Below are 461,373 nucleotides of genomic sequence, written 5' to 3' on the forward strand. Positions count from 1 at the left end.
TGCAGCAATACGATCCTCGGCAGCAGAAGCTTATCGGTCCTGTTAAGACCATCTACAAAGGGACTGATATCGGCGTCACGGAAGGGCCGCAGCTATTCCAGCGCGATGGCTACTACTACTTGCTCGTAGCCGAAGGCGGTACAGGAGCAAATCATGCGGCAACCCTTGCACGCTCGCGCCATATCGAAGGTCCCTATGAGACGGATCCTGAGTATCCGATCATGACAACGAGAAGCAATCCGGACTTCCCGCTGCAAAATGCGGGCCACGGGTCGCTCGTCGAGACGCATACGGGCGAGTGGTATATGGCCCATATTTGCAGTCGTCCATTCGAAGGGACGAAGCTTAATCCGCTTGGCAGGGAGACGTCGATCCAGCGCTGCCGCTGGACGGAGGACGGCTGGCTGCGCCTCGACCACGAAGGTCGGCTTCCGGCCTTGACCGTGCCTGCGCCGCAGTTTGCTTCCGAAGCGGCACCAGCCATTCAGGCGATAACGGACAAGGACGACTTCGATGCGGCTGAGCTTCATCGCGTCTTTCAGACGCTTCGGGTGCCTGCCGATCCGTCGTGGCTCACTTTGACGGAGCGTCCGGGTTATTTGCGTTTGCGCGGGAGAGAGTCGCTGTTATCGTGGCACCGGCAGAGTATGGCCGCGCGCAGGCTCCAGCATTTTAGATGCACGGTTGAGACCCGGATGGAATATAATCCAGATCATTTTATGCAGATGGCCGGTCTTGTCTTTTATTATGATGAAGCGGATTATTATTATTTGCGAGTGACGCAGGACAGCGTGAAGGGTCGTGTATTAGGCGTCGTGATGAGCAAGACAGGCAAGTATGAGGAGTGCAGAGGGCAGGAAATCAACGTGGATACATGGGACAGCTTCTATTTGCGAGCTGTCGTTCGGGATAGGGAGCTTCGCTTCTTCGCTTCGCCTGACGGGGATCTTTGGCAGGCGGTCAGCGACACGCTCGACATCGGCAGTTTATCCGATGAATATGGCGGCAAGCTTGGCTTCACGGGCACGATGATAGGCTTATGCGCGCAAGATTTGAACGGAGAGCTAAAGCATGCAGACTTTGATTATTTTAGTTATCGCCCCTTTTTGCATTAGCCGAGCCTATGCGGGCATGGTAAAGTTATGAAGGGGAGGGATGCCGATGTTCAGCGTGTGGCAGCAAAAGCGGCGAAGCATGTTCGTCAAGTTTTCGGCAGCTTTCATACTCGTTGGTTTGATTCCGTTGCTTGCGCTCAGCTATTATTCCGTCCAGACGTTTACGGGCCATGTGGAGCGGTATACGTCTAACAATTTGAATCAAATGATGCTTTACATGAGCTATAACCTCAATTCGGTGTTCAAAGATTACGACGATGTGTCTCAGCTCATGTATACAGGGAGATATGACGGTTTCTACGAAGGCTCGAACGACAATCAGAGCTATAACGTCAATGAGCTGGAGCAAATCAATTCCATGCCGATCGACGGTTTTTTGAAGACGATCATCTTTAGCGATTCCTATATCCGGACAGCCTATTTCGTAAGGTCCTCGGATAACAAGCTTTTTTACCAGTACAAAGAAAATCAAGTATTTCAGCCCGAGCTGCTTCCGATCGAAGAATGGGGCAAAAGCTTCGACGAGAAGAAAAACAAAATCGCGATATTTCCGATGCACAAAGAAAGCTACTATAAAAATTCGGATGTGAACGTAATAACGGTCGGCCGTAATTTGATCGACGTATCGGGCACGCTTACAAGCGAGCCGAAGGTGCTCGGGACGCTTTACTTCGATGTCGATATCGCCGTGTTCGATCAGTTTTTCAAAGAGCTGAGCATCGGGAAGGACGACGAGCTTTATGTGCTGGACAGTGAAAACAGCGTGTTCTTCAGCAATATGGACATCATGGGCAAGAAAGACGAGCTGCTGCGGACTTCTAACGATGACACGCTTGTGTTAACGGAGACCATTCCGTATTTGAAAGGGCAAGTGACCGCCTTATTCGTGAAAAAGGACCTGTACGAGCAGTTGGTGACCACGCGTCTTGCCGTCTATATCGCGATCTTCGTCAGCGCGGTCGTACTTATCGTCATGGGCGCATGGTTCTCGCGCAGGTTGGCCGCTCCGATCAGCAGTCTGATCAAGCAGATGATCAAGGTCGAGTCGGGCAACTTGGATGCCCAGGTCGAAATCAAAGGCAATGATGAAATGGGCAGGCTCGGCCATGGCTTCAATCGGATGGTCGAACGCTTGGGGATTTTTATCAACGATGCCTATGTTGCGGAAATCAAGCAGAAGCAGGCGGAGCTTAATGCGCTGAAGAGCCAAATCCGGCCGCATTATTTATACAACACGCTGGAGGTTATCCGCATGAACGCGGTTCATAATGACGCTGACGAGGTGGGCGATATGATTTTATCGTTGTCCAATCAGCTGAAGTACGTCATTGATTACGGTGAGGATTGGGTATCGCTACAGCAAGAGCTTGATCATCTTCGGGACTATTTTTATATCATCCAAGTGCGTTATGAGAACCGCTTCGAGCTGCGCGTTCATCTTTCCGAGCAGGTAGATCCTAACTGGCCCGTGCTGAAGCTGTCGCTGCAACCGATCGTGGAGAATGCGATCCAGCATGGCGTGCGGCCCAAAGGCAAAGGGACTGTCGGCATATCCGTCGAAGCGGCGGATGGACAACTTGCGATTACGGTGTACGACGACGGCGTCGGCATGGAGAAGGAGCAGCTTCAGCGCTTGAACGAAATGTTATCCGATCCGAGCACCCCCTCTAAGCATGTCGGTATCAAAAACGTCCATGAACGAATCAAAACGGTATGCGGCAGCGAGTACGGGCTAACCATCAGCAGCCGCCAGCATGTCGGTACATCGGTTCATTTGGCTATGCCGATCAAGGAGGGCGATGGACATGATTAAGGTTATACTTGCCGACGATGAGCCGCTTATTATCAAAGGGTTGCGCAAGCTCATCAATTGGGAGTCGATGGGCCTCGACATTGTAGGCCAAGCCTACGACGGCAATGAGCTGCTCGAATTAATCGAAACCAGCCAACCGGACATTATCATCAGCGATATTAGCATGCCGCATCGAACGGGAATCGAGATCATCAAAGAACTGAAGCGAAGAAACCATCCCGCCAAGGTGATATTCATTAGCGCTTATCAAGAGTTTTCCTACGCGAGAGATGCCGTTACGTACGGCGCTGCCGACTATTTGGTCAAACCCGTCGTGAAGCAGCAGTTGGAAGACGTGCTGCTTGGCGTGCTGTCGTCTATTACAGAGCAGCAGGAAGAGTTAAAGCGGAAGAACAAGCTTCAGCACTTGGAGAAGAAGAACAGGCATGAAGAGCTGCAGGAGTGGCTGCTTCAATTGACGGACGGCACGCTAACGCCGCATTCGGAGGCTTACCGGCTGCTGGCTGCGGAACTGCCCGGTCCCCTATATTCCGTTGCCATTATCGAGATCGATCAGTTCAAGGACGGTTCGGACCGTTGGGCGGAGAAGGAAGGACGGCTCATTGAATTTGCGATTGGCAACATCGTGCAGGAAATCGTCGTTGCCTCGCATAACGGGTTCGCTTTTCTAAAGGATCATAAATTCGTAGCCGTTATCAGCCACACGGATCGTAATGGGGCTGCTGCGATAGCGGACAACATCGTACACAATATCATGGTTTATTTGAAATTGAGCGTTTCTGCGGGAGTGAGCGAGCCCGTCGACGGAACGGATCGACTGGAGCACGCTTATCGATATGCGGAGCAGGCGTTGCAGATGAACTATTTTCTCGGGCGCGGCAAGGTCATCGCTTATGAGGCTCAAGAATCCAAGCAGCCGTTCGATAAAGAGCTATACGGCATGCAAATGGAGGTTGTACGCGGCCTGACGGCGAATGCGTGGCCGGATGCCGTTCAAGCTCTGATCAAGCTGCTAGCGATCGTTAGATCGGGCGCTTACGGCAACCGTACGCTCGCCGTATCGACGAGTCTTTCTTCCGTGCTATTTATTTTGCAGGAAATGAGCAAAAATGGCGTTCAACTGCCTGACGGCGCGATCGACATGCATGAGCTGCAGAGCAGGCTCGGCTCCTGCGGGACGTTCGAGCAATTGCAGGATGAAACGATCCGCGCGATCGAGCAAATACACTCCATGGTGGACGTCGATGCCGGGAATAAGGACAAAATATTGTTAGCCAAAATCAAGCAATATATCGAGATGAACTATGCGCAAGAAATTACGCTCGAATCCGTCGCCGGCATTGCGTTCATGAACCCTTATTACTTCAGCAGCTTCTTCAAAAAACATACGAAGCAGAACTTCAAGCAATACGTTACCGAGGTTAGAATGAAGCATGCGATCAGGCTGCTCCTTCATACGGATGGGATGGTATACGAAATAGCGGAGCAGGTCGGGTACAACAACGCCCGGCATTTCAGCGATATGTTCAAGAAGCAATTCGGCCAGCTGCCGAACGATTACCGCCAGGAACGGAAAAAAAGCGAATGACCGGGCTTCCGGTCATTTTCGTTTTAAGGGAAGCGTCAGAACGTGTCAACGATCTTAAATTAACCGCATACGCGGCTTAAAAAAGTTCATTCTAACGGATTTCGAACGATGTTACTCTATGTACAGGGAAAGCGTATACACTCGATGCTGCGCACATCGACGACCCAATCCCGGAACACACATATCAAAGGGGAGGCTTATACACATATGAACAAAAAATCATGGACTCAGCTTGCATCAGTAGCCATTGCTACTTCACTCGTATTGACGGCATGCGGGGGAAACAATAACGGCGGAAATACGAACAACACCGGCGGGACGAATGAAGGGACGGCAACGAACGCGCCGGGCAAGGAAGAGGCGAAAGAGGTCACCTTCTCGATCGGATACGCAACCGGCGATCCTGCCAATAAAAAGGCAATCGGCGATGCAATTAATGCTTTCACGGATGCGAATCCGAATGTCAAAATCGTCGATATCAGCGAAGGCACAACTTCCTCTTACTTAGATTGGCTCAAAACGAAGGATGCAGTCGGCGAATTCCCTGATCTCGTAGAAATGCGTGATACGGAGATATTCGCAAACGCTGGCAAAATTGCCGAGCTGCCGACGGATCTACTTGACCTATTTGGTGAAGTGCCGAAGGTTGACGGCAAAGTCTATAACGCGCCTTTGACGCTGAATGCACCGCAAGGCATCATTTATAGCAAAAAAGCTTATACGGACGCAGGCATTACCGAGCTTCCGAAAACATACGACGAATTTCTTGCCGCGCAAGAAAAGTTGAAAGCGACAGGCATTACGCCGATCGTCGTTGGCGGCAAAGATATTTTCCATATGGGCTTCTGGCTTAACAAGTTCCTGATTGACGATGTCTATTCCAAGGATGCGGACTGGAACTCCAAGCGCACAGCGAAAACGGTTAGCTTCACCGACGAAGGTCCCGTGCAAGCAATGACGGATTACAAAGAGCTGTTCTCGAAATACGTCGACAAAGGCTGGCTCAGCACGGCCGACAACCAAACGGCATCGATTCTCGTATCGGGCAAAGCGGCGCAGCTGTTCTCCGGTCCGTGGATGTTCACGCAGATCGCGGAAGCCGATCCGAACTTCGATTTTGGCTACTATCCGTTGCCGGACAGAGAAGGCGGCATCAACGTCATTGGTTTGCCGTCGCCAGCCGGCTGGACATTGTCCGCTGAAGCGGCTAAAGACGCGGACAAAGCGGAAGCGATCAAATCGTTCATCAAGTTCTTCTTCACTAAAGAGCAATACTCGAAGTTCTTGAAAGCGGCTAACGGCATTCCTTCGACGAAAGAAGAAGTATCGTATGAATCGACGCCGCAAATGCAAGATGTATTGAAACTGATGACTAATCAAGACGTGAAAAAATCGCTAGCGATCAATAACTGGTGGGGCGAGAACCAAATTCCTCCGCAATTCCGCAACTGGTTCTACAAGCTGATGCAGGATCTAGTGCTTAAGGATGCGGACGTAAAAGAGTACATGTCCAAAGCGGACGCGGAGTACGATACGCAGGTTAAGGCAAACCAGCAGTAATAGAATGAAGTCGGATGGAGCCGGGGCCTTTGCACACTGCAAGGGCCTCCGTTAATCCGGCGTTTAATTGGAGGAGGAGAGCACCATGGCCATGCCGCGTGCAAACAAAAAGAAAAAGAAAAAATGGCAGATCTATGCGGTTTTGTTCATCTTGCCGTCTTTCTTATTGTATACGCTGTTCGTTATCGTACCGACGATCAGCAGCATGTACTTAAGCTTAACGTCATGGGATGGCGTTAGCAGCGATATCCGGTTTATCGGACTAAGCAACTTCGTTGAAATATGGAATAGCGAACGGGTTCATAACGCGCTGAAAAATACGCTGCTTATGGCGGTAGTGTTGGTTTTGTTGGAAAATATAGTCGCCATGGCGCTTGCGATTTTCGTCGATCAAGTGAGATGGTTCCGAAATTTGTTCCGCAGCGTGTTCTACTTCCCGGTGCTGCTAAGCGGCATCGTTATGGGTTTCGTATGGACGATTATCCTAAATTACAACTTCGGCGTATTGAATCAACTGCTGGAAGTCATTGGACTGGGCCAGCTTAAGGCGGATTGGCTCGGGAATCCCGATTATGCCCTTATTTCGATCATTCTGTCGACGGTTTGGAAATCGGCGGGCTACTACATGATTATTTATTTGGCCGGATTGCAGAGCATTCCGCAGGATCTGTCGGAAGCGGCAGGCATCGACGGAGCGAACAGATGGCAGCAGTTCCGCCATATTACGTTCCCGCTGCTTGCGGGTGCTATGACGGTGTGTATCGTGCTCTCCATGATCAGCGCGCTCAAAATTTTCGACCAAATCGCGGTCATGACCGACGGCGGCCCTGGATTCGAGACCGAGACATTGACGTATATCATTTACAAAGTAGGCTTCGGCGAGCTGCGTCAAGGCTTCGGTACGGCGCTTGCGCAAGTGCTTTTCGTGCTCATCATGATCGTAACGGTTATTCAGGTGAAATTTTTGCGGAAGCGGGAGGTGCAGCTCTAAGATGCAGAAGAGAAGAAAGCTTAACGACATCCTGTTGTTTGCAGGGACGCTGCTGCTCGCTCTCGTGTTTTTCTTCCCGATTTTGTTCAATATCATGTCGGCGTTCAAGAGCAATGCGGAAATTATGAAAGACGCCATCGCTTTTCCGAAAGGCTTGTATCTGGACAGCTTCAAATATTTGCTGATGGAGACGGAGTATCCTCGGGCGATCTTGAACAGCTTGATCCTAACGGCTATCTCGATTTTGTTCATGATATTGCTCATCCCGATGGCGGGTTATGCCATTGAGCGTCATGACAAGAGATGGACGCGCGCCGTATTCGTCTTCTTTCTTGCAGGCATGATGATTCCGTTCCAGGCGTACATGATACCTTTGTTCAAGGAATTAAAAATGCTGGGGCTGTACGGTAATCTGGCGGGACCTGTTATGATCTATATTTCCGGGTCAGTCGGCTTTGGCAGCTTACTGTATACGAGCTTCCTGAAGGGCATTCCGAAGGAGATCGAGGAATCCGCTGAAATCGACGGCTGCTCGAAGTACGGGATATTCTGGCGCATCGTCTTTCCGCTGCTCGGACCGTGTACGGCTACACTGGTTGTACTGAACGGCCTTGGGATATGGAACGATTTCCTTATGCCGATGCTTGTCCTGCCTTCGGGCCAAACGAAGACGATGATCGTCGAGATCTTCTACTATGTCGGCGAGTTTTCGTCCCGTTGGGACATGATCTTCGCTGGAACGACGATGTCGATCATCCCGATTCTGATCGTATTCCTGTCGCTGCAGAAATACTTCGTCAAGGGTATCGCTTCGGGTGCTATTAAAGGGTAAATTATAGGTAAGTAGAGAGACAGCGCTTAAAGGTGAGTTCTTCGCCTTTAAGCGCTGTCTCTTTGCAATGTGCGGAGTCGGACGTTAGTTATTTGCACGTATACCTTAGTTTCATCCAATGTTATGGGGTGTAATCGTTTTTATAATAGTAGTGAACAATGGAATCCCTTATGGCTTGTGATGAGGCGCAGCGCGGTACTCGGTAGGCGAAAGGCTCGTTTCTTTGCGGAAAAACTTCGTAAAATGGCTTGTGTCCTGGAAGCCTATCTGGTCGGCTATTTCCTTGATGCTCAGCGGTGTTGTGGTCAGCAGAAGCTTGGCGCGCTCGACGCGCTTAAGGCCTACGTATTTCATTGGCGGTACGCCAAGGTGCTTCTTGAAATAGGCGATAAAGTAGTTAGGGTGCAGATGGACAGCCTCGGCCATTTGCTCAACGGTGATGCTTGTGTTCAGATGTGAGGCCACATATTGCTGAATCACGGCAAGCCGGCTTATCTCATCCGAACGATGCTGCAATACACGTACTTTCACGTCATCGAGGTAATGCGCGACAAGCTCTAGCAGCATCGCTTTCTCCCGTAGGCGAGCGGCTATCGTATGCTGCCATTTGGCATCCACCATAGCTTGGAAAAGCGTCGTTATGCGGTTCGAATCTTGCACATCGATACATAGCGGCATGCCGATCCATTGAAACAGATCGAACGGTCCGGCCGTAATCGAGAAATGGCACCAATATTTCAAGAAGGGACGACGGCCGTTAACGGTGCCGAAGGATATCGGAGCATGTGCTGGCGCAATGAACAGCTGACCAGCCTTCGGGGTATATTCGGTATCGCCGACCCGTATCCAGCCTTCGCCTTCGCATATGTAATACAGTTTATTGTAAGGTGGATGAGTGACATCTTCGCCCCACTCATTGGATACTTGCGTGTAATCGGCAGCATGAATTTGCAACTGAATCGATTGCAGCAGATCGGACAAAGTCTGTTGTTCGTCAAGAAATAACATAAGTTCACCTGCAGTCGGCATGAATGGTCGTACAAATTCTATAGTAAAGCAATCTTAGCGTAATTCATAGAACCATTCCAAACGGAGGTTATTAAATGACGAATCAGCTTGAAAAACGTATCTGGTACAAACAGCCAGCTGGCGCATGGGAAGAAGCGCTGCCGATCGGCAACGGAAAGTTAGGAGGCATGGTGTTCGGCGATCCGAAGCGCGAACGAATCGCGCTTAATGAGGACAGCGTATGGTACGGAGGCCCGCGGGATCGGAACAATCCAAGTGCGCTGCCTAACCTTCCTAAGATTCGCAGTCTGCTTAGTGAAGGCAAGCTTCGCGAAGCAGAGGAGCTCAGTGTGATGGCGCTGTCCGGCGTCCCCGAATCGCAACGCCACTACTTGCCGCTAGGCGATCTTGCTTTGCAATTCCGGTACGAGAATAACGATGTATCGGAGTATACGCGCGAGCTGGATGTCTTCAGCGGCATTGCCGCCGTATCGTATCAGATGGGAAGCGTTAAGTATTTAAGAGAAAGCTTCGCAAGTTTTCCGGACGAGTCGATCGTTACGCGTATAACGGCTGACCAGCCGGGAAGCATTAGCTTCACCGCGAGGCTGCTTCGCGGTCCCGGCAACCGTTTTTATGATGAGCTGGTGAATGCCAATGATGCAGGGAATACGCTGCTTATGCGGGGCAACTGCGGCGGGGCTGGAGGCATGGAGTTCCGCATGGCGCTGAAGGCTGTCGCCGAAGGCGGCAGCGTTAAGATTATAGGCGAGCATCTTATCGTCGACAAGGCTGACAGCGTTACGTTATTGCTAACCGCTGCAACCGAGTTTCGGCATGAAGATCCAGAATCGTATGTGCTGCATTCGGCTGACACGGCAGGGACATACTCCTATGAGGAGCTTCGAGCAAGACATGTGCAGGATATTAGCCGTCTTACCGAGCGTGTGACACTGAAGCTTGGCGGAGAAGAGCTATTCGACCAATTAACAACGGATGAGCGGCTCAAGTGGGTACAGCAGGGCGAAGAGGATAGCGGTCTTATGGCGCTTTATTATCATTTTGGACGTTATTTGTTATGTGCCAGCAGCCGTCCCGGCTCTTTGCCGGCGAATCTGCAGGGGATCTGGAACGATAAGATGCTTCCGCCTTGGGACAGCAAATATACGATTAACATCAATGCGCAAATGAACTATTGGCCAGCGGAATCGGGCAATTTGGCAGAATGCCATGAGCCGTTGTTCGACCTGATCGAGCGGATGCGCGAACCGGGCCGTCATACGGCTCGCGTGATGTATAATTGCGGCGGCTTCGTTGCTCATCATAATACCGATATATGGGGCGATACGGCGCCGCAGGATCTTTATTTGCCGGCGACCTATTGGCAGATGGGCGCCGCTTGGCTTTGCTTGCATCTATGGGAGCATTATGAATACAGCTTAGACAGAAGCTTCTTGGAGAAGGCCTATCCGACGCTGAAGGAAGCAGCTCAGTTCTTCGTTGAATTTTTGATCGAGACAGACAACGGCTTGCTCGTTGCGTCGCCGTCGGTATCGCCGGAAAATACGTATATTTTGCCGAGTGGACAATCAGGTGTTCTATGCGTTGGCTCGTCGATGGACAGCCAAATTTTATATGAGCTGTTTGGTGCCTGTATCGAAGCGTCGCGAACGCTTGCGGTAGACGAGACGGAGAGGGCGCAATGGCAGGGAATCGTGGAGCGCTTGCCGCAGCCTAAGATCGGCAAGCATGGACAAATCCAGGAATGGCTGGAAGATTACGAGGAGGCCGAGCCGGGACATCGGCATATTTCGCATTTGTTCGCCCTTCATCCTGGCAAGCGATTCACCGTACGCGGAACGCCGGAATGGGCGGAAGCGGCCAAGGTAACGCTGGAGCGCCGATTGGCGAGCGGAGGCGGTCATACCGGCTGGAGCAGAGCGTGGATCATCAACTTCTGGGCTAGACTTGAGGAAGGCGAGAAAGCTTATGACAATGTTCATGCGCTTCTCAGCCATTCGACGCTGCCGAATTTGTTCGACAATCATCCGCCGTTCCAAATCGACGGCAACTTCGGCGGTTCGGCAGGCATCGCCGAAATGCTTGTGCAAAGCCATGAAGGCGAGATTCATCTTCTTCCTGCGCTGCCAAAGGCATGGGCCAACAATGGAGAGTTAGCAGGTATTCGTGCTAGAGGCGGTTATTCGGTCGACCTTCGTTGGGCAGACGGCCGGTTAACGGATGCAACCATTCGCTCGCAAGCAGGAGGAAGTTGCATTGTCCGGGCTGCTGGACTAACAGGCGTAGAGGAAGAGGGCGAATCATCAGTTGCTTATCGTATATCGGAAAACGGCGTTGGGAGCTGGGAAGCTGCGGCTGGCCGCAGCTACCGCTTGAAATTTAACCATTAAAATATGCATTCATATATAAATTGGTTGTTCCAAAAGTGTTCGCACGACATGGTATGTCCTAATTAACTCACGAAGGGCCTCTAAATTCCACTATAAAGTGGAGCTTGGAGGCCCTTTTTTCATGTCAGGGGGATAGATGGATTTCATCCAGGCTAATCAATATTTATACGATAAATCATATAAACTAAACTTACGGATATGCCAAATCAAGGTTTTTGATCGAAAAATCGTACAAAATCATAAACTTCGTGGATGAATTAGCCACTTTTGTATGACAAATCGTATAAGTTCTGACTAGTTACATCGTGTGTATCAGATATTGTGTGAGAAATCATATAAATTGAGATCATATCTAATTGGTTAATTGTTAATAAGCTTTTTACGATAGTTATACGATAGCCGACAACACGAAATAACGTCACAAAAAACTCAGCATTATCGCCTAATATAAGTGCATGGTATAGTATAATCTATAGGAGCTTGGATTACTTGCGAAGGAGGAGTTAGAATGGGTGTACCGGTTGGCGTGTGGATAGCCGCAGCTATTATCGTTGTTTTATTATGCTGGATGACGTTCTGGGTAACTAACAAGGCGTACTCCAAGAAGTGGGATGACCAAGAGGAAGACAAAATATAAAGCGTGGGATGCTTAGGCGCGCTGTCTGGAGTTATAAATATGGATGAGCTTGAACAGGTGCAGGAGACGGTTCGTCCAAGCACGCATAAAAAATGCTCGCACTGCGGGCAGAGCAAGCCAATTGCGGAGTTTCTGCGAAGGACGGGCAGGCGCTCCGGTCCCGGATCTAGACGCGGCGCATGCAAAGATTGCCGCAAGCTTCGAGCATCTGCTGCCGAACCTTCAGGGACGGCTGCCCGCGCCTCGACGGGCAAAGCTCGGACAACATTAGAGCAAGCATTGCCTGTAACAACAGCACCTGCACCAGCGCCAGTAACACCTGAAGTTTCTGCCAAAGGCGAAATTGTTCTTAGACCAACGCGCAAAGGGTTCATATGGATGCGAGGTTTGACGGATAAAGGCCGGAGATGGCATCAGGAGATCGAGCTGGCGCTGGCGAATTTGCTTGTGAAGGAAGGGATGGCTGTTATTGTCAACCGCCATACGATACGCCGGCTCTACAGCAACAAGTCTTTCCGTCAATATATACTTGCCAGAGACCAACATACCTGTTATTTCTGTGGGGAATATGGCGATACGATCGACCATAAGCTTCCGCGCGCGAAGGGCGGCCACACGACACCTGTCAACTGTGTATGCGCTTGCAATTCTTGCAATCAATCGAAGGCTGACCAAGACATTGAGTCGTTTATGAACCTATAATTCAGACGGTTTCAGCCGATTTCTCCGAAAAACCAGCCCTTTATCGAGAAGGGCAACCCCTTATTTCTCCACAAAAGGAGCCAAATCCTTGACCAGGCTGCTGCGGAATTGCCGCGGAGATAAGCCTTTCGTTTTTTTGAAAATTTTCGAAAACAATAGCGGATCATCATATCCGACGGACCTGGAAACGTCGCCGATCGACAGCTCGCTATGCTCGATGAGCTCGCAAGCCTTATTAATGCGATACAGGATCAAATAATCCTGTATGCTGAAGTGAACGTTCGCCTTGAATATCGAGCATAGATAGCTGCGATCCAGCCCGATCATCGAGGCAATGCGGGATACGCTTATTTTGCTGGCGTAATTGTGCTCGATGAAGTCGATCACTTGCTTAACGTATTGCTTCTTGCGGTTCTCCCTCTTATCGGTTGCCTGTTCAGCCGTCCCCGTTTCGACGAGCAGCGAGAGCAGCATATACAGCAGTCCGGTTAATCTCAGATCTCGCGAGCGGCTTAAATCCTTGGAATGGATAATCTGCTCCATATAGCGATAAAGCAAGTCGTCCTTATCATAGGTGAAGATGGGGGAGGCCGATGTCAGGTTGGCCTGAATGAGAAATGATTCCGCCTGTGCTCCCTGAAAGCCAAGCCAGCAATAATGCCATGGCTTGACTGAATCTGCCTCATAGTAACTAATCTGATCCGGATAGATCAGGAAACCTTGTCCTCTTTGGAGTCTATACGTATGCCCTCCCGATTCGAAGATTCCCTCGCCATCAAGCACATAATGAAGCAAGTAATGATCGCGCGCAGCCGGGCCGTGATAATGTCCCGGCATGCATTGCTCAATGCCGTACTGATTCAACTGAAGATCGGTATGCTTCACGTTTCGAGAAAGATATTCAATGATAGCGCATCACCTCGCAAGGACTCAGTCGTTAATGATGACCTCGGCTTGTATCAAAATTTTCTCATAGTTCGTTTTTGGATTCAGAATACGCCAAAGCAATTGGTCTACTGCGCGCTTGCCCAGCAGCTCTTTGTCAATATTGACGGTAGCCCAGATCGGAAGATCGGGATGCGTGTTGTCGAAGCCGGTCAAGATTAGGTTATCCGGCGGTGTTATATTCATTTGTTTAAATTGGAAAAGGCAGTTGTCCACGAGAATGTCATTGACGCAAATGAATGCTTCAGGCAAACCGTGCTGTCTGATTGCGATCGGGAACGTTTCATGGAATAAGTCAATCTCCGGTCCAATAAGCGAAGGAATCTGCTTGAGAGGTATATCGTGATCCTCAAGCGTAGCGCGAAAGCTCAGATAACGTTCATAGAAGCTAGGCGCATCCTTAATGTTGCCGACGAATTGAAAGTTGCGATAGCCTTTGCGAATTACAGCCGTCATTATTTCGCGCATGCTGGACAAGTTGTCCGTGAAAATCGAATCACTCTTGAAAGCAGGGTCGTAATGGTCCACCATCATGACGGGAATGCCTAACCGCTTGATTTCAAGCAGGATAGGCGTCGATATGGAGCCGACGGTAATAATGCCCATGATCGCATCTGGATTGAGCAGGGAAAACACGGAATCGTCCTTTGGTTCTGTCAGCGTAAGAATATTAATGCCCTTCTGATCAAGGTGAGTAGAGATCCCGTTTATTATCGGACCCCAATATAGCGATTCCGTATTCTGATAGCGAACGTTCGGGAACAACACAAGTACGGTACCCGACCATTCACGCGTAGTTAGATCGGTTAGTTCGTTCGATACAGGCGCATTCGGAGATTCCTTGAAATAGCCGAGTTGCGCGGCAGCTTTCAATATACTTTCGCGAGTCTGGGGACTGACTCCGGATTTGCCGGATAATCCGCGGGAAACGGCGAATTTGGATAACCCTGTATAGTCAGCTATAGCTTGAATAGTTACTTTACCTTTCACGATATCATCCTACTTTGGCCAGTTTAGTGGGTAGCTTTTGGCATATTAACCTTAATATTAACTGATTGGACGAGCGAGTAAAACCTTTCTTTTCATACATCGTGTGACTTTGTTCCTATGTTTGGTTGATGGAGCTAGTAAACGAAAAACGTTAGCCTCATTAACAAAAAACAAACATAATAACTTTCAATTTGTTATTTTTGTTATGTTATTAAAGATAGCATCATTTGGCATAACGCACAAGGGGGTAAATGCTATAAGAATAAGTATATTAGGCGCTTTTTCATATAGAACCAATAAAATAACATAAAAAACAATTGACCGATTTGGAAAACGATGCTAGAGTTTGTTATGTGATACAAAACGTTTTACATAACAAAAGAAAGGTTGATGCCCTAACAATAAATAACCATATTCGCGTTTTATTTTTTTAGATCAGCCTTGCAAGCGCTTTATTTCTAAGGATTTCGCTTGTTCGAACGCTGGTGAGTACCAACTGATGAACAATAAAATTGGGAGGTTCTGCTATGAGAAAGATGAAAGGGTTTACAATTTTGGTGTTGGGTCTAATGCTTCTATTAACGGCTTGCGGCGGAGGAAATAACGGCAACAACGAGGCGACAACGCCTCCCGCAAACGATGCGACGAACGCTCCAGCAGTGGAAGCTACGGAAGCTCCGACAGCTGAACCGATTGATATGGGCGGACGCGTCATTAAGGCAGCGGCTTGGTGGGACTTGAAGCCAGCGGGCAACACGGCCTCGGAGAAAGCTCGCCTCGACAAAATCGCGGAAGTCGAGAAAAAATACAATGTCAAATTCGAATTCGTAAACGTACCTTTTGAAGAATATATGCCTAAATTCACAGCATCCGTGCTGGGCGGCGAACCGTTCGCCGACATCGTCCAAATGGAGTACAAATCTGCACTGCCTGCCATTCTGAAAGGCCAGCTGCTTAAAGTGAGCGAGTTCACGACGGCAGCTAACAATATTAACAATGAAGCGAACCTGCTCTGGAAAACAGCGCCAATTGCTGGCGAAGAGTACGGCTTCGACAATCCGAACACGGGCGGCGTAGGCTTGCACTACAACCGCGACCTGTTCCAAAAGCTTGGCCTTCCTGATCCGAAAGAGCTGTATGAAAGCGGTCAATGGAACTGGGATAAATTCCTGGAAGTTGCGAAGCAAGCGACAAAAGACAATGACAATGACGGCAAAATCGACACTTACGGCTTCTCCGGTTGGGCGCTGGACGTGTTCCGCAACTTCACTTACGCGAACGGCGGATTCGTCGTTGACGAAAGCGCTAAGACGCAAGGGTTCACGGATCCAAAAACGATCGAAGCGGCTGAGTTCGTTAACCGCATGTATAACGTAGATAAAGTCGTTCGAATCAAGGGCAGCAACAAAACGGCATGGGATGAATACAACACGTTCAAAGACGGCGACGTTGCTATGTTCATCACGGCTGCATGGAACCTTGGCGGCTTGACGTTCGACCTTGGCGTTGTACCGATGCCAACAGGACCGCAAGGCGATCCTTCCATTACATTCGCCGACAATGCTGCATCAGGCAAATTTATTCCAAAAGGCGTCAAAGATGCGCAATTGGTATACCAAGCTTGGGAAGAAACGTTCGACATCCCGCAAACGGAAGATTTCCCAAGCCAAGAATGGCTTGAAGGCATCTATACGCATGAGGATGACATCTTGATCACGCGCGATCATATTAACGGAACTGGCAGAGTGCTGCTTGACGATTCGTTCCCTGAATTCCCTACTGGCTTGTTCGTAGAGGACATTATCGTGGGCAATCAATCGGTTACGGCGACTGCCGAGAAGGTTAAGCCTCTCGCGGAAGCCTCCATCGGGAAGCTCGGACAATAATAGAAGCAATTAATAGGGCATAACGGTTGGGGGATGTCGGGTGCGACCTCCCCCAACTTCATGAATAAAGCCTAAGGAGGACCTCTGGTGATAAGCAATATGCGGCTTACTCATTTAGCTGGAAAGATAGTGCTCGCTGTAATGGCATTAATCATCGTGCTGCCGATCGGAACAACCTTGCACGCGGATGCAAGCCCAGACGCCGCATCATCAGATGAACAGCAAGGCAGCAGCGCAGCCAAACAGTCGGCTTACAACGAACAAAGATATGCGCAATATTTGTCCGAATTCGAAGGAGAGGCTAGGCCTGAGCAAGAGATTGTGTTGGAAGCGGCTGATCATAGCCGCATCGAAGGGGAAGGCTTCCAGAAGCTGGAGCAATATGAGGGGATGGATGGAACCTCGCTGCTGACAGGTGAATCAGGCAGCGTAGAGTGGACGTTCCAAGTTGCCGAAGCGGGGCTGTACAACCTGTCGCTGCTCTATTATCCGGTAGAAGGGAAGAGCTCGGCGATTGAAAGATCGCTAACGATCGACGGCGAGCGCCCGTTCCGCGAAGCGGCATTCCTGCAGTTCGACCGCATCTGGAGCAATCAGAAGGAAGAAGTAGTAAGGGATAATCAAGGCAATGAGCTGCGTCCGAAGCAGATCGAGAAGCCAAGATGGAGCGAGAAGCTGTTCCAAGACTCCGACGGCTATGAGAACGAGCCCTTTTTATTTTACTTATCGCAAGGAACGCATACGATTGCCCTGGAATCGACTCGCGAGCCGATGGTCGTAAAGCAGTTGAAAATTTTGCAGCAGCGGACGCCTTTATCTTATGAAGATAGGGTTAAGCAGTATGACACAGAAGGTGTTAAACCGACTACTGGCAAGCTGATAACAATTGAAGGGGAAGCGTCGACTGCCAAATCTTCGCCTACCTTGTATCCTTTGAGCGAACGTTCAAGTGCTGCGGTGTATCCATACAGTGCTTCAAAAATAAAAATCAACACAATCGGCGGCTTCAACTGGCGACTGCCCGGTCAATGGATGGAATGGGAAGTCGAGGTGCCGGAGACGGGCCTCTATAAGATTGCCTTTAAGTCGCAGCAAAACTTCGTCAGAGGTATTTACTCTACTCGCAGGCTGACCATTGACGGCGAGGTGCCGTTCAAAGAGATGGAGAAAGTAGCCTTCCGTTATAAAGGCGGCTATCGAATGGATGTTATGGGCGGCGACGAGCCTTACCTGTACAGCCTGGAGAAGGGCAAGCATACGATTCGGATGGAAGTCAGCTTGGGCGAATTCGCCCCGCTTATCCGCGAGGTGGAAGAAAGTCTTTATAGCCTGAACGACATGTATCGCAAAATATTGATGATTACGGGCACGAAGCCGGATGAATTCCGCGACTATCAGCTCGATAAGAAAATTCCTGATCTGTTAGAAGTGTTCGGTGCTGAAAGCGACCGACTGAAGCGCATATCGAAGCAATTAGTAACGTTGTCTGGTCAATCGAGCGATCAGGAGGCGCTGCTTAAAACGATGGCGCTGCAGCTCGACGAGATGATCGACAAGCCTGAGAGCGTATCGAAGCGACTGTCCGCTTATAAGACGAATACAGGCGGTCTCGGCACTTGGGTTCAGCAGGCTAGACAACAGCCGCTCGAATTCGACGCGATCTATATCGCTTCGCCGGACAAAAAGTTTCCGAAGAAGGGCATGAGCTTCTTCTCGAAGATGAAGCATGAGGCATCGACCTTCATGTATTCCTTCTTCACCGATTACAATCAGATCGGCAACGTAACGGACAAGGCGGATCAACGTTCCGTAACGGTATGGATCGGAAGCGGCCGCGACCAAGCGAATACGATCAAAGCGATGATCGACGAGACGTTCACTTCGGCAACCGGCATTAACGTGAATCTGAAGCTCGTCAATATGGGTACGCTGCTCCCGGCGACATTGGCCGGTCAAGGTCCTGACGTAGCGATGCAGATCGAGAACGATATTCCGGTCAACTACGCGATGAGGAATGCGTCGGTCGACTTGTCGCAATTCGCAGACTTTAATGAAGTGAAGGAACGGTTCCGCTCAAGCGCACTCGTACCGTACAGCTACCAAAGCGGTGTGTATGCGCTGCCGGAGACACAGACGTTCAACATGCTCTTCTACCGCAAGGACGTGCTTGAGGAGCTGGAGCTTGAAGTTCCGGAGACATGGGATGATGTATCCAATCTTCTAGCAGTTCTTAGCAAAAACCATATGCAATTCGGCTTGCCGGTCGTTGCCCAAGCAGCCGTTCAAGGACAGAACATCCCGCCGAACTCGATGTACGCGACACTGCTCTATCAGAATGGCGGCCAGTTCTATCGCAACGATGGCAAAGAGTCGGATCTGGATTCGCGAGTCGGCATCGAGACATTCAAGCAATGGACCGAGTTCTATACCGACTATAAGCTGGAACGAGAATACGACTTTGCCAACCGCTTCCGTACCGGTCAGATGCCGATCGGCATTGCCGACTATACGACGTATAACCAGCTCTCCGTATTTGCTCCGGAAATCCGCGGCATGTGGGGCTTCGCTCCAGTTCCGGGAACGGTTAAAGAGGACGGCACGCTCGATCGTACCGTGCCAAGCGGAGGCAGCGGCGTCGTCATGATGAATGCGGCGGAAGACAAGGAATCGGCGTGGGAATTCATGAAATGGTGGACGGACGAAGCGACGCAGACGACGTTCGGCCGCGAGATGGAAGGTCTTATGGGCGCGGCGGCGCGTTATCCGACTGCTAATATTAAGGCGCTCGACAGCCTGCCATGGCCGGTTGCCGACTATGAGAACTTGAAAGAGCAGTTCGATGCCGTGAAAGGCGTGCCGGAGGTGCCTGGCGGTTACTTCACAGGCCGTCATTTGTTCAACGCATTCTACAAGTCGGTCGTTGGCGCCGTTGAAGCGCGCGAGTCGATTATGGACTACGTCCAATACATGCAAGATGAGATTCGAACGAAACGAAAAGAGTTCGGATTACCGCAATAATGGGGGGGTTAAGCGTGCAAAACTGGTTGAGCCTGAAGTTGCGGGAAGCGAAAGCGGCTAAGCATTCGTACATTTTGCTGGCTCCGTACATGCTGTTGTTCACCGTATTTACGGTATTGCCGGTGTTGATATCGATTGTACTGAGCTTTACGTACTTTAATATGTTGGAATTTCCGAAATTTATCGGCTGGCAGAACTATACGCGGCTGTTTCTAGAAGATGACGTCTTCTTGATCGCGATCAAAAATACGATTTTGTTCGCCGTTATTACCGGGCCGATCAGTTATATCGCCTGCTTCGTGTTTGCCTGGATTATCAATGAGCTGTCGCCGAAGCTGAGAGCCGTAATGACGCTCGTCTTCTACGCGCCGTCGATCTCCGGCAACGTGTTCTTCATTTGGCTGATGATCTTCTCCGGCGACCGTTACGGAATCGCGAACGGCTTGCTTATCAAGCTCGGTATTATTCTCGAGCCGCTCCAATGGCTGAAGACCGAAGCTTATGTATTGCCGATCATTATTCTTGTACAGCTGTGGCTCAGTCTCGGTACAGGCTTCCTGGCTTTCATCGCCGGCTTGCAGACGGTTGACGGCACGCTTTATGAGGCCGGTGCGGTTGACGGAATTAAGAACCGTTGGCAGGAGCTATGGTATATAACGCTGCCTTCGATGCGTCCGCAGCTCATGTTCGGTGCGGTTATTCAGTTGACCTCGGCGTTCGCCGTTGCCGACGTATCCATCGCGCTCGCGGGATTCCCGAGCGTCAACTATGCGGCAGAGACGATCGTTACGCATCTAATCGATTACGGCACGACAAGGTTCGAGATGGGCTACGCTTCTTCCATCGCGACGGTGCTGTTCATGATTATGGTGGGAACGAACATCCTTGTACAAAAACTTCTTCGTAAGGTAGGTGAATGAGCTGATGACGTTCTCGTTTCGACTTCGCAAGAAGCGGGTCAACCGCTCGTTCTGGGGCAGCTTCTCGCTATTTGCACTGTTGACCTTATTCGGCGCATTCATGATTCTGCCGCTTATCTATGCGATCAACAACGCATTCAAGCCGCTGGATGAAATTTTTATGTTCCCGCCGACGCTGTTCGTCCGCAATCCGACGATGAACAACTTCGTGGACTTAATCAACCTGCTCGGCAATTCCTGGGTACCTTTCTCCAGGTATATTTTTAACACCGTATTTATTACGGGCATGGGCATTATCGGCCATGTTCTGCTGGCGTCGGCAGCCGCTTACCCGCTTGCCAAGCATCGGTTCCCGGGCAAAGGCTTCATGTTCACAATTGTCGTCCTGTCGCTGATGTTCACGCCGGCCGTTACGGCCATTCCGACTTATATGATTATGTCGTGGATCGGACTTATCGACACGTATTGGGCGGTTATTATACCGGCGTTCTCGTATTCGCTTGGCTTATATCTAATGAAGCAATTCATGGAGCAAATTCCGGATGTGCTGCTGGAAGCGGCCAAGATCGACGGCGCGAGCGAGTACCGCATTTTCTGGACTATCGTTATGCCGAACGTGAAGCCCGCATGGTTAACGCTCATTATTTTGCTATTCCAGATTTTGTGGGGCAGCGACGGCAACGGCTTCATCTACAGCGAGCAGCTCAAATCGCTGCACTTCGCGGCGAATCAGATCGTGCAGGGTGGTATCGCCCGTGCCGGCGCGGCGGCGGCAGTGGCGCTCATTCTCATGAGCGTGCCGATTACGCTGTTCGTATTCTCGCAGAGCCGCATTATCGAGACTATGGCTACTTCAGGAATGAAGGATTAAGGAGGGACAGCACTTGACAGCGAAAAAATGGTTTCTCGTAGTCGCGGCGGCTTCCCTACTGTTCATTAATGCAGCGCCGGCGCCGGCGTACGCTTCATCTACGCCTTATGAGAGCTACAACTACAATTACTGGGAAGAAGCCGTTCCCGCACCTGCGTCCTACGTGCCGGGTCGAGTCGTCTCCGGCAAGGACCTCGGCGTAGGCGACTTCATCGAGCCGGCCGATATGGTCGTAGACGATAAAGGTCTCATCTATGTGGTCGACAGCGGCAACAACCGAATCGTACGCATCGACGAGGGGTGGCGCGTGCAAGACATCATAACGAGCTTCGTGAAAGACGGCAAGGAGGACGGCTTCAAGAATCCGTCCGGCATGTACGTCGACGGTGACGGCATGATGTACATTGCCGATACGGACAATGGTCGCGTCGTCGTCCTAGATACGGACGGCAGCTTCATTCGCTTGATCGAGCAGCCGAAGTCCGATATATTGGCGAGCGACTTCAAGTTCGCGCCGATCAAGGTAACGGTTGACAAAGCGAAGCGAATATTCGTCATCGCACAAGGGATGTTCGAGGGGATTATGCAATTCGATCCGGATGGCGAGTTCATCGGCTTCGTAGGCACGAATAAAGTGCAGCGCGATTACACGGAGTTTTTCTGGAGACTGTTCTCCACGAAAGCTCAGAAGGCGCAGATGATGTTATTCATCCCGACCGAATTTTCCAATATTGACATCGATGCCAAAGGGTTCGTATATGCCACCAATATTGACCCTGGTTCTCAGGAGCCCGTGAAGCGGCTTAATCCTTCGGGCGAGGACGTGCTGAAGCGATACGGCTACTTCGATGTCAAAGGAGACATTCGGTACCGGCTGTCGGTTGGACCTTCGAAGCTGATCGACGTGAAGGTGCAAGAGGGCGGCATGTACAGCGTGCTTGATTCCAATCAAGGTCGAATATTCACGTACAACGACGAAGGCGATCTGCTCTACGTCTACGGCGGCAAGAGCAACCAGGCAGGCACGTTCAAGACGCCGGTTGCGATCGAGAGCATCGGCGACGATCGGCTCGTGCTCGACAGGGGCAAAAGCAATATTATCGTCTTTAAACCGACGAAGTTCGGATTGAAGATTAATGAGGCGGTCGCGCTTCACCATAACGGCGATGACAAGCTGGCTGTTCCGGTGTGGGAAGAGGTGCTGCGTCTGAATTCCAACTACGATATTGCTTATATCGGCATCGGCAAGTCGCTGCTCATGGAGAAGCGGAACCAAGAAGCGATTAAATATTTCAAGCTCGGCATGGATCGTGACGGTTATTCGGTCGCCTACAAGCGTTATCGCCGAGAATATATGAAGGAACATTTCGGAACGTTATTGTCGGTCATCGTCGCGCTTGCGGCAGTATGGCTAGCGTTCAAGCTTTACCGCGTCATCAGCCGCTATCGCAAGGTTAAGCTGAAGTTGAATCAATCGACAGGGGAGGGCAAAGCGCTATGAAGCAAGATTTCATTAAATTTCCGCTGCATCTGATCGTACATCCGTTCGACGGTTTCTGGGATATGAAATATGACGGCAAAGGCAAGGTGCGCGTCGCTTTGTTCATTCTGGCTTTGGTCGTCCTGTCGGTTATTCTGCAAAATCAGTTCGCGGGATTCCTCGTCAACTATAACGATCCGCGCTATCTGAACAGCTTGACGCAGCTTATAACAATCGTATTCCCGTTTTTCTTATGGTGCGTATCGAACTGGGCGATTACGACGCTTATGGACGGCGAAGGCAAGTTCAAGGAAATCGTTATGGCCACGGGTTATGCGCTTCTGCCGCTCGTGCTCATCTATGTACCGTTTACGATTGCCAGCCGCTTCATGGTGCAGGAAGAAACGGCTTTCTACTATTTGTTTAATTCAATCTCGACGATATGGTTCATCGGCTTGCTGTTCGTCGGCACGATGACCGTACACCAATATTCGGCGATGAAGACGATTGTAACGATGATCCTTACGGTGATCGTTATGGGCATTATCGTGTTTCTTGGCACGCTTGTCATGAGTATGATGCAGCAAATCTATGAATTCATCGTCAACATTTATCGGGAACTTATTTTCCGTACGTAAAGGAGGCCGCATCAAGTGAAAAACAGAAAGATTCTCGTTGCGGCGCTTTCTTGTGTCGCAGCAATTATCGTCATTGCCGCCGTGCTTATACTCGTTATTGACCGCGGCGTGAAGGCTGTGGACACAGCCTCTTACACGGAGACGACTGCGGAGCTTGCGGCCGGAAGCGAATTGAAGGCGCTGCCGGATTCGTCGCAAGGCGTACCGGGGATGAAGCTCGTAGCGGATAATGAAGAGATGTCGCTGTATTTCAATCCGGAGACGACGGAAGTCGCCGTTAAGGATAAACGAGAGAACCGGATATGGTACAGCAATCCGGAGAAGCGCGCTGAAGATACGATCGCATCGCCATACGAGAAAGAAGTTATGTCGTCGCAGGTGTCCGTCAGCTATCGCGATTCGGTAGGGACGCTGAATACGTTCACGAACTTCGCGAAGAGCATCAGCTCGAAGCAGTTCACGGTGGAGAGCATCGCCAGCGGCGTGCGCATTACTTATACGCTTGGCGATATGTCGCTGGGCGTCGATGCACTGCCGAAGTATATTAGCAAAGCGCGAATGGAAGAAAAGCTGATCTCGAAGCTCGATGCATCGCAAGCGAGATATGTCTCGACGCGATATTATCCGAAGGAAGGCAGCGACGAAATATTGGAACGTCTCGACGAGCAAGTATCGAAGCAGCTCGTCCTTAACAAGATGATCGCCGCTTTCCAGGCGGCCGGTTATACCGAAGAGGATCTTGCCTTCGACAACGCAGAGAACGGCGTCTCGGGCGGCGGCGCCAGCGACAAGCCGACCTTCACGATCCCGCTGGAATATCGTCTGGACGGGGGCGAGCTGCTCGTATCCGTTCCAGTCAGCCAGATCAAGGAAAGCGGTCCCTTCAAAATCGGCACGATCGAACTGCTTAACTTCTTCGGCGCGGCGGACATGGGCACGGACGGCTACATCTTCGTGCCTGACGGTTCAGGCAGTCTTATTAATCTGAACAACGGCAAAGTGAAGGAAGAGCAGTACGTCCAGAAGGTGTACGGCTTCGACCCGAATGATAACAGCTGGCGGCGCGGACAAGTGACGGAAAGCGCTAGAATGCCGGTATTCGGTATGAAGGCGGGGGAAGCGGCTTGGTTCGCGGTTATTGAGAAAGGCGACGCGATCGCAAGCATTGCGGCCGATATTAGCGGGCGCAAAAATTCCTACAACTACGCTTATACGACTTTCGCGCTTCGCGGAGAAGATGAGCTGGAGCTGTATACGGGAGCTAACATTCAAGAAATTCAATTGCTCGGCGAGCAAATCTATACCGGCGATATTCAGATTCGATACAGCTTTCTCCCAAGCGAGCAAGCAAGCTATTCCGGTATGGCCGAGCTATATAGAGAGAAGCTTGTGAAGGAGCAATCGCTTCAGCCGCTTAGCGGCGATAAGCAATTGCCGTTCTATCTGACGATTACGGGTTCCGTTGACAAAAGAAAATCGATGCTTGGCGTGCCTTATGACGCCGTCGTCTCGATGACTAGCTTCAAGGAGGCATCGCAGATTGCATCGGAGCTGAAGCAGGACGGCGTTGACCGGCTGATGATGCGTTACTCCGGTTGGTTCGGCAAAGGCGTCAACCACAAGACGCCGGTTAAGCTTAAGACGGACGGCGTGCTTGGCAGCAAGAAAGAGCTGAGCGCTCTGGCGAAGCAGCTCGAGGAAGCGGGAGGCATGCTTTTCCCGGATGTGGCATTCCAACAAATGTACCATGACGACAGCGCATTCTCTCCTTCATCCGATGCGTCGAGGTTCGTCACTCGCGAGGAAGCGGAGCTGTATCCATACAACCGGGCTTTAAACCGAATGGATATGACACTGGGCACTTATTATTTGTTGTCGCCGGCAAAGCTGCCGTATTACGTCGACAAGTTCATTAATCAATACGACAAGCTTGGCATGAAGGGTCTATCCTTGCGTGATCTTGGCGGGATGCTGACGTCTGACTATCGGGTTAGCCGGGTCGTACAGCGCGAGACAGCGAAGGAAATCGTCAAGGAGCAGCTCGGCAAGCTTGACGAGAGCATCGGCGAGACGATGATCGCCGGCGGCAATTCGTACGCACTCCCGTACGCCGATCATTTGATTGATGTGCCGACTGCTTCCAGCGGCTTCCTAATTACGGATGCAGAGGTGCCGTTCTACGAAATGGTCGTGCACGGATTCATCGATTATGCAGGCAAAGCGATCAACCTTAGCGACGAGCAAGATACGAAGCAGCAATTGCTGAAGGCGATCGAGCTAGGCGCGGCTCCTTACTTCTCATGGACGTATGAACCGTCCTCGAAGCTGAAGTTCACGCATTTTGACACAAGCTTCTCTACTTATTACAAGGATTGGTATGATGAAGCGTTAGGTTTGTACAAAGAAACGAATGCCGCGCTTGCACCTCTTCGAAACGAGAAGATGGTGGAGCATGTCCGCCATCAAGAAGGTGTCGTAGAAGTGAAATACAGCAATGGCAGCTCGATCATTGTCAATTATACGGATCAAGCGGTGACCGTTGGCGGCGTTACGGTTAAACCACAACATTATTCGATAGGCGGTGAACAGCCATGAATGGAACGAAGCTTACACTAGCCCACAAACGCTCATTGCTCGGAATCGCCTTCATCCTGCCTTGGTTGATCGGTTTCATTCTGCTGTTCGCGGCGCCGCTCTTCCAATCGCTGCAATTCAGCTTCAGCAAGCTGACTGTCGGCATTAACGGCTTCGAGCTGGAGGGCGCCGGCTGGAGCAACTTCAATAACGCTTTGTTCGTCGATGCGACGTTCAATCGGATATTGACCCAGTCGGTATCGGAGATGCTTCTTAACGTACCCATGATCTTGTTTTTCAGCTTATTCTCCGCAACGCTGCTGAACCAGAAGTTCCGGGGAAGAACGCTCGCGCGGGCGATCTTCTTCCTGCCGGTCATTCTGGCGTCGAACGCGATTGCTTCGGCCGAGTCGGCAGGTCTTATCAACCTTGTCGGCGACGCCAGCGTCGTGAATGAAATGGGCGGCTCGACGTCGCAATACAACATCATGTCGATGGTTATGATCTTAAGCGATATCGGCCTTCCGATCTCGTTCGTCGACTATATTGTCAGCGCGATTATGCGCATTTACGAGATTATTACGAGCTCCGGGGTTCAAATACTGATCTTCCTGGCGGCGCTGCAATCCGTGCCCGGCTCGATGTATGAAGTGGCTAAGATGGAAGGCGCAACGGCTTACGAGTCGTTCTGGAAAATTACGTTTCCGATGGTTAGCCCGCTCATCTTAACGAATATCATCTATACGGTTATCGATTCGTTCGCGGGAAGCGCGGTTACCGACATCATCTTCACGACCGCATTCAAAACGCAAAATTTCGGGCTTAGCTCAGCCATGTCATGGATTTATACGCTTATCGTCAGCTTGATACTCGTCATTATCGGATGGGTGCTGGCTAAGAGAATCCATTACAACTAAGCGCCAGCCCTAGCGAAGGAGGAAACAAGATGGAAGCTCAAGCTTCTGAGGCGGTCCGCAGTGAAGCGAACAAATACAAGCTCCAAAAGGCGAAAAATAAAACGGTTGATATTCTATTCTCGATCTTCCGTTATCTGCTCGTCATCGGTATATCGTTCATTATCATTTATCCGCTGCTGATGAAGTTCTCGACCGCATTCAAGGACAAAGTCGATATTTACAATCCGACGATCTATATGGTCCCTGTCCACTTTACGCTCGACAACCTGAAGCTGGCGATGGAAATATTGGATTACTTCCCGCTGCTTAGCAACACGATGCTGTTCGTCGTCATTACGACGCTGCTGACAGCCGCGTCTTGCGCGCTCGCCGGCTACGGATTCGCCCGGTTCAACTTCCCGGGCAGCAATATTTTGTTCGCGCTCGTTATTTTAACGATTCTTGTGCCGACCAGCACGCTGCTCGTCCCGATGTACCTGCACTTTAGAAGCTTCGATGTGCTTGGGCTGGTCTCCTTATTCACCGGCAAGGAAGGCGTTAACCTGCTGAATACGTATTGGCCGTCGATAATTACGTCGGCTACGGCAATGGGGCTGAAGGCCGGGCTGTTCATCTACATTTTCCGCCAGTTTTTCAAAGGGATGCCGAAGGAGATCGAAGAAGCGGCGCTTATCGACGGCGCTGGCGGCGTTAAGACGTTTTTGCGCATTATGCTGCCTAACGCAATTCCGCCAATCATTACCGTCATCTTGTTCTGCTTCGTTTGGCAATACAACGATACGATCTATACGTCGCTGTTCATGAGCGAGACATCGCTTATGCCGATCAAGATCGCTTCGCTGCCGGCTCAGGCGAACGCGCTTATTCCTCTATTGACGGGCGTAGGAAGCGGAACGAACGTGAAGGCCGACCCGAACCATGTCGCGCTCATTATCGATACGGGAATTTTGCTAGCTATTATTCCGCTCATTATCCTGTACTTGATCGTGCAGCGATATTTCGTAGAGAGCGTTGAGCGTTCCGGTATTATCGGTTAATAGATGAAAAAGTCATGAATAGGAGAAGCCGCTAATGATAAATACGAACGATCAAGCCCCATTTCAAGTAGAGCCGACGCTAGTTAATCCGAATGCGGAAGATAATGCGAAGCGGCTCATGACCTACTTATGCGACATGTATGGAAAGCGGATATTGACGGGACAGCAGATTGGCGTCGTTACTTCTCCGGAGGTAGAAATCATTTACGAAACGACTGGCAAATATCCAGCGGTGTACGGTTTCGACTTCATGAACTACTCGCCGTCGCGAACGGAGCGAGGTTCCACATGCAGCGATACCGACATTGCGATCGACTGGTGGAATAAGGGCGGAATCGTCACTTTTTGCTGGCATTGGAACGCGCCGAAAGACCTGATCGACGAGTTGCCGGATCGGAACTGGGACAGAGGCTTCTATACGAACGCGACGACGTTCGACATCGAGAAAGCGATAGCCGACGAGACGTCCGACGAATATTTGCTGCTCATTCGGGACATCGACGCGATTGCGATTCAATTGAAGCGGCTGCAGGAGGCGGGCGTTCCCGTACTTTGGAGACCGCTGCATGAAGCGTCCGGCGGTTGGTTCTGGTGGGGGGCGAAAGGCGCCGAGCCTTGCGTGAAGCTATGGAAGCTGATGTACGAGCGGATGACGAATATTCACAAGCTGAATCATCTCATCTGGGTATGGAACGGGCAGCATGCCGATTGGTATCCGGGCGACGAGTACGTCGATATTATCGGTGAAGATATTTATCCGCCTGCGCAGACGTATGAGTCGCAGTCCGAGCGGTTCCAAAAAGCTCGTTCTTACACGAAAGCGAGCAAAATTATCGCTTTGTCGGAGAACGGCCCGATTCCGGATCCGGATCTTATGCTTCGCGATCAAGCACCGTGGGCATGGAATTGTACGTGGTATGGCAACTTTGTCTTTACGGAGAAGGATGGCAATAGGGAGTATTCAGGCGAGTATACGGAGCTTCAGCAGCTGCTCAAGTTCTATCATCATCCATTCTCGGTGACAAGAGACGAGATTCCCGATCTGAAGAGCTATCCATTGCGCTAACTTGTTAGGTAAAGTAGGATGAACAGAGAGATATAATAATAACTAAAAGTGTGGTAGGACGACAGAAGTTACAGTGGATACACACAACAGGAGGATATGATGAGAGAAACATTTACGCTAACAAACAATTGGAAGTTTAAGTCCGTCGAGGAGGAGAAGTGGCTCCCGGCCGTCGTACCAGGCTGCGTTCATACCGATTTACTGAAAAATGGTGTCATCAAAGATCCGTTCTATGCGACGAATGAGCATGATTTGCAATGGATCGACAAAATAGACTGGGAATACGAATCTACCTTCGACGTGCCGCTCAGCTTATTGGCTTTATCGTCCATCGAGCTCGTATTCGACGGACTTGACACGTATGCCGAAGTCTATGTGAATGGCGCACATGTATTGTCTGCAAACAATATGTTCCGTTCATGGCGCGCGGATGTGAAGGCTTATGTGAAAGAGCAAGGCAACAGCCTTCATATTGTGTTCCGCTCGCCGATACGCGAGGATCTGCCTAAGATCAAGGCGCTTGGTTATAATCTGCCGGCTTCGAACGACCAGTCCGAGCTTGGCGGGTTATGCGATGATAAAGTCAGTATCTTTGCGCGCAAAGCGCCTTATCATTATGGCTGGGACTGGGGTCCGCGATTCGTTACGAGCGGGATATGGAGAGAGGCTCGGCTGGAAGGCTGGTCCGAAAGCGTCATCTCGGATCTGTATGTAGAGCAGAACGAGGTGTCCGCTTCCGAAGCCAAGCTTACCGTTCATGTCGAGCTGGAATCCGAACAGGATTGGAGCGGGACGCTTCACCTTTCCGCAGATGGCTTGACTTGGGAAAGCGAAGTAAGCGTGAAGGCGGGCAAACAAACGCTTGCCGTTCCGGTTGTCATCGAGGCTCCGAAGTTATGGTGGAGCAGAGGTCTGGGCGAAGCTTATCTGTACAGCTTCTCGGCTAAGCTGCTTGCGGGCGATAAGGTTGTTGCTGACAGGTCGGTACGTACCGGCTTGCGCAAGGTAAAGCTTGTAAGGGAAAAGGATGCCGTCGGCGCAAGTTTCTACTTCGAGCTGAACGGCGTGCCCGTATTCGCGAAAGGCGCGAACCATATTCCGAATGACAGCTTCATTACGGAAGTGACGGCTGAGCGATACAGACATGAGATCGCATCGGCTGCGGAGTCGAACATGAACATGCTGCGCATTTGGGGCGGCGGCATTTATGAGCAGTCGGTCTTCTATGAGCTGTGCGACGAATACGGCATTCTCGTTTGGCAGGACTTCATGTTCGCATGCAGCATGTATCCGGGCGATGAGGCGTTCCTTGCCAATGTGAGAGCGGAAGCGGAACAGAACGTGAAGCGTCTGCGCAATCATCCGTCCGTCGTATTATGGTGCGGTAACAATGAGATTGATTCCGCTTGGGCGCAATACGACGAGACCGGCGGCTGGGGCTGGAAGAAGAATTATACGGCCGAACAGCGCGAGAAGATCTGGGCGGACTATGAAGCGATCTTCCACCGCATCTTGCCTGAAGTAGTGGCGAGCTATGCTCCAGGCATCGATTATTGGCCGTCTTCGCCGATCGTATCGGTATCCGGCGACATTAACCAGCACGCGCATCCGCTCACGACGGAAGGCGACGTCCATTATTGGGGCGTATGGCATGCGGTTGAGCCTTTCGAGAACTACAATGTGAAGATTGGCCGCTTCATGAGCGAATACGGCTTCCAGTCGTTCCCTGAGTACGATACGGTCATGACGTTCGCGACCGAGCAGGATCTGGCGCTGGACTCGAAGGTCATGCGCGCCCATCAGAAAAATGGCGACGGCAATCGTCTCATCAAGCAGTATATGGACATCTATATGAACGAGCCCAAAGATTTCCCGTCGTTCCTGTATATGAGCCAGGTGCTGCAAGCGGAAGCGATGAAGATGGCTATCGAAGCGCATCGCCGCCGGATGCCATATTGCATGGGCACGCTTTATTGGCAGATGAATGATTGCTGGCCGGTCGCTTCATGGGCGGGCATTGATTATTACGGCAAGTGGAAAGCGATGCAATATTACGCGAAGCATAGCTTCGAAGATACGATCCTTTCGTTCGACCGTTCGGAAGACGGACATGTACGCGTTCACTTGGTTACGGATAAGCTTGAAGCGGCCGAAGGTAACCTGACGCTGAAACTGTACGATTTCTCAGGTAGGCTGGTAAGAGAAGCGACTGCCCCGGTAGCTATGCAAGGCAATAGCGCTGCGGTCATCTATTCGCTGAACGAAAGCGAATGGCTTGGCGGACGCGAAGCGGGTTCCATTGTGCTGCATGCGGAGTTCGCTGCTGCCGGGGGTAGTGAAGCATCTGCGATCAGCAAGCTATTCTACTTCGCTAGCGCGAAGGAGCTTCAGCTAGAGACGGCGACGATTACAGTGAAGGAAGTAGCGGGCAGCGATGGAACGGCTTATGAGCTTTCGACGGATAAGCTGGCGAAGCAAGTATGGCTGAAGACGGAGCGCGCGGGCCGCTTCACCGATAACTTCTTCGATCTGATCCCAGGCGTAACGAAGGTCGTTCAATTCGTGAATCGCGAGGAAGGCGAAGCAGTAAGCAAGCCAACCGCAACCAACGCAATTACAGTAAGCTCGATGATCGATTACTTGGCTGAAAGTCAGGTTATAGTCGTATAAAAAGATTTGAACAAAGGCTGGGGACGGGCAAGAAGGTTCTCCAGCCTTTTGTTCGAAATTCAGCAATGAATATAGCGCGTTTGTTTCGTCTGTAGACACTGTTTGGCTGTACAATATCCACTCAAATCTGGACAGGAATTGAAATAGAGAACGTTCGTAGTAGGGGGCCGATATGTTAAAAAGAAAACAGTGGTTCATGGTTGGTGCGTCACTCTTCGTCATCATTTTGGCGGTAGTCGTTGTATGGCAGATTAACGATAAAGGCAATTCTGACTCTGTTCAAGCGCCAATCCTTGTTTTGCAAGACCCGGACGGTGATGCAGGGCCTGTGATTACTTCAATTGATGCTAAAGCAGGAAATGAAGCTGGAGAAGAGGGAGAAAATCCGAGACCGGTCACGCTGTTCACCTATGACAAGCTTGAACTTGCGCTGGACATGAAAGCCGAATACGTTAATCCGTACGATCCGGAGGAGATCGACGTTCGGGCCGTTTTCCTTGCGCCTAGCGGCAGGGAGTGGCGGATCAACGGCTTCTATAACGGAGCAGCATGGCGGCTGCGGTTCGCGCCTAATGAGAATGGGACATGGCGGTATAATGTCGCTGTGACGGATAAGTCGGGAACTTCGGTTAGCGAGGAAGCGGAGTTCGTTGCGGAGCAAGGCGCGAATAAAGGCTGGATACGCGTGTCCGATACGAATAAACGTTTCTTCGAATACGACGATGGTTCTTCCTTCTATGGGGTTGGAGTCGCGTACCCATGGGGAATAACAGAGAGCAACTTGACGAAGATCGCAGACAACGGCGGCAATCTCGTTACGTATTGGAATGGCAACTACGACAACGCGGGCATGGGCGGCGGCAAGGAGCAGCTGGAATCAACTCCTTCCGGAATCGGCAGCTACGATATGCTGAAGGGCTTCCGAATAGATGAGCTGGTCGATTGGTTCGGTACGCGCGATCTTCATATGAATTTTGTTATTTGGCCGCATGATTCCTTGGCTGATGAAATCGAGAACTGGCCGGCGACCTGGAAACGCAGCGCTTACTCTTCGCTCGGATCGGCGGAAGACTTCTATAGCAGCGAAGAAATGTGGAAATACCAGGAGAAGCTGTACCGCTATATAATCGCTCGGTGGGGGTATAGCTCCTCTATCGGCATATGGAACTTGATTACCGAGATTAACGGAACGGACGGCTGGGCGTTCGGCCGCCAAGACGAGGCGAACGCTTGGGTAACGAAGGTGCATAACTATTTCAAGGCGAACGATCCTTACGGACATCCAACGATGGGTTCAATGGCCGGCGGAGGAGAGGACTACTGGGATCATGGTTACAAGACGCTCGATATTGCCGATCGCGAGAACTATTACGATCTGAACTTTAGCGCGTACGCGGAAGATATCGGGTTGAGATGGAAGCAATACGAGAAGCCGGTTATGACCGGAGAGACCGGCAATGTAACGGACGCCGTTGTCCACCATAACTCGATGTGGTCTTCGCTAGCGAACGGCGCAGCATCCGGTCCTATCTGGTGGGCGCTTGAGAGCTATAACGATGAGATGTATAAGCAAATGAACGTCTTCGCTTCATTCGTTCGGAAGATCGACTTCAACGAGCAGCGGCAGCCGGTTACGATGGAGACGCCTAAAGTGAATCAGCAATTAGCGCATGAGGCGCTGCTTGAAGATGGATCCGATGCGTCGGATTGGTTGATGCCAGACTGGCCGGAAGCGAATAAGGATGCGACAGGTTCGCTGTTTAAACCAGAGGCGGTCGAAGGAACGATACAGACGTCGATGCGGTTCGCAACGGGAAGCTTCGCGCAAGGTTTCCTGCAGCAAGCTGGCGGTAAGTCGGACTGGCAAGGTTATGATGAGCTACTAATAGACGTATTTGCCGAATATGAAGGGGCAGAGCCGCTTAACGCTAGACCGGTGCTGATGCCTAACGGTAATTGGACAGAAGGTGACGAAGCCAGCGACGTCGTATTGCAGAGCGGAGAATGGACGACGCTGCGTGTTCCGCTAACGGATGTTGCGGCCGGCTATTGGCGAGAAGGCAAGCAGATTACAGACGAGCAGCTTAACCAAATTAGCGGCTGGGGCGTTAAAGTCTATGCGTCTAGCACGGATAAGGCAGCGGAAGCGGCCGTAGTGAAACTGCGCAATCCGCGACTTAGCGCTGCCGAACCGCCATCCATAGAGTTGCGGGATAGCGAAGGCTGGACGATGGTCGGAGCGAAAACGTCCTATGGTTGGCTTGTCAGCGAGCATGGCCCAATCGGAGGAAAAACGGCAACGATTAACGGGTTCGGGGAAGGCGAGGCTAAGGTGACATGGTTTGATGCGTGGACGGGAGAAGAGGCCGGAACGTCCGTTGTCCTACCGGAGAATGGCGCGCTTAAGCTGACGGCTCCAGCAAGCGAAAGATCGGATATGGCATTTCTCATAACACGTTAAGGCAAGCTGCTCTTATTCGTATTCAGGAAAGGGGACAGGTGGGATGAGGAAACTCAACTTGTCTACGACTGCGATTGCTATTGTATGCGTTGCCATTGTGGTGGCAGGGATAGCACTGCCAGTACAGCCGCTATACGCGGATAAGAAGAAGGAGGGGAATGAAATGAATATGCAGGCTTACGTAGATGCGATGCAGCCAGGCTGGAATTTGGGCAATACATTCGATGCTACCGGCTCGGAGACGTCATGGGGCAATCCGGCTACATCGAAGGAATTAATTGAGAGTCTGGCCGGTCAAGGCTATCGAAGCATTCGTATTCCGATTACGTGGAAGCACAGAATGGGCGATGCGCCCGATTACCGTATTGACGATGCGTTCATGGAGCGCATTCAGGAGGTGGTGGATTGGTCGCTTGATGCGGGACTGTACGTCATGATTAACCTCCATCACGATTCGCATTGGATATTCGATATGGAATCGAATCATGACGACGTATTAGGCAGATACAAGTCGGCATGGGTGCAAATTGCGGACCGCTTCAAGGATTATCCGATGGAGCTGATGTTCGAGGGCATTAATGAGCCCCGTTTCTCGGAAGATTGGGGCAGAGACACGGAGACTTACTTTGTTATGCTGGATGAATTGAACACTTCCTTCCATACGATTGTTCGCGGCTCGGGCGGCTCGAATAAGCTTAGGCCGATCGTGCTTTCAACGCTGACGGCATCGTCCTCGCAGAAACGATTGAATGAGTTGGATAAAACAATCGCCAAGCTGGATGACAAACGGATTATTGCCACGGTTCATTATTACGGCTTCTATCCGTTCAGCGTTAATCTAGGCGGCGTTACGACGTTTAACGAAGAGGCGCGCAATGATCTTGTACAAACGTTCGATCGCGTTCATGAGACGTTCGTAGCCAAGGGCATTCCGGTCATAGTCGGGGAATTCGGTCTGCTTGGCTTCGATAAGTCGGTCGACACGATCGAGCAAGGCGAGAAGCTCAAATATTTCGAGTATTTGGGTTATTACGCGAAGCAGAAGCAGCTCACTACGATGCTGTGGGACAACGGGCAGCACTTTGATAGACGAGCTCTCGAATGGAAGGATCCTGAGCTGTTCGCCGTTATGAAAGCTTCTGCTAATGGGCGATCATCGACTGCGTCTACCGATCAGCTATTCGTGAAGAAGGATGCAGAAGCAACGGATCAGAACGTTACGCTTCAGTTGAACGGCAATACGTTAACCGAGCTTCGGCAAGGAGACAAAGTGCTTGCCCGGGGAGTCGATTACGAGCTGACCGGGGATACGCTCACGATCAGGACTAATTTGATTAAGTCGTTGCTAACGGATGATTACGGCATACAGGCCGTTCTAACTGCCGTATTCTCCGCAGGCGCGGATTGGCATATCCATATTATTCATTACAATACCCCGATTCTTAAAAATACGGAAGGAACTAGCGGCGGATTGTCTATTCCGACGGCTTTCAAAGGCGATCGGCTTGCTACGATGGAGGCGGTGTACGCAAACGGACGAAACACGGGCCCCAATGATTGGACGCCATTTAAAGAAATGGCGCACTCCTATAAGCCGGCGTATGACCTCAGCGCGATTGCATTGACGAAAGAATTTCTAGAACAACTGAATGATGGCGACATTAAGCTGCGGATGCATTTCTGGAGCGGTGAGGTCATTGACTATAAGCTTGCGAAGTCGGGTACTGCGATCGTAGGCGTTTCGTCTAATGATCCGGAGGCAACGGCAGAGCAGGTTCAACCGGAAGCAGACGGAGACGAGCCATCGCAGGCGGACGGCTCAACTGTTGCGATAGAAGGAGATCCATCACAGGAGGTTGCCGCTGCTGCGGAGGACGACGGAGATTCTGATTCTGCAAATGGAAGGATGGCTGCAGGCGCAATTGGTCTCGTAGCGGTAATAGCAGCGGGAGCACTAGCGGGCATTCTGATGCATAACCGCAGTCGGAGAAAACATAAATAAGCGGAGGGGCGAGCAAACAATGACGCTACAGGTGTGGAAGCATCGAGGCTCTTTGAAGCATACGAAGGCAAAAATCATAGAGGGAAAATTGACCGTCGGCTTTATAGGCGGTTCGATTACGGATGCCAGACCAAGGCATAACTGGCCAGAGCCGGTTATTGGCTGGCTGGCGGAGCAATTCCCGCATACCCGTATCGCTGTGGAAAACGCGGCGATCGGGGCGACGGGCAGCGATTTGGCAGCGTTCCGCGCGAAGCGGGACTTGATCGAACGCGGCTGTGATCTCGTATTCGTCGAATATGCGGTTAACGACGAAGGCACAGCGTCTGAGCAGCGGGGGCGTTCTCGCGAAGGGTTAATCCGTCAACTGCTTGCGGACGGAGAGCGGGATGTCGTTCTTGTATATACGTATTCCTCCGGCATGTATGAAGCGATGTCAAGCGGCGAAGTACCGGACACGATCGGTGAATTCGATCGTATTGCCGATCATTACGGCATCAGCTGCGTATGGATGGGCCTGCATGCATTCGAGGAAGTGAAACGGGGACTCATGCGCTTCGAGGAGTGGCTGCCTGACGGCTTGCATCCAACAAGCAGAGGGAGTCTAAGCTACGGGGCGAGCGTCATCCACTATTTGCGCCATCAGCTTGATAAGGCGGCTTCGGTCGATTCAGACAGCTGCTTAGATGAAGCTTCTGAGCATGCAGCACCCAAGGAGCTGCCGGCGCCGCTCGATGCGAAATGCTGGGACGATGTGTATGAGCTGCCATTGGAGAGCATTCATACGACTGGACCATGGACGATTCGCAGATGGCCTTATTATGAATGGATTGATCGTGTATTGGAGACGGCAGCGATAGGCGCCCGGCTTTCTTTCGAATTCGATGGGAGAGGGCTGGCGCTTGGCTTCGACTTTGGCAAGACTTCCGCGGAATTCCGTTATCGCATCGATGGGGGAGAGTGGCAGACGGAGAAGCGCGATCGGCCTGACTGGGTAGGTGCAGACGGCTGGTATCGCTTGAGCTATTATGGAGACGACTGGCTGCCTGGCAAACATCGTTTCGAGGCTGAGGTCATTCATGGCAATCGGCCGGACTGCACAGGAACGAACTTTAGGCTGGCTAAAGTAGGGATCATTCGCTAATGTCGCGATACAAAAGAAGCGCTGGAGCCTCTGTTGGGCTCCAGCGCTTCTTTTGTATATTGCAGACTAACGAAGGTTCGGAATATCTACTTCCGGATTCGTATCCGCTTCGTAATCGATGCCGTCGGTTTCAAAGCCGAACAGCTGGAAGAACTCGCGGCGGTAGCCGGCCAGATCGGACAGATCGTATACGTTCTCCGTCGTCAATTGCTCCCATACGGTTGCAACGGCAGCTTGAATTTCTGGCGTCATCTCGAGATCGTCGACGCGGATAAGCCCTTTCTCGTCAACGGCCGTCTCTCCCGGTCCGTAGAGACGCTCGGAGAACAGACGGTACATTTGCTCGATGCAGCCTTCATGCGTGCCGTTTTCCTTCATAATCTTGTAAAGGGCGGAGATGTACAGAGGAACAACGGGAATGGCAGAGCTGGATTGCGTTACAAGCGCTTTGTTGACCGAGACGTACGCACGGCCGCCGCTTGTGCTCAACTGCTCATGAAGACGCTTAGCTGTTGCTTCTAGGTCGTTCTTCGCCGCGCCGATCGTTCCATCGCGGTAGACAGCATGTGTAATAGCTGGTCCGATATAAGAGTATGCGACCGTTGTAGCGTCTTCAGCAAGAACGCCGGCAGCTTGAAGCTGGTCGATCCACATTTGCCAATCTTCGCCGCCCATTACGGCGATCGTCTGACGAAGCTCGTCCTCTGTAGCCGGCTCGATCGTCGCTTCCGTCACTTCGCCGTTGTGGAAGTTGACCGTTTTGTTCGTGTACGTGCCGCCCAACGGCTTAATGACCGAGGAGAACGTCTCGCCCGTTACCGGGTGTGTACGGCGCGGCGATGCTACGCTGTAGACGACAAGATCGATCTGGCCAAGCTCCGTACGGATCAGGTCGATGGTTTTGGCTTTAATCTCGTTTGAGAAAGCGTCACCAACAATGCTGTACGACTTTACTCCTGCTTCTGCTGCGGCTTGCTCGAATGCGGCAGAATTGTACCAGCCGGCGGAAGCGGTGCGTGCGCCTTCTGCTGCTTTGTCAAAATAAATGCCAATCGTGTTCGCGCCTGCGCCGAACGAGGAGACGATTCGCGATGCAAGGCCGTAGCCTGTGGAAGCGCCTACGACTAACACATTGCGAGGTCCCTCGATTGTCGGTTTGGACTTTACGTAATCGACTTGACGCTGCACTTGGCTAGCGCAGCCCTCCGGATGTGCAGTGGTGCAAATAAAGCCGCGGGATTTTGGCTGAATAATCATAGTAGGGTATTCCTTTCTCCAAATAAAAATGGCATAGCGTATGTAACGGGACAACTCTATTCTATTTTACCGATAATTCGGGTTAAAGGGAAGTTTGGCTTTCGCTAAAAATAAAAAAGAGAGCGCTATTGGCGCTCTCGGTGTTGCACGGCTCGCATTAGAAGCGTCCAGCGAGCTGCTGTTCGGCGATTTGAACGAGACGGCGTGTTATGTATCCGCCAATGGAGCCCATGTCGCGCGTGGTCATGTTGCCATAATAACCGTCGGCTGGAAGTTGAATGCCCAGCTCTTGCGCAATTTCGTACTTCATTTGCTCAAGCGCTGCCCGAGCTCCCGGTACGACAAGTGTTTGGTTTGCCATTTATTATCAGCCTCCTTCTAGTCAGTATTATGTGAAGGCTTTCAAAGGATTATTCGCTAATTTCACCTTTATTTACCGACTAATTTTTGAATGCTTCCATGCTAATATAGACGTACGGGAGGGGACGGCTATGTTTTTGAAACCGATGCAGATGACGGAGCGCAAGCTGCCGTTTGACGATGATCGTTACTTGTTCGAGCCGTTGATTGACGGACACCGCCTGCAGCTTTCTTTTATTAGAAACACGGCAAAGCTATATACAAGGCATCATAATGATGTATCTAAGCAATATCCTGAGCTGCTTAATGTGCCAGCTGTACAACCGGCCGATTTCGTGTTGGATGGAGAAGTAGCCTATATTAATCCGACGACAGGCGAAGCTGAATTCAAGACGCTGATCGACGAGCGATTCAAGCTGAGAAAAGAGCCGGCCATTCGCGATGCAAAACGATTATTGCCCGTTCATTTTTATGTATTCGATGTGCTCTATTACAACGGTGTCGATATGCGGAATAAGCCGCTTGCTGAACGAAAGCAGCTGCTGAGGCAAATTGTTGAAAATAATGCCTATTACGAACAGCTGCCTTACGTCGATGGTTCAGGCAAAGCGCTGTACGAATTCGTGAAGCAATCAGGGTTGGAAGGGATCGCTTGCAAACGGAAGGATAGCTTGTACGAGGCAGAAGACAGTGGAAGCTGGATCAAAGTAAGGAATCCGTATTACAAAGATTTACATATGTCAGATGCGCCTAAGGATCGAAGCAGCAATGCGTTCGCAGATGGCATATGTCGACAGTTGAGATGCGTTTAGTGTGCTCCATATCGTCCTGTACTATTCGATTATCATCAAATGATCTAAGGCTATGCGTTTTCGCGCAGAGCCTTATTTTTGTTTTTTTGGAATTCATTCAATTAAAAGCAGGAGATCGGATCGGAATCATCGAATATAATCGTTTCCAAATAATCGAAGTCACTTTATTTTTAACAGAAAGAGGAAAATAATGAGTTATTTTCAACAAGGAGATACACGAATTCATTACCAAATTTACGAATCAAACGTTCAAAGCTGCGATACGATCGTTTTATTGCATGGCGTAGGACTTAGCGCAGCCTCATGGAAATGGATTATCCCTTATCTGACGAGCCATTCCCGGGTTGTCGCTCTGGATCTGCGGGGACATGGACAATCGGAGCGCGGCACGAAGCCAATTAGCTGGCGGCTATTCGTCGATGATTTGCGGGCCTTGCTCTTGCACCTGAATTTCGGACGTATTCATCTTATGGGACACGGCTTCGGCGCCAATGTTGCGCTCAAATACAGCATGAATTACATACAAGACGTAAGCAGCTTAATATTAATTGCCATACCGATCATGTACCCGAAGAAGACGGCCCAGAAGCTTCTTTCGAACCGGAAGCAATTAACTGCAGATGGCTCGATGAGCAAGCTTGCCTATCGTATGGCGCAGAGCATTACGTTGCTTGATGAGGGGAGTCCCGTTTTCCAAGCTATCATTGCAGATTACAGCCTCGTTGAGCCGAAGACGTATTTGGATATTATTGAGTTATATGCAAACCATCCGCCTAGAGACGATCTCAAATTTACGCAAAGCCCGATATTGCTGCTTGCTGGCGATCGAGACCCTGTGTATCTCGCTTCGATGCACATTTCATCACAGATGCTGATGAATAAGAGGCTGCTCATCGTACCGGAAGCCTCGAACGCCATCTTCATTGATCAACCGGAAGCAACGGCGAAGTGGGTAAATCAGTTCATAGCGCAACCGATAATGGATAATTACCGGCATGTATTAATGAATGAAGCGAGCGCCGCGGAGGTGTTCGGTGCGTTCGAGGATATGATTGAAGCCGGCGTCAAGCAGGTGGATGAAGAGAATACGCTGCACGTTGACTTTCTTGATTCGTTTCGAGTGCGGGTGAATGGGGCGGAGGTTGTTGAAGGCTGGAACAAAAGGTATGCCAAGAACCTGCTCATATATCTTGTGCTGCATCCGACTTCCACTAGAGAACAGCTATGCGATGCGTTATTCCCCGATCGTCCGCTCCGGCAGGCGCTTAACAATCTGAAGGTCTATCTGCATTATCTGAAAGGGCTATTAACGCCAAGCGAGACAGATAAGCCATTATTGTATATGGATAAGGAATATGTTGCGCTTCAAGGCGCCATAAAGTCAGATGTTCTTTCTCTCATTCAGAAGCTAGTCGATGTTGCGAATGAAACGGAGACGATCGCGAAGCAACAAGCGGCAGGCCGGCTGCTTGCAGCCCTTCCAACCGTGCTTATGCCTGGTGTCTACGACGATTGGATCATCCCGTTAAGAGAGTCTCTTGAGCACCAGACATCCGAGCTTGCGAAGTATGAGTGGCTTTGTGTAACGAAAGTGTAACCGAGCATTTGGTACAATATGGAGCGTGTTGTCAAAACAGTGGAGGAGGATCATGATTTTGAACAGATTATCAAAAATGATGTTGGCTTTAGCGCTCGTATTTACCGTATTCGCATCGGCCGGACAGGTTAATGCCGCGTCTTCGACGACGGCAGTGAATGTTACGATTGACGGGGTGAAACAAAGCTATAAGCAGCCAGCGGTATTATCCAACGGATCGGTGCTTGTGCCGCTCCGCCCGATCTTCGAATCGCTGGGTGCACAACTTCACTGGGATTCGAACGAGAAAGTAGCGACGGCATATAAAGACAATCAAATCGTATCGCTGCGGATCGGCAGCAGCGAAGCAAGAATCGGCGATAGCTATGTAGGGCTTAACCAGCCTGCACAAATCATTAATGGAAATACGCTTGTCCCTGTTCGATTTGTCAGCGAAGGGCTTGGGGCGGAAGTGAAATGGAACAGTGCGACGAAGACGGTAGAAATTAAGAAACGCGATGCGTCGCCGGACAAGCAAGTGTACGGCTATACAATGAACGTTACGCAGGACTTATTGCAATCGATATCCGTATACGGCGTTTCCCATATCGGCAACGTCGCATCGTCTACACCGCTGCTAGCCGGCAGAGAGTTCTATTATTACTTTGACGATCTGGTAGGCGAAGGCGACAAAGTAGACTTCCCGTTCGCTCGCATTCGCACGTTCAATGGAGATGCTGCGGCGTTCGAGCAGGCGGATCATGAGGATTTTACTTATCTAGCTACAGCGAACGGTATAACTTTCGCCTATGACTTGATGTTCGATTCGGCAGATCAGGTAAGAGAGTTGATCTACGAAGATTATAACTATTATGGCGAGGAGCTGTCGGATGCTGGCTATAACCGTGTAGCCAAAGCGTTCGAGCAGTTCCCAACGGCAATTCAATCGTTCCAAATGGTAACGCAAAAGCCTGCGGCAACGACGCTTACGAACTCCCGCAGCTACGAAGGTTTGTGGAAGGGAGCAGATAATGGTTCGATATCCCTTACATTCATTACAGACCAGGAAGCCATTCTGAAGTATAGCGAATATGGCGTCGATACGGTCGTCTCGTTCTTCTCGGACAATACATTGAACTATCACTTCTATGATAAGTTCATCATTGCAGAGGACGGCAAGCTGTCGCTTGAACGACCGATCGTCATCGACGGTATGTTCGACGGCGAATATGAAACGATTGCGTTTGCGAAATAACGAACGATAATGGAGCAGATAAGACAGCCGCGGGCGCAAGCCTGGCTGTCTTTCTTTTTTTGCAGCCTTTTCAAATCGGTCAATTGTTGCCATACTAGAATTTGCAGTCATCGCATCATTATGGACAAGCAGGAGGCGTTATGCACTTTCTATTCGAACCTGTTCGTTTCGACGACAAGCATCTGAGCTGGAGCGGCCGAACACGATCCGATAAGGATTATCCGGGCTTTTATCATTGGCATCAATGTACGGAAATATTGTTTGTCCATCAAGGGGTTGGCTATATCATCGTCAATCAGCGCACCTATGAGCTGCGGCGGGGAATGATGTTCGTATTCCAACCGTTTCAATTGCACAAAATTTTCGCCGATGTCGCGCAGGATAAGCCGTTTGAGCGTACGATTCTGTACGTTGACCCGTCACAAACGGAAGAAGCGCTGCGCCCGTTTCCGAAGCGCCATGCGCTCTTTCATAAACTATGGAAAGATCAAGGAATCCAGACGGTGTTCGATATGCAGGATGAGACAGGGCGATTGGAAGCGATATTTGAGAGCTATGAGTTGCTTGATGCTCGAAGGCGAGAGTATGATCAAGAAGAGATCACCTTGCTGCTGCTGCAATTAATGGGGAGCATTGCATCGGTGCGAGACGAGGAAGAGATGCTGGGGTCTGTGCATAGCCTTGAACGAAAGCCGCGTTATTCGGAGCAAATGATGCAATGGATCGAAGCCCATTACGCGGAGGAAGTAACGTTGGAGCGGCTGGCGGAGCAGCTTCATTTGTCCAAATATTATATTTCACGGGTCTTTCATGAGGAAACAGGAAGCCAGATTACCGAATATTTGACGGCGAGGCGTATTAAGCAGGCGTGCAGGCTGCTGCAGACGACGGTCTACTCGGTCGAGCGAATCGGGATTGATGTCGGCTATCCTAACGTTTCCTATTTCATCAACATGTTCAAGAGAGTTGTCGGAACGACGCCGCTTAAGTACCGCCAGCGCCATATGGGGCTGTAAATGGCCGCTTATAAGAGAAAAGGGCTAACCACTTGTCACCGTAGGTGATTCGTGATAGCCCTTTGTGTTTAAGTATAACTATAGAACGCGACGTGCAGTAACGTAGTACTTCTTCCAGTAGCTGCTGTTCAGATCGGAGAGCGTAACGCCCTGGCTGCTGGAGCTGTGAACGATCTTATTATTGCCGGCATAGATGGCAACGTGGCTGATTGTTTTCCCGTTCGTCTTAAAGAAGACGAGATCGCCCATGCTGAGCGAACCTTTCGCGACTTTCTCGCCTTCGGTTGCTTGCGCTGTCGAGGTGCGAGGCAGGCTGACATCGAATGCTTTGAAGATGAATTGGGTGAAAGACGAGCAATCGAACGCGTATGTAACGCCAGCTGGTGCGCCGTACTTATAAGGTGTTCCGATGAAAGTTTTGCTTTCGGAAATGAGTTTGATTGATTCGGTCGTTGCTGCGTGAGCGTGTTGTGTGTTCGAACCAAAAGTAAATGCCGACAGGACGATGGCGGCGCAAATGCCCGCTTTAGCAACCGTTTTAAATACGTTTGTTTTTCTCATGATGTCAGGATATCCCTTCGTGTTTCGTTTTATGAGTTTACTATAACACACTCAAAAACCGGCTTTTTGCCCGTATGAGAGAGCAAAAGCGCTTATTTCGGGGATTATGAGCATTTATGAGAAAAAGATGAAAAATTATTAATGTTTGCGGCGTATAGTTGCCGCTTAAGGCATTACAGCTCCTCGTGCCGATACATACAGCTCGTTCCATTGCTCTCTAGTCATTCGTTCGGCTTGCTGGATAGCGTCCTTGCAGGCGATGATGCGCTCCGGATTAGCGCTTCCGATAACCGGTTGAATGCGCGACGGATGACGCATAAGCCAACCAAGCGAAATCGCTTCTGGTGTCGTTTCGTTCTGTTTCGCAAGCTTAGCGATCAGCTCGGTTGTAGCAAGCTCTGCCGCGGATGGGTTATCCGAAGGCTTGCCTGTAAATCTGCCGCGGGCGAGCGGACCCCAGGCTTGAATTTGCATATTCTCGGTTTGCATATATTCCATTAATCCATCAGCGAAGTTGGAGGAGAGCCCTGCTTGCTGGTTCACATGGATGCCTTGATTGAGCCAGTCTAGCCGCGCAAAATTCATCTCCAGTTGGTTAACGACAAGCTCGTCTTGAAGCTCGCGCTGGATGAACCGAATTTGTCCGGGGCTCATATTGGAGACGCCGAAGTGACGAACCTTGCCTGCTTGCTTCAAAATATGGAATGCTTCCGCGATTTCCTCGGGTTCCATGAGCGGATCAGGACGATGCAGGAGAAGGACGTCCAAGTATTCGACTCCAAGACGTTCCAATGTGCCGTCGACGGACTTTAGAATATGCTCTTTGGAGAAGTCGAAGCGGGTTAACTTGCCGCCTTCGGCGAGCACGATTCCGCATTTGGATTGAATAACGATTTTGTCGCGAAGGTCGGGCTGCTGCTTCAATACTTGTCCGAAAACAGCTTCGGCTTTGCCCATTGTATAAATGTCTGCATGATCGTACATCGTGATGCCAATCGAAAGAGCTGCTTCGACGGCAGCTTGCCCTTGCTTAATATGTTCAGCTGTATACGGCTCGCGATTCCAGCCTCCACCGAAGCCCATACAGCCAAGCACAAGGCGGCTGTCGGAAATTCCACGTTTCTCTAGCGGCATTTTTCTCATCTTAAACGATACCTCCATTTGGATAATCTATATGACGGAGTCTATTATACCTTCATGCAGGCTTTCGCATAAGCACTGAAAAAAAGTTCACTAACTAAACTTCGAGCGCAGCGTCATCATGTGAGTATGGTAACAGTTGCAACCGCTTTATTTTGCTGATACATTACTAGTGAACTTATGATCGCATTCATGCAGGATTCATATACGGGAGGGATTCGCGTTGGCTTTAATTACTTGTCATTTTTTCTCGGAATCGCTAGGTCTTAGCACATCTATGACCGTCATACTGCCGCAGGAGACCACGGGGCAGATCGGCCTTCGCAATGTCGGCTCGCGCAAAAAGTTTCCGACGCTTTATTTGCTGCACGGCTTGTCGGACGACGATACGATCTGGCTGCGGAGAACTTCGATCGAGCGATATGTTGCGGAGCTCGGCCTTGCAGTCGTGATGCCGAATGTACATCGGAGCTTCTATACCGATATGAAGTATGGCAATCAATATTGGACATTCCTGACGGAGGAGCTGCCAGCCGTAGCGCGCTCGTTCTTCCCGCTGTCGGAGGAGCGTGAAGATAACTTTGTGGCCGGGCTGTCGATGGGCGGTTATGGCGCATTTAAGTGGGCGCTTCGCCATCCGGACCGCTTCGCCGCAGCAGGCAGTCTCTCAGGAGCAGTCGATCTCGTAAAACATATCGAGAGCGGCAAGAGCCCGATTGCCGGCATCGAGCAGCTTTTCGAGCAAATATTCGGCAAGGAGTCGATTCGCGGTACGGATAATGACCTTATACATGTTATGCAGCGGCAATCCGGATCATCGGCAGAGAGGCCGCTCCTTTATCAATGCTGCGGAACGGAGGATTTCCTCTACGAGGATAACTTATCGTTCCGCGAAGCCTGCTTGGAAGCGGGTTATGAGCTGATATACGAGGAAGGCCCGGGCAGTCATGACTGGGGTTATTGGGATGAGCATATTCAACGTTTCTTGAAGCTCCTTCCTTTGAAGTAGATGGCTGAATAAAAAGCAGTAAACGATTTCGTGCTGAGAATCAAGAGCATGAAGCGTTTGCTGTTTTTTTTGTTTTTCCTATAGAATATGGGTTGCAAAATAGAGGTAACCGCTATATCATTTGTTTAGGATTAATAAATTAGTAATAGAAATAATGTTTTTATTAATTCAATGAAAAACATAATCTACATTAACATGAAAAGCGAGGGAAATTCGATGAGCAATCTTATCACAATCAATGCCGATGTGGCAGCAGGCACAATCAACCGCAATATTTACGGACATTTCTCCGAGCATCTCGGTCGTTGTATTTACGAAGGAATTTGGGTTGGAGAGGATTCCCCGATTCCGAATACGAACGGCATTCGCAACGACGTCGTGGAAGCGCTTAAGAAAATCAAAATACCAGTCCTTCGTTGGCCGGGCGGCTGCTTCGCGGACGAATATCACTGGAAGGACGGCATAGGTCCGCGAGAAGGCCGCAAACGGATGATTAACACGCATTGGGGCGGCGTATTGGAGAATAACCATTTCGGCACGCATGAGTTTCTGATGCTGTGCGAAATGTTGGAGTGCGAGCCTTACATTTCCGGCAACGTAGGCAGCGGCACGGTACAGGAAATGTCCGAATGGGTCGAGTATATGACGTTCGACGGCGTGTCTCCGATGGCCGACTTGCGTAAGGAGAACGGACGCGAGAAGCCTTGGAACGTGAAGTACTTCGGCGTAGGCAACGAGAACTGGGGCTGCGGCGGCAACATGCGCCCTGAGTATTATGCCGACCTGTATAGAAGATACCAGACGTTCGTGCGCAATTACGGCGACAACAAAATTTACAAGATCGCATGCGGCCCTAACGTAGATGACTACCGTTGGATGGATGTCGTTATGCGTGAGGCGCACAATCATATGGACGCTATTTCGCTTCATTACTACACCGTTCCGGGTGAGTGGACGAACAAAGGTCCGGCAACAGGATTCACGGAAGACGAATGGTACACGACGATGAAAAAGGCGCTATGGATGGAGGAGCTTATTACTCGTCATGAGACGATTATGGACCGTTACGATCCGAAGAAGCGCGTAGGTATGATCGTCGATGAGTGGGGAACATGGTTCGACGTCGAGCCTGGTACGAACCCAGGCTTCCTCTACCAGCAGAATACGATTCGCGATGCAATCGTGGCAGGACTTACGCTTAACATTTTCCACGATCATTGCGACCGTGTCGTTATGGCGAACATCGCGCAAGTGATTAACGTGCTGCAAGCCGTCATTCTTACGGAAGGCGAGAAAATGGTTCTGACGCCGACATACCACGTATTCGATATGTATAAGGTGCACCAAGACGCGACGGCGCTGACGACTTCGATCAGCGGCGATGAGTACAAACGCGGCAGCCAAGCGATTCCGCAAGTATCCGTGTCCGCTTCCAAGGATGCGGAAGGCCGCATTCACGTCAGCCTGTGCAATCTCGACAACGAGAACGCTGCAGACGTGGACATCGATCTTCGCGGACTAGCCGCTGCAGCTCTTAAGGTCACTGGCACAGAGCTTACCGCATCCGTTAAGGATGCGCACAATACGTTCGAACAGCCGGATACGGTTGCTCCTGCGGCTTACAGCGCGTTCTCGGTCGAAGGTTCGGCTATTCGCGCGAAGCTGTCGCCGATGTCGGTTACGGTGCTTGAAGTTATAGCCGAGTAGGTGCGAGACATGGCCAGCAGCGCGGGGCAGTGCAAAGGCTGCCGAGACGATTACCGTGTAACCGATGCGCAGATAGACCGCATATTGTCTGCGCCGATGTTCCAATCCGACATTTGCGTTCCGGACGATGTGTATGCGGAGCGGCTTGAGGCATGCAGCAAATGTGAGAAGTTCCAATACGGCACGACCTGTGCCGTATGCGGATGCTTCGTACGCATCGCGGCCAAGTACAAGGACCGCGCTTGCCCGAAGGCCGGCGACAGCCGCTGGGCGAAGCATGTGTCCTGAGCATATGCCGCTTATTTCAACGAAAATCCCCTCGAGTTAGCGGGGACTTTTTGTTCTTGTTTAGTAGTTTGGTGGTTAAGTCGACGCTCCGAAAGCCCGCTAATCCGCAATAGTGTCATTCTAGGCAACTAATTAGTCTTGTACCAAGCGATCCACCTGTTTAGTTCGAAATCAGGCAACTAAACGGACGAGTTTGGACAGTTGATGGCGAATCGGCGCAATTAGTTCGATGAAAGGCAACTACTGAGCTCACAACTGAGTGACAACGGAGATTAGTTCGACGAAACGCACCTAATGAGCCAATTACCCGTCGAAAGTAAGCGACTTATAGGCTGTGGCGTCGAAGAAAGAGGCAATGCCGAACAACTCGGCATTGCCTCTTATTTGTATATTACTTATAGCTCGGCAGCCAAGTGCCGTGCGCTTCGATCAGATCGTCGCACAGCGAGACGATGTCGTCCATCGACAGCTCGGCGGACGTATGCGGATCGAGCAGCGCCGCATGGTAGATATGATCGCGCTTGCCGGTGATGGCAGCTTCGATCGTCAGCAATTGAGTGTTGATGTTGGTGCGATTCAGAGCCGCAAGCTGCGGCGGCAAGTCTCCGACGTACGTTGGCGTTACGCCATTCGCATCCACGAGACAAGGTACTTCCACGCAAGCTTCCCTCGGCAAGTTGGTGATAAGTCCCGTATTCATGACGTTGGCACCGATCTTGAACGGTTTGTTCGTCTCAATGGCTTCGAAAATATAGGATGCATACTCATGGCTGCGGCAGTGCTCCAGATTGCTGTCATTAACGAGCGACTCGCGCATCGACTTCCATCCCTCGATTTGATTGACGCAGCGGCGCGGATATTCGTCGAGTGGAATGTTGAAGCGCTCCACAAGCTCTGGATAACTTTTCTTAATGAAGTAAGGGTGATACTCGGCATTATGCTCGGACGATTCGGTAATATAGTAGCCGAACTTAAGCATAAGCTCGAAGCGAACCATATCGTGATGCTTTTCCTTCTGCTTCTCCGCAGCGCGGCGTTTAATTTCCGGATACAGATCGACGCCGTCTTTGCTGGCTTCGAGCAGCCAAGCCATATGGTTGATGCCGGCAATATTCCATTTGACGCCGGTCGGGTCCATATCCAGGTGCTTGAACAGATCGGGCACGCATACTTGCACGCTATGGCATAGACCGACCGTGCGCACGCCGCCGTACGTATTCATGACATTCGTAAGGACGGCCATCGGGTTCGTGTAGTTGAGGAATAAGGCGTCCGGGCATACCTCGTTGATGTCGCGGGCGAAGTCAAGCATAACCGGAATCGTACGAAGGTTGCGGAAAATGCCCCCAATGCCGACCGTATCGGCGATCGTCTGACGCAAGCCGTATTTCTTCGGAATTTCGAAGTCGGTAATCGTACAAGGATCATAGCCGCCGACTTGGATCGCATTCACAACGTACTTCGCGCCGCGAAGAGCTTCCTTGCGATCTGTATACGCTTTCACGACACAGCTGCTTCCACTCGTTTGCTTCAGGTTGAGCAGCATTTTCTCGGAATCGCTAAGACGAACGGCGTCGATATCGAATAACGCGATTTCGAAGCCTTGAAGTGCGGGAGTATGCATAACGTCACCCAAAATGTTTTTGGCGAAGACCGTACTGCCTGCCCCGATAAAAGTAATTTTCGACATAATCAATAATGACCTCCTGGAATCGTATAGTATGGTGTTGCTGAATTTGAAGTTGCTTGAATCGCTGCGTTAATCACAACTTCAGTATAACGAGAAGGCAATGAAATGAATATGGAATTAACGATTTTATATATGGAGTAATGTTGCATCATTTAGTATGATGTAAGCAGTTCGAATTCAGGGGGCAATCAGATGGAAACGCATCATCAATTTGCGGTATCGGTCAATTCGGCGCCTATGAAAGGCGAGATGTCCGTATTATTCAGCGGCCGAGGCAAACCTGTCGGCGGGCATTACATTGGCCCTGCCGTACATGATCATTATTTGATCCATGTCGTGTTGGCAGGTGAGGGCGTATTTGAAACGTTGGGCGAATCTTATTTGTGCAAGGCAGGTGATGCATTCATCATTTTCCCGGACATATTGGTTAGATATGAAGCGGATAAGGGGAATCCGTGGCAATATATGTGGGTAGCTTTTACGGGCGATATTGCAGATGCTTCATTGTCGGCCATCGGGATAACACCTGATCGGGCCGTCATTCGCGATTGCTCGCTGCAGGCGATGAAGAAGCTGTTCCGCAGCGTTAGGAGCAGTATTGAGCGGGAAAGCTTCGCCTCGCTCGGCAATATGGAGGCGTCGGGCTGGCTTAGACTTGTTTTGCATGAAATAGCGAGTAAGGGGGAGGGAGCGGCAGAGCATTCGGAGTCGGCTGCCGGGCAATCACGTTCTTACCGTCAAGTCGATCAGGCGATTCGCTTATTGACACTTCAATATGGACAACCTCTGTCGATCGAGAGCCTCGCTCATCAACTAGGCTACCACCGGGCGCATCTGAATAAGCTGTTCAAGGAGGCGACGGGGCTGTCGCCGATGCAATATTTGCTCAAGGTACGAATGAAGAAGGCTGAGGAGCTGCTGGGTGGCGACTTAACGATTGCCCAGATTGCGTCATCCGTAGGCTACAACGACCCGCTCTTTTTCACGAAGCAGTTCCGAAAGTGGAGCGGGCGCACGCCTACCGATTATAGACGAGGAATTGAAGCTGATAGGCGTCCATAATGACACTCGATTTTCATTAGTTTTCGGCGGCTATCGTCTGTACTGAACGCCGGATGACGAGGTCGGCAGGGAGGACGATTTTTTTCCAAGGAAGAACCGCTTCCTTTTCTTGAATGCGCTCGATGAGCATCTGCGTGCCCATGTAGCCGAACTGATACGCTTGCTGGGCGGCGACGGTCAAGAACGGCTCTGCTTCCGAATAAGGGCCGAGATCGTCGAAACAGACGAGCGATAGATCGTCGGGAACGCGCACCCCGCGCCCGCGCAGCATTCTGAGCGTCTCCACGGCAAGTACGTTATTGCCCGCCACGATAGCGGTCGGTTTCGGATCCAACTGCTGAAACCATTGCTCCATATCGGATAGGTCGCTAACAGGGCCGAAGCTCGTTTCGAACAAATTACTCGCATCATAGTTTAGATCGCTTAGCTTAAGTCCGTCCTGGTAGCCTTGCAGCCGAAGTCGGGCGCTGGACACGGAGGGCGAACCATTGACCATCGCGATATGGCGGTGACCGGCGGCGACGAGATGCGAGACCAGCTGTCTCGCGCCTTCCTTGCTGTCTCCGAGCACAATGTCGCATTCGATGCCGGGCACTTCACGGTCAAGCAGCACGAACGGCACGTTGTGCTTGCGGAGCGTCTCAAGATGCGGCAGCGACGGATCGCCGGCAGGAGCGACTAGCACGCCATCCACGCGCGCGGTCAGTATCGTCGTAATGTAGTCGGCTTCCTTATCGAGGCTCTCATCGCTGTTGCCGAACAGCAGCCGATAGCCGTACTTTTTGGCAGCATCCTCCGCACCGCGCGATAGCGTTGTGTAGAACGGATTCATGATGTCGGTAATAAGCAGGAACAGCAGCTTGGTTTGCTGAAGGACGAGGCTGCGAGCCGTTTGGTTCGGCACATAGTTCATTTCCTCCATCACGCGTTTTACCTTTGCCCGCGTCTTCTCACTGATTTTCCCCGTGTTATTGATAACTCTAGAAACGGTCATTGCCGATACATTTGCTTTGGCCGCTATATCATAGATCGTAACCATCCCATTAACCCCTTAACGTTAGCTTCCGCATGTTCTTTGATTTCTCTTACGTACTATCATAACGAAAACTAGTCGTTGACAGCAACCGTTTTGCTTGTTATTTTAAGGTTATCGGTAACATTATTTTGATCCTATGGAGGTTGTTCTGACATGACAGAAGCAAATAATCGGTTTCAAAGCGGTTTTCCAAAGATCGGCATTCGCCCGACGATTGACGGCAGACGCAAAGGGGTAAGGGAATCGCTGGAGCAGCAGACGATGAACATGGCGATCGCAACGGCCGAGCTTTTGTCGGCTAATCTGCGTTATCCGAACGGCGAGCCAGTGGAATGCGTGATAGCGGATACATGTATCGGGGGAGTTGCAGAGGCGGCTGCTTGCGCGGATAAGTTCCTCAAAGCAGGCGTAGGGGTATCGATAACCGTAACGCCTTGCTGGTGTTATGGAACGGAAACGATGGATATGGATCCGTCCATTCCGAAAGCGGTATGGGGCTTCAACGGAACGGAGCGTCCGGGAGCCGTGTATCTCGCTGCTGTATTATCCGGTTATGCGCAAAAAGGGCTTCCGGCATTCGGCATCTATGGCGAGCATGTGCAAGATGCGGGCGATACATCGATTCCTTATGACGTGAAGGATAAGCTGATCGGCTTCGCCAAAGCGGGTCTTGCTGTTGCTATCATGCGCGGCAAATCGTATTTGTCGATGGGCTCGGTATCGATGGGTATTGCCGGTTCGATCGTTAACGATGCCTTCTTCCAAGAATACCTCGGCATGCGCACGGAATATATCGATATGAGCGAGTTCGTAAGACGTATGGAAGAAAACATATATGACGGCGTGGAATTCGAGAAAGCGCTTACGTGGGTGAAGGAGAATTGTATCGAGGGTAAGGACAACAACCCCGATCATTTGCAGACATCCCGCGAGCGTAAGGATAGAGACTGGGAAACGGTTGTAAAGATGACGCAAATTGCGCGCGACCTTATGGTTGGCAACCCGCGCCTAGCAGAGCTTGGCTTCGGGGAAGAGGCAATGGGACATAATGCGATCGTCTCCGGCTTCCAAGGTCAGCGGCAATGGACGGACCATTTTCCAAACGGCGACTTCATGGAGGCTATGCTGAACTCTTCGTTCGACTGGAATGGCATTCGCGCTCCGTATATGGTGGCGACGGAGAACGACAGTCTGAACGGCGCAGTCATGCTGTTCGGCTATTTGCTTACGAATACGGCGCAAATCTTCGCGGACGTTCGCACCTACTGGAGTCCGGAATCGGTTGAACGCGTTACTGGTTACAAGCTGACAGGGGAAGCGGCAGGGGGCCTGCTGCATCTAATCAACTCCGGACCTGCGGCGCTGGACGGAACGGGCCAACAATCGAAAGATGGCAAGCCGGCGCTGAAGCCATTCTGGGAGATTAGCTCCGAGGAAGCGCAGGCGTGTCTGGACGCGACTTCATGGCGTCCGGCATCGGTCGAATATTTCCGCGGCGGCGGCTATTCCTCCGACTTCCTGACGAAGGGCGGCATGCCGATGACCATGTCCCGCATCAATCTCGTGAAAGGGATCGGACCTGTGCTCCAAATCGCAGAAGGTTATTCTGTCGAGCTGCCGGACCTTGTTCACGATACGCTTGATGTACGAACGGACTCGACATGGCCGACGACTTGGTTCGCTCCGATCGTAACGGGCGAAGGCGCGTTTAAGTCGGTATATGAAGTCATGAATAATTGGGGAGCTAATCACGGCTCGATCAGCTATGGACATATCGGCGGCGATCTCATTACGCTAGCGTCGATGCTGCGTATTCCAGTCAATATGCATAACGTGCCGGAGGATCGTCAATTCCGTCCGCGCGCTTGGGGTCTGTTCGGCACGGCCGATTCGGAAGGCGCCGACTATCGCGCTTGCAACAACTTCGGACCGTTATATAAATAATACAAACGATGTACTGATGGAGGGTATCAAATGAGCAGCTTAGCCATTCGCGAAGAATTATGCAAATATGCCCGCAAGACGGTCACGAATAAGCTCGTTGTCGGACCAGGCGGCAATATTAGCGCAAGGCATGAAGGTAAAATGTATTTGTCCCCAAGCGGCTTCGCTTTGGATGAAGTCGAGCCCGAGCAATGGGTCGAGGTCGATATCGAGTCGGGTGAAATAACGGATATCGGTCTGCGTCCATCCTCGGAGGTGCTCATGCATCTGTATGCGTATCGGGCCAATCCGAATATGGGCGCCATCGTGCATACGCATCCTCCATATTGTATCGCCTTCACGCTTGTCGAGCAGGAGCTGCCGATTATGTTCCCGGACCAAGCTGCATTAGTGGGCAAAACGTTGTACGTCCCTTATGTGTTGCCGACGACCGACAAGCTGGCCGACGCCTACGTTGAGGTCGCGGGTCAAGCAAGCTCGGTATTGCTTGGCAATCACGGTCTCGTGACGTCGGGTCGCAACCTGCGCGAGGCGTATTATCGGACAGAGGTCGTGGAGGAGAGCGCGAAAATTTTCTTAATCGCCAAAGCGATCCGCGAGCCGAAAGTGCTCACGAAAGAAGAGTTCGAAGAAATCGCTTCGCTGGAGAGCGAAGCATACCGCATCCAATTGCTTCAAAAGATGAAATGACGGTCGGGAGGTCGAAAGGATGAATAAGCTGGCATCCGTGCTCGCATTCGACCTTGGCGCGAGCAGCGGCAGAGCGTTGATCGGCGAGCTTATCAAGGGGGACGGCGATGGCGGGCCGAAGCTTAAGGTTACCGAAATTCATCGTTTTCCGAATGATGCGATAGCGGTAGGCGACCATCTGCATTGGGATATATTACGACTGCTGCAAGAGCTGAAGTCGGCGATTCGCCGGGCTTTCCAGGATGGCTTCAAACCGCAAACGTTCGGCATCGACACATGGGGCGTCGACTTTGGGCTGCTGGATTCGAACGGCGAGCTGCTCGGCAATCCCTATCATTACCGTGATCCGCAGACCGAAGGTATCGTAGAAGAGCTCGCAGCTCTCATCGGTAAGGAAAGCCTTTATGAGCAGGGCGGACTGCAATTCATGCCGTTCAATACGATTAATCAGCTTTATGCGATGAAAAAAGCAGGTTCGCCTAAGCTTGAGGCGGCGCACGCGCTGCTGCTTACGCCGGATTTGCTGACGTACTTCCTTACGGGAGCGAAGGTAAACGAGTTCACGATGGCAACGACGACGCAGTTGTTGCTGCCTCAGACGCAGGCTTGGAACGTCGAACTCATGGAGCAATTAGGAATTCCAAGCAGGCTGTTCCAAGCTTTGGTTAAGCCTGGAACGCGTATTGCTCCGCTAACGTCAGCGGTATGCTCCGAGCTAGATGTTCCGCCAATCGAGGCGGTTGCCGTCGGAACGCATGATACAGAGTCTGCCGTTGCGGCCATTCCGGCTACCCAGGATGAACCGTTCGCTTATATTGTAAGCGGCACATGGTCGCTGCTTGGAAGCGAGCTGCAGCATCCGGTTGTGACGCCGGAAGCGATGGCGCTAGATTTCTCGAATGAAGGCGGCGCTTGCGATACCTATCAGTTGATCAAAAATATTATGGGTCTATGGATCGTGCAAGAGTGCAAGCGCGAATGGGAGGAGCAGGGTTCCACGCTCGGCTTCGGCGAGCTTGTTGAGCTAGCTAAGAAAGAGTTGTCTTTCCGCAGCCTGATACAGCCCGATAACCATTTGTTCTATGCGCCCGGCGGCATGATTGCTAGAATTCAAAGCTATTGCGAACATTCCGGTCAGCCTGTCCCGCAGACGAAAGGTCAAATCATGCGCTGCGTCATTGAAAGTCTCGCATTGCGTTATCGGCAAGTGCTTGGACAATTGGAGTCCTTGACGGGTCATACGTTCGGCGGGCTGCATATGGTTGGCGGCGGCATTCAAAATGAGCTGCTTTGCCAATTCACGGCCGATGCGATCGGCAGGCCGGTATGGACCGGCCCGGTCGAAGCGAGCGCGATTGGCAATATGCTCATGCAGCTTGTGTCGCTAGGACATTGTGCCGACTTGAAGGAGGCCCGCACATTGGTCGCCTCATCGTTTCCGGGAGGCATATATATGCCTGCGGCTGAGCCGGCCGATATTACACGTCTGGAGGCGGCATATGAACGGTTCGCTCAATTACGTTAAGAAGGGGAGGAGGCTGCTAAGATGTTAATCGGAATTCCTAGCAATCTTTCACCTGAGCTGCTCAAGGTGCTCATGGAGATGGGGCATAGCGACGAGATTGTGCTTGCGGACGGCAATTTTCCCGCAGCGAGCCATGCTCAGCGGCTCATTCGCGCAGACGGACATAACATACCGGAGCTGTTGGATGCTATTCTTAAGCTGTTTCCGCTCGATCAATATGTGCAGAAGCCGGCGGCGCTTATGGAAGTCGTTGCAGGTGACACGGTGGAGACGCCGATATGGGGAGAGTATGGTTCGATCATTACGAAGCGAACCGGTTTAGAATCGCCGTTCGAGGAAGTGGAGCGATTCGCATTCTACGAACGCGCGAAGAAGGCGTATGCGATTGTTGCGACGGGCGAGAGCGCATTGTACGCGAATATCATTTTGAAGAAGGGCGTCATTGCCGCCGAGAACTGAATTTTTTTAATCGAAGCAATCGCGATTAACGAAAGCCGTGAGCAGGACATGATCCTGCTCACGGCTTTTTGTCATGGATAATTTTGCATGTTCGCGCAAATGCTACTAAATATTGCCCGAACTGCACTAGAGCCCCGGCGGATCAGGAGATGAGCATTTGCCTATTTTTCATGGTACGAAAAAAAAGAAACATGTCTATAAATCGACGGATACGCCACCCAGTCAATTTCTTGCAAGCCATAAGGATGATCTGATCAATGGCAACCTCGAGGACACGATAGTCTTCATTACGAAGCTGATCGGGTCAAACACGGATCTGACGACACGGCGTTTTCGCATCTTCGGTCAGCATGAAGCAGCATTGTTTTATTATACGAACCTCGTTAACCATACGAACATTAACGTAGATATCATGAAACCGCTCATGTATAAGCCGAGCCATTTGTCGGACAAAGCTATCGCGGTAGAACAGCTGCAAGACACTATCATTAATGACACGTTATATCAAAGCGAGGCATTGCTGGAGAACAAAGTCGCTTTGCTTGTGGACGGAATACTGCGCGGAGGTACGGTCGTCGCTATCGAAGGCATTGACCGGGCAATCGTAATCGGAACTCGACAGATCGAGTCGCGGAGCATCGATCAGCCCGCTACAGAGCAAGTTATTCGCGGACCGCGCGAAGGCTTTGTCGAGCTGCTCGGCACGAACATATCGCTCATCCGTTACAGACTGCAATCGCCGGATTTGCGTATCGAGTCGACGGAGATCGGGCAGAGGACCAAATCCAAAGTCGCCATTTGTTATATGGACGGAATTACGAACGCCGATCTAGTTAAGGAAGTGAACAGCCGGCTGTCGAAGATCGATATTGACGGCGTGCTTGATTCCGGTTATTTGGAGCAATTCATAGAAGACAACCATCTGTCCCCGTTTCCGCAAGTTCAATATACGGAGCGGCCGGACAAAATCGTCGCCAACCTGCTTGAGGGAAGAGTCGCCATTCTCGTCGACGGTTCGCCGCTTGCGCTCGTCGTTCCGACGGTGTTCAACCAATTCTATCAGACGGTCGAGGATTATACGGAGCGATATTTGCTGATGAGCGCCATTCGGCTGGCTAGGCTCGTCGCACTTGTTTTCTCGCTTATATTCCCGTCCTTGTACGTGGCGATCATCTCCTTCAACCCGGAGCTGATTCCGACGGAGTTCGCTGTAGCGGTTGCGGGAGGACGGGCAGGAGTCCCGTTTCCGGCAGTGATCGAAGTGCTGATTATCGAAACCTCGATGGAAGTGCTGCGCGAAGCGACGATCAGGCTGCCGCAACAGGTTGGCGGAGCGCTCTCCATAGTGGGCGTGCTTGTAATCGGACAAGCGGCCGTAGCGGCTGGTTTTTCCAGTCCCATCACGGTTGTCACCATTGCGTTAACGACGATCGGTTCATTCGCCACGCCGGCGTACAATGCGGCGCTAGCCTTACGTCTGCTCCGGTTTCCGTTAATATTTATGGCCGGTATATTCGGGCTGTACGGCATCATGATTGGATTAATTCTGATTGCCAATCATCTGCTGTCGCTTCGCTCATTCGGAGTGCCTTACTTAAGTCCGCTTGTACCGGGTAATTTTGATGGCATAAAAGATCTGATCATTCGCGGTCCGCTTTCATGGTTAAAGAAACGGCCGTATTTCCTTCAGACGGTTGAAAGAACGAGATTCAAAGAACAGTCGACGCAGCCGTCGCCCTCCGGACGAGAGCCGGAGCTGCTGAATCCGGCCAAAGAAAATCGCAATGGAGAGTGAGAGCGTTGGATCAATCCCGTCAAATTACGGCCATGCAGGCAGGTGCCATTATGGGCAGTACGGTCATCGGTGTCGGCGTATTGCCGCTGCCCTTGTTTGCCGTCCGTGCTGCGGATTCCGCAGCGCCTCTGATTACATTGATCGGTTTGCTTATTGGATCGATTAGTCTTTCGATTGTCATATGGCTTGGTATCCGGTTTCCTCGGAAGTCGATTATTCAATACAGCGAGGACCTCATAGGCAGGTGGCTGGCTGCGATCGGAAGTTTCGCCATTATCGGATTTTTTGCCGTATTGACGTCTTTGGCGGCACGTGAATTTGGTGAAGTAGTCGTTACCTCGGTCCTCAAAACGACGCCGGTTGAGATAACGGTCATCGTCATGCTGCTGCTTGCGGCGATTGCTACTCGGAATGCGATAACAACATTCGCCTATATGCATTATTTTTATTTTCCGCTTTTGCTCGTACCGGGTCTATTGATCGTTGCTCTCTCTTTGAAAAACGCGGAACCGATCAATCTTCAGCCGATATGGTTTCAGCGTCCTCAAGGCGTCATGAGAGGCGTGCTGACGATTGCGGCTCTTTTTCAGGGCAACTTTATTATGACGATGATTATTCCTTCCATGATTGCGCCGCGCAAAGCGATAAAGTCCGGATTGTGGGGTATGAGTATCGGAGGAGGGCTGTACGTCGTAATCGTGGCGGCAGCCGTCGGCGTATTCGGCGCAGAGGAGATCAAAAACTTGCTTTGGCCGACGCTGGAGCTAGCCAAAGCGACTTCGCTGCCGGCTAACGTACTTGAACGCCTCGACGCTGCTTTTCTGGCTGTATGGGTTACAGCCGTGTTTACGACTTTGCTGACGAGTTACTTTTTGACGATCTATGCGACGCGGCAGTTATTCCGCTTGGCTGATCATCGAATGCTTTCTTTCTTCATGCTTCCGTTCGTATTCGCTATGGCCATGATGCCCCAGAACATCGTGCAGATGTATAACATTGTCGAGTTGGTAGGTCAGATCGGCTTATATTTAACAATCGGTTATCCTGCTTTGCTCACCTTGATTTCGCTTATACGCAAGAAGAGAGGGAAGCCTGTTGCCAACCAATAGGACCATCAAACAAGTTCATACTCTTATATTGATCCTATTCGCTTCAACGCTGCTTACGGGCTGCTGGGATCGGATCGAGATTGATGAGCGTGCCGTCGTATTGGGCGTTTCCATTGATAAGGCGGTTGAAGACGAGGAAGAGTTGGAAAGTGAGGTTACTCATGTCGAGGGGTCATTACCCGCACCGGGCAAAGATATGGTACATGTAGCGATTCAGATCGCTTTACCGGGAAGAATACCGCTTGGACCGGGCGAGAGCGGCGGATCAAGCGGAAATCCAGGACAGACGCTTTGGGTCGTTGACGTCTTCGGACACTCCATCGACGACGCGTTCATGAACTTGCAGCAGCAGGTATCGAGCAAGCTGTTTTTCGGGCATCTGCGCGTCATCGTCATTTCCGAGGAAGTCGCCAAAAGAGGCCTCGAGAATATTAACGATTATTTCCGTCGTAATTCCGAAGTTCGTAGAATGGCATGGCTGATGGTGTCTAAGGGAAAGGCGATTGAGCTTATGAAAGCTTCGCCCAAGCTGGAGCGAATCCCGACGCTTTATTTGATGTCCACCTTGGATGAAGGGATCAAAATGGGGAAGTTCCCGAAAGATTATATCGGAATTTTTTGGAGCAATATTTCCAAGAAGGGGCAAGAAGGCTTTCTTCCGTATATCGAGCTCAAAAAGAGCGATAATGTCGAGATTAAGGGATTGGCCTACTTTAAAGGACAGAAGATGGTAGGGGCAACCAAACCGATCGAAATCGCCGGTTACTTAGGACTCAGAGGAATTAATCCTGCGGGATACCGAGCGGTCGTCAAGTTGGACGATCCATCTAGTACCGTAATCACGAGCACTGCTCACCGCAGCTCGAAGATCAAGGTTCAGATCAAAAACGGCGTGCCTCATTTTGCGATTGACGTCATGCTGGAAACGAACGTGGAGGAAATTATCGGGGGCGAAAGTATATCGATGGACAATCCCGGTTTTTTGACCAAGATCGAACAGAAGCAAGGGGAAGCTTCCGTCAAGTTTTATGAAAATATTATCAAAAAAACGCAGCAAAAGAAATCCGATATATTCGGCTTCGGGGAATATGTCAGGGCCAAAGAGCCTGGATATTGGAAACGGCATATCGGGTCGAAGGAGAAATGGGAGCTGCTCTATCCGGAGACAAGCTTCTATATCCATGTCGTTACGAAAATCCGTCGGATTGGCATGAAGGCGAAATAAATAGCCACGGACGGGCGGGCATGGAGGCGCATTGCGAAGATGATAGGCAGCGGATATACGACGAGTTATCTCATATACGCGATATTTTTGGCTCTGACCTGCGGCGTACTCATTTTGCAGGTTGATGTAAGAGGGTTTACGAAAAACAATATGGTGAAGGAGCGGAAAGTATCTCGCGTGCTCGGGTGGCTGCTGATCGTGGCAGGGGTGACCTTGTACATCGTCGATTTGTTCCTGAAATAAGTATTTCACGTCGCGGGATTTTGTAGTAGCATTTAGATAACCTTGATCTTCCAAGGATTGGACGACGTGATGGAAGGAGCATATATCGGTATGGGAAAACAATTCGATTCCATGCTGCCGCAGCATGAAGCGTTTATCGCGAAGCAGCATATTTTTTTCGTAGGCTCAGCCCCTTTATCGGAGGAGGGGAATGTTAATCTTTCTCCTAAAGGACATGATGCTTTACGCGTGTTATCGCCCAATCGGGTTGCCTATTTGGACATGACGGGAAGCGGCAATGAAACGAGCGCTCATATTATGGAGAACGGAAGAGTTACCATTATGTTCTGTGCGTTCGAGGGGGCACCGCTGATTTTGCGCTTATACGGAAAAGGCACGGTTATATTGCCGGGAACGGAGCAGTGGGAGCAGCTATATCCGTTGTTTACTCCGCTTCCGGGCGCGAGGCAGATCGTGACGATCGATATCCATAAGGTTCAGACGTCTTGCGGCTTTGCCGTACCGTTCATGGAATATTCGAGCGATCGGGATACGCTGAAGCGCTGGGCGGAGCAGAAGGGGCCAGAAGGGATAGAAGATTATTGGCAGGAGAAAAACATGCGAAGTATCGATGGGCTGCCGACGCATTTGGCGCTTCGCGATTAAATGAACAAGGGCAATGCAGAGGACGTAATTCGTCAGCCTGCATTGCCCTTTTTTATGAACTTAGAAGCATGTGAACGACTCTACGAGATTCAGGTCGTAACCTGCATACATCCAGAAAAATCCGTTCCATCTAAAGCCGGCAACCGAATTGCGGCCTACGAAGACCGGGAAATACCAGAACTGATTGCCGTTTCTGAGCCATATATACGTATTGCGGAACAAGCATCTGCGAATGCCTCCCGGATCAACGGCGAACGCAGTCGCTTGCGGCCGCGGCGGAACGAACTGGGGCGGCGGCGCTGAAGGTGCCTGCGATCCCGATGGACCTGAAGGGCCCGGAGGACCTGGCGGAGGCGATGGAGGACCGAATGGCGGAGGCGGCGGCCCCGGCGGTCCGAACGGCGGCAGTCCGCCGCCTTGCGAACCCGGCGGTCCGAATGGCGGCAATCCGCCGCCCTGCGAACCCGGCGGTCCGAATGGAGGAAATATTGACATGTTGATTCACTCCTTATTAGTAGGCGCATTCCATTGTTCTTCATGAGCAAGACAATCGTCTATGCATAAAGCTGGTGTATTGTATGCGAATGCCTTTAATGGAGTGATTCATTCGTAAAGAAGTAGTGCTCATGGTTTCCGGTAGGCGGGAATACGGAGGGAGGAGGTTACCGCTGTTACATTACGTTGCTGATTGTTACGGACTGAGTAGACGCTAAACGGTGGAAAGCAGGTAATTTGCACAAGTTGCGGACATAGCAGGACCTAACGCAGGTATTGGGGCTCCTTTTGTTTGTTTTTGATTAGTTAGAGTCATATAGGTCCGTAACATCACGATTACCCTCTAATTTGGTGCAATATGCACATCTGAGTCCGTAACGGAAGTGTGAGATGCGTTGGAGGTAACTCGCCTTGGTTTTAACACATTTCCTTCACGATGCAGATTGTTGCGGACCGAATGGTCTCTTAATGGTGGAAAGCAAGCCAATTGTACGAGTTACGGACACAGCTGTCCCTAACGGAGGCATTAAGCCTCCGTTTTGTTTGTTTTTGATTAGTTAGAATCATATAGGTCCGCAACTTTACGAATTCCCTCCAATATGTCGCTGTACGCGCATCTGAGTCCGCAACGGAATCAGGGACTACACTTTCAACATAAAAGTTCTTGAACGCCGTTGGCCGTTAGCGATGACGATGAGTTGCAGCTCTAGCAAGGAATTCAGTATACGTCTTGCATGACGATCAGTGATACAGAGGTGAGCGGTAAGCTCGTTAGGTGTGAAGGGTCGCAGCAGACGCCTGGCGAATCGCAATGTTTCCGCTTCTAGCCAGCTCAATCCAGAGATGACGTCCGTTGAAATAAACTTCCCGATAAAGGCGAGGATCAGTTGTTGGCATTGCTGCGGTTCATCCATTATCGATGGATAAGCGATTGAAAGAAATGTCCAGCCATCGAGCGATAACAAGCTGTGCCTTCTGCATAAATCTTTGAACCGCCTGACATCAAGGTCTCTGGCATGCGAGCCATAGCCTTGAATTTCAATCCCTCCCTTTGCCCCTCCCGGCATATAAGCGAGATCGAGATAACGATAGCCGCTGCCGAAGTCGCGAACTTCCCACTCAGGAAGCAAATGATCGAAGTTACCCACCGCTGGAAACCAAACGTATCGCAGAAACTCCACCGTACCGTGCCCGAGCCCTTTACACAACAGTTCTTTCCTTCGAGGATTGCTTTCTGCTTCAATATTTGTTTGCAGCCATTGATCATATTTCAGTTGAAATCTAGTCATCCTTATCACACTCCTCTTGCTTGTATAAAATAAAACACGCCGCTATGATGCAAGCACTCCCATGTGGGGGCTCATATCGTAGCGGCGTGTTCTTCACGACCTATGGTGACAGTATATCTCGTACTTCTTAAATCAGCAAGAGCGTGTCAGTCGGTTGAATGGAAAAAGGTGTTCTTGTGGACTGAAAAGACCTTAATTGGTGTATTTTTGGTTTATTTGAGTGCGTTGCGGACTCAGAAGCACTTAGCTATTAAGTTCCGTACCTATTTAATGCTAAACGATAGGTTATTATTTAATTAGAGTCAACCGTGTCCGCAATGAACCCTAATAATACAAAATAGAGTGATAAGCGGCATCTGTGTCCGTAACGAAATAAATACTTCTTTCCTTAGGTTGCCTGGAAGCCGTATTGACATAGTACTTTGGGACTGCGACAAACTACTTCCGCCGTGTCTGCGACGGGGTTGTCCCTTTGTATTGTTTGTACAGCTTCGTAAAATAGTTCGGGTTGTCGCAGCCGACCTTGCCCGCAATCTCGGTGACGGACAGATCGGTGTCGCGCAGCAGGCGCTCCGCTTCATTCATGCGGCTGACGTTGACGTATTCGATGAAGGTGCGGCCTGTTAATTTCTTGAACAGTTTGCAGAAGTGATACGGATTCAAGTTGACCCTGGCCGCTGCCTGCTCGACCGACAGCTTGGATTCGAAGTTTGTCTCAATAATTCGAATGAGCCCCTTGAACCGATCGCGGTTCGCCGAATACGGTTCGTTCCCTTTTCCCGCAGTTTGCTGCGGGAGGAACATTCGCGAGAGCAGCGTGAACAAAGCATGCAGCTGCGACTTGGCGATTAGCTGGTAGGCTGGACGTTTTGCATTAATTTCATCGATTACCTGCTGCAGCATGGGATAGTAAGCCTGGAACTGTTCGTCGTGCTCGGCAGGCTTTACCGGGAACTGAACTCTTCCTTCCAAATAAGGGGCTACGTACTGTGTATGCACAGGGTCATGCACCCAGTCGTTGAACAATGAGGCGTTGAACACTAAGCAATCAAATATGACCTCTTCGTAGCGCAGCGCATACCCGACATGCAATCCTCCGCCTGGAATAATCAGCACATCTCCGGCATTTGCCACGTACGGACGGCTATCAATATGGAACAGGGCGCTGCCTTGGCGCATGACGATAATTTCGAAGTGTTCATGCCAGTGTAGATAGAGAATACAGTCATTAGGCTTTACGTCGCCGGATCGGTTGCGGAACAGCTGAACCGGGTGCGTTTTATGCTCGATATGCGTATTTTCCCATAGTTCCTTCGGATAGCTCATCATTTACCCTCCAACACAAGATCCGACTAGTAATGCACAAGATTATATAGAGTAATCGAAAAATGACAGCGCTATAATTAGGGTGTTCATTCAACTATAAGCCAATATTGGAGTGGTATTCAAGATGGTAAATAAATTGCGCATTGGAACCTTAGTAGGCGGCGGGGATGCGGTTAGAGTCATTCCGCAAATCGTAGGCCACGGCTTTGAGTCGTTTAGCTTAACTTTCTGGCAATCAACGGGCCAGACGGATCTTGTAGAAACCGCGAAGCGGGTCAGAGAGCTCGCGGAGGAACATGATTTTGTTATATCGACAGTTGGCGTATTCGGGAATCCGCTGACGGGAACGAACGGCAACGAAGATACGCTTGCTAGTTGGGAGAGACTGATCGACCACGCGCATCTATTCGGGGCGGATATCGTTTCCGGCTTCACAGGACGTTTGACGGGCGAGTCTATCGATGCCTCGATTCCGAAGTTCGAGCAAGTATTCGGCGAGTTGTCGCGGAGAGCGGCTGACCGCGGCGTTCGAATCGCTTTCGAGAACTGCGATATGGGCGGCACATGGGCAAGCGGTGATTGGAACATCGCCCATAACCCGACGGCTTGGGAGATGATGTTCAATGCCGTGCCGGCTGACAACCTCGGATTAGAGTGGGAGCCTTGCCACCAAATGGTCAGTTTAATCGATCCGATTCCGCAGTTGCGCAAATGGGTAGATAAAGTGTTCCATGTGCATGGCAAAGATGCGACGATCGCATGGGATGTCGTAAAAGAACACGGTATCCACGGACCGAAGCCATTCGTATGGCATCGCACGCCAGGCTTCGGCGATACGAACTGGGCGGATATTATTACGATTCTTCGCCAAGCGAACTACCAAGGTCAAATCAACATTGAGGGCTGGCATGATCCGGTATACAAAGATGAACTAGAGATGACAGGACAAGTACACGCGTTGAATTATTTGAAACGTTGCCGCGGCGGGGATTTTGTACCGAATCCGGTTTAGATTCGAAAGGCAAACCAATTAGAGGAAGAGAGGTAACGCATAATGACAGTATCCAATGCAATTAAGCATCGAATCGTCGTCGCGGGCTGCGGAGGCATGGCGAATACTTGGGTTTCCTATGCAAAAGAACGCGAGGATGCCGAGATTGTCGGTCTCGTAGATATAAAGCAGGAATTCGCGCAAGCGATGGCGGATCGACATGGGCTTGCTTGTCCAACCTTCACAGATCTACATGAAGCGTTAACGGCTACGGAAGCGAATATGGTTTTCGATGTAACGATTCCCGCAAGCCATTATGCGATTGCGACAACGGCTCTGAAGCACGGCTGCCATGTATTTGGCGAGAAGCCGCTAGCGGAGACGATCTCCGAATGCAGCGATATCGTTGTTCTTAGCGAATCAATGGGACGTACTCATGCCGTTATGCAAAACCGACGTTTTGATCCGCGCATCCGCGCATTCCACGAGATCGTAACCGGCGGTGCGATCGGCAAGCCAGGTTTCGTCGGTGCCGATTTCTTTATCGGCGCACACTTCGGCGGCTTCCGGGATGCAATGGAAAGTCCGCTGCTGCTCGATATGGCAATTCATACGTTCGACCAAGCGCGTTATATTATCGGCGCGAATCCGGTGTCCGTTTATTGCCATGAGTTCAACCCGGCAGGTTCTTGGTATGAGGGCAACTCGAACGCTATTTGTATTTTTGAAATGTCGGATGGCTCGGTATTCAACTACCGCGGCTCGTGGTGCGCGGAAGGCGCGCAAACGTCATGGGAAGCTTCGTGGCGAGTAACCGGCGAGCGAGGTACTGCGATTTGGGACGGAAATGGCGAACCGTATGCGGAAGTTGTAGCGGCAGGCGACCAAACGGGTAAATTCATTCGCGACTTTGAGCGGGTGACGATTGCTTTGCCGGAGATGAACCATACGTTCCATCAGGGCTGCCTTGACGATATGTTCGCATCTCTTGAGGAGAACCGCAAGGCGGAGACGGATTGCAGCGACAATATTTACAGTATGGCCATGGTTCTAGCTTCATTAGAGAGCGCTAAGACAGGTGCAAGAGTGAATATTGCTGATTTCATGAATCGTCCTTCCAATTCATAAAGGTAAGAGTAAGAAGAGGGGTAAACACGGGATTTCATTCTGTGTTTACTCTTTTTTTTACATTAGACTCTTGAAAATTAACTTTAGTTAATCGTATTAACTCGGTTGTTCCTGCTATAATCCATATGAAAAATTGTGAATCAATAGATTATAGAACGAAGGTGGCAACTTTGATGAAACGCATGGGGAGAAAAATAAGGCAACGAACGATCAAACTACTTATTATTGTATCGATGCTGACCGTATACGGCTTTGGGTTTACAGAGGGCAAGGCTAATGCGGAAGCTTCGCTGCTGACGGATATATCCAACTCGTACTCGCAGAAAGAAATAGAGGCATTAGTTGATGCTGGCATTATGTCGGGTTATGGCGATGGGAGCTTCAAGCCTGACAAAATGATAACAAGAGCCGAAATTGCCGCGGTGATTGCCAAGCTGCTCGATTTGCCGATGATGCCGGATAAAGCGGCCGTATTTGCAGACGTAGATCCTTCCGCTTGGTACAGCGGCTATATAGGCGCTCTTGTGAGTACAGGAATAACAAGCGGAACCGCATCAGATCGTTATGATCCGCGGGCATTTATCACAAGGGAGGAAATGGCTGTCATAGTGATTCGGGCTCTAGGTCTTGGTGAAACGGCTCTGAAAATGGATTTGCAAAACGTATTCACCGATTCGGAGCTTGTATCGGATTGGGCAAAACCATACCTTTCTCTCGCGTTCCGTATCGGACTCATCCGCGGAATCGAAGATGCGAACGGAAATGTTGCGATTCAACCAAAATCTAAGGCAGAGCGACAAGCGGCGGCCAGGCTTGCTTACGAGTTAATGAAGAATAAAGAGTTCTATTGGAATGAGGCTCAGCGATTAGTGCTGCCCTCGACAAGTCCGAGCCTAGTACCGTCGGCTGTTTCTTCCGCTACACCGATAAGCGTACCAACACCGACAAACGCGCCGACTACACTGCCAACGGTGTCGCCGACAGCAACACCAACACCAACAGCAACACCAACAGCGACACCAACACCGACACCAACACCAACACCAACACCAACACCGACACCAATTCCAACGCCTGAAACGCCGATCGGTTTGAACGCAGTCGGCGGAGATACCGTTGTTACATTGAACTGGGTAGCTGCGGTGAATGCAGCGTCCTACACGGTGTACCAATCTACCGTGTCGGGAACGGCATTCACGGAAGCTGCAAGCAATACTACGGCAACTAACGCTGCTATAACGGGATTAACAAATGGAACAACGTATTACTTTATTGTTAAGGCGGTCAACGAAAGCGGTGAAAGCGAAGCTTCAGCCGAAGTTTCCGCGACACCACAAGTCGCAGCGCCAGCCGCTCCCGTATTAAATGGAGCAGTATCCGGAGACATGCAAGTCTCTCTCTCGTGGACTTCAGTTCCTAAGGCAACGAGCTACATGATTTATAAGTCGACGACACAAGGTTCGAACTATGTTGAGACAACCAGCGGAATAACGGATACATCTGCGACGATTACGGGACTCGGAAACGGAACAACCTATTATTTTGTTGTTAGAGCCGTTAATGCCGGAGGGGTAAGTTCGGTTTCCAATGAAAGGGCAGCCACGCCTGTTATGCCGCCTCCAAATGCGCCGACCAACATACGGGTAACGAACGGGTATCAACAAACGACTGTGCAGTGGAATGCATCAGCCGGAGCAACGGGCTACAACGTGTATATGACGACCGTTTCCGGAGGTGAATATGATCTTATCGCTTCGAATGTAATGGGATTAAACTACACCGTAAACGGCTTGACGACAGGCGTTCAATATTACGTTGTCATAAAGGCGGTTAACGCTTCGGGAGAGAGCGCGGCCTCTTCCGAAGCGAGCGCTGCGTCGTATCTCCAAACGCCATACGGGTTCTCCCATTATAATTACTCCAGTGATGTTATGTTATATTGGACAAAACCTGTAAATGCAACAAGGGTAAGAATCTTCTGGGCTACATCGAGCGATGGTGTATACACTGAATATTATCCGCAGTTAACATTAACTAGCAGTGTTTCTTTCAGACCGGTAACGAGCGGAACGACTTATTATTTTAGGTATAAAGCGGTTTATCCCGACGGGGAGAGCGACTTCTCAACATATACCGTTACTTTTAACTAAATCTTATACGAATGCCGTGGACGCACTTGTCCGCGGCATTGTTCGTTCAACTAACAGTTGAATGGAGTCACCGCATCACTCTACTACTATTCGATACCAACTAATGGAAGTATGCATTACAATCAAATCAGGTACTAATATTGACATTTGATCGAGGTGGCGGGAATGGGCGTGGATTACTCAAAAAATATTAGCGAGCGGATTAGCAAGCTTCGCAAGCAAAATGGCATGACGCAGGAGCAATTGGCGCAGCGGATGGGGGTTACGTATCAAGCGGTCAGCAAATGGGAGAACGGGTTATCCTGCCCCGATGTCTCGTTGCTGCCGCAGCTCTCAGACGCATTTAAAGTATCGCTTGACGAGTTGTTCGGGCGCAGCTTGCGGAATGCGGATCACCGCAAAGGGTTGATCGCGGAGTATTTGTTCCAAGGCGATGCGAAGGACAGCAGTGGACAAGGTCGGCACGCAAGTGTGATAGGGGCGACATTGTGCGAGGATCGGTTCGGAAGGCCGAATAACGCCTATGCGTTCGACGGCAAGGATGATTATATCGTTGCCCAGCCGGCGCCTCTTTTGAACGAAGAAGGATTCACGCTGTCGGTATGGTGCAGCTTTGGATCAGCCACAAAGTTTGAAGGCTGGCATAGCGCGATCGTCTCGCAGGATGGCCATCGTGCACGGCGGGTATTCCAGCTTAGCACGCTTGATGCGAGCATTACTTTTCACCGCTTCATGTCCTATCCCGAGCCGTATGCGGAAGGTCCGATTCACCGCAACTACTGGTATCATCTTGCCGTAACGTATGACGGCAGCCATTTCAGATTATACCGCAACGGCCAACTTGTCAGCGAAGAGCAGGGCAGGCTGAAGCCGGATGGCGAAGAGCCGTTATACATCGGAAGAAAATCGACCGATGAGCCGTATTTCTTTTTCCAAGGCAAGATCGACGACTTAAGAATGTACGACAGGCCGCTGACACCTGACGAAGTGAATGAGCTATTCTTGGAGAACGGCTGGGAACCGGCAGAGACACCGGAGCTGCGGGATGATGAGATGGAGGAGCAGAGAGTTCTCGAGTACTTGGAAGACATACAGATGATCGTTCAGCGGAATCGTATTCATGAGGCGGCTGAGTGGTATATCAACAACCTTGGATTCAAGCGACATGCAGGCGGTCCTGATGAGAACTTCTATATATTAAGCTTATATAAAGGGCCTGATCTGATTATGTCGGCAGGCGAGGATGATAAGGATTACGCGTGGCAAGCATCGCCGGTATTCTACCGAACCAAAATGGATTTGGAAAAGCTGAAGCAACGCCTTGAGTCTGCCGGCGCTGAGACAGGTGCGGTGCGGGATGAAGGCTTCGCGTTTTTCCTCGACCTGAAGGACCCGTTCGGCAATGCTTTGATCCTTTCCAAGCACAAGCGATAAGAATAGAAGAAGAGCGGCTGCGCTTCCCTGGCGGCCGCTCTTCTTGTGTTCAATTGCGTTTAGAAGTTGAAGTTGTCCGGATCAGGGCCGAAGCGCTGATTGCGGTTCAATTCGTTAATAAGCGCCATATCGTCAGCGGACAGCTCGAAGTCGAAGATAGCCGCGTTCTCTTGCATGCGTACCGGGTTCGTCGATTTCGGGATCGTAACGACTTTGTTCTGAAGATCCCAGCGAAGCACGATTTGCGCAGCCGATTTGCCATGCTTTGCGCCGAGGTCGGCTAGCACGCTTTGATCGAGATTGCCTTGCATAAGCGGGCTCCAAGCTTCAAGCTGAATGCCTTTGCTCTCACAGTAGGCGCGAAGCTCGGTTTGGCTAAGCAGCGGATGGTATTCGACTTGATTGACCATTGGCAAAATGGAGCCCGAAGCTTCGATGTCTTTCAAATGATGAATTTGGAAGTTGCTGACGCCGATTGCGCGAACCGCACCGTCCTTGTATAGCTTCTCAAGCGCGCGCCATGTTTCTGTATATTTGCCTTTAACCGGCCAGTGGATCAGAAGCAGGTCGATGACTTCAAGCCCCAGCTTGCGACGGCTTTCCTCGAAAGCGGCTAACGTCGTGTCATACCCTTGATTAGCGTTCCAAATCTTCGTCGTTACAAAAATTTCATCGCGTGTTATATCGCTGTTGCGAATCGCGGCGCCAACGCCTTCTTCATTATTGTAGGCAGCTGCGGTGTCGATACTTCTGTATCCAAGCTCGAGCGCCGAGGCGACTGTTCTTTCTGCTTCGCCGTCATCCTTAACTTTCCAAACGCCTAAGCCGAGCCATGGCATTGTCACACCGTTGCTAAGCGTTGTTGATTGTGTAAATGGTTGCGTCATTTGTGTTTCCTCCCGTACTTGGAATTATGAAAAGGATAGGTCTAATTAAAGCGACAAGGCCAGAATGGCGCGCACATCGTCTTTGCCAAGCGACTTAAATGAACCGATATTGCCGTATTGTACGGCTTCCTCTGCCATGCGGTCGAGATTTTCTTCGCCGATACCAAAGTCCGCAAGTCTCGACTCCGCGCCGATCTGCGTAAAGAAATTGCGAGTTGCCTGAATACCCGCAAGCGCGATTTCATCCTCGGTCATTCCTTCGCCCGTAATGCCCCAAATGCGCTGAGCGTATTGTACGAAACGGTCGACACGCTGCTTATACACGTACTTCATCCAGTTAGGGAAAATAACCGCAAGCCCAGCGCCATGCGGAATGTCATAGATCGCGCTCACTTCATGCTCGATGCCGTGCGACGCCCAGTCATTCGCCATGCCGACGCTGATCTGCCCGCCGTTAAGCGCCATCGTGCCGCACCACATTAAGTTAGCGCGAGCGGCTGCGTCATCGGGTTTCTCAATAGCGATCTGGACGTTCTCGATAACCGTCTGCAAAATCGATTCGCAGAAGCGCTCTTGGAGAGGCGTGTTCGGAGATAAGCTGAAGTATTGCTCGAATACATGCGACATAATATCAACCGATCCATATACGGTATGATTACGCGGCACGGTATACGTCAGCGTAGGATCAAGGATGGAAAACTTCGGATATGTATGCGGGCTCACGAACGATTGCTTCTGCTTTTCTTCCCAATTGGTCACGACCGTACCGCCGTTCATCTCTGAACCGGTTGCTGCCAATGTTAGAATCGTACCTAGCGGAAGAGCTTGCTGCACGACGGCTTTGCGCGTGTAGAAGTCCCAAACGTCACCTTCGTAAAGCGTGCCTGCTGCAATGGCTTTAGCTGCATCAATGACGCTGCCGCCGCCTACGGCAAGAATGAAGTCAACGCCGTGCTCACGGCAGATGGAGATGCCTTTGTTCACCGTTGTAAGTCGCGGGTTCGGCTCGATATTCGGCAGTTCGTGTACCGTAATGCCTGCTTCGGCCAAGCTCCCTAACGTACGGTCAAGCAAGCCCGTCTTCTTAATGCTGCCAGATCCATACACAAGCAGTACCGTCTTGCCGTAGCGAGCCGTAAGTTCGCCTACACGGTCCGCCGTGCCTTCACCGAAAACGATGTGCGTCGGATTATAAAATTGGAATGCGTTCATGGTTTACCTCCAATAGTCTAATAGATAACTTTAAAAGTAACTAATTATCGTGAAAGTTATGTTTACGCCGTTTATTTTAGTATAGCGCGTGAAACAATGTCAAGTGATCCGAAAGAAGCTATTGATACGTTAACTTTAAAGTTATATAATGAGAGCCGAATACTGCTCGAGCAGCTTAAAGTAAAAAGGGGATCAGCGGCTATGGAAATCGAAGTAAGCAGCCGAAATATGAAGTTTCTTGAATGTTTCTCCTCGCATACGCGAGTAAAAATGATCGAGCTGCTTGGCGTGCAGCCCATGAATATTAAGAGCTTGTCAGAGGCGCTAGACATAAAGTCTCCTATCGTAACGAGACATATTCATATGCTGGAGGAAGCAGGGATCGTTCGCTGCGAGACGGCGGCGGGCAAGCGGGGGATGCAGAAGATTTGTTATTTGCAGCTATCGCATGCGATGCTGCTTTTCCCGGGAGCGCCAGCTCAGCTTCAGCCGGTTCAGAGCAACCGTTATTTTGTATCGCTGCCGGTTGGCCATTATTCTTCCTATCAGATCAAGCCAACCTGCGGACTAGCCTCCGATACGACCATGATTGGAATGTGCGACGACCCGCGTTATTTTGCAGATCCGGAGCATGTGCAGGCGAAAGTGATCTGGTTCGGCTCGGGGTTTGTTGAATATCGCATACCTAATTATATGGTTAATACGGAAACGCCCGAGTCGCTGGAGATCGCGATGGAAATTTGCTCGGAGACTCCGTGCACGGTCAACCACCTGCCGTCGGATATATATTTTACGATTAACGGAATTGGAATCGGAACGTGGACGTATCCGGGCGACTTCGGCAATTCGAGAGGGCTGTACACACCGGAATGGTGGCATAAGAACATTCAGCATGGGCTCATGAAAACGATTCGTATTAATAAGCAAGGGTCGTTCATCGACGGGGTTCAGGTATCGAACGTAACGATCGAGCAACTTGCGCTTGCTTATGATAAGGAAATCTTGTTCCGCATCTCCTGCAGCGAAACGGCCAAAAACTGCGGCGGCGTCACGCTGTTCGGCAAAGGCTTCGGCAATTACAATCAAGACATTGAAGTTACGCTCCGCTGCTAAGGGGGCGTTTTTTTCATTTATAAATAGTTAGGAAAAATATATGGATTGAGACTGTTGACAAATGCATCAAATTAAAGTATCTTTAAATCAAGATAAACGAAATTGAGACATCGAATTGAATGAGGTGAGTAAGATGAGCACAACGAAAAACGAATCTCTTGACCTCTACATTGCTCTTTCAAGAGCGAGCGAGTGGGTGAACGCGCATGCCGACCGTGATATTAGAAGCCACGGATTGAACCGGACGGAGTTCGGCGTTCTGGAGCTGCTGTATCATAAAGGCGCTCAGCCCATTCAGCAGATCGGCACCAAAGTATTAATGAGCAGCGGCAACATCACCTATGTGGTTGATAAGCTCGAGAAGAAGCAGTTCGTGAAGCGCAACCCCTCGCCGAGGGATCGCCGGCTCATTCTTGCGGAAATAACGGATGCGGGCAGAACGTTCATGGAAGATGTTTTTCCTCAGCATACGAAGGTAATCGAGCAAGCGGTAGCCGGTTTGACGGAGGAAGAGAAGAAAGCTGCGGGTCAATTATTGAAGAAGCTAGGGAAGTACGCGCAGGATGGCTTCAAGTAGTCGTTGCTCGTAAGAGAAAGCGATGGCTGCTTTTCTTTCAAAGTAATATCTTAATTTTAAGATATCGAAATTGTAGGCATGAACAAGTTAATTATAATTTTATATAAACCAAGGAGATGGATGACAATGACAAACCAACAAACAGCAGGTATTCACCATGTAACAGCTTTCGTACGCAGCGCGCAAGAAACGGTAGATTTTTATGCGGGTATTCTCGGACTTCGGCTGGTCAAAAAAACGATCAACTTCGATGCGCCGGAAGTGTACCATCTGTACTTCGGCAATGAATCAGGCGGACCGGGCACGATCATTACGTTCTTCCCATCCGAAAACTCGCGCAAAGGACGTGTCGGAGGCGGCCAAGTCGGATTCACGACTTATGCGGTGCCCGTAGGCAGCTTATCCTTTTGGTCGGACCGTCTATCGCAATTCAGCGTACCGTTCGAGACAACGCACCGGTTCGGTGAAACGTACCTCAGATTCGAAGACCGCGACGGTCTGAAAATCGAAATCGTAGAGCGCGCGGAAGGCGCGAAAAGCACTTGGGCTTTCGGCGGCGTGTCCGTGGATAACGCGATCAAAGGCTTCGGCGGTGCCGTCCTCTTCAGTACGGCTCCTGACAAAACCGCACAACTGCTCGAGCAAGTGATGGGGCTTGAGAAAATCGGGCAAGAGGGAGCATATGCTCGGTTCAAATCATATGGCGATATCGGCAACATTATTGATGTGAACGTGACTCCGATGGATTACGGCGCAGGCGGCGCAGGCACGGTTCACCATATCGCATGGCGCGCGAAAGACGACGCCGAGCATGCGGCTTGGAGAAGCCACGTTGAAGCAAGCGGCTACCGTCCAACACCGATCGTCGACCGTCAATACTTCAATGCGATCTACTTCCGCGAAGAAGGCGGCATCTTGTTCGAGATTGCAACGGATCCTCCAGGCTTCGCTCGCGACGAAGCGCCAGAGGCATTAGGCGAAAAAATTATGCTTCCTGAATGGTTCGAAGAGCACCGCGAGCTTATCGAGCAAAATCTGCCTTCAATTCAAGTAAGAGTGTTGGAAACTGATCAACAATAATAATTAGTGCTTGGGCTCTCGTCTATGACGAGGGCTTTTTATTGTTTTTTCTTTATACAGGCAGTGGGTGACGATGGAAACGAAGAAAAGGAGATTTCTGTTTTTGTTTGAAATAGGTGTATTCAAAAACAAACAAATATGATATTATCAAAACAAACAAAAACAAAACATCATTCGGAGGTATATCCATGGTACAAAGTTTGTGGGAATCAGCAGAAGCTTCGAAGTTTGAAAGCGGACTTGATCAACTCGTTTATCGCTCCAACATTATCGGCGCGGATCGCCGCGTATGCAATTATGGCGGCGGCAATACGTCGACGAAAACAATCGTTAAGGACTTCCGCGGACGCGATGTGGAAGTCATGTACGTGAAGGGCAGCGGCTCTGACCTTGCAACGATGAAAGCGGGCAATTTCACGGGTCTTCGCATGGACGATATTCGTCCGTTGTTCGAACGCTCCGAAATGCCGGATGAGGAAATGGTCGCTTATCTCGTTAATTGCATGATCGATTCCAAACATCCGCGCGCTTCGATCGAGACTTTGCTGCACGCATTCCTGCCTTTCAAACATGTCGATCATACGCATCCGGATTCGATAATCAGCTTATGTTGCGCGGATAACGGCAAGGAGCTGGCTAAGGAAATTTTCGGCGACCGTTTCGTGTGGGTTCCGTATGTACGTCCGGGCTTCAACCTGTCGAAAATGATCGCGGAAGGCGTCCTTGCCAACCCGAACGCCGAGCTCGTGCTTATGGAGAAGCATGGTCTGGTTACTTGGGGGGAAACGTCGGAAGAGTGTTACGCACAGACGATCAAGATTGTCTCGGAAGCGGAAGCATTCATTGAAGCACGTGTAAATGAAGCGAAGCTGTTCGGCGGCGCGAAGCATGAAGTGCTAGCAACCGAAGTTCGCCGCAGCGTCGCAGCTAGCGTGATGCCAACGATTCGCGGTGCGGTAAGCGACGCTAAGAAAATGATCCTGTCGTACGACGACGAGGCGGACGTGCTTGCATTCGTAAGCGGCGAAGCTTCGCCGAAGCTGTCCCAAGTGGGCGCGGCATGCCCGGATCACCTTGTTCATACGAAGGTTGTTCCGCTCTTCATTGACTGGACGCCTAGCGCGGACGATGTCGAAGGACTGAAAGCGAAGCTGATAGAAGGCATCGCTTCCTATAAAGAGCAATACCAAGCTTACTTCGAACGGAACAAAAACGAAGGCGACGTTATGTTTGAAGCAGCGCCTCGCGTTATTCTCATTCCAGGTATCGGCATGATCAACACAGGCAAGAGCTGGGCGATGTCCAAAGTCAGCGGTGCTCTTTACCACCGTGCGATTGCGGTTATGCGCGGAGCAACTGCGCTTGGCGACTTCGTATCGCTTAGCGAGAACGAATCGTACAACGTGGAATACTGGCCGCTTGAGCTTTATAAGCTGTCGCTTGCTCCGGCAGAAGCCGAATTCTCCCGCAAGGTTGCTTTCATTACTGGCGGTGCTGGCGGCATCGGCAGCGAGACAGCTCGCCGTCTTGTATCTGAAGGCGCGCATGTGGTGCTTGCCGACCTTAACCTCGAAGGCGCCCAGAAGGTTGCTGACGAGATTAACGCCAAATATGGTGAGAACCGTGCGATTGCGGTTAAAATGGATGTAACGAGCGAGGAGCAGGTTTCTGCGGCTTACGCGGAAACGGCGATTGCTTACGGCGGCGTTGACATTATCGTCAACAATGCAGGTCTTGCAACTTCCAGCCCGTTCGACGAAACGTCGCTTAAGGAATGGAATTTGAATATGAACGTGCTTGGCACGGGCTACTTCCTTGTTGCCCGCGAAGCGTTCAAGCTGATGAAGCAGCAGGCAATCGGCGGCAACATGGTATTCATCGGTTCGAAAAACTCGGTTTACGCAGGCAAAAACGCTACTGCTTACAGCGCGGCTAAAGCACTTGAAGCGCATCTTGCACGCTGCATCGCAGCGGAAGGCGGCGAGTTCGGCATTCGCGTCAACACGATTTTGCCGGATGCGATCCTGCAAGGTTCGGCGATCTGGAACGGAAGCTGGCGCAACGAGCGGGCTGCCGCTTATGGCATCGAGCCTGATCAGTTGGAAGAATACTACCGCAAGCGCACGACATTGCTTGTGAATATCTACCCGCGTGATATTGCGGAAGGCATCGCGTTCTTCGCTTCATCCAAAGCGGACAAAACGACGGGCTGCATGCTGACGATCGACGGCGGCGTACCTGCAGCGTTCACGCGTTAATCCAAATAGGGTAAGCATAAACAGGGCAGCAGAGAAGAGCGTCGCCTTCGGCGGCGGCGCTCTTGCTGTTTGCTGCTTCAAGGAGGGCACTTTAACCATGTATCAAGCGCGTGGAGAGAAGCATTGGTTCATACCTGACGGATTCATTCCGCCGGACAGCACCGGTGCGCTTACGAGCCACGAATCGGTGTGCGTTCTGAATTGCTCCTCGGAGGAGGCGCTTATCCGGTTTACTATATTTTTCGAAGATCGTGATCCGATTGAAGACATATTGGTCGTCGTGCCGGGCAGACGCACGAAGCATATTCGTACGAGCTCGCTAGCGAAAAACGATCAGGTCATCCCTATTGGCGTGCCATACGCGATCGAGGTTCTAAGCGATATTCCAATCATTGTCCAATACAGCAGGCTTGATTCGACGCAAGCGGAGAACACGCTTATGTCGACGATTGCTTATCCTTTGAAATCATAAATCACTATATTTTATATTGAAAGGGTGTTCACCATGTCGGATCGTGCTTATGTATTATTTGAAGAGCAACAGCAAGCTAGAGGTATTAACCTGGAGGATGTAAAGTCCAAATTGAAAGCGCTCAAAATCGAGACGCCATCCTGGGGCTACGGAGATTCGGGCACGCGGTTCAAAAACTTCCAAAAAGTCGGCGTTCCCCGCAATCCGTTCGAGAAGTTCGACGACGCCGCACAGGTTCATAAGCTGACAGGTCTTGCTCCATCGGTTGCGATTCATATTCCTTGGGATAAAGTCGACGATTACAGCAAGCTGAGAAGCCATGCGGAGAGCCTAGGCCTTAAGATTGGCGCGGTTAATCCGAACCTGTTCCAAGAAGACGAATACATGCTAGGCAGCGTAACGAATGCTGACCCGGCTATCCGTCGCAAAGCAACGAACCACTTGCTCGAATGCGTAGATATTGCCAAAGAAACAGGCTCGCGCGATATTAGCCTATGGTTCGCGGACGGCACGAACTACCCAGGTCAAGGCGACATTCGCAAGCGCAAAGGCTGGATGTACGAAGCGCTTGCCGAAATGTACGGCGCAATGACGCCGGAGATGCGCATGCTGATCGAATACAAATGTTTCGAGCCTGCATTCTACCATACCGATCTTGCGGATTGGGGCATGGCGTACAACATGGCGCTTAAGCTTGGACCACAAGCGGAAGTGCTCGTGGATACGGGCCACCATCTGCCGGGAGCGAATATCGAACATATCGTTGCTTACTTGCTGGACGAGAAACGCCTTGGCGGTTTCCACTTCAACAGCCGCAAATACGCGGACGATGATCTGATCGTCGGCTCGGTCAATCCATATGAGTTGTTCTTGATCTTCTATCAAATCTTGAATGCAGCCGGCGACGATGATGCGGCTATTCGCAGCAACGTAGAGAACATCGCGTACATGATCGACCAATCGCATAACATCGAGCAGAAGATCCCTGCTATGCTGCGTTCCGTGCTCAATGTTCAGACGAACTTCGCCAAAGCGCTGCTCATTAACCATGAGGAAGTAGCTGCAGCTGCTAACAGCAACGATGTGCTCGGCGCAGAAGATGCCGTTCGCAAAGCGTTCGAATTCGACGTTACGCCGCTGCTTCACGCGATTCGCGAAGAGCAAGGCTTGCCGCTTGATCCGATGAAAGCCTATCTTTCCAGCAGCTACGGCAAAGACATTCTTGCTAGAGGCAAGGGCGGTGCGAGCTGGTGACCATACTCGCATTCGATCTTGGCGCGAGCAGCGGCAGAGCGCTGCTCGGCCGCTTGCAGGATGGCAAGATCGAGGTCGAAGAACTGCACCGGTTCAGTAATGATCCGGTGCAGGTAGGCGACCGGCTGCAGTGGGATATTTTGCGCCTGCTGCATGAGTTGAAACAAAGCTTGCTGCTTGTGAAGCATCGCGGCATTAAGCTGGACAGTATTGCGATCGATTCGTGGGCGGTCGACTTCGGATTGATCGGCGAGAACGGCGAGCTGCTTGGCAATCCGTATCACTATCGCGATTCGCATACGAACGGCGTGATGGAGAAGGTTCGCGAGGAGTTAAGCGACTCGGAGATATTCGGACGTACAGGCATTCAGTTCCTGCCTTTTAATACGATTTATCAGCTTGCCGCGCATAAGCAAGCCCATTCGCCGTTATTGCGGGAAGCAAAACATTTCTTAATGATCCCGGATCTGCTCCGTTATTTCCTGACTGGCGAAATGTACAATGAGTTTTCCAATGCGACAACGACGCAGTTGTACAACCCGTTAACCGGTAGCTGGGATGAGACGCTTATTCGTGCCATTGGATTGTCGCCTGATCTGTTTGGTGAGGTTGTACAGCCTGGAACAGACGTCGGCATGCTGCGTCCTTCCTTGTGCGAGGAGCTCGGAATTGAACCGGTTCCGGTTATTGCGGTCGCTGAGCACGACACGGGTTCGGCTGTTGCAGCCGTTCCGGCGCTCGATCGCTCATTCGCTTACTTAAGCTGCGGGACATGGTCGCTCATGGGTACGGAAGTGGGAGAGCCGGTCATTAACGAGCTGTCGGAGCAACTGAACTTCACGAACGAAGGCGGCGCGTATGGCACGTATCGTTTGTTGAAGAACATTATGGGCCTATGGATTTTGCAGGAATGCAGAAGGGCGTGGGAACGTGCAGGAAAATCGTTCTCCTTCCCCGAATTAGTTAAGTTGGCCGGCGAAGCAGAACCGTTCGCGGCTTTCGTTGATCCTGACGATCCCGTATTTATGCCTCCTGGCGATATGCCTGCACGCGTCGTTGAATACTGCAAGCGTACGGGGCAGCAAGCGCCTGAAAGCGTAGGCGCGATTACGCGCTGCGTGCTGGAGAGCTTAGCGCTGAAATACCGCTTTGTGCTGGAGCTGACGGAGAAGCTGTCGGGCAATCGATTCGGCGGGCTGCATATGGTTGGCGGCGGCATTCAGAACCAATTGCTTTGCCAATGGACCGCTAACGCGATTGGCAAGCCGGTATGGGCCGGTCCGGTCGAAGGCAGCGCCATCGGCAACATGATCGTACAGTGGATTGCCGGCGGCAAGCTGACCGATATTTGGGAAGCGCGCAAGGCAATTCGCGATTCATTCCCTGTGGATGAATACGGGCCTGAGCAGACGGATGCTTGGGAACGGGCTTATGAAGCTTTTGTTGTGAAGACGGGGGTCGCTTAAACAACGGTTTGGGCAGCCATCAAATATAGGTTAGAAAGAGGTACGGTATGCTGGTCGCGGAACGCTACGATAAAATTGTACAGCTAGTGAATGAAAGAGGAAGCATTCGAGTGACGGAGCTAAGCGAGCTCTGTCAGGTGACGGAAGAAACGATCCGCCGCGACCTTGATCGTTTGGAGCAAGCCGGCAGGCTCCGCCGTTCGCATGGCGGTGCGGTAAGCGTGAAGGATCAGCAGCCGGAGATACCTTTTTTTGAACGTGAGATTACGCATGCCGACGAGAAGCGGCTAATTGCCGAAGCGGCGGTGAAACTTATCCAGCCGAAGGATCGCATATTGCTTGATGCGAGCTCGACCGCTTGGTACATGGCGGCCAGCATGCCGGATATTCCGCTCACGGTATTGACGAATTCGATCAAGGTAGCGATGGAGCTGAGCGGCAAGGAGAAGATCGAGGTCATTTCGACGGGCGGCATCCTTGCCTCCCGCTCGCTTTCTTATGTGGGACCGTTAGCCGAGCGCTCGCTTGATGCATACCATGTGGATAAGGCATTTATTTCGTGCAAGGGCGTCCATCTGGAGCGCGGCGTCAGCGAATCGAATGAGCTGCAGGCTCGGATCAAGCAGAAGATGGTCGGCATGGCCGATCAGGTCATTTTGCTTGCCGACTCTAGCAAGTTCGGCGTCATCGCCTTCACGAATGTCGCCGAGCTGGGCGATATTGACACCATCGTTACCGATAAGCGGTTGTCAGGCGAGCTGCTCAGTCAGCTCGAAGAACGGCAGATCGCTGTAACGATTGTGTAGCAGCGTAGAGTCACGCCGCAACTATTCCATTTGCCGTCTGCGGACGGCTCATTTTTATATTCAACATGTCTGACAACCTGATATAATGACATTATTAGACGTGAAGAGGGGGGTGCCGGAATGAAGGTTTCCTTATTTATTACTTGCTTGAGCGATGCGATTTATCCGCGCGTAGGGGAAGCGATGGTGCGGCTGCTTGCGAAGTACGGCGTATCGCTGCAGTTTCCGACCGTACAGACCTGCTGCGGGCAGCCGGCTTTCAACAGCGGCTATTGGAAGGAAGCGAGAGAATCAGCGAAGACGATTTTGGATGCTTTTGAGGATAGCGACTTCGTTATTTCGCCATCAGGCTCGTGCACAGGCATGATTCATCATTATCCGAAGCTGTTCGAGAATGATCCTGTGATGCTGAAGCGTGCGAAGGCCTTGGAGAGCAAGTCCTATGAATTCACGCAGTTTCTCGTGCAGGTGCTTGGGGTTACGGACGTAGGTGCCGCTTTCCCGCATAAAGTTACGTATCATCCGTCGTGTCACGGCAGCCGGATACTCGGCGTGAAGGATGAGCCCATGGCGCTTATGAAACAAGTGAAGGGCCTTGAGCTTGTGCCGCTTCCATTCGCGGAAGATTGCTGCGGATTCGGCGGAACGTTCGCGGTTAAGATGGCGGACATTTCCGGCGCGATGGTTACGGAGAAGGCTGATCACGTACTCGAGACGGAAGCAGAAGTGCTTGTCGGCCTCGACATGGCATGCCTTATGAACATTGCTGGCAACTTGAGATATCGGAACGAGCCGGTGAGGGTTATGCATCTCGCCGAGCTGCTGTACGAAGGGGTGAAGGAAGCATGAGCGGAGCACATCAAGCGGGGGCAACGGTAAAGGCAAGGGCGGAGCTGGCGCTGAATGACGAGTTTCTGCGCAAAGCGGTGAAGTTCACGACCGAACGACTGCGCAACGGGAAGAAAAAAGCGTCAGAGGAGCATGGCAACTGGGAAGAGTGGCGTGAGCGCGGCAAACAGATTCGGCTGCATACGATCGCGCATCTCGACTATTATTTGAACCTGTTCGTCAACAACGCCCGTGCGAACGGCGTTCATGTACACTTTGCGAATACGACAGAGGAAGCGGTCAAGCTGACACTGGACATCGCCGAGCATGCGAACGCAAAGTCGGTCGTGAAGTCCAAGTCGATGGTTACCGAGGAGCTGCATCTGAACCATGCGTTGGAATCGATCGGCGTCGAAGCGATTGAGACCGACCTTGGCGAATATATTATCCAATTGGCGGGCGAGATGCCGTCGCATATCGTTATTCCGGCGATTCATAAGAATAGATACCAAATTGCCGATCTGCTCTCCAAGGAGGCGGGATATACGCTGCCGCCGGATACGACGGCGCTGGCGGGCTTCGTGCGCAAGAAGCTGCGCGAGAAGTTTCTCGAAGCAGACATCGGCATGACCGGCTGCAACTTCGCCATTGCCGAGACCGGCTCGATGGTTCTGTTCGAGAACGAAGGAAATGCCCGTATGGTAAGTACGGTTCCAAAAACACAAATTACGCTAATGGGCATGGAGCGTATTATTCCATCCTGGGAAGACCTTGAAGTGATGGCGACGCTGCTTCCTCGCTCGGCTACGGGACAGAAGCTGACGATGTACATGTCCGGCATTACGGGCCCGCGCCGCGAAGAAGACGCCGACGGTCCGGATGAAATGCACATTATTATCGTCGATAACGGACGCTCGCTGCAGCTCGGCGACCCTGAGTTCCAAGAGCTGCTGAACTGCATTCGCTGCGGCGCTTGCTTGAACGCTTGTCCCGTGTACCGCCATATCGGCGGACACGCATACGGAAGCACCTACAGCGGGCCGATCGGTGCGGTCCTTACCCCGTCGCTCAACAAAAATATCGCGGAATGGGATGACATCGCGAACGCATCCAGCTTATGCGGCGCTTGCTATGAAGCATGCCCGGTGAAAATTCCGCTGCATGATATGCTCGTCTACCTGCGCCGCCGCAAGGTCGAGAGCGGCAACGGCAGCAAGCTGGAGTCGATCGGGATGCAAGGATTTGCAACCGTCATGGGCAACTCGTCCCGCCTTGGCGGCGTATTGCGCTTAGGAAAGCTGGGGCAGAAGCTTGTCGTTCGCAGCGGCGTCATCAAGACGAAGCTTGGTCCGCTTAAAGGCTGGAACACTTATCGTGTGACGCCGAGCTTGCCGAAGGAATCGTTCCGCGACCGCTTCGATACGCTTGATCAGGAATTGAAGCAAGGCTTGAAGGCGATGGATCCAGCGATGCAGAGCCGTATGGAGCAACTGGTACAGAAGCGCAAGGACAACGAGAAGAACGGAGGAGGACATGGTCATGGCTAATACGGATACATCGGCGCATAAGGAATGGCTCGCCAAGCTGGAAGCGCAATCGAAGACGAAGCAGGAGCAATTCATGAACGGCATTTCGCAGCGGCTCGGACATCCCCGCATGACCGAGAAGCCTCAGCATCCGTTCCGCGGTGCTCCGGACTTCTGGAAGGCGTTCGAGTGGAGCGAAGAAGAGCGTATTAAGGCGTTCACCGATAACTTCGTTTCGGTTGGCGGACATGTAGCGCGATTAGAGACAATGAATGATGCGAAACAGTTCATCGCAGACAAGGCGCAGGAGATGAGCGCGAAGTACGTCATTCGCCAGAACCAGCCGGAGCTCGATGCGCTGGATCTCGAAGGCGCGCTTGCGGATGCGAAGGTGTCGGTATGGAATTCCGATCCTGAACAATATTGGCGGGCACGGGCGGCAGAAGCCGACTTCGGCGTCGTTATCGCCGACCATGCTGTGGCATATACGGGGTCCGTAACCGTATTGTCCGCGCCGAATAAAGGACGTTCCGTCAGCCTGCTGCCGACCGTGCTTATCATTATTATTCCGGTAGAGCGCTTGAAGACGAAGCTGGGCGAGGTGCTAAAGACCTTCGATGAGGAAGGGCGCGAGAAGCTTCCTGCCGGCATTCATTTCATTACCGGTCCTAGCCGATCGTCAGATATCGAGAATGATCTGACGATCGGTGTCCATGGTCCGGGAATCGTCTACGCGCTGTTAGTCGGATAAGAAACAGGAGGTGGGCGCATGTCGTCGCTGGATGTCGTGAAGTTGTCCAAACGCAATCATTACGAGGAAATAACGGAGCAAATCAAGGGGCTCATTATGGACGGAAAGCTGAAGGTTGGCGACAAGCTGCCTTCAACGAAAACGATGTCGGAGCAATTCGGCGTCGGACGCTCGACCACGCGCGAAGCGCTTAGCGCGCTCAAAGCGATGGGCATGATCGAGATTCGGCAAGGGGGCGGCTGCCGCGTCATTCGCAGCGCGCCTGCGGAGGTAGAGCTCCCTGAGCTCCAATCGCTGCGGATGAATCGCGAGACGGTGCTGGAGTTGCTCGAAGCGCGTGAGTCGCTTGAAGTGTCGAATGCAGCCATTGCCGCCAAGAAGCGCACAAATGAAGATCTTGAGGCGTTAGCCGGCATCATTCATCAGATGGAAACGACGGTGGGCAATGACGCGGAAGGTGAGCGGCTTGATCTGCTCTTCCATCTGACGCTTGCGAAGGCTACGCATAATACGATTATGGTTCGGCTGTTCGAATCGATTATGGACCCGATCGAGACCGCGATCCACGATATTCGCCGCGTCGAGCTGTATGCGAACGAGCAGGTCGCAGGAAGGCTGTACGAGGAGCATTCCGCTATCTATGAAGCCGTCAAGGAGCAGCAAGCCGAACTTGCCGCCGAACGGATGGAGCGCCATCTGCAGCATATTGAGTCTATCGTGCTGAAGCATATCGGAGCCTAACCACTTGCAGTTTCACAATCGATAGACAAAGAGAAGAGGCTGCACCTGCATCGTCATGACGCGGGTACAGCCTCTTTCGCATGGATGGTCATACCGTTACTTAACCGTTCCCAAATATTTCTTGATAAATTGCAGCGCCTTGTCCGGGTTCTTCGCATTGACGCGAATGCCGACGATCATATCCTGCTTGTAGAGCGGCAGGTCCGTTACGAGCGAACTTGCGCTTAGATCGATGCCGTAAATCCGTTCGGTAGTATCTTCCTCTGTCTTGAGCTTTTGTGCTAGGCCGTCCTTGAGCAACGGCTTCAGTTCCCCTTCAGCTGCATCGTCAAGCGGCAACAACACCCCTTGAACGCCTACCCATTGGAAAATATTTTTGTCCATCACATAGACATCCGGATTTTCGGTTGCCAGCATAAGAACGGCTTTTTGCATATACGCATATTGGTTCGCTTCGTCCTCAGGCACGGGAGTCAGCATCGTCTTGAAACGCTTCCATTCCGGAAAAGCAGCCAGCAGCGCTTTCTCAAGAGGCTCTTCTTTCTCCGCGGTATCATTCAAATAGTAGTTGCCCATGAACGATACTTCAAGATCGACAGGGGGCAGACTTGCCAGGTAGGCTTTCTCTTCGCGATAGTTAACAAAGCTGATAACACCATAAATAATGAGTGCGACGGCTACGACGGCGCCGAGCGTATGAAACTTATAATACCGCCAAAAATGGTCCATCTTCTGGGCTTTGTCAGCCATGCCCTTGTACTTGCCGTATTCCTGTTCATTGAACGCATCGGTCGTCTTGCGGTCCTCGTATTCGAGGATGAATCGATACGCCCCAGTGATAAGCGCGAAATCATCATTGCCGCTGCTTCCCGTACCGCTATCCTGCTGCTGCGCTCGCGAGCGTTCTCTGCGCATCAATGTCGTGTAGCGCTTCTCTACTTCTTCTCTCGGAGCTAATTCCGGCAACCCCAAGCGTTCATATGCTTGTTTCAAATCGTCCACTTCGTCACCCCAATTAGTAAAATAGCTCTTGTATGCATCCTATCTATAAGTATACGGAATTCCGCGCCCAACGCAAACTTTGGGAGAAGAAAGAGAGTCATGTCGATTATAGGCGTAAATAAAGCTTAACAGCCTAGCTTTGCCGCCACTTTTTGCGGTAGACGAGCGGCGTTTGCTCCACACGGTCTTTGAACAGCGATATAAAATGGCTGACATTGTCGATGCCAATCTGCACGGCGATCTCGGCGATCGGCATATCGGAATATTTGAGCAGCTCCTTCGCTCTCGTAATCCGAGTATTAATGAGGTACTCATTCGGCGAGAAGCCGGTATAACGCTTGAATTGTTTGGCCAGATAATATTTGCTGACCGCATGCTCTGCTGCCAGCTCGGTTAGCGACATCCTTTCCGCGAAATGCTCATCCATCCACTGTGTGATCTCGCCGATGTAGCTTGGGATATCCGCATAAGGTAGCTCAAGCTGTTGAGCGGTCAAGACCAGCTCGGTCAATAGCTCCGTAATCAACTGCGAGCCGACTAGCTCGGTTCGGAAGCTTTTGCGAGTATGCAGCTCTAGCAATTGACGAAGCAGCGCAGGCACTGGTGTGTCAGGCTGGAGCTTCAGTACTGGCTCTGAGCTTAATGCGAATTGCTCGTAGTAGGCACGGACTGCGCTGCCATTGAAGTGCACCCATAACATGTCCCAAGACTGGCCTTGCTCGGTTGCATAGTGCTGATAATCCATACAATCGATGAAGAACAGCTGCTTGGCCATTAACGGGTATGTCGCGCCTCGGTAGGTCAATCGCCCGCTTCCGGCTAGGGTGTATACAAGGAGATACGATTCAAGCTGTTCCCTTTCTGTAAAATAACGTTCGAGCGTCTCGAAATATCCGATCTCCTGCACATAGAACAACGATTCCTTGGCGAAGGCCGACGGTGTAGCGAACAGCCGGACGGAGTTATCCGACCAGGCGGGATAACTTCTTTCGCTATAAGCGCACATGATAGGAATTCACCTCGCAAGATTGTGTTATTTTTGACCAAGATGATCTGATGTTATTGGCATTGAAAGCCGTTACAATGTGGATATAAAGCTATTATTTCATAAAATGACGAGGTGGTAAAGCTGACGTTACTATCTGCTATTAAACCAAGCAAGAGAGCACGGATCGGTCTTTATTCTGTTGGCTTGAGAGCATATTGGGAGCAATTTCCCGGTCTGCGGGAGCGGTTGATTGAATACGGGCAATTCATCGAGAAGCGGATGTCCGCTTGGGGAGACGTATACAACTACGGTCTTGTGGATACGGAAGGGGAAGGACGCAAGGCAGGGGAGTGGCTGAACGAGCAGCAGGTGGATTTGGTGTTCTGCCATGCTGCTACGTATTCGACGAGCTCAACCGTGCTGCCCGTTCATCAGATTAATAAAGCGCCGGTCGTGTTTCTTAATCTGCAGCCGACGGAGCGCATTAGCTATGACCAGACGACAACGGGCGAATGGCTGGCGCATTGCGGAGCTTGTCCGGTCCCCGAATTCGCCAACACGTTCAATCGCGCAGCGATCCCGTTCCGCGTCGTTAACGGGCTGCTCGGCTTGGACTACACGCCGGCTATTTCACTAACGAACGAAATGACAGCCCAGCGCAAGGAAGCGGTGCGCGCTTGGCGGGAGATTGAGGAATGGGTGCGCGCGGCCGCCGTACCGCGCAACCTGCAGCACAGCCGCTTCGGCTTCTTAGGAAATACGTACAGCGGCATGCTGGATATGTACAGCGACTTCACGATGATTGCGGCGCAGACTGGACTTCATGTCGAAGTGCTCGAGATGTGCGATCTCGATCGGCATTTGCGGCAAGTTACGCCCCAGGAAGTGAAGGCGAAGCTGGATGAGGTGCATGAGATGTTCCAGATTAGCGGTGATTCGCCGTCCGATCCGATTGCAAGGAAGCCGACAGAAGAACAGCTCGAATGGTCGTGCAAGGTGGCGGCAGCACAAGAGCGTCTCGTTCGCGAGTATGATTTGGATGCGCTAACCTACTACTATCATGGCGCTCCGGGCGGTGAATACGAGAAGCTGCAATCCGGCTTCATTGTCGGTCATTCCTTGCTGACGGCTCGCGGCATTCCATGCTCGGGCGAAGGCGATCTCAAGACGGCTGTTGCGATGAAAATATGCGATGTGCTTGGAACGGGAGGCAGCTTCTCCGAAATCGTTGTCGTTGATTATGTAGACGATACGATTCTGCTCGGACATGACGGACCGTTCCATATTGCGATCTCGGAAGGCAAGCCTGTACTGAGGGGGATGGGGCTGTATCACGGCAAGCAGGGTACGGGTGTATCCGTCGAGGCGAAGGTTCGCGCGGGGGCCGTAACGACGCTGAACGTCACGCAGACCGGAGACGGAAAGCTGAAGCTGATCGCAAGCGAAGGGGACTCGACGAACGGTCCGATTATGCGCATCGGCAATACGCAGACGCCTATCAAGTTCCGCCTTGCGCCGGATGATTATATGACGAGCTGGTTCGCTGAAGCGCCGACGCATCATTGCGCATTATCCATCGGTCATAACGCCTCGTTGTTCGCTAAGGTTGGCGAGCTGATGAAAGTGAAGCATGTGACGCTATAAGCAGCATCGCAACATATCGGAATATTGAACAAAATGATCCGTTATTTGCTACCTGTATAAGCAGCTATTCTGCTATTCTATCATTAATGAGACTTGATGATAGGATGGTGCAAAGTGGTTACAACATATCGATTCGATTTCGGCATTGGCGATTCGCCGCAGCCAGGTACACAATATATTCAAATCCTGCCGGACACGGCGTATACCGATGAACAGGGTTACGGCTTTGAATCCTGCGAGCGTGTGAGCTCGCGCGATCGCGGTGAAGGCGATCGGCTGCGCAGCGCCTTCTGCATCCCACTAGATTCTGCGTTCATCGTGAAGCTGCCTAATGGTTTGTATACGATTACAGTAACGATGGGCGACGCAATAGCGCCTACCGTAACTAGCTTGAAATACGGGGTCGGCCGAATGGTGCTGAACAAGATCGTGACGTCGGCGGGGCAATACGCGGTGCACAGCTTCACGGTGAAAGTGACGGACGGCAAGCTGCGGCTTGCCTTCTCCGGCGTAGCGCCGCGTATTAATGCGCTTGATATTGTGGAAGCGAAGCAAGCGACGACGATTTTCCTTGCCGGAGATTCCACGGTGACCGATCAGGACGTCTTCCCTTATGCGGGCTGGGGACAGATGCTGCCGCTGTACTTCAAGACCGATGTCGCGATCGACAATCATGCGAAGTCGGGACGCAGCTCGAAGAGCTTCATTTCCGAAGGGCGCTTGAAGCCAATATTGGACGAAATCAAGTCCGGCGATTATTTATGGATTCAGTTCGGCCATAACGACGAGAAGCAGGATGAGGAGCGGGCAACCGAGCCTTTTGGCTCCTACAAGGAGAAGCTGGCAATTTATGTGGAGGAAGCAAGGGCAAGAGGGGCGATTCCCGTCCTCATAACGCCGATGCATCGCCGTAAGTTCGATTCGCAAGGCCGCATTATCGATACGCATGGCGAATACTTGCTGGGCATGAAGGAGCTTGCGAGCGAGCTCGGCGTGCCGCTTATCGATTTGGCAGCGAAGAGCAAGACGCTGTACGAGGGGCTTGGGGATGAGCCTTCCAAAGCGCTGTTCATGTGGGCGTATCCGGGCGAGTTCATTCATTTTCCGGATGGGGCGCAGGACGATACGCATTTCCAGGAACTTGGCGCGATCCGTGTTGCCGGATTGGTAGTCGAAGGGGTGCGAGAGCTGGGTCTTGCGCCGCTGAACTTGTATTTGCGATAAAGGCTGTCGATTAGTTTAGCTTATTGAACTAGAATAGATGGATCAACGTTATAGATCGCGAGGTATGCGGGTGTTTGATCCAACGGTGTTCGAAAATGTAAAAGTCGCGCTCGAGAATCATTTTTACGATTTAGACAATCTGGATCGGCTGATCGATATCGTGGGCCGGAATGACCGGATGGAAATGGCGGTTATGGCACGCGAGTTCGGACTGCGATTCACGCTTGCGGGGCAGTCCGGAGTGTCGGCCGAGGTAAGGCTGGCATCCTCGCTTCGGCAGCTTGCGGCCGAGCTGCTGGACCAAGACGGCGATACGGCGGCGACTGGAGCCGGCTGCTCGTTGTCGTTGCGTTTCCGAGTCGCGATAAGCGAACCGGACGAGCAGTGTCGTCAGATTGAACGCATTATGGGAACGATATGGGGCGATGATATGCCCTTTACTCAGACGGTCAGCTATGTGCATGGGCAGGATGCTCCGCCAGAGGCCGTTTTTTATACGAACAAAATTGAACTAAAGTTCAATCGAACGATCGGCGAGGCGCAAATGGAGGATATTCCCGAGCTGGCGGAACATATGCTGCAGACGTTAAGAGAACTGAAAGTTGTAGCTAAATAGCTGGATCTGGCAGTATTCAATCGGGAACGGCTGTGCTATAGTACTCCTATACAACTGAAGAAGAAATTCCGGCGCCGTTGGCGGCCGGGAGAGGTTCGCGAACTCCCTCTATAAAAAACTATGCAAAACGAAGGCTTCTCACGAGAGCCTCGTCTTTTTGCGTTCGGCGCGAAGCGGCAGTACCCGCTTCGCGCCGTTTCTTTGGAATCGGAACGCAAGCAGCATAAGGATGGAACTAGGGCGATCTCTTTCTTCTCCGATCAATGATCTACAAAGCGAGAGGAAGATGGAGCATGAAGCAAGGTAAAGCAGTCGTCGTATTCAGCGGCGGTCAAGACAGCACGACATGCCTATTCTGGGCAATGGAGCGGTTCAATGAAGTAGAGGCGATTACGTTCGATTACGGACAGCGCCATAAGCTGGAGCTTGAGGTTGCCGCTCAGATTACGAAGGACTTAAACGTGAAGCATCATATTTTGGATATGTCGCTCTTGAATCAATTAGCGCCTAACGCGCTGACCCGCGACGATATCGAGATTGAACATAAAGAAGGCGAGCTGCCTACGACCTTCGTTGACGGCCGCAATATGTTGTTTCTAACGTTCGCTGCTGTGCTTGCGAAGCAGATTGGCGCTGCACATATTGTTACCGGCGTATGCGAGACGGACTTCAGCGGATATCCCGATTGCAGGGATGTATTCGTGAAGTCGCTTAACGTAACGCTTAATTTATCGATGGATTATCCTTTCGTTATCGATACGCCGCTGATGTGGCTGAACAAAGCAGAGACGTGGGCGCTTGCCGACGAGCTTGGAGCCTTCGATTATGTCCGGGAGCGGACGTTGACCTGTTATAACGGCATTCCATCGGACGGCTGCGGACATTGTCCGGCCTGTCTGCTTCGTCAGAAAGGGCTTGATGATTACTTGGAGGCTAAGCGCGACAAGGAGGAGGTTAATTAATGCTTCAACAAATTTATCCTTCGGTCGCGCATGATTATAGCTATGAGCTGAACAAAGACTTTCATTTCGCCGCCGCGCACTTTGTCCCTTCGGAAGATGCAGGCAAGTGCCGCCAAACGCACGGACATACGTATTATGCGAACGTGACGGTAGCGGGCGACGAGCTCGACCAGTCCGGCTTTCTCGTGAATTTCGCAATGATTAAGCGGCTGATCCATGATCGGTTCGATCATACGCTTCTTAATGACGATACGGAGAGCTTCAGCGACGGGCTGCCGGAGCGATATCCGACGACGGAAGTCGTGGCGCGCACGATCGCTGAGCTCGTGCAGAATTATCTGGATGCTACTGCCAATCAGCCGCGCGTCTTGCAGGTGTTTCTTCGCGAGACGCCTACAAGCTATTGCGTATATCGGCCGAAGCGAAAGGCGGCGGCAGTCGATGAGCGCTAATTCGAAGCTTATTCCGGTACTGGAGCTGTTCGGCCCGACTGTTCAAGGCGAGGGAATGGTCATCGGACGCAAGACGATGTTCGTCCGCACAGCCGGCTGCGATTATCGGTGCAGCTGGTGCGACTCCGCCTTCACCTGGGACGGCACCGGCAAGGACGATATCCGAATGCTCGCAGCGGATGAAATTATAGGGAAGCTTTCGGCGCTGGGCGGAGACTGCTTTGATCATGTGACGATCTCAGGCGGCAATCCTGCTCTGCTACCCGCCCTCGGCGAATTAATTGATGGGCTGCACGACCGGGGGATTCGTTCTGCGCTTGAGACGCAGGGTAGCCGATGGCAGGACTGGTTCTTGGACATTGACGATCTGACGCTGTCGCCGAAGCCGCCGAGCTCCGGCATGACGACGGACTGGGCCGTACTTGACGATATTGTGGGCAAGCTTCAGAGCAAGTCGCGCAGCTTCTGCTTGAAAACGGTCGTATTCGATGAGCTGGATTTGGAATATGCGACATTCGTCCATCTCCGTTATCCAGGCGTACCGTTCTACGTACAGGCGGGCAATGCGAATCTGCGAGAGACAGAGCCTGCGCGAATGCTGCCTTATTTGGTAGAGCGCTATGAATGGCTCATCGAGCAAGTAATGCACAATACGGAGCTGCGCAGCGTACATGTGCTGCCGCAATTGCATACATGGGTTTGGGGCAATAAGAAAGGCGTTTAGAGCATGAACGATTTTAGAACAAAGTTGGAGGGTATCGGTTATGGAAGGAAGAAGCAAAGAAGAGCTGAACGGCGTGACGCTGCTTGGCAATCAAGGAACGAACTATATTTTTGAATATGCGCCTCAAATATTAGAGACGTTCGATAATAAGCATCCGAATAGGGACTACTTCGTCAAGTTCAATTGTCCCGAATTCACGAGTTTGTGCCCGATGACGGGGCAGCCGGATTTCGCGACGATCTATATTTCTTATATTCCCGATGTCAAAATGGTAGAGAGCAAGTCGCTAAAGCTGTATTTGTTCAGCTTCCGCAATCATGGCGATTTCCACGAGGATTGCATGAACATCATTATGAACGACTTGATTGCGCTCATGAATCCGCGTTACATTGAAGTATGGGGGAAATTTACGCCAAGAGGCGGCATTTCTATCGATCCGTATTGCAATTGGGGCCAGCCAGGCACCAAATACGAGCAAATGGCAGATTTCCGCCTTATGAATCATGATCTCTATCCGGAGAAAGTAGACAATCGATAGCGATAGATGAATCCGGGGGAGACGAAACCGAATAGGAGATTAAGACGTTGTCTATGAAACACAACAAGCTGCGCGAGGCAGCGAAGGCGGTTACGGTAATTCCGCGCGACTACCTCCTTGTGATGGAGGACAACATCCCTAAGGATGATGCGCGGGAACGCGGTTATATTTGGGAGCATCCAGAGCGTTCTGAAGAGCGCATTGAGATCGCGCTCGATCTGGACACTGCTGCGCTGCTCGAATTGCGAATCGAATCCGCCAGTCAGCCGGCCGGGCCGCGCAAGTGTCCTCTGGAGGATGTAAAGGCGGTTACGGATGCTTTTCTAACGAAACATGCAGTTGATCCTTCTCGACTAACATGGGTGCATGTAGAAGAAGGAGTAAGCTGCACGTATATGACGTTCAGGGAAGAAGTCGGCGGTGTTGCGCTGCCGGATACGGGCTGCGAGCTGACGCTTGACGCTGAGCTGAACGTAATCAGATATCGGAATTGCTATAGCGCTGACAGGCCTGCAAGACCGGAATGGCCGAAGGAAATAGCGACTGCCGATACGATCAAATCACGGCTTCGGCGTGAGCTTCGCATGGAGCTTGCGATAGTTGCCGTGCACCCTGCTGTCCATGAAGGTTATGCCGTCGATGCAGATACGAATGATGATGATGACGCATACAGGCTCGTCTATGTTCCTACTGATGCGTGGCGTATGCTTGATGCGGCGACCGGCCTTGATCTATACGAACCCGATCACTACCGTATGCCGCCTAGCTTCCCTATCTTGAGTAGAGAAGGAGACATGCGGGCTCCCCTTCGGTATGCGGATGCTGACCGAGCCGAGATCGAAACGAAGCTAGGCGTGGATAGCCGGGCGCATAGGCTTGATCGCAGCCGCGACGATGGCGAATTCATTACACTGATTTATAGGCACAAGGATGAGAAACAGCCAAGCACAGAGGCGGAAGCTCTGTCGGTTGACGGTTATATGGAGCGGAGATGGGGCGAGCAACTGCGCAACATGAGTGCTTCGCATAGACTTCGGTTCGAGAAGTCGACCGGACGTCTTATCGAGTACGGCTGTTATAGCCGCCGATTATATGATGCACGTACGGAGGGTTTGAAGACGCCGCTAAGCCGTCCCGAATGCTGGCGCCGTGCGAAGCAATTTATGGAGCTTGTGTTTCCCGAGTACGATCGCTACCTCCAGTTGCAAGAAGCGCACGCCTCTGAGGATGGAGAAGCCGAAGCCGTTGAGCGGGAGTTCTTTTATTTGCCAGTATATATCGATGACGTGCCTCTTCATCTGGAGCGTGTCACGATCAGCGTCAGCACAGCAACCGGAGAGGTGCTGCTCTATAGCGGAGTATCCGCGCATCTGCTCCATAAGCTGGAGCAGCATAAGCTTGAGCCGTCACTTACAGCTGAAGATGCGTTGAAGCCATATTTGGCCTACAATCGGCTGCGATTAAGATGGTACTTAGATCAAAATCAAGATCAAGATAAGCCGCTGTCCGCCTATCGGCTTATTTATGAATCCATAGCCTCCGAGGACGAGCTGCCCTTCGAGGGCAGTCACAGCAGAACTTTACGTTATATCGATGCGGTTAGCGGCGATCTTATTTGGGATAAGGTCACAAAACGCAAATAATTAGCTGAACCGCGCTTCAGCCTGACGTGCATGGAATGCCGGATCGATGGCAAACTAAAGGTTAATAATGGTACTATGTATTCAAATGCAAAGCTAAAGGATCAAATAAGAGCGAGCAGCGAGCCATGTGAGAAGGCGCGGGATGGGTGGCTGGTTAGCTGGCAATCCAAGGTGAAATGAGCGGACGCATATGAACGGAATCGTAGTCGTAATCGGGATCATCTTATTAGTGCTGATCGTGATAGCCGTGCTGGCTGTCATTAGTGTTTACTTCTATAACCTCGCGATCAAGCGCGGGTCCAAAGATTTTCTTAGCAGCAGCGGGGACCTGGTTCAGAACGACGGGGGCGGCGAGGCAGAATCGGCGATCGACCTAGGGTTGCATGAGGAGGATGTGCCTGCCGCGCTCGAGCTGGACGGCGTACAATGGGTAGACAGCCAGAACCCTCAGATCTGGCATATTACGACGAAGGATGGTCTTAAGCTTCAGGGCTATTATTTGCCGGCCAAATCGCCTACCGCGAATACCGTTATTTTGGCGCACGGTTATTCGTCGAAAGGCAAGGATCTAGGGCTTATCGCTCGTTTCTATTACGAGCAGTTCGGTTATAACGTGCTGATGCCGGATGACCGGGGACATGGAGAGAGCGAAGGGAACTACATCGGCTTCGGATGGGTTGATCGGAATGATTATTTGCAGTGGATTCGGAAGACGGTGGATACCGTCGGGGAAGAAGCACGGATCGTCCTGCACGGCATTTCCATGGGCGGAGCGACCGTCATGATGGTTAGCGGAGAACCGCTTCCGAAGCAAGTCAAAGCCATTATCGAGGATTGCGGCTATACGTCGGTGCGCGACCAATTGGCGTACCAGCTAAAGCGGCTGTACAAGCTGCCGGCTTTCCCTATTCTGCAGGCTACCAGCTTATTGACGAAGCTAAAGGCCGGTTACAGCTTCGCGGAAGCGTCGGCGCTGCGCCAATTGGCGCGGAACAAGCTGCCGATGCTGTTCATTCACGGCAGCGACGATACGTTCGTGCCAACGGAGATGGTTTACCGGCTGTATGACGCTTGCCATACGGAGAAGGAGCTGTACGTCGCGGAAGGGGCTGGGCACGGACTCGCTTATAGCACGAATAAAGCTGTCTATGAACGCAAAGTCCATGATTTTATAGCCCGCTACGTCGTATAGCGTTGCTTGCAACGTTGGTCGGAGGTTACCTAATTACGATTAGCCTGTATTTCATACAGTCTAATTGAGCTAATCGCCTGTTAAGTGACTCTTGAGTGGAAAACATACAGTCAAAACCGGCATTTGAGTCCTCGTTGGCCATCCTCCGTCCATTTGACTGTAGAAAATCCAATCAAACTCTCATATCGTCTCGTTTTTAGCCTTTTGACTGCACAAAATCCACTCATGAAGCTCAAAACAAACAAACACCCCTTCAACAGGGGCTGCGATAAGCCGCCTCTAAGAAGGGGTGTTTTTTAATCCAACTGTCCGTAACGTTCAAGCGCCATATTGGCCGTCTTCAGCATCCGGCTCTTTAAGTAATCGCCGTCTACGAGTCTAACCCGCTTGCCTAGAAAGCGAAGCTTGGAGAGCACATATTCCTGCTCTTCGCCGGGGAAGGTCAGGCGGATCGTGTACAGATGGGCAACGGCATCGTATTCGACTTTCTTATCGAAGCAGGAGAAAGCGTAAAGGATACGCGACAGCTCTTCGTTGTATTGCTGTACGACTTCGATCGCCACCGTCATATTGCGTTTGTCAATCAACCGGCGAATAGAAGTTTGAAGCTGTTCATACTGCGAAGTCGGCAGATCCATTTCTTGTATATCGACAATCTTGTTCAGCCTTGTCGTAAGCAGCCTGCGGCGGCTAAGGTGAAACCATAGCAGATACCATTCCCGCTTCACCATCGAGTATTCGAGCTTATAGGGAACAGCGCTCTGGCGAGCGTTAAGGCTGCCGTCCTTCGTGAGGAAGCTGAGCGTGATCCCGCTTCGATTCATAATGGCTCGCCGCAGTTGGCGCAGCAGCGGATGGTACACATGGACGACTTTGCTGCGTGCCTTCTCGCTGAGTCGGTCGTCCGTTCTCAGCACGGGATCAGCCTCCAGCATTGTCAGCAGCTTGCTCAGCGTCTCCGGAGTGAACGCGTGCTGCGAGGCAGCTTCGGACAGCATCGTCTTCAGCCAGCTCCTCTCGTGAGCGGTAGCTAGGAATGTGCCGGAGTCGTCCAGCTTCGAGATGACTTGATAATTGAAAATTTTCTCAAACGGATTCATAATACGACTTCAACTCCTTCCATTCCTCGATCATTTCCCGCCGCAGCTGGGCTGGCTCCAGCACCTCGCAGCTTGAACCGAAGCTTCGAATCCAAGGCTTAATCTCCAACGTGCCGTTCACTTCAATCTCGTATAGAAAGGAGGTTTCATCCTCCTGAAAAATGACTCCCCATTGCCCTTGATGAAGCACGCGCTCCTTCACGAAATTACGCGAGCCGTCGCCGGGATTGAAGAACCGCAGCCGAACCGTAACGCGCCTTCCCGTATCGATGAGCCAGGAATAAGCGATTTTCTCCTCCAGCTCGGCAAGCTTCTGCTCGAACAGCTCGGCAGGAGCAGATACCCCGTGATCCGCCATTTGGGTGACGCCTTCCAACCGGTATTTGCGAATGTTATGCCGCGCATGGTAGGCGAGCAAGTACCAACGGCCGTATTGATGATCGTATACGACCTTCAGCGGCAGCGCCCTCTCCAATACGCCCTCGGAATCTCGTTCGAATAGCGGGTTCGTGTTCTGCGAAGCATAGCTCTTCTTTTTTTTCGGCGAGAAGTAGAGAAACGTAACGTATTTGCGCTGCTCAATGGCGGCTAGCAGGCTGAACAGATGAGCCTCATCCAGCAAGCGGGAGTAATAATGATATTTATATAGAAAAGCGCCTAGCGCCTCTTGCTCCACGTTGCTGCGCAGCAGCTGCTTCTTCAGGCTGTCGCGCAGCAGATAGCCTTGGAGCGATGGAACCTGCGTATTCGCCATAACGTCTACGAAATCATACAGATCCAGCCACTCATCCTCTGTCAGCTCTGTCAGCCAATCGTTATGAAGGCGGTAGCGGGATGGGCGCGGGCCGGGAGCTTTGCGAATGACGCCGACCTGCTCTAAGTACTTCAGGTCGGATCGAATCGTCTTCTCATCGGGCAGAGCCTGCTCCTCCGGTAGGCTTGCGTAACAAATATCGAGCAGCTCCATCGCCGTCCGCGCTTGGTCGCTCATCGCCGCGAGCAGCAGAGATATGCGTTCGCTCTCCGACTCCTTAAGCGACTTGGCGCGGAATAGGAAGAGCAGCATCGGATCGGCCCTGTCGAAGTAATTGAACCGGATCGTCTCCGCCAGCTCCTTGCTCTGCTCCGCGGGAAGCTGCTGGTGAACCGAGCTTACGATTTCTTTAAGCCGCTTCAGCGTTTTATCGAAGGTATGTACCGAAATGCCGAGCCTGTCGGCGAACTGCTGACGGCTGTAAGCGCCGCTCGTTAGCGCCAGCATCCGCAAAAACTGAATTTCCTTATCGAAGCTTTCTCTTGCCATGTTCGTTTTGCTCCTCTCCAGGGGCGTCCTCATTTATCCATTGTATCATCGAATTACTGATTTGATTATGCTTTGTAATACTTTCGCCATGTTCGCAGCTAACGAAATGAGTCAAGATAGAACTCGTAAGACGCCTTAACCTACAACATTCGAATCAGACATTAACGATACACGGACATAGAGTCAGGAGGAATGACACAATGGAGCTTCAATCGAACCATCCTTACAAAAATCACGGCGGCAATCACTACGAGCTAGAGCTTCCGAGCGGCAAGCTTCATCTGTTCGCCAACGAGGAAGTGCTCGCTTCTTTCGAACCGAAGGTGTTCGAGATGGCGAACAACAATCTGCATATTCCGCGCAACGTCTATATGAGCTACACGCCAGACGCGCATGTCGGAGTAGGAACATGCATTGGCACGACGGCGGTATGGAGCATGAAGGACGGCTGCGTATCGCCCTCGATCGTAGGCTCGGATATCGGCTGCGGCATGCGCGTTCATATAACGCCGCTGCATAAGCGCGATATACAAAATAAAGAGATTCGCCGAAGCCTCATTGCGGCAATCGAAAAATACGTCCCGACGAACGAGCGCACGAATACGAATTACAATGACATCGATATTATGAGCGTCGTAAGAAACGGCCTCAAAGGCTTGCCGGACAAATATATTCCGAATGAGCAATGGCTGACCCACGTGGAGCAATCTACGTTCCCATATGATCACGCTTATCTCGAGCAGATGCCTCCCAAGATTCGCAAGCATGCGCATGGCCAATTAGGGTCGCTGGGCAGCGGCAACCATTTTATCGAGATTCAGTACTTGGAAATTAACGAGGAGTACGAGGCTGTAGCGGCAAAATGGGGCTTATTCGACGGGCAAGTCGTCGTCATGATCCACTCCGGTTCCCGTTCTTGGGGAGCAATGGTAGGGCGCGAGCATAACAACGTCATTAAGGAAGCGATGAGTCAATGGGGCGTCAGCAATCCCGACCCGCAGCTGATCTACGCGCCAATCGCGAGCCGCGAAGGGCAGACGTACCTGAATCTGATGTACTCCGCGCTGAACTTTGCGGTAAGCAACCGCCATATGATTGCTTACGGCGTACGCGAAGCGTTCAAGGAAGTGTTCGGCGAGGGGATGGAGCTGCCGGTGCTGTATGACTTGATGCATAATTACGCGCTTAAGGAATTCCACCGCAATCAACCGATGCTCGTTCATCGCAAGGGCGCGACGCGCGCGTTGCCGCCAGGCCATTTCTTGAACACGGCAGCATACAAGGAGACGGGTCATCCTGCGTTAATTCCCGGTTCGATGGGAACGTCCTCCTACATTATGGTTGGCCGCGAGGAAGGAATAAAAAACTTTTATTCCATCTGCCATGGAGCGGGGCGGGCGAGATCGCGCAAAGCGACGAAGCTGCTCGTCACGGTCGACCAATTCGAGCAATCGATGAAGGTCGGTACGGACGATGAGGTGCTCGTGAATCACCGCTCGCTTCAGAGCATTCTCGATGAATGCCCGCAAGCCTACAAGGACGTCGATCAAATTATCGACAGCGTTGTAGGCGCGTCGTTAGCCGGCGTCGTCGCCAAATGCAAGCCGATGGCTGCGATCAAGGGCATCTAGTTTTTTACGCTTACCAATGCGCTATTAAAGATAACATCAATAATAGATGAGGTTAGCGGCAGGGGTGGCATACCTTGGCTGGGATTTCATAGAGTCCCGCAGTGCTCGCGCATGTTATGCGCTTGTATGCTGTATCGCGCATCGCCTCGCTAATCTCCCACATGTAGTATGAAGCAGGGGTTCGATTCCCCACGTGCCTTTCACGCACGCTCATGGTAGAGCACTCGACTTTTAATCGAGAGAACCTAATCCTATTCACGACCAGCCTCGGCAATTTTCACGGAGGGCTTCCATAGACTCCGACTGAAGATGGACTAAGCAGCCGTGCGGATACCGATTAAGGAACGCATGCTCCATCGCTCACGCCTGACATACCGCGGTGCAAGCGGCAAGCGAGCTTGCCGCCGCTTATGGATGGCTGCGCGCATGAGGCACGCCGCCCTTCTTCTTAAGCCCGGTTCCGTCTCATCGACAGGAAAATTGCCGTCCAGGCCAGGTCACCCATCAACCGAAATGAAACCACATGTAAAGAGGTGTTGATATGTTTAATAAAGTAACGATCAAAGACGACGAGCGCGGCTTGCTGTTCAAGAAAGGCAGCTATGTGAAGCATTTGCCGCCAGGCGTCTATCGCTATACGAGGTTTTCCGAGGAGTCGATCGTCGTGCTGAATGCAGCGAAACGATTCGATGTGCCGAATAAAGATTTGAATCTTTTTTTGAATGATGCGGGGCTGCTTGCGGAACTGACCGTCATTGACGTGCAAGACTATGAATACGGGCTCCATTACCGGGACGGCAAGTTCGTCTCGTTGCTAACGGCAGGCACATACGCATACTGGAATATCCTGCATAAGCATACGTTCGTAACCGTTGATTTCCGAATTCCGGAGATAAGCTCCGATGTTAGCTTGATCGCCTTGAATAAGCTGCAGGGCTATTACCAAATGTCGGAGGTCGCAAACCATGAGACGGGCTTGCTGTTCTATAACAATGTGCTTAAACGGGAGCTCCGTCCGGGCAAATATTATTTTTGGAAAAGCCCAACGTCCGTGCTGGTGAAAACATTCGACCTGCGTCAGCAGCAGCTCGACATGACGGGTCAAGAGATTATGACGGAGGATAAGGTAACGCTTAGGCTTAACTTCGTCTGCCAATATAAGATTGTCGATCCGCTTAAGGCGTTCGCGATCAAGTCGTTCGAGGATCAAGTGTATATCCTGCTCCAGCTTATATTGCGAGAGTATGTCGGCACGATGAAGCTTGACGATCTGCTGCGCATGAAGCAGGAAATCGCGGCGTTCGTCCTATCGCGCCTGAACGAGAAGAGCGACAGCTATGGCGTGGAATTCGTATCGGCAGGTCTTAAGGACATCATCTTGCCAGGCGAAATTAAGGACATTCTTAATACGGTGCTGCTCGCGGAGAAGAAGGCGCAAGCCAACATCATTACCCGCCGCGAAGAAACGGCCTCGACACGGAGCCTGCTGAACACGGCGAAGCTGATGGATGAGAACGTTACGCTGTACCGGCTCAAGGAGCTAGAGTTTCTGGAGAAAATATGCGAGAAGATCGGCACGATCTCGCTTACAGGCGGCGGTAACGTGTTGGAGCAGCTAGGCTCGCTGCTTAGCGTGAAGGGCGCAGACAAATGATGAAGCCCAGACGAAGAGGCTGTCTATCGGTGCTGTTGAACCGTTGTGACAGCCTCTTCGCATCGTTCCGCCTCATTATGATATAGTAGGGTAATAGAGAAACAGGCGACATACGAAGAAGGCGTGAATGTATGAAAAACTTGCTAGTAACGGGATACCGGGCGCATGAGCTGCAAATTTTCAACCAGAAGCATAAAGGGATCGGTTATATTCAGAAGGCGCTGACGAACAAGCTTATTCCTATTATTGAGGATGGCCTGGAATGGGTCATTACACCGGGTCAATACGGCGTTGATCTATGGGCGTGCGAAGCCGTTATTGCGCTCAAGGAGACGTATCCGCACCTGAAGCTGTCTATTATTGCAGCGTATAGCAATCCCGAGGAGAACTGGAAGGACGATAAGAAGGAGTACTTTCAGCAGCTGCTGAAGGGCGTCGACTACTATTCCTCCGTCAGCAATCAGCCTTATAACGGCGTATGGCAGCTGACGGCGAGAGATGATCTGTTATTCCGCAAAACCGACGGCATCCTGCTCGTCTATGACGACGATGCGGCCGAGGGAAGTCCGCGCTATATGAAGCAGAAGGCGCTCAAGAAACACGACGCTGACGGATACGGCTATTACACGTTAACCTCCGAGGAAATTCAAGATGCGGCGAATGAAGAGAGCTATTCGCTTATGGACGATGATCGAACCGCTGCAATGGATGAAGATACAGGCGATCCGTATGGACCAAACGATAATGGACGAGGAGAGTTGCCGGAATGGTGAACAAATGCGCCGCGGCGTTTGAGGCTTGGCTGAGAGAGCATGCCGATCCGGAGCAGGCTGCGCCGATGGAGGCGTATATGCGCAATCAGTTTCCGTTTCTAGGCATTCGCAATCCAGAGCGGCAGGCGCTTACACGCGAGTTCTGGAAAGCGAATCCGTTGCCGAAAGGGGACGAGCTGCGCGAGACGGCCCTTCAACTGTGGAGCTTGCCGGAGCGGGAGTTTCATTATACGGCGATGAGTCTGCTGGAGAAATACGGGAAGCATGCAAGCGAGCGGCATATCGATGTGCTGGAAACGCTTGTGACGCAGCATTCCTGGTGGGATACGGTCGATTTCATCGCGTCCCATCTCATCGGATGGCAGCTGTCGGCGTATCCGCAGCTAGTGGCGGACTATCCCGATCGCTGGATAACGGGCGACAATATGTGGCTGCGACGGTCGGCGATATTGTACCAGCTGAAATACAAGCATAGCACCGACTTCGACCGTTTGAAGGACTATATCGAGCGCTGCAAGGACGACAGCGAGTTCTTCATCCGCAAGGCGATCGGCTGGGCGCTTCGCGAATATGCGAAGACGGACGCGGGAGCGGTGAGCCGCTACGTTGCGACAGCCGGTTTATCGCCGCTGAGCGAGAAGGAAGCGATGAAGCATTTGCGGTAGAAAATAGCAGGCAGCCCCGATGGTCGGTGAAGACCTTCGGGGCTGCCTGCTTTTTGTTAGATTAGCGCACGGTGTAGAAGATCGTCTCTACGACGGGCTGCTGGCCGTTCAGATCAAGCAGCGACTCCGCGCCTTGGGCGGAGAACTTAACGCCCACGACCGTACCGACAGAGGTCGTCGGCAGCTTAAGCGTGACAACGTTGCCTTGCAGCGTCGTTGTGCTCGGGCTCAGCTTCTTGCCGCTTGCCGTTACGATCTCGAAGGCGCCGGCAGGGTTGCCTTTGACCGTTTCGCTAAGCGTAATATACAATCCCGTCGACCAACCGTCGACGGCTGTAATATACGGCCTTGCGTTATCGCGATCGGAGCCGCTGAATTGAACGGCGGCATCTTGCTCGATGAGCTTGCCTTGGAGATCGGCGATATCCTCGTCGTCCGCCTCATAGGACAGCTTGTAGCTTCTGTCTTGGCGAAGCGGTCCTGCATTCTCGGCATTCAGATGAACAGTCACTTTCTGCCGGTCAGCTGAGAGCTCGTAGAGCGCATAACCGTCGTCCGTAATGCGGACGTTTGTTTTATCCGATTCGTTGTAGAGCGAATAGACGTCGTTGTCCGCTCCTGTAACGGGCTCGCTGAATATAATTTCGAAATTGTATCGATCCTTCACGGTAACCCCTTGAATCGTGGGCGCTCCGTTCTGCTGGTCGATGCCTTGGAAGGAAACGACATACGGCGAGTCGCCCTGCTTCGTAACGAGGCCGTTCCAGCCGGCCGCATCCGTAACGCCGGAGACGAAGTTCATGCGGTAGGTTTTGCCGTTCGCTAATCGATCGCCTAGGTTCAGCGTTACTTCGGTAACGATTCGATTGCGGTCGTTCAACTGGTCTCCGTTAATGCGCACCGAATCATCTCTGTCGTTCGTCAGACGGAAGCTGTCGGCACTCACGTTTTTGACCGGCTCGCTGAAGTAGACGGTAACGGCAGTTGCGTTGACCGGTACGATTCTTGTCACATAAGGCGCGCCATTAGCCTCATCGACACCTGCGAAGCGCGCGCTGTTCGCGTTGTTTGCCGTTTCGAGACCCGGCAGTCCAGTCACCTTCGCCACGTAGACGTGGCCTTGCTTGAACAAGGAAGGATTGCCGTTATCTCTCGTTGCGAATTGGACGCGGATGATCGTGTCGTCACCTGGCTTTAGCGACGTATAGACGCGCCAGCCGGACATCGATACGGTATTACCGTTATCCGTCACGATGTCGATGTCGATAGAGCTTAACGAAATGCCGGCAAGCGAGCGGGTGAAATCGACTTCAACGGTGTTCTCGTTCAAGGCGATGATCGATTGCAGGCTGACCGCAGGCGATTCGTAGCTGCCTTCTCCGGCGAAGACGAGCTTCGTGTTCGCGGCGATGGCATTGCCCGCCTTATCTTTGACGCCATTGATCGTAAGCGTATATTTTTTGCCTCTCGTCTGATTCGTCGTCGTAAGCGTTACCGTCTTGTCATCTTCGTTGTATGTTGCCCGCGTTGGATTGTCCAGTCCGCCGTCAATATCATAGTTGTCTTCGTCATTCGCGGTTCCGCTATCGAGCGCTTCGCTGAACGTAATAACGATCTTATTGCCCTGCTGCGTGAACTTGGTTACGGCCGGAGCAGTTCTGTCGACTACGGCGCCGAAGTACAGATCGCTGCGGGAATCCATCGTATTTCCGGCAAGGTCTTTAATATTTTTGACCGTCAGCGTATAGACTGTTCCGGACTCCTGTTTCTCGGTCGTAATCGTAACCTTCTTGCGGTCTGAAGACAGGTCGATGCCCGTAATGTCGAGATTGTTGTTAAAACGGTAGTTGGACCAGTTCTCGGCGGAGCTTTCCGTAACCTGTTCGCTGAATACGAGCTCAATCTTCGCCTCGCTCGTGATTTTGCTGGATGTGATGCGCGGTTTAGTCGTATCTCTCGGCGGTTCTGGATCGCTCTCGTACACTTTGTAGCTCCAAGTATCGCCGTCAACGGTAAGCCGGTACGTCTTGCCGCTTGTTTGCTTATCGGTCGTCAAGGTGACGAGCGTTCCGAAATCGCTTAGCGAAGCGCGTTGAATGCGGACATCTCTGCCGTAATCGTCTCTCAGCTTGAATTGGTCAAGCGATATTTCCTTGACGGACTTGCGAAGATCGACGAGCAGCACGTTGTTCGATATGGAGACGATTGAGTTCACCTCGAGCTTCTCGCGCTCCGGATCTTTGTCCGGATTCATATCGATATAGACGGAGTAAGCCGCCTGTACAAGCTGCGAGCGCAGCGCGTTCGTGCGGTAGTCGGATTGCGGCGTGATCCAGCCTTTGTTCAGCGCGACGCCGACATCGCGTTTCGCCCATGCGGAGACGCTGCCGTATACGGTGTTGGAAGCATCGCCGGATGCGCCGTAGCCGCGTACGAGAACAGCTGCCAGCTGCTCGACGGTTACGTTCGACGTTGGCGAGAACTTTCCTTTGCCCACGCCTTGCATAAGGCCTGCTCTGGATACGGCTTGTATTTCGCCATAAGACCATCTTGTCTTAAGTACGTCGGTATAAATCGCTTTGGATGAGTCCTCGGTCAGATCCCACAGTCTTAACAGCACAGTCGCGAATTGCTCACGCGTCATGGTCGTATAGAGCTGCGAGCTTCCGTCTGCAAAGCCGGTGAATATGCCTTCATTGACTAAGAAGCGGTACTTCTCCTCCGTGCTTAAATCATCGGCTGCCGTAGCGGCAGCAGGCATGACTGCAAACAACAAAATGGCGGACAGTAGAACTAACAATAATTTTCGGATAGCTCATTCCTCCTTTAAAATAGCTGCAGCGTACGTTTCCACCTATTGGCTTCAATTCCTTGATTAGTCTCTAAAACGAAGGAATGATACAAAATGTTTCAAGCAATAGATGGCAACGCAAACTTTTTTTTGCATGCCGGCGGACGCCCTCTGCTCCTTGCGCTTGAAACTATATGTATTCATCCTGGAGTCGATTCATTACGGCATCGTTCGCGCTCTTCGCGCCTCTTTCGCAAAATGCGCCGGCAGCATATAATGATAGAGAGCACGTATAATTTAGGCCCGGGAGGCAATGACAATGGCTATAAGCAAAGCAAGGAAAGCTAGAGAAAAGCTAGCTAAGCAAGGACGTATCGCGCCTGATCTGCTAAGAGGAAGCTGGCAGGGGGTTAACCCGTTGACCAAACGAAGCGAGACGCTGAAGGAGAAACAGCATAAGCTGCAAAGCAAACATAAGAGGAATCTCGCCGGGTACAGCGATGATTCCTTTTGTTTTTGGAGGGCTAATACGGATGCTGCAGCGAGCGGCTAGGATGGAAAATACGTCTTATCGCGGGGAAAAGGGAGCAGTGGCAGACGATAGGAGGATAAATCCAGCTTATGCTGAGGAGGTGGGCAGTTTTGGATTTCTGAGAGAGAGTTTGGTGAAAAATAGGATGGAGAGAACGTCTTATCGGGGAGGCGAAGCAGAGTTTGAGAGGAATAGGATGGGAAACGCAGCTTATGCCGCAGGCGGTGGATTGCAGGCGGCAGAGTGGAGTTAGAGCTGAAGAGGCATATTAGAACTTGCTAAAATATGTCTCTTCAGCAGCTATAAACGAGTTTACATCAGGAACGTGCCGATGACGATCGATACGCCGATGATGATCGAGCGCAGCAGCTGCGCGACGGCCATATTGCCCTGAGCAATCTGATCGCACACTTTGAAGCGCGGCGTCAGGAAGTCGAAGATGATATAAACGAGACAAAGAATGACGATGCCGATACCCGACCAAATGAGCATCGATACCCAGGAGTCCGAGCTGAAAGACACCATACCGACGATAATGCAGAGGCCGAGCAGCTTGCTGCCCATATATAAGCCGGCCGCTTCGTTGCCCTTCTCAATTTCCTTGGCATCGTCGTAGCGCGTCAGCTTGCTGAATACGAATGCGCCAACGACGAGAATAACCAAAATAATAACGAGTCCGATGCCGACGTTACCCGCATTTTCCAAAAAATCATTCATCGTTAAAACCTCCTAATCGATATGTAAAACAAATCTGCTTCCAACCGTAACTCCGCTCCGATATCGACCTACTCGTCCTGCTGCACGACGGCGGGGCAGAAGTAAGCCATGTCGCCGGTTATGACGCCGCCGATACGCGGCAACAGGCCCGCGAAGCGTCCGCCTATGACATAAGCGCCTGTAAGCAGATAACCTTCGTATATTCCGGTCTCCGTCTGTACGGAGGTATTCTCCATCGGGACACGCTGCTGGTACACCTTCGGCTGCCCGCTGTAATATTGCTTTGTTTCTTCGGCTTCCTCTGCATCCTCCTGATTGCCCCACTCATCTTGTTCCATCAATCCGTCCGCGCCGTACAGCGCCGTTCCTTTGCCTTCGCGCCCCCAGTAGCCTTTGGCCACGAAGGGAATATGCTCCTGCAAGAAGACGGCGTTCTCAAAATAGGTAGGAAGCAGGTAGGCGCGAATCGCCTCAAGCTCACCGGCGTCAAACAGCGGATGTCCCAGTACGTCGCTCGACAGCTCGTTCCTTTCATGCAAAGCCCAGATCAGTGCCATAAAGCCTTTGCTTTGCGTAATCGCGCTTTGCGGCGGATTGATTAGACCGAGTTTCCCTTCCGCAACGAGCTCAATCAAGGCTTCGCCGACCTCGAAACCGCTGTCTGCGTCGGTATCATGGATTAAATATTCAAGCGGATACAGCCGGTACAAAATACCGATACGTTTGCCGTCGGCGTATAGGCCTTCTCCAGGAATAATCTCAAGCTGATCGAGCGGTACATAGATCGCTTCATGGCCAAGCTCGCGGATGACGTCCACCACATATTCGGTATTGCATTTGTCCTCCAGATGCCAATCATAGCTGCTGCAGGCGATGATGCCGTCCAGTCCCGCTTCACGATAATGGCGGATCAACCCGCCGAAGGCTTCCAGCATGCAATCGCGCATTCCCGTCGCGGCCGAGCGATAAGGCGTATAGCGACCGGCAACGATGTTGCCGAGATAAGCAGCTTCCGGTACGCCCGACGGCGTATCGGTATTGTTCTCGATACATTTCATACCGTCAGCGCTTAGGATCCAATCTTGTCTGGAGAGTCCGTGTGCAGGCGTCTCAATTCTCGCTGCATCGACCAAAGAAGGGTGAATGCCAAGTTGCACCGATAAAAAGGGGTCCGGCAGGCAGCGCTGGGCGAACCGAAGCGCTTTCCAATAAATGCGGTCCACAAGCTCGGAAGCGTTTCGAAGCTCCTCGTATTCATCGCGCGCATACAAGGTTACGGAAGGGAGGCAATATTGCTTGCCGTACATCCGGTGATAAGGAAGGCGATCTGCAAGCTCGCCTTGGAACAGCTCTTCCGCCGTAAGGCCCAGCGGGATAACTCGCTGCATGGCGTTATCCTCCGCTGCTGAAGCCGGAGCTGCCGAACCCTTTGGAGGAGCTGGTGCTGGACTTGATGCTGGACGATTTTTTTATTTTTTTGCCGCTGCTAATAATCGTAGTGCCGTCATCGTCGCAATAATTGTTGTTGTTGAAATCATCGCAATCGTAGCTGCTTGCGGTATTGCAGCCGCTTAACGCGACCGGAACGGTAAGCATGAGGGCGAAGGCGAGCGCCTTCTGGCTGTTCGATCGCCATTTCGCAGGACGGGAAGGCTCGCTGCTCTGCGAGGCCATCTTCATTATGTGCTCGTCTTTCATTTACAGATTGACTCCTTTCAAAAATACGACGATTTTGCTGCGGTCCATATCATAAATGGTATACACCGTTTCGTAGGTGCTCCGCTCTGAGACGATGTAATGGTCGAGCAGCAGCTGTGCGAAGTCTAACGGACTGGCTGGCGGCCTCATTGCGAGCACGCACGGGTTGAACCGATAGCCGTTCCATAGCAGAAACTCGGCTTCCAGATAAGGAGAAACGCTGCAATTTTCGTAGAGAGCGGTTCGTATCGCCGTTCCATAGATGGAATCGTCGAATTCGCTGTACGGCTTCATATAAATAAGATGCTGCTGCCCGTCCTCGGATTCATTGGCCGTGTGCTCATACAAACCGTTGCGCACGGCGGTTGCGTTGACGAGCTTGCGGACGAATAGCTCCCCTTGCGATACGGTTGCTTCGGCAATCGTGCGCAGGACGCGCTGCTCGTATTCGGACCACTCCACATAGGATAGAGGGCTGGACATAGGTTAGGACCGCCTTTCGGATCGGATCTTCTGAATCGTATCTTCGTTGGAAATGACGAACAAGCGAGCGTCTGCCGGAATTGTCGTATCCAGCTTGCGGTTGATGCTCATATCCGTTCGGTCGGCGATAAGCGTCGCTCCTTGGCGAAGAAGCGCGGCGAAAGCGTCGCCATAAGTTTGCCAGGCAGGGTCGGGCTTGATGTCGAATACGTCCTCGCCGTATTGCTTGCTCAGCAGCTGTGTAAACAGATAGACGCTGCCTTCCTTCAGGGCGGAACGTACGGCGAGCCTCGATACGGCATCATGAGATAAAATAAAATCATTTACTTGTACGTGGCGGAAATTGAGAATATGCTTCTCAATCACGATTTCTACCGTCGTATGAACGGCCGGCGCCGCTTGCTCGATGCTGGAGACGATCAAGAGCGACTTGCCGTCGATCAGCGATGCGTCGTCGATGCGCGGATCGGCGAAAATAATAGCGGAGCGGGCCGCATGAATATTCGCCATCGCCAGCACTTCGATCGAGGTTGGATCGCCGCTGACGAATTGCACGTTCGGCCGATCATAAGGATGTTTCTCGGCGTTATCGATAATGACAATATGTATGCCGGGTTCGGAGCTGAGCAGTTCTTCGATGGCTAGCTGCGCTTTTTTGCTCCAATTAATGACGATAATATGATTGCTTTCCTGCACCTTCAATGTGCCGCTCTCCCTTCTCCTATGGAAACTGGCGACCCCGTCGATGATTTTGCCGATCATCAAGCTCAGCAGCCCGATGCCGAATACGTATAGAAACATCGCGAGCACTTTGCCGGGCACCGTCTTCGGAAAATAATCGCCGTAGCCGACGGTCGCGACCGTCGTCATTACCCACCATACCGCATTAAACCACGTCCCGAACGTCTCGGGCTCGATCACATATGCGAGAGCAGAGCTGATTGCCACGAGCGCCAGCGTGAGCGCGGCAATCAAATAATGGTTCAAACGCACGAGCTTGAAGGCAAGTTTCATTATGAGCTGCATCGTAGCCCCTCTTTCCTATTTCCTTCTCTATTAACGCAAAATAGGTTATGCCCGTTTCATAGATAGTAAGGGAATATTTGAGACTTGTCACGGACAACCTTGCGGCCCGAAGCATAGTATATAGCAAATTTATTTGAATTTGGGGTGACAAAATATGCCGTTAGTCTTACTATGCTCAATTTGCGGAATACTAGGGTCGGTCGTTACCTTTGCTTTTGGCTCATGGATTGAATCCCTTACTCTATTAGTAGTGGCGATGGGAGTTGATTATGTTACCGGCGTAACGGCATCGATCAAGGAAGGAAGAGGGCTTAACAGCGCATTCGGCGCTTGGGGGCTTGCACGCAAAGGGTTAATGCTGCTCGTTATTTTGCTTGCGCACCGCATCGATATTTTATTGGATTTGAATGATGTGACGATGGGTGCGGCAATCTACTTTTATATCGCGAACGAGCTCATATCCATAACGGAAAATTACGGACGAATGGGGCTGCCGATGCCTGATCGCCTGCGCGAGCTTATCGAGGTGCTTAAGCGTAAGAAATAAGCGCATTGTCGGATAGGGCCAAGGCTGCGATTGGCAGCAGGAAGTTTTTTCTCTATTGCATGAACAAGCTGTCATTGGATATAATGAGAACAGATGTTCTTATCATGCGGCTGTGCAAGGAGGGAAAGCTATGGCCGTAAGCAAGGAAGAAGGACGCAGCGAGGCGAAGGCGGCTTCGCATCCGCCCGTTCAGACCGACGAGGAGCTGGAGCTGGTGAAGAGATATGAGCTGCTTGGCATCGTCATGCGGATACTGGATCATGACATTCGGGTGATCGGGACGGCTTCGATCAAGCTGCCAAGGCTCTATGAGTCGATGCTGCGCGGGGTGCAGGATCGGGTGTTGCTCGATTTGTCCGCCATTAGGCGGCAATTCCGCGAAACCGGCATTAAAGTATATGAAGAGAAGCAGGAGGCGGACGGATTAAGCGCGCATTACATGTGCCGGGGCTACCATCACCGCTTCTTCATGCTGTGGGGCTTCGTGAAGGCCGAGTCCGAAAGGGTACTCAAGCAGTATTTGTCACGTTAATTCACGAATTGTTCATGGTTTTGTCAAAAAAACAAAAAAACTTTTCCTCTTTGCTCAGTTTAAGGTTGAGAACTTCGGACGATCTTATGTAATATAAGAGGTAGACATTATGATCGCAAAGGGGAGCACGTAGCAATGCACAAATGGATTATGTTCGTACTTTTTACAGCGGCGTCGTTGCTGGGCGTTTATATGCTCACATTCGGCTTGCCGGCCAAGCCTGTTGACGAGGCTGCCTCGTTGCCAGAAGGCGTATCGTTACTGAAGCTTGTGGCATCGAATGACTTCACGTTCGACCAAGAAACGTACACGGTGAAGGTTGGCGACAAAGTTAAGATGAAGCTTGAGAATAAGAGCGGCATTCACGGCGTTCACATTAAAGATCTGCAAGTTGAGCTTGACAACGACCACCCGGAAACAGACCTAGAGTTCGATAAGCCGGGCGAATATTTGATCGAGTGCTCGATCCCTTGCGGACAAGGCCATACGACGATGCATGCCAAGCTGGTAGTAGAAGCTGCATAAGCAGCTAATGCGATAATGAACAATGGAAAAGGAGCCGAAAGGCTCCTTTTTCAAAGTTATTAGCGTGCACTGCGGCGACGGCTGCTTTCCCGGCCCGAGAAGATGATCTTGTCGGCGATAAAGCCGAGCAAAGCCCAAGTCAGCACCGTCAAGACATACATAAGCAGGACGCTCACCTCGTGGATATCGACGAATAAATCGACGACCCATGCCGGTGGGCTGAACATAAAGAAGATCATGTTATGCGGGTCGTAGCCCGTGTAATTGAACAGGCAGATCGCAAGTCCGATCAGCGTTGCCGCTAAAGTAACGGGATAGCGCATTCTAGTATCAAGCTCCTTCGCCGTAAAGTTGCAGAGATTGCCCTTATACGGATGCATAGGGTATGATGTGTCTTAGGTTATTATGCGACAAATGATTCGATGTCATGCGAATGCGAACCCATTCAGAGCAGCAATTAGAGGAGGAACAGCCGATGCTTACACACATCGTTTTTTTCAAACTGAAGGACGGAAGCGCTGAGAACGTAGCAAACACTGCACAGGTGCTAAGAGATATGGAAGGCAAGATCGAGGTGCTTAAGTCGATTGAGGTTGGTATTGACGTCCTTCATTCGGAGAGATCGTACCACATTGCCTTAATTACGAAATTCGACTCCTTGGAGGCGCTTGACGAATACCAGGTGCATCCTGTCCATAAAAAAGTAATCGAGCATATGACGCAAGTGCGCGAAGCTTCCGTCAGCATCGACTTCATAAGCTGAAAGGCGGGCTGTACGTAACATGGAAGAACAGATCAGCATGGGCGATGTATATGAAATTATGACTTATTTGCTCGTTATTATATTGAGCAGCATTATTATGGTGGCATGGCTTAAACGGAAAGCAAAGAAAAAAAAGCAAGGCTGAAGGCAGGCGACGACAATTGTATTATGTAAATCGCGAGCAAATTGAGGTCAGGCTGCAAGCAGTGCCCGAGATCGCAGCGGCATTGCATGACGTTGCATCGAACTGGCAAGCGACATTATTGCAGGGACTTGCGCAGGAGCGCGCGCTGCATCTGGCAATCGAGACGGTAACGGATGTTGGAAGTTATCTGATTGACGGTTTTATAATGCGCGATGCGAGCAGCTATGAGGATATTATAGAGATTACGGGCGAGGAAGGCGTTTTTCCGGCGGACATGCTGGGGACGTTAATTGAATTGGTCAGGCTTCGTCGGCCGCTCGTCCAAGAGTATTTTGTATGGCCGCGCAGCGAGCTGCATCCGTTGTCGGAGCGTATCGCGAAGCTGCTGCCGGAATATAAGTTAGCGGTGGAGCAATATTTGGATCGAGAGCTATAGCGTGTAATTGTTGGCCGTTTGCAATTGTTAACACTTGCAAAACGGCCAATTTGCGTTACAATGACGCTAATAGATGTGCAAGGGCGGTGAAGGTTTGAAGCGCAACGATACGAATCGCGCAGCAAGACGGACAGTAGACAATAACAGTGACACTTCAACGCGACAGCGTCTATTGCTGCTGCTTCGGACGAAGGGACGGATGAGCGCCGGTGAGCTGTCGGAGGAGGTTGGGCTGACGGAAATGGCGATACGCCGCCATATGTACGCCCTGGAGACGGAAGGCAGCATTCATATTGTTTCTGTACGTCAAGCGATGGGCAGGCCGCTGCACGCTTATGAACTGACGAGGCAAGCCGATGAGCTGTTTCCGAAAAATTATCACCTGCTCGCTCTCGACTTGCTCGACGAGCTGGCTAATAACCCGGATACGGCCGGGCTGATTGATGTGATGTTCGAAGGCAGGAAGCAGAAGCTGCTTGAGAGGTATGAGCCGAAGATGGCAGGAAAGAATCTCGAGCATCGGGTTATCGAGCTAGCGGCCATTCAAAGCGCCGGAGGGTATATGGCGGAGCTGGAGCCGCAGGGTAACGGAGCGTATATGCTTAATGAATATAATTGCCCGATTGCGAAGGTGGCAGGCAAGTATCAGCAAGCGTGCAACTGCGAGCTTGCTTTGTTCCAAGCGCTGCTGGATGCGCCTGTCGAACGGACGGAATGTTTAGCTAAGGGCGGCGGCAAGTGCAGTTATAAGATCGGCTAAAGTGAAGTGTGGAATAAGAGGTCGTTCCTTGGAATCGTGTGCGGATTCCGGGGAGCGGCCTTTTTTGCATGCGCCTGTGTCAAGACAAGCCCATGCTGCTTATACTGTCATTACGCAAGTGGGCATTCGTCTATATGGCACTCACAGGGTAAGGAGGAGAGCGGAGCATGATCGTAACATGGAGCGCAGCGGTTGCCGCAGGCGCATTCGTCATTCTGGTAACGGGCTTACTTGTCGGCATGCGAATATTGCTTGGCAGGCTTGCACAGGTACAGCAATCTGCTGAAGCGATGCAGCGCGACGTAGCCCGACTAGGGGAAGAGCTGCGCGGTCTCGTACCGCCGGCCGAGGAGACGATTCGAACCGCGAATCGGCAGCTAACCAACGTAAATCGATTATTCGAGGCGGCTGGCGAGGTCGGAGGCGCGATTAAGCATACGACATCGGCCGTACAGAGCGTAACGGCTGTGCTTGCGGATTCGGCGGCAAGGCATGCCGAACGAGCTGCAACGAAGCGCCAGGTCGGCGAAGCGTTCGAATGGGCGGAGCTGGGCATTGCAGCCTGGCAGCTATGGCAATCGAAGCGCAGCACAGCGGCGTCGGCTGACGAAGCCGGGCATCATGCACATGTTACCGCTGCTTTCTCCGAATCGACAGGCAGAGACGAAGGGCACGCTAAGAACGAAAGGAGCGAATCATGATGACAACTCGTAAAGGGACTAAAGGATTTTTGCTGGGGGCATTGGCTGGAGGTGTCGTTGGTTCTGTGACAGCTTTGTTGCTGGCGCCAAAAGCCGGCAAGGAGCTGCGCCAGGATATTTCGACAGGTGCTCAGAAGGTTGGCCAAACGACGGTTAAGGTTGCCGGTCAAGTTGGCGAATCAACAGGACGTTTTGCTAAGCAAATCGGCGATCAAGCGGTGCAGCTTGCTGACCGTACGAAGCAGGCAGCTGGCAATTTCGTAAGCACGGTAAAGGGCAAAAACTTGATCGACGCTGACGAACCAGCAGCTGCATTGAACGCTGGCGGCGGCGAGCAGCAAGTCGCTATCGCGCTTGAATCGGTGGAAGCAGGCGAGTCCGAAGCCGCAGTAACGAAAGAACTGTAATGCCGCATAAGAAGGCGCCGGCCATGGATTCGATTATGAATCATGAGCCGGCGCCTTCTGCTATGTATGAGGTTACATATGATTAAGTTGCGGCTCGTTTGCCGCAATTTCAGCTTCCTTGTCTTCCTTCACAGACTGAATGAGCTTCATGTTGCGAACGAAGAGCGCCAGCATAGTGCCAATAGCAATGAAGATCAGCCCGACCCAAAAGACGGCGTGCAGCGAATCGATTAGCGTTGACTTCACAACGGGCACCAGCTTGTCGGCAAGCTCCTTCGGCAGCTGAGATAACACTGACGGATCAAGCAAGCTGGAATATACGGCCTGCGGATTCGATTCAATCGTGCTTGCCGTTTGGTCGGCCAGCTGCTTCGCTTCCTCGGGAAGCTGCCCAAGCATAGGCGTCAGCTTTTCCTTGAGCGCGCTGCTTGATTGCAGGTTCATGACCGCTCCCAGCAGCGTCATCCCGAACGTAGCTCCGATTTGTCGGAAGAACGTGCTGGACGAGGTGACAACGCCAAGCTGCGATTTCGGATATGAATCCTGCAGTACGAGCGTGAGCAGCGGCATGACGAGACCGATGCCTGTTCCAAGCACGACCATGTAGCTCGATGCCACGAGCCTTGTCGTAGATCCGTCCAGCAGCGTAAGGAGGAAGAAAGCGGCGGCAATAATAAGCATGCCGATCATTAATTGCGCCCGAACGCCAAGCTTATAGACAATCTGTCCACCAATGATGCTGAACAGCATCATCGATACCATCATCGGAATCATAATTGAGCCGGAAGCCGTAGCGGAGATGCCTACGATCCATTGCATGAAGAGCGGCACGAACATCGTTGCACCGAACATGCCAAGGCTCATGAAGAAGCCAACGCTGTTAATTAAAGTAAAGGTTTTGTCTTTGAACAGCTTGACGGGAAGAACGGGCTCCTCGGCTTTAGCTTCCACGAAGACGAATACGGTCAAGGCCGCGATGGCCAAGACAAGCATGCCGATGATCTGCCAGGACAGCCATTCGAATTCATTGCCGCCCAGCGACATCGCAAGCAACAAGCTGACGACGCCGACGACCATAGTGAAGATGCCGGCCCAGTCGAATTTCACTTTGCCTTCGGACTTTTTGCCGCTTAACGATACGGCGATGAAGATCGTTGCGATTACGCCGACAGGCAAGTTAATATAGAACACCCAGCGCCAATCCCAAGCGTCGACGATCCAGCCGCCGATTTGCGGACCTAGGACGGAGGAAAGGCCGAACACGGCGGCGAATATCCCCTGCCACTTCGCGCGCTGCTTGCCTGTGAAGAGGTCGCCGACAATGATCATGGCCATCGGCATCATGATCCCGCCGCCAAGACCTTGAATCGCGCGGTAAATGATAAGCTGCTCGATGTTGCCTGCAATACCGCAGAGCGCCGAGCCGATTATAAAAATAAGGAGACCCGATACATATACGATTTTGCGTCCGAATAAGTCGGAAAGTTTGCCGGCGATAGGAACAATTGTTGTAGAGGTCAGCATATAGGCGGTTGTCACCCAAGCCATCAGCTCCAAGCCGCCCATCTCAAGAATGATGGTCGGCATCGCCGTACCGACGATCGTGCCGTCAAGCGCCGCGAACAGCATGGCGATGAGCAAGCCGATAATAAGCAAGCCGCGTTTGTTGCCGGAATTAACGTCGTTCTCTTGCGCTGCGGATTTCGTTTGTTCCGTCATAGTAGGGTAACTCCTGTCTATAGATGTATATAACCTAGCCGGGGTTTAGGACGGAATTGTTAAATCAATTAAATATTAAGCGATATATATTTTTACTGTCAATATAAGGTTAGAAGGCCGATTTTCAATGGTTTTCATTTGTTGAAGCTTGTCTGCTTTTGCGATAAGATGTAGGTACGTTTTTTTGCCCGTATTCATATGCTATTGTGTCATTCTATTTGACGATTATGTTCAAGGAAAGCGGTGTGTTCGTGCAGCAACCGATTGCGATACTTGATTCAGGCGTAGGCGGTCTTACCGTTGCCAAAGAAGTGATGCGCCAACTGCCGCGAGAAAAAATCGTTTATTTCGGAGATACGGCCAGGACGCCTTACGGTCCTCGCTCCTCAGAGGAAATCATTCGCTTCACGAGAGAAATTGTGGATTACTTAATTCAATTCAGTCCCAAAATGATTGTTATAGCATGCAACACCGCAACGGCAGCGGCGCTTGGCGATATTCGCGCAAGAGTTGCTGTGCCGGTAGTCGGCGTGATCAACCCCGGTGCAAGAGCTGCTATCGGCCGCTCTGCAACCGGTTGTATTGGTGTTATCGGTACGGAAGGGACGATCAAGAGCCGTGCATACGACAGCGCTTTGCGTGAACTTTCGCCGCATGTGGAGGTCATAAGCGAAGCTTGCCCGTTATTCGTGCCGCTCGTCGAGAAAGGCAATTTCCGATCGCCGGAAACGTATGAGGCTGTACGCAAGTCAATCGGACATTTGCGAATGTATCCGATCGATTGTCTCATTCTTGGCTGCACGCATTATCCGTTTCTGACCGACACGATTGCAGAGGTCATGGGTCAAAGCGTGGCGCTCATTAATTCGGCCGATGAGACGGCGAGAGAGGTAAGCATTATTTTGCAGGTACAAAGAAGACTTGCTCAAAGAGACGCCGTGCCGGTGCACCAGTTTTTTTGCAGCGGAGATCCGCTTCTGTTCAAGTCCATTGCGCAGCAATGGCTGGGCGAGCAGATTGAATTGACGCCAGTCGTTTGGCAGGTTCCGAATATCGTTTGAACCTTGTCCGAAGACGGGCGTAACGAAGAAGCCGAAGAGCTCATCTGCTTGCAGACGGGTATCGGCTTCTTTGTTTTGTAAGTAGGCTGCGGTGAGCTTGATAACATAGGGCAAGCTTGTGCGGCATAGCATGGTCATGGTAGGAATGATAAGGGCTGACGCTCGCTGGAGGCGATATTGCGATGAACGAGAAGGACACATACCGTTATCATGATATGCTGGAGGGCTGCAGACAGCTTGCCAGCCGCTATTCCTTCGTTACCGTCTATGAGATTGGGCGCAGCGTTCTCGGCAAGCCGATTATCGCGCTGCGCTGCGGACGAGGTTCAAGAAAGATTCATATGAACGCTTCATTCCATGCTAATGAGTGGATTACATCGGCACTGTTAATGCGTTTTGTAGGCGACTTGTCCGCCTCGTACGCAAATGATGAGCTGCTGAGGGGACAGGAGGTAGCGGAGCTATGCAGAGAGGTGACGCTCTGGGCTGTCCCGATGGTTAATCCGGACGGCGTCGAGCTAGCCCAATGCGGGGTAACGAAGTCCAATCCCTTATACGAGCAGTTGATTGCCTGGAACGGCGGCTCGAACAGCTTCAGCGGCTGGAAGGCGAATGCGAGAGGCGTTGATCTTAACGATCAGTTCCCGGCGCATTGGGAAGACGAGTGCAAGCGCCGCGGAGTGGATGGACCAGGTCCGCGCGATTACCCCGGGCCGCAGCCGCTAAGCGAGCCCGAAGCGCTTGCAATGGCAAGCCTTACGGAAAACATCGGGTTCGATGCGGTTATTGCCCTTCATACGCAAGGGCGGGAAATTTATTGGAACTATCGCGATTACGAGCCTATCGAGGCTGAGATGCTTGCAAAGCGGCTTGGCCAAGCAAGCGGCTACAAGCCGGTGAAGCTGTCAGGCAGCGATGCGGGATATAAGGACTGGTTCATTCAATCCTATCGCAAGCCGGGCTTCACGGTAGAGGCGGGGTACGGCGAGAATCCGCTCCCGTTCCAAAATTTCGATCACATCTATATGGAATTGCAGCCCCTATTGGTGGAGGCGCTGCAAATCGGCAGACATCGTCCTTCGTAGATGATGTCTGCTTTGTTATTTATGATATACTAGTCGTAAATGCAATCAAGGTGGGACATCCTATGCGTAAATTGTTATCGCTTCGCCATTGGAAAGGGACCTTCGGTCTTATTTTCAAGCTCCTGAAGTCACGGGACGTAGAGGTAAAGGACAAGCTGCTATTCGGCGTGCCCGTATTGCTTTATTGGGTTTTGCCCGATGTGCTGCCGATGATGCCGATCGATGATATTGCGGTAACGATGATTGTTTCAGAATGGTTTGCCCGCAGAATGCAGACGAAGTATAATATAAAATAGTAAAACCTGCCGAAGGGCATAACGATAAGAGGAGCTGGATAACGATGAACTGCAAAATTTCCAAAAACGCCGCTAAAATGTTGAAGGTAGAGCTGGACAAGCCAGAAAATGAAGGCAAGAAGCTTCGCGTATACGTAACACACGCGCACGGCGATCACGCGCATTACGGCATGGCGATTGACGAGCCTACCGATAAGGACGTCGTTGTATCGACGGACAAAGATATTGATGTTATTTTGGAAAATGGCAACGAGTTTCTAGACGGCGTTCGCATTGATTACTTCTACGTGCCGGAGGAAGGCTTTGCCGTTACGAATCCAACTAAAGGCAACCACGGCGACCACTAAGCTTCGCAGGCTGCCGGAGCAAGATAGGAAGATGTTGAATGGCTAACGATATACGCATATGCGACAAATGCAAGCATATGAAGATGAAGACGTCCATTGCCAAGCTGCAGAAGCTGGCCCCTAATGACGAGATCGGCGTAGTAAGCTGCAAGTCTTACTGCGGCCCTTGCGCAAGGTACGCGTTCGTCTTTATTAATGGACGGTATGTGAAGGGCGCTTCCGAGGACGATGCGATCGAGAAGGCTAGCCAATACATTAAGAAATAAATGCCGCCTTCTAACGCTCGATTGAAATTGAACTTCATAGAATACGTACACATCAGGACCCAACGGCAAAGCTTCCGTTGGGTTCTCGCTCGTTGTGGATACATGCGCATAATAAAAACCAAAGAAACAGGAATCTAACGGCGAAGAGGTCTGCTGGATGACAATAAAATCGAGGCTTATAAATAGGAACCATCGAAACTATTATATTATCGGGCTTGTCGTTGCATTAAGTTATTTGATATTTGCCGAATTGATATGGCTTCCTGCTCCGCTTAAGACAGCTGGAGGCATGCAATGGATCGAGATGATCGACTGGCTGCTTATGCTGCTTGCGCTGCCTCCGCTGCTATGGGCGGCAGGAGCGGTGCTTGGCAGCATTAAGCTCCGTAGAGTATACCTAAGCACTGGCACAGACGTACGACGCAGCAAGCTTTCGTATGTTGTGATGCATGTACTGAAGCTGGCAGTAATAGTCGTTAGCCTATATGCTGCTGCTGTTGCTCTAGCTGCTCCAGCTAAGCTGATGCTTATACTTCTGCTTATCGGCGCATCAGCACTGCTTGTTGGCATTGATATGCTCCTTAGCGAGCTAATGGGTTGGGAGGCGGCAAACGGTAAGCTGCGATTCCCGAAACGCACATTGCTGTTATGGATCGGTATTGCGATTGTAATGGCACTGCTTGTTACTCCGACAGGCTATAATGTCACTTATCCGGGAATGACGCTAAATATGAACCGTTATGCGCAAGTGGAGAGCGGAGCGGCGGGAGGATCCATTAACGGTGTACTCGTATTCGAACGGCCGGCTGTGCCGATGGATTGGGTATACGGCAAGCTGTTCCCGGAATACCGCTTCGACCCCATTCCTGAGGACGAGCCTCCGCTTACGGAGTCCTACTCCCAGGTTGTCATGATGAAGACGAATGCCAATCAAGTAGCTGAGGCTGTTGCGATGGAGAAAGCAGGGATCGGCAAGGGCGTCACTGCGGATGGGGTGTTCGTCGTGGCGATTGTTACGGGTAGCCCGGTAGAAGGGCAACTTCAGGCTGGCGACATTATTCGTGGCTTGAACGATCGAGCGGTACAGTCGTTGGAAGATATGACTGGTTATATGGGTGAGGCAATCAAGCCAGGCGACACTGTGTCGCTAACGATTGACAGGGGTAAGGAGTCATTGCGGATCAATGCGCCCACACGCGCTGCGGATGACGATAAAAACCGAGCGGTGTTCGGCATTTCTGTGCGGACGAATCCGAAGCTCGATACTCCGCGAGCGGTGGACTACAAACCGTATATCGCGCATATAGGCGGTCCGTCTCATGGAGCTATGTTGACGCTGGCGATCATCGATCAGCTGACGCCAGGCGGTGTAACAGGGGGCTTGCAGGTTGCGGGTACAGGGACTATTGAGGTCGACGGCAGTGTCGGACTTGTCGGAGGCATTCCGCAGAAGGCTTATGCGGTAAGTCGCACCGATGCGGATGTCTTCTTCGTACCGGCCGCATCCGTAGAAGCTGCTAGATCGGCCGCGCCTTCGCTTAATATTGTGCCTGTCCAGACGATTGACGATGTGCTCGGCTGGTTAGCTGAGCATGGCAAGCAGTAGGCTTCATACTGTCATAAAAAAACAACCCGCTTCCCAATCTGGAGGCGGGTTGTTCGTTATTATTTCGTTCCTGCCGAAGCAACGGCGTCGGCGTCTTCTTCCGTGCTGCCCGCACGTGCTTCGGTAGCGTCTTGCTCCTTGTAATCGGCGATGAGATCGTTCTCGATGATCTGATCGGACATCGCCAGCTCCGTGCTCGCTTCCTCAATGCCTGACAAACAGCCATTGATATCGCCGACAGCATTATCGGCTATATTCCAGCACTTGCCGTTCTCCGGAATACCGTCAGCGGAAGGCATGAAGAAGACGGTTCCGTCCGTCCAATACCCGTTGCGAAGAACAACCTTGTGACCCGCAACCGGCTGTTCGGTAATGAGAGGCATGCCGATCATATATTTGTCTGCCGTCGAGATACCGAGCAGGTGCATGACCGTTGGCGTAATGTCAATCTGACCTCCAACGTTCGTATACTCACCGGCATGCTCGCCGCGAGGCAAATGGACGATAAGCGGTACCTGCTTCATAATCATCATTTGCTCGACCTCGGACAATGACTTGCCAAGGAACGTTTCAAACAGCTTCATATCCTTGATCGAGTTATCATGATCACCGTACATCAGAAGGATCGTATTGTCCCATAGGCCCTCGGCTTTCATACGTTCAACCAATTCGCCGATTGCGGCATCTACGTAATGGGTTGCTTGCAAATAATCGCCCATAATCGTACCGTCGAGTTCTCCGACATTCAGCGTTTGTACGTCTTCCTTCAACGTATAAGGATGATGGCTGGACAATGTAATCAGGAACGAATAGAAAGGTTGTTTTTGATCCGAAATGACATCGAGCGATTGTCGGAAGAACGACTTGTCGCCTAGCGACCAACCGACTTTTTCGTCCAATGTGAAATGCTTTCGGCTGTAAAATTTATCGTATTCCATATTGTTGTACATCGTATTCCGATTCCAGAAACCGCCCTCATACGCATGGAAGACGTTGGCTGTGTAGCCTTCTTGCTTCAGCGTCTGAGGCATGCATTCAAATTCGTGGTTTGCGAATTGGATAAATACAGAGCCGTTGCCGACAGGCTGCATCGAGCAGTTCGCCGCGAAATCGGCGTCAGACGTACGGCCTTGCGCAGTCTGGTGGTAGAAATCGCTGAAATAGGCGCTTTCTTTGATGAGCTTGTTCATATTCGGCGTTATTTCCTCGCCGCCGATCGATTGGCCGATCATGAAGTTTTGGAAAGCTTCCATCTGGATCATCAGCACGTTGCTGCCTTTGTAGGCGCCGAACAGCGCATCGCTTTCCAATTCCTTGCGATCTTCACCGCGCTCGGCAATCCAAGCTTTCGATTCGGAAGCTTGCTCCGCCGAAACGTTGGACGTGTCGAACCAGTTCTGCTTCGCATAACGGTATATATCGAACCCGTGGAAGCCGATTTCACCGGTTACGTTGTAGATGGACAGATTCCACCATGCCCCGACGAAAATACCTTGCGCCCACGTCCGCTTCGCCTCTTCCACGTTCGTAAAGACGAGGTTCGAGCCCAGCATGAACACGGCGACGCTAATGATGATGCGGGCAACCGTTTTGCGCCACAACGGCGCGGACTTGATGTCGGCTTGTTCGTTCGCTCTGCGAAGATCGCCGCGGCCTTTCCATATGACATACACGAGGAAAGGAACGATAACAATCCAATCAACGAAGAAAACAATGTCATTCCAAGACAAAAGCGTATTAATACTTTCGCCGAGAGAATCGACTTGGTTCATCTGCATAAGCACGGGAACCGTAATTAAATCTTGAAAATAACGATAGTAAATAAGATCGGCATACATGACGAATGATAAAATGAGATTAATAACGATGAGTGCAATAATACGGCCGCGCGGAGGCAGCCATATGGTCCAAAAGACGGTAAGCAATAGCGCTCCCAGCTCGATGAAAAAATCCTCGCCGTTCATTCTCATTTTGGACATGCCGATAACGTCGGAAAAAATATAAAGCTTAGCCATCAAAACGACCGTAAACAGTAAAAAATCTACAGTCTTGAGACGAGTCAGCCATACGAGCACGCTGCTCATGCATCGTCGTACAATATTGTAATTATTCGAATACATAATGAGCTTGTCCTTCCTTTCTTTCTAGTTCCGGCCGCCGCGCGGAGGCAATGGCCCGAAAAACTGATAATAGTTGCATTCGATTCGGCCATTGAACAGCTTGCGTTTTTTGTCTGCCGGGCGGCCGAAATAGGTCTCAATCGTAGTTGACGGACTTATTGCGAAATAGGACCATGTCGGGTAATGAAGCGCCGTAAGTCCGAATTGGCGCAATGCCATTTCGGCTTCGCGATCATCGCCAAGCCGCTCGCCGTAAGGAGGGTTCGTAATGATTACGCCGTATTCGCCCTCAGGCTTCGCCTTAGCGACCGGTAGGACGTTAAGCTTGATTTCTTTGCCGAAGCCGGCTTTCTTGACGGCCGCCTCCGCAATCTCGATCGCGTTCGGATCGATGTCCGAGCCGGCGATTTGTAACGGAATGTCGTCCTTGACGGCATCGTACGCTTCTTCGCGGGCTGCATCCCACAACTCATCGGGCAGGAGCGGCCAGCCTTCACTGTTGAACGATCTGCGAAGTCCTGGCGCAATATTCCAGCCGATCATCGCTGCTTCTATTAAAATAGTGCCTGAACCGCAGAACGGGTCATAGAGCGGGCGATCCGGCTGCCAGCGGCTAAGCTGGATGAGCGCTGCTGCCATCGTTTCGCGAATCGGCGCTTCCGTCGATACTTTGCGATAGCCGCGTTTGTGCAGGCCGGCGCCTGTCGTATCGAGCGTCAGCATCGCTTTGTCGTTAAGCAGCGTCACCTCGATGACGTAGCGGCCGCCATCCTCCGGAAACCATTCCGTGTGATAACGTTCCTTCATTTTCTCGACAACCGCTTTTTTCACGATGCCTTGGCAGGCAGGAACGCTCGTTAATTGCGATTTTTGGGAGCGACCGTCAACCGGGAATTCGCCATCCTCAGGAATCCAAGTTGGCCAGTCAAGCGCTTTCGTACCTTCGAACAGCTCATCGAACGTCGTCGCACGGAACTCGCCCATCTTGATCAAAATTCGGCCTGCGGAACGAAGCCATAGATTCGTCCGGCATATGTCGGCGGGACCGCCCGTAAAGTTGACTCTGCCGTTCTCGACCTGCAAGTCCGTGTAACCGAGGTCTTTAAGCTCTCGGGCAACAACCGCCTCAAGCCCCATCGGCGAGGTTGCGATTAATTGTAGCTTTTCCATCTAACACTCTCTTTTCATTAGTTCTGCGAGTCCTGTCGACTGATGTCCGGAGCTGCGCTTGTATCCCTGCCAAGCGTAAACGGCTGTCGCCGTCCTTGGCAGCATAAGCTTTCGTTTCGCGGTGAAATATAGGCGTAAGGATAAAAGTAAAACTTATCCTTTCCTATATTTGAACAAAAACATACAATCAAGTATAGGACAAACTAGGTTGTTTTTACAAATTGTAAAAATGGAGAGAGATGAATAATGTTTCTGAATGAGCAATATGTGGATGATTTATACGCAAAAGATACCGATCTTGAACATGTGAAAGCGGTGCTTGCGGAACGCGGAATGCCCGATATTTCGGTAGCTGACGGGTATGGAAGGCTATTGACGATGCTCGTGAGGCTGAAGGGAGCAAGCAGCGTTCTGGAGATAGGAGCGCTTGGCGGCTATAGCGGCATCTGTCTCGCTCGGGGCATGGGAGAAGCTGGGAAGCTAGTATCGCTGGAGCTGCTGCAGCATTACGCGGACGTCGCTAAAGCGAATATGGAAGCTGCGGGACTTGGCGATAAAGTGGAGTACGTTGTCGGAGATGCGAAGGCGAGCCTAGCGCAGCTAGCATCCGAAGGAAGAAAGTTCGACTTCTTCTTTATTGATGCGGACAAGGAAGGGTATCCGATCTACTTGGACTTTGCGCTAGAGATGGCCAATCCAGGAGCGCTGATCGTTGGCGACAATATCTTCTTGCGCGGGCGGACGGTCGACGAAACGAAGCAAGGCCCGGCTGTGCGCGCCGTGCGTTCATTTAATGAACGCATCGCGACCGATGAGCGGCTCATGAGCACCGTCATACCGGGTTATGACGGCCTCGCGATTGCTATTGTGAAGTAAGCAGTTTACATGAACTTGTATAGGTATGGAGGACGAATCTCTGCGAACTGAGTGAGGTATTGCGCAATAGTGTCATTCTCGTCAACTAATTAGTCTTGTACGAGGCCCCTCGCCTGTTTAGTTCGATATTGGGCAACTAAACGGACGAGTTTGGTGTTTTGGCGCGTGAATCGGCGAATTAGTTCGATGAACTGCAACTAATGGGCTCATAGCTGCGTGGCAGATGAAATTAGTTCGACGAAAAGCAAATAATTGAGCAATGTCCCCCTGGTGAGTGCCTTGAGGTATGTTGCGTTACGCTCCAAATGCTAGCTAATGCGCTATAGTGTCATTCTCGTCAACTAATTAGTCTTGTACGAGGGAGCCCGCCTGTTTAGTTCGACATTGGGCAACTAAACGGGCGGGTTTGGTGATTTGGGCGTGAATCGGCAAATTAGTTTGATCAAATGCAACTAATGGGCTCATAACTGCGTGGCAGATGAAATTAGTTCGACGAAATGCAACTATTGAGCAATGTCCCCCTGGTGAGCGTCTTGAGGTGTGTTGCGTTACGCTCCAAATGCTGGCTAATGCGCATTAGTGTCATTCTCGTCAACTAATTAGTCTTGTACGAGGAAGCCCGCCTATTTAGTTCGATATTGGGCAACTAAACGGGCGGGTTTGGTGAATTAGGCGTGAATCGGCAAATTAGTTTGATCAAATGCAACTAATGGGCTCATAGCTGCGTGGCAGATGAAATTAGTTCGACGAAACGCAACTAATGAGCAATGTCCCCCTGGTGAGCGTCTTGAGGTGTGTTGCGTTACGCTCCAAATGCTGGCTAATGCGCATTAGTGTCATTCTCGTCAACTAATTGGTCTTGTGAATGGCGCTCTGCCTGTTTAGTTCGATATTGGGCAACTAAACGGACGAGTTTGGTGATTTGGGCGTGAATCGGCGAATTAGTTCGATGAAATGCAACTATTGGGCTCATAACTGCGTGGCAGATGAAATTAGTTCGACGAAATGCAACTATTGAGCAATGTCCCTCTGGTGAGCGCCTTGAGGTATGTTGCTTTTCGCTCCAAATGCTGGCTAATGCGCTATAGTGTCATTCTCGTCAACTAATTAGTCTTGTACGAGGGAGCCCGCCTGTTTAGTTCGACATTGGGCAACTAAACGGGCGGGGTTGGTGTTTTGACGCGTGAATCGGCGAATTAGTTCGATGAAATGCAACTAATGGGCTCATAGCTGCGTGGCAGATGAAATTAGTTCGACGAAACGCAACTAATGAGCAATATGCCCGTTGGTGTCAGTCTGTTAGCATCAAAGCCATACGTGCTTCTGCTACAGCACGTATGGCTTTGATGCTGAAGAGGGGGCCAAACGCCAGGAGTGGATACGTTTGGTTCCGCGGCCTGCGGTTTGCAACCAGCCCTTCTGCTCCAACTCAAGCAGCAGGTTGCGTGCTGTTCTGTAGCCGCATCCAAGTAAATTCCGGACATCGCTCAATTGCACGGGGCGATCAAGATGGCGTACGAGCCGGATAATGTCCCGTTCTTCTGCGATCAGCTCTGCTCTCCATTCAGATTCCCCGAACAATCTTCCCATCATTTGCTGCAAAAGCTGCTGCCATAGCCTGGGGCGCTGTTCAATATCGTCATATGAAATACGGACAATGATCCAGCCGTCGTTCGTAAGATGCATCTGGCGCACCCATTGATCGCTGAACTGCCTTCTCGAGATATTACGCAAATGAGAACCGTAACCATCCACCTCGATCGCAATTCGAACATGATGTTTCACGAATGCAAAGTCTAAGTAGCGAAATCCTTCGTTGAAGTCTTTCACTTCAAACTCGGGATGCAAGTTGGCAAATTGGCCAAAAGTAGGCCACCACACATGACGAACAAACATTTGCTCGGCATGTGCATGTCCTTCTTTAAGTCTGCGCAAACGCTCACCTTTCCTCTGCTTAAAATGTTGCTCAAGCCATTGCATATGTGCTTCCTCGAATAAAGTCATATTCATCAGCAAGATCCTCTCCCTCATTAAAATGAAAAAACGCCGTTTAATCCGGTTCATCCCGGATCAAACGGCGCATGCTTTGCGACGCAGTAAATGAAGTTATGCATCCATATTAGCATGGATGAAGCCATTCAGCCAATCATTTGATAGCCGATCGGCCACGAAGCAAAGAATGCCAAACCCATACCGCATTGAGCATCATCATGACGGCAGACAGTACGAATAAACCTTTAATGCCGATGTAGCCGGACAATGCGCCGCCCGTAATCGGACCGATCATGTTGCCGATGGCAAGCGAGCTTGTATTGAAGCTGTATGAGCGGCTCTCCATACCGTCGGGTGTGTACTTGCGAATCAGCGTATTCACCGCGGGTATAAGGCCGCCGAGAAAAATACCAAGCATGAATCTTGCGAGCAGCAGTTGCCATACCGTTCCCGCGAGAGCTTGCGGGATGAAGGAAATCGCCGCGCCGATTAGAGCGACGCCGAGTATTTTCTCGCCGCCGATCCGATCGGCGAGCTTGCCGAGCAGCGGCGAGGCAACAAGGTTAGAGAGTCCCGTCACAGAGCCGACGAACCCCGCCCAGAATGCCAAGTTAGCCGCAGTTCCATGCAATTCCTGCACATAAAGCGGGATCAGCGTCATCGGGCTCATCATCGCGAACTGGATGAGGAAGGTGACCGCGAACAGCGAAGTCAGCTGCGGAATGCGGGCAAGCTTCTTCAGCCCCTCGACGACGGAAGCCTGCACGCGCGCCGCTGCTTTCGCGCGGTCGAACGGTTCCTTAACGACAATGAGGGCAAGCAGCGATGCGCCGAATAATAATGCGCCGGTCAGATAGAAGATCGGCCGGTAGCCAACCGTATCGGCAAGCAGACCGCCGAACAGTGGCCCGAGAATCGTGCCGGCAATGCCGCCCGATTGAATGGTCCCCATAGCGAAGCCCATACGTTCCTTAGGCGTTGTAGCTGAGATTAGCGCTATAGAGGCCGGATTGAAGCCGGATATTGTTCCGTTCAGCATTCGTAAGAAAAGCAGATGCCATGGATTCGTAGCGAAGCCCATCAGCACCATGACGACGGCCATGCCGAAGCCTGAGCGCAGCAGCATGATTTTGCGGCCATAGCGGTCAGCGAACTTCCCCCATATCGGCTGGAAGATGAAGGAGGTGACGAAGTTGCCTGCGAATATAACGCCCGCCCATACGCCGATCTCATGTGTATCACTAAGGCCAAGATCGAACTGCAAATAAAGCGACAAAAAAGGGATGATCATCGTCATCCCCGCCATCACAAGAAACTGACCAAACCACAGGACGATTAGATTTTTTTTCCACTGTTCCATAGCTATAAGTATAACATAAGAGGGCGGCATGCGATAAATGGGAGGTAAGGGCAAACTTTCATACCTTCTTCATGCAAAGTGACATCGATTGTCATACTATTGTCATAGGAACGCATTTGAGAGCGGTTGTTAGGGTAGAGGAAAAAGGGCATAATGGATACAGATGACACTACATAGAAATGGGGAACGGGAATGTCTTATAACGACCGTTTCATTCGGGCGTGCATGAAGCAAGAAGTAGACCGCGTGCCGGTATGGTACATGAGGCAGGCAGGTCGCTACGATCCGGATTATCGCAAAATAAAAGAGAAATATTCACTGCTTGAAATATGCAAACAGCCGGAGCTTGCTGCGGAAGTGACGATGATGCCGGTGAAAAAGCTCGGCGTCGACGCAGCGATTCTGTATTCGGACATTATGAATCCTGTCGCTTCGATAGGGATTGACTTTGATATTGTCGGCGGCATCGGGCCGGTCATTGCGAACCCGATCAAGACGGCGGCGGACGTAGAACGGCTGAAACCGATTGACGTGGAAGGCGATCTCGGCCATGTGCTGGAGACGATTCGGATATTGAACCGCGAGCTGGATGTGCCGCTAATTACGTTTGCAGGCGCGCCGTTCACGATTGCTAGTTACTTAATAGAAGGAAGACCTTCGAAAAACTATTTGCGCACGAAAGAAATGATGTACAGCCAGCCGAAAGTGTGGCATGAGCTAATGCGTAAGCTTGGCGATATGGTCATCGCTTATTTGCGTGCCCATATGGCGGCAGGCGGCAAAGCGTTCCAGCTGTTCGACAGCTGGGTTGGAGCGCTTGCTCCAGCGGACTTCCGCACGTATGTGTTGCCGACGATTGAACGTATATTCGACGAGCTTAGCGATTTGCCGCAGCCGAAAATTTATTTTCCTGGCGTCAGCTCAGGCGAACTATTGCCAGAGCTTGGCGGCGTGAAAGCAGATGTGTTCGGACTGGATTGGCGCGTGTCGATCCCAGAAGGACGCCGTCGCTTGAATAACGGCGCAGCGGTGCAAGGCAATCTTGATCCGACGGTGCTAACGGCGCCAATCGGCGTCATTGAATCGTATGCGAAGGAAATTATCGATCAAGGGATCGAGCAGGACGGATTCATTTTCAACCTTGGACACGGTTTGTTCCCGGAAGCGTCGCTGGAGAAGCTGGCTGAATTGACGGCGTTCGTGCATGCCTATTCGACCAAAGCGATTCGTGAACGCAAGGGGAAGGAGACTAGCCATGTCTGATCATAATCAAAAGATCGGCGTACTTGTCATGTCTTACGGAACGCCGGAATCCTTAGATGACGTCGAAACGTACTATACGCATATTCGCCGCGGACATGCTCCGACACCGGAGCTGCTTGCCGAGCTGAAGGGTCGTTACGAAGCGATCGTAGGCGGGGTATTCCCGCTTCGCGAGAATACGAATGGGCAAGTGGCAGGCTTGCAGGATAAGCTGGAGCAGCTTGCTCCTGGCAAGTACGCTTGCTACCAGGGTCTCAAGCATGCGAAGCCTTATATCGAGGATGGCGTAGAGCAGATGGCTGCAGACGGAATCAAGCAGGCAGTCGGCATCGTGCTCGCGCCGCATTTCTCAACGATGAGCGTAGGCAGCTATATGAAGCGCGCTCAAGAAAAGGCGGATGAGCTCGGAATTAAACTGGCTGTTGTGGAGCAATACCATATGCATCCGAAGCTGTTGAAGGCCCTTACGGAACGCGTGCAGGACGGCTTGCGACGCCTAGCGGAACAGACGGACGGCGAAGCAGTAAAAGTATTGTTCAGCGCGCACAGCTTGCCGGAGAAGATTCGCGAGCTTGGCGATCCCTACGAGCAGCAACTGCTGGAGACTTCAGCGGCGGTTGCCGAAGCGGCCGGCGTTACGGATTGGCAGTTCACCTGGCAAAGCGCTGGCCGGACGAGAGATCCTTGGCTTGGTCCGGACATTCTCGAGACGCTACCTGTGCTCAGGGAAGAAGGCGTAAAGGCGGTGCTTGTCGCACCGGTAGGCTTCGTGTCCGACCATCTAGAGGTGCTTTATGACCTCGATATTGAGGCGAAGGCAGCGGCCAAAGAGCTGGATATGGCACTTGATCGAATTGCGATGCTAAATCGCGATCCGTTATATATGGAGACATTGGCAGAATCGGTCATACAAGCACTGGCAAGCGAGAGAGAGGAATGAATGAGATGCGGAGAATCGGAGAACCTGATCGAATTGTCGTCATTGGCGGAGGGATCAGCGGACTGAGCTCCGCTTTTTATTTGCAGCGGGAAGCGGAGCGGCTAGGCAAGGAAATCCATCTGACGATTGTTGATGGAGCTCCTGTGCTAGGCGGTAAAATCAATACGCTGCAGCGTGACGGCTTCGTCATTGAGAAAGGGCCGGATTCGTTCCTTGCGCGAAAGCTGGCCATTATCGATTTGGCAACGGAGCTTGGGTTGACGGATGAATTAACGACGACGAACCCAGGGGCGAAGAAAACTTATATTTTGCATCAGAAAAAGCTGCATCCCATGCCGGCCGGACTCGTGCTTGGCGTGCCGACGGAAATGAAGCCGTTTCTTAAAACGGGGCTTGTATCTTGGGGAGGCAAGCTTCGCGCTTTAATGGATTTTGCGCTGCCTGCGCGCAAGGTGAAGGGTGACGAGTCGCTTGGCGGATTCCTGGAGCGCCGTGTCGGGCCGCAAATCATGACGCAGATCGCCGAGCCGCTGCTGGCCGGCATCTATGCGGGAGATCTTAGAAAGCTTAGCATTCAAGCGACTTTCCCGCAGTTCGCGGCATCGGAGCAGAAGCACGGCAGCCTGATCCGCGGCATGCAGCATAACCGCAAAGCGGGATCGGCTGCTCTTCCCGCGGTGGCGAAGGGCGGAACCTTCCTAACGTTCAAGGGCGGATTGACGACTGTCGTAAATGCGCTGGATAAGGCGTTAAGCAGCGCGGAGCGCAGGCTTGGCGTGAAGGTGGCAGAAATTCGCGACGAACAGCGGTCAGCTGCGAAAGAAACAGAACGAGAACGGGAGATCGGACAAGCCCGCTATACCGTTGTATTGGAAAATGGCGAGCAACTGCCTGCGGACCGCATCGTGATGACCGCGCCTGCGTACAACGCGGCCGATCTGCTCGAGCCGCTAACCAACGTGAGCGAGCTTCGAGCGATTCATTACGTATCGGTAGCGAATGTGGTGATGGCTTTCGATAAGGCGACATTCGGACTCGAATTCGATGGCTCCGGCTTCTTAGTTCCGCGTTCGGAAGGACTTAGCATTACGGCATGCACATGGACATCGAGCAAGTGGCTTCATACGAGTCCCGACGATAAAGTGCTGCTTCGCTGCTATGTCGGACGAGCGGGCGACGAGGAGAAGCCGAAGCTGCCGGACGCCGAGCTGATTGCTGCAGTTCGCAGCGACATCAAGACGACGATGGGCATAACGGCAGAGCCTCTTTTTACAGAGATTACAAGATTGTATCGCTCTATGCCGCAATATCCGGTCGGACATCTCGACAATGTGAAGAGGCTGCGCGCAAGGCTGGCGGAAGAGCTTCCAGGCGTATGGATTACAGGCGCGGCCTTCGACGGCGTCGGTCTTCCCGACTGCATACGGCAAGGGAAGGAAGCGGCGAAAGCCATTCTAGCAGAGTCGTAATATTTGTTGACCATGAAGCTCCTATCATTGATATAATGGAAAAGTCTTGATAGACAAACTTCCAATTATATCAACGAAGGAGCTTATTTTCATATGAACGTATCCCGGTCTGAGACGCGTCAGCATGAGAAGAGAATGCGCAAGAGAAGAATGAGGCGGCTTATGATCCTTAATGTGACATTGCTGACCATTATTGCTGCAGTGATTGCCGTCTGGTTAATTGGTTTGAATATGAATGCGGATAAGGAAGCGGGCAGTTCCAATAGGCGCGAGGACAGCGGGGACAATCAGCCGATCGAACAGAAGCAGCCCGATGATTCTAATGGAGCTGAGACTTCTACCGAGGAAGAAACAGCCCCAAATAACAACGAGGGCAATACGGTGGCCGTAGATTCGGGCAGCGCGGATGGCGAAGAAGGAGAAAAGATCAGTCTTTCTTTTGTAGGCGATGTGTTGTTAGCCCCTTATGTGGAAGGCGTCATGAAGAAGAACGGTTACGATTTTCCATATCGGGAATCGTTGCTGTACCTAAGCGAGCCGGATGTAACGGCGGCAAATTTCGAATATCCAGTCACGTTACGCGAAGCTCCTGCAGAAAATAAACAGTATGTGTATAAAGGACCGCCTGATTCGCTGCCTGCATTCCGGGACGCGGGGTTCGATGTCGTTAACCTGGCGAACAACCACACGATGGATCACGGGGTAGAAGGTTTGCTCGATACGATGGACTATTTGGACAAAGCGGGCATTGCGCATATGGGGGCGGGCAACAACGATACGGAGGCTTTTGCCCCAAGTATTCATGAGGTGCGCGGTGTAAAGGTTGCATATGTCGGACTTAGCCGCGTCGTCCCTGAAGTGTCGTGGAAGGCGGACAAAAATACGCCCGGTGTAGCGGAAACGTATGATACGAGACGGGCGGTAGAAGCGATTGCCAAAGCGAAGGATATGGCCGACATTGTAGTCGTCATGGTACATTGGGGAACAGAGCGGACGACGGTTCTGGAAGATTATCAGAAGCAGTTCGCAAGGCAATATATCGATGCAGGCGCGGATCTGGTTATTGGCAGCCATCCGCATGTGCTGCAAGGATTCGAAATGTATAACGGCAAATGGATTGCATACAGTTTAGGGAACTTTATTTTTGGCTTGAACCCGAAGGGTGAAGAGAAGGATACCGGCGTGCTGGACGCGGTATGCTCGAAGAACGGCGATTGTGATCTGACTTTCCATCCGATGGTTTCGGTGAATTCGCAGCCGATTCCGTTAGAAGGGGACGAAGCGAAGACGCTTCTGGATCGAATAACGTTGATTTCTCTCGGAGTTGCCCTGCGGGAAGACGGAAGACTGGAAGCGCAATAGAGCTGGCAGTCCGAAAGGATGAGTGAATAATGAGAAATCCGTGCGTAGCGCATCGAGGCTGGTCGGGCCGCGCGCCGGAAAATACGATGGCTGCGATTCGTTTGGCAATCGCCGAGCCGGACATTGAATGGATTGAAATCGATGTACAGCTTTCGAAGGATTATGTGCCGGTCGTTATCCACGATTATAAGCTAAGACGTACGACGAACGGCAAAGGCGATGTGAAGGATTGGACGGCAGCGGAGCTGGCGCAGCTGGATGCCGGTCATTGGTTCTCGCAAAAATATCAAGGAGAACCGATTCCGACGCTCGATGACGTGCTTCGTGAATCCATCGGACATTGCAAGCTGAATATCGAGCTTAAGACGGACGGTATTCGGTATCCGATGCTGGAGGAGAAGGTGCTCGAGCGTATCTATGCTTTCGACGCGGCAAAAGAGGTTGTACTGACTTCGTTCCATGAAGGTACGTTGTACAATGCGCGAAAGCTTAGCGGCGAGGTTAGGACGGGACTTATTCTAGACGCATGGCGGAATTCGCTTCCGAAGGAGCTGGAGGAGCTTGGCGCTGATTTCTTATCCATCGGCTACTCGCGGCTTAATAAGGAGCGCATGGCGCTATTGAATGAATCAGGTATTCAGACGATGGCATGGACGGCGAATGATGAGCGGACGATCCGCAAGCTGACCGAGCTAGATCCGAATCTGATGATATGCACGAATTATCCGGAAAGGTGGCGCGAGGCGTTGCATCGCAAAACGAGATTGTCCAGCGTTTCGCAGTGGCTGCAATGGTAGGGCTGGTGGATGAATGGTGGTTAAGGCTGCTCGTTGGTTTCCTATGCAGCAGCCTTGCTGCTGCCGCGGCATATAAGGCGCGATCATTATCCCTCTCAGGGGCATGGTCGGCGCTCGTGATGGGGACAGGCTTCGTGACGCTTGGCGAGCCCATATGGTTCGGCGTGCTGATTGCTTTCTTCATATCGTCTTCGGCGCTGTCGAAGTATAAGCGCAAGCATCGGGCGAAAGCGGAGGCGGAAGCGAAGTACGAGAAGACCGGCAGGCGCGACGCCGGACAAGTGTGGGCGAACGGCGGAGCGGGGCTGTTGCTGTGCGCGGCCCATTACATATGGCCGCATGAGGGCTGGCTGTTCGCGTACGTCGGCGTCATGGCCGCCGTGAACGCGGATACGTGGGCGACGGAAATCGGCGCCCTCAGCCGCAGCGCGCCGCGCATGGTCGTGAGCGGCAAGCGCGTAGCGGCTGGCACGAGCGGCGGAGTCACGCCGCTCGGCAGCGCAGCAGCGCTCGCAGGCGCCGTGTTCATCGGCGCCGTTGCCGCGCTGCTGCTGGCGGCCACGCAGCAGCCTGCGCATGCTGCTGCGGGCCTTGGCGCCGCGGCGGCATACATCGCCGCCGCGACCGCCGCAGGCCTGGCAGGGGCCTTCGCCGACTCGCTGCTCGGCGCCACCGGCCAGGCCATGTACCGCTGCCGGACCTGCGGCAGCGTAACCGAACGCGCCGCGCATTGCGGCGGCGCGGCCGAGCTCGTGCGCGGCTTCGCCTGGCTGAACAACGACAGGGTGAACCTCCTGTCGTCCTTGTTCGCCGGCTTGCTCGGCTTCATGCTAGGCGCGGCGCTTCTCTAGCCGGTGCGCCTAGCTCAAAGCAGCCTCAACGGATATGTTGTCCGTTGAGGCTGCTTTTTTTGTGTAAACATGTCGGCTCTACATGGTTAGTATTTGCCGCTTTAAGTTCGCTGGTTGAGTGGTCGTGCTGCGGCAATTCGGAGAGTCTGGCCTCATTGGGGATGAGGCTAGGCTCATAGATTGGTGTGTGCGGGATGGGAAGGCTGGTGCATGGCTCTTCGGTGGCGGTGCGTGACGGGTATGGTGCCAGAGTAACTTTGCTATTGTTGAACGTAGCTGCTACCTACGTCAGCAAGCTGGTGTGTGAAGGAGCTCATTATATAGTGAGCCGAATCTCACTATCTGCCGCCTTATCGGAGCTCCTTGCCAGAGGAGTGAGGTAAACCTCACTTGCCGTGAACGCAGCTTCACGAGGGATGAGGTTTGCCTCACTATTCGCTGGTTGGGTGGTCGTGCTGCGGCAATTCGGTGAGTCTGGCCTCATTGGGGATGAGGCTAGGCTCATAGATTGGTGTGTGCGGAATGGGAAGGCTGATGCAGGGCTCCTCAGCGGTCTAGAAATAGGTAAACTCCCCAATTCCGTTTCCCCATATGCCGTTATTAGTCTATATTCATCCTACGATTACGCAAGGCATAATCGTTACGCAAAAAAGGGAAGATCCATAACCGTCACGGTTAGCGGATCTTCCCTATTCATCTTCAGCCTTCCAAATTAAACTACTTCGTCAACTGCTCCATTTGTCCGATCAGCTCTTCGAACACGCTCATCGCTTGCTCGATCGGCTCTGGCGACGACATGTCTACGCCGGCCTTCTTCAAGATGTTGATCGAGAAGTCGCTGCCCCCGCTCTTCAGGAAGCCGAGGTAACGATCGACGGCAGGTGCGCCTTCTTCGAGAATTTGCTTCGAGAAGCTCGTCGCTGCGGAGAAGCCCGTCGCGTATTTATACACATAGAAGCTGTTGTAGAAATGCGGAATTCGCGCCCATTCCATCTCGATATCTTTGTCAATGACCATTCCCGGTCCGTAATAGTGGACGTTCAGGTCGTAATAGATTTTGTTCAGCTCCTGCGGGGTCAGCGATTCGCCCTGCTCGACGCGCTCGTGAACGATTTTCTCGAACTCGGCGAACATCGTCTGGCGGAACACCGTCGTACGGAATTGATCCGCATAGTACGTAAGCAGGTACATTTTTTCCTTCGGATCGGTCGATTTCTTCAGCATATAGTCCATCAGCAGCGCTTCGTTCAGCGTGGATGCCACTTCTGCAAGGAAGATCGTATATTGCGCATCCCGGTAGTTCTGATTGTTGTCAGAGTAATAGGAATGAAGCGCATGGCCCATCTCATGGGTGAGCGTGAACATGCTGTTCAGGTTGTCGTTATGGTTCAACAGTACGTAAGGATGCGTGCCGAAAGCTCCCCAGCTATAAGCGCCGCTGCGCTTGCCTTCGTTCTCGTACACGTCGATCCAGCCGTTATCGAAGCCGTCTTGCAGCACGTTCAAGTAATCCTCGCCCAGAGGTTTCAAGCTTTCTTTGATCGTTTTCTTCGCTTCTTCATACGTAATGTCCATCTTGAACTCCTCTACGAGCGGAGCAAACAGATCGTACATATGAAGCTCTTCAAGGCCTAACAGCTTTTTGCGAAGGTCCATATAGCGGTGCATCAGCGGGAGATGCTTATGGATCGTATCAATGAGATTCGTATAGACGGACTGCGGGATGTTGTCGCCATAGAGAGACATATCGAGTGCAGAATCGTATTTACGCGCTTTGGCATAAAAAATATTTTTGGTTACGTTAGCGCCCAAAGTAGATGCGAGCGTGTTTTTCAGCTTGCCGTACGTATCGTACATCGCCTTGAACGCATCACGCCTGACGTCTTGATTTTTACTTTCGAGAAACTGTATGTAACGGCCATGCGTCAGCTCGACTTCTTCGCCGTCCTCGTTTTTCACTTTAGGGAATTTTAAGTCCGCATTGTTCAGCATGCCGAAGATCGTGCCGGGTGCGGAGCTGACGTTGCCCACTTGAGCTAGCAGCGCTTCCTCGTTCTTCGATAGCACATGCGCTTTCTGACGGCGCATTTCTTCCAGCGTATGACGGAACTTCGCAAGCGACTCGTTGCCAATCATCGCTTCAAGATCATTATCGGATAAGCCAAGCACCTCAGGTGTAATGTAGGACAGCGCTTCGCCGGTTTCGACGCTAAGCTTCTTCGATTTGTCGGAGAGAGCTTGGTACACAGGCTCTGCCGTATCCTCGTGATGCTTCATATTCGCGTATACGTACAGGCGTTCAACATGCAGCGACAATTCATCCTCTAGCTCGAAGCAAGCTTTGAGCTGAGCAGGGTCGCCAAGCTTGCCTTCGAAAGCGGCTGCTTTCTTGATCAAACTCTTCGCTTCCGCGAACTCGCTATCCCATGCTGCTTGATTCGCGAAGAGATCCTCCAGCTTCCATGTTGTTTCTGGCGCGGATTCGGAACGTTTCGGTACGTGATTCATCGAACTCCTCCTTGGTATCGAAAAAGTAGATTGCGGCTTGGCTTCGGAGTTTGGCTTCGTGCTCGCATATGCGTGAGCTGCTCCGTTGCCGGGTATTAAGCTTAAAGCTACAAGCAATGGGAGCCATTTCACCCGTTAATCACCTCAGGCACAGTTTTCCATTAACATGCCCGGGCGACCCCGTGAATATGTAACAACCGCTTAGATTAAGCAGAGCCCATTGTAAAGAACGCATACACAATAAGGAAAAAAGCGAATGCGATGAAAATGATCGAGAAGATGGCCATGCCGCGGCGCAAACCGGGCGACAATGTATCCTTCTTCAAGACAACAAGGCCCCCAAGGACAAAGGAAGCGATGATGAAAATAATAGTAGCTGTCGGATCCATCTCGAAGCTGCTCCTCCTCTAGTCAAGCGACAAGCATCATGATGCGCAAATCGTAGCTTGCTTGTGCTCTATCGTTACCTATGCGGACGCTTGTAACGTTATGTTCGCCGCATAGGACATTTTTTCCTGCTCTGTTCAATCGTTGTACTTACACTTCTTTGAATGCAGCCATAATAGCCGCGAGCTCGTCTTCTTTGCCGACGAAGTCCGATGGACGGAAGCGGTTCTCTGCCCAATGCAGCATTTCGGGGCGGCTGACGAATGTATGGCAGTCCTCGCCCCATTGGTCGGAAATCTCTCTGACGATCAATGTTTTGCCTTGAACCTCGACGGTCAGCATATTGTATTTGTCTGTTTTGTAAATTTCGTGCTTTTTAAACATAAATTTTCCACCTTCGAATAGTTAATTATGGTATAGTTAACATCATGCCAAATCACAAGCTATAAAGCAACATCGTTGAGCAATAATACGATGTCAGCGATGAGCCGACCGGCATGCAGATGAGTTCAGTTGTGAAGAGATTAGATGAGACGAGACGAGGAGAGTGTCAAGATGAGTCAAGTAAAGTATGAGCAGATTGGGGTCGCTATGACCTGCAGAGGATATGAGGAATATATCCGAATGTTCGATCTGAATGAGAGTGACCTTGCAGGCGGTCCTGTACTGGATGTTGCGGCAGGGGGTTCCTCTTTCACGGCAGAGGCTAAAGCAAGAGGTTATGAGGCATGCGCGGTTGATCCGCGATATGGGAACGACGTGACGAGATGGGTCGAAGAGGCCAGAGAAGAGATTGGCACTTCTACTGCAAAGCTTGCCAAACTCGCTGATATATTCGATTGGAGCTATTACGGCTCGATCGATCAGCATCGTGCCGGACGAGAGGCATCATTATTGAAGTTCGAAGCGGATGTGAATGACCCGAGTGGACAATCCTCCTACGTGTCAGGCAAACTTCCGAATCTGCCTTTCGCGGATGGAACATTTTCGCTTGTGCTGTGCAGCCATTTCTTGTTTTTATATGCGGAGCAATTCGGCCTTGAGTTCCATAAGCAGGCGATTGCCGAGTTAATGCGTGTTACGAAGAAAGGCGGCCAGATTCGCATCTATCCGTTGCAAGCGCTGAACTGGGAGCCATTCGCCCAATTAGACGAGCTATTGACCTTTACCCGGGCGAACGGAGGCAACGTACAATTATTGCCCTCCAAGCTTCCTTTTATACCTAAAAAAAGCGATTTTATACGAATTTCACATTAATTGCAATCGCCTAAAGTTACCGCTATAATGATTCTACTCGCCGTTAATAACGGCGGTCATCTTTAGGAGGTTGTTCAATTGAAAGGTACAGTGAAATGGTTTAATGCAGAGAAGGGTTACGGCTTTATCCAAGTCGACAATGGAGAAGATGTATTCGTACATTACTCCGCCATTCAAAGCGAAGGGTTCAAAGCGCTTGAAGAAGGTCAAGCGGTCGAGTTTGACATTACTGAGGGTAACCGCGGGGCTCAAGCGGCCAACGTCATTAAATTATAAGATCGACGCTTCTTATAATAGGGTATGACCGTGTTACATCTGTAAGGTATAACAAAGAAGCGGCTGAACGGGGAGTTTTCCCTCGCTCAGCCGCTTCTTCTTATTATGGCAGTAACCCCGCTACCGCTCATCGCTATAATAATATTTCGCAAAGAAGCCAACCGCCGCGACCATCGCAATGATGGAGCCCATTCGGAAGAAGCTTTCCCTGCCAAACTGCTCGTAGATGAATCCTCCGAAGAAGCCGCTTATTGCGCCGGCAAGTCCTGTCCATACGACGGCATAAACCGCTTGACCTGATGCGCGGAATTCGTCGGGGATAATTCTAGAAATGTAACGAAGCGCCGTCGAGAAATAAATGCCGAACGTGATGCTGTGCATCGCTTGAGCTGCAAGCGCCCATCTGGGATCTTGAATATCGCTTACGAACCATAAGCGGACCGCATACATAATCGAAGCAATCATAAGCAGCGGAAGCTCCTTGAACTTATGACCATATTTGCCGAGCAGGAACAGAACCGGAATTTCGCTTAGCGAGGACATAAGCCATGACAGGCCAACTAAGGAGTCGCTTGCCCCTAAGTGCCTCATCGTTACGGCCAAGAAGCCCTCATTCATTCGGTGAGGAATCGAGATCGCCAAGACGAGCAGAAAGAAGATAACGATATTCCGCTGCCGCAGCAGCTTGAAGAAACCGGAAAAATCCATTTTTCGAGAAGTCGCCTGGTAGTCCTTCAGTCCAAAAACAAGACAAAGCGTAATCGCAATCGTCAACAATGCGAGGGGCATCGTCCAGTTTGACCCGATATGCTTCAATATGAGTCCTAGTGAATAGGCAGTTGCTGCAAAACCAAGTGAACCGAATATACGAATAAGCGCATAAGGTTTGCCGGTATATTGACTGGATAACAGGATCAGGCTGTCTGTCAGCGGGTTAATTGGCGTCTGAAAAAAATAAAAGCCCATCATAACGAGGCAGACGACCGCAAAATGTTCAACTGGAAGCAGGATCGATATCATGACGAGCTGGCCGAACAGGAGCAGTATGAGCAGCTTCTTAATCGTCCTCAGCTTGTCGCTCGCCATGCCGAATAAAATGTTGGCGAAGATCGACATAAGCGGGCCGATCGCATAAATAATGCCGATCTGCTGTTCCGAGTAACCGCGCTCCAAAAAATACAGCGGTATGAAGGACACGATCATCGCGGCTGTCGAATAGGAGAAAAACGTATACGTTCGCAGCGCAAAAGTTTCTTTGCGGGCTGTGGCTGAGGTTGCCGGTCTATCAGCCTCGGAAGTTCCGGATGTTTCCATTGGTGTAAGTCTCACTCCATCTCTATACGATTGCTTAATCGTCATTAATTATAGCATGGCTCTGGAAACCGACCAATTTGATTTTTGAAGCTGGATTATTGTGTATCGAAATGGTACATTTAGATGTGGAGGTTTACAATGGGGGAGTATCGATTTGATTGGAACGAACGGCTTCGAATTAGCCTTCCCATCCTTGAGAGGGATTGGGAGCAATACGAAGTATCCGAGCAAATGAAAATCATTGAGCAATGGGAGTCGATAAGGGGAACGATTCCGGATCGCGTCATCGAATTCGAACGATTGATTAACGGGAAGCAGGCAGAGCTGTTCGAGGAGCATGATTTTGATAGATGCTGCGAATTGAACTATGAAATTGCCGAATATGCAAGCCGGATTAACGAATTGCATATATGGTACCGAATAAATCAAGAGATGGAATCTCGTTGGCATTCATGAAATGGAGTTCGAGGAGGATCCCATCTTGCGTGTAACGACTCTTTCAAGCGGACGCGTGCCCCAGAGCCCGATAAAGCTCATGCATCGCGTATACAAATATGTGCTGCCAGGCGTTGAGAAGGAGCTGAAGCTGCTTCGCGCGCGCGCAGAGGCTATCCCCGACGAGGAGCTTAGGAGTCAGGCTCTAAGCAGTATGGATAGCAAAAAGTTTCATTGCCAAGGCGGCGCCGTATATGCAATCGTAAGTCTGGAGCATCGACATATTTTGATTCCGCTAATTGTATCACTCCAGACGATTAGCGATTATTTGGACAATCTATGCGACCGAAGCACATCGCTTGATCCTGATGACTTCCGTCAGCTTCATCAATCGATGCTGGATGCGGTTAATCCCGCTGCTCCGCTTCAAGATTATTACAAGTATCGCAAAGAAAACAACGACGGCGGTTATCTGCATCATCTGGTGCTAACCTGCCAACGAATGGCTTCAAGCTTGCCTTCCTATTCAAGCGTCGAGCCTTATGTTACCGAGCTTGTTGCGCTTTATAGCGACTTGCAAGTGTATAAGCATATTCGTAAGGATGAACGTGAGCCGATGCTGCTAAGTTGGTGGGAGAAGCAGATGAGCAGCTGCCCGGACCTGAAGTGGAATGAGTTTGCCGCTGCTACAGGCTCCACGCTTGGGATGTTCATGCTGTTCTTGGCGGCGACGGAGGACAAGTTGTCCGCAGTCGATGCTGCCGCGATTAAGAGTGGCTATTTCCCGCATGTTTGTGCTCTGCATATTTTGCTTGATTACCTGATCGATCAGGAAGAGGATCAAGAGGGCGGCGATCTAAACTTTTGCAACTATTATGATAATGATAGTCTGCTCGTTGATCGGTTAAGCATGATTGTTGCTAGAGCGCGTGAGGATGTGAAGGGGCTGCCCGCTTCGCGCTTTCATCGCCTGATTATTGAAGGGCTGCTTGCGCTGTACTTATCGGATCCGAAGGTGCGGCATCAGCCGCCGGTGAGAGACATCTCGCGCAGGCTAATGAAGAACAGTCCGCTTACACGCCTGTTTTTCCTTGTCAACAGCATTTGGATTAGGAAAAAACAAGCTTGATATTATAACCAATACAATTACACAGTGAAAGTGGAGGAATGAAACATGTCTGCAGTCAAATCAATCGCTGTACTGACAAGTGGAGGAGATTCTCAAGGAATGAACGCGGCTGTCCGTGCTGTCGTACGGAGCGCGTTGTTCCATGGGCTAGACGTATACGGTGTACAACGGGGTTACCAAGGGTTGCTTAACGACGATTTGCGCCAAATGGATTTACGCAGCGTAGGCGATATTATTCAACGCGGCGGCACGATTCTGCAAACGGCTCGCTGCAAGGAGTTCATGACAGCGGAAGGACAGCAACGCGGCGCGGAAGTGCTTCGGGCAAGAGGTATTGACGGTCTTGTCGTTATCGGCGGAGACGGCTCATACCAAGGCGCGAACAAGCTGAGCAAGCTCGGCATTAAGACGATGGGCTTGCCGGGAACGATCGATAATGACATTCCGTTCACGGATATGACGATTGGTTTCGATACGGCTGTAAGCATCGTTGTCGATGCGATTAACAAAATCCGCGATACGATGTCTTCGCACGAGCGTTCTTCGATTGTCGAGGTTATGGGACGCCATTGCGGCGATATTGCTTTGCACGCTGGTCTTGCTAGCGGTGCGGAGACGATTCTTGTTCCTGAAGTTCCGTTCGATCTGAACGAAGTTGCAGATCGTATGAAAACAAACTTTGCCAAAGGCAAACGCCACAGTATTATCGTTGTTGCGGAAGGCGCTGGCAAAGGGGAGGACGTGTCGCAGAAAATTACCGATTGTTGCGGCATCGAGCCCCGTGTTACGGTACTTGGACATATTCAGCGCGGCGGCACGCCAACCGCTGTCGATCGTATTCTTGCAAGCCGCTTAGGCGACTTTGCCGTTAGCCAGCTAATGGCTGGCATATCTGGCAAAGCATGCGGCGTTGTTCGCGGCGAGCTTGTGACGACAGACATCGATACTGTCGTCAATTCCAAGAAGCCTTTCAACATGGACATGTACGAGCTGGCGCTTCGTCTATCGCAATAAGAGCTTCGTTCATACAGCATAAAAGGCTGCACTCAACATCCGGCGGATGAAGAGTGCAGCCTTTTTTGGGTTTGGTTCATTTGTAATCGACGTTCGGCGAATACTTATTGCCAGCATTCCACAAAAGGTACTCGTTAACGTTCGAGTCGTGCAGTGCTTTTATTTGCGCTTCGACCTCTGCTTTGCCGTATTTCATGAATTGGCCTTTGCCGAGCCAACTAGCAGTGAAGTCTTGAATCCATGGCCGAATGATCGGTTTCAGTTCCTCCGTGCCTTCAAGTTTCTTATGCGTATCCTCCATAGCGCCCTTGATGACGGCGTAAGGGCTTAGATCGGGATACTTCTGCTTGAACCAGCCTGTACTGTAATGGCTTGGGTAGATCATCGGCGAGATGACATGCACGTCATTCGATATTTTCACGAAGTCTTGTCCGATTCCTTCCGCTGCCGATACGGAGGCCGCATACCCGAAGATATCGACCGATACGCGAACGCCGAGCGGCTCGAGCTGTTCTCTTGCGTATTTGACGAAGCCGGCGACGGCGTCAACGCGGCTAAGCTCCGACTTCGTAAAGGTGAGTGAATCCGCCTTCTTATCGAAGCCTTCAGGGAAACGCACATAATCGAATTGTATTTCCTTGAAGCCGAGCCGGGCGGCTTCCTTGGCAACCGTAACGTTATAGTCCCATACTTCCTTGCGGTAAGGATTCACGAAGCTCTCGCCTTTATTATTTTTCCATATCGTTCCGTCCTGGTGGAGGAATGACAGCTCTGGCTTCTTGCGGGCGAGCACCGTATCCTTGAACACAACGATCCGGGCAATCGGATAAATTTCATGTTTCTTCAGGCTTGACATTAAATTTCCAATGTTGCCGATGAACCGCTGAGGGGTTCCGACCTCGAGCAGCTCGGGGGTTGTTGTCGGATAGGTAATATAGCCGTTATCGTCCTTAATGTCGATGACCATGCTGTTAAGCTCGGTGCTGTCGACAAGCTTAAGCAGCGACTCCATTCGTGCTCCGCCTGCGCTGTGCGCGGTTACGTAAATGCCCTTAATGGCCGGCGCCTCAGGCTGCGGATCTTGCTTCACGGCTGCGATGCCGCCTGTTCCGCCGGGAAGCCCGCTTAGGCCGGGAGAGTCGGGTTGTATAATCGTCTGACCTGCGGCAGCGTTTATGTATGCGGCGGCGAGCTGCTTAGCCGCCATGCTTTCTTCGCCGGAGCCGGTTAGCAAATTGTACAGCAGCAGTAAAGTTGATAGAATAATATCCACTATGTTCTCTCCCCGTTAGCTCTTCTGTACCCAAATTATAAAGCAGATTCCGCGGCTGGGTCATCATTTATTTTCCTTCTACGACAAAAAAACCTGTCGAGAGGGTTCTCGACAGGCGCATGGGTAATCTGTATTTCCCGTATTGTCATTGCAGGAAAGCTTCTCTTTGATGCTCGCAAATACTGTGTTGCACGATTTCCATCGCGTCTGACGGCTCAAGTACAGCAAGTCCGTCCCGCAGCACAATGCTGATGTCCATCTCGCGTTCCGTGAGAAAAGGACTAAGCTCAGGTGCAAGCTTCTCCACAATTTGAGACAGTTTTACCGTTTCCAAATCCACCTTAGCATCACCCTTTCGTCGATCGATTGTTCAAAGATAGGGGAAATCCTATGGGAAAAGAAACCTAAACTACGGGTTACACACATTATAGCAGGATCAATTTCAAAAACATAGGGATACTCCATAAAATCCATATTCGCGTATATACTTAATCCTTCGGCTTGGAGAAGTCGCCGATTACGCCTACGGTTTCCACTATGTTAATGAAAGCATGCGGGTCGATGGAACGTATGGTTTTGCTCAGATCAGACAATTCGTACCTTGTTCTGACGGTCATCAGCATATCGCGCTCAGCCGCAGAGTAAGCTCCTTTCGTCTTAATAATGGTAATTCCGCGAGGATGGGTCAGCAGTCTCGCCAGAAGCTCCTCGGTTTTCGTCGTAATAATAAAGGCGGTAACTTTGATATGGCGAACGTGGATGATGTCGACAATCTTTCCTGCCGTATAGATGGATACGAGCGAGTAAAGAGCTAAATCCCAATTTTTTGTGAAAAAAACCAGGATGGCGATGACCAGGCTATTGAGTACGAATATGATCATGCCAACCGGAAAGTCCCGTCTCCGCGTTACGATCGAAGCGATAATGTCGAACCCGCCAGACGATCCGCCGTAACGAAGCGAAAGTCCGCTCCCGAATCCGACGATGATGCCTCCGAAGACGGAGCCCAGCACGATATCTTCTGCGATTTTGACTACAGGCAAGATTTGGAGGAACAAGGTAGATGCAATGACCATATAAATGCTCCAAATGATAAATCGGTGGCCGACAGCGAACCAACCCCAAAGCAGAACGGGCAGATTGAGCAAGAAGTATAACAAGCCGATATTGCCTCCGGTAAGGTAGCCGATCATCATGGATATGCCAGATAAACCGCCGCTTAGCAGTTGATGCGGAATAAGGAATAAGTTGAAGCCTGCTGCGACGAGCAGCGCTCCGAACGTCATGACTGGAACGTTGTATAGATGCTGCAAAATTTGACGATTCAAGTCAGGACGCCTCCCGTGAAACAGACTAGACAAGCCGCTTTTTGTCGTTTGTAGTATGGCTTTATTTGGTTTACTGGTATTCACAATTGTTTCTGTGCTATAATGATTTGGATATTCTTAAGTAGGCTGTAGATAGAAGGAGTTTGAGAAAAGTTTGAAAACATTTGCTGAATTTGGCTTGGAACCTAAGGTGTTGCAAGCAATTACTGAACTTGGATTTGAGGAATCAACCCCGATTCAAGACAAAGCGATCCCTATCGCACTGGCAGGAACCGATCTTATCGGCCAGGCACAAACAGGAACAGGGAAGACAGCGGCATTCGGAATACCGCTCATTAACAAAATTCCGACAAGCGAGGAACGCATTGTCGCATTAATAATGACGCCAACCCGTGAACTCGCTATTCAGGTGGCTGACGAGATCGGGAAGTTGACTCGATACAAAGGTCTTCGCTCATTGCCGATTTACGGCGGTCAAGAAATCGGTCGCCAAATCCGTGCATTGAAGAAGAAGCCACAAATCATTATCGGTACGCCGGGACGTTTGCTCGACCATATCAACCGCAAGACGATTCGTCTCGAAGACGTTCAAACGGTTATTTTGGACGAAGCGGACGAAATGCTGGACATGGGCTTCATGGAAGACATTCAGTCGATCCTGAAGCAAGTGCCGGAAGAGCGTCATACGATGTTGTTCTCGGCAACAATGCCGGCTAACATCCAGAAGCTTGCACAACAATTTCTGAAGAATCCGGAGCATGTCTCGGTAATCCCGAAACAAATTACGGCTCCATCGATCGAGCAAGCTTACATTGAAGTGCATGAGCGTCAGAAGTTCGAAGCGCTTAGCCGCCTGCTCGATATGGAATCGCCTGAGCTTGCCATCATCTTCGGCCGTACGAAACGCCGGGTAGATGAGCTGAGCGAAGCGCTTCAGAAGCGTGGCTATTCCGCTGACGGCTTGCATGGCGACTTGTCGCAGAACCAACGTGACAGCGTTATGCGTAAGTTCCGTGACGGAAGCATTGACGTACTTGTTGCAACAGACGTTGCGGCACGCGGTCTCGACGTATCCGGCGTAACGCATGTAATCAACTTTGACCTTCCGCAAGATCCGGAGAGCTATGTTCACCGTATCGGCCGTACTGGCCGCGCAGGCAAAGAAGGAACTGCATGGTCGTTCGTAACGCCGCGCGAAACGGATCACCTTCACTTCATCGAGAAAATCACTCGTCAGAAGATGAACCGCAAGCCGCTTCCTAGCATTGCAGAAGCTATCGAAGGCAAGCAACGCGTAACAGCGGAGCGTTTGCTCGATATCATCAACAACGATGATTTCAATGAGTACAAAGCCATCTCGATCCAACTTCTTGAGCAATACGATTCGGTTCACCTGCTTGCAGCTGCAATTAAATTGCTGACTGGCGAGAAGAAGAACGTCGATATCGAATTGACGCCGGAAGAACCGCTTCGCGCTAAGAAGCGTAGACCGGATGTTCGTTCCAACGGCCGTCCATTCAATCGCAGCGGATCCTCCTCCTCTTATGGCGGCAACCGCAGCGGCGGTACAGGCGGAAGCAGCGGCGGCGGGTATCGCGGACGCGATGACAGACGCAGCAGCGCTGGAAGCAGCAGCGGTAGCAGCAGCTCGCGCGGCGGTTATGAGAGCCGTGGCGGAAGCGGCGGTTATGGCGGCAAGCGCAGCAGCGAAGGCCGCAGCGACAGCCGTCGTCCGAAGAGCAGCAGCGAAGGTTTCGTCAACAATTAATTGTGTCTAAGCTATGAGCTGCGCTAAGACAAAGGCAGCCAGCGCTTCGCGGTCAATGAAACCGGGGAAGTCCGTTATGCCCGGCGGGCATTCGGGTTTCCCTGGTTTTTTATTTCGCGAAACGTTGCTTTACGTCGCTTTATAGGACGAGTTAGCCGTTTCACCTTGCATTCTTAAGAATGGACTTATCTGGAGGCAGATCAAATGGAACCAAGAGGACTAATGGGGGGATTTTACCGAATCTCCGAATGGATTATGCGTTTAGCGGTAATTAATGTATTATGGTTGGTCTGCTCAATACCATTTGTGTTTTTTGCCTGGACACTCCTTATTGCTGGAACGGGTACGGAAGCCGAAATGCTTAGCCAAGTGTATATGACGCTTATCTTCATGGCTGTCGTTGCGCCGTTCACGTTGTTCCCTGCTACTGCAGCGATGTTCGCCGTCGCGCGCAAGTGGGTTACGGGTGAAGTGGATGTTGCGTTGTTCAAAACCTATTTCCGCAGCTACAAGGAAAATTACAAGCAGAGTATGTTGGGCGGTATTATTTACACGCTGCTGCTCACTATTATGATTGTCGATTTTATCGTGTACCGCGAACAATTAAATCTATTGTCGTACATTTTCGTCGCATTTCTTATTTTGCTCGTCGTATCGCTGTTCAACTTCTTCTCGATGCTCGTTCATTATCATATGAAAACGTTTCAATTGCTGAAGAACGCCGTATTGATCACGATCGGAAGACCATTCCGTTCCTTGTCCACGGCGATTATGGCCGGAGCTGTCCTGTACTTCAGCACGAGATTTACGTTTCTTATTCCGTTCTTCATGGGGAGCATCATCGCGTACTTATCGTATTGGAACTTCAATTTGATTTACCAGAAGCTCCAAGACCAAGCCGAGAAAGCAAGGCTTGCTGAGGAAGAAGCGGCAGAGGAAGCGGCAGAACTTGATCGGGTCGATCTGATTAAGCATGATTCGGACAACTCCAACAAATAACAACCTGTCAGCGTTTACTTTTGCATCGCATACGTCTATAATAACAATACATCCTGCGATGTTCGTTTCGGCTTTTCGTTGTTTTGAACCAATGGCTGTTTCACGGGAGACCTAGATTGGAACGCAGCTGACAAGCCCTCGAAAGGGGATCTCAAAAGCGTTTCTGCGGACACCCACCTGCGAGAGCAGGGTTCAGAAACATGTAAGTCGGACGGCATAGGCGGGTTTCTTATTCAACCAAAGGGAGCTTTTGCCGGAGAGATCCGGTGAATGCTCTTTTTTCATACGAAACGTGAGCAAACGCCAGCAAGCATGGCAACTGCCGTTTACGCTTAAATTCTAAGTTAATAACGATTGTCCCGTTATTATTGGCTTAGAATTCTCCGCGAAACGTTATATACGCATGCAAGCATAGCGTATATCGTTTACGCTCGGGACAAATCATGGTATCATAGAGAGTAATGTACATAGATTTCGGAGGGGGAGATCGTTGTTGTTGAAGCGGACCTTTATCGGGCTGCTGCGCAGTCATGAACAGACAGGCGACAGAGCCAAGGATCCAATGCTGAAATCTCATTTCTACAAGCTCTCGAAGGAGAAGGCTTGGGAGGAAGTTATATCGACTCTTAAGAAGATGCAGGGCTACAAGGTATTACATGAGGTGCAATCTGTAGGAGAGATCGTACTGGAGAAGCGTACAGCATTCGGCAGAACGATGGACATTACCGTTTCCGTCATCAGCGTTAATCCGCTTACCTCGGCTGTCGACATCTATTCGGCATCGCGCGGCTCGCTGGGCGACCTCGGATCGAATTATAGGGTTATTATAGACCTCTATCGGACGCTGGACAAAAAACTTTCGGCGTTCAAAGTATCAAGCTAACGAACATACATGTTTTAATTAAAAAATCAAAAACAAAGCGAGGAAGGATGTCCTTCACTCGCTTTGTTTGCGGTCATGCGCCTATTGCGTTATGGATGAATATCGCTTGGCTTACAGAAGGGCTTTGACAGCGCTAATCGCTTGCTCGTAGTTCGGGTGCTCTGTCATTTCTGGCAAGTACTCAACATATTGGATCGTATCGTTCGCATCGATTACGAAGATCGAACGCATATCGAGACCCAATTCTTTAATGTATACGCCGTAAGCTTCGCCGAAGCTGTGCGCTTTGTAGTCCGAGAGCAGAACGACTTTGTCAACGCCGGACGCGCCGCACCAGCGCGACTGAGCGAATGGCAAGTCTACGCTTACCGTTAGAATAGCGACGTTCTCGCCCAAGGAAGCTGCTTCAACATTGAAGCGGCGCGTCTGTGCATCGCATACGCCTGTGTCGATCGAAGGAACAACGCTGATTAGCTTTACTTTGCCTGCGTAGTCAGCAAGCGATGCATTCTCAACCAAGTTTTTGTTAATGGAGAAGTCTGGAGCTTTGTCTCCAACTTTAAGTTCCGGGCCGATAAGTGTAATTGGGTTGCCCTTGAATGTTGCAACGCCTGTACGTTCCTGTGACATGTGTAATGTCCTCCTCGATTTGAATGGTCAATACCAAATTCATTATAATCGTAATGAAACAACATTGTCCAATTCATGGATGGAAAAAAGGGGCTGAAATAATGATTTTTTTGCGGTATGAGAGTTTTCGCGAGTACTTGAAGCAATTTCCGGTTACGGCTACGATTATTGCGCTTAATATCTTGTATTTTATTGTCATCGCAATCAATGGCAATCCGAACAATGCAAGTCATGCCTATGATTATGGAGCGTTTGTAACCATACCTGGGGTTGATCCGTATGGTATGCAAGAGCCTTGGCGATATTTGACCTCCATGTTCATGCATTCAGGTGTAGAGCATTTGCTCTACAATATGTTTTCGCTGCTCATCTTCGCTCCGCCGCTTGAAAGACTGCTTCGATCGTCGAGGTACATCTTTTTCTATCTTCTATGCGGTATTGGAGGCGACCTCATGAGTGCATGGGTGCACGCGTTGCAGAATGATGGCGCACATATTGCGGTAGGGGCATCAGGTGCGATTTATGGCGTGTTCGGTGCGTTTCTATATTTATCGTTATTCCGAAGAGCAAGGCTGGATGAAAGCTCAAGGAAGACGGTCTACATGATACTTATATTTGGGGTCATCTATTCGTTCCTCATTCCAAGGGTTGATCTTTGGGGGCATGTTGGCGGAGGAGTAGCGGGATTTCTTCTCTACAATTTGTTCGACCGCAGCATGCTGCGCAAGAAGCGCGTAGGGTGATAGGTAAGAGGAGTGTAGGAAGGACAACAATCAAATTAAAGGTCCTTGACAGGAGAGAGAAAAACCTAGATGGAACTTCGTCAGCTTTATTATTTTGTAAAAGTAGCAAAAAAAGAACATGTAACACAAGCGGCGGAAGAACTGCACGTTGCGCAATCGGCTGTTAGCCGTCAAATTCACCAGCTGGAAGAGGAGCTTGGGGTCAAGCTGTTCGTTCAGAAAGGCAGAAATCTGCAGCTGACCCAGGTCGGCCAGCTATTTCTAAAGCGTGCTGAAGCGATACTCGTCGATTTGGAACGGGCGGTTGTGGAAATTCATGAGTTTCTCGATCCGGAGAAAGGTGAGATCAGGCTTGGTTTTCCGCATAGCTTGGGCATTTCCTTGATTCCACAGGTCGTTGCGGCGTTCCGCAAGCTGTATCCGAACGTGAAGTTTCGCTTCAAGCAAGGAATGTATCCATCACTCATTCGCGATATGATCAAGGGAGAGATTGATTTGGCTTTTATATCGCCATTTCCTGACGATCATGAATTCGTATGCGGCGAGGTGTTGCTGACAGAGGAACTGTACGCTATTCTGCCTCCGGGTCACCCGCTGTCGGATGAACCGGCAATCGAGCTTAAACAGCTGGAGCATGAGACATTCGTGCTGTTCAGTGAAGGTTATTCCCTTCGGCCGATTGTATGGGAAGCGTGCCAACAGGCCGGATTCACGCCGAATATCGGGTTCGAAGGCGAAGAGACGGATACGATTCGCGGACTCGTCGCCGCCGGCATGGGAGTAAGCTTGCTGCCTGAATTGGCGCTCCATTATACAGGACCGCTTCAACCGGCTAAGGTGCGGATCAGCCACCCGCAGGTGACGAGGACAATTGGACTTATTCGCCGTTCGAATGAAAAGCTTCCGCTTGTTGCCAAAGTATTTCATGGCTTTCTTATTCGGTATTTTAATGATCGCAAGAACAATTCCTAACCATATAGGAAAGGCTTCCTGGGCGCGTGTTACCCTAGGAAGCCTTTTTTGTTATTAATCGCGCCTAGATGTGAAGATCATAATATATTTGAGCAGCTCCAGTAAGGAGATAAGCGCTGCCGCTACATAAGTAAGCGCCGCCGCGTTCAGCACCTTGGCTGTACCGCGTTCCTCTTCGTTCGTAATGATGCCCTCTGCAATCATTAGATCGCGCGCTCGGCTGCTGGCATTGAACTCGACTGGCAGCGTAATGAGCTGGAAAGCAACGGCAACCGAGAAGAAAGCAATACCGATACCAATAAGAGTAGGGGCGGTGAACAACAGTCCTGCCAGAAACAGGAACGGAGCTGTGCCGGATGCGAAATTAACGACTGGGAAGATGCGATGACGGATAACAAGCATGGGGTAATGAACGGAATGTTGAATGGCATGTCCGATTTCATGACAAGCGACGGAAACGGCGGATATGGATCTTTCGTAATAGACGGGCTCCGATAAACGTACAATACGATGTACCGGATCGTAATGGTCGGTCAGGGAGCCCCTGACAGGCTCTATAGGAACACTCGACAGTCCGTTACTGTCGAGCAGCAGTCTAGCCGCCTCGTAGCCGGTGAGGCCTCTCGCGGCAGGTATGCGCGACCATTTGTTGAACGTGCCCTTAACACGGAATTGAGCCCAGATGCTGACCGCTAAAGCGATTAGGATGACTGAATCCATCGGGTGAAATAGCAGCATAGATGCATTCCTCCATAGGTGACTGACATCGGCGCAAGCAAGCTTGGATTTCGGAATTACATGAAAGGTCCTTTATTAATGAGCAGCATAAGCGCCTCGATGCACGCGGCGGTCTGAGGGACGAGACGAGTATAGAGCTGATTGGCTTGCTTAGGCTTAAGCTTCTTAATATCAGGCTCCAATTCCTTCACTTGACGCTCCAGTTGGCTTAATTGATGCTGCAAGTCGGTGAGCCGCTGCGATACATGCTCTTCTGGCGTTACTTTGCTCCAGGTTTTTAGATTTACTTTAATCTCGTCTAATGTATATTTATCTTTTTTCAATTGTTCAATACGCTCCAAGCGGAGAAGCGTCTCGTGGGCATACAGCCGATAATTTTTGGCAGAACGCTCCGCTGGCTCGATTAAGCCGATCGAAGTGTAATAATCAAGCGTTCTCTGACTAATTTGCGCAAGCTTGGATAATTCTCCGATCCGGTATAAAGCTGCACCTTGCATAACAACACCTTCCTTCATTAGACGAATACTCTGATCTATATTAAATATGATAATAGGAAGTATCCGCGCAGTCAAACCTGACATGCGACTTTACAACTAGATGTCAGATACACGATCTTATAGAGCTGTCTATTCTATTAATAGAGGCTAAACGCGAAGAATGAGACGCCCTCACAACCCTTTTTGGAGATGAATTGTAAAAAAACTTAACGTTCGTGTCAGATTTTATGCCGAACGTTAGATTTTTTTTCAAAAATAGAAGAAAGCGTATTGTCAAATTGAGTACTTCTGACTATAATGACATTAAGTCTTTCCTCACATGTTAGGAAACATTACATTAAGGGAGTGGTCGTATTGATTAAGAAAACGGTGTTAGCTTTTGGTGCTTTAACTCTTTTATTCCCGGCAATGGCTTTTGCTGAGGACCCATCCGGCGGCACGCTGAACATGGGATTGAACGCTCTCTGGGTTATGCTATCATTCATCCTCGTATTATTGATGCAAGGCGGCTTCATCCTTCTTGAAACGGGTTCGACTCGAATGAAAAACGCTGGTCACGTTGCCGGCAAGACGATTTTCACGACAGGCCTTGCGGCAATTATTTATTGGGCGTTTGGTTACGGCTTCGCATTCGGCGGAGACAGCAGCGTCAGCGCGTTATTCGGATGGGGCGACTTCTTCTTCGATCCTTCGAAGGCAAGCGTAGAGAACGCATTGCCAAGCACGATCTTCTTCTTGTTCCAACTCGCATTCGCGGCAGTATCGCTTTCGATCGCATGGGGCGGCTTCGCAGAACGCGCTAAGCTTTCATCTTATGTTGTATTTACAGTATTCTTCATTGCCATCATTTATCCAACGGTTGCTCACTGGATCTGGGGCGGCGGTTGGCTTGCAAAAGACGGCGCGCAAGACTTCGCGGGATCGACCGTCGTTCACTTAACGGGTGCTCTAGCGGCATTCGCAGCTACAGTATTACTTAAACCTCGTATCGGCAAGTTCAACAAAGACGGCTCGGCGAACGAAATTTTGGGACACAACCAAGTATTCACTGCACTATCCGTATTGCTTCTCTGGGTGGGCTGGTTCGGCTTCAATGCCGGCTCGACAGTAGCGATCGGCGACGGCTTCTTCGGCTTCGTAGCATTCAACACAATGCTGGGCGCTGGCGCCGGCGGTGTGGCAGCACTTCTTATTTCATGGGCAGTTACCGGCAAAGCTGACATCACAACAATGCTTAACGGTACGCTTGCAGGTCTAGTAGCCATTACGGCATCATGCGCATTCGTAGATCCTTGGGCGGCAGTAGTAATCGGTTTGGTAGCTGGCGTACTCGTATTCTACAGCGTGAAATTTTTCGAAAAAATCAAAGTCGACGATCCAATCTACGCTCTTTCGGTTCACGGCGCTGCTGGTATCTGGGGTACGCTTGCTAACGGTATCTTCGCTACGCAAGAATTGGCTGAGAAAGTGGCCGTTGGTGAAGGCGGTCTGATTGATACAGGCAACTGGCACCAATTGTGGGTTCAATTCGAATCGGTAGTCGTAGTTGGCGCATTCGTACTTGCTGCTTCGTTCCTTGTTCTTGGCGTAATGAAACTTATCATGGGCTTCCGCGTAACAGAAGAGCAAGAAATTATCGGTCTTGACCTTAGTGAGCACGGTGCTTACGGTTACCCTGAGCAAATGAAAAAAGCTGACAAAACGATTCAAGGGTAATCATTAATTGGCTACCAAGAGGGACTGACCGAAGGGAGAGGCATCAGATGGTTGATCCGGTGTGGGCGCAGCTGCTTGCACGGATCGGTTCAGCCGATCATGTGGAAGAGCTGCGAAGCTTGCGGGATCATGTACACGAGCAGATGGAGGCTCTTCTCTGGGCGCGCCCGGTCGAACAATTTAATGAATATCTGAATGAGATGCACGACGCGGTTATTAGCCGCGCCGTTGCTCTCGCAGAGACGCAGATGGCACGGATGGGGATGGGTTCTCCTCCCGTGCCTTATGCGTATTTATTGTTTGGCAGCGGCGGTCGGAAAGAGCAGACATTGTCCAGCGATCAAGACAGCGGTGTTGTCTACGAGGATCCAGTGTCTGATTCGGCGAAAGTAAAGCAATATTTCAAGCAATTGACTGACATTGTTGTCGGTTATCTTCAGACAAGCGGTTATCCGCCATGCGAAGGCAATGTGCTTAGCAGTAATTCGGAATGGTGTCTCTCGTTATCCGAATGGCGGGCGAAGCTCGATCATTGGTTCGAGGAGCCAGCTTGGGAATCGGTTCGTTATTTGCTCATCATTGCGGACGGACGGGGCGTTTATGGCAATCTAGATTTGGTAGATGCGCTCAAGGACTGTTTCTTTACCGATATGCTTAAATCTCCGATCATCGTTAGGCGTATGCTTGAGAATACGATGCGGCACAAAGTGCTTCTCGGTGTATTCGGTCATCTGCTTAAGGAACGTTACGGGGAAGATGCGGGCAGCCTCGATATCAAATACGGCGCCTACATACCGATGGTCAATTCCATTAGGCTAATGTCCATTCATCGAGGGATTAGGGAGACGGCAACGCTCGAGCGCATTAAGAGGCTTGCGCAGACTGGCTTACTGCAGGAATCGGATGCTCGTCAATATGAGCAGGCGTTTCGTTTCTTCCTACGCCTGAGGCTCATGACGACAGAACAGATGGAAGACGGGTATTATGCCAACAATGGCAAGATTTCGAGCAGGAAACTGACGAAGGAAATGACGGATGAGCTGAAGAGCAGTCTGCGACTAGGCAAGAAGCTGCAGCGTTTGGTTATGAAGCAGACAATGGGAAGGCTAACGTAGGGCGGTGGAGATGTTATGAAGGAACAAAAAGGCGTCGGTCGCATGTGGAACCTATACAAAATGGGAGGATTTACGCCTGCCATCGCTTCTATGTTAGGCTCTCAGAATGCACAGCAAATGGCGTTTATTCGATCGGTGAATAAGGAGCAGCGCAAGCAGTCGATGCTGGACACTCCTCTTCGGGAGCTGGAGGTCGTTATATTCGACTTGGAGACGACAGGCTTCTATCCGAACAATGGCGATGAGATTATATCGTTTGGTGCGGTGCTCATGCAAGGGGTTGAAGTGCATGAGTCGAATACGTTTTACAGTCTCGTTAATCCGAAGAGAAAGATACCGAAATCGATAATCGAGCTGACCGGCATTACGAATGAGATGGCGCAGGATGCCCCTGATCTGATGCAGGTGCTCCATGATTTCATGGAGTTCGTTGGCAAAAGGCTGCTTGTCGCTCATGCGGCAGGGCATGACAAACAGTTTTTGAATGCGGCATTATGGCGTACGTCGAAGGTGAATTTGAATCATCGTGTGCTGGATACGATGATGGTTGCCAAGTGGCTTGAACCGAAACGTGACAGCTACGCCCTTGATGATCTGCTGGAAAGCTGCAACATCGAGATCGTAGACCGTCATCACGCGCTGCAGGATTCGTTAATGACAGCGAAGCTATGGCAGAACTATTTGACCCGCGTATTAGAACGGAATATTACGACGCTTGGCGATTTATACGCCTATTTAAGCAAACACTAGCTCGATCGGCTTGAACCCGGCATTCGTTCGGCGATAAGGTTGGATGTACGGTGCGCTGCGGTCGGCAAGCGATATGATCCAATAAGAAACAGATGAGGCGGGCCAGAAGCCGGCTTGATCCAGGCTTGACGGGATAGCCTCGGTAGTAGGATGGGAGTGGAATAAGCCGACAAGCGATTGTCGGTTTGTTTGCATGTTATAATAAGCAGCCGTCCATTCAGCAGGATCGAATGTGAACGCTTTACGCGGATCGTTATGTATGTTGCGAATAGGGATAACGGTATCTATAGGAGCTTGTTCACCGTTATGAACGGCTATTCCGCTGGCAACAATCCCGCAAGCTTCCTCAGGCAGCCTGCTTATGCAAATGCCAAGCAATTGATCATAGGCCTGCTTAGTAATTAGTCCAACCTCATGATGCGGTATCGAATGCAATTGTTCCATTTACGAACCTCCTTCTCAGCGTAAGTTTTACATTCATTATAACATCTCAAGGATGGACCAGCGGCTAATAATTAGCCGCTGTTTGCTGTTTGCTCCTCCGGGTGGATGAAGCGGAAGACGAGCCATAAGGAAGCAGCGGCTAATAGGACGAGAATAATGAATAGCATCGTTACTGACTTATCGGCAATATAGCTGAACAAGGGAGGACCTGCAGCTACGCCAAGAAAGCGCAGGCTGCTATAGAACGATGTGACCGTCCCTCGATAAGCTCTTTCGGCACAGCCGGTTATCATCGTATTTAAGCAAGGAAGCAACAGACCTGTTCCAATACTGCTGATCGTTACGAACACAATTAGTGCCATTAAACTTCGGTGCCATATAGCCGCAGCTGCCAAGGATAATACGATCACGCTTAAACCGGCAATCATAAGCTTGCGCATGAGCGTTTGCTTCTTCTTGATGATTCGACCAGTCGTATAGGCAGTCAAGACGAGTCCCAGCAGAGGGATGGCAAGCAAGCCCCCTTTGGCAACTCCGTCAATTGAATAGGGCGGCTTCTCGACCATATCGGATAAGTAGAACAGCACGCCGAACAGGATGAACAGGCCTAACGCCCCTGACGCGTAGGCTGTAAGCAGCCAGGCTAGGTTTTTACCGTAAATAGCTTTAATTTCGACGATATATTTCTTGAAAGGCAATGGCTTCTCTTTTTGTTTCGGTTCTTTGATAAGAAAAATGACCGCAATAAGCGAACCTGCGCAGAAAAATGGAAAAGCAAAAAATGGCGCATACCAAGACCATAGTCCGAGCAGCGAGCCGATAATCGGACTGATGACTTTGCCCGCACCGTTCGATGCTTCAATTAAGCCCAGCGCTTCGCTTTCTTCTCCATCCTTGTACATGTCGCCAACGAGTGCCATTGCAATCGGCGCCGTGCCGGCCGCTGCAAGTCCTTGTACGCTTCGCATGGCAATGAGAAGGGGGTAGGAGTTCCATACGGCTGCCATGCCGGCCATGATCCCTGCAGCGCCGTACAGGGCCAGTGCGGGCACTATAACGGTTTTACGGCGGATACGATCGGATAAATACCCGATGAAAGGTATGAACAGACCGGCACTAACCGAGAATAACGTTATAACGAGGCTGGATTGCAGCTCGGAGAGCTTCATATGCTTAGCCATATCGGGCAGCACGGGGACGAGCATAGAATTGCCCAGCACGAGCACAAGAGGAACGGTTGCGAATGCGGAGAACTGAATCCACTTGGACTTCGATTGGGCCATTAGCGTATCTCCATTTCTAATTCGTGACGTATTTATGGCTAATGTGCCCTTCGTCTTGAGCTTCCATGCGGTGCATGTTACGATGTAGGCAGTTTGTATAGGTTGGTTAGAAACCATTTTTAAGAAAGAAGGACGTGCAGCATGAAACGCGTGATTGCTTTGTTTACGATCGCTTTTGTTTTTGCGGGATTAGCGGTATATCAATATATAAATCGAGGAAACGAGCAAATATCGCTTGCGGCTTCCGCGGAAGGCTTTAAGCCGAAAGCGGGATTCGAGGCTGCTTCCTTCGAGCTGCCGGCGCTCGATGAACAATCCTACGCTGTCGGAGGCAAGCGCGAAAAGCTGACATTCGTTAACTTCTGGGCTTCTTGGTGCGGTCCTTGCGAACTGGAAGCGCCTGATCTGCAGAAGCTGCACGAGACATACGGCGATGCTATCACGTTATACGGCGTCAATGCGACGAAATATGATAAGGAGCGGGCAGCGCGCGAGTTTGTCGCCGATCATGAATTCACATTTCCGATTCTGATGGACAGAGAAGGGGATGTAACGAAGAAATACAAAGTGGATACGTTCCCGACAACCTTCCTCATCGACAGCAATGGCGTCATCCGTGAACGAATTAACGGCGTCATTACATTCGCAGAATGGGAACGCTTGATTGAGAAGTGGGCGTAGGAAGGGATAGGAAGAAGAAGAGGCGATTGGACATCATCATGAATGATGTTCGATCGCCTCTTCTTTCGTTGCGGACTGTAAGCGCTATCTGAGTCCCTTACCATACGAATGGAAGTCAGAAGGAAGAAAAAAACTGCCCTCCAAAAGCTTTGGTCTAGGGCAGTCTCATTATAATTTAAGTCAATTAGTGGTTCACGAGACCGATTCGATCCGTATGCTCATGAGAAGGTGATTCAACCTTCACCATACCGAGAAGGGCATAGCGAATGCTGTCGACTAGCGCTTCCCAGCTTGCTTCGATGACATTGTTGGAGACGCCGACCGTGCTCCACGTATTGTCGAGACCGGTTGACTCGATTAGTACGCGTACCTTTGCTGCTGTTGCGTCCTTCTCGTCGATGACGCGCACTTTATAGTCGGACAGGTGAATTTGTTCGATCTTCGGATAAAATTGCACAAGCGCCTTACGAAGCGCGTTATCAAGCGCATTGACCGGACCGTTGCCTTCCGCGGCGGTGTACACCTGCTCGCCGTCCACGTTGATTTTGACAATCGCTTCCGACAGCATTTGACCGTTCGTTTTCTCTACGAGCATTTTGAACGACTCAATCTTGAACAATTCTTTCGATTCGCCGCCAAATGCATCACGCAGCAGAAGCTCAAGCGAGGCGTCCGCGCCCTCGAACTGATAGCCCTGGTGCTCCAGCTCTTTGATTTGATCCATAATCTGCTTCGTCTTCTCGTTGTTGGCGTTGACGTCCAGGCCAAGCTCCTGAGCTTTCGAGATAATATTGCTTTGTCCGGCAAGCTCGGAGACGAGAATACGCTGCTTATTGCCTACAAGCTCCGGCTGAATATGCTCATAGGTTTTGGAATCCTTCATGATAGCGGATACGTGAATGCCGCCTTTGTGGGCGAATGCCGCATTGCCGACATAAGCTTGGCCGACAGGCATATGCACATTGGCGATCTCGCTGACATAACGCGCCGTGTTCGTAAGCGTGCGGAGCTTGTCTTCCGGCAAGCAGTCGTATCCGAGCTTAAGCTGCAAATTCGGAATGATGGAGCACAAGTTAGCGTTGCCGCAACGCTCGCCATAGCCGTTGATGGTTCCTTGCACCTGTCTAGCGCCCGCTTGAACGGCAGCTAATGTGTTCGCAACAGCCAGCTCGCAATCGTTATGCGTGTGAATACCGATCTCGGCGCTAAGCTCCTGACGGACGCGAGATACGATCTCCGTAATTTCGCCTGGCAGCGTGCCGCCGTTCGTATCGCATAGTACGAGCCAATCAGCTCCGGCGTCTTGTGCTTTCTTCAAGGCAGCAAGCGCATATTCCGGGTTATGCTTGTAGCCGTCGAAGAAGTGCTCGGCGTCGTACATCGCTTCGACACCGCTGCGCTTCAGGAAAGCGAACGAGTCGTAGATCATCGCCAAATTTTCTTCCAGCGTCGTCTGCAGCGCGGTATGAACGTGGAAGTCCCATGCTTTGCCGACGAGCGTCGCCGCCGGTACGCCTGATTCTACGATCCGCAGCAGGCTGGCGTCTTGCTCCGCCAAGCTGTTTTTACGGCGCGTACTGCCGAAAGCCGTTATTTTAGCTCGCAAATTCAAAGACTTGACACGTTGAAAAAATTCAATATCCTTGCTGTTGCTTCCTGGATTGCCGCCTTCAATATAATGAACACCCAGTGCGTCAAGCTTCTGAGCGATTTTCAATTTATCATCCGCCGACAGGCTGATCCCTTCGCCTTGCGTTCCATCGCGCAGCGTCGTATCAAAGATTGAGATGATTGTTGTCATTATCGGGACGCCTCCTTCACTGATAGCCTTTTCAAATCATAATGTACTATTATAACACTTGTTCAGTTGATTGTAGAGAGGAGGAAACGTTTTTTTCTTGTTCGCCGCCAATTGGACAGCAATATCCACTTCGCTTCAGTTGACTAGAATATGTACCAATCGTATATTAAGGATATTCGAAAGTTTGGGAACATATGTTTTGTAATTATGGAGGTGAATCCGATCATGCCAGTGTCCGATACGAATGAGCATTATCCCGCCAAGGGACGCGTCATTATTCATTTGGATATGAATGCCTTCTATTGCTCTGTGCATGAAGCGGAGCAACCTGAGAATTATAAGGATAAGCCAACTGCTGTAGCCGGCAGTGTCGAGCTTCGCAAAGGCATTGTCGTTACTTGCTCCTATGCGGCAAGACGTATGGGCGTGAAGACGGGGATGACGGTCAGGCAAGCGATGAAGCTATGTCCTTCGCTAATCCTTATCCGACCGGACTTTGACCTGTATCGCAAATACTCCAGAGGTTTTATGGCGATTGCAAGGCAGTACACGCCGCTTGTGGAGTCCGTATCGATTGACGAATGTTATATGGATATAACGGGCTCCAAGTTGTTCGGAACGCCGCTCGAGATTGCGGATTCGCTGCAAAAGCGCATACAGACGGAATGGTCGCTGCCATGCTCTATTGGACTCGCGCCCAACAAGCTGCTTGCCAAGATGGCATCCGATATGAAGAAGCCGAACGGTTTAACGGTCCTTCGCATAAGAGACGTTCCGCAATTGTTATGGGATAAGCCATGCGATACGCTGTTCGGTATCGGCAGGAAAACAGCGGAGAAGTTGACGAAGATGAATATTCGCACGATTGGACAATTGGCTCATACTGACGAGCAGTTGCTCATCAAGCAATTTGGCGTAATGGGTTCTTGGATGAAGACGGCTGCGCACGGAATTGATCATTCAGCCGTGAATGGAAATCGAGAGCTCAACAAGTCGATTGGCCATACGACCACGCTGCCCAGCGACATCGTAGCCAAAGAGGATGCTCATCGCGTGCTGCTTAACCTTTCCGATCAGACGTGCCGCCGCTTGCGCCGTCAAAAGCTAGTCGCTCTAACCGTTCAGATTACCGTTCGCAGACAGGATATGACGACGATTAATCGATCGCATACGCTAGCCGTTCCGACGGACACTACCGACATCGTCTATCGTGAGGCTTGCCGGTTATTCGACCTTCATTGGAGTCATGGGGAACCGGTACGCTTGCTTGGTGTTGCGCTACAGAATCTGTCGTTAGTCGATGAGACGGCGATGCAGCTTGATCTGTTCAGCTACGAGGAGCAGCCCAAGAAGGAAGCGCTGACGAAAGCGATGGATCGGCTCAGGGATAAGTTCGGCGAGGATGCCGTGTTGACGGCAGGCATGCTGGGGGATGATCCGTCAGCCTTAATTAGGAATAAACGAATTCGCGGGACATCCTTGCAAAGGGACGATGGTTTGTTATATATTGATGAGTGAGGGTTTACGGCATGTATACTAGAGATTATACCGTACATTTATAGGAGGGAATTTTCCATGGGTAAATTTACTTGGGTAGAGAAAGACACTTGCATCGCTTGTGGAGCTTGTGGAGCAACTGCTCCTGACATTTATGATTACGATGATGAAGGCTTAGCTGAAGTTATTTATAAAGCAGACGGAAACAAAGGCAATACTGAAATTCCAGAAGATCTTTACGACGATCTGCAAGACGCAGCTGACGGCTGCCCGACTGATTCCATCAAGATTGCAGATGAGCCGTTTAACTACTAATACAATCATCTCATACATCTAGACAGAAGCTCTCTATCGTCCTTATGGACGGTGGGGAGCTTTTTTTGTCAGGCAAATCATGACATACTGTTGTCATAGTTGTTCGTGTATGGTTGTAGGATCAAACATACTGAGGAGAGAATTGGCTATGAACAAAAAAATAGACTACAAAACAGACTATAAAAAGATTTATCTCCCCCCTGTGGAGCCCGTTATTATTGATGTGGACGCGATGCCGTATATGATGATTAGCGGCGAAGGCAATCCGAACGGTGAGGAATATGTCAAAAGGGTCGAGGCGCTGTATCGATTAAGCTACGCGGTTAAGATGTCATATAAGAGCGATGACGTACCTCCGGGGTACTATGAATACACCGTTTTCCCTCTTGAGGGCATATGGGACTTGATCGATACGTCTAAACCCGCAACGGACCTTGATAATTTAAAATATACGATAATGATAAGGCAGCCCGACTTTCTGACAGAGGAGCTGTTCAATAAGCTGGTAGATCGGACTAACAAGAAGAAGCCGTTGCCTTTGCTTAATGACGTTGTGTACGGGGAGATGACGGACGGGCTAAGCTGCCAAATGATGCACATTGGACGTTATGCGGATGAACCGGCCAGCTTCGCCAAGATGGAAGCTTACTGTAAAGAGCATGGATACGAGCGTTCTGCGCTTATTCATCGTGAAATTTATATATCTGACCCGCGTAAGACGGATGCAGCAAAGCTGAAAACGGTATTGCGATTCAATGTAAGTAAACGTAACTGAGCAATAAATTTCGTCATATGAGCCTCCTGGGCATAACACTTCAAACTCTTTTAGACATAAAATACCCTATTGTTCCTTCATAGATTGCAACGAACGCAGCAATTAACCGATATAGGATATATACATGTTAATGGAGGGATTAGGGATGGAATCGCCGGAGGACATATTCTATTTGAAGCAATTTGTGAAGCAGCATCCCGACAACCAAATGGGCTGGTATTTGCTCGGCAAGCAATATTTGCTCGCCGGCAAGGAAGGAAAAGCAAATTATTGTTTTATACAGGCTGGCGAAATATATGATGCATTCGAGCGTGAGAGCCATCCGCTCGCCGAGCATCAGTTGCAATTTTTGAAGGAATGGAGCCAGAAACAGAAGAAAAAACGGACTGCCAGACGGTTAGCGCTCGTTGCTATTGTGCTTATGGGGGTTGTCTTAAGCTTGCCCGCCGGCCGGGAGTTGAATCATGAAGAGGCAGTATCGCCGATTATTGGATCGCAGCAGACGGTTTCCAAGGTCGGCGTTATCTTAGTTCCTCAGAAGGAGCTTCGTCCGGTAGGCTATGCTTGGGAAGGGCTTATGAATGCTGGCCAATCGGCACCTCTTAAGACGATCGCGGCCAAGCTGGAAGAGGACAAAGGCTGGCGTAAATGGACGGGACGCGCAACGATTGTGATGGCGGTAGAAGTGAAGCAGTCTGATGAAGAGGACGATACGAGTGCGGAAGGAAGCCGCCGCGTGCGATCGTCTGACGGCAATGAACTGGGTGCGACGATGTTCGACTCCAATACATGCAACTGCATTCCTGCGGAGTCGTCCGGCATTTACAAAGAGTACCGCGATTGGCAGACGAAGCAGGAGCTTCATTGGACGGTTGGCAGCGCGGTCACGCAATATAAGAAGCTGTATGGAAATTGGCCGGGCAAGCTGGAGGATCTCGTAAGACCTTATCCGAACAATGTGCTTGCAGGCGAGAAGGAAGGCATGAGAGAAGTATTCCGCGAAGTGCTTGAGCGTTTGAAAACGAAGGAGCAGGCTGGTCAGAGCGGCGAGAAGGGAACGGAAGCATCGAGCGGTTCGAATGGCAACGGCAACGCGATTCGGACGGCCTCAGCTGTCGGATCGAATGGCTATTTGGAGCCGAATTGGAGCAAGCCGCTGGAGATTGTAGTCGATAAGTCTACCCATCGGTTGGCTGTCGTACAGGGGAATATCATCGTTCGCAGCTATAAGGTTGGCTTAGGAGCGGATCGCACGCCGGAAGGCAGCTTCTACATAAGCGAGAAGGTGAAAAATCCGAATGGGAGCGATAACGGAACGTTCGGCAGCAGAGGCATGACATTGTCGAACACGCTTTACGCGATTCACGGAACGGATGAGCCGGACAGCATCGGCAAGGATGAATCGCTAGGGTGCATCCGCATGGGCAAAGCCGATGTTGAGGAGCTGTACGATCTTGTGCCGCTTGGAACGCCAGTGAAAGTGAAAAACGGGACGCTTCCATCTGATTCGAAGTCCGCAGCCGTTAGATTCAAGCTGGAACCGAAGCAGGATGAAACCAATCCCGTCAAAGTGTATGAATGGTTGAACTAGGCTAGCGAGTGCAATACTAGGATACGATAAGAAGAACGGCGACCGCGATTACAACTACGGCAGCGATGGAGCCGATCCAGATCAGAGCTTTCTTGTTTACTTCTTCCTTCGGCTTTGTTTTCATAACGGGCGGTTTTCTTTTGGTTGTGCTCATCGACAATCAACCTTTCTATCTCTTAATGAAAATAGCTGTTTCCATTGTAATCGTTTTCTTCCAAAGCCGCAACCATGCTAGCGTTTTCATATGGTTGCAGCTCTTTTCTTTTTGTCGCAAAAAAGATAAACTGTTCCGTAGAACATACATCTTGGAACGGAGTGGTAAGTTGCTTTATTCTTCTATTCTCAAACCGATTTTTTTCAAAATGGATCCGGAAAAGGCGCATCATCTCGTCATTGATGGGTTAGCAACAGGCGGGCGTATTCCCGGCATGACAGGTATGATGCACACGATGTACGGAGTTGCCCCTTCACCTGAGCTGAAGATGGACCTGTTCGGACTTCATTTTCCCCATCCAGTTGGTCTTGCGGCTGGACTTGATAAGAACGGCAAGGCGGCTGACGGCTTCTCCAGCATCGGTTTCGGCTTCGCCGAGGTTGGCACCGTTACGCCGAAGGGACAAGCTGGCAATGAGCTACCGAGGTTGTTCCGTCTTCCGCCGGATGAAGCGCTTATTAATCGAATGGGTTTCAATAATGAAGGGACGGAAGCGATGGCAGGCCGCCTGGCGCGTCGCAAAATCAACCGAATCCCGATCGCGGTCAACATCGGCAAAAATAAAGTAACGCCTAATGAGCAGGCTCATGAAGACTACGAGGCTTGCATTCGTACGTTATATAACTACGGTGATTTCTTTGTCGTTAACATTAGCTCGCCGAATACGCAAGGGTTGCGCGATCTGCAGCATGGCGACGAGCTGCGCAAGCTGCTTGCCGCCGTTATGGAGGAGATGAGCCGTCAAGGAGCGAAATCGGGACAGAAGACAAAGCCGATTCTCGTCAAGATTGCTCCCGACATGACGGGCGACGAGCTTGAGCATACGGTCAATACCATTATGGAGAGCGGCGTATCCGGTATTATTGCGACCAATACGACATTATCGCGCGAAGGGCTTCGCCATCACAACGCTGGCGAGGCTGGCGGTCTTAGCGGCAAGCCGCTTCGCGACCGTTCGACTGAGGTAATTCGCGCTGTCTACCGCCAGACAGGCGGACAATTGCCTATTATTGGCTCAGGCGGCATTTTTACAGCTCAAGATGCATACGATAAAATCCGCGCAGGAGCGTCGCTGGTTGAAATATACACCGCGCTCATCTATAAAGGGCCAGGATTGCTTCGCGAATTAACGAACGGACTGAAGGAATGCTTGCGCAAGGATGGCTATCGGAATATTGCCGAAGCAATTGGCGCAGATCATCGTTAGGAACAGGAGGCGGCCGGATGGACGGTAGAGATTGGAGTCTTTTTTTACAGCCTTATGAACAAGCGGTTGAAGAACTGAAAGTGAAGTTTAAGACGATGCGAGTTGAATTAAAGATTCGAGAGGCGTATGCGCCAATAGAGTTTGTCACCGGCCGAGTGAAACGGATATCCAGCATTCTCGAGAAGGCGAAGCGGCTTAACGTTCCGGCAGATAAGCTGGATACGGGAATTGAGGATATAGCGGGAATACGAATTATGTGTCAGTTCGTAGACGATATTATCCGCGTGGCAAGCTTAATTCGCAGCCGGAAGGACTTGACGCTCGTTTACGAGAAGGACTATATTACAAACTTCAAGGACAGCGGTTATCGCAGCTACCATATGATCGTGGAGTATCCGGTTCAGACGGCGCTCGGGTATACGAAAGTGCTCGCAGAAATTCAGATACGGACGTTGGCCATGAATTTTTGGGCAACGATCGAGCATTCGCTTAATTATAAATTTAAGGAAAGCTTGCCCGAAGATGTGCGCGCGCGTTTGAAGAAAGCGTCAGAGGCGGCATTCCTGCTTGATAACGAGATGACGAGCATTCGGAAAGAAATTCTCGATGCTCAGACGGAATTCGAGGAGCAGTCGAATGTCGTATCGAAGGTGCTGAAGGGCATCCAAGATTTATATTACTTCCATCGCGTGCGCGAAGCGGCCCAATACCAGATGAAGTTCAATGAGCTGTTCGAGAAAGAAGATTATCAAGGTCTCAGTCAGTTATCGTCCGATATACAGCTTGCAATCAGCAAAGCGAAGAAGGCAAGCCAATCCTAATTGCGCCACATCATAAAACAAAACCTCCAGCGCACTGTGCGGCTGGAGGTTTTGTTGATTCTTCGTTATTAGCTGGCTTTATTCGGCTTGAACGCCTCGTCAATTGCGGCATGGACTTCGTCTGGTGTCTTACCCTGCTTAGTCAAGTCGATGACCATCTCCATCTCCTTCTTGCATATCCCGCAGCCCGTGCTGTGATCGGTCCATGTGACGCCGTCTTCGCCAGCAGGATGCTCTGCCAAGTAACAGCGAAGCAAGGAGTCATGAGGCGTCTCTACGGCCAAACCGTCCATACAGCCGCAGTAGCAATTCATTTGGGCCATAATGTCCGCATGCTGATGAACAGCACGATAGAGATCGCTCGTATGCTCGGTATGATTGGATAGGAAATCGGGAAGAACGTCAGGAGAGGCCGTTGACTGCCACGTTTCCGAACCGTGCTGATGCTCGGCGCCCTTCTGCTTGTCGTCATCGGATAAGCCGCATGCCGTAAGCAGCGTAATGAAAGCGAAGGCGAGCAGCATTCCGTACATGATGCTCCGGGCGCTGCTGCCGCTTCCGCTTGTCTTGGGAGCATGAACACCAACTGCAGGCGTTTGATCATGCTCTATCATTGGGCAGCTTCTCCCGAATACTTATTGAAAAATTGTTTGAAATCGTCCAGCGTATAACCTTGGGTTGTTCCTTCGGCAGCAATGCCGCCTTCCATGCGCTCGACTTCAACGCCGTCTTTGAAATAAGCGAGCGTTGGCGTGTATTCAACCTTCAAGCTCTTGAAGTATGAATCGAATTCACGCAGGTTGAACTGCGGAAGGTCGATTCCAAGCTCCTTGACCAGCGGCATAAGCTCAGGTGTCGTTTGGCGGCAAAAACCGCAGTCGGAAGCGAACAGATAGACGAAGAAATCTTCCTTATCGGCGATCTTCTTATCCAATTCAGCCGGCAATATGATATTCTGATAGTTAGGGTCGTCAAGCAGTTCACGCGTAGCCGGATTCAGCTTGGAGGCAGGTTTGTCGTACAAAGCGTTAATTGTCTCGTTATTATTAAGATAAATGATTGCGCCGAACAAGACGACTATGATTCCGATGTAGACATAAAACATTTTGAACTTTTTTTTCTTTTTCATGAAAGTATTCAGCCTCCAACTCTTTATTGAACGGACAAGCAATTATGCTCTAGCAGGTCTTGTCCACATTATATTCTATTATACAACATAGCCGATTGCGTTTGTACATCAGACCGCAACCTAGACAATTAGCAGGAGGAGACCGTATGATCGGCCATTTGCCTACAAAATTCACGCAAAAGATGGAAAAGCTGCTCGGCAGCGAATATGACAATTTTATGGCATCTTATGCTGCGCCGCGTGTATACGGGCTTAGAATAAATGCACTGAAGCTGACAAGCGGCGACTGGAAGAAGTTGTCCCCGATGGGCGATCGCGTCCGTCCAATTCCATGGACCCAGGATGGACTATATTACGCCGAGGAAGACAGGCCGGGCAAGCACCCGCATTATTATGCAGGGCTGTATTATATCCAAGAGCCCAGCGCGATGGCGCCGGTGGAACTGCTTGATGTGAAGCCGGGTCATAAAGTGCTTGATCTATGCGCTGCGCCCGGAGGCAAGTCCACGCAAATTGCGGCCAAGCTTCAAGGTAAAGGCGTACTCGTTACGAACGACAATGCGCAGGAGCGGACGAAAGCGCTGACCAAAAATATCGAACGGGCAGGCGTTCGCAATGCCGTTATTCTGAACGAAGAGCCGGCAGCTCTTGCTCCTGTTTTCGCGGAATGGTTCGATCGGATCCTTATTGATGCGCCGTGCTCGGGTGAAGGGATGTTCCGCAAGGACGAATCGATGATTGCCGATTGGGAGAAGCATTCCGTCGAGCGATGCGCGGCGATGCAGCGGGATATATTGCGCCATGCTGCCGGGATGCTTGCGCCAGGAGGAATACTCGTCTATTCGACATGTACCTTCTCGCCTGAAGAAGATGAATGGCAGATCGCTGAATTGCTGGCTGATCATAGCGACTTTGAAGTTGTTCCGGTAGCGCATCGTTATGGCTGGGCGGAAGGAAGAGCAGACCTTGCGGCGGCATCGTCAGCCGCCGCTGAGCTTGACGAGAAACGATTGCGCAGCATAGAGGGCACTGTTCGGCTCTGGCCGCATCGGATCGAAGGAGAGGGCCATTACGCGGCTGTATTAAGGAGACGTGAAGCGGTGCCTCCAGTAATGGACAGCGAGTCGAGTGCTGTGCCTGAGGAGCGGGTGCTAGCATCCGCAGAAGCTCCTCTTCCCCCGTCCCGCTATGCGAAGGATAAACTGCTGAGAGCAGCCGATACACGCGGAGGACGCGATTCCGGACGTCATTCGCAGCAAAGGGACAAGCGAGGCGCCAAATCAGCCGCCGATCGCGGACGTGCTGCCGGCGGAAGGAAGGACGTACAGGACGATCAAGATCCGATCAGCTTGTGGAAGGCATATGCAAGTCAATACGTAATCGGTTCGGAAGCATGGGAAGGCAAACCAATCGCCTACGGTTCAAGGGTTTATCTGCAGCCTGAGAGTGTCCCGTCGCTTAATGGGCTCAAAGTCGTTAGGGCAGGCTGGTTCGTCGGCGAGGCTGACCGAGGCAAGTTCGTTCCTTCACAGCCGTTAGCAATGGGCTTGACGGCGCAAGAAGCCGTAAGATCGATTAGCTTCCCTTCGGATGACCCACAGACGCAGCGGTATTTGCGCGGAGAGACGTTGTTTGCGGAGGATGGGGATATTGTTAGACAAAGCGATGTTATCGCGAAAGGGTATGTGCTCGTATGCACAGACGGTTATCCGCTCGGCTGGGCGAAGTATGCGGGCGGCATGATAAAAAATGAGCTTCCAGCAGGATGGAGATGGATATAAAATGGCGAAGCGAATCAGAATCGATAAGCTGCTGTCTCATATGGGAATCGGTACGCGAAGCGAGATTAAGAAGGCGGTCAAGCAAGGGAAAGTGGCAGTAGACGGCAAGCCGGTGAAGGATAGCGGCCTCATTATCGATCCGGATGTGCATGAGGTTTCTTTCGAGGGTGAGGTCGTCGCCTATAAGGAGGTCGTCTATCTCATGCTGAATAAGCCCCCCGGCGTTATCTCCGCAACAGAGGACGGCAGGGAGCGAACGGTCATCGATCTGCTGGCGCCTGAGGATCGTGTACTGTCGCCTTTTCCTGTGGGAAGGCTCGATAAGGATACGGTAGGGCTGCTGCTGCTTACGAATGACGGTCAACTCGCGCACAAACTGCTGTCGCCGCGGAAGCATGTGGACAAAACTTACGTAGCGCATGTTCTAGGAGACGTCGATGAACAGGATCGGCAGCAATTCGCTGCTGGAGTAACGCTCGACGACGGTTATGTGACGATGCCTGCCGAGCTTCGAATCGATAGCAAGGAGCAACGCGGCGAAGATGTGATCTCAATGATCACCCTCACCATTAAAGAGGGGAAGTTCCATCAGGTAAAGCGTATGTTCGAATCGGTCGGGAAACAAGTGATTTTTCTAAAAAGAGTGTCCATGGGACCGCTTCAGTTGGACAATCATTTGCCGGAGGGTGAATATCGCGAACTTTTGGAAGAGGAAGTAGAGCTCTTGCGCACATACAAACGAACGTAATGGTTTGCAAATAACTCATAGAGATAGAGACAAAGCGGGTAGTACCGCTACAACAGGATGGGAGAGATAGAGATGGCTTTGAATTACGATTTAATTGCACTGGATGTAGACGGAACCTTGCTTACCGACGACCATGTTTTAACCGATGGAGTGCGGGAAGCCGTTCAGGAGGCGGCTGCAAAAGGCGCTCAGATCGTATTATGTTCGGGACGCGGACCGTCTGGCGTGTTGCCGATCATGGAGCAGTTGGAGCTTGCAGGAACCCTCATCTCGCATAACGGCGCAGCGACAGTAAGCTCGTATGACCTGGCGGTTGTTCATCAATACGAGATTATCCCGGAATACCTTGCCCCCTATATCGCTTATTGCAAAGAGAACGGCGTTCATTTTGATTTAAATACTGCGTTTGACATGATGGTCGAGCGAATGACGCCTGAAGCGGAAGTGATGTATGCGCGCTTCCACGCGAAACCTTCTGTATTTGACTTTGCAGCTGGATTGCCGTCAGGGCTATTGAAATTCACGATATTCGGAAGCAAAGAGCAGATGGATGTCGTGCAATCCGAATGGGACCAATGGCCAAGGCAGCTTCAATCGATCCGGAGCGGGGATTTCTTCATCGATGTGCAGCATGCGGATGCGAACAAAGGAAAAGCGCTTAGGCAGCTGGCTCTAAGCCGGGGGATCGATCGGGAACGGATATTGGCTATCGGCAATTATTATAACGATATTTCGATGCTGGAGTTCGCGGGGTTAGGCATTGCGATGGACAACTCGCCAGAGCTTGTTAAGCAGTCAGCGGGCGCAGTCACGCTATCTAACCATGAGGACGGCGTTGCTGCTGCACTGCGGAAATATGTATCTTAAATGAAGTACGGACAAAAGACGGCGGCACATAAAAAATAGAGGCAAGCACGAAGCAGATAGCTCTGCTCAGTGCTTGCCTCTTACCCTTGTTTACTATCTGCCGCGACCGCCCGGTCCGCCCGGTCTGCCAGAGGATCTGCCGCCGGAGGACTTGCCGCCTCTAGGCTGTCCGGACTTGCTGCCTGCGCCGCCCGACATGTTGCCGCGTGCTGCGCCACGGCTGCGGTTAGCGCTGCCGCGACCGCCTTGGCCGCTTGGCTTCGATTCTCCTCGCAGTGCCGTCCATGGATTGTTGACCGCATCCATCTCGCGTCCCGCTACGTGAGCACCGTCTCTTACGCGCTCCAGGTTTCCGCCGCCGCTGGCGCGACCGCCGCGCTTACCGGCAGATACTCCGTCGTTTCCAGCACGGCTTCCACGTCCGCGGTCAGCGCCGCGAGGTGCTGAAGAATCACGTTCTGCGAAGCGCTCTGCACCGCGTCCAGCGGCGCGGGGAACGTCCCAGCCTGGCTTCTCCGTGCTTGCGCTTGCGCTCCGTTCAGTGCTTCTGTCGCCGCGTCTGCCTTCATTTTTCTGCTCGCGTCCGCCGCTTCGGCCAGCAGACTTAAAGCTGCTTGAACCTTCGCTCCGTTGTCGTCCACGGCCTTTGCCTTTAGCATCGCGTGACCGGTCACTGCCGCCAGCGCTAACCGGCTTGCCGGTTCTGCCGCGTCCAGCCCCGCGCTCGCTGCCTTGCTCGTTAGATGCTGACAAGACGCCTTCGTTATCGATCTTACGGCGCTCAAGCTTCGCATTAATGCTTTGCTCGATAAGCAACAGATTGTTTTTGTCGTAAGGCGTAGCAAGCGTAATCGCCATACCGTTATGACCGGCGCGTCCGGTTCTGCCGATCCGATGGATATACAGCTCGCCATCTTGCGGGACATCGTAATTGTATACATGCGTAACGCCGTCAACGTCAAGTCCGCGCGCCGCTACGTCCGTAGCGACAAGCACTTGTAAACGTGCGTCTCTGAAGCGCTTCATCACTTGCTCGCGCTTAGCTTGCGTCAAGTCGCCGTGCAGCTCATCGGACTCGATGTCCAGGTCCTGCAGCGCCTCGTTCAGCTTCTTCGCGCGCACCTTCGTGCGGCAGAAGATAACAGCCAAGTAAGGCTGGTGAAGCTGCAGCAGGTGTACAAGCGCGTCTTGCTTGGTACGGTCCGTTGTGTCGATGACTAGCTGCTTAATATTATCGAGCGTCACGTTCGCGCTGCGGATTCGAACATCCGATGGCGTCTTCATATATTCTGCAGCTAGGCGTCTGATCGCATCCGGCATAGTAGCCGAGAACAGCATCGTCTGACGAGCGCGAGGCGTTTGGGTGACAATGCTCTCCACCTCGGGCAGGAAGCCCATGTGCAACATTTGGTCAGCCTCGTCGAGCACGAGCATCTGCAGCTTGCCGAGATTGATCGTCTGCCGCTTCATATGGTCAATTAATCGGCCTGGCGTTGCGACGACGATATGCGGCGCACGCTTCAGCTTATGAATCTGGGCCTCTACGTCTTGACCGCCGTAAGCGGCCAGCACGCTGGCTCCGACTATAGGCGCAAGCTTCTTAAGCTCGCTCGTTATTTGGATTGCAAGCTCGCGGGTAGGCGTTAGAATTAGCGCCTGCACCTGCTCCTTCTCCGTGTTGATCCGCTGGAGAATCGGAAGCGCGAACGCCATCGTCTTGCCTGTTCCGGTCTGCGCTTGCGCAATGACGTCCTGTCCCTCGAGCAGCATCGGTATCGTCTGCTTTTGTACCGGGGTTGGGTCGGTTATTCCGTTCTTTTGGAGCAAATCGCTTAATTCGGGGCTGATCCCCAAAGCTTTAAAAGCGTTAGACATTCGTATATTTCCTCATTTCATTTCGATCGTTTGAAGACTAGTATAACAGTTGTCCACTTAATGTGCATCTTTACATTACATATGTTATGCTGATTTTCATCGAAGATTAGCAGAGGAATGATAAAAAAATGAATGGCACAATCAGATCAGCGATTAAAGCGGGGCTAACGGTTGATATTGTCCTGAAACAGGATCAACGTACAGGCAAGCTTACGCGAGGCATCGTCAAGGATATACTTACTAACTCGCCGAACCACCCGCATGGCATTAAAGTGCGTCTGACGGACGGTCAGGTCGGCAGAGTCAAGCAAATCGTAAATGAATCGCAAGCATAGAAGGATAGTTAAACCTTTCTGTTAGGCTGAGATGACGAGGGAAAGGAGGAACGGCTCAACATGGCTTTTGGCATAACGCGAGCGGAGATGGAGAGTTGGAAAACGGCGGTCGCGGGGGGCGATATCGCGTTTCTGACCCATTACTGGCTTGATCCGAGATTTCCGGATATGCGAACCGTAACGAAGGTCGGCTGCTCCGATCTGGCGAAGCTGTCGCGCTGGTGTCTCGATAATGGATTGAACCCGCGATATATTCACAATCGAGATCCATTTCCTCATTTTGATCTTCTTGGAGCGAAGCAGCGCGAGTTGCTTCTAAAGGAGAATAAGCATGACCAGCTGGAGAGATTCGGACTACTATAACCATATTGCAGCAGCTGCCGAATTGGCGGCTTTTTTTTACCAAATCAGAACTTTTAAGTGCTTTACAGCGATAAAGCGTAAAGGAGATCATTCAGATTGGCGATAAAAACTTCTTTGCTTCCGAAGAGAGTTTGCTACGCAAACTTGTAGGTCGCTCATCATCGAAGTACTCCGATAGGAGTTTTTCTCATTGTGGCGGTACCCTTCAAGTGATAGAATCTATGAAAATCGGATTTGACTTCATGTGGTTAACACTTATTGGGAGGAGAGGGCGAGGAGTATGGATCAGCAGTCAAGAGCGCAATTGCTTGAGCAATTCGATTCATGGAATACATTCATCCATCATATCGAGCGGCTTGGCGAACAACTGTGGAATCAGAGCATTGCGGAGGGTAAATGGTCGGTTCGCGAAGTTGTGGCGCATATCGCGCGTTGGGACGATTATTTCTTTGAGGAAGCAGTTGCCAAAGCCGCCAGAATGGAATCTCTTACGGTTAAGCACTTGGATTATGATACGTTTAACGAAATCTCCAAGGCTTACGGAACTTCGACGGAAATTCGGAAGCTGGCCGAACACGCTGTTTCGATTCGCCGTCGAGTTATTAGCGTCATAGAAGGGTTGAGCGTTACCGAATATGAAGACGCATATACAGACGCTGACGGTCATCCGTTTCAATTCGAAACGTATTTGAAGGATTTCATCTGGCATGACCGTCATCATATGGATCAAATCAAGCGACTGATCCATTTCAACCTCGAGGAGATGAGCCTTAACGGCTGGCCGGCGCTTCAGACGACGGTATACGACGGCTGGCTTATACGCACGGCTGACGGATATACGAAGCGGTCGAATTCGGTCCAGCCGTTATATGGGCATACGCTTCCGCTTGAGTTGAAAATCCGTCATTGTGAGACGATATACAGTGAGATGAACTCACCGACTGTTTTTAAAATAACGCCATTCGCCAAACCCGTTGAACTGGACGGTGTGTTGGCCGATATGGGCTATGAATTGATTGACCGCACATGCGTGAAGACGGTCGCTCTTGAAGATGCTGAACTTCCGTCAGGTCCGGATTCGGACATTTCCCTTGAGCCTGTGCTCACTGAGCTGTGGTTGGATGCGGTAGCCGTATTCAATCGCTTAACGGAGGGGCAGAAATCCGCCACTAGAAACATGCTGGCGTCTTCATCGATTAAGAAATGTTATGGACTGCTCTACGATAACGGCATTCCAGTCGCCTGCGGTTTCGCAACGCTTGAGCAAGGCTGGGTCGGCTTGTACGACATCGTTACGGATTCGCAGTTCCGCAACAAAGGTTACGGCGAGAAGCTTATTCGGCAATTGCTCGGTTGGGCTAAGAAGGAAGGCGCAACGCACGGTTATTTGCTTGTCGTCAAAGCGAATGAACCTGCCAACCGATTATATGACAAGATCGGGTACATACAAGCTTATGAGTATTGGTACAGAGTGAAGGCTTGTCCTTCATAGGTTCTGCAGTCCACTCGCATATTTAACAACTTAGAGCTTTATTCAACAGGAGAGAAGGACTTCATCGTGAAAAGTTTTCAATCAGGACAATCTTTGCCGAATGCGCACGGGGTATCGTCTTCCGCCATTAACGGCACCTCGTTATTAATCGCAGGCATATTAATCATGGCCCTTAATTTGCGCGCTCCAATTACGGCTGTCGGCCCGATCGTATCGAATATTCAGCAGACTTTCGGTTTATCCAGCACGATGACCGGTTTGCTGACAACGCTGCCGCTGCTTGCTTTTGCCCTGATTTCTCCGCTCGCGCCGCGTATGGCTAGCCGGATAGGCATAAAAAGCAGCCTTTTTCTATCTATGCTGTTGCTGTTCGGAGCTATCCTCATCCGTTCGCTCCCAAGCTTGGCAGCGCTTCTTACCGGAACGATGCTGCTCGGCATAGCGATTGCGATTGCCAATGTACTGTTGCCTAGTCTGATCAAGCGAGATTTCCCAGGCTCGTTAGGCGTGATGACAGGGCTATATTCCGTCGTCATGAATCTCGGCGCCGGCCTCGCATCAGGCTTCAGCATTCCAATGGCCGAAAGTCTTGAGCTCGGCTGGGAAGGCATGCTGGCTTCGTGGTCGCTGCTCGCGCTTATAGCCGCAGCTGCATGGCTGCCTCAAGTACGCGGGCGGCTCAACAAGCTGAAATATTTCTTCCAAAGCGAAGGTAGCGGCAGGAAATCAGCAAGCGCCAACAAGACTGGCAACAAGCTGACACGATCAGCGCTGGCTTGGCAAGTGACTCTGTTCATGGGGCTGCAATCATTCACGTTTTACGTTAATATTTCATGGCTTCCGGAGATATTGCATGATCGCGGCATGAGCCATAGCGGAGCAGGCTGGATGCTATTCATGCTCCAGATCGTCAGCCTTCCTGCGACGTTCATTGTTCCTATTCTCGCAGCCAAGAGGCGCAGTCAACGGCCGCTCGCCTTATTCTCGGCTATTCTGCTAATCATCTCCTATGTGGGGCTGTTAGCCGGACCGTCATCTTGGATTCCGCTATGGATTATGCTCTTAGGCATCTCTGGAGGCGCGGGCTTCAGCTTGGCAGTCATGTTCTTCGCACTTCGAACGTCCAATACGGAGCAATCGGCACAGCTATCGGGCATGGCGCAATCGATCGGTTATTTGCTGGCTGCGACCGGGCCGTTGCTATTCGGCTTGCTGCATGACGCGACGCATGGATGGTCGGCATCGTTATGGATGATATTGGCCGTTTCGATCTTGTTCGGGGCTGCTGGGTGGTATGCGGCTGCCGACAAAACCGTAAACTCGCAATAATTGGGATATTTCGGCAACTTTATGTAAAGCGAATCCGTTTAGTAGATTGCAGTCTAACTTTACAATGCGGAGGGATAAGCTGTGCTCTACCTAATCGGATGCGCCTTTATCGTGATAGGATTTGCGTTCGCAGCCAAAGCGGCATCTGTCAACTCGCCTTGGTCGAAAACGTTGCTTCTTGCGGTTCTTTTAAGCCTAATCGCGAACGTTTCCTTGGTTTCCACAATTGCCGCCAACGCTAATCCGGCAGCAAACGACGGCTTAAGTGTTCCAAATCGGATTGCTTATTGGATTATTGGCGAGGACGGATGGAGTATGGGGCTGTTTCAACGATTATTTGATCAGTCCATGTGGTGTACCTTGTGGCTTACGCTTATTTTCGCTGTTGTGTCGATAAGCGAGGCATTCGGCCGCAAGATGAGGGGAGTTGGCAGCGCATGATCGGAAAAAGTTACGTGTACGCGTTAGCCGCGGCATTTATGTCCTTGACCATTGGCGCTTGTTATATCGGCGATCTGTTTTTCGACTACAGCTTTCTTGGCATGGAAATGGGATCGGAGCGGGAGACCGTGCACCTATGGGGCTTTGTATCGATCGGACTTGGCGCTGTATTGCTCTCAATTGTTATGGTAACCATGGACAGCAATCGGCAAATGTTGAAGCAATGGATGGTTATCACCCTTTTCTTGCTGTGCTTTATTCAGCTTGCTCCGCTTTTCTTGTGGACGTTCGTCGTTCTTATAGGCGAATGGAATGCGGTATGGGTACTGCTAATCCATTTATTATTGTTGGTTATCCTTATCGGTAGCGTTAGGTATATGAGACGGACGCTTGTCGGATCTTGACACAGAGCATAACGATCTTTATAATCGAAAATAACTATTTTCATCCATAGAAGCGTTGAAGAGGAGCAGTACTTTCGCAAAGCAAGGCCTAGAGAGCCGGTGTAAGGGTGTAAGCCGGACCTGCTGCGGAACGAATCTCGCCTTGGAGCTGTGCGTTATTCAAACGCGCCGTCTGGCCTGCGATAAAGGCGACAAGTGAGCACAGGCAAAGCATGCCTGTCGCTAACTAGGGTGGTACCACGGGAGCTCAACTCTCGTCCCTAGCGTAATACGCTAGGGACGGGAGTTTTTTTATTGCAATCTAGGCCTAGCCTTGGATTGAGCGCTTAATCGTGAGTAAGTTTAACTTTGTAGGAGGAATAGATGATGAGTCAGGAGCAGCAATTTCACGGCTACAACCCGCTTGTTGTAGAACCGAAGTGGCAGCAATATTGGGATAAGAACAAGACGTTCCAAACGAAGGAAGAGCAAGGCAAACCTAAATTTTACGCACTCGACATGTTCCCGTATCCATCTGGAGCAGGCTTGCATGTAGGCCATCCCGAGGGTTATACCGCAACAGATATCGTATCCCGCTACAAGCGCATGCAGGGCTATAATGTCCTTCATCCGATGGGCTGGGACGCTTTCGGCTTGCCGGCCGAGCAGCACGCGCTCGATACAGGCCAGCATCCAAGAGACATTACGTTCAAAAATATCGACAACTTCCGCCGTCAAATCAAATCGTTGGGCTTTTCCTACGATTGGGATCGCGAGTTCAGCACGACGGACCCGGATTATTATAAATGGACGCAGTGGATTTTCATCCAATTGTACAACCGCGGACTTGCTTATGTAGCAGAGGTTCCGGTTAACTGGTGTCCGGCGCTTGGCACCGTTCTTGCTAACGAGGAAGTCATCGACGGCCTAAGCGAACGCGGCGGCCATCCGGTTATTCGCAAGCCGATGCGTCAATGGATTCTGAGAATTACCGAGTACGCGGAGCGTTTGCTTGAAGATCTGGAAGAGCTGGATTGGACGGAAAGCATTAAAGATATGCAGCGCAACTGGATCGGCAAGTCGACGGGCGCGGAAGTGACGTTCGCAATTGACGGCCATAACGATTCGCTAGTTGTGTTCACAACCCGTCCCGACACGCTGTTCGGCGCTACGTATTGCGTGCTTGCACCTGAGCATGAGCTGGTAGCTTCCATTACGACAGCCGATCAGAAGGCTGCTGTCGAAGCTTATCAAGACGCTGCTGCTCGCAAGAGCGATTTGGAACGTACAGATTTGGCGAAGGACAAGACAGGCGTATTCACTGGCGCTTATGCGATCAACCCGGTGAATGGAGCTAAGACGCCGATCTGGATTGCCGATTACGTGCTTGCAGGCTACGGCACGGGAGCAATTATGGCCGTACCTGGTCATGACGTACGCGACTGGGAGTTTGCGAAGCAGTTCGGATTGTCGATTATCGAGGTTGTTGAAGGCGGAGACGTGACGAAAGAGGCTTATGCTGGAGACGGCGCGCATGTTAACTCCGATTTCATTAACGGCCTGAACAATGAAGAGGCAATTGCCGCAATGATTAAGCATTTGCAAGAGACTGGCAAAGGCCAAGGGAAAGTGACTTATCGCCTGCGCGACTGGCTGTTCAGCCGTCAACGCTATTGGGGCGAGCCGATTCCGATTCTCCACTTGGAGGATGGAACGATGAAGCCTGTCCCTGAGGATCAGCTGCCGCTGCTGCTGCCTGATGTCGATGCGATCAAGCCGTCCGGAACGGGCGAATCGCCGCTGGCGAACGTCACTGAATGGGTCAATACCATTGATCCTGAGACGGGGCTGAATGCTCGCCGCGAGACGAACACGATGCCGCAATGGGCAGGCAGCTGCTGGTATTACTTGCGCTTCATCGATCCGAAGAACGAGAACGAGATTTGTTCCAAGGAGAAGCAAAAGGAATGGCTGCCGGTCGATCTGTATATCGGCGGCGCGGAGCATGCGGTGCTTCACTTGCTGTATGCGCGCTTCTGGCATAAAGTGCTGTACGATATTGGAGTTGTCGATACGAAGGAGCCGTTCCACAAGCTCGTTAACCAAGGGATGATTCTTGGTACGAACAATGAGAAGATGTCCAAATCACGCGGCAATGTCATCAACCCGGACGATATTGTAGGCGAGTTCGGCGCAGATACGCTTCGCATGTACGAAATGTTCATGGGGCCGCTTGAAGCGACGAAGCCGTGGAACACGAACGGCGTTGAAGGCACATACCGTTTCTTGAGCCGCGTATGGCGCTTGTTCATTAACGAGGACGGCAGCTTGAGCGCGAAAATAACGGATGGCGATACTAGCGATGCGTTCAAGCGCACATGGCATCGATCGATTAAGAAGGTAACCGAGGATTACGAAAACCTTCGTTTCAATACGGTCATTAGCCAGTTGATGATCTTCGTTAACGAAGCCTACAAGACGGAAGTGCTTCCGCGTGAGGCGATGGCGCAGTTCTTGCAAATGCTGTCACCGATCGCTCCGCATATTGCGGAAGAGTTGTGGGAGAAGCTTGGACGCGCGGAGACGATTACGTATTCCGAGTGGCCGAAGTACGAGGAAGCTTGGACGGTCGATCAAGAGGTAGAGATTGTCGTACAAGTGAACGGCAAGATCGTAGAACGCGTCTCGATCGCTGCCGATACAGAAACGGACGAGATGGAACGCCTGGCGAAGGAGCTCGAGAAGGTTCAAGAGCTTATCGAAGGCAAAACCGTTCGCAAAGTGGTTGCCGTAAAAGGCAAGCTTGTTAACATCGTAGCCAACTAATACGAATACAGCCGCAAAACTTCGAAGAGGTGAGCGGGCTTTAGCTGAAGCACAGCTATTGCCCGTTCACCTCTTCGCTCATAAATGAGGCGGAAACCTTGATTAAATCGTCCTTATACTTATTATGTGTCGTGCGAATAAGCTGATTGAACATGCCGCCTGTCTCACGCTTCAAGTATTCCAGTGCTTGCGCCGTTATTCCGCCTGGTACGGCGACCTTCTCCTGCACGTCGGCAGGCGTTAATCCGCCCTCCGTCAGCAGCAAACCGGTTCCTAGCATCATCGCGCTTGCGACCTTGCGCGCTTCTTCACGCGCGATCCCCGTTTCTTCGACTGCAGCTTCGATGAATTGCTCCAGCAGGAAGGTAAAGAAAGCTGGACCGCAGCTCGATAAATCAGACACGATTCGCGTATGGGATTCTTGAATGCGAAGCGGTTCGCTAATGTAGGCAAGGAGTTGTTCAAGCTTCGTTTTATCCGCCTCGTTCATTCGTTTGCCATAGATGCATAACGTTGCGCCGCTCGATACTTGGTTCGTAATGCTTGGAATGACTTTTGCGATTTTGCAGTCCAGTTCGTCTTCGAGCTGGGCGATCAGCACGGGACTCGTGATGGACACGATGATTTGACTGGGATGGACGATGTGCTTCAAATCGTCGACCGCTTTCTTGAACTCATGAGGCTTGATGCACAAAAAAACAATTTCGCTGCCGCAAGCAACCGCAGCATTCGTCGTCTCTGCTGTCATGCCGGAGTAACGGTCAGCCAAAGCTTGCGCCTTTGCAAAGGTGCGGTTGCTAATAACAATTTGTGCAGGCGAAAGCGCGCCCGATGCGATAAAAGCCTCAATCAGCAGGCTTCCCATCGTTCCCGTCCCGATAAATCCGACATTCATGCGGAGCCCCCCTAAGCATAAGCCGCGTTTGCGTACTCTCTTACCATATTCTGCATGACTTGTTCCATATGCACGCAATTAAGATAACAGACACTTCTAGCTAATATATGAAAATAAAGAGGAGCTGTTGCGTAATGCAAAAAAAGTATGCTCGTGTGGAGATGAAGTTATGGCTGCCGGCGGCGGTTTGTCTAGCAGCGGCAGCGGTTTTGCTCGTCGCAGCATTCGCTCAGCCTAAGCAGGATAACCGTGAACAATGGACTGCATTGAATGACGAGGTGGAGCTTGCTTTGAAGGAGCTGGAGCCGGATGCTTCAACGCGCGGTGAGGAGGCGGCTGGTTCAAAGAATGAGGCAGGCGATGCTCATGAGGGTGAGGAGAAACGCGCTGTGAACGACGAAGCAGGGAAGACGGGTAGCGCAACTGATGCTGATGATGCTCAAGCGGACGGCGAGCTAATTATTGAAGATGACCAGACTGGCAAGCTTGATATTAACCGAGCGACCGCAGGAGAACTGGATGCGTTGAAAGGAATCGGCCCCGCTAAGGCGCAGGCTATTGTCGAAGATAGGGAGAAGAATGGTCCTTTTGCCACGGTAAATGATCTGCTCAGAGTGCGAGGAATAGGCGAAAAGCTGCTTGCGGGCATGAAAGAGGGCATTGTGGCTCGTCCATGATTGTGAGATAATGGAAGGAAGCGGTTGCAGTTGGAGTCTGAAGCTGACGAGGCAAGGATCCGGCTTTGACCGTAGTGCCATTATCATTTACTTTTATAGGAGGCGTTCAATTAGATGTCCGAACAACGCAAGCTCTCACTTGATACGGTAGCCGTCCACGGAGGCCAACAAATCGATCCAACGACAATGTCGCGCGCAGTACCGATCTACCAAACGACGTCGTACGGATTTAGAGATACAGATCACGCAGCAAGCTTATTCTCTTTGCAGGAATTCGGCAATATTTATACGCGCCTAATGAACCCGACATCGGATGTATTCGAGAAGCGCGTAGCTGAGCTAGAAGGTGCTCCGGCAGCACTCGCGGTCGCATCCGGCCAGTCTGCTATTACTTATGCACTGCTGAACATTGCAGGCGCCGGTGACGAGATCGTCTCTGCGACAAGCCTGTATGGCGGTACATACAACCTGTTCTCCACGACGCTTCCGAAGCTTGGCATTACAGTCAAATTCGTAGATCCTTCGAATCCGGAGAACTTCCGCGCCGCGATTACAGAGCGCACGAAAGCCGTATACGCGGAGACGATCGGCAATCCGAAGGGCGATATTATCGACCTGGAAGCTGTTGCGGCGATCGCGCATGAGAACGGCATTCCGTTCATCGTGGACAATACGTTCCCAAGCCCTTACCTGTGCCGTCCGATTGAACATGGCGTCGATATCGTTGTCCATTCCGCTACGAAGTTCATTGGCGGTCACGGCACATCGATTGGCGGCGTTATCGTCGACGGAGGCAAGTTCGATTGGAAGGCAAGCGGCAAGTTCCCTGGCCTTACCGAACCGGACCCAAGCTATCACGGCGTTGTCTATACGGATGCGGTTGGTCCGATAGCTTACATTATTAAAGCTCGCGTACAGCTGCTTCGCGATATGGGCGCCGCTTTATCGCCGTTCAACTCGTTCCTTCTGCTGCAAGGACTTGAGACGCTGCATTTGCGTATGGAGCGCCATAGCTCGAATGCTCAGCAGGTGGCCGAGTTCCTGGAAGCTCATGAGTCGGTTGAATGGGTGAACTACCCGGGGCTTCCAAGCCATCCATCCTATGAGCTGGCGCAGAAGTATTTGCCGAAGGGCAAAGGCGCTATTCTTACATTCGGAATTAAAGGCGGCGTAGAAGCCGGCAAGAAGGTGATCAATTCCGTTAAGCTGTTCTCTCATCTCGCTAACGTCGGCGATTCGAAGTCGCTTATCATTCATCCGGCGAGTACGACGCACCAGCAGCTGTCGGCCGATGAGCAGGATGCAGCAGGCGTTGCGCCGGGCATGATTCGCTTGTCGATCGGAACGGAAGGCATCGACGATATTTTGGCAGACCTAAGTCAGGCGCTTACGCTAAGCCAACAAGGTGCATAAGACGAAATCATAACATAACGGCACATAGTCAAGCTTACAGCATGAAGGATAGAAGCAGCATGAGCAAGAGAGAGGAAGAAGCTGAACAATGTTGAAGGAAACACAAGAAACTGCCCGTAAAGATTGGGATACGTATTTCATGGATATCGCCTACATGGTGTCAACGCGATCGCGCTGTCCAAGAAGACATGTCGGAGCCGTGCTCGTACAGGGCAAGAAGCTGCTCGGGACTGCTTATAACGGCGCGCCTATGGGCGTACACGATTGCCTGGAAGAGGGCTGTATGATCGCGGAAGAGATCGAGATGAAGCTCGTGGACGGCAAGGAGCAGGTTGTGAAGAAGCAGCGCTGCATTCGGACCATACATGCCGAGCAAAATCTCCTCCTGTTCACCGATCGCGCAGACCGCGAAGGGTCGGTCGTCTACGTGACGGATCAGCCGTGCTGGACGTGCGCGAATATGCTTGCCAATAGCGGTATCGTAGAGATCGTATATCATCGCAGCTATCCGAAGGACAGTGAGAAAGTCGCTGCGCTAATGGAACAGAAGGGAATTGTGTTTCGCAGCTTGGATCAGTTCGATCCGCCGGCTCAAGCTCAGATGGAAATTACATTGTAGTAAATCGTATTTCCATATTAAAGTGGCAGAGGAAGAACCTCCGCTTGCATCTTTTTTGATGCCGGCGGTGGTTCTTTTGTTATTTTGTTGCGATATTGCAGGTAGGAAAGGGGGAGCGGGATGAACAGAAGGCCGCTTATTTGGTTTGTGCTATGTTATGTGTGCGGAAGCGCGGCTGCCGCGGGACTTAACGCGCAAGGCGTCGTATATGCGGGCGGGGCGGCCTTGTTCGCGGCCGCAGCCTGCGTGTTGTTAGGGAAGGCGTCGCCTAGACTTGCGATCGCCTGCTTGCTCGCGGCGGGGCTTGCGGCAGGGGAGCGTCTATGGGCGGATGCCCATAACGTGACCGGGCTGCCGGAGCTGCTGGCCGCCGCCGAGGCGGAAGGGCCGCGAGCCGGATACGAGGCGGAGGCGGAGGGGGTTATCGTGTCGGTCGTTGAGGTCGACGGCGACCGGGTCAGCTTCCGCGTCAGGACGGATCGCCTGCGCGTGAAGGGGGATGCGAAGCCGCGAGCCGTGCGCGAGCGGCTGATCGTTCAGGTGCGGCTGGCGGAGCAGCCGGAGCAAGCTGTTGCCGCGGGCTGGAAGCGCGGCGACAAGGTCGTGATCAGCGGCGAGCTGGCGCAGCCGGCCGCAGCAACGAATAGCGGCGGCTTCGATTACCGCCGCTATCTTCGCAGCCAGCGCATCCACTGGCTGCTCAAGGTCAAAGGCGCCGCCTCCGTCAAGGCGTCGGCGGGCCCAGCCTGGACCGCGGCCGCTATGCTCGGCCGCATCGATGCCGTGCGCGACAGCCTCGGCGCACGGATGAACGCCCTGTACCCGTCCGATCAGTCCGGGTACATGAAGGGTCTCGTCCTCGGCATTCGCGAGGACCTAGACCCGCAGCAGTTCCAGCAATTCTCGCGTCTTGGTCTTACGCATATATTGGCAATTTCAGGGCTGCACGTCGCGGTGTTCCTCTACGCGCTTGGAGGACTGCTGCGGCTCGCAAGGCTGACGCGCGAGCGAACGCTGCTGCTGCTCATGATTGCCGTACCGCTATATGTCCTGCTCTCCGGCGCATCACCATCCGTCGTGCGAGCCGGACTTATGGCGATGCTCGGCCTGCTTGCGGCGCGGCTGGGCAAACTTAAGGACGGGCTGCATCTGCTGGCGGCAGCCGCTTTGGCTATGCTCATCTGCGATCCCTATTTCCTCGAGAATGTAAGCTTCCAGTTGTCTTTCATAGTCACGATCGGGCTAATACTCGGCGTCAATCCAGTGCGCAAGGCGATGCCTGAGTGGCGCAGGGGCAAGGCGCTGCTTGACCTCGCGGCAGTGACGCTCGTCGCGCAGATTGTATCGTTTCCGATATCGATCTATTACTTTAACCAATTTCATCTATTGTCGCTTCCGGCCAATTTCATTCTCGTCCCGTTTATTAGCTTTGTCGTCATGCCGATAGGTGCTGGTGCGCTCATTATCAGCCTGTTATGGGAGGACGGCGGTAAGACGCTCGCTTATGTATCCCATTATGCCAACGACTGGACGTTCGCTCTTGTCGAGAAGTTAGCTGCGGTCGATAGTCTTCGAACGATCTGGGCGAGTCCGCCCTTATGGTGGGTTGCTGCTTGGCTGGCAGCACTGTGCTTGACGTTTCATTGGCTTAATCAGCGCGTTCGTCCTCAGCTTAATGAAGACAATCCTATAGATCAGATAACAGATCGGTTGGTTGCACCCACGATTCCGCACCCTGCCGGCACTTCGAACTTTGTCGTGCTTCCCGATCCGTTAATCGAGTTGCGACAACGGCTTAACTTGTCAACGAGACGGGAGGAGCATACGGCTGGAGAAGCATTCCTCAAAGCGTACAAGCCTCTTGTAATGATAATGATTATAGGAACACTCTTATTTTTGGCATACGATCCCGATCGATGGGATAACAAGGCGAAGATCAGCGTCATCGATGTGGGACAAGGGGATGCCATCCACATTAGAACGCCTGAAGGCAAGCATATGCTTATCGACGGGGGCGGTACTTTATCTTTCGTGAAGCCAGGCGAAGAATGGCGTGCGAGAAGCGATCCATTCGAGGTAGGACGCAAGCTTCTAGTACCGCTTCTAATGAAACGAGGCGTGCGGGAGATTGAAGTTCTTGTGATTACTCATCTTGACAGCGATCATATAAGGGGACTGCAGGCCGTGATTGAATCGATTCCCGTCAAAAGTATTTGGTGGAATGGATCGGTCAAGCAAGCGGAGGACGCAGAGAAGCTTATCCAGACAGCGCTTGACAAGTCTATCCCCATGTACGGAGTTTATGCGGGGATGGAGATGAATGTTGATGACAGTACGGATGTTCAAGTGTTATGGCCGCCGCAACAATCGAATGACGTTATTGAAGTACAGCAGGAGCAGAATGAGCTAAGCGTCGTCTTGTCCCTTCGAATCTACGAGCAATTATTCGTTATGTCCGGCGATATTAATGCGTCTACGGAGCATGCGATTATCGACCTGATGCGCCAAACCAACCATGCCATTGACCCAATCAACCGTGCAGCTGTATTAAAGATAGCTCATCATGGCAGCAGATTCTCGACAAGCGATGAATGGCTTCATTATTGGCGGCCAATGGGTGCGGCAGCTTCGATTGGAGCAACGAACAGCTACGGTCATCCTCATCCGGACGTTCTTGCCAAACTTGCTGCGGCTGGAGCTCGGCTATGGCGAACCGACCTGGACGGAGAGATCCAATTCTCCATATCGGAGAAAGGACTATTTGTTGGAAATTAGCGTTGATCATGACTCAAAAGCATAGCTGCTAAAAGTCATTATATTAGCCCCGCTCATCGAGCAGAGGGCTTATTGACGTCTGTAAATGCAAGCGGATCATCGCATTTCTATATACGGGCAACTGAATATTTGGTATCCTTTAATGTGGAGTTGTCTGTCATGAAACTTTTCTAATAATTCTTAGTATATAAATTAGCGTATACAGCTGCGCTCGAACTCTGACTGTGGGAGCTTAACTGCCGCAGTATATTGGCGATTAGTAGCTAATTAAAGGCGAACTTCATATTTCTTAATATTTCTTAAGAATTCTTAAAAAAAATTGCAACTTTTAATGCAACCGCCTCGTCAGAGAGGTTGCAAGAGAGGGGGATCCTTCGTGGTGGAGCCGGACCTCATACGAGCCGCCCAGTCGGGAGATCGCGACGCTTTAATAACTCTATTGCGTGAGATTGAAACCCATGTTTATCGGACAGCCTATTATATATTGAATAACGAGCAGGACGCTATGGATGCGGCCCAGGAGGCGCTTATACGCATCTATACGAAGATCAGCTCTTATGAAGAGAAGGCTCAATTCAAGACATGGATTCAACGAATCGTGACAAACATATGTATCGATAAATTTCGAAGGAATAAGCCGACGGTATCGATTGACGAGCATGAGATGGTTTTTCGCGAGAAGCAGAATGTAGAGGACGAGGTCATGTCCGCGTATGCGGTACAAGACATTCGGTCCGCGATCGAGAAGCTTCCCGAGCACCATCGGGCTGTCGTCGTGCTTCGTTATTTGCAGGATTTCTCGTACAACGAAATTGCCGATTCGCTCGATTTGCCGCTTAATACGGTGAAGTCTTATTTGTTTAGAGCTAGACAGCAACTGCAAACTTTACTCCATGATTATCAGAAAGGTGGTGTCCGGGGATGAATTGTCAAGAGGTGATGGATTTAATGCACAGGCAGCTAGATGGCGATCTCGACGAGAGCGAGTACAGCGTCTTGATAGATCATACTAGACATTGTCCGGACTGTGCAGCAATGTATGATAGACTTCAGTTGCTGTCCGCCGAACTTACTAGTTTGCCTAAGGTTGTTCCGAGCTATAGCTTAGTCGATGCGATATTGCCGGAGCTACAGCGTTTGGACCTGGAAGAGCGAAGCGATTCGATGCATGTCGTTCATAAGGATGAAGTTGAACAGGGGCAGGGGAAAGCGGCAGCTCGCCGGTTGGCGCGCAGCCGACGTCTTCCATCGCTTCGGTATGTGGGCGGTATCATTGCGGCAGGTGTCGTCGCCGGCTTGTTCATTATTGGCTATAACGCAGGAATCGGCCCGAGCTTCGACAACGACAGTGCGGGTTCGATGACCGCTCAAGAATCGGCTTCCAATGACACGATGGACATTGCTCAACAAAGCGACGTATATAGCTATAAGTCAGACCAAAAAATAGAGCAGGACGCGTCTGCCGCCCAAGAGGACACCAAATCGTTAGGTGATTCAGATGGCGGCGCTCAGCCTAGCGTTCGCACGCAAGGAAATGAAGGATCACCTGCAGCAGTTGCTCCAGACGAGTTAGACGAAGCAACGAGCTCAGGTGAAGTCGGCAAACAGCCGATACCTGAATCCGAACAGGAGCTGGAGACGTCTAATACCTTGGAAAGCGGAGCGTTAAGCGGCGATGGAATGAGCAATAAGTCCGGAACCGACACCTTTACGTCTACGCCGGGCACTCAAGGGATTATGAGCGAAGTGCCGGTTGCGATTACTGCCATTTCACCTAATGGAGAATGGCAAGCGGTCGCGGAAGGCTTTAAGGTGAAGATATTTAAGACTGCGGATCAATCGCTTCTGTTCGAGACAGACCGAAAGAACGGCAAGCTTGCCGGGCTCGTTTGGTCAGACGACAATACCGTGCTGAACTATGAAGTACAGTTGGAACAAGGCGCTAGTGAGAAATATGTTATAGACGTAAAGGCAGGAAGCGACACGAAGGCGCAACATTAATTTGCGGGTATTCGCACACTATCCTGAAGCTTTGCGTATAGTATAAGCAACGAGCAACCATTGCAAGCTGGCGAGAGCGTGACGAACGTATGACCAACCGTAGGGCGGTACCATGGACCTGCCTGCGGCTGTTTATATAGATGTTCGGCAAGCTGGGCCGGGCTGACTGTTAACGGAGTAGGGCATCCGGATAATAGTGAGAACCGGGTCATGTTGAGGGATAAGCGTTGTTTGTTTCATCAATCAGCTCTTATCTTTGGACAAAGGGATGTAGCCTTCTGACGGCACATCCCTTTGTTGCCGTCTATTCTAAGTCATAGTGTGCCAAGCTGAGATTAAGGACATTATTGGGAAGGCGGTGAATACGATTGGATCCGAAGGAAGCATTAAAGGAAATTAAGGGAGGCCGTTTCAGACCGATCTATGTATTGTACGGTAAGGATCGTTACCGCGTTCAGCATTTTATTGATACGTTATCGGACAAGCTGTTTACGTCTGATGAGAGAGAGCTCGGCATCGTTAAATTCGATACTGCCGAGACATCGATCGAGGAAGCCGTATTGGAAGCGGAGACGCTGCCTTTCTTTGTGCCGCGCAAGCTCGTGTTAATTCGAGATATGAATGTGTTTGCCGCTGGCGGCAAAGAAGGCGGCAAGATCGAGCATAAGCCCGAGAAGCTGTTGCAGTACATAGAGAATCCTTCCGAAACGTCGGTTATTGTGGTAAGCGTGCATGCGGAGAAGCTGGATGAACGCCGTAAGCTGGTGAAGACACTTAAGGATCGGCATTCGCTAGTCGCTTTTCCAGAACTGGACGCGGCGCAATTGAAGCAATGGATGATCAAGCGTGCAGCTGATCAGCAGAGAACTCTCGAATCAGAAGCAGCCGATCTTCTCTTCATACGGACAGGCGCCAATATGCAGCAGCTGGCGCAAGAGGTAGACAAGCTTTGTCTGCATGCTGGAGCAGGGGGGACGATTACCGCTGAAGAAGCGTCGATGCTTACTGCCGCAACGGCCGAAGAGGATGTATTCGCGCTTGTCGAAGCTATCGCTGAGCTGCGTATCGACCGTGCGCTGCGTATGTATCGCGAGCTGCTCATCAGGAGGGAAGAGCCGATCAAGATTGCTGCGCTCATCGCAAGGCAACTGCGTATCATGCTGCAGATTAAGGAGCTTGAGCAGCATCAGTATTCGCCGCAGCAGATGGCTGGGCAGCTCGGCCTTCATCCTTATGCGGTGAAGCTGTCTGCGGAGAAGAGCCGCAAGTTCCAAACAGCAAGACTCGGGCAACTGCTCGCGTCGTTAGCCGACTTGGATTACAAAATGAAGACAGGCGCCATTGACAAGACATTAGGACTTGAATTGTACTTGCTATCATTAGGACTTGAGCAGAGAGCGTAGCCGCGACATTGCGGCAGCGCTGCTGCTCTTTTTTTATCACAACTGGAATTCCCACTATTCCATATAACACAAAAAACGGCTTCACCGTTCGCTAAGCGATCGATGAAGCCGTTTCAACTTGGCTGTTATTAAGCTTGTGCCGACAAGGCATTCAGCTTTTTAGCAAGGCGCGATTTTTTGCGGGAAGCCGCATTTTTATGAATCAGGCCTTTCGTAGCTGCTTTGTCCAATTTTTTGGTAGCAGCGATCAATGCAGCTTTAGCTGCGTTAACGTCAGTGCCAGCAATTGCTTGGTCAGCAGATTTAACGGCCGAACGAAGTGCGGATTTTTGGGATGCGTTCAAAGCACGGCGTTTTTCGCTTGTTTTGACGCGTTTAATTGCGGATTTAATGTTTGGCATGGAATTCACCTCCTAAACTGTTCACAACGGTAAATATCTAGATAACACAACTTAAAATATATTATCATGCAGGTTGCCAAAAAGCAATAGTAACCAATGCGGGGTCTAGACGTCAATAGGATGCGGCCAAAGAAATCAAAGTATGAAAATGATCTCCTTGCAAACAATAACGAAAGTACATACGTACGCAAGAAGGGAGCACCGAACAATGAGTGAGCTTGATCTGCAGCAATATAATATTCGAACCGACTTGGCGCTGGAAGCGAAAGAAATGGCGGAAACGCCGGGCGGCGGGCCGATACCCGGCATTGTCTCCGAGGTGACGGAGGATAACGGCATTACGATTACGCAGCTGCATGTGCAGAATGAGCAGGGCTCGCAGGCGATCGGCAAAATGCAAGGCCAATACGTAACAATCGAGGTGCCGGAGCTGCGCAATCAGGATACGGAGCTTCAAGACCGGGTGGCAACGGCGTTCGCCAAACATTTCGAGAAGTTTCTGGAACGGCTCGGCATTAACAAAATGGCCAAAGTATTGATCGTCGGCTTGGGCAACTGGAATGTTACTCCCGACGCGCTTGGACCGCTAGTCGTCGAGAACGTTATGGTTACTCGGCATTACTTTGAATTAATGCCCGATCAAGTCGCGCCGGGCTATCGTCCCGTTAGCGCGATCGCGCCAGGCGTACTCGGCATTACCGGCATCGAGTCAAGCGAGATCGTACAAGGGATCGTGGAGCGCTCGAAGCCTGATCTTGTTATTGCAATCGACGCTTTGGCGTCTAAAGCGATTGAACGGGTGAATACGACGATTCAAATTGCGGACACAGGCATTCATCCCGGCTCGGGTATAGGCAATAAGCGCAAAGGATTGACGAAAGAAATATTGGGCGTGCCTGTCATCGCGATAGGCGTGCCGACGGTCGTGTACGCTTCGACCATTGTCAACAATACGCTCGAGATGATGAGATCCCATATCGAGAAGCAGAAGGGCGATTCGAATCATATTTTCGGAGTCATGAACCAGTTGCCCGAACAAGAGCGTCTTCAGCTTGTAAAGGAAGTTCTGAGTCCGCTTGGCCATGATCTGCTCGTTACCCCGAAGGAGATAGACCAGTTTATTGAGGATATTGCCAACATTATCGCTAGCGGACTTAACGCTTCGCTTCATGATGCGGTGGATACCGATAATGTGGCTGCCTATACGCATTAAGGATTACATGTGACGTCCCGGTCTTTGGCTGGGACGTTTTTTTGCATTCCTGCCTTCTCACATAAAACGATCCTCTCCCAATCCAAATCTATGAGATTGCAACCAACAAACTGCTTCTCTAGTGGTTCTATGAACTCGGCGGCGATCATAGATTAATAGTAGCTAACGTACATTTAAGGCGGGAGGAATACAAGGGATGAAACGAACGATGATGCTGCTGGATTTTGGGAAAGAAAGCAGGCGGATACGAAATTTGCTGGTGACGGGGCGCACGTTTGCGCTTCTTTCATTTAGCTCGACCTTATTTTTTATTTTGATAGGATTAGCGGGCATGGCTCATCAGCAATCGACGGCCGATCCGGTCAATTCAATGAAAGGCTTCGCTGCATCGGTATCTAGCGGCTTCTTTGGGGACATGCTAGAGATGGAGATGCCTGCATTCCAGAGCAGCGGTGAATCGGGTTCACTTTCCAGCAAGCAAATCAGCAAATTTCTCATTCGTGCGTTAACCGATATTAATCCGAATGATCCGAAAAGCCTTCTGGCAGGTGAATTGCCGGGTATGAGCGCGAACGACGCATTCCTTATTCGGCAGGGCATTGGAACGGACACCGCAATTGGACCGGAAGACAATACGCCAATCATATCCGAGCCTAACACGGGCACAGGTATTGGTTCTGAAGGCTCTGAGGGCTCCGAAGGCTCCGAAGGCGCAACCGATCCCGGAGCTGCACCAACAACGCCGGCAACCGATGCTCCATCGCAAGGTGATGGAGACGAACCGTCAGAGCCAACGACAGGTGGCGAGGACGTTGTCTTCATCTATCATTCGCATAATCGCGAATCCTGGTTCCCTGAATTGACGGAGAAGATGAAGGATCCGAACTCCACGACGACTAACATCACTTTGGTCGGCAAAAGACTCGCGGATAAATTGGAGGAAGAAGGCGTCGGCGCGCTGCACAGCAAGACTGACTACCCGACCGCGATTAAGGATTACCGCTGGGAGCTGTCCTACAAATATTCGATGAAGACAGTGAAGGAAGCGATTGCGAGCAGCAAGAAACTTAAGTTTTTTTTCGATCTGCATCGCGATTCGCAGAAGCGTAAATATACGACGATTGATATTAAGGGCAAAAGTTATGCTCAGGTGTATTTTATAATCGGCCACAAAAATCCGAACTGGAAAGAAAACGAAGAGTTCGCTACGCAAATCCATGAAGAGCTGGAGAAAAAGTATCCTGGCATTTCGCGCGGCATTTGGGGCAAGACAGCTGCTACGGGCAATGGGGAATATAATCAATCGCTCGCTTCGGACAGCGTGCTAATCGAGATCGGCGGAGTAGATAACACGCTTGAGGAATCTTACCGTACGGCAGATGCGCTTGCGGAAGTCATTGGCGAGATCTACTGGGAAGATGCGAAGGTAACGGCTCCTAATACAAAGGGCAATGCAAGCTAGCCATTATGAACGAATGGAAGGGAAGAATGAACGATGAAGAAGGGTGCGCTTAAGTGGACGCTGTTGGGAGGCGCGATTGTGTTTATTGTTTTATACGGAATCGAAATGTCTTCATCCGGCATTGAGCGCATTAACGGTTCCTTCGAGGAAACGGAATCGGGCAGCGGCTACTATGACGAATACGAAAGTGACGGAACTCAGGAAAATATAGAGCAGCAGGATGAGAACTTGGTCTATGCGCGTAAGATTGAGCAATTGGAGCGCGAGCTTGAGGAGACGAAGCGTCTGCTGACCAAAGCTGGCAAAGCAGATGCCGAAGCAGGCGAGAGTACGGCTGTCGATGAGAACGAGCGGCTGCCTGGTATTCCGCTTCAAGAGAACGAGCCCGCCGTCGACAAGCTGGCGGAATCCGCTTCAGGAATGCTGCAGTCTGTATCGAGCGGAGGCATCCGATTCGTCGTCTCGATCTTCGACGGATTGACGAAGTGAGAATGAACATTGCCCACATGCCCCTTAAGCTGATATACTAGAAAGAATGAGTAGAATTATTGGAAATTGTGGGGGTTAGGCATGACAGACGTTCGTGACCGACAAAAGAAAATTAGAAATTTTTCTATTATTGCGCATATAGACCATGGCAAATCAACTTTGGCCGACCGGATACTGGAGTATACCGGCGCACTTACTTCCCGCGAGATGCAATCGCAGGTTCTTGATCAGATGGATCTGGAGCGGGAACGCGGCATTACCATTAAACTTCAAGCGGTTAGATTAGGATACCGCGCCGATGACGGCGAAGAGTACATTCTGAACTTGATCGATACGCCGGGACACGTCGACTTTACATACGAGGTATCTCGAAGCATGGCGGCCTGCGAAGGAGCACTGCTTGTTGTTGACGCGGCGCAGGGTATCGAGGCTCAGACGCTTGCCAACGTTTACTTGGCATTGGACAACAGCCTGGAGATCTTGCCTGTCATTAATAAGATCGATTTGCCTAGCGCCGAGCCTGAACGAGTGAAGCAGGAAATTGAGGATGTTATCGGACTTGATGCAAGCGAAGCCGTTCTTGCATCAGCGAAAGCGGGTATCGGCATAAAGGAAATATTGGAGCAGGTCGTAGCCAAAGTTCCGGCACCGACCGGAGATCCGGATCAGCCGCTTAAGGCACTTATTTTCGACTCGCACTACGATCCCTACAAAGGCGTAATCGTATATGTGCGCGTCATGGACGGCAGCATCAAAGCCGGCAAAAAAATTCGCTTCATGGCGACGGGAGCGGAATTCGAAGTCATTGAGGTCGGTGCCTTCAAGCCGCGGATGACGATTGTCGACGAGCTGGCCGTAGGCGACGTAGGCTTCGTTGTAGCAGGCATCAAAAACGTGAAGGATACGCGTGTCGGCGATACGGTGACGGAAGCGAAGCGTCCGGCTCCAGAGCCGCTGCCAGGTTACCGTCGTATTAATCCAATGGTATTCTGCGGCTTGTATCCGATCGAGACGCAAGATTACAATGATTTGCGCGAAGCGCTTGAGAAGCTTGAGCTGAACGATGCATCGCTCAGATACGAGCCGGAGTCTTCGACAGCGCTTGGCTTCGGCTTCCGTTGCGGATTCTTAGGCCTGCTGCATATGGAGATCATTCAGGAGCGTATTGAGCGCGAGTTCAATATTCCGCTTATTACGACGGCGCCAAGCGTTATTTATAAGGTAACGTTGACGAACGGAGATACAATGGATATCGACAACCCGTCGAACTATCCTGAAGCGGGCAAGCTTGATTATGTTGAAGAGCCCTTCGTTAAAGCGGGCATTATCGTGCCTAACGACTATGTCGGAGCGATCATGGAGCTTTGTCAAAATAAACGCGGCGAGTTCGTTAACATGGAATACTTGGATACGAACCGCGTTACGATTACGTACCAAATCCCGTTGTCCGAGATTGTATATGATTTCTTCGATCAATTGAAGTCGAATACGAAGGGTTACGCTTCGTTCGATTATGAAGTATCCGGCTATCGCCGCTCGAATCTCGTGAAGATGGACATCATGCTGAACGGCGAGCAGGTTGACGCCTTGTCGGTCATCGTTCACCGCGATCGCGCATACAACCGTGGACGTCTCATTTGCGAGAAAATGAAAGAGCTTATCCCGCGTCAAATGTTCGAAGTGCCGATCCAGGCATCGATCGGAACGAAGGTCATTGCCCGCGAGACGGTTAAGGCTATGCGCAAGAACGTTCTTGCCAAGTGTTACGGCGGCGACATCAGCCGTAAGCGTAAGCTGCTTGAGAAGCAGAAGGAAGGCAAGAAGCGGATGAAGCAGGTTGGTAGCGTAGAGGTGCCGCAGGAAGCGTTCATGGCTGTTCTTAAGATCGACGAGAATTAAGCTTAAGCGTCTAAAGTAGCGAAGCGAGGGAGAGCGCGGCTCTCCTTCTTTTTATTGAGATATTATTTTTTTAAAATATAGGAAAGTATAAGTTTCACTCTTATCTTCATGCCTATATTTCACCGCGAAACGAAAGCTTGTGCCGCCAAGGACGGCGACAGCCGTTTACGCTTGGCGCACGACGGAAGGAGGACTAACGATGAGTGTTACAAGTGTCATACAATCGCCAAGAGCGTTATATATTCACATTCCCTTTTGTACGAACAAATGTCATTATTGCGACTTTACTTCCTATGTATTGAAGGGTCAGCCCGTCGATCAATATTTGATTGCGCTAGAGCAGGAGATGAAGCGGACGACCGAGCTGCTGCCGCCCGTGGAGATCGATACCGTCTTCGTAGGCGGGGGTACGCCGACCGTACTGACACCGCCGCAGATGAAAGTGTTTCTTGATGCGGTTAAGTCTCATTTTCCGCTCGCTCCGAACGTTGAATTCACGATGGAAGCAAATCCCGGAACTACGGATATCGAGAAGCTTCAGGCGATGCGAGATGGCGGAGTCAATCGAATCAGCTTTGGTGTCCAGTCGTTCGATAACGGCTTGCTGGAGCGAATCGGCCGTATTCATAGTGTAGATGATGTATACCGGAGCTTGGAGAATGCACGCAAGGTCGGCTTCACCAATATGTCGATCGACCTTATGTTCGGCTTGCCGGGTCAGACGATCGAGCATTTGACCAGCAGCGTCGAAAGCGCGCTTGCGCTCGATTTGAAGCACTATTCGATATACAGCTTGAAGGTTGAGGAGAATACGCTGTTCCACAAGCTTTATGAACGCAATGAGCTGCCTTTGCCAACTGAGGATGAAGAATTTAATATGTTCATTCGGTTAATGGATTTGCTGAAGGCCGGCGGCTACGAGCATTATGAGATCAGCAACTTTGCAAAACCGGGATACGAAAGCCGTCACAACTCTACGTATTGGCGCAATGAGCCGTACTACGGCCTCGGCGCAGGCGCGCATGGCTACGCCAATCGTCAGCGTCATGTGAATTTGAAAGGGATTACGCCTTACATTGATGCTGCCTCCGAGAAGCTGCCGCGGCTGGACTCTTTCGAGGTGAGCGAGCAAGAAGCAATGGAGGATTTCATGATGGTAGGCTTGCGGCTGCTCTCAGGCGTTCGCTCTTCGAATTTCACAAAGCAGTTTGGCAGCGGCCTATCTTTGGAACAGAAGTTTGGTCCAACGATAGACAAGCTTCTGAGAGACGGCTTGCTCGAGAAGCTGGAATTATCGGATGATACCGTGTATAAGCTTACTTCACAAGGTGTATTGCTCGGAAATGAAGTGTTCGGAGCTTTCCTCGAGGGCTAATGATCGGCACTATTTTTACTATTGTGTTAAAATACATTGTGTTGTATATTTATTCATATTGTTTTATCATCAGTGGTGAGCGGAGGCGAAGGCAGCGATGCAGGCATTAGAGGTTCTATGCAGAAAAGCGACGTCCGATGATATCGAGACGTTGTTTCAATTAATTAAGGGTTATGCCGAGAAAGGCATTATGCTGCCTCGTACACGAGAAGCTCTGCAACATATAATAGATACTTTCGTCGTTGCCGAGATTGACGGTGTTGTCGTTGGCTGCGGCTCCTTAAGCAGGCTTGGCGACGACTTGGTGGAAATTCGCTCGCTCGGCATGACGGATGGTTACAGAGGGCTTGGCATCGGCAACAAGCTTGTCGAGAGCTTGATCGAGCAGGCCAAGGCGCTGAACGTTACTAAAGTGATGGCTCTCACGTACGCGGACAACTTCTTCAAGCGCAACGGCTTCACGATCGTGGAGAAAGAGATTTTTCCGGAGAAGGTGTGGAAGGACTGCGTCAACTGCCCGAAGCAGCATGCATGCGATGAAATCGCCGTGCTCAGAACGGTCTAAAGCATCTTCCGACGTCATAACGAACAAAAAATACCGAACCGACTTGACAATCGTTAAGCTGGTTTGGTATTTTTGTATTAATGATTAGCACTCGAATCGATTGAGTGCTAACGATGGCGGTGATCAACAATTACGTAGGGGGAATTCGAATGCTGACGGATCGACAACGGATGATATTGCATGCAATAGTGGATGATTATATTCGCTCGGCTGAACCGGTTGGTTCACGCAGCATCTCGAAGCGAGGCGACGTAGCTTTCAGTCCGGCCACCATTCGCAACGAAATGGCCGATTTGGAGGAGCTTGGCTTTCTTGAACAACCGCATACGTCTGCCGGACGCGTGCCTTCTACAAAAGGATACCGTTATTATGTCGACCATTTGGTGAAGCTAGGCGAGGTTAATGAGCATGACCTAGGTATGGTTCGCTCGTTCGTTACGGATAAGATGAGCCAGATGGAGGAAGTGATCCAACATGCTGCCGGCATTCTGTCCAATCTGACGAACTATACGTCGATCTTGCTCGGACCTGAGCTGTTCTCTAATTCCTTGAAGCATTTCGGCTTAGTACCGCTTGACGATACGTCGGCTGTAGCCATTATTGTTACGAATACAGGCCATGTCGAGAATCGGACGATTTCGCTGCCGCAAGGTTTTAAGATGGACGATATGCAGAAGGTCGTTAACATTTTGAACGAGAAGCTGACAGGCGTCCCGTTGATCCGCTTAAAGTCGAAGCTCTATTCCGAGGTTGGCCAAGAGCTGGAGCGTCATGTCGATCATTTCGAGCAGGTGCTTCAAGTGCTTGACCATGCGCTGCAAAGCGACGATGAGCATCGCATTTTCTTAAGCGGCACGACGAACATGCTGACACAGCCGGAGTTCAAAGATGTCGACAAAGTGAAAACGATTTTGGATTTGCTTGATGAGACACCGGCAATAATGAAAATGTTTTCCGCTTTGCCATCAGGTATACAAGTACGTATTGGAACAGAAAATGACCACAAGGCGATAAGTGACTGCAGCTTGATTACGGCAACCTATGCCGTCGACGGCCAGTCGCTTGGAACGATCGGCATTTTAGGTCCTACCCGGATGGAATACGGCAAAGTAATCAGTTTGCTTGATCTAATATCCAAGGATATGGCGCTCTTAATGAGCCGCTGGTATAAGTAACGACTTTTAAGGAGGTGACAAGGTGACTAACGAACAACATAACGAAGCAGCAGAAGCAGTAGAAGAGCAAATATCCGAAGAGCAGCAGCAAGCTGCCGAGGAGACCTTCGCAGAGGACGTAGCAACAGATTCCCGTTATGCTGAGCTCGAGAAGCAAGCTGAAGAAGCACAACAACGATACTTACGCGCGCAAGCGGACTTTGATAATTTCCGCCGCCGTACGACGAAGGAGAAGGAAGAGCTCGCGCAATACGCTTCCATGAAGCTGATTACGCAATTGCTTCCAGTGGTTGACAACTTCGATCGCGCTATGGCTGCAGCTTCCGCAAACGGCGATTTTGAATCGCTCGCCAAAGGCGTGGAGATGATCTTCCGACAATTAGAGCAGACACTTATCGGCGAAGGGCTGAAGGCGATGAATGTCGTCGGCGAACCTTTTAATCCGGAATTCCATCAGGCTATTATGCAGGTAGAGTCCGATGAGCATGAAGAAGGCATTATTGTCGAGGAAGTGCAAAAGGGCTACATGCTGAAAGATAAAGTATTGCGTCCAGCGATGGTTAAAGTAAGCGGCTAATCACGACTAATCAATAAATGGATTTCGTTCCACAAAACTTTTTAGGAGGAAATAAAACGATGAGTAAAGTAATCGGTATCGACCTTGGTACGACGAACTCTTGCGTAGCAGTTATGGAAGGCGGCGAAGCCGTCGTTATTCCGAATCCAGAAGGCAACCGCACTACGCCTTCCGTAGTAGGCTTCAAGAAAGACGGCGAACGTATTGTCGGTGAAACGGCAAAACGCCAAGCGATCACAAATCCTGATCGTACGATCAGCTCGATCAAACGCCATATCGGCACGAACCATAAAGAGCAAGTAGACGGCAAAGATTTCACGCCGCAAGAAATTTCCGCTATTATTTTGCAAAAGCTGAAGTCCGATGCAGAAGCTTACCTCGGTCAAACGGTAACGCAAGCCGTTATTACGGTTCCAGCTTATTTCAATGACAGTCAGCGTCAAGCGACGAAGGATGCAGGCAAAATCGCAGGTCTTGAAGTGCTTCGTATCGTCAACGAGCCGACAGCGGCTGCGCTTGCATACGGCCTTGAGAAAACAGAAGACCAAACGATTCTTGTATACGACCTTGGCGGCGGTACATTCGACGTATCGATTCTTGAGCTGGGCGACGGCTTCTTCGAAGTTAAAGCGACTAGCGGCGACAACAAGCTCGGCGGCGACGACTTCGACCAAGTGGTCATCGATCACCTTGTTGCTGAATTCAAGAAAGAGCAAGGCATCGACCTTTCTAAGGACAAAGCTGCCGTTCAACGTCTAAAAGACGCGGCTGAAAAAGCGAAAAAAGAATTGTCCGGCGTCCTGACTTCTTCGATCTCGCTTCCGTTCATTACAATGGTTGACGGCGTTCCTCAGCATTTGGAGATGAGCCTGACACGTGCGAAATTCGAAGAGCTGTCCGCAGCGCTCGTAGAGCGTACGCTTGGACCGACTCGTCAAGCGCTTAGCGATGCTGGCATGTCCCCGAGCGACATCGACAAAGTTGTCCTTGTAGGCGGATCGACGCGTATTCCAGCCGTTCAAGATGCGGTTAAGAAGCTAATCGGCAAAGACCCGCACAAAGGCGTTAACCCGGATGAGGTTGTAGCCCTCGGTGCTGCCGTTCAAGCAGGCGTATTGACTGGCGATGTGAAAGACGTTGTATTGCTCGACGTTACTCCGCTATCGCTCGGTATCGAAACCGCTGGCGGCGTGTTCACGAAAATGATCGAACGCAACACGACGATCCCAACAAGCAAATCGCAAGTTTACTCGACCTATGCTGACAATCAGCCAGGCGTAGAAATACACGTATTGCAAGGCGAGCGTTCCATGGCGAACGGCAATAAAACGCTTGGTCGCTTCACGCTGAACGATATTCCTCTTGCTCCGCGCGGCGTACCGCAAATCGAAGTTACTTTCGATATTGACGCGAACGGTATCGTTAACGTATCCGCTCTGGACAAAGGAACAGGCAAGAGCCAAAAAATTACGATCACTTCGTCGAGCGGTTTGAGCGACGCTGAGATCGAGCAAATGATGAAGGACGCTGAGCTTAACGCAGAGGAAGACCGCAAGCGTCGCGAGCTTGTTGAAGCGAAGAACAGCGCTGATCAGCTCATCTACTCCGTCGACAAAACGATCAAAGACCTTGGCGACAAAGTAGATGCTTCCGAAATCGAGAAAGCAAATGCAGCGAAAGAAAAATTGACTGCTGCGCTTGCTACTGACGATATCGAACAAATCAATGCTGCGGCTGCCGAGTTGACTGAAATCGTTCAACAGCTTTCCGTGAAGCTCTATGAGCAAGCACAAGCTGCACAAGGCGCTGAAGGCGGAGAGCCAGAAGCAGGCGCTGGAGCTTCGAAAGGCAAAGATAACGTTGTCGATGCCGATTACGAAGTTGTAGACGACCAGAAGTAATAGGCGTTTAGCAGGAGCGTGAGGTCAAGGGCGGGCGTAGCCTGTCTTTGACCTCCTTTCTTGCGAATAAGCATATTGACGACGGGCCAATTGGCAGTTGAAATCATAGCATATAGCGGAGGTGAGAACAGATGGCAGATAAACGCGATTATTATGAAGTGTTAGGCGTTGGCAAAGATGCCTCCGCAGACGATATTAAGAAATCATACCGTCAGCTTGCTCGCAAGTTTCATCCCGACGTCAATAAGGAAGCGGACGCGGAGTCGAAATTCAAGGAAGTTAAGGAAGCTTATGACGTCCTAAGCGACGATGGAAAACGTTCTACTTACGACCGTTATGGTCATGTTGATCCGAATCAAGGCATGGGCGGCGGCGGAAATGGCGACTTCGGCGGCTTCGGAGACATTTTCGATATGTTCTTCGGCGGCGGCGGAGGCGGCAGACGCGATCCGAACGCACCGCAGCGCGGCAATGACTTGCAGTATACAATGACCGTCGAGTTCAAGGAAGCGGTATTCGGCAAAGAAACGGAAATTACGATTCCTCGCACCGAGACATGCGACACTTGTCATGGTTCTGGCGCGAAGGTTGGCACGAAGCCGGAAACATGTACGATCTGTAAAGGCAGCGGCCAGCAAGAGGTTGTTCAGAATACGCCGTTCGGCCGTATGGTCAACCGTCGTGCTTGTACGAATTGCAGCGGCACGGGACGCGTTATCAAAGACAAATGCGGCACTTGTCACGGCGCTGGCAAAGTGAAGCGTCAACGCAAAATCAACGTTCGTATCCCAGCGGGCGTGGACGAAGGCGCACAAATTAGACTTTCTGGCGAAGGCGAAGGCGGCTTGCGCGGAGGTCCAGCAGGCGATTTGTACATCGTTATCCGTGTCAAAGCGCATGAATTCTTCGAACGCGACGGCGACGACATCTATTGCGAAGTTCCGCTTACGTTCGCTCAAGCAGCGCTTGGCGACGAGATCGAGATCCCGACGCTTACAGAGAAGATTAAGCTGAAGGTGCCTGCGGGAACGCAGACAGGGACGTACTTCCGCTTAAAAGGAAAAGGCGTACCAAAGCTTCGCGGCTACGGCCAAGGCGATCAGCATGTGAAGGTAACGGTCGTTACTCCAACGAGTCTGACCGAAGAGCAAAAAGATTTGCTTCGCCAATTGGGCGGCCCGGGCTCCGAGTCTGCCGGCGATCAAGAACATCATGAATCGATATTCGAGCGCATGAAGAAGGCGTTCCGCGGTGAATAACCCGGAACGTCTTTTTTTTGTAGGATGTGAATCATTAGTACGGACTCAGTTGGCTCTTAGAAGGCTTAATCAGTATATTTCTTGGTGTTACGGACACAGAGGACGCTATCGGGAGAATGAGGGGCCATGGAATGAGCTTATTGGAAATAATTCAAGCCATAAGGTTTCTGTAGTCCTTAACGCTGATCAAACACCATTTATGTCTTGGTTAAGGTCTATAGTGTCCGCAACGGGGATAGAACTGGATGACCGCTAATTTACAGCTAATGTGATGGATCTGCCTATATTACTGCTTTTGACGCATAGAAAAAAGATTATAGGAGCACTCTATTCAGGTAATGCAGTTATACGCATACGCGAAGAAGTAAACTAAAGGAGACGATACAGATGACAGAGAATCAAAAGAATGAGCTCGAGAAAGAGAATTTTGCTCAATTGCCGATCGGGAAAAACGAGGACGTAGAGTTTTCCGAAGAATTGGCGGACGAGGCGGATCGCCAAGCTGCCCAGCGCGCAGCTGAAGCGGATCAACGCGCTCAGGAGCAGTAAGATGAACCAGGTCGAGATCAAAGCGACCTTCAGCGGCGAGAGCGCCGCGCAGGAGGCGCTGCACAAGCTGCAAGCGCTTCGGGTAGTCGATGTCGGCGGGCTGTATGAGCAGGGCTTGCTGACCGCTACCGTTGATGCGGCCATTGCAGACAAAGCGCTGCGTCTTATCGAACAGATCGGCGGTCAAGCAGACACGTCGATCTTGTAACAGATAGACAAGAAAAAGGAGCTATCTCTTAAGGTTATTCCTTGAGATAGCTCCTTTTCTGTTAGTTAGGATGATGCTTATTATTGGGTAGAAGCAGCATCGTGCTGCGACGTTCGCAGCGACCTGACAAGACTTTCGCGAAGTTCAGCGAAGCGAGGATGCTTGCGTCCGCTTGCGAACGGTTCTATGCGGCTGTTAAGGGGATTGGCGATATCCGAATGGATGCGGCCCGGTGAGCCCTGCATCGTAATGATGCGAGTGCCAAGCAGCAGTGCTTCATCCACGTCATGGGTTATGAACAAAATGGTTTTGCCCGTTTGCAGCCATAGCTTGCGCAGCAATTGCTGGAGCGCTTCTCTCGTGAGCGCATCGAGCGAAGCGAAAGGTTCATCCAGCAGCAGAATGCGAGGCTGAGGGGCTAGTGCTCTTGCAATGGCGACTCGCTGCTTCATGCCGCCTGACAATTGATAGGGAAGCAACGAGGCATTATTCGAAAGCCCAACCTGTTCGAGGACATTGTCTGCTACTTGCTTGCGTTTTGCTTTTGGCAGACCGGACATCTTTAGTCCGAATTCCGTATTTCGCTGAACCGACAACCAGGGAAACAGGTTAGCGTGTTGGAACACGACGCCGACCTCAGGATGCGGTTTGACATGAGGCCGCTCAAACACGCTTACCGTACCAGCGGAAGGCTGCTCATAACCGGCGATAACCTTAAGCAGAGAGGTCTTGCCGCAGCCTGAAGGACCGAGCACGCATACGAATTCTCCTTCTTCAATCGTAAGATCGATACGGCGCAGAACCTCTGATTGAGCTGTTTTGCCCGGATAGATTAGGCTGATATCCTCCAGCTTAACAGCTTCGGCAGCCGCAATGTCTCCTGCTGGCTGTATGAATGGTTGAGCAGCTTCAGTCATCGCTTTTCCTCTCCTTATCGCTTGATTCCTTCGTTCCAAATTCCTTTTTGATACACATCTGCTTCCGGGGCTGTCGGAATAGTCTGTTGCTCGACGAGAAATTGTCCAGTCTGTTGCAGCACTTGTGCGAATCCGCTAATGCTGTTGTCTGTACCTAAATACTTGGCATCCTGCTGTTCTGCCGATGTCAGCCATACGAGCTCATGCAGCTGCGGCAACGTGTCTGCTTCGGATTGGCTGAGCAGTGGCGCTACCGCTTTGGCCGCTTCTTCAGGCTTGGAACGGTATAATTCGACAGACTCATCGAGCAGCGAGACGTAATCTTTCACGAACTGCGGATATTGCTCCGCGAAGCTGCGGCTCACAATGCCTACGTCGGCCGTAATGATGCCTTGCTCCGATAACTGCTTGGCAGAGATAAGTATTTTGCCGTCCTCAGCAATGAGTTTGGCGAGTGAAGGCTGCCAGACAAACGCTCCATCGATATCTTTACGCTGCCAAGCTGCAACGATATCCGGCGGCTGAAGGTCGAGAATCGAAACCGTCGATGGATCGACGCCTTCCTTCTTTAATGCGGACAGTAAGCTGAAGTGAGTGGTCGAACCGAATGGGACGGCAATCTTCTTGCCGCTTAAATCTTTGACGCTGTTAATATTGGAGCTATTGCGCACTGCAAGCGCTTCGTTATCACCGATAATATCGTGCAGGAAGTATACTTGATACGGCAGATCGCTCGCAAGACCAATAGCTACAGGAACAGAACCGGCAAGACCGAGATCAATGCCGCCAGCTGCGAATGCCGTATTCACGTCCCGACCGGAATCGAATTGAACCCAGGTTACTTTGACACCGGGAAACTTTTTCTCGGCTAAGCCCAGCGCTTTCGTAAGCAGTTCCGCATTCGGAATGACTTGGAAACCAATGCGGACCTCCTTAGGCAGCTGCTCAGCTTGCGCAGGCTCTTCGGTGCTTTCACTTGGTTTAACGGTTTCTTCAGCCTTTGTCTCCGGCTTATTAGTCTGACTCTCAGTATTACTGCCGTTGTTCGAGCTGCATCCCGATAAGATGCCGACAAGCGCAATCAACATAATAATTGCAATAGATACGGTTTTGGTTTTTAGAGTTTTCATTAGACTCCACTCCTTAACAATATGTTTTATTTACTCTTTGCCGCTCCAAGGAACAAGCTTCCTCTCGAGCAGGCGGATCGCCGAATCGATAACTATGGCGATTAATCCCATTAGAATAATGCCTGCAAAAATAATATCGCTCCTAAGAAATTTGCTCGCGTCCAGCACCATCCAGCCGATGCCGGACATCGCGGCTACCATCTCAGCTGCAACAAGTGTCGTGTAGCTAACGCCGATCGCTGTTCTTAGACCGGTGAAAATCTCGGGCAGCGAGGAAGGCAACAGCACATGCAGATACAGCTTGCTTCGGGTCGCGCCGAGCGTCTTGGCGACGCGAATGCGGTCAATCGACACCTTTCTGACACCGGCAACGACGGCAATGTAGAGCGGGGAGAAGGCCGCTAGGTACAGCAGGGCGATTTTGGATGAATCGCCGATTCCGAGCCACAGAACAAGCATGGTGTAGTAGGCGAGCGGAGGCAGCGGTCTGTAGAACTCAATGAAAGGATCGAGCAAAGCTCTGACAGTCGCCGAAGCTCCGCTAATGAGACCTAGCGGAATCGCGGTTATAACCGCGAGCGCGAAAGCACTCCCCAGGCGGAAAAGGCTGTCGGCGACGTGCAGTCCGAGGGAATGGCCTTTATATCCGGATTGCCAGATTTGTGCGAATGCCAGCCATACTTTTTGCGGTGATGGGATGAATAAAGGGTTGACCCAGTTGAGTGCTGTTACAGTTGTCCACACGATAATTACGAAAGCTACAGACAGTGCGGAATACAGTAAGTTACGATAATTAGCGTTTGACATGGCAGTCTCCTAACGTTTAGCGGCTGTGCTTTGGATCGTAGTGGTAAGCGATCATCTCACCGCCGCGTGCTGCCGCCGTTTGGTTATCAGCTTGCTGTGAACGCAGTTTCGGAAAGAGAAGCTCGGCAACCCGGTAGGCTTCCTCTAAGTGCGGATAGCCGGACATGATGAAAGTCTCGATACCGAGTGCAGCGTATTCCTTCATTCGAGCAGCAACCAAGTCGGGATCACCGACTAGAGCAGTACCGGCTCCGCCTCTGACTAGTCCGATACCTGCCCATAGGTTAGGCGATATTTCGAGATTGCTTTGGCTCCCGCTATGAAGCTCGGTCATTCTGCGCTGGCCATGGGAGTCCATGCGCGCATAGATTTGCTGGGCTTTGGCAATCGTACCTTCATCCAGGCGGCTGATGAGACGGTTTGCTTCCGCCCAAGCCTCCGCTTCGGTCTCCCTGACGATGACATGCAGCCGAATGCCGAACTTGATTTCCTTCCCCGCCCGAGCGGCAATGTCTCTCATTCGATCGATTTTTTCCTTCACCTGAGCTGGAGGCTCTCCCCAAGTTAAGTAGTAATCCGCATGTCGGGAAGCGACATCCATTGCGGCGGGCGATGAGCCGCCGAAGTATACAGGCGGGTATGGACGCTGGAGTGAAGGGAGCATATTGATAGCATTCTTCACTCTAAGATGGTTTCCGTCGAAGGTGACAGACTCGTTGCTAAGCACTCTGCGCCACACATCCATGAACTCGTCGGTAAGCTCATAACGTTCGTCATGATCCAGAAACAAGCCGTCAGCTTCAAGCTCATCGGGATCACCGCCGGCGACGACATTGACGAGCAGACGTCCCTCGGAATTGCGATCGAAGCTTGAGGCCATGCGAGCAGCTAGCGTAGGAGACATAAGTCCCGGACGGACAGCGACGAGAAATTTGAGATTTTTCGTTACGGGAATTAACGAAGCGGCGGTCACCCATGGATCTTCGCAAGAACGCCCGGTAGGGAGCAGCACCCCATCATAACCAAGATCGTCGGCTGCAGCGGCAATCTGGCGATAGTAGGCAGGTGTTGTTGACCTTGCTCCGAAATCTGAACCAATATATCGGCCGTCACCGTATGTCGGTATAAACCAAAATAGCTTCATAGCGCTCATCCTCTTCCTTTTAGTTGACTAATTAATCTCATCGGATAAGTTGGTATAATGAAAATAAAAAAAGCATAAAGACTCTTCTTTGCGAAGTTGTCCTTATGCGTCTCCAGCGGTCTGGTAGACTTGCGATGAATAATTATTCACTATGTACACATGATAGCAGCAATTTCCAAAATGAGTAAATCTTTTTTTCAAATAAAAGAAAGTATAAAATTTGCTGCTAATTTCACCTTGGAAAAAGATGTTATTTGAGCAGCAAGGCAATCATTTTATCCGGGGTAAGCGTGGCGATTTCTTGAATACCCGGTATACTGTGCAGAATTAGGCCCTCCATCATCGATACATAAATAAGCGCAAGCTCGAAGCTGTCTCCGTTCTTGAAAATGCCAGCCGTTTGGCCTTCGGCAATAATCGCGGCCATTGGCCGCAAGTTGTCAATGAAACGTTCGCTGACCGCCAGCGTTACTTCATGAGGTACGGCTTCCGATGTGCGTGCGTATTGAAGGATAGCGGTAATCGCCCAGCCGTTGCGGTAGACGAGCCAGTTCTCGGTATACCAATACAGCTTATCGTAGGGTGATGCGTTTAATTGCAGCGCCTCCTCGACGAACACCCGATATTCGCGCTGTCCGTTTTCAACCAAGGCTTTAAAGATTTGATCCTTTGAGAGGAAATATTTATATACATTTCCAACGCTGATTCCAGCCTGTGAGGCAATGTCCGCGATCTTCGTTGCAGGTAAGCCGCGCCGCGCAATAACGTGCATCGCTGCCTCAAGAATCTGGCTTTGCCTCTCGTCGCGAAGCCTTTGATCTTTCTCGATATTTCTAGGTGACATGGTGCTCAGCCCTCCTGAACGTTGTATTAAGAAGAAACGCCTGACGGTGTCCTTTCTAGAGCCGTTATCGTTTCGTCGAAACGTATAGAGAAAGTATGAGCAAAATTATATACTTTCCTATACGTCAAAAAAGCAATCAGCAAGATTGCTTCCAGCATTTAGTAAGCATTGTAGCATAATTATCGCTAAAGTTCGCTATAACACTTTTGTGCAAAAGCCGCTCGTGGTGTACAATAGATGTTAGGTTTTTATTGTATTGGAGGACGTTATCTATGAAATGGCATGAACTAACGATCGCGACAACAGAAGAAGCGACGGAAATGATCTCGAATTTTTTGCATGAAATGGGCGCTGGCGGCGTATCCATTGAAGAATCAGGCACGCTGAACAAGCCGCGCGACACTTCGCTCGGACAATGGTATGAGCTGCCGCTTAACGATATACCGGAAGGCAAGGCCGTGATCAAAGGGTATTTTGCCGAAGAAACGAATGTTGAAGAACTGATTGCAGCGATTAAGCCGCGCGTTGAGCAGCTTAGAGAATTTGATATAGATCCGGGTAATGTGGAGTATACGTCTGCGGAAGTGGACGATGATGACTGGGCAACGGCATGGAAGCAATACTTTAAGCCGCTCCGCATATCGGATAAGCTCACGATCAAGCCGACTTGGGAAGAATATGAGGCTGGTCCAGACGAGCGGATCATTGAGCTTGACCCTGGAATGGCCTTTGGAACGGGAACTCACCCGACTACTGCTTTATGCTTGCAGACACTCGAGTCTGTCGTGCGCGGCGGGGAAGAGATGATCGATGTCGGCACAGGTTCAGGCATTCTTGCAATTGGCGCATGCCGACTTGGCGTGAAGAGCGTACTGGCGCTGGATCTTGATCCGATTGCCGTATCAAGCGCCACGGAAAATGTGCGGTTGAACGATCTGTCCGAGCAGGTGGAGGTTCGTCTGAGCGACCTGCTGGGCGTTCTGCGCGAAGATCAGGCGGATTCGGCGGGAATCGAGCACGGACTGCGCGTTACCGTTCCAGTAGATTTGGTTGTGGCGAACATTCTCGCGGAGATTATACTGCTGTTCATCGACGATGTGTTCGAAGCGCTTAAGCCAGGCGGTACATATATTGCATCGGGCATCTGGAAAAACAAGGAGACCGACGTTGAGGACGGCTTGATCCGTTCCGGCTTCGAGATCGTAGAGAAAAGACGCGATGAGGATTGGATTGCATTCGTTGCTAGAAAACCCCTAGGGAGTGAATAAATCTGGAAAACTTTTTGAGGTATCCGATTGACGAACTGCCTTTCCTTGTATTGGCGCTCATCATAGCTTTTACTGTTCATGAATTTGCTCATGCCTACAGCGCCTATAAGTTTGGAGATGATACTGCTTATAATGCAGGACGCGTGACGCTTAATCCGCGCGTTCATCTCGATATTCTTGGAACAATCCTTATCTTAATTGCGGGATTTGGTTGGGCTAAGCCGGTTCCCGTTAATCCGAATAAATTCAAAAAACCAAAGTTAATGAGTATAATTGTAACCGCAGTAGGTCCATTAAGTAACTTGCTCATTGGGGTAATCGCCGTCTTTATTTACGTTGCGCTGGTTGCATCAAATGTATTGAACGGAGCATCTCCTGGGGTAATAGCTGCAGTAGAAACATTTTTTGAGTATTTAATATCTTTGAATTTCCTTTTATTTGTTTTTAATTTAATTCCTTTGCCGCCACTTGACGGTTATCGTATCATTTCCAACCTAATGCCTTTTAAAATAAGATATAAGATGGATCAAAACGTACAATGGGGAATGTTCATTTTTTTAATAATTGTGTTTATCCCTCCTTTGCGAAGAGTAACGCTAGATCCGATATTGGGCTGGGGAGTAGACCTCGCAAATAACACTTTTGAATGGGCATATCGAATCTTTTTCTGATGGATTGGCAATGGTTTATCATGGATTTTACGAAGTGAAACATGCTATGATGAAGGATGGTTAGAGACCTACGATGCAGCGATACTTTGTAGCAGCAGATCTATTTACCGAGACGCAGGTGCGTTTGACGGGCGAGGATGCCCATCATGCGGCGCGCGTTATGCGGATGAAGCCGGGCGATAAGTTCATCGTAAGCGATGGCGCGGCTCGTACGGCGATAGCGGAAGTGACGGATGCGTCCGCTACGCTCGTCGAAGCCGACATTGTAGAGCAGCTGTCCATGGACAGCGAGCCTCTCTGGTCGGTCACGATTGCCCAAAGCTTGCCGAAGGGCGATAAGATGGAGCTTGTTATCCAAAAGGGAACGGAGATTGGCGCTTACGCGTTCGCGCCATTCCAGTCCGAGCGGATGATCGTGCAGTATGATGGCAAAAAAGAAGCGAAGCGGCTCGAACGCTGGAGCAAGATCGCCAAGGAAGCGGCGGAGCAGTCTCATCGCAACCGTGTGCCGGTCATTGAGCAAGTTCAGAGCTGGCGCGAGTTGATGCAAGGGATCAAGAACTATGATCTTGTTCTGTTCTGCTATGAGCGCGAAGGGGATGCGGCGCATGGCAAAGGCATCCGAACGGCGGTACAAGAGTGGATATTGCGCAGCGAACGATCCGGGAATCAAACTGCGCCTGCCAACATCATGCTTATTGTCGGTCCCGAGGGCGGCTTCACCGAGCGCGAGGCTGCTGAGGCGGAAACGACAGGAGCCGTGCTTGTCGGGCTCGGCAAACGAATACTTAGAACGGAAACAGCAGGTATCGTCGGATTAACCTGCTTACTATATGAATCCGGAGAAATGGGAGGAGCGTGACCACTATGCCAACGGTCGCATTTTACACCTTAGGCTGCAAAGTTAACTTCTACGATACGGAAGCGATTTGGCAGTTATTCAAAAACGAAGGCTACGAGCAGGTCGATTTCGAATCGACGGCCGACGTCTATCTTATTAACACATGTACGGTTACGAACACGGGGGATAAAAAAAGCCGCCAAATCATTCGCCGTGCGGTACGCCGCAACCCGGATGCCGTTATCGCGGTAACGGGCTGCTACGCGCAGACTTCGCCTGCCGAGATTATGGCGATTGAAGGCGTCGATCTTGTAATCGGCACGCAGGACCGTGACAAAATCATGTCGTTCGTCGATCAGATTCAAGACGATCGCAAGCCGGTCAACGCCGTTCGCAACATTATGAAGACGCGTGACTTCGAAGAGCTAGACGTGCCGGACTTCTCGGACCGTACACGCGCGTTCCTGAAGATTCAAGAAGGCTGCAATAACTTCTGTACGTTCTGCATCATTCCATGGTCGCGCGGCTTGTCGCGCAGCCGCGATTCGCATAGCGTCATCGAGCAAGCGAAGCAGCTGGTAGCTTCCGGCTACAAGGAAATCGTCCTAACGGGCATTCATACCGGCGGCTACGGCGACGATATGGAGAACTATAATCTTACAAGCTTGCTGTGGGATTTGGACAAGGTAGAAGGGCTGGAGCGTATTCGGATCAGCTCGATTGAAGCTAGCCAGATCGACGACGCCATGATCGACGTCCTCAATCGTTCGAGCAAAATGTGCCGCCATCTTCATATTCCGTTGCAAGCGGGCGAGGATTCGGTGCTAAAGCGGATGCGCCGCAAATATACGACGGAGCAATTCGCAGCCAAAATTAAACGTCTGCATGAAGCGATGCCGGGTGTTGCGATTACCACGGACGTTATTGTCGGATTCCCTGGAGAGACCGAGGAAATGTTCGAGAGCGGCTACCGTTTCATGGAGGAGCTTGGCTTTGCCGAAATGCACGTATTCCCTTATTCCAAGCGGACGGGAACGCCTGCCGCGCGTATGGAAGATCAAGTGGATGAAGAAGTTAAGAACGAGCGCGTGCATAAGCTGATTGATCTGTCCGAGCGTATGCAGCTTCAATATGCGAAAACGTTCGTGGGCGAAGTGCTGGACGTGATTCCTGAACGGGATTACAAAGGCGCGCCTGGTACCGGGCTCATCATGGGCTACACGGACAATTACATTCAAGTGGTGTTCGAAGGCTCGGAATCGCTGGTCGGCAAGCTTTGCCGCGTTAAGATCACGGAAGCGGGCGTTAACGAATGCCGCGCGACACTCGTAAGAGTGCTTGACGACGAACAGGCGATTATGCGCGAGTCTGACGTTCATAGCTTCGTGCTGGAGCGTCCTGAAGCCATTCGTGCTTAGTTTCGGATAACGGCTTTATATGGGATTCCTTTTCTTTTCATTGCTACTGGAAAAGAGGAAGGAATCCTTTGCTGCAATTATAACCAACTATGGCTTGTCTGCAATCGATCCTGATGATGAGCAATTGCTGGCAGCAGGCAAGTGTTTCATGCTGGATATACTAATCATTAAACGTAGCAAGGGGGAAGCGGAGATGAAGGAAATATCTGCTGGAGGCGTCGTCTATCGTCGAACTGCGGAAGGAAAGCTTCAAATTCAGCTTATTCAGGACCGATACGGCAAAGTATCTCTGCCCAAAGGCAAGATGGAGACGGGCGAGACGGTTGAGCAGACGGCGCTTCGCGAGATTGTTGAGGAGACGGGAATGGAAGGCGTCATTATTGCTCCGATCGATCAAATCAAATATCAGTACGAGCATGAGAAGCTTGGATTAGTGGACAAAGAAGTTCATTATTATTTAGTCGAGGCTGTTGGAGGCTCGCTCCAGGCGCAGGTCGAAGAAATTCGCGGCGTCGATTGGTTCGAACCGAAGGAAGCGTGGAGACGCCAGAAGCAATCCGGCTATGACAACAATCATCGGATTGTCGCTGGCGCATTCCAACTTCTTGGGTTGTCGACTGATTAACGGTTTCTGAGTGGGTGCTTACTTCTGTGGATCGAGTCCGCGCACGGCGGGCAAGTAGCAGAAAGGAAGCGCCAGCAGGGAACTTAGTATGTTGAACACGGTTTGGGCGCGCGCGATCTGTCCCGCAGGTGATTCAGACAGCCACTCTGACAGATTAGAGAGCTCTGGAAGGAAAGGCAAGAACAGCAATGCGCCCCCGGCATTCAGCAGGACATGGGACAGCGCTACGTACTGGCCTGCCTTCGAGCCGCCAATCGACGCAAGCATGGCGGTGAAGCAGGTGCCGATATTGGCGCCGAGCACAACGGTGATTCCGATCTCCAGCGGCATTGCGCCAATCGCAGTGAAGCCCATTACTAAGCCAATCACGGCTGCGCTGCTGTGAACGGCAGCAGTCAGAAGCGCACCCGCTGCAATTCCCCACCACAGGCTGTCGTCCGCTTTTCCAATAAACCAATTGAACATATCGCTTTGCTGCACGGCAGGTCCAATGGATTGCATCATCGCCATGCCAGTCAAAAGCAGGCCGAAGCCGCATAGAACAACTGACGCAGAACGGATCGGATTAAGTTTCGGAGACAAATGTCGAAGCCATGGGAGCAGCCTGACCTCCCCGGTCAGAGCAGTTAGCAGCCAAACTCCGATGGATACGATCATGATCGGAATAGCGAGTTTGTTCAAATTTAATCCGATAAGTTCCGTTGTCAGACAGGTGCCGATGTTCGTTCCTAATATGATGCCAAGCGTTCTTGGAAAGGTGAGCAGGCCCGCGTTGACGAGACCGATCGAAATGACGGTTACAGCGGTGCTGCTTTGGAGAAAAGCGGTCGTTGCCGTGCCGATGGCGAGTCCGTGGACGGGCGTCGCCGTCGAACGCCGCAGCATCATGGTCAGATAAGGTCCCGCAAGTTGATGAAGGGCAAGCTCCATAAGCTTCATCCCGCACATAAATATGGAGAAGCCAAGCAGCATGGGGATAAGGATGGATTGAAGCATAGCGAATCTCCTTTTATGAATATATGAGTGCCATCAAAGGGGCCAACAAGCCGTTAGCGGCTGCAACTATACATATGCTGGAAGTAAGACAAGCATGACAAGCTTTGAGCAGAGAGGGCGTTAAGAAAAATGGGTAATGCAAAACTTTTTCTACTGAAATCGCGCAAAAAGAGGTTGGAGCAAGGCCATCCGTGGATTTACGCAAGTGAAATCGATCGCTTGGAGGGTGAGGCGAAAGCAGGGGATCTGGTCGATGTCGTGAACCATCAAGGGCGGTATTTGGCGACTGGCTATTGGAATCCTAAATCGCAGATTACCGTTAGGATTGTATCTTACTCGCCGATGGAGGAAATGGACGGCTCATACTTCCGCAGCCGATTCGAGCAATGCAAGGAGCATCGCGCTCGGTTCGTGAACGATTCCGATTGCAGACTCGTCTATGGCGAAGCTGATTACCTGCCGGGACTCGTTGTCGATCGATTTGGAGGCGTACTCGTCATTCAAGTGCTGACGCTTGGAATGGACGCACGAAGAGAAGCCATTGTAGAACAACTGGTTGCGGTGTTCCAGCCCAAAGGTATTTATGAGCGCAGCGATGTCGGCGTACGCGTGCTAGAGGGGCTTGAGGAGCGGACAGGCGTCTTGTACGGTGATTGCCCGGCTATCGTGGAAATTGTAGAAAACGGACTCAAAGTCGAGGTGGATATTGTCGAGGGTCAGAAGACGGGGTATTTCTTCGACCAACGGGAGAATCGCGCTTCCATTGCCCCCCTCATGAAAGGCTGGGGTGCCCGCAGCGGCATTCATTTGCAGTCTGATCCGTCCTTGAAGAACGAGGGTTCTGATGGCGGACAAGACCGTCTTGTTCCGGTTAATGCGAACGGCAAAGTTGTGACATTTCCCTATTGGGACGGTGCCACGGTACTGGAATGTTTTGCCCATACGGGCAGCTTCACGCTTCACGCATGCAAGTACGGAGCGAAGAAGGTCACTTGCCTGGATATTTCGGAGCATGCGATCGATACCGCGCGTCGTAATGCGGAGCGCAACGGTTTCACCGATCGGGTCGAGTTCGTCGTTGCGGATGCGTTCGATTATTTGCGCTCGCAGGTGAAGGGGCTGGATGAACGCAAGCAACGCGGCAGCGGAGGCGTTGACACGTCGAAGCCGCTAGCGAGTGCAGGAAGATCATGGGATGTCGTCATTCTCGATCCGCCGGCCTTCGCGAAGACGAAGAGCGCGGTGCCTGGGGCAATACGCGGTTATAAGGATATTAACCTGCAAGGGATGAAGCTCGTTAACGAAGGCGGCTATCTAGTAACGGCTAGCTGCTCTTATCATATGAAGCCGGAGCTGTTCTTGGAGACGATCCAAGATGCCGCTGCCGATGCTGGCAAGCTGCTGCGATTAATCGAGTGGCGCGCTGCAGGCAAGGATCATCCCCAGCTTCTCGGTGTAAGCGAAGGTCATTACTTGAAGTTCGCCGTATTCGAGGTTAGGAGCAAGTAAGCTAGAAAGTACGAAAGCAAACAAGGTGTGGGAGAAGGGGAGAATGGGTTATGTCGCTGCGCTATGTCATCGGTCGATCGGGAGCAGGCAAGACGACCTGCTGCCTTAATGAAATTCGCGACAGGCTTAAGGAGAAGCCTGACGGCGGACCGCTTATTATGCTTGTGCCGGAACAGGCTACATTCCAAACCGAATACGCACTCCTCCAGGATAGCGATTTGAACGGTACGATCAGGGCGCAAGCGCTGAGCTTTCGCCGACTTGCGTTCCGCGTTATGCAGGAGACCGGCGGGACGTCTCTTGTGCCGATCAATGATACGGGCAAGCATATGCTGCTCTACAAGATCGTTCATAAGTTTGGCTCGCAGCTTAAGCTGTTTCAGAGCGGCGCTGAGCAGCCCGGCTTTATTGATCGGCTTGCCGAGCTGCTGACGGAGTGGAAACGTTATGGCGTCGACTCCGAGCAATTAAAGCGCAATATGAGTGAGCCTTCAAGCGAACACTCGGAACTGCTTAAGCGCAAGCTGCATGATCTCCAGCTGGTGTATGGACAGATGGAGCAAGAGCTTGCCGGCAAATATATCGACGCAGAGGATTATTTGTATTATTTGCGTCAAGGGTTCGCCGATGCGCCGTCGATGCGCGGTGCTGAGATATGGATCGACGGCTTCTACGGCTTCACGCCAACGGAATATGAAGCGCTGGGGGCGCTGCTCGCATCCGGTGCGAGCATAACGATATCGCTAACGTTGGATCGTCCCTATCCTCGCGGAGAGCAGCCTCATGAGCTCGAACTGTTCCATCCGACGGCAGAGACTTATAACAAGCTGATGGAACTCGCGGTTGCTAACGATGTAGAAGTACTGCCTCCTGTGCTGCTCGGAGATACGAACCTGGGCCGATTCAGCGGCAGCCCGATGCTGGCTCATATCGAGAAGCATTACGGCGATCGCGTACCGATGTTACTGCAAGGTAAGACGTTACTGCAAGCCGAGCACGAGCATTGCGGCTTGTCTTTGCATGCGGCCGTGAACAGGCGGGCAGAGGTAGAAGCAGTAGCTAGAGATATGGTTAGAAGAGCAAGAACAGAGCAGCTGAGATGGCGCGATATGGCTGTTATGGTTCGTAATGCGGAAGATTATTCGGATTATATCGGACTTATTTTTGCCGATTACGGCATTCCCTTCTTCGTCGATCAGAAGCAGAAGGCGCTTCATCATCCGCTCGTTGAGTTCATTCGCTCCGCCTTGGAAACGGTGCTGTTCGGCTGGCGTTATGATGCCGTGTTTCGGTGCATCAAGACGGAAATGCTGTTCCCTATTGAGGACAGCCTTCCGAGAGAATGGTTCGACTTATTGGAGAATTATGCGCTCGCGGCCGGCATTGACGGGTGGAAGTGGCTTGACCGGAAGCGCTGGCAGCCTCTCGTTCAACAGTCGCTGGATGACGATTCCGATATGGAGACAAAGATTAGCGAGAAGCAGCAGCGCGAATTCGACATCGTCTTCGCAGCCAGAGAAGCGGTTGTGCCTCCGCTTCGCCGTTTCGGCGAGGCGTTAGCCAAAGCGGATAACGTGCAAGCGATGTGCGAGGCGCTGTACCGATTGCTTGACCATATCGATGCCGCTGATAAGTTGGAACGTTGGAGCAGGCAAGATACGGAAGCCGGCAGTGTCCAGCGGGCCAGAAGCCACCGACAGCTTTGGGACGGCGTCATGCTGCTGCTCGATCAGCTTGTCGAGCTTGCCGGAGGGCAGCAGGTTACACCGGAGCTGTTCGCTGGCATGGTGGAAGCGGGATTGGACAGTTTGAAGCTGGCTTCTGTTCCGCCTGCGCTCGATCAGGTGCTGATAGGCAGCATGGATCGGACACGATCCGGACATGTAGGGGTTTGTTATGTATTAGGCGCTAACGATGGCGTTGTGCCGATGCGTGTGAAGGAAGACGGTATTTTGACCGAGGCGGAGCGGGAACAGCTTGCCGAGGATGGCACCCCGATGGCGCCTGGCGTCAGACGCCGCTTATTGGACGAGCGCTTCATGATCTACAACGCTTTAACGACGCCAAGCCGGCACCTGTGGCTTAGCTGGGCGCAGGCGGACGAGGAGGGCAAGAGCTTGCTCCCTTCGGAGATTGTGCGGCATATGAGGCAGCTGTTTCCCGGTATTCCTATTGACGCTTCAGCGGCGCAGCCGTCAGCAGCCTTGTCTGACGAGGAGCAGCGCCGATTCATTGCACATCCGCAACGGGCCTTATCTTATTTGATTGCTGCGCTTCGGGATTACCGGCAGGAAGGACGTATTGCTCCGTTTTGGTGGGACATCTACAACTGGTTCGCCGTTCGGCCGGAATGGCAGCATAAGCTTGAAGGGCTCGTCTCGTCGCTAGGCTATATGAATCAGGAGTTATATATTCGTCAGGAAACCGCAAGAGAGTTGTATGGCGAACGGCTTAAGGTAAGCGTCTCGCGAATGGAACGTTTCGTCGCTTGTCCGTTCCAGCACTTCGCCATTCACGGTTTGAAGCTCCGCGAGAGACGGATGTACAGACTCGCAGCGCCCGATGTGGGACAACTGTTCCATGCCGCGCTTAGCCGGATGGCTAGCGGACTCGGCGGCAAATGGGGAGCGATGCCGCCTGCGGAAATTAAGGCAGCGGCAGATCAGACTGTCGATGAGCTGATTCCGAAGCTACAATCGCAGATTTTGCTTAGCAGCGGACGCTTCCAGTATATAGCGCGGAAGCTGAAGGAAATCGTAGGACAAGCGGCTGCCATGCTAGGTGAGCATGCAAGAAGAGCGCAGTTCCAGCCTGTAGGCACGGAAATTGATTTTGGACCAGACGGCACTCTGCCTTCACTTATCATTCCGCTGCCTGCAGGCGGCGAGATCGAAATCATTGGAAGGATTGATCGCGTCGATGCGGCACAGACGGATGACGGCTTGCTGCTGCGCGTTCTTGACTACAAATCCAGCGCAACACACTTGAAGCTGGAGGAAGTCATTCACGGCTTGTCTCTGCAAATGCTGACGTATCTCGACGTGCTCGTTACCCATTCCTCGGTATGGCTTGGACAGGAAGCTTCCCCGGCAGGCGTACTTTATTTCCATGTGCATAATCCGGTGCTGACACTGCCTAACGGACTTGGTAAAGCTGAAGCAAGCGGACAACTGCTTAAGCGGTTCAAAATGCGAGGTCTCGTCACCGCGCATGCGGAGACGGTCAGACTGATGGATGACGAGCTGGAAACCGGTTACTCGGAGCTTCTTCCTGTAGCGCTTAAGCGCGACGGCAGCTTCTACAGCAGTTCGTCGGTCGTAACGAACGATCAATGGGACAAGCTGCGCCGATCCGTACGAGGTGAGATTGCCCGTATCGGAGAGTCGATTCAAGGAGGCAAAGTATCGATTGAGCCCTATCGGATGGGGGCGAAGTCCCCTTGCCAATATTGCGATTATAAAGCGGTATGCCAGTTTGATACGCTGTTCGAAGGCAATGATTACAGAAAGCTGAACAAGCCAGGCAAGGATGAAATATGGCAGCAGCTCGAGAAGGAGTGACGGCACCGATGACAGCAACTGTACAACAACCAAAACCTGCGAACAGCACTTGGACGGACGATCAGTGGGATGCGATCGTGACGAGCGGCTCTAACGTGCTTGTCGCCGCTGCTGCCGGCTCGGGCAAGACTGCCGTCCTTGTTGAGAGGATTATTCGCAAAATATCGGCTAATAGCGACGTTGACCGATTGCTCGTGGCTACCTTCACGAAGGCCGCGGCGGCAGAGATGAAGGATCGTATCCGCATTGCGCTTGAGAAAGAGTTGGAGCGTAAGCCGGATTCGGAGCATTTGCGCAAGCAGCTTGCCCTTATGAACCGCGCTTCGATTACGACATTGCATTCTTTCTGTCTAGACGTCATCCGCCGCTATTATCCATTAATCGGTTTAGATCCGGGTTTTCGAATTGCGAATGAAACGGAAAGCGAGCTTATGCGTCTCGACGTTCTAGACCAGCTGTTCGAGCGCAAATACGAGTCGTCGGGAGATAACGGCGCTTTCCTGAAGCTTGCCGACAAATTCGGCGGCGAGCGCGGAGATGAGCCGCTCTACCGCCTTGTCCAGCAGCTGTATGATTTTGCGCAAAGCCATCCTTGGCCTTCGTATTGGCTGAGTCAGACTGCCGCGGCATTTGAGCTTAACGATACCGCTGAGCTCGGCGACAGCGATTGGGTGAAGAGCTTGTCGGGCCATGTACTTCTAACGTTGGAAGGGGCGGCTTCGCTGCTGCTGCAGGCGATGGATTTAACGCGTGAGCCAGGCGGTCCTTCGCCATATGCGGCTACCATCGAAGAAGATCTTCAGCTCGTAGAGCAACTGATTGCAAGCGTGAAGGCGCAGGGCTGGGAGAACTGGTCTGAGCCGTTCCAGTCGGCACAGTTCGGCAAGCTGAAGGCGATGCGCGGCGACGAATATAACAAGGACCTCCAAGAGCAGGCGAAGGCGCTTCGCGATCAAGCGAAGAAGCTTATAGCCGGGCTGGCAGCCGAATTATTCGGACGGGACGCCGAACAGTTTCTCGGGGAGTTGCAGGAGCTGGCGCCGTTAATGGCGACGCTGGCAGAGCTGGTTATTGCATTTGGTGAAGGTTATGAAGCGGCCAAGAGAGCGAAAGGGTTGCTGGATTTCGGCGATTTGGAGCATTATTGCCTGCGGATACTTCGTGATCCGAGCTCGACGCCGGGCGAGCTGAAGCCTTCGATTGCCGCGCTCGAGTTCCAGCAGCAGTTCGACGAAATATTGCTGGATGAGTATCAAGATACGAACATGGTGCAGGAAGCGATCGTATCGCTGATTGAACGAGCAGGGAGCGGCAATCGGTTCATGGTTGGCGACGTGAAGCAGAGCATCTATCGATTCCGTCTTGCCGATCCTACCTTGTTCTTGCGGAAATACAAATCGTATGCGACAAGGAAGGAGCTTGAGGCTGCCGGCATTGCGAATGCGGAGCAAGGGCTGCGCATTGATCTCGCTCGCAACTTCCGCAGCCGATCCGAAGTCGTGGACGGTGTTAATGACGTATTCCGTTCGATCATGCGAGAGAACGTGGCCGAGATGGATTATGACCGCCGTGCTGAGCTCGTGTGCGGAGCATCTTATCCGTCGCCTCCGCTGCAATCATCGAATGCTTTCCAAATTCAATTCGCCGTGTTGGACAAAGGCAAAGGCGGAGATCAAGAAGACAGCGAGGACGAATCCGGAGAAAACGGCTACTCATCGGCAGCAGAAGATGAATCTGATGATGAAGCGGCCGGCGGAGCGGTTGCCGTAGACAACACGCAAGAGCTTAAGACGGCTCAGCTTGAAGCGAGATGGATTGCCGAACAGATTCGTTCTATGCTGGATAACGGCTTCGACGTCTACGACGGCAAAAACCGCGTGAACAGGCCGATGCAGTGGCGCGACATCGTTATCCTGCTTCGGGCGACACAGCAGTGGGCACCGATCATCATTGAGGAGCTGCAAGCGGCAGGCATTCCCGCTTATGCGGAGCTTAGCAGCGGCTACTTCGATGCAACGGAGGTGGAGACGATGCTCTCCATGCTGAGGGTCATCGACAATCCGTATCAGGATATTCCGCTGGCCGCCGCGCTTCGATCACCGCTCTTCTCGCTTCAGGCGGAGGAGCTAGCGAACATCCGCATCCCATCTCCAGGCTCCACGTATTACGACGCGGTTCTTCGGGCGGCTGTTGACGGCCGTTTGGACGAAGAAACGAGACGCAAGCTGAATGGCTTTCTTATTCGTCTGGATAGGTGGCGCAATGAAGCGAGACAGGGTTCGCTTGCAGATTTGTTATGGGATATTTACCGGGAGACCGGCTACTTTGATTTTGTCGGCGGCTTGCCGGGAGGCGTTCAGCGCCAAGCTAACTTGCGAGCGCTTCATGACCGCGCGCGCCAGTATGAGGCGACTTCATTCCGAGGTCTGTTCCGTTTCCTCCGCTTCATCGAACGAATGAGGGACAGCGGCGGCGACTTAGGTACGGCAAGAGCGCTGGGCGAACAGGAAGACGTCGTTAGAATTATGTCCATTCATAAGAGTAAAGGACTTGAATTCCCGATTGTATTCGTTGCTGGGCTAGGGAAGATGTTCAATCAGCAAGATATTCGCAGCTCCTTCCTCATGCACAAGCAGCTTGGCTTCGGCCCTCGTGTCGTCGATACGGAGCTGCGCATCAGCTATCCGTCATTATCTTATCTGTCCATTAGACGTACGATGCGCATGGAGATGCTAGCGGAGGAAATGCGTATTCTATACGTCGCCTTAACGCGTCCGAAGGAGAAAATGTTTCTTGTCGGCACCGTTTCAGACGCCGAATCCAAGCTTAAGCGCTGGCTGACCTCGATAGATGCGGAAGGACAGTTATCCGATTTCCGAATCGCCTCGGCTCGTTCGTTCATGGATTGGTTAGGTCCGCTTGCAGCAAGCCAGATGCAGTTATCGTTATCGGATGCCGAGGATGAACGACGCGCGTCCGGACTGGAATGGAGGAGCGGCATCGTACCGGCGTCGATGCTCGGCATGGAAGCGGCAGCCGCTGCCGAACAACATGAGCTTGGTGCCGAGAAGGAAGAACGGCTTCAAGCTGTAGCCTCACTCGCCCTGCTAGAAGACGCGGCAGTCGATGAGCAGCTTCGCGGCCGCTTGGAGTGGGAGTATCCGCACCAAGAAGCGTCAAGAATTGCTGCGAAGACATCGGTGACCGAGATGAAACGTCTATATGCGGAAATGCCTGAAGAAGCGGCCGCCGAACATCATACATGGGAAGAAGGACAACCGCAAACGGGATCAGACGGCCAATCATCATCGCAGGTTAGTCCGACTTCTGAGACCGCCAGCGGCAGCTATACGTTCAGGCTTCGCAGGCCCGCCTTCATGGAGGAAATCGCCTTAACTGCAGCCGAGAAAGGATCGGCGAACCATCTGCTTATGCAGCATGTGTCGCTCACGGCGCCAGCAGATCGAGAGCAGTTGCAGAACACGCTCGATTCGATGATAGATAAGCGTTTATTGTCAATAAAGCATGCAGAAGCAATTGATTTGGATGCTGTAGCGGCGTTTTTTAAAAGTAAGCTTGGTGTAAGGCTTCGCGGCGCGCAGTGGGTTAGACGAGAGGTGCCGTTCAGCTGTATGTTCCCTGCGAATCGCGTTTATCCAGGATCTGGAGATACGCTTGCGGCCGAGCCGATATTGATTCAAGGCGTTATCGACTGTTTATTCGAAGATGAGAACGGTGTTGTCCTGCTTGATTACAAGACTGACCGCATCTACATGAAGGACTGGGATCTTGCTGCCGAGCGTCACCGCTTCCAGCTTGAGCTGTATGCTGAAGCGATTGAGGCGGTATTGGGAAGACATATTGACGAAAGCTATGTGTTTTTCTTCGATGGCGGCACATCCGTTAGGATTAGGGGTTAGAGGTTCGAGGTCAACAGTGAAAAGGAGTGCTGAAGCAATGGAGAAGCAGAACGCGGGCAAACGTCCAATCGCATTGCCCATTACGCTTGTCCTGCTCGTATTCAGCTTGATCGGCAACGTGTTTTTATATTCACAATATTTGCAGAACAAGCAGCAGAACAATTACGAGTTTGGACAAACAGTTGTTGAGAAGCTGACGGAATCACGCTTATACGCGCAAGAAATGATCAAAGTGATGGATGGGCTAGCGCAGAGCTCCACTCAAGCAGACCGTTACGAACAGGCCTATCAGATCGGCCGGACAGCTGCGCTTGGCTACGCGGTCTGCGAGCTGATGACCGAAGCCGGACGGCTGTCTGAGTCTGATGCCGCAAGCGGCGCAGAGGAAGCGGAAGCGTATGTCAACGCTGCGGCCGCCAAGCTGACGGGAATTGCTCATCAGGAAGGAAAGCTCAGCGATAATGATCAAGATCAGCTTGCTGCGCTAAAGGCTGATTTCGAGGAGATGGAGCAAGCGCTTGGCGGCTTCAATTACGCGATCGGCGAGAATCGGGCAGCGTCGATTCGGCTTGCAAGCGGTCTTGAATGGCTGGATATCGCGAAGAAAATGGAGCAAGTAATCAAGCGGCAATAAATCAAAATCGACACCTCCTTTGCACCGTTTTCACGTTGGATTGGACGAGGACTCTATTTTTCGTTATGATAGTAGAGTAAATACGGTCGCAAAGGGGTGAATTCAAATGGATTGTCTTTTTTGCAAAATCGTTGAAGGAACAGTTCCGTCGACGAAAGTGTATGAAAGCGACTCAGTTCTTGCATTCCGCGATATCGCACCTGCAGCGCCCGTACATATCATAATCATTCCGAAGAAGCATATTGCGACGATGAATGACGTTACCGATGAAGACGATGCCGTGATAGCAGAAATATTCAAGGCTGCCCGCGAAATTGCGAAGGAGCTAGGAATAGCGGAGTCTGGCTATCGGTTAATTAACAACGTAAACGCAGACGGCGGTCAGACCTTTTTTCATCTTCATGTCCATCTGTTAGGCGGCAAGAATGTTGGCCCATTATTGGCAGATAACCAAAGTTGACTTTCGCTTTTGGTTTGACATATAATGAAATTTGATAAACCGTGTTATAAGCTCTGGACGGTCTGTTTCGGAGGGAGGGAAAACTGGTGTCTGAAACTAAAGTTCGTAAAAACGAAACTATTGATGCTGCGCTTCGCCGCTTTAAACGTTCCATCGCTAAAGATGGTGTTTTAGCTGAGGTGAAGAAACGCAAGCATTATGAAAAGCCAAGCGTGAAGCGCAAGAAGAAGTCCGAGGCTGCGCGTAAGAGAAAGTTTTAGGAGGATCCTTCCACAATGAACCTGAGCGAAAGATTGAACGACGATATGAAGCAAGCGATGAAGGATAAGGACAAGTTTAAGTTGTCCACAATTCGTATGATGCGTGCGGCAATGAAAAACTTGGAGATCGATCTTAAGCGCCCTTTGGAAGATACCGAAGTGCTTGATATATTAAGTCGTGAGATCAAACAACGTAAAGATTCCCTCCAAGAATTTAAGAAGGCCGGCCGTGACGATCTCGTTACGGATCTTGCAGCGGAAATTGAAATTATTAGTCAATACCTTCCCGAGCAGCTGACTGAAGAAGAGATTAAAGCGATTGTAACGCAGACCATCCAGGAACTCGGTGCTTCTTCCAAAGCCGACATGGGGAAAGTTATGGGCGCTCTTTTGCCAAAAACAAAAGGACGTGCTGACGGTAAACTAGTAAATCAGTTTGTACAGCAATTTCTGCAATAACGATATGTTCGGACTGCAAACACCCCTTAACCGGGGTGTTTTTTGCTATGTGCGTGTATTTATTTGAAACAATTTCGTCACAATTTCGTAGTAGGGAATACGACAATGAAAAGGGGGTAGCCTTATCTTGTACAATTCGAAATGGCGCAACAAGGCGGTCCGCGTTCCAATATTAACGCTGCTGCTGACTGTACTGATAGCCGGCATGTTGCCGTGGTTGACGGAAACAGCGCAAGCGGATACGACGTCTCCTATCGGGCCTGCTGTCTACATCGTACCGGTCAAGCAGACGGTGGAGTCAGGACTTCAGTCTTTTCTAGAAAGGGCTTACAAGGAAGCGGAGGAAGCAAATGCCGAGCATATTATCCTCGTAGTTAACACTTTAGGCGGTAAAGTCGTTAATGCGGAGCAGATCGGGCATATGATTCGGTCCAGCGGTATTCCGACAACCGCTTTCGTAGAAGGGAAAGCGGTATCGGCCGGGACCTATATCGCACTGAATGCGGAGCATATCGTGATGCAGCCAGGCAGCACGATTGGCGCAGCGGCAGTTGTGAACGGTTCAGGCGAGCTGATCGACAATCCGAAGACGGTATCGTTCTGGGTGAAGGAAATGATGGAATCTGCCCAGCTGAATGGACGGGATGGCGATATTGCAGCGGCAATGGTCGATCCGTTTATCGAGTTGAAGCTGACAGACAAGATCGGCAGAGATAAGCTCAGAGGAAATATCCTTACGTTGTCGGCAAGCGAAGCGGCAGTGGTTGGTTATTCCGATTACACGGCAAGCTCTGTGAATGACGTCGTTAAATGGTTGCAGCTGGATGGAAGAACACTCGTAGAAGTGAATCCTTCTTTGGCTGAAAACGTCGCAAGATGGTTAGTTAATCCGATTGTGATGACTATTCTGCTTCTGCTTGGCATTGCGGGCATCGTAATCGAGTTGCTCATGCCTGGTTTCGGGGTACCGGGGATAGTCGGCTTGCTTGGCTTCGGACTTTACTTCTTCGGCCATTATGTTGCAGGCTTCGCCGGGATCGAATCCGTCGTGCTGTTTGTAGTCGGCATCGCGTTGCTCGTTATCGAAATTTTCGTGCCGAGCTTCGGTATTCTTGGCCTATTAGGAACGGCAGCTCTAATTACAGGCGTGGTCATTGCGGCTTCCGATCCGATGACCGCTTTCATCTCCATCGTCGTCGCACTTGTGGCGGCTGTACTCGTTATTGCTTTTGTGGTGAAAAGGTATAAGACCAAAGGCATTTGGAATAAGTTTATTTTGCGCGACAAGCTGACAACGGAAGACGGTTATGTATCGGCTGATGCGAAGGACTCTTTGCTGGGACTTGAGGGCATTACAGTAACGCCGCTGCGCCCGTCCGGCACGATCGTGATCGGCGATAACCGGGTTGACGTCGTGACAGCTGGAGAATTCATTCCTGCTGACCGCAAAGTTAAAGTTGTAAAAGCAGAGGGCACATGGGTTGTTGTTAAAGAATGGATAGAGTAAGCTGTCTCTAACTGCTCAAATTCGAATTGGAGGTTGAATACATGACACTTGATCCTGTTGTATCGTTCTTGATTATTGCAGTTGTCGTTATCGTCTTGTTATCTGTTTTTCTAAGCTTCTTCCCGATTATGCTGTGGATATCCGCACTCGCTTCAGGCGTGCGAATCGGCATTATTACGCTCGTCGCTATGCGTCTGCGGCGCGTTGTTCCGAGCCGGATCGTCAATCCGCTCATTAAGGCGACGAAAGCAGGGCTAGGCCTCAATATTAATCAATTAGAGAGTCACTTCCTCGCGGGGGGGAATGTAGACCGCGTCGTGAACGCTCTAATCGCAGCGCAGCGTGCCAATATTCCGTTAATATTCGAACGGGCGGCAGCCATTGACCTTGCGGGCCGCGATGTGCTCCAAGCGGTTCAAATGAGCGTTAATCCGCGCGTCATTGAGACGCCTATCGTTGCAGCCGTAGCGAAGGACGGTATTGAAGTGAAGGTTAAAGCCAGAGTGACCGTTCGGGCCAACATTGATCGACTTGTCGGCGGTGCGGGCGAGGAAACGATTATCGCCCGTGTCGGCGAAGGTATCGTAACGACGGTAGGCTCGTCGAATTCCCATAAGGACGTCTTGGAAAATCCGGATATGATCTCGCGCACGGTGCTTGGCAAAGGACTTGATGCGGGTACGGCATTCGAAATTTTATCCATCGATATCGCGGACGTAGACGTAGGCAAAAACATCGGCGCTCATTTGCAAACCGAGCAAGCTGAAGCCGACAAAAAAATCGCCCAAGCGAAGGCGGAAGAGCGGCGTGCAATGGCGGTTGCGCAGGAGCAGGAGAACAAAGCGAAGGTCGTCGAAATGGAGGCGCGTGTCGTCGAATCCGAATCGCAGGTTCCTTTGGCAATGGCGGAGGCGCTGCGCAGCGGCAAGATCGGCGTTATGGACTACATGAATCTAAAAAATATTGAGGCCGATACCCAAATGCGCAGCTCGATCAGCAAGACAGACGGGCCGGCAGACGGTAAGGACGGCCGTTAAGAGATGCAACTATTCCAGTTCCTGCTCGATAACATCGTTGCGGTAGTCGTTATATTAGGCTTCGTAGCGACATTTATGGGCAAGGCGAAGGATAAGCGTAAGCCGAGGCAAACGGCCAGCTTCGGCGGACAGCCGGCATCTAACCATGCCGAGGAGCTCCAGGAAGAGCGCAGGCGTCAGATCGAGGATCAGCACGCATCGATAGAGAGAGAGCGTCAGAGGGCCCATGAGGCTGATTTGGAGCAGGGACGACGTTTGGCTGAGCGCAAGGCGCGAGAAGAGGCTAGGCGGGCGTCAGAGGCTTCTAGAGCGTCTCATGCCAATATGGCGCATCGCTCAACCCGGATAAGCGGCAATGCAAAGCAGGAATTGCGAGCGGAGGACATCAGACGGGCGGTAATATGGTCGGAAATATTAGGCCCGCCGCGTGCGAAGCGCTCCTATCGCAAATAGTCCAGTTAATACCATATGATTATTCAAGAACGGCTAAGTGAGGCGATAATGTCTTACTTACCGTTCTTTTTGTTGTGTCTTAAAGGCTTCATATTTCCGGTCCGGCGAGCATATTTTTAAAAGATCATCGTGTAATTGAAGCGGGTTTGGCCTTTTACAACAAGAGAGCTAGATGGATAGATCATATCGAGGGGGCATGGAACGAACAATGAGTCGCTTGAAAAAGAGATTTCGCAAACTAACAGCCGATCTGCTTGATATGCCTCAGGACGTCGTCTACGACCTTCCCCGCTTGACAATGATCGGGGATCGCCAATTATATATCGAGAATCATCGGGGAGTCGTCCATTTTTCCACGGATCGTCTGCGTCTCGCTCTCACGAAGGGAGAGCTTGAGGTAACGGGCAGCGATCTGGTTATTCGGACGATCTGGACGGAGGAAGTGTTCATCGAAGGTCATATTGCCAATATCCAATTAATTCCGTGACTTAGGTCATGGAAGACGAACGAGGAGGGGAAAGCAGTGAAATTGCAGAGCACACCGTGGATGAAAGGAATCGTGACGGTTCATATCCGAGGCGGCAAGCATGAACAGCTTGTCAATAAAGCGTTGACCGGGGGACTCGAACTGTCTTCCATACGGTGGACGAGCGGGGGCTTGCTTCAATTTGAAGTATCCGTGAGCGACTATTTCAAACTTCGTGCGTATTTAAAAGAGACAGGCTGCCGCGCGCATGTGGTTCGGCGGAAAGGATTGCCGTTCTGGCTCGTAAAAGCGGAGAAGCGATTGCTGTTCACATCGGGTATTGTTTTGTTTCTGGCAATTATTTTCTTATTGTCCTCGCTCGTCTGGAGTGTCGAAGTGAAAGGCAACGTGAAGCTCACGGAAGAGCAGATTCGCGCAGTTGCCAAGCAAGAGGGGCTGTATCCGCTGCAGTGGTCGTTCAAGCTTGCTGATGCCGACGTATTGTCCAAGCGTCTCGTTACGAAGCTGCCGGGGACGTCGTGGATCGGCGTAGAGAAGAAAGGGACTAAGGTCGTCATCCAAGTCGTGGAATCGACGTCGCCCGACCTGCCGGAGCTGCAGAGCCCGCGTCACTTGGTCGCATCTGCCGATGCGGTCGTTACGCAGATTATTGCCGAGAGAGGCAGACCTGTCGTGAAGAAAAATGCGTTCGTCAAAAAAGGACAAACACTTATCTCGGGAACGATCGGCAATGAGATGCACTCTCAGACCGTCGTCGCCAAAGGCGTAGTCAGAGGGCTCGTCTGGTACCAATTCGACATTGCCGCTCCTCTTACGCAGAAGGCGAAGGTGTATACGGGCGAGAAGAAAACGAAGTGGCATCTTGTGCTTGGTTCGCGTGCTTTGCAAGTCAGCGGGTTCGGCGGGCATGACTACGAGCAATCGGAAACGATTCGCGTGGAGGAGAAGACGGCGTGGCGTCATTGGACGCTTCCGATTGGGCGTTTGAAGGAAACGGTCATGGAAACGGAAATCCAGGAAAGAGAGCTAACCGAAGCTGACGCTCGAAGCATTGGATTGATGGAAGCGAAGGCTGCGGTCATTGATAAAGCGGGAGCGGATGCCGTCATTGTGGACGAAAAGGTTTTGCATGAAAAGACAGACAATGGTAAAGTTTATATGAAAGTTGTTTTTGAAGTCGAGCAATCTATCGTAACCGAAATGCCATTAGTTCAATTACAGGGAGATTGAGAATTGTTGCAAATGGAGACGAAGTCAGTAAAGATCCCGCTCGGTAACGCGGCGGAAGGGTTAGCCGTATTCGGCCCTCAAGATAAGTATTTGCGTATGGTGCAGCAACAGGTTGAATCGTCTATTTCTTCACGGGAAGCAGAAATCGTCATAACCGGCCCATCTGCGGAGGTTGACTCCTTAGAACAATTGTACCAGGTGCTGTTGCAGCTCGTTCGCGGCGGATATACACCGTCGGAGCGCGACGTGTCCTATGCGCTGGATTTGGCAAGATCGATGCAGGCAGAAGAGCTGCTCGATCTGTTCAAAGCGGAAATTACGACCACGTTTAAAGGCAGGCCGATCCGGGTTAAGACGATCGGTCAGCGCCATTATGTCAAGTTGATTCGCAAACGCGATATTGTGTTCGGCATAGGTCCTGCCGGCACGGGTAAGACGTATCTAGCCGTTGTGCTTGCGGTAGCAGCACTTAAGGAAGGCTCCGTGAAGCGCATCGTGCTTACGCGTCCGGCGGTTGAAGCGGGCGAGAACCTTGGTTTCCTGCCTGGCGACTTGCAGGAGAAGGTCGACCCGTATTTGCGTCCGCTGTACGATGCGCTCCATGATGTGCTTGGTCCTGACCAGACGGCGAAAGCGCTTGAGCGCGGTTCTATCGAAATTGCGCCGCTTGCCTATATGCGCGGACGTACCCTTGACGATTCCTTTATTATTTTGGATGAGGCTCAGAATACGACGCCGGAGCAGATGAAGATGTTTCTTACCAGGCTCGGCTTCGGCTCGAAAATGGTAATCACGGGGGATGTAACGCAGATCGATTTGCCTAGGGGCAAAAACTCCGGTTTGATCGAAGCGCGTCGAATCTTGCAAGGCATCGAAGAGATCGGCTTCATGATCTTCTCCGAACAAGATGTCGTGCGCCATACCTTAGTTCAGAAAATCATTGTTGCCTACAATACAGATGCTGAGAACAGAACCTAGAAAGGACTGTGCTGCATGAACCAAACTCAAGCGGATAAACAGCCAAGCAGCTCGCAGTCGCTCGGATCGGCTCGCTGGAAGCAGAGCACGGCCGTGCAGTGGGTGCTGCTGTGTTTGTTCGTCCTGCTGTTCTATTTCAGCTTGGCGCCGTATTTGGTTCCGGAAACCTATGATATACAAGAAGGCGCCGTAAGCGAGAAAGATATTAAAGCGCCGTTCCAGATTAAGGACGAGAAAGCGACGCGGCAAGCGGAGGAAGACGCGGCAGAGCGAATCGATACGATCTACTCGATCGTTCCGCTTCGCAATGAAGCGCTTGCCGAACAAATTCTTGTTCGGATTGAACAATTGAATGCGGATGACCAGGTATCGACGGAAAACAAGATCGAAATCTATCGCAACGAAATACCGGGCCGTTATTCTGCCTATATCGACAATTTCATTAAGACGAATAAAGGCAAGGGCACATATAATGATGGGCTGTTAGAGGAAATGTCTCTTGTCGCCAAGGATCAGCAATATACGATTCCGGAAGAAGCGTTCTACAAGATGCCGAATCTGACGTCCGAAGAGCTGGCCGAAATGCGGGACGTTGCACGCGATATCGTGCGCAAGCTGTCCGTCGAGCAGCTTCGCGAGGCAGAGACGGCGCGTACGCAGGTAGCGGAGCTTGTGAATGCGAGCCCTCTGGCGAACCGGACAAGCCGTGAAATCGTTCAAGAGGTTGCGCGATTCGCCATCATGCCGAACAAGTTTCTCGACAAGCAGGCGACCGATGACGCGAAGGCGCTTGCGAAGCAGAATACGACGCCTGTCGTCATCAAGGAAGGCGATCTAATCGTCAAGCGCGGACAGACGATTACTCCTGACCTGTATCAACTGCTAGTCGATTCGTCCTTGCTGCAGGATAAGAAAAACTATTGGCCGCAGCTGGGATTATTGATGATGTCGATTATGTTCACCGTGCTGCTATACGCTTACTTGCACAATTCCGGCAGCATTAACGGCATAAAGCCGAAGTACAATAATTCACAGTTGCTTATGCTGTGGCTTGTATTCCTAATTAACATTATTACGATTCAGATCGTTGCTCTTACGCAGACCGATACGGCTTCGTATGTCGGTTTCCTCGCCCCGGCGGCGATGGGAACGATGCTTATTACACTGCTGCTGGATATTCACCTGGCGATCGTAAGTTCATTCCTGTTCGCGATCATGGGCAGTATTATACTGAATACGTCGCAGCATCAAATATTCGACTTCGAATACGGCTTCTTCATCATCGCCGTATCGTTCGCCGCAATCTTCTCGATTCATCGCGCCAGTCAGCGCTCTACGATCTTGAAGGCCGGCATTATGGTCAGCTTGTTCGGCTCGTTGTCGGTTATTGCGATGCTCCTGCTTAATGAGCAGCTCGACCGGATGCCGTTCATCTATTCAGTCGCGTTCGCGTTCGCGAGCGGACTTGTTACGGCGGTGCTCGTTATCGGTCTGATGCCTTTCTTCGAGATAACGTTCGGAATTCTATCGGCACTCAAGCTCGTTGAACTATCGAATCCGAATCATCCGCTGCTGCGCAAGCTCCTTACCGAGACGCCGGGTACTTACCATCATAGCGTAATGGTCGGCAACTTGTCCGAGGCGGCGGCGGAAGCGATAGGCGCAGACGGCTTATTATGCAGGGTGGGCTCATTCTACCACGATATAGGGAAGACGAAGCGACCGAATTATTTCATCGAGAATCAGACCAATATCGAGAACCCGCATGATACGATCGATCCGAAGCTGAGCAAGTCGATTATTGTGGCGCATGCAAGAGATGGCGTAGATCTGCTAAAAGGGCATAATATCCCTAAGCCGATCCGCGATATTGCAGAGCAGCATCACGGTACGACTTCGCTTAAATACTTTTATCATAAAGCATATAAGCAGGCGGAGGAGCAAGGCATCGAACCGACATTTACGGAGGATGACTTCCGATATCCGGGGCCGAAAGCGCAATCGAAGGAAGCGGCAGTTGTCGGAATTGCGGATTGCGTAGAAGCAGCAGTAAGAAGCTTGCGCAACCCGACGGTTGAGCATATAGAAGCGATGATTCACAAAATAATTAAAAGCAGACTTGACGATAATCAGTACAACGAGTGCGATCTGACGCTGAAGGAATTGGATAAAATCGCGCAGTCGCTTAAGGAAAGCGTTATTGGCATCTTCCACTCGCGGATTGAGTATCCCGAAGATGTGAAATCAAAGGAGCGTTTGTCATGAGCTTGCAGCTCGATTGGAGCAATGAGCAACAGAAGGTAGAAATTCCGGAAGTTTGGATCGGCAGGCTGGAGCAGTTGCTTCGCATTGCAGGCGAGAAGGAAGGCATCGCAGGAGGCGAGGTAACGCTCACTTTCACGGACGACGAGGAAATTCATAAGCTGAATCTTGAATATCGCAATATCGACCGGCCGACGGATGTGCTTTCCTTCGCGATGCAGGACGACGGAGTGGACGAGCTTAACATTATTTTTGAAGTGGAATCGGAGGATGAAGTGGATCCGATATCCGGCATGCTTGGCGATATCATTATATCGGCCGAGACGGCTTTGCGCCAAAGCGAGGAGTATGGCCACTCCCTTGAGCGGGAGATCGGTTTCCTGTTCGTTCACGGCTTCCTGCACTTGATCGGCTACGATCATCAGGATGAGGCAAGCGAAGCGGAAATGACGGCGAAGCAGGAAGCTGTGCTTCAGCAAGCTGGCTTGTCACGCTAATGCGCAAGTTCCTCCATAGCTTATCGGTTGCGAATGCAGGCATTCGGTTTGCCATTCGGACGCAATTGCATATGAGAATCCATCTAATTGCCGCGGCGCTAGCCTGCGGCATTGGTTTATTGGTGTCATTGCCGCGAGCAGACTGGGCGATCCTTATCTTAACGATCGCCCTCGTCATCTCCGCGGAAATGGTTAACACGGCAATCGAACAGGCAGTGAACTTAGCCAGCCCCGATATACATCCAATCGCCAAAGCGGCGAAGGATGTCGCGGCTGGCGCTGTTCTTCTTGCGGCTATTGCGGCAGTTGTGGTTGGATTGCTCTTATTAGGTCCGCCATTATGGCGGCTTTGCTTTGGAGTATAAGAATGCCGGTTGAATAATAGACGCAATGATATTGCAGGAGGTATGGTACAATGAATTACGAAGGTTTATCGGAAGCCTATACGTCGTTGCTTCACTCGGCTAAGGAAGCGATGGAACGCGCTTATGTGCCTTATTCGAACTTCCAAGTCGGAGCGGCTTTGCTAGACGACGAGGGCCATGTTCATTATGGCTGCAATGTCGAGAATGCTGCATACGGACCTACTAACTGTGCGGAACGAACTGCGCTGTTCCGTGCTGTCGCAGACGGAAAGCGACCAGGCCAATTCAAGGCGATTGCGGTCATTGGCAATACGGATGGACCGATTGCGCCATGCGGTGTATGCCGTCAGGTGCTTGTAGAATTGTGCTTACCGGATATGCCGGTTATTATGGGCAATATGAACGGACAGTGGACGGTGTCGACCGTCTCCGCCCTATTGCCGGGGGCGTTCACGCCTGCTTCACTAGAGAAAGGGGAAAGCTAGAGCCTATTATGAATCAACAATCATCGAACAACCGCGGGGACGGCAAAGGAAAGTTCCGTTCCGGCTTCGTAGCTATTATCGGAAGACCGAATGTCGGCAAGTCGACCCTGATGAATCATCTAATTGGTCAGAAGATTGCTATTATGTCCGACAAGCCGCAAACGACGCGCAACAAAATTCACGGGGTTTATACGACGAATGATACGCAGATCGTATTCCTCGATACGCCGGGTATCCATAAGCCGCAATCAAAGCTAGGCAATTATATGATGGCCACGGCAGAGAGCGCGCTGAAGGAAGTGGAAGCGGCTTTATTTCTGATCGATGCATCGGAAGGGCTTGGGGGTGGCGATCGCTTCATTATCGAGCAGCTCAAGAAAGTAAAGACGCCGGTATTCCTCGTCATGAACAAGATAGACAAAGTGCTGCCTGAACAGCTTCTGCCTATGATTACGCAATATAATGAGCTGTTCGACTTTGCTGAAATCATCCCGATCTCTGCTCTGCAAGGAAATAACGTGAGCACGTTGATCGAGCAATTGTCGCGCTATATGCCGGAAGGACCGCAATACTATCCTGCCGATCAGATCACGGATCATCCCGAGCAATTCGTTGTCTCGGAGCTTATCCGCGAGAAAATATTGCATATGACCCGCGAAGAAATTCCGCATTCCATTGCCGTAACGATTGAAGATATGAAGGTGCAGGACAATGGCGTCGTCTATATCGGAGCCGTCATTTTCGTTGAGCGTGATTCCCAGAAGGGGATTATTATCGGCAAGCGAGGGGAGCTGCTTAAGGAAGTAGGCAAGCAGGCTCGCAAAGACATTGAGGCGTTGCTGGGCTCGCGCACATTCCTCGAATTATGGGTGAAGGTGAAAAAGGATTGGCGCAATCAGGAGCGAATTCTTAAAGATCTCGGCTTCAGACATGATTGACCTTCGCTGACGTAATTTGCTAAGGATAGTCCTCGTTTCTTTATCGCATCCTAATACCGTCTGGAGCAGCATTTCCGACACGGAAAGGGATGGATACGAATGCGAGATTTTTCGTGGAAGTATTTTACGTTGACCGGGGATGTCGAATCCTTCATGCTGTACAAAGAAATGGATCAAATGGGCGTCTTGGAACAGGATGGCGCGCAAGCTGGAGAAAACGACGATTATGCCATGATGGAATTAGAGGATAGCTCCAGCTAGCAGCAGCTTGAGACAAAGCATCATTTCAATTGCGAAAAAATGCGCTTACGCCGATATGGGACGGTGTAAGCCATTTACGCTTTAAGGGGAAATAATATGCTGTATCGAGTGGAAGGAATCGTTATCCGCAGCATGGATTACGGAGAAGGCAATAAGATCGTAACGTTGCTGACGAATACGAATGGCAAGGCCGGTGTCCTTATTCGCGGCGCCAAGAAGGTGAAGAGCAAGCACGGATCGCTTGCGCAGCCTTTTACATACGGGGAATTTGTATACTTTCGCACGAGCGGTCTTGGAACGCTTAATCATGGTGAGATCATTGAATCTCACCATCTTTTGCGTGAGCAATTAGATAAAACGGCTTATGCAGCTTATGTTGTTGAACTGACGGACCGCGCGCTGCAGGATGACGAGGTCGGCAACTATCATTTTGAGCAGTTGAAGGCTTGCTTGTCAGCACTAGAGGAGGGCAAGGACCTCCAGATCGTGTCGCATCTGTATGAGATGCGGATGCTCGACTCAGCGGGCTATGCGCCCGAGTTCGACCAATGCGTGCATTGCGGAAATGTCGTAGGACCGTTTCGGTTATCGCCTTATGCCGGCGGCGTGTTATGTTCAAGATGCACAGGCAAAGATCCTTTCGCCATGCCGCTTAGCGAAGGGGCATATAAATTGCTGAAGTTATTTCGCAGATTGGATATGCGCAGGCTTGGCCAGATCCAAGTAAGACCGGAGACGAAGGCGGAGCTGAAGCTTTGCATGCGCAAATTAATGGATACGCATATGAGCTTGCAGCTTAAGTCGCGAAGCTTTCTCGATCAGCTTGATAAGCTCAGTCCGCCTGAGTAGCCTCTCCGTCTAGAGACCGAGACAGGGCTACTGCTGTCGATGGTTACATACAGCTAATCCATGCAGTATGCTTGATGATGTTGGTTGGCTATATACAAATGATGGAGGGAATGACATTATGTCAGCAAAACAAAGCAGACTAGGCTTCGTTGTAGCGGGTTTACTGCTCGGCATTCTAGTCGCTTCGATCGATAACACAATCGTATCGACGGCGATGGCGACAATCGTGTCCGATCTTGGCGGTCTGGACAAATATGTGTGGGTAACTTCTGCTTATCTTGTCACCGAAATGGCAGGTATGCCCATTTTCGGCAAACTGTCGGATATGTATGGGCGGAAAAGGTTTTTCGTACTCGGCATATCGTTATTTTTGATTGGTTCCGTATTATGCGGAACGGCGGAATCGATTACGCAGCTTACGATTTACCGCGCGATTCAAGGGATTGGCGGCGGCGCGATGATGCCGATCGCATTCGCAATCGTATTCGATATTTTCCCGCCGGAGAAGCGCGGGAAGATGGGCGGTCTCTTCGGTGCCGTATTCGGCACGTCCAGCTTGTTCGGTCCGCTTGCCGGAGCTTATCTGACGGAATATGTGAATTGGCGCTGGATTTTCTACATTAACGTGCCAATCGGTCTTGTTGCATTGGCATTCATTATTATTTATTACAAAGAGTCATTGTCGCATGCTAAGCAAGTAATCGACTGGTGGGGCGCATCGACGCTAGTCGGCTCGATTGTCTGCTTAATGTTTGCCCTAGAGCTGGGCGGCGCGGAATATGCTTGGGATTCCGTTCAAATTATTGGTCTCTTCGCAGGGTTTGCCGCTTTATTAATCGCCTTCTTCTTCGTGGAAACAAAAGCGAAAGAACCGATTATTGCGTTCAGCATGTTCAAGAAACGGTTGTTTGCCAGCAGTACCGGAGCAGGCTTATTCTACGGTGCAGCCTTCATTACGGCGGCACTCTATATTCCGATGTTCGTTCAAGGGGTCTTCGGAGGCACGGCCGTTAATGCAGGCTTAACGCTGCTGCCGATGACACTAGGCTCGGTATTCGCAGCGCAGCTTGGCGGTTTTCTTGCCAATAAGATTTCGTACCGGAGTGTCATGACGTTATCGGCGGTTATCTTTATTGCCGGCATTATCCTGTTATCGACAATTACGCCTGATACGACGCGTTTCTTATTGTCGGTTTATATGTTCATTACCGGCTTCGGTATCGGTTTCTCCTTCTCCGTTCTTGGCATGTCGTCGATTCATGACTTCGATATGCGTCAGCGAGGAAGCGCAACATCGACGATGTCTTTTGTCCGTTCGCTTGGCATGACGGTCGGCATCACGATCTTCGGCATCATTCAGCGCAATCATTTTACGAGCGGCATGGCCGATGCATTCGCAGGCGGTGAAGGAAGCGGAGGTGGGGCGCCTATGACGGATAACGCACGCGAATTGCTATCTCCGGAGAAGCGCGCGGAAATTCCGGCTCCGGTCATGGATAAGATCGTGGCTGCATTATCGGAATCGATATCGGTCACTTTCCTATGGTCCATCGTTCCTGCCGGTCTTGCCTTCGTATGCGTCCTTATGATGGGGAACGCGGGCATGAAGGATCTGCTGGAGAAGCGTGTACACGGCAAAGCAGTCATAGCGTCCCATAACGACGATACTCGCAGTCATTAGGCTAGAAGCCATTTAGTTGACATTGCATGGCAAACCGAATACAATAACTTAATATGTATATAGACTATGAAGGAAAAAGTAATCGTAATAATCGACGTGCATAGCGAGCCAGGGATAGTGAAAGCCTGGACGAACGATGACGATGAAGAGGCGTTCCTGAGTCTGAACGAACGAAAAGAGGGTTAGCTTTTCAATAAGCGAACCAAGTAGGGTGGAACCGCGGGATACAACTCTCGTCCCTACGTCTGGCAACAGGCGTAGAGGCGGGAGTTTTTTGTGATTCCAGTTACCCATCGCCTCTGCCGATGTCCAGCCACAGTCCGACAAAGGACAATAAACGAGGAAGAAGGAGACGGTTTTGATGAATTTTCAAGGTATGATATTGACGCTTCAACAATTTTGGGCTGAACAGAACTGCATTCTCGTTCAACCTTACGACACCGAGAAGGGTGCGGGTACGATGAACCCGATGACCTTCCTGCGATCGATCGGGCCAGAGCCATGGAACGTGGCCTATGTAGAGCCTTCGCGTCGTCCGGCAGACGGCCGTTATGGCGAGAATCCGAATCGGCTCTATCAGCATCACCAGTTTCAAGTGATCCTGAAGCCGTCGCCGGACAATATCCAAGAGCTTTATCTGGAGAGCTTGAAGCGTCTCGGCATCGATGCGCTTGATCACGATATTCGGTTCGTTGAGGATAATTGGGAATCGCCAACGCTTGGCGCTTGGGGACTTGGTTGGGAAGTATGGCTGGATGGCATGGAAATTACGCAATTTACGTACTTCCAGCAAGTCGGCGGCATTGATGCGAATCCAGTTGCTGTAGAGATTACATACGGCATGGAACGCCTTGCCTCCTATATTCAGGAGAAGGAAAATGTGTTCGATCTGGAGTGGGTGGAAGGCGTTACGTACGGTGACGTGTTCAAGCAGCCGGAGTTCGAGCATTCCAAATATACGTTCGAAACATCGGATTCGGCTATGCTGTTCACGCTGTTCAATATGTATGAGGAAGAAGCGAAGAAGACGATGGAGCAGAAGCTTGTATTCCCTGCATACGATTATGTGTTGAAATGCTCCCATACGTTCAATCTTCTTGATGCCCGCGGGGCAATCAGCGTAACGGAGAGAACGGGCTATATTACACGCGTCAGAAACTTGGCACGTTCATGCGCTGCGACTTATCTGGAGGAGAGAGAACGTCTCGGATTCCCGTTGCTGAAGAAAGGAGTGGAGCACAATGGCTAAAGATTTATTGCTGGAGATCGGACTTGAGGAAGTGCCGGCGCGTTTCGTGCGCGGTGCGATGAATCAGTTGAAGGATAAAATGGTCAAATGGCTCGCAGAATCGCGCATCTCGCACGGCGAGGTTGAGGCGTATGCGACTCCGCGCCGCTTGGCGCTGCTTATTCGAGATGTCGCTGAGAAGCAATCGGACATGAACGAGGAAGCGAAGGGACCTTCGCGCAAAATCGCGCAAGATGAGCAAGGAAACTGGAGCAAAGCGGCTCTTGGCTTCGCACGCAGCCAAGGCGTAGAGCCGGAGCAGCTTTATTTCCAAGAGCTTGCCGGTGTTGAGTATGTGTATGCTACGAAGAGCAGCATTGGATCGGATACGGCTGGCGTATTGCCGGAAGGCTTGCCGGCGCTTATTACATCGATGTCATTCCCGAAAAACATGCGTTGGGGCGCGCATGAGCTTCGTTTCGTTCGCCCGATTCGCTGGTTAGTCGCATTGTTCGGAGCGGAAGTTATTCCGTTCGAAATTACAGGCGTGGCAACGGGCAACATTTCCCGCGGACATCGTTTCCTTGGCGGCGAGTCCGTTATCGAAGAAGCTGGTCAATACGCAGAGAAGCTTCGCGAGCAGCAAGTTATCGTTGATGTTGCCGAGAGAGAGAAGCTGATCGTTGCGCAGATCGAAGAGCTTGCAGCGGATAAGGGCTGGGAAATCGCCATTAAGGAAGACTTGCTGGAGGAAGTGCTGTTCCTCGTTGAAATTCCGAACGTATTGTTCGGCACATTCGATCCGGCATTCCTTCACATACCGCAGGAAGTGCTTATTACTTCGATGCGTGAGCATCAGCGCTACTTCCCCGTATTCAACAAGGAAGGTCAGCTTCAATCAAACTTCGTAACCGTGCGCAACGGCGACCGCAGATCGATTGAGCTTGTTGCAAAAGGCAATGAGAAGGTTCTTAGAGCTCGTCTATCCGATGCGAAGTTCTTCTATGAAGAGGATCATAAGCTTGAGATTGCTCAGGCACTCGCAAAACTTGAAAATATCGTGTATCACGAGGAGCTAGGCTCTGTTGCGGATAAAGTAAGAAGAATTCGTGCAACGGCCGACTTGCTGAGCAGCAAGCTCCAAGCGGACAGCCAAACGGCGTCCGACGTCAGCCGCGCTGCGGATATTTGCAAATTCGATCTTGTTACGCAAATGGTCTATGAGTTCCCAGAGCTTCAAGGTATCATGGGCGAGGATTATGCTCGCAAGCTTGGCGAACGCGAAGCAGTAGCGAAAGCCATTAATGAGCACTACCAACCGCGGTTTGCTGGCGATCGCGCTCCATCGTCGCTTACCGGAGCAATCGTAAGCTTGGCAGATAAGATCGATACGATCGTAGGCTGCTTCTCGATTGGCATTATTCCGACCGGCTCGCAGGATCCGTATGCGCTGCGCAGACAAGCGGCGGGCATCGTCCAAATTATATTGTCCCATGGCTTGAAGCTGAAGCTTAGCGAGTTGTATGAAGCCGCTTTATCCGTGCACGAAGCTCGTGGTTTGAAACGCAGCAGTGCCGACATCCGTAAAGACTTATCAGACTTCTTCGCGCTGCGGATCAAAAACGTATTGTCCGAGCAAGGCGTTCGCTACGACGTAGTCGATGCGGTTATGGCAACAGGCCTTGACGATCTTAGTCTTACGATTGAACGCGCAACGGTTATTCAATCGCTGGCTGCGGGCGAAGAACGATCTGAATTCAAGCTGACTGTAGAAGCTTTCAACCGTGTATGCAATTTGGCTTCCAAAGCAACCGTATTCGAAGTGTCGGCTGCGCTATTCGCCGAATCGGCTGAGTCCGAGCTTTACGCAAAATGGAAAGAGCTGCATGTCGGCTTTGATGCTGCCGTTAAGGAAGGCAATATAGCGCAAGCGGTTCAACTGCTGTCTTCGCTGAAACCAGCAATTGACGCATACTTCGAACATGTTATGGTTATGGCGCCTGATGAATCGGTTAAGAACAACCGACTGGCCACATTGGCAGCTATCGCAGGGGATGTATCTTCCATTGCTGACTTCTCGAAGTTAGTGTGGTAGCTTACCCGAAGTATATCGATCTGTTTGCCGCCGGACTTCCGGTATATTCGCAAAGGGGGATGATTGAATGTCTAATTCAACAGCAGAAGTAATCGTATATGTCATTTCTGACGCTGCTGGCGATACGGGTGAGCTTGTCGTTCGCGCAGCTATTGCTCAATTTCATCCGATTAACGCCGATATTCGCCGAGCGCCGTTTATTACCGACGAGCTTGCGTTGTTGCGTATCATCGGACAAGCGAAGCAATGCGGAGCCATTGTCCTGTATACGCTGGTCATTCCCCAATTACGCGATAGCGTAAAGAAGCTGGCCGATGAAGCGGGAGTCGTTGCAATTGATTTGCTCGGCTCCTTTATCGAGACGCTGGAAGAACGGACAGGTAGAAAGTCACGCCAAGAGCCGGGGCTTAACCATGCGTTGGACGAGGATTATTTCCGTAAAGTAGAAGCGGTCGAGTTCGCGGTGAAATATGACGATGCGCGCGATACCTCAGGCGTACGCAAAGCAGATATTGTTCTGGTTGGCGTATCCAGAACGTCGAAAACGCCTTTGTCCATGTATCTGGCTCATCAAAAATTTAAAGTCGCCAACGTCCCGCTCGTTCCCGAAATTAAGCCGCCGGCGGAGTTATACACGATTCCAAAGCATAAAATTATCGGCTTGACGATCGGCGTGCCTTATTTGAACATTATCCGCAAGGAGCGCCTTAAAGCGCTAGGCCTGCCAAATACGGCACCGTATGCGACAACGGATCGGATCGAGAAGGAACTGGCATACGCTGAAAATATTATGAAGCAGCTGGGCTGTGTGATCATTGATGTCTCGCATCGGGCCGTTGAGGAAACAGCCAGCCTCATTATGGAGCAGGTCAGACTGACTTAGCCACGTTGTTCATAGCAGCAGTATGCAGGATTTTTTCGTTATTTGCCGTATATAATAGTACAGTATAAATGTGAAAATCGAGAACGAGCGGTGATTCATGATAAAGGACAAGCCTAGGGCTGTTGTTGTCGATGCGGACGCTTGCCCGGTTAAGCAAGAAATTGCGGAAGCGACCAAATCTTTTCCCGTACGCGTCCTGATGGTCGCATCCTATGATCATCGGCTGGAAGCGCAGCCGGGAATTGAAGTCGTGCAAGTGGACCGCAGCGACCAATCGGTGGACTTGTATATCGTTAACCATATTACGACCGGCGACATCGTCATTACTCAGGACTTCGGTCTCGCTTGCATAGCCATTGGCAGAGGCGCGATCGTATTGTCGCCTCGCGGCGAACAATATACGAATGACAACATTGATTACTTGATGGAACGCCGTCATGAGCTTGCCAAACGGAGGCGAAGCGGGGGCAAGACGAAGGGGCCGAAAGCGATGAACGATGCCGATCGTGAGCGATTTCAACAAAAGTTGACAAAAGTTTTACGAATTGAGCAGGAGAAACATGACGCATAGCGAATATTATTTACGTGTTACTAGGATGAAGGTGATGAACGATGACATTCGCAAAAATACCCGATGAGGTCATTAGCGAGATTTTGAAGCACAATGACATCGTGGAGACGGTCGGAAAATACGTTCATCTCACGAAGCACGGAAAATATATGAAGGGCTTATGTCCGTTCCATTCCGAGAAGACCCCGTCGTTCACCGTTACGCCCGAACGCCAAATCTTCTATTGCTACGGTTGCGGGAAAGGCGGCAACGTCATTCGTTTTCTTGAGGAGCTGGAGGGATATTCTTTCCCTGAAGCTGCTCGGGCACTTGCGGAGGATGCCGGCATTGCGGTTCCTGACAGCTGGAGCTCAGATGATGGCGGGAGCAATAATCCGGAGAACGCCGAGCGCGCCAAGCTAATCGAAGCGCATGAGCTTACAGCTAAGCTATATCATTACATGCTGAACAATTCGAAGCAGGGCGTAGAAGCAAAGCGTTATTTGCGGGAGCGGGGACTAAGCGATAAGCTGATTGATCACTTCATGATTGGCTTCGCGACGGACGAATGGGATCGATTAGCAGACTTCTTAGAGAAGCGCGGATTTGACCTGGCCTTGATGGAGAAGGGCGGATTGTTATCGGCAAAAACGGATGGAAGCAGCTATGTGGATCGTTTTCGTAATCGCATCATGTTTCCGATATGGGATAAAGACGGCAAAACGACCGCGTTTGCGGGGCGCATTATAGGCGACGGACAGCCGAAATACTTAAATTCCCCGGAGACGATGCTTTTTACGAAGAGCAGAATCGTATATAACTTGCATCATGCACGGACAGCAATTCGCAAGAGCAAGCAGGCTGTTATTTTTGAAGGCTATATGGATGTCATCAAGTCATGGAGCGCTGGTGTCAAGAACGGCATCGCGACGATGGGAACCGCACTTACCAAGGAACATTGCGCCATCCTTCGCAGACAAGCGGAAGAGGCGATCGTCTGTTATGACGGCGATGATGCTGGACAAGCGGCTGCGTTCAAATCGATCCCGCTGCTGGAAGCGGCAGGTTTGAAGGTGACAGTGGCCATTCTCCCGAAGGGGAAAGACCCCGACGAATATATAGGTGAATACGGGCCGGACGCATTTCTGCGCGAGATCGTCGATCAAGCGGTATCCGTTACAAAATTTAAGCTTATATATTCAAGGAAAAACCATATACTGCTAAAAGAAGAAGGCAAAAAAAATTATCTGCTGGAAGCAATGGATATCGTAGCGGAGCTTAGCTCGCCCATTGAACGCGAAGTGTATTTGAAGGAATTGTCCCGCGAGTTCGATATTTCGCTCGAGTCTCTGAAGCAGGATTGCCACCGCAAGGTGCAGGAGCTGCAAAAAAAGAAACCGCAAGGGGATAATAACGACAATTCGTGGAATAATGGTAGAAATGAAAAGCGCCGTACGTCCGGACCTCCGGCTGTATTGCCTGCCTACACGCATGCCGAACGAAGGCTGTTGTACGTTATGATGCGAGACAAAGAGGTTGCTGAAGCCGTCCATAACCGAATCGGTGACGCATTTAACATGGAGGATCATGCGGCACTCGCTGCTTACTTATACGCTTATTATGCTCAAGGTCATGAATCGGATGCCAGCCGCTTTGTAGCTACGCTACAGGATGATCAATTAGAGCGGACAGCGGCATCGATACTCATGAGCGACAGCGATTTTCCGTTTGATGAGACAACGATGAACGCTTATATCCGAGATATTGTTAGGGTACCGCAATTTAAGGAAATTGAACGCAAGAAAGAAGAAATGCTGCGCGCCGAGCGGTCAGGCAACGCTTTGCTGGCAGCGCAATTAGGTCTTGAGATTATAACCCTAGACAGACAGCTTAAGGATCGCACTGAGGAGTAGTTTCTAGGGAGGAGGGAGTCGGAATATGGCGAATGATCAACATACTGAACTAGATACGGAACAAAAACTAGATCATGTAAAGGAACAGCTGATCGAGCACGGCAAGAAAAGATCTTCATTAACCTACAAAGAGATTATGGAGAAATTGTCGCCTTTCGATCAGGATCCAGAACAGATTGATGAATTTTTCGAGCAGCTTGATGATTTGGGTATTGAGGTGCTTAACGAAAATGACGAGGATCATCCGCTTCGCGGTGCTGGGGAAGAACAAGAGCGCGAACAGGACGACTTCAACTTTGACGACGATCTGGCGTTACCGCCAGGCATCAAGATCAACGACCCGGTACGTATGTATCTGAAGGAAATCGGACGTGTTCCGTTGCTCCTGGCGGATGACGAGGTTGAACTCGCCAAACGTATCGAGAACGGAGACGAAGAAGCGAAGCGCAGATTGGCTGAAGCGAACTTGCGTCTCGTCGTTAGTATTGCGAAGCGTTATGTCGGCCGGGGCATGCTGTTCCTTGACTTGATTCAAGAAGGCAATATGGGCCTAATTAAAGCCGTAGAGAAGTTCGACCACGCGAAGGGCTTCAAATTCAGTACGTATGCAACTTGGTGGATTCGTCAAGCGATTACGCGCGCCATTGCGGACCAAGCGCGTACGATTCGGATTCCCGTGCATATGGTTGAGACGATAAATAAACTTATTCGTGTATCTCGTCAATTGCTTCAAGAGCTGGGGCGTGAACCGACGCCAGAGGAAATTGCGGCAGAGATGGAGCTTAGCACGGAGAAAGTACGCGAGATTATGAAGATCGCTCAAGAGCCGGTATCATTGGAAACGCCGATCGGGGAAGAGGACGACTCGCATCTCGGGGATTTCATCGAAGACCAAGAAGCGCTTGCGCCTGCTGATGCAGCCGCTTATGAGCTTCTGAAGGAACAGCTTGAGGATGTGCTCGATACGCTTACCGAGCGTGAAGAAAACGTACTGCGTCTGCGTTTCGGTCTTGATGACGGTCGTACGCGTACGCTTGAGGAAGTCGGCAAGGTGTTTGGCGTAACGCGCGAACGTATTCGTCAGATTGAAGCCAAAGCGCTCCGCAAGCTACGTCATCCAAGCCGCAGCAAACGCTTGAAGGATTTCCTCGAATAACGTTTGGTTTGTTTGGTACTGCAATGACCTTTCTGCGCCTGCAGCGAGGTCTTTTTTTTCTAGTTCGACCCGATCCGTATACGCATTATCTCTAATAAAGCATAGGCCTGAATCCGATACATACATTGAAACGTCAAAACGGTAAGACGGAAAGGATAAGAACCAATATGAATTCGGATCGCCGACAAATCATTGTAAGAGAAATCGAGCATTGGCGAAGGAGCAAGCTGTTGCCCGATCAATATTGCGATTTTCTACTCAATCTGTATGCGGATCAAGAAACGGACAGTACATCTTCCCGAGCAGCCGGCGGATCGAGCACCGCACGAAAAGCGGTTGCGGCGGTACAGCGGGCTACAGGCATGCAATGGTTTCTTACATTTGGAACTTTTACCTTAATTTCCTTCGTTGTGTTTTATTTTAGCGTTTTTCATCCGCTATTGCAAATAGGTGTTATCGTACTGGCGGTAGTCGTATTGTTGTGGCTTGGTCAGCGTCTTGGAAAGCATAATGAGGCTGCCGGCTTAGCGTTAACCGGAATCGCGATGCTGCTTCTATTAGGCGGCGGACTGTTTATGTACGGATTGCATGATATAACGGAGTGGTGGACCAAAGTGGCTCTGCTTGGTTTCTGTGCGCTATTATGGGTAGCCTATGGCATATTGGCTCGTATACCTGTGCTGCACTTGTGCGGCTGGATCACTTCGATACTTGTATATGCATGGCTGCTGTCGCATTATATGGGAGCTTCCAAGTGGTACGAAATTCAGTTATATTGGCTGCCGATTGCGTGCTTGTTCGCATGGGGCAGCTGGTTCATTCACCGTTGGCAGAAGCCGGTATCGGCTGTACTATTCGTCACCTGTGCGTTAGTATGGTTTATGCCCGAGCTGTACGCCATGTTGTTCTCAGACGAAATCGCTTGGATTCAACTGCAATTGATCGTCAAAATTGGCGTTGGCGGCGGTTTGTTGTTTTTAATGCGAAAAAAATGGATGGTGTGGGTTGTATAATGTTGAAATTATCAAAAAGACTGCAAACGATTGCCGATTATGTGTCGGAGGGCTCGCGAATAGCCGACATTGGCTCTGATCATGCCATGCTGCCCGTCTACTTGCTTCAATCGAAAAAATGTCCTTCGGGTATTGCCGGAGAGCTTAACGAAGGTCCTTACGAGGCCGCTCGCAAGCAGGCAGCCGATGCTGGATTGAGTTCGAGGTTGTCTGTTCGGCAAGGCGACGGTTTATCCGTTCTGAAGCCTGGCGAAGCCGATACCGTGACGATTGCGGGCATGGGCGGCAGTCTAATGAGCGAAATATTGGAAGCAGGGTTACAGGCAGGGAAGCTAAGCGGTGTGCGTGAGCTCATTCTGCAGCCGAATGTCGGTGAAGATATCGTAAGAAGATGGCTTTATGAACATAGCTGGTACTTGGCTGATGAGAGCATTATTGAAGAAGACGGTAAAATTTATGAAGTTATGCGAGCTGTCCTTGATGTTGATGCATCTGAATTAAATAATAAGCTGTATAACAGCGGTTTCCTTAGCGTCGAGCTGAATGAGGAGAAAGGCATAGCAGTGCTGTTCCAAATGGGGCCTCACCTGCTGCGGAAACCTACTCCTGTGCTGCATCAGAAATGGCGTATGGAGTTGGAAAAGCTGGAGCGCATCTGCCAGCAGCTTGCAAAGTCGGAATTAGCAGAATCCGAGCGGAAGCTTCATCAGTTCCGTGCGGAAATGAATGTTACGCAGGAGGTATTGCAATGTTTGCCAACGGACATACCGTCATCCAATTGATGGAGAAACTAGCTCCCAAGCATTACACGGTAGAAAATGACAAGATCGGACTGCAGCTCGGGACGCTGAATAAAACTATTGATAAAGTGTTAATCGCGCTTGATGTAACCGATGAGGTCGTGGATGAAGCGATTGCGGCAGGTGCTGGACTTATCATCGCTCATCATGCGATTATTTATCGTCCGCTGGCGAAGCTAGATACTTCAACGCCTGCAGGCAAGCTTTTCGAGAAGCTGATCAAGAACGATATTGCGGTGTATATTTCGCATACGAATCTCGATGTTGCAGATGGCGGCATCAACGATTGGTTGGCTGATCAGATCGGTATCTCAGCTTCCGGACGTCAGTGCCTGGAAGAGGTTCATACGGATAAGCTCTATAAGCTTGTCGTGTTCGTGCCGGAGAGCCATCATGAGCAGTTGCTTGCGGCGCTATGGCGCGCAGGAGCGGGCGAAATAGGCAACTACAGCCAATGCAGCTTCAATATCAAAGGCACGGGTACATTCCTGCCAGGACCGGGTACTCATCCATTCCTTGGCGAGCAAGGCAAGCTGGAGCATGCTAACGAGGTGCGAATAGAAGTCATCGTTCCGTACAGCGTACACCGCAAGGCGGTACAAGCGATGTTGAAGGCACATCCTTATGAGGAGGTAGCCTACGACTTGTACGCTGTCGATCTGAAGGGCCGTGCCTTCGGACTTGGCAGGGTGGGTAAGCTGGAGAAGGAAGTCAGTCTAAGCGAGCTTGCCGAACGTTTGAAGCAGGCCTTCGACGTGCCTGCGCTTCGAGTCGTCGGCCAACTGGATCGCAGCATTCGCAAAGCGGCCGTGCTCGGGGGATCGGGAGCAAGATATGTCCGTCACGCTATATTTGCAGGTGCTGATGTGCTCGTAACGGGGGATATTGATTATCATACCGCGCATGATGCACTGGCAGCCGGAATCGCCATTATTGACCCTGGCCATAACATCGAGAAGGTAATGAAGCAGCAGGTTGCCGATTGGCTGAATGGTCAGCTGCAAGCGACCAAAAGCGAAACGAAAGTAATTGCATCTACGCTAAATACTGAACCATTCACGTTCATTTAGGGCCTTGCTTGCAATGCGGCTTGTCGTTCAAATATCAATTGGAATGAGTTAGAGGGTTGAGCTTTGACCGAATACCTAGTATACTAGATCGTGCTACGGAAAGTTTGACAGACAATCGCTGGCGGCCTTGTTGCCGCGAGAGGAAAGTCCGGGCTCCGCAGGGCAGGATGCTGGATAACGTCCAGTCAGCGCGAGCTGAAGGATAGTGCCACAGAAATGGACCGCCGATGGCTGGCTTAGGCCGGCACAGGCAAGGGTGGAACCGTGGTGTAAGAGACCACGAGGAGTGCAGGTGACTGCAGTCCTGGTAAACCCCATCTGGAGCAAGACCGAGAGGACGCAGCAGCCGCAAGGCTGCAGCCTTAGCCTGAGGCGCGTCCGGGTTGGTTGCTGGAGCCGTATAGCAATGTGCGGCCTAGATAGATGATTGTCGCTTCCTCGTGGGAGGGTCGTTCCCGTTCGCACCACTAGAAGTACAGAACCCGGCTTACGGCAAACTTTCCGCACGACCAATAATTAATGACAAACGAAGAAGGTTGAGCGAGGATGCACAGCATCCTCTGCTCAACCTTCTATTTTTTTACCACATCTGATCTGAGTGTTAGATTTTCTTTAAAGCGATAAAGCATTAAGAAAATTATTCAGATTGGCGATAAAAACCTTCCGCATAAACGCGGTCGCTCATCCTCGAAGTACTCCGATAGGAGTTTTTCTCATCTATATCTGCGAACAATGTTGTCCAAGCGGCGTTTCACTTGATCCGGGAACGTCTGGAGCGCATTGCCGTAACTGGAGGCTGCCTGCAGCGCTTTGTTCACATCGATCTCACCGTAGCCGAAGTAATCATCCTTGCCCTTCGTGCCGAGATCGATGGACGAACTGCGCATAAGCTCCATAACTTCTTTATTGGTAAGCTCCGGATTAACCGACCGAATTAAGCCTGCAAGCGCAGCGACATGCGGCGATGCCATTGACGTGCCCGATAATGCAGCGTATTGACTTCCCGGATACGTACTGGCGATGCTGTCTCCCGGTGCTGCCACGTCAATGTAATCACCATAGTTGGAGAAGGAAGCTTTCTCTTTACTGCTGTCAGTGGCAGCGACCGCGAACACCTCTGGATATGCCGCTGGGTATCCTGGACGGTCGGTATTGTCATTGCCGCTGGCGGCAATCATGACGACATCATGCTCGTAAGCGTATTTGATCGCATCATGAAGGAAATCGGCTTCGGCATAGTTGCCGAGACTCATATTAATGACTTTTGCGCCGTGATCGACTGCCCATATAATGCCTTGGGCTACCGTATAGGTTGAGCCTGCGCCGCTGCTGTCCAGCACCTTAACAGGCATGATTTTATTGTACCAAGATACGCCTGCGACGCCTTCGCCGTTATTAACTGAAGCTCCGATGATTCCGGCTACGTGCGTGCCATGTCCCACATCGTCATCGGGATCTTTGTCTTCATCGACAAGATTGATGCCGTCTAGAAGCTTACCTTGCAAGTCGGGATGGTTGCTCTGCACGCCTGTATCGAGCACGGCCACAATAACTTGTTCATCGCCCTTGGAAACTTTCCAGCCCTTCTCCGCCTCAATGGATGGCAAGTTCCATTGATATTCGGAATAAAGCGCATCATTCGGAACGATATCGTTATCTGTCACTTTCTCGTTCGTCATGTACAAATAATGAGGCTCCGCGTACTCTGGATTCCATTTTTGACGGAAATACTGCAGCATTTTCTCGGTTTCAAGCTTCTTCGATCGGAACACGTACGTATCCCCGATTTGCTGTACGGATACGGCGTCAATATCGCGCTTGATCTGCTCCAGCTCGCGATTATTAGGTCTGCTTGCAAAGTGAATGACCGCATCGCGAATATGATAATGGCTGGCATTGCCATTGTCCTCGCCGGTGCGAACAGTCGTATCGATCGTGGAATTTGGTTTCACCGATTCGATCTTGTAATTGCCCTCTGCAGGGTATGGAATGAGACGCAAGTTCCGTTTTTGATGTGCCTCGACGGATTTGACAATATTTTGATTAATGACGCCGACAACGCCAATGCCGGGATGCTTCGAATCCGGAACGCCTAACACCATATACCGGTTGCCATCCTTGTCATTGAACGTTGGCGATTCGAACTTTGCGCCTTTCATCACTTGCAGCTTCGCCGTCTTCACATATTGCTGCGCATCGTGCGAATCGGCCGAATCCGGTATTTCGCCGCGTTCAACCGAGCGTGTGCCGTTGATCCAGCTAATGAAACGCATATGATGATGCTCATGCATAAGGTGCTCCACAGCGTTTTCGGAATCTTTGCGTGACGAGCTGCCGGCGCTCATCAGCTTATGAAAATCACGCGAGCATTCCGTTGTACATAACAACGCGGTAGCATTCATATCGTTTTGCAGTGTATTGAGCTTAAGCGTTTGCTCGCGCTTAACGGCGAAGCTTTCTGATTTTCGCGGGGTTTCCTTGACGGTTCCCGGAGTGAAGAGCCGGGACGACGGAATTAGCAGGGCGGCAAGAGCAACAATGGTAAACGCGCCAATCCAATATTTTCTCATGTTCGAACCTCCAAATAAATCGTTCAGTTGAAGAGATGCCTAAAAGTTAGAGTTCGGCTAATGGCGGCAAAATATGCGAAGCAAAAAGAGTCAATCGCCAGTACCACTTCCATGCAATTTGTGGTACGATGTTGATGCCTACAGTTTTTTTCTGAGTGAAATGAAAGGGGATCTACCTATAATGCCATCTGCTAACGTAAATTCGATCAGCGAATCCACTCGCAACAAATTGAAAGACGCGGTTAATCAACTTGAACCGTTTCTGAACAATTATGCGCTGTCGCAGTTGTCCGAGAAGGACAGCAGCGAGGAAGCACAACTGTTCTACAAAGGACTTTTATCCGATTTGAGACATTTGTTGGTGTTCTCTGAAGTCTCGGTTGAAAAGCTGGGAGTTCTTCTTAGACGCCCCAATTTCGATACCGATTTTGCAGAACGCGCGCTTTATGAAGTGTACCACCAATGCGTAAGCGCCTTTTTCTATCCGAAGAACGAATGTTATTCCGAGGACGGACGTTACGCTTATACGGGACAAGACGCGATTCGCTTCCGTTACAAGCCTATTCGTGAAGCTCGCGACATCGTGCTTAGCGTATCGAAGATTTTTGAGGAGCTGCGCGACGAATTGGCGTATTACGAGAACGACTACATGACGCAGCGCCGTATGCAAGGACAAAAATAAGGCAAGAATGAATCACCTCCGGTCAGGGAAACTTGATAACGGAGGTGATTTTATTATGCCGAATGGCGTATCCTGCACGGTATCCAATTGTTCCTTCTGGAAAGAAGGCAATGGATGCAATGCAAAAGAGATCACGATTGAAATTGATCAGCATTCGAGTCATTCTTATCATGAAGAATTTGCTGGAGACGAGCTTGGACTGTTCCATGAGGATCAGGCGGAGCAATCGTCGGCTACATGCTGCCTCACCTTTAACCCAAAGGAGTGATTGGCGATGGAGAAATTCGAGCATGAACATGATGATGAACTTCGAAAAACCGGCCAAACGCCGGCGGTCATCGATCCGTTAACGAACGCTTCGCTAAACAATGTAAATGAAGAAATGGCAGCCGATTTCGCAGTTGGCGCTCCAGGCGCTTATGTAGAGCGGGATCGGAAGGAAAATGGGTATGCCGCGTATGAGGATGAAGGCAATGATGTGCGCAGCGGGGGATATGCATTAGGCTGGGTGGCGCTCGTATTTGCAATTGCGTCATGGTTCGTATGGCCTGTGCTGCTTGGCGCAACATCAGCCGTTCTTGGCTTCATTGCATACAGGCAAAGCGCGAGAGGGCTAGGCGGTTGGTCTATGGCGATCGGATTATTGGCAGTTGTTATGTATTTAGTCATCGTTCCCTTTTATTACGCGATAACCTAAAGCGGATAATAAGCAAACAGCTCCCTGCCAATATGGCGGGGAGCTGTTGTGCGTTATGTCTATTCGAGCGTCTGTGTGCGATGGCGCTGTACTTCTTCATTGAGAGCAAGCATTTGACGATCAAGCGAATCGATCATCGCTGCCGAGCCCTTTAATTGCTGTTGAATGTGCTCGGGTATCCGCTCATCGAATTTGTAATAAATTTTATGTTCGAGGCTTGCCCAAAAATCCATCGCTATCGTCCTAATTTGAATTTCAACACCTACATACTCCGTACGATTCGTTAAAAATACGGGGATTTCGATGATAAGATGGACGCTTTGGTAGCCGTTAGGCTTCGGATTTTTCACATAATCCTTAATCTCGATGATTTTGACGTCACTCTGCATGCTTATCATGTCGACAATGTGGTAAATGTCCGTTGAGAAAGAGCAGATGACTCTGACGCCTGCAATGTCTCTTATATGCTCTTTGGCTGCCTCGAGCGATATGTCGAGCCCTTTGCGCCGCAGCTTCGTCATTAAGCTCTCTGGCGTCTTAATGCGCGTCTTCATATGCTCAATTGGGTTATAGTCGTGAATGAATTGGAATTCCTCGTTCAAAATATTGAGCTTCGTTTCCACTTCATCCAAAGCAAATTTATACGTTAGAAAAAAATGCGACCATTCTTTGATTTGATCGGGTTTCATAGGATAATCACTCCTGAGTTTGTAAAAATATATGAAATTCACAAAAGTCAACGGTACCCGTACAGCAAGAATCGTTGTATGATAATAATGGTTGATATGAAGTGTGAAGTCAAATTATCGTCAAATAAATCATTCGTACAACATGTATAAGCATACATTGACCGGGAGGACTATCCAGTGGTTATAGACATAAAAGGCGTATCTTGGGATCGCGGCGACAAAACGATTTTGCAGCAGATCGATTGGAAGGTGCAGAAGGGCGAGCATTGGTGCTTGCTCGGCTTGAACGGATCAGGCAAGACGACACTGCTCAATATGATTAACGGGTATATATGGCCGACTGACGGTCAAATGGAAGTGCTCGGCAAAAAATTCGGTGAATTCGATCTCCGCGAGCTGCGCAAAAGCATCGGCTGGGTCAGCACATCACTGCAGCAGAAGCTGTACGGCAGCGAGACGGCATTCAACATCGTGCTAAGCGGCAAGTTTGCAACGATCGGCTTGTATGATCGTACGGACGATACCGACTCGGATAAAGCCGAAGCGCTTATGCAATCGCTGGGCTGCGCGGCGCTAATGCAGCGTACTTATGATACGCTGTCGCAAGGCGAGCGGCAGCGCGTGCTGATTGCGAGAGCGCTGATGGCATCGCCTAAGCTGCTAATATTGGACGAGCCGTGCACAGGGCTGGACGTATTCGCGCGCGAGCAACTGCTGTACATGATTTCGTCAGTCGCGGAGCAAGAACATGCGCCTACCATTATTTATGTAACGCACCACGTAGAAGAAATATTGCCTTGCTTCACGAAGACGCTGCTCATTAAGGATGGGACCGTATTCGCCGCCAGCTCCACGGATGAAGTGCTTAAGACGGAGACGATGAGCGAGTTTTTTGGCGTTCCCGTTAGAATTGAACAGCATGACGGCCGTAATTGGCTCACCGTTAAGGAGAACTTATGGAATTAGCGATACAAGAGCAACGTAAGCTGATCAAGTTCGCAGCATGGCTGAAATTAAGATATGAATTGCGTGCTGACCGCGACAGCTTCATATGGCGAATTGCTACAGGCAGTCTTATCGTCTTCGGATCGCTTTCGATGTATACGGCGGTAATGGGAATGCCTACCGGTCTCGGAGCGGTTATAGACACCATTCTATTCCTGCTCGCGAATGTGCTGGCAATCGGGGTATCCGCATTCATCTTATCGATCCTGTTGTCGCTTGCTTACGTTCCGGTTCCTAGACGTTTTGCGGCAGTGCTGCTCTACGTGGGTATCGAAACGTATATGATTTTATATTTTGCTGAGCTTGGCATTCTAATGTCTGTTATATTAGCTGCCTTGTATGCGGTTATAGGAGCTTTGCTTGGTGTAATGCTCGGAGTGCTTCTCAAATGGCGGACTAGGCCGCGCTACAAATGGATGACCGGCGTAAGCTTGTCGGTCATTATCGCTCTGATCGTTACTTTGGCGGGCTGGCCGAATCCAGCGTCGATGCCGCAAAGAGAAGAAACGGCGATAGAAGCTGTGTCGCCAGTCCATGCGGATAATCCAGCTCTTCCGGGAACGTATGAGTTCGCTTCGTTCAGTTACGGAAGCGGGGCTGACAAGCATCGGGATCTATTCGGTGAAGATGTGGATTGGATGACGAATTCCGTGGACGCGTCGGAGTATATTACGAAATGGTCAAATCTGAAGACGCGCTTCTGGGGCTTTGATGAACATAAGCTCCCGATTAACGGCAGAGTATGGATGCCGGAGGGAGAGGGGCCGTTTCCGCTTGTCCTAATCGTACACGGGAATCATCTGATGGAGCAGTTCTCGGATGGTGGTTATGCTTATTTGGGAGAATTGCTTGCGAGCAGAGGCATGATCGCCATTTCCGTAGACGAGAATTTCTTGAATTATTCGGTCTGGTCGGGTATCCCGAACAATGATATGAAGGTGCGTGCGTGGATGCTCCTTAAGCATCTTCAGCAGATTAAGACTTTTAATGAAAGCATGGACAATCCATTAACGAACAAAGTCGATATGGACAAGATTTCGCTCATCGGTCACTCCAGAGGGGGACAAGCGGTAGCGATGGCTGCCGACGCCGATCGATGGTTCAAAGAGGATAAATCATTGACGAATTTGGAAGACATTCAGATTCGTTCGGTAGTGGCCATTGCGCCGACCGACAAACAGGTGGATGACAAGTCCGCTCGGTTGAAGGATGTCAACTATTTAACGCTGCAAGGCGCGCGTGACGGAGATGTGAATTCCTTTTACGGCGATCGGCAGTACAGCAGAACGTCTTTCTCGAGCGAGTCCGATGGATTTAAGGCTTCGCTCTATATAGCCGATGCGAATCATAGCCAATTCAACACCGCTTGGGGAATCATGGATGAACGACTGCCTGGCGGCATGTTCTTGAACCGACAAGGCATGCTGGACGGAGATGAGCAGAGAGAGATTGCGAAGCTGTACATTTCCGCGTTTCTCGAGGCTACTCTGCATGGCGAGGATCAATATACCGAAATGTTCCATGACTACCGCACGGTTCTGGACTGGCTGCCCGACAGCACGTACGTGAATCGGTATGAATCTTCTAATTTCACGGAAATAACAAGGTATGAGGGCAGCTCTGTCAAAACAACGATAAGCGGCGGGGGCAAAGCTTCGGCTGAAGGGATGACGGAGTGGGAAGTGACGAATGCCAAGGATCGTGATGGCAAAAACAAAGGAACGAAAGCAGTTTCGCTCGAATGGGAGGAGCCAGGCGCTGTATATGAGCTTGAGCTGCCGAAGCGCGTAACGGAACAAATGGCTTCCGAGACGACATCATCGAGCCTTATATTCTCATTGGCAAATCTTGAACGGGATTTATTAGCCGACGAGGCTGTACTGGAAGAGGAGCCGGAAGCCGACGCTGACGCAAATGACGAAATAGATACAGAAATTGAAGCTGAAGCTGAAGTTGAAGGATTATCCGAGCTGCCGCCGCTTCCGGAACTGGAGATCGTTCTAACGTCGAGTAACGGCCAAACGCTTGAATTGCCATTATCCGAGATTATGCCAGTCAGTCCGCCGACGTATACGGCTTTCATGACGCTTCCGTGGCTGGAGGAGCGAGTGAAAGACGAGAAGTACAAACAATCGAACGAGCCGGTGTTCCAAACTTTTATTGTTCCTCTGAACGCGTTCGAGACGCCGAACGAATCAATAGAAGAGCTTGAAATAACGAAAATATCTTTTGCATTCGTGGACGGACCTGGCAAAGTAATGCTCGACGATATCGGAATCATGCCGATACCATCTTAACGAACAACAAAGAAGCGATTCCGTATCTAACGGGATCGCTTCTTTGTTGTTCGTTTTATTAATGGCTTTCTTCCTTAAACGTAAAACTTCTAGCCGCATAGAGGAAAGGGGTCGAGACAAGCGAGACGATAAATTTGATAATGTATGTCGAAAGGAAGATCGACAGCCAGACGTCGCTTTCGTATTCGCCGGCGAACGCGATCGTGCAGAAGATCAGCGTATCTACAAGCTGGCTGACGAGCGTACTGCCGTTATTGCGGATCCAAAGCTTATTCGGTGCTGGAAACATCCGCTTAAGTACCGAGTAAATTTTGACATCTAGAAACTGGCTGACGAAATAGGCGCATAAGCTGCCAAGCGCGATTCGCGGCAGAAGGCCGAACAACGTCTCAAGGGACCCTTGCACCTCAAGCGGGAACGGATCCTGAACGGGTTCGAACAATAGCGCCATTTGCATAATGACCGTAGTTGCAACTAGAGTGAAGAAACCGAACCATACCGCTTTCTTGGCTGCCTTCTCGCCGTACTTCTCGTTAAGCAAATCGGATGCGAGATAGATGGTGCCGTACATCGTGTTGCCGAGCGTAATAATGATGCCAAGCGGCAATTCGACGGTCTTTACGACTTGAATATTCGCAAGCACGGTTGCCATGCCGATCCAAGCATAAATACCGATTCTGCCGAACATTCGATACGAAATAAGAAATAATGTGAAATGGATAATCATAAAAAGAGCGCCAAACCATAAGTTAAACATGTTTTCCTCCTAGTTTTGATAACGCGGGAGTTTGCGAACCGCGCGCCGACATACAGAAATGACCGGCATTATTCAGCCTTAGCTATTATAAACGGTTGTCCTCTTACAGGCAATGTATAGTGCTGGATAAGGCGAGCTATTTGCCGACTTTCGTCCATATATCGTGAATATCCACACGCAGCTCGGAAGCAATCAGCTCGGCTGTCAGCCGTTGCGGCTTCACGATCTTGCCATTTCGGAGCTTCGAGATCGTCTGGATCGATATGCCCGTTGCTACGGATAGCATACCGGCGGTTACATCCCGCTTAGCCATCCATATTTTAAGCTTCATGGCGGAATCTATTGTATCGTCGACAGGCTTCAAATCCCATATGACGAATGCGTATTCTTTGGTGTCGCCAAAACCGTCGATGATTGGCGTGAACGTAATCGACAATTCCAGCTCAATGCCGCTTAATCTGCTCGTTTGAAGCGTAAGGCTTTTTTCTTTTTTCATCGTTCCGGCCTCGGCAAGCGCCTCCATTACTCTGGCATGTTCGTTATCCGCAATAAAGCTAAGGAGCGTTTCGTCCTCCATTTTTCGGTCAGGCTCGAACAATAACGGAGCGACGCTGTCGCGCAGAAAGCGAATATGGGAATGTGCGTCAACGATCCCGCTAATGATGACTTTATTCTGTTCACATTTTTGCTCGATCCACTTGTAGGCTGTCAGATCTTCGAATGTGACAAAACTGATCAGCTCGGTTTCGCCTGGTTGCTTCGGTATCGGCTGTTGGTCGATGCGTACTGGAATTTGCTTGTTGCTTTTGGTGAAAATTCCGAACTCGCTCTTAAGCGTCTGCTTCGTCGTATCGATGTTATACTTTAGCAGATGTCCAGCGCTTTCCTTCGATTTAAGCTCCTCCAACGTGTAACCGAGCAATCGCGAAAAGCTTTCGTTGGCATCGATAATTCTTACCTTTCCGTGTTCCATTCCTAGAATAATGATGGGCTTGTCAAAGATTTGGAATAAGCGATAGTAGGGTGACATGATGTTTTCTCCTCTTTTTTGCACAAGCATAAGCATTTGTAATATTCAAGTAAAAGTATAGAATAACTGCCGAACGCACACAAGAGACTTCCAAATTGTTTCAAGATCAACTATATCTATTAGAAATTGGTTTAATTAATTAAACTCCAAAACTTCTGCGCCATGTATAACGTGCAAATAGAGCCTAGAACCGCGTTTAAAGGCGTAATCTACCGATTTACAGCCTTTATTCTATACGGGATTCTCGATAATATGAATGAATGAGTGATTTTGCACATTTTTCACCGTGAAATCAATCTGGTTATAAGTTTTATGCTCAAAACGAGCTCATATTTCACCTACGGCGTAAGCCGTTTGCGCGCTTGACTCGTACAAAGGGGAGACTACCAATGGATAATTGCAACATGGAAGATTGTACAAAGTCGATAAAGGCAAGAGGATTGTGCGCAATGCACCATCAGAGACTCATGAGACATGGAGATCCGTCTATCGTCAGGCCGCGTCGAGTTAAGGCAACCGCAGATTGCAAGTGGGTGAATTGCACGAAGGAAGCGGTAACCAAGGGTTATTGCTCCAAACATTATTATATCCAGCGCGTATTGTCTTCCAATTGAACAAAATAACGTTTTGTGTAACATGCACGTAAATAAATCTGACATTTTGTCGCAAACTATGAAAACATGCTGTGATTTTTCATAAAACGATGTATAATATGGGTATCTAAACCTATTTGACTCGCAAATGACATCCAGAAGGGTGGAGGAGCGGATGGTTCAAACGGTTCCAAACGGTTTATCCCATGAGCAATTGTATTTGTTTAATGAAGGCAATTCGTTTCACAGCTACCGTTTCATGGGCGCGCATCCCATCCGCCATGATGGAATCCAGGGGGTCCGCTTTGTCGTGTGGGCACCTAATGCCCTGGAGGTTCGCGTAGTTGGAAGCTTCAACGACTGGGATGGAAGCCGTCACCTCATGGAGCGAATCGGAACAACAGGCATATTCGTGTTGTTTGTTGCGTATATCGGTGAAGGCGAGATTTACAAATATGAGCTGGTTACGCAATCCGGCGCATGTATTAGGAAAGCCGATCCGTATGCCTTTTATTCAGAGAGACGCCCGAACACAGCATCCATCGTCACGAGTTTGGAAGGTTATGCCTGGCAAGATGAGTCATGGCAAGCAGCCAAACCGAACAAATCCCCTTATACGAATGCGCTGCTCATCTACGAGGCGCATGCCGGTTCCTGGAAAATCAAAGGAAAAGAACACTTCTATACATACGAGGAATTAGCCGGATCGTTAGTTCCGTATGCCGCTGATATGGGATATACTCATATTGAACTCATGCCCTTGTCGGAGCACCCGCTCGATCAATCATGGGGCTACCAAATTACCGGATTCTACAGTGCGACGAGTCGCTACGGCACACCCAAAGGACTTATGTATTTCGTTGACACCTGCCATGCTCATGGCTTAGGCGTTATATTAGATTGGGTGCCTGGCCACTTCTGCAAGGACGACCATGGCTTGCGTCAATTCGACGGCTCGCCCCTCTTCGAAGGCGCGGATCCGAACCGCGCAGAGAAGCCGCTCTGGGGCACGTTAGCTTTTGATTTTAGCCGCAATGAGGTTGTAAGCTTCTTGATTTCTAACGCTGTCTTCTGGATGGAAATGTTCCATATCGACGGATTGCGCGTCGATGCCGTTGCAAGCATGATCAATCTACATATGGACAAACCGCCCGAGATGCATACCTACAACTGGCTTGGCGGTGCCGACAACTTAGATGCCCTTCGCTTCTTGAAGAAGCTTAATGAAACGGTGTTTCATTATTACCCCGACACGCTTATGCTAGCAGAAGATTCTTCCGCATGGCCTGCCGTCACCTCGCCTACCTACAAAGGCGGCCTCGGATTCAATTTTAAATGGAATATGGGCTGGATGAATGACATGCTGCGCTATATGGCGCTTGATCCGGCTGATCGCTCGCACCACCACCATCTTATTACTTTCTCACTCCTTTATGCGTTCTCAGAAAATTTCGTTCTTCCGCTATCACACGATGAAGTTGTACACGGCAAACGCTCCTTATTGAACAAAATGCCTGGCTCCTATGAGCAAAAATTCGCCCAACTACGTTTATTCTACGGTTTCTGGATGACGCATCCAGGCAAGAAGCTGCTCTTCATGGGCAGTGAATGGGGACAATTCGACGAATGGAAAGACAGCGATATGCTGGACTGGATGGTGCTGGAGTACGATTCCCACCAAAGCATGCACCGCTATGTCAAGTCTCTCAACCATGTTTACGTCAATGAGCCTTCTTTGTGGGAGAGGGATCGCGAGCCGGATTGTTTCGAGTGGATTGACGCGAATAATGCCAATCAATCTGTTATCTCCTACATCCGCCGCGGTGAATCCAGCTTCACCATCATAATCGCTAATTTCTCGGCCAATGAATATAACCCCTATCGCATCGGTGTTCCAGAGCGAGGAAATTACCGCTCTTTAATGCATAGCAATAATCCGCACGAAGAAGGAACAGCTTCACAGAGTTCGCCTAGCTACAGCAGTCAGCCTATCGCTTGGCACGGGCATAATCAAAGCATTTCGCTTCAATTACCCCCATTCACCTTTATGCTGCTCACCTTAGATCCGGGGAACACACATTGAGAAGGAGTTGGTGTCCATGGGCCGAAAAGAAATGATCGCAATGCTACTCGCGGGAGGCGAAGGCAAAAGGCTTGGCGTATTGACAAAGGATTTGGCTAAGCCTGCCGTTTACTTCGGCGGGAAATACCGCATTATCGATTTCACCTTGAGCAATTGCGCTCATTCGGGTATTGATACGGTCGGCGTATTGACTCAATATCAGCCTCTTGAACTGAACCGATATCTAGGCATAGGCAGTCCATGGGGGCTGGACCGTCGTGACGGCGGTATGGCAATTCTGCCTCCCTATGTGAAGCAAAAAGGCGGCGTTTGGTATACGGGAACGGCCAACGCAATCTATCAGAACATGTCCTTCATTGAACGTTATAATCCCGAGTACGTGCTCATTATATCGGGGGACCATATTTATAAAATGGACTATGAGCTTATGCTAGACCATCATAAGCGCTGCGGCGCAGATGTGACGATCGCCGGTATAGAAGTCGATTGGAGCGAAGCCAGCCGATTCGGACTTATGCATGTGGACGATGAAGACCGTATTACCGCATTTGAAGAGAAGCCAAAAACACCAACGAGCAATATTGCATCGATGGGTGTCTATATATTCACCTGGTCCGAGCTGCAGAAATATTTGATATATGATGAAGCTAATCGCTCTTCGAGCCATGACTTCGGCAAAGACCTTATCCCGTCGATGATGAAGGACGGGAAGAAGCTGTTCACCTATCCGTTCAAGGGCTACTGGAAGGACGTCGGGACGATCGACAGCTTATGGGAGGCGAATATGGATCTGCTCGCCGATGAGCCGCCGCTCACATTGAATGATTCCTCATGGCGAATCTATTCCGTCAGTCCACATCAGCCAGGCCATCATGTAGGCGTATCTGCCGAAATCTCGGCATCGCTTATTACGGAAGGCTGCATGCTGGAAGGGAAAGTTCATCGATCGGTGTTGTTCTATGGGGTTAATGCCGCCAAAAACAGTTCGATTACCGAATCGGTCATTATGCCTAACGTCCGAATTGGCGAAGGCGCCAAGATTCACCGAGCGATCATCGGCGAGGGGGCGGTCATCCAAGCCGGCGTCACGATCGGCTCGCCGGATGATGACGCGATTACGGTTGTTGCCGTAGACCAATATGTGACGAACGATCATCTGCTGCAGGAGGTGGAGCATTCATGAAGCATAAAGTGATGGGTGTCATTAACTTAATCCATGAGACGGATGAGCTCGACCGTCTGACGCAAGGGCGCTGCCTCGCGACTGTTCCTTTCGGAGGTCGTTACCGCATGATCGACTTTGCATTATCCAGCATGGTTAATTCGGGCATATCGAAGGTAGCCATATTCGCTCATACGAAGTACCGCTCGCTGATGGACCACGTAGGCTCAGGCAAGCCCTGGGATTTGAATCATCGCCAAAGCGGATTGTTCGTTCTGCCGCCTGCTACGGATGATATTCAAGAGATTAGCCGCGGCGATCTCTATCATTTTTATCAGCATCGCGATTATTTCAATCGTTCTTCTCTAGATTATGTCGTTATTACACGCAGCCACATGGTGTGCAATATCGACTTCGAGCCTGTTATTCAAGCGCATCTCGATCGCGCTGCCGATATAACTGTCGTCTGCAAGCAGCAATCCGAACCGATATTAGGCAAGGCGCGCAAGGTGAAGATGGACGAAGATGGCAGAATTACTGCGATCCAAGATCACTTTGGACGTATGGTAAGCGATATTCATTCGATGGAAATGTATATTATGCGCAAGGATCTGCTCATGGAGCTTGTGGAGACGTCGCTGGCGCAGGGTCAAGATCATCTCGTGCGTCATGCGATTTTTTCGAGGCTGGATAAGCTCAATGTGCAGGCGTATATGTATGAAGGTTACTTAGGCGTCGTTAACACGTTATCGAGCTATTATCACAATAATATGAATCTGCTGAAGCCGGAAGTATGGAAGGAGCTCTTCTTCCAACCGGGATCGATCTATACGAAGGTGAAGGATGAGCCTCCTGCCCGATATTTGGAAAGTTCTAAAGTGAGCAATTCGCTAGTTGCGAACGGCTGCCGGATCGAAGGAACGGTTACGGGCAGCATTCTGTTCCGCGGTGTCCATATTCGCAAAGGCGCAGTCGTTACGAATAGCATTATTATGCAGAACGGGATCATTGGCGAGAATAGCTTTATCTCGCACAGCATCCTGGATAAGGATGTAGAGGTAGAGTCTGCGCGCGATATACGCGGGGTAGAAAGTTCTCCGTTTCTTGCCGGCAAGAGGAAAATTATATAAGGCTGCCGCATAAGCGGAAGATAGCCGCATAGGAGGAGAGAGGCCCGTGAATATATTGTTCGCAACCTCTGAGGCAGTGCCGCTGGCTAAGACCGGCGGCTTAGCTGATGTTGCGGGAGCGCTGCCTAAGGCGTTAAATGCCAGAGGCGCAGATGTGCGCGTCGTGCTGCCAAAGTATGAGCAGATTCCGCTGTCGATGCTTGAGCAATTTCAGTTCGTTGATCATTTTACGGTATCCTTCGGCTGGCGCAATCAGCATTGCGGGCTGTTCCGAGGCGTTATGGATGGCGTAACCTATTACTTGATTGATAATGAGTTCTACTTTAAGCGAAGAGGACTATACGGTTATGGGGACGACGCGGAGCGATTCGTATTCTTCTGCTTCGCCATTATGGAAGCCGTTCGCTACATGGATTTCCGGGCGGATATCGTTCATTGCCATGATTGGCAGACGGGACTCATTCCTTTCTTGCTTCGAACGCGCTATGCTTTCGACCCTGCTTGGGCGAATACGAAGTCAGTGTTCACGATTCATAACTTAAAGTATCAAGGATTGTTCGGTATTGATCTGCTCAAAGATTTGCTGGGTGCGGGCGATGATGTATTCGGTGCGGACGGTCTTGAATTCCATGGAGCGGCAAGCTGCATGAAAGGCGGACTTGTCTATGCGGATAAGCTGACAACGGTAAGCGGTACGTACGCGGAGGAAATTCAAACGGAATATTTCGGCGAAAGGCTTGACGCGCTGCTGCGCTATCGCTCTGGCGATCTCGTCGGCATCGTAAACGGCATTGATGAAGAGGCATTCGATCCGATGAACGATGCGGCGCTGCATACGCTTTATCGCAGCTCGCTCAGCCGTAAGCACAAGAATAAGCTGGAGCTGCAGCGAAGGCTGGGCCTTCCGCAGTCTGAGAGCGTACCGGTCATAGGCGTCGTATCGAGGCTAGTGGAGCAGAAGGGCTTCGAGCTCATTATGGCAACGCTGGACGAGCTGCTGCAGGACGATATCCAATTCGTCGTGCTTGGAGCCGGCGATGAACGTTATGAGCGATTCTTTAATGATATCGTGGCTCGGTATCCGAACAAGGCTGCCGTGTGGATTGGTTATGACGACGGCCTGGCTCGACTTATTTATGCGGGCGCCGACCTGTTCGCGATGCCTTCGCAATTCGAGCCTTGCGGCTTAAGCCAGCTCATAGCGCTTCGTTATCGGACTGTTCCTATCGTTCGCGAGACAGGCGGTCTGAAGGACACCGTTCACGCCTACAACGAATATTCAGGCGAAGGCAATGGCTTCAGCTTCACGAATTACAATGCGCATGACTATTTGCATACCGTTCGCAGAGCGCTAGCGATGTATCGCGACGAGGAGCAGTGGAAGCGGATAGTAGCGAATGGCGCCAAAGAAGATTATAGCTGGAATCGTTCCGCCAAAGCGTATTTATCGTTGTATACCGACCTTATTCCGCATCGAAAGGAGCAAGAACAATGGCCCGTCATCTTGTAATCGGCAACGGAAAGATGCTGCTGAACCTCGACCAGCATTGCTACATTAGAGATATTTATTATCCGTTCGTAGGACAACTCAACCATGTAGGTGGTCAATATTGTCGTTTCGGTATCTGGGTGGAGGGCAAGTTCAGCTGGCTCGACGAGCCGGAATGGAAGTTCGAGCTCGATTATATCGAGGATTCGCTCGTAACGAACATTATAGCGAGGCATGAGGGTCTCGGCATCGAGCTGCAAATGAACGACGGCATCCACCAACGGGAATGCATCTATATCAAGCGAGTCGTTATTCGCAACAAAACGAGCGAGACAAGAGAAGTACGATTGTTCTTCCATCAGGATCTAATGATCGACGGCTCAGAGGTCGGCGATACAGCGGTCTACTATCCGGAAAATCATACGTTGTATCATTACAAGCGGTCTAATTATTTCATGTTCAACGGCTTCTCCGATGAAGGCGGCATGACCCAATATTCAACGGGCATTAAGCGATTCCAATCGGCCGAAGGCACTTGGAGGGACGCGGAGGACGGCGTTCTCATGGGCAACTCGATTGCTCAAGGATCGGTCGACAGTACGATCAGCTTCCGAACCGTTGTATCCGGAGGCAGCGACAAGACAGTCTATTACTGGATGTCCATTGGCAAAAACCTCGAGGAGGTCAAGGAGCTTAATCAATACGTTCACGAGAACCATCCCGAGAAGCTGTTAAGCCGGATGGTCATTTACTGGAAGCATTGGCTGCGCCGTGCGGAGACCGATCTTGGCGATTTGCCGCATGATGTCGTGAAGATGTTCAAGCACAGCCTGCTGCTCGTAAGAACGCAGGTTGATGAGCGGGGCGCCATCCTGGCAGCGAACGACACCGATATTCTGCAATACAATCGCGACCACTATAGCTATATGTGGCCTCGGGACGGCGCACTCATTGCCGATGCGATGTCGATGGCCGGGTATCAGAGCGTCATCGCGCCATTCTTCCACTTCTGCGCGCAGGCGTTGTCGCCTGAGGGCTACTTATACCATAAATACAATCCGGACGGTACGGTAGGCTCAAGCTGGCATCCTTATATCGTCCAAGGAAGCAGGCGGCTGCCGATACAGGAGGATGAGACAGCGCTAGTTCTGTTCGCCTTGTGGCAGGATTACACGAGGAATCAGGTTATTGAATTGCCGCAATCGCTTTATAGCAATCTGATTCGCAAAGCGGCTTCCTTCTTGAGCCAATATATGGAGCATTCGTTGTCGCTTCCGAAGCCGAGCTATGATTTGTGGGAAGAACGTTACGGCATATGGACGTATACGGCTGCTTCCGTATACGGCGGCTTGATGGCAGCTGCGTTCTTCACGGAGCTGTTCGGAGATTACGAGCGAAGTGACCACTATAAGAATACGGCACAATCGATCAAGCACGGAATGATTACTCATTTGTGGGATGAGGAGAGCGGGCGATTCGCTCGCGGCCTCATTCAGAAGGACAACCGCTGGGTGAAGGATATGACGCTGGAGAGCAGCTTGTTCGGCATTCTTGAATTCGGCGTACTGCCCGTCGAGGACGAGCGGGTCGTGAAGACGATGCTGTCCATTAAGGAAGGGCTGCAGGTCAAGACGGAAATTGGCGGTATCGCCCGTTATACGAATGATTATTACTTCCAGCAATCCGGCGAAATCGACAAAGTGCCGGGAAACCCTTGGATCATCTGTACGCTTTGGGTTGCCAACTTCGAGATCGATTCAGCGAAATCGATCGAGGAGCTCGAAGGCGCCAAAAATACTCTTCAATGGGTTTCCGATCATGCTCTGCAGAGCGGCCTGTTGCCGGAGCAGTTGAATCCGTACGATGGAACACCGTTGTCCGTTGCACCGCTTACGTGGTCGCATGCGACCTTCGTGCAAAGCGTCAGCAAATATGCGGCGAAGTATAAGGCGCTGCGCGATAAAGATAACTAGTTCATTCATGTGAACGCAAAACAAGCTGCCCGCGCATATATGCGACGTGGCAGCTTGTTTGCATTTAAATACGGGTTTCGGATATGGCTTGGCGAATCTTCTCCAGTGATAACTTGGCGTTGTCCTTATTCGCAATCAAGACGTTCACATATAGCGCGTCGATCAGGCTTAGTTGTCCGATCCGGGAGGCCAAAGCCTCGGAGCGGTATTCGGTCTCCTCAGAGCTTGTATGGAGCGCGACGTCGACGTTCTGACTGATCGGAGACTTCGGGAAACCTGTTATTCCGATCGTTCTAGCACCATTGTCGCTTGCCGTCTTCAGTATGCGCAGCGTGTCCTTATTCGTTCCGGAATGGGAGAGGACGACTGCAACATCGTTCTGATCCAACTGAGATGCCGACATCAGCTGGAAGTGGGCATCCGTAAAGGCGAAGGCTTGCTTGCCGCAGCGATAGAACTTATGGACGGCATCCATGGCGATAACAGATGAGCCGCCTATACCGTAGAAATAAATGTTTTTCGCTTGGGACAGCAATTCTACAGCCTTATGGAACGCATCGCCGTCCAGCAATTGGAACGTGTTCTCCAGCGTGCGTATATTCGATTTGAATATTTTTTCGGCTATCGTCTTCGCGTCGTCGAATTCATTGATTTCTTCGTAAATCTGTTGTGCGGGCGACATAATCTCCGAAGCAAGCGCGATCTTCATCGCTTGATAGCCTTTATAGCCGATATGCTTGCAGAAGCGGAAGACGGTTGCCTCGGCAACGTGGAGATCATCAGCTACTTCACTGATGGTGCTATGGATAATTTTTTCCGGATTTTCTAATATGTAATTGGCGATTTTCTTTTCTTTCTCGCTGAACCTTGTTTGATAGGAGCGGATTTTTCCGAGCATATTTTGCACCATGGCGGATTTCCCTTCTCGTTGCGGTGTATTGTTGAGAAGTATACCATAAACCGTTAATTGGTAAACCATTTATCTATCCGACTCGTATAGAAAAGTTGCGCGAGCGCCTAATCCCTTGTAAGGTTATAGAGGGAATTATTGCGTTACGCAGCGAGTTAACATAGGGAGATGAAGACTAGCAATGGAAACCAAATATATGATTGGCGTTGATATAGGAACAACAAGCACAAAATCCGTATTGTTCACGACGAAAGGGGCTATCGTAGCCAGTCATGGCATCGAGTACCCGCTTCATTCGCCGTCGCCGGCGATCGCGGAGCAAGATCCTGAGCAAATCTTCCAAGCGGTTATAGAGACGATCGGACAAGCCGTGGCACAAGCGGGCGTACAGGCTAACGAGGTGGCATGCGTATCATTCAGTTCGGCTATGCATAGCGTTATCGCGGTTGATGAAGCAGGCACGCCGATTACGCAATGTATCACATGGGCAGACAATCGCAGCGCGGAGTGGACGGATAAAATTAAGAACGAGCTGAACGGTCATGAAATTTATTTGCGTACCGGCACGCCGATTCATCCGATGTCGCCTCTTTCCAAGCTGGCATGGCTCAGTCATGATGAGAGGGAGCTGTTCGAGCGCGCTTATAAATTTATATCGATTAAAGAGTACGTGTTTTTCAAGCTGTTCGGCCAATACTTTATTGACTATTCGATTGCTTCGGCTACGGGACTGTTCAACCTTGAGCAGTTGTATTGGGACGAGGAGGCGCTGCGAGTTGCAGGCGTTACGGCTGATCAATTGTCTGCGCCGGTTCCGACGACTTACAAGCTTGAAGGATTGAATGGCGGTTATGCGGAGCGGATGAATCTGCTGCCTTCGACGCCGTTCATCGTCGGCGCCAGCGATGGCGTCCTGTCGAATCTAGGCGTCAATGCGATTGAGCCTGGAGCTGTTGCGGTTACGATTGGGACGAGCGGCGCTATCAGAGCCGTTACGAATAAGCCGATCACCGATCCGCTTGGCCGTACGTTCTGTTACGCGCTGGCTGATGACCTGTGGGTCATCGGGGGCCCGGTCAACAATGGGGGAATGATCTTCCGTTGGGTTCGGGATCAGATCGGAGCGCATATAGCGGATGAAGCGAAGCAGCGCGGAGTCGACGCCTACGAGCTGCTTACGGAGCTGGCCGCCAAAGTGAGCGCTGGCTCTGACGGCTTGATCTTCCATCCGTACTTATCCGGCGAAAGAGCGCCGCTGTGGAACGCTAATGCAAGAGGTTCATACTTCGGCCTGGGCTTGCATCACCGAACGGAGCATCTCGTTCGCGCCGCTCTGGAAGGCGTTATTTATAACTTGTATACCGTACTTATGGCGCTGGAGGACTTAATTGGCAAGCCGACAAGCATCCAAGCGACAGGAGGTTTCGCCCGCTCTGAGCTATGGCGCCAAATGATGTCCGATATTTTCAACCAAGAGCTGCAAGTGCCCGAGAGTATCGAGAGCTCATGTCTAGGCGCAGCCATTCTCGGATTGTACAGCTTAGGCGAGGTATCCTCGCTGCAAGTCGTCTCCGAGATGGTCGGCGGTTCTCGCAAGCATCAGCCTAATAAGCATAATGCCGCTATTTACGCAGAGATCATGCCGATCTATGTTCGATTGTCGCGATTGCTGACAGACGAATATGCGGAAATTGCTGCTTTTCAGAAAAAATGGATGTAAACGACGACCATTAACGGCGATATCTTAGTTGCCTCCGTACTTATAAATATAGGATGTTAGCGTTAAGAGCGGCCAAATATAATTGTTGCTCACATAATGAACGTATATGCTGCCCGGCAGGCCTGCTCCTGTCGGGTATGTGTATGTCCAGTCGTTTCGATCAAGTGTTTGCAGCAATGCCTTTATGCCGCGCTCAATGGCCGGCGTAGATTTCGGAGAGACTGCAATTAATCCATCAAGCGCCCATGCCGTCTGAGAGGGCGTGCTCGCATGCAGCGGAACGTAATGCTTCACTTTGTCGCTTAGACAGGACTCTCCCCATCCGCCATCTGCATTCTGGATACTGAGCAGCCAAGCAGCCGCCTTGCGCACAGCGGGGTGATCGTTGGCGACGCCGATAGCCGTCAGCCCTTGAAGGGCAGCCCCTGTGCCGTGCGTATAAGCAATTCCCCAACGACCGTACCAACTGCCGTCCTTCTGCTGCTGTGACAGCACATACCGAACCGAATCCTCCAGCCAGCTTGACGATGACGTCAGATGAAGCTCTTTGCCTAGAAAATAAAGCGTCCGTGCCGTCAGGTCCACTGTTGACGGATCGACAGCGATGTCCGCTGCGCCTTCAAAAGTTAGAAAGCTTGGCGGGGTCGTACTCCCTTGGCGCTCGAAAGCAGGCCATCCGCCATCGTCGTTGCGCATGGACATGACCCAGTTAAGGCCTCTTTGCCATGCGGCATGATCATCCTCGTTATTCGTTGCTCCGGTTGAGTCTGATTTCGCTATATAAGGAAGCAATGACCGCAGCGCAGCTGTGCTGTCGTCCACGTCGGGATATAGTGTATTTACGTCAGAGAAGCCCCATCCGCCCGGCGGCGTATCCGGATTGTGAATAGCCCAATCGGCCAGCTTGGTCTGTTGTCTAACTTTCAAATAAGCTGCCGCATTGCGCAGAGCAAAGCTAGAGGCCGGAAGTCCGGCTTCTCGAAGCGCGTAGCTGAGCATCGCCGTATCCCATACTTCCGCGGAAGCGACTTGAACATGGGGGCGATCACGGCATAACAGCGAGCGAATGCCTGCAACCATGCGGCTAATTAATGGCGAATGGTCATCGTAGCCTAATGCGAGCAACGCCATAATCATCAACATCGTTGCTGTTGAGAAGGTGAGCAGCGTACTGTTCGGTTCGAGTCGATCGAGCATGTATTGCTCAGCCCTTTTCCATGCCTCGTGAGACGCATCAGCGAACAATCCGGTATGGGCTATCGTATCGAATAAAGCGGAAAATGCCGCGAAGATCGGAGGATCATTTTTGAATTCCAGATGGCCGTCAATGAACCAATCGGACAGATCGGGAGCGCTTGGCGCGCGTCTAGCATAAAGACTGTTCGCCATAATGACGGTTGGGACAATATGAGCTCTAGCATGGCCTGACAATGTGAATAGATCGAACAGAGGGTGCTCGCCGAACAGGAAGGGCAGAGGCACGCGCAGGGCATTCGGCCATTCCGCCTGTCCCGAAGCGGACAACCATACTTGCGTAAGCAATGATTTCACCTCAGCCAAGCCGCCGCGGCTGCGAATATATTTCTTGGCATTAACTATCGGCGCATCGTACGGGGTATATAAGCCGGCGTAGAGCAGCGCATAGGCGGCCTCGGCCGTTGCGTCCAAATTGCCTTCCCGCTCATCATGATACAGTTTCCAAGAGCCGTCAGGCTGCTGCTGGGAAGCAATACGAATCGCTAAGGAACGGATAAAGGGCTCATCGGCGATGTTCAATATCCGCAGTAACATAATCATGTTGCTGTCGGTCGTCAAGCCGTCATCAAAGCACAGCCGCCATGCGCCGTCTGGCGATTGCAATCTCAGCAGTTCTTCGGACAACTGTTCTATTTTCTCTCGAAGCGGTTTCACATCCATCGTTCGCTTCATCCTTTGCATAGGTTATTCCATATGTATATGCGAGCGGTGGCCGACTCATTAAAGCAAACAAGGCATCGCCGCTAGGAGATGCCTTGCCTTTCTCGTTCCCATATTGGATTAGCCCTTCGGCTGCACTGTTCATCTATAGGCAGGAGTTAAAATACAACTGCGCGCAATATAATGACTAGTAAGATGAAGAGAACAAGAATAGTACCCGTATTTGACCATAGGCCGTTACCGCAACCAGCACCCACACCTGCTACAGGGTATCCCATAGTTCATTCCTCCTGAAAAGTAAGTTTAGTGTGATGTTTGTACCTAATCACAAGATAATGTATGCGGCAGGGACAGAAGAGAACTAGACATTTGTACCTGTATAAATGCAATTCCACTTTTGCCTACTTAAGTGATCCTTAAATCTTGCGTAGGCTGCTGCCTTTCCTGGCATTTGCCTTTGTCAGCAGAAAGCGCCGGGGATAGGCTTAGGCCGCGGATATTGCCGGATATGCTTAATTCGGGATTCCAAGTTAACGTTCATGCAGTTGCCGGCAAGGAAGCTGGATGCCGCGCCTGTAGCCGTAACTTGAATGCAGCCGACCGTAATATACGGGTTGCAGTTAATCCTCTCAATCTGGACGCCTTGCCCTGGCTCGTATTGCGGATCAACCAGTTCGGGCAATTGGCGGTCGAAAATCCGGTACGATTCGAAAAAGACGTCGCCGGCCGTCGTATGGTCTTCCTTGCGCTGCACAGCCAATGCGCGAAGCCTGGCATTCGTCTCGCCGCGATCGCCGAATTGTACGGCGCCTGACAATGAGACGTCGATGAGGTATACGGCGCCGATTCGCGCTGTCCGAATCGGGAACGTATCGTCTGGTCCGCTATTACTCGGCACTCGCTGCGCCCTCCTCCTGCGCTCCTTCCGGGAGCGGGAGCGGCGCTACGGGACCTACGATGACCGATTCCGGCGGCGTATCGAACATCGAGTTCAACGTGACGTAGTCGGTGTCCCCGATCTGGAACATTGAAGCGCTTGATACGCCGAGTATTTCGATCTGTCCAACGGTGAGCGCATGATTAACGACTTTGAATTGAATCATCTAGACATTGCCTCCTGATGGTGGAATCCCTTTTTGTAACTGCTGCATATAGGCGAGCATTGCTGCGTCTGCATCTCTTATTGCTTTGACAAGCACAACTTCGCCCGTATTCTCGTTTGTATCCGGAGTTTCATTATCGTTGCCGCTGGTGTTTGATTGTTGCATATAGTAATTGATCCGTGTTGGCATCTGCTTCTTAATATCATTAAGAATGATCCTACGGTGGAACGGATCTAACGGGATGCATAGATCGGTTTCCATCGCGATAAGTCTTTCGGTCGCATCCGTATCGAGATATCGATTCATATTATTGAATATTTCGTTATACAACGGGGATGGAGGCGTCACTGCAGGAGCTGCTGACGGGAACACCTCAGGTGCCGGTGCGGGTGAAGGTACAGATATTTGCTCGATGGACCCAGGAAAGTGATCGCCGCCGCTGCCGGGAGCGGTCATGCCGATATTCAGTGTTCCATCCAGCTTCTCAACCTTCAATTGGTCAAAATGATATTCGATGCTCTCGATATTGTAAGCAGGCTTAGCCTCCAACAGCTTCACCTGCTCGCATAACTCGGCAACCTGCTGCTCTAGCTTCTCGATTATCGTTTGCTGGGCGGTTAGCTTATGCATCACGTCATGCGCCCAGGCTTGCCAAGGTGACAGCGGACCTTGCTGCATACGTTCCACCTCCTGACGTAACGGTATGTTTACTAGCGATTATGAAGGATTCGGAAGCGGCACGAACGATAACGGATTCTCCGAGCTGAGCTGCGGAGCAGGCCCAGCGAAGCCGCCCGTATTGAAGAGCTGGGACAATGATCGGATCGAACCTGCGCTGCCTACCTGAAGCACCGAGCTGTTCGAGATGCTGTCTATGCGCATCGAATTGATCGTAATCTGCTGATGAATGGTCCAGCTCATATGACGTTAACTCCCGAGGCAACCTCGTTTTGCGTATTGTCTTGCAAATCCGGATCAAGCGTGTTCGTTGCGCTGACGGCATTGTTGGAATTCGTTAAGCTGCCCGTCAGGAAGGATCCCGAGCCTGCGTACGTTTTGGAACTGCTATTGGGCGATACTTGCACGGCATCGCCGAACTGAACGATCGAGCTCGATCCGACACTGACTATTTTTACAAAACCTACGACTGCTGGCATGACGTTCACCCTCTTCTATGAATCGGTCTGGCTGGCCTATCTGATATTACATCTTATGCGGCATTCGCCTAGACGTTACCCGCCCAAGAACGTGCTGTTGCCGAATCGGCCGGCAGTATCCATCGACTAGGCTGGCGCATATATTGGCAGTAGTGCAGGGAGGCAGGTGTGCTGATGGCGTCCAAATGGAATGATATCGAGAAATGGATGGAAGGGCAGCAGCTTCCAAAAGGGTTCGAGGTGCTCAAAGAGCCGGATTGGGTGGAGCAATATGTAAGGAAGCTGATGACCAAAGCGCTGCCTGAGGCTGCCGGCGTAATAACCGGCTCGAAGTCGGCGGCAGTCTCCGAAACGGACCATTTTGTCATCGTAAAAATAAATTTGCCAAAGGATACGGATCGTGAACAGGTAAGGCTGTTCATTCGCGAAGATCGAGTCCGGGTGGAAGGGCTGCCGAAAGGAAATAAAGAGACCGTGAAGCTGCCGGTACTCGTTAAACCGCGAATATGCAAAGCACAGGTGAAGGATGATATCCTGCATGTGAAATTGCGCAAGCGGCCCGTCAACCGCACCTATCATGAGTCGTATATTGTCTGGTAGCGAGGATATCCAGTCCTTTTGCAAGCAAGGGGGGCCGCTTCATTTGTTGCAGGCACTCCTTGTTTTGTCACGAAATCGACCGGGTTTACGGCTGGATAATGGTAGACTTATCCCTTATAATGGCTAGTGACGTGTATATATTAGTCTATAGAGGAGTGTAACCTGTGTCTTTAGTTGATGTTAGTGACGTATCCGCTGCGTTATTTATACTGGGTATCGTGTTCTTATTGCTTATATTTGGTTTGCTCAGCTTCGGCATATTGCGAATGTTTCAGCAGAAGTTCAGGACAGGCTGGTTCTGCTTCGGCGGTGCTGTCGTCAGCTTCGGCGTATTCATGTACATATTAAATGAATGGTTTCTATAGCGCGCTGTAGCCATCTTATTGGAGGAATCGTCGTTGTTCTGGACGTTAATGTGGTTTATCGTTAATATATTGTTCGTGACTTCCGTGATCGTCTTCCTGTTCATGCACCGCGCATACAAGGAAGCGGCTCTTCAGGCTGATCGCGAACGGCTTGCCAAGAGCAAGGGCAGAAGGCTGCTGTTTGGTGTGATCAGCCTCGCGTTGTTAATCGCTATGGTAGTCAGCTTCTTAATAAATATGCGAATGAACGGCTAAAATTCGTCGTTTACCGCTATTATAGGTACGTCTGCAAATGGAGGCTCTCATTGACGAGAGCTTTTTTTTTCGGCATTATGAAGATAGCAACTTTCAATGAACGGAGGTACTGACATTGCATACGATTGATGAAATTATACAAAGCATGGCAAGTCGTGGTCTCCGAATTACGGACCAAAGGAAGACTCTCGCTAAGCTGTTCGCCGAGTCCCCCGGTTATTTGGCGCCTAAGGAAGTCTATGAATATATGGGAAAATCGTATACCGGACTTAGCTTTGACACGGTCTACCGCAATTTGCGGGTGATGGAGGAGCTAGGTGTGCTTGAGCAGGTGATGTTCGAGGAGGGCGTGAAGTTCAAGCTTCATTGCAGGGAGCATGACCATCACCATCATATGATTTGCCTGCAATGCGGACGCACTTATCCTATTACGTATTGTCCGATGGAGCAGACGGCTGTGCCCGACGACTTCCGCGTCGTGAAGCATAAATTCGAGGTATTCGGCTATTGCAAGGAATGCGTGCAGGAAGATACGGCCGCGAGCGAACGATAATGGGCAGCGGAAGGGCGCTAAGAATAACGCTTCAAGCACCGATTCATTTCTATCGCAAAGTGATATCGCCGCTGAAGCCGCCAACCTGCCGCTTCTATCCGACCTGCTCCATGTATGCGCTTCAGGCGATCGAGCTGCACGGTCCGGCCAAGGGGGCATGGCTTGCGGCAAAAAGAATTGCCCGCTGCCACCCTTTCCACCCGGGAGGTTACGATCCCGTTCCGCCGGTGAATGACGGGAGCGAGGCGTCACCTTGAAACGCGTTTCGCCGACTAAGGGACGGCGTCAGCCGTATCACCTTGACAAGTGCCGCGTTGCTTCGGTATATTTTTATTATCTAATCGATTATTGAACTGAATCGTAACGTCCTATGAATGGATAAGTACAATGGCATTCCTTGCTCAGAGAGCCGGTCATTATGGTGCAAGCCGGTGAAGGAAGCGATTGGAAGATGGTCCTGGAGGATCCGCTTTCGAGCAGCAGCATCATTCGGGTGCTGGGTAAGATTGCGGCGCAGCGCCGGCGTTAACGGCATGCCGTCATTAGCAGACGGCACACGAAGCGTTCGAGTTAGGCAGGCTTAATAGCCTCTCATAACTTGAGCGAAATTTGGGTGGTACCGCGTGAGTGCATACTCTCGTCCCATGTTGGACGGGAGTTTTTTGCGTTCACTGGCAAGTCTAAGTACGATAGGAACAATACGGGAGGTCGAATAAACGATGTCTAAGAAAGAACCTTTTTACATTACTACGCCGATCTATTATCCGAGCGATAAGCTCCATATCGGCCACGCTTATTCTACGGTCGCGGGTGACGCGATGGCTAGATACAAGCGTCTTCGCGGCTATGATGTATGGTATTTGACGGGAACGGACGAGCATGGCCAGAAAATCGAGCGCAAAGCGCAAGAGAAAGGCAAGACGCCGCAGCAATTCGTAGATGATATTGTGGTCGGCATTAAGGAGCTTTGGAAGAAGCTCGATATTACGAACGATGACTTCATTCGGACGACAGAGGAGCGCCATAAGCAGGTTGTTGCTCAAATCTTTGACCGTTTCTTGAAGCAGGACGATATTTACAAGAGCACCTATGAGGGCTGGTATTGCACATCCTGTGAATCTTTTTTCCTGGAGCGCCAGCTTGAAGACGGCAGATGTCCGGACTGCGGCAAAGAGGTCGAGTGGGTAACGGAGGAAAGCTACTTCTTCCGGATGAGCAAATATGCGGACCGCTTGCTGCAATACTATGAAGAGCATCCAGACTTTATCCAACCCGAATCGCGCAAAAACGAGATGATCAACAACTTCATTAAGCCGGGTCTTGAAGACCTCGCTGTATCGCGGACGACATTCGATTGGGGCATTAAAGTGCCGGGAGATCCGAAGCATGTCATCTATGTGTGGATCGATGCGTTGTCCAACTATATTACGGCGCTTGGCTACAACACCGATAATGACGAGAAATTCCGCAAGCATTGGCCTGCAAGCGTACATCTAATGAGCAAGGAAATCGTCCGCTTCCACACGATTTATTGGCCGATTATGCTCATGGCGCTTGACCTGCCGCTGCCGAAAAAAGTGTTCGCGCATGGATGGCTGCTAATGAAGGATGGCAAAATGTCGAAGTCGAAGGGCAACGTCGTTGATCCTGTCGTTCTTATCGATCGTTACGGCTTGGATGCGCTTCGTTATTACTTGCTGCGTGAAGTGCCTTTCGGGGCAGACGGAGCGTTCACGCCGGAAAACTTCGTGGATCGCATTAACTTCGATCTCGCGAACGATCTTGGCAACCTGCTGAATCGTACAGTGGCGATGATTGACAAATATTTTGACGGCGTTATTCCGACAACGAACCTGGTGCCTACAGACTTCGACGAATCGCTCAAGAAGCTCGGCAGCGACACGGTAACCCAAGTGGAAGCGGCGATGGAAGGCATGGAATTCTCGGTTGCGCTTGCTGCAATCTGGCAATTCGTCAGCCGCACGAACAAATATATCGACGAGACGCAGCCATGGGCGCTTGCCAAGGACATTTCTAAAGTCGGCGAGCTTGGATCGGTTATGAACCATCTTGCGGAATCGCTGCGTATTATCTCGATCCTGTTGCAGCCGTTCCTGACGAATGCGCCTCGCGAAATGTGGCGTCAGCTTGGCATCGCGGAAGGCGAGTCGACGACATGGGAGAGCACAAAGAGCTTTGGAATCATTGGCGGAGGCACTCGCGTGACGAAAGGAACACCGATCTTCCCGCGTCTCGAGATGGCAGAAGAAGCTGCATATATCGCGGGAACGATGGGGGGAGGCGTCAAGCCGGCAGAGGCTGCGTCGGAAGTGCCTGCTGCTTCTGATTCGTCTGCAAAGGCAGACAAGCCAGAGACGGCTGTGGAATCGAAAGAAGAAATCGGCATCGATGATTTCGCGAAGGTAGAGCTTCGCGTTGCGCAAGTAATCGCGGCTGAACCGGTTGCGAAAGCCGACAAGCTGTTGAAGCTGCAGCTGGATCTTGGTTATGAGCAGCGCCAGGTCGTCTCGGGCATTGCGAAGTTCTACACGCCAGAGCAGATGGTCGGCCGCAAAGTCATTTGCGTGACGAACTTGAAGCCGGTTAAGCTGCGCGGCGAAATGTCGCAAGGCATGATACTCGCTGCTTCGCATGGCGATCAATTGACGCTGGCTACCGTTCCTGACGAGATGCCGAACGGGGCAATCGTTAAGTAAGTATGCAGCAATCTAAATAAGACAGAGGCTGATCCTAAACGCTTTGGCGGAAGGGGTCAGCCTCTTTGCTGTCTCCTTATAATTATGATCAAACGGGTCAATACAGGAGATAGGACGCGCCTTCCGAATCGGAATGAAACTATATTTATCGTTGACAGCCTATAGCTGCCGTCGTATAATACAAAACGTAATCATAACGATTACGATTAAGGGAAAGCGAAGTCAGGCAGCCGGCTATCATCCTAGGAATGAAGAAATGGAGTGTAACATGATGAGAACAAGAACAAGAGGTATACGATACTTAGCAATAAGCTTAGTTGCAGCAATCGCGCTATTGACTGCGGCTTGCGGCAATACATCTAATCATACGAATAAAGCAGAGGGCAATACGGAACAAGACGGCAAGCTGAGCGTCGTTACAAGCTTTTATCCCTTGTATTTTATGGCTAAGGAAATCGGCGGAGAGCATGTGAAGGTCGATAATCTCGTCGCAGCAGGAGTTGAACCGCATGACTGGACGCCAAAAAGCCGGGATCTGAGTACGGCCTCGAACGCGAATCTGTTCCTGTATCACGGGGCTGGGCTCGAAGGCTGGGTTGAGGATTTCCAGAAAGGGTTGTCCAAGGATAGCGGCGTAGCAGTGAAGGAAATGAGCGAAGGCATTACTTTGATTCATGGCGAAGAAGAAGAGGAACACGAGCATGAGCACGAAGGCGAAGAGGACCACGACCATGAAGGCTTGGACCCTCATACGTGGGTAAGTCCGAAATCCGCGCTGATTTTGGCGGAAAACATAAAGGATAGCTTAATCGAGGCAGACGGTACACATAAAGCCGATTATGAGCAAAACTTTGCTGCGCTTCAAGAAAAGCTCGTTGCAATCGATGCTGAATATACGGCGGAGCTTACAAAAGCGAGCAAAAAGGATATCGTCGTATCCCATCAGGCGTTCGGTTACTTGGCAAGAGATTATGGCTTGAATCAGGTGGCCATTATGGGATTAAGCCCGGACGCCGAGCCGCGCGCGCAAGACTTGTTGGAAATCGCCAAATTCGTCAAGGAAAACGATGTTCGCGTTATTTTCTTCGAGGAGCTGGTATCCGATAACTTAGCAAAGACGCTTGCCGATGAGGCGGATGTAGAGACGCAAGTTCTTAACCCTCTGGAGGGACTTACATCGGAGCAGGAGAAGGCAGGCGACTCCTACTTGACGCTTATGGAACGAAACTTGCAATATCTGTCGCAAGCATTACAATAAAGGGTAACGATAGTCAGGCAAGCGGGCTAATATCGCTGAGATATAGCCCCTTATTGCTGTAAGGAGATAGAACATGCCGCAACCAAAAACATTAATAAACGAAACGCCGAATTGCCATCAGGAGGTTATTTCACTCGACGGGGTATCGTTCTCGTACCAACAGCAGCCGGTCATTTCGAACGTAAGCTTCGGTGTGAAGGAACGGGATTTCATCGGCTTAATCGGAACGAATGGCGCCGGCAAGACGACATTGCTGCGAATGATAGTTGGTTTACTGAAGCCGACGCATGGGCAGATTCGTCTGTTCGGACAACCGATTGAGAAGTTCAAGCAATGGGAACGGATCGGCTATGTGCCGCAGAAGAACTCGCTAAATCCGTTGTTTCCGGCGGTTGTGAGAGAAGTGGTGCTGTCCGGACTGTACGGGCGGAATAAGGTGTTCAAGAAAGTAACGATGGAAGATCATCAGAAATGCGATGATGCGCTCCATGCTATGGGGATCGAGGACTTAAGCGAGAAACGGATCGGTCTGCTCTCGGGCGGTCAGCAGCAACGCGTATTTCTCGCAAGGGCGCTGATCAACAATCCGTCACTGCTCATTCTGGATGAGCCGACGGTCGGTATCGATACCGAGACGCAGGAAAGCTTCTTCCATATGATCAAGCATATGCATCAGCATCATAATATGACGTTCCTGATGGTGTCGCATGACATGGATATGATTCGGTCGTATCTCGGCCAGCAGCCGGCTTCGGAGAGCGGCAAGCTGAAGTTCTATATCAGACATTCGCATGAGACGCAGGATTGCGTAGAGAGCAATTTGGCACATAGCTTGAAAGGGCTAAGGGAGCAATTGGAGAGCGGGAAAGAGGTTGTTCGGATTGGAGATCGTTACTAGCGAGTTTTTTCAAAGAGCTCTTATCGGGGGCTTGTTAATTGGTGTTACTGCGCCGCTGATGGGCATATTTCTAGTGCTGCGCAGACTATCGATGATCGGAGATACGCTGTCGCATGTATCGATTGCCGGCGTTGCACTCGGTTTCCTTATTGGTGTCTATCCGATAGCGGTCGGTCTTGTGTTCGCCATAGCCGCATCATTCGGCATCGAGAAACTTCGCAAAGCGTATAAGACGTACGCCGAGCTGTCGCTTGCCATAATGATGTCGGGCGGCGTGGCGCTGGCCTCGCTGCTGTTCACGCTTGGCAAAGGATTCAACATGAACGTGAACAGTTACTTATTCGGCAGCATCTACACGCTTAGCAGCGGCGATCTTTATTTGATTGGCGCGGTAACGCTTGTCATTCTGATTGCGATCCGAACGCAGGTGAAGGAGCTGTTTCTCATTACGTTCGATGAGGATGCGGCTGCGGTAAGCGGGTTGCCCGTCCGTTTCTATAATGTTATGATTAGCGTGCTTACGGCACTTGTTATTAGCGTATCGATCAAGATTGTAGGCGCTTTGCTCGTATCGGCTCTATTAACGATACCGGCTGCGTGCAGTCTAATTATCGCGAGAAGCTTCAAGCAAAGCGTTATTTCGGTCGTTATTATCGGCGAGATTACTGTCGTTGCCGGCTTGCTGATTGCGGGAGTATGGAACCTAGCGCCAGGCGGAACGATTGTATTGCTGCTAATCGTTATTTTGCTTCTGCTGCTCGTGTTCAAGCGAGGCATGAAGTTAGGCAACTGATCAGCTGATTTGAGATTGAGGTGAAATGGTTTGACCGATGTTAATATTTGGCTGGCGTTCACCGCCGGCATTGCTTCGTTTGTGTCACCTTGCTGCTTGCCCTTATATCCGTCTTATTTATCGTACATAACCGGTATTTCGGTATCCGATCTGAAAGAAAACGACCATACGAAGAAGCAGCGCATGCGCATGATGTCGCATACGTTCTTCTTCATATTGGGCTTCTGTACGGTGTATTATGCTTTAGGTTACTCGACGAATCTGTTCGCGGAATTTTTCAGCGAATATCGTCAGCTTATCCGTCAGTTGTCGGCAATACTCATTATTCTGATGGGCTTGTTCTTGATCGGACTATTCCAGCCGAAGCTGCTGCTCAAAGACACGAGGAAAAATCTGATTCCGCGGAAATCAAACTATATCAGCTCGTTCGTGTTCGGTATCGGCTTCTCGGCAGGCTGGTCGCCCTGTGTAGGGCCCGTGTTGACTGCTATTCTTGGCTTGGCAGCTTCGTCGCCGGATACGTGGTTCCAGTTAACGACAGCTTATGCGCTCGGATTCGCAATCCCATTCTTCGTATTGGCCTTCTTCCTTGGAACGGCAAGATGGATACTGAAGTACTCTTCCCTTGTCATGAAGATCGGCGGCGGCGTAATGCTGCTCATGGGCGTGCTGCTATTCACGGATCAAATGACCCAAATTACGATTTGGCTTAATTCAATAACGCCGGAATGGCTGAAGTTCTAAGTAAAGTATTCGATCTTCGCTTCCGGAAAATGCTCGAAAATGCGCTCCGATATGAACATGCGGAGCGCATTTGCCTGTTCATCGGGATATACGTATTTGCCTTGTCCCCAGCGTCCCCATTTGTATTTGCGTTTCTCCATGTCCATCTCCAGCTTCGTACGAGGGTAACGCTTCTCAATGACGGTTTTAGCCGTCTTCGTGAACCGGTGCTGAATTAACTCGAACGTGAGATCACGCCTTGCCTCAGGTGGCAAATCGGCAGCCAGAGCGGCTATCAGCTCGCCGTACCCTTCCTCCCAGCCATCATGCCAGATAATCGGCGCGATAATGAAGCCCATCGGATAACCAGCTTTGGCGACCTTGACCGCCGCTTCGATACGCTGTTCGAAACGGGAGGTGGCCGGTTCGAAATGTTTAATGACGTATTTGGCGTTAACGCTGAACCTTATTCTCGTATGGCCGTTATGCTTCGCATCCAGCAACGAATCGACATGATGGAATTTCGTGACGAATCGAAGCCTTCCCAGCGGCTCTTCGCCAATGAATTCAATCAACTCGCGCAGACTGCCAGTAATGGGCTCGAGTCCGACAGGGTCCGAAGTGCAGGCTGCTTCGAAGCGGGTGATTTCCGGCTTGCGTTCTTCAATGTAACCTTTGGCCGCTTCGATGATGTCGTCGATATTGACGTAGACACGAATATAGGGTTTAGCTCCCAGCGTTGTTTGCAAGTAACAATAATGACAGTGCGCCATGCAGCCAGTTGCGATAGGAATTGCGTACTCCGCTGAAGGCTTGGACGTATCGAATTTGAGTGTCTTTCGAATGCCGACGACAAGCGTGCGTTTTGCAATTTTATATTGCTCCAGCTCCGTATCGCCGGGCAGATTCGTAATGCGGTTATGCGACGATGTCATACGATAAGGAATGCCCTGCTCCTTCACCCATTCAAAAATGCGTTTGCCTTTCGGATAATCGAGCGCGGAGGGCTCGAAATAAACAAGCTCGGGGACGAAGGAAAGCATCGAACGGTCTATTTTCGGACGATCAATCACGTTAGCGCTCATGTAAGCAAAGTCCTCCTCGAATAATGGCATTCATGCTTGGCATCATTGCTTATAGTGTATGGAATTCGAGGACGAACCAAACTGGAAAGATGCAGTGCGGCATTTGGGACGGGTTGCAGTGTCAGGCTCGTACAGTGTATGATACATAGAGTAACGCCGAGGAAACAAGGTGAAGATGCAGGGTTAGGGGGTTCTTCAGGTGCCGACTCCGAGCATGGAAGACTACTTAGAGAGAATTTATAAGCTCATCGACGAAAAAGGATATGCGCGTGTTTCGGATATTGCGGAAGGCTTAGAGGTACATCCGTCCTCGGTCACGAAGATGATACAGAAGCTCGACAAAGACAACTATTTGATCTATGAGAAGTATCGCGGTCTTGTTCTTACGAATAAAGGCAAAAAAATGGGCAAGCGTTTGGTTGACCGTCATCAATTGCTGGAAGATTTCCTGACGACGATTGGCGTGCAGGATGAAAATATTTATCGCGACGTAGAAGGAATCGAGCATCATCTGAGCTGGGATTCCATTACATGCATTGAGACGTTGGTTGAATATTTCCGCCGTGACAGCCAGCGGCTGGAGGAGCTTCGCTCCTTGCGCTCCGAACTGGACAGCGAGTAGAGTAGATAGCAATGATTAATGAAAAAAAGGGATTGCAGCCCGCGCGGGCCGCAATCCCTTTTTTCGATGTTAGTGATACTTAGGCATATCGTTGTCGTCCTTGCCGCCTTCAATGACTCGGAAGGGCACCGTCTTGGAACGTGGACGGCTCGTCTTCGGCTTAGCGGCCGATGATGAACGGCCTTGTTTGACGCGCGTCTGGCTCTGACCCGTGCGGCGATACCCTTGCAAGAACGAAGGCGGATATTTGTAAAGGAGGAAGATCGCGCCGAGTATGACGATGGGAAGGATGAAGCCGAACGGATTCGTCGTTATGCTGAACAACACTCCGATTACGAGCAAAATTAATATCGTAATTGACCATCCATTCCATTTTCCTTGTACTCTGCTCATCGCTATTCCTCTTTTCTTATTAGAAATTAAGCTTTCGTCATTTGTTGCTCCAGTTCGCGCATCCGGTTGAAGGAAGCGATGGATACGGCAACTTGCTCGTCTTGCGGTTCTTTGGTCGTCAATAGCTGAAGCCAGAGCCCTGGATAGCCAAGGTAACGAAGTACTGGAATGTCTCTAAGCGCGTTCGTCCACTTCAGCACCTCGTAGGAGATGCCAAGCACGACTGGCAGCAGGAGGATACGGATGTAGACGCGTTCCCAGATCGAATCCCATGTGAAGACGGGCAGCGAGTATATAACGACGCCGACGATAACGGTAAATACAATGAAGCTCGAACCGCAACGGTAGTGCAGACGGCTGTATTTCTGAACATTGCGCACCGTCAGATCTTCACCGGCTTCATAAGCGCTAATGACTTTGTGCTCTGCGCCGTGATACTGGAAAAGACGCTTGATGAGCGGTGTCATCGAGATGAAATACAGATACGTAAGCAACAGAATGATTTTAATAAGTCCTTCTAATAAATTATGACCGATTTTGTTGCTGAATACCCCTGCGAATAGCAATTCTTCCAGCGCGGCAGGCACAGCAGTAAATATGAGCTTGCCGAAGATGAAGGACAGGACGCCGGCAACGGCTACGCCGACAACCATACTAATGCTCCAGCCTCCGGATTTCTTCTCTTCCTTGCTTTCTTTCGTAACATCGATTGAAGCTGCTTGTGCGTTCGAGTCGGCCTTGTTATCCTTGGCCTCGCTCGTCTCATCCTCCGCATAAGCTTCCATGGAGAAGTTAAGATGCTGCGACCCTTTGGCGCTTGATTCGATAATGCCGACTACGCCGCGCAGTAAAGGGATTTTTTTTAAGCGTTGTACCCAAGGCTTCGAGACGGAAGGGACCTCGTAAAATACGATTTCATCGTTTTTGCGCCGTACGGCCGTTACGTTAACGTGTTTGCCTGCAAACATTACGCCTTCGATAACAGCTTGTCCGCCATAAGCGCGTCTAATATCCTGCGGCAAGAGCTTGTCACCATCCCCAAAGTAAGGTTTCGTCATCAATCCTATTGCGACGAATCTGTCTATCGTTTTGTAAGTCTATTGTACTTGATCTATGCGTGAATTGCCAACGTCATCATCATCCAGCAGCACTTGAGTTAGGAGTAGGTTGATTCCGTTTAAGTGTGCATTGATTGCATTGATGAATTGCAAAGAAGGCGATTGTCACATAATAAAGGAGTCAGATACAACATAGGGAAGAAAGGCGGTCAATTAAGATGTCGACGTTGGCTAAGAACAAACGCAGCGACCAGGAAGTCTACTCGGATCATCATACGAATCCATGGACGTACCCGATGATGATAGGACTTTACGCCGGAATCATATGGGGCGGACTTAGGTGGGTGTTCTATCAAATTAAGTTTACTACCGTGCTGCCGGGGTTTATAGCCGATCCGTTTTTTAAGCAGTCTTTTTTGAGGACGGGATGGGGGGAACTAGCCGGAGTAGGATGCTATGTCTTATTTTCAATTGCTGCGGCACTGTTGTATAAGCTGGTTCTCGGGAAATTGCGCGGCCCATGGCCGGGAATCGGTTACGGCGTATTCTGGTGGGCGCTTATCTTCTTATTGCTCGGCCCAATGCTCGGTATGACGGCATCAATTACGAAATCTGGCTGGAATACATTGTTCACAGAGATCTGCGTATTCATTCTTTGGGGGTTGTTTATCGGCTATTCCATCGCTTTCGAATTTACGGACGAAGCTTCGAGAGAGCCGATTCCGGCGCCGACATGAGTTATCACTTCTCAAGCGGCGGGCATTTGTGGTAAAATGTGAAAGCCGTTTACGCTAGAGAATGAAAGCAGTATCAGCTTAAACTCTAATACATCGCTCGAGCTTCCCAGCGTGACGACAGATGTGCTCTTCTACCGGGCACACAAAGCTGCGTTCGTAGGGGAGGTTAATTCATGAGCAAAGTTCTCGTTCTAAACGGTCCTAACCTGAATATGCTGGGCATTCGAGAGCCTGGGGTGTATGGAACGGAAACGCTGGCCTATATTGAATCGCTTGTGAGGGAGAAGGGCGAGGCGCTTGGCTTCGAAATCGATTTCTTCCAAACGAACCATGAGGGCGAGATGATCGACAGGATACATAGTGCTTTCGGCATTGCTAACGGAATCGTCATTAATCCTGGCGCTTGGACGCACTACAGCTACGCCCTGCGAGATGCGCTTAGCGCGGTAAGCTTGCCGATCGTTGAAGTGCATTTGTCCAACATTCATAAAAGAGAAGCGTTCCGGCATGTATCGGTTATCGCTCCGGTTGCCGTCGGACAGATTGCGGGCTTTGGCGCGCATAGCTACTTATTAGGCTTGGATGCGTTGGCACAGCATTTGCAAAGTAAGTGAATGAAAGGAAGTGTAGCTTATGTCAAACGAAAGAGTAAACCGTCTGCGCAAGCTGCTAGTGGAATCAAGCTATGAAGCCATTCTTATCGGGAGCGATATTAATCGCCGCTATATCAGCGGATTCACAGGCTCCTCAGGAATGGTGCTTATTACGCAGGACGAAAGCTATTTGCTCACTGATTTCCGGTATCGTACACAAGCGCCGCAGCAGGCGGCAGGCTTCCAGATCGTGGAGCATGGTGCGAATCCGATTAACGATGTGCGTGAGCTGCTTGCCAAGCACGGCATTAAGCAGTTAGCTTTCGAACAGGATCATGTCGTCTACAGCCAATACTCAGCTTGGGCTGAGGCGTTGCCAGGCATTGAACTGCAGCCTTCCGGCGCGCTCGTAGAGAAGCTTCGGATGATTAAGGACGCAGCAGAGCTTAAGGTGATGCAAGAAGCTGCCGATCTGGCGGACAAGACGTTCAGTCACATTCTGAATATCATTAAGCCGGGCATCAGAGAGTCGGATATTGCCCTTGAGATGGAAGTGTTCATGCGCAGTCATGGCGCAACTTCATCTTCCTTCGACACCATTGTCGCATCCGGTGAGCGATCAGCGCTTCCGCATGGTGTTGCAAGTGATCGCCTTGTAGGACAAGACGAATTTGTTAAGCTTGATTTCGGCGCTTATTATCAAGGCTATTGTTCTGATCTAACACGGACAGTAGTGGTCGGCACGCCGACCGAGAAGCACCGTGAAATATATTCTATCGTGCTGGAAGCGCAGTTACATGCGCTTGAGCATATTAAGCCGGGCATTAGCGGCCGTGAAGCGGATGCGCTTGCCCGCGACGTTATTGCGAAGTACGGCTACGGCGATCTATTCGGACATGGCACTGGTCACGGCCTTGGCATGGAGATTCATGAATCGCCCCGATTGTCGAAGTTCAGCGACACGATTTTAACCCCCGGCATGACTGTAACGGTAGAGCCTGGCATATACATTCCCGGCTTCGGCGGGGTTCGTATCGAGGACGATATCGTGATTACGGAAACCGGTATTAAAATATTAACCTCATCTCCGAAAGAGCTCATTATTTTGGGATAGGAACAATTTATTCAGGAGGTATATTCAGTGATTTCAGTAAATGATTTTAAAACAGGCTTGACCGTACAGGTCGACAACGACATCTTCTCGGTAATTGACTTCCAGCACGTTAAACCGGGCAAAGGCGCGGCTTTCGTTCGTTCCAAATTGCGCAATCTTCGCAACGGCAACGTTGTTGAGAAAACGTTCCGTGCGGGCGAGACAATCGGTCGTGCAATCATTGAGAACCGCGAAGTGCAATACCTGTACAACTCCGGTTCCGAATATACGTTCATGGACAACGAGACTTACGACCAATTCAACCTCGACAAGAAACAGCTTGAATGGGAGCTTAACTTCTTGAAAGAGAACATGAACGTTAACATCTCCAGCTACCAAGGCGAAATCCTCGGTATTCAGATGCAAACGAGCGTTGATCTGAAAGTAACGGAAACGGAGCCGGGCGTGAAAGGCAACACGGCTCAAGGCGCAACGAAAAACGCGACGCTTGAGACTGGTCTTACGGTTCAAGTTCCTTTGTTCATCAACGAAGGCGACGTGCTTCTGATCGACACGCGCGAAGGTAAATACATTTCCCGCGCATAGTTGCAGCGGGATTTGAAAATGATGGAAAACCGTCCGGTGCTTGCATTCGGACGGTTTTTTTTTGTGGGTTTATATACCCATTAGCTTGCGATTTGTGTTATAATATTGACTTGTATGTATATGTCAAGGTTGGGAGTGAACAGCTTTGTCGTTGATAGTGATGAAGTTTGGCGGCAGCTCTGTCGGTACACCGGAGAGAATGCAGCGCGTAGCAAAACGTATAATTGAAAGGCAGCAGGAGGGCAACCAAATCGTGGTCGTCGTCTCTGCCATGGGTGATACGACCGACGATTTAATCGATCAGTCGAAGGAGCTGAATCCGAATCCGCCGGCGCGCGAGATGGATATGCTGCTTACCGTAGGTGAGCAAATATCGATCGCGTTGCTATCGATGACGATTCATCAGGAAGGTCATAAAGCACAATCGTTCACGGGCTGGCAAGCAGGCATCCGCACTGAAGCCGTTCATGGTAAAGCGAAGATGACCAATATTCAGCCAGACCGGCTGTTCAAAGCGTTAGAGGAAGGCAATGTTGCGATCGTTGCCGGATTCCAAGGGATGACCGAGGAAGGCGAAATAACGACGCTTGGCCGCGGCGGCTCGGATACGACAGCCGTTGCGCTTGCAGCTGCCATCAAAGCGGACGTATGCGAGATTTATACCGACGTTGACGGGATCTATTCGACTGATCCGCGCGTCGTTAAGAATGCCCGCAAGCTGAATGAAATTTCCTATGACGAAATGCTGGAGCTTGCCCATCTTGGAGCGGCAGTATTGCATCCGCGAGCAGTGGAATATGCGAAGCATAACAATGTGAAGCTGGTTGTTCGATCCAGCTTTACCCAAAATGAAGGTACGAGCGTAAAGGAGGAAGCGGTCATGGAGCAAGGCGTGGTCGTTCGCGGCATCGCGTTTGACAAAAATGTAGCTAGAATCAGCATTATCGGCGTTGAGGATATTCCTGGCGTGCTTGCCGGCGTATTCGGAGCGTTGGCGGGCAACGGCATCGACGTTGACATTATCGTTCAAAGCGGCGTGCAGGACGGCAAAGCCGACTTCTCCTTCACCGTATCGCGTGACGACAAGGACAAAGCGATTAACGTAATCGAGAGCATTCGCTCCTCTTTCCCTTATCGCGAAGCAAGCTCCGAGGAAGATTTAGTCAAAGTGTCGATCGTTGGCGCAGGCATGGTCAGCAATCCAGGCGTAGCTGCGAAAATGTTCGCGGCGATCTCTTCCCTCGGCGTAAGCATCAAAATGGTAAGCACGTCCGAAATCAAGTGCTCCTGCGTTATTTCAGCAGAGCCGCTGAACGAAGTTGTGCGTGCGCTTCATACCGCATACGACCTCGACACGGCAGAGCAAGTATTCGTAGGCGGACCACAGGACCGTCGCTAATCGCAATCATAAGTTAAGCAAGCCCGCGTCGGCATTAGCCGAGCGGGCTTTTTTCATTAATCGGAAATCATGCAGCTACCCGCCCATAAGCTTAAACAGCTTGTACAATATAGCTGTAATACCGGCAGCCATAAGCGGCCCGACAGGGATGCCGCGCATGAAGACGATGCCGACGATGGAGCCTAGCACAAGCCCGACAATGATCTGAGGGTCGACCTTTAACAGCTCGAGCCCTTTGCCATTAATATAAGTGGCGGCAGCGCCGCCAAGCAGGGCGAGCCAGCCTGGCCAGGAGCTTAGCGCCGCTAATAATTCTTTCGACTGGATCCGTCCCGATGCGAAGGGAACGAGTACGCTGAAGGTTAGAAATAATAAGCCAATCTCCAAACCTCGCCTTTCGATCGCAGGTAGAAAACGCTCCAAATGAACGAGCTTAACTGCGAGTAGCAGGCAAGCGGCGGTGGCGATGATCGGAGATCGGCCAACTAAACCAATAATAATCAAGCCTACTAATATAATTTCACCGACCATCCCCAACGACTCCTCGAACAATGATATGCCCAGCAAACCACCTGATAAGCGGCCTTTGAACAGTTCATTATATGGACAAGCGGGCGTCAATATGTCATTCTAGCTTCTCGTCAACAAATCCCCGTTCAGCCTTGGAACTGTCTGATAGACGTCGACAGCCGCACAGGCTTCGACATCTTTTTTGAAGCCAAGCTTGCATAACCGTTTACCCGACATACCACTCAACAAGGTTTCCACGATGTAGTTTGCCCGATTGCGATAAAGCGCGAGCATAGCGATTCCGAAGTCGTCCGTCTCTACTGGCGCTCCGCCAAGCTCTTGCAGCTTGTTCAGTACAAGTCCGGCGCATAAACCATCCTCGATAGCAAATTCATCATGGCTGCCCGCGCATAACAGCACGACATCCCGGCGCAGGTCAAGCGCTGCTTTGGCGCTTGCTTCGGCATTCAGCAACGACGCGGTAAGCACATAATCCGCTCTCATCGATTTGTGAATGGCCCTCGTTCCGTTTGTCGTCGTTAAGATGACGCGTTTCCCAGCTACATTTTGCTCGGAATATTCATCAGGCGAGTTGCCTAGATCAAATCCTGCTATTTTGCGGCAAAATCGTTCACCTCCTAGCAGGTCGCCCGGTTTCTGGAGCGCGCGCGCCTCCATAACCGTTTCCGCAGGCAGGACACAGGAAGCGCCAGCCTCAATCGCGGAAATTATCGTGCTCGTAGCACGCAGAACATCGATTATGATTGCCGTTTTATGATGGAACTTGGCCGAGCTGGCCTCATTAACGCTTGAAATGACTTGCACTTGCATCGTCTCGTCTCCGCCTCTCCTTCGGCTATTGTTATAGACCTCGCAGTCATAGCCAAAGCATTAAATCATCAAATCATATAAAAAAACGTATCCGACTGTCCGAACTCGAAGGTATCGGAGCGCAATCCCCGCCTCATAGCCTCCAGCGCCAGCACGTCTGAAGGCGCGATGTTCCCGAGATGCACGTCAGCGCCGAAATAGCGAAGCAAATGAACCTGCTGCTGCTTCTGCGGCGCTTCCCACATGAGCCGCTTATGCTCCGCAACCCGGCTAATGACTTCTTCCAGCATGCTGTCCCTGCATTTGCCGGATTCATCGAATAAGCCGACATCTACGCCGGATTCTCTAGCTTCAACGGTTACAAGCATAGCGCCTGCATCCCAGTCACATTCTGCGGTGAAGGCTAGCTCCTCGGGATCGATTAATGAGCCCGCTGCCTTTTTGCCGTATTCCGTAATGACGTGGAGTCCTCTAGAAATGCCTTCTTTAATAAGGCCCGTTCTTCGTTTGCGGTCCAGCTCGATCGTGCCGTCTGACACTTCAATGCCGTTGAAGCCCATCTGACATACCGTATCCATGAAAGAACCGATTTCTTGCTGAGCAACTGCAGCCTCCAGAAGCGTGCCTCCAGGCATAACGATTAGTCCTTGCTCTCTAGCCAGCGTGAGCTTCTGCTGAAGCAGCTCGGGCGTATAGAGAACGGAAGTGCCGAATGCTAGCTTAACGATGTCGACATGCGGGCCGGCTAGCTGCACGAAATCAGCGAACTGATGGAAACCCATCCCTTTGTCGATCACCATCGTTTGTCCGAATCGGTTCATTCGGCTAGCTGCCCGTTTGCCGCTAGGATCTTGCAATAGTCGATTCCAGCCCGTGGCTGATGCAATAGTCATGACGATCGTCTCCTTGCCCGCGCTTTGCTTGGGACAGTATTGTAATCCAATGGTTTACTATATGCGTCATTTGTTAGGCATGTGCCCTGCATGAAATAGAGACAAGCAAGCATAAGCATAGGTAATAGCATCTTATTGGAAAGGAGGCTGATTTCACGTGTTGAACAAAATCGTATTGTCGATGGCGTCGCTTCGGTTAATGTCCGGTACGATCGAGATTTGCGCCGCCCTGCTCATGTTGAAGCTGAACCAAATCGACAAGGCGCTAATCATCAATTCATCGCTCGCTTTTGTCGGACCCGTCATTCTGCTCGCCACGACGACAATCGGACTAATCGGCATGGCAGACAAGCTCTCGCCGGCGAAGTTCACCTGGGTTGCGATTGGCATCATCTGCCTAATGATCGGTATTTTGAAAAAATAATAGATTCTAGCAATCGCGCTAACGAGTCATATTTTCGCCCTATCTGCATACAATTGGAACTACGAGAGGACAAACATCCAGGAGTGATGAGCATGCTGTCGCGAGTCATACATTTGCTGCCGCTTGAATTAAAGTCGTTGCTAGAGCGTCTTCCCGCTCAGGTTAAAGAGCAGCTAGAGGAAATACGAATCCGGGAGGGACGCCCGCTCGAAGTTGGTTTTCGCGGTCAATCCCGCTTTGTTGCAAACGACGGATCGCTCCGGCAATCGACTACGGACGATACGTATAAGTCGAGCAGCGATCTATGCCGAAAGCTGCTTGAGAGAATTACGAACTATTCTTTATATGCAATGGAAGAAGAGCTGCGAAGAGGTTTTATTACCGTTACGGGCGGCCATCGAATTGGACTTGCCGGCAGAACGATTTTGGACGGCGGGACGGTAAGAGGAATTCGGGATATCGGGGCATTCAACATCCGAATCGCAAGAGAAGTACTCGGAGCTTCGACACACTTGTTGCCTAAGCTGCTAGATAAGTCGCGCAAGACGCTGCTGTCGACGCTCATTCTAGCACCGCCGCAGCAAGGCAAGACAACGCTCATCCGCGATATTGCCAGATCGGTCAGCTACGGTTATTGGCAGCAAAGCGATCTGAAGGGCTGGCAAGGGCGCAAGGTTGGCATCGTTGATGAACGTTCAGAGATTGCTGCATGCATGAGGGGCATTCCGACGTTCGACATTGGGCCTCGCACCGACGTCATGGATGCTTGCCCGAAGGCAGAGGGAATGATGATGCTGCTTCGGTCGATGTCTCCCGAGGTTATCATCGCGGATGAGATTGGTCGTCCGGAGGATGGCGAAGCGATTCGGGAGGCGAGTCATGCGGGGGTTAGTGTCGTAGCGACCGCGCACGCGTACGATTTGCAGGATGCGCGCGGAAGGCCGGTGCTTCAGAAGCTTCTTGACGAAGGGACCTTCGCTAATGTCGTTGAACTGAAGCGAACGGCAGATGGAATTATGCATCGCGTCGTAGCTTCGGGCGGCAAGCGGTATGACACCTTTGACCCAGTCGTTTCTTCTTCTCGGCGCGAGGCGAGCACGAGCAGCCGGTTCAGAGCTGGTGAGCCGTGATTAAGCTGCTTGGAGCAGTTCTCATCCTGATCGCGGGCACGATGATCGGTTTCCAGCAGGCCGCTAGATTTGCGGATCGGCCGAAGCAGCTTAGGCAGCTCGCTCATGCGCTGCAACGGTTGGAGACGGAGATAGGCTACGGACATACGCCGCTTCCTGAGGCGCTCGAACGAACGGCGGAAGCCTCGCCAACACCGTTGTCCGAGCTGTTCCGCAGTGCAGCGGGCGGGGTGTGGCAAGGCGATGAGAAATCATTCCGCGAAAGCTGGGAGCAAGCCGTTAACGAGCAATGGCCATACACCTCGATGCGTTCAGGCGAGCAAGCCGTTATGCTGCGTCTTGGCTCAACGCTGGGTATAAGCGACAAAGAGGATCAGATGAAGCATTTGCGGCTAGCTTTATTGCAATTGAAATCGGAAGAGGATGCAGCCAGAGACGATCAAGGTCGCTACGAGAAAATGTGGAAAAGCCTTGGCGTATTGATCGCAGTGCTGATCGTCATATTGATGGTGTAATGGGGTGCCGTACGGATGAACATGGATGTGAGCGCGATTTTCCAAATTGCCGGCATCGGGATCGTCATTGCAATGATCCATTCGGTTCTGAAGCAAATGGGAAAGGAAGATATGGCGCAATGGGTAACGCTCATCGGGTTTGTTGTCGTCTTACTGATGGTTGTAAGACTGTTGAACGACCTTTTTCAAGAAATTAAGACGATATTTCTGTTCCAGTAGACGTCTGCAGCTTGGGCGCAATTCGAGTAGGTGAACGAAGTGGAAATCATTCAAGTCGTCGGCCTCGGCCTGATGTCAACCGTCCTCATTCTTGTCGTACGGGAGCAGAAGCCGATGTTCGCCTTCCTGCTTGCGGCATTTACGGGTTTGTTCATCTTCCTGTATCTGATCGGCAAGATCGACATCGTCATCACGGTGCTTGAGGATCTGGCCAATCGGTCGGGCATTCCGTCCATTTACCTGAAGACGATTTTGAAAATAATCGGGATTGCCTATATTGCCGAGTTCGGAGCACAGATTGTGAGAGATGCAGGGCAGGAAAGCATCGCGTCAAAAATAGAATTCGCCGGCAAGGTATTCATTCTTGTCATGGCCGTACCGATCATAAGCGTCATCGTCGAGACAGTGATCGGCTTACTGCCGGCAGGGAGCTGATGCCTATGCTGACTATATCCAGCACCTTAGATCGGGCCAAGCTGCTGCTCGCCGTGATGGCGGCCGTACTGCTATTCTCATTCGTGCCTTCAGTGTCGGGAGAAGCCGGCATTTATGCCGAAGAGCCTGCCGCAGCCGGGACGAGCCAGTCCGAGCAGTTGACGAACGAATTGGCCGCTGATCAGATCGGCGGGCTCGATACGGACGCGGTAGAGAGTTATTGGAATAAGCTCCGCAGCGAATATGGCGGTTACTTTCCCGAACAGCGTGTGCCGAGCTTCATGGAAATGATTATGCCTGGCGGCGGAGGGCTTAAGCTAACCGATGTGCTGAAGGGCATCATGAAGTACTTCTTGCATGAAGTGCTCTATAATGGGCGGCTGCTCGTCACGATTGTGCTTTTGACGGTGTTCAGCATGGTTCTCGAAACGCTGCAGAACGCTTTCGAACGAAATGCCGTCAGCAAGGTCGCTTACTCCATTACGTACATGGTCATGATTATTATTGCGGTCAACAGCTTTCACGTCGCAATCGGCTATGCGAGGGAAGCGATCGAGAGCATGATTCAATTCATGCTTGCGATGGTGCCGCTGCTTCTGACGCTGCTGGCTTCGATGGGCAATGTCGTGTCGGTGTCGGTGCTTCATCCTCTTATTATTTTCATGATTCACGCAGTCGGCACGCTGATCTACACGGTCGTATTTCCGCTGCTGTTCTTCTCGGCCGTGCTCCATATTACGAGCGCCTTAACCGACAAGTTCAAGGTGACGCAGCTTGCGAATTTGCTTCGCAACGTAAGCGTTGGCGTACTTGGAGCGATGCTCACCATCTTCCTTGGCGTCATATCCGTACAGGGCGCAACCGGGGCGGTGACGGACGGCGTTACGCTCAGGACTGCCAAATTCGTGGCCGGCAATTTCGTTCCCGTCGTCGGTCCAATGTTCTCGGGTGCTGCTGATACCGTCATTTCGGCTTCAATGCTGGCGAAGAATGCAATCGGATTAGCCGGGGTTATTATCCTGTTATTCATCAGCTCATTCCCGGCGATCAAAATAATGACGCTTGCGCTCATCTACAATTTGGCCGGAGCGATCATGCAGCCGCTTGGCGATTCGCCTATCGTAACCTGCCTGCAGACGATTGGGAAAACGATGATCTATGTGTTCGCAGCGCTTGCGGCCGTGAGTCTGATGTTTTTCCTGGCGGTGACGATTATCCTGACAGCCGGCAACGCCGCAATGATGGTCAGATAGGAGGGAGCGAGTAGGCGATGGTTGCTTGGCTTAGCGATTGGCTTAGAGACATCATAGCGGTCATCCTAATCGCCGTTTTCGTTGAACTGCTGTTGCCAAACAAAGCGATGCTGCGGTATGTGCGGCTCGTTGTCGGACTTTTTATTTTGCTGACGATTATGTCTCCGATTATGAAGTTGCTGCAGACCGATATGAACTCGATGCTGGACGAAGGGCTCTCTGCTTGGACGCAATCAGCAGCCGAACAAAGCTTGAACATGCAGGGGATGAACGAGATTAATCAGAATGCGCAGAAGCTTACCGAGAAACGTGATCAAGAAGCGGCCAAGCTGACCGAAATCACGTTGGAAAAAACGATAAAGAGTGAACTGGTGAAGCAGTTGAATGCCCCTATATCGGAAGTTGACGCGGAACTGAGTTGGGTCTCGGATGCAGGTGTTCGGACGCCTCGTCTGGACAAAGTAACAGTTTCCTTAGAGGCTGCAACAAAAGAGAAAGACGGCGCGAAGGCAGGAGATGAGGATTCGAACTCTGTCAAGGAGGTGCAGGCGATTGCGATAGACATCCATATAGATAACGAAATTGGAGCTGACGGGGAGAAGGACGATCATTCGGCACCGGCCACGGATTTTTCGGAGGACGAAGGCTGGACATCGGCTGCTCCCGCCGAGGAGCAAGCGATACGAGGCTTGCTGGCGGAAGGCTGGGGAATAGCGGCTAAAGCAATTGTCGTAAGACAACAAGTTAATGAGCAGTAATATTGACCCCCTGGACATAGAAGCGAATGAGGAGGAACAGCGCGGTGGCCAAATGGCTGGAAGGCATAGAATCGGCGGTCGGCGGCGGCCCAAGCGGCCCGAAGCGAGTGAAGACGCTGCGAATATTGCTGATCGTCGGCGGAATTGGAGCGGCGCTGATGATCTTGAATTCATTTCTGACGTTTAACAGGGTCGATCCGCAAACGGCGGATGCGAATCCGCCGCCTCAAGAAGAAGCAGCTTGGAGCAACGGTGCCTCGTCGTTCGATTCCAAATTTGGCGCTATCGAGCAGCCGCTTGAGATGCGGCTCAAAGATATTTTGGAGAAAATCGTCGGGGTGGGTACGGTTAATGTGCTCGTAACGGTCGATGCAACCGAAGAGATTGTCGTCGAACATAACGAGCAGGAATCGCAGCAAATCCAAGATGAGAACGATAAGAACGGCGGACGAAGACATATTACTTCCATCAATAAGGAAGGGCAAGTCGTTCTCTACGAGGTATCCGGCGACCAGAAGCCGATCATTACGAAGACGATTAACCCGCGCATTCGCGGCATTCTCATCGTAGCTGAGGGTGCGGAGAATGAGACGGTGAGGAAGCTCATCATTCATGCCGTAGAAAAAGGCGTGAGCGTGTCCGTTAACCGCATATCTGTAGTGCCTAGCAAGCGTTAAAAAATTGATCAGTTGGGGAGGGTGTTCTCATGAACACAAAAAGACAAACGGTGTGGCTCGTTTCGATGTTAAGCTTAATGGTGGTATTGTCGGCGTATTATTTATTCACACAGGACGTTGAATCGCCTGATCTCGTAACGGACAACACGCAAACGGAGCAAGGCGGCAAAAACGCAACTGAGGTATCGACAGACGGAAACGAACTTGTCATTGACGATGTGCAGCAGCCTTCAGAGGACTCGCTGTTAACGGATGCGGAGAAGGCAGCTCTTGAGCAAGTGGAGGCGCAAGGCTATACGGATGGCGGCATCTTCAGTGAGCTGGCTGCCAAACAAGATCAACAGAAGGTAGAGGAGACAGACAAGGCGCTTGCCGCAGTAGGCAACGTGCTCACGAACCCGGACGAAGGCCAAGAAGCTGCGGGCCAGCTGGAGAGCGTGGAGGCGAAATACGCGAAGATTTCTGAGCTGCAGGAAGAACTGCAGAAACAATACGAAATGGTCGTCATCGATGAGGAGAACGATAAGTATAACGTTGTCGTATCGAGCGAGAAGCTGGAGCGCAGCGAAGCGGCTGCCATCATGGAGCTTGTCATGACGAAGCTGGAACTGAAGGCCGACCAAATCTCGGTACAATACGAGCCGCAGGCATAACTGCATAAGCGATTGAAATGATGTTAGCCCCGCGCTTCGAACGGCCAATGTGCCGTCGGAGAACGGGGCTTTTCTCGCTTGTAGGATCGCAGGATGAAGGCTTGTCAGAAAAAATGATTCGTGTTCAGGACGGTTTATGATATAATGTTTAACGTTATGTGAACATTGGGAACGTGTGGCAACAATAAGCCGTAGTGGCTGGCGAAATCTCGCTGCTTGCTACCCGCAAACTTAAGGAGTGAATCTATTCATGTTCAAATTGAGCGAGATTAAAGAATTGATCAAACTGGTTGATCAAACTTCCGTTCATGAGCTGGAAATTGAAAACGAAGGGGCGCGCCTGCTTATCCGCAAGCCTGGCAAAACAGAAGTGGTGAATGTGCAAGCGGCTCCAAGCACGTATACATATGCGCAATTGCCGCCGCAAGGCATTCAGCAGTCTGCTGTTCAAGCCGCAGCTCCGGCAGCTGTTCCAGCACAGGAAGCAGCGCCAAGCAAACCGCAAACAGACAACCTGCACAAGATCGTGTCGCCAATGGTCGGTACGTTCTACAGCTCCCCGTCCCCGGATGCAGCCGCATTCGTGAGCGTTGGAGACCGCGTACAGGATAAGAGCATCGTCTGCATCATCGAAGCGATGAAGCTGATGAATGAGCTTGAAGCAGAAGTGAAGGGCGAGATCGTAGAAGTACTCGTAACGAACGGTCAGCTTGTCGAGTACGGACAACCGCTGTTCCTCGTTAAGCCGGAGTAAGCTGTAATACCTTATAGGGAAACTGTTGTTGAAAGGGGTTCCTTTGTGAAATTCCAAAAAATATTAATTGCAAATCGCGGTGAAATCGCCGTTCGAATCATTCGGGCTTGCAGAGAGCTCGGAATAAGCACGGTTGCCGTCTATTCGGAAGCGGATCGCGATTCGCTTCACGTTCGTTTGGCTGACGAAGCATATTGCATCGGGCCGACAGCGTCGAAGGACAGCTACTTGAACCTAACGAATATTATGAGCGTGGCAACCATTACGGAATGTGATGCGATTCACCCGGGTTACGGCTTCTTGGCTGAAAACGCCGACTTCGCCGAAATCTGCGAATCATGCAACATCACGTTCATCGGACCTTCTCCGCAGGCTATTAGCAAGATGGGCGATAAAGCGGTTGCCAAGCTGACAATGAAAACGGCTGATGTGCCGATTATTCCTGGCTCGGACGGCTTGATCGAGAACATGGATGAAGCGATTACGATCGCGCGTGAAATCGGTTATCCGGTAATCATCAAAGCGACGGCCGGCGGCGGAGGCAAAGGCATCCGTATTGCGGACAACGAGGAATCGCTTATCCAGCAAATTACGACTGCCCAGCAAGAAGCACAGAAAGCGTTCGGCAATGCCGGCGTATATTTAGAAAAATATTTGACGGGTATGAAGCACGTTGAGATTCAGATTATGGCGGATAAGCACGGCAATGCCGTTCACTTGTTCGAGCGTGATTGCTCCGTGCAGCGCAGACGTCAGAAGCTCGTAGAAGAAGCGCCTTGCTCAGTGCTCTCGGAAGGCTTGCGCGAGAGGATGGGGATGGCCGCTGTTCGCGCCGCGCTAGCCGTTAATTATTCCGGTGCAGGCACGCTCGAATTCCTGCTTGGTCCAGACGGCAACTTCTACTTCATGGAGATGAACACACGTATCCAGGTTGAGCATCCCGTTACGGAAATGATCACGAACGTTGATCTTATTAAGGAAATGATCTCGGTTGCAGAGGGCAATCCGCTCAGCTTCAGCCAAGAGGATCTGCATATCAACGGCTGGTCGATCGAGTGCCGTATCAATGCGGAAGATTCCGAACGGAACTTCATGCCGTCGCCGGGCAACATCCCGTTTTATCTGCCTCCAGGCGGAGCGGGCGTTCGGATTGACAGCGCCGTATATCCTGGCTACACGATTTCGCCGCATTATGATTCTATGATTGCGAAGCTGATCGTATGGGGATCGACGCGTGAAGAAGCGATTGCGAGAATGAAACGGGCATTATCCGAGTTTGCCATTGACGGCATTCGCACGACGATACCGTTCCATTTGAAGCTGCTGAATCATCCGAAGTTTGTCAAAGGCGATTTTGATATCAAGTTCCTTGAAGAGCATGATATTAATTCCCCGGAGGCCTAAACTTTTCTAAAAATATAAGACTTTATAAGTTTTATACTTATACTAAGCTTATATTTTTCCGGAATGAAACGCGTCTGCCTCCAGAGGACGGTGCTAACCGTTTCACCTTACTTGTGAACAAGTCGTTACGTTTGTCATAAAACGTAGCGAATGTTATAGTATAGAAATAAGATGCGGTCAAATGCTCGGCTTTACCGGGTACGCGCAACTTTAGGGAGGTGTACAACCATCATGAGTATTATTGCTGCTGAATATGAGAAAACGGATATTGGCACGATTCAAATTGCACCAGAGGTTATTGAGGTTGTTGCAGGACTTGCGACGATTGAGGTTGAAGGCGTTGCGGGAATGAGCGGTGGATTGGCAGGCGGTATCGCCGAATTGCTTGGCCGCAAAAACTTGTCCAAAGGTGTAAAGGTTGAAGTTGGCCAGCGCGAGGCAGCTGTTGATGTGTCCATTATTGTTGAATACGGCAATCGTATTCCAGAGATCGCTTCGGAAATTCAACGTAATGTGAAGCGTTCGATCGAGATGATGACAGGACTGCACGTCGTTGAAGTGAACGTACATATTCACGATGTACATTTCAAACAGGCGGAAAAACCGGTAGAAGAAGATCAGCAACAACGCGTAAAATAGTTATTTTTTTAATTGAATTCCGTACAACCCCCTCGTGTATGGGCATGCCGCTCGGCGCAAGGGGGTTTTCATTCGGTTTGGCGGGAGGAGTCGGTGCGCATGGTCAAAGTCATGGACAAGCTGTTTCTATTTCTGTACAGCATCGTGGTTGGATTAATTTCCGTCATCCTGCTGTGCGTTGGATTCGGCGCTGTAACAAGAGATTCAATGAACGATTTCATTTCCGATCTATACCGTTACGATTCGCTTCAAATTACAACGGCAGTACTCGGAATCGTTTTATTCGTATTAAGCTTGCGATTTTTTGTCGTATCGGTTAAACGAGGCTCTGCGCTACCTCCATCTATTGATCAACGTACGGAGTTTGGCGATATTCGCATCTCGCTCGAAACGATTGAGAATCTGTCGCTTAAGGCTGCATCGCGTCATCGCGGGGTGAAGGATTTGCGCTCCCGCATACGTGCGACTGATGCAGGTCTTGACATTGTTCTAAGAGCAGTCGTCGACGGGGAAAGCTCGATTCCGACATTAACGGAAGACATACAACGTTCCGTTAAGGAGCATATTGAAGAAATAGCCGGTATCCCGGTTATGAATGTGGCTGTATATGTCGCTAATGTCATTCAATCCGGCACGTTCAAGAGTCGCGTGGAATAGAGGTGGGCTTCCAAGTGGTATGGAAACAATTGTGGGCAGCCTATTGGAAACGGATAATCGGCGCGGCAACAGGATTGTTATTGGGCATTATATATTTAATAAGCGGCTTCTGGGATATGCTCGTTGTCGGGTTTCTCGTATCGATCGGATATTGGATTGGCAAGCACAAAGAATCAAGCGATGGACCTTTATTGCCTTGGCAGAAGCTTTGGGATTCGCTACTTGACAGATTCCGGCCGTACAGATGATCCTGTGGTCTCCTCCTTACTCCGCAAACCGGACCAATGCTCGTTTACGGGCAGGGAGGAGATCATAGGTTTTTTCGATTCTAGATAGTCATGTTAGAAATTAAATCGGCATTTAAGCTGCCGCGGAGGTCATATGAAACGAAGATTAGCAAGAGAGTTAGCAGTGTCCAGCCTATATCAACTGGAAATGAATGAAGTAACAGCCTCAGAGGCTATTGACATGCTGATGGACGAGCTGCGTCAAGAAAATGAGATCGGCGCAAATCCGTCTGAAGTGGGAAGCACCGATGAATTCGTCCGCGAGCTTGTATTTGGCGTCGTTGAACGGAAGCAGGCAATCGACGGCATGCTGCAGCAATTTTTGACGGGATGGCAAGTGGACAGGCTGTCACGTGTTGATCGTCAGGTGCTGCGCGTAGCCTGCTACGAAATGGTATTCCGCGACGATGTGCCTCCTAAAGCGGCTATCAACGAAGCGATTGAGCTGGCGAAGCACTTTGGTACGGAAGAATCGGGCAAGTTCGTCAATGGCGTGCTCGGCAAGCTTCTATCGGAACTGGACGAGCTTAAGTCTTAAATACCTGACAACAGATTAACGAATGATTGAGTACTCTAATGACATTTGAAGGGGACGAATGCAATGAGCGCACATATTATTGAAGGCAAAAAAATATCGGATCTTATCCGTTCGGAAATGGTCGTAGAAGCGGCTGCCCTTAAGGAAAAAGGTATCGTTCCTGGGTTAGCTGTTGTTTTGGTTGGAGAAGATCCAGCTTCGAAAGTATATGTCGGTTCGAAGGAGAAAGCTTGTCAGCAGCTCGGGTTTTATTCCGAGGTTCATCGCCTGCCTGCAGATACGAGCGAAGCTGATCTGCTTGCGTTAATCGACAAGCTGAACAATCAGGAGTCGATTAACGGCATTCTCGTGCAGCTTCCGCTGCCGAAGCATATTAACGAGAAGGCTGTAATTGATTCGATACGCGTCGATAAAGACGTTGACGGCTTCCATCCCGAGAGCGTAGGCAATCTCGTAATCGGCGATGATAGCCTGCTTCCATGTACGCCTGCTGGCGTTATCGAGCTTATTAAGCGCAGCGGCGTCGATATTGCGGGCAAGCATGCCGTTGTCATCGGTCGAAGCAATATCGTAGGCAAGCCGGTAGCGATGCTTCTTCTTCGCGAGAATGCAACCGTTACGGTATGCCATTCGAAAACAGCGAACATGGAAGAGCTGGCGAAGCAAGCGGACATTTTGGTTGTGGCCATCGGCAAAGCGAAGGCAATCGACAGCAAGTTTGTTAAACCGGGCGCCATTGTTATTGATGTCGGCATTAACCGCTTGGCTGACGGCAAGCTAGCTGGCGATGTTGATTATGATGATTGCTTGGAGACTGCGGGATACATAACGCCGGTTCCCGGCGGAGTAGGCCCTATGACGATTACGATGCTCATGCAAAATACGATTACTTCAGCTAAGCGAGCTAATGGAATCGGGGAGTGACCAGAACAGTGGCGAATCAGCCTCGTGTCTACTCTGTCAAAGAATTAAATCGTTATATCCGGATGAAAATGGATTCAGATACGCTGTTAAGCGATGTATGGCTTAGAGGCGAAATATCGAATTTCACGCATCATTCCAGCGGTCATATGTACTTCACGCTTAAGGATAGCGACAGCAGACTTAAGTCTGTCATGTTCGCTTCGCATAATCAGCGTCTGCCGTTCATTCCTCGCGAAGGCTCGAAGGTGTTAGCACGAGGCAATGTATCCGTCTACGAGCGGGACGGCAACTATCAATTTTACGTCACTGCGATGCAGCCAGACGGCATCGGCAGCCTATATCTCGCTTACGAGCAGTTGAAAGCGAAGCTGGAAGGGGAAGGCTTGTTCGCGGAATCGCGCAAACGGGCACTTCCTTTCCTGCCGCGTGCGATAGGCGTCATTACATCGCCTACCGGGGCTGCTGTACGCGATATTATCACAACGCTGGAACGAAGGTTTCCTTCTATTCCGGTATACATATACCCAGTTCTTGTTCAAGGAACGCAGGCAGCGCCTTCAATTGTGAAAGCGATAGAAGCAATGAATCGTTTCGGCGAGACGGACGTATTAATTATTGGCCGCGGCGGCGGGTCGTTAGAGGAGCTGTGGGCGTTCAATGAAGAGAGCGTTGCCCGCAGCATTGCCGCTTCTCGAATCCCCGTCATAAGTGCAGTCGGACATGAGACGGATTTCACGATAGCCGACTTTGTTGCCGACCTGCGAGCTGCGACGCCTACTGCAGCGGCTGAACTGGCTGTGCCTCATGTGGCAGAGCTGAAGCAGCAGTTACTTCGTAAGCAGCAGCGTATGGAACAAGCGTTGCGTTATGCTTTGCAGGATCGAAGAGAGAGATTGGCGCGAGCGAGGCGTTCTCCTTTTTTTGTTCATCCTAAGAAATATATGTTGGATCAAGCACAGCGGCTGGATCGTCTGCGGGAACGGCTTGAATCTCGAATGAAGCGCATCGCGGATCGAGGTTATACGCGACTTGCGAGGCAACAGACAGCCCTTGCAGCACACCATCCTGGCGAACGGGTTGCATTCGCGGCTAAACAGCTGCAGAGCACCTCCAAAGGGCTGGAACAAGCGATGGCGGCTTATGTGAAAGACAACAAGATGCAGCTATATAATATGATGAAGCAATTGGATGCTTTAAGTCCCCTCAAAGTGATGTCGAGAGGCTATAGCCTCGTTTATGACGAGAAGGAACGGAAGCTGATCAAATCGATAAGCGAAGTGGAGACAGGGGCTTTGATTAAAGTAAAGCTAGCTGACGGCCAATTGGACTGTGAGGTTAGGTCAACGGAAGGAGAACGAAGCGGTGAAAGCAGCGAAAAACGAGGAAATTAGCTTCGAACAGGCGATGGAACGGCTGGAATCAATCGTAGCTAAGCTTGAGAATGGCGATGTTCCGTTAGAAGCGGCTATTGAGCTGTTTCAAGAAGGGATGAAGCTGTCGCAGTTATGCGGCGGCAAGCTTGAACAGGTCGAAAGCAAGATCGAACTGCTAATGGAGTCGGAGCAGGGCTTTCAGAAAAAATCGTTTGCGCCTTCAAACGACGATAAAGGAGAATAAGCTTGAGTCAGAGAGACGGAATTAAAGCCTATTTGGCACAATGCGCTTCTGAGACGGAAGCAGCCCTTACGCATTCGCTTCCCGCGCAGTGGGATGTGCCGCAGAAGCTTCGCGATGCCATGCAATATTCGCTGGAAGCGGGCGGCAAACGACTTCGTCCGGCACTCGTACTCGCTGCGGCGGAAGCTGCTGGCGGCGAGGGAACGAAGCGTGAGCAGACGATGCCCGTTGCAAGCGCGATCGAATTTATTCATACGTATTCGCTCATTCACGATGATCTGCCGGCGATGGATAATGATGACTTCCGCCGCGGCAAGCCGACGAACCACAAAGTGTTCGGAGAAGCGATGGCGATTCTTGCCGGCGATGCGCTTCTGACCCATGCTTTCTATTTGGTTACGCAAGCGGCGAATGAAGGCGGACTATCTGCCGATATTGCGCTTGCAATCGTTGGAGACTTGGCGAGACTTGCCGGCGCGCCAGGCATGGTCGGGGGTCAAGTAGCCGATATGCTTGGAGAGCAAGGGATTACGTCAATAAGTGAGCTTGAGTATATTCACCTTCATAAGACGAGCGATTTGATCGTATTCTGTGTTACGGCGGGCGGGCGAATCGGCGGTGCTACGCCGAAGCAGCTTGAGCTTCTATCGGTTTATGGCCGGAACATCGGATTGGCCTTCCAAATTCAAGACGATATTCTTGATTTGATTGGCGACGAAAAGAAGCTTGGCAAGAAAACGAACAGCGATGTAGCGCAGAACAAGGTAACCTATCCGTTTCTAATCGGAATGGAAGAGAGCAAGGCGCAAGTCGAGCGACTCACGCAAGCAGCGAAGTCAGCGATACTTGAAGCGGAGTTTGCTTTACCGGATCGATTGCTCGAAATAGCCGATTATCTTGTGCAGCGCGATCATTAATCGCGGGTTCTAGTATTGTTAGTATTGGGAAATACGTTTACTGTATGTTAAACTGTACAGTATACGCATCGAACGGGGCTCCCATTCGAGCTTGCTAGTATTCAGATGTAGACGTTCATGGGACAGTAACTCTGCTGTCCGCGAAAGCGAGGAAAGTAAATTGCTGCTTGACCATATTAACGGGCCTCAAGATTTGAAAGCTTTGTCAGTGTCGCAGCTTAATGAGCTGGCGAGCGATATACGGCAATTTCTAATTGAGAAGCTATCCGTTACGGGTGGTCATCTCGCTCCCAATTTGGGAGTCGTTGAACTGACCCTTGCCATGCATTATTTATTTAATAGTCCAGAAGATAAGTTTATTTACGATGTCGGACATCAATCCTATGTGCACAAAATATTGACCGGACGCAAAGATCAATTCGATACGCTGCGGAAGTACAAGGGCTTGTGCGGATTCGTAAAGCGCGCGGAGAGCGAGCACGACGTATGGGAAGCCGGTCATAGCAGCACGTCATTGTCAGCTGCAATGGGTATGGCGCTTGCCCGCGATCTGAAGGGCGAGGACAACCGCGTCGTTGCCGTTATCGGCGATGGAGCCTTAACCGGCGGCATGGCGCTAGAGGCGCTTAACCATATCGGACATGAGAAGAAAAAAATGATCGTTATTTTGAATGATAACGAGATGTCAATTGCGCCGAACGTCGGGGCACTTCATCACTACTTGGGCAAAATCCGCACGGATCGGCATTACCAGAAAGCTAAGGATGAGCTTCAACAGCTGCTTAACAAAATTCCTGCAATCGGCGGGAAACTGGCTAAGACAGCGGAGCGATTCAAGGACAGCTTGAAATATTTGCTCGTTAGCGGTATTTTGTTCGAGCAATTCGGATTAACCTATTTGGGTCCTGTCGACGGTCATGACATGGAACAGATGCTTGATATACTGCGTCAAGCAGATAATATCCAAGGTCCCGTGCTTGTTCATGTGCTTACCGTGAAAGGCAAAGGCTACTCTCCTGCGGAAGCCGATTCGTTCAAATGGCATGGTATTACGCCTTATAAGATTGAATCGGGTCAAGTGATGAAGGCGGTTGGACCTCCGGTCTATACGGATGTGTTCAGCGATATGATTATTGAGCTTGCCGAGAAGGATGAGCGAATTGTTGCCGTTACACCGGCTATGCCAGGCGGTTCGGGTCTATTGCGCTTTGCAAGTCAATTCCCGACACGTATGATTGATGTCGGTATTGCCGAGCAGCACGCAGCTACGATGTGCGCAGCAATAGCTATGGAAGGTCTTAAGCCGGTATATGCTGTCTATTCGACGTTTTTACAGCGGGCATACGATCAGGTCGTTCATGATATTTGCCGCCAAAATCTAAACGTTATTTTTGCGATTGACCGTGCCGGCTTCGTAGGCCCGGATGGGGAAACGCATCATGGCGTATACGACATTGCGTTCCTAAGGCATGTGCCGAATTTGGTGCTTATGATGCCTAAGGATGAGAATGAGCTTAGACGTATGCTTGTAACTGCAGTTGAGTATAATGAAGGGCCGATAGCTGTGCGCTATCCTCGCATTAATGGCGTAGGCGTTCCGCTTGATCCCAATCCTCAGCCGCTTGAGATCGGCAAGTGGGAGACGGTAAGAGAAGGCGATTCAGGCGTCATTATAGCGCTGGGACCGATGATTCAAGTAGCTGAAGAAGCTGCTGAATTGTTGAAGCGCGAAGGCCATAACATACAGATTGTGAATGCTCGCTTCATTAAGCCTCTCGACGAGCAGATGCTGTTGAATCTTGCTGCCGAAGGCAAGCAAATGATCGTGCTGGAGGAAGGCTCAGAGATGGGCGGACTAGGTAGCGCCGTGCTCGAATTCTATTCCCTGAATGGCAAGTATGGCTTGCCAATCCGAATTATCGGTGTGCCTGACCGCTTTATCGAGCATGGTTCCATCAAGGAGCAGCGTCAGGAAGTTGGACTTACGGCTGAGCGCGTTGCTACGGAGTTCAAAGAAATGATGCCGCGTCGCATCAAGCGTGTAACAGGAAAGCATTAAGGAGAACGATGACAACGATAGCGAAAGAACGTATAGATGTCCTGCTCGTGGAGCGCGGTTTTTTTGAAAGCAGGGAGAAGGCCAAAGCAGCGTTAATGGCTGGGCTCGTGCTCGTTAACGACGAGCCAATCGATAAGAGCGGCATGAAAGTGGCCCGCGATGCAGACATTAAGGTGAAAGGGGCTATTCACCCTTATGTAAGTCGCGGAGGCTTGAAGCTTGAGAAAGCGATCAAAGCGTTCGAAATTGAATTAAACGGCCGCGTTATGCTCGATATAGGTGCTTCTACCGGAGGGTTCACGGATTGCGCACTCCAGAATGGAGTATCTTACGTGTACGCGATTGATGTAGGTTACAATCAGCTAGATTGGTCGCTGCGGCAAGATGAGCGAGTAGGGGTTATGGAAAGAACCAACTTCCGATATATGCAACCGGCAGACTTGGTTGGACCACAGCCATCCTTTGCAACCATAGATGTTTCCTTTATATCGCTAAAGCTTATATTGCCAACGCTAGCGACGCTTCTATCCCCTGGTGCTGGAATTGTCGCCTTAATTAAGCCTCAGTTCGAAGCAGGCAGGGAGAAAGTTGGCAAATCCGGTGTAGTCCGCGAGTCCAGCGTTCATAAGGAAGTCATTCATAACGTATTAAACATGGCAGCAGAACTCGGATATACGCTGCAGAACATTACGTTCTCACCGATTACGGGCGGCGAAGGAAATATCGAATTTCTTGCTTATTGGCTCTGGAGCGGCGAGGCTGGGGCTGTTGTGCCGGCGTCGCTTGACGTGGAGGGTCTTGTAGCGCAAGCGAATTCAACATTCTCCAGCGGCAAAAAATAAAAGCATTCAGGAAGGATGCCGAGCAGATCAGTTCTGCTGGGGCATCTTTTTTTCTTTACAATATGTTCTTTGATTTGATAAACTAAAGACACCAAACAAGCGTTCGCTTTTATTTGAACGTATTTAAGTCTAAGACAGGAATATGGTCCTCTGATATCGAACCTTTATGTTATGGTCGGTATTTATAGCAATGGAGGGCTGCTAATGTCGCAATACGGTGATTGGTTCATCATGCTCTTAGCAGGCAGCTTGCTGCTTATCTGGATGTTCCGAGCTTTCTATAGGTGGCTTCATGCCCCGTCAAGTGTAAGCAGACTCAAGCTCGGCAAGGGCGGAACGCTGTCTCCCAATGATGAGAATATTTTGTTGCTGGAGCGGTTCGGGTACGAGGTTGTGTCAGGCAAGCATTTGATTCCTATTGCCGTTGAATTGGACGGTCAAGAGCTCGGAAGCCGGTTATATATTGATTATGTTGCGGAAATGGACAACAAGACGTATATTGTGAAGTCGGCTCGTGAACGGATGCCGATGGATTGGACAGGCAGCGGCGTTCGTGATCGGCTGCTCGTCTATGCGCTCTTGCTGCCTCAATGCTCAGGCGTGTTGTTTGTGGACGCGAAGGAAAGAATAATACGCAAGATTCATTTTCATATTTAGCCCACTGGGCTTCGGAGGTTTTTATGAAAGGTATTCGCCAATTCAAGATTAAAGATTTAATTACGAACCAAGTTATTGAGACGCAGGACGAGCTCGTTGAAGCGCTGCGCCTATCGGGGCTGCATGTTACACAAGCTACGGTTTCTCGCGATATGAAGGAGCTTATGCTAATTAAGGTGCCTGCCGGCGAAGGAAAGTATAAGTATTCGCTGCCTCAAGAGCTGCAGCGCCAGAATCCGGTTCATAAGCTTAAACGGGCTCTGCTCGATCATTTCGTACATATTGATTTTACGGACAATCTGGTTGTTATGAAATGTCTGCCGGGTACAGCGAATGCAATCGGCGCGCTTCTCGACAACATGGAGTGGCCGGAGGTAATGGGTACGATCTGCGGGGACGATACGATCTTAATTATATGTCGGACGAAGACGCAAAGCGGGGAGCTTGTTGAACAGCTTCTCGCCTTATTGAACTAAGGAGGAATCAGCCATGCTGCGCGAGTTGTCTATTCGGAATTTAGCGGTTATTGAAGAGGTACACGTTACGTTTCATCATGGATTTCATGTGTTGACGGGCGAGACTGGAGCAGGGAAATCGATTCTAATTGATGCGCTCAGTCTGGTCGTCGGCGGACGGGGCTCCGCAGACATGGTTCGATACGGCTGTGACAAGGCCGAGATGGAGGCGATGTTCGACTTGTCTTCCAGCCATCCAGTATGGCGCGTATTAGAGAAGCAAGGTGTGAATGCCTCTTCGGAGGAAATGCTTGTCATCAGGCGCGAACTTACATCGCAAGGTAAGAGCAGCAGCAGAGTGAACGGCCAGCTAGTGACGATGACGATGCTGCGTGAGATCGGCGAGTGTCTTGTCAACATACATGGGCAGCATGAGCATCAATCACTCTTAAGAACCGAACAGCATTTGGAGTGGCTTGACATGTTTGCCGGCGATCTGCTAATTGAACGTAAGCTGCAATACCGCGAAGTGTTCACCCAGCTTCAACAGGCAAGGCACGCATTGAAGGATATCGAGAGCTCGGCTCGGCATAATGTTCAGATGCTTGATCTGTATCGATTCCAAATCGAGGAGATCACGAACGCACAGTTGAAGATTGGCGAGGATGAGTTGTTGTCGGAGCAACGTCGAAAGCTGATGTATGCTGGCAAACGTATGGATGCGGTATCCGAAGCCTATACGCTTCTGTATGGCGGCAAAGGGCTTGATGCGGTAAGTAAGGCAGTTGCGAAGTTAATCGATATTCAGACGTATGATGCAGCCAAGCTTAGTCCGTTGCTTGAGCAATTGCAATCGGCCTTTTATCAGGCGGAGGATGCGGCATTCCAACTAAGGGATTATCGAGACAGCATTGAATCCGATCCCGATCAGTTATCGCATATCGAGGACCGTTTGGATTTAATTAACGGATTGAAGCGCAAATACGGGGAGAGCATCCCTGATATATTGTCGTATCTAGAGAAGACGACTGCCGAACGCGACAAGATCGAGAATAGAGATGAGCTTATCGAGAGCTTGCGCGCTCAAGAAGCGAAGCTGTATGCGCAAGCGTTGGACAATGCCAAGGAGCTTTCGAAGCTGCGTGAGCATGCCTCCATGAAGCTGGCAGAAGCGATTGAGACGGAGCTTAAGCAGTTGCAGATGCCGAATGCCATATTCCGCGTGAAGCTCGAGCCATGCAAGGATGAGTCGAAGGGAGAAAGCGTCATTCGACTGCATGCGAACGGCATGGATGAAGCGATGTTCATGCTCTCGACGAATCCGGGCGAACCGCTTAAGCCGCTTAGCAAGATCGCTTCGGGCGGAGAGATGTCTCGAATTATGCTTGCCTTGAAAACTATCTTCGCGGAGATCGATCAAGTGCCCGTGCTCATTTTTGACGAGGTGGATACAGGGGTTAGCGGCCGCGCTGCGCAAGCGATTGCCGAGAAGCTGTCCCAGCTATCGGGGAAATGCCAGGTATTCTCGATTACTCATTTGCCACAGGTGGCATGTATGGCCGATCATCATTATGAGATCCGCAAGCAAGTGATCGGCGAACGTACGTCTACTTCAGTTTCTGCGTTGCTGGAGAGAGATCGCATTGATGAGCTTGCACGAATGCTTGGCGGAGTGGAAGTAACGGAAAAAACCAGGCATCATGCACAAGAAATGCTTGATTTGGCGCATCGTCAGAAAGGGGCGTAATGGAAGCCAATAAGGGAATGTTTTTGCGGACATAAAACAATCGGGGCAGGGTAACTTAAAGGTACGCCATTGGCGACTTACCTTTTCGTCATGCGATGGAATCACAGGGAGCGTGAAATCATTGAACTCCAATCAACGGAAGCGATGGTTTGGCCTACTTCTCGTTTTCTTCGTTTGCATGCTTGGGCTCTCTGCCCCGTTTCAGCGTTATGCCGCCGTTCCGAATGAGCTTCGGATGTTCGCAGGCCAGATGAAACGATTGCAATATGGAGTTCCGGTACATGCAGAAGTAACCGTCGACCCTCAGATGCTCCAGATTAACGGATCAACAAGCAAGTCCTTGTCAGTCAATCTTAATGAACCAATGTCGCTTCAACCGCATCAAAGCGGTCAAACCCAAGTGAAGATGAAATTATTTGGTAAAATCCCGTTCAAAACTGTAAAGGTCAATGTAGTGCCGGATTTGCGAGTCATACCTGGAGGCCAAACGATTGGCGTCAAGGTGAAGTCAGCTGGAATACTTGTTGTTGGACATCATCAGGTTGAAGGCAAGGATGGAATGAAGCAATCTCCCGGCGAAGCTGCGGGACTAAGATTAGGCGATTTGATCGTTAAGATCAATGGCTCACCGATCAATGAAGTACACAAGGTTGCCGAGCTTACAGATCGTGCAGGGACGGATAACAAGCCGCTCAACGTCGTCTACAAGCGCGGGGGGCAATTGGGTCAAACATCCTTAAATCCGGCTTATGATGCCGAGGATAAGGTATGGCGTCTTGGCCTGTACATCCGCGACTCAGCGGCAGGTGTTGGCACGTTGACGTTCTATGCCCCTGATCAGGGGGTTTACGGAGCACTCGGGCATGTCATTACCGATATGGATACCCAAACTCCGATTGAAGTAGGCGAAGGTCAAATCCTTCAGTCGAGCGTAACATCCATCAATAAGAGTCAGAATGGCGAGCCTGGTTCAAAGCTTGCGCATTTCGTGAAGGAAGGCAAAATATTAGGCAGCATTGAGCGAAATACGCCATTTGGCATTTTCGGCAAAATGAATGAAACGCCTACCCATAGCTACAGCGAAAGATCGGTGCCTGTAGCGTTTTCCGAAGATGTCAACGAAGGCCCAGCCCAAATATTGACGGTCCTGAATGGTCAGAAGGTAGAACGCTTCAATATCGAAATTACGCATGTATCCAAGCAATCTGGCCCGGCAACGAAAGGCATGGTCATTAAGATTACGGATAAGCGGCTGCTCAATAAGACAGGCGGTATTGTGCAGGGCATGTCAGGCAGTCCGATTATTCAGAACGGCAAGCTTGTCGGAGCAGTTACACATGTATTCGTGAATGATCCTTCTTCCGGTTACGGCTGCTTTATTGAATGGATGCTGCAAGATGCGGGAGTGTTATTGCGTTCTAAGGACACAAGCTGGCTTGGAGAAGCCGCCTAATAAAAACGCTAAAGGTCTGCTGTGATCTAACGATGACAGCAGACCTTCTTCATTTCATAAAATACCGATATTTGTCGAACGATTACGAAAATGCTCGACGAATGTAATAAATTATTTATTATAACGAAATAAGGATAAAAAATAAAGAAAAATAATTTTCGACAGAAGGAATTCACCTCCATATGTCGAAAACTTTAAAGCAGACAACTTGGGAAGGTAATCATGAATATCATTTAAGGGAGGACCAGACCTTGCATAAGATCGAAATATTGTTGGCAGATGACAACCGAGAATTTACTAACCTGTTATCGGAATACATATCCGAACAAAGTGATATGAGTGTGAGCGGAGTTGCTTATAACGGAGAAGAAGTATTGAGACATCTCGAAGAAACGAGAAAGATTCCCGATGTGCTCATACTGGATATTATTATGCCGCATTTGGACGGTCTTGGCGTACTAGAGCGTTTGAAAGAAATGAACCTGTCCCCAATGCCAAAAATAATTATGCTGACGGCTTTTGGACAAGAAAACATTACTCAAAAAGCGGTTCAGCTTGGTGCCTCGTATTATATTTTGAAGCCATTCGATATGGATGTGCTGGCTAACCGCATTCGTCAGCTTGTCGGTAATCCGACGTTCACAACGAACGGCAGCTATGCAACAAGCTCATCATCGATCAAATCGAATGTAGTTCCAATTGCCAAAGGCAAAAATCTCGATGCTAATATTACGAGCATCATACACGAGATTGGCGTTCCTGCGCACATCAAAGGATATCAATACTTGCGTGAAGCGATTACGATGGTGTACAACAACATCGAGATCCTTGGCGCAATTACGAAAACGCTGTATCCGGCAATCGCTGAAAAGTTTAAGACGACGCCATCCCGCGTCGAACGCGCAATCCGTCATGCGATCGAGGTTGCATGGACCCGCGGAAATATTGACAGCATCAGCCATCTGTTTGGCTACACCATTAATATCAGCAAGTCGAAGCCGACGAACTCGGAGTTCATCGCTATGGTTGCGGACAAGCTGCGGATCGAGCACAAGGTATCGTAATCATAAGCAAAAGGTTTATCTCACAAGCACGGTTTCTCTATTGGTTCTTTGCAGCCAGTAGAGAAGCAGTGTTTTTTTATTTGCCGCAATAAAAAAAAGAAGACTTATGCGAGCTAGGAATGACTTGTGCTTTCCTTGCGGAGCAGCGCACGTCAATGCTTCGTCTAAGTCTTCTCATTCGTTTTCGCTTCAATGATTGATGGTTTAAGTAGTTGAGATGAGGGCGATATGAATTGGTGACTGAGGGTATTGGATGGAGCAGCGTTTGAAGTAGGAGTGAACATGCGAATTCATTATTGGACATGTTCGAATTAGTAGATGACTCTGCGGTTTAAATACACATTGCTGCCGTATTTCTCAATAAGGGCCGTTGACTGCGCCTGAACAAAATTATGAATATCTTTGAGTCGCAGGTCGTTAGGCTGAATCGTTTCTTTTACTTTGCCGTCTACTGCTACATCGAATACAATTTTCATCATAAGGATCACCTCTTTCGCAAGTTATGTGATCAGTATAGAACTCAACTATTATATAAAGATAAAAAAAGATGATCGAAATTGTAAGATTTGCACCAATTCGTTAGAAGGGTGTAAACTTTTGCTGATAATCATTCATTAATTGTCTACAAAAAAAGCAGCAGGCTGCAGGAAAGATTACTCTTCCTGCAGCCTGCTGCATCGTTCGAAGAAAACATCATTATTTGTTGGCAGACGGCTTAGGCGGGCGCGGACGCTTCGGTTTGAAGCGGGTTGCGACATAATTCCGCTTGCGATCTCGGAAAAAGGTCCAGCCGCCGATGAAGCCGACACCGATACCGAACATGACGAATCCAAGCAGGAATGAAAGCCAGTGGAAGTCAGGTGTAATGGCATCGTTGCCGAATTGGGAGAAATAATCGAATAATTCGTTTTTCATACGAAGAAATCCGAAGCAGGCAAGCAAGCCTGGTATAACGAGCAAGACAATGGCAATAATGCGGGAAATTAATAATTTCATTGCGTAGAATCTCCTTGAAGATCATAATAGACAGTTGTTACTATCATACCTTTTTCGCAAGTTGCTGTCTAATTCATAATTGGGCGATGTAAAAGGTTTTGAAAACAGGTACAATAGAAGTGAATGGTTTGCGTTAGATTTTCATGTGAGATAGACCGACAACGAATTTCAGATTAGGACATGCATATATTATTTATAGGAGTAATGGAGGGAACGAAATGGCAATACAAGTGGATGTAGCCGTTCTTGGCGGTGGACCCGGAGGATATACGGCTGCGATTCGTGCCGCGCAATTAGGCAAATCCGTAGCAATCGTTGAGATGGATAAGCTTGGAGGCACCTGTCTTCACAAAGGATGTATCCCAAGCAAATCGCTGCTGCGCAGCGCAGAGGTATATGCGACGCTTCTAGAGGCGGGCAAATACGGTGTAGACGTAGCCGAAGGAGCAATAGGTCTTAACTTCGGCAATGTTCAGCTCCGCAAAGAGCAGACGGTCGAACAGCTCCACAAAGGTCTTCGAAGCCTGATGAGAAAACATGGCATTCAGATCATTGAGGGAAAAGGACGCGTTATCGGTCCTTCCATATTTTCGCCTAGAAGCGGGTCGCTCGCAGTAGAGCTTCCTGACGGCGAGATGGAATCGGTCGTCTCTACAAATTTGATTATTGCAACAGGCTCGAGGCCGCGTACCTTGCCGGGATTAGAGCCAGACGGGGAATACATACTAACAAGCGACGAAGCACTCGTTATGGACAAGCTGCCTAAGTCGATTATTATTGTCGGCGGAGGCGTGATCGGCGTCGAATGGGCGTCCATGCTGCAAGACTTCGGTGTGCAAGTAACGCTCGCGGAAGCGGGTGCGCGTCTAGTACCAGGCGAAGATGTTGATGTATCCGCAGAGTTGACCAAGATATTGCGTCGTCGCGGCGTACGAGTGCTAACCGGCATTCAATTAAATACCGATACGTATGAACGGAAGGACGGCGAGGTTTCGATCTCAGCCGCTACCGAGGATGGCAACGTATTGTTAACGGCTGAGAAGCTGCTCTTATCGGTTGGCAGGCAGCCGAATATCGAAGGCATAGGACTTGAGAATACGGATATTCAAACCAAAAACGGTGCGATTGCCGTGAATGCATTCGGACAAACAAGCGAGCCGCATATTTACGCAATCGGTGACGTAATCGGCGGCGTGCAGTTAGCGCATGCCGCAGCACATGAGGGGTTAATCGCGGCTGAACACATTAATGGCGGCAAACCCGAGGCGCTCGATCATCATCTCATTCCGAGATGCATCTACTCGCGTCCCGAGATCGCTTCGTACGGATATACGGAAGATCGGGCTCGGGCGCTCGGACATGAGATCAAGACGGGCAAAATTCCGTTCCAAGCGATAGGCAAAGCACTGGTTCTAGGAGAAGCGGAAGGATTCGTGAAGGTCATTGCCGATAATAAAACAAATGATATTCTCGGTGTTCACATGATTGGTCCTCATGCGACGGATCTGATTTCCGAAGCCTCGTTAGCGGGCTTGCTGAACGCGACACCTTGGGAAGTCGGACAGATGATCCACCCGCATCCGACATTAGCCGAAGCGCTTGGCGAAGCGATGTTAGCCGTTGATGGGCGGGCTATTGCGTATTAATCTAGCTTTGCGGCAAAGAAGCTCATGCAATAACGGTTTTCTTTTTGATGGAAATACGGTTATAATATATAATATCAAGTCTTAGGACCAGGTTTTAATAGTTGGTAAAGGGAGGAATACCCTCATGACCCAATTCGCTTCTACAGGGCAAAATGCACGTCATTTGGAGTTAGGGCTCAGCAATGAGCAAGCAATTGAAATGTATTCAACAATGCTGACGGCACGCAAGTTCGATGAACGAATGCTGCTGCTTCAGCGGGCAGGAAAAATCAATTTCCACGTCTCTGGTATCGGCCAAGAGGTTGCGCAAGTTGCCGCGGCTTATGCGCTGGACCGGGATCATGATTACTACTTGCCTTACTATCGTGATTATGGCTTCGTTCTTGCCGTTGGCATGACGCTAAGAGAGCTGTTATTGTCGGTATTCGCTAAGGCGGAGGATCCGAACAGCGGCGGTCGTCAGATGCCGGGGCATTTCGGGTCTAAGAAGCTGCGTATTGTGACGGGTTCCAGTCCGGTGACGACGCAGGTTCCCCATGCAGTAGGCATTGCGCTCGCGGCTAAGATGAAGAAGAAACCGTTTGTCAGCTTCGTGACCTTCGGAGAAGGTTCAAGCAATCAAGGCGATTTCCATGAAGGCTGCAACTTCGCAGGCGTACATAAGCTGCCTGTCATCCTCATGTGCGAGAATAACCAATATGCGATTTCCGTACCGCTTCACAAGCAGCTTGCAGGCAAGGTAGCGGATCGTGCCATCGGTTATGGCTTCAAAGGTTTGCAGGTGGATGGCAATGACGCGCTTGAGGTGTTCCGCGTCGTGAAGGAAGCGCGTGAACGCGCTGTTACAGGCGAAGGGCCGACTCTTATAGAAGCATTAATGTATCGCCTCTCCCCGCATTCGACGTCGGACAACGATCTGGCCTATCGGACGAAGGAAGAGGTTGACATGAACCGTGCGAAAGACGGCATTCCGAAATATAAGCAATATTTGATCGATAGCGGCATTTGGTCGGAGGAGCAAGACGAGGAGCTGCAGCTTCGTATACGCAAAGTGCTGGATGAAGCGACGGCTTACGGCGACAAAGCGCCATTCCCAACTCCTGAATCGACTTTGCTTCACGTCTATGCTGGCGATGCAGAGCAAGGAGGGACTCCATAATGGCTGTTATTGAATATATCGATGCGATCAGGCTTGCCATGAAAGAAGAAATGGAGCGCGACGATGACGTATTCGTATTAGGCGAAGACGTTGGTCTTAAAGGCGGCGTCTTCACGACGACCAAAGGGCTTATGGAACAATTCGGCGAGCTGCGGGCGCTAGATACTCCGCTGGCCGAGTCAGCCATAGCCGGAGTTGCAATCGGAGCTGCTATGTATGGCATGAAGCCGATTGCCGAGATGCAATACTCGGACTTTATGTTCCCTGCTACCAATCAAATCATAAGCGAAGCGGCCAAAATCCGTTATCGCTCTAACAACGACTGGAGTTGTCCGCTCGTGATACGGGCTCCGATCGGCGGAGGCATCTTCGGCGGATTATATCATTCACAATGTCCGGAATCGGTATTTTTCGGAACGCCGGGACTTAAGATTGTAGCGCCATACCGCGCTTATGATGCGAAGGGCTTACTGAAAGCTGCCGTTCGCGACCCGGATCCGGTTCTGTTCTTCGAGCATAAGAAGTGTTATAAGCTTGTCACGGGTGAAGTGCCTGACACCGATTATATTGTACCTATCGGCAAAGCTAACGTATTACGCGAGGGCGATGATATTACGGTTATCTCCTACAGCATGCCGCTTCACTTCATCGAGCAGGCCGCAGCCGAGCTTGCCGACGAAGGCATTAGCACTCATATACTCGATCTGCGAACGATCCAGCCCCTTGATAAGGAAGCGGTGCTGGAGGCGGTTCGCAAAACCGGCAAGGTGCTGATCGTACATGAGGACAACAAAACAGGCGGCGTTGGCGCAGAAGTGTCGGCTATCATTGCGGAAGAGCTGCTATTCGAGCTAGACGCGCCGATCATGCGTCTATGCGGACCGGATGTGCCGGCTATGCCGATCAATCCGCCGGGCGAGAAGTTCTTCATGCTTAATAAGGATAAAGTGAAAGAAGCTATGCGTAACTTGGCGTTGTATTAATTGCATGGCACGCATGTGCTTGTCAGTTAGGGGATGAGAAGATTGAAAACGATGATCGAAGTCGTCGTGCCGCAGCTTGCGGAATCACTCGTATCGGCCACAATCGACAAATGGTTGAAGCAGCCTGGCGATTGGGTAGATGTTTATGAGCCGATCTGCGAGATTTTGACGGATAAAGTGAACGCCGAGCTGCCTTCCACAGTATCAGGCACGCTTATGAAAATATTAGTTGGGAACGGTGAGACCGTTCCTGTCGGGACGCCGATCGCCCTAATGGAGGTTGAAGGCGAAGCTGGCGATGCAGATGCTTCAGCTTCTAGCGGAGCATCGACTAACACTGCGGCAACCTCTAGTGGCAGCGCTGCGTTGTCAGTGTCGTCTGGAGCACCTGTCGCAGATGCTGACGCTCCGATGAGAGGCAGGTTCTCTCCGGCTGTGCAGCAGTTGGCTGCCGAGCACAACATCCGATTGTCTGATGTGCCGGGCACTGGTCTAGGCGGAAGAATTACACGCAAGGACGTGCTTGCCTACGTCGCGTCTGGTGCTGCAGGTAAAGCAGGCGGGGGAGGTCACGCGACTCCGGTCTCTTCCGCAAGCATGGATCCGAAAGCTCAGGTTCGGTCGTCAGGTATTCATTTGTCCGAATCGCCAAGATTGCCGAAGATTGAGGTTGAGGGCTCGAATTCGCCAAGTCGCGGCGAAACCTTCATCGACGTCACTCCGATTCGCAGTACGATCGCACGGAATATGCGCCAAAGCGTTAGTGAGATTCCTCATGCCTGGACTATGATCGAAGTAGACGTTACGAATCTCGTGCTGCTCCGCAACAAGCTGAAGGATGAGTTCATGAAGCGCGAAGGCGTGAACCTGACTTATCTTGCATTCCTGCTTAAAGCGGTCGTAAATGCGATCAAAGACTTCCCGATCATGAACTCCGTCTGGGCTGTGGATAAAATCATCGTGAAGCGCGATATTAACATCTCGCTGGCCGTCGGCACGGAAGATTCGGTTATGACCCCGGTCATTAAGAATGCCGATCATAAGAATGTCGCAGGACTTGCGAAGGAGATCGAAGAGCTCGCCCGCAAAACGCGCGAAGGGAAGCTAACGCTTTCCGATATGCAGGGCGGAACGTTCACGGTGAACAACACAGGTTCATTCGGCTCCATATTGTCATATCCGATTATTAACTATCCGCAGGCTGCTATTCTAACGTTCGAATCGATCGTGAAGCGCCCTGTCGTTATTAATGACATGATTGCGGTACGTTCCATGGCTAACTTGTGCTTGTCGCTTGATCATCGGATCTTGGACGGCGTTATTTGCGGACGATTCCTGCAGCGGGTGAAAGACAATCTCGAAAGCTTCACATTAGATAGCAAATTGTATTAAGAAAAGGGGAATACCAACATGGCTGCTGCGGACAATGAAGAACGCTCAGAAAGGTTGGAAGCCCACTATATACCTATGCTGGACTACGCGGAAGCGTGGGAGCTTCAGAAAGCATACGTCAAACAAATCGACCGGGAGGAGCGTCCAGAGACGCTGCTCCTTCTTCAGCATCCACCGACCTATACGATCGGATCGGACCGCAATCCTGAGCACTTGCTTCTGAATGAATCGGAGCTCAAGGAACGTGGTATTTCCTTATACGAGATCGACCGCGGCGGAGATATTACCTACCATGGTCCAGGACAGCTCGTCGGCTATCCGCTTCTTTATCTCGATGCGGTAGGACTGGATCTGCATGCGTATTTGCGAAGCTTGGAGCAGGCGATAATCGATTGGCTTGGCGTGTACGGTATAGAAGCGGGCAGAAAACCGGAATATACAGGGGTATGGGTTGGCGACGAGAAGATCGCCGCCATCGGAGTGAAGTTCAACAAAGCGCGCAATCGCCGCGGATTCGTAACGAGTCACGGCTTTGCGCTTAATATCAAGGAAGGCATTGCGTTCGAAGGCTTCAACGGCATCGTCCCGTGCGGCATTGGCGAGTACGGCGTCACATCGTTTAATGATCTGACCGGACGCGACCTGTCGGTGGAGGAAGCAGCTGCGGAGTTGCTGCCGTTCTTCGCAAAGCAATTTAAGTTCGACGTGCCGGAATTAGTACAGCAAAGAGCCGAGTCCAGCGACTAACGTCGATAAAAGCATGGCGGATACAAGAACTATGGCGACGATACGAATGACTTTACGGTTGCCCATGCGCATGCAGCCCCTTTCTGGAATAATAGGATTGTAATTGCGTATTGCCTGTCTCTATCTCTATTGTATACGAATTTGATGAATGGAGGAAACGTAAATGATTGCAAAAGATCGATTAGTGAGTGAATTTATGGAGCTGGTGCAGATCGATAGCGAGACGAAGCACGAGCAGGAGATAAGCAAAGTGTTAAAGCATAAATTTACTTCATTAGGCTTGTCCATTGATGAAGATGACGCTGCTGCGAAGACTGGCCATGGCGCGAACAATCTGTTTGCCAAGCTTGCCGCAACGGATGGGTTAGCGGACGCTGCGCCGATATTTTTCACTTGTCATATGGATACGGTAACGCCCGGCAATGGCATTAAGCCTCAATTGGACGATGACGGCTATATCCGCAGTGACGGGACTACGATACTCGGAAGCGATGACAAGGCGGGAATTGCGGCGTTATTCGAAGCCATACGCGTGTTGCAGGAACAGTCGGTTCCCCACGGTCCGATCCAATTCGTTATTACGGTCGGCGAAGAATCGGGTCTTCTAGGCGCTCGCGCGCTTGATGCATCGAAGCTGGACGCGAAATACGGTTATGCGCTTGATTCGAACGGAAAGGTTGGCGATATTGCCGTAGCTGCTCCCACGCAAGCGAAGGTAAGCATTAAGATGTACGGTAAATCGGCCCATGCCGGCGTTAATCCCGAAGACGGCATTAGCGCGATTCAAGTTGCAGCCAAAGCAATTGCTAGAATGCCGCTCGGCCGTATCGATAACGAAACGACGGCGAATATCGGCAGGTTCGAAGGGGGAGGCGCAACGAATATTGTCTGCGACTATGTGAAGATCGATGCCGAGGCGCGCAGCATCGTACAGCATAAGCTGGATGCGCAGATCGAAGCGATGCGCAAGGCAGTCGAAAGCGCCGCAACTGAGTATGGCGCACGAGGCGAACTCGTAAGTGAAATTATTTACCCCGCTTATCAATACGATGATGAGGATCCTGTCGTTCAGCTCGCGAAGCAAGCGATTGTCGCAATCGGCTGCACGCCTCGCACTTTCCACTCGGGCGGCGGCAGCGACGCGAACATTTTCAATGGATTAGGTGTTCCGACTGTCAACCTTGCTGTGGGTTACGAGCATATTCATACGACGAAGGAACAAATTAAAGCGGATGATCTTGTCAAAGTTACCGAGCTGGTCGTCGAAATTATGAAACAAGCTGCTGTTGGCAGATAATCCATACGATAAAGTAGCCCTCCTGAAGGTTATCAGCTTAAGCAACTGATACCGCAGGAGGGCTTATTGTTTGATTTAGAAATTAGCAGAAGTGATTATTGTTCTGAAACTACGTGCAGATCGATAGGAGGGCGACGCATGGCCGTTCCTCCAGTGAAGTCGGACAACAGCTTGTAATTGGCGCCCGTCCCTGCGGCAGCACTGAGCTTGCGCAGCTGGTGACGAATTTCCCAAGCCTTGCCGACCAAACGAAGCTGATTCGAAGCGACATATTGTTTCATGGATATCGCACCTCTCGTAATTTGATATAATGATAGGTATGCGACAGATGGACAACCTATGCCATCTAGTGAATAAACCGTAGAAGGAGCTGCTGTACATATGGATAAGAAACAATCAAGCGAGCTTTGGCGTGAGGAGACGATTAGTACGGAATCGATTTTCCAAGGGAAAATGATTTCGCTGCAAGTGGATACGGTAGCATTGCCCGAGGGTCGAACAGCGACAAGAGAAATCGTGAAGCATCCTGGTGCTGCCGCTGTTATGGCGTTGCTGGACGGCAAGCTGCTTGTCGTAGATCAGTTCAGAAAGCCGCTTGAAAAATTTCAAATCGAAATTCCCGCAGGCAAGCTGGATCCGGGAGAAGATCCATTGACCGCGGCAGCAAGAGAGCTCGAGGAGGAAACAGGATATAGAGCGAAGGAGCTGAAGCTGCTGAGCGCCTTCTATACGTCTCCAGGCTTTGCGGATGAGAAGTTGTATATTTACTTCGCTGAACAGGTGGAGGAAGGCGTTCAAAGCCCGGACGAGGATGAGGATTTGAATGTCGAAGCCATCACGATGGAGCAAGCTGATGCCTACATAGCCGAGGGTCGCATAAGCGATGCCAAAACGATACTTGCCGTATACGCATGGAAGCTATATCAATTAACTGGTCGCATCTAGAGCTCGTCATACCATCGTAAGATCACTCATAAACTAAAATTGGACACGCTTTTCTGCTAATGAGCGGTATAGATTGAGTTTGGTGGTGAATGTAACCGATGGTGAAGAACAATTTGTCGCTGTATGTGTTCGTGGCTGTACTGTTTGTTGTAGGGGCTATATTCGGGGCGCTTATGGTTAATGCGCTGACATTCGAGCAACAGCAGGATTTGGCTCAAGATGTAGATCAATACGTGAGATTGATGGGAGCGGGAATCGGTGTCGATGAAACGGATTCGTTCTGGGAGAGGTTCGTTTTCCATGGCAAATGGATGCTGCTTCTATGGCTGCTAGGCATAACCGTTGTCGGGATACCTGGCGTGCTTGCGCTCAATTTCTTGAAAGGTGCGCTAGTCGGTTTCTCGATCGGCACGCTTATTAACCAGTATGCTTGGAAAGGGGTTTGGTTCTCACTCGTATCGATTGCGCCGCAAAACATTATTGCGATACCGGCGATGATCGTTACAAGTGTCGCAGCTCTGACGTTCTCCATTTATGTGGTCAAAAACAGGCTGCTCCAGCAAAAAGGGACGCTGGCTCCTGAACTTGCCGGCTTCACTTCTACAACGTTGCTTATGGTCATCGTCTTAGCGGGAGCTTCGCTCTTCGAAGCATACGTTTCGCCGACAATTATCGGTTGGGCATCTCCTTTACTATCGTCTTAAGCTGCCAGCATACGACAGCAAAATGTTTGACTTTATTGCATGTTAGCCCCTATAATGAAAGGAAAGTTTCCTGATATAGGCGCAGACATGTGGTAGGGGGGAAATCATGGAAGCCCGGATTGAGAAAATCAAACAACAGTTGCAGTCCCAGGGCTACAAATTAACCCCGCAACGGGAAGCAACCGTCCGCGTATTGCTTGAGAATGAAGATGATCATTTAAGCGCGGAAGATGTGTTTATGCTCGTAAAGGATAAAGCACCGGAAATCGGATTAGCAACCGTTTATCGGACGCTCGAGCTTCTAAGTGAGATGCATGTCGTCGAGAAGTTGAACTTTGGCGACGGCGTTGCTAGATACGATCTTCGGACCGACAGCAGCAAGCATCATCACCATCACCTCATTTGTGTGCAGTGCGGATCAATGGACGAAATTAAAGAAGACTGGCTTTTGCCTCTCGAAGAGAAGCTGGAAGCGGAATACGGTTTTTTTGTCATTGATCATCGTCTTGACTTTCAAGGCGTGTGCCACCGCTGCAAAGCAAAAAACGACAACCCAACTCAATCATAAACGGCTTGGCTGCCCAGCATAACTGGACGGCAAAGCCGTTTTGGCATTTCTATGGAGCACCTATCTTTTCTTTATGACGTTGACGGATGAATTGATATCGAAGATTTGATCCAATTGCATTAATCCAGAGCCTTGGGCAATGACATTGTAATTTTCCAGTTTGATCGCTTTCCTGCGCAATTGAGTAGATACGGCTGCCGGACTTAAAGAAGTTCTGCGGCTGAGCAATAAGGCAGCACCTCCCGCGACATGGGGGGAAGACATGCTTGTGCCCGACAACTTCTTGTAGGAGTTGCCCGGCCATGTCGATAATATTTGCTGCCCCGGTGCAGTAATGGCAATGCCTGGGCCTCTGCTGCTGAAGCTTGCAATCTGATTGTCTTTCGTTGAAGCGGCAACCGCGATTACTTCCTCATAAGCAGCAGGTTCATCAATTTGTTTGCTTGATTCTCCCGAATTTCCCGCAGACGCTACGATTACGATCCCTTGTTTCACTGCTCTCCGTACCGCGTCATGCAGAACGCCGCTGCTCTCCGAACCCGTAATACCGAGACTCATGTTAATCACATTCATTTGCCTGCTGATACACCAATCAATACCCTCGACTATGTCCGAGACGTATCCTTCTCCGTTCGCGTCCAGCGCTTTGACCGCATATAATTCAACCTCCGGAGCAACGCCAATGATATTGTCATTAGTTCCTAACGCGGCTATAATGCCGGCAACATGGGTCCCATGACCGTTATCGTCACTATACGAGCCGCCGTTAATCGTATTAACCCCGCCGGCAATCCGGAGATCCGGATGATTCGCAATGCCGGTATCAATGACGGCGACCTTCATCGGGCTGCCTTTTGAAGTAGCCCATGCTTGGGGCGCTTTTACGCGACTAATGTTCCAGGTTATTAAGGAAGCTTTTGCTGTCGGCTTTGTTGTAGTCATCATTAGTGGAAGCGAACGCTTGAAAGACCTGTACTTATTAGGCTTGGATGGAGCTTTGTACGGAACTTTGAAAGGCGCCTTGTAAGGAACAGCAGCATGTATTTTGATTTTAAGATCCTTCTCGACTTTCCTAACTTCCGGATGGCTGGATATGGAAGACGGCGAAGCTCCTTTCAGGACATGGAAGCCAATCAATAAGCTTCTTGATACGGCCTTAAATGGAGTAATACCGCTCTCTTTCATCATTTTCAGGCAGCGATTATATGATTTTCTTGACCGCAAAGTAATAATTTGTCGCGCCGTTCGTTTCGAAGGCTTGATGGCGGCACAGCGTCGGATCATGGATTCCAGCTTTGGCAATGAAATTGAGCCTCCCTAGTCAGCTTTAAGCTAGTTCAGTGTATGGGAAACGAGCGGTTTACGTATGGGTGACTGTCGATAGGACACATATTTTTAGGCTTTGCTGGAAAACGTATCGCGTATGGACGATCAAGTTGGCTTGTTCGTTCATACATCATAATAAGAGCGTTTAAGATGGTCTCGGGAGGGGTAATCATGTTAATCGGCGTGCCGAAGGAGATTAAACAGAGTGAATATCGGGTTGCGTTGACGCCGGCTGGCGTTACGATGCTGAAGGCGGCTGGCCACGAGGTGCTGATTGAGGAAGGTGCAGGCAGCGGCAGCGGATTCGAGGATAGCGACTATAGGCGTGAGGGTGCGAATATAGCCTCAACTGCTGCTGAGGTTTGGGGTAAAGCAGATATGATTATGAAGGTAAAGGAGCCGCTTGCAGAGGAGTTCGGATATTTCCGTGAAGGGCTGCTCTTATTTACTTATTTGCATTTGGCCGCTGCGGCGGATTTGACTAAAGCGCTAGTCGAGCGCGGAGTAACGGCAATTGCTTATGAGACGATCCAACTTCCAAACGGCAGTCTGCCGCTTCTTACGCCGATGAGCGAGGTTGCGGGTCGTATGTCCGTGCAGGTAGGAGCGCAGTTTCTAGAAGCGTTCAATGGCGGACGCGGGGTACTTCTTGGCGGGGTTCCGGGGGTGCCGCCTGCGGAGGTCGTTATTATCGGGGGAGGAATTGTGGGCACGAATGCTGCGAAGATTGCGCTGGGGATGGGAGCGAATGTCGTTATATTGGAGAAGAGTGCAGATCGAATGCGTTACTTGGACGATGTATTCGGCGGTCGGCTCCGAACGTTGATGTCAAGCCCGCTTAATATCGCGGAAGCAGTGAGCCATGCCGATCTGCTTATCGGTGCTGTTCTTATTCCCGGAGCGAGAGCCCCGCAATTAGTAACGGATCAGATGGTCCAAATGATGCGGAAGGGCTCAGTTATCGTCGATGTAGCCGTTGATCAAGGCGGATCCATTGAGACCGTCGATCGTCCGACAACGCATAAAGATCCGATTTATATGAAGCATGGCGTCGTTCATTATGCAGTTGCGAATATACCGGGAGCCGTGCCGCGCACTTCGACCTTCGCGCTGACGAACGCCACGATCTCCTATGCGCTTGATTTGGCCAATAAAGGACTGGACGCGATTCGCCGAAGCGTACCGCTGCAGAAGGGCGTCAACACGCATGCGGGCAATGTAACGTATGAGCCGGTTGCGGCAGCGACTGGCATGCCTTATACCGCACTGGACAAATGGCTGAACAGCGTTGCTTATGAAAACCTGGAGTCGTAAGCGAATATTCACATCGGCCTCCTCATAAGGTGTAGCGAGCGGACAACCGTGAAGCACTTGAAGCGGAGGCTGATGATGATGGTTTTATCGATAAGGAAGTGGGCAAGCAAGCTGTTCTTTATTGTCGTTTTTACTGCGGCATTATTAGTAGTCACGGGAGGCTATCGTTTTTTGGTCGATGCGATATCTCCTGTTCATCCCTATAGGGAACCGAAGGGAGAGGCGCTGAAGGTATTTTTGACCGATCCGGAGTCGCCCGAGGGCGGTCATTTGGCGGACAGATTACGTTGGTTTTATTGGTATGGCGAATAAGGCGAACCGTGCATGGCATTGTGCACGCTGCACAGAAATATAGCAGAAGCAGGATTTGCCGTTGCGAATGTGGAATAATTGTAGGTGAGAAGCAGCATGGAAAGGAATTGGAATGAAGGCTTATCTGAAGACGTACTTGGAGCACCTGGAAGTCGAACGTAGGTTGTCCTCTAATACTCTCTCGTCCTATGAGAGAGATTTGCTTGCGTTCGCCGCTTATGCCGAGGAACAGGGTATTGGCGAGCCGTCCCAGCTGCAGAGGCATCACTTTGCACGTTATATGCTCCATCTTAAGGAGCAGGGAAGGAAGGCGGCAACGATTACGAGACATATCGTATCGTTGAAAGCTTTTTTTCATTATTTGACCAAGGAAGGCGTCATTATTCATAATCCTTCGATCTATCTGGAGGCGCCAAAGCAAGAAAAGAAGGCTCCGAAATTGTTGTCCGAATCGATGACAGCCGTGTTGCTCGATTCGCCTCAGTCGGATAAGCCTGCCGGGAAGCGGGACAAAGCGATGCTGGAGCTTCTTTATGCGACTGGCATTCGCGTTTCTGAGCTCGTTGCCCTTGATGCCGAGCACTTACATATGCAGCTTTCGGCCGTTCGATGTATAGATGCTGGCGGGAAGGAACGTATTGTCCCTTTTGGGCGCATGGCGGCAGAAGCGTTAATCGCTTACTTGGAGGACGGCAGGAAATCGCTTATGAGACATAACGAGAATGAGTCTGCCTTATTTCTGAACCATTTAGGCACGAGAATGACGAGGCAGGGCTTCTGGAAAACGATCAAGAAATATGCGAAGGAAGCGGGCATATCAGACGATATTACGCCTCATACGCTCCGCCATTCCGTCGCTGCGCATCTGCTCGAGCATGGCGCGGACGTACGTTCCGTGCAAGAGCTGCTGGGCCATGCCGATCTGGCGACAACGCTTAAATATGTAAAGCAGCCAACAACGCGAATCAAGGACGTCTATAAAAGCGCGCACCCAAGAGCGTAGACTACATAGGAGGACAACATCGATGAGATTTGATCGTATTGCAGTGATTGTATTGGATAGCGTCGGAATCGGCGAGCTCCCGGATGCGCCAGCCTTCGGAGATTCCGGTGCGCATACCCTAGGGCATATCGTGGAGCAATCGCCGGAATTACGATTGCCCAATATGCGCATATGGGGCCTCGATCGAATTGCGCCGATTGGCGCGTGGTCGGAGTCCAAAGAACCTCCTGCTGCTTATTACGGCAAGATGGCGGAAGTATCCGTAGGCAAAGATACGATGACTGGTCACTGGGAGTTAATGGGGCTTAAGATTGAGGTCCCGTTTCAGACGTTTCCTGAAGGCTTCCCGCCGGAGCTGATCGAGAGCTTCGAGCAGCGCACCGGCCGCAAGGTTATCGGCAACAAGCCGGCAAGCGGTACAGAAATCTTGGACGAGCTGGGCGAGGAGCAGATGAGAAGCGGCTCTTGGATTGTCTACACATCGGCAGACAGCGTGTTTCAGATTGCCGCTCATGAAGAAGTGATTCCGCTGGAGGAGCTGTACCGGGCATGCGAGATCGCCAGAGAGCTGACGATGGACGAGCGGCATTCCGTTGGCCGAGTGATCGCGAGGCCTTACATCGGGAAGCCGGGAGCGTTCGCGCGCACGCCGAACCGGCATGACTATGCGGTCAAGCCTCCTCAGGCAACGGTATTGGACACGCTTAAGGCTGGCGGTTACGATACGATTGCAATCGGCAAAATCAACGATATTTTCGACGGGGAAGGCATTACGGCTACATCGCCAACCAAAAGCAATGCAGACGGCATTGCGAAGACGATAGAGCAGCTTGGCAAGCCGTTCAAAGGTTTGTTATTCACGAATTTGGTTGATTTCGACTCGTTATACGGACACCGTCGTGATCCGCTTGGTTATGGGAAGGCGCTTGAGGAATTCGATCTTGCCGTTCCTGAGCTCGAAAAGCAGCTAGGCGAGCGCGATTTGCTAATCGTAACTGCCGATCACGGCAATGATCCTGTTCATGCGGGAACCGATCACACGCGCGAATACGTGCCAATTATGCTATATAGTCCGTCATTCACTAAGACGGCAAGGTTAGAGACTAGAACAACCTTCTCCGATCTTGGCGCGACGATCGCCGATAATTTCGGTGTTGAAGCACCGCCTAACGGAGAGAGTTTCTTGCATCTGCTGTAAAGAAAATATGCGGTTATTTTTATCTAGCGAAACAAAAGCATAACTAAATCAATAGAATGGGGAGAACAGACGATGAACGCATTGACGTCGGCGCATATTAAAGAAGCAGCGGAGTTTATTGAAAGCAGAACGACACTTAAGCCGGAAATCGGTCTTATCATGGGATCAGGATTAGGTGTGCTTGGCGATCATTTGGAAAACCCGGTGACGATTGATTATCACGATATTCCCCATTTTCCGATCTCGACGGTTGAAGGACATGCAGGAGAGCTGTTGATTGGAACGCTGTCAGGCAGAACGGTTCTCCTTATGCGCGGCCGCTTCCATATGTATGAGGGTTACGGTCCGGAGTTAACGGCATTCCCGGTTCGAGTCATGAAGGCGCTTGGTGTCAAATCATTGCTCGTAACGAATGCTGCCGGCGGCGTGAACTTGACTTACGATCCAGGCAATCTCATGCTCATCTCCGATCATATTAATTTAACGGGCAAAAACCCGCTCATCGGTCCAAACGACAATGAGCTCGGCGTTCGTTTTCCAGATATGTCTGAAGCGTACAGCAAACGACTGCGCGCAATCGCGAGAGACATTGCGGCAGAGCAAGGGATGACGCTGCGTGAAGGCGTATATGCCGGCTTGCTTGGTCCGACGTATGAAACGCCTGCCGAAATCCGTATGCTGCGCATCATTGGTGCAGATGCTGTCGGAATGTCGACAGTTGCCGAGGTTATAGCTGCCCGCCATTCAGGCATCGAAACAGTCGGTATTTCATGTATCAGTAACATGGCTGCCGGAATATTGGACCAGCCGTTGTCGCACGAGGAAGTTATGGAAACGACGGAACGTGTGAAGAACCAGTTTTTGGGACTTGTAACAGCGCTTATCGGAAAAATGTAATAAATATGAAATAAAAATGTAACACAACTGTCACATTTACATCGACTTAATATGACAGTGTTCGCTCGCTTAATCGTCGTATAATGTCCATGAACATTGAATGATGGAGTGAGAACGAGATGGATAAGAATAGGCAATTACTCTTACAAATGGAGCAATTGCGGAGCAAAATGGTGGAAACTGCGCTATTAAGGCAATCCTTCCTGCACCGTGAAGTCATAACGCTCAGTCAGCGGTTGGACGAAATGATCATTCGTGTGCAGAGGGAGCAAGCCGCGCTTTCGAGAGCGAATTAATGCGCAGAGAACGAGGAGGCAATTATGCGCGCAGTAGATATTATCCATAAGAAGCGGGACGGCGGAGAGCTTACCGCTTCTGAACTAACTTATTTGATTGACGGCTATTGCCGAGGGGATGTTCCAGATTATCAAATGTCCGCTTGGGCGATGGCTGTTTTCTTTAGAGGAATGACGCCTCGCGAGACGGCTTCGCTTACACTGGCGATGGCGAATTCGGGCGATCAGGTTGATCTCGGCCCCATTAGCGGCGTGAAGGTTGACAAGCATAGTACAGGAGGCGTCGGCGATAAGACGACCTTAATTATTGCGCCGCTTGTCGCTTCAGTGGGCATTCCGGTCGCGAAGATGTCCGGCAAAGGTCTTGGGCATACTGGCGGTACGATCGATAAGCTGGAGTCAATCGAGGGATTCCGTACGGAGCTTTCGCGCGAGCGGTTCATGACACAAGTGAATGATATCGGACTGTCGGTCATTGGGCAGAGCGGCAACTTGGCTCCTGCCGATAAGAAGCTGTATGCGCTGAGAGACGTAACAGGCACTGTCGAATCCATTCCGCTCATTGCCAGCTCGGTTATGAGCAAGAAGATTGCGGCGGGCGCCGATGCGATCGTGCTGGACGTGAAGACAGGCAGCGGGGCATTCATGAAGACGCTGGAGCATTCCGAGCAGCTTGCGCAAGCGATGGTGGAGATTGGGACCGAGGTTGGCCGTCATACGGCAGCTATTATTAGCGATATGGACCAGCCTCTCGGATACGCGATTGGCAATGCGCTAGAAGTAGCTGAATCGATCGAGACGTTGAAAGGCCGCGGACCAGCAGACTTGACTGAGCTATGCCTGACATTAGGCGCTCATATGGTCGTTCTTGGCGGTAAGGCGGGCGATGTCGAATCGGCCAAGGAGATGCTTCGCGCTCAGCTATATAATGGAGCTGCGTTAGCCAAGTTTAAGCAGTTCGTAGCTGCACAGGGCGGGGACGAAAGCATTGCTGACGATCTCTCGCGCCTGCCTAGCGCTCCGCATCGTGTCGAAGTGAAAGCCGGAGCTGAAGGTTATATCAGCGCGATTGAAGCCGAGCAGCTGGGTCTAGCGGCAATGCTGCTTGGCGCTGGCAGAGCAACGAAGGAAGCGGAGATCGATTATGCGGTTGGATTGACGCTTCGTCTGAAGGTCGGCGATCCTGTGCAAGCTGGAGAGACGCTTGCGGTTCTTCATGTTCGCGAGAATAATGATGCTGCGAACGAAGTTGCGGCTAGGGTCCGAGATGCTTATTCGATTACGGATAAGCAGCCTGAACAACGTAAATTATTGTTATCGGTCGTAACGTCTTCAGGAGTCGAGCGTTATGCATAATTAAACAATTAAGCTGGAGCTGTATCAGAAGGTCGAGAAGACTTTCTGGTGCAGCTCTATTTTTTATGGGGCGAACGACGGATGGATTGGAATAATTTGCAAAGATTCGGTCAACAATGTAGAGGAAAATATAGCCGAAAATGGCCGCAATCGCTGTCAACTATTTAGGAGGAATAAGCGTTGAAAAACAAAGCTAGTAAATTGCTCATATTCGTTCTTGTCATTTCGCTCGCGTTGCCGGGGGCTGTATTTGCCGAAGAGCCGGCTCCTGCGCCTGAGCAGGTTGCTGCATCGGAATCCGGAGGGCAAGCGCCGCAGGTAGATCTAGCGCCTTCAGCGCGCTCGGCGATCATGATGGATGCGGAGAGCGGCACTGTTATTTTCGAGAAAAATAGTCACGACAAGCTTCCGCCGGCCAGCATTACGAAGATTATGACGATGCTGCTCATTATGGAGGCGCTAGATAGCGGGAAAATTAAGTTAACCGACAAAGTGCAAACGAGCGAATATGCGGCGTCTATGGGCGGATCGCAAATTTTCCTTGAGCCTGGCGAAGAAATGTCGGTCGAAGAGATGATTAAAGGCATCGCTCTTGCTTCTGGCAACGATGCATCTGTAGCTATGGCTGAGAAGCTGGCAGGAACCGAACAGCAATTCGTCGCCATGATGAATGAGAGAGCGCAGCAGCTCGGTCTCAAGGATACGATGTTCGCTAATCCGAACGGTCTTCCGGTTGCGAATCACTATTCGTCAGCGCATGATATTGCCATCATGTCGATGGAGCTCCTTAAGCATTCCGAGGTTACGAAGTATACAGGACTCTATCAAGATTACTTGCGCAAGTCGTCAGAGAAGCCTTTCTGGCTCGTCAACACGAATAAGCTTGTCCGCTTCTATAGCGGAGCTGACGGGCTAAAGACCGGCTTTACGAGCGAAGCGAAATATTGCTTGTCGGCAACGGCGAAGCGCGATAATTTGCGTATCATTGCTGTCGTAATGGGTGAACCAACTACGAAAACAAGAAATGCCGAAGTATCGCAAATGTTCGATTACGGCTTCGCGCAATATATGAATCACAATCTCGTCAAAGAGGGCGACAGCATCGGGACGGTGCGGATCGAGAAAGGCGCTCAGAAGGAGCTGCCGCTTGTCGCAACCCACCCTTACAGCGTGTTGCTGAAGAAAGGCGCAGCGACGAACGATATTCGCTCCGAGCTAATCGTGAACGGACCGCTTAAAGCCCCGATTCAAAAAGGCCAGTCAATTGGCAAGCTTGTTGTGTATCAAGGCGATCAGGTGCTTAAGGAGTTCCCGATCCAGTCGCCGGAGGATGTTGGCAAGGCAGGCTTCTGGAAAATGTTCAGACGTTCGTTCAACGGTTTGTTCGGTTAGCGATGCGGTTTTTGTCAGCTCATAGCGGTATGCTTCTAGTTTTGTCGGCATGCAGGAGAAGGCCGCCTTCTTGGAGAATTGCTTGTTCTATCTCGAAATGAAGGAGATGAGCAGCTTAATGAGTCTGCAAGCAGAGTTGGAGCATTACCGAAATATGCTGATCGTACGTCTTCGAGGCGAGCTTGACCATCATACGGCTGACGTCGTGAGATTTAAGATGGAGGAAGCGATTGCCCGGGGGACAACGGATCACGTTATTCTGAGCTTGAAGGAGCTGCAATTCATGGACAGCTCTGGTCTTGGCGTCATCTTAGGCAGGTACAAGCAAGTGAAGAGCCGAGGCGGCAAGATGGTCGTATGCGACGTCAACCCGAATGTGCAGCGGCTGTTCGAGTTGTCGGGCATATTCAAAATAATAACGATGCACGACAATGAACGTACCGCCATTACGAGTTTGGAGGTGGTGTCATGACCGGAACAAATGAAATGACGCTTTCCTTTAGTGCGAAGTCGGAGAATGAAGCTTTCGCGCGGATCGCGGTTGCAGCATTCGTATCACAGCTCGACCCGACGCTCGATGAACTGAACGATTTGAAGACAGCTGTCTCTGAAGCGGTAACCAACGCGATTATTCACGGATACGAGAGCGATCCGTCCTGTCAGGTAACGATCGAGGCAACGATCGAAGGCGACTCCGTATCGATTACCGTAACGGATAACGGCCGCGGAATAGAAGATTTGGAGCTGGCAAGACAGCCGTTGTATACATCCAAGCCGGAGCTTGAGCGCTCAGGTATGGGATTCACAATTATGGAAAACTTTATGGATCGCTTCGAGGTTGCAAGTACGGCAGGCGGCGGAACCCGCGTGGCGATGCTGAAGCGAATCGAATCGAAAAAAGCGCTCTACAACTAGGGCATAGGGGTTGAACCTCATGGAAGCTGATTTGAAACATACGGCCCAGCCATACTTGGATGATGCAGAGGTTAAACGGCTCATCGCATTAAGCCAGTCGGGCGATACAGTTGCAAGAGATACGCTGGTTAACTGCAATATAAGGCTTGTGTGGTCGGTTGTGCAGCGTTTTATTAATCGGGGATATGAACCTGAGGATCTGTTCCAGATCGGCTGCATCGGCTTGCTGAAGTCGGTAGATAAGTTCGATTTGTCCTATGATGTTAAGTTCTCTACTTATGCCGTGCCGATGATTATCGGCGAGATTCAGCGGTTTCTGCGGGATGACGGGACGCTCAAGGTGAGCAGATCGCTTAAGGAAACAGCGAACAAAGTACGGAAGATGAAGGATGAGCTGTCTAAGACGCTTGGCCGTCTGCCAACGATCAGTGAAGTGGCGGAACGGCTCGGCATCACGCCAGAGGAGGTTGTGTTCGCGCAAGAGGCGAATAAGCCTCCCACATCGATACATGAAACGGTGTTCGAGAATGACGGCGACCCGATTACGCTTATGGATCAGATCGCTGACGAATCGCAGGAGCGATGGTTCGATAAGCTGGCGCTCATCGAGGCGATTGAGGGACTTAGCGAGCGTGAGCGGCTCATCGTATACTTGCGCTATTACCGTGACAAGACGCAATCCGAGGTCGCGAGCCGGCTTGGCATATCGCAAGTGCAAGTATCGCGCCTGGAGAAAAAAATATTGCAGTCCATTCGAGACCAGATCGCCCAATAGGGCGGACTGGTCTTTTTCCGTTTATTACCTGTCTAAGCATGAGTATCCGAAACAGCCTTTTCTCATACTATATTTGAAACATAAACCATGGAATTAGCAGAAGGGAAGATGACAGATGGAAGCAAATAAGCCTTCGCTCCTCTATCTGCGTCTCAAGAAACGAATTTATATGCGCCCGGAGCAGCGTGTCACGTTAGGTCAAGCGGCTCGGCTGCTGGCAGCGGACGCAGAGACGGAGCAGTCGCTTAAGCAGCTCATCCTGTATGAGCATAAGAAGGCGGACGGCAATCGGGTCGTCATCGACCTTCTCCAGATCGTCAAGGCAATCCGAGAAGCAGCCCCCGGGTTGTCGGTGGAAGCCTATGGCGATCCTCAGGTGCTCGTGATGATCGCCGAGAAACCGGTGAAGCCGCGAATTTTCGTGCTCATTCTCTCTTGGCTGCTGCTCTTCTTCGGTGCAGGTCTTGCCATTATGAATTTCCACACGGATGTCAGCATGAAGGAGGTACATACTCGCATTGTCGAGCTGATCAGCGGCAAGCAAATCGAGCATCCGCTTTGGTTCCAAATTCCGTACTCGCTCGGTATTGGGCTGGGGATGGTTCTCTTCTTCAACCATTTATTCCGCAAGAGGTTCAATGAGGAACCCAATCCGCTGGAAGTCGAGCTCTATATGTATCAGGAAAATGTGAACGCCTACGTCATTGCCGATGAGATGCGCAAGAAGTCAGATTATGATCAGACGCGGGGCGGAAGCGATGGCTGATGTCCTGGCGAATGTGTTCATCGCGCTGCTGGGGCTGGCTGGCGGGCTGGCGGTCGGCAGCGGACTCGTCGCTTTGTTGATCGTCATTGATCTCATTCCTCGTCTTGCGCAGCTTGCGAACGCATATCGACTGTCTATTCTGTTCGAGACTGCGGTTATTAGCGGTTCGATGTACTGGACGTTCGCAGACTTCATGGATTGGGAGCTTGGCTGGCATCCGCTCCTCTTGCAAAGCGGCGCCGGCTTATTCGACGGATTGTTCGTCGGTATGCTCGCCGCGGCATTGACAGAGGTGATGAATGTTCTGCCCATTCTAGCCAAAAGAATGAACTTATCGGACTATATGGTCGCTCTCGTCATGGCTATGGTGCTTGGCAAGACAATAGGCTCATTGTTCGATTGGCTTATATTTCAGTGGTAATTCTAACATTAATGTTGAAGAGGTGAGGAAGCATGTCGGATACGCGTTCCGAGCATCCAGGAAGCGAGCAAGAGGGAGTAGGCGTGGAGCAGCTTATTGCGTCAATGCCCGATGAGCAGAAGCAAGAGGAGTCACATCAGGCAGGCGAATCTGAAGAGCAATCCGTTAATTCGCAAATGGGCAATCGAATCCATGAGGTTTCAGCGGGTTCGGACGATAAGAAGAAGGAAAATCCCATACCGCATAAGCTCAATGATATTCTATCGCGTCTTGAGAATGAGATTGGTTACAAAACAAGCTTCGACGTTGTCGTGCGCGAGATGACGTTCGGTGAACGCAAAACGGCGATTCTGTTCATGAATGGACTCGTTAAGGACACGCTGTTAACGGAAGTGCTGAAGAGACTGACCTATTTGCATCCCGATGACTTGTCGGGCGATGCGCTCTACGCCTTTCTGAATTTGTATGTGCCTGCCGCGCAGGTCGTCAAGCAGAAGGATTGGAACGAGATGTTAACCTGCGTGATGTCGGGCGCAACTGCGCTGTTCATCGATGATGAGCCCGCAGCGTTAATTATCGATGCGAAGAGCTTCCCGTCACGAGGCCCGGAGGAGCCGTCGCTGGAGAAGGTCGTTCGTGGTTCGAGAGACGGCTTTGTTGAAACACTTATGACGAATGTATCGCTCGTTCGCAGAAGATTGCGCGACCCTCAATTACGATATGAGATTTTACAGCTTGGCGAGCGGACGAAAACGGATGTGTGCATCGCCTATATTGCCGATTTGGCTGATCCGAAGCTCGTGAAGTCGATCAAAGATAAATTCTCGATGGTGAAGCTGGACGGGCTGCCGCTGGCGGACAAGCAGCTGGAAGAGGCGACCGTTAAACGCGGCTGGAACCCGTTCCCGCTCGTTCGTTACTCGGAGCGGCCCGATACGGTATCGGTTCACTTATTGGAGGGGGCTGTCGCCGTCTTCGTCGATACATCGCCAAGCGTTATGACGCTGCCTACGACTTACTTCGACCTTATGCAGCATGCGGAGGAGAATCGTCAGACGCCGTTTATCGGTACCTACTTGCGGTGGGTTCGTTTCATTGGAATCATCGCCTCGTTGTTCCTGTTGCCGATGTGGCTGCTGTTCGTTATGCACCCTGAAATGAAGCCTGCTGCGCTAGAATTTATCGGTCCGAACAAAACAGGCCAGCTTCCGCTCATCGTCCAGTTCCTGTTGGCAGAGATCGGCGTCGATCTCATGCGAATGGCATCTGTCCATACGCCGACCTCGCTTGCAACAGCTATGTCATTAGTCGCTGCTATTCTTATCGGCGACATTGCAGTACAGACCGGCTTATTCGTCAACGAGGTTATCCTCTATATGGCGGTTGCCGCCATCGGCATGTTCGCGACGCCGAGCTATGAGCTTGGACTTGCCAATCGGATCGTAAGGCTGGTATTGATCATAGCGGTTGCCGCATTCAGCGTGCCGGGCTTCGTCATCGCGACGACGGCGATTATTATGATGCTGACGCTGGAGCGTTCGTTCAATCGCCCATACATGTGGCCGTTTATACCATTTGATCTGAAGGCGCTATGGAGCATCATCGTTCGCCAGCCTGTTCTCTATAACCGGACGCGCCCGAATCTATTGCACCCGCAACAATTAGACAGAATGCCAAAGACAAAGTAGGTTCACAAAGAATGCAAATGAAATGTGAAATTATCCATTTCGGCGGCGGTTAGTTTGCGATATACTGTTGCTATAGATGCAAATTAACCGTCTATCTGCTTGCAGATAGAGAAAGTCGAGGGGAAACTATGTACTTGCATGGAACTAGCAATATTAACACGAATGGTCATCTAGAAATTGGCGGTTGCGACGTAACCGATCTTGCTAATAAATTCGGCACACCGCTTTATATCGTGGACGAAGCACTCGTTCGCCAACGCGCTAAGGAATATGTTGAAGCGTTCAAAGCTTCCGGCTTGAAGTTTCAAGTCGCTTATGCGAGCAAAGCGTTCAGCGTAATGGCGATGTGCGCTATCGTTGAACAAGAAGGATTGTCGCTTGACGTTGTTTCTGACGGCGAGCTGTATACGGCTCTGCAAGCAGGCTTCCCGGTGGAGCGCATTCACTTCCACGGCAACAACAAGACGCATGAAGAGATCAACATGGCGCTTGACGCTGGCATCGGCTGCTTCGTAGTCGACAACTTTATCGAATTGCACACTCTGAACGCACTGGCTGCGGACAAAGGCAAAACCGTAAACATTTTGCTTCGCATTACGCCGGGCGTTGAAGCGCATACGCATGACTACATCTCGACAGGCCAACAAGATTCGAAGTTCGGTTTCGACCTTGGCAACGGCGCTGCGAAGCAAGCGATTGAGCAAGCGATCGCATTGCCGAACCTTGAAGTGCTGGGCGTTCATTCCCACATCGGTTCGCAGATTTTCGAAGTTGAAGGCTTCCGCATGGCGGTAGACAAAGTAGCAGATTTTGCTGTAGCGATTCGTTCTGAGCTTGGCCTTACGTTCAAAGTGATTAATCTTGGCGGCGGCTTCGGTATCCGCTACGTGGAAGGCGATACACCGCTTCCGATCAGCGAATACGTAGGCGCGATTACAGGCGCTATCAAAGCCAAGTTCACCGAAGCGGAATTCCCGCTGCCTGAGATCTGGGTTGAGCCGGGCCGCAGCATGGTTGGCGACGCAGGCACTACGCTTTATACGGTAGGCACGAGCAAGCACATTCCGGGCGTTCGCAAATATATCGCTGTAGACGGCGGTATGACGGACAACCCTCGCCCAGCGCTGTACCAGTCGCAATACGAAGCGATCTTGGCGAACCGTGCTAACGATGCGAAAGAAGAGACGGTTTCGATTGCAGGCAAATGCTGCGAGAGCGGCGACATGCTGATCTGGGATCTAGAGCTTCCTAAGGCAGAGAGCGGCGATCTGCTTGCTGTATTCTGCACAGGCGCATACAACTATGCGATGGCAAGCAACTACAACCGTATCCGTCGTCCGGCAGTCGTATTCGTGAAAGACGGCGAGGCTGACCTTGCCGTTAAGCGCGAATCTCTCGAAAATATTGTATGCAATGACGTGATTCCGGCAAGACTGCAAAAATCAGCGCTTGCGAAATAAGCTTGAAATTGGTAACGTTATAGTATTCTGTTGAAAAAGAGAGGTAGATGCAGCAATGGCTAAACAAGCAAAAATCACACTAGCAAGCGGCGGAGAAGTCCACTTGGATTTGTTCGACCAAGATGCTCCCAATACAGTAGCAAACTTCGAGAAGCTTGCAAACGACGGGTTCTATAACGGTCTTACGTTCCACCGCGTTATCCCTGGCTTCGTCGCGCAAGGCGGATGCCCCAACGGTACTGGCGCAGGCGGCCCAGGCTACAATATCAACTGTGAAATCAACCCGAACAAGCATGAGCGCGGTACGCTCGCTATGGCCCATGCCGGCCGTAATACAGGCGGCAGCCAGTTCTATATCTGCTACCAGCCGCAGCCGCATCTTGACGGCGGTCACACGGTATTCGGCAAAGTAACGAAAGGCATGGAGTTTGTTGACGCGCTTAAAGGCGGAGACAAAATGGAGAAAGTCGAAGTAACGGCTTCTTAATAACCGCCCGTTAGAAGTTCCGCCGTATTTCTCATCGAATGAGAGGTACGGCGGTTTTATTTCCAAGCAAATTAGACGGATATCTTGCTTTTTTATTAAGCTAGTGGTAATATTTCTTCAGTGTATAAAGGACTTCACTATTCACTAATCATAAATTATTTTATGCAGCTTTCCTTCGGGGCAGGGTGAAATTCCCAACCGGCGGTGATCGAGCGGCGAAGGCAGGAGCGGACAACCGCAGGCCTGTCGCAGCTCGTTAGTCCGTGACCCGGTTCGGATTGAATGGTTAACGCGATAACGCATTAGCATTCGATACGAAGCGGTGGACCTGGTGTAAATCCGGGACCGACAGTATAGTCTGGATGGGAGAAGGAGATGCTTGCGACAGCTACGTCATTCATGCTTATTAGTTTGTGCTATCTTTCACAAGCTAGATAGGTTTGTTTCTTTAGCGTTAGTACCGACCGTTAGCCGCTGCATAGGCGGTTTATTATGAACGGGATTTCTGCAAGCTTATTTCATTCCATCGTTTTTAGGTGATGGATGTCATTGGCGTTGTTTGAATCATCTCGCTCTTGTTACGGTTTTGTCGCAATGGCTATCTTCATTCATCTATCATCACCCCCGGGGCGTTAAGTATGCCGATGGGGGTGTTTTTGCGTTCATGGACGTATTGAATGATGAATATTATATGCAGCTCGCGCTAACAATGGCGGCCAAAGCATCAGGTCAGACGGGTATTAATCCGGTTGTCGGCTGTGTCGTCGTCAAGGAAGGACGAATTATCGGTATCGGCACGCATTTGAAGCGGGGTACGGGCCATGCGGAAGTACACGCTCTCCAAATGGCTGGCGAAGAAGCGGAAGGCGCTACGGTTTACGTAACGCTGGAGCCATGCAGCCACTTCGGCAAGACGCCGCCATGCTGCGAACGTATCATCGATGCGAAGGCGGCAAGAGTCGTTGTTGCAAGCGGTGATCCGAATCCGCAGGTTGCAGGCAGAGGCATCTCTCGGCTTCGCGAAGCGGGAATTGAAGTAACGGTAGGTTTGCTTGAGGCTGATTCACAGCTTATGAATGAAAAGTTTAATAAATACATTACGTCGAAGCTGCCGTTCGTCACTCTTAAGACGGCGAGCACGCTGGATGGCAAGATCGCCTCGAAGTCAGGCGATAGCCGCTGGGTAACGGGAGCTGTTGCACGCGAGCAGGTACATACGCTCCGCCATCAGCATGAAGCGATTATGGTCGGTATCGGAACGGTATTGGCTGACGATCCTTCATTGACGACACGTGCTACCGTACCTGCGATTCACCCAACCCGAATTATCGTCGATTCTTCCCTGCGTCTTCCGCTTGAAGCGAAAGTCGTTACGGATCGATCGGTGCGAACGATCGTCCTGACTACGGAGCAAGCGGATGCTGACAAGCGACAAGCGCTAGCGGCTGCAGGCGTCGAGGTCGTTGCTTGCGGCGAAGGCAGTAAAGTCGACCTTCGCGAGGCGATGAAGAAGCTCGGCGAGCTGGAGATTGGTTCGATCCTGCTGGAGGGCGGCGGTGCTCTGAACGGCGCAATGCTGGAAGCGGGTCTCATCGATAAAATTATTTTGTATTATGCGGCTAAGATTATTGGCGGAGCTGCTTCGCCTGGAACGTTCACGTTCGAAGGCTTCGAGAAAATGGCGGATGCGATTGAACTGGAGCGCGTATCCGTAGAGATGGCGGGAGAGGACATCTGCGTATCCGGCTATCCTGTATATCCAAGTTCATTGGGTTAACGAACGCTCAGCTCAGGTGGAATAGAGGGGAGGGCTACGATGTTCACTGGACTCATTGAAGAGGTAGGTAAGCTGAAAGGTGTTAAGAAGCAAGGCGAAGCGATGCGGTTATCCATTGGTGCTGCACGCGTTCTAGAAGGTGTACGGATTGGAGACAGCATTTCGGTTAACGGCGTATGCTTGACCGTTACCGATTACGACGGCGGCTCTTTCGCTGCCGATGTTATGCCTGAGACATTCAGACGCTCTACGCTGCATGCGCTGCGTTCCGGAGAGGCTGTAAACCTGGAGCGGGCGATGCAAGCCGGCGCGCGCTTCGGCGGTCATATCGTGCAAGGTCATATTGACGGCACTGGCCAAATCATAGGGCGTGAAACCGATGCGAATGCGGTCGTATTTCGTATTAAGCTGGATGACCCGTCATCGCTGCGATACGTGATTCCGAAAGGCTCGATTACGATTGACGGCATTAGCTTAACGGTCGTAGACACATCGGCCCAGACATTCGCGGTATCGATCATCCCGCATACGCTTGGCGAAACGGCACTGCTGAACAAGAAGCCGGGAGAATCGGTTAATATCGAATGCGATGTCATTGGCAAATACGTCGATCACCTGCTGCACTTTAAGCAGCCGGAGAGCGAGGCACCGAAGTCAAAGCTATCGACGGCGTTTCTGATGGAGAACGGTTTTCTGTAAAAGATGAATTATACGAAATAAGATTGTTCTTATAGATTGGATACCACCGGGGAGGGAAGCAGGATGACAAACCGTAATGCAAATTCGAATCCGTTCGATACAATAGAAGCAGCACTGGAAGATTTGAAGCTGGGCAAAGCAATCATCGTTGTTGACGACGAGGATCGTGAGAATGAAGGCGACTTAATCGCCTTGGCCGATATGGCGACGCCGGAAGTCATTAACTTCATGATTACGGAAGCTCGCGGCTTGGTGTGCGTTCCGATTACGCCGGAGCGGGCTGAGGAACTAGAACTGCCGCCGATGGTAACGCATAACACCGATTACCACGGAACGGCTTTCACGGTGTCTGTCGACCACGCTTCGACGACGACGGGCATCTCGGCATATGAACGCTCGCTCTCTGTCAGAGCGCTTATCGATCCGGCGGCGAAGGCGGCGGACTTCCGCCGTCCCGGACATATTTTCCCGCTCATCGCGAAGCCGGGCGGCGTCCTCCGCAGAGCTGGTCATACCGAGGCAGCCATTGATTTGGCGGTTCTGTGCGGCTCGAAGCCTGCCGGCGTCATCTGCGAAGTCATCAATGAAGACGGTACGATGGCTCGGCTGCCGGACTTGAAGATCTTCAAAGAGAAACATGGGCTTAAGCTCATTACGATTCAAGAGCTTATTCGATATCGGAATGAGAAGGAGAAGCTTGTTGAGCGAATCGTTGACGTGCAAATGCCAACCGACTTCGGTATTTTCCGCGCTATCGCCTATACGAACATCATGGATAGCAAGGAGCATGTTGCGCTTGTGAAAGGCGAGCTCGATACAACTCAGCCCATTCTGGTGCGGGTACATTCCGAGTGCTTGACCGGCGACGTGTTCCACTCCCACCGCTGCGATTGCGGACCTCAGCTTGATGCGGCGCTTCGTCAGATCGACGAGGCCGGAAGCGGAGTACTGCTCTATATGCGTCAAGAGGGCAGAGGCATCGGCCTCATTAATAAACTGAAGGCTTATGCGCTTCAAGAAGAAGGGCTCGATACGGTTGATGCGAATATAAAGCTTGGGTTTCCTGCCGATTTGCGAGATTATGGTATAGGCGCGCAAATATTGAAGGATCTTGGCATCTCCAAGCTGAAGCTGCTGACGAACAATCCGCGTAAGATCAAAGGGCTCGAAGGCTACGGCATCGAGGTCGTCGAACGCGTTCCCATTCAGATGGAAGCTAATCAAAGCAACAGCAAATATTTGCGAACGAAGAAAACGAAGTTAGGCCATATGCTCAAGTTCGAAGAGCAGGAGCCGCAGCAGTCGTAATAGCAGTTAGCAGCCAAAAAAATATAATAACTACTCAGGATGAGAGGATGATGGTAAAATGGCACGTATATATGAAGGACATTTAGTATCGGAAGGTTTAAAATATGGGGTTGTTGTCGGACGGTTCAACGAATTTATTTCCAGCAAATTGCTTGGCGGCGCGCTTGATGCATTCAAACGCCACGGCGCAGCGGAAGATGATGTTGAAATCGCATGGGTGCCTGGCGCATTCGAGATTCCGCTGATCGCTCAGAAGATGGCTGAAAGCGGCAAGTATGATGCGGTAATTACGCTTGGCGCCGTTATCCGCGGATCAACGCCTCACTTTGACTTTGTATGCAATGAAGCAGCCAAAGGCGTTGCGGCAATCGCGCTCAAAACAGGCGTGCCTACGATCTTCGGCGTGTTGACGGTCGATTCGATCGAGCAAGCGATTGAGCGTGCAGGCACGAAAGCCGGCAACAAAGGTTATGAAGCGGCTGCCAGCGCGATCGAAATGGCTAATTTGACGAAACAGCTGCAGGGATAATACCCCGAGAGCTGCAACGCGGGAGGAAATACGAGTGTCGGTGCTTTACAAGCTGGATTCTTTTGAAGGGCCTCTTGACCTGTTGCTCCATCTGATCGACAAAGCGGAGATTGATATCCATGAAGTGTCGATCAGCGAGATTACGGATCAATATATGGAGTATCTGCATGCGATGAAGGAACTGGAGCTTGAGGTTACGAGCGAGTTTCTGGTCATGGCTGCAACCCTTCTGGCGATAAAAAGCAAGCAACTGCTGCCTAAGCCTCCGGTGTTCGAGGAGGAATATGACGAGTGGCAGGATGACGGCCTTGATCCTCGTGATGAGCTCATTCAGAAGCTCGTTGAATATCGTAAGTTTAAGCAAATAGCCGAGCAGCTGCGGGAGAAGGAATTCGAACGCAGCCTCGTCTATTCTCGTGAGCCGGATGATTTGACCCCTTATATGAAAGAAGAGAAGGTCAATCCCGTTGAAGGCTTGCACGTGTCCGATCTTGTTGCCGCCTTCCAGAAAGCACTGCGCAGGGCAGCAAGAAGGAACGTCATCTCAACGATCCAGCGCGATGAAATATCGGTTAAGGATCGGATTCGAGATATTGTCGAGGTGCTGAAGCAATACGAAACGGTCCGTTTCTCGAAGCTTATACGCGAGAATATGGACAAGCACGAAGTAGTTGTCACCTTTCTAGCGATACTGGAGCTCATGAAGATGAAGCATATTCGCTGCTTCCAGCATCAGCTGTTCGACGACATCGTCATACATTGGAGAGGAGAATCTTCGCAAGATGGATTATCCGAAATTGAAGTCGATTATTGAGGGCCTTCTGTTCATGGCCGGAGATGAAGGCTTAACGAAGAAGCAGCTCGCCGACATTTTGGAGATCGATTCGGATTTGTCTTCCGATCTGGTCTACGACTTGCAGCGGGATTTGGAACGCGAGATGCGAGGCGTTCAGATAGCCGAAGTAGCCAGCTCTTACCGACTGACTACGCATCCTGAGCATGCGCCTTACTTTGAACGAATGGCTTATTCGCCATCACGTTCGCAATTATCGCAAGCTGCTTTGGAGACGTTATCGATCGTCGCTTACCGCCAGCCGATTACAAGAATCGATATCGAGGAGATTCGCGGCGTGAAGACCGATCGGGCGATCAGCTCCCTTGTATCAAAGGATTTGATCGAAGAGGTAGGAAGAGCCGAAGCGATTGGAAGACCTATATTATACGGAACGACGAAATTATTTTTAGAATACTTCGGCTTGCCATCAATCAAGGAATTACCTGAACCAGGACATGTCAGTGTCGACGATGCGCTTGAGGAAACGACGCAGTTGCTGTTCGAGCGCCTAGACGGCAGACAAATGACGATTGATGAAATAAAAGAATGAGATTTGACCGCCGGGTCATACTATATTCAACCATAAGTAGGGAAATGGAGGAAGCATAATGCCCCTTTATCCTTTTGGTTGGATGACGGCGGCCGGTCTCTTTTTTTTGTTCATTTTTTCGATTGTAATCGCATCTCCCGTTAAAGTTAGCGGACATTTTGCGAAGTCGGGAAATAATGACGACGCCGAAATTGCAATCAAAGCGTTGTTCGGCTTATATCGTTACCGCTTGAAAGTGCCGGTTATCAAGTATTTGGGCGCTTCTGTCCAATTAAAGGAGCAGGTGTCATCAACGAATACGGGGATTAACACTTGGAAGCAATTCAATGAAGAGATCAATGCCGACGATGTTGCTCGTACGATGGATCGTTTCAAGGAGATCCTGGAGATGACACGGAACTTGACCGGCTGGGCGAGGCAGACGTTGACGAAGGTAAAGATGACTGAATGGACATGGAACACTTCCGTTGGAACAGGCGATGCGATGTGGACGGCGATGACGACGGGTTTCGTATGGTCGGTTAAAACGAGTCTGATCGGCGTTCTCTCTCAGATGGTCAAGCTCCAAGCCGACCCGCAGATGACCGTGACGCCGATTTATCAGCGACCTTACTTTTCGACGGATTGGTCGTGCAGCGCCAAGATGAGCTTTGGCAGCGCGGTACTGGCCGGGATGAAGTTGTTCTTCCGAATGCGGAAGAGAAGGCGAAAAGAAGGCGGCGGCGGGAGTCCTTGGACGTGGCAAAAACAGCTGTTCAAAGTGTAGTTTAGAACATCTTTGCGGGGGGCTCAGCTCATACATAGTCCAGAGCTGTACTGTGCACAATACAAGAAGCGTAGGCAAGTTCTTATTCATATCGCAATGAAAGTATGCTTTCGGAGCAAGTTTTGCTGTGATGACTCTGCAATGAAGCGTCTTTTCACAAAACTTTTGAGGAGGAGTTACAATGGCTGAGCATCCTATTCAAGGATTAATGCAAACCGCAATGGAAAACATCAAGGAAATGGTCGACGTCAACACGATCGTCGGCGATCCTGTACAAACCCCGGACGGCAGCATTATTATGCCGATCTCCAAAGTTGGCTTCGGTTTCGTTGCAGGCGGCAGCGACATCCGGCTCGATGGATCCGACCATACGAGCGGATCGCAAAACGATGCGCATCAGGCTTCCGTATCGCTTCCGTTCGGCGGCGGCAGCGGCGGCGGCGTGTCGATTACGCCTATTGCCTTCCTTGTTGTAGGTACCCATGGCGTGAAGATCGTGCCGCTGGATAATCAAACGCATCTAATGGAGCGTGTCATTGACGCTGCGCCTCATGTATTCGATAAAGTGCAGTCGATGATTAAGCAGCCTATGCAGCAATCCAATTATGTCGATCCCGTGTCTACCGTTATTACGGGTAATCTGGACGCAAATGATCACCTCTTGTAAGCTAATCGCTTGAGAGAGGCAATCCAACATGTAAAGCTGCCCGCAAGGGCAGTTTTTCATTTTTTCATTTTAGTTGCGACAAGCTCGTCTACACGAATATGTACAGGCATATAATGAACGACAGACTATTGCAGCGAGAGGAGCATCATTGGAATGAATGGTTTTAAGCGGTATAGAATCGCTATAGCTTCCATGCTCTTATTAGGAGTAATGACGTTGGCGATTCAACAGACAGCAGATGCGAAACCAAAGCCGATCGGTACGAATGCAAGAGCGGCCGCGTTAATTGATGTCAGCTCTGGCAGAGTCCTATATAGCACCAATGGCGATCAATCGATGAGAATTGCAAGCTTGACGAAGATCATGACTGCAATCGTGGCCATAGACCACGGTAAGCTGGGCGATAAGGTGAAAACACCAAAGAGGGCGGTTGGCAAGGAGGGATCATCGATCTACCTCCAATTAGGCGAAGAAATGACGCTTGAAAACATGCTGTATGGTCTTATGCTTCGCTCCGGCAATGATGCGGCAACCGCGATCGCCGAGCATGTAGGAGGTTCAGAAGAGGGCTTCGTCCACCTGATGAACGAGAAGGCGCGTTTTCTTAATCTGAAGCATTCGCAATTCAAAAATCCGCACGGTCTTGATGAAGAGGGGCATTATTCTTCAGCTAATGATCTTGCCGTATTGACTGCTTATGCGCTCAAAAATAAAACATTTGCCCGAATCGTTGGCACGAGAGAAAAAAAAGTACCCAATCCGCACGAGAAATGGGACTACACTTGGCCGAACAAAAATAAAATGCTAGCCATGTACGAAGGTGCGGACGGTGTCAAAACAGGCTATACCAAAAAGTCGCTTCGCTGCCTCGTTAGCTCAGCTACTAGGAATGGCCAGCAGCTTGCCGCAGTAACCATTAATGACAGCGATGACTGGAATGACCACAAACAAATGCTTGACTGGGGCTTCGCTAACTATCCGCTTCAGAAGCTTGCCAGCAAGGGGCAATCGATCGCCGGTTATCCATATGCGCTTGGCCAAGGATTCAGTTATCCACTTGAGCTGGACGAGCAGGATTCCATTCATACAAGTCTGGTTCTAACTCCGCCAAACTCAACGAGTTATGCGCTTGGCGAACGCGGGTCGCTCCAATGGTTTCTGAAAGGAGAGAAGATCGGTTCGACCCCTGTTTATGATGCGGGAAGCAATCGATTAAGGGATATCGTGAATAAGTAATTGTTTCATATAAAGCATAAAACCGAGGGGAGACGGTTTATATGGTGAATTGGATATGGTTGTTTTTTATCGCGGCTAGCGTAGCGGTAGCCGCGATAAACGGCAACATGGACGCGGTAACGCAAGCAGCTTTCGAAGGGGCAAAGTCGGGCGTGACCGTAAGCTTCGGCCTCATAAGCATTATGGTATTCTGGCTTGGAATGATGCGAATAGCAGAGGATGCAGGCTTGCTTAAGACAATGGCTCGCATGCTTGGACCTCTCGTACGCAAACTGTTCCCGGACATTCCTCATAACCATCCGGCAATTGGATACATTATGAGCAATCTAAGCGCAAATTTATTCGGACTTGGCAATGCGGCAACGCCAATGGGGATTAAGGCTATGCAGGAGCTTCAGAAGCTGAATCCCGATCCATCGACGGCAACGCCTGCAATGTGTACGTTGCTTGCGCTTAATACGTCCAGCATTACGATCGTGCCGACGACACTTATTGCGATTCGAATGAATTATGGCTCGGCTAATCCTGCTGAAATTATCGGTACGACGTTAGCTGCAACTTTCGTTGCCACGTCAGCGGCAATTGTTGCCGACCGATGGTATAGAAGAAAGTCCCCTCCTATGACCCCACCACAGTTAAACCTGAACAAGCAGCCGCAAAATCAACAGCAATCATTGTCAAAACCTTCTGCTGGCGGGGGTGAGACGCTTGTATGAATTATTCACCAATCTATCCGCATGGATGATTCCTGCCATCATCGTATTCATCCCTCTCTATGCGGCGTTAAGACGCAAGGTGCCCGTCTATGAAACGTTCGTCGAAGGGGCGAAGGACGGGTTCGGTACAGCGATTAATATTATTCCGCATCTCGTCGGAATGATGGTTGCGATCAGCATGTTCCGCGCATCGGGCGCGATGGAGCTGATGTTGTCTGCCGTAAGGCCGCTATTCGACTGGCTCGGTATCCCAAGCGAGGTGCTTCCGCTAGGCATCTTGCGTCCTCTTACGGGCGCAGGATCGCTTGCGTTTACCGCTGACCTTATTCAGACCTATGGACCGGATTCGATGATCGGAAGAATTGCTTCAACGATTCAAGGCAGCACCGATACGACTCTTTATGTGCTGACCGTCTACTTCGGAGCTATCGGCATCCGCAGAACGAAATATGCGTTAAAAGTAGGTCTTTTCTCCGATTTGGTCGGTTTTTTGGCGGCGATATTCATTTGCTTGTACATATTCGGCTAACACAGCTTGTACTTTGTTCTCCTAATCGGTATGATGGAGGATGAGGTGAAAGCATTGGAACGTTTACAGAAAATATTAGCGCAAGCGGGTGTCGCATCCCGTCGCAAATGCGAGGAAATGATAATGGCCGGCATGGTTGAGGTGAACGGCGAGAAAGTAACGACGCTCGGCGTCAAAGCGGATCCAGCCGTTGATGCCATTACGGTGAACGGCAAGCCGATCAAAGGCGAGAAGAAAATTTACGTCATGCTTAATAAGTCGAAGGGCGTCATATCGAGCGCCAAGGATCCGCAAGGCCGCAAGGTCGTCGGTGACTTCTTGCCCGGTATTAAAGAGAGGGTATACCCTGTCGGACGTTTGGACTACGATACAGAAGGACTGCTTCTGCTTACGAACGACGGTGAGTTCGCCAATATGCTTACGCATCCGAGCCATCACGTCCCGAAGACGTATCACGCGACGGTCAAAGGCGTACCGCATGGCAGCGCGCTTGAGAAGCTTCAGAAGGGCATTATGCTAGAGGACGGGATGACGGCGCCCGCTGAGGTTGAATATCATGACGTCGATACGGAAAATAATGAAGCCAAAATATCGATTACGATATACGAGGGCCGCAACCGTCAGGTTCGCAGAATGTTCGAGGCAATCGGCCATAAAGTCGTCCGTCTGAAACGTATTAAATTCGGCGATCTTTATCTGCAGGATCTTGGCCGCGGCAAATACAGACATCTAACTCCCAAAGAGATTGACAGCCTGCTCGCTGAGGCTCGCAAGACACATAAAGTTCATAAAAAGTAAACGACGGCGGCAGTTATTGCCGTCGACTTTTCGTTATAATGGTACTAAAGTAGTCATTCATTCAGCAGAGATAGAAGCAGGTGGTGAGGCAAGCTAATGGGAAAATCTCGCAAAACGGTCCAAATCATCATATTGGCTGCCGTACTTATTATAGGCGGTTATGCGATCGGATCGACGTTGTTCGCGTCAGATTCGGAAGGTCCGCTAAAGGCAGGCAGCGAGCCGCCTTCATTCACATTGGCCAATCTGGACGGCGGTACAACGGCATTGTCGGATTATAAGGGAAAAGCGGTTGTCGTTAACTTTTGGGGCACTTTCTGTCCGCCATGCGTGAAAGAAATGCCAGAGTTCGAGCGGCAATACGCCAAGTGGAAAGACCAAGGCCTCGTTATTCTGGCCATTAATTTAAGCGAAGACACTTTGACCGTGAACAACTTTGTTCGCCAATTCGATTTGAACTATCCGATTCTGCGCGACGTCAGCCGCAAGACGGAACGCAGCTACGGGCTGCGCTCCTACCCGACGACCTTCTTCATCGGACCGGACGGTAAAATAATGGAGATTAAAGTAGGCGGCATGACGGAGCAAGAGATTGACGATCGGATTGAACGTTTGCTTCAGCTCTAGGAGGATAAGCTGTGTTAGTCGTAGAGAACACAAAATGCGAATGCGGCCATCAAAACTCGGTAGGCACGGTATTATGCGAAAGCTGCGGCAAGCCGCTTTTGCCATCCGAAGCCGAAGATACCGAAACGCCGCTTGAGATGCGTTATGACGGCGTCGCGCGCCGTTCGCAGAAGAGCAATCCGAATGTCATCGACCGGGTGTGGAACTTCTTCTCTTCTGTCAAAATCGCGATTTACTTAATTATTATTACATTCGTAACGGCAATGTTGGGAACGATCTACCCGCAGGAGAATACATTCATCAATAACTTCGAGCCTGCCGTTTATTATGAGGAGACGTATGGCCTAACCGGCAAAATTTATTATTTGCTCGGCTTGTCCCATACATACGAATCATGGTGGTTTATCGGCTTGCTTGTCATGATTGGAACGTCGCTCGTCATTTGCAGTCTCGACCGCGTGCTGCCGCTTTATCGGGCGCTTAACAAGCAACAGATCCGCAAGCATCTGCTGTTCATTAACCGTCAGAAGACGGTGTACAAGCAGACCATTGAAGGCGATCCAGAGCAATGGGCAGAGCAATTCGGCGCGCAGCTGAAGCGCAAGGGCTATCGCATCCATCGCGACGGGAGCTCATTGCTTGCGGAGAAAAATCGTTTCAGCCGCTGGGGTCCTTATATCAATCACATCGGCTTGATCCTGTTCTTGCTTGCAATACTGGCTCGCAGCCTTCCAGGCTTCCAAATGGATTCGTATATTACGATACCAGATGGTGATACGGTTCAAATTAGCGGAACGAACTATTACGTTAAGAACGAGAAGTTCATCATTGAATTTTATAAGGATGATGAGCTGCCTGAGACGCTGAAGGGGACAGCGCGTGCAAAGCTGTTCAAGACGCAAGCGGTATTGTACACATGTTCAAGCAATTGCGACGATCCGCTGAAGCAGCCGGAGCTTACGGAAGTGAAGCGTCATGATATTATCGTCAATGATCCGCTTAAGTACAAAGGTCTTAAGCTGTATCAGTTCGACTTCGATATGACGCCGCGACTAAATGCAGTTCACCCGGTTCTTATCAACAAGCAGACAGGTGAATCGTATGGACCGTTCGACTTGCCGATGAAAGACTCGGCACTCAAACATGAGCTTGGTCCTTATACGCTTGAACTATATGCGAATTTCATGGAATTCGCGCTCGACAGCAATGGCAAACCGACAACGCTTTCGCGTGATCCAATTGCGCCTGCATTCATCTTTACGGTCAAAGGTCCTGGACTTGCAGCCGAGGGAGAGCCTTATATGTACTTCCCGATGCAGAAGGACAAAGTAAAGTTTGCCCAGGATGTCATTAATGGCGCATTGGCTGAGAAGATTGAAATCAAGGTTGATGGAATGGAGAACGTCGAGTTCTCGGAAGCATCCACCTATTTGAACGTAAGGATGGACAGAGCGCTTCCTTACGTATGGATCGGCGCAGTATTCTCGATGCTCGGCCTGCTTATGGGCTCTTATTGGCAGCACCGAAGAATATGGCTGCGCGTTGATGACGGCGAGCTGTCGCTTGGCGCTCATACGAATAAGAACTGGTACGGCATGCGCTCGGATGTAGCCGGTGCGCTCAAAAAAATCGGGATTACCGTCGATCCGAAGGCGCTCGATAACGGAGGGAACAACGCGTGAGTTTAGTCGAATTTAGCAGCGACGTTTTTTTAGTCGCATTCTTTCTTTACTGCTTTGCCTTTATGTTCTATGTCATCGCGGTTGCCGGCAAGAAATGGAGCAATCGCAAGCCAGCCGATCATGAAAGACGCTGGGGCAAGATCGCATTTATTACATCCAGTCTTGGACTTGCGGCTCACTTAGCGTTCTTCTTCACGCGCTGGGCAGGCAGCGGGCAAATTCCTACGAGCAACATGTATGAGTTCATGACCTTCCTCGGTATGGCCATTATGATTGCGTACACGATCATTCATGCGATTTATCGCAAGCCGTTGCTCGGCATGTTCGCCTTGCCGCTAACGGTTATCATCGTTGCATATGCGGCCGTATTCCCAAGCGATGTACAGCCTTTGATTCCGGCCCTTACGTCGAACTGGCTTAAGATTCACGTGACGACGGCTGCGCTTGGCGAGGCATTCTTCGCAGTTGGTTTTGCTGCAGGTCTGATGTATCTGTTGCGTGTTGTCGATTTCAAACAGACGACGAAGGAAGCTCGTAGAGATCAATTTTGGGTTGAATTCACCCTGTACTCGCTTATCTTAATCGTTGGATTTATTATTGCCGTATTCGGCTTCCGCGGCGCCGGTTATGAAGCGCACTTCACTCAAGAAATATCGGAAATCGACAGCAAGGGCATTGAGCAAACGACAACGGAGAAGGTTGCTTATGCGCTTCCGCCGATCGTGAAGCCTTACAATAGCCAGGTCGTCGAGATGGACAGCTTCCTTGGCTTGGAGAAACCGCTATTCGAAGCGCCTTATTGGATGAATGGCATTAACGCAGGCCGTAAGCTGAACACCGTTGTATGGTCGGTTATTGCGGGCAGCATTTTATACGGATTGCTCCGCCTTGCCTTCCGCAAGCGTCTGGGTGCAGTGATTCACCCGGCGATGGAAGGCATCGATCCTGAAGATCTGGATGAAATCAGCTATCGTGCGATTGCGATCGGTTTCCCGGTCTTTACACTAGGCGCACTCATCTTCGCCATGATATGGGCGGAGAAAGCTTGGGGTCGCTTCTGGGGCTGGGATCCGAAGGAAGTATGGGCACTTATTACATGGCTTTACTACAGCGCCTACTTGCATTTCCGTCTATCGCGAGGCTGGCAAGGATTGCGTTCGGCTTGGCTAGCGGTTATCGGATTTGTTATTGTATTGTTTACATTGATCGGCGTCAACTTGATTATCGCCGGTTTGCATTCTTACTCAGGGACTTAACACAAGAATGGAGAGGAGTAATGCCGTATGACCGATTACTCAAACCGTATTTTAGTCGTTGACGATGAGGAACGAATTCGCCGCCTGCTCAAAATGTATTTGGAGAAGGAAGGCTATACGATTGATGAGGCTGAGGATGGAGAGACAGCGCTTCGGCTTGCATCAAATACGGATTACGCATTGATATTGCTCGATGTAATGCTGCCGGGAATCGATGGCGTCGAGGTATGCTCGCGACTTCGTCAGATTAAGGCGACGCCGGTCATTATGCTGACCGCAAAAGGCGAGGAAATGAACCGCGTACAGGGCTTCGAGGTTGGCGCTGACGACTATGTTGTTAAGCCATTCAGCCCGCGCGAAGTGATCTATCGCGTGAAAGCGATACTGCGTCGTTCGTCTGCTACTGCGTTCTTGACCAAGGAGATTAACTCCAGCAACAACATCGTGTTTCCTAACTTGATCATTGAGCATGACGCGCACCGCGTAACAGCCGGAGGTCAAGAAGTAAGCCTAACGCCTAAGGAATATGAGCTGCTGCACTACTTGGCCGTCTCGCCGGATAAAGTATTCTCGCGCGAGGAGCTGCTAAAGGATGTTTGGAACTACGAGTTTTTCGGTGACTTGCGGACAGTGGATACCCATGTGAAGCGGCTTCGCGAGAAACTGAACAAAGTGTCTCCGGACGCGGCCGCAATGATAACGACCGTATGGGGCGTCGGCTATAAGCTTGAGGTACCGAAGTAAATGAAGTTGATTCAACGATTGACACGCATGCTATGGAACAGCGTGGTCGGCAAGCTTTGGGCTACCATCATGCTGCTTGTAGCGGTTGTACTCATCATATTAGGCGTATTTTTGCTGCAATATATTGATATATGGTTTAATGAGGATGCCCATGATATTAAGATTTTGTTCATCGTCGTTGCCATCATCGGTTTCCTGCTGTCTACGTTCTTCGCTTTCTTCCTGTCGGCGAAGATCCAACAGCCGTTATTGCAGCTTAAGAACGCAGCGGATTCCGTGTCGCAAGGCAATTACAGCACAAGGGTCGATATTCGGTCGACGGATGAGATCGGCGAGCTTGCGAAGACATTCAATCATATGACCGAGCAGCTTGACAAACTGATTCACGATTTGAATCATGAGAAAAATCATTTGACCAGCATCCTGCGAAGCATGGGCGATTCGGTTATTACGTTCGATGCGGCAGGTCAAGTGATATTGACAAATCCGAGCGGTCATCTGCTCATCAATCAGTGGTCGGGGCTCAAGCATGAATGGCATGATGACGAGTTGCCGAATAACGATGCACACTACGAGAGCGTACCGATGCCACTGCGAGAATTGTACCAATCCGTAATGGAAAAGGGGCATGACTTAAGCGAGAAGGTACATGTTCATACTAACGTATGGTCGGTCGTTATGGCGCCGCTTCAATCGAACGGCGTTGTCCGGGGTGCAGTGGCCGTAATACGGAATGTAACCGAGGAGCATAAGCTTGAGAAGCTGCGCAGAGACTTCGTAGCGAACATATCGCATGAGATTCGCACGCCATTATCGATGCTGCAAGGCTATAGCGAAGCATTGCTTGATGATATTGTCGCTTCGCCTGAGGAAGGCAAGGAGCTTGTGCAGGTTATCCATGACGAGTCGCTTCGTATGGGCAGGCTCGTCAATGACTTCCTTGACATCGCTCGGATGGAAGCAGGGCATGTGGAGATGAACTTCCACGAGATCGATCTGTGCCATGTTCTGAAGCGCGTCCACCGGAAGTTCCAAGTGTATGCGAAGGAGAGAGAAGTGCGGCTTCAGATCGATATTCCGAATGAGCCGCTTACGATGCTGGAGGCCGATGAGGATCGCTTAGAGCAGGTATTAACGAATCTGCTCGATAACGCACTTAGGCATACGCCGGCTGGGAAGTCTATCACTATAGCAGGGCATCAGGCGGATGTGAATGGAGAAGCCTTCATTCAAATTATGGTTCGTGACGAAGGGCAAGGAATTCCGGTGGAGGATGTTCCGTACGTATTCGAACGGTTCTATAAGGCGGATAAAGCCCGCAAACGCGGTTCTTCCAGCGGTACCGGCCTTGGTCTTGCGATCGTGAAAAACCTGATCGACCTTCATAAAGGCCGTATTGTGGTGGAAAGCGCTGTTGGCGTTGGCACATCGTTCACCCTGTTGCTTCCTGTCGATTATCATCAATAGTTGTCAAAGCGTTCCCTTGCGGAGCGCTTTTTTTGTTGAGAACCATCGTTTAATCTTGTTGTTCGTGAAACAATGGGGTAAGTATCTATACAATAAGTAAAATAAAAGAACCTCATCATCCGCAAATGGGAGATGAGGTTCTTGTTCAGAGCAGCGGTTCTATTAGTAAAGCTTGATTTCCTTAGCTGTGTTCAGCTCAGGAAGGCTTGTCAACTGTTGAAGCACTTCTTTCGGAGCGGCTTTGTCAACACGAAGGACCATGATAGCCGATCCGCCTTCAAGCTGGCGTCCTACTTGCATCGTCGCAATGTTCACATCGTTGTTGCCAAGCAATGTGCCGACGCGACCGATGATACCCGGTCTGTCGTTGTGCGAGATCAGAATCAGGTTGCCTTCAGGCGTAACGTCAACTGGGAACTTATCGATCTGTACGATGCGAGGACCGTAGCCAGTTAGCAAAGTACCCGATACGACATGCTCTTCCTTCTTCGTGCGAAGCGACACGGACACGAGGTTCGTGAAGTCTTTGGAAGCCGTCGATTTACGGATCACGATATTAACGTCTCTTGTTTTTGCAAGATGCATCGAGTTGACCACATTTACGTTCTCAAGACCGAGGTGATGCGCAAGAACGCCGCGAACGATGTAGCGCGTCAATGGTTGCGTGTCAACTTCAGCCAGCTCGCCGGCATAGTTAACGATGATTTCTTGAACAGCGCCTTCCGTCGATTGAGCGATAAAGCTTCCGAGCTTCTCGCCAAGCGTGTAGTACGGCTGCAAAATGTTTTGCAGGTTAGCCGGGATAGGAGGCATGTTAACCGCGTTCATGAACGGCTCGTCACGCAATATGTGAAGCACTTGCTCCGAAACGTCGATAGCAACGTTTTCTTGAGCTTCGACAGTAGAAGCGCCAAGATGCGGCGTTACGATGATTTTCGGATGCGTTAGGAATGGATGATCTTCAGCTGGAGGCTCAACCTCGAATACGTCGAAAGCAGCACCCGCTACAACGCCTTTATTAACTGCGTCAACGAGAGCAATCTCATCAATAATGCCGCCGCGTGCGCAGTTCACGATGCGCATGCCTGGCTTCATGACTTCGAATTGCGCTTTGCCGATCATGTGGCGAGTCTCAGGAGTCAGCGGAGTATGAACCGTCATAAAGTCTGCGTTGCGAACGATCTCGTCAACCGAAGCGAGCTTGACGCCGATTTTCTCTGCACGCTCCTCCGTCATGAACGGGTCGTAGCCGAGAATGTCCATGCCGAAAGCTTTAGCGCGTTTTGCTACTTCGCTGCCGATACGGCCCATGCCGAGGACGCCAAGCGTTTTGTTGCGAAGCTCTACGCCAAGGAACGATTTGCGATCCCATTCGCCGCCAACGGTCTTCAGATAGGCTTGCGGGATATGGCGCGCAACAGCCATCATCATAGCGAAAGTATGCTCGCATGTCGTAATCGTATTGCCGTCTGGAGCGTTAATGACAATAATACCGTTTTGCGTAGCCGCTTCGAGGTCGATGTTGTCGACGCCGACACCAGCACGGCCAACGACTTTAAGCTGTTTGCCTGCTTCCATGATTTTAGCGGTTACTCTTGTTTGGCTGCGAACGAGAAGAGCGTCGTATTCGCCGATAATGGCAACAAGCTCGTCCTCGCTAAGGCCAGGTTTTTTGTCTACGGTGACATCATTTGCATCAACTAGCTGCTGGATGCCCAAATCGCTGATCGGATCGGAAACTAACACTTTAAACATGAGAAGTATGCCTCCTAAATTGGTGCAAGGCGATTGTGCCTTGCTTTCTAATATGAACAGAAAAACCCCCGTCCCGGCTTCGACTTGCAGCATCGGGACGAGAGTTGGATCATCAAGTCGTGACCGAAGTGGAGCGTATTCCAAGCCATAACGGCTGTTGCCGCACTGGAACGAAAGTGAATTCTAAAAGTAGACTCGGACTTTTCTATTTTATAGCAAGCGAGTGGACAATTGCAATGCTCAAACTTGCTGATTTGTGAAAATTTCGATATGATTCAACCATTGTGAGCAACAAATGACGACACAGGAGGTATAGGATAATGACAAAATGGCAGGATGTAGCTCCTGAGCAATTAATAGCAATTTTGGAAAGCGTTGAAGCAGATGCTTCGCAAATCATTGACGTACGCGAGCCGTACGAATGGGACTATTACCACTTAGAGCATACAACCTTATTTCCAATGAACACCATTCCCGGCAGACTGGATGAACTGCCAACCAACAAGACGCTGTATATCGTATGCGCGCATGGCGTTCGAAGCGAGGCCGTATGCCGTTATTTAGAAGAACAAGGCTATAGCGACCTCCGCAATGTTACAGGCGGAATGGCGGCTATAGCCTCGTTAAGAAACTTTCAGTATGATTAATATTAGTTAGTCGGCATTCGCAGAGAAGAAAGGCAACTGCGGAAGCAACGTTTTCTTGTAAAGCTTCGCGTGACTGTCAGCAAAGTCTCCGCTACGGACAGCGTCCGTGTCAAGCAGCAGCGCAACGATTTGGGACACGGTACCGAGTTTCATCTTCGCGGCTTGACCGGAAATGATAAATTCATCGACCCGGCTAGTCAGATCATGAGGATAAAAAGTCGTGATCTGCTTGCGGCCGAGCAAGGAATCGGCCATGAGCTTGTTCTTGACCGTAATAGGCAGCGTTTCCCACTTAGCGAGATCGAGCTTGGCTGAGAGCTTGTATTCGCTAGGAATATCGACGTTAACGCTCGATGACCACTTCAGCATAGCATCATAATAGGCTTGCTGCGCGGTTAATGATTGGGCGGTAGCGGTAATATAGTTTTTCTCCTTGGCGATTACTTGCAGCAGTTCATCGCCCTTTGCAGATTTGGAACTTGATGCCGCATGGGTTGCCGCGTCTGCGAATAGTTTCAAGCTGCGTATGTAACCGACTTGCGCCTCACCGAGCAGAGGGGAGTTCTGCATATTGAAGGAGCTTGCTTCGCTCGCTTTATTTTTTGCTAGATTAGACAACTCTTTAAAAGCTGATGAAGCATCAATGGACTCACCTTGCGATAGCTTGTTAACGGCGTTGAACCACTCGTTTTGAAATTCACGATAAGGCAAAAATACGGTATGATAGAAAGAAACCAAATCCTGCTGCTGATAGGGACTGACCGATTCTTTAGCTTCTGCGCTGGCCTTCTCCGCTTCGTATCTCGATTCGGTCCGATCTGCGCCAACTTCAATACCGTAAAAAAATGCGCCAACCGAGCATGCGAGCATGAAGACGAATCCGATGCTGTATAGCATTGCGTTAGCTGATAGTTTCTTTTCCATGACAAACTCCTTCTATGTATATGTAATGTGGTGGGTCTCTAAGTTCTAATCAGTATAGGTTAAAAGGCCGAAAAAGAAAATATGAACGAAACAGATTGGCGGGCGGGAAACGATGAAAAAGTTCGATATTCGCAATATTCGTGTACGTAAAGTTTCCGTTGACGATCTGGACGACAGAATGCTGCTCATTAACTTGTATGCGACGCAAGGGCTTACTTTTATTATCGGCTTGATATGGGTATTATTTCAGCGTCAAAACATAATTGCATTATTCAAATTTCCGAAAGAGCTTTCTTTCCTGTGGTGGGGAGTTGGACTAGCGGCGGCGGTCATCGTGGTTGACCTGCTCATTTCCAGGTTCGTGCCGGAGGAAGCCGCGGATGACGGCGGCGTTAACGATCGTATTTTTCGCAAGCGTCCGGTGTGGCATATTGTTCTCATTTCGTTTATTGTAGCAATATGCGAGGAATTGTTGTTTCGCGGCGCCATTCAGCATGCGATCGGTCCATATTGGACAAGTATCGTATTCGCGACCATCCATGTGCGTTATTTGAAACATTGGATACCGACAGGCTTAGTCTTCTCCATCAGCTACGGCTTAGGTTGGATTTATATGGAGACCGGATCGATTTGGTCCGCTATCATTGCGCATTTTGTAATTGATTTGATTATGGGTTTAATTATTCGATTCAGGAGGGAGTCATGAGCAGGAGAAGCAGGTCTGGAAGCTCGAGCAGACAGGAACACTATCAACTAGAAGGGACGGCTGAGCCGTCCGCAAGCAGTCTCGAATCCACCGACGTCTCGGCATTGCCGCCAAGACGCAAGAAACATCCATCAAGCGCGCAGAAAGTAACGAAATGGTATTATAATCTTATTGTAGTTTTGTTTCTTGGTCTGGTGGCGGGTTTGTTCTATTATGGTATTAAGTATACGCAATAGGAGAAATAGTCGCCGGATCAATGAAGGTATAACCTTCTTTCTCAAGCTTCGTCAGCAGCTCATCCAAAGCATCGGCTGTCCATTGCAATTCATGCATTAATATATTAGCGCCCGGATGAAGCTGCTCCATCACATTGCGGATCACCTCCGCGGGATTATCCCGTGCCGGTTTCTCCCAATCAAGCGAACCGTTAGACCACGTCATGTATAACATGCCGTGGTCTTTTGCTGTTTGCTTAACGATGTCGTTGCCAGCGCCGTAAGGCGGTCGGAAGAAGAGGGGGGCGGTTCCCGTTAATCGCTTTACCTCATCTTGTACATCGCCAATCTGCTGCTTCACCGCATCATCGCTGGCTTCTTTCAAATTGATATGATCCCAAGCGTGATTGCCGATCGTTTGTCCACGGCCTTGGATGAGCTTCAGAAGCTCAGGGTTTTGCTTGACCCTGTAGCCGTTAACGAAGAAGATCGCTTTCGCTTTATGTTTGTCCAGCGTAGTGAGCAGACTTTCGATAATCGTCTCATTATTTGGTCCGTCGTCGAATGTAAGAAGTACGGCTTTGTCGCTAGTAGCCTCATCGATCGGTATGAACCGGTAAGCGTCAGTCATCCGGTAGAGCGGCTTTGAGCTTACGGCTTCGGTTGGCGCAGCGGTTGTCTCGGTGTGAGGAACAGCACTTGCCTGTGCAGATGGAGTTTCGGACGGTTTCGCGGTAGCGGAAGCGGGCTGCTGTATAGTTGTGGAGGCTTGATCCGTCTCTGTCGTCGTCGTACTGGAACTGCAAGCGGCTAACATCACGAATAGCGAAGCGGTCAGAAGAGCGTTTAAAATCGGCAGGCGTCGTTTCATCATCGTTAAAGATTACCTCCGTCAATGTTATGTCGAGTTTTGCTGTAATTTGGCATTAGTATACCATAGTCACGCAATAGGCTACTCAGTCTCATTTCCTTATTTTATCGGGAATGACGCCTCTCTGCGGCGGTCACACTAACAACTGAATACGAAAGACGACGAAGGAAGAGGTGTTCTTACAGATGAAGTTAAGCGGATTTATCGTAGGCGGTTTGCTCGGCGCGGCAGCGACGGTGTATGTATCGCGGAAACGTCCAGGAACATTCGCGTGGGCTTCGAGCGCGATCTCGAATGCTTGCTCGAATATGATGGGCAAGTCGGTGTCCAAAATGATGAATAAAGGATTCATGCACGAGGCGTCGAAAGTCGCCCCAAAGCATACAGACGCTTCCGCAGGAAGGTCAGAAGCCGCTTGGGAACAAATTGAGGCGATCGTGAGCAACGATCCGGCTATCAAGAAGGAAGCGGACAAAATAAAAGCGGAAACGTCAGCCCTTGCCCACTAGCTGCCACAGCATAGCCCGGCATCCACGGAATCGCAGTCAACGATTGGCATAAGCCAGCCGTTATGCGATTCCTTTTTTTGCCCAATATTAGTGCATTCGACGGTTATACATGATAAAGTAGTTACATAGCATGATTTGATCAAATTGATCACATCTTACTAAAAATTTCATACGCTGTTACAACAGATGCTGCAGAGGAGGATCCTGTCATGAAAATCGAACGGCTGAGTCAGGACAAGATACGGATTTTCCTGACGTTCGACGACTTGTCGGAACGGGGGATCCATAAGGACGACATGTGGCGCGAAATTCCTAAAGTGCACGAGCTGTTCAGTGAAATGATGGACCAGGCATATACGGAACTCGGTTTCGATGCCAGCGGCCCATTGGCAGTTGAAGTGTTCGCCCTTCCCGCTCAAGGTATGGTGGTCATCGTTACACGCGGCAAGATGAATGCACACGCTCATGATGGCGGCCACACGTTGGAAGAAGATGATGCGGACGATGAAATATACGAGATGGAAGTTACGCTCGAACAAAGCGATATTGTCATGTACTCATTCCGCGACTTTGAGGATGTCATTGCCGTGTGCAAGCAGCTTCAATCTTCCGGCTTAACCGAAGATGGGAAGCTATACTCGTACAACGGGAAGTATATTCTTGCGCTAGAGCCTGCGCTGATCGACTCGTCGAAGCATAATGCCGTAATTGCCCTGCTTGCAGAATACGGGGAAGCGACATCCGTCACTTATGCGATGCTTGAGGAATACGGTAAGGTTATTATGCCAGAGTCGGCCATTCGTCAAATATGTCTTCATTTTAACTTTTAAGCACCATCCCTCGTTGAGAGCATCTGCGACCTTACCGGTTTGCAAGATGCTCTTCTTGCATTCCAGGCTGTCCTAACGCATGACTCCGTCTCTTATGGAATACGCTGTGAGCATGGCGCTCATATTATAAAGAGACAAGGGCGGTGATTGGGATATGAATGACAAAAATGAGACCGATGTGCTGCAAGCGACTCAAATCGTAATCGAACAAGCGCTGCAGCGGCTAGGCTATGAGCAAGATATGATCGAGCTGATGAAAGAACCAATGAGGGTGCTGACCGTTCGAATTCCGGTACGTATGGATGACGGCAAGACGAAAGTGTTCACAGGGTATCGTTCTCAGCATAATGACGCAGTTGGGCCAACTAAGGGAGGCGTTCGCTTCCACCCCGCAGTGAATGAGAATGAAGTAAAAGCATTGTCCATATGGATGACGCTTAAATGCGGCATAGCCGATCTCCCTTACGGTGGAGGCAAAGGCGGCGTTATCTGCGACCCGCGCAGCATGTCCATTCGCGAGTTAGAGCGTTTAAGCCGGGGATATGTACGAGCAGTCAGCCAAATCGTTGGCCCGACGAAAGACATCCCAGCCCCTGATGTGATGACAAATTCACAGATTATGGCTTGGATGCTGGATGAATACAGCCGCATTCGGGAATTTGATTCGCCGGGCTTCATCACCGGCAAGCCGCTTGTCCTCGGAGGCTCTAAAGGGCGTGAGACCGCTACGGCGCGGGGTGTCGTTATCATGATCCATGAAGCTTTAAGACTGAAAGACATCAAGCTGACGAATGCGCGAATCGTCATTCAAGGGTTCGGCAATGCTGGAAGTTATCTTGCCAAATTCATGCATGAAGCAGGTGCGAGAGTAATTGGTATTTCCGATGTGTCCGGAGCGTTGTATAATGAAGAAGGACTCGATATTCCTTATTTGCTGGATCGACGCGATTCTTTCGGCAATGTGACTAATCTGTTCCAGCAGACGATCACCAATGATCAACTGCTTGAGCTTGACTGCGACGTGCTTGTCCCTGCAGCCATCGAGAATCAGATTACCGAACATAATGCGCCGAACATTAAGGCTAAGGTCGTCGTTGAGGCGGCTAACGGTCCTACGACACTCGAGGCGACTCGGATTTTATCCGATCGCGGGATATTGCTCGTGCCTGACGTGCTTGCAAGCTCGGGCGGCGTTATCGTATCTTATTTCGAGTGGGTACAGAACAATCAAGGCTATTACTGGGATGAACAAGAGGTTGATGACAAGCTTCGCTTGATGATGATACGAGGCTTCGAACAAGTGTATGACATTCACCGCACCCGCAAAGTCGATATGCGGCTCGCTGCTTATATGGCCGGCATTCGCAAAGTAGCGGAAGCGGTTCGCTTCCGGGGGTGGGTGTAAGAAGGCAGGTGTTAGATGCTTATTTTTTCTATCTTGACAGCAGCGGTTGCGCCAGGCATTTCGCTGCTTACTTACTTATATTTAAGAGATAAATACGATGCAGAGCCGATCCACATGGTTGCGCGAATGTTCGTGTTAGGCCTGCTTATCGTTATACCGATTATGGTTATTCAGCGCGGTCTAGAGATATGGCTAGGCGATTACACGGGGGTGTTCATATTCCTCGAGTCAGCTGGGGTAGAAGAGTTCGTGAAGTGGTTCGTTCTTCTTCACGTCATTTACAACCATACTGAATTCGACGAGCCATATGACGGTATTGTATACGCCGCATCGATTTCGCTTGGTTTCGCGACGATGGAGAACGTGCTGTATGCGATCTACTCGCCAGCCAGCTTTGCAACCTTGCTCGGACGTGCGCTGCTGCCTGTATCCGGTCACGCCTTATTCGGCATTATGATGGGGTATTACTTTGGAAAGGCGAAGTTTGCTCCCGCGATTAAGACGAGGAGACTTCTTGCCATCTCCATGCTGCTGCCATTCGCGCTTCATGCCATCTATGATTGGATTATTATTTCAATCGGTTCTAATTACCTTTGGTTCATGGTGCCGTTCATGGCGGTGCTGTGGGTATGGAGCTTGCGCAAGATCAATTCCGCCAACTCCAGATCGCCGTTCCGATTCATGTCGCGAGAGGATGAGGTTAAATTATAGCTCATCCGTCCATAATGCTACTATAGGAACCATCTAGTAGCTTAGGGGGTAACGATGGAAGCGCGAGTGAAGGTGACCATTCGGTGCAATGTATGCGGGGAGAAGTTCGTGCTGCGGGGGCGACGGGATAAAGGCGGTATCGACACCGGCTTTAAACAATGCATCTGCAACAATAGCAACGACCTCGATATTGAAGAGCATACCGCCTATTAGGGCGGTTTACCGATGGATTGTTAGTCAACTGAATAGCATGGATGCATAAAGCTCCTTTTGGCAAACCAAACTAACACCAGGTTTGCACAAGAAAGGAGTTTTTTGCATATGTACCGCCGACTTAGTTCGATCCTGTTCCCCATAATGACAATCTTGTTTCTCGGCTCGATCTACTGGGGCTATCAAGAGCATCAAGAGAAAAACTCGATTCTCATAAAAGCGGAAAACCAATACCAGCGCGCCTTCCATAACTTGGCTTACCATGTCGAGCAGCTGCATCAGCAGCTAGGCAACACGCTGGCGGTTAATTCCACCTCGCAAGCGTACCATCGCAAAGGGCTCGTCAATGTGTGGCGGCTGACAAGCGAAGCGCAAAATGAAATCAGTCAACTGCCGTTAACGCTGCTGCCATTCAATGAAGCGGAGGACTTCCTGTCGCATATCGCTAACTTTGCTTATAAGACAGCTGTAAGAGATTTAAGCAAGCAGCCGCTGACACCAGACGAATTCGCAACGATGAAGACGCTCTATAAGAAATCCGAGGAAATTTCGAAAGATTTGTTAGGCGTTCAGAACAATGTATTAGCGAACAGCTTGAGGTGGATGGATGTTGAGGTCGCCATTGCGTCCGAGAAATCAAACAACGACAATGCGATCATCGATGGCTTCAAGACGGTCGACAAGAAGGTTAGCGAGTACCCGGAAATCAACTGGGGACCATCCGTTAGCAGCATGTATCAGAAGCGCTCCATTAAGATGCTGGGCGGCAAGTTTGTCAATTCGGAGGATGTGAAGAAGGAAGCTGCGAAGTTCACCGGCGAGGATGCCGGTGCGATCCGAGTAACAGAGAACGGCAAAGGCACTGAATTTGCTTCTTATACAGCTACGGTCGAATCGGGCAAGGACAGGAAGCTGCAGCTGGATTACACGCAGAAGGGCGGCCAACTCATCTCGTTCATGAATCCGCGCGAAATAGGAGCAAAGCAGATTGGCCTGAACAAAGTAAAGAGCAACGCGGAGTCATTCTTGGAGAAGCATGGCTTCAAAGGAATGAATGCAATCAGCTACGATATGTTCGATCGGGCGGGTACGTTGACCTTCGTACATAATCAAGGTGGCGTACTCATTTATCCGGAGAAGCTGACCGTGAAGGTGGCGCTTGATAATGGCGAGATTGTCGGCTTGCAAGCTACCGATTATGTATACGAGCAGCATGAACGGAAGCTGCCTAAGCCGGTGCTGACGAAGGCGCAGGCAAGCAAAGCGCTTAATCCGGAGATGAAGGTCCGCAGCGAACAGCTCGCTCTCATCGACAATGAATTAGGCGAAGAAGTACTCTGCTATGAATATACGGGACAAATCAATGGCAGCCTCTACCGTGTCTACATTAATTCAGAGACGGGCATTGAGGAATCCATTGAGGAAATGACGCGAAACGATACGAAAGCCGCCGACAAATAACGATATAGCTCCCCTCTAATCGACGTGCTATAATGTCAATGAAATGGGGGGAGCCAAATGTTGCCTAAAGTAAATCAAATGCTGTATTACCATATCGCTTCTGCCGATGAAGAGGAAGCGGCGATCGAATACAAGTCTCGCATAGCCGATGAGCAAGAAGACTGTTTGTTGATCGAAAATCCGCTCAGCGAGAAGACAGGACGTTTCAAACGGCTGTTTCTAGGGGACGAGCTGTCCGTCAACTTCATAACGGAAGCGGGCATCAAGAACTATTTCGATTCGCATGTCATCGGCTTTGCCGAGGATGTCATTCGACTTATTAAGATTCGCAAGCCCGATCCCGATCGGATTACGAAGGTGCAACGCCGTAATTTCCTGCGCGTGCCGGCCGAGCTTGAGATCGCGGTCAAACTGTCCGATCATGTTCGCTTCGTCTGCAAGACGGATGATGTAGGCGGCGGCGGCATTTCCTTTATATGCGATGGAAAGTGGGCGCTAAAGTCAGAGCAAATGCTGGAATGCTGGCTGCTCGTCCCATTTAAGAACGGTACGATCGAACATGCATCATTCAAGGCGGAGATCGTGCGCGTCGTAGAGATGGAGTCCGGTCGTCATCAGATCATGATTAAGTTCGCGAGCATCAGCGATTCCGAGCGTCAGAAAATAATTAGATACTGCTTCGAGAAGCAGCTTGAATATCGCAATCGATGAATAGAGTGGAATAGGTTGGCGAAAAATAGGGAAAGAACCCGAATTAAAAGAGGAGCGATTCCTATTTTTCGCGAGCTGTTTATGAAGAAAAAAAGTAAAAAACAGATCATTAAGCTATCTGACGAGGTTAGCGCTTTTCTCAAAAAAATGATCATAACGCTGCTCATCCTGGTTGTCTGTTCACAGGCTGCGCTCCAAAACGACACGATCAGACATTGGTTGACGGGTGTGGATCGGTGGGAAGGCGCAAGACTCAAATAGCTTCCCGTTCTTTTGCATCTGCGGGTATAGTGTGGTATAATTTTCACGTCGCAGGCAAAGCCTGCTTTTTTCTTGAAATATAAGAGGTAGAATAGTAGCGTTGCTGCGTTCTTATATTTCGCCCGCGAAACGATCGCGCCTGCTGCTTCGGCATGCATAACGACCGTTTACGCTAGAGAGGTTTGCGTCGCATACGTTAATCAATTCGGCCAACCGTCTCTCGATCTAAAGGGGGTTGACTGTGCGTGACGCAACACGGAGGTGACAGCGACCGTATGAATATTGCCATTGACGGGCCGGCAGGCGCGGGCAAGAGTACGGTAGCACGTAAGGTCGCCGAACAGCTTGGGTATGTCTACATTGATACGGGAGCGATGTATCGAGCGGTCACGTATACTGCGCAGCTTGCGGGCGTTCTGCCTGAGCAGACTGCAAGACTGGCCGAGCTGACAAGATCGCTTCAGATCGATCTAAGGCCCGGAGAACATGGACAATCGGTTTATGTGAACGGGGAAGACGTTACCTCATCCATACGTTCGCGGGAAGTCACCTTGCAAGTGTCCCATTACGCAGCGATCGAATCGGTTCGCGATGTGTTGGGAGCGCTGCAACGGCAGCTCGCAGCCCGCAAAGGCGTCGTTATGGATGGACGAGACATCGGGTCTCATGTGCTTCCGAATGCGGAGCTGAAGGTATTCTTAACAGCTTCTGTACAGGAACGCGCAGCGAGGCGGTATCGCGAAATTTCGGACAGCCAGTCCATTACACTGAGACAGCTGGAATCCGAAATCGCCGAGCGGGATCGCTTGGACGAGCAGCGCGCCATTTCGCCGCTGGTTTGTGCTTCCGATGCTGTCGTTCTGGACAGCACGGGAATGACAATTGACGAAGTTATTGCGGCAATTGTTAATTTAAGCCGAACCAAATTGGCGGAGGCGAAGTAAACTATGTTATATCGCATTTTTAGGTTTTTGCTCCGGGTCATTTACACCTTGCTATTCCGCTTGGAAGCAAGAGGTACGGACAATATTCCTGCAGACGGTCCAGTCGTGCTCGCTTCGAATCATTTGAGCTTGCTTGATCCGCCGACTGTAGGCATAAAAATTCGCCGTAAGGTGCATTTTATGGCCAAAGAAGAGCTGTTCAAAATTCCGGTATTCGGTCCGTTGATACGTTCCTTCGGCGCTTTCCCCGTCAAACGCGGCGGTGTCAGCAAAGATGCGATCAAATCAGCGATTTCCTTACTTAAGGAAGGCAATATGCTCGGGATTTTCCCGGAAGGCACGCGTAACAGTCAAGAGGGCACGGCAGCGAAGAAAGGCGCATCGATGATAGCGATCAGAAGCGGCGCAGCCGTTGTTCCGGTAGCGATCATCGGCAAATATTCGCCATTCCGCAAAATGATTGTATGCTATGGGGAACCGATCGATCTAAAGCCTTTTATTGAAGAAGGTGCGCCGGATATGCTGGAAAAAGTTACAGATGCCATTATGGCTCGCATTCGCGAGATCGCAGCACAACAATCTTAAGGCAAGCGCGCGTTTTAAATGCTGCTGGCGGAGCTATTTCGAGAGAAAAGGGCAATCGTCAGCGGATTTAAATAAAGTTGGGGTATGAATTGAGGAGGTTATTTCAATGTCAGAAGAAACTAATGTTCAAGAAACTGTAGCAGAAGAAGTAAGCCAAGATGCTATGGACAATTTCGTGTCTTTGAAAAAAGGCGATTCCGTCAAAGGTACGATCGTCAAAATCGAAGATAACCAAGCTTACGTAAGCCTTGGATATAAATATGACGGTGTCATTCCAATTCGTGAGCTTTCCGCTGTTCAAATCGAGAACGCAACCGAAGCGGTTCAAATTGGCCAAGAGGTTGAGCTTAAAGTTGTCAGCATCGACGACGAGAAAGAAAAACTTGTCCTTTCGAAACGTCAAGTTGACGGCGAGAAAGCATGGGATGTGCTTCAAGCTAATTTCGAGAGCGGCGAAGTATTCGAAGTAGCGGTAGCAGACGTAGTCAAAGGCGGCCTTGTTGTAGACGTAGGCGTTCGCGGCTTCATTCCTGCATCGATGGTTGAACGTCACTTCGTAGAAGATTTCAGCGGCTACAAAGGCCGTACGCTTCGCGTTAAAGTGAAAGAAATCGATCGTGAGAACAACAAAGTGATCCTTTCCCAGAAGGAAGTATTGGACGCTGAGTTCGAGCAAAGCAAGCAACAGGTTATGGCTTCGTTGCAAGTAGGTCAAGAGCTTGACGGTACGGTTCAACGCCTGACACCATTCGGCGCTTTCGTTGATATCGGCGGCATTGACGGACTTGTACACGTATCCGAGCTTTCCTGGCAGCATGTTGCACATCCGAAGGATGTTGTAGCTGAAGGACAATCGGTACGCGTTAAAGTACTTAAAGTTGATCCTGCTGCAGGCAAAATCAGCCTTAGCATTAAAGCTGCACAACCAGGTCCTTGGGACACGGCTGCAGGTCAATTCGCTATCGGCAGCATTGTTACAGGTACGGTTCGCCGTATCGTAGCATTCGGCGCTTTCGTAGAGATCGCTCCGGGCGTTGAAGGACTTGTACACATTTCCCAAATTTCGCACCAGCATATCGCTACGCCTAACGAAGTTCTTAAAGAAGGTCAAGAAGTACAAGCGAAAGTTTTGGACTTCAACCCCGCTGAGAAACGCGTTAGCCTAAGCATCAAAGAAACGGAAGAAGCTCCTGAGAAGCCAGCTCAAAGCCCGCGTGCCGAGAGAGCGCCTCGTGCTCCTAAAGTTGAAAAAATCGACAACCCGAACGTAAGCTTGAGCAATGAAAGCATGAGCTACTCCCTTGCGGAGCGTTTTGGCGACAAACTTAAAAATTTGAAATAAGATTTGAATGGAAGAGGCTATTCCTGTGCTAACGCACGGGGATAGCCTTTTTTTTGATATATAGGAAAGTATATCATTAAGCCTTCCTTTCTCTATATTTCATCGGAATGAAACGCGCAGCGCCACCAAAGGACGGCGACAGCCGTTTCACCTTGTGCAGAGCGATGCAGGAACACACTTCATTGGCATAGTCGTTAATGCTTGGGAGCATAATATGCGGATAAGAGGTGATGGGATGAATCCCGGATTTATTTCGGTTTGGATCGTTATTGCAGCATTGATCTTATTCGCAACGGGCTGGCGAGAATATCTGGCTCCCGGGATCAGCAGGAGAACATTAATCGTATTAGGAGCGGTTAGCGCCATTATGCTCATGATGCCGTTATGGGTCGATATCCACATAAGATCAGAAGCAGCTGTTGCAGCTGTTATTCATATCCATGCTGCTATTATATTGCTGCTTCTTGCAGGAATGGTTACAGGCAGGGACGATGAGGGGTGGAACAACAAGCTATATTTGGTGTTATGCGGAGTGATTGTCGGACTGGTGTGGGGAATTGTGAGGAAGCTGTACAGCTACGATCCCGTGTTTTATTGGCTTGGACCAAGCTGGGATGCTCCGATCTTGAGCGGCGCTTTATGCGGCGTATGTACTTCCAACGGCAAGCAACAGTTCGGCGTTATGATCTGGGGAGCCGTAATCGGAGAATTCGTATATGCGTTGTTATACAAAGGAATTGTAATGACGAGCATCGGCTCTGTGGCTTGGTGGGATCGTTTTCTTGTCTCGCTTGTTGCAGCCAGTCTAGCTAGTCTTGCGCACCGGGCCGTTCGTATGACCGGGTCGAAAATTAGCGATTTATTACTGAACTACAGAGGAGGCCGCTCGTCCTAATGCTGCAATATTTGGATCAGAACAAACATCTTATCGGCGTTTTGTTGGGAATTGTTTTCGGTATAATCGCTCGTCTCCTGATGCTTCGAACCGATTATCGGCAATATCCGACATATCCCCATGGACGGATTATTCATATTTCGTTAGGCGTAATTGCCGCTGCGCTTGGAGCGGTTGCGGTTCCCGCACTGTACAATAAGGACTACACGGCGATTACATTTTTAAGCTTGGCAGCACAGCAATTCCGGGACGTTCGCAAGATGGAGCGCGAGACACTGACAAAGATCGATAGCATGGAGCTAGTAAGCCGCGGCTCGACTTATATAGAAGGCATTGCGATGGTGTTCGAAGGACGCAACTATCTCGTTATTATGTCGGCTCTGCTTACGAGCCTGTTTGCGGTATTGTTCAATGTATGGATCGGCATTCTTGCAGGAGGAGTATCCTTATTGCTGGTCGAATGGCTGAAATCGGGAAAGTCGATCTCTCATATTGCAGAGGTCGAATCTGCACCGGTTATCATTGATGGGCCTGATCTGCTCATCGATGATATTTATATTATGAATGTCGGACTTAAGAGCAATCAGCAAATTATTGCCGAACGGGGTATTGGTTATATTTTGAAGCCGATCAATGCCAATAGCAAAGTGACGCTGAGCAATCTCGGACAAAGACAAGCGATCCTGTACGATTTGGCGACGATTATGGGCGTATATCGCGATGACGGCGAGCCGGCTCTCATTCCGATGGCCAAGCTAGATTTGAAGGACGGCAGACTTGCGGTCTTCTTATTGCCCCAAGAGCGGGATCAAGACAAAGGGAAGGAAGTCATTCTTCGCGTGCCGATTCTGGAGTCGGCGGTTCGCATGCCGACAGAGGCGGCCGTCAATAAGAAAGGAGCGGGCGAGCTTGGCTAAGATTGTCGCAATCGTAACGATGCATGGCAAACAAGTAGACGGCGGGGCGCCTATTTTTATCGTCGATGATGAGCAGGCATTAGAGCATACATCTTTCCTGCTGGAGAAAATTTTGGATGCAAGCGCGCATGATTTGAAGAATGGGACCTACATACTAGTCAATCATCATTAATATGAAAAGTTAGCCAAGACCGTAGTTTTTTGCTATGATGATTAGCGTGAGTATTTTTGAAGGAGTGAAAAGCTAATTATGGCAAGACCTGTTATTGCCATCGTCGGGCGACCCAATGTGGGCAAGTCCACTATTTTTAACCGTGTCATCGGCGACAGGCTAGCAATTGTAGAAGATAAGCCAGGCGTCACGCGTGACCGTCTGTATGGTATTGGCGAGTGGGCTGGAAAGCCTTTTAGCATTATCGATACCGGAGGTATCGAAATTGACGGCGAAGATGAGATTATGAAGTCGGTACGCATGCAGGCCGAGCTGGCGATCGAGGAAGCGGACGTCATTATTTTCATGGTCGATGCGAAGACTGGACTTACGCATGCCGACGATGAAGTGGCGCAAATGCTGTTCCGTTCGCGCAAGCCGGTAGTCGTGGCTGTGAATAAAGTAGATAATATGAATCGCATGGACGAAGTGTACGAGTTCTATGGACTTGGCTTCGGAACGCCGATTGCGATCTCTGGATCGCATGGCATAGGCATTGGCGACTTGCTTGAAGCTGCCGTTGAACTGCTCCCTGAGATTGAGGAAGACGGCTATGATGAAGATGTCATTCGTGTAGCTTTAATCGGCAGGCCGAATGTGGGCAAGTCGTCGCTCGTTAACGCCTTGCTGGGCGAAGAGCGCGTCATCGTGAGCAATGTTGCGGGTACGACACGCGATGCGATCGATACGCCGTTCGAGCGTGACGGTCAACGTTATGTGCTTATCGACACAGCGGGCATGCGCAAGAGAGGTAAAGTATACGAATCGACAGAGAAGTACAGCGTCATGCGCGCGATGAAAGCAATCGAGCGGGCGGATGTCGTCCTCGTTCTGATCAATGGCGAAGAAGGCATCATCGAGCAGGACAAGCATATCGCCGGATATGCCCATGAAGCAGGCAAGGCTTCAATCTTTGTCGTGAATAAGTGGGATGTTGTCGAGAAAGACGAGAAGACGATGCAGCAGTTCACGACGAATATTCGTGATCATTTCTTGTTCATGTCGTATGCTCCGATCGTGTATTTGTCGGCATTGACGAAACAGCGCTTACAGAAGCTTCTGCCAGTTGTCAATCATGTGTCGGAGCAGCATGCGCTGCGCATTCAGACGCATTTGCTTAACGATGTCGTCTCCGATGCCGTAGCGATTAACCCGCCTCCGGCTGACAAGGGCAAGCGGCTTCGCATTAATTATGTGACGCAAGTCGCAACGAAGCCGCCTACGATCGTCGTGTTCGTTAACGAACCGGAGATTATGCATTTCTCGTATGAACGCTATTTGGAAAATAAAATTCGAGCTGCCTTCAATTTTGAAGGAACGCCGGTTCGTATCTACACGCGTCGGAAGAACGAAGAGGATTAGGGGAGAAGAAGCTTGGCATACGGAGTCATTGCGGTTGTTTTGAGCTATTTGTTAGGCTCGGTTTCATTCAGCATCGTCATTGCCAAATGGGTCAAGGGGATTGACATCAGACAGCATGGCAGCGGCAATGCCGGAGCGACAAATACGCTGCGGGTGCTGGGCAAAGGCCCAGGCATACTTGTATTCCTGCTGGACATCGCCAAAGGGATCGCAGCTGTATGGATCGGTCATGGACTTGGCGGAGATAATGAATGGATACCGGTATTATCCGGGTTAGCGGCTATTATCGGCCATAACTGGCCGATATGGTTCAAGTTCAAGGGTGGTAAGGGCATTGCTACGACCGTAGGCGTCATTGCCACCTTGGCCTTCGTACCTGCAATATGCGCCGGCGTTATAGCCATCTTGTCTATCGTCGTTACAAGGTACGTATCGTTAGGATCGCTATTGTTCGCCAGCATAACGCCATTATTAATTGCATCCTTTTATTATTCTTTGCCTTTGCTTACAGCAAGCATCGTGTTATGTCTATTTGCGTTTGTTCGTCATCGCACGAATATCGTAAAGCTGTTCCAAGGCACTGAGAACAAGCTTGGTGCAAAGAAAGGGACGTGAATGCAGCTATGACCAACGAACATACATCAACTGCCCGCATCGCGGCAGTACTCGTGGCAGGCAGTTGGGGAACGGCGCTCGCTTCCGTGCTAGCGACTAACGGCTACAAGGTCAAGCTCTGGACGAGAAATGCCGAGCAAGCGAGCGATATTAATACGAATCGTGAGAATAGCAAATTCCTGCCTGGCGTGAAGCTGGATAGCTTGATCGAAGCTACGACAGATATGAAGGAAGCGGTGGAGCATGCCGAGCTTGCGCTCTTCGTTGCTCCATCGGGAGCGATGCGTGACGTGGCGAGGCAAGCTGCTGCTTACTTGTCGCCAGAGACGCTTGTCATCCATGCGACCAAAGGATTCGAGAGTGATACGCTGAAGCGGATGACTTCCGTTCTAGCCGAGGAGCTCGGACGATCTGCTGATCAATTAGTCGTTCTCTCAGGTCCAAGCCATGCGGAAGAGGTTATTCGCCAGCAGCCGACCACTGTCGTTGTCGCCTCTGCCAAGCTGAAAGCCGCCGAACAGGCGCAGGATGCGCTAATGAACGGCTATTTCCGCGTCTATACGAATCCGGACGTGCCTGGCGTTGAGGTTGCCGGCGCGATTAAGAACATTATTGCGCTTGGCGCGGGTTTGTCCGATGGCCTTAACTTCGGAGATAATGCGAAGGCTGCGCTTCTAACGCGCGGTTTAGCGGAGATCGGAAGATTAGGCACGGCAATGGGGGCTAATGCGCTTACGTTCGCCGGACTCGCCGGTGTAGGCGATCTGGTGGTCACTTGCACTAGCAAGCACAGCCGTAATTGGCGGGCGGGCTACATGCTGGCAGACGGGACGCCGCTTGAAGAGGTGCTTAACAAGATGGGCATGGTCGTTGAAGGCGTAAGGACCACGCGAGCTGCCTATGAACTCGCGAAGCAATATAATGTGGAGATGCCGATTACAGCCCAGCTGTATGAGGTATTGTTCGCGAACAAGAGTCCGAGAACCGCGGTCGAGCACCTGATGGGTCGATTGCGGACGCATGAAATCGAAGAAATCGGATAAGGACGTACGCCTATACCAAAACGTCCACCTCCTCATATGATGCTAGGAGCGCTGCAGAGCGCAGGCGTTGGCATACTTTATGTTATGCCGACGAGCCTTACGTTTGCGCCCGCAAGCCTATGAGGAGGTTAGAGCGTTGTCCAAGGATATGTCCAAAGACGTATTAGGCGCGATTAATAAGAAAACCGGCAAAAACATTACCGAGAGCGCGGTGAAAAAAATTGCCGGAGGCGTAACAGCCGAAACGATGCAAAACGAAGCGGAGCTTCGCAAGCTCATCAAGCAAGTATCGGATATGGCAAAGGTGAAAGTGTCCGACTCGACGGTTAACGATATTGTTAAAGCTGTCAAGGCTAGTGGCATGACCGCCGGCGGCATGGAAACGATCATGAAAATGATGATGAAGAAGTAAAGCATATCGGCAAGAGCTCGGCAGGACAGCGAATGTATTCATTCGTTCGTCACATCCTGCCGGCTTTTGTCCTTTTTTTTGTGCCGAGATAGGTACAAGTCAGGCTTGTCGAATGTTATAATAGTCGGGAACTTATTCCGTTACAGATTAGGAGAATCGATTCGAAATGGATGCAATGACAAAAATGTGGGTATCCTTTGTCGGCATAGGCCTGATGGCTATCGCCGCGGCTTTAATCACATTCGCCCGTTTGAAAACGAAGGGCGTTGTAAAATTTGTTTTATCGCTAGTCGCATTTATACTGCTAGTCCTCGGATTCGTATACGGCTTATTTTCCATCATATAGAGAAAGCTTACATACGATATAGAATAATTAAGGGCTGCGAAAGGGAGACCTGGAGACGCAATGATTGAGCTAAAAGGAAAAACGAAAACAGCTGTTGTCGAGCCGGAGGAAGGCATGTCGCTGCTTGATCTGGCAATCAAGCATAATGTGGATTGGAGCTTCTCTTGTGCCAGAGGCACATGCGCGCGTTGCCGCTGCCTCGTAACGGAGGGCGGCGACCAACTCGAGGAAGTAACCGATGATGAGTGGGATCGGCTTGAGCCAGAGGAGTTCGAGGAGGGCTATCGACTTGCTTGCCAAGCGATAGTGAAGCCGAATGCCGGCCCGATCGCTGCTGCCAATAAGCCTTATTTCTAAAAATATAAGATAGTATAAAATTTGCTGTTTATTCTGTGCTTATATTTCATTGCGAAACGGTCGCTGTTGCCGCCAAGGACGGTGACAGCCGTTTACGCTTGATGACAAAAGAAGGAGTGCCGGCGATGAATGAGAATAAGCAAATATACAGAGCGCTGGCTTCCGTAATTGACGTTACCGGCAGTGATTGTCCGAATTGGATCGTAGGCGGAAGCGCAGGATTGCTGATGCGCAAACTTCCGCTTCAAGCAAGCCCTCGAGATCTTGATCTCTATTGCGACGACGAGGATGTTGAGCGCATATACAAGAAGTTAAGTCGGTATGCGGTTGATGAACCGGATTTGAGCATTACGAACATGTATCGATCACGATTGTGTCATTTTAACATCGAAGGGGTATCTGTCGAGCTGGTCGGCGGCTTTGAAGTGACATCAGCTGACAGCTTCTATCATACGGATGTGAAGAAGCTTCTGATCCCCTACGGTATCAAGCTTACAGTGGATGGAACAGCAAAGCAGGCGAACGTCGTGCCTCTCGCGCACGAATTATGGTTCAACGCGCTGCGTGCCCGCGAGGATCGGGTGCAGCTTATTGCAGAGAGCTTTAATCATTCGGCCGACGGGCCCGCTCTGAGGGCCATTGAGACGGTTAACCGCTTCTCGGAGCAAGCAAGGCAATATGTGCACAGCTTCATTAGCGAGTCGAAAGCGGGGTTAAGGCGTTGAGCGCGGAAGTTACGTTTTGGCCATCGGGCAAGAAGGTTGCGGTGAAGCGTGGAACGACGCTGCTTGACGCGGCAAGACGTGCCAATGTTCTCATTCAGACGCGTTGCGGAGGCAAGGCGGCATGCTTTATGTGCAAGCTGACGGTGCTTCCGGGCAGTGAGCTGATGCCAATATCGGACAATGAACGCAGGAAGCTGGCGGGACTTGACGGCGAAGGCATCCGGCTCGGCTGTCAAGCGCGTGTCGACGGCAAAGTAGAAGTAACGGTGCCGCTTGACCCGCTTAAGGCGGCTATAGCGCGTCAATTAGCTAGGCAGGCAGAGCAGGATGAACCGCTCTGGTAGTTAACAAGTTGCGTAACACAATTGTTGCAGGAGGATTAACAATGGCTTTATTTACGAACAGAAGATTTGCGCAATATTTGCGTTTATTAGCTATAGTAACAGCAGTTAGTTTATTTGCTGCAACATTATCTGGCTGTATGTACCCCGATGATCAGCGCAAGCAGAATCAAGCGGCGCCGAAGGAAGCCATCCGCAACGTACAAGGGGCTATCGACCAATACAAGGACGAGACGGGCATGCTTCCAATCAAGAACAGCGATGCACAAACCCCAGTTTACGAGAAGTTTCTGATCGATTTTGCGAAGCTGCAGCGAACGGGCTACTTGAGCGATCTTCCTAGCGCGGCATTCGAGAAGGGCGGCAACTTCTATTTTCTCGTCATAGACGAGGAGACGAACCCGCGTGTGAAGCTGATGGATCTGGTCACCTATCAGAAGGTGAATGATATTCAGGGTTGGGTTAAAGCTTATGTGCAAAATGGCGGCGAGCTCCCTAAGGGCGAACAAATGTATCCAGGCTTCTATCAAATCGATTATAAATTGATGAACAAGACATCGCCTGTCATTCAAAGCGTATTCTCAGGACAATCCATTAACGCACTCGTAGACGAGGGCGGTGTTGTGTACGCCGATTATGGTATTGACATCATGCAGCTCATTCAGAAAAACGGCGACACGTCCATCGATGATAAGCTGGACCTGCGAACTTTGCTGGTCGACGATTCCGACTATGTTCCAGTCAAATCGCCCATCTACCACTATGTGAATGGCGAGCCGCAAGCGGCCAAGCCCTAATCGTTCCATCCAGGATAAGACCTCTGTCAGCCAATCCATGGCTTGCGGAGGTTTTTTTTGTATATCGATGTACTAGTGAAACTCGGCAGCTCATATAATTCAATCTTGGAAGGGATGTTGACCGACGAGGTGGTAAAAAAGATTTCAGGGAAGGAATCGTCATAAAAGGTAAGTCCCAACATAAGATGTTACTAGTCCAAAAAGTATGTACGAGTTGCGTCGCTGGCCTGCCCTCTTGTCCGGTGGATGGCGGCGAACCGGAAAATCAATTGGGAGGGGATATTCAGTGGAGAAAGTGGACATTTTCAAGGACATAGCCGAGAGAACTGGCGGGGATATTTACCTCGGTGTGGTTGGGGCAGTCCGGACGGGCAAATCAACGTTTATTAAACGGTTTATGGAGACGGTCGTGCTGCCGAACATCGCCAGCGAATCAGATCGTGCCAGAGCCGTGGACGAACTTCCTCAAAGCGCTGCGGGTAAAACGATTATGACAACAGAACCGAAGTTCGTGCCGAACCAAGCGGTACAACTGAAAGTAACCGACGGGCTCGAAGTAAATGTGAGATTGGTCGATTGCGTTGGTTACGCGGTTGAAGGTGCGAAGGGCTACGAGGACGAGAACGGTCCGCGGATGATTACAACTCCATGGTTCGATGAACCGATCCCGTTCCAGGAAGCAGCGGAGATCGGAACGCGCAAAGTCATTCAGGAGCATTCGACGCTTGGCGTCGTCGTAACGACGGACGGCTCAATCGCCGAAATACCGCGTAGCTCCTACGTGGTCGCCGAAGAGCGCGTCATCAATGAGCTGAAAGAAGTGGGTAAGCCTTTCGTGCTTATTATTAACTCAACTAGACCTCGCGGCGAAGAGGCGCTTCAATTGCGCAATGAGCTGCAATCGAAATACGATATTCCAGTTATGACGCTTAGCGTTGCGACAATGGGCGAGGAAGAGGTTATCTCGGTACTGCGCGAAGTGCTCTATGAATTCCCAGTGCACGAGGTTAACGTTAATCTTCCAAGCTGGGTCATGGTGCTGAATGATAACCACTGGCTGCGCAACAACTACGAAAGTTCGGTTCGTGATACGGTGAAGGATATTCGCCGTCTGCGCGATGTCGATCGAGTCGTTTCGCAGTTCATGGAATATGATTTTATCGCCAGAGCGGGCTTAAGCGGCATGAACATGGGTCAAGGCGTGGCGGAGATTGATCTGTATGCTCCTGACGAGCTGTATGACCGCATTTTGATGGAGGTTGTCGGCGTCGAGATTCGCGGCAAGGATCACTTGCTCCAGCTCATGCAGGACTTCTCGCATGCGAAGCGCGAGTATGACCGATTCGCCGAAGCGCTGGAGATGGTGAAGACGACGGGCTACGGCATCGCCGCTCCTACGCTGGCTGAGATGGCGCTCGATGAGCCGGAGCTGATCAGGCAAGGTTCTCGCTTCGGCGTTCGCTTGAAAGCGACTGCTCCGTCGATTCATATGATTCGCGTGGATGTAGAGTCCGAGTTCGCTCCGATTATCGGTACGGAGAAGCAGAGCGAGGAGCTTGTCCGTTACTTAATGCAAGATTTCGAGAACGACCCGATCAAGATTTGGGAGTCTGACATCTTCGGACGATCACTCCATTCGATCGTAAGGGAAGGCATTCAGGGCAAAATCGCGATGATGCCGGACAACGCGCGCTACAAGCTGCAAGAAACGCTTGGCCGTATCATCAACGAGGGCTCAGGCGGATTAATTGCTATCATTCTCTAAGGCGATCCAAAATACGTTTGCGAGGCCGCTTCCGAAAGTCGGGGAGCGGCCTTGCGATTTTGAATGGAAGAAATGCATTTACCTACTTGAAATTGCGAATCGGCTGTATTACTATAGGTTTGTTCGGTCAAAAGGTATATTTTTGAAGTTTTCCGTTAATAAGAGGGATAAGATATGTTTGATGCTTACGAAGCAGTTTGCTTCGCAAAACTAAGCGTATGCTTTCGAAGTAGTTTTGCTTCGCAAAACTAAGCGTATGCTTTCGAAGTAGTTTTGCTTCGCAAAACTTTAAGGAGGTGAAACCATGAACAAAACAGATTTGATTGCTAAAGTCGCTGAATTGACAGACCTGTCGAAGAAGGATGCAACCAAAGCGGTAGATGCCGTTTTTGATGCGATTTCCGATGCGCTGCAAAGCGGAGACAAAGTGCAACTGGTAGGATTCGGAAACTTTGAGGTGCGCGAGCGCCAAGCGAGAAAAGGACGCAATCCGCAAACGGGAGATCCGATCGAAATCGCTGCCAGCAAAATGCCTGCCTTCAAACCGGGCAAATCTCTCAAAGACCTTGTATCCAATTAAATAAGTTAAGGACGTACTCGTTACCTCCTTATCCGATACTTATTCGTTACGTATACGCCTGGGCGGTCTCGCCTAGGCGTATTCTCGTTCGTAGTGACAATTGAAACAAGCCGTATCATTGCACATTTGAGTCTCATCAACTATAATTCACTTGAAGAAAGTCTACATACTTTGTAAGCATTAAGAATTACGGAATTGATAGATGCGGAGGGAAGACGATGGAACCTACAGGCGGGGATTATATTGTAATCAAGGCTAAGGAGCAGGGCGTGAATGTCATCGGCCTGACTCGAGGGCAAGATACAAAATTTCATCATACGGAAAAGCTGGATCGGAATGAAGTATTGATTTGTCAGTTTACCGATCATACATCGGCAATCAAGATTCGCGGCAAAGCGATAGTGATGACGAAGTACGGTACGGTAGAAACAGACCAATAAGCAATGCGCGGAGCAGGCATAGCCTGCTTTTTTTCATGCGGAACAACAATAGCGGTTGAATAATCGGACAGACTTGCTCGTACAATGAATACATACGCATGATGTATGCAAGCCATAACGGGAGGTGTCCGATGCGAATCAGCAAACCGCTGTTAACCGCATGTTTAGCTACTATTGCGCTTACGCTGTTATTCTCAGCGCTTCCGCATCATATATGGAAAACCGCTAACGAGCGAGGGGAAGTCGCGGTATTCCACCCTGCACCTGTCGCACGCCTGTCCAATCAAAATTTGGTTGATGTGCTCATCAGCGCTCAATTGAACGAACGGATCAAAAAAGCCGACTGGCATAACGCGATCTTGACGATTGATCTTAAAGTCAACGCGGAAGAGGGGAGACCGGCCTCTTGGTTCTCCGATGTGGAGAAGCTGCTGCGCGTATCGTTCCTGCAATTGGAGAACGTGAAGCGCGTGCTAGTCAGGATCGTAGAAGACGCCCCGCAGGAGCCTAGGCTGTTAGCGGCCGTAGACGTACGTAGGACAGATAGCTGGCTGGATACAGAGCTTGATGCCTTGCGTTACGCGGATCCTGTTCATGATGAGCGATGGAGGAAGAGGCTGAGAGTTAGCTTTACTGCTGCGTGGGAAGAACGATTAGGCCGCGTTTCGAGTTATTCCATAGAGCGTGCGAAAGACACAGCTTATTAAATCTGCTTTGTTCAAGTACATATCACCGTCAAACGGTAAGTTGTAACCGCCAATCGACAGCGATTGTCGGTTACGTTTGTTGCAATCGTATGCTCTTTAAAAAAGTTGTGCTATAATAGTTTAGATTATTGAGCGGCGATTGTTGCGCTTCTCTGTTCGGAGGCTTCCCCATGAAATCGTATCGAATACCATCCATTGCAAGCAAATATACCGAATACGACATGATCCAGATTCATACGGATCTGCCTGCGCTTGCGCATCCTAGGCTGCAATTGCTTCATTCTTTCCTCATTCGGGGGCAAGTGTATGAGAAGCATAGCGAGCTGTATACGCTAGTCGCTTCGCTTGTTCAACTCGGAATGGATACCCATGATCGGATTAATAACGACGCTGATTCTTCGCGGCGTGCAGAGAATGAGATGCGTGCCAAGCAGCTTAAGGTGCTTGCAGGCGACTACTTCAGCAGTATTTTTTACCAATTGCTCGCGCAGGCAGGGCAAATAGAAATGATTGCGATTCTAAGTGAAGCAGTATGCGAAGTGAATCGTCTTAAGACGAATCTTTACATGAGAATGAAGCAAATGAAACTTACAGCGGACGATTATTTGAGCGGTATGTCACAGATTCGCAGCGAGCTGTTCCAGTCGTTCACAGCGTTGATGGATGTCGATCAGTCGCGAGCCTGGCAGGATCTGCTGGTTGCACTTACGCGTTGCGAGGTTATTCTAGAAGAGCTTGAGTGTTTGAATGACGTCTCGAATTTCGAGCATAGCTGGGCCTACTGGCATGTCATGCAAGACGGCACGGAGTCAGAACGCGCACTGTTGACGGAATCGCTAATCGATTCGGAACGCGTATACGAGCTCGTTAACAAATACGATATTCATGGTAAGCTGACGGCTAAGCTGAACTTAGCGGCTGAGATGGTACGTACGATTACTGCGAAGCTTGATCCGGATTTCATGAATAATGAGCCGATTCGGATCTTGGAAGAAATGCTGAACAGAGCGGCGGGCAGAACACCGGCCCTTCACGAGACGAGGTGAAAGACGAAATGGATGCGAACTCTAAGAGTCATGTTCATGGCGTATTCGAGCGTGTAGCGCCGAAGTACGATATGATGAATGACTTGATTAGCTTCCGCAGGCATAAGGCATGGCGGAAGTTTACGATGAAGAAGATGAACATGCAACCGGGGCAGACTGCAATCGATCTATGCTGCGGCACCTGCGATTGGACGATTGCGCTGGCCGAGGCAAGCGTATCGGGTGAAATTATTGGTCTTGATTTCAGCCAAAACATGCTCGATGTAGGCGCTGCGAAAGTGGACAAGCAAGGACTTAGCAAACAGATTAAGCTGGTACAAGGCAATGCGATGAGCTTGCCGTTCGAGGACAATCAATTCGATTATGCAACAATCGGCTTCGGACTTCGCAATTGTCCCGATTTCCTGCAAGTGCTGAAGGAAATGGAACGCGTTGTGAAGCCAGGAGGCATGGTCGTATGCTTGGAAGTTTCCAAGCCGACTTGGCAGCCGTTCAAAGCGATGTACAACTTGTACTTCGGTCAAATTTTGCCGTTAATGGGCAAGCTGGTGGCGAAACGATTCGATGAATACAAGTGGCTTCCGGAATCGCTTAAAGTGTTTCCAGATGCGAAGCAGCTCGTTAAGCTGTTCGAGAAGGCGGGCTTGCAAAGCGTGAACGCGTATCCGCTGACCGGCGGAGTTGCAGCGTTGCATATGGGGACAAAGGAGAAGAAGCGTCAATGATTCGCAAAATAGGCATTATTCTTGAAATGATCAAGTTTGAGCATACGATATTTGCTTTGCCGTTCGCCTTTATGGGAGCAATCTTGGGCGCTGTTGCAATGGAACAGCGTCTTCCTTCATGGGAAGAGATCGGTTGGATTACGCTTGCGATGTTCGGCGCGCGCAGCGCCGCTATGGGACTTAACCGCGTCATTGACAAGGCGATCGATCTTCGCAATCCGCGAACCGAGAAACGGGCGCTGCCAGCCGGATTATTGAAATCGGCAGAAGTCATTATTTTTATTGTTGTTTCACTCGTACTCATGTTCATCGCTGCGGCTAACTTGCAGCCGATTGCGCTGAAGCTCATGCCTATTGCGGTTGCACTGCTCGTTTTGTATTCGTATACGAAACGGTTTACTTGGCTGTGCCACCTTGTGCTTGGTTTCACAATCGGTTTGTCCCCGCTTGGCGCATGGGTAGCCGTAACGGGGCACTTCGATCCAGCGGCATGGCTGCTGTATGCGACTGTCGCGCTGTGGATTGCAGGGTTCGATATTGTTTACGCTACACAAGACTTCGAGTATGACCGTGGAGCAGGCTTGCATTCCATACCTGCGCGATTCGGTCTTGCCGGCGCGTTATGGTTTGCGCGTATTTTGCATATGGTGACCGCGATCGGCTTTATTATGCTATTCATGATGACGGAATTAAGCTGGGCGTACTTGGTTGGAACGATTGTGTCGATATCGCTGCTGTTCTACCAGCATTGGCTCGTGCGGCCTAATGATCTGTCACGCGTGCAGACTGCTTTCTTCGGTATGAACGGTACGCTTAGCGTCGTATTATTTGCTTTCACGATCTTCGATTTGTTGGTGCTTAAGCAATGGTAGCGTTAGATACGCCTTCAAGTCATAACTCGTCTCTCCGCAGGCGCAAATGGATTGTTGGCATTACGGGTGCAAGCGGTTCGATTTATGGCATTCGGCTCATTCAGGAGCTGATCGTCAGCGGTTTTGACGTGCATCTTGTCATTACGGAAGCGGGCTGGCGCGTATTGAAGGAAGAGCTAGGTTGGGAAACGACGCGCAGGCAAGCGGCTTTGGAAGCTTGCTTCGGAGCCAGTCTGACGGATGGAAGGCTTGTTTTTCATCCGAATGCAGACATTGGCGCCAGCATCGCAAGCGGCTCGTTCCGAGTAGAGGGCATGATGATCATGCCTTGCTCGATGGGGACGCTTGCTTCGATCGCTCACGGCATATCCGATGATTTGATGACGAGAGCGGCTGATGTTATGCTGAAGGAAGGCCGCAAACTGCTGATTGTGCCAAGAGAAACGCCGCTTCACGCGATTCATTTGGAAAATATGCTTACACTGGCCAAATTAGGGGTGCGTATCGTACCTGCTATGCCGGCTTTTTACTATAAACCGCAATCGATGGAGCAGATGATCGATTTCCTCGTAGGAAAAGTGCTCGATCAGGCAGATGTTGATCATGATTTGTATCGAAGATGGGGAGATGAGTACAATGGGCTATAATCGCCCAATTACCATCGGCACAATTGATTATGCGAATGCATGGCCGCTCTTTCATCAATTGGAGTCGTTCGCGGGCCATGTGAATTATGAGAGCATTTCCCGCTATCCTGCAGAGCTGAATCGCTTGCTGCAGGCGGGCGAGCTAGATATATCGGCCATATCCTCTTATTCCTATGGCTTACATTCGGAGAGCTATATGCTGCTTCCGCAATTATCCGTTGGATCGACTGGACCTGTCCATTCGATCCTGTTGTTCCTTAAAGAGCCGCTCGAATTGAAGCGGCCGTCTACGATTGCCGTCACGTCAACATCGGCAACGTCCGTTAATTTATTGAAAATTTTAATGGAAATGTATTATGAATGCTCGCCCACGTATGTAACGGCCGAGCCAAGACTTGAGGAAATGCTACGGGAAGCTGATGCGGCGTTATTGATCGGCGATCCTGCGATCCATGCTTCATGGAACGAACAAGGGCTGCATGTGATTGATCTTGGCCGTCTATGGAATGAGTGGACGGGACTCGGTATGACGTATGCGGTCGTTGCTGCGCGCAAGGATGTTATCCACTCGAATCCTGAAGCTGTACAAGCTGCATATGCTGCTATTCTTAAGTGTAAGCAGCATAACCAAAATCATCTAGAGCCGTTAATTCGGCAAGCCTGCAAGCAGCTCGGCGGAGACGCCGCTTATTGGGATATGTACTTTCATTCTCTGCAATATGATTTTGGCAGCAAGCTGCAAGAAGGTTTAGCCCTGTATTTCCGCTATGCGAAGCAGCTTGGACTGCTGGCGAGGGACGTCGAGTTTACTTTTTTTGAAGACCAATCTGCCCAATAGGTGAAAGAATGAAACTACTAGACTTGTATGCAAAGATGAAAGGCGATTTAAATCAAATCGAACAAGAACTGGAGCGCACCGTTACGACGGATCATGCGCTGCTTAGCGAAGCTTCGGTACATCTGCTCAAGGCAGGCGGCAAGCGAATTCGCCCCATATTCGTACTGCTCTCAGGTAAGTTCGGCAATTACAGCTTGGAAGTAATGAAGCATATCGCCGTTCCGCTGGAGCTCATTCATATGGCCTCCCTCGTGCATGACGATGTCATCGACGATGCGGAGACCAGGCGGGGTCGACTAACGGTCAAGTCCCAATGGGATAATCGTATTGCGATGTATACCGGCGATTATATATACGGCAAAGCGCTGACGCTTGCGACTAAGCTGACAAATCCGGTTATCCATCAAATCTTGTCCAAAGCGATGGTGCAGATGTGTGTAGGCGAGATGGAGCAAATACGCGACTTCTTCAACATGGAGCAGTCGGTGCGAGACTATTTCCTGCGTATACGGAGAAAAACAGCGCTGTTGATCGCGATCAGCTGCCAACTCGGTGCCGTAGCCGCAAGCGCAGACCGTGAAACGGCGAACAAATTGTACAGATTTGGGTATAATGTAGGTATGGCTTACCAAATTAGGGATGATCTGCTTGATCTTCTCGGTACGGAGAAGCAGATCGGCAAGCCGCCGGGCTCGGATATGAGGCAGGGAAATATTACACTGCCCGTCATACTGGCTCTGAAGGAAAAGCGTATTCAAGTAGCGCTGAGCCGCGAGCTTGTTCTTATCCGCGAGAGCGGCAGCGTATCGGATACGAGCCGCGCAATTGAAATGATTCGCAATAGCGACGGTGTCGCTCAAGCAGATCAGCTTGCGAGCCGATATATAAATAAAGCGCTGGCTGCTTTAGAAGGATTGCCGAACATTGCGGCGAAGAAAAACCTAGCCGACATTGCTCATTTCGTAGGCAAACGTAATTATTAAACCAAAGCGGTGCTGAAAGGACTGACTAGCCATGGAAAAAACATTTCTGATGATTAAGCCAGATGGCGTTCAACGCGGTTTGATCGGTGAAATCGTATCGAGACTCGAGAGAAAAGGACTACAGCTAGCTGCAGCCAAATTTATGATTATCCCTCGCGAGCTGGCGGAGATTCACTATGCCGAGCACAAAGGCAAAGTGTTCTATGAGCCGTTGCTTGACTTCATCACATCGGGCCCTGTATTCGCCATGGTATGGCAAGGGGATAATGTCATCGCATTGTCACGCGCGCTTATAGGCAAGACCGATGCGCTCGACGCAGCGCCAGGAACGATTCGTTCCGACTTTGCCGTACATACGAACTTCAATCTCATTCACGGTTCCGACTCTGCCGAGAATGCGATCCGTGAAATGGGAATCTTCTTCAAGCCAAATGAGATTGTCGATTACGAACATACAATTCAGCGGTGGGTGTAGTTAAAGCCTAGTTGCCGCTTGCAGCGGAGGGACTTATGCTCGACGATCGTGATTTCTCGTTGTTTGTTACTCGCATAAAGCAGAAGACAGACATCGATCTATCGCAATATAAAGAAGCCCAAATGAAGCGCAGATTGACGACGCTGCGGATGAAGCACGGATATGCGACCTTCGAGGAGTACTGGAAAGCAATCGAGCAGAATCGCAGCATGCTCAATGAGTTTCTCGATCGGATGACGATCAACGTCTCCGAGTTTTGGCGCAACCCTTCACGCTGGGATGTGCTTCAAAATCGATTTTTCCCTGAAATGCTTAAGAACAATGCAAGGCTGAAAGTATGGAGTGCCGCATGTTCGACGGGTGAAGAGCCTTACACGCTAGCTATGATGCTCTCAGAGCTGGGGGCAATCGGCAAGACAAGCCTGCTGGCTACCGATCTGGACAGCAATGTTCTGAAGAAGGCGATGGAGGGCAGCTACCTGGAGCGTTCGCTGCGCGATGTGCCGCCGGCTTGCAGGCAAAAATATTTCAAGCAGCAGGACGGAGCATATCTCATCTCGGATCAACTGAAGCAATTCATTCAGTTCAAACAGCAAAATCTGCTGCATGATACGTTTGACAGCTCGTTCGACCTGATTGTATGCCGCAATGTTATGATTTATTTTACCGAGGAAGCCAAGCACTTATTGTATCATAAATTTGCAAAAGCACTGAAACCGGGTGGTCTGCTGTTCGTCGGCAGCACGGAGCAAATCTTCTCCCCGGCGCAATACGGCTTCGAAACGGCGGATACATTCTTCTACCGGCGCGTTTAACTTTTGAGATCATGTATACCGTTTTCCATCTTCTCCAATACTAATCATAATCGGAGCGATTTGGAGGTTGATGAGAAGAGTGGACAAGCGCAAAGTAATCGCTGCTTATCGGCGAGGCTTGATATCGATTCAAGAGTGCGCGCAAATCATCGGCGTTGACAGCGGCCAAATGGTCCGGCTTGTTGATGACCCGCGGCTTATGCCTGAGGCTGTGCTACAGCGGTCGAAGCAGATGATTAGATGAATATCAACTCATGATCGTTTAGCAGCAGTGAAGAGAAAACTGGCAACACGCTTGATAGACAAGCATGTTGCCAGTTTTTTTGCGTCCATTTTTCTTTATTTCGGTTGCTTTTGTCCGATACTGCGTTGACGCTTTAAATCTTTGTTGAAATATTGCCTTTGAGGCCTGTCAATTTCTTGTCAAACCTTATGGGCTGTACTATAATGAGCAAAGATGTTGAGGCTCATGCGAGATAGAGTTATAGACGAGCAAGTGCAAAAATGCTTGCTTTGAAGGAGGAGCTTGGTCTTGAGTTTACGTTATTTGACAGCGGGAGAAACCCACGGTCCACAATTAACCGCAATTATTGAAGGACTTCCAAGCAATTTGAAAATCGACTTTGAGGAACTTAACTTTCAACTCCATCGCCGCCAGAAGGGTCATGGGCGCGGTCGCCGCATGCAGATCGAGAAGGATACTGCGAACATTGTGGGCGGCGTACGCCACGGCAAGACAACCGGGGCGCCGGTAGCGCTCGTCGTTGAGAACAACGACTGGAAGCACTGGACGAGCGTGATGAATATCGAGCCGATCGAAGGCAGCGATGAAGAGAAGCGCCGTGTACATAGACCGCGGCCAGGTCATGCCGACCTGAACGGCGGATTGAAATACAACTTGAAGGATTTGCGCAACGTGCTGGAACGTTCAAGCGCGCGCGAGACGGCGGCACGAGTTGCCGTGGGCGCTGTTGCTCGTCAGCTGTTGGCTGAATTCGGCATTAAGGTTGCCGGACATGTCATTCGCATCGGCGAGATTGAAGCGCCAGCTAACGATCTCTCGGTCGACGAGCTGATCCGATTGACGGAGGAATCGTCCGTACGCGTTGTGGATAAGGAAACGGAAGAGAAGATGACTGCTTATATCGATCAGATAAAAGCGGAAGGCGATTCCATTGGCGGTATCGTCGAGTGTATTATCGAAGGCGTGCCTATCGGACTTGGCAGCCATGTGCAATACGACCGCAAGCTTGACGGTCGCATTGCGCAAGCAGTCGTATCGATCAACGCGTTCAAAGGCTGCGAGATCGGCATCGGCTTTGAAGCGGCTAAGCTTCGCGGCTCGCAGGTACATGATGAAATCATGTACAACGAGGAGCGCGGCTATCATCGCGCAACTAACCGTCTTGGCGGATTCGAGGGCGGCATGACCAATGGCGAGCAGATCGTTGTTCGCGGCGTCATGAAGCCGATTCCTACTTTATACAAGCCGCTTCGCAGCGTAGACATTGATACGAAAGAGCCGTTCACTGCGCAAGTGGAGCGTTCGGACAGCTGTGCCGTGCCTGCGGCGAGTGTCGTTATGGAGCATGTCGTCGCATGGGAAGTCGCGAAGGCGTTCCTGGAGAAATTCGGCGGCGATTCCATTGAAGAGATTCGCGCCAATGTTAACAGCTATCAAGCGCAATTGGAGCGTTACTAATATGAGAGAACTTACGGTTGAATTAGGTGAACGTTCTTATCCGATCTATATTGGAGAAGGTCTGATTGGCGAGGCTTCCTCCTATTTCATCAAGCATGGCATCAGCAAGAAATCACCGCTTATGATCATCACCGACGAGCATGTCGCCAGTCGTCATCTTGCGGCTCTAGAGCAATCCTTGAAAGATGGGGGCTTCAGCGTGGTCAGTGCGGTCGTTGAGGCAGGCGAGAGCTCCAAGTCGCTGGCTATGCTCGGCATGCTGGTCGGGAAAGCGCTTGAAGCGTGTCTTGATCGTAATTCGGCGATCGTAGCGCTCGGCGGCGGCGTTGTCGGCGATCTAGCTGGCTTCGTAGCAGCATCATATATGCGAGGCGTTAAGTTTGTACAAGTGCCAACGACGATTCTAGCGCATGACAGCAGCGTAGGCGGCAAAGTTGCGGTTAATCATCCGCTTGCCAAAAACATTATCGGAGCTTTCCATCAACCGGAGCTTGTCCTTTACGATCTGCAAACGCTGCAGACGCTTCCTCCGAGAGAGGTAAGCGCCGGCTTGTCTGAAGTCGTCAAGCATGGATTTATCTGGGATGCCGATTTCGTAGAATGGTGCGAGGCGAATGCAGAGAAGCTGCTGGCGCTAGATCCCGATACGCTTGGCTATGCGTTGTACAAAGGCAGCAGCGTGAAAGCAGCGGTCGTATCGAAGGATGAACGCGAGAACGATCTGCGGGCGATATTGAATCTTGGCCATACGATCGGCCACGCATTGGAAGCCGTTGCAGGGTACGGAGAGTTGCTTCATGGCGAAGCGATTTCGATCGGCATGATCGGATCGGCCAAGCTTGGGTTGAAATACGGTGCTGACGAAGAAGTGTACACGACGACGAAGCGGGTGTTGTCCGCATGCGGCCTGCCGGTTCGACTTCCGGAGCATTATGACGTTGACGCGATTATGGATGCGATGATGCATGACAAGAAGTTCAAGGAAGGTACGATGGTATTCGTCGTCCCGACAGCCATTGGCAAAGTCGATATCGTGAAGGACGTTCCCGTAGCATGGGTGCGTGAGATCGTTGAACAACTGAAACAGGAGGCAGAGCTGCAATGAGCGTAAGAGGTATTCGAGGTGCGATAACGGTCGAGATTAACGACAAACAACAGGTGCTGGATGCAACATTAGAGCTGCTTCACACCATGATAGCCGAGAATGGTATCGTTCCGGACGATGTTTGCAGTATTTTCATAACGGTAACGAATGATTTGGATGAAGCGTTCCCTGCCAAAGCGATTCGCGAAACGAGCGGGTGGGAGCTAGTGCCGCTGATGTGCGCGCTTGAGGTTCCGGTGAAGGGAAGTCTAGAGAAGTGCATACGCTTCATGCTCCTTATCAATACGGACAAAGGCCTGGCAGACATTAAGCATGTCTATTTAGGCGGAGCCAGCGTGCTTCGTCCTGACCTATCGCAGTCGTAAAGAAGAGCTGCTGAAGCGTCAAATAATCTTTAATGTACGGCATATTCATCGGTTGACGGGAAGTCGTAAGTTGTTGTATATTGAAGATCGTAAGTGAGAATAGTCAGAGCAGGTTTTACAGTTGAGCCTAGATGAGTCGAGCCCAGTTAAGAGCAGGTTAGAGAAGAGCGTCCCGAGGGGACATAGGGAATTACAATTGTTTTGCATACGCATAGCTTAGTTCTGATTCGTTCAGATCAAGTGGCTTTAGCGTCATGGCGGAGCTGTATTTTCCTATACAATGAGTAGCTTCTTTAATTACTGCACACTTTCGCTATCATCTACATTCAACGCTCCTGCTGCGGCAGGAGCTTTTTTATTTTCATTAACTATTTCATCCCCAATGGAGGTCGTTCCAATGTCAACCGAGCTGCAGCAAGTGACCCGTCTCGCCAGCCAATTCAATCTGATTCCGATCGTGCGCTATATGATGGCCGATACGGAAACGCCAATCAGACTATTCCAGCATTTCGCGAAGGAAGAATACGCGTTTCTGCTGGAAAGTGTAGAAGGCGGCGTGAAATGGGCGCGCCATTCGTTTATCGGCACCGATCCGTTCATGATGCTTTACGGTAAAAACGGGGAGATGGTGCTCGAGCATAACGGAGAGAAGCAAACGCTCCGCGACAAGCCGATCGAGCTGCTCAAAGCGCGTCTTCGCTCCTTCCGCAGTCCGGCAATTGCGGATCTGCCTCCATTCACGGGAGGAGCCATCGGATTTTTCGGCTATGATCTGTTGCAGTATTACGAGAAGCTGCCAGCACATCGGATAGATGATCTGCAAATGAACGATATGCAATTCATGTTCTGTGATCAAATTATTGCTTTCGACCACTTCAAGCAGCAGCTTCAAGTGATCGGCAACGTTCACGTCAAAGAAGGCGCTACGGATGATGATATTGCTATCGCATATGCGGCTGCGGTTGCCAAGATTGAAGCAACAATTGAGCGACTGAAGAAGCCTGCGGCTACACCGGTTACGACGGGCCAGGCGATCTCCACGGATCATGAGCTGGGCGATATTCAGTCGAATGTGACGAAGGAGCAATTCATCGCCAATATCGAGAAGGCCAAAGAATATATTCGAGCGGGCGACATTTTCCAAGTGGTGCTTTCGCAGCGGTTCAGCATTGAGACGGATATCGATCCGCTTCACGTGTATCGCGTCTTGCGGACGATGAATCCATCGCCTTACATGTATTACTTGAAGATGGGCGAGGAAGTCATTGTCGGCACATCGCCAGAAGCGTTGGTGAAGGTGAGCGGCGACAAGCTGGAGACAAGGCCGATTGCCGGAACAAGGCCGCGAGGCAAAACGCCGGAAGAGGATTTGGCGTACGAACGGGAGCTTCTAGCCGATGAGAAGGAACGGGCCGAGCATCTTATGCTTGTCGATCTAGGACGGAACGATATTGGACGCGTATCGGAGTTCGGCACGGTCAAATGCGATTCGTTTATGGAAATCGAGCGGTACTCGCATGTCATGCACATCGTATCGAACGTATCCGGCAAACTCCATAAGGATAAAGATTTCTTCGACGCTTTTCTTTCTTGCTTGCCGGCAGGCACGGTGTCGGGCGCGCCAAAGCTAAGAGCGATGGAAATTATTGCAGAGCTGGAGAACGAAGCGCGGGGAGCATATGCGGGAGCGATCGGTTACTTGGGCTTCGGTGGAACGATGGATACGTGTATTACGATTCGGACCATTATATTCAAGCACGGCAAAGCGTACGTTCAAGCCGGAGCGGGAATCGTATGGGACTCGGTTCCAGAGAGCGAATATATGGAGACCGTTAATAAAGCGAAAGCGATGCTGAAGGCGATACGCGCAGCGGAAGCGATCTTCGCGAAGCCAAGCGGCAATGCGGGTTTATATCAGTCGGTGAATACGGATTACGATGTGGAAACAAGAGAGGGGTTGACTCGGTAATGACGCAGCAAACGGAATTGTACTCGATGCAGCACGCGCTGCGATCATTGATTGAGGGGACGGACCTCACTCGCGAGCAAGCAAGGTCGGTCATGAGCATCATTATGAACGGGGAAGCCACCGCTGCCCAGATCGCAGGCGTCGTAACGGCAATGCGCATCAAGGGGGAAACGAAGGACGAAATTACGGGCTTCGCCGAGGTTATGCGTTCCCATTCGAGCCATGTTCAGACGGATCAGGACGGCTTGCTCGACACATGCGGTACGGGCGGCTCAGGCATTCATAAATTCAATATTTCTACGGCATCATGCATTATTGCGGCGGCGTCCGGCATTCGCGTTGCCAAACACGGCAACCGTGCGATGTCCGGCAAGACCGGAAGCGCTGATGTGTTGGAAGCGCTGGGCGTTCAAATCGGGATTTCGCCAGAACAGGCAGCAGCCTGCTTGGAGAAGATCGGAATCTGCTTCATGTTCGCGCAGCACTATCATCCATCGCTTCGTCATGCAGCTGCCCCTCGTCGAGAGCTTGGCATTCGGACGATCTTCAATATGCTGGGTCCGTTAACGAATCCGGCAGGCGCAGATCGTCAACTGCTCGGTCTATACGACCGTTCGCGCACATCGACGGTAGCTGAAGTGATGAAGGATCTTGGTCTTAAGCGTGCGCTAGTCGTCAGCAGTCATGATGGACTGGACGAAATCAGTATTTCCTCACCGACGCAAATATCCGAATTGAAGGATGGCAGCGTCCGCACCTATGATCTAACTCCGGAGGAAATCGGGCTTAAACGTTGGGCGATCGAGAATGTGCTGGGCGGGGAGCCTGCGGTCAATGCAGCCATTATCCGTTCCATCTTCACTGGTGAAGAACGCGGCGCCTACCGCGATATCGTACTGGCGAACGCAGGAGCGTGCATCTATGTAGGCGGACTTGCAGAGTCGTTGCGCGAAGGCGCGGCCATCGCAGCCGAAGTGATCGATTCAGGCAAAGCTGAGCGTAAGCTCGAACAGTTAATTCAAACGACAGGAGAGCTGGCTCATGTTTCTTGATAAAATAGTTGCTACGAAAAAGGTAGAGGTTGAAGCGCTCGCCGCGGCGTTCTCATTGTCCGACTTTGAGAATCGGATTGCGGAGCTGCCAAGCTGCAAAGGATTCGAGCGCGCATTGAGCGCTGGCGTGCGCAATCGTTCAATGGGATTGATTGCCGAAGTGAAGAAGGCATCGCCTTCGAAAGGACTTATCCGTCCGGACTTTAATCCGACTGAGCTGGCTTTGGCTTATGAAACCGCAGGGGCTGACTGCATATCGGTACTGACCGATCGGGATTATTTTCAAGGCGCCAATGAATATTTGAGCTCGATCCGCTCGGTTGTCGGACTGCCTTTGCTGCGCAAAGACTTTACTATCGATTATCGCCAAGTATATGAAGCTCGCGTTATTGGAGCGGATGCCATCTTGCTGATCGCAGCGATTCTCACGAAGGAATCGCTGGGCGAGCTGCACGATATCGCGAAATCGATAGGTCTAGATGTATTGGTAGAGGTTCATAACCGCGAAGAGCTGGAGCTTGTGCTGGAGCTGGATAAAGCGAAGCTGATCGGCATTAACAATCGTGATCTCAAATCATTCGTTACAGATCTTCGTACGACGGAGGCGCTTATCGGCATGATGCCGAAGGATGTTACGGTCATAAGCGAAAGCGGTATTGCCGGCAGGGCGGATATGGATTACTTGCAGTCCATCGGCGCGCATGGCGTATTGATTGGCGAGCATTTCATGCGCCACGATGATGTCGCTGGCTCTGTTCACGATCTGATGGGTGCGGTGACGGTGCGATGACCGGCAAAAAGTTGCCGCATATCAAGATATGCGGACTTAAGGATATCGCAACGATTGAAGCGATGAACGGCTTGCCTATCAACGAAATCGGATTCGTGTTCGCGAAGAGTAAGCGGCAGGTGACGCCGGAGTCGGCGGCAGCATTGATCGAATCGGCGAACCGCTTAACGGCTAGAGGCGGCGAGCGGCCGAAATCAGCCGGCGTGTTCGTTAACCCAACGATTGAGGAGCTAGATAACGTACTCTCGATTGCCCCGCTTGATATCGTGCAGCTTCACGGCGACGAATCCGCTGATTTATGCCGCGCGGTTAAGGAACGCTTTCGCGTACAAGTATGGAAAGCGCTCGGTATGAAGCCTTCGTCAACGGATAACATGTCTGAGTTATCGCAAACGGCTATTGAGCGCATACTGCCTTACCATGGTTCTGTTGACGCTATACTTATTGATTCCGCCGGGGGCGGAACCGGACATACCTTCGATTGGGTGACGATCAAGGAATACCTTGCGGCCGCACGATCAATAGCGTTGCCGCTTTATGTTGCCGGTGGGCTTCATGCGGATAATGTACAGGAGCTGTTGAACGTGTACGCTCCTGATGGAATAGATGTGTCAAGCGGTGTCGAGACAGAAGGACAGAAGGATATTGAGAAAATTCGATTATTCGTAAGAAGGGTGATGGAGTCATGATTCAAGTACCAGACGAGAACGGCCGATATGGCAAGTTCGGCGGCCGCTATGTTCCAGAGACGCTCATGAACGCGCTTTTGGAGCTAGAGGAAGCTTACTTGCATTATTCGAAGGATGCGCAATTCCAAGAAGAAGTTCGTTACCTGCTGCACAAGTATTCAGGCAGACCGACTTCTTTGTATTATGCGGAGCGGCTAAGCGAGCATCTCGGCGGAGCGAAAATTTATTTGAAGCGGGAAGATCTTAACCATACGGGCGCTCATAAAATCAATAACACGATCGGACAAGGCTTGCTTGCCAAGCGGATGGGCAAGTCGAAGATTATTGCTGAGACAGGGGCGGGACAGCATGGCGTCGCTTCTGCAACCGTAGCTGCTTTACTCGGGCTGGAATGCAAAGTATTCATGGGCGAAGAGGATATGAAGCGCCAACAGCTTAACGTATTCCGTATGCAGTTGCTAGGCTCCGAGGTTGTGCCTGTCCTCTCCGGCACCCGTACGCTTAAGGACGCATGCAACGAAACGCTGCGCTACTGGGTAAGCCATGTAGACGATACGTATTATATTCTCGGATCGGTTACCGGACCTCATCCCTACCCGATGATGGTACGCGACTTCCAACGGATTATCGGCGACGAAGCACGCGAGCAAATCCTTAAAGAAGAAGGCCGTTTGCCTGATTATGTCGTTGCAGCTGTAGGCGGCGGCAGTAATGCGATGGGTATCTTCTATCCGTTCGTAGGCGATGACGGCGTGAAGCTGCTTGGCGTTGAGGCGGCAGGCCGCGGCGTTGAGACAGAAGAACATGCGGCTACGATGACGAAAGGCCGTCATGGCGTATTCCAAGGCTCGCTCAGCTATGTGCTGCAGGACGAGCACGGTCAAGTACAGCCGGCGCATTCCATCTCCGCAGGACTTGATTACCCGGGTATCGGTCCTGAGCATGCCTACTTAAAAGATTCCGGACGCGCGGAGTATGTGCCGATTACTGACGCTGAGGCGTTAGAGGCGCTTCAATTGCTGTCGCGAACAGAAGGTATTATTCCAGCTCTAGAGTCATCGCATGCCATTGCACAGACAATGAAGCTTGCACCGACGCTAGGCAAAGATAAAGTGATTGTCGTTAGCTTATCCGGTCGCGGAGATAAGGACGTAGAAGCGATTATGGGTTACTTGGGAGGCACGCCGAATGAATCTCATTGATAACGTATTTGCGAAGCTGAGAAGCGAAGGCCGTACCGCGCTGATTCCATTCCTTACGATGGGCGATCCCAATCTGGAAACCTCGGTAGAGATATTGAAGACATTAGAAGATGCGGGAGCGGATATGGTGGAGCTCGGCGTTCCTTATTCCGATCCGCTCGCAGATGGACCTGTCATTCAACGCGCCTCCGAGCGAGCGCTTCAGAACCGAATTACGCTGGTGGATTGCATTAACATTGCCGAGCAAGCGAGGGAAGCGGGAGTGAAGCTGCCTTTCATCTTGTTCACCTACTTCAATCCGGTGCTGCAATATGGACTCGATCGTTTCTTCGAGCTTGTTCAGAGCAAAGGCATCAGCGGTCTTATTATTCCTGATCTGCCGATTGAAGAGGACGAAGAGGTGCGCGCGCTTGCGGAAGCGGCTAACGTTCATCTTATACCGCTTGTCGCGCCTACTTCCAAAGACCGAGTCGTACGCATCTCCCGTAAAGCGAGAGGCTTCGTTTATTGCGTCTCCTCGCTTGGCGTAACAGGCGTCAGAGCTGACTTCCATAGCGGCATCGATGATTTCCTCTCTACGGTACGCGAGGCAACGGATTTACCGATTGCCGTAGGCTTCGGCATTTCCAGCCGCGATCAGGTAGAGCGCTTCGAGAAGCAGGTTAACGGCGTAATCGTCGGCAGCGCCATTGTACGCACGATCGAAAATGCGTTACCGCTTCTGAAGGATGCCGACAAGAAAGCAGAAGGATTGCGTTCCATCGGCGATTTCGTAGCAAGTTTCAAGGCTTAATAAGCGATTGTTGAATATCTCTCAATAAGAGAGGCTGTCACTTAAGGCGACTTAAGGGCAGCCTCTTCTTTGAAATATAGGAAAGTATATCGTTTCACTGCTATATCTTGTGCTGCTTTAAAGCGTCGACGCTAAAATGTTTGTCAGTAAAAATGCTTTAAAAGCTTCTCAAATTATGAGACAATGGATGACAGCACATAGACTATAGTCCATATCTAAAGAGGTGAACGGCGCATGCAGCCAAAAAGCAATATTCTTCATCTTCCCGTTTATCAACCGGGCAAGCCGATCGAAGACGTAAAGAGAGAGCTTGGTCTACAAGAGGTTATTAAGCTCGCTTCGAATGAAAATCCGTTTGGTGCTTCTCCGAAAGCGAAAGCAGCCGCTATCGCTGAGCTTGATCAAGTAAGCATTTATCCCGACGGCGCCAGTGTAGAGCTGACGGAAGCGCTTGCCAAACATTTAGGCGTCAACCCGAATCAGATTATATTCGGAACAGGCTCCAGCGACATTATTCTTATGCTTGCGAGAGCATTCATCGCTCCGGGCGATGAGACGATCATGGCTAACGAAACTTTTTCCCAATATAAACATAATGTCGAGATCGAGAACGCGAATATCGTAGAAGTGCCGCTCAAGGATGGCAAGCATGATCTCGATGCGATGCTCGCGAAGGTAACAAGCCGGACGAAGCTGCTATGGGTGTGCAATCCTAACAACCCGACCGGCACGATCGTAACGAAAGCCGAGCTGACAGCGTTTTTGAAGCAGGTGCCAAGCCATGTGCTTGTTGTGCTTGATGAGGCTTATTGCGAATTTGTCGACAATCCGGACTTCCCGGACGGCATTAAGCTGCTGAATGACTATCCGAATCTGATCGTACTGCGCACATTCTCGAAAATATACGGTTTGTCGTCGCTGCGTATCGGCTACGGCGTCGGCCAACCGGAAATAGTCGGCTTCATCAATCAAGTAAGAGAGCCGTTCAACACGTCGCGTATGGCTCAAGCAGCGGCTAGAGCGGCGCTTGACGATCAGGAATACGTTGCTTACTGCAGAGAGCAGAACAACCGCGGCATAACGTACATTACAGGCGAGCTCGAGCGTCTCGGATTACCTTATTTCCCTGCACACGGCAACTTCGTGATGTTCGACGCGAAGCGCCCGTCGCAGGAAGTGTTCGATGCGCTGCTTCGCAAAGGGATCATCTCAAGACCGCGCTGGGCTAACTATCCGACTTACGTCCGTATTTCGGTAGGGACGCATGAGCAGAACGAGAAGTTTGTTGCGGCATTGGAGCAGGTATTGCAAGAATCGGCGGTGCAAAAATAATTTTATGACTACGGTTGCGATTTTTGGCGTCGGATTGATCGGAGGGTCTATCGCTCTCTGTCTGAAAGGGAAACCCGATATGCACGTCATCGGTTATTCCAACCGACAATCCTCGGTAGAGAAATATATGCAGCGCGGCGTTGTTGATTATGCAACGACCTCGAAGCGGGAAGCCGCTGAGCAAGCAGACTTCATCATTTTGTGCGTCCCAGTAGGCAACCTGGAAGAATACTTGATTGAGCTTAGCACATTCAACTTGAAGCCGGGCTGTATTATAACGGATGTAGGGAGCACAAAGGCGTCGGTTGCGGCATGTGCGCGCACGCTTGATTTAGGTGATGCGGTATTTATTGGCGGTCATCCAATGGCGGGCTCGGAGCGTTCAGGTGTTGAGGCGGCTTCCGTCTACTTGTTAGAGAACGCCTATTACGTGCTGACGCCTGATCAGCATACACCTGCGGTCGCAGTGGACAAGCTGAAGGAACTGCTTAGTCATACGAAGGCGAATATGGTTATCGTCGATTCTCGGGAACATGACGAGATTGTAGGCGCCATCAGCCATCTTCCGCATATGATTGCAGTTGCGCTCGTGAATCAAGTTCGCAATTACAATGAGAGCAACGGCTTGTATGAATCGCTTGCTGCGGGCGGCTTCCGCGACATTACGCGCATAGCTTCCAGCGATCCCGTCGTATGGCGCGATATATTGGTGAATAACCGCAGTGTGCTGCTGCAGCTTCTGCGCGATTGGAGCAATGAGACAAACAAGTTCGCCGACATGATCGAACGATCCGATGGCGAATCGATCGAAGAAGCTTTCCGCACAGCAAGGGATTTCCGCAGTAAAATGCCTGAGCGCCGCAAAGGGATCATTCATTCGACATTCGATTGTTACGTCGACGTGCCCGATACGCCGGGCATAATCGGCAAGATTGCCAGCGAGCTAGGCAATAAGAGGATTAATCTAAGCAACATGCATATTATTGAGAGCAGGGAAGACGTGCCGGGCATTCTAAGGCTGTCGTTCCGCAATCAAGAAAATTTAGATCAAGCGATCGAACAGCTCACCGCGAGCGGCTACGACGTGCACCTTTAAGGTGCACGTTGTTTTGTTTAAAATATAGGAAAGTATAAGTTTCACTCGTATACTTCTGCCTATATGCCGCCAAGGATGGCACAGAACCGAGCTGCGCAAAGACGCGGCTAACGGTTCGTGCGTAGCGACAGCCGTTTACGCTTGAACAATTAGCCGAAAAACGCTTACAAAAAAGTTTGAATAAAAATGAAAGCGCTTATTGACAAACTGGAAGCGTATACATATAATAAAAGTACAGTATGGTTTCTCTCCACTCCTATCCAAATCATTCGCACAATGTGCGGGCCGCCTTTTATAAGGCGGTTATTTTTTTTGCACTGATTTCAAGAGTCGATGATAATTTATGGAATTTTATCCTTTTGTCGAAAGAAGCAGGATTTTAGCTTTCGAACTCGAATTGTACTAATACTCGTATTACATCGAATTTATTGTGATAACACCGCAACTTTTCATTGTCCGGCAGGTACAATATATATGTATCGTCCGGGAATAATCCGCAGGTGGAGGAGGTTCGCCTGTCATGACTGATTCCCAGCTAATACGTGAGATTAAGGATGGCAACGTCGAGCTCTACTCCGAGCTGATGCGACGCTATCAACGTAAAATATTAGCGTTCATCTACCATATGCTGAAGAGCGCCAAGCTCGAGCTGATGGCAGAGGACTTATGCTCCGAAACTTTTTACAAAGCGTATCGCAGCCTCCATTCCTTTCGGGAAATGGATGCTTCTTTTTCAACATGGCTATATACAATTGCTCGCAATACGGTTCTAAGCGAGCTTCGTAAGCAGAAGGCGGCTAGCGTCTCGCTCGACGAGTCGGGCTTCGAGCCTGTCGCCGCGCTCGATGCTGCGCCAGAGCAGCATGTGCTCCGCAATGAGCGGATGGCCATGGTGCGGGAGGCTATTAACAATTTGCCGGAGAAGCAGCGCTCTGCGCTCATACTTCGCGAATATGAGCAACTCGATTATCAGGAAATCGCGAGTATACTGGGTCAGACGGTCAGCTCCGTGAAGTCGCTGCTGTTCCGTGCGAGATCCAGCGTGAAGACGCAGCTCGAGCCTTATTTCGGACAATCGCCGATATTGGAGGAATTCGAAGGGATGAATACAAGATGAAGTGCATCGATGCCCAAAACACTTTCGGACAATATTGGGAGTTATCCGAAGACGATGCTGAACGCGGAGCCATAGACAGCCATCTGATGGAATGTGAATCATGTGCGGAACAGTTTCGTTTATGGGAAGAGAGCGAAGAGCTGATTCGTATTTTATCGGAAGAGGAAGACTTCATTGGTCCTTCGGAGCATGTCAACCGTGATGTAATGGAGCGAATCTACGCGGAGCAGTCGTGGCTGATGCCGGTTGCCCACAAAAGTTATCATTTCTCACGCTCATTCCGCCGGAACATAGCGATTGTCGTAGCTGCATGCTTAGCCATGTTCGCGTGCGCTTTCTTTGTTTTTGTGTTCGATCAAGAGAATGCTACGCAGCAAGCACAGATTGCGGACTTATCGGGTCTTATCGAGACGGCCAACGCTTCGGGCGATGCGATGACGATTAATGCAGGCTTCTACGCTGAAGTGCCCGTAGCAAGCATTAGCGATCCGTTCGTGCTTAAGATCGTTCCTTCATTCCCGCAATATTATGTTGCGTTGTCCTTGCTTGGCATAATCATGACACTGCTTATACTGAATTGGCTGTCTCGGACGAGAAATTGATAAAAACATAACAACAATGCGGATAGGGAGGCAACATCTCTTGCTGATAGGATTTGTACGTCATGGTCAAACCGATTGGAACGCGCTTGGCAGAATACAGGGCCAGACAGACATTCCCTTGAACGAGAATGGCATTAGGCAAGCAGGAGCTTTGGCAGGACGTCTCCTATCCGAGCCTAAGAAGTGGGATATGGTCGTTTCCAGCGACCTTCAGAGAGCTTATACCACAGCCGGCATTATTGCGAATAGGCTCGAGATTCCATTGATTGCTGGGGACAGCAGACTTCGCGAGCGCAGCTTCGGAGAAGCAGAAGGGCTGACCAAGGAAGAACGCATTAACCGTTGGGGCGATGTATGGGATCGTGTGGCAAGCGGTATAGAAACGGATGACCAAATGCTGGAGAGAGGGCTTAGCGCATTGAAGGAGCTAAGCTTACAATATAATGAAAGTAATGTGCTGATCGTCTCGCATGGCAGTTTCCTGGCAATGCTGCTTCATAAGCTCTGCGAAGGTCTTAGCGACGAGCGGCTGAACAATTTATCGTATTCGATACTTGAATATAAGGATGGTATTTGGTCTCCGCTGCTTCATAATTGTACGAGGCATCTTGAGCCGAGCCTGAAATAGAAGGAAGTCACTTCATCTTTATCGATGATGCGGCTTCTTTTTTTTTGCGCAGACGATGCTTTCATCAGGTTTTAAATGTGCGAGATTGACCCATAATGGTTATAAATGACGCTAATTCACACACAGTAAGCTTACGTAAAAGACGCGGCAAAGACAGGTTGGTTGTTCGCTTCAGGCAGAAAGGAGAGAGCGATGAATTTATCGGAAATGCTAGGATACGCAGATATCCAGCAACTCAGCAGAATTGCAGACGTATACCGCTGCGAGTGCAACGGTCATTCCAAAAACGAGTTGATTCAATCCATTCTCTCCACGGTAAGTCGAAATGATGTATTTGAAGCGCAGATCAGCACGATGAAGCTGGAGGATTTGCGATTTCTAAATTCGCTACTCTTTGAAGTACGCAGCTCCTACAGTCTTGAGGATCTTATTGCCCGCGTGCAGCAAGCGCGATTCGGCGAATCCGAAATTCGCGAGGAGGCAGCACCTCCGCCCAAATCGAAGCGTACACGGAAAAAGGCTGAACAGGAGCCGCAGCCAATAAGTCCGCGGGACATCATCGCAAAATTCAAGCATCAGGGCTGGTTATTCAATGGCTTCAGCGGTCCGAATCGTTATTTGTTCCAAGTGCCGAACGATTTGAAGTCGCGATTTCGCGATACGTTAAAACGGAAGTTCGCCGCAGAGCTGCAGTATACCGATGAACCGCCAGTATACCGTGACGAACAGATGCTCATACAGGATGATATCAGGCAGCTTCTCCATTATGCATACCATAACGAAATCCAATTGACGCCAGACGGCTCGATGTACAAGCGCTTCAGCGTACAGCTGCTGGATCGATTCGGCGTTAGAGAGGAGCTTCCAGGGAAAGGCGAATGGCGGTTCGGCTACGGGAAACATTTCAATTATTACCCGAACCGGATGTCCTATCTATATGACTATTGCTATCACGCCAAATACATAAGCGAGCAGCAGGCCGTCTTAACGGTAACGACAATCGGGCAAGAGCGGATCGTTGCAAAGCCGCCAGGCGAAGCCGAGGAGATGTACCGTTACTGGTTGAAGCTGTATAAGAGCCCCATCCCGAATTTGTTGTCATTGGTGCACTGGATCAATGCTTTGTCCGAGGAATGGGTGACGGTACAATCACTCCGTCAGGTGCTGCTGCCGTTTATTAAGCCGTATTATTATGACAGCGCGGAAATGATACTCGAGCAGCGTATTATGATGATGATGGTTCACCTCGGATTACTCAGGCTGGGTGAGCACCCAGAGCATGGAACGGTTGTGCGCATGACGAAGGCAGGAAGAGCGATTGTGGCTGGCGTTTCGCTAGCCGAGCCGGTATTTTGAACGCAGCGGATGATTTGACTTTCAATTAGTGAATTGGTAGTATCTCTCTACTTGAATGTATGGGAGATGAAGGATAATGCTATTGCCTTACAAAGGGGTAATGCCGTCGTTGGAGGAGCAAGTCTATATTGCGGAAGGCGCTAAGCTGATCGGCGACGTAAGCTTAGGACGTCAGAGCACCGTATGGTTCAACGCTGTGCTGCGAGGCGATCTCGCTCCAATCCGCATTGGACATAGCTGCAACATCCAAGACGGCGTAATCGGACATGTGAATACGGATCAGCCGCTTATCCTGGACGATGAGGTGTCAGTCGGACACGGGGCAATCATCCACGGCTGTACGATAGGCAAAGGCACTTTAATTGGAATGGGGGCAATCGTACTTAACGGCGCAGACATCGGTGAATATGCTTTAATAGGAGCCGGTTCGATTGTTACAGAGAACAAAAAAATACCACCCTATACTCTATCACTCGGATCACCCGCCAAAGTCGTAAGAGAACTAACAGATGACGATTTGCAGCGCATGAGAAGGACGATGGAGAGCTATGTGACGAAAGGTATAGAATATAGGATCTCTTAACGCCGGTTTGGAGGTGTATCCTATGGACAAAATGAAGGTAGCGTATGAAGCCATGCTCGGCCTGGCAGCTGAACTGGTGCTGGACGATGCTGTGCTCAAGTTTCAGACGAAGCAAATTCACGAGGCAATCGATAAGGCGCTGGCTGCTGGCGATGAGGATACGTTTTACCGTCTTGCTAAACAATTGAATGCATTAAAACGATAACGGCGCGAGCGAGGTCGTAGTTCCGTTGGAATCGTGAAAATAAGAAGCTTCCAAGTCCGCATATCGGGATATGATGCCCGAAGTTATGCGGAACGGAAGCTTTTTTTTGAAATCTAAGGAATTATCAATTAAACTCAGGTAAGATGCTAACAAAACGAGGCTGGGAGAGAGATTATGAAGTTTAGCGAAATCGAGAAGGAGCAATGGGAAGAGCTGCGCCCGTATTTGGATACCTGCTTGCTGCCTGTAACGGGCATGGACGGTTCAGAGCAGCCTTACGAGGCAACCGAGTGGCTGGAGAGATTGCGAGATATAATGGATTTAATTGAAATACCGTTCAAGGGGCGTGTAGTGACCTATCCGGCCTGCCATTATGTGACTTCATCCGGATCTTTCTCTGAAAGTGTGAACGCCATGTGCGCGGGTCTGAAGCGTTCAGGCTTCAAATATGTCGTCCTTGTGTCGGCCAATCCGGCGCTTGAACTGAGCTGCGAGCAAGCCGATCTATGGATACGACCGAATGAAGATGGGCATATTCCTGAACAGGCGTTCGTTTCTCACGAAATTCGGTTATTATGGCAATCTCAGACGGAATGATGCGGCGATTGGCATTTTGTATAATAAAATCGGGTTTTGGGGAAAACTTATGGCAGACAAGGTCAAATGTGACAAAATGATAACAAATTAATGAACGGCATTTTGTTAGACGCGCAAATATCCAGCCATATTCTTGACGCTCCCTAGCACCTAGGCTATTATAAGTTATGTCCTAGTTCGTCATGTGTTTTGCCGTGCGGCAAGACGCGAGATATGGTTGGCAAAGGGGGTTAGAACAGAAGATGAGTAACCACGAACAACACGAGACCGCGCATCGACCGGTTCAGCGCAAAGAAATGTCCCGGCGTCAATTTTTGTCATATACGCTCGGCGGCACGACTGCATTTATGATGGGCGGCGCGGTATTGCCAATGGTCCGTTTTGCAGTGGACCCGCTCCTTGAGAAGAAGGGCGAAGGCACTTTTGTCAAAGTTGTTGAAGAAAGCAAAATTACAAATGAACCGCAAGAATTCAAATTCAAAATCCATCAAATCGATGGATGGTACGTGAGCGATCCTGAGCTCGCGGCATGGATTTCCAAGGATGACAACGGTACGGTATTTGCACTTTCGCCGGTGTGTAAGCATTTGGGCTGCACGATAGGCTGGAACACGAAAGGCAAAAACGAGTATGATTGTCCTTGTCATGACGCGCGTTATACGAAGGACGGCAAAAACCTTGCCGTAGCACCGAACCCGTTGGATGAATACGAAGTGAAGCTTGAGGACGGATTTGTTTATCTCGGTCCGGTTAAGCCGAACTCGCGGATGAGTTAAGGAGGGCGTATTTCAGATGTTTAAAAGTGTGTACAACTGGATTGACGAACGTCTAGACATTACGCCGCTTTGGAGAGACGTTGCGGACCACGAGGTGCCCGAGCACGTTAACCCGGCTCATCATTTCTCCGCTTTCGTATACTGCTTTGGCGGTTTGACGTTCTTCATCACTGTAATTCAAATTTTGTCCGGCATGTTCCTTACCATGTATTATGTTCCGGACATTATTAATGCTTATGCCAGCGTTGACTACTTGCAGCACAAAGTTGCATTCGGACAAATCGTTCGAGGCATGCATCACTTCGGCGCGAGCTTAGTTATCGTAATGATGTTCCTACATACCCTGCGTGTATTCTTTACCGGTTCTTACAAAGCACCGCGCGAAATGAACTGGGTAGTCGGGATGCTTATTTTCTTCATTATGTTGGGCCTCGGCTTCACAGGTTACCTGTTGCCTTGGGATAACAAAGCTTACTTCGCAACAAAAGTTGGTGTTCAGATCGCTGAATCCGTTCCGTATATCGGGCCGTATATCGCATCGTTCCTATACGGCGGCGACATCGTAGGCGCTCAGACGTTGACTCGCTTCTTCGCTATCCACGTGTTCTTCTTGCCTGGCGCATTGATCGCCATGCTGGCAGCTCACTTCTTGATGATACGGAAGCAAGGTATTTCTGGACCACTTTAAGCGAAGGGAGGATTCTATTATGGCGCATGGTCATAAGTCAGACGAGAAAGTTGTCTACGTAGGCGATTCTCGTGTTAAGAAAAACAACCATCCGAACATACCGCCGGACTATACTTCTTACCCGGGCAAGTCGGAAGCCTTTATTCCGAACTTCCTGCTTAAAGAATGGATGGTCGGTTGCGTAGTCTTGGTCGGTTTTCTAGTGTGGACAATTGCTGAGCCGGCTCCGCTAGGTTATCCTGCGGATCCGACGAACGCTGCATTTATTCCGATGCCGGACTGGTACTTCCTGTTCCTGTATCAATTCCTTAAGTATCCTTACGTATCCCAGGACTATATCGTTCTTGGTACAATGGGTATTCCAGGCGTTATGTTCGGCGCTTTGCTGCTCGCTCCTTTCCTCGATACAGGCAAGGAACGCCGCTTCTACCGCCGTCCGATCGCTTCATCGCTTATGGGTCTTACGTTGATTGCTTGTGTATACTTGACGGTCATATCGTGGGATCACTATCAGCACCAGCTCGAGATCAATGGACAAGTTCCAGAGCATATCGAGCGCGAGGAGAAAGCTCGCGAGGCTGCCGAGAAGGGCGAAGAAAGACCGAACTATACGAAGCCAACCGTGGAAGCAGCACTGGTTGACGCGAATGATCCAGCAATGGATATCGCGAAGCAAGCACAATGTGTTTCGTGTCATGCAGCTGACCTGAAAGGCCAAGGATCTGTACCTAGCCTGGTAGGCGTAGGCGACAGGCATACGAAGGAAGAGCTTGTTGAGATCGTAACGAACGGTAAGAATAACGGAGCTATGCCTGAATTTGGCTCTAAGCTTTCTACTGAAGAGATAGATCAATTAACAACGTGGCTGTCGAAGCAGAAGGCTGCAACCGAATAACATAAGCAATAGAAAACCTGATCGTATCATGCGGTCAGGTTTTTTTTGAAATATAAGAAGTATAAATCTGCTGCTTGTACTTAGCTTATATTTCACCGCGAAACGATAGCAGATGCCGCCAAAGGACGGCTTCAGCCGTTTACGCTTGAAAGGAGAACAATGAACAAAATGGTATGGAACAGCTCGATTTTGCTTTATCGTCCTTTTCTATGGCTGCTCTTCTTGGTCAACCTGCTCGGAACGGTATACGGCTACATATGGTATGAAAGCCAGCTCATCTATACTTCCGAAAACTTCGATTCGTGGTTATTGGTGTTCGTGCCGGACAGCCCGACTGCCAGCTTATTTTTTACGCTAGCGCTGCTTTACTTGCTATTTCCGCCAAGGAGTTCTTCGCGTCTAGTTACTGGGGGGCGTGCTATTATCGAAGCTCTTGCCGTCGTATGCTCCGTGAAATACGGTATTTGGGCAGTAGCGATGATCGTAGCAGGCGCTTGGCAAGGCGATCAACTCGAGTGGACGCATTATATGCTCATGGCATCGCATTTGGGGATGGCGGTCGAAGCTTTATTATACTTCCGCTATATGAAAGCCGGATTTGCCGCGCTGCTTGTCGGCACAGCTTGGCTGCTGCTGAATGATACGATTGATTATTCGTATGAGGTTTTCCCATGGCTTGCGGATGAGTTGGAAGACGATATTCCTGCCGTACGTGCCTTCACATACGGATTGTCGATATTCAGCTTCTTTGCAGCAATGATCGTCTGGCATTTTAGAAAGAAGGTATAACGCTTGTCTTCCCCTCATAGAATGAAACTATGGGGGGATGTCCATGAAGATACGGATTATGATTCCATTCGTCTTATGTATCGTCATGACGATCGGTTCAGCAAGCGCAGTATGGGGGAACGCAATATTTGGCCCTAGCGGCAATTCATTGATAGCAGGTTCCGAGGCGACTATGTTAGCGAGCCTGGACGAGGCGGCCGCTTCATTGTATGAAGCCGCTTATACGAATAATCGCCAAGCCGGATTTCTAAAGCTTCAGCAGTTCAATCAACTTACCAAACTAGCTTCTGCGTCTGGTTCAGGTTCACAAGCTGGTTGGGAAGCGATTAACGAGGCTGTCGCCCAGATCGAGCAGGCTTTAGTTAGAGGTGAGCCAGGTTCGGGCTGGCTAATGGCTGCAACGCGCATTAAGCTGTCTACGGATGCTTTGGTGCGACCAGAGCATGCCTTATGGCTGCAATATGAGAGCGTTCTGCTTCATGATTGGACGAGAGTTCAGCAATCATGGAAGCGGTCGACAGACGATGGCGCACTCGCTGCAAGCGCGGCTATGGATAGCTTAAACGAGCATTTGAACCGAATCGAGCTAGCGGCATCCATTCAGTATGGCGATACCGCAATTGATGAAGCGCTTGTTCGTGCCCATTATACAGACTTGCTATTGGACGGCATTATGGACGGCGGATCGAATGGCGAACGGGTTAACAAGTCGTTGGTAGCGCTAAGGGATAAGCTTGTTCAATTGTTCGATGAAGGACGTGAGACCGCTGTTTTGCCGGTCGTTGCGCCCGCCGCCTCAACGAATCCTATTAGTTGGGCGCTGTTTCTAGGGACCATTATTTGCGCAGTACTAACTTATTCGGGTTGGCGCAAATATCAACGCGCGCCGTATGGAATCAAGCCATTGAAATAGAGCTATTCTTCCTTGAATCCTTCACATAGTACATCATGCACTTCGTCAATGACGATAAACGCACGAGGGTCGATATTGCGTACAATTTGTTTCAAACGGCGGTTTTCCTGCCTTTGGACGACGCAATAGACGACCTCTTTTTGTTGTCCGGCATACGAGCCCTTCGCAGGAAGAAGCGTAAGGCAGCTGGTGAGCGACAATGTGCCTAGCAGCGTGCAGATCATTTGCGCTCGGTCATTCAATAACCGAAAAACATTGATTTTCATGAACGACTTACGTTAACATAGAAACGTATATGGATATGGGCATTTCTACAAGCCAAATCCAAGTTGCAGCTTAGTCAGAAAGGAATTAGAGACGATGTCAGATAAATCGTTGAAGGATATACAAGGTGAAGTTGACGCTTATATTTCGCAATTCAAGGAAGGATACTTCAGTCCGCTTGCGCTTATGGCAAGAATGTCTGAGGAGGTAGGCGAGCTCGCTAGAGAAATCAATCACTTCTACGGCGAGAAGCCTAAGAAGGCGGACGAGGCGGATAACTCGGTCGAAATGGAGCTCGGGGACATTTTGTTCCTGCTATCCTGCTTCGCTAATTCACTAGGCATTGACCTTACCGAGGCTCATGATAAGGTTATGCACAAGTTCGCGACGCGCGATGCTAATCGGTGGACGAAGAAAACGACCGAACTGTAAACAAGCTCCTTACATATGCTGTACCATCAACCTGTGTACAAGGAGGATGGGCGGATGGACGGAGAGGGCTGCATCAAGAAAGCTTATGAATTCATCCTTAACAGCGATTTTGAGCAAGCGATATATTGGTTTGAGCAAGCGATAGCGGTAGAGCCGGACAATGCGAGTTATTATCATAAATGCGCGATTTCTTGCTCGCGCAGCGGCAAGTGGAACAAGGCGAAGCATTATGCGGATGGCGCGCTAACGCTTGAACCGGACAATGCAGAATTCAGGTTCCACTTGCATACGATAGAATCGAAGCTGCTTCTGACTGAAGCGAAACTGCTTCTATTGAACGATCCGAATCAACCTGATAAGGCGATAGAGCTGCTTATTGAAGCAACGAGGCTGGATCCGCTCTGCTTCGAAGCCTTCTATACATTAGGTGTCGTATATGGTTCACTCGGTAGATGGGATGAAGCAGTTACTTCCGCGCGCGAGGCGTTACGGCTTGAACCCGAACATTCGTCTGCTCGGACTTTGTTCGCTGATGTAATTCGCAAACGTCGGTCGGAACGGCTAAAGAACGGCGGAACGAAACGAAAAAGGAATAGGTGATTGCGATGACGACTGAGAAAATAAAAGTGGCTGTAGTAGGCGCAAGCGGAAGAATGGGTCGGGAAGTTGTGAAAATGGTGCTGGAGGATGAGGCGCTGCAGCTCGTCGCAGCCGTCGCTCCTTCGGCCGGTCCTGTCGATGCAGGGATCTTCGCAGGCGTTCGCGAAACGGGCGTAACCGCAAGCGCAACGCTAGAAGAAGCACTGGCAAACGCCGGGGTAGATGTTCTTGTTGACTTCACGGTGCCGCATGCGGCATACAGCAATGCTAAGAAATCCATTCTTCACGGAGTTCGTCCGATTATGGGAACAACGGGGTTTACGCCGGAGCAGATCGTGGAGCTGGACGAGCTTTGCAAGGAGAAAGGCATTGGCGGCTTGATCGCGCCTAACTTCTCCATCGGTGCTATACTGATGATGAAGTTCGCCGCACAAGCTTCCAAATATATGCCGCATGTCGAAATTATCGAATATCACGGCGACCAGAAGCTGGATGCACCATCTGGTACTTCGATCAAGACAGCCGAGCTGATCTCTCAGGTGAGACAAGAGCTTCGCCAAGGCAACCCGAAGGAAGAGGAAACGATTGAAGGGGCTCGCGGAGGCTATTACAACGGATTCCGCATACATAGTGTCAGGCTGCCGGGCGTATTCGCTCAGCAGGAGGTTATCTTCGGCGGTCATGGACAAACGCTCAAGATTCGCCACGATTCATATGACCGCGCCGGTTATATGCCGGGTGTTAATCTCGCGGTGAAGAAGGTTATGAATTACAGCGGGATGGTCTACGGCTTCGAACATATTATGGATTAATGAGCTTGCGCAGCGGGAGAGGGGAAAGGCATGTTAAAGATCGCATTTATCGCACATGATCGCAAGAAGGAAGAAATGGTTAATTTCGTTATCGCTTATGAGCATGTATTTGTTCCTCATCAATTGTATTCGACCGGTACGACCGGCACTCGCATTATGGAGCAGACGAAGCTTAACATACATCGCTTCAGATCGGGTCCGCTTGGCGGCGACCAGCAGATTGGCGCTCTCGTTGCGGATAATGAAATGGATTTGATTATTTTCTTACGCGACCCGTTAATGGCGCAGCCGCATGAGCCGGACATTATCGCTTTGCTTCGTCTTTGCGATGTTCAAGGCATTCCGGTAGCGACGAATATCGCAACAGCCGAGCTGCTCGTAAAGGCGCTGGAACGCGGTGACTTTGCTTGGAGAGAGCTTGTACATAAATACAAGCCGGAGGAAACAAAATGAACGTGAGGACTGCGCAATCGGAGTCATTGGACATACTCGTATTCGGCGCTCATGCGGATGATGCGGAAATTGGGATGGGCGGCACAATTGCGAAGCACGTGCGTGCCGGTCAACGTGTAGGGGTATGTGATTTGACTCTTGCGGAAATGTCCTCTAACGGCACCGTAGAGCTGAGGCAGCAAGAAGCTGCCGAAGCTTCTGCGGTGCTTGGTCTATCCGCAAGAACGAATCTTGGCATGCCGGACCGAGGACTGGAAGGCACGAAGGAGCAGATCGAGCGTATTGTTGCGGAAATTCGTTATTTCCGTCCTCGAATCGTGTTCGCGCCGTATTGGGTAGATCGCCATCCGGATCATGTGAATTGCAGCCGGCTTATCGAGGAAGCGGTATTCAACGCCAAACTTCGTCGATATATGCCGGAGCTTCCGCCCGTTCAAGTCGAACAATTCATTTATTATTATATAAACGATGTCGAGCAGGTATCGCTTGTCGTGGATGTAAGCGAACATTATGAAGTGAAGCGTCAATCGATGCTTGCCTATCGCTCGCAATTCAGTCAAGCTTCCGCGGGCGAGGACCGTGTATCGACCCCGCTGACGAATAGTTATGTTGAACGGGTTGAAGCGAGAGATGCTTTGCTTGGACAAGCCCGCGGCTGGGCCTATGCCGAAGGGTTCGCGATCAAGCGCCCGCATGCTGTAACGTTATTTTAGGATTTTAGACAAATCGTACAGCTCTTGTCGAATACATTAAACAGATAGACGCTTGCACAGGAGGTGCGACAAAAGTGGCGAAGAAACTGAAGATCGGCATTACCTGCTACCCTACGCTTGGCGGATCAGGTGTTGTTGCCACAGAGCTCGGCAAACTGCTTGCCGAACGCGGCCATGAGATTCATTTTATAACACATAGCATTCCGTTCCGATTGGGACATTTTCACAAAAATATTTTTTTCCATGAAGTCGAAGTTAACGATTATTATGTATTCCGTTTCCCGCCCTATGATTTATCGCTTGCCAGCAAGATGGCTCAAGTGGCGAAGATGCAGCAGCTAGACCTGCTTCATGTTCATTATGCCGTTCCGCATGCGGTATGTGCTTACTTGGCGAAGCAAATGATTGGCGATGGCTTGAAGACAGTGACGACGCTGCATGGTACGGATATTACGGTACTGGCGCAAGACGAATCGCTTAAGGACTTGATCCGTCTGGCCATTCATCAAAGCGATGCGGTAACCGCCGTATCGAATGATTTGATTAACGAAACGAGAAACCTGCTCGATATTATGACGCCGATCGACTTGACGTATAACTTCGTCGACAAACGGATTTATTATCCGCGCGATTCGGCTTCACTGCGTGCCGATTATGTCAAGCCGCACGAGAAAGTGCTCATGCATATTTCCAACTTCCGCCCCGTGAAGCGGGTCGGAGACGTTATCGATATATTCGCCAAGGTGGCGGAGAAGATGCCTGCGAAGCTGATGCTTGTAGGCGAAGGGCCGGAATTGACCAAGATCCAATGCAAAATCAAAAACATGGGACTTGAGGATCGCGTTGTCTTTCTAGGCAAGCAGGAAGACGTTGCGCAAGTTATTTCACTTGCCGATGTACTGCTGCTGCCATCCGAGAAGGAGAGCTTCGGACTTGTTGCGCTTGAAGCGATGGCATGCGGCGTGCCGACGATCGGCTCTAACGCAGGCGGTATCCCTGAGCTTGTTACGCATGGAGAGACGGGCTTCTTAAGCCCGATTGGCGATGTGGACAGCATGGCAGAAAACGCGATTCGTCTGCTGCAAGACGAGAAGCTGCATGAGCAATTCAGAAAAGCATGTATTTTCCGCGCGACGCATGAGTTCTGCAACGATGTGATTACTGCTCAATATGAACAAATTTATTACCGCGTACTCGGAATCGAAGCAGAAATGCCAATGATCGTCTGCGGAGAATAAAGTGCCGGCAAATGGACACATGTATCGGAGGCTGGATAACGTATGAAGCTTACTTTGCCCACGCTGCTCGAAGCTGCTGTGCCAATTGTCGCTAAGCTTGAGGAAAACGGTTATGAAGCGGTGTTTGTAGGCGGCGCGGTAAGAGATACGGTTATCGGACTTCCTGTCAAGGACGTCGATATTGCAACCTCTGCGAGGCCTGAACAGGTTATGGCTTTGTTTCCAAAATGTATACCGACGGGTCTCCAGCATGGAACGATTACGATCGTTCATGAGGGTGAGACCTATGAAGTGACGACCTATCGCCAGGAGTCCGCTTACGAGGATTATCGCAAGCCTTCTGGCGTTGCGTACATAACGAGTCTGGAAGGCGATCTGTTGCGCCGCGACTTCACGATCAATGCGATGGCGCTTAAGAAAGACGGGAGCGTATACGATCCATACAGCGGCGCTGACGACATCGAGCTGCGTTACATTCGCTGTGTTGGCGATGCCGATGCGCGCTTTCAGGAAGATGCGCTGCGAATGATGAGAGCTGTCAGGTTCATAGCCGTCTATGGCTTTCAGCCGGCCGTCTCCACTTGGAGGGCGCTTAAGAAGCATAGCCAACTTATGCAGCATATTGCAATGGAACGCGTTCAAGCCGAGCTCGACAAGATGCTTGCCGGCAGTGATCCGCGCAGAGCGCTCGCATGGCTGCATGCGAGCGGCTTGCTGTTTAAGTTGAAAGACAAGCTGCCTCTGCTTCAAAGTTTGAGTCGAAATTGTACCTTATCCACTAGACGAAGCAGTAAAAAATATGGACGGATCAGCCTGCTTGACGATTTGGATTGCAGGTGGGCTGCCGTGCTGATTGAGAGTGCAATTTCTTCGGAAGCTGCTGATGAATCATTACGACTGCTGAAGCTATCGAATATTCGAAGAATGAGAATAACAAGATTGATCCGGTTGCATGAGAACGCCCTTGGTGTGAGGAGTGAAGGAGCTCTCAACTTTCCTTCCCTTAAGCGGTGGTGGGTAGAGACCGTCATTCGCGAAGGCAGACAAATGTCTGAGGATTGGCTTCTCGTCGAAGCGGCCCTTCATCGTCATGAAGCCGGATCAGGTTCTGATGCAATCGATTTGGCGATGTTGAAGGATCAATTAAATGCGTTTCCAATCGTAACGTTAAAGCAGCTGGATGTGAATGGACGTATGCTCGCTCAACGGCTTATGAAGCCGGCAGGACCTTGGGTGAGCCGATGTCTGCATCGTCTGCTTGTACAAGTGGCTAGCTGCGAGCTAGCGAATGAACGAGAGAAGCTGCTCGCGCAAGCCGAACTATGGGATAAAGAGGACAATAACAATGAGTAACGATAAGCTGTTGCAAATGTTTTTGCGAGAGCCGGGTCAATATGTATCCGGAGAGAAGATGAGCCAGGAGCTGCAAGTGAGCCGTACGGCGATATGGAAGCAGATTCAGAAGCTGGAGACCGAGGGCTATAGCTTCGAGGCATCCCGACGTTTAGGCTACCGATTGTTGAGCATTCCGGACAAGCTCGATTCCGATCTGCTCTCAAGCCGTATGACGTCAAGCCGCTTCGGTAGACACATTCTTATGCACGACACCGTTCAATCGACGCAGATTGTCGCTAGGGATGCGGCAGAGAAAGGCGCTCCGGAAGGGACGCTTATCATTGCGGAACAACAGACGAGCGGTCGGGGTCGCATGGGAAGAGGCTGGGTATCGCCGAAAGGCAAAGGCATATGGATGAGCATGGTGCTTCGTCCCTCCGTGCCGATTCACTTTGCTCCGCAGTTGACTTTGCTTACTGCCGTAGCGTTGTGCAGAAGCCTGATACGGCTAACGGGTCTGTCGATAGGCATCAAATGGCCAAATGACCTGTTAATCGAAGGAAAGAAAATAAGCGGCATTTTATTGGAATCTGCAGCAGAAGACGAACGGCTTCGTTATGTAATTGCCGGTGTGGGCATTAGCGTCAATCTGGAGCCATCCGATTATGTTGACGGACTTCTCGAGAAGGCAACCTCACTGCGCATCGCTTCCGGACATACGTTATCGCGTAGCGATATTATCGTTCAGTTCATGCAAGAATGGGAGCAATTGTACGATCTTTACCAAGAGCAAGGGTTCGCCCCAATTATTACGTTATGGGAGGCACTCTCGATATCGCTTGGCAAACCAGCGAGTTTGGTGACACCGCAAGGCACGATAACAGGCATTCCAGTAGGACTTGATACATCCGGCGCGATTAACATTCAATTGGAGGACGGCAATGTCATTCCCATTTTTTCGGCTGAAATGGGCGAACCGACATAAGCTGCGCGCATCCGTTTACGAATAGACAGAAGTCTGTTAAAATAGCGGTATCAGGCGGTATTCCTTGGAAGCTGCACTGACAATCGTTCGACAATTTAAGTTTTAAGCAAATGGTTGGAAAAGCACACTCTGCTCTGAGCCGCTAGGACCGAGACAGAAGGAAGCACCATAAGAAATCGTTTCCTTTTCAGTTTGGGGACCTTTTTAGCAGCGGCTAAAAGGTTTTTTTGTGTTTAAAATATAAGAATAGACTTGTTCTGTTCTTATACCATTCGAAGGGGATGAGAAGCTGATGAGGAAACGACTGACGATCACATCGATGAAAAAAATGAAGCAGGAACGCAATGCGATTTCCGTGCTCACCGCTTACGACTATCCTTCGGCGAAATTAGCCGAAGAAGCAGGTATTGACGTTATATTGGTCGGCGATTCGCTTGGAAATGTCGTACTTGGCTACGAGACGACAATACCGGTAACGATCGACGACATCATTTATCATACAAGGGCGGTAGCTCGCGGAGCGGGGCAAACGTTCATCGTTGCCGATATGCCGTTCATGACTTACGGCGCGTCACGCGAGTCGACCCTTCGCAACGCGGCGCGGATCATGCAGGAGGGCGGAGCGCAGGCCCTTAAGCTCGAGGGCGGAACAGAGATTGCGGCAGACGTCGAAGCCTTGGTGAAAGCCGGCATTCCGGTGATGGGTCATATCGGACTTACACCACAATCCGTGCATCAGCTTGGCGGCTACAAGGTGCAAGGAAAGCTCGACAAGGAAGCTGAACGTCTTATGAATGACGCTAAAGCCTTGGAGCAAGCCGGCGCGTTCAGCATCGTAATGGAGCTTGTGACGGAACCACTCGCAGCAGCAATAAGCGAAGCGCTCACAATTCCTACGATTGGGATCGGGGCAGGACGCGGCTGTGACGGACAAGTGCTTGTCTACCATGATCTGCTGCAATACGCATCGCCTTATACACCCAAAAAATTCGTTAAAACGTATGCCGACATCGGCACTACGATTAGAGATGCCATTCAGTCCTATGTTCAAGATGTTAAAGGAGCTGCCTTCCCAGCGGAGGAGCATGCTTTCCTGGGCCATACGTCGGCTGTTCAGCCTCTATACGGAGGCAACGGTTCTGGTGATGAACCGACAGAGAAGTCAGAGAAGTCGGCTGCGGAGGTGCGATTGTCATGATCATTAGCCGAACGAAAGCAGACCTTAAGCAGCAATTAGCCACCTTCCGAAAAGAAGGTGCAACCATCGGCTTCGTGCCGACCATGGGTTATTTGCATGAAGGACATGCAAGCCTGATGCGGCAATCGAAGGAAAATAACGATATTACGGTACTGAGTATATTCGTAAATCCGCTTCAATTCGGTCCGAATGAAGATTTGGACCGATATCCGAAGGATGAAGCAAGAGACTTAGCATTGGCTGAAGCGGTTGGCGTAGATGTTGTATTTATGCCATCAGTTGCCGAGATGTATCCGGAGAAGCCGCTGACTCGTTTGATCGTTGACCAGGTTACGGATCGCCTATGCGGGGCATCGCGTCCCGGACATTTTGACGGAGTAGGACTAGTTGTCAGCAAGCTGTTCCATCTTGTTCAGCCGGATCGCGCTTACTTCGGCATGAAGGATGCGCAGCAAGTAGCCGTGATTGAACAAATCGTGAATGACCTTGACATACCGGTAGAAATTGTCCCTTGTCCCATTGTGCGTGAGCCAGACGGACTTGCATTAAGCTCGCGCAACGTTTATTTAAGCGCGGAGCAGCGCAGCCAAGCGGTTGTGCTGTCGCAAGCACTCGCACTGGCTAGCGAATGGTACCTGGAGCCTGACATGAACGCTGAACGTCTCTTGGCTAAAGTGAAGCTTCATATTATCAAATCAAGCGAAGCCGTCATTGATTACGTGGAGCTGCTTCATTATCCAAGACTTGACACACTGTCGCAAACGGGATCGTTGTCTGAGGTCAAGCAGCCTTTGCTGCTTGCGATGGCGGTTAAATTCGGAACGACAAGATTAATTGATAACTGTTTATTGGAAAGAACGGAGGTACAGGACTATGTTCAGAACAATGATGAAATCAAAGCTTCACCGGGCCACGGTTACGGAAGCGAACCTCAATTATGTAGGTAGCATCACCATTGATGAGGATTTGATGGATGCAGCCGATATATGGGAAAATGAGAAAGTGCAGATCGTAAATAACAATAACGGGGCACGCTTCGAAACGTACGTCATTGTCGGCGAGCGCGGATCAGGCGTCATTTGCTTAAATGGAGCAGCTGCAAGGCAAGTACAGCCCGGAGATCAAGTCATAATAATTTCTTATGCATCCATGAGCAATGAAGAAGCGAAAGCGCACAAGCCGATCGTAACGATATTAGATGCCGATAACAAGCCGCTCCGTTCCCTGACGGAAGAGCTTCATTCAACGATTTTGTAACATTTGCAGTGAAGCGTCCGTTTGTTCTTTAGTTAATTCCTTGCTTATGTAACGGCTGGGATGCTGAATGAAAAGCGTCGTAAAAACAAAAAATGAGCATAACACACTCCTTAATTCTTTGGCGAAGGCGGGATGCGGTATGTTCCAGCATATGTTTACTGAAATGAATGAGCTGCTTGACCAAATGATTCTGCAATATCCTGATGCATGCGAGCAGCAAAAAAGACAGTTCGACCAGCAAATGAACGAGCTTAAGAAGGTGAGCGATTCGTTCATCGAGCAATGGCTTGAATTTGAAGAAAAGCTGTCTGATTTCAAGGACAGCTACGGCGAGCTTGTAAGCAAGTCCGCCCCCGCAATGACAGAGTCAGGTGGCAGCGAAGCTGTGAAAGCTCTTGAGCAGGAACCAGCTGCATCTCCCGTATACACAGCATCTGCTTCGTCCGTCTGCAACAAAGCGGATCTAGAAATTCCAGAAGATGCTGCGCCTATTATTTCCAAGGGACAAGGTTATTATAAATTATTGATGTTCCCTGAAGCCGCGGCGCAGTTTCAAGTCGCTGTAGGGCAATCGCCGGAATGCAACCTTGCTCGTCTGTTTCTGGCCATGACCCATATGCATATGCAGAACTGGAACGAAGCCCAACGGCATTTTCAATTATTGATTGCTTTAACGGACTTCCCTAAATGGCTTGCTTTAGGCTATAATGCGCTAGGATGCATTCAAGCGGTTCATATGAACCTTGCCCATGCGGAGAAGCTGTTCATGAAGGCTCATCAAGTTTATCCCAGCTTTACCGACCCGCTGAACAACTTGAAGTCATGTCAGCAAACGCCTTTGCAATTATCGTTATATTTTGGAAGCACGGAGCTGTGCTGTTTGTGAGAGGATCGGGGAACGAATGAAATTTGCAGTACTGGATTTAGAGACGACCGGGCATAGCCAGTCCGACGATATTTTGCAAATCGGACTGGTCCTTGTTTCGGAAGAGCTTGAAGTATTACAAACGTTCAGCACTTTCGTACGGCCTACTGTACCGATACCGGCTTTTATTACTCAACTAACCGGCATAGACGATGCCGTAGTTGAAGATGCGCCGGAATTGCAGGAGGTGCTCGTACAGCTCATACCCTTGCTTGATGATGCTGTGCTCGTCGCGCATAATGTTGGTTTCGATGCAGGCTTTCTGAATCAAGCGCTTGATCGTTGCGGTTATCATGGCTTTGCCGGACGCAGGCTCGATACAATTGAACTGCTTCGCATATTATATCCTTCCATTACGACTTATCAGCTTGGCGCTGTAACGGAAATGTTCGGCATCGAGCATGAAAGCCACCATCGTGCGGACAGCGATGCTCTCGCTACTGCGAACTTATTTATCGAAATTGTTCAAAAGCTTCGCCAATTGCCGCTGCTTACGTTGCAGCGGCTATCTGCGCTAATTAACGATGGAAGCGATTTAAGCTGGTTTATAGCAGAGACGCTGCAGCGTATGGAAGTTCGAAATGTGTTCGAGCCTGCAGAATACGATTACTTTAATCAATTTGCGCTTAAGGTTAGAGAATGGACAGAAGAACAGCCGCCGCGAGCCGAGAGCGACAATATCTCGCTCGGCGAATTGTCTTTCGAACAATATTTGGCGGATGTGAAGGCGCGTTTCGAAGCTCGCTTCGAAAATTACGAGGAGCGCGAAGCGCAAACGGAAATGTTCCATGAAGTGTACAATGCCTTAAACAGCGACCAGCATTTGCTTATTGAAGCGGGAACGGGAACAGGCAAGTCGTTAGGGTATCTGATCCCGGCCTTGTATTACGGCATTCGCAACAATAAAAAGATTGTTGTCAGCACACATACGATTAACTTGCAAGAGCAGCTTCGGCAACGGGATATCCCGCTGCTGGAGGACGTGCTGCCATTTCCTTTCAAGGCTTCGATCTTCAAGGGGAGAGGCAATTACTTATGTTTGCGCAAATTCGAAGGCAAAGTGAATACGAAAGATCTTGTATCGCCAATAGATGATGTCATTACAGCTGCACAAATGGTCGTTTGGCTTGGTGAAACGGAGACCGGCGATCAAGAGGAGCTGAATTTCGGCAACAAAGGCGCTGACTTCTGGTCAACCGTAGCCAGCGATGCCGATTCCTGCCTTAACCGGGCATGTCCGTGGTTCAAACGTTGTTATTATCACCGCGCCAAGCAGGAATCGAACATCGCAGATGTATGTGTGACTAATCATTCGATGTTATTCACCGATATCCAGGCGGATCATCGTTTGCTTCCAACATACAGCCATCTTATTATAGATGAAGCGCATCATGTGGAAGAGGTCGCAGGCAAGCATCTTGGCATGCAGGTCAGCTATTTCTCTTTTAATCAGGCCGTACAGCGTCTCTATAAGGATGCCAGGTCTGGCTTGCTTCCAGCTCTTAGAATTAAGCTGCAATACGAGGATGATGCGCATCAATCAGCTTGGCTGGAGACAATCGATACGGTCATCCCTATATTTAATGATATTAAAGAACATTGGGATAAACTGTTCGAAATGTTCTATAGCTTTACCTCGGTATCGAATGAGCTTGCTTCAGGCGAAGCCGGGCAAGCGGTTTGCCGCTTGAAGATCGGCGAGCTGCCAGCCGGTTGGGACGACGCCGTTACGACTGAAGGTAATGTGCATACGGAGCTTAATCGGATTATTCGAACGTTGGACAAAATGGTTATTGATATTAAAGATCGTGTGGATGATTCAACGATTCAAGCTGCCATCACGGATCTTAACGGTGCTTTAAGGGATTTGACCCGCGTAAAGGATGAATTGCATATTTTCATCAAGCTGGAGCAGGTAGCGTCCGTATTCTGGATTGAGGCGAGCAGCGCCTATCGTTATCGTTCGGTTCATTTGTATGCAGCACCGGTAGATGTGAGCGAGCAGCTTCAGAAATATTTCTTCGATGTCAAAGAAAGCATTGTCATGACTTCGGCTACCTTATCCGTGCAGAAGTCGTTCCAATACGCGGCCGAACAGCTAGGACTTACAGGGTACGAGGAGCAAGGCCGGCTTAAGACCGTGCAATTGCCGTCGCCGTTCAATTATCGGGAGCAGGCGCTAGTCGTCATCCCGCGCAACTTCCCGGTATTGAAAGGTTCCTATGTGGATCAAGCCTACTTAGATATGTTGACGGAATCATTGGCGGCATCGGCGAAGGAAACGAAGGGAAGAATGCTTGTATTATTCACATCGTACAAGATGCTGAAGCAAGTGTATGAGCCGCTTAAGGAACGTTTGTCTGAGTCCGGCATACAAGTGCTCGGCCAAGGCATCGACAGCGGCAACCGGACGAAGCTGACGAGACGTTTCCGGCAGCAGCCCGAATCGGTTCTGCTCGGGACGAGCAGCTTCTGGGAAGGGGTAGACATTCCCGGGGAAGCGCTCATCTGTCTCGCCATTGTACGCTTGCCGTTCCAGCCGCCTAACCATCCGCTTGCGGAGGCTAAGTCAGAACTGCTGCTCAGGCAGAAGCAAAATCCGTTCATGAAGCTGTCCATACCGCAAGCCGTCATCCGATTCAAGCAAGGATTCGGACGGCTCGTGCGAACATCGCAAGACAAAGGCATTGTCATCATCTACGATACGCGGATCATCGATGCGTATTACGGCAAGCATTTCCTGTATTCCTTACCGGGACCGAAGATCGAGACGATGCATACGGAGCAAATGGTGCTGCGCATGCGAGAGTGGCTAAGCAGCAGCGTAAGTGCAACAGATAAGAAGGATTCGAATGAGCAAAAACCAGCGATATCAGAGGAGGAGAAAGGTTGAAGCAGACGAAAATATCAGAAGCTGTCGTTAGACGGCTGCCTATCTATCTTCAAGTATTGAACGAGCTGCATACTCGTGAAGTTCAAACCGTTTCATCTCAGGAATTGGGCGTTAAGCTCGACCTTAATCCTGCTCAGATTCGCAAGGATCTCGCTTATTTCGGAGAGTTCGGCCGCAAAGGGATCGGCTATGACGTTTTGTATCTCATCGAGAAGATCAGACAAATACTGAAGGTCGATCAACCGATTAACGTAGCGCTCGCCGGTGCCGGTAATCTAGGACATGCTTTATGCAATTACAATAAGTATTCCAAAGACAATATGAAAATCACGGCCGTGTTCGACGCTCATCCGAGCAAAATCGGCATTAGCATTAACAACCTGCAGGTACTGCCGATGGAAGAACTGCCGCGAATTATCGTCCAGCAAAGTATTCGAATCGGTATCATTACCGTGCCTGCCCACGAAGCGCAGAACGTCGCGAATCAATTCGTGGAAGCCGGAATCGAAGGCATATTGAACTTCGCGCCCGCCATTCTGCGCGTTCCCGAGCATATTCGGATTCACAACGCCGATTTCACGCGTGATTTGCTTAGCTTGGCCTATTATTTAGCAGGAGAAGGAGAATCAGCTAATGAGTCAACTATGGATTGAGAACGGCTTATTCATCACGATGGATGAGAGCCGCATGACGTTTAAAGGACATATGGTCGTAACGAATGACCGTATTACATACTTAGGAGAAGCTGCGCCTGTTGCGCCTGTCGACGTTGCGGCCGATGCGCGCAAGATTGACGGCAGCAAGCTGGCTTTTATGCCGGGACTGATTAACACCCACGGACATGCGGCAATGACGCTGTTGCGCGGATATTCGGACGATCAAAATTTGCAAGTATGGCTGCAAGAGAAGATGTGGCCGATGGAAGCGAAGTATGTCGATCAAGATACGAAGGCGGGCAGCGCACTCGCTATCGTCGAGATGCTTAAGACAGGTACGACGGCATTCGTCGATATGTATGATCGGATGGATCAGGTCGCTATGATGGTTGAGCAATCTGGTATTCGGGGCTGCTTGACGCGCGGCGTTATCGGCTTGTGCGAGAAGGAAGTGCAAGACGCGAAGCTGGCAGAAGCGATAGCCTTTGCCCGTGATTGGAATGGCAAAGCCGACGGTAGAATTACGACGATGATATCGCCTCATGCACCCTATACATGTCCGCCTGATTATATAGAGCGATTCGTTCAAGCGGCGCATGACTATAACCTGCCTCTTCATACTCATATGTCCGAGACAATTGCCGAGGTAGAGCAAAACGTTCGCGATTACGCCTTACGTCCTGTTGAGCATTTGGACAAGCACGGCTTTTTCTCCCGTCCATCGCTTGTAGCCCATGCCGTACATCTTAACGATGCCGAGATCGAGCTGCTAGCCGCGCGCGGCGTTGCGGTATCCCACAACCCGGTCAGCAACTTGAAGCTGGCGAGCGGCGTTGCCCGCGTGACTGATCTTCTTAAAGCTGGCGTTACCGTATCGCTTGGGACGGATAGCGTAGCGAGCAACAATAACCTGGACTTGTTCCAAGAGATTAAACTTGCCGCACTTCTGCACAAGGGAGTGTCTGGCGATCCGACGGCAATCCCTGCGGTTGAAGCGCTTCGTATGGGAACCGTATATGGCGCCCGCTCGATCTGGCAGCAAGATCAGATTGGCGTCTTGCGTGTAGGCATGAAAGCCGACTTTATTGCGATTAATTTGGATCAGCCTCAGTTCTACCCGCTGACAGATATCGTATCGCATTTGGTTTATTCCGGCTCGGGGCGCGATGTGCAGCATGTGTGGGTAGATGGACGTCAAGTTGTTCAAAATGGTGAATGTACATTGCTGGATGAAGAACAAATCCGCTTCGAAGCGCAAGCGAGCTTCGAGCGTTTGCTGCAAGCCTAATGCGTGCGGATACGAAGAAACGCCAGCCGATTATGACTACGCAGCGATGGATCTTTGTCATCGTCGCCGTTCTGCTCATCATCATCACGACGACTGCGATTTATTATAAGGATATCAAGTCTCCTCGCTGGTCGGATGAGAGGGAGGCGAAAGCCGAAGCGATAGAAGCGGCTGACTTGACGGAAGTCGATCAAATAAGCAAGCATATTTGGGATCAAGTAAGTTGGTTTGTTTCCGGTAAAAATGCGGATGGCGAACAGATCTACGTATGGCTGCCGAGACCTGTAGACGAAGAAACTGACGAAGAAACATCGACGCAAGAACCAGAACCGATTGTCGTGAAAGCATCCGAAGCAGAGGCGAAGAAGGCCATTCGGGCCAAGTTCGACCTCGCGAAGCCTGAAGCTGTTGTAAAGCGAATGCAGCCTGGGCTGCTTGGCGACAAACCGGTATGGGAAATCTTTTATACGCTTAAGGCAGACGAGACCCATTACTACTACGATTTTTATTCATTTACGAGCGGCGATTTTTTGAACGAATATAAGCTGCCAGCGAAGACGGAGCCTCAATAGGCTCCGTTTCCTGTTTTTACACCGACCGATCTGCTGATAGATATGATATAATTTCGTATAGCGTGATTGATATACGGATGATCTATCAATTAAATCGGAGGCGATAAAGAGATGAAAAAAATAAGCATCGTACCGGTCGTTGTTACAGCCGCTATATCCGTTGCTGTATTGTTCGGCGGATGGACGTTATATAATCAAGTCGCTGTTGCCGCGCCTCTTGAGGATGCGATTGCAGACGTGCCGGGAATTGTGAGTTCGGCAAAGCCGAAGATGAGCAAGGATCAAGTAACGATTGATGTCACGTTATCGCAAGATGCGAATCTGCGCGAGATCTATCAATCGATTAATCATAATGGTAAAGGCGCCATAGGCAGCCGTGAATTCAAGCTGGATGTTCTTAACGAATCGAATAAGGTGCTGGATGACTATTGGTATCAAGCGCTGTTCGAAGTAGCGGAAGCGATGGAAAATAAAGCTTACTCGAATATTCCTAAGGCGCTTGAAGAAGCAGGACGCGATAACCCTGCGATTCATGCTGAAACCGAGATGGACGACAATAACATTTACATTACGTTGAAAACGGACGACGCGGTTAAGTTTATCGTATTGCCAAGAACGCCTGCACAGATGGGAGTGTGGGAAAATGCGTAATATACGTCAATACGGGATGGAAATTGCAATCGGCGTTGTACCGGTACTCATTGCTTTCTTTATTTATATTGGCTTGAACGTCGTTCCGATCGTGATGCTTGGTGTATTAGGATTTGCGCTTGTATATCTGGCAAGAGGTAAAGGACGGATGACCGCAGCATCAAGCCGGAAGCGCAGTGCCGGCACTAAATCGGCACCGCTTATGTTCGAGCAGATTGGCGGTCAAGATCGAGCGAAGCAGGAGCTTATCGAATCCCTTGATTTTCTAGTTAAGCAGGAACAGATTGCGAAGCTCGGCATACGTCCGATGAAAGGCATTTTATTGGCAGGTCCGCCGGGGACAGGCAAGACGTTGCTCGCAAGAGCGGCTGCCCACTACACGGATTCGATTTATTTGGCTGCTTCCGGCAGTGAATTCGTAGAAATGTATGTCGGTGTCGGTGCTGGCCGTATTCGCGATTTGTTCTCCGAGGCACGGACGAAAGCAAAGAAAGCAGGCAAAAAAAGCGCGGTTATTTTTATTGATGAAATCGAGGTTATTGGCGGCAAGCGTGACGGCGGCCAACATCGTGAATATGATCAGACGCTCAATCAGCTGCTGACTGAGATGGATGGTATCCATCCGAACGAATCGCCGCGCATCTTGTTAATTGCGGCAACGAACCGCAAGGAGATGCTTGACTCGGCCTTGCTTCGCCCAGGGCGTTTCGACCGTCATATCGGCGTTGAGCTTCCCGACAAGAAGGGCAGACTGCATATTCTAAATATCCACGCAAATAATAAACCTATGGATGATTCCGTAGATTTGGATAAGGTCGCAGCCGAGTCGTTCGGCTTCTCCGGGGCGCAGATCGAAAGTGTGATGAACGAAGCAGCTATCTATGCGATGCGTGAATCAAGCGCAACGATCATCGAGCGTCATCTATCCATGGCGATTGATAAAGTGATGATGGGCGAGAAGACCGACCGTGAGGCGACAAAAGAAGAGCGAGAGCGCGTGGCGCTTCATGAGCTTGGACATGCGATTATGGCAGAGCTTACTCGCCCCGGCAGCGTATCGCAGGTCGCACTGTCGCCGCGCGGACAAGCACTTGGTTATGTGCGGCATAATCCGCAGCAGGATCGGTACTTGTATACAACGCAGTTCTTGAACAGTCAAATCATGATTGCGCTTGGCGGCGCGGCTGCCGAGGAAATGTTCTATGGCGAGCGCAGCACCGGCTCGCGAGGCGACTTCGAGCAGGCGATGAATATCGTGAAAACGTTAGTGGAATCGGGTCTGACCGAGGAAGGGATCGTAGATTCCTCGATGATGACCCCCGAGGCTTGGGCAAGAATTAATCGTACGATATTGGATGAGCTGATGGCGGAGACAAAAACGATGCTTGAACAGAGACGCGGCGTGTTCACCAGCTCGCTACAGACGCTGCTGAAAGAGGAAATGCTTAGCGGCGATGAATTCCGTAAATTGTTAGTTGCAGCTTGACGAAATATGTTGCATGATAACAGAACAAATCTTACAATTTGAAGGCGGGCTCCATGTCCGCCTTCTATTTTTGTTGAAATTCGTTATAATAAGAATGAACTACATATGCGTTCAAAACGTGCATTCCGGTTATAAGGGAGCTTCGTATACCGGATACAAAGGAGCAATGGGCAGTGTTGATTAAAACAGTTGGTGTCGTCGGCCTGGGAACGATGGGGCAAGGCATTACAGAGATGCTTGCAGCCAATGGCTTGGACGTTATCGTAGTAGAGCGTACTCAAGAACGTTTGACATATGGGATGGAAATGATCGTCCTAAGTCTCGATAAGCAAATTGAGAAATGGGCGCTCACGCAGGCGGAGCGGAAGCTCATTATGAATCGCGTGCAGACAACGACAGATTATGACAAGCTCTCGGAATGCGAGCTTGTTATCGAGACGATAACGGAAGATTTGGAAAGCAAAAAAACGATATTCGAGCAGTTGGACCAAATATGCGGCCCGGACGTGATTCTTGCAAGCAATACGTCTACGCTAAGCTTAACGGAACTTGCCAGCGTGACGAAATATTCGGATCGCGTGATCGGCATGCACTTCATTTATCCGGTCTCGAAGATCGATATCGTTGAGCTTGTGCGCGGTTTGAAGACATCCGAGCATACATTCTCCAGAGCGAAACATTTTGTCGATGAGATCATTCACAAAAAAGGCATCATGGTATTCGAGTCGCCGGGTTTTGTTACGACTCGCTTGATCTGCCTGTTCATTAATGAAGCGCTGCATGTTCTGGAAGAAGGCGTCGCTTCCGCCGAAGACATCGATAACGCGATGCGTATCGGCTATTCGTTCCAGCATGGGCCATTCGAGATGGCTGACCGGTTCGGTCTCGATTCGGTGCTAGCTGCGCTAGACCGGATGTTCAGAGAATATGGCGAGCTGAAGTATCGCCCTTCGATCGTGCTCAAGAAGATGGTGCGAGCGGGTCATCTCGGCGCCAAGTCGGGCGTCGGGTTTTTCAAATACGATAAGGATGGAGACCGAATCTAATGAAAGTTCTTGTCATTAATGCGGGAAGCTCGTCGTTAAAATACCAGTTGTACGATATGAGGGATGAGTCTGTGCTTGCGAGCGGCAGAGTGGAGCGAATCGGAATGGATTCCTCGATTGTGACGCATGAGCCGGCGGGCAAGCCCGAGGTTCGCGACGTAAGTGAAATTCTAGAGCACGTAACCGCGGTTAAGCGGGTCATCGACATGCTGACAAATAAAGAATATGGCGTGATCGGCAGGATGAACGAGATTGATGCGGTCGGGCATCGTATTGTACACGGCGGCGAAGTGTTCAAGAGCTCGGTTCTCGTTACCCAGGATGTTAAGCTTGAGATTCGCAGGTTATTCGACTTGGCGCCGCTTCATAATCCGGCTCATATGATGGGGATCACGGCTGTCGAGTCGAATCTGCCGCATGTGCCGCAGGCCGTCGTATTCGATACGGCGTTCCATCAGACGATGCCTAATACTTCGTACTTATATCCTATTCCTAAAGTGTTGTATCGCAGACATAAGATTCGTCGTTACGGCTTTCACGGCACCTCCCATTCGTATGTAAGCGGACAAGCAGCCGCATACCTGGGCAAGCCGCTTGCGTCTTTGAAAATGGTATCCTGCCATATCGGTAACGGTGCTAGTTGTGCCGCTATATTGGATGGTCAATCGTTCGATACGAGCATGGGGATGACGCCGCTTGAAGGATTAATGATGGGCACGCGCAGCGGCGATATCGATCCGGCAATCGTTCCATTCGTCATGAACAAAGAAGAGCTTACGCTGAATGAAGTGAACTCGATGCTTAATAAGCATAGCGGCATGATTGCCATATCAGGAATCAGCAGCGACATGCGCGAGATTACCGAGGCGATGGAGGACGGCGACAAAAACGCCAAGCTGGCATTCGATATGTATGTGTATCGGTTGAAGAAATATATTGGCGCTTACGCTGCGGCAATGAACGGTATCGACACGCTTGTTTTCACGGCAGGCGTCGGCGAGAACTCTTCGGCAGTAAGAAAGGCCGTGTGCGAAGGCATTACGTTCCTTGGCATCGAGATCGATGACGAGCGCAACACGGTACGCAGCAAGGAAGTACGTGAAATATCGAAGGACAGCTCGCGTGTTAAAGTTTTGGTTGTACCGACAAATGAAGAGCTGCTTATCGCGAGAGATACTTATGAGCTGGTTAAGGCGGCACATTCGTCATAAGGAGAAGGGGGCCGGCAGACGATGAGCAACGAAATATGGAAAGCCTATTCGCATGGCATGGCTGCCGCGCTGCAAGAAGGCGGCGTTTATTTGTCAGCCATGCTGCTCCGCAGTTATAGGGAGCTGGAGTTATCCGACTCAGAGGCGATGCTGCTGCTGCAGCTTATCGCTTTCGCAGAAGCAGAGCAGAACGATTTTCCAACGCCGGAGGAGCTTGCAAACCGCATGGGCACGGGCTCAAGAGCGATCGGGCAAATGCTGAACAGGCTCATTAAGGATCAATTTTTGACGATAGACGAATATATCGACAGCGTTACCGGCATGCAATCGGAGCGATACAATTGGAGCGGCTGGCTGATGAAGGCAGCCGATTGGACTGCCGAGCACAAGCGGGAGACGAAGAAGGCGGAGCGCCAGCTCATGAAAGCAACAGCTGAACCGGTTACAAGCGCCGGCGAAATGTTCCATGTGTTCGAGCAGGAATTCGGCCGTCTGCTGTCGCCGTTCGAATGCGAAACGATTAACGTCTGGCTTGATCAAGACCGTTACTCGGAGGAGCTTATTCTACTCGCCTTGAAGGAAGCCGTGTTCGCGGGCAAGCTAAGTCTCAAATATATCGACCGGATTCTGTTCGAATGGGGACGCAATCGGGTTACGAACGTAGACGAAGCGCGCGCGCATTCCCAGAAGTTCCGCGGCGGCGGTCGAAACTAGAAGTTCTGGACTAATTAGCATGAAAAACTCCTGTTATTTTCGAGGTCGTATGCACTCTAACGGGGTTTAACTGGAAAAACTGCTGTTATTACTGGGCAGATAACTCGATAATTCAAAATAACGAGAAATTAACGGGAGAAATTCATGTTAATATACGAAGCTGATTTCATAGGACCGTCAGGATTAACTTTCCTGACGGTTTTTGTTCATTCGAAGGGCATAGAGCAGGTAAACAGACGAGTGGAGCTCTTCGGCAACAACGGAGTATCCGCGTCCAGTGAGCCAGTGTTGCAGAGGAAGAGGCTGGACTGGCGTATCGGTTGCTTCTTCGGAATTCGCGGTCTGCATAATATCGGTAATGATGATTCGACCGCCTGGGAGCAGCACGCGATTCATCTCCTCGAGCGCGAGTAATTGCTGAGACGAGCTGAGGTGGCGGAATGCGAAGCTGCAGCCGATGAATGAAAAGTTGGATTCGGCAAGCGGCAATGCTAGCATATTGCCTTGCTTAATCGAGGCATGCGGTATTCGAGCATGTAGCAGGTCGATCATTGCCGCAGATTGCTCCACGACGGTGAGACTTGCTCCAGCACTAGCCAGCATGACTGATAGATTTCCCGATCCGCCGCCAAGCTCAAGGCCTCTATCGCCCTCCTTAGGGTCAATCCATTCAAGGGTGCGAATTAGTGCGTGCTCATATTGTTCAGCCGTAATGAGGCCTTCCAGTGCAGCTAGCGGTGCTTCAATGCCGTATCGGACGGCCATCTCATTATAGTTCCACTGATCAGACCATGATTCGCGGATCATCCGATTTTGTTTCATGCGCAATGCCGCTGCTTCGGCATCGGCAAGCTGTGTTTCGCCCAACTGCTGCCATGACCGGATCGTCTGGTCTAATGCTTGAAGCGATTGCGTCGCCGCGACCCAATCTTCGTAAAGCAGAGCTCTTGCCTGATCTACTATACGAATGAAATCTAAGGGCCGATCGATAGCTTGAAGCGCATTCTTGATGACGGTGAGGGGCATTCCAAGCTCTCTCAGCGAGACGACCCAGCGAAGCTTCGTCATATCGATATCCGAATAAGCGCGGTAACCGCTGTGCGGTTCTTTGTAGGGGTGAACAAGCCCTTTCTCCTCATAAAATCGCAACGTTCGAGGTGTCACGCCTAAGCTTCTTGCTGCTTCATGTACTTTCACCTGTTTTCCTCCTGTCCTGCTTTATACCATGATGGACCTTGACGCTGCGTCAAAGTCAAGTCAATCCCTATATATACGAAGAAACCAGTCGACCTATAGCAGGCTGACTGGTTCTTTTGATTACGGATTAGCGTTTGTTCAGAAGCTCCCACCGATAGACGTATTCGAATAGAAATTCGAACGCTTCGATGTGGCGTTTCGCCTCGAACGCGTTAGCGCCCCAAGCATAGATGCCATGCTTGCGAAGCAGAATGCCTGGAATTCGGCTATCAAGCCGATCCGTTACTTCAGGGATAATCGATGGTATGTTAGCGAAGTTCGATACGATCGGTATATCGATATGGGCTTCTTCCTCCCATATATTAAGTCCTTTAATCAGCTCAACGCCATCTACGGGCACAGCCTTGCGATCCCAGAAATATTCAGAAACGATGCTGTTGAATACGGAATGAATGTGAAAAATAGCTCCAGCGCCCGTAAGACGGTAAATCTCGCAATGGATTAACGTTTCGGCCGACGGCTTAAGACGGGTTGCCTCGCAAGGCTTGCCGTTTTGGTCGACGAACAAATAATCCTCGGGCGTGTGAACGGTCTTGTCCTTGCCGCTTGCCGTAATGGCAAACTGGAATTGCTCAGGGCTGTAATCGCCGACGCGCACAGACAAATTACCGCTTGTGCCCGGGAACCAGCCGCGTGAGGAGAAAAGCTCTTTTACATCGCGCAGATCAGCGAACGCCTTCTGCTTATCTTCTAATGCAATTCGATCAAAGCTCATACTAGGTGTGACTCCTCTCGGACTTCATGCTAGCTATAATGTCATGGAAGGTCTCGTATTCGGTATGTGCGATTCCAAGCTCTCTGCATTTCGTTGTCAGATAGGAGCGGGAGTAGACGGTGTCAGCTAGCTTCGCACCTTCAAAATCGGTTACGCTATCGCCAATAATGATTCTCTCATATTCATCAGCGGGAAAACGGCGCATAATCGTCGTCTTGCACATGCCGCAGTTATTGCTGCATTCATGATCGCAAGGATTCGGCCACGTAATCTCGATTTGGTCACCGGAGAAGTCGCTTCCATTGCAATAGATATGATCCTCCGGTATGCCGAACTGCGACAAAATCGGATAGATGAAGAAATCGATGCCGCCGCTTGTTACGTAGAATTCGATCTGCTCATCCTTGCAGTACGCTAGAAACTCAGCGAAGCCCTCGCGTATAGCGGCATTCGTGATGCCGAACTCAACGACATCTCGTTCTAGCGAAGCAGGAAGGAGACGGAACATTTGACCGACGCCATCCATAATGGACAGCTCCTGTGCGAGCGTCTTCTCCGCAATCTCCTTCCAGCCCGGCGGATTGAAGTGATTGATGATGGCAACGATGTTGTCGTTTACCGTAATGGTTCCGTCAAAATCACAAAATACGATGCGTTTCTTAGCTGTCATTATTCCTTAATCCCCCAAACGTCAATTGCCGCCTTCAGCGGCTCGTTGCCTTCCTGCAGCGCAGCTTCGCGAAGCGGAACGCCGTTCAACGTTGCCGTAATCGCCATACAGAACGCTTGTCCGCCGGCTGCCGTACCCATCGGATGACCGTGAATGCCTCCTCCGGCGTTCACGACGACATCGGTGCCGAAGTCCTTCAAGATGAGCGGCACAAGTCCAGGATGAATGCCTGCCGATGGAACAGGGAAGCTTGCCCGCAATTGATGCAGCGGCTGCAGCAGAGCTACCTTAACGGCCATATTCTCTTCCTTCGGCATGACGACGGAACCGTACGGGGAAGGGAAGAGCGCAAGATCGGCGCCGGCAAGTCTCATCAGCTTGCCAAGCAGCAAGGAAGCGCTAATGCCGTAATGAGGCGAAGGATACATAGCGCCGGCCAGTGCCGGATGCGATGCGATCGGAACATTTATCGCTGGATCACTGCTTAGCTCATGCAGCACGTCATAGCCATACGACAGCACATTGAACAGCAGGGCATTCGCTCCAGCCGCAATCGCTTTGCGAGCATTAGCAGCAAGCTGCGAGGTTGGACCTGTCAGATTGACCGCGTAGAGCAGCTTCTGACCCGTTTCCTGCTCGGCTTTGCGCGCGGCTTCCATGCACACTTCGACGCGTTTCTCCAGCGGAGTAAGCGGATTCTCGAACAATATTTCATCGTCCTTAATCAGATCGACGCCGCCAAGCGCTTGCTTGTAGAATTGATCCTGCAGGTTAGCGAGATCATGGCCGACAACGGACTTGAAAATACTCATAAGCAGCGGACGGTCATGAACGCCAAGCAGATCACGAACGCCGTTCAAGCCGAACTTCGGACCAGGGAACACGGACGCGAACTCGTCCGATACGTCGAGATCAAGCAGCTTTATGCGGCCGTCCATGGACAGCTTGCCGAATACGGTGACGAGCAGGGCAGGGATGTCGCGGCTGAAGTTAAGATCGGGATATGCGATACGAATATCGGCATATCGCTCGCCGGGCGCGGCATTAGCCGGCTCATGCACGTCGATCGACAACACTTTGCCGAGATGCTTCTCCATCTCTGCTTTCTTCGCTTCGGGAAGCTCCGTCCAACTGCCAACCGTTAAACCTATCGCGATCGAGAGCGCTTTTTTGTTAAAATCAGCTTTGTCGTCATAGGAACGATACGTCGCTATACAAACTCCGCTCATTCGTTAATGCTCCTCTCGATAGCTGCGCCTAACTCGCCTGCACGCTCAGCGGAGCGGTGCATGCCTTTAATGATCGTTTCCGTGAGCTGGAATTCTGCCATTTTCTCAATGGCAGCTTGTGTCGTTCCGTTCGGAGACGTTACTTTGCGACGAAGCTCGGCCGGCTCTTCGCCGGTCTCGCGAACCATTTGCGCCGCGCCGAGTACCGTTTGCACGACAAGCTCCTTCGCTGCGCCGGCGTCAAGACCAAGCTCGCCAGCCGCCTTCATCATTGCTTCCATGAAGTAGTACACATATGCCGGGCCGCTGCCGGATACGCCGGTAATAGCGGATTGAAGCGGTTCTTCAACCGTCGCCGTAATGCCTACCGACTTGAAGATCGCCTCTGTCAGTTGTCGCTGCTGCTCCGTAACATGCTCCGAATAGCTGATACCCGTAGCGCCAAGTCCAATCGTACTGGACGTATTCGGCATCGCGCGAACAATCGGCACGGGTGCGCCAAGCAGCTGTTCGATCGATGCGATCGATAGTCCAGCAATGACCGAAATAATAAGCTGATTCGTCGATACGAGCGACTTCATTCCTTTAATGGCTTCCGCGGCATCCTTCGGCTTCATGGCAAGGAAGATAATATCCGCTTGCTGGATATAAGCATCATTGCTTGCTCCTTGAAGGATCGTCTGAACGCCGTATTGGGTATGAAGCTCCGTCAGTCTCTCTTGATTTTGACGATTAAGCATTGAGATCTGTCCTGCGGCAAGTAGTTCTTCATTAATGATTCCCCGTGCGATTGCTTCGGCCATGGAGCCGGCGCCATAGAAGCAGAGCTGCAGCGATGCAATGCCGGTTTGCGTTAATTGCGTCATGAGATTCTCCTCCAAACTAAATATTGATTATGATTAACCGCGAATTTGACCGTTGCCGTATATGCGGTATTTCGTTGATGTTAGCGCAGGCAGTCCCATTGGACCGCGTGCGTGAAGCTTCTGCGTACTAATGCCGATCTCCGCTCCAAAGCCGAATTCGAAGCCGTCGGTGAAGCGGGTGGAGGCGTTATGATAAACGGCTGCCGCATCTATTTCTTGAATAAAACGTTCGGCATTCTCCGCGTTCTCCGTAACGATGCATTCCGAATGCTTCGTTCCGTACTTGCGAATATGCTCGAGCGCTTCATCCAAATTAGCGACAACGCGGACATTCATAATGTAATCATTATATTCCGTTGCGTAATCCTCATCCGTAGCAGGCTTAACTTGAACGCCGCTCAGAAGCTCGGCGACACGGCTGCAGCCGCGAAGCTCAACATTCGCTTCAACGAAAATTTCAGCAAGCTGCGCAAGATGGCGCTCGGCGAATGCTTCATGGACGAGTAGCGTCTCCATGGAGTTGCAGACCGAAGGACGTTGAACCTTCGCGTTGAATGCAATGTCAGCCGCCATTTGATAGATTGCGCTATCGTCGACAAACGTATGACAAATGCCTGCGCCCGTCTCGATGACCGGAACTGTCGCGTTTTCGACGACATTACGGATAAGAGAAGCGCCGCCGCGCGGAATAACGACGTCTAAGAGACCGTTAAGCTTCAGCATTTCATTGACGGAAGCGCGGTCAGAGTCTTCGATGAGCTGGATGGCGTCTGCAGGCAGAGCCGTCTCGGAAAGCGCGCTGCGCAGCACCTCCACGATTTTGCGGTTCGATTCGATGGCCGCAGAGCCGCCTCTCAAGACGACGCTATTGCCAGTCTTGAGGCATAAGCCAGTTGCATCAACGGTTACGTTAGGACGCGCTTCATAGATCATGCCGATGACGCCAAGCGGTACACGGCGCTTCTCGACGCGCAGGCCGTTCGGACGATCGAATTGCTCAAGCAATTCGCCTACAGGATCAGGAAGAGCGACAATCTGACGAAGTCCTTCCGCAATCGCTTCTACGCGGGCCTCATTCAATGCTAGTCGGTCGAGCAGGGAAGGGCTGGTGCCTTGATCCCGTCCGCGCTGCAGATCAAGTCCATTCGCCGCAATGATGGCTTCGCTCTCGGCGATTAACCGATCGGCCATACGCGCTAGCGCTTCATTCTTCTGCTCGGTTGATAAATTATTCATCGTGCTTGCGGCTGTCTGCGCAAGCGTAGCTTTCTGTCTCACTTCACTTAACATTTCAATGTGCCTCCCTTATGAATCGTTATGGTTATAACGTAATCCATTCATCGCGATGTATGACTTCGATTCTTCCGACATCAACCCGGCGCTTTACTTCCTCGGTCGACAACCCGACGACCGCTTGGATTTGCCAAGCTTCATAATTAATGACTCCGCGTCCGATCGTCTCGCCTTGTGGCGTGACAACCTCTACCACGTCTCCGGAGTGAAACTCGCCTTCAATTGCCGTTATCCCGGCAGGAAGGAGGCTCTTGCCGCCCTTGATCAGCGCGGTAACGGCGCCGTCATCAACCGTGATCCGGCCTTGCGGCATCGAATGAAAGCCAAGCCACTGCTTCTTCATTGGAAGACTATGCAGCTTCGTATCGAAGTACGTACCTCGTCCGTTGCCGCCAACGGCTAACGCAAGATCGCCTTCCTGCTGCACCTTGCCGATGAAGGCAGGGACGCCGCCGCGCATGGCAATGCGGGCTGCTTCAATCTTGGAGCGCATGCCGCCTGTGCCAACCGACGAACCTGCTCCGCCGGCAAGCTTCATAATGTCCTCGGATATTTGTTCGACGCGCTCAATCTTGACCGCTTGCGGGTTTTTGCGAGGATCCTCGGTATACAAGCCGTCCATGTCCGTAATAATGATCAGCTTGGAGGCTTTCGCCATAGCTGCCACAAGAGCAGACAGATTGTCATTATCGCCGAACTTGGGCACCAGCTCATCTGTAGCTACCGTATCGTTTTCATTGATGATTGGAATAATTCGCTTATGCAGCAATTCTTCAAGCGTCATCAGCGCGTTCTGAATGCGCCTGCGATTGGAGAAATCGGCGCGAGTAAGCAAGATTTGAGCAGCTACCATACCGTACTTGCTGAAAGCTTCTTGATAAGCCTGCATAAGCAGCGCTTGGCCGACGGCCGCAGCCGCCTGCTTCTCATGAACGGCCTTCGGTCTTGATGGGTATCCGATCTGACGGAATCCGGCCGCAACAGCTCCCGACGTAACGAGCATAACGCTGTGACCGCTCGCATGCAGAGCGGCAAGCTCCGAGGCAAAATAATGGATCCGCTCGTTGTTCAAGCCGCCTTCCTCGGACGTGAGAGAGCTGCTGCCGATCTTAACAACAATTCGTTCGGACATAATAAAATCACTTCCCCGATTATGATTCATGACTCAACAAGCGTAAACGGTTGTCGTCCTATAGTTGAACAAAAACAAAAAAGACCTCCGTCCATAAAGGACGAAAGTCTAAACTTCCGCGGTACCACCTTTGTTGACGGCCGTCTTCGTCGGCGCATCCAGCTTAAGCCTTGTAACAGTAGGCGCTGTCCGGCAAACGCCGGCCGCTCGGAGGTAGGTTCGGCAAGGGGTCGAGGTAAATTCTTACAGCCCGGCGGAATTTACTCTCTGTTCACGACCTGATCTCGCTTACTGGTCCCGTCATCACGTTTCGTGTTCAATTGCACTTAGCATATCATGTTTCGCGGCGCGCTGTAAAGCAAGGCAAACGGCATGCCAGGCAATTAGCGGAGCTTAGAACAGGCCTAACTTACCTATGCGGAAGACAGCCTCCTGAAGCCGTTCTTCGCTTGTCAGCAATCCGAGGCGCACGAAGCCCTCGCCATGCTCGCCGAAGCCGATGCCCGGCGCGACGACAACGTCTGCTTCCTGAAGGACAAGGTCGGCGAAGGACTGCGACGTATGTCCTTCAGGCACAGGCAGCCAGCAGAAGAACGAGCCGCCGGGACGAGGGGCCTTCCAGCCGATCTGCTCAAGCGCAGAGAACAGCGCTTCACGGCGGCTCTCATATCTAGCGGTCAGTTCGACTACGCAGTCTTGCGGACCGGTAAGCGCCAGCGCAGCCGCCTCTTGGATGCCGCCGAACAGGCTGCAATAATAATGATCCTGAATCAAGTTGATCAGCGATACGATCTGCGCATTCCCGATTGCAAAACCTACGCGCCAGCCTGCCATATTATACGTCTTGGACAACGTATAGAACTCTACGCCGACTTCCTTGGCGCCAGGCGTCTGCAAGAAACTGATCGGTTTCTTGCCGTCGAATCCGATTGCCCCGTACGCGAAGTCGCTTGCGACTACGATTCCTTGCTCTGCGGCGAACTTCACCGTCTCCGTATAGAATTCGCTGGTTGCAACTGCGCCTGTCGGGTTGTTCGGGTAGTTCATGAACATCAGCTTCGCACGCCTCGCGATATCCGGTGTTATCGCGCTGTAATCCGGCAAGTAGTCGTTATTCGCCGTTAACGGCATAAACGACATTTCGGCGCCGGCGAGCGCAACGCCAGACCAATAATCCGGATAACCGGGGTCCGGTACAAGGCATACATCGCCTGGATTAAGCAGACATTGGCTAATTTCCACTAGTCCGGTCTTGCCGCCGAATAGAATGGCAACCTCAGTGGCTGGATCAACATCGACGTCGTAATCCTCCTTATATCGCTTGGCGACAGCTTCCTTTAGAAAGGCGTAGCCGCTGAAAGGAGGATATTTATGATAAAGAGGGTTCGCGGCTGACTCTTGCAGCTTCGCTACGATATGGGAAGGGGTCGGCTGGTCCGGATTGCCTTGTCCCAAGTTGATTACATCATGACCTTTGGCGGCTTGCGCGTTCGCCTTGCCAACCAGCTTGGCGAAAAATTGCGTCGGAAGCACTTTCATGCGTTCCGCAGGCTCAATACGTTGTTGCCCGATATTTGTTTCCATTCGATTCACTCCACCTGATTAATACTTCATATATTTTAATAATGTAGCATGAATGGATCATGAAGAGAAGCAAAAAACAGGCCGAAGCGGTCGCTTCGAGCCTGTTCGATTAGATGCGATATAAGCCTTACGGGAGAGCCGGGATTCCTACTTTTTGAATAAAAGGCTTAATATCGGCTTTGACTAAAAATAAGAACGGCTTGCGGTTCTCGTCAAATGCGAGCAGAAGCGGCGGCTTGTCTTTGCAATAAAATAAGAAAAGATCGGCTGTCGATACCGAAATCTCCTTAACTTTAATCGTGACGGGTTTCGTTAGCGGTACTCGGTATACATAGCCGCAGCTCTCATCAGCCGACAGTTGGGGAGCAAGGTCGGTAATGGAGCCAACCCAATCAGCAGCCATCTTCTGAAAGCTGGCATCGTTAGCTATCGTCTTGACGACTTTGCCGGCAGCGACATCAAATACTTGAACAGGCTTCTGTTCGATCTCGGACAACGTTTCGTTGTTGCTCTCAGCAGGGTTAGATACATACGCGGATGCGGATTGGCCTGCCATCATCATTGCGAAACATGCGATTAGCATGATCGTTGCTCGTTTGAGCCACATGGGCAATTCTCCTTTGTTGAGTGCATAGTAGTTAGGACTGTATCCATAACGTTCCCATCTTGACACTGAACCATGAGAGGGTATCATTAGGGAAAATAATGATGTAACTGGAGGAAGCGGATATGACAACGGCGCTGCGGCTTGCTTTGCTGCAAATGAATATAGAAGCGGGAAATCCGGAGGCAAACTTTGGCAGGTTGAAGGAAATGCTGGAGGAGGCTGTTTCCGGGGCAAAGAAACCTGATGTAATCGTGTTCCCGGAAATGTGGAATACCGGTTACGCGCTTACTGAAATCGAAAGTCTTGCGGACAAAAACGGGGAGCGCACGAAAGCCATGCTCTCAAGCTTCGCAAAAGAGCATCAGGTTCATATTGTTGGCGGTTCGATCGCAGAGGCGAAATCGGACGGCGTCTATAACACTACGTACGCCTTCGATCGTGAAGGCAGCGCAGCAGGGGATTATTCCAAAATCCATCTGTTCCGTCTTATGGACGAAGAGAAGTATTTGCAGGCAGGAGACAAGCCGGGATCGCTCACCATCGAGGGCGAGCAAGCCGGTATGATGATCTGCTACGACATTCGGTTCCCGGAGCTTGCGCGGAAGCTAGCGCTGCAAGGCGCGAAGCTGCTGTTCGTTCCAGCGGAATGGCCGCATCCGCGCCTGCATCATTGGCGCACGCTGCTGACCGCGCGCGCAATCGAGAACCAAATGTTCGTCATTGCCTGCAATCGGATGGGCAAGAGCGGAGATACCAGCTTCTTCGGTCATTCGATGGTGCTTGATCCATGGGGCGAGACGATCGCCGAAGCGGGCGAGGAAGAAACGATTCTGTATGCCGACATCGACTTGTCGTTAGTCGATACGGTAAGAAATAAAATCCCCGTATTTGAGGATCGCAGACCTGCTCTCTACAATGAATAATTATCGGTAATTGGTTAATGTCTTATTTAAGGTTCGGATAAAGGCTTCAGCAGCTTTGGACAAATAACGGCCTTTGCGGCTCGCTATAACAAGGGTACGGGTCGGCTTTGTCGTGAATGAGAGGTAGGCGGGAGCGAACTCCGAGCCTTTGGGCCGTGTAAGCATCTGCGGAACGAAGGCTATGCCCATGCCGCCTGCTACGAGCGACTGGATCGTCTCCATATTGCTGCTCTCGAATACGATGCGAGGCGTGAAGCCGGATTGTTCGCATAGCTCTACCGTTATTTGACGGAAGCCCTGTCCGCGCTTGAGGACGATGAACGGCTCTTCCTGCAATTCGCTAATGTCGATCGGCTCCTGTCGGTTCGCAAGCTGATGATGAGGGGGCACGGCCAGACCTATTTCTTCCTCTAAAAATGGCTCCCAGGACAGCGACGCATCGATCAGCGGCAGCGAAAGCAGACTTAAGTCGGTACCTCCGCTTGCGGTTAATTGTTCAAGCTTTGACGTCGTATCCTCGACAAGCACAACCTCGATCTGCGGATATTGAGCGCCGAATACGGGGAGGACGAGCGGCAGTATATGAGAGCCGGTTATCGGGAGCGTGCCAACGACGAGGCGGCCGCGGCGCATCTGAGCCATGTCGTCCATCTCTTGCTTCAATTGCTCGACGGCATCAAGTATCGATTGCGATTTATCAACGAACACTTGTCCTGCTTGCGTGAGTTCAACGGAGTTCGTCGTACGGCGAAACAATAATACGCCGATTTCTTGCTCCAGCTTGGATAGCTGTTGGCTGAGAGAAGGCTGCGCGATATGCAGCTTCTCGGCCGCTCTCGAGAAGTTTTTTTCAATAGCAATTTGAATGACATATTGCAATTGTCTAAGCTCCATGTTCATTTCCTCATTTCAATTGTAAAAGTTGTAAACATTATTTCCATTATAGTTATTACCTATAGACGTTATAGATATTATATCTTGGTTCAATGAAGAAAGAAATGCTATGATAGGTTCAGTTAACAGAGCAGAAAGATTCAAGTAAATGATGGGGTGAGCATAATGACGAAAAAGACAATGTTTGAGAAGATCTGGGATAATCACGTCATTCATCAAGAAACAGGCAAGCCGAGCGTAATTTATATCGACTTGCAGCTTGTGCACGAGGTTACTTCGCCGCAAGCGTTCGAAGGCCTTCGCCTTTCGGGCCGCAAAGTGCGCCGTCCTGACCTGACATTCGCAACGATGGATCACAACGTACCTACCAAAGACCGGTTCAATATTAGCGATCCGATCTCGAAGCAGCAGATCGATACGCTGACGCAGAACTGTAAAGACTTCGGCGTTAAGCTGTTCGATCTTGACAGCATCGATCAAGGCGTCGTTCACGTTATGGGACCTGAGCTTGGCTTGACGCATCCGGGTAAAACAATCGTGTGCGGCGACAGCCACACTTCGACGCACGGCGCATTCGGCGCACTTGCATTCGGTATCGGAACGAGCGAGGTTGAGCACGTTCTTGCAACGCAATGCTTGCAGCAATCGAAAGCGAAGACGATGGAAATTCGCTTCAACGGCAAGCGCAAGCCTGGCGTAACGGCGAAAGACCTGATCCTCGGCGTAATCGCTCAAGGCGGCACGGACTTCGCAACAGGTTATGTAATCGAGTATACGGGTGAAGCGATCACTAGCCTGACAATGGAAGAACGTATGACGGTCTGCAACATGTCGATCGAAGCCGGCGCTCGCGCAGGTCTGATCGCACCGGACGAAACGACGTTCAACTACCTTCGCGGCCGCGAATACGCGCCAGCGAACTATGAAGAAGCAGTAGAGGCTTGGAAACAACTGACGACGGATGAAGGCGCTGAATACGACACGGTTGTGCACTTTGACGTTGACGCTTTGATCCCGCAAGTAACTTGGGGAACGAGCCCGGGTATGGGTACTAACATTACGGCAAAAGTACCATTCCCTGCTGACCTTCCTACTGAGAATGAGCGCAAAGCTGCAGAAGCTGCGCTTGAGTATATGGATTTGAAACCAGGCACGCCTATGACGGAAATCGAAATCGATTATGTGTTCATCGGCTCTTGCACGAACGGCCGTATCGAAGACTTGCGCGCTGCGGCAGAGATCGCTCGCGGCTACAAAGTAAGCGAGAAAGTAACGGCAATCGTCGTACCGGGCTCCGGCCGCGTTAAGATTCAAGCGGAGAAGGAAGGCCTCGACAAAATCTTCACAGAAGCGGGCTTCGAATGGCGTGATGCTGGCTGCTCGATGTGTCTGGCGATGAATCCGGACGTATTGAAACCAGGCCAACGCTGCGCATCGACTTCCAACCGTAACTTCGAGGGTCGTCAAGGCCGCGGCGGACGTACGCATCTTGTATCGCCAGCTATGGCTGTCGCTGCAGCTGTTAACGGACGCTTCACAGACGTGCGCGATTGGGAAATCAAAACCGAAGTGTTGAACTAATTGAACGTGAGAGAGGGGTATTCTAGGTATGGAACCGTTTAAACAACTTACAGGCATCGTCGCCCCGGTCGACCGGGTCAATGTCGACACTGACGCTATTATTCCTAAACAATTTTTGAAGCGCATCGAGCGCAGCGGCTTCGGACAGTTTCTTTTCTTCGAATGGCGCTTCCATGAAAGCGGCGAAGTAAATGCCGAGTTCGAACCGAACAAACCGCGCTACGAAGGCGCATCCGTACTCATTTCCCGTGCGAACTTCGGTTGCGGCTCCTCCCGTGAGCATGCGCCGTGGGCGATTCTCGATTATGGCTACAAAGTCATTATCGCGCCGTCGTACGCTGATATTTTCTACAACAACTGCTTCAAGAACGGCATTCTGCCAATCAAGCTTAGCGAAGAGCAAGTGGAAGACTTGTTCCAGCGTACTGCGAAGCATGTAGGCTACAAGTTGTCGGTCGATCTTGAGAACAAATTGCTGACTGACGAACATGGTCTTAGCATCGCATTCGAGCTTGACGAGCACCGTCGTCAGTTCCTGCTTCAAGGACTCGACGATATCGGCTTAACGCTTCAGCATGAATCGCTGATTACGGCTTACGAGCAGAAGCACGCAGCGCGTCTCGGCTAGCGTAACGCTTGAATAATAAGAGGACAATTACCGGCAACGGCGATTGTCCTCTTTTTTCCTCTAAACGCAACTTTTTCTGACAAGCTGCGTCTATATTTGCGTCTGTAAAAGTCGAATGTTCACATTCGATGCGGGCAATTCAGTCATCGAGGTGGAAAATGAAGAAATTTGTAACCATTCTATTGTTCATGTCCGTATTGTTCACGATGTTTGCTAGCGTAGGACAAGCTGCCGAAGCTGTTCCAAAGCTGTATCTGAACGGTCAGCTGCTGCAGCCAGACGCTGATCCGCAGATTGTGAACGAGTCTACGATCGTCCCTATCCGGGTCATATCGGAAGGACTTGGTTTCCAAGTTGATTGGGACAATACGACCAAAACAGTTACGATCAATGACGGAAGCAAAGTTATTATGCTTGCTATTAATAACGATGCTGCACTTGTAAACGATCAAGTGGTTCAAATGCAAACGAAGCCGATCATCGTTAATAAAACGACGCTCGTTCCTCTTCGTTTCATTGGCGAGCAATTCGGACTTGAATTCGAGTGGAAGGCAGACACGAAGGAAGTACATATCGTTCAACCGCCGAAAGGCCCGACAGGATGGATTACAGGCGTAGGCTTCGACGGTATTGGCGGCGTCATCGTCAATTACGAAGGATCGTCCAAGCCTAATAAGGTGCAAGTACTCGATAATCCGAAGCGAATCGTACTCGACTTCCCGAATACGAGCTATTCCTCCGATCTCGCAACCACTCTGGCTAACGGTCAAGTGAAAGCGGAAGTAACGGATAACCCGTTAATTACGAGCTATCGCTATTCGATCTTCTCCAATAGCCCTACCGTAGCGAGAGTTGTGCTTGATGTGAACGCGGATACGGGTTATATCATGACAGAAGGTGTTGGAGAATTCCGCATTGATCTCATGCCGTCTGGCGAAGTACCGCCTGAGCCCGAGACGCCGACAGACCCGGAACCAGAAGTTCCCGTGGAACCGGAAGTTCCTGTAGATCCTCAGCCTCCGGTCACGGATAACGTGTATGATGTTGTTATTGACGCCGGTCATGGCGGAAGCGACCCAGGAGCCCAAAGCGTCCTGAACAGATGGGAGAAGGAATTTAATCTGAGCGTTGCCCTCAAGATGCAGAAGCTTTTGGCGAACGAGAAGTCGATCAAGGTCCATATGACGAGAACGGGCGATACGTATCCGACACTGCTGGAAAGGATCGCGTTCGCCGAAAACCTGAAGGCCGACATGTTCATTTCCATTCATGCCAACAGCCTGAAGGGCAGCAGCGCTACCGGTTCCGAAACGTATTATTACCGCGAAAACAGCAAGAGCTTGGCGGAGGTCATTCACAAGCATCTGATAGCTGGTACGAAACTCAAAGACCGCGGCGTCAAGAAGGAAGCGTTCAAAGTCATTAAGGAAACGACGATGCCGGCCGTGCTTGTAGAGGCAGGATTCCTATCGAATGCGGCAGACGCGAAATTACTTTATGACGATGCCGTCCAGAATCGGATTGCATCCGAGTTAGTAGCCGGCATTAAGGAATATTTCAAATTGAAATAGAAAGCAGGTGTTCAGTCGTATGACGAATGTCAAAGCAAGAGGGCTGCTGGCTGCCTTTCTATTAACATTGACGATTACTGGCTGCGGGGGACAGGACAATCTTCCATCTGGCAATGATGTGTCCGGAGCAACCACCCCGCCAACTGAGGAACAATCGATTGCCGTGAAACGAACGATTTCGGTGTATTCGACGGATTCCGAATTGTCGAAAACGTCAGCACGCGAAGTCGAGATTGAACTTAGCGATGGCGACGATGAGCTGGCTCTAGTGAAATCTGCGCTTTCTGAGCTTCAGAAGGACGGCGGCGCAGAAGAGATTTCCTTATGGAAGGCGATCAGCTTCGACAAAGTGAGCTTGGAGGACGGTCTTGCAACCGTCGATATCCTGCTTCCTGATGAAGCGAGGCTGGGAGGGCCGGGCGAGATTCTTGCCATCGAGTCGCTCACCAAGACGCTGTTTCAATTCGACTTCGTAGATGCAGTCGATATTCTAGTAGACGGTGAAGCGTTGGAGACTCTAATGGGCCATGTCGAGCTCGAGCATCCGTACCGCAAATAATATAAGGCTTAAGCATAACTATAGGGGGACTTATACATGCCAATTCATATTAATGGGAAAAAAGCAGTGATCGGGGCGCTTGCTTTGTCACTTGCCTTTGGCGGAGGATACGCGGCTGCTCCACATGCAGCTTACGCTGCTGCCAATGGATTGAACACGCCTTTCAGCGATATTAGCAGCGGCCATTGGGCGGAGAAGCATGTCGCCAAGCTTGCGCTGCAGAACATTATTTCGGGTTACCCGAATGGCACCTTCGCTCCCAGCAAAGACGTTTCCCAGCAAGAAGCCGTCCTAATGGCGCTTCGTTTCGCGGGACTTATGGACAAAGTAGACAACGACCCGAGTGCCGTTATTGAGTTTAACGATTCGTTCGTCGTCAGCAACAGTTTCAAAAAATACGTATTGGTAGCCTTCAATGAAGGTTTGCTTGATACCTCCGAAATGTCGCAAGCGGCCAACGTTCCCGGAACGCCATGGGGTACGAAACCTGCTTCGCGGGAATGGGTTACAAAACTCATTATTAAAGCGATCGGCAAAACAGGATTGGCTGACGGATTAAAAAATACCCCATCCTCGTTCACCGATGGCGGCCAGATCGATTCGCGATACCTGGGCTATGTAAACGCCGCAGTCGAGCTAGAGCTAGTCAAAGGCGTTACGGAGACAACGTTCCAGCCGAAAGCGAATATTACGCGGGCAAGCTTGGCTACGATTCTTAGCTTCGCGCAAGCACAGTTTGAAGTTGACTACGAAGGTCAGACGAGCGGTATCGTATCGAAGCTGTCCGATTCTTCACTGACGGTATACGAGAACGGTATTGAAACTTCGTATGCGCTGGATGAGAACACGCTTTATTACACGTACAAGAATACAGTGCCGATCAGCAAGTCCAACTTGTTGTTGTACGGCGATATTACCGTCATTGCCAAGGACGGCGTTGCGAAATACGTGGAAGTGAAAAGCGATACGGTACATACGACGACGGTAGCCGGAACCTTCTTGCGCAACGTGGCCGACGAGAAAAAAATATATTTATGGATCAACAAAGTCCCTGTACCATTTGATTACAACGATTCGGTCATCGTAGAAGATACGGCAGGCACTCCGGTGAAGCTAAGCGATCTGAAAGCCGACAGTCCGATCAGCATCGTGCAGGATTCGTTCCGCGACAAGCCGTTGGTGGTCAAAATCGTAACTGCTCCCGTCGCTAGCCAAAACACGGTGAAAGGATTGTTTTTCTCGACGGACGGCAAGATCATCACGATCAAAGAGGGCAGCTCGCTCTCCACAAAATATCTTGCCAAAGAGGTTGAAGTCGAGATCGAAGGCCTTAAGGAAGCTGCGCTGGACGATCTGCTGAAAGAAACGGATCAAGTCGAGCTTACGTTAAACGCAGACGAGCAGGTTACGAAAATCAAGGTCGAAAGCCGCAAGGTTGAAGTGCTGGATCAAGCTAAGATCGCCAGCTTCGTCGAAGACATGAAGCTGCTTACGATCGTCGACGCGGAAGGCAAAAATCCGAAGTCTCTCTACCTTACGGACAAGACGAAAGTGGACTTCTATGGCACGTTCATTTCGGTCGAAAGCTCTTACGACTTGCTGCTGCAAGGCACGCAAGTGATATTGTCCTACACTGGGGACAAAGTCGTTTCCATTAAGATCGTAACGTCGTATACGGGTAAATTCGTGTCGATCGACACGCTTGATTACGAGTTAAAACTCAAGCTTGATACGGGAGCAACACTTACGCTTCCATACTCGGCCAACTATGTCGAGACGCCGGGATCGAATACGACGCCTCTCGCTCAGCTTAAGAAGGATGACCTCATCACGGTCGAGCTTAATCCGACGCAAGAGAGCGTCATTAAGATTAAAGCGCATCGCGATGTGACTTATACCGTTCAAGTGATTGACATCATGAACAAGAAGATTCGCGTGCAGCCGGCAACGGGAAGTGCGTTCGAACTATCGATCAAAGACTTGCCGCTGACGGATAAGGACGGCAAGGAAGCGACGATTGGCAATATTTCCGTAGGCAGCTCGATTACGGCTTCTTATGTAGGATTGCTGCCGACCGCAATTCGCGTGAACTAAAGCAAGGGAATAAAGCCTTAAATTAGGATGTTTCGTGAAAAAACTGCCTTACGGGGCAGTTTTTTTTATAGAAAGTGGCTGTTTGCGGTTGCTAAGCGTGACAAATTTCGCTACACTTTGAACGATAGTGTTAGATTGGAGAGAGGACGATGAATGCGAAGCAGAAAATGCGTCATATATTGGACATCATTGCTGAGATGTTTCCGGATGCTCATTGCGAGCTGAATCACAGCAATCCGTTCGAGCTAACGATAGCCGTCCTATTGTCTGCGCAGTGTACGGACGAAACGGTGAATAAAGTAACCGCATCGTTATTCCAAAAGTATAAGCGGCCTGAGGATTACTTAGGCGTGCCGCTGGAGGAGCTGGAACAGGACATCCGCCGAATCGGTCTGTTTCGCAGTAAAGCGTCCAATATCCAGAAGCTAAGCCGCATTTTGATCGATAAATACGACGGTGAGGTGCCGGCAAGCCATGAAGGCTTGACCGAGCTGCCAGGTGTAGGACGGAAGACGGCTAACGTTGTCATGTCCAATGCCTTCGATGTACCAGCGATCGCGGTAGATACGCATGTGGATCGTGTATCGAAACGTTTAGGCATAGCTAAGCTAGACGATAATGTGCTTGAGGTCGAGAAGAAGCTGATGAAGCTTGTTCCGCAAGAGGAGTGGACGGTGACGCATCACCGGCTCATTTTTTTCGGCCGCTATCATTGCAAAGCTCAAAACCCGCAATGCCCGATCTGCCCATTGCTTGATATGTGCAAGGAAGGCAAGCAGCGTATGAAGGCTGGCAATAAAACGAAAAATAAAGCTGAACTGAAAATAGCTGGTAGGGGATGATAAGGATGAAATGTATTTCCGTGTACACAAACAATTTTGAGCTTTTCTCCGATATTTACGAGCAGGTGCTTGAAGCGCCTCCGCAAGAAAACGAAGACATCGTCGTTGAAGGCATTACGGTCAGCGGCTCGGGCGACGTGCCTGAACAATACATCGAGCGTATGCGCATTAAACCTGAGGTTGTCGTGATGAAGGAGAAGGCGCGCAACATTATGATTTTGCAGCACGGCAACGTGTTCGAAATTTGCTTGCCATCTGACGAAGAGGAAGCCGTGTAAGGAGCAGAACAATGACTGAAATGACTGTGCAGAGCATAGCGGGAGCTATTGCGAGTGCAGCCGGCGATATGGCTGCTGCAGGAGATAGGCAACATTCACAGCAAGTGCAGGAGCTGAACAGTAAGCTGACCGAAGGTCGGCTTACTGTCGCTTTTTGCGGACATTTCTCGGCAGGGAAGTCCACCCTTATTAATAAGCTATGCGGTACGAAGCTGCTGCCATCGAGTCCAATCCCGACGAGCGCGAATGTCGTATCGATCCGCGGGGGAGACAGAGCTTACGCCGCTGTGGAGACGATCAAGAACGGCGTCACCTCGCAGGCTGAGGTTCGAATTGATGAGCTTGATAAATATTGCGTAGACGGCGAGCAGTTCACGTCGGTGTCCATTATTTATCCGAGCGAAACGCTTGGCGACCATACGGTGCTGCTTGATACGCCGGGAATTGATTCTACGGATGACGCGCATCGGATGGCGACGGAATCGGCGCTTCATTTGGCAGACGTTGTGTTCTACGTAATGGACTATAATCATGTCCAGTCTGAGATTAACTTCGCATTTGCGAAGCAGCTTAAAGACTGGGGCAAGCCCTTATACTTTATTGTTAATCAAATTGATAAGCATCGTGATCGCGAGCTGTCGTTCGAGAGCTATCGCAAAAGCGTAGAGGAAGCGTTCCATGCTTGGCATCTTGAGCCGGCAGGGATCGTTTATTTGTCGTTGCGCGAACCGAGCCATCCTCATCAGGAATGGGATAAGCTGCTCGTGCTGCTTAAGCAGCTTGCCGAGCTTAGAGCGCCGCTGTGTGCCTATAGCGTGGATGCGTCGCTTAGACATCTCGTCAAGGGCCACTTGAAGTGGATGCAGGAGCAGCAGGAGCCGGAAAGAGAACGGCTCACAGAGGAGGCTGGCGGGGAAGAAGCGCTCAGCCAGCTTAAGTCGGAAATGGACGGGTTGACGAAGCGCATTCGTTCGCTTCAGGAGCAGAAGGAAATGTTCGGCGCTGAGCTTCGCCAAGAGCTGCAGAAGGTGCTTGATAACGCGAATATTACGCCAGCGGGGCTGCGTGATCTAGCGCAGACGTTCCTGGAGAGCCGCAAGCCGGGCTTCAAGGCGGGGTTGCTGTTCGCGGGAGCGAAGACGGCTGCCGAGCAGGAGCGCCGTCTGGAGGCGTTCCGGGCGGAGCTGAATTCGTTAATTAGCGCAGCTATCGAATGGCATGTGAAGCATTTGCTTCGCCAAGCGGCCGAACGGATCGGTTATAACACGGAACAGCTGGAATCGCAGTTGGCCGAAAAGCTGACGTGGCTGCCTGAGCCGGGTTGGATCGTTGAACGCGTGAAGACCGGAGCCGTGATCGGGAACGAGTATACGATGATCTACAGCCGCGAGCTTGCAGCGGATGTGAAAGGGGTATACCGCCAGCGCGCGTTCGGCATTATCGAAGCGCTGGCGGATCATGCGGCGGCAGCGAGCAGCAACGCTGCCGCCGAGGCGCAGGCGCAGCTTGCGGGGCTACGCTCGCAAGCTGGCGCCGCGGAGGCGCTGGCAGCGCTCGCGGAGCGCGCTGCCGCGCATGCGGCGAGGCTCGCAGCTGAGCTGCCGGGCCCGGCGGCGAAGCCGCAACTGCCGGCGCCGAGCGTATCGGCTGCCGGAGGCGGTTCCGGCGCAGCGGCGGATGCGTCCGCGCCGGCAAGCGGCGGCGGCGGAACGCCGCAGCAGGCTAGCGCCGCTGCTGCTGCCGCCGCCGGCGAAGCTCGCGCGAAGCGCCGCTCGCTCGGAGGCGGCGCCGCGCTCGCGCAGCAGCATAGCGCTGCGACGCGGCTGCTGCGCGCCGCAGAGCTGCTAGAGCCGCACGCGGCTCTAGCAGCAGCCGCGCATGCGATGCGCGACAAAGCGAACCGGCTGCAGAACAGCCGGTTCACCATAGCGCTCTTCGGCGCCTTCAGCGCCGGCAAGTCGTCGCTCGCCAACGCGCTGATCGGCGAGCCGGTACTGCCGGTATCGCCGAATCCGACGACGGCGGCGATCAACCGTCTCGTTCCGCCGACGGCGGAGCGGCAGCACGGCACGGCGCTTGTCGTCATGAAGACGCGCGATGCGATTCTTTCCGACGTGCGCTATTCGTTAGCGCTGCTCGGCGAGCAGGCATCCGAGGATAAGCTGCCGGACGCCGGCTCGCTCATGCGCGCCATCGATAAGCTGTCGCCGGATAAGATTCAAGCGGGCGGACGGCCGCATTACAGCTTCCTCCGCGCCGCGCGCGCGGGATGGGAACGGCATGAAAGTCAGCTCGGCCAGCAATTGGTAGTCGATCAAGCGGAATATGAGCGTTACGTAGCCGAAGAGGCGCGTTCCTGCTTTGTTAGCGAGATCGAGCTGTACTATGACTGCGATCTGACCGCTCAAGGCATCGTGCTCGTCGATACGCCGGGCGCCGATTCGGTCAACGCCCGTCATACGGGTGTTGCCTTCAACTACATCAAGAACGCTGACGCGGTCTTATTCGTCACGTATTATAACCATGCGTTCTCGCAGGCTGATAGACAGTTTCTGATGCAGCTTGGACGCGTGAAGGACCAGTTCGAACTGGACAAAATGTTCTTCCTCGTTAATGCCGCCGACTTGGCTGCGGATCAGGAGGAGCTGGAAGGCGTGCTTGCGCATGTCGAGGATAACTTGACGAAACATGCGATTCGTAATCCAAGGCTTTATCCGGTATCGAGCCTGCAGGCTCTTGACGGCAAAGTTGACGGTAACGCCGAACTGCTAAGCCGTTCAGGCATTGAAGCCTTCGAAGGCGCGTTCCTCTCCTTCATCCAGAATGATCTCGGCAAGCTGGCGATCGATGCCGCTGAGCAGGATCTTAAGCGTGCTGCGGCTACCGTGGCAGGCTGGGTGAAGAGTGCGGAAGGCGACGCAGCAGCGCGGGAAGCAGAGCTTAACGGCTTGCTTAGGGCTGTTGCGGCGAGCGAGAGCGACCTGGCAGCACTTCGCACCTCAGCTGCGCCAGAGCAACTGGAGCAAGAGGTTAGCGAGCTGCTCTATTATGTCGTGAAACGGATTCAGCAGAGATTCGGCGAGTTCTATAACTTCGCATTCAATCCAGCGTCGCTTCAAGACGATGGACGCGATCTGCGCAAAGCGATTTGGACTTCGTGGCTCGAATTGCAGCGGTTGATTCAGCTGGAACTGTCACAGGAGCTCCAAGCGACCTCGCTGCGTATGGAACGCGGAGTGCACACGTGGCTGCAGAAGCGCTATGAACGTTGCGCTGGATTGCTGCAAGAGGCGCTAGAGGGCTATGATGCGATTCCATATCGTCCTGATGGTCTGCCTACACCTCCGGAAGCTGCGGCATGGGAAGCAGGCGAGATCGAGTCGAAGTGGCTCTGGAGCCGATTCAAATCGCCTAGACAGTTTTTCGAAGGGGAAGGCAAAGGCAATCTGCGCAAAGACTTGGAAAATGTGCTTGCCCCGTCCTTGAACGGTTGGATGGCAAGCCGCATATCCGAATGGAACGTGCTCTACACTGAATATTGGCAGACAGGTTCCGAACAAGCATCGACAAGACTGCGCGAAGACATGTTAGCCTATGCGGAGGGCAAGCAAAGTACCCTTGAAGGCGGCTCGAATTCCGAGCAACTGAAGGAGCTGCACCAACAGCTCATTAATCTCTAAATATCAATGAACTAAACCGTATCAATCGCAATTATCGCTGAATGCTATTTTGGACGCTGAATTCGTCTGAAATGGCATTTTTTATATTTGTGTGTTTTCATACAAAAACGGAGCAATATGCACATATTTGTCACGATTTAAGACTATTTGGGAGCATTGACGGAGTGGCATTCCTATATCGCGAGTATAAGCGACTTCAATCACATATACGCAATTTTATACTGTTTGCCCCTGTATATGGATGCTGTTAATATTCACTCATACTTATAAAACAGCATACGGGGAGATGTTTTTTCTTGGACGTGTTAAGGCAATTAAAACGATTTTATTGGGCTGAACGAAAGTTTATGTTCGCCTCGATCGCGGCGCTCATGTGCGCTACGGCACTTGGGATTGTATATCCCAACCTGCTGCGATACCTGATCGATGATGTCATTACGCCTAGACGTTTCGATCTGGTGCCGGCGCTTGCGTTCACGGTCGTAGGCGTCGTCGCATTCAAAGCCTGCTTGCAGTTTCTGCACGGCTTCTTCGGAGGAAGACTAGGCAACCGCGTAGCATTCAGATTGCGCAACGCCAGCTATGACAAATTGCAAACGCTGTCCTTCCAATATTATGACAAGGCGAAGACAGGCGATCTGATGTCCCGTCTTACAGCCGATCTAGAGGCGATCCGCAACTTTGTCGGCTTCGGATTCGCACAAATTTTGAACATGGTGCTGATGGTTGTGTTCGGCGGCATCATGATGATGACGATTCATTGGCAATTGACGCTTATAACGCTAATTACGATTCCATTGCTCATATTCACAGCGCTTCGCTTTGAGAAAAACATTCATCCGGCTTTCCGTGAAATGCGCAAAGCGATGAGTAATCTGACGACTGCCGTGCAAGAGAACATTACAGGTGTACGTACGGTTAAGTCGTTCGCAAGAGAGACGCATGAAGTATCGAAGTTCTCGACGCGCAGCGAAGCCTATCAGACCAACCAAGTCGGCGCGGCCGTCATATGGGCCAAATTTTTCCCCGTAATGGAGCTAGTGGCAAACGTGAGCGCCGTTATCCTGCTCGTAGCAGGAGGCATTCTCGTTATTAACGGAGATTTGAAGCTAGGCGAGTTCGTTGCCTTCTTCAGCTTGATCTGGTACATTATCGGCCCGATGTGGGGACTTGGCTTCCATATCAATAACTACACGCAATTCAAAGCATCTGGCGAGCGGGTGCTGGAACTTCTCAATGAGCATATACACGTGAGAAATATCGAGAACGCGATTGAAGTTACTAACGAGACGGTCAAAGGCCATGTAAGCTTCGAAAATGTAACGTTCAGCTACCCGGACAAATCGCCGGCGGTTACGAACATCAACATCGACGCACCGGCCGGTTCGGTAATCGGGATGCTGGGTGCCACCGGATCGGGTAAATCGACGCTCATTCAGCTTCTGATGCGGGCTTACACCGTGAAGCAAGGCATCATTAAACTTGACGGCATGGATATCCGCAATTTGGACGTGGCGAGCCTTCGCCGCCAAATCGCGCCAGTTTTCCAAGAGACATTCCTGTTCTCGGCATCGATCCGCGACAATATTGCTTACGGTGTGAAGGATGTAACGAATGAACAGATCGAAGCTGCTGCTAAGCTGGCCAAAGCGCATGACTTTATTATGGAGCTGCCGCTTGGTTACGCAACGATCGTCGGCGAGCGGGGGATGGGCTTGTCTGGCGGACAGAAGCAGCGTATCGCCATCGCGCGCGCGTTAATCAAAAATCCGCGTATTCTCGTCCTTGACGACGCTACAAGCGCGGTAGACATGGAGACCGAGCATGAGATTCAAGCAGGCTTCAAGGAGCTGATGGCCGGACGTACTACTTTTGTCATCGCGCACCGGATCTCTTCACTGCGTCACGCCGATGAAATTATCGTGCTTGATAAAGGGGTTATCGTCCAGCGCGGCAAGCATGCCGATCTGATTGCGGTAGACGGTCCTTATCGCGATACGTACAACATTCAATATGCCGACTTTCTTCAAACAGACGATGCCGCTTCCGCTTTAACGGCGCAAGGTCAGAAAAGGAGCACCGTATAATGAGCACAAGTTCCCATACGCAAGCCAAAGCCAAGAATAAGAACGAACGGTTCGTATACCAAGACGACGAGCTGATCGAAAAGCCGTTCAACTGGGCGCAGCTTCGCAGGCTGTTTATGTATATGAAGCCGTATTCGAAACAGCTAATACCCGTCATCGTAATGATGATCCTAGGTACGTTGACCCGGCTTGGCGTACCGGCGCTCGTCATTCTCGCAATCGACGAAGCGATTCAACCGGAGAACGGCGCTTCCGCAAGCATTCCTAAGCTCCTTGTTATTGCTGGCATTATGTTATTCCTTTATGTTATACAATGGGCTTCTAATACGTACCGGATCAAGTACACGAACATTATTGGGCAGCAAGTTATTTATGATCTTCGGAACCATTTGTTCCAGCACATTCAGAAGCTGTCGTTCCGCTTCTATGACAAACGTCCAGCTGGATCCGTGCTCGTGCGGGTAACGAATGACGTCAATGCGCTGCAGGATTTGTTCACGAACGGCGTCGTCAACCTATTGATGGACTGCGTGCAGCTGTTCGGTATCGTAATCATCCTGCTCGTCTGGAACTTCAAGCTTGGTCTCGCGGTTATGATTACGGTTCCGATCATGTTCTTGGTATCGACTTCGCTTCGCAAACGGATTCGTTTTGCTTGGCAAGACGTACGCATTAAGCAATCACGTATCAACTCGCACTTGAATGAAAGTATTCAAGGGATGAAGGTTACGCAAGCGTTCGTGCAAGAGAAAGACAATATGGGTTTCTTCGATCATATGAATACGGTCAACGTAAAATCGTGGAACAAAGCTTCCGCGCTGAACCAAGCGTTCGGTCCCGTTATTGAGATTACGGCAGCAATTGGCACGTTCATCCTGTTCTGGTACGGTGCACATCTGATTCAGCAGGATGTTATCACAGTCGGTTTGCTTGTCGGCTATGCGAACTACATCGGCAACTTCTGGGACCCGATTAACCGCTTAGGCCAAATGTACTCTCAACTGCTTATTGCTATGGCATCGTCCGAGCGGATCTTCGAATTTATCGATGAAGAGCCGACGGTAGGCGAACAAGACGAAGCAAGAAGCTTGCCGCAAATTAAAGGCCAAGTGAAATTCGATAATATTATTTTCGAATATGAGCCTGGCAGACCGGCGCTCAAGGGAGTGACGATCGACGTCAGAGAAGGCCAATCGATTGCGCTTGTCGGTCATACAGGCTCGGGTAAAAGCACAATTATTAACCTGCTCTGCCGGTTCTACGATCCGGTGCAGGGACGCGTATTGATCGACGGCATCGATATTCGCGATGTAACGATCGAGAGTCTGCGCTCGCAGGTCGGTATCGTGCTGCAGGATACGTTTATCTTCGCTGGCTCGATTCGCGACAACATCCGTTACGGCCGACTGAATGCGACCGATGACGAGATCGTGAAAGCGGCGCAAGCCGTTCATGCCCATGATTTCATCATGAGCTTGCCGGATGGCTATGATACGCAGGTAGAGGAGAGAGGCAATGTGCTCTCGATGGGCCAACGCCAGCTTCTATCGTTCGCACGCGCATTGCTTGCCGATCCTCGCATTCTTATTTTGGATGAGGCAACGGCAAGTATCGATACCGAAACCGAATTAAAGATTCAGGAAGCGCTCAAGGCGCTCTTGAAAGGCCGTACTTCATTCATGATTGCGCATCGTCTGTCGACGATCCGACATGCGGATGACATTATCGTGCTGGATCACGGTGAGATTGTAGAGCAAGGAAATCACGAACAATTAATTCGCAAGCGCGGCGTATATAACGGATTAATTGAGGCACAGTACCGTTTCTTATAAGGAATCTAGTCATTTATAGTTGATTTTTGATGAAGAAACCTCCACAATGAAAGAAAAAAGCCGAACATCGGTTAGACCGTGCTATCTCGCGGTTTAGCGGAAATGGCTTACTTTCAGGAGGTTTTTTCTCATTATGTATGGATCACCGCTATCTCCGAATGCCCGTAAACTGCTTCTGCTCGGTTCGGGAGAGCTTGGCAAAGAGGTTGCCATTGAAGCGCAAAGGCTCGGAGTCGAGACCATTGCCGTCGATCGCTACGACCATGCTCCAGCCATGCAGGTGGCTCATCGCAGCTATGTGACGGATATGCTGGATGGCGCAGCGATTCGCCGTATTATAGAAGAAGAGAAGCCTGACGTTATCGTACCCGAGATAGAGGCGATCGCCACAGAAACGCTGCTTGAGCTCGAACAGGAGGGACATCGTGTCATCCCGACGGCACGCGCTGCGAGATTGACGATGGATCGCGAAGGCATCCGCCGTTTGGCTGCCGAAACACTTGGATTACCTACTGCGCCCTATCAGTTCGCCGATTCGTTGGAAGAGCTTCGTCAAGCAACTGCTGTTCTAGGCTTCCCGTGCGTTATTAAGCCGATTATGTCATCATCGGGCAAAGGACAGAGCGTATGCCGTTCCGAAGCGGATATTGAAGGCTGCTGGAATTATGCGATGGAAGGCGGAAGAGCGAAGAAGCAGCGCATTATTGTGGAAGGCTTCATCACCTTCGAATCGGAAATTACATTGCTAACTGTTCGTTCGGTCTCCGGCACAAGCTATTGTGCGCCGATCGGTCATATACAGAAGGATGGAGATTATATTGAATCCTGGCAGCCGCATGATATGACGATGAGTCAGATCGAGGAAGCGGAAGCAATCGCTCGTCAAATCACGGACGAGCTAGGCGGCTACGGTTTATATGGCGTGGAGCTGTTCATTACGAAGGAAGGCGTATTGTTTAGTGAAGTATCGCCAAGGCCTCATGATACCGGGATGGTGACGATGGCGACACAAGACTTAACGGAGTTCGCCCTTCATGTGCGTGCCATCCTCGGTTATCCGATTCCGACGATCCGTCTGCTGTCGCCAGGCGCTTCCTATACGCTTAAGGCAGACCGCGAGAGCAGCAGCTTCGCCATAGGCGGCTTGGAAGAGGCGTTGTCCGTACCGAACACGCAAGTACGCGTATTCGGCAAGCCTGAGACGAAGATTGGTCGTCGCATGGCCGTTGCACTGAGCAGCGGCGCAGACGTCGAGCAAGCCCGCCAGCAGGCAAGACAAGCAGCGGAAGCGCTGTTTATCGAGTATAAAGAATAATAAGCTAGCGAAATAGAGAGTAGTTTGGTTTTTTAGAGTGGAAATCGTCCAGCCAAACAGGCAGTTGAACAACTATCAATCACATTTGATTGGATAACATACAGCCTAAACCGCCTTTGTAGCTCATTTCCGCCCAAATTACCTCATTAACCTGTAGAAAATCCAATCAAACTGCTTTTTTGATCACATTTAGCCTATTAGATTGGATGAATTCCATTCATAGCCCCTAATTCCTAAAAGAACCGTTTCTTGGTAGATGGAAGTACGACCAACCATTTACGAAAGGAACGGTTTTTTGTATCTTCAAAATTTCATCCCATGCGCAGCCTGTTGGTGACAGAATAAAAGGCATTGAAATAACTAGTATCTCTATCGAAATTTTGTTATGGTTTTCCTAGGAATATATTTCCTGTTAAGGAAGGGAGAATGAATAAGATGAGAAATACCATCTCAACATGCCTTTTGGCAATAGGTGTACTTTTACTTGCTATTAGCTTTATCTCAGGAATTACATTAGCAACCGATGAATATGGCGATTTCCAAATAGAAACGGCTTTGTATTGGTGGGTTTCAGGTATTATTTCAGGGTTTGTTTTTATTGGATTATCCGAGATTGTGAATTTACTGCAAAAGTTGCTAGATAAAAGCAGTGGTGTTACTCAGTCGATACCATCCATGTCATCCTATACGCGTGATGAAAATGTAATTAAAGAAACCATTGCTCCCTCGCCTAATGGTGAGAATGAGACGGATGAAACCGAAATTAAAGTTAAGGATCTAACGATTCTTATTGATGATGAACAGATTAAGGGACAATTTTGGATCACTAATTCTAATGTCAGAATAATGAAGAAGTCTATGTTCCAATCTGATTCCGAAGCTCAGCTTGTCAAAGTAATCAATAAGAGCAATCTTTCTGCTGATTATGAAAGAAATAAAGACTATATTATTTTTAGTTTCATTGAAGGAAACTACAATCATAAGTTGGCATTTAAGACACATAACATCTACGACTATGAACGAATAGTTAACTTGCTAAAATATGAGAAAAAGTAAATGAAACTATCGTAGCTGGCCAATACGATCGGCTGCCTATTAGTTAAACTATCCGGCAGAGGAAGGGGTGTTTAATCACTACGGGAATATATAAAAATATTAATGTGTTTACGAAGTACGCTAATATGACGTTATACAACATGTCTGTAGAATCTATTGAGGTGAGCACATGCGAAGAAGTAATCACAAATTGGATGAATATCTTAAACCTATGACCAAATCAAAGTTCAATGAAAGTACTGTACTAATCAATATCGTTTGGCCAACATTTATTGAAGTAGAAGATTGCATATTAATTCAAGACGATCAAGAATCACCAAGAACAGTAAACATTGAGTTTGTTTTAGAGCAGTTTGGAGACCGTTCAGGATTTGAGGCTGCAGAGAGTCATGTACATATGATGGATGTGTCCAGATATTTTATGAAGCACCCTAAAGAAGGATTTAGATTTGCTCAGAAGATTATGAATATGTGGGCTGTGAAGCTAAAGTTTGATTTTCCTAATTACAATTTTTTGATTATTCTAAGTTTTGATGGAGAGGATAGTATTGTTAGATTTCATAGAATAAGAGAAGAAGAGAATCTTTGGATTGATATAGATAGAATTGAAGATTTCAAGAATGAAGGAATATGTATTGTGAAAGTGTAATCATAGATGTCAGACACGTCGTATAACACCATATTCACGCATCGGGCATTCGCCCTCGGTCCGTTAGAAGTTAGAAGCGGATTCGGAGAGGCATTTCAGCAGCAGGGAAGTAGAATCATCCGGACACATCCGCACCACCTAACCGCATCGCGGCCGCCCTTCGGGCTTAAGGTGGTGGGACGTCGTGAATACAACAACGTTATAGGAAATCAGCGCAAACATTTATAAACTATTCAAGGAGTATTGTGATGAGACATGTAACTCATGAACGATTTTCATATACAGATTCCATCATCTTAGTGGATTCAGCAATTCAATGTTTTTATTCAGAAAATTTCTCAGAAGACTTTGATATCTTTTGGGAAGTAATTCGTGATCAATATCCAAATAAGTTATATAAAAGTGAAAAGGAAACAATAGCTCATGATTATTTGTGGTGGATTTCTAATAATTCAAGTGTCATCCAAGAATTAAGAAATAGTGACTATGATCAAGAAATCATTGCATATTACTTGAAAACATTAAAAAATTTCAATGTTCATATACCATCTAAAATGATTCCAAATTTTAAATATATTCAAGAACATGGATTTTGT

The 461,373-nt window shown here is 50.6% G+C and carries 460 protein-coding genes, 2 other RNA genes, 2 pseudogenes, 2 riboswitches and 1 other annotated feature (2 of these 467 cut by a window edge); of the genes and pseudogenes, 373 read left to right on the forward strand and 91 right to left on the reverse strand.

Translation table 11 applies throughout. The features are described from left to right. The 6 genes from AC0YN0_RS10830 to AC0YN0_RS10855 all read left to right on the forward strand — a co-directional run. Positions 1-1,115, forward strand: the 3' portion of a protein-coding gene (locus tag AC0YN0_RS10830) for a glycoside hydrolase family 43 protein (protein ID WP_475821287.1). Its footprint begins 490 nt before the window's first position; the window shows 1,115 of its 1,605 coding nt (coding positions 491-1,605); the start codon falls outside the window, past its left edge; the stop codon is at positions 1,113-1,115. Positions 1,116-1,161: 46 nt separating this feature from the next. Next, positions 1,162-2,928 (forward strand): cache domain-containing sensor histidine kinase, encoded by a 1,767-nt coding sequence (locus AC0YN0_RS10835; RefSeq protein ID WP_475821288.1) that lies wholly within the window; start codon positions 1,162-1,164, stop codon positions 2,926-2,928. Then, positions 2,921-4,516, forward strand: coding sequence for a response regulator (locus tag AC0YN0_RS10840; RefSeq protein WP_475821289.1), 1,596 nt, complete (start codon positions 2,921-2,923; stop codon positions 4,514-4,516). Before AC0YN0_RS10835 ends, AC0YN0_RS10840 begins: the two co-directional genes overlap by 8 nt. 207 nt (positions 4,517-4,723) lie before the next feature. After that, entirely contained in the window at positions 4,724-6,076 is a 1,353-nt protein-coding gene (locus tag AC0YN0_RS10845; protein WP_475821290.1) for an ABC transporter substrate-binding protein, read from the forward strand. An 85-nt stretch (positions 6,077-6,161) separates the two neighbouring features. Further along, positions 6,162-7,067, forward strand: coding sequence for a carbohydrate ABC transporter permease (locus tag AC0YN0_RS10850; protein WP_475821291.1), 906 nt, complete (start codon positions 6,162-6,164; stop codon positions 7,065-7,067). A gap of 1 nt (position 7,068) precedes the next feature. Beyond that, positions 7,069-7,899: a carbohydrate ABC transporter permease gene (locus AC0YN0_RS10855; protein WP_442049265.1), complete on the forward strand. Its 831-nt coding sequence runs from the start codon at positions 7,069-7,071 to the stop codon at positions 7,897-7,899. 168 nt (positions 7,900-8,067) lie between these two features. Here the strand turns inward: AC0YN0_RS10855 and AC0YN0_RS10860 are convergent, their stop codons facing one another. Then, on the reverse strand, positions 8,068-8,907 hold the full coding sequence (locus tag AC0YN0_RS10860; RefSeq protein ID WP_475821292.1) for a helix-turn-helix domain-containing protein: 840 nt from the start codon (positions 8,905-8,907) through the stop codon (positions 8,068-8,070). 95 nt (positions 8,908-9,002) lie between these two features. Here AC0YN0_RS10860 and AC0YN0_RS10865 point away from each other — a divergent pair, with 95 nt between their 5' ends. From AC0YN0_RS10865 to AC0YN0_RS10875, 3 genes are all read left to right on the forward strand, one after another. Continuing rightward, the gene (locus AC0YN0_RS10865; protein ID WP_475821293.1) at positions 9,003-11,318 is read left to right on the forward strand and encodes a glycoside hydrolase family 95 protein; all 2,316 of its coding nucleotides are present in this window, start codon (positions 9,003-9,005) and stop codon (positions 11,316-11,318) included. A 508-nt stretch (positions 11,319-11,826) separates the two neighbouring features. Beyond that, positions 11,827-11,955 carry a hypothetical protein gene (locus AC0YN0_RS10870; protein WP_442049262.1) on the forward strand — a complete coding sequence of 43 codons (129 nt, stop codon included), beginning with the start codon at positions 11,827-11,829 and terminating at the stop codon, positions 11,953-11,955. Between the two features lie 39 nt (positions 11,956-11,994). Beyond that, positions 11,995-12,657: an HNH endonuclease gene (locus AC0YN0_RS10875; protein WP_475821294.1), complete on the forward strand. Its 663-nt coding sequence runs from the start codon at positions 11,995-11,997 to the stop codon at positions 12,655-12,657. A 60-nt stretch (positions 12,658-12,717) separates the two neighbouring features. On the opposite strand, the gene AC0YN0_RS10880 is transcribed toward AC0YN0_RS10875, so the two are convergent. Continuing rightward, positions 12,718-13,542 carry an AraC family transcriptional regulator gene (locus AC0YN0_RS10880; RefSeq protein ID WP_475821295.1) on the reverse strand — a complete coding sequence of 275 codons (825 nt, stop codon included), beginning with the start codon at positions 13,540-13,542 and terminating at the stop codon, positions 12,718-12,720. Positions 13,543-13,587: 45 nt separating this feature from the next. Beyond that, positions 13,588-14,592: a substrate-binding domain-containing protein gene (locus AC0YN0_RS10885; RefSeq protein ID WP_475821296.1), complete on the reverse strand. Its 1,005-nt coding sequence runs from the start codon at positions 14,590-14,592 to the stop codon at positions 13,588-13,590. Positions 14,593-15,119: 527 nt separating this feature from the next. Between AC0YN0_RS10885 and AC0YN0_RS10890 the strand changes: the two genes are divergently transcribed. The 14 genes from AC0YN0_RS10890 (at position 15,120) to AC0YN0_RS10955 (ending at position 37,276) form a co-directional block, all read left to right on the forward strand. After that, complete coding sequence (locus tag AC0YN0_RS10890) at positions 15,120-16,478, forward strand: ABC transporter substrate-binding protein (RefSeq protein ID WP_475821297.1); 1,359 nt, start codon at positions 15,120-15,122, stop codon at positions 16,476-16,478. 141 nt (positions 16,479-16,619) lie between these two features. Beyond that, positions 16,620-19,496 carry an extracellular solute-binding protein gene (locus tag AC0YN0_RS10895; RefSeq protein WP_475821890.1) on the forward strand — a complete coding sequence of 959 codons (2,877 nt, stop codon included), beginning with the start codon at positions 16,620-16,622 and terminating at the stop codon, positions 19,494-19,496. A gap of 14 nt (positions 19,497-19,510) precedes the next feature. After that, the gene (locus tag AC0YN0_RS10900; protein WP_442049257.1) at positions 19,511-20,416 is read left to right on the forward strand and encodes a carbohydrate ABC transporter permease; all 906 of its coding nucleotides are present in this window, start codon (positions 19,511-19,513) and stop codon (positions 20,414-20,416) included. A gap of 4 nt (positions 20,417-20,420) precedes the next feature. After that, positions 20,421-21,287: a carbohydrate ABC transporter permease gene (locus AC0YN0_RS10905; RefSeq protein ID WP_475821298.1), complete on the forward strand. Its 867-nt coding sequence runs from the start codon at positions 20,421-20,423 to the stop codon at positions 21,285-21,287. Between the two features lie 13 nt (positions 21,288-21,300). Then, positions 21,301-22,788: an NHL repeat-containing protein gene (locus AC0YN0_RS10910; protein WP_475821299.1), complete on the forward strand. Its 1,488-nt coding sequence runs from the start codon at positions 21,301-21,303 to the stop codon at positions 22,786-22,788. Then, positions 22,785-23,405 carry a Yip1 family protein gene (locus AC0YN0_RS10915; protein WP_475821300.1) on the forward strand — a complete coding sequence of 207 codons (621 nt, stop codon included), beginning with the start codon at positions 22,785-22,787 and terminating at the stop codon, positions 23,403-23,405. Before AC0YN0_RS10910 ends, AC0YN0_RS10915 begins: the two co-directional genes overlap by 4 nt. Positions 23,406-23,420: 15 nt before the next feature. Beyond that, entirely contained in the window at positions 23,421-26,000 is a 2,580-nt protein-coding gene (locus AC0YN0_RS10920; protein WP_475821301.1) for a DUF5696 domain-containing protein, read from the forward strand. Then, on the forward strand, positions 25,997-26,896 hold the full coding sequence (locus tag AC0YN0_RS10925; protein ID WP_475821302.1) for a carbohydrate ABC transporter permease: 900 nt from the start codon (positions 25,997-25,999) through the stop codon (positions 26,894-26,896). Before AC0YN0_RS10920 ends, AC0YN0_RS10925 begins: the two co-directional genes overlap by 4 nt. Positions 26,897-26,925: 29 nt before the next feature. Then, positions 26,926-27,933, forward strand: coding sequence for a carbohydrate ABC transporter permease (locus tag AC0YN0_RS10930; RefSeq protein WP_475821303.1), 1,008 nt, complete (start codon positions 26,926-26,928; stop codon positions 27,931-27,933). A 34-nt stretch (positions 27,934-27,967) separates the two neighbouring features. Further along, on the forward strand, positions 27,968-28,999 hold the full coding sequence (locus tag AC0YN0_RS10935) for a glycosyl hydrolase (protein WP_475821304.1): 1,032 nt from the start codon (positions 27,968-27,970) through the stop codon (positions 28,997-28,999). A 99-nt stretch (positions 29,000-29,098) separates the two neighbouring features. Further along, entirely contained in the window at positions 29,099-31,669 is a 2,571-nt protein-coding gene (locus AC0YN0_RS10940) for a beta-mannosidase (protein ID WP_475821305.1), read from the forward strand. Positions 31,670-31,841: 172 nt separating this feature from the next. After that, a complete protein-coding gene (locus AC0YN0_RS10945; protein ID WP_475821306.1) occupies positions 31,842-34,130 on the forward strand; it encodes a DUF5060 domain-containing protein in 2,289 nt (762 codons plus the stop codon). A gap of 43 nt (positions 34,131-34,173) precedes the next feature. Further along, a complete protein-coding gene (locus AC0YN0_RS10950; RefSeq protein ID WP_475821307.1) occupies positions 34,174-36,132 on the forward strand; it encodes a cellulase family glycosylhydrolase in 1,959 nt (652 codons plus the stop codon). 19 nt (positions 36,133-36,151) lie between these two features. Then, positions 36,152-37,276: an SGNH/GDSL hydrolase family protein gene (locus tag AC0YN0_RS10955; protein WP_475821308.1), complete on the forward strand. Its 1,125-nt coding sequence runs from the start codon at positions 36,152-36,154 to the stop codon at positions 37,274-37,276. 66 nt (positions 37,277-37,342) lie between these two features. Here the strand turns inward: AC0YN0_RS10955 and fabV are convergent, their stop codons facing one another. Continuing rightward, the gene (gene fabV, locus AC0YN0_RS10960) at positions 37,343-38,533 is read right to left on the reverse strand and encodes an enoyl-ACP reductase FabV (protein ID WP_475821309.1); all 1,191 of its coding nucleotides are present in this window, start codon (positions 38,531-38,533) and stop codon (positions 37,343-37,345) included. Between the two features lie 157 nt (positions 38,534-38,690). Next, positions 38,691-38,894: an alpha/beta-type small acid-soluble spore protein gene (locus AC0YN0_RS10965; RefSeq protein WP_337104319.1), complete on the reverse strand. Its 204-nt coding sequence runs from the start codon at positions 38,892-38,894 to the stop codon at positions 38,691-38,693. Between the two features lie 130 nt (positions 38,895-39,024). Between AC0YN0_RS10965 and AC0YN0_RS10970 the strand changes: the two genes are divergently transcribed. The 4 genes from AC0YN0_RS10970 (at position 39,025) to AC0YN0_RS10985 (ending at position 43,552) form a co-directional block, all read left to right on the forward strand. Further along, positions 39,025-39,705 (forward strand): ATP-dependent DNA ligase, encoded by a 681-nt coding sequence (locus AC0YN0_RS10970; RefSeq protein ID WP_475821310.1) that lies wholly within the window; start codon positions 39,025-39,027, stop codon positions 39,703-39,705. 190 nt (positions 39,706-39,895) lie between these two features. After that, a complete protein-coding gene (locus tag AC0YN0_RS10975) occupies positions 39,896-41,302 on the forward strand; it encodes an alpha/beta fold hydrolase (protein ID WP_475821311.1) in 1,407 nt (468 codons plus the stop codon). A 58-nt stretch (positions 41,303-41,360) separates the two neighbouring features. After that, on the forward strand, positions 41,361-42,536 hold the full coding sequence (locus tag AC0YN0_RS10980; protein WP_475821312.1) for a copper amine oxidase N-terminal domain-containing protein: 1,176 nt from the start codon (positions 41,361-41,363) through the stop codon (positions 42,534-42,536). Between the two features lie 140 nt (positions 42,537-42,676). Beyond that, positions 42,677-43,552 (forward strand): helix-turn-helix domain-containing protein, encoded by an 876-nt coding sequence (locus AC0YN0_RS10985; protein ID WP_475821313.1) that lies wholly within the window; start codon positions 42,677-42,679, stop codon positions 43,550-43,552. A gap of 78 nt (positions 43,553-43,630) precedes the next feature. Here the strand turns inward: AC0YN0_RS10985 and AC0YN0_RS10990 are convergent, their stop codons facing one another. Then, entirely contained in the window at positions 43,631-44,113 is a 483-nt protein-coding gene (locus AC0YN0_RS10990) for a C40 family peptidase (RefSeq protein ID WP_442053198.1), read from the reverse strand. Positions 44,114-44,278: 165 nt separating this feature from the next. After that, positions 44,279-45,256 (reverse strand): aldo/keto reductase, encoded by a 978-nt coding sequence (locus AC0YN0_RS10995; RefSeq protein ID WP_475821314.1) that lies wholly within the window; start codon positions 45,254-45,256, stop codon positions 44,279-44,281. Positions 45,257-45,476: 220 nt separating this feature from the next. Here AC0YN0_RS10995 and AC0YN0_RS11000 point away from each other — a divergent pair, with 220 nt between their 5' ends. The 3 genes from AC0YN0_RS11000 to AC0YN0_RS11010 all read left to right on the forward strand — a co-directional run bounded on the left by AC0YN0_RS11000 (position 45,477) and on the right by AC0YN0_RS11010 (position 48,257). Then, a complete protein-coding gene (locus AC0YN0_RS11000) occupies positions 45,477-46,262 on the forward strand; it encodes an alpha/beta hydrolase (protein WP_475821315.1) in 786 nt (261 codons plus the stop codon). 216 nt (positions 46,263-46,478) lie between these two features. Continuing rightward, positions 46,479-47,969: an alpha-N-arabinofuranosidase gene (locus AC0YN0_RS11005; RefSeq protein ID WP_475821316.1), complete on the forward strand. Its 1,491-nt coding sequence runs from the start codon at positions 46,479-46,481 to the stop codon at positions 47,967-47,969. Between the two features lie 9 nt (positions 47,970-47,978). Continuing rightward, positions 47,979-48,257: a DUF6171 family protein gene (locus AC0YN0_RS11010; protein WP_442053202.1), complete on the forward strand. Its 279-nt coding sequence runs from the start codon at positions 47,979-47,981 to the stop codon at positions 48,255-48,257. 391 nt (positions 48,258-48,648) lie between these two features. Here AC0YN0_RS11010 and melA read toward each other — a convergent pair whose 3' ends face one another. Beyond that, on the reverse strand, positions 48,649-49,947 hold the full coding sequence (gene melA, locus AC0YN0_RS11015; RefSeq protein WP_475821317.1) for an alpha-galactosidase: 1,299 nt from the start codon (positions 49,945-49,947) through the stop codon (positions 48,649-48,651). Between the two features lie 192 nt (positions 49,948-50,139). Here melA and AC0YN0_RS11020 point away from each other — a divergent pair, with 192 nt between their 5' ends. Continuing rightward, positions 50,140-51,009: an AraC family transcriptional regulator gene (locus tag AC0YN0_RS11020; protein ID WP_475821318.1), complete on the forward strand. Its 870-nt coding sequence runs from the start codon at positions 50,140-50,142 to the stop codon at positions 51,007-51,009. 16 nt (positions 51,010-51,025) lie between these two features. On the opposite strand, the gene AC0YN0_RS11025 is transcribed toward AC0YN0_RS11020, so the two are convergent. Then, positions 51,026-52,048, reverse strand: coding sequence for a LacI family DNA-binding transcriptional regulator (locus AC0YN0_RS11025; RefSeq protein ID WP_475821319.1), 1,023 nt, complete (start codon positions 52,046-52,048; stop codon positions 51,026-51,028). 150 nt (positions 52,049-52,198) lie between these two features. Here AC0YN0_RS11025 and AC0YN0_RS11030 point away from each other — a divergent pair, with 150 nt between their 5' ends. From AC0YN0_RS11030 to AC0YN0_RS11070, 9 genes are all read left to right on the forward strand, one after another. Further along, entirely contained in the window at positions 52,199-53,989 is a 1,791-nt protein-coding gene (locus AC0YN0_RS11030) for an L-fucose isomerase (RefSeq protein WP_337104335.1), read from the forward strand. Between the two features lie 30 nt (positions 53,990-54,019). Then, the gene (locus tag AC0YN0_RS11035) at positions 54,020-54,679 is read left to right on the forward strand and encodes a class II aldolase/adducin family protein (RefSeq protein ID WP_442052870.1); all 660 of its coding nucleotides are present in this window, start codon (positions 54,020-54,022) and stop codon (positions 54,677-54,679) included. A gap of 19 nt (positions 54,680-54,698) precedes the next feature. Then, positions 54,699-56,204 carry a rhamnulokinase gene (locus AC0YN0_RS11040; RefSeq protein WP_475821320.1) on the forward strand — a complete coding sequence of 502 codons (1,506 nt, stop codon included), beginning with the start codon at positions 54,699-54,701 and terminating at the stop codon, positions 56,202-56,204. 21 nt (positions 56,205-56,225) lie between these two features. Next, positions 56,226-56,663, forward strand: coding sequence for an RbsD/FucU family protein (locus AC0YN0_RS11045; RefSeq protein WP_475821321.1), 438 nt, complete (start codon positions 56,226-56,228; stop codon positions 56,661-56,663). Between the two features lie 250 nt (positions 56,664-56,913). Continuing rightward, positions 56,914-58,458, forward strand: coding sequence for a spore germination protein (locus tag AC0YN0_RS11050; protein ID WP_475821891.1), 1,545 nt, complete (start codon positions 56,914-56,916; stop codon positions 58,456-58,458). A 5-nt stretch (positions 58,459-58,463) separates the two neighbouring features. Further along, positions 58,464-59,567, forward strand: coding sequence for a GerAB/ArcD/ProY family transporter (locus tag AC0YN0_RS11055; protein WP_475821322.1), 1,104 nt, complete (start codon positions 58,464-58,466; stop codon positions 59,565-59,567). Next, entirely contained in the window at positions 59,554-60,792 is a 1,239-nt protein-coding gene (locus AC0YN0_RS11060) for a Ger(x)C family spore germination protein (RefSeq protein WP_475821323.1), read from the forward strand. Before AC0YN0_RS11055 ends, AC0YN0_RS11060 begins: the two co-directional genes overlap by 14 nt. Before the next feature lie 39 nt (positions 60,793-60,831). Beyond that, complete coding sequence (locus AC0YN0_RS11065) at positions 60,832-61,035, forward strand: CLC_0170 family protein (RefSeq protein ID WP_475821324.1); 204 nt, start codon at positions 60,832-60,834, stop codon at positions 61,033-61,035. 90 nt (positions 61,036-61,125) lie between these two features. Then, positions 61,126-61,680 (forward strand): pyridoxamine 5'-phosphate oxidase family protein, encoded by a 555-nt coding sequence (locus tag AC0YN0_RS11070; RefSeq protein WP_475821325.1) that lies wholly within the window; start codon positions 61,126-61,128, stop codon positions 61,678-61,680. A gap of 60 nt (positions 61,681-61,740) precedes the next feature. On the opposite strand, the gene AC0YN0_RS11075 is transcribed toward AC0YN0_RS11070, so the two are convergent. From AC0YN0_RS11075 to AC0YN0_RS11085, 3 genes are all read right to left on the reverse strand, one after another. Next, positions 61,741-62,175 carry a collagen-like protein gene (locus AC0YN0_RS11075; RefSeq protein ID WP_475821326.1) on the reverse strand — a complete coding sequence of 145 codons (435 nt, stop codon included), beginning with the start codon at positions 62,173-62,175 and terminating at the stop codon, positions 61,741-61,743. Between the two features lie 641 nt (positions 62,176-62,816). Then, entirely contained in the window at positions 62,817-63,464 is a 648-nt protein-coding gene (locus tag AC0YN0_RS11080; protein WP_475821327.1) for a transcriptional regulator, read from the reverse strand. Between the two features lie 438 nt (positions 63,465-63,902). Further along, a complete protein-coding gene (locus AC0YN0_RS11085) occupies positions 63,903-64,790 on the reverse strand; it encodes a helix-turn-helix transcriptional regulator (RefSeq protein ID WP_475821328.1) in 888 nt (295 codons plus the stop codon). 124 nt (positions 64,791-64,914) lie between these two features. Between AC0YN0_RS11085 and AC0YN0_RS11090 the strand changes: the two genes are divergently transcribed. The 4 genes from AC0YN0_RS11090 to AC0YN0_RS11105 all read left to right on the forward strand — a co-directional run bounded on the left by AC0YN0_RS11090 (position 64,915) and on the right by AC0YN0_RS11105 (position 70,493). Beyond that, positions 64,915-65,802, forward strand: coding sequence for a sugar phosphate isomerase/epimerase family protein (locus AC0YN0_RS11090; protein WP_442052860.1), 888 nt, complete (start codon positions 64,915-64,917; stop codon positions 65,800-65,802). Positions 65,803-65,844: 42 nt separating this feature from the next. After that, positions 65,845-66,909, forward strand: coding sequence for a Gfo/Idh/MocA family protein (locus AC0YN0_RS11095; RefSeq protein WP_475821329.1), 1,065 nt, complete (start codon positions 65,845-65,847; stop codon positions 66,907-66,909). Positions 66,910-67,082: 173 nt separating this feature from the next. Further along, positions 67,083-69,059, forward strand: coding sequence for an S-layer homology domain-containing protein (locus AC0YN0_RS11100; protein ID WP_475821330.1), 1,977 nt, complete (start codon positions 67,083-67,085; stop codon positions 69,057-69,059). Between the two features lie 171 nt (positions 69,060-69,230). After that, positions 69,231-70,493: a LamG-like jellyroll fold domain-containing protein gene (locus tag AC0YN0_RS11105; protein WP_475821331.1), complete on the forward strand. Its 1,263-nt coding sequence runs from the start codon at positions 69,231-69,233 to the stop codon at positions 70,491-70,493. Between the two features lie 59 nt (positions 70,494-70,552). Here the strand turns inward: AC0YN0_RS11105 and AC0YN0_RS11110 are convergent, their stop codons facing one another. Next, complete coding sequence (locus tag AC0YN0_RS11110; protein ID WP_475821332.1) at positions 70,553-71,380, reverse strand: aldo/keto reductase; 828 nt, start codon at positions 71,378-71,380, stop codon at positions 70,553-70,555. Positions 71,381-71,425: 45 nt separating this feature from the next. After that, the gene (locus tag AC0YN0_RS11115) at positions 71,426-72,592 is read right to left on the reverse strand and encodes an iron-containing alcohol dehydrogenase (RefSeq protein ID WP_475821333.1); all 1,167 of its coding nucleotides are present in this window, start codon (positions 72,590-72,592) and stop codon (positions 71,426-71,428) included. A 201-nt stretch (positions 72,593-72,793) separates the two neighbouring features. Here AC0YN0_RS11115 and AC0YN0_RS11120 point away from each other — a divergent pair, with 201 nt between their 5' ends. The 12 genes from AC0YN0_RS11120 to AC0YN0_RS11175 all read left to right on the forward strand — a co-directional run bounded on the left by AC0YN0_RS11120 (position 72,794) and on the right by AC0YN0_RS11175 (position 85,464). Continuing rightward, positions 72,794-73,705 (forward strand): ArsR/SmtB family transcription factor, encoded by a 912-nt coding sequence (locus AC0YN0_RS11120; RefSeq protein ID WP_475821334.1) that lies wholly within the window; start codon positions 72,794-72,796, stop codon positions 73,703-73,705. Positions 73,706-73,838: 133 nt separating this feature from the next. Beyond that, positions 73,839-74,282 carry a MarR family winged helix-turn-helix transcriptional regulator gene (locus tag AC0YN0_RS11125; protein ID WP_475821335.1) on the forward strand — a complete coding sequence of 148 codons (444 nt, stop codon included), beginning with the start codon at positions 73,839-73,841 and terminating at the stop codon, positions 74,280-74,282. Between the two features lie 126 nt (positions 74,283-74,408). Then, entirely contained in the window at positions 74,409-75,362 is a 954-nt protein-coding gene (locus AC0YN0_RS11130) for a ring-cleaving dioxygenase (RefSeq protein WP_475821336.1), read from the forward strand. A 188-nt stretch (positions 75,363-75,550) separates the two neighbouring features. Beyond that, positions 75,551-77,620: a bifunctional aldolase/short-chain dehydrogenase gene (locus AC0YN0_RS11135; protein WP_475821337.1), complete on the forward strand. Its 2,070-nt coding sequence runs from the start codon at positions 75,551-75,553 to the stop codon at positions 77,618-77,620. Between the two features lie 97 nt (positions 77,621-77,717). Next, a complete protein-coding gene (locus AC0YN0_RS11140) occupies positions 77,718-78,092 on the forward strand; it encodes a sensory rhodopsin transducer (RefSeq protein ID WP_475821338.1) in 375 nt (124 codons plus the stop codon). A 33-nt stretch (positions 78,093-78,125) separates the two neighbouring features. Then, entirely contained in the window at positions 78,126-79,346 is a 1,221-nt protein-coding gene (rhaI, locus tag AC0YN0_RS11145; RefSeq protein ID WP_475821339.1) for an L-rhamnose isomerase, read from the forward strand. Further along, a complete protein-coding gene (locus AC0YN0_RS11150; RefSeq protein WP_475821340.1) occupies positions 79,343-80,812 on the forward strand; it encodes a rhamnulokinase in 1,470 nt (489 codons plus the stop codon). The genes rhaI and AC0YN0_RS11150 overlap by 4 nt, the downstream gene beginning before the upstream one ends. A 47-nt stretch (positions 80,813-80,859) precedes the next feature. Next, positions 80,860-81,618, forward strand: coding sequence for a DeoR/GlpR family DNA-binding transcription regulator (locus tag AC0YN0_RS11155; RefSeq protein WP_475821341.1), 759 nt, complete (start codon positions 80,860-80,862; stop codon positions 81,616-81,618). A gap of 120 nt (positions 81,619-81,738) precedes the next feature. Further along, positions 81,739-82,467 carry a (Fe-S)-binding protein gene (locus tag AC0YN0_RS11160; protein WP_475821342.1) on the forward strand — a complete coding sequence of 243 codons (729 nt, stop codon included), beginning with the start codon at positions 81,739-81,741 and terminating at the stop codon, positions 82,465-82,467. After that, the gene (locus AC0YN0_RS11165; RefSeq protein WP_442050587.1) at positions 82,464-83,993 is read left to right on the forward strand and encodes a LutB/LldF family L-lactate oxidation iron-sulfur protein; all 1,530 of its coding nucleotides are present in this window, start codon (positions 82,464-82,466) and stop codon (positions 83,991-83,993) included. The genes AC0YN0_RS11160 and AC0YN0_RS11165 overlap by 4 nt, the downstream gene beginning before the upstream one ends. Continuing rightward, positions 83,986-84,723, forward strand: coding sequence for a LutC/YkgG family protein (locus tag AC0YN0_RS11170; protein WP_475821343.1), 738 nt, complete (start codon positions 83,986-83,988; stop codon positions 84,721-84,723). Before AC0YN0_RS11165 ends, AC0YN0_RS11170 begins: the two co-directional genes overlap by 8 nt. Positions 84,724-84,741: 18 nt before the next feature. Further along, positions 84,742-85,464, forward strand: a complete 723-nt coding sequence (locus tag AC0YN0_RS11175) for a FadR/GntR family transcriptional regulator (RefSeq protein WP_475821344.1) — start codon at positions 84,742-84,744, stop codon at positions 85,462-85,464. Between the two features lie 96 nt (positions 85,465-85,560). Here AC0YN0_RS11175 and AC0YN0_RS11180 read toward each other — a convergent pair whose 3' ends face one another. After that, entirely contained in the window at positions 85,561-86,466 is a 906-nt protein-coding gene (locus AC0YN0_RS11180) for a J domain-containing protein (protein ID WP_475821345.1), read from the reverse strand. A 133-nt stretch (positions 86,467-86,599) separates the two neighbouring features. Continuing rightward, complete coding sequence (locus AC0YN0_RS11185) at positions 86,600-87,472, reverse strand: helix-turn-helix domain-containing protein (protein WP_475821346.1); 873 nt, start codon at positions 87,470-87,472, stop codon at positions 86,600-86,602. 186 nt (positions 87,473-87,658) lie between these two features. Between AC0YN0_RS11185 and AC0YN0_RS11190 the strand changes: the two genes are divergently transcribed. From AC0YN0_RS11190 to AC0YN0_RS11230, 9 genes are all read left to right on the forward strand, one after another. After that, positions 87,659-89,098: an L-arabinose isomerase family protein gene (locus AC0YN0_RS11190; protein WP_475821347.1), complete on the forward strand. Its 1,440-nt coding sequence runs from the start codon at positions 87,659-87,661 to the stop codon at positions 89,096-89,098. A 96-nt stretch (positions 89,099-89,194) separates the two neighbouring features. Then, entirely contained in the window at positions 89,195-90,322 is a 1,128-nt protein-coding gene (locus AC0YN0_RS11195; RefSeq protein WP_475821348.1) for a rhamnogalacturonan acetylesterase, read from the forward strand. A gap of 70 nt (positions 90,323-90,392) precedes the next feature. Further along, the gene (locus AC0YN0_RS11200; RefSeq protein ID WP_475821349.1) at positions 90,393-90,938 is read left to right on the forward strand and encodes a hypothetical protein; all 546 of its coding nucleotides are present in this window, start codon (positions 90,393-90,395) and stop codon (positions 90,936-90,938) included. Positions 90,939-91,022: 84 nt separating this feature from the next. Then, positions 91,023-91,066, forward strand: a riboswitch (PreQ1 riboswitch). Positions 91,067-91,231: 165 nt separating this feature from the next. Further along, the gene (gene queC, locus AC0YN0_RS11205; protein WP_475821350.1) at positions 91,232-91,900 is read left to right on the forward strand and encodes a 7-cyano-7-deazaguanine synthase QueC; all 669 of its coding nucleotides are present in this window, start codon (positions 91,232-91,234) and stop codon (positions 91,898-91,900) included. Then, a complete protein-coding gene (gene queD, locus AC0YN0_RS11210; RefSeq protein WP_475821351.1) occupies positions 91,900-92,352 on the forward strand; it encodes a 6-carboxytetrahydropterin synthase QueD in 453 nt (150 codons plus the stop codon). The genes queC and queD overlap by 1 nt, the downstream gene beginning before the upstream one ends. Continuing rightward, a complete protein-coding gene (gene queE / locus AC0YN0_RS11215; protein ID WP_475821352.1) occupies positions 92,342-93,076 on the forward strand; it encodes a 7-carboxy-7-deazaguanine synthase QueE in 735 nt (244 codons plus the stop codon). The genes queD and queE overlap by 11 nt, the downstream gene beginning before the upstream one ends. Positions 93,077-93,116: 40 nt before the next feature. Further along, entirely contained in the window at positions 93,117-93,614 is a 498-nt protein-coding gene (gene queF / locus AC0YN0_RS11220) for a preQ(1) synthase (protein WP_337103747.1), read from the forward strand. A gap of 53 nt (positions 93,615-93,667) precedes the next feature. Next, positions 93,668-95,257 carry a YcdB/YcdC domain-containing protein gene (locus AC0YN0_RS11225; RefSeq protein WP_475821892.1) on the forward strand — a complete coding sequence of 530 codons (1,590 nt, stop codon included), beginning with the start codon at positions 93,668-93,670 and terminating at the stop codon, positions 95,255-95,257. Positions 95,258-95,447: 190 nt separating this feature from the next. After that, positions 95,448-96,449, forward strand: a complete 1,002-nt coding sequence (locus AC0YN0_RS11230) for an alpha/beta hydrolase (RefSeq protein WP_475821353.1) — start codon at positions 95,448-95,450, stop codon at positions 96,447-96,449. Positions 96,450-96,745: 296 nt separating this feature from the next. On the opposite strand, the gene AC0YN0_RS11235 is transcribed toward AC0YN0_RS11230, so the two are convergent. Beyond that, positions 96,746-97,549: a WYL domain-containing protein gene (locus AC0YN0_RS11235; protein ID WP_475821354.1), complete on the reverse strand. Its 804-nt coding sequence runs from the start codon at positions 97,547-97,549 to the stop codon at positions 96,746-96,748. Further along, entirely contained in the window at positions 97,536-98,852 is a 1,317-nt protein-coding gene (locus tag AC0YN0_RS11240) for a helix-turn-helix transcriptional regulator (RefSeq protein WP_475821355.1), read from the reverse strand. The genes AC0YN0_RS11235 and AC0YN0_RS11240 overlap by 14 nt, the downstream gene beginning before the upstream one ends. A gap of 200 nt (positions 98,853-99,052) precedes the next feature. Here AC0YN0_RS11240 and AC0YN0_RS11245 point away from each other — a divergent pair, with 200 nt between their 5' ends. The 4 genes from AC0YN0_RS11245 (at position 99,053) to AC0YN0_RS11260 (ending at position 103,575) form a co-directional block, all read left to right on the forward strand. After that, entirely contained in the window at positions 99,053-100,483 is a 1,431-nt protein-coding gene (locus AC0YN0_RS11245) for an RtcB family protein (protein ID WP_475821356.1), read from the forward strand. Between the two features lie 541 nt (positions 100,484-101,024). Then, the gene (locus AC0YN0_RS11250; protein ID WP_475821357.1) at positions 101,025-102,137 is read left to right on the forward strand and encodes a slipin family protein; all 1,113 of its coding nucleotides are present in this window, start codon (positions 101,025-101,027) and stop codon (positions 102,135-102,137) included. A 131-nt stretch (positions 102,138-102,268) separates the two neighbouring features. Then, the gene (locus AC0YN0_RS11255; RefSeq protein ID WP_475821358.1) at positions 102,269-102,910 is read left to right on the forward strand and encodes an SLOG family protein; all 642 of its coding nucleotides are present in this window, start codon (positions 102,269-102,271) and stop codon (positions 102,908-102,910) included. After that, positions 102,904-103,575, forward strand: coding sequence for a DNA alkylation repair protein (locus AC0YN0_RS11260; protein WP_475821359.1), 672 nt, complete (start codon positions 102,904-102,906; stop codon positions 103,573-103,575). The genes AC0YN0_RS11255 and AC0YN0_RS11260 overlap by 7 nt, the downstream gene beginning before the upstream one ends. A gap of 61 nt (positions 103,576-103,636) precedes the next feature. Here AC0YN0_RS11260 and AC0YN0_RS11265 read toward each other — a convergent pair whose 3' ends face one another. Continuing rightward, positions 103,637-106,375, reverse strand: a complete 2,739-nt coding sequence (locus AC0YN0_RS11265; protein WP_475821360.1) for an Ig-like domain-containing protein — start codon at positions 106,373-106,375, stop codon at positions 103,637-103,639. A 310-nt stretch (positions 106,376-106,685) separates the two neighbouring features. Here AC0YN0_RS11265 and AC0YN0_RS11270 point away from each other — a divergent pair, with 310 nt between their 5' ends. After that, the gene (locus tag AC0YN0_RS11270; RefSeq protein WP_475821361.1) at positions 106,686-106,919 is read left to right on the forward strand and encodes a hypothetical protein; all 234 of its coding nucleotides are present in this window, start codon (positions 106,686-106,688) and stop codon (positions 106,917-106,919) included. Between the two features lie 291 nt (positions 106,920-107,210). On the opposite strand, the gene AC0YN0_RS11275 is transcribed toward AC0YN0_RS11270, so the two are convergent. From AC0YN0_RS11275 to AC0YN0_RS11295, 5 genes are all read right to left on the reverse strand, one after another. Continuing rightward, the gene (locus AC0YN0_RS11275; protein ID WP_475821362.1) at positions 107,211-107,615 is read right to left on the reverse strand and encodes a DUF350 domain-containing protein; all 405 of its coding nucleotides are present in this window, start codon (positions 107,613-107,615) and stop codon (positions 107,211-107,213) included. A 68-nt stretch (positions 107,616-107,683) separates the two neighbouring features. Then, positions 107,684-109,003, reverse strand: a complete 1,320-nt coding sequence (locus AC0YN0_RS11280) for a glutathionylspermidine synthase family protein (protein ID WP_475821363.1) — start codon at positions 109,001-109,003, stop codon at positions 107,684-107,686. A gap of 4 nt (positions 109,004-109,007) precedes the next feature. After that, entirely contained in the window at positions 109,008-109,313 is a 306-nt protein-coding gene (locus AC0YN0_RS11285) for a hypothetical protein (RefSeq protein ID WP_475821364.1), read from the reverse strand. Continuing rightward, positions 109,314-109,796, reverse strand: coding sequence for a hypothetical protein (locus AC0YN0_RS11290; protein ID WP_337103731.1), 483 nt, complete (start codon positions 109,794-109,796; stop codon positions 109,314-109,316). Between the two features lie 3 nt (positions 109,797-109,799). Next, entirely contained in the window at positions 109,800-110,822 is a 1,023-nt protein-coding gene (locus tag AC0YN0_RS11295) for a potassium channel family protein (protein WP_475821365.1), read from the reverse strand. Between the two features lie 154 nt (positions 110,823-110,976). On the opposite strand from AC0YN0_RS11295, the gene AC0YN0_RS11300 reads away from it, so the two are divergent. From AC0YN0_RS11300 to AC0YN0_RS11310, 3 genes are all read left to right on the forward strand, one after another. Further along, the gene (locus AC0YN0_RS11300) at positions 110,977-111,369 is read left to right on the forward strand and encodes a phage holin family protein (RefSeq protein ID WP_475821366.1); all 393 of its coding nucleotides are present in this window, start codon (positions 110,977-110,979) and stop codon (positions 111,367-111,369) included. Positions 111,370-111,499: 130 nt separating this feature from the next. Next, the gene (locus AC0YN0_RS11305) at positions 111,500-111,901 is read left to right on the forward strand and encodes a YhjD family protein (protein WP_337103728.1); all 402 of its coding nucleotides are present in this window, start codon (positions 111,500-111,502) and stop codon (positions 111,899-111,901) included. A gap of 135 nt (positions 111,902-112,036) precedes the next feature. Continuing rightward, positions 112,037-112,426 (forward strand): cupredoxin domain-containing protein, encoded by a 390-nt coding sequence (locus AC0YN0_RS11310; RefSeq protein WP_442050561.1) that lies wholly within the window; start codon positions 112,037-112,039, stop codon positions 112,424-112,426. A 59-nt stretch (positions 112,427-112,485) separates the two neighbouring features. Here the strand turns inward: AC0YN0_RS11310 and AC0YN0_RS11315 are convergent, their stop codons facing one another. Beyond that, complete coding sequence (locus AC0YN0_RS11315) at positions 112,486-112,749, reverse strand: hypothetical protein (protein ID WP_475821367.1); 264 nt, start codon at positions 112,747-112,749, stop codon at positions 112,486-112,488. Between the two features lie 152 nt (positions 112,750-112,901). On the opposite strand from AC0YN0_RS11315, the gene AC0YN0_RS11320 reads away from it, so the two are divergent. The 6 genes from AC0YN0_RS11320 to AC0YN0_RS11345 all read left to right on the forward strand — a co-directional run bounded on the left by AC0YN0_RS11320 (position 112,902) and on the right by AC0YN0_RS11345 (position 115,638). Continuing rightward, positions 112,902-113,189, forward strand: a complete 288-nt coding sequence (locus tag AC0YN0_RS11320) for a Dabb family protein (RefSeq protein ID WP_337103725.1) — start codon at positions 112,902-112,904, stop codon at positions 113,187-113,189. Positions 113,190-113,208: 19 nt separating this feature from the next. Further along, a complete protein-coding gene (locus AC0YN0_RS11325; protein WP_475821368.1) occupies positions 113,209-113,334 on the forward strand; it encodes a hypothetical protein in 126 nt (41 codons plus the stop codon). A 16-nt stretch (positions 113,335-113,350) separates the two neighbouring features. After that, the gene (locus AC0YN0_RS11330; protein WP_442050558.1) at positions 113,351-113,770 is read left to right on the forward strand and encodes a DUF86 domain-containing protein; all 420 of its coding nucleotides are present in this window, start codon (positions 113,351-113,353) and stop codon (positions 113,768-113,770) included. 94 nt (positions 113,771-113,864) lie between these two features. Next, complete coding sequence (locus tag AC0YN0_RS11335) at positions 113,865-114,530, forward strand: helix-turn-helix transcriptional regulator (protein WP_475821369.1); 666 nt, start codon at positions 113,865-113,867, stop codon at positions 114,528-114,530. Positions 114,531-114,697: 167 nt separating this feature from the next. Continuing rightward, positions 114,698-115,231: a DUF948 domain-containing protein gene (locus tag AC0YN0_RS11340; RefSeq protein WP_475821370.1), complete on the forward strand. Its 534-nt coding sequence runs from the start codon at positions 114,698-114,700 to the stop codon at positions 115,229-115,231. Further along, on the forward strand, positions 115,228-115,638 hold the full coding sequence (locus AC0YN0_RS11345; protein WP_475821371.1) for a YtxH domain-containing protein: 411 nt from the start codon (positions 115,228-115,230) through the stop codon (positions 115,636-115,638). Before AC0YN0_RS11340 ends, AC0YN0_RS11345 begins: the two co-directional genes overlap by 4 nt. Positions 115,639-115,710: 72 nt before the next feature. Here AC0YN0_RS11345 and AC0YN0_RS11350 read toward each other — a convergent pair whose 3' ends face one another. Further along, positions 115,711-117,357: an MDR family MFS transporter gene (locus AC0YN0_RS11350; protein WP_475821372.1), complete on the reverse strand. Its 1,647-nt coding sequence runs from the start codon at positions 117,355-117,357 to the stop codon at positions 115,711-115,713. Between the two features lie 251 nt (positions 117,358-117,608). Between AC0YN0_RS11350 and racE the strand changes: the two genes are divergently transcribed. The 6 genes from racE to AC0YN0_RS11380 all read left to right on the forward strand — a co-directional run bounded on the left by racE (position 117,609) and on the right by AC0YN0_RS11380 (position 122,018). Continuing rightward, positions 117,609-118,418 carry a glutamate racemase gene (gene racE / locus AC0YN0_RS11355; RefSeq protein ID WP_475821373.1) on the forward strand — a complete coding sequence of 270 codons (810 nt, stop codon included), beginning with the start codon at positions 117,609-117,611 and terminating at the stop codon, positions 118,416-118,418. A gap of 182 nt (positions 118,419-118,600) precedes the next feature. After that, positions 118,601-119,503, forward strand: coding sequence for a M14 family metallopeptidase (locus AC0YN0_RS11360; protein WP_475821374.1), 903 nt, complete (start codon positions 118,601-118,603; stop codon positions 119,501-119,503). A 62-nt stretch (positions 119,504-119,565) separates the two neighbouring features. After that, positions 119,566-119,799 (forward strand): hypothetical protein, encoded by a 234-nt coding sequence (locus tag AC0YN0_RS11365; protein WP_475821375.1) that lies wholly within the window; start codon positions 119,566-119,568, stop codon positions 119,797-119,799. 44 nt (positions 119,800-119,843) lie between these two features. After that, positions 119,844-120,146, forward strand: coding sequence for an iron-sulfur cluster assembly accessory protein (locus AC0YN0_RS11370; RefSeq protein ID WP_475821376.1), 303 nt, complete (start codon positions 119,844-119,846; stop codon positions 120,144-120,146). Positions 120,147-120,184: 38 nt separating this feature from the next. Then, positions 120,185-120,412: a YuzB family protein gene (locus tag AC0YN0_RS11375; protein ID WP_337103715.1), complete on the forward strand. Its 228-nt coding sequence runs from the start codon at positions 120,185-120,187 to the stop codon at positions 120,410-120,412. A 157-nt stretch (positions 120,413-120,569) separates the two neighbouring features. Continuing rightward, the gene (locus tag AC0YN0_RS11380) at positions 120,570-122,018 is read left to right on the forward strand and encodes a PDZ domain-containing protein (RefSeq protein WP_475821377.1); all 1,449 of its coding nucleotides are present in this window, start codon (positions 120,570-120,572) and stop codon (positions 122,016-122,018) included. A 59-nt stretch (positions 122,019-122,077) separates the two neighbouring features. Here AC0YN0_RS11380 and AC0YN0_RS11385 read toward each other — a convergent pair whose 3' ends face one another. Next, positions 122,078-124,138, reverse strand: a complete 2,061-nt coding sequence (locus tag AC0YN0_RS11385) for an LTA synthase family protein (protein WP_475821378.1) — start codon at positions 124,136-124,138, stop codon at positions 122,078-122,080. Positions 124,139-124,162: 24 nt separating this feature from the next. Further along, positions 124,163-125,308, reverse strand: coding sequence for a THUMP domain-containing class I SAM-dependent RNA methyltransferase (locus tag AC0YN0_RS11390; protein WP_442050548.1), 1,146 nt, complete (start codon positions 125,306-125,308; stop codon positions 124,163-124,165). 246 nt (positions 125,309-125,554) lie between these two features. On the opposite strand from AC0YN0_RS11390, the gene AC0YN0_RS11395 reads away from it, so the two are divergent. Next, a complete protein-coding gene (locus tag AC0YN0_RS11395; RefSeq protein ID WP_475821379.1) occupies positions 125,555-126,184 on the forward strand; it encodes an O-methyltransferase in 630 nt (209 codons plus the stop codon). Positions 126,185-127,510: 1,326 nt separating this feature from the next. Here AC0YN0_RS11395 and AC0YN0_RS11400 read toward each other — a convergent pair. Together AC0YN0_RS11400 and AC0YN0_RS11405 are read right to left on the reverse strand one after the other, a co-directional pair. Then, the gene (locus AC0YN0_RS11400) at positions 127,511-128,194 is read right to left on the reverse strand and encodes a DNA-binding response regulator (RefSeq protein ID WP_475821893.1); all 684 of its coding nucleotides are present in this window, start codon (positions 128,192-128,194) and stop codon (positions 127,511-127,513) included. Positions 128,195-128,330: 136 nt separating this feature from the next. Then, positions 128,331-129,536 carry an MFS transporter gene (locus AC0YN0_RS11405; protein ID WP_475821380.1) on the reverse strand — a complete coding sequence of 402 codons (1,206 nt, stop codon included), beginning with the start codon at positions 129,534-129,536 and terminating at the stop codon, positions 128,331-128,333. 192 nt (positions 129,537-129,728) lie between these two features. Here AC0YN0_RS11405 and hemE point away from each other — a divergent pair, with 192 nt between their 5' ends. From hemE to AC0YN0_RS11435, 6 genes are all read left to right on the forward strand, one after another. After that, a complete protein-coding gene (hemE, locus tag AC0YN0_RS11410) occupies positions 129,729-130,799 on the forward strand; it encodes a uroporphyrinogen decarboxylase (RefSeq protein WP_475821381.1) in 1,071 nt (356 codons plus the stop codon). Beyond that, positions 130,792-131,739 carry a ferrochelatase gene (hemH, locus tag AC0YN0_RS11415; RefSeq protein WP_475821382.1) on the forward strand — a complete coding sequence of 316 codons (948 nt, stop codon included), beginning with the start codon at positions 130,792-130,794 and terminating at the stop codon, positions 131,737-131,739. Before hemE ends, hemH begins: the two co-directional genes overlap by 8 nt. Before the next feature lie 5 nt (positions 131,740-131,744). Then, positions 131,745-133,208, forward strand: coding sequence for a protoporphyrinogen oxidase (gene hemG, locus AC0YN0_RS11420; RefSeq protein ID WP_475821383.1), 1,464 nt, complete (start codon positions 131,745-131,747; stop codon positions 133,206-133,208). Positions 133,209-133,301: 93 nt separating this feature from the next. Then, a complete protein-coding gene (locus tag AC0YN0_RS11425) occupies positions 133,302-134,570 on the forward strand; it encodes a CapA family protein (protein ID WP_475821384.1) in 1,269 nt (422 codons plus the stop codon). Positions 134,571-134,599: 29 nt separating this feature from the next. Continuing rightward, on the forward strand, positions 134,600-135,367 hold the full coding sequence (locus AC0YN0_RS11430; protein ID WP_475821385.1) for a glycerophosphodiester phosphodiesterase: 768 nt from the start codon (positions 134,600-134,602) through the stop codon (positions 135,365-135,367). Then, positions 135,361-136,218, forward strand: coding sequence for a DUF92 domain-containing protein (locus AC0YN0_RS11435; protein WP_475821386.1), 858 nt, complete (start codon positions 135,361-135,363; stop codon positions 136,216-136,218). The genes AC0YN0_RS11430 and AC0YN0_RS11435 overlap by 7 nt, the downstream gene beginning before the upstream one ends. A 717-nt stretch (positions 136,219-136,935) precedes the next feature. On the opposite strand, the gene pepF is transcribed toward AC0YN0_RS11435, so the two are convergent. The 3 genes from pepF to AC0YN0_RS11450 form a co-directional block, all read right to left on the reverse strand. Beyond that, entirely contained in the window at positions 136,936-138,726 is a 1,791-nt protein-coding gene (gene pepF, locus AC0YN0_RS11440; protein ID WP_475821387.1) for an oligoendopeptidase F, read from the reverse strand. Between the two features lie 206 nt (positions 138,727-138,932). Then, positions 138,933-139,115 carry a hypothetical protein gene (locus tag AC0YN0_RS11445; protein WP_442050537.1) on the reverse strand — a complete coding sequence of 61 codons (183 nt, stop codon included), beginning with the start codon at positions 139,113-139,115 and terminating at the stop codon, positions 138,933-138,935. A gap of 148 nt (positions 139,116-139,263) precedes the next feature. Next, a complete protein-coding gene (locus AC0YN0_RS11450; RefSeq protein WP_307202023.1) occupies positions 139,264-139,497 on the reverse strand; it encodes a hypothetical protein in 234 nt (77 codons plus the stop codon). Between the two features lie 171 nt (positions 139,498-139,668). On the opposite strand from AC0YN0_RS11450, the gene AC0YN0_RS11455 reads away from it, so the two are divergent. After that, complete coding sequence (locus AC0YN0_RS11455) at positions 139,669-140,370, forward strand: class I SAM-dependent methyltransferase (RefSeq protein ID WP_475821388.1); 702 nt, start codon at positions 139,669-139,671, stop codon at positions 140,368-140,370. A gap of 78 nt (positions 140,371-140,448) precedes the next feature. Continuing rightward, positions 140,449-140,646: a cold-shock protein gene (locus tag AC0YN0_RS11460; protein ID WP_307202019.1), complete on the forward strand. Its 198-nt coding sequence runs from the start codon at positions 140,449-140,451 to the stop codon at positions 140,644-140,646. Between the two features lie 120 nt (positions 140,647-140,766). Here AC0YN0_RS11460 and AC0YN0_RS11465 read toward each other — a convergent pair whose 3' ends face one another. After that, positions 140,767-141,960 carry an MFS transporter gene (locus AC0YN0_RS11465; RefSeq protein ID WP_475821389.1) on the reverse strand — a complete coding sequence of 398 codons (1,194 nt, stop codon included), beginning with the start codon at positions 141,958-141,960 and terminating at the stop codon, positions 140,767-140,769. Between the two features lie 138 nt (positions 141,961-142,098). On the opposite strand from AC0YN0_RS11465, the gene AC0YN0_RS11470 reads away from it, so the two are divergent. The 3 genes from AC0YN0_RS11470 to pfkA are packed head-to-tail and all read left to right on the forward strand — an operon-like array spanning position 142,099 to position 144,538. Further along, positions 142,099-142,416, forward strand: coding sequence for a hypothetical protein (locus AC0YN0_RS11470; protein ID WP_475821390.1), 318 nt, complete (start codon positions 142,099-142,101; stop codon positions 142,414-142,416). 1 nt (position 142,417) lies between these two features. Next, the gene (locus AC0YN0_RS11475; protein WP_475821391.1) at positions 142,418-143,524 is read left to right on the forward strand and encodes a tetraprenyl-beta-curcumene synthase family protein; all 1,107 of its coding nucleotides are present in this window, start codon (positions 142,418-142,420) and stop codon (positions 143,522-143,524) included. A 45-nt stretch (positions 143,525-143,569) separates the two neighbouring features. Continuing rightward, positions 143,570-144,538, forward strand: a complete 969-nt coding sequence (pfkA, locus tag AC0YN0_RS11480) for a 6-phosphofructokinase (RefSeq protein ID WP_337101514.1) — start codon at positions 143,570-143,572, stop codon at positions 144,536-144,538. A gap of 76 nt (positions 144,539-144,614) precedes the next feature. On the opposite strand, the gene AC0YN0_RS11485 is transcribed toward pfkA, so the two are convergent. The 3 genes from AC0YN0_RS11485 to AC0YN0_RS11495 form a co-directional block, all read right to left on the reverse strand. Beyond that, on the reverse strand, positions 144,615-145,811 hold the full coding sequence (locus AC0YN0_RS11485; RefSeq protein WP_475821392.1) for a putative glycoside hydrolase: 1,197 nt from the start codon (positions 145,809-145,811) through the stop codon (positions 144,615-144,617). 145 nt (positions 145,812-145,956) lie between these two features. Continuing rightward, on the reverse strand, positions 145,957-146,151 hold the full coding sequence (locus AC0YN0_RS11490) for a hypothetical protein (RefSeq protein ID WP_337101516.1): 195 nt from the start codon (positions 146,149-146,151) through the stop codon (positions 145,957-145,959). Between the two features lie 148 nt (positions 146,152-146,299). After that, positions 146,300-147,097: a YitT family protein gene (locus AC0YN0_RS11495; protein WP_475821894.1), complete on the reverse strand. Its 798-nt coding sequence runs from the start codon at positions 147,095-147,097 to the stop codon at positions 146,300-146,302. 196 nt (positions 147,098-147,293) lie between these two features. Here AC0YN0_RS11495 and cshA point away from each other — a divergent pair, with 196 nt between their 5' ends. The 4 genes from cshA (at position 147,294) to AC0YN0_RS11515 (ending at position 150,789) form a co-directional block, all read left to right on the forward strand. After that, entirely contained in the window at positions 147,294-148,907 is a 1,614-nt protein-coding gene (cshA, locus tag AC0YN0_RS11500; RefSeq protein WP_337101517.1) for a degradosome RNA helicase CshA, read from the forward strand. Between the two features lie 204 nt (positions 148,908-149,111). Then, the gene (locus tag AC0YN0_RS11505; RefSeq protein WP_475821393.1) at positions 149,112-149,906 is read left to right on the forward strand and encodes a YesL family protein; all 795 of its coding nucleotides are present in this window, start codon (positions 149,112-149,114) and stop codon (positions 149,904-149,906) included. A 47-nt stretch (positions 149,907-149,953) separates the two neighbouring features. Further along, positions 149,954-150,137, forward strand: a non-coding RNA gene (ssrS, locus tag AC0YN0_RS11510) — 6S RNA. 262 nt (positions 150,138-150,399) lie between these two features. Beyond that, the gene (locus tag AC0YN0_RS11515) at positions 150,400-150,789 is read left to right on the forward strand and encodes a DUF1499 domain-containing protein (RefSeq protein WP_337101519.1); all 390 of its coding nucleotides are present in this window, start codon (positions 150,400-150,402) and stop codon (positions 150,787-150,789) included. Positions 150,790-150,900: 111 nt separating this feature from the next. On the opposite strand, the gene tpx is transcribed toward AC0YN0_RS11515, so the two are convergent. Next, complete coding sequence (gene tpx, locus AC0YN0_RS11520) at positions 150,901-151,419, reverse strand: thiol peroxidase (RefSeq protein ID WP_442050531.1); 519 nt, start codon at positions 151,417-151,419, stop codon at positions 150,901-150,903. Between the two features lie 101 nt (positions 151,420-151,520). Between tpx and AC0YN0_RS11525 the strand changes: the two genes are divergently transcribed. Next, complete coding sequence (locus AC0YN0_RS11525; RefSeq protein WP_475821394.1) at positions 151,521-152,162, forward strand: rhomboid family intramembrane serine protease; 642 nt, start codon at positions 151,521-151,523, stop codon at positions 152,160-152,162. A 69-nt stretch (positions 152,163-152,231) separates the two neighbouring features. Next, on the forward strand, positions 152,232-153,134 hold the full coding sequence (gltC, locus tag AC0YN0_RS11530) for a glutamate biosynthesis transcriptional regulator GltC (RefSeq protein ID WP_442050529.1): 903 nt from the start codon (positions 152,232-152,234) through the stop codon (positions 153,132-153,134). A gap of 54 nt (positions 153,135-153,188) precedes the next feature. Here the strand turns inward: gltC and AC0YN0_RS11535 are convergent, their stop codons facing one another. Next, entirely contained in the window at positions 153,189-153,872 is a 684-nt protein-coding gene (locus AC0YN0_RS11535) for a zinc metallopeptidase (protein ID WP_475821395.1), read from the reverse strand. 56 nt (positions 153,873-153,928) lie between these two features. After that, positions 153,929-154,369 (reverse strand): MerR family transcriptional regulator, encoded by a 441-nt coding sequence (locus AC0YN0_RS11540; RefSeq protein ID WP_475821396.1) that lies wholly within the window; start codon positions 154,367-154,369, stop codon positions 153,929-153,931. Between the two features lie 354 nt (positions 154,370-154,723). On the opposite strand from AC0YN0_RS11540, the gene AC0YN0_RS11545 reads away from it, so the two are divergent. Genes AC0YN0_RS11545 through AC0YN0_RS11555 form a run of 3 tightly spaced genes read left to right on the forward strand, consistent with a single transcriptional unit; the run spans position 154,724 to position 157,950 of the window. Continuing rightward, positions 154,724-156,085: an ammonium transporter gene (locus AC0YN0_RS11545; RefSeq protein WP_475821397.1), complete on the forward strand. Its 1,362-nt coding sequence runs from the start codon at positions 154,724-154,726 to the stop codon at positions 156,083-156,085. Positions 156,086-156,132: 47 nt separating this feature from the next. Further along, positions 156,133-157,200: a DUF294 nucleotidyltransferase-like domain-containing protein gene (locus tag AC0YN0_RS11550; protein WP_475821398.1), complete on the forward strand. Its 1,068-nt coding sequence runs from the start codon at positions 156,133-156,135 to the stop codon at positions 157,198-157,200. Between the two features lie 15 nt (positions 157,201-157,215). Next, positions 157,216-157,950 carry a 3'-5' exonuclease gene (locus tag AC0YN0_RS11555; protein WP_442051790.1) on the forward strand — a complete coding sequence of 245 codons (735 nt, stop codon included), beginning with the start codon at positions 157,216-157,218 and terminating at the stop codon, positions 157,948-157,950. Here AC0YN0_RS11555 and AC0YN0_RS11560 read toward each other — a convergent pair. Then, positions 157,936-158,394: a M67 family metallopeptidase gene (locus AC0YN0_RS11560; RefSeq protein ID WP_475821399.1), complete on the reverse strand. Its 459-nt coding sequence runs from the start codon at positions 158,392-158,394 to the stop codon at positions 157,936-157,938. The genes AC0YN0_RS11555 and AC0YN0_RS11560 overlap by 15 nt on opposite strands. 71 nt (positions 158,395-158,465) lie before the next feature. Continuing rightward, positions 158,466-159,677: an MFS transporter gene (locus AC0YN0_RS11565; RefSeq protein ID WP_475821400.1), complete on the reverse strand. Its 1,212-nt coding sequence runs from the start codon at positions 159,675-159,677 to the stop codon at positions 158,466-158,468. Positions 159,678-159,818: 141 nt separating this feature from the next. Between AC0YN0_RS11565 and AC0YN0_RS11570 the strand changes: the two genes are divergently transcribed. Next, positions 159,819-160,358 (forward strand): TlpA family protein disulfide reductase, encoded by a 540-nt coding sequence (locus AC0YN0_RS11570; protein ID WP_475821401.1) that lies wholly within the window; start codon positions 159,819-159,821, stop codon positions 160,356-160,358. A 184-nt stretch (positions 160,359-160,542) separates the two neighbouring features. On the opposite strand, the gene cimA is transcribed toward AC0YN0_RS11570, so the two are convergent. After that, positions 160,543-162,159: a citramalate synthase gene (gene cimA, locus AC0YN0_RS11575; protein WP_475821402.1), complete on the reverse strand. Its 1,617-nt coding sequence runs from the start codon at positions 162,157-162,159 to the stop codon at positions 160,543-160,545. 225 nt (positions 162,160-162,384) lie between these two features. Here cimA and AC0YN0_RS11580 point away from each other — a divergent pair, with 225 nt between their 5' ends. The 4 genes from AC0YN0_RS11580 to AC0YN0_RS11595 all read left to right on the forward strand — a co-directional run bounded on the left by AC0YN0_RS11580 (position 162,385) and on the right by AC0YN0_RS11595 (position 166,337). Beyond that, entirely contained in the window at positions 162,385-163,677 is a 1,293-nt protein-coding gene (locus tag AC0YN0_RS11580; protein ID WP_475821403.1) for a DNA polymerase IV, read from the forward strand. Positions 163,678-163,734: 57 nt separating this feature from the next. Beyond that, positions 163,735-163,971: a ferredoxin gene (locus AC0YN0_RS11585; protein ID WP_307201979.1), complete on the forward strand. Its 237-nt coding sequence runs from the start codon at positions 163,735-163,737 to the stop codon at positions 163,969-163,971. A gap of 148 nt (positions 163,972-164,119) precedes the next feature. Continuing rightward, complete coding sequence (locus AC0YN0_RS11590) at positions 164,120-164,746, forward strand: GyrI-like domain-containing protein (protein WP_475821404.1); 627 nt, start codon at positions 164,120-164,122, stop codon at positions 164,744-164,746. A gap of 145 nt (positions 164,747-164,891) precedes the next feature. Next, positions 164,892-166,337, forward strand: coding sequence for a L,D-transpeptidase (locus AC0YN0_RS11595; protein ID WP_475821405.1), 1,446 nt, complete (start codon positions 164,892-164,894; stop codon positions 166,335-166,337). Positions 166,338-166,353: 16 nt separating this feature from the next. On the opposite strand, the gene AC0YN0_RS11600 is transcribed toward AC0YN0_RS11595, so the two are convergent. After that, complete coding sequence (locus AC0YN0_RS11600; protein WP_337101536.1) at positions 166,354-166,491, reverse strand: hypothetical protein; 138 nt, start codon at positions 166,489-166,491, stop codon at positions 166,354-166,356. Between the two features lie 169 nt (positions 166,492-166,660). Between AC0YN0_RS11600 and AC0YN0_RS11605 the strand changes: the two genes are divergently transcribed. After that, entirely contained in the window at positions 166,661-167,758 is a 1,098-nt protein-coding gene (locus tag AC0YN0_RS11605) for a quinone-dependent dihydroorotate dehydrogenase (protein ID WP_475821406.1), read from the forward strand. 17 nt (positions 167,759-167,775) lie between these two features. Continuing rightward, a complete protein-coding gene (yjbM, locus tag AC0YN0_RS11610; protein ID WP_337101538.1) occupies positions 167,776-168,579 on the forward strand; it encodes a GTP diphosphokinase in 804 nt (267 codons plus the stop codon). A gap of 68 nt (positions 168,580-168,647) precedes the next feature. Here the strand turns inward: yjbM and AC0YN0_RS11615 are convergent, their stop codons facing one another. Together AC0YN0_RS11615 and AC0YN0_RS11620 are read right to left on the reverse strand one after the other, a co-directional pair. Next, entirely contained in the window at positions 168,648-169,193 is a 546-nt protein-coding gene (locus AC0YN0_RS11615) for a PCYCGC motif-containing (lipo)protein (protein WP_475821407.1), read from the reverse strand. Continuing rightward, a complete protein-coding gene (locus tag AC0YN0_RS11620) occupies positions 169,190-169,708 on the reverse strand; it encodes a thioredoxin family protein (RefSeq protein ID WP_475821408.1) in 519 nt (172 codons plus the stop codon). The genes AC0YN0_RS11615 and AC0YN0_RS11620 overlap by 4 nt, the downstream gene beginning before the upstream one ends. 146 nt (positions 169,709-169,854) lie before the next feature. Here AC0YN0_RS11620 and AC0YN0_RS11625 point away from each other — a divergent pair, with 146 nt between their 5' ends. The 3 genes from AC0YN0_RS11625 to AC0YN0_RS11635 all read left to right on the forward strand — a co-directional run bounded on the left by AC0YN0_RS11625 (position 169,855) and on the right by AC0YN0_RS11635 (position 173,104). After that, positions 169,855-171,489 carry an RsmB/NOP family class I SAM-dependent RNA methyltransferase gene (locus AC0YN0_RS11625; protein ID WP_475821409.1) on the forward strand — a complete coding sequence of 545 codons (1,635 nt, stop codon included), beginning with the start codon at positions 169,855-169,857 and terminating at the stop codon, positions 171,487-171,489. Between the two features lies 1 nt (position 171,490). Further along, entirely contained in the window at positions 171,491-172,237 is a 747-nt protein-coding gene (locus tag AC0YN0_RS11630) for a pseudouridine synthase (RefSeq protein WP_475821410.1), read from the forward strand. A gap of 72 nt (positions 172,238-172,309) precedes the next feature. Then, positions 172,310-173,104 carry a Cof-type HAD-IIB family hydrolase gene (locus tag AC0YN0_RS11635; protein WP_475821411.1) on the forward strand — a complete coding sequence of 265 codons (795 nt, stop codon included), beginning with the start codon at positions 172,310-172,312 and terminating at the stop codon, positions 173,102-173,104. A 93-nt stretch (positions 173,105-173,197) separates the two neighbouring features. Here AC0YN0_RS11635 and AC0YN0_RS11640 read toward each other — a convergent pair whose 3' ends face one another. After that, complete coding sequence (locus AC0YN0_RS11640) at positions 173,198-174,979, reverse strand: DEAD/DEAH box helicase (RefSeq protein WP_475821412.1); 1,782 nt, start codon at positions 174,977-174,979, stop codon at positions 173,198-173,200. A 128-nt stretch (positions 174,980-175,107) separates the two neighbouring features. Here AC0YN0_RS11640 and AC0YN0_RS11645 point away from each other — a divergent pair, with 128 nt between their 5' ends. The 7 genes from AC0YN0_RS11645 to leuS all read left to right on the forward strand — a co-directional run bounded on the left by AC0YN0_RS11645 (position 175,108) and on the right by leuS (position 182,148). Next, a complete protein-coding gene (locus AC0YN0_RS11645; RefSeq protein ID WP_442051774.1) occupies positions 175,108-175,314 on the forward strand; it encodes a YwbE family protein in 207 nt (68 codons plus the stop codon). A gap of 60 nt (positions 175,315-175,374) precedes the next feature. Beyond that, positions 175,375-175,677: a hypothetical protein gene (locus tag AC0YN0_RS11650; RefSeq protein WP_442051773.1), complete on the forward strand. Its 303-nt coding sequence runs from the start codon at positions 175,375-175,377 to the stop codon at positions 175,675-175,677. A 280-nt stretch (positions 175,678-175,957) separates the two neighbouring features. Further along, a complete protein-coding gene (locus AC0YN0_RS11655; RefSeq protein ID WP_475821413.1) occupies positions 175,958-177,169 on the forward strand; it encodes a GNAT family N-acetyltransferase in 1,212 nt (403 codons plus the stop codon). A 165-nt stretch (positions 177,170-177,334) separates the two neighbouring features. Beyond that, positions 177,335-178,498 carry a CynX/NimT family MFS transporter gene (locus AC0YN0_RS11660; RefSeq protein WP_475821895.1) on the forward strand — a complete coding sequence of 388 codons (1,164 nt, stop codon included), beginning with the start codon at positions 177,335-177,337 and terminating at the stop codon, positions 178,496-178,498. Positions 178,499-178,609: 111 nt separating this feature from the next. Next, positions 178,610-178,939: a hypothetical protein gene (locus tag AC0YN0_RS11665; RefSeq protein WP_475821414.1), complete on the forward strand. Its 330-nt coding sequence runs from the start codon at positions 178,610-178,612 to the stop codon at positions 178,937-178,939. Continuing rightward, positions 178,936-179,343 (forward strand): hypothetical protein, encoded by a 408-nt coding sequence (locus AC0YN0_RS11670; protein WP_442051770.1) that lies wholly within the window; start codon positions 178,936-178,938, stop codon positions 179,341-179,343. Before AC0YN0_RS11665 ends, AC0YN0_RS11670 begins: the two co-directional genes overlap by 4 nt. 46 nt (positions 179,344-179,389) lie before the next feature. Next, positions 179,390-179,608, forward strand: a binding site (T-box leader). A gap of 101 nt (positions 179,609-179,709) precedes the next feature. After that, entirely contained in the window at positions 179,710-182,148 is a 2,439-nt protein-coding gene (gene leuS / locus AC0YN0_RS11675; RefSeq protein WP_475821896.1) for a leucine--tRNA ligase, read from the forward strand. 55 nt (positions 182,149-182,203) lie between these two features. Here the strand turns inward: leuS and comER are convergent, their stop codons facing one another. Continuing rightward, the gene (gene comER, locus AC0YN0_RS11680) at positions 182,204-183,043 is read right to left on the reverse strand and encodes a late competence protein ComER (protein WP_442051769.1); all 840 of its coding nucleotides are present in this window, start codon (positions 183,041-183,043) and stop codon (positions 182,204-182,206) included. 134 nt (positions 183,044-183,177) lie between these two features. On the opposite strand from comER, the gene AC0YN0_RS11685 reads away from it, so the two are divergent. The 7 genes from AC0YN0_RS11685 (at position 183,178) to holA (ending at position 191,931) form a co-directional block, all read left to right on the forward strand. Continuing rightward, positions 183,178-183,720: a ComEA family DNA-binding protein gene (locus AC0YN0_RS11685; protein WP_475821415.1), complete on the forward strand. Its 543-nt coding sequence runs from the start codon at positions 183,178-183,180 to the stop codon at positions 183,718-183,720. A 114-nt stretch (positions 183,721-183,834) separates the two neighbouring features. Then, entirely contained in the window at positions 183,835-185,133 is a 1,299-nt protein-coding gene (locus tag AC0YN0_RS11690; protein WP_442051767.1) for a homocysteine synthase, read from the forward strand. Positions 185,134-185,221: 88 nt separating this feature from the next. Then, entirely contained in the window at positions 185,222-185,752 is a 531-nt protein-coding gene (locus AC0YN0_RS11695; protein WP_337101556.1) for a deoxycytidylate deaminase, read from the forward strand. 120 nt (positions 185,753-185,872) lie between these two features. Further along, the gene (locus AC0YN0_RS11700) at positions 185,873-188,527 is read left to right on the forward strand and encodes a ComEC/Rec2 family competence protein (RefSeq protein WP_475821416.1); all 2,655 of its coding nucleotides are present in this window, start codon (positions 185,873-185,875) and stop codon (positions 188,525-188,527) included. A 376-nt stretch (positions 188,528-188,903) separates the two neighbouring features. After that, positions 188,904-189,452 (forward strand): RNA polymerase sigma factor, encoded by a 549-nt coding sequence (locus tag AC0YN0_RS11705; protein ID WP_475821417.1) that lies wholly within the window; start codon positions 188,904-188,906, stop codon positions 189,450-189,452. Then, positions 189,449-190,528 carry an anti-sigma factor family protein gene (locus tag AC0YN0_RS11710; protein ID WP_475821418.1) on the forward strand — a complete coding sequence of 360 codons (1,080 nt, stop codon included), beginning with the start codon at positions 189,449-189,451 and terminating at the stop codon, positions 190,526-190,528. The genes AC0YN0_RS11705 and AC0YN0_RS11710 overlap by 4 nt, the downstream gene beginning before the upstream one ends. A 368-nt stretch (positions 190,529-190,896) precedes the next feature. Beyond that, positions 190,897-191,931, forward strand: coding sequence for a DNA polymerase III subunit delta (holA, locus tag AC0YN0_RS11715; protein WP_475821419.1), 1,035 nt, complete (start codon positions 190,897-190,899; stop codon positions 191,929-191,931). 128 nt (positions 191,932-192,059) lie between these two features. Here holA and rpsT read toward each other — a convergent pair whose 3' ends face one another. Continuing rightward, a complete protein-coding gene (gene rpsT / locus AC0YN0_RS11720; RefSeq protein WP_337101560.1) occupies positions 192,060-192,332 on the reverse strand; it encodes a 30S ribosomal protein S20 in 273 nt (90 codons plus the stop codon). Between the two features lie 208 nt (positions 192,333-192,540). On the opposite strand from rpsT, the gene gpr reads away from it, so the two are divergent. The 12 genes from gpr (at position 192,541) to AC0YN0_RS11780 (ending at position 205,004) form a co-directional block, all read left to right on the forward strand. After that, a complete protein-coding gene (gene gpr, locus AC0YN0_RS11725) occupies positions 192,541-193,545 on the forward strand; it encodes a GPR endopeptidase (RefSeq protein ID WP_475821420.1) in 1,005 nt (334 codons plus the stop codon). A gap of 196 nt (positions 193,546-193,741) precedes the next feature. Continuing rightward, positions 193,742-195,007 (forward strand): stage II sporulation protein P, encoded by a 1,266-nt coding sequence (spoIIP, locus tag AC0YN0_RS11730; RefSeq protein ID WP_475821421.1) that lies wholly within the window; start codon positions 193,742-193,744, stop codon positions 195,005-195,007. Between the two features lie 33 nt (positions 195,008-195,040). Further along, complete coding sequence (locus AC0YN0_RS11735) at positions 195,041-195,496, forward strand: hypothetical protein (RefSeq protein WP_475821422.1); 456 nt, start codon at positions 195,041-195,043, stop codon at positions 195,494-195,496. 81 nt (positions 195,497-195,577) lie between these two features. Further along, positions 195,578-197,395 carry a translation elongation factor 4 gene (lepA, locus tag AC0YN0_RS11740; protein ID WP_475821423.1) on the forward strand — a complete coding sequence of 606 codons (1,818 nt, stop codon included), beginning with the start codon at positions 195,578-195,580 and terminating at the stop codon, positions 197,393-197,395. 199 nt (positions 197,396-197,594) lie between these two features. Further along, complete coding sequence (gene hemW, locus AC0YN0_RS11745) at positions 197,595-198,770, forward strand: radical SAM family heme chaperone HemW (RefSeq protein ID WP_475821424.1); 1,176 nt, start codon at positions 197,595-197,597, stop codon at positions 198,768-198,770. A 97-nt stretch (positions 198,771-198,867) separates the two neighbouring features. Next, the gene (locus AC0YN0_RS11750; RefSeq protein ID WP_475821425.1) at positions 198,868-199,335 is read left to right on the forward strand and encodes an N-acetyltransferase; all 468 of its coding nucleotides are present in this window, start codon (positions 198,868-198,870) and stop codon (positions 199,333-199,335) included. 149 nt (positions 199,336-199,484) lie between these two features. Next, positions 199,485-200,510 carry a heat-inducible transcriptional repressor HrcA gene (gene hrcA / locus AC0YN0_RS11755; RefSeq protein ID WP_337101567.1) on the forward strand — a complete coding sequence of 342 codons (1,026 nt, stop codon included), beginning with the start codon at positions 199,485-199,487 and terminating at the stop codon, positions 200,508-200,510. Between the two features lie 22 nt (positions 200,511-200,532). Beyond that, on the forward strand, positions 200,533-201,087 hold the full coding sequence (gene grpE / locus AC0YN0_RS11760) for a nucleotide exchange factor GrpE (RefSeq protein ID WP_475821426.1): 555 nt from the start codon (positions 200,533-200,535) through the stop codon (positions 201,085-201,087). Positions 201,088-201,146: 59 nt separating this feature from the next. Then, positions 201,147-202,988: a molecular chaperone DnaK gene (gene dnaK, locus AC0YN0_RS11765; protein WP_337101570.1), complete on the forward strand. Its 1,842-nt coding sequence runs from the start codon at positions 201,147-201,149 to the stop codon at positions 202,986-202,988. A gap of 131 nt (positions 202,989-203,119) precedes the next feature. Further along, the gene (gene dnaJ / locus AC0YN0_RS11770; RefSeq protein ID WP_475821427.1) at positions 203,120-204,247 is read left to right on the forward strand and encodes a molecular chaperone DnaJ; all 1,128 of its coding nucleotides are present in this window, start codon (positions 203,120-203,122) and stop codon (positions 204,245-204,247) included. Positions 204,248-204,634: 387 nt separating this feature from the next. Then, positions 204,635-204,796 carry a YfhD family protein gene (locus tag AC0YN0_RS11775; protein WP_475821428.1) on the forward strand — a complete coding sequence of 54 codons (162 nt, stop codon included), beginning with the start codon at positions 204,635-204,637 and terminating at the stop codon, positions 204,794-204,796. Position 204,797: 1 nt separating this feature from the next. Next, positions 204,798-205,004, forward strand: coding sequence for a hypothetical protein (locus AC0YN0_RS11780; RefSeq protein ID WP_442051688.1), 207 nt, complete (start codon positions 204,798-204,800; stop codon positions 205,002-205,004). An 80-nt stretch (positions 205,005-205,084) separates the two neighbouring features. Here the strand turns inward: AC0YN0_RS11780 and AC0YN0_RS11785 are convergent, their stop codons facing one another. From AC0YN0_RS11785 to AC0YN0_RS11805, 5 genes are all read right to left on the reverse strand, one after another. Then, positions 205,085-205,921, reverse strand: a complete 837-nt coding sequence (locus AC0YN0_RS11785; RefSeq protein ID WP_475821429.1) for an ABC transporter ATP-binding protein — start codon at positions 205,919-205,921, stop codon at positions 205,085-205,087. Between the two features lie 14 nt (positions 205,922-205,935). Next, a complete protein-coding gene (locus tag AC0YN0_RS11790; RefSeq protein WP_475821430.1) occupies positions 205,936-207,051 on the reverse strand; it encodes a taurine ABC transporter substrate-binding protein in 1,116 nt (371 codons plus the stop codon). Between the two features lie 30 nt (positions 207,052-207,081). Then, entirely contained in the window at positions 207,082-207,858 is a 777-nt protein-coding gene (locus tag AC0YN0_RS11795) for an ABC transporter permease subunit (RefSeq protein ID WP_475821431.1), read from the reverse strand. A gap of 16 nt (positions 207,859-207,874) precedes the next feature. Next, positions 207,875-209,002: an FMNH2-dependent alkanesulfonate monooxygenase gene (gene ssuD / locus AC0YN0_RS11800; protein ID WP_475821432.1), complete on the reverse strand. Its 1,128-nt coding sequence runs from the start codon at positions 209,000-209,002 to the stop codon at positions 207,875-207,877. 250 nt (positions 209,003-209,252) lie between these two features. Beyond that, a complete protein-coding gene (locus AC0YN0_RS11805; protein WP_442051693.1) occupies positions 209,253-209,846 on the reverse strand; it encodes a TetR/AcrR family transcriptional regulator in 594 nt (197 codons plus the stop codon). A 272-nt stretch (positions 209,847-210,118) separates the two neighbouring features. On the opposite strand from AC0YN0_RS11805, the gene prmA reads away from it, so the two are divergent. From prmA to AC0YN0_RS11830, 5 genes are all read left to right on the forward strand, one after another. Continuing rightward, positions 210,119-211,114 carry a 50S ribosomal protein L11 methyltransferase gene (gene prmA, locus AC0YN0_RS11810; protein ID WP_475821433.1) on the forward strand — a complete coding sequence of 332 codons (996 nt, stop codon included), beginning with the start codon at positions 210,119-210,121 and terminating at the stop codon, positions 211,112-211,114. Between the two features lie 14 nt (positions 211,115-211,128). Then, positions 211,129-211,785, forward strand: coding sequence for a site-2 protease family protein (locus AC0YN0_RS11815; RefSeq protein ID WP_475821434.1), 657 nt, complete (start codon positions 211,129-211,131; stop codon positions 211,783-211,785). Between the two features lie 73 nt (positions 211,786-211,858). Next, the gene (locus AC0YN0_RS11820; protein ID WP_475821435.1) at positions 211,859-212,647 is read left to right on the forward strand and encodes a 16S rRNA (uracil(1498)-N(3))-methyltransferase; all 789 of its coding nucleotides are present in this window, start codon (positions 211,859-211,861) and stop codon (positions 212,645-212,647) included. Positions 212,648-212,652: 5 nt separating this feature from the next. Continuing rightward, entirely contained in the window at positions 212,653-214,044 is a 1,392-nt protein-coding gene (gene mtaB / locus AC0YN0_RS11825) for a tRNA (N(6)-L-threonylcarbamoyladenosine(37)-C(2))-methylthiotransferase MtaB (RefSeq protein ID WP_475821436.1), read from the forward strand. Between the two features lie 193 nt (positions 214,045-214,237). Then, complete coding sequence (locus AC0YN0_RS11830; RefSeq protein ID WP_475821437.1) at positions 214,238-214,669, forward strand: NUDIX hydrolase; 432 nt, start codon at positions 214,238-214,240, stop codon at positions 214,667-214,669. An 18-nt stretch (positions 214,670-214,687) separates the two neighbouring features. Here the strand turns inward: AC0YN0_RS11830 and AC0YN0_RS11835 are convergent, their stop codons facing one another. Then, complete coding sequence (locus AC0YN0_RS11835) at positions 214,688-215,665, reverse strand: Na/Pi cotransporter family protein (RefSeq protein WP_475821438.1); 978 nt, start codon at positions 215,663-215,665, stop codon at positions 214,688-214,690. Positions 215,666-215,794: 129 nt separating this feature from the next. On the opposite strand from AC0YN0_RS11835, the gene AC0YN0_RS11840 reads away from it, so the two are divergent. The 31 genes from AC0YN0_RS11840 (at position 215,795) to rnpB (ending at position 250,710) form a co-directional block, all read left to right on the forward strand. Beyond that, positions 215,795-217,174, forward strand: coding sequence for a class I SAM-dependent rRNA methyltransferase (locus AC0YN0_RS11840; RefSeq protein WP_475821439.1), 1,380 nt, complete (start codon positions 215,795-215,797; stop codon positions 217,172-217,174). A 50-nt stretch (positions 217,175-217,224) separates the two neighbouring features. After that, positions 217,225-220,734, forward strand: coding sequence for a helicase-exonuclease AddAB subunit AddB (gene addB, locus AC0YN0_RS11845; RefSeq protein WP_475821440.1), 3,510 nt, complete (start codon positions 217,225-217,227; stop codon positions 220,732-220,734). Between the two features lie 8 nt (positions 220,735-220,742). Beyond that, on the forward strand, positions 220,743-224,654 hold the full coding sequence (addA, locus tag AC0YN0_RS11850) for a helicase-exonuclease AddAB subunit AddA (RefSeq protein WP_475821441.1): 3,912 nt from the start codon (positions 220,743-220,745) through the stop codon (positions 224,652-224,654). A gap of 37 nt (positions 224,655-224,691) precedes the next feature. Continuing rightward, positions 224,692-225,288 carry a hypothetical protein gene (locus tag AC0YN0_RS11855; protein WP_475821442.1) on the forward strand — a complete coding sequence of 199 codons (597 nt, stop codon included), beginning with the start codon at positions 224,692-224,694 and terminating at the stop codon, positions 225,286-225,288. Between the two features lie 106 nt (positions 225,289-225,394). After that, positions 225,395-225,748: a histidine triad nucleotide-binding protein gene (locus AC0YN0_RS11860; RefSeq protein ID WP_475821443.1), complete on the forward strand. Its 354-nt coding sequence runs from the start codon at positions 225,395-225,397 to the stop codon at positions 225,746-225,748. An 86-nt stretch (positions 225,749-225,834) separates the two neighbouring features. Further along, complete coding sequence (rpsU, locus tag AC0YN0_RS11865) at positions 225,835-226,008, forward strand: 30S ribosomal protein S21 (protein ID WP_005547957.1); 174 nt, start codon at positions 225,835-225,837, stop codon at positions 226,006-226,008. 15 nt (positions 226,009-226,023) lie between these two features. Next, complete coding sequence (locus AC0YN0_RS11870; protein WP_307201876.1) at positions 226,024-226,467, forward strand: GatB/YqeY domain-containing protein; 444 nt, start codon at positions 226,024-226,026, stop codon at positions 226,465-226,467. Positions 226,468-226,594: 127 nt separating this feature from the next. After that, positions 226,595-227,974, forward strand: a complete 1,380-nt coding sequence (locus tag AC0YN0_RS11875; protein WP_475821444.1) for an NfeD family protein — start codon at positions 226,595-226,597, stop codon at positions 227,972-227,974. Between the two features lie 41 nt (positions 227,975-228,015). Next, complete coding sequence (gene floA, locus AC0YN0_RS11880; RefSeq protein ID WP_337101601.1) at positions 228,016-229,011, forward strand: flotillin-like protein FloA; 996 nt, start codon at positions 228,016-228,018, stop codon at positions 229,009-229,011. Between the two features lie 3 nt (positions 229,012-229,014). Beyond that, positions 229,015-229,464, forward strand: coding sequence for a hypothetical protein (locus AC0YN0_RS11885; protein ID WP_475821445.1), 450 nt, complete (start codon positions 229,015-229,017; stop codon positions 229,462-229,464). A gap of 208 nt (positions 229,465-229,672) precedes the next feature. Next, positions 229,673-229,951 carry a sporulation protein YqfC gene (gene yqfC, locus AC0YN0_RS11890; protein WP_475821446.1) on the forward strand — a complete coding sequence of 93 codons (279 nt, stop codon included), beginning with the start codon at positions 229,673-229,675 and terminating at the stop codon, positions 229,949-229,951. A gap of 36 nt (positions 229,952-229,987) precedes the next feature. Continuing rightward, positions 229,988-231,181: a sporulation protein YqfD gene (yqfD, locus tag AC0YN0_RS11895; protein WP_475821447.1), complete on the forward strand. Its 1,194-nt coding sequence runs from the start codon at positions 229,988-229,990 to the stop codon at positions 231,179-231,181. 12 nt (positions 231,182-231,193) lie between these two features. Beyond that, positions 231,194-232,159 (forward strand): PhoH family protein, encoded by a 966-nt coding sequence (locus AC0YN0_RS11900; RefSeq protein ID WP_442051722.1) that lies wholly within the window; start codon positions 231,194-231,196, stop codon positions 232,157-232,159. 15 nt (positions 232,160-232,174) lie between these two features. Further along, complete coding sequence (locus AC0YN0_RS11905; RefSeq protein WP_475821448.1) at positions 232,175-234,424, forward strand: HD family phosphohydrolase; 2,250 nt, start codon at positions 232,175-232,177, stop codon at positions 234,422-234,424. After that, complete coding sequence (gene ybeY, locus AC0YN0_RS11910) at positions 234,421-234,918, forward strand: rRNA maturation RNase YbeY (RefSeq protein WP_442051712.1); 498 nt, start codon at positions 234,421-234,423, stop codon at positions 234,916-234,918. Before AC0YN0_RS11905 ends, ybeY begins: the two co-directional genes overlap by 4 nt. Continuing rightward, positions 234,918-235,283 carry a diacylglycerol kinase family protein gene (locus AC0YN0_RS11915; protein ID WP_475821449.1) on the forward strand — a complete coding sequence of 122 codons (366 nt, stop codon included), beginning with the start codon at positions 234,918-234,920 and terminating at the stop codon, positions 235,281-235,283. Before ybeY ends, AC0YN0_RS11915 begins: the two co-directional genes overlap by 1 nt. Before the next feature lie 50 nt (positions 235,284-235,333). Then, the gene (cdd, locus tag AC0YN0_RS11920) at positions 235,334-235,768 is read left to right on the forward strand and encodes a cytidine deaminase (protein WP_475821450.1); all 435 of its coding nucleotides are present in this window, start codon (positions 235,334-235,336) and stop codon (positions 235,766-235,768) included. A gap of 8 nt (positions 235,769-235,776) precedes the next feature. Continuing rightward, a complete protein-coding gene (gene era / locus AC0YN0_RS11925; RefSeq protein ID WP_337101613.1) occupies positions 235,777-236,706 on the forward strand; it encodes a GTPase Era in 930 nt (309 codons plus the stop codon). A gap of 99 nt (positions 236,707-236,805) precedes the next feature. Next, a complete protein-coding gene (locus tag AC0YN0_RS11930) occupies positions 236,806-236,967 on the forward strand; it encodes a YqzL family protein (RefSeq protein WP_475821451.1) in 162 nt (53 codons plus the stop codon). A gap of 96 nt (positions 236,968-237,063) precedes the next feature. After that, a complete protein-coding gene (gene recO, locus AC0YN0_RS11935) occupies positions 237,064-237,816 on the forward strand; it encodes a DNA repair protein RecO (RefSeq protein ID WP_442051715.1) in 753 nt (250 codons plus the stop codon). 118 nt (positions 237,817-237,934) lie between these two features. Beyond that, on the forward strand, positions 237,935-239,497 hold the full coding sequence (locus AC0YN0_RS11940; protein ID WP_475821452.1) for an MDR family MFS transporter: 1,563 nt from the start codon (positions 237,935-237,937) through the stop codon (positions 239,495-239,497). 361 nt (positions 239,498-239,858) lie between these two features. After that, positions 239,859-240,746, forward strand: a complete 888-nt coding sequence (glyQ, locus tag AC0YN0_RS11945) for a glycine--tRNA ligase subunit alpha (protein ID WP_442051717.1) — start codon at positions 239,859-239,861, stop codon at positions 240,744-240,746. Next, complete coding sequence (gene glyS / locus AC0YN0_RS11950; protein WP_475821453.1) at positions 240,739-242,820, forward strand: glycine--tRNA ligase subunit beta; 2,082 nt, start codon at positions 240,739-240,741, stop codon at positions 242,818-242,820. Before glyQ ends, glyS begins: the two co-directional genes overlap by 8 nt. A 67-nt stretch (positions 242,821-242,887) precedes the next feature. After that, on the forward strand, positions 242,888-243,703 hold the full coding sequence (locus AC0YN0_RS11955) for a pyruvate, water dikinase regulatory protein (protein WP_475821454.1): 816 nt from the start codon (positions 242,888-242,890) through the stop codon (positions 243,701-243,703). A gap of 97 nt (positions 243,704-243,800) precedes the next feature. Continuing rightward, positions 243,801-244,274 carry a YaiI/YqxD family protein gene (locus AC0YN0_RS11960; RefSeq protein WP_442051720.1) on the forward strand — a complete coding sequence of 158 codons (474 nt, stop codon included), beginning with the start codon at positions 243,801-243,803 and terminating at the stop codon, positions 244,272-244,274. A 41-nt stretch (positions 244,275-244,315) separates the two neighbouring features. Continuing rightward, a complete protein-coding gene (dnaG, locus tag AC0YN0_RS11965; protein WP_475821455.1) occupies positions 244,316-246,166 on the forward strand; it encodes a DNA primase in 1,851 nt (616 codons plus the stop codon). A 25-nt stretch (positions 246,167-246,191) separates the two neighbouring features. Then, a complete protein-coding gene (gene rpoD / locus AC0YN0_RS11970; RefSeq protein ID WP_337101624.1) occupies positions 246,192-247,322 on the forward strand; it encodes an RNA polymerase sigma factor RpoD in 1,131 nt (376 codons plus the stop codon). 167 nt (positions 247,323-247,489) lie between these two features. After that, the gene (locus tag AC0YN0_RS11975) at positions 247,490-248,335 is read left to right on the forward strand and encodes a hypothetical protein (protein WP_475821456.1); all 846 of its coding nucleotides are present in this window, start codon (positions 247,490-247,492) and stop codon (positions 248,333-248,335) included. After that, positions 248,335-249,117, forward strand: coding sequence for a tRNA (adenine(22)-N(1))-methyltransferase (locus AC0YN0_RS11980; RefSeq protein ID WP_475821457.1), 783 nt, complete (start codon positions 248,335-248,337; stop codon positions 249,115-249,117). Before AC0YN0_RS11975 ends, AC0YN0_RS11980 begins: the two co-directional genes overlap by 1 nt. Beyond that, entirely contained in the window at positions 249,084-250,205 is a 1,122-nt protein-coding gene (locus AC0YN0_RS11985) for a Nif3-like dinuclear metal center hexameric protein (protein WP_475821458.1), read from the forward strand. Before AC0YN0_RS11980 ends, AC0YN0_RS11985 begins: the two co-directional genes overlap by 34 nt. A 99-nt stretch (positions 250,206-250,304) precedes the next feature. Next, positions 250,305-250,710, forward strand: an RNA gene (gene rnpB, locus AC0YN0_RS11990) — RNase P RNA component class A. Positions 250,711-250,918: 208 nt separating this feature from the next. Here rnpB and AC0YN0_RS11995 read toward each other — a convergent pair. After that, positions 250,919-252,775, reverse strand: a complete 1,857-nt coding sequence (locus tag AC0YN0_RS11995; protein ID WP_475821459.1) for a S8 family peptidase — start codon at positions 252,773-252,775, stop codon at positions 250,919-250,921. A 181-nt stretch (positions 252,776-252,956) separates the two neighbouring features. Between AC0YN0_RS11995 and AC0YN0_RS12000 the strand changes: the two genes are divergently transcribed. Genes AC0YN0_RS12000 through AC0YN0_RS12010 form a run of 3 tightly spaced genes read left to right on the forward strand, consistent with a single transcriptional unit; the run spans position 252,957 to position 254,154 of the window. Beyond that, a complete protein-coding gene (locus AC0YN0_RS12000) occupies positions 252,957-253,457 on the forward strand; it encodes a YpuI family protein (RefSeq protein WP_337101629.1) in 501 nt (166 codons plus the stop codon). 55 nt (positions 253,458-253,512) lie between these two features. Further along, entirely contained in the window at positions 253,513-253,725 is a 213-nt protein-coding gene (locus AC0YN0_RS12005) for a DUF1540 domain-containing protein (protein WP_337101631.1), read from the forward strand. A gap of 6 nt (positions 253,726-253,731) precedes the next feature. Beyond that, a complete protein-coding gene (locus AC0YN0_RS12010) occupies positions 253,732-254,154 on the forward strand; it encodes a DUF4190 domain-containing protein (protein ID WP_337101632.1) in 423 nt (140 codons plus the stop codon). Between the two features lie 59 nt (positions 254,155-254,213). Here the strand turns inward: AC0YN0_RS12010 and AC0YN0_RS12015 are convergent, their stop codons facing one another. Then, positions 254,214-254,843, reverse strand: a complete 630-nt coding sequence (locus tag AC0YN0_RS12015) for a GTP pyrophosphokinase (protein ID WP_442052570.1) — start codon at positions 254,841-254,843, stop codon at positions 254,214-254,216. Between the two features lie 177 nt (positions 254,844-255,020). On the opposite strand from AC0YN0_RS12015, the gene AC0YN0_RS12020 reads away from it, so the two are divergent. Further along, complete coding sequence (locus AC0YN0_RS12020; RefSeq protein ID WP_475821460.1) at positions 255,021-255,809, forward strand: ABC transporter ATP-binding protein; 789 nt, start codon at positions 255,021-255,023, stop codon at positions 255,807-255,809. After that, the gene (locus tag AC0YN0_RS12025; RefSeq protein ID WP_475821461.1) at positions 255,800-258,145 is read left to right on the forward strand and encodes an alpha/beta hydrolase family protein; all 2,346 of its coding nucleotides are present in this window, start codon (positions 255,800-255,802) and stop codon (positions 258,143-258,145) included. The genes AC0YN0_RS12020 and AC0YN0_RS12025 overlap by 10 nt, the downstream gene beginning before the upstream one ends. Positions 258,146-258,203: 58 nt before the next feature. Here the strand turns inward: AC0YN0_RS12025 and AC0YN0_RS12030 are convergent, their stop codons facing one another. Then, entirely contained in the window at positions 258,204-258,902 is a 699-nt protein-coding gene (locus AC0YN0_RS12030; protein WP_475821462.1) for a queuosine precursor transporter, read from the reverse strand. Between the two features lie 136 nt (positions 258,903-259,038). Beyond that, positions 259,039-259,932 (reverse strand): PAS domain-containing protein, encoded by an 894-nt coding sequence (locus AC0YN0_RS12035; protein ID WP_475821463.1) that lies wholly within the window; start codon positions 259,930-259,932, stop codon positions 259,039-259,041. Between the two features lie 768 nt (positions 259,933-260,700). Here AC0YN0_RS12035 and glgB point away from each other — a divergent pair. Genes glgB through AC0YN0_RS12060 form a run of 5 tightly spaced genes read left to right on the forward strand, consistent with a single transcriptional unit; the run spans position 260,701 to position 268,362 of the window. After that, on the forward strand, positions 260,701-262,608 hold the full coding sequence (glgB, locus tag AC0YN0_RS12040) for a 1,4-alpha-glucan branching protein GlgB (RefSeq protein WP_475821464.1): 1,908 nt from the start codon (positions 260,701-260,703) through the stop codon (positions 262,606-262,608). 16 nt (positions 262,609-262,624) lie between these two features. Further along, positions 262,625-263,791, forward strand: coding sequence for a glucose-1-phosphate adenylyltransferase (locus AC0YN0_RS12045; protein WP_475821465.1), 1,167 nt, complete (start codon positions 262,625-262,627; stop codon positions 263,789-263,791). Continuing rightward, positions 263,788-264,900: a glucose-1-phosphate adenylyltransferase subunit GlgD gene (glgD, locus tag AC0YN0_RS12050; protein WP_475821466.1), complete on the forward strand. Its 1,113-nt coding sequence runs from the start codon at positions 263,788-263,790 to the stop codon at positions 264,898-264,900. Before AC0YN0_RS12045 ends, glgD begins: the two co-directional genes overlap by 4 nt. A gap of 46 nt (positions 264,901-264,946) precedes the next feature. Beyond that, complete coding sequence (gene glgA, locus AC0YN0_RS12055) at positions 264,947-266,410, forward strand: glycogen synthase GlgA (protein WP_475821467.1); 1,464 nt, start codon at positions 264,947-264,949, stop codon at positions 266,408-266,410. Continuing rightward, entirely contained in the window at positions 266,392-268,362 is a 1,971-nt protein-coding gene (locus AC0YN0_RS12060; RefSeq protein ID WP_475821468.1) for a glycoside hydrolase family 15 protein, read from the forward strand. The genes glgA and AC0YN0_RS12060 overlap by 19 nt, the downstream gene beginning before the upstream one ends. 64 nt (positions 268,363-268,426) lie before the next feature. Here AC0YN0_RS12060 and AC0YN0_RS12065 read toward each other — a convergent pair whose 3' ends face one another. Further along, positions 268,427-269,272 carry a MurR/RpiR family transcriptional regulator gene (locus AC0YN0_RS12065; RefSeq protein WP_475821469.1) on the reverse strand — a complete coding sequence of 282 codons (846 nt, stop codon included), beginning with the start codon at positions 269,270-269,272 and terminating at the stop codon, positions 268,427-268,429. A gap of 181 nt (positions 269,273-269,453) precedes the next feature. Here AC0YN0_RS12065 and gntK point away from each other — a divergent pair, with 181 nt between their 5' ends. Beyond that, positions 269,454-270,992, forward strand: a complete 1,539-nt coding sequence (gntK, locus tag AC0YN0_RS12070) for a gluconokinase (protein ID WP_475821470.1) — start codon at positions 269,454-269,456, stop codon at positions 270,990-270,992. A gap of 24 nt (positions 270,993-271,016) precedes the next feature. On the opposite strand, the gene AC0YN0_RS12075 is transcribed toward gntK, so the two are convergent. From AC0YN0_RS12075 to AC0YN0_RS12100, 6 genes are all read right to left on the reverse strand, one after another. Then, on the reverse strand, positions 271,017-272,909 hold the full coding sequence (locus AC0YN0_RS12075; RefSeq protein WP_475821471.1) for a squalene cyclase: 1,893 nt from the start codon (positions 272,907-272,909) through the stop codon (positions 271,017-271,019). 460 nt (positions 272,910-273,369) lie between these two features. Then, positions 273,370-273,807 (reverse strand): spore germination protein GerPE, encoded by a 438-nt coding sequence (locus AC0YN0_RS12080; protein WP_475821472.1) that lies wholly within the window; start codon positions 273,805-273,807, stop codon positions 273,370-273,372. Beyond that, on the reverse strand, positions 273,797-274,012 hold the full coding sequence (locus AC0YN0_RS12085; RefSeq protein ID WP_442052584.1) for a hypothetical protein: 216 nt from the start codon (positions 274,010-274,012) through the stop codon (positions 273,797-273,799). The genes AC0YN0_RS12080 and AC0YN0_RS12085 overlap by 11 nt, the downstream gene beginning before the upstream one ends. Next, entirely contained in the window at positions 274,013-274,690 is a 678-nt protein-coding gene (gerPC, locus tag AC0YN0_RS12090; protein ID WP_475821473.1) for a spore germination protein GerPC, read from the reverse strand. Positions 274,691-274,729: 39 nt separating this feature from the next. After that, positions 274,730-274,933 carry a spore germination protein GerPB gene (locus AC0YN0_RS12095; protein WP_337101650.1) on the reverse strand — a complete coding sequence of 68 codons (204 nt, stop codon included), beginning with the start codon at positions 274,931-274,933 and terminating at the stop codon, positions 274,730-274,732. Further along, entirely contained in the window at positions 274,930-275,169 is a 240-nt protein-coding gene (locus AC0YN0_RS12100; protein ID WP_337101651.1) for a spore germination protein, read from the reverse strand. Before AC0YN0_RS12100 ends, AC0YN0_RS12095 begins: the two co-directional genes overlap by 4 nt. Positions 275,170-275,343: 174 nt before the next feature. Here AC0YN0_RS12100 and AC0YN0_RS12105 point away from each other — a divergent pair, with 174 nt between their 5' ends. The 10 genes from AC0YN0_RS12105 to AC0YN0_RS12150 all read left to right on the forward strand — a co-directional run bounded on the left by AC0YN0_RS12105 (position 275,344) and on the right by AC0YN0_RS12150 (position 283,352). Beyond that, positions 275,344-275,769 carry an Hsp20/alpha crystallin family protein gene (locus tag AC0YN0_RS12105; RefSeq protein ID WP_475821474.1) on the forward strand — a complete coding sequence of 142 codons (426 nt, stop codon included), beginning with the start codon at positions 275,344-275,346 and terminating at the stop codon, positions 275,767-275,769. Between the two features lie 164 nt (positions 275,770-275,933). Further along, a complete protein-coding gene (locus tag AC0YN0_RS12110; protein WP_442052201.1) occupies positions 275,934-276,134 on the forward strand; it encodes a hypothetical protein in 201 nt (66 codons plus the stop codon). Between the two features lie 33 nt (positions 276,135-276,167). Beyond that, positions 276,168-276,389 (forward strand): hypothetical protein, encoded by a 222-nt coding sequence (locus AC0YN0_RS12115; protein ID WP_475821475.1) that lies wholly within the window; start codon positions 276,168-276,170, stop codon positions 276,387-276,389. Between the two features lie 115 nt (positions 276,390-276,504). After that, a complete protein-coding gene (locus AC0YN0_RS12120) occupies positions 276,505-276,942 on the forward strand; it encodes a Fur family transcriptional regulator (protein WP_442052203.1) in 438 nt (145 codons plus the stop codon). Then, complete coding sequence (gene yidD / locus AC0YN0_RS12125) at positions 276,942-277,199, forward strand: membrane protein insertion efficiency factor YidD (protein WP_475821476.1); 258 nt, start codon at positions 276,942-276,944, stop codon at positions 277,197-277,199. Before AC0YN0_RS12120 ends, yidD begins: the two co-directional genes overlap by 1 nt. Positions 277,200-277,661: 462 nt before the next feature. Beyond that, positions 277,662-279,659 (forward strand): methionine--tRNA ligase, encoded by a 1,998-nt coding sequence (metG, locus tag AC0YN0_RS12130; protein WP_475821477.1) that lies wholly within the window; start codon positions 277,662-277,664, stop codon positions 279,657-279,659. Positions 279,660-279,927: 268 nt separating this feature from the next. Further along, a complete protein-coding gene (locus AC0YN0_RS12135; RefSeq protein ID WP_475821478.1) occupies positions 279,928-280,917 on the forward strand; it encodes a metal ABC transporter solute-binding protein, Zn/Mn family in 990 nt (329 codons plus the stop codon). 73 nt (positions 280,918-280,990) lie between these two features. Beyond that, positions 280,991-281,815, forward strand: a complete 825-nt coding sequence (locus tag AC0YN0_RS12140) for a metal ABC transporter ATP-binding protein (RefSeq protein ID WP_475821479.1) — start codon at positions 280,991-280,993, stop codon at positions 281,813-281,815. After that, entirely contained in the window at positions 281,799-282,608 is an 810-nt protein-coding gene (locus tag AC0YN0_RS12145) for a metal ABC transporter permease (protein WP_475821480.1), read from the forward strand. Before AC0YN0_RS12140 ends, AC0YN0_RS12145 begins: the two co-directional genes overlap by 17 nt. 30 nt (positions 282,609-282,638) lie before the next feature. Beyond that, positions 282,639-283,352, forward strand: coding sequence for a cytochrome c biogenesis CcdA family protein (locus AC0YN0_RS12150; RefSeq protein ID WP_337101661.1), 714 nt, complete (start codon positions 282,639-282,641; stop codon positions 283,350-283,352). Here AC0YN0_RS12150 and splB read toward each other — a convergent pair. Then, positions 283,349-284,416: a spore photoproduct lyase gene (gene splB / locus AC0YN0_RS12155; protein WP_475821481.1), complete on the reverse strand. Its 1,068-nt coding sequence runs from the start codon at positions 284,414-284,416 to the stop codon at positions 283,349-283,351. The genes AC0YN0_RS12150 and splB overlap by 4 nt on opposite strands. Before the next feature lie 199 nt (positions 284,417-284,615). Between splB and mntR the strand changes: the two genes are divergently transcribed. Then, positions 284,616-285,038: a transcriptional regulator MntR gene (mntR, locus tag AC0YN0_RS12160; protein WP_337101663.1), complete on the forward strand. Its 423-nt coding sequence runs from the start codon at positions 284,616-284,618 to the stop codon at positions 285,036-285,038. Between the two features lie 69 nt (positions 285,039-285,107). Here the strand turns inward: mntR and AC0YN0_RS12165 are convergent, their stop codons facing one another. Continuing rightward, the gene (locus AC0YN0_RS12165) at positions 285,108-285,431 is read right to left on the reverse strand and encodes a hypothetical protein (RefSeq protein ID WP_475821482.1); all 324 of its coding nucleotides are present in this window, start codon (positions 285,429-285,431) and stop codon (positions 285,108-285,110) included. A gap of 26 nt (positions 285,432-285,457) precedes the next feature. Further along, positions 285,458-286,489, reverse strand: coding sequence for a DUF1385 domain-containing protein (locus AC0YN0_RS12170; protein ID WP_475821483.1), 1,032 nt, complete (start codon positions 286,487-286,489; stop codon positions 285,458-285,460). Between the two features lie 218 nt (positions 286,490-286,707). Between AC0YN0_RS12170 and AC0YN0_RS12175 the strand changes: the two genes are divergently transcribed. The 5 genes from AC0YN0_RS12175 to AC0YN0_RS12195 all read left to right on the forward strand — a co-directional run bounded on the left by AC0YN0_RS12175 (position 286,708) and on the right by AC0YN0_RS12195 (position 290,917). Further along, positions 286,708-287,226, forward strand: coding sequence for a YqhR family membrane protein (locus tag AC0YN0_RS12175; protein WP_475821484.1), 519 nt, complete (start codon positions 286,708-286,710; stop codon positions 287,224-287,226). A 173-nt stretch (positions 287,227-287,399) separates the two neighbouring features. Further along, a complete protein-coding gene (aroQ, locus tag AC0YN0_RS12180; RefSeq protein WP_475821485.1) occupies positions 287,400-287,840 on the forward strand; it encodes a type II 3-dehydroquinate dehydratase in 441 nt (146 codons plus the stop codon). Positions 287,841-287,859: 19 nt separating this feature from the next. Beyond that, the gene (locus AC0YN0_RS12185; RefSeq protein WP_475821486.1) at positions 287,860-288,933 is read left to right on the forward strand and encodes a M24 family metallopeptidase; all 1,074 of its coding nucleotides are present in this window, start codon (positions 287,860-287,862) and stop codon (positions 288,931-288,933) included. Between the two features lie 27 nt (positions 288,934-288,960). Then, positions 288,961-289,518 carry an elongation factor P gene (gene efp / locus AC0YN0_RS12190; RefSeq protein WP_475821487.1) on the forward strand — a complete coding sequence of 186 codons (558 nt, stop codon included), beginning with the start codon at positions 288,961-288,963 and terminating at the stop codon, positions 289,516-289,518. Between the two features lie 145 nt (positions 289,519-289,663). After that, a complete protein-coding gene (locus tag AC0YN0_RS12195) occupies positions 289,664-290,917 on the forward strand; it encodes an aspartate kinase (RefSeq protein WP_337101670.1) in 1,254 nt (417 codons plus the stop codon). A gap of 75 nt (positions 290,918-290,992) precedes the next feature. Here AC0YN0_RS12195 and AC0YN0_RS12200 read toward each other — a convergent pair whose 3' ends face one another. The 3 genes from AC0YN0_RS12200 to comA all read right to left on the reverse strand — a co-directional run bounded on the left by AC0YN0_RS12200 (position 290,993) and on the right by comA (position 293,151). Then, positions 290,993-291,448, reverse strand: a complete 456-nt coding sequence (locus AC0YN0_RS12200; protein WP_337101671.1) for a DUF441 domain-containing protein — start codon at positions 291,446-291,448, stop codon at positions 290,993-290,995. A 99-nt stretch (positions 291,449-291,547) separates the two neighbouring features. Then, positions 291,548-292,258 (reverse strand): 2-phosphosulfolactate phosphatase, encoded by a 711-nt coding sequence (locus tag AC0YN0_RS12205; protein ID WP_475821488.1) that lies wholly within the window; start codon positions 292,256-292,258, stop codon positions 291,548-291,550. 68 nt (positions 292,259-292,326) lie between these two features. Next, on the reverse strand, positions 292,327-293,151 hold the full coding sequence (comA, locus tag AC0YN0_RS12210; RefSeq protein ID WP_475821489.1) for a phosphosulfolactate synthase: 825 nt from the start codon (positions 293,149-293,151) through the stop codon (positions 292,327-292,329). A 157-nt stretch (positions 293,152-293,308) separates the two neighbouring features. Between comA and AC0YN0_RS12215 the strand changes: the two genes are divergently transcribed. From AC0YN0_RS12215 to spo0A, 26 genes are all read left to right on the forward strand, one after another. Beyond that, on the forward strand, positions 293,309-293,575 hold the full coding sequence (locus AC0YN0_RS12215; RefSeq protein ID WP_337101674.1) for a YqhV family protein: 267 nt from the start codon (positions 293,309-293,311) through the stop codon (positions 293,573-293,575). Between the two features lie 92 nt (positions 293,576-293,667). After that, positions 293,668-294,705 (forward strand): stage III sporulation protein AA, encoded by a 1,038-nt coding sequence (gene spoIIIAA, locus AC0YN0_RS12220; RefSeq protein ID WP_475821490.1) that lies wholly within the window; start codon positions 293,668-293,670, stop codon positions 294,703-294,705. Further along, positions 294,702-295,220, forward strand: coding sequence for a stage III sporulation protein SpoIIIAB (spoIIIAB, locus tag AC0YN0_RS12225; protein WP_475821491.1), 519 nt, complete (start codon positions 294,702-294,704; stop codon positions 295,218-295,220). Before spoIIIAA ends, spoIIIAB begins: the two co-directional genes overlap by 4 nt. A 15-nt stretch (positions 295,221-295,235) precedes the next feature. Beyond that, positions 295,236-295,439 (forward strand): stage III sporulation protein AC, encoded by a 204-nt coding sequence (gene spoIIIAC / locus AC0YN0_RS12230; protein WP_337101677.1) that lies wholly within the window; start codon positions 295,236-295,238, stop codon positions 295,437-295,439. 39 nt (positions 295,440-295,478) lie between these two features. Further along, the gene (gene spoIIIAD / locus AC0YN0_RS12235) at positions 295,479-295,874 is read left to right on the forward strand and encodes a stage III sporulation protein AD (protein ID WP_307467306.1); all 396 of its coding nucleotides are present in this window, start codon (positions 295,479-295,481) and stop codon (positions 295,872-295,874) included. A 5-nt stretch (positions 295,875-295,879) separates the two neighbouring features. Continuing rightward, a complete protein-coding gene (gene spoIIIAE / locus AC0YN0_RS12240) occupies positions 295,880-297,127 on the forward strand; it encodes a stage III sporulation protein AE (RefSeq protein ID WP_442052220.1) in 1,248 nt (415 codons plus the stop codon). Positions 297,128-297,144: 17 nt separating this feature from the next. Continuing rightward, positions 297,145-297,885 carry a stage III sporulation protein AF gene (spoIIIAF, locus tag AC0YN0_RS12245; RefSeq protein ID WP_475821492.1) on the forward strand — a complete coding sequence of 247 codons (741 nt, stop codon included), beginning with the start codon at positions 297,145-297,147 and terminating at the stop codon, positions 297,883-297,885. A 44-nt stretch (positions 297,886-297,929) separates the two neighbouring features. Then, on the forward strand, positions 297,930-298,562 hold the full coding sequence (gene spoIIIAG / locus AC0YN0_RS12250; RefSeq protein ID WP_475821493.1) for a stage III sporulation protein AG: 633 nt from the start codon (positions 297,930-297,932) through the stop codon (positions 298,560-298,562). Positions 298,563-298,591: 29 nt separating this feature from the next. Next, the gene (locus tag AC0YN0_RS12255; protein WP_475821494.1) at positions 298,592-299,215 is read left to right on the forward strand and encodes a SpoIIIAH-like family protein; all 624 of its coding nucleotides are present in this window, start codon (positions 298,592-298,594) and stop codon (positions 299,213-299,215) included. 250 nt (positions 299,216-299,465) lie between these two features. Continuing rightward, positions 299,466-299,969 (forward strand): acetyl-CoA carboxylase biotin carboxyl carrier protein, encoded by a 504-nt coding sequence (gene accB / locus AC0YN0_RS12260; protein ID WP_442052224.1) that lies wholly within the window; start codon positions 299,466-299,468, stop codon positions 299,967-299,969. Between the two features lie 45 nt (positions 299,970-300,014). Beyond that, positions 300,015-301,373 (forward strand): acetyl-CoA carboxylase biotin carboxylase subunit, encoded by a 1,359-nt coding sequence (gene accC / locus AC0YN0_RS12265; RefSeq protein ID WP_475821495.1) that lies wholly within the window; start codon positions 300,015-300,017, stop codon positions 301,371-301,373. A 231-nt stretch (positions 301,374-301,604) separates the two neighbouring features. Next, positions 301,605-302,012 (forward strand): Asp23/Gls24 family envelope stress response protein, encoded by a 408-nt coding sequence (locus tag AC0YN0_RS12270; RefSeq protein ID WP_337101684.1) that lies wholly within the window; start codon positions 301,605-301,607, stop codon positions 302,010-302,012. 99 nt (positions 302,013-302,111) lie between these two features. Beyond that, positions 302,112-302,669 carry an alkaline shock response membrane anchor protein AmaP gene (gene amaP, locus AC0YN0_RS12275; RefSeq protein ID WP_442052226.1) on the forward strand — a complete coding sequence of 186 codons (558 nt, stop codon included), beginning with the start codon at positions 302,112-302,114 and terminating at the stop codon, positions 302,667-302,669. Between the two features lie 14 nt (positions 302,670-302,683). Beyond that, on the forward strand, positions 302,684-302,917 hold the full coding sequence (locus AC0YN0_RS12280) for a DUF2273 domain-containing protein (protein ID WP_337101686.1): 234 nt from the start codon (positions 302,684-302,686) through the stop codon (positions 302,915-302,917). A gap of 133 nt (positions 302,918-303,050) precedes the next feature. Then, positions 303,051-303,494 carry a transcription antitermination factor NusB gene (gene nusB, locus AC0YN0_RS12285; RefSeq protein ID WP_442052227.1) on the forward strand — a complete coding sequence of 148 codons (444 nt, stop codon included), beginning with the start codon at positions 303,051-303,053 and terminating at the stop codon, positions 303,492-303,494. 63 nt (positions 303,495-303,557) lie between these two features. After that, positions 303,558-304,418 (forward strand): bifunctional methylenetetrahydrofolate dehydrogenase/methenyltetrahydrofolate cyclohydrolase FolD, encoded by an 861-nt coding sequence (folD, locus tag AC0YN0_RS12290; protein ID WP_442052228.1) that lies wholly within the window; start codon positions 303,558-303,560, stop codon positions 304,416-304,418. 8 nt (positions 304,419-304,426) lie between these two features. Further along, on the forward strand, positions 304,427-305,809 hold the full coding sequence (gene xseA / locus AC0YN0_RS12295; protein WP_475821496.1) for an exodeoxyribonuclease VII large subunit: 1,383 nt from the start codon (positions 304,427-304,429) through the stop codon (positions 305,807-305,809). After that, positions 305,781-306,035 (forward strand): exodeoxyribonuclease VII small subunit, encoded by a 255-nt coding sequence (gene xseB, locus AC0YN0_RS12300; protein ID WP_337101690.1) that lies wholly within the window; start codon positions 305,781-305,783, stop codon positions 306,033-306,035. Before xseA ends, xseB begins: the two co-directional genes overlap by 29 nt. 2 nt (positions 306,036-306,037) lie before the next feature. Then, positions 306,038-306,952: a polyprenyl synthetase family protein gene (locus AC0YN0_RS12305; protein ID WP_475821497.1), complete on the forward strand. Its 915-nt coding sequence runs from the start codon at positions 306,038-306,040 to the stop codon at positions 306,950-306,952. Positions 306,953-307,112: 160 nt separating this feature from the next. Next, the gene (gene dxs / locus AC0YN0_RS12310) at positions 307,113-309,011 is read left to right on the forward strand and encodes a 1-deoxy-D-xylulose-5-phosphate synthase (protein WP_475821498.1); all 1,899 of its coding nucleotides are present in this window, start codon (positions 307,113-307,115) and stop codon (positions 309,009-309,011) included. 8 nt (positions 309,012-309,019) lie between these two features. Further along, positions 309,020-309,853 carry a TlyA family RNA methyltransferase gene (locus tag AC0YN0_RS12315; protein ID WP_475821499.1) on the forward strand — a complete coding sequence of 278 codons (834 nt, stop codon included), beginning with the start codon at positions 309,020-309,022 and terminating at the stop codon, positions 309,851-309,853. A 204-nt stretch (positions 309,854-310,057) separates the two neighbouring features. Then, on the forward strand, positions 310,058-310,510 hold the full coding sequence (locus tag AC0YN0_RS12320) for a hypothetical protein (protein ID WP_475821500.1): 453 nt from the start codon (positions 310,058-310,060) through the stop codon (positions 310,508-310,510). A gap of 23 nt (positions 310,511-310,533) precedes the next feature. Next, positions 310,534-310,986 carry a transcriptional regulator AhrC/ArgR gene (gene ahrC / locus AC0YN0_RS12325; protein ID WP_442052235.1) on the forward strand — a complete coding sequence of 151 codons (453 nt, stop codon included), beginning with the start codon at positions 310,534-310,536 and terminating at the stop codon, positions 310,984-310,986. A gap of 13 nt (positions 310,987-310,999) precedes the next feature. After that, a complete protein-coding gene (gene recN / locus AC0YN0_RS12330; RefSeq protein ID WP_475821501.1) occupies positions 311,000-312,712 on the forward strand; it encodes a DNA repair protein RecN in 1,713 nt (570 codons plus the stop codon). Positions 312,713-312,833: 121 nt separating this feature from the next. Further along, on the forward strand, positions 312,834-314,165 hold the full coding sequence (gene spoIVB / locus AC0YN0_RS12335; protein WP_475821502.1) for a SpoIVB peptidase: 1,332 nt from the start codon (positions 312,834-312,836) through the stop codon (positions 314,163-314,165). 251 nt (positions 314,166-314,416) lie between these two features. Next, positions 314,417-315,229, forward strand: coding sequence for a sporulation transcription factor Spo0A (spo0A, locus tag AC0YN0_RS12340; protein ID WP_442050461.1), 813 nt, complete (start codon positions 314,417-314,419; stop codon positions 315,227-315,229). 311 nt (positions 315,230-315,540) lie between these two features. On the opposite strand, the gene AC0YN0_RS12345 is transcribed toward spo0A, so the two are convergent. Both AC0YN0_RS12345 and AC0YN0_RS12350 read right to left on the reverse strand, forming a co-directional pair. Next, complete coding sequence (locus tag AC0YN0_RS12345; protein ID WP_442050460.1) at positions 315,541-315,708, reverse strand: mechanosensitive ion channel protein MscL; 168 nt, start codon at positions 315,706-315,708, stop codon at positions 315,541-315,543. 217 nt (positions 315,709-315,925) lie between these two features. Continuing rightward, a complete protein-coding gene (locus tag AC0YN0_RS12350) occupies positions 315,926-316,225 on the reverse strand; it encodes a DUF2627 family protein (protein WP_337101700.1) in 300 nt (99 codons plus the stop codon). Between the two features lie 218 nt (positions 316,226-316,443). Between AC0YN0_RS12350 and lpdA the strand changes: the two genes are divergently transcribed. The 5 genes from lpdA (at position 316,444) to lipB (ending at position 322,152) form a co-directional block, all read left to right on the forward strand. Continuing rightward, a complete protein-coding gene (gene lpdA, locus AC0YN0_RS12355) occupies positions 316,444-317,871 on the forward strand; it encodes a dihydrolipoyl dehydrogenase (RefSeq protein WP_475821503.1) in 1,428 nt (475 codons plus the stop codon). A gap of 124 nt (positions 317,872-317,995) precedes the next feature. Next, positions 317,996-319,030 carry a thiamine pyrophosphate-dependent dehydrogenase E1 component subunit alpha gene (locus AC0YN0_RS12360; protein WP_475821504.1) on the forward strand — a complete coding sequence of 345 codons (1,035 nt, stop codon included), beginning with the start codon at positions 317,996-317,998 and terminating at the stop codon, positions 319,028-319,030. Then, positions 319,030-320,013, forward strand: a complete 984-nt coding sequence (locus AC0YN0_RS12365) for an alpha-ketoacid dehydrogenase subunit beta (protein ID WP_337101703.1) — start codon at positions 319,030-319,032, stop codon at positions 320,011-320,013. The genes AC0YN0_RS12360 and AC0YN0_RS12365 overlap by 1 nt, the downstream gene beginning before the upstream one ends. A gap of 33 nt (positions 320,014-320,046) precedes the next feature. Then, positions 320,047-321,405 carry a dihydrolipoamide acetyltransferase family protein gene (locus AC0YN0_RS12370; protein WP_475821505.1) on the forward strand — a complete coding sequence of 453 codons (1,359 nt, stop codon included), beginning with the start codon at positions 320,047-320,049 and terminating at the stop codon, positions 321,403-321,405. 18 nt (positions 321,406-321,423) lie between these two features. Beyond that, entirely contained in the window at positions 321,424-322,152 is a 729-nt protein-coding gene (gene lipB / locus AC0YN0_RS12375; RefSeq protein ID WP_475821506.1) for a lipoyl(octanoyl) transferase LipB, read from the forward strand. Here the strand turns inward: lipB and prli42 are convergent. Next, on the reverse strand, positions 322,120-322,224 hold the full coding sequence (gene prli42 / locus AC0YN0_RS12380) for a stressosome-associated protein Prli42 (protein WP_475821507.1): 105 nt from the start codon (positions 322,222-322,224) through the stop codon (positions 322,120-322,122). The genes lipB and prli42 overlap by 33 nt on opposite strands. Positions 322,225-322,315: 91 nt before the next feature. Between prli42 and AC0YN0_RS12385 the strand changes: the two genes are divergently transcribed. Further along, positions 322,316-323,449: a M20/M25/M40 family metallo-hydrolase gene (locus AC0YN0_RS12385; protein ID WP_475821508.1), complete on the forward strand. Its 1,134-nt coding sequence runs from the start codon at positions 322,316-322,318 to the stop codon at positions 323,447-323,449. Between the two features lie 200 nt (positions 323,450-323,649). Here the strand turns inward: AC0YN0_RS12385 and mciZ are convergent. Beyond that, positions 323,650-323,730, reverse strand: a pseudogene (gene mciZ / locus AC0YN0_RS12390) (Z-ring formation inhibitor MciZ); the annotation flags it as partial. 100 nt (positions 323,731-323,830) lie between these two features. Here mciZ and AC0YN0_RS12395 point away from each other — a divergent pair. The 3 genes from AC0YN0_RS12395 to fur all read left to right on the forward strand — a co-directional run bounded on the left by AC0YN0_RS12395 (position 323,831) and on the right by fur (position 325,666). After that, positions 323,831-324,394, forward strand: a complete 564-nt coding sequence (locus AC0YN0_RS12395) for an NUDIX hydrolase (protein ID WP_337101709.1) — start codon at positions 323,831-323,833, stop codon at positions 324,392-324,394. A 98-nt stretch (positions 324,395-324,492) separates the two neighbouring features. Then, a complete protein-coding gene (spoIIM, locus tag AC0YN0_RS12400) occupies positions 324,493-325,098 on the forward strand; it encodes a stage II sporulation protein M (protein WP_475821509.1) in 606 nt (201 codons plus the stop codon). Positions 325,099-325,204: 106 nt separating this feature from the next. Beyond that, positions 325,205-325,666 (forward strand): ferric iron uptake transcriptional regulator, encoded by a 462-nt coding sequence (gene fur, locus AC0YN0_RS12405; protein WP_442050452.1) that lies wholly within the window; start codon positions 325,205-325,207, stop codon positions 325,664-325,666. Positions 325,667-325,726: 60 nt separating this feature from the next. Here the strand turns inward: fur and AC0YN0_RS12410 are convergent, their stop codons facing one another. After that, positions 325,727-326,509, reverse strand: coding sequence for a S8 family peptidase (locus AC0YN0_RS12410; protein WP_475821510.1), 783 nt, complete (start codon positions 326,507-326,509; stop codon positions 325,727-325,729). Here AC0YN0_RS12410 and AC0YN0_RS12415 point away from each other — a divergent pair. The 35 genes from AC0YN0_RS12415 to AC0YN0_RS12585 all read left to right on the forward strand — a co-directional run bounded on the left by AC0YN0_RS12415 (position 326,481) and on the right by AC0YN0_RS12585 (position 357,458). Beyond that, positions 326,481-326,693 carry a hypothetical protein gene (locus tag AC0YN0_RS12415; protein ID WP_475821511.1) on the forward strand — a complete coding sequence of 71 codons (213 nt, stop codon included), beginning with the start codon at positions 326,481-326,483 and terminating at the stop codon, positions 326,691-326,693. The two genes, AC0YN0_RS12410 and AC0YN0_RS12415, sit on opposite strands and share 29 nt — an antisense overlap. 66 nt (positions 326,694-326,759) lie before the next feature. Further along, complete coding sequence (locus tag AC0YN0_RS12420) at positions 326,760-326,987, forward strand: hypothetical protein (protein WP_475821512.1); 228 nt, start codon at positions 326,760-326,762, stop codon at positions 326,985-326,987. Between the two features lie 176 nt (positions 326,988-327,163). Beyond that, a complete protein-coding gene (gene ald / locus AC0YN0_RS12425) occupies positions 327,164-328,306 on the forward strand; it encodes an alanine dehydrogenase (protein WP_475821513.1) in 1,143 nt (380 codons plus the stop codon). A 78-nt stretch (positions 328,307-328,384) separates the two neighbouring features. Next, on the forward strand, positions 328,385-328,618 hold the full coding sequence (locus AC0YN0_RS12430; protein WP_475821514.1) for a DUF4227 family protein: 234 nt from the start codon (positions 328,385-328,387) through the stop codon (positions 328,616-328,618). A gap of 112 nt (positions 328,619-328,730) precedes the next feature. Next, positions 328,731-329,621: a site-specific tyrosine recombinase XerD gene (gene xerD, locus AC0YN0_RS12435; RefSeq protein WP_475821515.1), complete on the forward strand. Its 891-nt coding sequence runs from the start codon at positions 328,731-328,733 to the stop codon at positions 329,619-329,621. A gap of 22 nt (positions 329,622-329,643) precedes the next feature. Beyond that, entirely contained in the window at positions 329,644-330,819 is a 1,176-nt protein-coding gene (gene deoB / locus AC0YN0_RS12440) for a phosphopentomutase (RefSeq protein ID WP_475821516.1), read from the forward strand. A gap of 72 nt (positions 330,820-330,891) precedes the next feature. Then, a complete protein-coding gene (locus AC0YN0_RS12445) occupies positions 330,892-331,716 on the forward strand; it encodes a purine-nucleoside phosphorylase (RefSeq protein ID WP_475821517.1) in 825 nt (274 codons plus the stop codon). Positions 331,717-331,835: 119 nt separating this feature from the next. Beyond that, the gene (locus tag AC0YN0_RS12450; RefSeq protein ID WP_475821518.1) at positions 331,836-332,012 is read left to right on the forward strand and encodes an aspartyl-phosphate phosphatase Spo0E family protein; all 177 of its coding nucleotides are present in this window, start codon (positions 331,836-331,838) and stop codon (positions 332,010-332,012) included. 24 nt (positions 332,013-332,036) lie between these two features. Beyond that, positions 332,037-333,368 carry a pyrimidine-nucleoside phosphorylase gene (locus AC0YN0_RS12455; protein WP_475821519.1) on the forward strand — a complete coding sequence of 444 codons (1,332 nt, stop codon included), beginning with the start codon at positions 332,037-332,039 and terminating at the stop codon, positions 333,366-333,368. A 180-nt stretch (positions 333,369-333,548) separates the two neighbouring features. Then, the gene (locus AC0YN0_RS12460) at positions 333,549-334,760 is read left to right on the forward strand and encodes a D-alanyl-D-alanine carboxypeptidase family protein (RefSeq protein ID WP_475821520.1); all 1,212 of its coding nucleotides are present in this window, start codon (positions 333,549-333,551) and stop codon (positions 334,758-334,760) included. 118 nt (positions 334,761-334,878) lie between these two features. Further along, positions 334,879-335,232 (forward strand): anti-sigma F factor antagonist, encoded by a 354-nt coding sequence (spoIIAA, locus tag AC0YN0_RS12465; protein ID WP_442050464.1) that lies wholly within the window; start codon positions 334,879-334,881, stop codon positions 335,230-335,232. Next, positions 335,229-335,675 carry an anti-sigma F factor gene (gene spoIIAB, locus AC0YN0_RS12470; protein ID WP_442050440.1) on the forward strand — a complete coding sequence of 149 codons (447 nt, stop codon included), beginning with the start codon at positions 335,229-335,231 and terminating at the stop codon, positions 335,673-335,675. The genes spoIIAA and spoIIAB overlap by 4 nt, the downstream gene beginning before the upstream one ends. A gap of 19 nt (positions 335,676-335,694) precedes the next feature. After that, positions 335,695-336,450, forward strand: coding sequence for an RNA polymerase sporulation sigma factor SigF (gene sigF / locus AC0YN0_RS12475; protein WP_475821521.1), 756 nt, complete (start codon positions 335,695-335,697; stop codon positions 336,448-336,450). Between the two features lie 115 nt (positions 336,451-336,565). Beyond that, on the forward strand, positions 336,566-337,216 hold the full coding sequence (locus tag AC0YN0_RS12480) for a stage V sporulation protein AA (RefSeq protein WP_475821522.1): 651 nt from the start codon (positions 336,566-336,568) through the stop codon (positions 337,214-337,216). Next, the gene (locus tag AC0YN0_RS12485) at positions 337,209-337,637 is read left to right on the forward strand and encodes a stage V sporulation protein AB (RefSeq protein ID WP_475821897.1); all 429 of its coding nucleotides are present in this window, start codon (positions 337,209-337,211) and stop codon (positions 337,635-337,637) included. The genes AC0YN0_RS12480 and AC0YN0_RS12485 overlap by 8 nt, the downstream gene beginning before the upstream one ends. 32 nt (positions 337,638-337,669) lie before the next feature. Further along, a complete protein-coding gene (locus tag AC0YN0_RS12490) occupies positions 337,670-339,325 on the forward strand; it encodes a spore germination protein (RefSeq protein ID WP_475821523.1) in 1,656 nt (551 codons plus the stop codon). A gap of 128 nt (positions 339,326-339,453) precedes the next feature. Beyond that, a complete protein-coding gene (gene lysA, locus AC0YN0_RS12495) occupies positions 339,454-340,785 on the forward strand; it encodes a diaminopimelate decarboxylase (protein WP_475821524.1) in 1,332 nt (443 codons plus the stop codon). 55 nt (positions 340,786-340,840) lie between these two features. Then, positions 340,841-341,272 carry a peptidylprolyl isomerase gene (locus AC0YN0_RS12500; RefSeq protein WP_475821525.1) on the forward strand — a complete coding sequence of 144 codons (432 nt, stop codon included), beginning with the start codon at positions 340,841-340,843 and terminating at the stop codon, positions 341,270-341,272. A 167-nt stretch (positions 341,273-341,439) separates the two neighbouring features. After that, positions 341,440-341,650, forward strand: a riboswitch (FMN riboswitch). Positions 341,651-341,936: 286 nt separating this feature from the next. Beyond that, a complete protein-coding gene (gene ribD / locus AC0YN0_RS12505) occupies positions 341,937-343,049 on the forward strand; it encodes a bifunctional diaminohydroxyphosphoribosylaminopyrimidine deaminase/5-amino-6-(5-phosphoribosylamino)uracil reductase RibD (protein ID WP_475821526.1) in 1,113 nt (370 codons plus the stop codon). A gap of 39 nt (positions 343,050-343,088) precedes the next feature. Continuing rightward, positions 343,089-343,748: a riboflavin synthase gene (ribE, locus tag AC0YN0_RS12510; RefSeq protein ID WP_442050434.1), complete on the forward strand. Its 660-nt coding sequence runs from the start codon at positions 343,089-343,091 to the stop codon at positions 343,746-343,748. A 63-nt stretch (positions 343,749-343,811) separates the two neighbouring features. Continuing rightward, a complete protein-coding gene (locus AC0YN0_RS12515) occupies positions 343,812-345,056 on the forward strand; it encodes a bifunctional 3,4-dihydroxy-2-butanone-4-phosphate synthase/GTP cyclohydrolase II (protein WP_475821527.1) in 1,245 nt (414 codons plus the stop codon). A gap of 58 nt (positions 345,057-345,114) precedes the next feature. Then, entirely contained in the window at positions 345,115-345,585 is a 471-nt protein-coding gene (gene ribH, locus AC0YN0_RS12520) for a 6,7-dimethyl-8-ribityllumazine synthase (RefSeq protein WP_337101733.1), read from the forward strand. Positions 345,586-345,619: 34 nt separating this feature from the next. Next, entirely contained in the window at positions 345,620-346,399 is a 780-nt protein-coding gene (locus AC0YN0_RS12525; RefSeq protein WP_337101735.1) for a segregation and condensation protein A, read from the forward strand. Next, positions 346,368-346,970: an SMC-Scp complex subunit ScpB gene (gene scpB, locus AC0YN0_RS12530; RefSeq protein ID WP_337101736.1), complete on the forward strand. Its 603-nt coding sequence runs from the start codon at positions 346,368-346,370 to the stop codon at positions 346,968-346,970. The genes AC0YN0_RS12525 and scpB overlap by 32 nt, the downstream gene beginning before the upstream one ends. 58 nt (positions 346,971-347,028) lie before the next feature. Beyond that, complete coding sequence (locus AC0YN0_RS12535; RefSeq protein ID WP_475821528.1) at positions 347,029-347,736, forward strand: DUF2953 domain-containing protein; 708 nt, start codon at positions 347,029-347,031, stop codon at positions 347,734-347,736. 181 nt (positions 347,737-347,917) lie between these two features. Continuing rightward, entirely contained in the window at positions 347,918-348,403 is a 486-nt protein-coding gene (ytfJ, locus tag AC0YN0_RS12540; protein WP_475821529.1) for a GerW family sporulation protein, read from the forward strand. 210 nt (positions 348,404-348,613) lie between these two features. Then, positions 348,614-349,639, forward strand: coding sequence for a D-alanyl-D-alanine carboxypeptidase family protein (locus AC0YN0_RS12545; RefSeq protein WP_475821898.1), 1,026 nt, complete (start codon positions 348,614-348,616; stop codon positions 349,637-349,639). A 41-nt stretch (positions 349,640-349,680) separates the two neighbouring features. After that, positions 349,681-350,355, forward strand: a complete 675-nt coding sequence (locus tag AC0YN0_RS12550) for a nucleoside recognition domain-containing protein (protein ID WP_442050428.1) — start codon at positions 349,681-349,683, stop codon at positions 350,353-350,355. Between the two features lie 25 nt (positions 350,356-350,380). After that, positions 350,381-350,884, forward strand: a complete 504-nt coding sequence (locus AC0YN0_RS12555) for a spore maturation protein (RefSeq protein WP_442050463.1) — start codon at positions 350,381-350,383, stop codon at positions 350,882-350,884. Between the two features lie 54 nt (positions 350,885-350,938). Further along, positions 350,939-351,682 carry a pseudouridine synthase gene (locus AC0YN0_RS12560; protein WP_442050427.1) on the forward strand — a complete coding sequence of 248 codons (744 nt, stop codon included), beginning with the start codon at positions 350,939-350,941 and terminating at the stop codon, positions 351,680-351,682. Positions 351,683-351,778: 96 nt separating this feature from the next. Then, positions 351,779-352,309 carry a redoxin domain-containing protein gene (locus AC0YN0_RS12565; protein WP_442050426.1) on the forward strand — a complete coding sequence of 177 codons (531 nt, stop codon included), beginning with the start codon at positions 351,779-351,781 and terminating at the stop codon, positions 352,307-352,309. Between the two features lie 11 nt (positions 352,310-352,320). Further along, positions 352,321-353,991, forward strand: coding sequence for a cytochrome c biogenesis protein ResB (gene resB, locus AC0YN0_RS12570; RefSeq protein WP_475821530.1), 1,671 nt, complete (start codon positions 352,321-352,323; stop codon positions 353,989-353,991). Continuing rightward, positions 353,988-355,247: a cytochrome c biogenesis protein CcsA gene (gene ccsA / locus AC0YN0_RS12575; RefSeq protein ID WP_475821531.1), complete on the forward strand. Its 1,260-nt coding sequence runs from the start codon at positions 353,988-353,990 to the stop codon at positions 355,245-355,247. Before resB ends, ccsA begins: the two co-directional genes overlap by 4 nt. A gap of 27 nt (positions 355,248-355,274) precedes the next feature. Next, positions 355,275-355,991, forward strand: a complete 717-nt coding sequence (locus AC0YN0_RS12580; protein WP_307201672.1) for a response regulator transcription factor — start codon at positions 355,275-355,277, stop codon at positions 355,989-355,991. Next, the gene (locus AC0YN0_RS12585) at positions 355,992-357,458 is read left to right on the forward strand and encodes a HAMP domain-containing sensor histidine kinase (protein ID WP_475821532.1); all 1,467 of its coding nucleotides are present in this window, start codon (positions 355,992-355,994) and stop codon (positions 357,456-357,458) included. 162 nt (positions 357,459-357,620) lie between these two features. On the opposite strand, the gene serA is transcribed toward AC0YN0_RS12585, so the two are convergent. Next, positions 357,621-359,213, reverse strand: a complete 1,593-nt coding sequence (serA, locus tag AC0YN0_RS12590; protein WP_475821533.1) for a phosphoglycerate dehydrogenase — start codon at positions 359,211-359,213, stop codon at positions 357,621-357,623. Between the two features lie 320 nt (positions 359,214-359,533). On the opposite strand from serA, the gene AC0YN0_RS12595 reads away from it, so the two are divergent. Next, positions 359,534-359,860 (forward strand): rhodanese-like domain-containing protein, encoded by a 327-nt coding sequence (locus tag AC0YN0_RS12595; protein WP_475821534.1) that lies wholly within the window; start codon positions 359,534-359,536, stop codon positions 359,858-359,860. 6 nt (positions 359,861-359,866) lie between these two features. Here the strand turns inward: AC0YN0_RS12595 and AC0YN0_RS12600 are convergent, their stop codons facing one another. Then, positions 359,867-360,784 carry a hypothetical protein gene (locus AC0YN0_RS12600; RefSeq protein ID WP_475821535.1) on the reverse strand — a complete coding sequence of 306 codons (918 nt, stop codon included), beginning with the start codon at positions 360,782-360,784 and terminating at the stop codon, positions 359,867-359,869. Between the two features lie 112 nt (positions 360,785-360,896). Between AC0YN0_RS12600 and AC0YN0_RS12605 the strand changes: the two genes are divergently transcribed. Then, complete coding sequence (locus tag AC0YN0_RS12605) at positions 360,897-361,490, forward strand: lysostaphin resistance A-like protein (RefSeq protein ID WP_475821536.1); 594 nt, start codon at positions 360,897-360,899, stop codon at positions 361,488-361,490. Further along, positions 361,487-361,726 carry a hypothetical protein gene (locus AC0YN0_RS12610; protein ID WP_442050418.1) on the forward strand — a complete coding sequence of 80 codons (240 nt, stop codon included), beginning with the start codon at positions 361,487-361,489 and terminating at the stop codon, positions 361,724-361,726. Before AC0YN0_RS12605 ends, AC0YN0_RS12610 begins: the two co-directional genes overlap by 4 nt. Here the strand turns inward: AC0YN0_RS12610 and AC0YN0_RS12615 are convergent. Beyond that, positions 361,710-362,579: a polysaccharide deacetylase family protein gene (locus tag AC0YN0_RS12615; protein ID WP_475821537.1), complete on the reverse strand. Its 870-nt coding sequence runs from the start codon at positions 362,577-362,579 to the stop codon at positions 361,710-361,712. The genes AC0YN0_RS12610 and AC0YN0_RS12615 overlap by 17 nt on opposite strands. 182 nt (positions 362,580-362,761) lie before the next feature. Here AC0YN0_RS12615 and AC0YN0_RS12620 point away from each other — a divergent pair, with 182 nt between their 5' ends. The 59 genes from AC0YN0_RS12620 (at position 362,762) to AC0YN0_RS12910 (ending at position 410,706) form a co-directional block, all read left to right on the forward strand. Then, complete coding sequence (locus AC0YN0_RS12620) at positions 362,762-363,085, forward strand: hypothetical protein (protein ID WP_475821538.1); 324 nt, start codon at positions 362,762-362,764, stop codon at positions 363,083-363,085. 209 nt (positions 363,086-363,294) lie between these two features. Continuing rightward, positions 363,295-363,915 carry a genetic competence negative regulator gene (locus tag AC0YN0_RS12625; protein ID WP_475821539.1) on the forward strand — a complete coding sequence of 207 codons (621 nt, stop codon included), beginning with the start codon at positions 363,295-363,297 and terminating at the stop codon, positions 363,913-363,915. Between the two features lie 154 nt (positions 363,916-364,069). Beyond that, complete coding sequence (locus tag AC0YN0_RS12630) at positions 364,070-365,320, forward strand: Glu/Leu/Phe/Val family dehydrogenase (RefSeq protein ID WP_475821540.1); 1,251 nt, start codon at positions 364,070-364,072, stop codon at positions 365,318-365,320. A gap of 15 nt (positions 365,321-365,335) precedes the next feature. Continuing rightward, positions 365,336-366,031 carry a glutamic-type intramembrane protease PrsW gene (gene prsW, locus AC0YN0_RS12635; protein WP_442050413.1) on the forward strand — a complete coding sequence of 232 codons (696 nt, stop codon included), beginning with the start codon at positions 365,336-365,338 and terminating at the stop codon, positions 366,029-366,031. A 54-nt stretch (positions 366,032-366,085) separates the two neighbouring features. Then, positions 366,086-366,244, forward strand: a complete 159-nt coding sequence (locus AC0YN0_RS12640; RefSeq protein WP_307201646.1) for a hypothetical protein — start codon at positions 366,086-366,088, stop codon at positions 366,242-366,244. 108 nt (positions 366,245-366,352) lie between these two features. Then, positions 366,353-367,705, forward strand: a complete 1,353-nt coding sequence (gene ypeB, locus AC0YN0_RS12645) for a germination protein YpeB (protein WP_475821541.1) — start codon at positions 366,353-366,355, stop codon at positions 367,703-367,705. A 57-nt stretch (positions 367,706-367,762) separates the two neighbouring features. Further along, complete coding sequence (locus tag AC0YN0_RS12650) at positions 367,763-368,416, forward strand: flagellar brake protein (RefSeq protein WP_442050410.1); 654 nt, start codon at positions 367,763-367,765, stop codon at positions 368,414-368,416. An 81-nt stretch (positions 368,417-368,497) separates the two neighbouring features. Continuing rightward, positions 368,498-368,677 carry a hypothetical protein gene (locus tag AC0YN0_RS12655; RefSeq protein ID WP_475821542.1) on the forward strand — a complete coding sequence of 60 codons (180 nt, stop codon included), beginning with the start codon at positions 368,498-368,500 and terminating at the stop codon, positions 368,675-368,677. A 275-nt stretch (positions 368,678-368,952) separates the two neighbouring features. Then, positions 368,953-369,621 carry a (d)CMP kinase gene (cmk, locus tag AC0YN0_RS12660; protein ID WP_475821899.1) on the forward strand — a complete coding sequence of 223 codons (669 nt, stop codon included), beginning with the start codon at positions 368,953-368,955 and terminating at the stop codon, positions 369,619-369,621. 3 nt (positions 369,622-369,624) lie between these two features. After that, entirely contained in the window at positions 369,625-370,206 is a 582-nt protein-coding gene (locus AC0YN0_RS12665; RefSeq protein ID WP_475821543.1) for a lysophospholipid acyltransferase family protein, read from the forward strand. A 106-nt stretch (positions 370,207-370,312) separates the two neighbouring features. Next, positions 370,313-371,548, forward strand: coding sequence for a 30S ribosomal protein S1 (rpsA, locus tag AC0YN0_RS12670; RefSeq protein WP_442050407.1), 1,236 nt, complete (start codon positions 370,313-370,315; stop codon positions 371,546-371,548). Between the two features lie 235 nt (positions 371,549-371,783). Beyond that, positions 371,784-372,443: a YphA family membrane protein gene (locus AC0YN0_RS12675; protein WP_475821544.1), complete on the forward strand. Its 660-nt coding sequence runs from the start codon at positions 371,784-371,786 to the stop codon at positions 372,441-372,443. After that, positions 372,443-373,360 carry a YIEGIA family protein gene (locus tag AC0YN0_RS12680; protein WP_475821545.1) on the forward strand — a complete coding sequence of 306 codons (918 nt, stop codon included), beginning with the start codon at positions 372,443-372,445 and terminating at the stop codon, positions 373,358-373,360. Before AC0YN0_RS12675 ends, AC0YN0_RS12680 begins: the two co-directional genes overlap by 1 nt. Then, on the forward strand, positions 373,353-373,532 hold the full coding sequence (locus AC0YN0_RS12685) for a capping complex subunit for YIEGIA (protein WP_475821546.1): 180 nt from the start codon (positions 373,353-373,355) through the stop codon (positions 373,530-373,532). The genes AC0YN0_RS12680 and AC0YN0_RS12685 overlap by 8 nt, the downstream gene beginning before the upstream one ends. Before the next feature lie 78 nt (positions 373,533-373,610). After that, a complete protein-coding gene (gene der, locus AC0YN0_RS12690; protein WP_337103486.1) occupies positions 373,611-374,933 on the forward strand; it encodes a ribosome biogenesis GTPase Der in 1,323 nt (440 codons plus the stop codon). 12 nt (positions 374,934-374,945) lie between these two features. After that, on the forward strand, positions 374,946-375,548 hold the full coding sequence (gene plsY / locus AC0YN0_RS12695) for a glycerol-3-phosphate 1-O-acyltransferase PlsY (RefSeq protein WP_337103485.1): 603 nt from the start codon (positions 374,946-374,948) through the stop codon (positions 375,546-375,548). An 8-nt stretch (positions 375,549-375,556) separates the two neighbouring features. Next, positions 375,557-376,591 carry an NAD(P)H-dependent glycerol-3-phosphate dehydrogenase gene (locus AC0YN0_RS12700; protein ID WP_442050403.1) on the forward strand — a complete coding sequence of 345 codons (1,035 nt, stop codon included), beginning with the start codon at positions 375,557-375,559 and terminating at the stop codon, positions 376,589-376,591. Positions 376,592-376,727: 136 nt separating this feature from the next. Further along, entirely contained in the window at positions 376,728-377,003 is a 276-nt protein-coding gene (locus tag AC0YN0_RS12705; protein WP_307202332.1) for a stage VI sporulation protein F, read from the forward strand. 166 nt (positions 377,004-377,169) lie between these two features. Continuing rightward, the gene (locus tag AC0YN0_RS12710; protein WP_337103483.1) at positions 377,170-377,349 is read left to right on the forward strand and encodes a DUF2768 family protein; all 180 of its coding nucleotides are present in this window, start codon (positions 377,170-377,172) and stop codon (positions 377,347-377,349) included. Between the two features lie 60 nt (positions 377,350-377,409). Next, positions 377,410-377,706, forward strand: a complete 297-nt coding sequence (locus AC0YN0_RS12715; protein ID WP_337103482.1) for a 2Fe-2S iron-sulfur cluster-binding protein — start codon at positions 377,410-377,412, stop codon at positions 377,704-377,706. A 125-nt stretch (positions 377,707-377,831) separates the two neighbouring features. Then, entirely contained in the window at positions 377,832-378,431 is a 600-nt protein-coding gene (locus tag AC0YN0_RS12720; RefSeq protein WP_475821547.1) for a nucleotidyltransferase family protein, read from the forward strand. Then, the gene (locus AC0YN0_RS12725; protein WP_337103480.1) at positions 378,428-378,775 is read left to right on the forward strand and encodes a 2Fe-2S iron-sulfur cluster-binding protein; all 348 of its coding nucleotides are present in this window, start codon (positions 378,428-378,430) and stop codon (positions 378,773-378,775) included. The genes AC0YN0_RS12720 and AC0YN0_RS12725 overlap by 4 nt, the downstream gene beginning before the upstream one ends. Positions 378,776-378,816: 41 nt before the next feature. Then, positions 378,817-379,569, forward strand: a complete 753-nt coding sequence (locus tag AC0YN0_RS12730; protein WP_475821548.1) for a hypothetical protein — start codon at positions 378,817-378,819, stop codon at positions 379,567-379,569. 286 nt (positions 379,570-379,855) lie between these two features. Continuing rightward, positions 379,856-381,334 carry a stage IV sporulation protein A gene (gene spoIVA / locus AC0YN0_RS12735; protein WP_337103478.1) on the forward strand — a complete coding sequence of 493 codons (1,479 nt, stop codon included), beginning with the start codon at positions 379,856-379,858 and terminating at the stop codon, positions 381,332-381,334. Positions 381,335-381,638: 304 nt separating this feature from the next. Beyond that, positions 381,639-381,914 carry an HU family DNA-binding protein gene (locus AC0YN0_RS12740; protein ID WP_307201611.1) on the forward strand — a complete coding sequence of 92 codons (276 nt, stop codon included), beginning with the start codon at positions 381,639-381,641 and terminating at the stop codon, positions 381,912-381,914. A gap of 218 nt (positions 381,915-382,132) precedes the next feature. Then, entirely contained in the window at positions 382,133-382,354 is a 222-nt protein-coding gene (gene mtrB / locus AC0YN0_RS12745) for a trp RNA-binding attenuation protein MtrB (RefSeq protein ID WP_442050399.1), read from the forward strand. Between the two features lie 131 nt (positions 382,355-382,485). Further along, positions 382,486-383,061 (forward strand): hypothetical protein, encoded by a 576-nt coding sequence (locus AC0YN0_RS12750; protein ID WP_475821549.1) that lies wholly within the window; start codon positions 382,486-382,488, stop codon positions 383,059-383,061. A gap of 170 nt (positions 383,062-383,231) precedes the next feature. Continuing rightward, entirely contained in the window at positions 383,232-384,107 is an 876-nt protein-coding gene (locus AC0YN0_RS12755; protein WP_475821550.1) for a heptaprenyl diphosphate synthase component 1, read from the forward strand. An 8-nt stretch (positions 384,108-384,115) separates the two neighbouring features. Beyond that, positions 384,116-384,832, forward strand: a complete 717-nt coding sequence (locus tag AC0YN0_RS12760; RefSeq protein ID WP_442050396.1) for a demethylmenaquinone methyltransferase — start codon at positions 384,116-384,118, stop codon at positions 384,830-384,832. Beyond that, entirely contained in the window at positions 384,829-385,704 is an 876-nt protein-coding gene (locus AC0YN0_RS12765) for a UbiA-like polyprenyltransferase (RefSeq protein WP_475821551.1), read from the forward strand. The genes AC0YN0_RS12760 and AC0YN0_RS12765 overlap by 4 nt, the downstream gene beginning before the upstream one ends. Next, on the forward strand, positions 385,698-386,351 hold the full coding sequence (locus AC0YN0_RS12770; RefSeq protein WP_475821552.1) for a UbiX family flavin prenyltransferase: 654 nt from the start codon (positions 385,698-385,700) through the stop codon (positions 386,349-386,351). The genes AC0YN0_RS12765 and AC0YN0_RS12770 overlap by 7 nt, the downstream gene beginning before the upstream one ends. After that, a complete protein-coding gene (locus tag AC0YN0_RS12775; protein WP_475821553.1) occupies positions 386,341-387,189 on the forward strand; it encodes a menaquinone biosynthesis protein in 849 nt (282 codons plus the stop codon). Before AC0YN0_RS12770 ends, AC0YN0_RS12775 begins: the two co-directional genes overlap by 11 nt. A gap of 8 nt (positions 387,190-387,197) precedes the next feature. After that, complete coding sequence (hepT, locus tag AC0YN0_RS12780; RefSeq protein ID WP_475821554.1) at positions 387,198-388,172, forward strand: heptaprenyl diphosphate synthase component II; 975 nt, start codon at positions 387,198-387,200, stop codon at positions 388,170-388,172. 31 nt (positions 388,173-388,203) lie between these two features. Further along, on the forward strand, positions 388,204-388,647 hold the full coding sequence (gene ndk / locus AC0YN0_RS12785) for a nucleoside-diphosphate kinase (protein ID WP_475821555.1): 444 nt from the start codon (positions 388,204-388,206) through the stop codon (positions 388,645-388,647). A 35-nt stretch (positions 388,648-388,682) separates the two neighbouring features. Further along, positions 388,683-389,462 (forward strand): CheR family methyltransferase, encoded by a 780-nt coding sequence (locus AC0YN0_RS12790; RefSeq protein ID WP_475821556.1) that lies wholly within the window; start codon positions 388,683-388,685, stop codon positions 389,460-389,462. Between the two features lie 67 nt (positions 389,463-389,529). After that, entirely contained in the window at positions 389,530-389,706 is a 177-nt protein-coding gene (locus AC0YN0_RS12795; RefSeq protein ID WP_442050465.1) for a hypothetical protein, read from the forward strand. Between the two features lie 288 nt (positions 389,707-389,994). Continuing rightward, entirely contained in the window at positions 389,995-391,164 is a 1,170-nt protein-coding gene (gene aroC / locus AC0YN0_RS12800) for a chorismate synthase (protein WP_475821557.1), read from the forward strand. A gap of 1 nt (position 391,165) precedes the next feature. Beyond that, a complete protein-coding gene (aroB, locus tag AC0YN0_RS12805; RefSeq protein ID WP_475821558.1) occupies positions 391,166-392,269 on the forward strand; it encodes a 3-dehydroquinate synthase in 1,104 nt (367 codons plus the stop codon). Next, positions 392,266-392,634 carry a chorismate mutase gene (aroH, locus tag AC0YN0_RS12810; protein ID WP_475821559.1) on the forward strand — a complete coding sequence of 123 codons (369 nt, stop codon included), beginning with the start codon at positions 392,266-392,268 and terminating at the stop codon, positions 392,632-392,634. Before aroB ends, aroH begins: the two co-directional genes overlap by 4 nt. Before the next feature lie 397 nt (positions 392,635-393,031). Next, entirely contained in the window at positions 393,032-394,603 is a 1,572-nt protein-coding gene (trpE, locus tag AC0YN0_RS12815) for an anthranilate synthase component I (RefSeq protein ID WP_475821560.1), read from the forward strand. Further along, complete coding sequence (gene trpD, locus AC0YN0_RS12820) at positions 394,603-395,655, forward strand: anthranilate phosphoribosyltransferase (protein ID WP_475821561.1); 1,053 nt, start codon at positions 394,603-394,605, stop codon at positions 395,653-395,655. Before trpE ends, trpD begins: the two co-directional genes overlap by 1 nt. Further along, positions 395,645-396,445 carry an indole-3-glycerol phosphate synthase TrpC gene (trpC, locus tag AC0YN0_RS12825; RefSeq protein WP_475821562.1) on the forward strand — a complete coding sequence of 267 codons (801 nt, stop codon included), beginning with the start codon at positions 395,645-395,647 and terminating at the stop codon, positions 396,443-396,445. The genes trpD and trpC overlap by 11 nt, the downstream gene beginning before the upstream one ends. Then, positions 396,442-397,134 carry a phosphoribosylanthranilate isomerase gene (locus tag AC0YN0_RS12830; RefSeq protein WP_475821563.1) on the forward strand — a complete coding sequence of 231 codons (693 nt, stop codon included), beginning with the start codon at positions 396,442-396,444 and terminating at the stop codon, positions 397,132-397,134. Before trpC ends, AC0YN0_RS12830 begins: the two co-directional genes overlap by 4 nt. Further along, positions 397,131-398,336 (forward strand): tryptophan synthase subunit beta, encoded by a 1,206-nt coding sequence (gene trpB / locus AC0YN0_RS12835; RefSeq protein WP_442050382.1) that lies wholly within the window; start codon positions 397,131-397,133, stop codon positions 398,334-398,336. The genes AC0YN0_RS12830 and trpB overlap by 4 nt, the downstream gene beginning before the upstream one ends. Beyond that, positions 398,323-399,129 carry a tryptophan synthase subunit alpha gene (gene trpA / locus AC0YN0_RS12840; protein WP_475821564.1) on the forward strand — a complete coding sequence of 269 codons (807 nt, stop codon included), beginning with the start codon at positions 398,323-398,325 and terminating at the stop codon, positions 399,127-399,129. The genes trpB and trpA overlap by 14 nt, the downstream gene beginning before the upstream one ends. Positions 399,130-399,363: 234 nt before the next feature. Continuing rightward, positions 399,364-400,461, forward strand: coding sequence for a histidinol-phosphate transaminase (gene hisC / locus AC0YN0_RS12845; protein WP_475821565.1), 1,098 nt, complete (start codon positions 399,364-399,366; stop codon positions 400,459-400,461). A gap of 4 nt (positions 400,462-400,465) precedes the next feature. Further along, complete coding sequence (locus AC0YN0_RS12850; protein WP_442053558.1) at positions 400,466-401,557, forward strand: prephenate dehydrogenase; 1,092 nt, start codon at positions 400,466-400,468, stop codon at positions 401,555-401,557. 520 nt (positions 401,558-402,077) lie between these two features. After that, a complete protein-coding gene (locus AC0YN0_RS12855) occupies positions 402,078-402,674 on the forward strand; it encodes an RNA polymerase sigma factor (RefSeq protein ID WP_337103455.1) in 597 nt (198 codons plus the stop codon). After that, positions 402,671-403,276, forward strand: coding sequence for an anti-sigma factor (locus tag AC0YN0_RS12860; protein ID WP_475821566.1), 606 nt, complete (start codon positions 402,671-402,673; stop codon positions 403,274-403,276). Before AC0YN0_RS12855 ends, AC0YN0_RS12860 begins: the two co-directional genes overlap by 4 nt. Before the next feature lie 40 nt (positions 403,277-403,316). Beyond that, positions 403,317-403,904, forward strand: a complete 588-nt coding sequence (locus AC0YN0_RS12865) for a histidine phosphatase family protein (protein WP_475821567.1) — start codon at positions 403,317-403,319, stop codon at positions 403,902-403,904. Positions 403,905-404,096: 192 nt separating this feature from the next. Beyond that, the gene (locus tag AC0YN0_RS12870; protein ID WP_475821568.1) at positions 404,097-405,260 is read left to right on the forward strand and encodes a hypothetical protein; all 1,164 of its coding nucleotides are present in this window, start codon (positions 404,097-404,099) and stop codon (positions 405,258-405,260) included. Between the two features lie 76 nt (positions 405,261-405,336). Beyond that, on the forward strand, positions 405,337-405,843 hold the full coding sequence (locus tag AC0YN0_RS12875; RefSeq protein ID WP_442053209.1) for a gamma carbonic anhydrase family protein: 507 nt from the start codon (positions 405,337-405,339) through the stop codon (positions 405,841-405,843). A gap of 22 nt (positions 405,844-405,865) precedes the next feature. Next, a complete protein-coding gene (locus tag AC0YN0_RS12880) occupies positions 405,866-406,048 on the forward strand; it encodes an IDEAL domain-containing protein (protein WP_307467129.1) in 183 nt (60 codons plus the stop codon). A gap of 174 nt (positions 406,049-406,222) precedes the next feature. After that, positions 406,223-406,645, forward strand: coding sequence for a DUF2487 family protein (locus AC0YN0_RS12885; RefSeq protein ID WP_475821569.1), 423 nt, complete (start codon positions 406,223-406,225; stop codon positions 406,643-406,645). Between the two features lie 242 nt (positions 406,646-406,887). Further along, on the forward strand, positions 406,888-407,421 hold the full coding sequence (locus AC0YN0_RS12890; protein WP_337103449.1) for a Rieske (2Fe-2S) protein: 534 nt from the start codon (positions 406,888-406,890) through the stop codon (positions 407,419-407,421). A gap of 16 nt (positions 407,422-407,437) precedes the next feature. After that, complete coding sequence (qcrB, locus tag AC0YN0_RS12895) at positions 407,438-408,109, forward strand: menaquinol-cytochrome c reductase cytochrome b subunit (RefSeq protein WP_307201559.1); 672 nt, start codon at positions 407,438-407,440, stop codon at positions 408,107-408,109. Positions 408,110-408,128: 19 nt separating this feature from the next. Continuing rightward, positions 408,129-409,004, forward strand: coding sequence for a c-type cytochrome (locus tag AC0YN0_RS12900; protein ID WP_475821570.1), 876 nt, complete (start codon positions 408,129-408,131; stop codon positions 409,002-409,004). A gap of 159 nt (positions 409,005-409,163) precedes the next feature. Then, complete coding sequence (locus AC0YN0_RS12905) at positions 409,164-409,793, forward strand: DUF1405 domain-containing protein (RefSeq protein ID WP_475821571.1); 630 nt, start codon at positions 409,164-409,166, stop codon at positions 409,791-409,793. A 43-nt stretch (positions 409,794-409,836) separates the two neighbouring features. After that, on the forward strand, positions 409,837-410,706 hold the full coding sequence (locus AC0YN0_RS12910; protein ID WP_475821572.1) for a sporulation protein YpjB: 870 nt from the start codon (positions 409,837-409,839) through the stop codon (positions 410,704-410,706). 2 nt (positions 410,707-410,708) lie between these two features. Here AC0YN0_RS12910 and AC0YN0_RS12915 read toward each other — a convergent pair. Then, positions 410,709-410,885, reverse strand: a pseudogene (locus AC0YN0_RS12915) (DUF2179 domain-containing protein); the annotation flags it as partial. Positions 410,886-411,066: 181 nt separating this feature from the next. On the opposite strand from AC0YN0_RS12915, the gene AC0YN0_RS12920 reads away from it, so the two are divergent. From AC0YN0_RS12920 to AC0YN0_RS13020, 21 genes are all read left to right on the forward strand, one after another. Beyond that, positions 411,067-411,402, forward strand: coding sequence for a nucleotide pyrophosphohydrolase (locus tag AC0YN0_RS12920; protein ID WP_337103446.1), 336 nt, complete (start codon positions 411,067-411,069; stop codon positions 411,400-411,402). Positions 411,403-411,456: 54 nt separating this feature from the next. Beyond that, entirely contained in the window at positions 411,457-412,002 is a 546-nt protein-coding gene (locus tag AC0YN0_RS12925; RefSeq protein ID WP_475821573.1) for a tetratricopeptide repeat protein, read from the forward strand. Positions 412,003-412,007: 5 nt separating this feature from the next. After that, positions 412,008-412,814 carry a 4-hydroxy-tetrahydrodipicolinate reductase gene (gene dapB / locus AC0YN0_RS12930; RefSeq protein WP_475821574.1) on the forward strand — a complete coding sequence of 269 codons (807 nt, stop codon included), beginning with the start codon at positions 412,008-412,010 and terminating at the stop codon, positions 412,812-412,814. Positions 412,815-412,844: 30 nt separating this feature from the next. Further along, entirely contained in the window at positions 412,845-413,267 is a 423-nt protein-coding gene (locus tag AC0YN0_RS12935; protein WP_442053218.1) for a methylglyoxal synthase, read from the forward strand. Further along, positions 413,264-413,980 carry a bacillithiol biosynthesis deacetylase BshB1 gene (bshB1, locus tag AC0YN0_RS12940; RefSeq protein ID WP_475821575.1) on the forward strand — a complete coding sequence of 239 codons (717 nt, stop codon included), beginning with the start codon at positions 413,264-413,266 and terminating at the stop codon, positions 413,978-413,980. The genes AC0YN0_RS12935 and bshB1 overlap by 4 nt, the downstream gene beginning before the upstream one ends. Positions 413,981-414,054: 74 nt before the next feature. Then, positions 414,055-415,218, forward strand: coding sequence for an N-acetyl-alpha-D-glucosaminyl L-malate synthase BshA (gene bshA / locus AC0YN0_RS12945; protein ID WP_475821576.1), 1,164 nt, complete (start codon positions 414,055-414,057; stop codon positions 415,216-415,218). 42 nt (positions 415,219-415,260) lie between these two features. Then, on the forward strand, positions 415,261-416,571 hold the full coding sequence (locus AC0YN0_RS12950) for a CCA tRNA nucleotidyltransferase (RefSeq protein ID WP_475821577.1): 1,311 nt from the start codon (positions 415,261-415,263) through the stop codon (positions 416,569-416,571). Further along, entirely contained in the window at positions 416,564-417,538 is a 975-nt protein-coding gene (locus AC0YN0_RS12955; protein ID WP_475821578.1) for a biotin--[acetyl-CoA-carboxylase] ligase, read from the forward strand. Before AC0YN0_RS12950 ends, AC0YN0_RS12955 begins: the two co-directional genes overlap by 8 nt. 292 nt (positions 417,539-417,830) lie before the next feature. Then, positions 417,831-418,736, forward strand: coding sequence for a 3-methyl-2-oxobutanoate hydroxymethyltransferase (gene panB / locus AC0YN0_RS12960; protein WP_475821579.1), 906 nt, complete (start codon positions 417,831-417,833; stop codon positions 418,734-418,736). After that, entirely contained in the window at positions 418,733-419,683 is a 951-nt protein-coding gene (gene panC, locus AC0YN0_RS12965) for a pantoate--beta-alanine ligase (protein WP_475821580.1), read from the forward strand. Before panB ends, panC begins: the two co-directional genes overlap by 4 nt. Further along, entirely contained in the window at positions 419,610-419,993 is a 384-nt protein-coding gene (gene panD, locus AC0YN0_RS12970) for an aspartate 1-decarboxylase (RefSeq protein ID WP_337103435.1), read from the forward strand. Before panC ends, panD begins: the two co-directional genes overlap by 74 nt. Positions 419,994-420,132: 139 nt before the next feature. Next, entirely contained in the window at positions 420,133-420,879 is a 747-nt protein-coding gene (locus AC0YN0_RS12975; protein WP_475821581.1) for a hypothetical protein, read from the forward strand. A 4-nt stretch (positions 420,880-420,883) separates the two neighbouring features. Next, a complete protein-coding gene (dinG, locus tag AC0YN0_RS12980; RefSeq protein ID WP_475821900.1) occupies positions 420,884-423,811 on the forward strand; it encodes an ATP-dependent DNA helicase DinG in 2,928 nt (975 codons plus the stop codon). Next, positions 423,808-424,464, forward strand: a complete 657-nt coding sequence (locus tag AC0YN0_RS12985; RefSeq protein WP_337103433.1) for a redox-sensing transcriptional repressor Rex — start codon at positions 423,808-423,810, stop codon at positions 424,462-424,464. Before dinG ends, AC0YN0_RS12985 begins: the two co-directional genes overlap by 4 nt. Beyond that, positions 424,445-425,755, forward strand: a complete 1,311-nt coding sequence (locus tag AC0YN0_RS12990; protein ID WP_475821582.1) for an amidohydrolase — start codon at positions 424,445-424,447, stop codon at positions 425,753-425,755. Before AC0YN0_RS12985 ends, AC0YN0_RS12990 begins: the two co-directional genes overlap by 20 nt. After that, complete coding sequence (locus tag AC0YN0_RS12995) at positions 425,755-426,327, forward strand: cell wall elongation regulator TseB-like domain-containing protein (RefSeq protein WP_475821583.1); 573 nt, start codon at positions 425,755-425,757, stop codon at positions 426,325-426,327. Before AC0YN0_RS12990 ends, AC0YN0_RS12995 begins: the two co-directional genes overlap by 1 nt. Positions 426,328-426,438: 111 nt before the next feature. Continuing rightward, entirely contained in the window at positions 426,439-426,978 is a 540-nt protein-coding gene (locus AC0YN0_RS13000; RefSeq protein ID WP_475821584.1) for a hypothetical protein, read from the forward strand. Position 426,979: 1 nt separating this feature from the next. Then, entirely contained in the window at positions 426,980-428,464 is a 1,485-nt protein-coding gene (locus AC0YN0_RS13005; protein ID WP_475821901.1) for an AAA family ATPase, read from the forward strand. Positions 428,465-428,637: 173 nt separating this feature from the next. Beyond that, positions 428,638-429,510, forward strand: a complete 873-nt coding sequence (locus tag AC0YN0_RS13010) for a 3-hydroxyacyl-CoA dehydrogenase family protein (RefSeq protein WP_337103429.1) — start codon at positions 428,638-428,640, stop codon at positions 429,508-429,510. Then, positions 429,510-430,721, forward strand: a complete 1,212-nt coding sequence (locus AC0YN0_RS13015) for an acetate/propionate family kinase (protein WP_475821585.1) — start codon at positions 429,510-429,512, stop codon at positions 430,719-430,721. The genes AC0YN0_RS13010 and AC0YN0_RS13015 overlap by 1 nt, the downstream gene beginning before the upstream one ends. 21 nt (positions 430,722-430,742) lie before the next feature. Continuing rightward, positions 430,743-431,435, forward strand: a complete 693-nt coding sequence (locus AC0YN0_RS13020) for a DnaD domain protein (protein WP_475821586.1) — start codon at positions 430,743-430,745, stop codon at positions 431,433-431,435. A 183-nt stretch (positions 431,436-431,618) separates the two neighbouring features. Here AC0YN0_RS13020 and AC0YN0_RS13025 read toward each other — a convergent pair whose 3' ends face one another. The 9 genes from AC0YN0_RS13025 to AC0YN0_RS13065 form a co-directional block, all read right to left on the reverse strand. Then, complete coding sequence (locus tag AC0YN0_RS13025; protein ID WP_475821587.1) at positions 431,619-432,632, reverse strand: MerR family transcriptional regulator; 1,014 nt, start codon at positions 432,630-432,632, stop codon at positions 431,619-431,621. A 127-nt stretch (positions 432,633-432,759) separates the two neighbouring features. Next, entirely contained in the window at positions 432,760-433,407 is a 648-nt protein-coding gene (mtnB, locus tag AC0YN0_RS13030; RefSeq protein ID WP_475821588.1) for a methylthioribulose 1-phosphate dehydratase, read from the reverse strand. 1 nt (position 433,408) lies between these two features. Continuing rightward, positions 433,409-434,077 (reverse strand): 2-hydroxy-3-keto-5-methylthiopentenyl-1-phosphate phosphatase, encoded by a 669-nt coding sequence (locus tag AC0YN0_RS13035; RefSeq protein WP_475821589.1) that lies wholly within the window; start codon positions 434,075-434,077, stop codon positions 433,409-433,411. Next, positions 434,077-435,306, reverse strand: coding sequence for a 2,3-diketo-5-methylthiopentyl-1-phosphate enolase (locus tag AC0YN0_RS13040; RefSeq protein WP_475821590.1), 1,230 nt, complete (start codon positions 435,304-435,306; stop codon positions 434,077-434,079). Before AC0YN0_RS13040 ends, AC0YN0_RS13035 begins: the two co-directional genes overlap by 1 nt. Further along, the gene (gene proC, locus AC0YN0_RS13045) at positions 435,303-436,172 is read right to left on the reverse strand and encodes a pyrroline-5-carboxylate reductase (protein ID WP_475821591.1); all 870 of its coding nucleotides are present in this window, start codon (positions 436,170-436,172) and stop codon (positions 435,303-435,305) included. Before proC ends, AC0YN0_RS13040 begins: the two co-directional genes overlap by 4 nt. 33 nt (positions 436,173-436,205) lie before the next feature. Next, a complete protein-coding gene (locus AC0YN0_RS13050) occupies positions 436,206-437,462 on the reverse strand; it encodes a glutamate-5-semialdehyde dehydrogenase (protein WP_475821592.1) in 1,257 nt (418 codons plus the stop codon). A 31-nt stretch (positions 437,463-437,493) separates the two neighbouring features. Next, positions 437,494-438,597, reverse strand: a complete 1,104-nt coding sequence (proB, locus tag AC0YN0_RS13055; protein ID WP_475821593.1) for a glutamate 5-kinase — start codon at positions 438,595-438,597, stop codon at positions 437,494-437,496. Positions 438,598-438,990: 393 nt separating this feature from the next. Continuing rightward, the gene (locus tag AC0YN0_RS13060) at positions 438,991-440,181 is read right to left on the reverse strand and encodes an aminotransferase class I/II-fold pyridoxal phosphate-dependent enzyme (protein ID WP_475821594.1); all 1,191 of its coding nucleotides are present in this window, start codon (positions 440,179-440,181) and stop codon (positions 438,991-438,993) included. 127 nt (positions 440,182-440,308) lie between these two features. Then, a complete protein-coding gene (locus tag AC0YN0_RS13065; protein ID WP_475821595.1) occupies positions 440,309-440,788 on the reverse strand; it encodes a hypothetical protein in 480 nt (159 codons plus the stop codon). Between the two features lie 122 nt (positions 440,789-440,910). Here AC0YN0_RS13065 and AC0YN0_RS13070 point away from each other — a divergent pair, with 122 nt between their 5' ends. Further along, positions 440,911-441,711: a carbon-nitrogen family hydrolase gene (locus AC0YN0_RS13070; RefSeq protein ID WP_475821596.1), complete on the forward strand. Its 801-nt coding sequence runs from the start codon at positions 440,911-440,913 to the stop codon at positions 441,709-441,711. Here the strand turns inward: AC0YN0_RS13070 and AC0YN0_RS13075 are convergent, their stop codons facing one another. After that, positions 441,712-442,605, reverse strand: a complete 894-nt coding sequence (locus tag AC0YN0_RS13075) for a LysR family transcriptional regulator (protein ID WP_475821597.1) — start codon at positions 442,603-442,605, stop codon at positions 441,712-441,714. A 165-nt stretch (positions 442,606-442,770) separates the two neighbouring features. Between AC0YN0_RS13075 and leuC the strand changes: the two genes are divergently transcribed. The 14 genes from leuC to AC0YN0_RS13145 all read left to right on the forward strand — a co-directional run. After that, a complete protein-coding gene (gene leuC, locus AC0YN0_RS13080) occupies positions 442,771-444,186 on the forward strand; it encodes a 3-isopropylmalate dehydratase large subunit (RefSeq protein ID WP_475821598.1) in 1,416 nt (471 codons plus the stop codon). 28 nt (positions 444,187-444,214) lie between these two features. Then, the gene (gene leuD, locus AC0YN0_RS13085) at positions 444,215-444,814 is read left to right on the forward strand and encodes a 3-isopropylmalate dehydratase small subunit (RefSeq protein WP_442051806.1); all 600 of its coding nucleotides are present in this window, start codon (positions 444,215-444,217) and stop codon (positions 444,812-444,814) included. Positions 444,815-444,972: 158 nt separating this feature from the next. Then, the gene (locus tag AC0YN0_RS13090; protein ID WP_475821599.1) at positions 444,973-446,385 is read left to right on the forward strand and encodes an N-acetylmuramoyl-L-alanine amidase; all 1,413 of its coding nucleotides are present in this window, start codon (positions 444,973-444,975) and stop codon (positions 446,383-446,385) included. Between the two features lie 19 nt (positions 446,386-446,404). Then, positions 446,405-446,944 carry a GerMN domain-containing protein gene (locus AC0YN0_RS13095; RefSeq protein ID WP_475821600.1) on the forward strand — a complete coding sequence of 180 codons (540 nt, stop codon included), beginning with the start codon at positions 446,405-446,407 and terminating at the stop codon, positions 446,942-446,944. A gap of 36 nt (positions 446,945-446,980) precedes the next feature. Then, positions 446,981-449,038, forward strand: a complete 2,058-nt coding sequence (locus AC0YN0_RS13100; RefSeq protein WP_475821601.1) for an S-layer homology domain-containing protein — start codon at positions 446,981-446,983, stop codon at positions 449,036-449,038. A 149-nt stretch (positions 449,039-449,187) separates the two neighbouring features. Next, a complete protein-coding gene (nth, locus tag AC0YN0_RS13105; RefSeq protein WP_475821602.1) occupies positions 449,188-449,880 on the forward strand; it encodes an endonuclease III in 693 nt (230 codons plus the stop codon). A 5-nt stretch (positions 449,881-449,885) separates the two neighbouring features. Beyond that, entirely contained in the window at positions 449,886-450,158 is a 273-nt protein-coding gene (locus AC0YN0_RS13110) for an NAD/NADP transhydrogenase alpha subunit (RefSeq protein ID WP_307201479.1), read from the forward strand. An 11-nt stretch (positions 450,159-450,169) separates the two neighbouring features. Next, the gene (locus AC0YN0_RS13115; protein ID WP_475821603.1) at positions 450,170-453,838 is read left to right on the forward strand and encodes a dynamin family protein; all 3,669 of its coding nucleotides are present in this window, start codon (positions 450,170-450,172) and stop codon (positions 453,836-453,838) included. Between the two features lie 296 nt (positions 453,839-454,134). After that, on the forward strand, positions 454,135-455,925 hold the full coding sequence (locus AC0YN0_RS13120; protein WP_475821604.1) for an ABC transporter ATP-binding protein: 1,791 nt from the start codon (positions 454,135-454,137) through the stop codon (positions 455,923-455,925). Then, positions 455,925-457,757: an ABC transporter ATP-binding protein gene (locus AC0YN0_RS13125; protein WP_475821605.1), complete on the forward strand. Its 1,833-nt coding sequence runs from the start codon at positions 455,925-455,927 to the stop codon at positions 457,755-457,757. The genes AC0YN0_RS13120 and AC0YN0_RS13125 overlap by 1 nt, the downstream gene beginning before the upstream one ends. A gap of 133 nt (positions 457,758-457,890) precedes the next feature. Continuing rightward, complete coding sequence (gene purT, locus AC0YN0_RS13130) at positions 457,891-459,072, forward strand: formate-dependent phosphoribosylglycinamide formyltransferase (protein ID WP_475821606.1); 1,182 nt, start codon at positions 457,891-457,893, stop codon at positions 459,070-459,072. Positions 459,073-459,507: 435 nt separating this feature from the next. Then, positions 459,508-460,128 (forward strand): hypothetical protein, encoded by a 621-nt coding sequence (locus AC0YN0_RS13135; protein WP_475821607.1) that lies wholly within the window; start codon positions 459,508-459,510, stop codon positions 460,126-460,128. Positions 460,129-460,318: 190 nt separating this feature from the next. After that, positions 460,319-460,777 (forward strand): hypothetical protein, encoded by a 459-nt coding sequence (locus tag AC0YN0_RS13140; RefSeq protein WP_475821608.1) that lies wholly within the window; start codon positions 460,319-460,321, stop codon positions 460,775-460,777. A gap of 248 nt (positions 460,778-461,025) precedes the next feature. Next, a protein-coding gene (locus AC0YN0_RS13145) for an HNH endonuclease (protein ID WP_475821609.1) crosses the window boundary here: on the forward strand, positions 461,026-461,373 show its start. Its footprint extends 504 nt past the window's final position; the window shows 348 of its 852 coding nt (coding positions 1-348); it begins with the start codon at positions 461,026-461,028; its stop codon lies off the right edge, out of view.

This window comes from Paenibacillus sp. J22P218, assembly GCF_056269195.1.

Coding starts and splice junctions, on each gene's coding strand:
- AC0YN0_RS11345 (WP_475821371.1), top strand. CDS start 115,228: ATGATGACAACTCGTAAAGGGACTAAAGGATTTTTGCTGGGGGCATTG.
- AC0YN0_RS11450 (WP_307202023.1), bottom strand. CDS start 139,497: ATGTTTAAAAAGCACGAAATTTACAAAACAGACAAATACAATATGCTG.
- recN (WP_475821501.1), top strand. CDS start 311,000: ATGCTGCGCGAGTTGTCTATTCGGAATTTAGCGGTTATTGAAGAGGTA.
- era (WP_337101613.1), top strand. CDS start 235,777: ATGAATCAACAATCATCGAACAACCGCGGGGACGGCAAAGGAAAGTTC.
- AC0YN0_RS11465 (WP_475821389.1), bottom strand. CDS start 141,960: ATGGAAACATCCGGAACTTCCGAGGCTGATAGACCGGCAACCTCAGCC.
- AC0YN0_RS11075 (WP_475821326.1), bottom strand. CDS start 62,175: ATGTCAATATTTCCTCCATTCGGACCGCCGGGTTCGCAGGGCGGCGGA.
- AC0YN0_RS11595 (WP_475821405.1), top strand. CDS start 164,892: ATGGAATCGCCGGAGGACATATTCTATTTGAAGCAATTTGTGAAGCAG.
- proB (WP_475821593.1), bottom strand. CDS start 438,597: ATGTCCGAACGAATTGTTGTTAAGATCGGCAGCAGCTCTCTCACGTCC.
- gntK (WP_475821470.1), top strand. CDS start 269,454: ATGGAAACCAAATATATGATTGGCGTTGATATAGGAACAACAAGCACA.
- AC0YN0_RS12900 (WP_475821570.1), top strand. CDS start 408,129: ATGGCGCATGGTCATAAGTCAGACGAGAAAGTTGTCTACGTAGGCGAT.
- glgB (WP_475821464.1), top strand. CDS start 260,701: ATGGTTCAAACGGTTCCAAACGGTTTATCCCATGAGCAATTGTATTTG.
- rpsA (WP_442050407.1), top strand. CDS start 370,313: ATGTCAGAAGAAACTAATGTTCAAGAAACTGTAGCAGAAGAAGTAAGC.
- AC0YN0_RS11695 (WP_337101556.1), top strand. CDS start 185,222: ATGTTGAAGGAAACACAAGAAACTGCCCGTAAAGATTGGGATACGTAT.
- AC0YN0_RS11430 (WP_475821385.1), top strand. CDS start 134,600: ATGAGAAATCCGTGCGTAGCGCATCGAGGCTGGTCGGGCCGCGCGCCG.
- AC0YN0_RS13110 (WP_307201479.1), top strand. CDS start 449,886: ATGAAATGTATTTCCGTGTACACAAACAATTTTGAGCTTTTCTCCGAT.
- spoIIP (WP_475821421.1), top strand. CDS start 193,742: ATGAAACGAACGATGATGCTGCTGGATTTTGGGAAAGAAAGCAGGCGG.
- spoIIIAE (WP_442052220.1), top strand. CDS start 295,880: ATGCTGACTATATCCAGCACCTTAGATCGGGCCAAGCTGCTGCTCGCC.
- AC0YN0_RS12680 (WP_475821545.1), top strand. CDS start 372,443: ATGCTGCAATATTTGGATCAGAACAAACATCTTATCGGCGTTTTGTTG.
- folD (WP_442052228.1), top strand. CDS start 303,558: ATGAGCGCACATATTATTGAAGGCAAAAAAATATCGGATCTTATCCGT.
- spoIIIAA (WP_475821490.1), top strand. CDS start 293,668: ATGCTGTCGCGAGTCATACATTTGCTGCCGCTTGAATTAAAGTCGTTG.
- AC0YN0_RS11095 (WP_475821329.1), top strand. CDS start 65,845: ATGACAGTATCCAATGCAATTAAGCATCGAATCGTCGTCGCGGGCTGC.
- AC0YN0_RS12535 (WP_475821528.1), top strand. CDS start 347,029: ATGCCCCTTTATCCTTTTGGTTGGATGACGGCGGCCGGTCTCTTTTTT.
- fabV (WP_475821309.1), bottom strand. CDS start 38,533: ATGATTATTCAGCCAAAATCCCGCGGCTTTATTTGCACCACTGCACAT.
- hrcA (WP_337101567.1), top strand. CDS start 199,485: ATGCTGACGGATCGACAACGGATGATATTGCATGCAATAGTGGATGAT.
- trpB (WP_442050382.1), top strand. CDS start 397,131: ATGATTCAAGTACCAGACGAGAACGGCCGATATGGCAAGTTCGGCGGC.
- AC0YN0_RS13135 (WP_475821607.1), top strand. CDS start 459,508: ATGAGAAATACCATCTCAACATGCCTTTTGGCAATAGGTGTACTTTTA.
- dapB (WP_475821574.1), top strand. CDS start 412,008: ATGACGACTGAGAAAATAAAAGTGGCTGTAGTAGGCGCAAGCGGAAGA.
- AC0YN0_RS12860 (WP_475821566.1), top strand. CDS start 402,671: ATGAAGTGCATCGATGCCCAAAACACTTTCGGACAATATTGGGAGTTA.
- mtnB (WP_475821588.1), bottom strand. CDS start 433,407: ATGAGCTTTGATCGAATTGCATTAGAAGATAAGCAGAAGGCGTTCGCT.
- AC0YN0_RS11805 (WP_442051693.1), bottom strand. CDS start 209,846: ATGTCACCTAGAAATATCGAGAAAGATCAAAGGCTTCGCGACGAGAGG.
- hemW (WP_475821424.1), top strand. CDS start 197,595: ATGAGTGTTACAAGTGTCATACAATCGCCAAGAGCGTTATATATTCAC.
- AC0YN0_RS11250 (WP_475821357.1), top strand. CDS start 101,025: ATGTTTAATAAAGTAACGATCAAAGACGACGAGCGCGGCTTGCTGTTC.
- AC0YN0_RS11940 (WP_475821452.1), top strand. CDS start 237,935: ATGTCAGCAAAACAAAGCAGACTAGGCTTCGTTGTAGCGGGTTTACTG.
- AC0YN0_RS11860 (WP_475821443.1), top strand. CDS start 225,395: ATGGATTGTCTTTTTTGCAAAATCGTTGAAGGAACAGTTCCGTCGACG.
- cmk (WP_475821899.1), top strand. CDS start 368,953: ATGAATATTGCCATTGACGGGCCGGCAGGCGCGGGCAAGAGTACGGTA.
- AC0YN0_RS13050 (WP_475821592.1), bottom strand. CDS start 437,462: ATGTTAAGTGAAGTGAGACAGAAAGCTACGCTTGCGCAGACAGCCGCA.
- AC0YN0_RS11640 (WP_475821412.1), bottom strand. CDS start 174,979: ATGTCTAACGCTTTTAAAGCTTTGGGGATCAGCCCCGAATTAAGCGAT.
- AC0YN0_RS12760 (WP_442050396.1), top strand. CDS start 384,116: ATGGATGCGAACTCTAAGAGTCATGTTCATGGCGTATTCGAGCGTGTA.
- AC0YN0_RS11175 (WP_475821344.1), top strand. CDS start 84,742: ATGTCGTCGCTGGATGTCGTGAAGTTGTCCAAACGCAATCATTACGAG.
- AC0YN0_RS11900 (WP_442051722.1), top strand. CDS start 231,194: ATGGAGACGAAGTCAGTAAAGATCCCGCTCGGTAACGCGGCGGAAGGG.
- AC0YN0_RS11980 (WP_475821457.1), top strand. CDS start 248,335: ATGTTGAAATTATCAAAAAGACTGCAAACGATTGCCGATTATGTGTCG.
- AC0YN0_RS12955 (WP_475821578.1), top strand. CDS start 416,564: ATGAGTAACGATAAGCTGTTGCAAATGTTTTTGCGAGAGCCGGGTCAA.
- AC0YN0_RS12890 (WP_337103449.1), top strand. CDS start 406,888: ATGAGTAACCACGAACAACACGAGACCGCGCATCGACCGGTTCAGCGC.
- AC0YN0_RS11225 (WP_475821892.1), top strand. CDS start 93,668: ATGAAACACAACAAGCTGCGCGAGGCAGCGAAGGCGGTTACGGTAATT.
- AC0YN0_RS11100 (WP_475821330.1), top strand. CDS start 67,083: ATGAAACGCATGGGGAGAAAAATAAGGCAACGAACGATCAAACTACTT.
- hepT (WP_475821554.1), top strand. CDS start 387,198: ATGAAACTACTAGACTTGTATGCAAAGATGAAAGGCGATTTAAATCAA.
- AC0YN0_RS11785 (WP_475821429.1), bottom strand. CDS start 205,921: ATGACTGAAGCTGCTCAACCATTCATACAGCCAGCAGGAGACATTGCG.
- AC0YN0_RS11600 (WP_337101536.1), bottom strand. CDS start 166,491: ATGAGCACAACCAAAAGAAAACCGCCCGTTATGAAAACAAAGCCGAAG.
- ypeB (WP_475821541.1), top strand. CDS start 366,353: ATGTACCGCCGACTTAGTTCGATCCTGTTCCCCATAATGACAATCTTG.
- AC0YN0_RS11555 (WP_442051790.1), top strand. CDS start 157,216: ATGAAGGAACAAAAAGGCGTCGGTCGCATGTGGAACCTATACAAAATG.
- AC0YN0_RS11475 (WP_475821391.1), top strand. CDS start 142,418: ATGGAGTTCGAGGAGGATCCCATCTTGCGTGTAACGACTCTTTCAAGC.
- comER (WP_442051769.1), bottom strand. CDS start 183,043: ATGAATGTCGGATTTATCGGGACGGGAACGATGGGAAGCCTGCTGATT.
- AC0YN0_RS12365 (WP_337101703.1), top strand. CDS start 319,030: ATGGCTGTTATTGAATATATCGATGCGATCAGGCTTGCCATGAAAGAA.
- AC0YN0_RS11275 (WP_475821362.1), bottom strand. CDS start 107,615: ATGAATGATTTTTTGGAAAATGCGGGTAACGTCGGCATCGGACTCGTT.
- AC0YN0_RS12445 (WP_475821517.1), top strand. CDS start 330,892: ATGAACGCATTGACGTCGGCGCATATTAAAGAAGCAGCGGAGTTTATT.
- AC0YN0_RS11170 (WP_475821343.1), top strand. CDS start 83,986: ATGGCTAATACGGATACATCGGCGCATAAGGAATGGCTCGCCAAGCTG.
- AC0YN0_RS11155 (WP_475821341.1), top strand. CDS start 80,860: ATGCTGGTCGCGGAACGCTACGATAAAATTGTACAGCTAGTGAATGAA.
- AC0YN0_RS13035 (WP_475821589.1), bottom strand. CDS start 434,077: ATGACAGCTAAGAAACGCATCGTATTTTGTGATTTTGACGGAACCATT.
- AC0YN0_RS12170 (WP_475821483.1), bottom strand. CDS start 286,489: ATGACGAAACCTTACTTTGGGGATGGTGACAAGCTCTTGCCGCAGGAT.
- AC0YN0_RS12650 (WP_442050410.1), top strand. CDS start 367,763: ATGTTGCCTAAAGTAAATCAAATGCTGTATTACCATATCGCTTCTGCC.
- AC0YN0_RS11385 (WP_475821378.1), bottom strand. CDS start 124,138: ATGTATTCGAATAATTACAATATTGTACGACGATGCATGAGCAGCGTG.
- spoIIM (WP_475821509.1), top strand. CDS start 324,493: ATGGTGAAGAACAATTTGTCGCTGTATGTGTTCGTGGCTGTACTGTTT.
- ytfJ (WP_475821529.1), top strand. CDS start 347,918: ATGGCTGAGCATCCTATTCAAGGATTAATGCAAACCGCAATGGAAAAC.
- AC0YN0_RS10930 (WP_475821303.1), top strand. CDS start 26,926: ATGGAAGCTCAAGCTTCTGAGGCGGTCCGCAGTGAAGCGAACAAATAC.
- AC0YN0_RS12135 (WP_475821478.1), top strand. CDS start 279,928: ATGATGAGAACAAGAACAAGAGGTATACGATACTTAGCAATAAGCTTA.
- spoIIIAC (WP_337101677.1), top strand. CDS start 295,236: ATGAACATGGATGTGAGCGCGATTTTCCAAATTGCCGGCATCGGGATC.
- trpA (WP_475821564.1), top strand. CDS start 398,323: ATGAATCTCATTGATAACGTATTTGCGAAGCTGAGAAGCGAAGGCCGT.
- tpx (WP_442050531.1), bottom strand. CDS start 151,419: ATGTCACAGGAACGTACAGGCGTTGCAACATTCAAGGGCAACCCAATT.
- AC0YN0_RS11660 (WP_475821895.1), top strand. CDS start 177,335: ATGGCCCTTAATTTGCGCGCTCCAATTACGGCTGTCGGCCCGATCGTA.
- AC0YN0_RS12095 (WP_337101650.1), bottom strand. CDS start 274,933: ATGAGCTGGACCATTCATCAGCAGATTACGATCAATTCGATGCGCATA.
- nth (WP_475821602.1), top strand. CDS start 449,188: ATGAATGCGAAGCAGAAAATGCGTCATATATTGGACATCATTGCTGAG.
- AC0YN0_RS12935 (WP_442053218.1), top strand. CDS start 412,845: ATGTTAAAGATCGCATTTATCGCACATGATCGCAAGAAGGAAGAAATG.
- AC0YN0_RS12850 (WP_442053558.1), top strand. CDS start 400,466: ATGACTACGGTTGCGATTTTTGGCGTCGGATTGATCGGAGGGTCTATC.
- AC0YN0_RS11365 (WP_475821375.1), top strand. CDS start 119,566: ATGCGTAAATTGTTATCGCTTCGCCATTGGAAAGGGACCTTCGGTCTT.
- pepF (WP_475821387.1), bottom strand. CDS start 138,726: ATGAATCACGTACCGAAACGTTCCGAATCCGCGCCAGAAACAACATGG.
- AC0YN0_RS12270 (WP_337101684.1), top strand. CDS start 301,605: ATGAGTATTATTGCTGCTGAATATGAGAAAACGGATATTGGCACGATT.
- dnaJ (WP_475821427.1), top strand. CDS start 203,120: ATGGCAGATAAACGCGATTATTATGAAGTGTTAGGCGTTGGCAAAGAT.
- AC0YN0_RS13070 (WP_475821596.1), top strand. CDS start 440,911: ATGACAACGGCGCTGCGGCTTGCTTTGCTGCAAATGAATATAGAAGCG.
- rpoD (WP_337101624.1), top strand. CDS start 246,192: ATGGCGAATGATCAACATACTGAACTAGATACGGAACAAAAACTAGAT.
- yjbM (WP_337101538.1), top strand. CDS start 167,776: ATGGACGGTAGAGATTGGAGTCTTTTTTTACAGCCTTATGAACAAGCG.
- AC0YN0_RS12975 (WP_475821581.1), top strand. CDS start 420,133: ATGTTCCAGCATATGTTTACTGAAATGAATGAGCTGCTTGACCAAATG.
- lysA (WP_475821524.1), top strand. CDS start 339,454: ATGTACTTGCATGGAACTAGCAATATTAACACGAATGGTCATCTAGAA.
- cimA (WP_475821402.1), bottom strand. CDS start 162,159: ATGACAACAATCATCTCAATCTTTGATACGACGCTGCGCGATGGAACG.
- spoIIAB (WP_442050440.1), top strand. CDS start 335,229: ATGACCGGAACAAATGAAATGACGCTTTCCTTTAGTGCGAAGTCGGAG.
- AC0YN0_RS12035 (WP_475821463.1), bottom strand. CDS start 259,932: ATGTCACCCTACTATCGCTTATTCCAAATCTTTGACAAGCCCATCATT.
- ribD (WP_475821526.1), top strand. CDS start 341,937: ATGGACGTATTGAATGATGAATATTATATGCAGCTCGCGCTAACAATG.
- AC0YN0_RS11425 (WP_475821384.1), top strand. CDS start 133,302: ATGAACGTATCCCGGTCTGAGACGCGTCAGCATGAGAAGAGAATGCGC.
- AC0YN0_RS11090 (WP_442052860.1), top strand. CDS start 64,915: ATGGTAAATAAATTGCGCATTGGAACCTTAGTAGGCGGCGGGGATGCG.
- AC0YN0_RS11855 (WP_475821442.1), top strand. CDS start 224,692: ATGGAGAAGCAGAACGCGGGCAAACGTCCAATCGCATTGCCCATTACG.
- AC0YN0_RS11630 (WP_475821410.1), top strand. CDS start 171,491: ATGGCGAAGCGAATCAGAATCGATAAGCTGCTGTCTCATATGGGAATC.
- AC0YN0_RS12315 (WP_475821499.1), top strand. CDS start 309,020: ATGACAACGATAGCGAAAGAACGTATAGATGTCCTGCTCGTGGAGCGC.
- AC0YN0_RS10865 (WP_475821293.1), top strand. CDS start 9,003: ATGACGAATCAGCTTGAAAAACGTATCTGGTACAAACAGCCAGCTGGC.
- glyQ (WP_442051717.1), top strand. CDS start 239,859: ATGAATTTTCAAGGTATGATATTGACGCTTCAACAATTTTGGGCTGAA.
- nusB (WP_442052227.1), top strand. CDS start 303,051: ATGAAACGAAGATTAGCAAGAGAGTTAGCAGTGTCCAGCCTATATCAA.
- AC0YN0_RS12500 (WP_475821525.1), top strand. CDS start 340,841: ATGGCTAAACAAGCAAAAATCACACTAGCAAGCGGCGGAGAAGTCCAC.
- AC0YN0_RS11305 (WP_337103728.1), top strand. CDS start 111,500: ATGGCCGTAAGCAAGGAAGAAGGACGCAGCGAGGCGAAGGCGGCTTCG.
- AC0YN0_RS11540 (WP_475821396.1), bottom strand. CDS start 154,369: ATGCAAGGTGCAGCTTTATACCGGATCGGAGAATTATCCAAGCTTGCG.
- AC0YN0_RS10835 (WP_475821288.1), top strand. CDS start 1,162: ATGTTCAGCGTGTGGCAGCAAAAGCGGCGAAGCATGTTCGTCAAGTTT.
- AC0YN0_RS11885 (WP_475821445.1), top strand. CDS start 229,015: ATGCAACTATTCCAGTTCCTGCTCGATAACATCGTTGCGGTAGTCGTT.
- AC0YN0_RS11085 (WP_475821328.1), bottom strand. CDS start 64,790: ATGAGCTATCCGAAGGAACTATGGGAAAATACGCATATCGAGCATAAA.
- AC0YN0_RS10965 (WP_337104319.1), bottom strand. CDS start 38,894: ATGGCAAACCAAACACTTGTCGTACCGGGAGCTCGGGCAGCGCTTGAG.
- AC0YN0_RS13075 (WP_475821597.1), bottom strand. CDS start 442,605: ATGGAGCTTAGACAATTGCAATATGTCATTCAAATTGCTATTGAAAAA.
- AC0YN0_RS12655 (WP_475821542.1), top strand. CDS start 368,498: ATGAAGAAAAAAAGTAAAAAACAGATCATTAAGCTATCTGACGAGGTT.
- panD (WP_337103435.1), top strand. CDS start 419,610: ATGTTCAGAACAATGATGAAATCAAAGCTTCACCGGGCCACGGTTACG.
- gltC (WP_442050529.1), top strand. CDS start 152,232: ATGGAACTTCGTCAGCTTTATTATTTTGTAAAAGTAGCAAAAAAAGAA.
- AC0YN0_RS11795 (WP_475821431.1), bottom strand. CDS start 207,858: ATGTCAAACGCTAATTATCGTAACTTACTGTATTCCGCACTGTCTGTA.
- AC0YN0_RS12185 (WP_475821486.1), top strand. CDS start 287,860: ATGTCAAACGAAAGAGTAAACCGTCTGCGCAAGCTGCTAGTGGAATCA.
- AC0YN0_RS12545 (WP_475821898.1), top strand. CDS start 348,614: ATGACGTTGGCGATTCAACAGACAGCAGATGCGAAACCAAAGCCGATC.
- spoIIIAF (WP_475821492.1), top strand. CDS start 297,145: ATGGTTGCTTGGCTTAGCGATTGGCTTAGAGACATCATAGCGGTCATC.
- AC0YN0_RS11040 (WP_475821320.1), top strand. CDS start 54,699: ATGAATAAGCTGGCATCCGTGCTCGCATTCGACCTTGGCGCGAGCAGC.
- AC0YN0_RS12415 (WP_475821511.1), top strand. CDS start 326,481: ATGCCGGTATCAATGACGGCGACCTTCATCGGGCTGCCTTTTGAAGTA.
- AC0YN0_RS11115 (WP_475821333.1), bottom strand. CDS start 72,592: ATGAACGCATTCCAATTTTATAATCCGACGCACATCGTTTTCGGTGAA.
- AC0YN0_RS10995 (WP_475821314.1), bottom strand. CDS start 45,256: ATGAGAAAAATGCCGCTAGAGAAACGTGGAATTTCCGACAGCCGCCTT.
- AC0YN0_RS11025 (WP_475821319.1), bottom strand. CDS start 52,048: ATGGTTACGATCTATGATATAGCGGCCAAAGCAAATGTATCGGCAATG.
- AC0YN0_RS11260 (WP_475821359.1), top strand. CDS start 102,904: ATGGTGAACAAATGCGCCGCGGCGTTTGAGGCTTGGCTGAGAGAGCAT.
- AC0YN0_RS12995 (WP_475821583.1), top strand. CDS start 425,755: ATGCGTGCGGATACGAAGAAACGCCAGCCGATTATGACTACGCAGCGA.
- AC0YN0_RS10955 (WP_475821308.1), top strand. CDS start 36,152: ATGACGCTACAGGTGTGGAAGCATCGAGGCTCTTTGAAGCATACGAAG.
- AC0YN0_RS12615 (WP_475821537.1), bottom strand. CDS start 362,579: ATGATGAAACGACGCCTGCCGATTTTAAACGCTCTTCTGACCGCTTCG.
- ahrC (WP_442052235.1), top strand. CDS start 310,534: ATGAAAGGTATTCGCCAATTCAAGATTAAAGATTTAATTACGAACCAA.
- AC0YN0_RS12420 (WP_475821512.1), top strand. CDS start 326,760: ATGGAAGACGGCGAAGCTCCTTTCAGGACATGGAAGCCAATCAATAAG.
- AC0YN0_RS13115 (WP_475821603.1), top strand. CDS start 450,170: ATGACTGAAATGACTGTGCAGAGCATAGCGGGAGCTATTGCGAGTGCA.
- AC0YN0_RS11930 (WP_475821451.1), top strand. CDS start 236,806: ATGCGAGATTTTTCGTGGAAGTATTTTACGTTGACCGGGGATGTCGAA.
- AC0YN0_RS10950 (WP_475821307.1), top strand. CDS start 34,174: ATGAGGAAACTCAACTTGTCTACGACTGCGATTGCTATTGTATGCGTT.
- AC0YN0_RS12855 (WP_337103455.1), top strand. CDS start 402,078: ATGACTGATTCCCAGCTAATACGTGAGATTAAGGATGGCAACGTCGAG.
- lipB (WP_475821506.1), top strand. CDS start 321,424: ATGGCTGCTGCGGACAATGAAGAACGCTCAGAAAGGTTGGAAGCCCAC.
- AC0YN0_RS11585 (WP_307201979.1), top strand. CDS start 163,735: ATGGGTAAATTTACTTGGGTAGAGAAAGACACTTGCATCGCTTGTGGA.
- xerD (WP_475821515.1), top strand. CDS start 328,731: ATGAAGGCTTATCTGAAGACGTACTTGGAGCACCTGGAAGTCGAACGT.
- AC0YN0_RS12720 (WP_475821547.1), top strand. CDS start 377,832: ATGAATGAGAATAAGCAAATATACAGAGCGCTGGCTTCCGTAATTGAC.
- AC0YN0_RS11270 (WP_475821361.1), top strand. CDS start 106,686: ATGGCTATAAGCAAAGCAAGGAAAGCTAGAGAAAAGCTAGCTAAGCAA.
- AC0YN0_RS12630 (WP_475821540.1), top strand. CDS start 364,070: ATGAATGACAAAAATGAGACCGATGTGCTGCAAGCGACTCAAATCGTA.
- AC0YN0_RS11685 (WP_475821415.1), top strand. CDS start 183,178: ATGCAAAAAAAGTATGCTCGTGTGGAGATGAAGTTATGGCTGCCGGCG.
- queC (WP_475821350.1), top strand. CDS start 91,232: ATGAAGCAAGGTAAAGCAGTCGTCGTATTCAGCGGCGGTCAAGACAGC.
- AC0YN0_RS11390 (WP_442050548.1), bottom strand. CDS start 125,308: ATGGAAAAGCTACAATTAATCGCAACCTCGCCGATGGGGCTTGAGGCG.
- AC0YN0_RS11565 (WP_475821400.1), bottom strand. CDS start 159,677: ATGGCCCAATCGAAGTCCAAGTGGATTCAGTTCTCCGCATTCGCAACC.
- AC0YN0_RS12480 (WP_475821522.1), top strand. CDS start 336,566: ATGGAAGCAAATAAGCCTTCGCTCCTCTATCTGCGTCTCAAGAAACGA.
- AC0YN0_RS12255 (WP_475821494.1), top strand. CDS start 298,592: ATGAACACAAAAAGACAAACGGTGTGGCTCGTTTCGATGTTAAGCTTA.
- AC0YN0_RS12750 (WP_475821549.1), top strand. CDS start 382,486: ATGCGAATCAGCAAACCGCTGTTAACCGCATGTTTAGCTACTATTGCG.
- AC0YN0_RS12910 (WP_475821572.1), top strand. CDS start 409,837: ATGAAGATACGGATTATGATTCCATTCGTCTTATGTATCGTCATGACG.
- AC0YN0_RS11010 (WP_442053202.1), top strand. CDS start 47,979: ATGGCCAGCAGCGCGGGGCAGTGCAAAGGCTGCCGAGACGATTACCGT.
- AC0YN0_RS11840 (WP_475821439.1), top strand. CDS start 215,795: ATGGGTAATGCAAAACTTTTTCTACTGAAATCGCGCAAAAAGAGGTTG.
- AC0YN0_RS11690 (WP_442051767.1), top strand. CDS start 183,835: ATGTCCGAACAACGCAAGCTCTCACTTGATACGGTAGCCGTCCACGGA.
- AC0YN0_RS11005 (WP_475821316.1), top strand. CDS start 46,479: ATGAGCAATCTTATCACAATCAATGCCGATGTGGCAGCAGGCACAATC.
- rhaI (WP_475821339.1), top strand. CDS start 78,126: ATGTCGGATCGTGCTTATGTATTATTTGAAGAGCAACAGCAAGCTAGA.
- AC0YN0_RS12950 (WP_475821577.1), top strand. CDS start 415,261: ATGAAGCTTACTTTGCCCACGCTGCTCGAAGCTGCTGTGCCAATTGTC.
- purT (WP_475821606.1), top strand. CDS start 457,891: ATGTATGGATCACCGCTATCTCCGAATGCCCGTAAACTGCTTCTGCTC.
- AC0YN0_RS12430 (WP_475821514.1), top strand. CDS start 328,385: ATGGTTTTATCGATAAGGAAGTGGGCAAGCAAGCTGTTCTTTATTGTC.
- AC0YN0_RS11315 (WP_475821367.1), bottom strand. CDS start 112,749: ATGCGCTATCCCGTTACTTTAGCGGCAACGCTGATCGGACTTGCGATC.
- AC0YN0_RS11700 (WP_475821416.1), top strand. CDS start 185,873: ATGAACAGAAGGCCGCTTATTTGGTTTGTGCTATGTTATGTGTGCGGA.
- AC0YN0_RS12580 (WP_307201672.1), top strand. CDS start 355,275: ATGACCGATTACTCAAACCGTATTTTAGTCGTTGACGATGAGGAACGA.
- hisC (WP_475821565.1), top strand. CDS start 399,364: ATGCAGCCAAAAAGCAATATTCTTCATCTTCCCGTTTATCAACCGGGC.
- melA (WP_475821317.1), bottom strand. CDS start 49,947: ATGTCGAAAATTACTTTTATCGGGGCAGGCAGTACGGTCTTCGCCAAA.
- AC0YN0_RS12395 (WP_337101709.1), top strand. CDS start 323,831: ATGGATAAGAAACAATCAAGCGAGCTTTGGCGTGAGGAGACGATTAGT.
- scpB (WP_337101736.1), top strand. CDS start 346,368: ATGGATTATCCGAAATTGAAGTCGATTATTGAGGGCCTTCTGTTCATG.
- AC0YN0_RS12200 (WP_337101671.1), bottom strand. CDS start 291,448: ATGGTCGGTGAAATTATATTAGTAGGCTTGATTATTATTGGTTTAGTT.
- aroQ (WP_475821485.1), top strand. CDS start 287,400: ATGAGCAAAGTTCTCGTTCTAAACGGTCCTAACCTGAATATGCTGGGC.
- sigF (WP_475821521.1), top strand. CDS start 335,695: ATGGAAGCTGATTTGAAACATACGGCCCAGCCATACTTGGATGATGCA.
- AC0YN0_RS11620 (WP_475821408.1), bottom strand. CDS start 169,708: ATGAAAAAGAAAAAAAAGTTCAAAATGTTTTATGTCTACATCGGAATC.
- AC0YN0_RS11650 (WP_442051773.1), top strand. CDS start 175,375: ATGGCTTTTGGCATAACGCGAGCGGAGATGGAGAGTTGGAAAACGGCG.
- floA (WP_337101601.1), top strand. CDS start 228,016: ATGACACTTGATCCTGTTGTATCGTTCTTGATTATTGCAGTTGTCGTT.
- AC0YN0_RS11455 (WP_475821388.1), top strand. CDS start 139,669: ATGAGTCAAGTAAAGTATGAGCAGATTGGGGTCGCTATGACCTGCAGA.
- serA (WP_475821533.1), bottom strand. CDS start 359,213: ATGTTTAAAGTGTTAGTTTCCGATCCGATCAGCGATTTGGGCATCCAG.
- accB (WP_442052224.1), top strand. CDS start 299,466: ATGTTCAAATTGAGCGAGATTAAAGAATTGATCAAACTGGTTGATCAA.
- AC0YN0_RS12165 (WP_475821482.1), bottom strand. CDS start 285,431: ATGAGCAGAGTACAAGGAAAATGGAATGGATGGTCAATTACGATATTA.
- AC0YN0_RS13100 (WP_475821601.1), top strand. CDS start 446,981: ATGCCAATTCATATTAATGGGAAAAAAGCAGTGATCGGGGCGCTTGCT.
- AC0YN0_RS11395 (WP_475821379.1), top strand. CDS start 125,555: ATGTTTCTGAATGAGCAATATGTGGATGATTTATACGCAAAAGATACC.
- der (WP_337103486.1), top strand. CDS start 373,611: ATGGCAAGACCTGTTATTGCCATCGTCGGGCGACCCAATGTGGGCAAG.
- AC0YN0_RS11130 (WP_475821336.1), top strand. CDS start 74,409: ATGACAAACCAACAAACAGCAGGTATTCACCATGTAACAGCTTTCGTA.
- AC0YN0_RS10925 (WP_475821302.1), top strand. CDS start 25,997: ATGAATGGAACGAAGCTTACACTAGCCCACAAACGCTCATTGCTCGGA.
- AC0YN0_RS12455 (WP_475821519.1), top strand. CDS start 332,037: ATGCGCGCAGTAGATATTATCCATAAGAAGCGGGACGGCGGAGAGCTT.
- AC0YN0_RS13040 (WP_475821590.1), bottom strand. CDS start 435,306: ATGAGCGGAGTTTGTATAGCGACGTATCGTTCCTATGACGACAAAGCT.
- AC0YN0_RS12710 (WP_337103483.1), top strand. CDS start 377,170: ATGGATGCAATGACAAAAATGTGGGTATCCTTTGTCGGCATAGGCCTG.
- AC0YN0_RS12925 (WP_475821573.1), top strand. CDS start 411,457: ATGGACGGAGAGGGCTGCATCAAGAAAGCTTATGAATTCATCCTTAAC.
- AC0YN0_RS10945 (WP_475821306.1), top strand. CDS start 31,842: ATGTTAAAAAGAAAACAGTGGTTCATGGTTGGTGCGTCACTCTTCGTC.
- mtaB (WP_475821436.1), top strand. CDS start 212,653: ATGCCAACGGTCGCATTTTACACCTTAGGCTGCAAAGTTAACTTCTAC.
- prsW (WP_442050413.1), top strand. CDS start 365,336: ATGCTTATTTTTTCTATCTTGACAGCAGCGGTTGCGCCAGGCATTTCG.
- AC0YN0_RS11340 (WP_475821370.1), top strand. CDS start 114,698: ATGATCGTAACATGGAGCGCAGCGGTTGCCGCAGGCGCATTCGTCATT.
- leuD (WP_442051806.1), top strand. CDS start 444,215: ATGGAACCGTTTAAACAACTTACAGGCATCGTCGCCCCGGTCGACCGG.
- AC0YN0_RS10845 (WP_475821290.1), top strand. CDS start 4,724: ATGAACAAAAAATCATGGACTCAGCTTGCATCAGTAGCCATTGCTACT.
- yqfC (WP_475821446.1), top strand. CDS start 229,673: ATGAGTCGCTTGAAAAAGAGATTTCGCAAACTAACAGCCGATCTGCTT.
- AC0YN0_RS10975 (WP_475821311.1), top strand. CDS start 39,896: ATGAGTTATTTTCAACAAGGAGATACACGAATTCATTACCAAATTTAC.
- AC0YN0_RS11750 (WP_475821425.1), top strand. CDS start 198,868: ATGCAGGCATTAGAGGTTCTATGCAGAAAAGCGACGTCCGATGATATC.
- AC0YN0_RS11505 (WP_475821393.1), top strand. CDS start 149,112: ATGGAACCAAGAGGACTAATGGGGGGATTTTACCGAATCTCCGAATGG.
- AC0YN0_RS11955 (WP_475821454.1), top strand. CDS start 242,888: ATGTCTAATTCAACAGCAGAAGTAATCGTATATGTCATTTCTGACGCT.
- AC0YN0_RS10935 (WP_475821304.1), top strand. CDS start 27,968: ATGATAAATACGAACGATCAAGCCCCATTTCAAGTAGAGCCGACGCTA.
- yidD (WP_475821476.1), top strand. CDS start 276,942: ATGGGCAGCGGAAGGGCGCTAAGAATAACGCTTCAAGCACCGATTCAT.
- rpsT (WP_337101560.1), bottom strand. CDS start 192,332: ATGCCAAACATTAAATCCGCAATTAAACGCGTCAAAACAAGCGAAAAA.
- AC0YN0_RS11375 (WP_337103715.1), top strand. CDS start 120,185: ATGGCTAACGATATACGCATATGCGACAAATGCAAGCATATGAAGATG.
- dnaK (WP_337101570.1), top strand. CDS start 201,147: ATGAGTAAAGTAATCGGTATCGACCTTGGTACGACGAACTCTTGCGTA.
- AC0YN0_RS12010 (WP_337101632.1), top strand. CDS start 253,732: ATGGAGAAATTCGAGCATGAACATGATGATGAACTTCGAAAAACCGGC.
- mtrB (WP_442050399.1), top strand. CDS start 382,133: ATGGAACCTACAGGCGGGGATTATATTGTAATCAAGGCTAAGGAGCAG.
- AC0YN0_RS11830 (WP_475821437.1), top strand. CDS start 214,238: ATGAAGGAAATATCTGCTGGAGGCGTCGTCTATCGTCGAACTGCGGAA.
- AC0YN0_RS11960 (WP_442051720.1), top strand. CDS start 243,801: ATGATAAAGGACAAGCCTAGGGCTGTTGTTGTCGATGCGGACGCTTGC.
- AC0YN0_RS11645 (WP_442051774.1), top strand. CDS start 175,108: ATGAATGGCACAATCAGATCAGCGATTAAAGCGGGGCTAACGGTTGAT.
- AC0YN0_RS11235 (WP_475821354.1), bottom strand. CDS start 97,549: ATGAATCCGTTTGAGAAAATTTTCAATTATCAAGTCATCTCGAAGCTG.
- AC0YN0_RS11835 (WP_475821438.1), bottom strand. CDS start 215,665: ATGCTTCAATCCATCCTTATCCCCATGCTGCTTGGCTTCTCCATATTT.
- AC0YN0_RS12885 (WP_475821569.1), top strand. CDS start 406,223: ATGAAGTTTAGCGAAATCGAGAAGGAGCAATGGGAAGAGCTGCGCCCG.
- queF (WP_337103747.1), top strand. CDS start 93,117: ATGGAAGGAAGAAGCAAAGAAGAGCTGAACGGCGTGACGCTGCTTGGC.
- AC0YN0_RS12490 (WP_475821523.1), top strand. CDS start 337,670: ATGTCGGATACGCGTTCCGAGCATCCAGGAAGCGAGCAAGAGGGAGTA.
- AC0YN0_RS11295 (WP_475821365.1), bottom strand. CDS start 110,822: ATGCAGCTCATAATGAAACTTGCCTTCAAGCTCGTGCGTTTGAACCAT.
- AC0YN0_RS11905 (WP_475821448.1), top strand. CDS start 232,175: ATGAACCAAACTCAAGCGGATAAACAGCCAAGCAGCTCGCAGTCGCTC.
- AC0YN0_RS11985 (WP_475821458.1), top strand. CDS start 249,084: ATGTTTGCCAACGGACATACCGTCATCCAATTGATGGAGAAACTAGCT.
- AC0YN0_RS12905 (WP_475821571.1), top strand. CDS start 409,164: ATGAACAAAATGGTATGGAACAGCTCGATTTTGCTTTATCGTCCTTTT.
- AC0YN0_RS11915 (WP_475821449.1), top strand. CDS start 234,918: ATGCGCAAGTTCCTCCATAGCTTATCGGTTGCGAATGCAGGCATTCGG.
- AC0YN0_RS12550 (WP_442050428.1), top strand. CDS start 349,681: ATGGTGAATTGGATATGGTTGTTTTTTATCGCGGCTAGCGTAGCGGTA.
- AC0YN0_RS12585 (WP_475821532.1), top strand. CDS start 355,992: ATGAAGTTGATTCAACGATTGACACGCATGCTATGGAACAGCGTGGTC.
- ssuD (WP_475821432.1), bottom strand. CDS start 209,002: ATGAAGCTATTTTGGTTTATACCGACATACGGTGACGGCCGATATATT.
- AC0YN0_RS11635 (WP_475821411.1), top strand. CDS start 172,310: ATGGCTTTGAATTACGATTTAATTGCACTGGATGTAGACGGAACCTTG.
- AC0YN0_RS12060 (WP_475821468.1), top strand. CDS start 266,392: ATGGCCCGTCATCTTGTAATCGGCAACGGAAAGATGCTGCTGAACCTC.
- pfkA (WP_337101514.1), top strand. CDS start 143,570: ATGTCTGCAGTCAAATCAATCGCTGTACTGACAAGTGGAGGAGATTCT.
- AC0YN0_RS13015 (WP_475821585.1), top strand. CDS start 429,510: ATGAAAGTTCTTGTCATTAATGCGGGAAGCTCGTCGTTAAAATACCAG.
- hemE (WP_475821381.1), top strand. CDS start 129,729: ATGTCTTATAACGACCGTTTCATTCGGGCGTGCATGAAGCAAGAAGTA.
- AC0YN0_RS11255 (WP_475821358.1), top strand. CDS start 102,269: ATGAAAAACTTGCTAGTAACGGGATACCGGGCGCATGAGCTGCAAATT.
- AC0YN0_RS12555 (WP_442050463.1), top strand. CDS start 350,381: ATGATTCCTGCCATCATCGTATTCATCCCTCTCTATGCGGCGTTAAGA.
- AC0YN0_RS11045 (WP_475821321.1), top strand. CDS start 56,226: ATGTTAATCGGAATTCCTAGCAATCTTTCACCTGAGCTGCTCAAGGTG.
- AC0YN0_RS11325 (WP_475821368.1), top strand. CDS start 113,209: ATGGAAGAACAGATCAGCATGGGCGATGTATATGAAATTATGACTTAT.
- AC0YN0_RS11710 (WP_475821418.1), top strand. CDS start 189,449: ATGAATTGTCAAGAGGTGATGGATTTAATGCACAGGCAGCTAGATGGC.
- AC0YN0_RS12140 (WP_475821479.1), top strand. CDS start 280,991: ATGCCGCAACCAAAAACATTAATAAACGAAACGCCGAATTGCCATCAG.
- AC0YN0_RS12025 (WP_475821461.1), top strand. CDS start 255,800: ATGGAATTAGCGATACAAGAGCAACGTAAGCTGATCAAGTTCGCAGCA.
- AC0YN0_RS11160 (WP_475821342.1), top strand. CDS start 81,739: ATGAAGGTTTCCTTATTTATTACTTGCTTGAGCGATGCGATTTATCCG.
- trpC (WP_475821562.1), top strand. CDS start 395,645: ATGTTTCTTGATAAAATAGTTGCTACGAAAAAGGTAGAGGTTGAAGCG.
- AC0YN0_RS10860 (WP_475821292.1), bottom strand. CDS start 8,907: ATGTTATTTCTTGACGAACAACAGACTTTGTCCGATCTGCTGCAATCG.
- proC (WP_475821591.1), bottom strand. CDS start 436,172: ATGACGCAATTAACGCAAACCGGCATTGCATCGCTGCAGCTCTGCTTC.
- AC0YN0_RS11020 (WP_475821318.1), top strand. CDS start 50,140: ATGGAAACGCATCATCAATTTGCGGTATCGGTCAATTCGGCGCCTATG.
- AC0YN0_RS11140 (WP_475821338.1), top strand. CDS start 77,718: ATGTATCAAGCGCGTGGAGAGAAGCATTGGTTCATACCTGACGGATTC.
- AC0YN0_RS10855 (WP_442049265.1), top strand. CDS start 7,069: ATGCAGAAGAGAAGAAAGCTTAACGACATCCTGTTGTTTGCAGGGACG.
- AC0YN0_RS11590 (WP_475821404.1), top strand. CDS start 164,120: ATGAACAAAAAAATAGACTACAAAACAGACTATAAAAAGATTTATCTC.
- AC0YN0_RS10875 (WP_475821294.1), top strand. CDS start 11,995: ATGGATGAGCTTGAACAGGTGCAGGAGACGGTTCGTCCAAGCACGCAT.
- AC0YN0_RS12620 (WP_475821538.1), top strand. CDS start 362,762: ATGAAGTTAAGCGGATTTATCGTAGGCGGTTTGCTCGGCGCGGCAGCG.
- AC0YN0_RS11035 (WP_442052870.1), top strand. CDS start 54,020: ATGAGCAGCTTAGCCATTCGCGAAGAATTATGCAAATATGCCCGCAAG.
- AC0YN0_RS10850 (WP_475821291.1), top strand. CDS start 6,162: ATGGCCATGCCGCGTGCAAACAAAAAGAAAAAGAAAAAATGGCAGATC.
- AC0YN0_RS11070 (WP_475821325.1), top strand. CDS start 61,126: ATGGGAAAACAATTCGATTCCATGCTGCCGCAGCATGAAGCGTTTATC.
- AC0YN0_RS11320 (WP_337103725.1), top strand. CDS start 112,902: ATGCTTACACACATCGTTTTTTTCAAACTGAAGGACGGAAGCGCTGAG.
- AC0YN0_RS12100 (WP_337101651.1), bottom strand. CDS start 275,169: ATGCCAGCAGTCGTAGGTTTTGTAAAAATAGTCAGTGTCGGATCGAGC.
- AC0YN0_RS12000 (WP_337101629.1), top strand. CDS start 252,957: ATGCCATCTGCTAACGTAAATTCGATCAGCGAATCCACTCGCAACAAA.
- AC0YN0_RS11495 (WP_475821894.1), bottom strand. CDS start 147,097: ATGACGTTCGGAGCGCTGCTCGTCGCAGCAGGCTTCAACTTATTCCTT.
- AC0YN0_RS11110 (WP_475821332.1), bottom strand. CDS start 71,380: ATGACGCAACCATTTACACAATCAACAACGCTTAGCAACGGTGTGACA.
- AC0YN0_RS12345 (WP_442050460.1), bottom strand. CDS start 315,708: ATGATGAAAATTGTATTCGATGTAGCAGTAGACGGCAAAGTAAAAGAA.
- AC0YN0_RS11525 (WP_475821394.1), top strand. CDS start 151,521: ATGATTTTTTTGCGGTATGAGAGTTTTCGCGAGTACTTGAAGCAATTT.
- AC0YN0_RS12730 (WP_475821548.1), top strand. CDS start 378,817: ATGGCTTTATTTACGAACAGAAGATTTGCGCAATATTTGCGTTTATTA.
- AC0YN0_RS12675 (WP_475821544.1), top strand. CDS start 371,784: ATGAATCCCGGATTTATTTCGGTTTGGATCGTTATTGCAGCATTGATC.
- hemG (WP_475821383.1), top strand. CDS start 131,745: ATGCGGAGAATCGGAGAACCTGATCGAATTGTCGTCATTGGCGGAGGG.
- AC0YN0_RS12045 (WP_475821465.1), top strand. CDS start 262,625: ATGGGCCGAAAAGAAATGATCGCAATGCTACTCGCGGGAGGCGAAGGC.
- AC0YN0_RS11445 (WP_442050537.1), bottom strand. CDS start 139,115: ATGGATCCGACAGCTACTATTATTTTCATCATCGCTTCCTTTGTCCTT.
- AC0YN0_RS11625 (WP_475821409.1), top strand. CDS start 169,855: ATGATCGGCCATTTGCCTACAAAATTCACGCAAAAGATGGAAAAGCTG.
- gerPC (WP_475821473.1), bottom strand. CDS start 274,690: ATGCAGCAAGGTCCGCTGTCACCTTGGCAAGCCTGGGCGCATGACGTG.
- AC0YN0_RS11285 (WP_475821364.1), bottom strand. CDS start 109,313: ATGAAAGACGAGCACATAATGAAGATGGCCTCGCAGAGCAGCGAGCCT.
- splB (WP_475821481.1), bottom strand. CDS start 284,416: ATGAGCGCTAACGTGATTGATCGTCCGAAAATAGACCGTTCGATGCTT.
- AC0YN0_RS12320 (WP_475821500.1), top strand. CDS start 310,058: ATGTCGCAATACGGTGATTGGTTCATCATGCTCTTAGCAGGCAGCTTG.
- AC0YN0_RS12360 (WP_475821504.1), top strand. CDS start 317,996: ATGACCCAATTCGCTTCTACAGGGCAAAATGCACGTCATTTGGAGTTA.
- cdd (WP_475821450.1), top strand. CDS start 235,334: ATGAATTACGAAGGTTTATCGGAAGCCTATACGTCGTTGCTTCACTCG.
- AC0YN0_RS13125 (WP_475821605.1), top strand. CDS start 455,925: ATGAGCACAAGTTCCCATACGCAAGCCAAAGCCAAGAATAAGAACGAA.
- AC0YN0_RS10940 (WP_475821305.1), top strand. CDS start 29,099: ATGAGAGAAACATTTACGCTAACAAACAATTGGAAGTTTAAGTCCGTC.
- AC0YN0_RS13020 (WP_475821586.1), top strand. CDS start 430,743: ATGAGCAACGAAATATGGAAAGCCTATTCGCATGGCATGGCTGCCGCG.
- lepA (WP_475821423.1), top strand. CDS start 195,578: ATGACAGACGTTCGTGACCGACAAAAGAAAATTAGAAATTTTTCTATT.
- AC0YN0_RS12065 (WP_475821469.1), bottom strand. CDS start 269,272: ATGGTGCAAAATATGCTCGGAAAAATCCGCTCCTATCAAACAAGGTTC.
- AC0YN0_RS11185 (WP_475821346.1), bottom strand. CDS start 87,472: ATGTGCGCTTATAGCGAAAGAAGTTATCCCGCCTGGTCGGATAACTCC.
- AC0YN0_RS12595 (WP_475821534.1), top strand. CDS start 359,534: ATGACAAAATGGCAGGATGTAGCTCCTGAGCAATTAATAGCAATTTTG.
- prmA (WP_475821433.1), top strand. CDS start 210,119: ATGAAATGGCATGAACTAACGATCGCGACAACAGAAGAAGCGACGGAA.
- AC0YN0_RS12075 (WP_475821471.1), bottom strand. CDS start 272,909: ATGGATGTGAAACCGCTTCGAGAGAAAATAGAACAGTTGTCCGAAGAA.
- AC0YN0_RS12665 (WP_475821543.1), top strand. CDS start 369,625: ATGTTATATCGCATTTTTAGGTTTTTGCTCCGGGTCATTTACACCTTG.
- gpr (WP_475821420.1), top strand. CDS start 192,541: ATGAGTGAGCTTGATCTGCAGCAATATAATATTCGAACCGACTTGGCG.
- AC0YN0_RS11080 (WP_475821327.1), bottom strand. CDS start 63,464: ATGACTAGATTTCAACTGAAATATGATCAATGGCTGCAAACAAATATT.
- leuS (WP_475821896.1), top strand. CDS start 179,710: ATGAGTCAGGAGCAGCAATTTCACGGCTACAACCCGCTTGTTGTAGAA.
- trpE (WP_475821560.1), top strand. CDS start 393,032: ATGTCAACCGAGCTGCAGCAAGTGACCCGTCTCGCCAGCCAATTCAAT.
- AC0YN0_RS11580 (WP_475821403.1), top strand. CDS start 162,385: ATGCCAGTGTCCGATACGAATGAGCATTATCCCGCCAAGGGACGCGTC.
- spoIIAA (WP_442050464.1), top strand. CDS start 334,879: ATGAGTCTGCAAGCAGAGTTGGAGCATTACCGAAATATGCTGATCGTA.
- AC0YN0_RS11535 (WP_475821395.1), bottom strand. CDS start 153,872: ATGCTGCTATTTCACCCGATGGATTCAGTCATCCTAATCGCTTTAGCG.
- AC0YN0_RS12625 (WP_475821539.1), top strand. CDS start 363,295: ATGAAAATCGAACGGCTGAGTCAGGACAAGATACGGATTTTCCTGACG.
- AC0YN0_RS11870 (WP_307201876.1), top strand. CDS start 226,024: ATGAACCTGAGCGAAAGATTGAACGACGATATGAAGCAAGCGATGAAG.
- AC0YN0_RS11655 (WP_475821413.1), top strand. CDS start 175,958: ATGGATCAGCAGTCAAGAGCGCAATTGCTTGAGCAATTCGATTCATGG.
- AC0YN0_RS12450 (WP_475821518.1), top strand. CDS start 331,836: ATGGATAAGAATAGGCAATTACTCTTACAAATGGAGCAATTGCGGAGC.
- AC0YN0_RS12875 (WP_442053209.1), top strand. CDS start 405,337: ATGCTATTGCCTTACAAAGGGGTAATGCCGTCGTTGGAGGAGCAAGTC.
- AC0YN0_RS11125 (WP_475821335.1), top strand. CDS start 73,839: ATGAGCACAACGAAAAACGAATCTCTTGACCTCTACATTGCTCTTTCA.
- AC0YN0_RS13090 (WP_475821599.1), top strand. CDS start 444,973: ATGAAGAAATTTGTAACCATTCTATTGTTCATGTCCGTATTGTTCACG.
- AC0YN0_RS11240 (WP_475821355.1), bottom strand. CDS start 98,852: ATGGCAAGAGAAAGCTTCGATAAGGAAATTCAGTTTTTGCGGATGCTG.
- AC0YN0_RS12085 (WP_442052584.1), bottom strand. CDS start 274,012: ATGATTCAATTCAAAGTCGTTAATCATGCGCTCACCGTTGGACAGATC.
- AC0YN0_RS11230 (WP_475821353.1), top strand. CDS start 95,448: ATGAACGGAATCGTAGTCGTAATCGGGATCATCTTATTAGTGCTGATC.
- AC0YN0_RS11435 (WP_475821386.1), top strand. CDS start 135,361: ATGGTAGGGCTGGTGGATGAATGGTGGTTAAGGCTGCTCGTTGGTTTC.
- AC0YN0_RS11360 (WP_475821374.1), top strand. CDS start 118,601: ATGAACGAGAAGGACACATACCGTTATCATGATATGCTGGAGGGCTGC.
- hemH (WP_475821382.1), top strand. CDS start 130,792: ATGTCTGATCATAATCAAAAGATCGGCGTACTTGTCATGTCTTACGGA.
- AC0YN0_RS12105 (WP_475821474.1), top strand. CDS start 275,344: ATGGCGTCCAAATGGAATGATATCGAGAAATGGATGGAAGGGCAGCAG.
- AC0YN0_RS12880 (WP_307467129.1), top strand. CDS start 405,866: ATGGACAAAATGAAGGTAGCGTATGAAGCCATGCTCGGCCTGGCAGCT.
- AC0YN0_RS11995 (WP_475821459.1), bottom strand. CDS start 252,775: ATGAGAAAATATTGGATTGGCGCGTTTACCATTGTTGCTCTTGCCGCC.
- metG (WP_475821477.1), top strand. CDS start 277,662: ATGTCTAAGAAAGAACCTTTTTACATTACTACGCCGATCTATTATCCG.
- AC0YN0_RS10915 (WP_475821300.1), top strand. CDS start 22,785: ATGAAGCAAGATTTCATTAAATTTCCGCTGCATCTGATCGTACATCCG.
- amaP (WP_442052226.1), top strand. CDS start 302,112: ATGGTCAAAGTCATGGACAAGCTGTTTCTATTTCTGTACAGCATCGTG.
- AC0YN0_RS11380 (WP_475821377.1), top strand. CDS start 120,570: ATGACAATAAAATCGAGGCTTATAAATAGGAACCATCGAAACTATTAT.
- AC0YN0_RS12765 (WP_475821551.1), top strand. CDS start 384,829: ATGATTCGCAAAATAGGCATTATTCTTGAAATGATCAAGTTTGAGCAT.
- AC0YN0_RS11470 (WP_475821390.1), top strand. CDS start 142,099: ATGGGGGAGTATCGATTTGATTGGAACGAACGGCTTCGAATTAGCCTT.
- AC0YN0_RS11975 (WP_475821456.1), top strand. CDS start 247,490: ATGAATTCGGATCGCCGACAAATCATTGTAAGAGAAATCGAGCATTGG.
- AC0YN0_RS11280 (WP_475821363.1), bottom strand. CDS start 109,003: ATGCAGCGAGTTATCCCGCTGGGCCTTACGGCGGAAGAGCTGTTCCAA.
- AC0YN0_RS11570 (WP_475821401.1), top strand. CDS start 159,819: ATGAAACGCGTGATTGCTTTGTTTACGATCGCTTTTGTTTTTGCGGGA.
- panC (WP_475821580.1), top strand. CDS start 418,733: ATGATCATTAGCCGAACGAAAGCAGACCTTAAGCAGCAATTAGCCACC.
- dnaG (WP_475821455.1), top strand. CDS start 244,316: ATGACATTCGCAAAAATACCCGATGAGGTCATTAGCGAGATTTTGAAG.
- deoB (WP_475821516.1), top strand. CDS start 329,644: ATGAGATTTGATCGTATTGCAGTGATTGTATTGGATAGCGTCGGAATC.
- AC0YN0_RS10895 (WP_475821890.1), top strand. CDS start 16,620: ATGGCATTAATCATCGTGCTGCCGATCGGAACAACCTTGCACGCGGAT.
- AC0YN0_RS11820 (WP_475821435.1), top strand. CDS start 211,859: ATGCAGCGATACTTTGTAGCAGCAGATCTATTTACCGAGACGCAGGTG.
- prli42 (WP_475821507.1), bottom strand. CDS start 322,224: ATGCGCATGGGCAACCGTAAAGTCATTCGTATCGTCGCCATAGTTCTT.
- AC0YN0_RS12740 (WP_307201611.1), top strand. CDS start 381,639: ATGAACAAAACAGATTTGATTGCTAAAGTCGCTGAATTGACAGACCTG.
- AC0YN0_RS11290 (WP_337103731.1), bottom strand. CDS start 109,796: ATGTCCAGCCCTCTATCCTATGTGGAGTGGTCCGAATACGAGCAGCGC.
- AC0YN0_RS11245 (WP_475821356.1), top strand. CDS start 99,053: ATGGAGCTTCAATCGAACCATCCTTACAAAAATCACGGCGGCAATCAC.
- AC0YN0_RS11350 (WP_475821372.1), bottom strand. CDS start 117,357: ATGACGGAACAAACGAAATCCGCAGCGCAAGAGAACGACGTTAATTCC.
- AC0YN0_RS10870 (WP_442049262.1), top strand. CDS start 11,827: ATGGGTGTACCGGTTGGCGTGTGGATAGCCGCAGCTATTATCGTTGTT.
- AC0YN0_RS11195 (WP_475821348.1), top strand. CDS start 89,195: ATGATAGGATGGTGCAAAGTGGTTACAACATATCGATTCGATTTCGGC.
- AC0YN0_RS12485 (WP_475821897.1), top strand. CDS start 337,209: ATGGCTGATGTCCTGGCGAATGTGTTCATCGCGCTGCTGGGGCTGGCT.
- AC0YN0_RS11775 (WP_475821428.1), top strand. CDS start 204,635: ATGACAGAGAATCAAAAGAATGAGCTCGAGAAAGAGAATTTTGCTCAA.
- AC0YN0_RS10840 (WP_475821289.1), top strand. CDS start 2,921: ATGATTAAGGTTATACTTGCCGACGATGAGCCGCTTATTATCAAAGGG.
- leuC (WP_475821598.1), top strand. CDS start 442,771: ATGACGAAAAAGACAATGTTTGAGAAGATCTGGGATAATCACGTCATT.
- AC0YN0_RS12610 (WP_442050418.1), top strand. CDS start 361,487: ATGAGCAGGAGAAGCAGGTCTGGAAGCTCGAGCAGACAGGAACACTAT.
- glyS (WP_475821453.1), top strand. CDS start 240,739: ATGGCTAAAGATTTATTGCTGGAGATCGGACTTGAGGAAGTGCCGGCG.
- AC0YN0_RS11165 (WP_442050587.1), top strand. CDS start 82,464: ATGAGCGGAGCACATCAAGCGGGGGCAACGGTAAAGGCAAGGGCGGAG.
- AC0YN0_RS12640 (WP_307201646.1), top strand. CDS start 366,086: ATGGAAGCGCGAGTGAAGGTGACCATTCGGTGCAATGTATGCGGGGAG.
- trpD (WP_475821561.1), top strand. CDS start 394,603: ATGACGCAGCAAACGGAATTGTACTCGATGCAGCACGCGCTGCGATCA.
- comA (WP_475821489.1), bottom strand. CDS start 293,151: ATGACTATTGCATCAGCCACGGGCTGGAATCGACTATTGCAAGATCCT.
- AC0YN0_RS11550 (WP_475821398.1), top strand. CDS start 156,133: ATGGTTGATCCGGTGTGGGCGCAGCTGCTTGCACGGATCGGTTCAGCC.
- AC0YN0_RS11780 (WP_442051688.1), top strand. CDS start 204,798: ATGAACCAGGTCGAGATCAAAGCGACCTTCAGCGGCGAGAGCGCCGCG.
- addB (WP_475821440.1), top strand. CDS start 217,225: ATGTCGCTGCGCTATGTCATCGGTCGATCGGGAGCAGGCAAGACGACC.
- AC0YN0_RS12370 (WP_475821505.1), top strand. CDS start 320,047: ATGAGAAGATTGAAAACGATGATCGAAGTCGTCGTGCCGCAGCTTGCG.
- AC0YN0_RS12990 (WP_475821582.1), top strand. CDS start 424,445: ATGAGTCAACTATGGATTGAGAACGGCTTATTCATCACGATGGATGAG.
- AC0YN0_RS13065 (WP_475821595.1), bottom strand. CDS start 440,788: ATGTGGCTCAAACGAGCAACGATCATGCTAATCGCATGTTTCGCAATG.
- AC0YN0_RS11615 (WP_475821407.1), bottom strand. CDS start 169,193: ATGATAGAGCATGATCAAACGCCTGCAGTTGGTGTTCATGCTCCCAAG.
- AC0YN0_RS12015 (WP_442052570.1), bottom strand. CDS start 254,843: ATGAAACCCGATCAAATCAAAGAATGGTCGCATTTTTTTCTAACGTAT.
- AC0YN0_RS11790 (WP_475821430.1), bottom strand. CDS start 207,051: ATGAAAACTCTAAAAACCAAAACCGTATCTATTGCAATTATTATGTTG.
- AC0YN0_RS13000 (WP_475821584.1), top strand. CDS start 426,439: ATGAAAAAAATAAGCATCGTACCGGTCGTTGTTACAGCCGCTATATCC.
- aroB (WP_475821558.1), top strand. CDS start 391,166: ATGAGAGAACTTACGGTTGAATTAGGTGAACGTTCTTATCCGATCTAT.
- AC0YN0_RS12770 (WP_475821552.1), top strand. CDS start 385,698: ATGGTAGCGTTAGATACGCCTTCAAGTCATAACTCGTCTCTCCGCAGG.
- ribH (WP_337101733.1), top strand. CDS start 345,115: ATGGCACGTATATATGAAGGACATTTAGTATCGGAAGGTTTAAAATAT.
- AC0YN0_RS10890 (WP_475821297.1), top strand. CDS start 15,120: ATGAGAAAGATGAAAGGGTTTACAATTTTGGTGTTGGGTCTAATGCTT.
- lpdA (WP_475821503.1), top strand. CDS start 316,444: ATGGCAATACAAGTGGATGTAGCCGTTCTTGGCGGTGGACCCGGAGGA.
- AC0YN0_RS13060 (WP_475821594.1), bottom strand. CDS start 440,181: ATGGAAACAAATATCGGGCAACAACGTATTGAGCCTGCGGAACGCATG.
- AC0YN0_RS12565 (WP_442050426.1), top strand. CDS start 351,779: ATGGGAAAATCTCGCAAAACGGTCCAAATCATCATATTGGCTGCCGTA.
- AC0YN0_RS12350 (WP_337101700.1), bottom strand. CDS start 316,225: ATGAAATTATTAATTTCCCGCATTATTGCCATTGTCTTGCTCGTTATA.
- AC0YN0_RS12005 (WP_337101631.1), top strand. CDS start 253,513: ATGCCGAATGGCGTATCCTGCACGGTATCCAATTGTTCCTTCTGGAAA.
- AC0YN0_RS12605 (WP_475821536.1), top strand. CDS start 360,897: ATGAAAAAGTTCGATATTCGCAATATTCGTGTACGTAAAGTTTCCGTT.
- AC0YN0_RS10905 (WP_475821298.1), top strand. CDS start 20,421: ATGACGTTCTCGTTTCGACTTCGCAAGAAGCGGGTCAACCGCTCGTTC.
- AC0YN0_RS11400 (WP_475821893.1), bottom strand. CDS start 128,194: ATGAATATGACTTTATTCGAGGAAGCACATATGCAATGGCTTGAGCAA.
- ald (WP_475821513.1), top strand. CDS start 327,164: ATGTTAATCGGCGTGCCGAAGGAGATTAAACAGAGTGAATATCGGGTT.
- AC0YN0_RS12775 (WP_475821553.1), top strand. CDS start 386,341: ATGGGCTATAATCGCCCAATTACCATCGGCACAATTGATTATGCGAAT.
- AC0YN0_RS12920 (WP_337103446.1), top strand. CDS start 411,067: ATGTCAGATAAATCGTTGAAGGATATACAAGGTGAAGTTGACGCTTAT.
- AC0YN0_RS12715 (WP_337103482.1), top strand. CDS start 377,410: ATGATTGAGCTAAAAGGAAAAACGAAAACAGCTGTTGTCGAGCCGGAG.
- AC0YN0_RS10990 (WP_442053198.1), bottom strand. CDS start 44,113: ATGAGAAAAACAAACGTATTTAAAACGGTTGCTAAAGCGGGCATTTGC.
- AC0YN0_RS11670 (WP_442051770.1), top strand. CDS start 178,936: ATGATCGGAAAAAGTTACGTGTACGCGTTAGCCGCGGCATTTATGTCC.
- AC0YN0_RS11120 (WP_475821334.1), top strand. CDS start 72,794: ATGGAAATCGAAGTAAGCAGCCGAAATATGAAGTTTCTTGAATGTTTC.
- glgD (WP_475821466.1), top strand. CDS start 263,788: ATGAAGCATAAAGTGATGGGTGTCATTAACTTAATCCATGAGACGGAT.
- panB (WP_475821579.1), top strand. CDS start 417,831: ATGAGGAAACGACTGACGATCACATCGATGAAAAAAATGAAGCAGGAA.
- AC0YN0_RS12870 (WP_475821568.1), top strand. CDS start 404,097: ATGAATTTATCGGAAATGCTAGGATACGCAGATATCCAGCAACTCAGC.
- AC0YN0_RS12175 (WP_475821484.1), top strand. CDS start 286,708: ATGTCGACGTTGGCTAAGAACAAACGCAGCGACCAGGAAGTCTACTCG.
- AC0YN0_RS12515 (WP_475821527.1), top strand. CDS start 343,812: ATGACAAACCGTAATGCAAATTCGAATCCGTTCGATACAATAGAAGCA.
- AC0YN0_RS12830 (WP_475821563.1), top strand. CDS start 396,442: ATGACCGGCAAAAAGTTGCCGCATATCAAGATATGCGGACTTAAGGAT.
- AC0YN0_RS10985 (WP_475821313.1), top strand. CDS start 42,677: ATGCACTTTCTATTCGAACCTGTTCGTTTCGACGACAAGCATCTGAGC.
- AC0YN0_RS11310 (WP_442050561.1), top strand. CDS start 112,037: ATGCACAAATGGATTATGTTCGTACTTTTTACAGCGGCGTCGTTGCTG.
- queE (WP_475821352.1), top strand. CDS start 92,342: ATGAGCGCTAATTCGAAGCTTATTCCGGTACTGGAGCTGTTCGGCCCG.
- AC0YN0_RS11065 (WP_475821324.1), top strand. CDS start 60,832: ATGATAGGCAGCGGATATACGACGAGTTATCTCATATACGCGATATTT.
- AC0YN0_RS12030 (WP_475821462.1), bottom strand. CDS start 258,902: ATGTTTAACTTATGGTTTGGCGCTCTTTTTATGATTATCCATTTCACA.
- queD (WP_475821351.1), top strand. CDS start 91,900: ATGCTTCAACAAATTTATCCTTCGGTCGCGCATGATTATAGCTATGAG.
- AC0YN0_RS11030 (WP_337104335.1), top strand. CDS start 52,199: ATGACAGAAGCAAATAATCGGTTTCAAAGCGGTTTTCCAAAGATCGGC.
- ribE (WP_442050434.1), top strand. CDS start 343,089: ATGTTCACTGGACTCATTGAAGAGGTAGGTAAGCTGAAAGGTGTTAAG.
- ndk (WP_475821555.1), top strand. CDS start 388,204: ATGGAAAAAACATTTCTGATGATTAAGCCAGATGGCGTTCAACGCGGT.
- AC0YN0_RS11300 (WP_475821366.1), top strand. CDS start 110,977: ATGCCGTTAGTCTTACTATGCTCAATTTGCGGAATACTAGGGTCGGTC.
- AC0YN0_RS11735 (WP_475821422.1), top strand. CDS start 195,041: ATGAAGAAGGGTGCGCTTAAGTGGACGCTGTTGGGAGGCGCGATTGTG.
- aroH (WP_475821559.1), top strand. CDS start 392,266: ATGAGCGTAAGAGGTATTCGAGGTGCGATAACGGTCGAGATTAACGAC.
- ybeY (WP_442051712.1), top strand. CDS start 234,421: ATGAGCTTGCAGCTCGATTGGAGCAATGAGCAACAGAAGGTAGAAATT.
- AC0YN0_RS12410 (WP_475821510.1), bottom strand. CDS start 326,509: ATGAAGGTCGCCGTCATTGATACCGGCATTGCGAATCATCCGGATCTC.
- fur (WP_442050452.1), top strand. CDS start 325,205: ATGGAAGCCCGGATTGAGAAAATCAAACAACAGTTGCAGTCCCAGGGC.
- AC0YN0_RS12755 (WP_475821550.1), top strand. CDS start 383,232: ATGAAATCGTATCGAATACCATCCATTGCAAGCAAATATACCGAATAC.
- AC0YN0_RS10970 (WP_475821310.1), top strand. CDS start 39,025: ATGTTTTTGAAACCGATGCAGATGACGGAGCGCAAGCTGCCGTTTGAC.
- AC0YN0_RS13095 (WP_475821600.1), top strand. CDS start 446,405: ATGACGAATGTCAAAGCAAGAGGGCTGCTGGCTGCCTTTCTATTAACA.
- AC0YN0_RS11560 (WP_475821399.1), bottom strand. CDS start 158,394: ATGGAACAATTGCATTCGATACCGCATCATGAGGTTGGACTAATTACT.
- bshB1 (WP_475821575.1), top strand. CDS start 413,264: ATGAACGTGAGGACTGCGCAATCGGAGTCATTGGACATACTCGTATTC.
- AC0YN0_RS12600 (WP_475821535.1), bottom strand. CDS start 360,784: ATGGAAAAGAAACTATCAGCTAACGCAATGCTATACAGCATCGGATTC.
- AC0YN0_RS12700 (WP_442050403.1), top strand. CDS start 375,557: ATGACCAACGAACATACATCAACTGCCCGCATCGCGGCAGTACTCGTG.
- AC0YN0_RS11405 (WP_475821380.1), bottom strand. CDS start 129,536: ATGGAACAGTGGAAAAAAAATCTAATCGTCCTGTGGTTTGGTCAGTTT.
- AC0YN0_RS11370 (WP_475821376.1), top strand. CDS start 119,844: ATGAACTGCAAAATTTCCAAAAACGCCGCTAAAATGTTGAAGGTAGAG.
- AC0YN0_RS12385 (WP_475821508.1), top strand. CDS start 322,316: ATGATTGCAAAAGATCGATTAGTGAGTGAATTTATGGAGCTGGTGCAG.
- AC0YN0_RS12205 (WP_475821488.1), bottom strand. CDS start 292,258: ATGCAAGTGCAAGTCATTTCAAGCGTTAATGAGGCCAGCTCGGCCAAG.
- AC0YN0_RS12790 (WP_475821556.1), top strand. CDS start 388,683: ATGCTCGACGATCGTGATTTCTCGTTGTTTGTTACTCGCATAAAGCAG.
- qcrB (WP_307201559.1), top strand. CDS start 407,438: ATGTTTAAAAGTGTGTACAACTGGATTGACGAACGTCTAGACATTACG.
- recO (WP_442051715.1), top strand. CDS start 237,064: ATGCTGTATCGAGTGGAAGGAATCGTTATCCGCAGCATGGATTACGGA.
- addA (WP_475821441.1), top strand. CDS start 220,743: ATGACAGCAACTGTACAACAACCAAAACCTGCGAACAGCACTTGGACG.
- AC0YN0_RS11135 (WP_475821337.1), top strand. CDS start 75,551: ATGGTACAAAGTTTGTGGGAATCAGCAGAAGCTTCGAAGTTTGAAAGC.